Here is a 461,373-nt window from a genome sequence, read left to right as displayed (position 1 = left end):
ATTTGCCTGCACTGGGCCCGAAAACATACCAAAAATTACTCGCCCATTTTGGAACGGAAATGAAGGTGCTGCATGAAGTACCTTTGGAAGATTTGCACGAAGCATTACCGGAGAAACTAGCAGCATCTATTATTCAAATGCGCGATGGCCTTCTCCCAATCAAATCAGGGGGCGGCGGCAAATACGGCAAAGTCCGGATCAAATAAAAAGTATAGTTATTTAGGCATGAATGCGTCTCTTATTTCATAGATTTTAATGATAGTACCATCTATGAAATGGAGGAAGCCGATGTATAATAATAGAGCACTGATCATGAACCATATGAAGAAGCACAGTACCATTTATTTATTTATGACTATCTTATTTTTAACAGGTATTATATTCGGGGCTATTCTTGTGAACAGCATGAATTTTGTACAGAAACAGGATCTGTTTTTTTATCTGGAACAATTTTTCGGACAAATTACCGAAAATGAAACCATTGAAAGTCATGCCATATTGAAGGAAAGCTTTTTGTTTCATATTAAATATTTAATATTAATCTTTATCCTGGGTATGTCCGTGATTGGCCTTCCATTTGTGTGGGTGCTCCTCTTCATTAAAGGCCTGGTAGTCGGATTCTCGGTTGGTTTTTTAGTAAACCAATTGGGACTGAATGGTCTTCTCATTGCGTCTGTTTCAATAGCACCGCAAAATTTATTAATTATACCAATTTATATTACAGCAGGGAGCCTGTCCATGATTTTTTCATTGAAGTTACTTCAAAAGTTATTCAGTCAAAAGGTTTCCCAACCTGTTTTTCAGCATTTCGGCAAATACATGGTTTTATTTTTATTTTTATTGGCTTTTTCCTTTGTCGCTGCACTGTTGGAGGCATATTTGGCTAATGAAGTAATGGAAATTATGATAAAATCATTTTACCAATAATGAAAATTACTTTATAATTATTATTAATACAAATTGATAATGATAATATACTTTGACACAAATTTCCCGGATGCATATAATAAAGATGGGATATGAGGGAGGGAGTCTGCCATGGAACATCGAATTGACCGGATAAAAAAGCAGCTTCATGCTCAAAGTTATAAGCTTACCCCTCAAAGGGAAGCAACAGTAAGGGTATTGCTGGAACGTGAAGAAGACCATTTAAGCGCCGAAGATATCTACCTGCTTGTAAAAGAAAAGGCACCGGAGATTGGTTTGGCTACCGTCTATCGGACCTTGGAATTACTTTCAGAATTAAAAATTGTGGATAAGATTAATTTTGGGGATGGTGTTTCCCGTTACGATCTGCGTAAAGAAGGGGCAGAACATTTTCACCATCATCTCGTATGCATTGAATGCGGGTCAGTGGAAGAAATCATTGAAGATCTGCTGCAGGAGGTCGAAAAAATAGTACAAAAAGATTGGGGTTTTCAGGTGAAAGATCACCGGTTGACATTCCATGGCATTTGTAAGCAATGTCAGGAAGTTACCGTAAAAGCTACTTAATAAAGAGCCTTTTTTCTCAGGAAGAAAGGTTTTTTTCTTTATTGAAAACATCAAAACTCTTTGCATTGCTGATCATCAGGATTATACTGAATGTGAAGCAGCCTTTTTACAGCAAGCTGTAATTATATAATTTTTGTTTCTATGGAAAGTTTGCCGGTTTCATGTATATTGTTATTATTTTATGGCATATCTTGTACTAAGACGCTATGGATATAAGAGGAGATATGTCTATGAAACGGATAGCATGGGATACATTAAAAGTATTTATTATATTTATTGCCTGTACTTTTTTGTTTTATTTTGGACTTCGTGCCATGCACGCCGAATATGAGAACTTTCACAGGTATGATCCCCCTGAAGGACCGGCTGTAAAAGTATTCCAGCAGGAACAAAGTTTTATCGATCGTTTAAATTTATTTTTTCGATTAGGGGAGTAAGCATGCTAAAAAATTCTATTGATGATTTCTTTCATTATTTACTGATAGAGAGAGGACTCTCCGAAAATACATTAACTTCCTATAAACGTGATCTGAATCTGTACACTGACTATATCGCCAAAACAGTGGAAAAGACAGATTGGAATCATGTAACCAGAAATGATATCATTCATTTTCTCCAAAATGTAAAAGACAGCGGTAAGTCTGCAGCAACCATTTCCCGCTATATTTCTTCCATTCGTGCTTTTCATCAATTTTTATTTCGGGAACAGCTCGTTTCCGGAGATGCAAGCATGCATTTGGAAATTCCAAAAAAAGAAAGAAAGCTGCCGGATGTATTATCTGTTAGTGATGTGGAAAAATTACTTTCGATAAAGGACAGTTCTGCACTTGCCGTAAGAAATGCGGCCATGCTTGAACTACTGTATGCAACAGGCCTGCGGGTCAGTGAACTTATTACGTTAAAGGTTAGTGACCTTCATTTAACGATGGGGTTTGTCCAATGTTTCGGAAAGGGATCAAAAGAAAGAATCGTGCCTTTGGGGGACGCAGCAAAAAATGCAGTGAAGAACTATTTGAATAATGCAAGAAACCATTTAATCAAAAAAAACAGGGATACCCGTATTCTGTTTGTAAATCATCATGGAAAACCATTAACAAGGCAAGGGTTTTGGAAGGTGCTAAAACAGGTTGCAAATCAGGCCGGAATTACTAAAACGATTACGCCGCATACGTTAAGACATTCCTTTGCAACACACCTGCTGGAAAATGGAGCAGATTTGCGGATCGTACAGGAGATGCTTGGCCATGAGGATATTGCGACAACACAAATATATACTCATGTGACAAAAGGCAGACTAAAAGATATATATAATACATATCATCCCCGTGCATAAGTGAGGTAACGAAAACGTTATTTTTTCACATAAAGCGGGATTTTTTGGATTGGAATATTTCCCTGGTTACGCGGAAGCTGACATACAAAACGTAAAATTTGGGAATATAAAAAAATGGAGGGATGAACATTGCGCTATAAATTTAAAAGAGTCTTCCTTATCGTTATGGATTCAGTAGGAATTGGTGAGGCACCTGATGCAGATAAGTTTAATGATAAAGGAGCTGATACATTAGGTCATATTGCCAAGCATATGAACGGTCTGCACATGCCAAACATCGGCGAACTCGGATTAAGTAATATAAGGGAAATACAGGGCATTCCCAAAGCAGAAAATCCAAAAGCACATTATACGAAAATGCAGGAAGCCTCCAACGGCAAAGATACGATGACCGGTCATTGGGAAATAATGGGATTGTTTATCGAACAGCCATTTCGTACATTTCCTGATGGATTTCCTGATGAATTAATTAAACAATTGGAAAATAGGACAGGCCGTAAAATTATCGGAAACAAGCCGGCTTCCGGAACCGCCATATTGGATGAATTAGGAAAGGAACATATGGAAACAGGAAATTTAATTGTTTATACTTCGGCTGATTCCGTGCTGCAGATTGCTGCCCATGAAGAAGTCATTCCTTTGGATGAACAATACAGAATTTGTGAAATCGCCAGGGAATTGACACGTGACAAAAAGTATATGGTGGGCAGAGTAATTGCCCGTCCATTTATCGGAGAGCCCGGGGCGTTTCAACGTACATCCAATAGACATGATTATGCACTGAAACCATTTGGACGTACAGTAATGAACGAACTGAAAGATGAAAATTATGATGTAATTGCCATTGGAAAAATATCCGATATTTATGATGGGGAAGGAATAACAGAAGCGCTGAGGACCATTGATAATGAAGATGGGATGACTAAAATGGCAGCATCAATGGACCAGGACTTTACCGGTATCAGCTTTTTAAATCTTGTTGATTTTGATGCCAAATTCGGTCATCGCAGAGATCCCAAAGGCTATGGAAAAGCGTTGGAAGCTTTTGATAAGAGGTTGCCTGAAGTAGTGAATAAGCTGGAGAAGGACGATTTATTAATAATTACCGCCGACCACGGCAATGACCCGACACACCACGGCACAGACCATACAAGGGAATACGTCCCGCTGCTTATTTTTCATACAGGAATAGAATCAGGAAAAGCATTACCTGTAAGAAAAACTTTTGCCGATATTGGAGAAACTATTGCAGAAAACTTTCACGTAAACAGCCCAAAGTTCGGGAGCAGCTTTTTAAATCAAATTAAATAGAATTGGAGCGGTATAAGATGAGAGAAAAAATCCTTGAGGCAACTGATTATATAAAACAACGAACCGATAAATTACCGGAGATAGGACTGATCCTTGGTTCCGGCCTTGGAGTCCTGGGAGATGAAATAGAAGAAGCGACACCGATTTCCTATAATGACATCCCCCATTTCCCTACTTCCACCGTCAGTGGACATAAAGGACAATTAATTATCGGTCAATTAGAGGGGAAAACAGTGATTGCCATGCAGGGACGTTTTCATTATTATGAGGGCTATTCGTTGCAGCAGGTTACTTTTCCGGTCAGAGTAATGGAACATCTCGGTATTGAATCCATGATTGTTACCAATGCAGCAGGCGGCATTAATGAAAGCTTCGAACCGGGCAATTTGATGATCATATCAGATCATATCAATAATATAGGGGACAACCCACTATTAGGAAAAAATGATGAAACACTTGGTGAACGCTTTCCGGATATGTCAAATGCATACGATCCCGGGTTGATTAAGCATGCAGAAAAATGTGCCGAAGAGCTCAACCTGATGGTGCAAAAAGGAGTATATGCAGCAAACAGCGGTCCGACATATGAAACACCGGCAGAAGTAAAAATGCTAAGAACATGGGGAGCAGACGCTGTCGGGATGTCTACCGTTCCGGAAGTCATTGTTGCCAGACATGCTGGACTGAGAGTACTGGGGATTTCCTGTATATCCAATATGGCAGCAGGCATATTGGATCAGCCGTTAACCCACACCGAAGTCATTGAAACGACAGAACGGGTGAAAGAAGACTTTTTAAAATACGTCAATAAAATCATTCGTACTATTCCAAAATAAAAGGTGATTATAAATGAGAATGTATGACATCATTGAAAAAAAAAGAGATGGATTTTCACTTTCTGAAGAAGAAATTAATTTCTTTATTAACGGATATACAAAAGGGGACATTCCGGACTATCAAATAAGTGCATTATTAATGGCAATTTACTTCCAGAACATGACCGCCGAAGAAAGTGCAAATCTTACTACGGCCATGGTGGAGTCGGGGGAGAAAATTGACCTTTCCGCTATTGAAGGAATAAAGGTGGATAAACATTCAACTGGTGGCGTTGGTGATACAACTACACTGATCCTCGCTCCATTAGTGGCCTCTGTAGGGGTGCCCGTTGCTAAAATGAGCGGGCGCGGATTGGGCCACACCGGTGGGACAATTGATAAACTTGAAGCTATTTCAGGTTTTCATACTGAAATATCAAACAGGGAATTCATCGATTTGGTTAATAAAAATAAAGTGGCAGTTGTTGGACAATCAGGCAACCTGACCCCAGCCGACAAGAAGCTTTACAGTTTAAGGGACGTTACTGCCACGGTAAATTCCATTCCCTTAATTGCCAGTTCCATTATGAGCAAGAAAATTGCTTCCGGCGCGGATGCCATCGTACTTGATGTAAAAAAAGGTGCAGGAGCATTTATGAAAGAAGAAGAAGAAGCAAGAAGGCTTGCTGAAACAATGGTCTCAATCGGCAATAAAGTAGGAAGAAAGACAATGGCAGTCATTTCCGATATGAGTCAGCCATTAGGTAATGCTGTTGGTAACGCGCTGGAAGTAAAGGAAGCTATTGACACATTAAGAGGCACCGGACCAAAAGATTTAACAGAACTTTGTCTGACTTTAGGCAGCCAAATGGTTGTATTGGCAGGCCAGGCAGAAAACATGGAAGAGGCTAAAGGTAGATTGCAAGAAAGCTTACAAAACGGAAATGCGATAAATAAATTTAAAGAATTCCTTGATTCACAGGGTGGAGACAGCACAGTGGCAGATCAACCTGATCTACTTCCGCAGTCAGCATATAAAATAGAGCTCCCCGCAAAAACGTCAGGGAAAGTTGCAGCCATGGAGGCAGATACTATTGGTTCTGCTGCTATGATGCTGGGAGCCGGCAGGGCAACAAAGGACACAAATATTGATTTATCCGTAGGTATTGTACTCCATAAGAAGATTGGTGATCATACAGAGGCAGGGGAACCGCTTTTAACTATTTACAGTAATGATGAATCGGTGGATGAGGTAAAGGAAAAATTATACAAAAGCATTTCCATTTCCGATCAACAGGTTAAAATACCCGAATTAGTTTACGACTCCATTACAGACTGATTATTTAAAATATAATGTTATCAAAATAGATACACGTTAGTGCTGCACCTCAAAAGTTAGAGTAAAAATCTAATTTTTGGGGTGTTTTTTTGTAATGGGTGAATTCTCCTCCTGTCCGAACTTCCGTAGTGAAAGCAAGCTAAATGTTTTTTCCTGTTCAAACATATTATGAGCCATAAAGTCCATAATAAATGACAGGAAAAATAATAACAGGAGGCTAAGATGTATGCAACAAGAGACGCTACACGAACTGTTACAACAGGCAAGCAATAGAATTCAGGAAGCACAGGAAGCATTCCGGGAAGCACAGGGGTCAAATGAACCCTTTTTTGAGCAGGCTGTACGATTATTAACGGAAGGGGAGCAGGTACTGAAAAACGCCCAGCAGCAGGCCGGCACAGAGGCAACGGAAAATCCGCAATTCCAGCAGGCCTATGAACAACTTCATGATACCAGGCAGCAACTACAGGATATAAAGCATAATAACCATGGAGTATAACAAATATATTAAAGACGTTTACAGAGCCATTAACACTTTGCAAAGCAAAGGTTAATGGTTTATTTACTTAAAGCAGCTTTAATAAAAAGTGGCGAGGCACTAATTTTACGCGTATAAAATTTACCTTTTCCGTCAACCCTAGAGTTATATTGATTGTTGGAGGTAAAGTCTATGAAAAAGAGCGCAGTAATTGTCAGCATTATATTTTCTTTTCTGCTCGTTATTAATAACCCTGTGACTGCAGAAGAAGAGAACAATAACGAACAGGAACAATTAAATCTGGCTCCTGACGCGGAATCTGCCATCTTAATGGAAAGAGATACAGGAGAGATACTGTTCGATAAAAATGCAGAGGAGAAACTGCCGCCCGCGAGTATGACAAAAGTGATGACACTGCTTCTCATTATGGAAGAGCTGGAAAAAGGCAACCTGACTTATGAGGAAACGATACGAGTGAGTGAAAGAGCGGCTTCCATGGGGGGGTCCCAAATCTTCCTGGAAGCAGGAGAAGAAATGACTGTGGAAGACCTGCTGAAGGGGGTCGCTATTGCATCAGGGAATGATGCCAGTGTGGCCTTGGCGGAGAGAATTTCAGGCAGCGAAGAAGCTTTTGTTGAAAGAATGAATGAAAAAGCTGCAGAACTTGGATTGGAAAATACAAATTTTCAAAATACTACCGGATTGCCGGCAGATGACCATTTTAGTACATCGCTTGATATGGCAATCATTGCCAGGGAACTACTGAAATACGAAAAAATAACGGAGTACACCTCCATTTATGAAGATTATTTACGGAAAGGAGAGGAGAATGAATTTTGGCTCGTAAACACAAATAAATTGGTGAAATTTTATCCCGGTGTAGACGGATTGAAAACAGGATTTACGAACGAAGCCAAGTATTGCTTGACTGCCACAGCAGAAAAAAATGATATGAGAGTTATTACCGTAGTAATGGGAGCGGAGAACACAAAAAAAAGAAATGCTGCCGTATCCCAAATGCTGGATTACGCATTTAATCATTTTGAAACAAAAAAGCTTTTTAACAAAGGGGAAAAGATAACTGATTTGCAATTGTTAAAAGCAGAAAATAAAAACATCGACATCGTAGCTTCCGAATCAATTAGTACTTTGCATGAAAAAGGAGAAACAACGGAGGACATTACGACAGAAGTCGAATTTTATTCTGACATTACCGTCCCGTTAAAAAAAGGGGATCAGGTGGGAACCCTGTATGTGAAAAACGGGGATGAAATTTTATCCGAAAGTAATTTAACCATTGACCAGGATATAGATAAAGCTTCGTATTATACCTTCTTTAAAAGGTCTTTGCAAAAATTGTTGAAAACTGATTGATATCTTCTAAATTCCTGGATTTTCTTCTTCTTTTGTCATGCAGCAGGAATTAAACAGATGAATATCGAAAAGGGAGTATGAAGTAATTATAAGGAGGAAAAGCAATGGGGCTTAATTCATCGTTTACAACGAAAGAAAATGTACTCGTTGTCAGATTGTCAGGGGAATTGGATCATCATGAGGCTGAGGGCTTAAGAAGTGAATGGAAAGAAAAGATGGAGACAAAAGAAGTAAAGCATGTTCTTTTAAACCTTGAAGCTGTTACTTTTATGGACAGCTCCGGGCTTGGCGTTATATTAGGCAGGTACAAAGAAGTTTTGCAACTTGGCGGTGAAATGGTAGTCTGCTCAATTTCACCGCCAATCAAGCGTTTGTTTGAAATGTCCGGCATGTTTAAGATTATTCGTCTTGAGGAAAATGAAGCATTTGCACTAGTATCACTGGGGGTGGCATCATGAAAAATGAAATGCATATAGAATTTTTAAGTGTAAGTGAAAACGAGGCTTTTGCAAGGGTTACAGTGGGAGCTTTTATTTCCCAGCTGGATCCTACGATGGAAGAATTGACAGAAATAAAAACAGTGGTTTCAGAGGCTGTTACGAATGCTATTATTCACGGTTATAATAATGAAAGACACCATAAAATCTCCATTACCTGCACACTCTATGAGGGAGAAATTGAACTGACTATTAAAGATAGTGGAATTGGCATCAAAAATATAGACGAGGCCCGCCAGCCCTTATATACATCCAAACCTGAACTGGAAAGGTCGGGCATGGGCTTTACGATCATTGAAAATTTTATGGATACAGTTGAGGTTATTTCCGATCCTGAAAGTGGAACAATCGTTCATATGACAAAGCAGCTAATAAACAGCAGGACTGTTTATAATTAGGGATGCCTATGAATGTAGATGTGAAAAATAACAATAAGCGGAAAGAGACCTTGACTGATGAACAAATAAAAGAATTGATCCATCAAAGTCAGAACGGGGACAAGCACGCAAGGGACACGCTGGTAGAAAGCAATGTGCGATTGGTGTGGTCTGTAGTGCAGCGATTTATAAACAGAGGTTATGACCCTGATGACTTATTTCAGATTGGAAGTATCGGCTTAATCAAATCCATAGATAAATTCGATCTTTCCTATGATGTCCGGTTTTCCACTTATGCCGTTCCCATGATCATAGGGGAAATCCAGCGTTTTATCAGAGACGATGGAAGTTTAAAAGTGAGCAGATCATTGAAAGAAATAGGAAATAAAATTCGAAGGAAAAAGGACGAATTAACAAAAGAAATGGGGAGATCCCCAACTGTTAATGAAATTGCAGATGCTATGGATATTACTCCTGAAGAAGTAGTACATGCACAGGAAGCAGCCAAATCACCTCACTCTATTCATGAGACGGTATTTGAAAATGATGGAGATCCCATTACACTATTGGATCAAATTGCCGACACGGATTCAAAGTGGTTTGATAGAATTTCCTTACAGGATGCCATTCGAAACCTGGATAAAAGAGAGAGGATAATCGTTTATTTAAGGTATTATAAGGACCAGACACAATCGGAAGTTGCTAAAAGATTGGGAATATCTCAGGTGCAGGTTTCGAGATTGGAAAAAAAGATTTTAAAAGAAATGAAAGTAAGTATGGAGTGAAAGCACAGTGATGGATATTTCGGTCACTGGTCTTGCAGAGGTGCCGGAAACTCCTGCAACAAAGCTGTTCCGATGCAGTTCTTTATTTTCTTATGATAAAGCCTGTGTCGTTGGGCAGCTTTTATTTTCTTCTAAATAATAAGTCCATGTATGTATTTTTACCTTCCTAATGATCAATTTTATGTCAGCGTAATAATTCATCCTCATTTGACAAATACTATTCTCAGACAACATCAATCATGCAAAGGATGTATTGCCATGCCCGAGATTGTATATCTGAGAATGAAAAAAAAGCTTGTCTTGTCTGAAAGAATCCACGTACATCTGAAGGATATCGCCTATATTTCAACCAATACAGGAAAACAAAAACAAAAACTTGAAAACACACCTATTTACCGTATTACAAAGAAAGATAAAAATACAGTCATTATCGACAGTTTTTTAATCATTGATTATTTAAATGAAACTTATGAAGATATGGAATTTCAGCTTATAGGACCCGAACAGACATTGATAAGCATACAAACAGAAGCAAAGTCTCCTTCTATATTGCTGACAGCCTGTGCATGGATCATTTTATTTATAGGTGCAGCAATGACCATTATGAATTTTCATTATGACGTCAGTATGCAGCAAGTACAGCAGCAACTCCACCTTATTCTGACAGGGGAAGAAAATGAATTTCCTCTATGGATTCAAATCCCGTACTCGTTCGGTTTGGGTTTGGGTATGATACTGTTTTTCAACCATTGGTTTAATAAACGCATTAACGAAGAACCGAGCCCCCTGGAAGTGGAAATTTTTAATTACCAGCAGAATCTTGATCAATATGTGAAGTATCATGAAAACAAAATAAAATGATACAAACGTTGATGAGTCAGTTTATCCAGCTGCTTATTGGTTTTAGCGGGGGGCTTGCTGTAGGTGCTGGCTTTGTTGCGTTTTTGACTGTTCTGGGTATAATTCCGAGGTTAATTCAGTTAACGAAATCGGAAAAATATATAAATGTCTATATTTCCGGCGTCATTGCCGGTTCATTAATGGGGACATTTCTTTCGTTTACATCTGTAACATGGAATCACCCCATTCTACTATTATTATTGTGGGGACTATTGCACGGTATTTTTAATGGTATGCTGGCAGCGGCACTGACTGAAGTTCTAAATGTATTTCCTATATTATATAAACGACTTGGAATAGACAGGCATTTGATGTGGCTATTTATGGCAGTTGCACTTGGGAAAATTACAGGTTCACTATTTCAATGGCTCTATTTCGTTACCTTTTAGGCAATTTTAATTTGGAGTGATTTTTTTGGAAAAGCAGGATAATAAAATACCGGTATCAAGTAAAATAGATAAGAATGAAGCATATATGAATGAAAAGTTGGGTCTTGGTGTTTCCTATGATCTTGGGTTTAGAGAGCTTATTATTTTGAAAAAGAAAGTGCATATTTACTATTTAAACGGACTATGCGATTCAGCAATTGTACAGGAAATTTTAAAAGTGCTGGTTGCCATTAATGATTTTGAAAGCAATCAAAAAAAACTGCCGGAAATTATAGAAAATCGTCTTGTACACCAGCAGCTGGAACCGACGGAAACAATGGATGAAGCTGTTGATCAATTACTTTCGGGATTAATTGTTGTATTTATAAACGGCTACAAATATGCATTTGTTGTAGATGTTCGAAGCTATCCGGGCAGAACGCCGGAAGAACCTGATACTGAACGTGTTGTAAGGGGTTCAAGGGATGGATATACAGAAAACATAGTTGAAAACACTGCCTTAAACAGAAGGAGAATCCGCGATGCCCGCCTTCGCCATGAGATGTTAAAGGTTGGCGAAAGATCCAAGACAGACGTTTGTTTAAGTTATATTGAAGATGTGGCAGATGAGGGGCTTATCCAATTAATTAAGGACCGGATCAATGAAATCGAAATCGACGGAATTTCCATGGCCGATAAAGCACTGGAGGAATTCGTCATTGACCGCAAATGGAATCCCTATCCGCTTGTCAGGTATACAGAAAGGCCTGATGTCGCAGCGAATCATTTATTGGAAGGACATGTTATTATTCATGTAGACACATCACCAAGTGCGATTATTTTACCAACAACTTATTTTCATCACCTTCAGCATGCGGAAGAGTACCGTCAGACGCCCGCTCTGGGCACATTTGTCCGATGGGTAAGGTTTTTTGCAGTACTTCTCTCCATTTATTTGCTGCCATTTTGGCTATTGCTCGTGGAAGAACCTGCACTTCTTCCTGCTGAATTATCCTATATAGGGCCCACCGAAACTGGAAATTTAACTGTAATGACGCAAATTCTGCTAGCAGTTATAGGTGTAGAATTTTTAAGAATGGCGGCAATCCATACACCTACCCCTTTATCCACTGCTCTCGGTTTGATTGCTGCTGTATTAATTGGACAAATTGCAATTGATGTCGGAATGTTTACACCTGAAGTCATTTTATATGTTGCCATTGCAGCTACCGGCGGTTATGTAACTCCAAGTCATGAATTGAGTGTTGCCAATAAAGTAATCAGTTTATTCCTGATTGTACTAACTGGATTTTTTGGCTTAATCGGATTTACAGTAAGCATTGTTTTGCATGTACTGTTCTTAACCCATATGAGGTCTTTAAGAACACCTTATCTATGGCCGCTTATCCCTTTCAACCCAAGAGCCATGCTGCATACAATAATTCGTATTCCTGCACCATTTACTAACAGCAGACCAAGTATTGTACACCCAAAAAACAATTACCGTCAGCCTGATAAAAGTGGCCGAAACAAAAGCAGATAACGCAAATAGAAATGCTGAAGACATACAAAACAAATTGCTCGTAAAAAAGATAGTATCATCATGGCTGCTTCATAACTCATGCGCTCTATAATTGCGTTTAAAATGAGATAGGTGGTACAATATAGTAGTCTTTTATATATAGCAGGGAGATGATAAAATGGCAAAAAAAGGATACTTTTTATTGGATAACGGAAATAAAATTGAATTTGACCTGTATCCAGAGGAAGCTCCAAATACAGTAGCAAATTTTGAAAAACTTGCTAATGATAAGTTTTATGATGGACTGACATTCCACCGGGTTATCCAGGGATTTGTCAGCCAGGGCGGTTGTCCAAGAGGAGATGGCACCGGCAATGCAGGTTACACAATTAATTGTGAAACAGAGGGAAATCCTCATAAGCATGTGGAAGGATCTTTATCCATGGCCCACGCGGGAAAAGATACGGGGAGCTGTCAATTTTTTATTGTTCATGAGCCACAGCCCCATCTGGATGGAGTGCATACTGTATTTGGACAGGTAACTTCCGGTGTCGAGTATGCCAAAGCGATGAATAACGGGGATATCATGAGTGAAGTTCGTGTATATTCCGAATAACAGCAGGATTGTAAAGTCCCCAGCTGAAACAGGATTTTAAAATGGATATTTTTTTAATAATATACCTTTTATTTGTTGTCGGCCCATTAAGTACTATCTTACATGAGGCCGGCCATGCTTTTGCAGCCCATATGGTTAATGCTGACCGCATCCGGTTATCTATCGGAATGGGGAAAAAAATTTACGGGATATCTTTTGAAAAATTCCGGCTGTCCATCCACCAGTTTTTTTTTATGGGAGGCTATTCTTCCAGTTCCAGATGTAAGCAGTTTAAGTCATTGGAAATGATATGGATCACTTTGCTGGGACCATTAACCAACGCACTGTTCACGGTTATATTTTATTTTGTCCATTTTGTTTTTCCTAATAATTATGTGCTGTTGTTTTTTCTGTTTAATGCGTGGTTAACCATTGTTAATTTGCTTCCTCTGAAAATAGGGGGGAAGAAATCTGATGGATATAAAATAGTTCAATTAATAAGAAACAGGAAGTAGCATGGAATACATATATTTCTGTAAATGGCTGATTAAAAAAAGGAATGCACCTTACTGTATTGCACTTTCGATAATTTAAATTTGACAAAATGCATGAATAATGCATAAATATATATACCAACTGAAAATTTTTTGCCGCCATAATATAGCTGATGCAAGATATTACACGTTATGATGTTAAGAGGGGTATTTATGTTAACTCGTTATAAAAAGAACATGGAAAAGATTGCCATGGGATTGTTATCCTTTATGCCTGAAGGAAAAGATGTAAAAAAACTTCAGCAAACAATTAAAGAGTACGAAACCAATCCGGATTGGCATCTCTATTTCTGGAAGGAAGAATCTGTTTTGGGAGCAATCGGGGTGAGAATCGAAAATGAGTTCAATGCTGTTATTCAGCACGTTTCGGTGAATCCTTCCCATCGTAATCATGGAATCGGAAAAAAAATGGTGAATGAAATTAAAAAAATGTATGATGATAAATACGCCGTTTGTGCAACAGATGAAGTTCAACAGTTCTATATTAAATGTATGGAAAATGATGATGAAAGTGACACATAATAAAAAGGCTGTCCCTTTTAACCTGATTGTTTTGCTGCCAAACAAATCAGAAGTCCAGCGGAACAGCCTATTTTTTACGTTCTTGTTCATTTATTTTTTATGCGTTTTACAGATTAGAACCAGGATGCACCTACAATAATCAATAGAATGAACAATACAACAATTAATGCAAATCCTCCACCGTAGTGACCACTCATGTTTATTCCTCCTTAAAAAAATGTTTCATGCTTTACAATACCTACTATATGCATGACATCAAGTAAGTGTTTAGGCGCTTATTGTAATTTTCATATACTGAAAGGACGGTAAATCAAGATGAACCAGTCATACGAAGTAAAATTGGACGCCTTTGAAGGGCCGCTTGATTTATTACTATACTTAATAAATAAATATGAAATAGATATTTACGATATACCTGTAGCTCAAATAACTGAACAGTATATGGAGTATATAAATACAATGCAAACATTGGAACTAAACATAGCAAGTGAGTACCTCGTAATGGCCGCAACGTTAATTTCCATTAAAAGCAAAATGCTTGTGCCGAATCAGCAGACCGTTGAAGAAGATGAGGAATATATGGAGGATCCCAGAGAGGAACTCATGGAACGTCTATTAGAATATAAAAAATATAAACAAGCTGCTCTATCATTACAGGAAAGGGAGCGGTTAGACCATCAGCTGTTCACCAGAAATCCGGCAGCTTTTGAAAGTCTGGATCATCAAGCAACACAACCTCGCATTTCGGAAGATATATCCATTTATGATATGCTTCAGGCGCTTGGTGCACTTTTTGAAAGAAAAAAATGGAACGAACCGCTGGATACAAAGGTTCAGAAGGCTGAAATTCCAATTGGGCAAAGAATGGAGGAAATTTTAACCAGGATTAAAACTGCAGAGGAGGGTCTACTGTTTGATCAACTATTTGCTTATCCTTCTCGTTCGCATATTGTAGTTACATTCGTTGCTTTACTGGAATTAATGAAGAAGAATGAAGTTTATTGTAAACAAAAAAAGCAATTTGATGAAATTCGTATCTATCCTCTGGAGGGATGAGAGTGGAGTTTTCTAATTTAAAGGCAGTAACGGAAGGTTTGCTTTTTGCAAGCGGAGATGAAGGAATTACCGTTAAGCAGCTGTCCAACATACTGGAAATAACAGAAACAACCGTAGAACATGTGTTGGAAGAATTACAATTTGATTATGAAAGCACAGAGCGGGGAATGATGATCATCCAATCGAAACAAATATTCCAGTTAACGACAAAACCGGAACACACCCCCTATTATAAAAAATTACTGGAAACTCCGCAGACAACCAGGTTGTCCCAAGCCGCACTCGAAACCTTGGCCATTATCGCTTACCGTCAGCCGATTACCCGAACGGAAATCGAGGAAATAAGAGGGGTGAAAAGTGACAGGCCTGTTCAAACGCTTCTTACGAGATTGTTAATAGAAGAAGCAGGAAGGAAGGATGGACCCGGGAGACCGGTTTTATTTGTTACAAGCAAAGAATTCTTAACCTATTTCGGATTAACTTCACTCGATGAACTGCCTCCGTTACCCGAAGATATAGATGATGAAGATCTGCAGAAAGAGGCTGAGCTTTTTTTTCTTGACAAAGAGATATAACCTTGGCGGCTAAATTGACATAATAATTAATCAAGGTAAAAGGGAGGTTTTAAAACCTCCCTTTTTGTATGGAATAAATTCCTGAATGTGCCATTACTATTCACTTTACACATATTCAAATCTATAGGCATATGCTACACCGGGGTGATGAAATGGATAACAACAAAGAAACTTATCTTCAAAATCTTTTAAATTGGGGCGATGAAGTAAAAGAATCATTGAAAAACACAGGACTTCCCGAGAAGGAAATAAACACCTGGCTTGCGCAAATTGAAGACTGGCAGAAGAAAATCCATCGTTATCTAAATAAAAACATATCATTGAACAGAGAGCATTTGGAAGAGATTCAAATAGATGGCGAAAGATTATTGTCTGATATAACGAAAAATAAAAAGGAAGATCAACAGCATATTGGCTATGGTAAACATAAGTTACCAGCATTGCCGTATGCGTATGATGCATTGGAGCCGCATATCAGTGGGGAAATTATGAGGTTGCATCACCAGGAGCACCACCAATCCTATGTAGATGGATTAAATGAGGCGGAAACAGCTCTTTATATAAAAAAAACAGACGATAAATTAAAATATTGGCTGCGGAACCAGGCCTTTCATGGTTCAGGCCATTATTTACATTCTATTTTTTGGGAAAATATGACTCCGCATTCCAAAAAGCAACCTCCCGCTGAACTATTAAAACGGATTAAAAAAGATTTTGGCTCATGGAGTAAATTTAAGGAACTATTTTCAAATACAGCTGCTTCCGTAGAAGGAGATGGGTGGGCAGTGTTACTTTGGAGCCCAATGGCCAGAAGACTTGCCGTACAATCCTTTGAAAAGCATCAATTGTTTCATCTTGCAAATACCATTCCTTTACTCGTATTGGATGTTTGGGAACATGCCTATTACCTTCAATATCAAACAGATAAAGAAGCCTATATCAATAATTGGTGGAATGTCGTAAATTGGGACAATGTCAATGAAAGATATTTGAATGCACGTAAATTAAACTAAAAAGAGATAACACTTTAACTTCGAATAATTCACTGATTCAAGGAGGTTTGAAATCCTCCTTTATTTATTTTATGACGTTTAGCTTATTATCATTGCAGTTATTTTTATCACCCTGTTATCTATTTTACATTCCTGTTTACTGGGATTGGAAGATGTTTTAATCATATAAGTGCATTTGCTGCATAAAATGTACAGACTCATTATCTGGCAGGAGGATATCCAAAATGCGAGTTTTTATATGTATAATATCTATTTTATCCATCGGGTTAATTTTTCCGGTTTCCGGACATGCATCGATCCATGTATCAGGCAATAACGCCATATTACTTGAACAGTCGACCGGAAGGGTACTGTTTGAAAAAAATGCCCATGAAAAAGCATCCATTGCTAGTATAACAAAAATAATGACGGCCATTATTGCCATTGAATCGGGAAAAATGGATGAAAAGGCGATTGCCTCGAGAAAAGCTATATATACTGAAGGATCTTCCATTTATCTGGAGCAGGGGGAAAAAATGAAGATTGAAGATCTCGTTTATGGGCTAATGCTCAGATCCGGCAACGATGCAGCTGTAGTGATTGCTGAACATATTGGAGGCAGTGAAGAGGGCTTTGTCCACTTGATGAATGAAAAGGCAAAATGGCTGGGCATGACGAATACGAATTTCGATAACCCACATGGCCTGGATGCTGAAAACCACTATTCCACTGCATACGACATGGCTATACTAATGCAATATGCTATGCAAAATGAAATCTTTGCGGAGATCTCAGGAACGACGAATTACTTATCCGAAAGCAGAACTTACAGCTGGCAAAATAAAAATAAATTATTAACCCAATTTTATGAGTACTGTACCGGTGGAAAAACAGGATATACGAGAAGCACAGGCAGAACCTTGGTTACTTCTGCCGAAAAAGAGGACATGCAGTTAATTGCAGTAACTTTAAATGCTCCGGATGATTGGCAGGATCATATCAGCATGTTTGAATGGGGTTTTGACGAGTTTGATATGCATCCGCTTATCAAAAAAGGGGAATTTCTATATCAATTCAGTGGGCTGGAAGACGCTGCCACCGGCTACCTGGATAAAGATGTAATCTACCCATTGACAGAAAATGAGAGGGGCAATATCAGGAACAGAAATTTTATATTGAAGGAGGGTTCCTTGGAGAAAGGTAAGATAATTGGAAGATCAGTATTTTACCTGGAAGATCAGTGGATAGCCGACACGCCTATTTTTTCTCCAACAACCGATACAGATGGTATTCTCACCGGCATTTATACTATGTACAAAAAGTTGACCGGAGTTTATGAGCATGGTTAATATTATTTGGGCATCCATGGCAATTATAGGCATCCTGTACGCTATGATCAATGGAACGATGGATCAGGTAAACGAAGCAGTATTTGAAAGTGCAAATGAAGCTGTCACCTTATCCATAGGGTTAATCAGTGTTCTCGTATTCTGGCTCGGAATTATGAGAGTTGCTGAAAAAGCAGGAATTTTAAAGATGCTGTCCAAATTGTTCCGCCCCATTGTCACCCGTTTATTTCCGGAAATTCCTAAAGATCATCCGGCCATGGGATATATTTTATCCAACATAACTGCCAATTTATTCGGTTTGGGCAATGCAGCTACGCCGATGGGCATTAAAGCGATGGAACAAATGAAAGCAATAAGCGGAACAGATTCTGCTTCAAGGTCAATGATCACATTTCTGGCTTTAAACACCTCCAGCTTGACGATTGTACCAACAACCGTCATAGCCATTCGAATGCAATATAATTCGGTTTCACCTACAGAAATAGTCGGTACTACCATTATTGCTACTGCCATTTCAACCGTATCAGCTATATTAATTGATCGCTTCTTTTATTATCAACGGACCCGGAGGAGCTAAATATGGGACTAGTTACTACATTGAGTATATGGTTAATACCATGCTTCCTGTTAATTGTACTCCTTACAGCAACATGGAAAAAGGTGCCTGCTTATGAAACATTTGTAGAGGGCGGGAAGGAAGGAATTAAAATGGCCTTTAATTTACTTCCGTTTCTCGTCGGAATGATTGTTTCCATTTCCATCCTTCGCAGCTCAGGAGCACTGGAAGCTTTCATCGGCCTTATTTCGCCCCTGCTGACCTATGTCGGTATTCCAGCTGACATTGTACCGCTCGCACTAATCAGGCCAATTTCAGGAACAGCCGCTTTGGGTATGACCACAGAACTGATTGATACACATGGGCCGGATTCATTCATCGGCAGACTGGCTTCTACGATGCAGGGAAGTACAGATACGACATTGTATATTCTAACTGTCTATTTCGGAGCAGTAGGCATCAGAAAAATGGGAGATGCCCTTAAAGTTGGACTATTAGCTGATATCACTGGTATAATTGCATCAATTATTATAGTTTCCATCTTATTTGGATAAGACTTTAAATTAGCGTTAACGATAAGTTAACGCTATTATTGTGTATGAAAACAATAGTAAAGGTGATTAATATGACCAATCGGCAGGAAAGACTGCAAAAAGTAATAGCACAAAGCGGAGTTACCTCAAGAAGAAAAGCTGAAAAGTTAATTACCGATGGACTGGTAACAGTTAATGGTAAATTGATAACAGAGCTTGGTACAAAGGTGTCACCGGCCGATAAAGTGGAAGTGAACGGCGTTCCTATTGAGAAAGAAGAGCCTGTGTATTATTTGCTTTATAAACCGCGTGGTGTCATCTCCAGTCTGAAGGATGATAAACAAAGAAAAGTGGTCACTGATTTTTTTACGGAAATTCCGGAAAGGGTTTTTCCAATAGGGAGGCTGGATTACGATTCCTCGGGGATTATTTTGTTGACGAATGACGGGGAATTTGCCAACCTTCTAATGCACCCGAAATATGAAGTGGATAAAGTCTATGTTGCGAAGATTGAAGGGATGCCAAGCCCGCAGGAGCTGAAACAGTTAAAGAAAGGTGTTCTTTCAGAAAATGAGTGGCTGAGAGCAGTACATTACAAGGTACTATCCACAGACCGCAAAAATAAATCCATGATTATCGAATTAACGTTAAGAGAAGGGAAAAACCGTCATATCAGAAGAATGATGAAGGAACTGGGTTACCCTGTTCAAAAATTGAAAAGAGAAAAGTATGGCATGCTTACTTTAACAGGCTTACAGCCCGGAGAATACCGGAGCTTAACACCAAAAGAGGTAAAGCAAATGAGGAATATGGCACGTAAAATTGTTAAAGAATAGACATATTTTGTCGACTTATATGATGGTATAATGTTATTTGGGAGAGTGAGGCCGATGAGTTTAGAAGAAAGAAAGAGAAAAAAGAAAAACAAAAAAAGAAACCGATTAATCTTTAGATCAGCGGTTCTTGCCGTCTTATTAGGTGCAATTATATTTGCATTGGTGAATAACCTGCAACAGGACCATAACATTTATCGTGTAGGTGATCAGGCACCGGATTTCAAGTTGCAGCAAATTAGTGAAAATAATGATTTGGAATACATTCAGCTGAGTGATTTGCAGGGAAAAGGAGTCATGCTTAACTTTTGGGGAACCTGGTGTGAACCATGCAAGGATGAAATGCCATACATGGAAGAATTATACCCTAAATACCAGGATGAAATAGAGATTGTTGCCGTAAGTCTTGATGCTACGGAACTGGTCATTCATCGGTTTATTGACAGCTTTGACTTATCCTTTCCTATTCCGCATGACACTACAGGAGAAGTAAAGGATCTGTATAAAATTGGCCCCATTCCCAGTACCTTTTTTATAAATCCGGAAGGAGAAATAGTAGAAGTGGTGGAAGGGGCATTAACCTTGGAAAGCCTTGAGGCACACTTACAGGAAATCCGTCCGGTATCATAGTGGAATCCTGTTTGTTTGCGTTTCATGCCTGGTTCAGGTATAACTTTTCTTAAATATATATAATCCACAGACAGAAAAGTAAAATCTTTTCTGTCTCTATTGTTGTACATGACGTATTTTATTGGCACGGAATATCCAAAGAATAAGAGGAGTGGCTATTCCTTTTTTATGTAAGCAGCTTATTTGATGAGGGGTTTTATCATGAATAAAATAAAATGTGAGTGTGGGCACGTAAATCCTGAAGGAACGGTGCTTTGTGAAGCATGCGGAAAGCCAGTGGAAGGCAACCAGCATATTGACGGCAATGATACAAAAAAACTTTTAAACATGCGATATGAGGGAAGTGCCAGGAGGTCACAGACATATAACAAGTCTATAATCGATAAAACCTGGGGTTTCTTTTCTTCCGTAAAAGTTGGCGTATGGTTGATTGTGCTGGCTTTGATTGCTTCAGCACTCGGATCGCTACTTCCGCAGGAAATGTACATACCGCCTGATGCACCATCAAGAGATCCATCTATTTTTTATGAAGAAGCTTATGGACTTCCCGGTCTGATTTTTTATCAGCTGGGGTTTCATAATCTATACAGTTCCTGGTGGTATATGCTTTTAATCGCCCTGATAGGAGTTTCGCTTGTCATCTGCAGTATTGACCGATTTGTACCGTTATACAAGGCATTAAAAAAACAAAAAGCAAAACGCCATTCCACCTTTTTACAAAGACAAAGGTTGTTCAGCGAAACAAAAAACATTCATGAAAATGATATGGAAACCGTAAAGGAAAGGCTTAAAAAACAGCGTTATAAAATAAAAGATGAGAATGGTCATATATTAGCTGAAAAAGGTCGTTTTTCCAGGTGGGGTCCATATGTTAACCATATTGGGTTGATTATCATTCTGCTGGCTGCCATTCTTCGGATGACGCCATTGATGTACCTTGACGAATATGTCTGGGTCAGGGAAGGTGAACAGTTGGTTATCCCAGGGACAGATAGTGAATATTATATTGAAAACGAGGAATTTATTCTGGATGTACATAACCCGGATGATGAAGTTTTCGGTCCCGCTATAGAAATGGAAGGCGGTATGGTCCCAAGCAACTATCAGACTAATCTCAGAATATATCAAGCCAAAACAGAGGTTGCCGGTGCTGACGCTGAACTGGAAATGATTCTGGAGGACGAGCTGAGAATGAACCATCCGGTTAAATTTGACCGATATACTTTGTACCAGGCCGGCTATCAAATGAATGAATTCTCCACCATGTCATTTGATATTGTTGAAGAGGATGGTGACGGGGAATCATTGGGTGCCTTTACAGTAGATCTTGCTTCACCGGAAACAACTTATGAACTTGATAATGGATTTCAAGTGGAAGTCAGTCAGTATTTTCCTGATTTTTATATGGATGAAGACGGAAACCCTGCGTCTGAAACCAATTTCCCTAGAAATCCGGCATTTGTGTTTTTGATATATCCTCCTGAAAGTGAGACTGCTGAACTAAGTTTCATTGGTATCGGAAGAAATGTGGATGCGACTGGAGATAATGATTATAGTTTATCCATTAATGATTTTGATATGCGTGCAGCCAGTGGTATCACCGTACGAGTGGACTATACGCTGCCATTCTTCGGTCTTGGGGCGGCAATTTTTATGATAGGTGTGATCCAGGGCATGTATTGGCAGCACCGCAGAATCTGGCTTCGCCCAACATCCGATGGGGTAATGCTGGCAGCTCATACAAATAAGAACTGGTTTAGTTTACAAAAGGATATCGAGAAAGCCATTGATGGGACAGAAATAAACATGGTGGAAGATCAGCAGGAACTGGATGAAGACTAAGCTTTTAATTTACAAGGAGGAGCTTTATGAGTACGTCGATGTTACTTGATATTAGTAATACAATGCTTTTTACGGCATTTATTCTTTACCTGGTAGCCACTTTTTTCTTTGGGGCTACCATCAGAGATAAGCGATCCAAACATAAAAAGGGATTGGCGGGTAAAATTGGAATTACCATTACAATTTTAGGCTTCATTGCTCAGTTAATCTATTTTGTCACCAGATGGATGGCAAGCGGACATGCTCCTGTCAGTAATTTATTTGAATTTACAACCTTCCTGGGTATGAGCATCGTACTTGCCTTTATCGTCATTTACTTTATTTATAAAATCGGAGTGCTCGGACTATTCGCACTCCCGATTACAATGATTATTATTGCATATGCAAGTATGTTCCCGACAGAGGTTTCCCCATTAGTTCCGTCCTTGCAGAGTTATTGGTTGCAAATTCACGTCACTACGGTTTCCTTGGGACAGGGAGTACTTGCCATCAGTTTCGTTGCCGGGCTGATTTATTTAATCAGACAAATTGATCAGACGAAGGCAAGCAAGCGGACAACCTGGCTGGAACTTGTACTATATACGCTATTTTTATTTGTCGGCTTTATCGTTTCTACTTCCATATTTAATTTTATGGATTATGAAGCAACCTTTGAATATACGGAACAGAATGCTGTGACTACAACTGAATATCATTTGCCGGCAATTGTTGCTCCAGTGGACGGAGAGCTGTTAACTGAAGAAGTTATGCAGCCATGGTTTGAAGCACCCGGGTTTATGCAGGGGGCAGATGCCGGAAGGAAATTTAACACGGTAATATGGTCGTTTTTCACCGGTTCCATTATTTACTTGCTAACCAGGCTAATATTGAGAAAACGTGTTGGCAAGGCAATCCAGCCGGTATTAAAAGGTGTAAAACCCGATTTGCTTGATGAAATTAATTATCGTGCAGTTACCATTGGTTTCCCTATCTTTACACTTGGCGGACTCATATTTGCTTCCATCTGGGCACAGATAGCATGGGATCGCTTTTGGGGTTGGGATCCAAAAGAAGTTTGGGCTTTAATTACATGGTTTTTCTATGCAGCCTATTTACATCTGAGACTTTCCCGCGGATGGCATGGGGAAAAATCCGCATGGCTCGCAGTTGCAGGTTTTGCAATAATTATGTTTAATCTTATTGTTGTGAACCTCGTGTTTGCCGGCTTACATTCATACGCGTAATTTATTAAATGGGGGGTTATTCAGTTAAAGTGAATAATCTCCCGTTTTTTCTTATACTTTTTTTAAATATTGGTTTATACTCGTATATAGATTGATTTATTGAAAGTGATCGAAGGGGGAACATGTTAATGGAATCAACGGTAAATGTTCTGGTTGTGGATGATGAGGAAAGAATTCGCCGATTGCTCCGTATGTATCTGGAAAGAGAGGAATTTGAAATAGAAGAGGCTGAAAATGGAACAGAAGCCCTTGATTTAGCCTTAAAAAATGATTATGATGTTATTTTACTTGATATAATGATGCCGGAAATGGACGGAATTGAAGTGTGTAAGGAACTAAGAAAGGAAAAGAATACACCGGTTATTATGCTTACTGCCAAGGGAGAAGAGGCAAATCGGGTTCAAGGGCTGGAGACGGGTGCAGACGATTATATTGTGAAACCATTCAGTCCCCGGGAAGTTGTATTGCGTGTGAAAGCAATATTAAGGCGATCTGCGAATACAGGACTGCAAAACGATAGCGCCAGTGCCAAAAATGTGATGGTATTTCCACACTTAACCATTGATCATGATGCGCATCGGGTAACTGCTGATGGGGAGGAAGTAAGCCTTACCCCGAAAGAGTATGAACTGCTGTGCTTTTTGGCAAAGGCACCTGATAAAGTTTACAGCCGTGAACAGTTATTAAAAGAAGTTTGGCAATATGAATTTTTTGGTGATTTAAGAACCGTGGACACGCATGTAAAACGGTTAAGAGAGAAGTTAAATAACGTGTCCAAGCAAGCTGCAAAAATGATTGTAACGGTGTGGGGCGTAGGGTATAAATTCGAGGTTGATCCCAGGTGAAATTTTGGCGAAGCGTTGTAGTAAAACTTGCATTAACCATCATGCTTCTGGTGGCATTTGTACTGTTTATTCTTACCATACTGCTGCTTGAGTTTTTTGAAAACTTTCACCTGCAGGAAGCTGAAAGTGATATGCTGCTGACAGCGAGTAAAATTTCCACATTATTATCGCAGCAGGAATCCCAACCATTAATTACTGAAACGGCTGAAAGGGTAAAATCTCCTGAAAGCCGTGTTGCTATTATCTTTGAAGATGAATGGCTTTGGGTTTCCGGCAGTACGAATTCCAATTTATTGGAGTTGAACGAATCCTGGCTGGAACAGGATCCCGATATGGCTGCAGTGATCAATGAAAACAGTAACGTAAGAAAACAAATGGACTTGCCCAACAGCGAAATTGAGGTCATGCTTGTCGGTATCCCTTTTGATGAGAATGGGGCCATATTCGTTTATCAATCACTGGATGTTATTGAGCAGACAAAGGCAGAAACAACAAGAATTATATTATTGGCAGCAGGGATTGCGATTATTTTAACAACGTTTTTTGCTTTTTTCCTTTCAACCCGAATTACTTCCCCACTGATCAAAATGCGTGAAGCCGCCTTTGACCTGACCAGGGGGGAATTTAACACAAAGGTTCCGATTTTAACCCATGATGAAATAGGCGAATTGGCTCTGGCCTTTAACCGTATGGGAAGACAGCTGAAGTTTCATATAAACGCTTTGAGACAGGAAAAAGAACAACTGTCCAGCATTGTTAACTCCATGGCTGATGGAGTAATCACCATGAATCGGAACGGAGACATGATTGTTACCAATGGGCCAGCCGATAAATTTATTGATGAATGGAATTTTGAGCATAACGTGGAGCACGGTGAATCTAACCGAAAGCTGCCAAGTGATCTGAATAATATTCTCCAGGAAGTTATTACAAGTGAGAAAGAAGTATTGCACGAAATGAATATCCAGGGGAAAGATCTCGTCATGCTGATGACCCCATTATATGATCAGTCCTTTGTACGTGGCGCTGTGGCCGTCATCCGGGATATGACCGAAGAAAGACGTCTGGATAAATTCCGAAAAGATTTTATTGCCAACGTCTCCCATGAATTGCGCACACCAATTTCCATGCTGCAGGGATACAGTGAGGCGATTGTAGATGATATTGCCGAAAGCAAAGAAGAAAAGAATGAACTTGCGGGTATCATTTACGAGGAGTCGTTAAGAATGAACCGTCTGGTAAATGAATTACTGGAAATTGCCAGAATGGAAGCAGGACATTTTGAACTGAATATAGATACGGTGGATGTAGAACCTTATATTGAAAGAATTCGTAAAAAGTTCACCGGACCCGCTGACGATAATAATATTATCCTGTCGCTTACAAATGAGTTGGAAGTGACGGATGCATTATTTGATCCGGATCGGATTGAACAGGTGTTTACCAACTTAATTGATAACGCAATCCGTCATACCGATGAAAACGGAAGTGTAAACATAACCGTTATAAATAATACGCATGAATTTCATGTGCATATTACAGATAGCGGCAGCGGTATTCCCGAAGAAGACCTTCCATTTGTTTTTGAAAGGTTTTATAAGGCGGATAAGTCAAGAACAAGAAATAAAGAGAAGAAAGGTACAGGCCTTGGTTTGGCAATTGCCAAGAATATAATGGAAGCGCATGGCGGTACCATAACCGTTAAAAGTAAATTGAATGAGGGTACAACTTTTAGTTTTCGCATCCCTAAAAAAAATGAGAATAATTAAAAGTTGTTTTCGTTTAATAAATGTAAAAAGGATTAAATGGTAAATCAACAGAATATGGAAAAATTGGTGTTTACGCTTAAAAGGGAATTCGGTGAAAGTCCGAAACTGTCCTCGCAACTGTAAATGATGACGAAATAAGCATATCCACTGTATGAATAATCTACATACGGGAAGGGACTTAGAGTAGATGAAATCATAAGTCAGTAGACCTGCCAATTTTTACAGTTTCCAGACTTCGGGGAGATAAGTTATTGGACAACCAGAACGCTCTATTTTTTAATATTGCTGTTTTATTGTCTATTAAAGCTGACTCTGCCAAAGAGTCAGCTTCTTTTTACGGTTGGATCCGCCTTTTCTTATTGTACTATGAAAAGGTATCCCGTTTAATCCGGAAAAAGATAAACAAAATGAAAGGAAGTATTTCTTATGAATAAATGGTTGTTTAAGATAGGAATTTTTTTTGCAGTAGTTTCTTTATTAGCAGGATGTGGAGCAGATGATAATAATCAGGAAGATGCTTCTGTCACAGACCCTGACGGTGAGCAGACCGAAAATAATGATGTTGCAGAAAACGAAGACACCGTATTAATCACGATATCGATTGGGGAAGGAAGCGAGTATTTAGATGAAAAAGAGATTCCGATAGAAGAAGGCGATATTCTGATGGATGTCATGAAACAGAATTTCTATGTGGAAGAAGAGGGCGGATTTATCACTTCTATTGAAAGGGTATCTGCCGAAGAAGGCGAAGAAAAAGGATGGATATTTTTTGTTGAGGGAGAAATGTCCATGGTGGGTGCTGAAGATTACGAATTAAGTCCGGGTGAGGAAATAACATTCGATTTTCAGCCTTGGGAATGATATAGGTGAATACGTATAAACTGACTCTGCTGGCTCTTATGGCCTCTTTAGCTGTTGTTGGAAGATTTGCTTTCTCCTTTATGCCGAGCATACAGCCCGTTACAGCGATCATCATCATATGCGGTCTGATTCTCGGTCCGGTTGCAGCCGTATTTCTTACTCTGCTGACTACGTTCCTTTCAAATATACTGCTTGGTATGGGAATCTGGACTATTTGGCAGGTTGTATCCTGGACGTTAATCGGGCTGATAAGCGGCCTGATGGGCAGAGCCGGTTTTACTGTTACGATGCCGATTATGTTGGTTTACGCCATATTTTGCGGATACTTCTATGGATTTATTATTTCTTTAACAACCTATCAAATCACTGGTAAATTTCTTCCATACTATTTGATGGGGTTGCCATTCGATACACACCATGCCATCGGGAATGCTGTTTTTATTTTATTACTTTACCCGGTAATAAAATATTTCCTTAAAAACTATTCAAACGGCAGGTTTACGATCCAAAATACCAACTGACAGGTTGGTATTTTTTCTTTTTTGCTTTATATTATTATTATGCTGGTATGTAACATTTATAGTCCAATTAACGTCTGTATGAGTGGAGGATCTTTATGAAATCCATTTTTAACAAGATTTATGATGAATTTCACCAGGATTTATTTCAATTTATATTCTATATGGTGAAAGACAAGCATTTGACAGAAGATCTTCTTCAGGAGGTATATATAAAAGTATTAAAATCATACAAAAATTTTAAAGGAGACAGCAGTCTAAAAACATGGCTGTTTTCCATTGCACGCCATGTAACGATTGACCATTTTCGTGCGCAGGAAAGAAAAAGAAAGCGGATCCTGGAGTTTTTTGATTGGAATGAGAAGGGACAGCATATTGAGGATGATAAACCGCTTCCCGATGAGATTACTGTTCAAAGTGATGAAATGAAACAAATATATAAGCATTTGGATAAGTGCACACCTGATCAGAAGAGCGTATTGATATTACGTTACATGCAGTCTTTTTCCATCAAGGAAACTGCGGAAGTTTTAAACTTTAGCACAAGCAAAGTAAAAACAACACAGCATAGGGGATTAAAAACGCTGAAAAAACATATGGAGGATTATAAAAGGAAAGGAGGAGATTCCGATGAATGATAAAGAACAGGAACAACAACGGAAGTTAACGGATAAACTTAAAGAACTTCCTGAAATATATGATAAAAGAAGTAAAGAAGAAATTTACAGTCAAATCTCCTCCCGGGTTAAATATGATAAAAACAGTCCCCGCAGAAAGAACTGGCTACCGATGATCTCTGCATCAGCAGCCGCTTTACTCATCTTTATTTTAATTCCCGCTGTTCTTAATATGGATATGCAGCAAACAAGTGAAGACGATGCCGTGCACCAGACAAGTGATATACAAATGGAAGAAGCAAATGAAAGTCAGGCTTACCAATATACCGAAGAGAGCAGCAGACAGAACACAAATGATGAAGATGTTCCGGCTGAACAGGAAAATACACTAGCAAAAGATGAAAAGGAAAGCCTGATTGTCCAGGATATCAATCAGGATGAAAATATTTATTTTGCAGGTTTATCAGATATTCAGGAACAGTATGTAATTCCCATTTCTTTTATTAACTCGGGAGAAAGAGATCTCCAAAGCTTTTATAACGAGTTGGGTAAATACATCCGTGAATTGAATATCCATTCAGGAGAATATTTATTTGAAAATGTGGAGTTTAACATTAATGAGCCGAAAGATGAAGTGTCTCTGGTATTGCCAAATAACTATTCATTTGAGGGCAGTACTGCAAGGGCAAATATGTTTGAGTACATCCTGTCTATCATGTTTCGCCCATACGGAACCGAAAAAGTCACTATTCATTCTGATGAAGGAGAACCGGCAGAACTTGAACCATTCGGTATTATTGACGAAATGCCGATTCGGGAAATGACTCCCTCAAGCTATAAATTATATGAACTGGGGAATACCAGAAAACTGATACAAATCCCTCATGATCAACAAACCAGCATTGAAGAAGCTATTCAGGAAATGAAAAAGGATGAGACGGAATATCACGTATATAGATCAATACCAGATGATATCGATTTTTCGATAAATCAGGAAGATAACCAATTAAGTATAAGATTAGCTGAAAACGCTAATCTGGCAGAAGATGAGCGGTCACTGGAAATGGTTGAGGCTGTTTTAATGACTGCAAAGAGCTACGGATTTGAAAAGGTGAAGTTTGATAATACAAATCAAGAACAGCTTGGACCATATAATTTAACAGCGCCGGTATCCGTACCAGAAGCTGTTAATCCCATTTATTTGGATAATTAGATACGAAAAACGAAAGGAACAGTTCTCTTTGGCGAATGGCCTGCCCGGCGCAGCATAGCATGCTTTTCATTTTTTTAGATATAGGAAAAAGCAGAAGAATACCTTAAGGTTCTTTCTGCTTTTTATACATATTGGCTATTCACCAAATTTCAATGGGTCTCCGTTAAACGGTTCGCTTGCGATTTTTATGGAATTAGTGGGACAGCCTTGATGGGCGTCATACAGGTCTTCCTTTAATTTACGGGGGACGCTTGCCTTTCCTTTATTATCATCCAAGAGGATGTAGGCAATCCCCTCATCATCATAGTCAAATATTTTTGGTGCAGCAGCTCCGCATGCACCACAAGCAATACATGTGTCCGGATCAACAATTGTATATTGGGCCACGCTTTATCCTCCAATCATAAATACTAATTATAAATAAGGCGAGGGATAATTAACCTGGATCAGATCAATGAAATGATTAAATGACTGGATTTATGAAGTCAATTACATGATAATATTATACAATATATCCTATTTTCCGTATATCACATGTACTTTTAAAAAAGGTGGCAGACACTGTTGATACATAAAGCTAAAAAGAGGGAGGCGGATTCTTGCTATTTGATTATTTACTATTGATGCATTTTAAAAATATACAGGGAGAACGTTCAGATGCTGCTATTTTTCATATTTTAAAAGGAAAACAATCCATTCAGACAATACAGGACATACATATTTTTAATTTGGATAAATTCTACGGTGCCGCCCGGTTTCTAAAAAAGGAGCAGTTTGATAGAAGAATAGAGGAATTGAGCGTAAGTGGAAAGTTAAAGATGCAAAAAGAAAACAACCAGCACTTTTTGACTCAAAAAGGGGATAATTGGATGGAAGAAAATAAATCCAAGCTTCCGATCAACTATTTTAACGGATACAGATATAATCGTATGACAGCAGCGTTCTATGATCGATTGCTTTTGCTTATTCAAACGCTGACAAACAGCAAGATGGGGAATTACTCATTTATCCCTGTGATCAACAATCGTTCAGCAGAATATTGGGTGAAAAATTTTTACATAAAAACAAAAGACAGCAGGCAGGAAATGTTAAATGTATTATACAAAGAACTTTTACAACTGCTCTCTTACTTTTCTCAGCGCGAAGCAGAAGTTTTTGTCGACCGTTTAAGCGGCTTTCATATATACGGCCTCAGTATAAATCAGCTTGCAACGGCATACGGCCTTACAAATGAAGACATATATATCACGCTGACAGGAATGATTCACCGAATTCTTTCCCTCGTGGAAAAGCATACAGATAAATATCCCTTTATGGCTCACATGCTGGAGGGTTTAGTAAATCATCATTCAAAAATCAGCAATTCTGCAAAGGTTACCCGTGATTTACTGAATAAAAACCACTCCCTTTCATTCATAGCAAAAAAAAGACAGCTTAAGGAAAACACGATTTACGACCATATTGTAGAAATTGCTTATAATGAAGATCAATTCCCTGTCACAGACTATGTTTCAAAAAACAGGCAGGACACTATTATTGAGACAGTAAGACATGCTGAAACCTTAAGACTGAAAGAAATAAAGAATGCACTGGGAGATGATTTCAGTTACTTTGAAATCCGTTTAGTATTAGCCGCTTACAGAAATTTGCTGAAATAGGTGATAGATATGATCGAGGAAATTACATTAACCCAAACCCTTCAAAGTTATTTTGGTTACGAATCTTTTCGGCCCGGCCAAAGGGAAATTATTCAGGACATTATAACAGGGGAGGACGTATTAGGTGTTTTACCAACCGGTTCAGGCAAATCCATTTGCTATCAATTACCGGCAGTTCTACTTGGAGGAAATACAATCGTTGTAACCCCTCTGATTTCGTTAATGGTGGATCAGGTAAAACAATTGAAAGCAAATAACTTTAAAGAGGCAGTTGCACTAAATAGTTTCATGGATCCGTCAGAAAGGATGCAAACACTGCGAACATTGCATAACTATAAACTAATCTACGTATCACCGGAATTACTTCAGCAAAAAGAAATACAACAGCGGTTAAAGAAAATGGATGTAAATTTGTTTGTAATTGATGAAGCGCATTGTATTTCCCAATGGGGCTATGAATTTCGGCCGGATTACCTGAAACTGGAGGAAATTGCTGAATTCCTGAACAGACCTCCAATCCTTGCTTTAAGTGCAACTGCTCCGAAAAATGTACAAAATGATATTATACAAGCATTAAACAGACCGAATATGAGGAAGCATATATATCCTATGGACCGTGAAAACATTGTGATAAGCATAAAAGAATTGGAGAGTGAGGAAGAAAAGATATCGGAGATCAAGCATGTTCTTTCCCGGTTCACCGTACCAACCCTGATTTATTTTTCCAGCAGGCAATCGGCAGAAAAAACCGCCGAAGCTTTAAGAGAAGTGCTTCCACTTCGAATAGCTTATTACCATGGAGGCTTGGAGACGCATGACCGTATATCTGTACAGCAGCAATTTATGCATAATCAGCTGGATGTTATTTGCTGCACCAATGCTTTTGGCATGGGGATCAATAAACCGGATATACGTCAAGTCATTCATTTTCACTTTCCAACCCAGCTGGAGGCTTATGTTCAGGAAGCAGGAAGAGCGGGAAGGGACGGCAGATTGAGTGTCAGCTTAATACTTTATAGTTCCAAGGATTATTTTATACCAAAACGATTGATCAGTAATGAACTCCCATCCATAAATGATTTAGCTGTTGTTCTCCGCTATCTGTTAAATAACAAAGGCTTCCCTGCACCATCGGAAAAAATGAGGGAAATCTTTAAATTAAATGAAACCCAATGGAGATTTTTACGGTATCAATTAGAAAATCATGCTATTATTAAAGATAACAGACTTATTGCCGGAAACAGCCAACTAGCTGATGCTTTCAATAATATTACTGGTATTATACATAAAAGAACAGAGGTTAAAGAAAATAAATTGACGGATATGCTGAAATGGCTGCAAACAGAAGGGTGTTTTCGAGAAGCTCTCTACACGACCTTTCAGCCATCCTTTAAAAGACCTAATGGGCCTTGCTGCAGTAATTGCGGTTTCACCGTGGATGAATGGGAACCGGAAACTGTGGAAATTACAGAGCGGGATTCAGGGAGCTGGGAAGATAAATTGAAGAACTTATTACTGATTGGTGATCACAACCGATGAAGCAAAGTGAATTAATAAAGCAATTATCAGATGAAGAACTGAAACAGCAATTGTTCTTATCTCAAAGCTTATTTATCCTGCTGGCTTTTATCTTAAGTTTCTTTCTTTTTGATGAAATAAGGGATTGGCTATTATATTTCAGCTGGGAACCGGAACAAATCTTTCTTTATGGAGTTATTCCGGCTTTGATCATCGTATTGATCGATATTATTTTAATATGGTCATTGCCAAAAAGCTACTATGATGACGGGGGAATAAACGAAAGGATTTTCAAAGGGCAGCCGGTACACTATGTGTTTATATTATCCTTAACAATTGCTTTTGCAGAAGAAATACTGTTCAGAGGAGTGCTGCAGACAACCTTTGGATATATTATTGCCAGTACTGTTTTTGCACTGGTGCACTTCCGGTATTTAACCAAGCCGGTATTGTTTATTTCCATACTGTTTGTCAGCTTTTACATTGGTTATTTATTTGAAATCACAGAAAATTTACTTGTAACCATTACAGCTCATTTCATAGTTGATTTTTTACTGGGCTTATTCATTCGAATGCAAAAATGAGGTGAATCATATTGAGTGATAATCAAAACATGGGAAGGGAAGACCAGGCAGAAGAATTGAGAAGATTGGTATATGACGTGGAACAGGAAGGGGAAGGTAAAGATGAACATGATACTGATCAGGAGATGGAGACTCGTGAGATAGACATATTGAATTTGCCTCCCAGAAAAGAGGTTCACGGTAAAAAACAAGGACGGGTAAAGTTAAAAACAAGTACATCTTTTAAAAGATTATTATTCGTTATTTTTGTAATGATGATTATTTTATTCATTATATATTTCTTTTACAGCGATGCCTTTACTCCCATTTTTAATCCATCATAACGTATTAATTGTACTGGGTAACAAATTGACCGTGTGAAAAATAATTCACCGTTCATCCCCCGGCAATATTGCATATAATATAGGGTAAGAATGAAAACAAAGAAATTAAATACCAGGAAAGCGGGACGAAGACTTGTTCATAAGGGGGATGCTATGTGCGTATGGAAAGATTGTCCATCAATCAATTTACCATTTTCCTGACTTTTGATGACTTAATTGACAGAGGATTTACAAGGGATGAGTTGAAAAGCGATGTCTCCATTACTCAGGACCTGTTTAGTGATATGATGCATGAAGCAAGTGCTGAATTGGACTTTAAACTGGAAGGTATGCTGCATATTCAGGTTTATTTAATGCAGGCTCAGGGGATGCATATAATAGTTACACAAAATAGCGAAACAGAAGAGGAGAATGATGAGGAATATATAAGTATGAAAGTAACAATGGATGAAAGAACGGATTTCATATTTGCCTTTGAGAATTTTGAGGATATTATTCGGGTTTCCGATTATTTGTCATTCTTTTCCATTAAGGGCGGAGAAGTTTATTATTTCAACCAGCAATACTATATGTTTCTGAAAGATACGGATCTGGAAGGTACCAATAAAGAAAATATCATTGCTGTTTTGTCGGAGTTCGCTTCTCCAAGCTTCATAACAAAGTATCGCCTTCGGGAATACGGAGTAATTATCTATTCATCCGGCGCGATAAATCAGATTTTACAGCACTTTTATTAAACAAGTGCTGAAGTAATAGAATGAACAGACGAAAAGTGGTAAAATAGTAGTGGTTGGAAAGATTGAAAGGTAATTTTGTACAGTTTTGTGATATGCGAGAATACGCCTTCATATTTTTTGTTTTTTAACCGGTAAATGCAAAAAAACAGGGCAGTAATTCATCCTATTTCTCTTTTTCGGGAAAATAAATATATTATATTGCATATTTATTTTGAAGGTGTATACTATTCTCTGAGTACAGCTATTTTAAACATTTATAGATATATTAGGAGGTAAATTCATGGTAGCCGATAACGCAGCAGATTCTACCAAAGCGAATAATAAAATGGATATCTTAAGTTCAACACGAGCTGTGGTAAAAACCGCATTAGAAAAACTGGGTTACCCTGATGAAGTATTTGAACTGTTTAAAGATCCTATTCGTATGATGACAGTAAGAATTCCTGTACGCATGGATGACGGTTCAATTAAAGTATTCACGGGTTATCGTGCACAACATAACGATGCTGTAGGCCCAACAAAAGGTGGCGTGCGATTTCATCCGAACGTAACGGAAAAGGAAGTAAAAGCATTATCTATATGGATGACGCTGAAAGCCGGTATCGTTGATTTGCCATATGGAGGAGGAAAAGGGGGAATTATTTGTGACCCCCGTGAAATGTCCTTTAGGGAATTGGAAGGGCTTAGCCGAGGGTACGTTCGTGCAATTAGTCAAATTGTGGGGCCTACCAAAGATATTCCTGCACCAGATGTATTTACAAACTCGCAAATTATGGCATGGATGATGGATGAATACAGCAGAATTGATGAATTTAACAATCCAGGTTTTATAACAGGGAAACCAATTGTGCTTGGCGGTTCACACGGAAGAGAATCTGCAACTGCTAAAGGTGTTACAATCGTGCTTAATGAAGCAGCCAAGAAAAGAGGATTTGATGTTAATGGTGCAAGAGTAGTAGTTCAGGGCTTTGGTAACGCTGGCAGTTTCCTTTCGAAATTCCTGCATGATGCCGGTGCAAAAATCGTAGGAATTTCAGATGCTTATGGAGCATTACATGACCCGGACGGACTTGACATTGATTATTTATTGGATCGCAGAGACAGTTTTGGTACCGTAACGAAACTGTTTAATAATACAATTTCAAATAAAGAGTTACTGGAACTGGAATGCGATATACTGGTTCCTGCTGCGGTAGAAAATCAAATTACTGAAGAAAACGCAAATGATATTAAAGCCGATATTATCGTAGAAGCTGCCAATGGCCCAACAACCATGGAAGCAACAAAAATACTCACTGACCGAGGAAAGTTACTGGTGCCTGATGTATTGGCATCCTCAGGTGGAGTTACAGTTTCCTATTTTGAGTGGGTACAAAACAATCAGGGGTATTACTGGTCCGAAGATGAAATTGACAAAAAACTGCATGAAATTATGATTAAAGCATTTGACACAATATATAATACAGCGCAAACAAGACGAATTGATATGCGATTGGCTGCATATATGGTTGGAGTAAGAAAAATGGCTGAAGCTTCAAGGTTCCGTGGCTGGGTATAAAAAGAATTTTAATATAAAAAACTCTTATCATATAACCTGGATAGGAGTTTTTTTGTTTGGATCAAGCCTCCATTAAAACATCAGCAAGAGAGGGAAGTGAATGGAAGTGCAAGAGGAAGAAGTTATTATTATTGGTGCCGGACCATGTGGAATGTCCTGTGCCATAGAATTGCAAAAAGTTGGGATATCTCCATTAATAATTGAAAAGGAAAATATAGTAAATACATTATACCATTTTCCTACACATCAGACTTTTTTCAGTTCCAGTGAAAAACTGGAGATAGGAGATATGCCATTTATTACGGAAAAACAAAAACCTGTCAGAAACCAGGCATTGGCTTATTACCGGGAAGTCGCCTCCAGAAATGACCTGCGAATCAATACATTTGAAACAGTGACAGATGTGAGGAAAAAGGAAGATCATTTTGAAATCAGCACATTTAGCACCAACAGGGAAGCTACTTATAAAGCGAACCATGTCATCATTGCAAGCGGCTATTATGATCAACCAAATCACATGAATGTGCCAGGGGAGGATTTGGCTAAAGTAAGCCATTATTTTAAAGAAGGACATCCATTTTACAATAAAAACGTGGTGGTCATCGGCGGGAAAAATTCTGCAGTCGACACAACACTTGAATTACACAAGGCAGGCGCCCATGTAACGGTACTCTATCGCGGAGATCAATACTCTCCAAGCATTAAACCATGGATTCTTCCGGAATTTGACTCTCTGATCAGAAAGAAAATCGTCCACATGGAATTTAATGCAACTGTTTCGAAAATCACAGAAGACGAAGTATTTTATACAGTGGATGGAACAAACAAAAGAATACAGAATGATTTTGTGTTTGCAATGACAGGCTACAGACCCAATATTGATTTTCTGAGAAAAGCCGGGATATGGGTTAGCGACGATAACGGCAAACCGAAATATAATGAAAACACCCTGGAAACGAATATAACTGACCTATATATTGCAGGCGTTATAGCAGCCGGCTATAATAACAATGAAATTTTTATTGAAAACGGACGTTTTCACGGTGCAAAGATTGCAAATGATATAAAAAATAAAAGGAAGCAGCCTGCCGGATAGTAAAGTATTTACCTTGGCTTTTCCTTTTCTTTGATAATCCATGAGAACAATGATAGCAGAAGGTTAGTCCTGCTATCATTGTTTATATTAAGCGCAAAATTAACCAATTGTATTCAGGAAAAGATGACAGATCTAATATTCTTCTTCAAATATTCTCTTTAAGGCACTAAATTCAGGCTCTATTTCCAATGCAATGAGCAGCTTTAACCTGGCCTTTGGTCCGTTTAACCCATTTGCCAATATCATTCCCATACTTTGCAGGTCACTTCCGCCGCCTTTATAACTATAGGTCGGCTGAACAATCCCCTGATAACATCTTGAGACAATTATAACAGGAATATGACGGCGTATCATATCTCCCAATACCTCTGTCACTTCCCTCGGTAAATTACCCTGTCCCAGTGCTTCTATTACCAATCCGTCGGGACTGCTTTGATTTATAGCTTGTATAATCGATGCCTCCATTCCTGCATAGGCTTTTAATAAGTAAACGGTTTTTGAAATCTCTTTGACAGGATAGGTATATCTTGTTAAAACCGTGTGATGAAATAAAATAGCATCCTTCGTTACAATACCGATCGGGCCATATTGAGGACTTTGAAATGTAGCTACGTTGCTGGTCGACGTTTTGGTCACATTTTTTGCTGTATGTATTTCATCATTCATAACCACGAGTACCCCTTTATTGGAAGCTTCCTTTTCTACTGCAACACGCAGGGAGCTGATTAAGTTATACAGTGCATCAGAACCGATTTCATTGCTGGAACGCATCGCCCCCGTTAAAATAATCGGTTTTTCTGTTTCGATCACCAGATCCAAAAAATATGCAGTTTCTTCCAGTGTATCTGTTCCATGGGTAATGACAATGCCATCATATTGCGACAGGCTATTTTCTGTTTCCTTTGCCAGCTCCAGCATATGGACAGGGGTAATATGCGGGGAAGGCAGGGTAAACAATACCTTTTCATCCACATATGCGTATGCCTGCAAATAGTAGGATAGCTCTGTTAATGGGTGTGTATTGGTTGTAGTCACTTCCCCCGTCCTTTTATTCTCCAGCATGGAAATAGTTCCACCTGTATGGATAAGCAATATGTTTTTCATGATACAAATCATTCCTTCCGTTTAACCGGCATGCTTTTCTAATACTTCTTTAAATAAATTATTTTTGTTTAATAAAATTACTTATTCTCATTATACGCACTTAGTGGTACGATAAAAGTATTGAGCTGGAAAGAGGTCATTTTTTATGTTTGCCATTTTATCCGCAGGGATTGCGCCTGCGATAGCACTAATGTCTTTTTTTTATTTAAAGGATAGATTTACCGAGCCGATCCCGCTTATTATACGAACTTTTATACTTGGTTCTTTGCTTGTATTCCCACTTATGTTTATTCAATATGTGCTCAGCTCGGAATTCTTCGCAGACCAAGTTTTTTTTCAATCCTTTTTTATTATTGCGCTGTCGGAAGAATTTTTCAAATGGTTTATTTTCTTCTATGTAATCTATAACCATTCTGAATTCGATGCCCATTATGATGGAATAGTATACGCAGTCAGCATAAGTTTGGGGTTCGCCACACTGGAAAACATATTATATTTGTTTGCCAATGGAATAGAACACGCTTTTTCACGCGCATTATTCCCGGTTTCCTCCCATGCTCTTTTTGGGGTGATTATGGGTTATTATTTCGGGAAGGCAAAAATGAGCAGCAGACACACAAAGAGGAACCTGGCTTATGCATTTTTCCTGCCTTTCCTGCTTCATGGCATATACAACTATATTCTTAAAATAATAGACAGTAACTGGCTGATTTTACTGATTCCTTTCATGGCTGGTTTATGGTTTATTGCGCTAAGAAGAGTAAAAATAGCTAATGACCCTTATGTAGATCCTATATTCACACATAAAAAAGAACAAGCTTGAAGCCTCCTGGTGAACCGGAGGCTTTTTTTACGTAAGACTTCCTCCCTTACTGTAATATAATACATAATTTATGAATAATAATCCTGTTTTCTCAAAGAATAATTACTACAAAACCTTAGATACACCGGGAGGAATATTAATGAGCTATAAAAAACTATCGCTTACCATCATACTGATTAGTTTTTTGTTTATTGGGGCAGAAGGTGCATTATTCCAAAAAAATGCATCTGCTTTCAGTGATCAAGTAATTCAGCATGGTGCTGTAGGCGATGATGTTATTGAACTACAAGCTAGATTACAATATTTAGGTTTCTATAACGGCACTATTGATGGTGTATTCGGATGGGGTACGTATTGGGCTTTACGGAACTTTCAATACGAATTTGGCATGGAAGTAGATGGATTAGCCGGTGATCAAACAAAGCAGAAACTAGCGGATGCAAGTAATTATGATGAACAATATGTCAGGGAGCAAATTAACCAGGGAAGAAAATTTACACACTATGGAGGAACAGATAACGAGCAGCAATCCGCCCCTCAAAGAACTGAAGAACAGGGCGAAGGTGCTGAAGAAGGAGGGGGTACGGCGGAACAACCTGACCCTGCTGAAGAAGAACCGGCAAATACAGCAGTAAATGTCCCTCAGGGTTATTCTCAAAATGACATTCAGCTGATGGCCAATGCTGTATACGGAGAGGCCCGGGGAGAACCATACGAAGGTCAGGTCGCAGTAGCAGCCGTTATTTTAAATCGGCTGGAAAGTCCTACATTTCCAAATACCGTTTCGGGCGTCGTTTTCGAACCCCGTGCTTTTACTGCAGTAGCTGATGGCCAAATATGGCTGACGCCTAATGAAACGGCAAGAGAGGCTGTATTGGATGCCATAAATGGGTGGGACCCGAGCGGAAATGCAACGTATTATTTTAATCCGGACACCGCAACTTCAGGCTGGATTTGGACAAGACCGCAAATAAAAAGAATCGGCAAGCACATATTTTGTCATTAGAAAGGTGGTATTTATATGATTAGGTGGATTGTTATTGCAGCACTTACCCTTGGCATTGCCGGCACAGCTTTTTGGGGCTATCAGGAGAATCAGGAAAAAAACGCAATTCTAATACAGGCCGAAAATAATTACCAGCGTGCTTTTCATGACTTATCATACCATATGGATTTGATGCATGATAAAATAGGCACAGCTTTAGCTATGAATTCGGAACAAAGCCTATCCCCTCAATTGGTGGATATCTGGCGGCTTTCCTCCGAGGCTTTGACGGATGTTGGCCAGCTGCCACTGGGACTATTGCCCTTTAACAAAACGGAAGAATTTCTTTCCAATATAGGGGATTTTACCTACCGGACAGCAGTAAGGAATTTGGAAGATGAACCATTATCGGATGAAGAAACAGATGCATTAAAAGAACTTTATGCCCAATCAAGTGAAATTAAAGATGATCTAAGAGAGATTCAGCATATTGCCCTCGATAATAATTTGCGATGGATGGATGTACAGCTGGCCTTGGTCAATGAAGAAGCACAAATAGACAACACCATTGTTGACGGGTTTAAAACAGTGGAAGAGACAGCTGGATATTTTTCCGAAACAAACGTGGATTCTTCCATCATCGGTACCTCCGCCCGGGAACATGAGTATAAAAACATAACCGGAAATCGAATTAGCGAAGAAGAAGCTTTGGAATCAGCCAAAGACCTTATTGAAGTGGAAAATGACGATGATATAATGATAACAGAAAGCGGGGATGGCTCTGAAATCCCGTTATACAGTATTTCCTACAGAGATGAGGACAAAAATGCCTATATGGATATGTCCCAACAGGGGGGACACCCGTTATCGCTACTCGTAAACAGACCTATTCAAGAAATAGAAATCAGCTTAAATGAAGGGTTGGAAGAAGCAGAAGCATATTTGGAGGAATTGGGATTGGAAAATATGACCTTGTTTCAAAGCAGCCAATATAACAAGATGGGACATTATTCCTTTTTATATGAAGAGGGAGATGTACGGATTTTCTCTGATGCACTGGAAGTTAAAGTGGCACTGGATGACGGGGAAATACTCGGCTTTACCGCCAATAATTACTATATGAATCACACGGAAAGGGACATACCCGACCCGGAAATATCCGAGGAAGAAGCAAAGGAAATGGTTAATTCAAACGTAGATATTCAGGAAGAATTTCTAGCCGTAATTGACAATGATTTGGGTGAAGAGGTATTAACGTATGAATTTCTGGGTGTGATGGATAATGAGACCTACCGAATATTTATTAATGCCATGGATGGCAGAGAAGAAAAGGTTGAAAGACTGGATGGAACGGAAATAAATTATAGTGACGGTTTTTAGAGGGAAGGCAAAAGCCTTCCCTCTTTTAGATTTTTCTGTGATAATAGGTATAAACTCATGTTTTTCGATGAGCGGGGCGGGAAGAGATGAAAATAGGCGCTATGCTTTATATGGAATGCAGAAACAAGGACGCAGCCTAAACGTACCTGCACTTGCCATAAAAAATGCCAAAAAAAGAAGATGTAAAACGAGTACAACGCCGGGAGTTTGTGCGTGTTAAATCCGCCGTGGATGTTGCTGTTCATTCTGAGACGGATCTTTTGACCCATTTACGACAGTTACCGATGATATAAGCGGAGGTGGAATGTCCATTGTCATCCCGGAAGGTACTGCCCTGGATGTAAACTATAAAAAACATTTATTTCTGGATGGTTTTGGAAATGAAAAATGGGGAATATCAATACCATCATATTAAATCAAAATTAGTACATATTAATAAACAAAGAAACGGACTGCAGCTTGCATCCTTGAAATTTGTGTCAGTAACGCATGATATCAGGCAGCAAATTATCCATTACTGCTTTGATAAGCAACGGGAGGCAAGAAAGAAAGAGTGGCAGTCCTTCTAACATATAAAATCTTGTTAAATGAATATATTCGGATATTAATCAATTGATCAGCCAATGAATAACTAAATTATAGATAGACCGGCTTTCCCGGAATATGTTATATTAAATATAGAATATAAACTTGGCAGCCCGTCAAGTTTTTTTCAACCAAGAAAAAGATTTTGATGGTTACCGAGAGGAATGACTTTTTTTCATGGATAAAAAAATAGCAATAGCAATTGATGGTCCGGCAGCTGCCGGTAAAAGTACAGTGGCAAAAATAGTAGCCCACAGCCTTTCCTATATTTATATTGATACAGGCGCCATGTACAGAGCGCTCACCTTGAAAGCAAGCAAACTTGAAGTTCATTTTCACGAAGAAGAAAAGTTAATCGAGCTTTTGCAAAAAACCAAAATAGATTTAAAACAGGCTGAGGATGGACAACTCGTATATATGGATGACAAAGAAATTACGGGCGAGATAAGAACAGAAGAAGTAACCAGGAATGTTTCTTACGTAGCTGCACACCCAAAGGTCAGACAGGAAATGGTAAAACGACAGCAGGCATTGGCTGAGGGTAATGGGGTAGTAATGGACGGAAGAGATATTGGTACTCATGTACTTCCCCATGCGGAAGTGAAGATTTTTCTCAAAGCTACTGTAGAAGAAAGGGCAAAAAGAAGATATGAAGAACATTGCCAGAAAGGATATCCTGCTGATCTGGAAAGATTGAAGAAAGAGATTGAACAACGGGATCAGCTTGATTCAGAACGGGAGACAGCACCGTTAATAAAAGCTGACGATGCTATTGAGATAGACACAACTTTTCTTTCCATCAACGAGGTGGCCCAGGAAATATTATCCATAGTTAAGAGTAAAAACAGCTCTTAAAGGATTTAAAAGTAATAATCCCGACCGGGGATTGGCAGATTAATTTAAGTTTGTGAAGATGCGGGTATGGATAAAATATTTCTGCATAAAATAACTTTTACTTGACAAATAATTGTAATTGTTAGAAGTTATAGAAAGAACTTTATATCAATGACTGGCAATTTATATATGGTCACAGTAAAATAAAAAGAAAATTACAAGTCAATTTTTTAAGACGAAGTTTTTGAATTGTACATAGGAGGGTTAAGGATATGAGTGAAGCAAACAATGAAATAACCGAAGTGAAAGTAGGCGACATATTAAGCGGTACCGTTGTAAAAGTAGAAGAGAAGCAGGTACTTGTTGATATTGGCTACAAAACCGAAGGAATACTGCCCATCAGTGAATTGTCAAGCCTTCATGTTGAACAGGCAAGCGAGGTTGTTAATGAGGGCGATGAACTGAAAGTGAAAGTAAAAAAAGTGGAAGATGATGAAGTAATTATATCCAAACGTGCGATTGATGCAGAGAAAGCATGGGAGGAGCTGGAAGAAAAATATAACAGCAATGAAGTTTTTGAAACCGAAGTTAAGGATGTAGTTAAAGGCGGGCTTGTTGTAGATGTCGGTGTCCGCGGATTTATCCCTGCTTCATTGGTTGAAACCTATTTCGTCGATGATTTTTCCGATTATAAAAATAGAACGCTAAGCGTAAAAATAGTTGACCTTAACCAAGAGCAGAACCGTGTTATACTTTCCCACCGCGCCGTAGTCGAAGATGAATTAAATGCAAAGAAAGAGGATTTGCTGCAGTCATTGGAAGAGGGGCAAGTGATTGAAGGAACGGTTCAGCGTTTGACGGATTTTGGCGTTTTCGTTGATATAGGCGGGGTAGACGGACTCGTTCATATTTCACAATTAACACACGGACATGTGGAAAAGGCATCCGACGTCGTTTCAGAAGGCGATAAAATAAACGTTGAAGTACTGTCTGTGGATCGGGATAATGAACGAATTTCCCTGTCCCATAAAAATACGCTTCCAGGTCCCTGGACGGATATCGAAAATGAAATTTCCAAAGGAGATACTTTGGAGGGAACCGTAAAGAGACTGGTAAACTTTGGGGCTTTTGTGGAAGTGAAACCCGGTGTAGAAGGTCTTGTTCATATTTCCCAAATTGCCAACCGCCATATTGGAACACCGCAGGAAGTATTAGAAGTGGGGCAGACCATTCAAGTAAAGGTTCTTGATGTAGATGAGCAGGCGCAGCGTATTTCCTTAAGTATTAAAGAGTTGGAAGTGGAACAGGAAAAAGATGATTTCAAACAATATGAAAAAGATGAAGATCAATCCGGCTTTCAATTCGGCGATTTTATCGGTGATAAACTAAATAAATATAAATAATAATCTAAAAGAATAAGTTTTTAACATATTGCCCAAAAGTCTTTCCATTCCGGAAAGACTTTTTTTGTGGGATTTATAAAATTGAAATGTGGATTTAAGGAAAGTTTTAGCATAGGAAAAAAGTGAAACTTTTGCATTCATTAAAAGACAAGTGAATGCAGGTTTTACAATGTTTAGGATTTGCTCTTTTTACCAATACTGCTAATGGCAGGTGAGCAAAATGACTAGCGGTTTGTTGTTTTACTGGTTCAGCTGGATTCTTATAATAAGTATTCTCTTCTTTATGAAAAAGAACAACAAAAGAAAAATATTAGCCTATTGGGTGCTGTTCGTTATTATTTGTTCCAATTTCTATCAGGAAATCGGATTTTACCATATTTCCGTATCCTTTTTATTAATCATGACAGGTTCGGCAATATGGATGATTAAGCTGCCCCGTTTGATGTATCAGCTACTATGCTCATTCACCGTTGCCATTCTATATACCGCTATTCATTTCTGGCTGCATATCGCACCGGTATGGCTGTTTTTGCCTATTATTGCCATTATCGCTCTTTCATGCAGTTTATTTACCGTATTGCTTGTGAAAGAAGCTGAGTATAGAAAAGCAATATGCCTATTTGGCATTTCCTGCGGTGAAATTCTTTACAGCATTACAATGAGCAGTTACGGTTTCCAACGGTCAATCGGGGAGATGGTTTTCTTTGATTATATTGCAGGCATTCTATTGATTTTTGCAATTTTAGGCATACTGCAATATACAACTGTTAAAATAAACAATTTGGTAAAACAAATACAACTGAGGTGGCAAAATGAATGAATATATTTTTCCCATATTATTTGGCATCATTGCAGGCACCATAGCAAGGGTCGTTATGTTACGTACAGACTACCGACAATACCCTACATACTTGCATGGCAGAGTAATTCATTTATCTTTGGGTTTTATTGCTGCTTCTCTTGGGGCAGTGGCAGTTCCGGCTATTATGGAAATGGAATTTACTGCGGTAACCTTTTTGACAGTGGCTGCAACACAATTCAGGGAAGTCCGGAATATGGAGAGAAATACCTTAACCGAAATAGATGAGTTTGAGCTTGTCCCCCGTGGTAAAACCTATATAGAAGGGATTGCGCTTTCTTTTGAAAGCAGAAATTACCTTGTAATTTTTACTTCTTTAATTGGTACGTTATTCTTTCTGGTTTGGCATATATATGCTGCGATTGTCGGTGTTCTCTTATGTATGTTGATATCAAGAGGGTTAAGGAGCGGCTCCACAATCAAAGATGTCGTTGATATAAAATATCATAATTTGCATTTTGAAGGTGCAGGTTTATATGTTGATAACATATACATCATGAACATCGGTTTACCGGAAAGGCAGGAAGAAATACAAAAATATGGAATGGGGTTTATCCTGACACCAAAAAATATGAATGAAATTAATACTGTTGGAAACCTTGGACAAAGACAGGCTATCTTACACGATGTATCCGTGTCTCTAGGTATATTTCGCGATTCCGGAACACCTGCACTCACTCCTTTGATTAAACGGGATCTGGATGATGGGAGACTGGGTGTGTTCATTCTCCCACAGATCAGGAGCAAGGAAAAAGCAATGAAGGTAATCGGTGCTGTTCCTGTATTGGAGAATGCCATTCGTATGCCATCTGAAAAAGGAGGCAAATAATCAATGGATTTGGAAAAAGCGATTCTTGCTGTAATTACTACCAATGAATCAAAAATTGCAGGAGGCGCCCCCATATTTCTTTGTGAAGATGAGAAAGAGGCTGAATACGTGTCCGCCAACCTGGAAGCTATATTAGACGGAATTGCCCACGCACTCAGCGACGAATTATATATTATTGTAAAACATTGAACAGAGGGACGGTGTTTCTAAATTGTGAAGTGTCCTTTCTTTTGCTAGAATGAATAAAGCAATCAATATGTTCGTTGGAGAGAGTGGATGCTTATGAGAAAATCGGTTGTTGCAATTGTTGGAAGACCAAATGTTGGTAAATCAACTATTTTTAACAGGCTGGTGGGTGAAAGGATTTCTATAGTGGAGGACATTCCCGGTGTAACGCGGGATCGAATTTACGCAGAGGTGGAATGGTTAAACTCCACATTTAATATAATTGATACAGGCGGAATAGAAATTACGGATGAACCATTAATGGTTCAAATGAGACACCAGGCTGAAATCGCGATAGATGAAGCAGATGTCATTATTTTTCTGGTCAATGGGAGGGAAGGAATAACAGCTGCCGACGAAGAAGTGGCAAAAATCCTTTATAAATCCAATAAACCTGTCGTCCTTGGGGTCAATAAAATAGACAACCCCGAGATGCGGGAAAACATTTATGAATATTATTCACTCGGCTTTGGAGAGCCTTTTCCTATTTCAGGATCGCATGGTCTGGGGCTGGGAGACTTATTGGATGCTGTCATCGAAAAATTCCCGGAAGAAGATACATTAACAGAAGATGATGACACCATTTATTTTAGTGTCATCGGCAGACCAAATGTAGGCAAATCTTCTTTGGTAAATGCACTGTTAAACAAAAATCGCGTTATAGTCAGTGAGATGGAAGGAACGACACGCGATGCCATAGACAGCCGGCTTAAAATGCAGGATCAGGATTTTGTCATTATCGATACTGCGGGTATGCGCAAGCGAGGCAAAGTATATGAAACAACGGAAAAATATAGCGTTCTAAGGGCTTTAAAAGCAATAGAGCGATCCGATGTGGCAGTAATCCTGATTGATGCGGAAACCGGCATCAGGGAGCAGGATAAAAAGGTTGCCGGATATGCCCATGAAGCAGGCAGGGCAGTAGTGATCGCTGTGAATAAATGGGATACGGTGGATGCCAATGAAAAATCCATGAAAGAATTTGAAGAAAAAGTCCGGTTCAACTTTCAATATCTGGATTATGCTCCCATTGTCTTTTTGTCGGCAAAAACAAAAAAACGTATCCATACATTGATTCCTGCCATTAAAACAGCCAGTGAGAACCATAGCAAACGGGTGCAGACAAATGTGCTCAATGATGTAATTATGGATGCCATTGCCATGAACCCTACACCTACCTTTAAAGGCAAACGTCTGAAGGTACTTTATGCAACACAGGTGGCAGTAAAACCACCTGCCTTTGTCATATTTGTCAATGATCCGGAACTGATGCATTTTTCCTACGAGCGATTTTTGGAAAATAAGATAAGGGAAGCATTTGGCTTTGTCGGAACACCGATAAAGATATTTTCGAGAAGAAGACAATAAGGGAGGAGAGATTATTGGCAAATATCGCAGTTTTAGGGGCGGGAAGTTGGGGCACAGCGCTGAGTATTGTATTGGCGGATAACGGCCATCATGTCAAATTGTGGACTTATCGGAAAGAACAAGCGGAAGTGATTAATGAAACCCACCGGAATGAACAATACTTAGACGCAGACATCCCCAGGCAAATAAAGGCTTACAGCAATTTGCAGGAAGCCATTGATCATATGGAGGTTATCGTTCTAGTCGTTCCGACAAAAGCAATACGGGAAGTAAGCAGGAAATTAAATGATATTTTACCTGCTTCCGTCAAACTCATTCATGCCTCCAAAGGAATTGAGCCTGTCACTTTGAAACGGGTATCGCAAATGATTGCAGAAGAAATAACAAACTATGCCGAGAAGGATATTGCTGTATTGTCCGGACCGAGTCATGCAGAAGAGGTGGGGTTGAGACAGCCTACATCTGTTACCGTTGCTTCCGAAAACGAGGAGAATGCAAAGTTTGCTCAAACTTTATTCATTAATGATGTATTTCGTGTTTATACAAGTACAGACATTTTAGGGGTTGAGCTTGGTGGTGCTTTGAAAAATATTATTGCTCTGGGCGCCGGGATTTCAGATGGTCTGGGATATGGAGACAATGCAAAAGCTGCACTTATTACAAGAGGGCTTGCCGAAATAACCCGATTGGCAGCTTCCCTGGGTGCAAACCCGCTCAGTTTCCTCGGACTCTCAGGTGTAGGTGACTTAATTGTTACCTGTACCAGTGTGCACAGCCGAAATTGGCGGGCCGGCAACTTATTGGGGAAAAATCATAAATTGGAAGATGTTTTAGAGCAAATGGGAATGGTTGTGGAAGGAGTAAGAACGGTAAAAGCAGCTCATGAATTTGCCAAAAAACAAAATGTGGAAATGCCTATCACCGCTGGTATTTACAAAATTCTTTATGAGGAAATGAATCCAAAAACTGTTGTGGAACAGCTGATGAACCGTAACAAACGTGATGAGATGGACGATTTATCCAAATTATTGTCGGAACGGTATATGTCATAACACGTAATATTTCTCCTTGCATATAATATGTTTGAACAAAGATAAGCAAGGAGGAGAATACGTGAGTAATTTTCAAAAAGGACTTTTTGATAAGTTACAGGAAAATGCAAACATTAACCCGGAAGATGTATATAAAGTGGCGGATTCCGTAAAAAACGCAGATTTCACCGATGAAAAAACGGTGCGAAAACTGGTACGTCATTTATCCAAAATGGCCAATAAGCCGGTATCAAAGGAAAAAGAAAATAAAATTGTAGAGTCCATTACCAAAAATAATATGCCTGCGGATATGCAATCCTTGAATCAATTATTTAAAAAATAGCTTTACTTGGGCAAGTGAGTATACATCGAGCTATATACTTGCATAATATAAATCGCACAAGCATTCATGGATAGAGCCTGCGAGGACATTATTTAGTCAAACCGGGATGAAGCCGCCCCCCTTCATTCCGGGTTTTTAATTGTAAAAAGTTTCATATGCATTTTAAAAAAATGAAAAAAGATATATATATATCTGAAAGATGTCTCTTGTGTTATAATACCCAATGGAACCTGTGTCTTTCATCGTTATCATTACCAGTATGGAGTTACATATCAACTTATCAAAAAAGGCTTTTACACAGTTTTCCGTGGGACAAGCACTGGAACATGGAATTAAAAGTAAATTGCCTTGCCATAACAGGAGTGAAATAAATGAGTGAAGCTATGCTGAAAATGTACATCTCTTTTGCAGGGATGGCTTTCCTCATTCTGGCCGTTGTTTTGATTTTATTTAGCAGGTATAAGCTAAATGGCTGGATTAGAGGAATTGTATCTCTTCTTGCCTATGTTTTTTTAATATTAGGCAGCTTAATTATCTTTTACATTGTCTTTAGCGGTCCAACAAGGTAAAGCCAGTAAGGAGGCTCTTACATGAAAAAAGCACGTACCTGGTTTTCTATCATGATCATGTTCATTTTAAGCGGCTGCCTTTATCCGGAAAGTGAACTGGCAAAAAACCAGACGCCCAACGAAGATCAACTGCAAATGGTTCAAAGTGCTGTTGAGGAATATCAGGAAATAACAGGTGGTCTCGTCCCAATACAAACCAAACCAAGTGATACACCTATATTTCAAAAATATTTAATTGATTTCACGGTATTACAGGAAAATAATATACTTACGGAGATACCGGGAAATGCCTTTGAAAACGGAGGAGTGTACCAATATACACTGATTACACCTGATGATGATCCACAGGTGAAATTGATTGATTTGCAGGTCACGGAAGCCCTTCGCAGGGTGAATGTTCAATTGAATAATTACAGGGAAAGAAACATTTATCCGCCATTCGGAAGAGAAATTGGGGATCATATTTTCACCGTGGATTATGAAGAGTTGGGCATGGACGAACCTGCAACCGTCAGGAGTCCATATTCCAATGAGAATCTTCCCATTGTAATGAATGTGGATGGTGAACTTTTTATAGATTACCGTATAGACTTACAAAAAGCTTTAAACGATTTTGATCATGATTTTGAAGAAGGAGATGATATACGCTATCTGCTTGCGGAAAATACGCCGTTTGTACCCGCATATTCATTTCCTTATACAATTGAGGATGGAGAACCGGTTTTTTCTCCCTAACTGTAAATAAATATCATATTCACACCCTTGCTACATATATTGTTGCAAGGGTTTTTTTTACGCTTTTACCGGAACGGGCACTTTCTTACAGCATAACTGCAGCCATGATTTGCAGCCACTGCTGAACCTGAATCATAAAACATACAGATTATTGACGGGCCGTTAATTATGAAACCTTTTAATTCTTTGCACATATTTAAGTCATAATTTGATAGGACAACATCATAGACTTGTAATGTCAAATATTCGCAGTCTGTTCGTAATAAAAAAGCAATGGGATCGGGAGGGGATCTTTTGGAAAGAGTTGATATTTTTAAAGATATTTCGAAACGGACGAATGGAGATATTTACCTTGGTATTGTAGGAGCCGTTCGGACCGGCAAGTCAACTTTTATAAAGAAATTTATGGAGTTGGTTGTATTGCCGAATATCGAAGAGGAAAGTGAACGAGAACGGGCACATGATGAATTGCCGCAAAGTGCTGCCGGGAAAACAATTATGACCACGGAACCAAAATTCATTCCCAATCAGGCAGTATCGGTTCAGGTGGAAGAGGGGCTCGATGTAAATGTCCGGCTTGTGGACTGTGTGGGTTATGCCGTAGACGGAGCAAAAGGGTTTGAGGATGAAGATGGCCCCAGAATGATTAACACCCCTTGGTATGAAGATCCAATACCATTTCACGATGCAGCAGAAATAGGGACGAGAAAAGTAATACAGGAACATTCTACAATAGGGGTAGTGGTAACAACCGACGGTACAATTGGCGACATTCCAAGAAATGAATATGTAAATGCGGAAGAAAAGATTGTAGATGAATTAAAAGAAGTCGGAAAACCGTTTATCATGGTCGTTAATTCCATCAGCCCCACAAGTCAGGAAACAGAGTTGCTCAGACAGGAGCTGAGTGAAAAATATGATATGCCTGTACTTGCCATGAGTATAGAATCCATGACTGAGCATGATGTTTACAACGTATTGCGCGAATCACTTTATGAATTTCCGGTTTTGGAAGTGAATGTAAACCTTCCCAGCTGGGTAATGGTATTAAAAGAAGATCACTGGTTAAGGGAAAGTTACCAGGAAGCGATTCAGGAAACAGTTAAAAATATTAAGCGTCTGCGGGATGTAGACCAGATAGTTGGCGAGTTTCCGGGATTTGAGTATATTGAAAGAGCTAACCTTGCTGGGATGGAAATGGGAGAAGGTGTAGCCGAAATTGATCTTCATGCACCGGATCATCTTTATGACCAGGTACTGAAGGAAATTGTCGGTGAAGAAATCAGGGGGAAAGATCATTTACTTAAATTAATGCAGGTTTTTTCCCATGCAAAAAGGGAGTACGATCAGGTTGCAGGTGCCCTGCAAATGGTGAAACAAACAGGCTATGGCATTGCTGCGCCTACATTGGAGGACATGGTGCTTGATGAACCGGAAATTATACGGCAAGGTTCCCGCTTTGGTGTAAGATTAAAAGCAGTGGCACCTTCCATTCATATGATAAAAGTGGAAGTGGAATCAGAATTTGCGCCAATCATTGGTACGGAAAAACAGAGTGAAGAACTCGTGAGGTACTTAATGCAGGACTTTGAAGAAGATCCTTTATCCATTTGGGAATCGGATATTTTTGGAAGGTCACTGAGCTCCATTGTCAGGGAAGGAATACAAGGAAAAATATCTCTCATGCCTGAAAATGCAAGATACAAATTAAAAGATACCCTGGAGAGAATCATAAACGAGGGATCTGGAGGACTTATAGCAATCATTCTTTAGCAGCTGATTATCGGCTGCTTATTTTTTTGGGCAAAAAAAGAAATATACTAAACTTTTTCCTGAAACAGCAGGAATTTCTTTCATTACGTCGTATTACTTTAGTAACGCCGATAAATCCGCACCAAAACAACAACGGGGTGACTTTGGAAAAAAAATCCAATTCATATACGTAAATGGAGGTTTTTTTATAATTTATATGTAAAAATGGGTACTTTTTGTTGAATTTTACGGCGAACTCAGTTAATATAAGCCATGTCACACCATGAATAACGTGACACCCAGTATAAAACCTGACAAAAAGGTGAACAAATGATGATAAAAAGATCTATTTGTTCCAAAGTCTATTTAATTGATTTGGGAGGAGGTGAATATCATGAATAAAACAGACTTAGTAAACGCTGTTGCTGAAAAAAGTGAACTTTCCAAGAAAGATGCCACTAAAGCAGTAGATGCAGTTTTTGAATCTGTCATGGATTCACTGAAAAATGGCGAAAAAGTACAGTTAATCGGTTTTGGTAACTTTGAAGTACGCGAGCGTTCAGCTCGAAAAGGCCGTAACCCTCAAACAGGGGAAGAAATTGAAATCCCGGCCAGCAAAGTTCCTGCATTTAAACCAGGGAAAGCCCTAAAAGATAGTGTCAAATAAATACTACATAGGGCGGCGAAAAAGGATACGCGATAGCGTATCCTTTTTTAGCAATTAATTACTTTAAAAACAATGCGGTTTACGCATGTTGCCTATTACCGCTTCCGGCAATTTCTTCCACAGGTTGCAAGACGATGCATGAACATTGAATAGGATGCCAGGTAAATCGTAATATGCAGTTCTAATAATTGACAATACAATTATTATAAGACATTATTTAGATAGAAATCAGGGTAGTGTAAAAAGTTCTATGAAAAACAAGTGAAAATAAAATACTTGTCACTTCGCTGATCTGAAACGTCTAAAAACAGTCTAAGAAATAAGAAATTAGCTTTTAAGACTTGTACTATAAATAAAAAAAGACATACCAAATAAACCGATGAAACTGCGGTTAATTATCCTTCCTTGTTTGCTGCTTCGCATGGTCTCAGATGAATGAGAGGTAGTCAAGGAAAGCACTTGACAACCTCACATCCATCTAAGGTAATGTCGCCAAGGCAAACAAAGGAAAAACTCTGGTCAGGAAAATTCAATCTAGGATGCCTGCTTGTCAACCACGAAATCCTGAGCCATGTCAATTAATTTCACCCATCTTTCGGGCATATTAGGCATTCTTTTAAGCTCTGGGATGATCACAGGAGATTTATACTCTAGTGTGGCATGTGGGCGCAAGAAATTGAAATACGCCACAAAAAGTGTCACATAAGAGACGGAGCCTGCCTGAGAACCAAACCCGGTTGTTGCTCGATAATTGCCTTTGAACGTACGATTTAACCGTTCAATAATTTGTTTTAAGGGACGATATTCCTTTGAAACTGGATCATCATTGGTTAACCCAATTACTTTATGAACATCAAAGTGAATGCCATGTTGAGCGAAATAGTGCTGTGCCAGAATGTAAATGGGATTGCCATCTACGACAAACATTAGATCCTCAGGTATTTTCTTGAACTTTTGAAGCACCTGATCCAAAGCTTTGATGGCTGACAATGTATCACGATTTGGTGAGACAGGGTACGATAGAATAATTTTTTTTACCGCATCAAAGAAAAAGAACAAGTAGTGCCATCGGCCCTTTACACGAATATATGTCTCATCACCACAAAAGCTATTAGACAGTTCGTAAGGATAGTGATCGACAAACGGTTTTGTGATGAGAGCAACACTATTCATGTAATTCAATATTGTCTGGTGTGAAACTTTAACCTGGTGCACATCGAACATCAATGCAGCTGTTTTACGAGCTGAAAGCCCGTAGTTCACATGATAGGTTAAGATTAACCCAAGTGTATGTGACGAAACGTAAATGCGTGAAAGATCAACCTTGGGTTTCACGGGAGTATCCTTGGATAACGGTTTAAAGTCAAAGTGAAATTCCCGAAAGATGTACCGGACTTTAAATGCCTGCGGATCTTGTTTAAAACGTTTCTTTTCTTCTTTCGACATTTGCTGGATTTTCTTTTTGTAGTACAAACAGTTATCGTTTTTACACTTAAAAACGTAGAAGTCTTTACGTTCCTTGATCTTTTCTAAGGTTTTTAAACAATGTGGGCATTTAAGGACAGCTTCTTTCAGATACCGGTTTTGTTTACTAAACAGACATGCACACACTTTACATTGATACTGACCTTTTTCACCATTGTTGGCATATAAATAGGCTTCAGGTGCTGAACATTTAGGGCAAGTCATCATCGTTGGTATGTTAACCACACTATTTTTATGACGTTTGACTGGTTTTAGTTCCTTTCCATGGGTAGCTTGATAATCTTTCAGAAGTTCCTGATAATCCAGTTTTTCCAGGGTTTCAATCACTGGCATATCATCAACTTCTAATTTTCGATAAGGCTTATTAACAGGTTCATCAAATAGGTCTCTGGCAACAGACTTACCAAGAATTATTCCTAAGAGACCAAAAATAATTTTCTCTTGAAACTTGATATAAGCAAGCAAATAAGTTATAAATTGAGGTAACAACTTGTCACTTCCTTTTTAGGCGTTTTTGGGTGTGTGGTTACCTCATTAATAGCCTATTTTTAAGGGGGTGGCAAGTTTTTTCGTTAAAAAACGCTTTAGAACAACAAAAACACAGGTTTTTACTAAGAAACTTTTGACAATACGGAAATCAGCGGAGGAGGGTATACATGAAAAATTCAGCAGTTACATCTGATTTTTTTGTTATAAAGGCACTGGAGGACGGAGTGAATGTAATTGGACTGACCCGTGGCACGGATACACGCTTCCATCACTCGGAAAAGTTAGATAAGAACGAAGTGATGATTGCACAGTTCACAGAACATACATCAGCGGTTAAAATACGTGGAAAAGCTGTTATACAAACGAGTCACGGGGAAATGGAGAATTAGGGGTAACAAGTAGTCACCTGTTTATGGCAAATTTCCTTATTATCGCTCAGTCTTAATTTATGTTATAATAACCAAAGCCAAAAGGATGACTGAAAGGGCCAGGGTGATTTCTTTGACTAATTCCAGTTTAGACATACAGCATGTCAAAAAAGAAATTAAAAACAAAATAAAACATACATATTTAAATAAACATATACCGAACCCTGAGATTGATGAAGAGAAGCTAATATTGTTATCCGCTATAATCAATAATAGGGACATGCCTTCATTCCAAAAAGAAAGGTATATCGTGACCACAATGCTTGTCCAGATCGCTTTGGATATACATGAAACGGTCCCGGTTTTTAATGATCAGGAAAACAAGGAAAATAAGATAGCCAGGCAATTAAAAGTTCTGGCAGGAGACTATTACAGCGGACTGTATTATTTCCTGTTATCCGAAATAGAAGATATTTCTTTGACACATCATTTGGCAGCAGCCATTAAAGAGATCAATGAACATAAAATGAGAATGTATTATAAAGAAATGAATTCATTTGATGATTATATTTATATAAAGCATAAAATAGAATCCATACTTATTATGCGGGTTGCAGAGTTCTTAAATGAGAAGACAGTAAAGTCTATTGCCGGGGAATGGGTCCTCTTTCAACTGCTGCTGCGGGAAAAGCAGGCACTGAATCAAAACACCCCTTTTTATGAAGCAGCGCTAAATAACTATAAAAATAATCTCAGCCCTTCTCTGCTGATTAATATGCAGCTAAAAGAAAGTATACGGAGGATCAGGGGATTATTGGAAAAGAATGAGGACTATCCTTTCTTTTTGATAAACCATATTGAAAAAGCACTCGCAGAACAGTCTGACTATATAGCCTTTAGTGCGGAAGAAGGATAACCATGAAAGAACAAACAAAAGAAGAACGTGTACATCGTGTCTTTGAAAAAATATATAAAAACTATGATTCCATGAACTCTATTATTTCATTCCAGCGCCATAAAGCATGGCGAAAAGATGTGATGAAGCGAATGAATGTGGAGAAAGGATCCAAAGCACTTGATGTCTGTTCCGGGACCGGCGACTGGTCAATATCATTGGCAGAGGCTGCAGGAGCAGACGGGGATGTTATCGGTCTGGATTTTAGCAAAAACATGCTATCCGTAGCTGAACAGAAAAAGCAGGAAATGAACTTAACCCAGCTTGAGTTTATGCATGGAAATGCCATGGAACTGCCTTTTGAAGACGAAGTATTTGATTATGTTACTATCGGTTTCGGACTTCGAAATGTACCCGATTACCGGACGGTTTTGGAGGAAATGTACCGTGTCACCAAGCCGGGCGGGAAAGTAGTATGTCTGGAAACGTCGCAACCGACATTAATAGGTTTCAGGCAATTATATTTTTTTTACTTTCGATTTATCATGCCTATGCTTGGCCGGTTATTTGCAAAAAGCTATAAGGAATATTCCTGGCTGCAGGAATCTGCCAGGGATTTTCCCGATAAAAAAGCACTGCGGCAAATGTTTTTGGAAGCCGGATTTTCAAAGGTTCAAATTAAAAGCTATACAGGCGGGGTTGCCGCGATGCACATGGGCTTTAAGAATAGTCCATAATATGCTGCCGGCTGCAATTTGGACACCTATTTATAGCGATTAAAGGTGACATACATGAAACTAGCTAAAACTTATGGATATTTAAAGAAAGACCTTGATATCATTGAAAAATCAATAAACGAGGTAATACAAGCGGAACACACGGTATTACGCCAAGCATCAACAGCATTATTACAAGCAGGCGGGAAAAGAATAAGACCCGTATTTGTATTGTTAAGCGGTCAAATCGGCACGCTTGATATGGAAAAGATTAAAACTGTCGCTGTATCCTTGGAATTAATTCACATGGCAACCCTGGTCCACGATGACGTTATTGATGACGCTGACCTGCGCAGGGGGAAACCGACGATCAGATATCTTTATGGCAACAGGGTAGCCATGTATACCGGGGATTATATTTTGGCGAGGGCACTGGAAAATATTACCAAACTTCACGAAGCAAGAGTACACCGGATTTTATCAAAAACCATTGTACAGGTGTGTGTAGGGGAAATAGAACAAATAAAAGATAAGTATAATTGGGACCAAAACCTTCGGGATTACTTGCGCCGTATAAAAAGAAAAACAGCACTGTTAATTGCCGCCAGCTGCAAACTGGGGGCTATCGTAAGTGGCGTTTCGGATAAAGATGCTCACAGGCTTTATTTATATGGCTATTATATTGGGATGTCCTATCAAATTATTGATGATATTCTTGATTTTACCTCTTCCTCAAAAGAACTCGGAAAACCGGCAGGAAATGACCTGCTCCAGGGTAATATTACATTGCCTGTCCTGCTGGCCATGCAGGATGATTCGTTTGACGGATTGGTACGGAATATGTTTACAAAACCTGAAGAAGTAACAACAGGAGATATTACCCACCTGATCCATGAATTAAAAAATACAGGGTCCATAGAGGCATCCTATAAACTCAGTGATCTTTATTTACAAAAAGCGTTAAACGTACTGAATCCTCTTCCGGACAATCGTGCAAAGCAAACACTGAAGAATATTGCCCATTATATTGGAAAAAGGCGATCGTAAATAAATTGTTATTCCGTAAAAAATCTGATAAAATTTAAAAGGCTGTACTTAAGCAGCCGACTACATAGAATGGCTAATACAAAAAAACTTGCAAAGAGGTGCAGACAATGGAACAAACATTTTTAATGGTGAAACCTGATGGTGTCCAGCGTAACTTAATCGGAGAAATCGTTCATCGCTTCGAACAAAAAGGCTTTAAGCTTGCCGGAGCAAAGTTGATGATGGTTTCCGAGGAATTGGCTCAAAAACATTATGCCGAACATAAAGAACGTCCTTTTTTTGGCGAACTGGTTGAATTTATTACTTCAGGACCTGTTTTTGCCATGGTATGGGAAGGAGAAAATGTTATCGGAACTGCCAGAGACATGATGGGCAAAACCAATCCTGCAGAAGCTGCTCCAGGCACGGTACGCGGTGATTATGGCATTACTGTTGGCAAGAACATCATCCATGGATCTGACTCCGGTGAAAGTGCGGAACGGGAAATCAGCTTGTTCTTTAATAAAGAGGAATTGGTTTCCTACACAAAACAGGATAGTGCGTGGATTTATTAGAAACTTGCTTTGTTTCGGCTTGTAGGGGTACACTCTCGCCATAAAAAAGCTAAAAATAAAAGACTATCCCAAAAAGAAATTTCCGGGGATAGTCTTTTTTCTGCTTGTTAGGTATTCAAAACGACCAACAGGAGCTGGAAGTATGGTTTACGATGCGACAACATACAGCGAACCTCAATTGCTCCTACTTGCGCGAGTGCAAAACGGTGTCTATGCTGTTGGTTCGAACAAACAATGAAAGAGGATCAAAAAATGAAGGACGATTATAATGAGTTTATCGGCCAGGTATTGGTGAAAACCGGTATTGATTTAAAGCTTTATAAGGAAAGGCAAATGAAACGCAGAATCACGTCTTTAAGAAATAAGCACGGGTATCATAACTTTTCAGCCTATTTCAAAGCTTTGGAAACGAATCAAACACTTTTTACAGAGTTTATTGACCGAATGACAATTAACGTATCCGAGTTTTATAGAAACCCAAAAAGATGGCATGTTTTAAAAGAAAAAGTTCTGCCTCAAATATTAAGGAGCACCCCTTCATCTGCTTCTTTAAATATTTGGAGTGCCGCTTGCTCTACCGGTGAAGAACCATACAGTACGGCTATCATGCTGAAAGAATATTTCCCCCAGGTCAATTATCGTATTCTTGCTACCGATATTGACGAGAAAGCACTGAAAAAAGCTGAGCAGGGTGTGTTTTCGGAACAGGCAATCAAAGAAGTCCCGCCGGCATGGAAAGAAAAATATTTTACTCAAAAAGACGGATCGTTTTCAGTCACGCCTTCGATAAAACGAAATATAACTTTTAAAAAACATAATTTGTTGCGGGATGTCTATCCGCAAAATATCGATTTAATTATTTGCAGGAATGTGTTAATTTATTTCACTGATGAAGCAAAAGAGCATATATACAGTAAATTCTCATCTGCTCTCAGAACAGAAGGTGTCTTATTTGTCGGAAGTACAGAACAAATATTTCACCCTGCAAAATATCAATTCCGTTTAATAGATACGTTTTTTTATCAAAAAGGGTAAGGAATAAGCTTATCAGCTGACACTGGTAAGCGTTTTTATTTTTCTTTTTCGATATTTTGCACCAAAAACCTTGTAATGTATGATATAGTTATTAGAAAAAATTCCAAAAAGGAGAATGTTCATTGCGCTACTTAACTGCCGGAGAATCTCACGGAAAACAATTGACAACAATTATTGAAGGATTGCCAGCTGGGATGCCCCTCTTACAGGAGGATATCAACCAATCTTTATTCCAACGGCAAAAAGGGCATGGGCGCGGCAAACGAATGCAAATTGAAAAAGATACCATCGATATCACAAGCGGTGTAAGACATGGACATACGCTTGCTTCTCCAGTTTCACTCGTTATAAAAAATGATGATTTTAAACATTGGACGGATATTATGGGAGAGGATCCGATAGATGAAAATGTAAAATTAAGAAGGGTGGTAACCAGACCCCGTCCTGGTCATGCCGATTTAAACGGTGCCATGAAATACGGCCATAGGGATATGCGAAATGTACTGGAGCGTTCCTCGGCACGTGAAACAGCGGCGCGCGTGGCTGCCGGTGCAGTCGCCAAGACATTATTAAAACACTTGGGAATTGAAATTTCCGGCTATGTAAAAGAAATTGGCGGTATCCGGGCAAAGGAAATTGAAGGTCTGTCCGTGAATGAGCGCCAAAGCATCGCAGAAGATTCCTCAGTCAGGGTATTGGATAAAGAAGTGGAGCAGCCGATGAAAGATGCCATCGATGAAGCAAAAAAAGAAGGTGACTCCATCGGCGGAGTGGTGGAAGTTTATGTGGAAGGTATGCCCGCAGGAGTTGGTTCCTATGTTCACTATGACCGCAAATTGGACAGCCGGATTGCCGGGGCAGTTGTCAGTATAAATGCCTTTAAAGGAGTAGAGTTTGGCCTGGGGTTTGAGGCAGCGAGGTTGAATGGAAGCAAAGTACACGATGAAATAGCCTGGTCGGAGGAAGCCGGTTATTACCGTAAATCGAACCGTTTAGGTGGTTTTGAAGGTGGAATGACCACCGGGATGCCACTGGTAGTTAAAGGGGTAATGAAACCGATCCCGACCCTGATGAAGAAACCACTGCAAAGCGTGGATATTGAAACGAAGGAACCATTTAAGGCTACTGTTGAAAGATCGGATGCATGTGCAGTACCTGCAGCTTCTGTTGTCATGGAGCATGTTGTGGCATTTGAACTGGCCAAAGCCATTACCGAACAATTTCCGAGTGATCAATTTTCAAAATTAAAAAAAGCCATTGACGAATACCGTGAAGAAATCAGGTGTTTTTAGTGGAAAAAATGTTAGTACAGTCCAGCTCCCATTCATACGGCATTTACATCGGGAAACAGCTGCGCTTTCAATTAAACGATTATTTGGAAAAAGAATATTCATCCATTTTAATTATTAGTGATGAGCAGGTTTCATCATTGTACCTGGACGACTGCTTATCCAATTTCCCTGCTGAAAAGGTATATCAATCAGTTGTTCCGACCGGGGAACAGTCAAAAAGCTTTGAAGCCTATTACCGGCTTCAGACCGAGGCATTGACCTTTGGACTTGACAGGAATTCCTTAATCATTGCTCTGGGTGGCGGAGTAGTAGGTGATTTAGCCGGTTTTGCGGCGAGTACATATATGAGAGGCATTGATTATATACAGGTGCCCACTACGATATTGGCCCACGACAGCAGTGTTGGTGGTAAGGTTGCCATTAATCATGAAATGGGCAAAAACCTTATAGGCAGCTTTTATCCGCCAAAAGCAGTGGTATATGATGTGGATACACTGAAATCACTAACAGATAAGGAAATACGTTCAGGGTATGCAGAACTTGTAAAGGAAGCACTAATCAGTAATCATAGCTTCTTTGAAATGCTGCTTTCCACAGATATCTATCAGGTCAATGCTGAACAATTGACTGATCATTTACTCCAGGGCATAAAAATAAAGGCTGGCATTGTAGAAGCTGATGAGCGGGAATCCGGAGTACGGAAGTATTTAAACCTCGGACACACGCTTGCACATGCATTGGAATCAGAACTGGGGTACGGATCAATTACCCATGGAGAAGCGGTTGCAGTCGGTTTATTATTTGCCATGCATGTAAGTGAACAAACCTATGACGTTAAGATGCCATACAAGGCGCTTTATGACTGGCTGGATAAAAATAGGTATCCTGTGAAGGGAATGTATTTGGACAGAGAGGATGCATTAATCGGTAAAATGAAAGCCGATAAAAAAACGGTGAATGATCACTTGCAAATGGTACTCTTACAAAGAATTGGACAGCCAGTAGTAAAAGAAATCAGTGACCAGGAAATAAAGCGTTATTTACAAACATTTAAAGAAAGGCTGGTGAAATAAATGACGCGTGGAGTGCGTGGAGCAACAACAGTAGATAGAAATGATGAGGAGCAGATTATAGCTGAAACGAGAAAAGTAGTAGAAGAGATGATCTCCAAAAATGAGATTAAGCCGGAAAGCATTTCACATGTATTTATTTCTGCTACAAAAGACATAGATGCCGTGTTTCCAGCCAAAGCCTTAAGGGAGCTTCCGGGATTCACTTATGTCCCGGTAATGTGCATGTCGGAAATGGATGTACCAGGGGCCCTGCCATTCTGTATACGGATTATGATGGTAGTAAATACAGAGAAAGAGCAGACCAAAATTCATCATGTTTTCCATAATGAAGCAGTAAAACTGAGACCGGACCTAACCCAGGAAAAGAGGTGAGTAAGGCATGGAAGGAAAAGCAATATTAAACAAACTGACACCATACAAACAAGGGAAGCAAATGAAGGAAATCAAAGAAACATATGGTCTGGAACGAATTGTTAAACTTGCATCCAATGAAAATCCATATGGTTTTTCACCGGATGTCGCTGCCTATTTCAAAACAGGATTACATGAGTTACATATTTACCCTGATGGTTATACACAAGAACTGCGCACCAAGCTGGCAAATAAATTAAACCTAAATGAAAAACAGCTTATTTTTGGCAGCGGGTCCGAAGAGATTGTCCAAATGATCTGCAGGGCGTTTCTGTATCCGGGAACGAATACGGTCATGGCTGTACCAACTTTTCCGCAGTATAAACATAATGCTCTTATTGAAGGTGCTGAAGTAAAAGAGGTGCCGCTCATTAAAGGGAAGCATCATCTGGCAAAAATGGCTGGAGAAATTGATGAAGCAACCAAAGTAGTGTGGCTTTGCTCGCCGAATAACCCTTCAGGCACTGTTATACCGAAAGAAGAACTTCAATCTTTTTTAAACAATTGTCCTTCCCATATTCTCGTTGTTTTGGATGAAGCATATTACGAGTATATGGAAGATGATGCGGAAACAATAGAATGGTTTTCTTCATATGAGAATGTAATTATTTTGCGGACTTTTTCCAAGGCGTACGGGCTTGCCGGCCTCCGCATCGGCTACGGGATTTCCAACCCGAATATCCTTCGTAAAATTGATGTTGTCAGAGGACCGTTCAACACAACATCCATTGCACAAAAAGCTGCAATCATTGCACTTGAGGACCAGAACTTTATTAAAGAGACAAAGCAAAAAAACCAAAAAGTAAAACAATCTTTTGAAATATTTTTAGATAAAATCGGATGGGAGTATTACCCTTCACAAACCAATTTTTTGCTTGTTTCCACACCCGTTAGCGGAATAGAAGTTTTTGATTACTTATTGGAAAAAGGATTTATTGTCAGGCCCGGAGAGTTGTTGGGCATTCCAAATACCATGAGAATTACAATTGGAAATGAAGCTGATATGAAAGAGCTTGAAAATGCTTTATTGACCTTTCATCAAAACCATTTGAAGGAGATTTAATTGTGAAGCGAAAGATACTTATAGCAGGGTTAGGATTAATTGGGGGCTCACTTGCCAAAGGAATCGCACTATCTGAGGAAAATTATATTATTGGCTATGATGTAAATAGGAAATCCCTGGAATATGCCAAAGAAAATAACATGATCGATGAAGCGGCAGCCGAATTTGCAAAAGCGGCTGAGAAGGCTGATATTATCCTATTGGCTGCCCCTATATCAGAAACGATGAAACTAATGGACCAATTGGATGACATCCCATTTTCCAATGAGGTCATCGTCTCGGATACTTCTTCGGTAAAACAGACAATCATTGAAAAGGCGGAGAATTTATCCAATCCGCAAATTGCATTTATTGGCGGGCACCCAATGGCAGGGTCGCATAAAAGGGGAGTAACTGCCGCAAGGGCGCATTTGTTTGAAAATGCCATTTATGTCCTGACACCTTCTGTCAGAAGCTCACAGGAAAAAGTGGATACCTTAAAGGATGTTTTAAAAAACAGCAGAAGCAGGTTTGTACAGTTAAACCCTGATGAACATGATGTAATGACAGGAGTGGTCTCCCATTTTCCGCATTTAATTGCATCTTCCTTAGTTCACCAGGCAAGAAAATGGGGCGACTCCCATGCCTTTCTCCCCAATTTGGCTGCCGGCGGTTTCCGGGATATTACGCGGATAGCATCAAGTAATCCGGAAATGTGGCAGGATATTTTTTATCATAACCGATATAAAATGTCCCGGCTTTTAGGGGAATGGATTGACGAAATGCAGTTTTTAAAAAAACTGGTGGACAACAACAAAAAGAAAGATATGGTTAACTACCTGGAAAATGCGAAAACGTACCGGGATGGATTGGGAGCAGAAGAAAAGGGAGCAATCCCTGCCTTTTATGATTTATACGTGGATATTCGCGACCAGACAGGCGCATTGGCTTCTGTCACTCAGTTGCTTGCAGATCATGAAATAAGCATTAATAATATTCAGATACTGGAAATCCGTGAAGGGATCACCGGGGCGCTGCGCTTAAGTTTTTCCTCAAGGGACAAGCAAAAGAAAAGCAAAAACGTTCTCCAGAAACACGGCTATGAAACATTGATCCAGAAATAATACAGAGGTGAAATGTTGATGAAACAAACGCTAAAGCCATCGAGCCAACGATTGACCGGTACGATCCATGTTCCCGGAGATAAATCCATTTCACATCGTGCGGTTATTTTGGGGGCCATTGCAGAAGGCCGTACAGAAGTGAAGCATTTTCTCAACAGCGAGGATGTCATGCGTACAATAAAGGCATTCCGGGAAATGGGAGTGGTAATAAATAAATCAGATGATGCATTATCCATAGAGGGAAAAGGGATAGGAGCCCTGAAAGAACCTTTATTTCCTTTGTATTTTGGCAATTCAGGCACAACGACCCGTCTTATGATGGGATTATTGGCAGGACTGCCATTTTTCACAACCATTTACGGAGATGATTCCTTAACGAAGAGACCAATGAACCGTGTAGCTGACCCCTTGAAAATGATGGGAGCAAAGATAGACGGAAGAAATGAGGGGAATCTCCTGCCCCTGTCCATTAGAGGTTCGTCTCTTAAAGGAATTGATTATCATCTCCCGGTCAAAAGTGCCCAGGTTAAATCATGTCTTCTATTAGCAGGACTTCTGGCAGATGGAGTCACAAAGATAAGTGAAGATACGTTAACACGGAACCATTCCGAAAAAATGCTAAAAGCATTCGGCGCAGACATTCATTCAGAAAACAACACAACAACGATTACGAATAAAAACAGTTTATCTGCAGTCCCTGTTTTCGTCCCGGGGGATATTTCCTCTGCTGCCTTCTTTCTTGCAGCAGCAGCTATTGTTCCCGGCAGCAGGCTGCTACTTAAGAATACAGGACTGAATAAAACAAGAACAGGCATATTGGAAGTTCTCCATGATATGGGTGCCGACCTTCAAATACTTCATGAAGAAGAAGTTGGGGGGGAGCATATTGGTGATATACAGATTGCCTATCAGGAGCTTCGTGGTACAACGATAGAAGGAGATTTGATCCCACGATTAATTGACGAAATTCCTATTATTGCTCTGATTGCCACCCAGGCTGAAGGAACTACTATTATACGTGATGCAGAGGAACTTCGGGTAAAGGAAACAGACCGTATTCAAGCAGTAGTGGATGTTCTATCGAGCCTGGGAGCAAATATAGAGGCTACAGAAGACGGAATGATTATTCATGGGAAAAATACGCTGCCAGGTGGAATTATCCCACCATATAATGATCACAGAATTGCAATGATGGCCGCTATTGCTTCACTCATTGTAAAAGAGGAAGTTGTTCTTGAAGATGCATCTCCCATTAATACTTCCTATCCTGATTTTTTCAAAGACCTTGATCGTGTAATCAAATGATTCAGGAAAATTCGGGTCAGAACCAGAAAACATTATGTAGAAGGCGACCAACAAATAATATCAGCTCCGGAAATATACGAAGACTCCTGCGGGAGAAAAAGCAAAGGTGTAACCCGGCAAGGGCGTCAGTACCATCAGGTTCACCAGCTTTCCGCAGAAAGTGAAGTATATTTCCGGAGCTTGTTTTTGTATACAAGCTCTTCTTTGATCCCATCCCATCTTAATCAGATTCTTTTCTGTTTGAAGTATGAATTATATTTCGTTATGATTGTTGTACCATGTAGAGAGGAAGCCTAATATGAATACGATTATGCAAGCAATTAATTTAATGGAAAGCAATCAACCTGAAAAAGCAATGAATGTTTTGGACAATTATTTGTCACAGGCAAATGAAGAAGAAAAATATACCATTGCCGAAATTTACATACAATGGGGATTAATACAGGAAGCAATAGATATTTTAGAGGCTTTGCTGCAATCCTACCCGCAGGAAAGTGAACTGAAAGTGCAGTTGGCTGACCTGTATACGGAATTGGAAAAAGATGAAGAGGCAATTAATTTATTAAATGAAATTGATGAGGAAGACCCGGAGTACACAGCAGCATTGGTTCAACTCGCAGATCTTTATCAATCACAGGGGCTTTTTGAAGTCGCCCAGCAAAAATTATTAACTGCCAAACAAATGGAACCGAATGAAGCAGTTATTGATTTCGCACTTGGTGAGCTGCTGTTCTCGACCGGGGAATACAACCAGGCAATCACTTACTATGAAAAAGTGAGGCAGGAAATGGATGAAATTAATTATGTATCCATCGATGAAAGACTGGCTGAAGCATATGCCGCTGCCGGGGAGTATGAAAAAGCATTAACCTTTTACGGAAGTCTGGAAAGCGAAGACCCGGAACTCCTTTTTAAATACGGACTCACTGCCCATCAGGCTCATCGAAATGATATTGCTATTAAAGCATGGGAGAAGGTCATTGAATCAGACATATACTACCATACTGCATACGATCGGCTCGCAAAAGTATATGAAGAAGAAGGAATGCTGGCAGAAGCATACGAAACTGCCAATAAAGGGCTTAAGGTTGATGAATTCAATAAGGAACTGTATTACCTGTCCGGTGTTTTGGCACACAAACAAAATAATGAGGAAGAAAGCGAAAAACGAATGATGGAAGCCATTGCCATTGATCCGGACTATAAAGAAGCCATCCTTTTTTTAGTCCGCTTGTTAAAAAACAAAGATAATTTTGAAGGAATTATCGACCTCCTTGTAGAAATTAAAGGTACAGGGGCTGAAGATCCGTTATATGAATGGGAACTTGCACAGGCTTATAATGAAACAGAATCATATAATAATGCATTAAAACACTATAAAGAAGCATATAATAGCCTTAAAGCCGACAGCGAATTCCTCAAGGAGTATGGATATTTTCTTACAGAAGAGGGGAGGATGAAGGAAGCAATTTCCGTTCTAAGGTCTTATATCAGCCTGGAACCGGATGATGCCGATACAGCTGCGTTCCTGGAGCGTATGGCACTATCAGACGAAGGCGAATAGATCCGAGAGCCATTAATTAAAGGGGGGATCCGTGAATGCAGTCATCTGTAACCGTAAAAGACAAAAAAAGTTTTATCAAGTGGTTTCTGAATCACTATCAGCTAAAAAAGAGAGAAAGCGTATGGATATTAAATTACTTAGTTAACCACCAGGAAATACTTGCCAACGTTCATTTTGTAAGAGAAGCAAAGTTTTGTCCACGCGGTATTATCATGACAAGCCACTGTTCAACTGAGACACCCTTTCGTTTTTATAAAAATCAATTGGTAACAACGGATGCAGAAAAATCCTTTCATGATATACGATTAAACCAGCATGAACCGCTTTATTTACAGCTGAATTTCAGTAAATCATACAAAAACCCTTATTATGTAGCCGTTTTGGAAGAGAACCCTTTTTTACCTGACGAGTACTTTATCACAGAAAATGATAAACAACAGGCAAAACAACTGCTGGATAAAACAATATTAGACAATCAAAGAAAGCTGCTTTTAAAAGGTATTGATGAAGCGTTGGACAAAAGGGATTATAGTAAGTTTCAGCGTTTGACCTCCGAGCTTAAAAAGCTTGAGGCAAAAAATAATTTTCAACCTAAATTGCAAGAGCAATAGGTTGATTTTTTTTGCGTATATAAGATAAGATTTATGGTAATGGGTTTTCCCAGCTAACATAATCAGGAATTTTTTATAAAGAAAGTGAGGTTTGATAATTAATATGAAATGGAAAAAAGAAGACCTTAAACAGTATGTACAGGCAAAGGAATATATCGATACAGTAATCATTCCTTTAATTCCTTTTCAATTTACGGATGAACAAAACATAGAAAAAGATGCATTTCAAAGTGAAGTACTGTCGATTCTCACAAATGAGATCGAAAAAGAACTGACCGGCAGGGTTATGTTAACCCCAGGTTATCATTATATTAAATCTGCCGGGTTGGAAGATGAAAGCACGATCCTGCAGCGTTGGACAGAAGAAATTAAAAAGCAGCCGTTTGAACATGTTTTCTTTCTGACCTTTGATTCCGGATGGAAAAAAATTGAAGGGAAACTTGATGGTACACTGCTTTGGCTGCCAGGTGTAAAATCAGGTGATTTGAAGTCTGCGGAAATGCATACTGTAATAAAAGACCAGGTTGAACAAATCGGTGAATTAATTAGATCTTATTGGTAAAGATATTATAATGTATCCTTATTATGGATTTGGAAACATTTTGTTAACGTTTATGATATTGATTGACCGGACAAGCAGTTTGCGCTATCATGGTTATGTCCTAGTAATAAAATATAACGATTATTTGTCCGTGATTAATGGAAAAGAGGGGGGAAAATCATGAGTGAAAAGAAACAGCAGGTAACCCGAAGACAATTTTTAAATTATACACTTACAGGTGTAGGTGGTTTTATGGCAGCCGGAATGCTTATTCCTATGCTGAGAATGGCTGTTGACCCTGTGTTGCAGGATTCCGGAGCGGGAGATATGGCCAACGTCGGTCTGTCTGTTGATGATATTACATCAGAGCCGCAACGAGTAGACTGGCAGGTCGAGCAGGTGGATGGCTGGTATGAATCTGAAGTAAATCGCTCTGCATGGGTGTTTGTGGACGATAATGGAGATATTCAAGCCTTTTCCCCGATATGTACACACCTTGGCTGTGTTGTATCATGGGAAGGAAGCGATGATCATCCCGAAATGTTCTTCTGCCCGTGCCATGATGGACTGTACCATAAAGACGGGACAAACGTACCGGGTACACCGCCACTGGCACCGCTTGATGTATACGACCATGAAGTAAGAGATGGAATGCTATTTCTGGGTGAACCAAGACCAAGAGGGGAGGCGTAATCATTTATGCTGCAGAAAATTTATGATTGGATTGACGATCGCGTAGATATTACGCCAATCTGGCGGGATATTGCTGATCACGAGGTACCGGAACATGTTAACCCTGCTCATCACTTTTCAGCTTTTGTATACTGTTTTGGCGGGCTGACATTTTTCGTTGTCGTCATCCAAATTCTTTCCGGTATGTTTTTAACGATGTATTATGTGCCGGATATTGAAAATGCCTGGAGATCTGTACATTATTTACAAACAGAAGTTGCCCATGGGCAAATCGTTCGTGGTATGCACCACTGGGGAGCGAGTGTAGTCATTGTCATGTTGCTCTTACATACGTTGCGTGTGTTTTTCCAGGGCGCTTATAAAAAACCGCGTGAACTGAACTGGATGGTTGGCGTATTGCTATTTTTCGTCATGCTTGGTTTAGGTTTCACTGGTTACTTATTGCCGTGGGATAACAAAGCTTTCTTTGCAACTCAGGTTGGGCTAGAGATTGCTGAGCAAGTGCCTTTTATAGGACCGGAATTAAAGACACTTCTGGCTGGTGATCCGAATATTGTCGGTGCCCAGACATTGACAAGATTCTTCGCCATTCATGTATTCTTCCTGCCTGCGGCGCTGTTTGCACTACTGGCAGTACACTTTATTTTAATACGCAGACAAGGAATTTCCGGACCATTATAAAAAGGAGGGAAAAGCTGTGCAAAAGGGAAAAGGAATGAAGTTTGTCGGGGACTCCCGAATATCAATAGAAAGAAAACCGAATAAGTCCAAAGATTATTCTGAATACCCGGGAAGAACAGAAGCTTTTTGGCCCAACTTTTTATTAAAAGAATGGTTGGTAGGTGCTGTATTCCTGGTAGGATTTCTAAGTCTGACACTGGCGCATCCTTCACCTCTGGAGGGAGTTGCCGATCCAACGGATGCAGCTTATATACCTTTGCCAGATTGGTATTTCCTGTTCTTGTATGAATTATTGAAATATGAATTTGCAAGCGGGGACTGGACCATCATGGGAATTCTGGTACTGCCCGGTCTTGCATTTGGTGCACTTCTTCTCGCACCGTTTCTGGATAACGGTCCCGGCAGAAGACCGCCTCAACGACCAATTGCTGTTGGGATGATGCTTCTCGGGATGATATCTGTTATCTGGTTAACATACACTTCTGCTGCTGCTGTTGATTGGGAAGGCCGGGCAGAAGCCAACAGACCGATCCATCCGGATGATGAAGCGGCAGTTGACACCTCCCATGAAGGCTATGAGGTTTATGAAAATAGCTGTATGTCCTGTCATGGAGGTAATCTGGAAGGTGGAGCAGCCGGTCCGCCATTATTGGATCTGGATTACAGTGCGGAAGAACTGGCGGATATATCAGAAAATGGTATTGGTACCATGCCGCCGGATCAATTCCAGGGAACGGATGAAGAACTCGATCAATTGGTTGACTTTATATTAAGTGTGAACGAAGAAACTGATTAACAAGACTAAACACCTTTGCCACCATTATAGGCAAAGGTGTTTTTTAAAGCTTTTTTATCATTCTAAAGGGAAAGGATTAGAAGTAATGCTCAGATATATCTTACTCGATAAACGATTTCTTATTTTACTTTTCATCGTTAACCTGCTGGGCACCATTTATGGGTTTACGTGGTATGAAAGTCAGTTATCCGTCACACCACCTATCTTTATTCCGTTTGTACCGGACAGCCCGACAGCAAGTTTATTCTTCACTATTTTTCTTCTGTTTTTTATTTTCGGCAGGAATGTGCCATACATAGAAGCTTTGGGACTCGTTACTTTATTTAAATATGGAATCTGGGCAGTTGTAATGAATTTGCTCACATTGGCTGTGGAAGGTTCACTCGACTGGTCAGGGTATATGCTGATTGCTTCTCATGGTGCCATGGCGATACAGGGCATTTTGTATGCTCCGTGGTATAAAATTAAAATGCGGCATTTGGTGGTGGCTGCTGTTTGGACATTACATAACGATGTAATTGACTATGTTTTTGGCATGATGCCCATCTATTCCAGTTTGACTGACTATATGAACGAAATTGGCTACTTCACTTTCTGGCTCAGTATCATTTCCATATTTATCGCTTATAAAATTACAATCGGGTCAACCAGACAAATAGTATAGTGTTAAAATATCATCCCGAATCATATAGTAGGTATTAGAAAAACTATTCGGGGTGATTTCTTTTGCGAAAAAACCAGATGCGCTTTCTTTTGTTCATTATTTTTTCATTGTTTATTCTTACTGCGGTTTTTTCCATTTTGGAGGTAAGTGCAGCAGCCGAGAGTTCAAATACAGCCAAAAAGAACTTTGATCTTGTACCATTTATCTGGACAGCAGGTATCGTTGGCGGATGTATCGCAATTACATTATCCTATGTAAGTTGGAGAAAATACAGAGGGGAAGAGAAGAAGAAGTCCAGGGAGGACAAATCAATTGACTAAACAGCCGTATTTGACTAAAATTGACCATAGGAAATAAATTCATTTTACAGGAGGTATGCAGTGTGGGGTTAGGCGGTTATTTGATTTACATTGCCCTTTTACTGATTATTCCATTATGGGCACAATCAAGAGTTAAAACGACCTACAGCAAGTATTCCAAAAAACCTACTTCATCTCAAATGACCGGTGCACAGGTTGCAAGAAAGATTTTAGATGATAATGGCCTATACGATGTTCATATCGAAGAGGTAAAAGGGGAGTTAACGGATCACTATGATCCACGAAAAAAAGTGGTTAGACTCTCAAAAGGAATCTTTCACGGCCGTTCCATGGCATCCTCTGCTGTAGCTGCCCATGAAGTGGGACATGCTATTCAGGATGAACAGGAATATGCCTTTTTAAAATTCAGAAGTGCACTGGTGCCAGTTGCCAACTTCGGTTCAAATATTTCCTTCTTTTTCATTCTAGCCGGTATATTCTTCGGAATGACAAATATGCTCCTGCTTGGTATTATCTTCATGTCAGCAGCAGTTCTGTTCCAATTGGTAACATTGCCAGTCGAATTTGATGCATCAAATCGGGCGATGGGGCAGATGGTTGCCTCAGGTGTGATCCGGAACGAGGAAGAAAGGGAAACAAAAAAAGTGTTAAACGCCGCGGCGATGACTTATGTAGCAGCAGCACTCGTAGCTGTCATGGAATTGTTGCGTTTTATATTAATATACGCAGCCAGCAGAGATTAATAAAAAAACTTCCCCGTAAATTTTTAAAGTGGGGAAGTTTTTTTATAGGCTATTTTCTAAATAAATGTAGATTTTCCTTTATTCAGTAGGAGTAAACTGCGAAGTAACTATTTTTAGTTTCCTACGCCTATGCAGCACTACCGTCCGGGATCACTTCAGTCGGTGCTTTCACCACAGGCACAAGTGCAACATCGACTCAAATTCGTTTCGCCGTGTTTTCTTTGCTGCTGGCACAGCCTTCTCAAGAAGACCGCTCAACGGGGGCTTCGGACTCTTGCTGTTCCCAAAAATCTTTACGGTGGGATGAGTATTTAGCGCAGTCCCAGGAGTGACCGCCCTACGTTCACCCGGACTAGTTAGTGCACATTTTTGCTTCGATCAATTGCTCTAGTAATAGGTAGTAATCCCATCCCAGCGGAGGAAATACACGGAGACTCCTTGAAAATGCTAGGCATTTTCTGCGTGCGATGTAATGCTGTCGAAGCTTTACTTGTCCTGCGGGAGGAATGGCCTCGGTGAGACCCCGCAGTGCTTTAGCACGAGGAGGCTCACCAGCCACCCGCGGAAAGCGTAGTGTATTTCCGGAGCGGTATATCGGTGCTCTAAAGTTACATCGTAGTTTACAGACTTTATGGCATAAGCAATTCCCTTTGAGATCCTGTGGAATTACATAATCTGCTGATCACCAATTATTATTTACCAAATATTCCCGGTCATTTCCTCATTTTTATCTTTCTATCGGATTTTTGTTTTCATCAAGAGTAAATCCTTCGCCTAAGACATCGTGCACGGTGCCGACAGCCACAAAAGCGTTAGGATCAATCTCATTTATAATATTTTTCAGCCGCACTATTTCATTTCTCGCAACGACACAATACAGTACATTTCGTTTTTCTCCCGAATAACTGCCTCTGCCGTCAAGAATGGTTGCTCCCCTGTCCATTTCTTTTAATATTTTCCGGGATATTTCTTCATAGTTCTCCGATATTATGGTCGCTCCCCTTGCAGTATAGGCACCTTCCTGTATAAAGTCGATTACTCTGGCACCAATATACACGGCAACAAGGGTATACATTCCCTGATCAAGTTCCAAAATGACAAATACGGATATGGCTATTACTGCGAAGTCAAACATAAACATCGTGCGCCCCATCGTCCAACCGGCATACTTGTTTACCAGCCTGGCGATTATATCGACCCCACCGGTAGTGCCGCCATAGCGAAAAATAATACCAAGCCCGACTCCAATAAATACACCAGCAAAGAGTGCTACCAATGTCATATCATCCTGCAGCCCCACATTAAACTGATAGGTTTGAAAAATGGATAAAAACAAGGAAACTGCAAATGTTCCAATAATCGTGTAAAGAAATGTATTCCTGCCGAGAAACTGCCAGCCGATGAAAAATAATGGTACATTTAAGAGAATGTTTGTAATAGCTGGATCCCAGCCCCATAAAAAGAACAGCAGTAGCGTGATCCCTGTAAACCCGCCTTCCCCAAGATTATGCTGCATATTAAAGTGAACAAGACCAAACGAAAAAATGGCTGAACCGAATAAAATGAACAAGATACTTTTTAACTTCAAACCTAACAGCATTTTATTTCAACCTCCATAACTTTATCGTGCAATATTCTTTATTATAGATAAACTAATGATTGAGAACAATAAAATGTTTACATCGGGCTAAATAATTTGTCAAAATTGTACCTGTTCGCTACCATTAAGAAAGATGAACATTTAAGAGGGGGAGATACCAATAAACAATTCAAATTTTACGACCGGGGAAATCCAGCAGCGTGTAGATAATTATATTTCCCAATTTAAAGAAGGATATTTTTCCCCTTTAAGTTTAATGGCACGACTTTCAGAAGAAACCGGCGAGCTGGCAAGAGAAGTAAATCACTATTACGGTGAAAAACCAAAAAAGAGCGATGAAGAGGAAAAAACAATAGAAGAAGAATTGGGGGATATTCTTTTTGTAATCACCTGTATTGCCAATTCTTTGGATATAGATATGTCTGAAGCCTTTGACAGCACGATGAAAAAATTTGAGACCCGGGACAAAGACAGATGGACAAGAAAAGATTAACAGCAGCTTGGAGGAATAGCAATGAACATAAAAGTGATTTTAGCAGGACCGAGAGGAAGAATGGGGTCCCAGGCAATTGACATGCTATTGGAAAACAAGAATGACTTTACACTCATGGCCTGTATAGACAGAAAACATGACGGGATGTTACTGAAGGATATTGACGATATGCCGGATCTTTCCGTTCCTGTCTATGAAGATCCGCAAGCATGTTTAAAGGAAATGGAAGCAGATGTATTTATTGATTTAACGGTGCCTGAATCAGGCTACAGAAACACGAAGGCGGCGATATTGAATAATGTGCGTCCCGTTGTTGGAACTACAGGCTTTAACGATGAACAAATTAAAGAGCTATCAGCATTATGCAAAGAGAAGAAGCTGGGGGCCATCATCGCACCGAATTTCGCCATTGGTGCAGTACTGATGATGAAATTTTCCAAAATGGCAGCAGCTTATTTCCCTGATGTGGATATTATTGAAAAACATCATGACCAAAAACTTGATGCACCTTCCGGGACTGCAGTGAAGACTGCCGAACTGATGAAGGAAACGAGAAATGCCAAAAAACAGGGGCATGAGAATGAGCAGGAAATATTAGCGGGGGCCCGTGGAGCAGATGTGGACGGAATGAAAATTCATAGTATCCGAATGCCCGGTCTTGTCGCACATCAGGAAGTTATTTTTGGCGGAAAAGGACAAACATTGACGATTAAGCACGATTCCATAAACAGGGATTCATTTATGGAAGGCATCAAAGTCAGTGCAAAACAGGTAATGGAAATGGAAAAGCTTGTTTATGGACTGGAAAATATATTGTAGGGATGATCAGATGAATATTGCACTTATTGCCCATGATAACAAGAAACAGGATATGATTAATTTCAGTATCGCTTATACACATATTCTAAAAGAGCATCGTTTATTTGCCACCGGTACTACGGGAAAAATGATTACAGAGGAGACAGGGCTGCCAATTCAATTGTTTCAATCAGGACCACTGGGCGGGGATCAGCAAATTGGTGCCATGATTGCCAATAATGAGATGGATATGGTTATTTTCATCAGAGATCCGCTTACAGCCCAGCCGCATGAACCTGATGTCAGTGCATTAATGAGATTAAGTGATGTGCATGACATTCCTCTGGCAACCAACTTGGCGGCAGCGGAAATTTTTATACACGGTATCGCACACGGGTCATTTGACTGGAGAAAAACAATAAACAAGCAAAAGGATAACGATTAAATGAGAATTGGTATAACATGTTACCCAACCGTGGGCGGTTCAGGTGTGGTTGCAACAGAGCTTGGCATGCTTCTGGCCGAAAAGGGGCACGAAATACATTTCATTACTTCCGGTTTGCCTTTCCGCTTAAACCGGGTTTATCCTAATATTTATTATCATGAAGTGGAACTGAATCACTATCCTGTATTTCAATACCCGCCATATGATTTGGCACTGGCAACAAAAATGGCGGAAGTGATTGATCAGAAAAAGCTGGATATTCTTCATGTGCATTATGCCATGCCGCATGCGATCTGTGCTATTTTGGCAAAGGATATTGCAGCACATGATGTGAAAATTGTAACCACCCTGCATGGCACGGATATAACGGTACTGGGAATTGATCATACGTTTAAAAAAATGATTCAGCACGGCATAGAGAAGTCAGACGCTGTTACGGCTGTTTCCCATGACTTGGTGAAACAGACGAATGAAAGCTTTAATATACAAAAAGAAATTTCCGTTATTTATAATTTTGTAAACGAAAGAACGTATTATAGAAAGGTATTGCCCTATATCAAAGAACAGTATGGCATTCAGACTGATGAAAAAGTGGTTATTCATATATCCAATTTTCGGAAAGTAAAACGGGTCCAGGATGTCATTTATACATTTAAAAAGATACGGGAACACGTCCAAAGCAAGCTTATGCTGATTGGTGATGGGCCGGAATATACTTCCATGGTTCAGCTTGTTGAAGAACTGGAATTAACCGATGAGGTTCTGTTTTTAGGGAAGCAGAAGAATATCAGTGACCTACTTTCCATTGCCGACTTAAAATTATTAATGTCGGAAAAAGAAAGTTTCGGTCTCGTATTATTGGAAGCCATGGCTTGTGAAGTTCCGTGTATAGGCACGAATACAGGCGGAATACCCGAAGTCATTGAACACGGAAAAACCGGCTATATCGTTGATGTGGAGGATATAGAGAATGCCGGTAAATATGCCGTACAGCTGCTGACGGACGAAAAAAACTTTCTGCAATTTTCCCGCAGTGCCATTGAACATGCAAGAAAGTACTTTCATTCAGATAAAATTACGCAGGAATACGAAAGACTATACAGTAAACTGCTAAATCAGACAAGGTGATCCTATGCTTCCACAACCGTTTAAGAAGGCAAAACCAATTATAGAACAAATCGAACGCCACAACTATAAAGCATATTTTGTCGGCGGCTGTGTACGTGACTATTTGCTAAAACAGGACATCGGCGATATAGATATTGCCACATCCGCTTCCCCTGAAGTAATAAAACAGCTTTTTCCCAAAGTAATCCCGGTTGGCATAGAACACGGCACAGTCATTGTCCGCCATGAGCATGCATCTTATGAAGTGACCACCTTTCGGATTGATGGCAACTACACGGACCAGCGCCATCCTGATTCCGTGGAGTTTATTGACCAAATTGATGAGGATCTTAAACGAAGAGACTTTACAATCAATGCACTTGCCATGGATAAAAGAGGGTGTATTATCGATTTGTTTCAGGGCAGAAAAGATCTCCAAAATAAATTAATACGTACAGTCGGAAATGCAGTGGACCGTTTCGAGGAGGACCCGCTTCGAATTATACGGGCACTGCGATTTACATCCAGGCTCGGGTTTACGATTCACGGGGATACGATGCAGGCAATGAAAAAAGTAAAGCATTCTATAAGAAGCCTCGCCATGGAGCGGATACAAAACGAGCTGGCGAAGTTTTTTTCGGGGCAGTCTATCAATCAGGGACTGGAATATCTAAAGACATCCGGTGTTTACACCGAACTGCCGATTATAAAGGATAATCCCGACCTGATCCATCAGCTCCCGAAACCGATGCTGCCCTTGCAGTCATTCGGAGAGCTCATTGCACTCATGCATTTCCTGGAAGACAGTGTATCCATACAGGAATGGGTAAAACAGTGGAAGTGCTCCAATAAAACGAAAGAGGAAGCACTTCAGCTGCATACAGCCCTCTTGGACTATATTAACTTTGGCATCCACCCTTGGCTTGTATATAAATTGAAAGAACTATATTTTCAAGGCTTTATCCGTTTGATCCATTGCCTGCAGATCAATAAAGAACTTTCTTTGCAGGAGCTTAAATACACTGCAGAGCAATTGCCGATTCATTCAAAAGATGACCTTGATTTTAATGGCCATGACTTAATCGGCTTATTTCCGGAAGCCAAAAAAGGGCCATGGATGCAAAGGACATTAAACAGCGTGGAAAAAGCGGTGGTTACCGGTAAATTAAATAACCATAATCAGGAAATAAAGGAGTGGATAAAATGGAATCCACCCGAGATAAGCTAATCAGCCTATTGGCAAAAGAAAGAGACGGGTTTGTTTCCGGACAGGCATTATCTGAAGCGTTAAATATTTCCAGAAGTGCAATTTGGAAGCACATGAATGAGCTGAAGAAGGATGGTTATCAAATAGAGGCACAATCCAAAAAGGGTTACCGCATCACTGGTTTTCCGGATAAAGTAAGTGAAAACACACTTAAATGGGGGCTGGATACAGTATGGGCGGGAAGAAAGTTGATACATGAGGAAACGGTTACCTCCACCCAGCATATTGCACATGAGGCTGCACGCAATCATGCACCGCATGGTACAGTCGTCATAGCTGATGAACAAATAGAAGGAAAAGGAAGAATGAACCGACCGTGGCATTCTGCAAGAAATAAAGGATTATGGCTCAGTATCATCCTGCGCCCGGATATCCAGCCACAGCTTGCACCTCAGCTGACACTTCTGACTGCTACAGTTTTAGCTGATTCTATAAAAAAACATACACAAATCAAGCCAATGATTAAATGGCCGAATGACGTACTGATCAATGAAAAGAAATGTGCCGGTATATTAACGGAAATGCAGGCAGAACAGGATCGGATCCAGTACATTGTAATCGGGATTGGCTTGAACGTGAATCAGGAAGCAGAAGAGCTGAATGGAAATATCATTGAGAAGCAGGCCACTTCTTTGAAAGAGGCATCGGGACAACACTGGCCATTGAGAGATGTCTTCCAAAATATGTTGACCACATTTGAAAAGGCATACAACTCCTATATGGAAAATGGATTTGCGGGAGTGAAGAAAAAATGGGAGAGCTACGGCTTTAAACTGGGCCAAAAAATTCAAATTAAGACGATGAACGAAAGCTGGGAGGCTTTGTTCAAAGGAATATCCGATGATGGAGCATTGGTGATTGAGGAAAAGGACGGAAAACTAACCACGTTATATTCAGCAGAAATTGACTGGTTTAAAAACAAGGGGGAATAATTATGTTAACGAGAAATGATCTGAAAAAAATGAAAGATGAAAAAGACAAAATTGCCATGATTACAGCCTATGATTATCCGTCAGCAAAATCTGCCCAGGAATCAGGGGTGGACATGATTTTAGTAGGAGATTCATTGGGCATGACTGTGCTAGGTTATTCATCAACAATTCAAGTGACTGTCGGTGATATGATCCACCATGCAAAAGCAGTAAGGCGCGGAGCACCGGATACATTTACCGTAGTGGACATGCCGTTTATGTCCTATCATATTTCCATGGAGGAATCATTAAAGAATGCACGGGAAATCATTCAGGAAACCGACGCACAGTCAGTAAAAGTCGAAGGGGCTTCAGATGAGATACTGGAACTAATAAAACGCTTAACAGAAGCAGGAATCCCGGTCACGGCACACATTGGCCTGACCCCTCAATCCGTCAATGTACTGGGCGGCTTCAAAGTGCAGGGGAAAGATAAAAAAGCTGCTAAAAAATTGCTTGATGATGCCAGACAGATTGCTGATTCAGGAGCGATTGCACTTGTACTTGAATGTGTGCCTAAAGAATTGGCTGAAATAATAACAGAGGACATTGCCATACCTACGATTGGCATTGGAGCAGGAATTCATTGTGATGGCCAGGTATTGGTTTATCATGATATTCTAAAATACGGAGTCGACCGGCTGCCGAAATTTGTTCAGCCATACGGAGATTTCAATCAGCGTGGAAATGAAGCGGTTAAAGCATATATATCGGATGTAAAATCACAAGCATTCCCAACGGAGAAACATTCATTTATTATGAAAGACAAATCAAACTTACCAAAAATTTAAAAGTGGGGATCAAAGTGGAAATTATACGTTCTGTTCAATCATTAAGCAATAAAACAAAAACTCTGATCAGACAAAATAAACAAATTGGTTTTGTTCCTACAATGGGATATCTCCATGAAGGCCATCTGAGTTTAATGAAAGAGGCAAGAAAAGAAAATGATATCCTCATTGCCAGTATATTTGTCAATCCACTCCAGTTTGGAGAAAATGAAGACTTTGATCAATACCCCCGTGACGAGAAAAGAGATGAAAAGCTGGCAAGAGAAGCAGGAGTAGACATATTGTTTATTCCTGAAATAGAAGAAATGTATCCTGAAAAAAAGCAGATCTCCATGCATGTAACAGATCGAACGGATGTGTTATGCGGACGATCGAGACCAGGACATTTTGACGGTGTTATTACTGTACTCACAAAACTGTTTCATATGACAAATCCGGAAAGAGTATATTTTGGTATGAAGGATGCACAGCAGGTTGCTGTAGTGGATATGCTCATTCGCAATTTGAATTTCCCCGTCCAATTAATCGGCCTTCCAACTATACGGGAAGAAGACGGACTTGCCAAAAGCTCAAGAAATGTTCATTTAACGAGAGAAGAAAGAGAAGAAGCTTTATGGATATATAAATCATTGCAAATGGGACAGAAATTCGTTGTTGACGGAGAAAAAAATCCTGCTATGATAAAAAAAGAGGTTATGGATTCAATCAGAAATAATACAAATGGAGACATTGATTATGTGGAACTGTTAAGCTACCCGGAATTAAAACCCGTGAAAAAAATTGATCGGCAAGTTATACTGGCTGCAGCAGTTCATTTCAAAAAAGCAAGGTTAATTGATAATCTGTCTTTTGACCAAAATGGCCAATTAATCCATGTATTTAAACCAGAGGAGTAACCAGATATGTTTCGTACAATGATGAAGGCAAAGCTTCACCGGGCAACCGTAACAGAAGCTGACTTAAATTATGTAGGCAGTATTACAATAGATCGGGAACTTATGGACAAAGTCGGCATTCTTCCCCATGAAAAAGTACAGGTTGTCAATAATAATAATGGTGCCCGCCTGGAAACCTATGTCATTTCCGGCGAAAAAGATTCAGGTGTTATTTGTTTAAATGGTGCAGCTGCAAGGCTTGTACAAAAGGGCGATACTGTCATTATTATTTCCTATGCTATAGTATCTGAAGGAGAATTGGATTCCTATAAACCAAAAATCGCTATATTAAATGAGAACAATCAAATCGAAAAACTCATTGAAGAAGAACCGCCATTAACGGAATTATAGGAATACAAAAGCCTAAAGCTCTTATCGGATTAATGGATAAGGGTTTTTTTATTCAAGCTGAGCACATATAGGAGATAAAGGTTAAAGATATGTAATTTTATTGACGCAGCTTCAGCCAACCGTGCTGGGTATGATCTGTATGAAAAGGGGTGAAAGTATGGAAAGATATACAGTTATAGACCTGGAAACGACAGGTCAATCACCGGCAAAAGGGGACAGGATTATTGAGGTGGGTATTACGGTGGTTGCCCATGATGAAATAATAGAGGAGTATACTACATTTTTAAATCCCGGAAAGTCAATCCCGTCGTTTATCACCAATTTAACCGGTATAGATGATGAAGATGTGGCGGAAGCTCCGACATTTCGGGAAAAGGCGGAAGAGATAACTGCTTTTTTTAAAGACAGCTATCTTGTAGCCCATAACGTTCCCTTTGACCTGGGTTTTTTAAACGGCGAATTAAAACGTATTGGTATGAAAGAATTGACGGTTCCCATTATCGATACTGTAGAGCTTTCCAGAATATTATACCCGAAAGCGCCAAGTTTTAAGTTAAGTCAATTAACCGAATTCCTGGAAATTTATCATGATGACCCTCACCGAGCCGGTTCTGATGCATACGTTACTGCCAAGTTACTAATAAAATTAAAGAATAAGCTGACTACACTGCCATATGAAACGGTGGAGCACTTGTTAAAATTGGAAAAAAAACTAAAATCCGATTTGGAACCTTTATTAAATAAACAGCTGGAAGAAACAGCCTTTTCACCTATAAATCCACCTCAAATAGAGACATACCGTGGATTGGCATTTAAAGAAATAGAGGAAACGGAAAAAGAAGATGTACAGATCGATACTTCTTTCGGGGATTATTTGGATGAGATTTATGAGAAAGACGGAGCACTGGAGCAAACTTTACCAGATTATGAAAAAAGAGAAGGACAGCGTGAAATGTCCGAGACCATCCACGATGCTTTTCAATCACATAAACACGCACTTATAGAAGCGGAAACCGGAACAGGCAAGTCACTTGCATACTTATTGCCAGCCATATACGAAGCATTAAAAACGAGGAAACGAATCGTTGTAAGTACATTTACAACACAATTGCAATCCCAGCTGCTTGAGGAGGAAATTCCATTAATCAGAAAGTTGCTTCCCATTCCTTTTTCCATTGCTTTGATTAAAGGGAAAACACACTACATCAGTCTGGAGAAGTTTGAAAAAGAACTTGCTGAAACAGTGCATGATAACTATGATATAGCTCTGACAAAAGCGGTGATTCTCGTTTGGCTGACAGAAACAGAAACAGGGGATATTGATGAAATCCAATTGCCTTCCAGCGGATATTTATTTTATCAGCGTGTTTCTACAGATAAAGAAGGGTATACAGATACATATTCACCTTGGTTTAAGAAATCCTACTACCAAAAAGCGAAAAGGTTGGCTCAGAAAGCCGATATTATTATTACCAACCACGCTTTAGTCTGTACAGATATGTTTAATGATTATGGGATATTGCCTGCGTATGAGAAAATGGTCATTGATGAAGCGCATCACTTTCAGGAAATTGCAGCCGGTCATTATGGATTGAAAATAGATTATGCAAATATGCTTTACACATTAAGTCAGCTTGGGCTCTACGGCGATGAATCCAAATTATTAGCTAAAATATTAAGTAAGTATGATGGAAACACCGATCATCTTCCTCTAAGTAAATGGGATGAGATCATGACAAATGCCAAAAATGAGATAGATGATTTGTTCCGGCAAATATTTCAATATGTTGTAGAACAAAATAACAGAGATACATCTTTAAGCGATATTGGACGTACTCAGTACAGGTTTGAGAATGAAAAAGAAAAATCGGACAGGTGGAAATTGATCACCGAAATGGTTGCCAGATTGATCTTTTATTTACGCGATTTAATTCATATCCTATCCATGGTGGAGGAATCGTTTGCCAAACAGAAAAATTCCGATAAAATGGATAAAGATGAATTGAAAGGAAATATGGAAACGATACAATCGTTCATTGACCGGATGGAACAGCTGTTTTTAACAGGGGATTCGAAGGAGCACGTAAAATGGATTGAAATTGAAGCCTTCGGAGCAAAAAATGCTGTATATCTTTACAGTGAGCCTATTGATATGTCCGGTATCTTATCCAGTGATTTCTTTAATAAAAAAGAAAGTGTTATCTTAACAAGTGCCACGCTTACCATGAAAAAATCATTTGCTTTTATTCAAAACGAGCTTGGTATGGATGAAGAACGGCTTATAACTGAAAAAATTGATTCGCCTTTTTCTTATCAAAGCCAGGTACAGCTGTTCATTCCAAACGACTTTCCTGACATTAAATATGGAAAGCAGGAAGATTTTATTTACGCAACCAGTGAAGCTATCCTGTCCTTGGCAGAGGTTACTTCCGGAAGAATGCTCGTATTGTTTACATCGTATGATATGCTCCGGAAAACATACTACCTCTTAAAGGAAAGTATGGAATCACAACGGTTTGTATTATTGGCACAGGGAATCTCAAGCAGCAGCCGATCCAGGTTAAAGAAAAACTTTCAAACATTTGAGCAGGCGATATTATTGGGCACAAGCTCCTTTTGGGAAGGGGTGGACATACCAGGTGAGGACTTATCCGCGCTGATGATTGTGAGGCTTCCATTTCAGCCGCCAGACCACCCGAAATACGAAGCAAAATCCTCGTATTTAAAAAATGCCGGCAGAAATGCTTTTATGGAACTTGCTTTACCAAATGCTGTCATTCGTTTTAAACAGGGGTTTGGCAGGCTGATCCGTTCAAAAGGAGACCGTGGCATTGTATTTATTTGCGACACTCGGATTATCAATGCCCGATACGGTAAATACTTTATAGAATCCATCCCGGAAGTGCCCTTGACTAACAGTTCAACTAAAGAACTGATGCAAAAGGCAAAAGAGTGGTTTTAAAGAATAAGGTTACACATACCAATCTGAGTATAAATTGCACTGAATGCCAGTTACCGCATAAAGCCGGGATATTGCAGGAAAGGGATGAAAAAAAGCTGCTGATATTAAAAACATCAGCAGCAAAAATCGGTATAGGTTGGAAGAATTTTGTCGATTGCCACTAAATCCAGGTAGTAATTTATCCCTGTTCTGTTATACTGTAAATATAATTTAGCTCTCCTTGATCGACGTAATTTTATTATCTGTAATTTGGCGTAACCTATAACTAACAAATTTTGATAATGGGATGGAAATTTTAACAGCAATATACATGTCGAATTCGGGCGAGACTTAATTGTTGGGATGGTCATACATGGACAACCAAATGTCTAAAGTTAAAAAAATTTTTATATGGACCTCGATAATTTTATTGGTCCTGTTTATTTCGGCTGCTGCATTTAGTATTTACCTGTATCAGGATATTGTGGGCAGCAAAACGGAAGGCTATGCGGAAACCGAATCACAGATACTGGATGCCACCTCGCTGGTTTCCATTGATAACATAGAACAGTTCAATGGTTCAGAAGCTTATCATGTTGTATTCGGAGAAAATGAAGCCAATGAAAGAAAGATCATTTTTTATCCTTTGGAAGGCAATGAAAAGAATTTAACAGTAATTGATCAATCCGAAATTGTATCCGAGGAAACTATTTTGAACCAATGGGAAGAAATATGTTCTGATTGTGAATTTATAAAAGCAGTACCTGCAATCATTGACGAAAATGTGCTTTGGGAATTAACTTATATTGATGAGTCAGACAGATATATTTTGGATTATGTCTCCATTTATAACGGAGAGCGTTACGAACAATATCGTTTTACGCAAATGTTTAAATAGAAAGGGGATTCCTTCATGGAATTAGCAAAAAGGGTAAAGACATTAACACCATCTTCAACATTGGCCATTACAGCCAAAGCAAAAGAGTTGAAAGCAAAGGGGTATGATGTTATTGGACTTGGTGCCGGGGAACCCGATTTCAATACCCCGGATTACATTCTCCAGGCTGCCAAAAAGGCAATGGACGAGGGAATGACAAAATACACTCCTTCCGGTGGCATTCCGGCATTGAAAGAAGCCATCAGCCATAAGTTCAGCACTGATAACCAACTTGATTACCAGACAGATGAAATCATTGTAACAGCAGGAGCCAAGCATGCATTATATACATTATTTCAAGTATTGTTGAACGAAGGTGATGAAGTTATTGTCCAGGCACCATATTGGGTAAGCTATCCGGAGCAGATTAAACTGGCCGGCGGTGTGCCTGTTTATGTGAATTCAAGTGAAGAAAATGGGTTTAAATTAACACCCGAAGAACTGGAACAGGCAATTACCGATCAAACAAAAGCAGTTATTATTAACTCTCCGAGTAACCCTACAGGTGTGATGTACGAAAAAGAGGAACTGGAAAAGCTTGGACAAATCTGTTTAAAACATAATCTGATCATTGTTTCCGATGAGATTTATGAAAAACTAATTTACACCGATGAAGAACATGTGTCCATCGCACAACTTTCCGATGAGTTAAAGGCGCAGACAGTCGTTATCAATGGTGTTTCCAAATCCCATTCCATGACCGGCTGGAGGATTGGCTATGCAGCAGGGCCGGGAAGAATTATTAAAGCGATGACGAATCTTGCTTCTCATTCCACGTCCAATCCGACATCCATTGCCCAGTATGCCGCTTTGGCAGCATATGAAGAAAAGGAAGGCAATCTGGAAGAAATGAAAAAAACATTCGCCGATAGACTGGCGCTATTATATGAATTGCTCCATGATATTCCACATGTGACCTGCATTAAACCAAAAGGAGCATTTTATCTTTTTCCCAATGTGAAAAAGGCAGCAGAAAGTAACGGGTTCTCCACAGTGGATGAATGGGTAAGCGCAATACTTGAAGAAGAAAAAGTGGCATTGGTTCCTGGTTCAGGATTCGGATCACCGGATAATGTACGCTTATCTTATGCCACATCAACTGAAGATTTAAAAGAAGCAGCGAAAAGAATTAAACGGTTTGTAATGAACCATCAAGCCTAAAAAAGGAGGAAATATGGTGAAGACTACAATTTCTCAGGTATCCCAATATAAAGAACAAACGGTAACCATTGGTGCTTGGCTTCATAATAAACGTTCAAGCGGTAAAATAGCCTTTTTGCAATTACGGGACGGAACCGGATTTATGCAAGGGGTAGTCGCAAAGAGTGATGTCAGTGAAGACACTTTTCAACTTGCCAAAAATATGAATCAGGAGTCCTCCATGTACATAACCGGCAAAATTGTGGAAGATAAGAGATCCCCGTTCGGGTATGAAATGCAGGTAAGTGATATAAAACTGATTCACGAAGCGGTGGATTATCCAATTACACCAAAGGAACACGGGACTGAATTTCTGATGGATCACCGTCATCTCTGGCTGCGATCGAAAAGACAGCATGCCATTATGAAAGTGCGGAATGAAATCATCCGTTCAACCTATCAATTTTTCAACGATAATGGATACGTTAAGATTGACCCGCCGATTTTAACCGGTGCGTCCGCCGAAGGAACAACAGAGCTGTTTCATACACAATACTTTGATGAAGAAGCTTACTTGTCCCAAAGTGGACAACTCTATCTGGAAGCTGCGGCCATGGCTTTTGGCAAGGTGTTTTCCTTTGGTCCGACCTTCCGCGCGGAAAAATCAAAAACCAGAAGACATTTGATTGAATTCTGGATGATTGAGCCTGAAATGGCTTTTGTGGAACATGACGAAAGCCTGGAAATACAGGAAAAATATGTAAGCTTTGTAGTTTCGAGTGTACTCGAAAATTGTAAGCTGGAATTGAATGTATTGGAAAGAGATACGTCAAAACTGGAAAAAATAAAGGCACCATTTCCTCGGATTACGTATGACGACGCCATTGAATTATTGAAGGAAAAAGGATTTACGGACATTGAATGGGGCGAGGACTTTGGAGCCCCACATGAAACAGCTATTGCCGAAAACTTTGATATGCCCGTGTTTATAACAAATTATCCGGCTGAAATTAAAGCATTTTATATGAAACCTGTTCCCGGCCGTCCGGAAGTGGTTTTATGTGCAGACTTAATCGCACCGGAAGGTTACGGAGAAATTATCGGCGGTTCGGAGCGTATCGATGACCTGGCATTAATGGAAGAAAGATACAAGGAGCACGGGTTGGAAGGGGAAGCTTATAATTGGTACCTGGAGCTCAGAAAATACGGAAGTGTTCCGCACTCCGGGTTTGGACTGGGACTGGAAAGAACAGTAGCCTGGCTCTCCGGAACAGATCATGTGAGGGAAACCATTCCATTTCCTCGGTTGCTGAACCGCTTATATCCTTAATGTAGTCTCGGAAATAAAATAATGCAGTATATTATATGGGCTGATTCTTAATTAAAGGCAGTAGTTTTATGATCATTTCTTGACTCACTGTCCTCATAAGGGTTCGGCCCCTTTTAATTTTTTAAAGCACTGTAACCATCCTGTCCAACAAGTTCATGCTATAATAGCCGGGGGGTGAAACGATGTTAAATGATCTTCCACTGCAGGAAATGCTTTTAAACCAAATTCATATACCGACCAGATTACTTACATCCTATACAGCTTTAGGATTAAATGAAAAAGACGTAATGGTGATTTTACAGATTCAACGTTTTCTCCAGGAAAAAAATAATTTCCCAACACCATATGAGTTGGCCGAACCGTTAACAGTGGATGAAAGGGAATGTGCAAATATACTCCGAAAACTGATTCAAAAGAACATATTGGCCATTGAACAGCGGGAGGATGAGGATAATAAAATAAGTGAGGTATACAGCCTGGGTCCTTTATTGGAAACATTATATACAGAAAAACCTTCCAAAGAGAATACGGAAGGAACTATATTTATTTTATTTGAGCAGGAGTTCGGAAGACCGCTGTCCCCGTTTGAAATAGAAACAATTAACGCCTGGCTGGACGAAGATAAGCTGCCTCCTTCTTTGATAAAAGCAGGGTTAAGGGAATCTGTCCTGATGGGGAAATTGAACTTCAAATATATAGACCGGATCTTGAGGGATTGGAAGAAGAAAGGGGTTCGCTCGGTGGAAGACGCCCGGAATGAGAGCAAGAAATTCCACACTGCACAAAAGAGCACACAACAGTATACTGCCGCCAAAAGAGACACCTCTTTTTATTATAACTGGCTGGAAGGAGAAGACTAGGATCATGTTAACAAAAGCCCAGATAAGGTTTTGCCTCGATGAAATGGAAAGGATGTTTCCTGATGCCCAATGTGAACTGAATCATCAAAACCCTTTTGAGTTAGTAATAGCGGTGCTTTTGTCTGCACAGTGCACCGATGCTTTGGTAAATAAGGTAACTGCAGATTTATTTAAAAAATATAAGACACCTGAAGATTATTTGGCAGTTCCATTGATGGAGCTGGAAAGGAATATTAAGTCTATTGGACTGTACCGGAATAAGGCAAAAAATATAAGAAAGCTCTGTCAGATGCTTATAGATGACTATGGCGGTGAAGTGCCACGTTCCAAAACGGAATTAATGAAATTAGCCGGGGTAGGGCGCAAGACTGCCAATGTGGTTGCATCTGTCGCGTTTAACGAACCCGCCATCGCCGTGGACACGCATGTGGAACGTGTGTCCAAACGTCTCGCTTTCTGCAGATGGAAGGATTCCGTACTGGAAGTGGAAGAGACCTTAATGAAAAAAGTCCCGAAAGAAGAGTGGAGCGCTACGCATCATCGTATGATTTTTTTCGGAAGGTACCACTGTAAAGCGAGAAATCCGAATTGCCCGGAATGCCCTTTGCTGGAAGTATGCAGGGAAGGGAAGAAAAGGATGAAAAAAATACAGCAATAATTTTTTAACATTATTGATCAAAAAGACAGCATTCATCATAAAAAAGAGGTAAACCCCGTTCGGAGTCTACCTCTTTTTCAATTTTTTTACCCATTTCCATCATCTTCCTCGTCCTGCTCTTCATCCTCATCATCATCTTCATCATCATCGTCTTCATCATCATCGTCTTCATCATCATCTTCTTCTTCAGGCACAGAAACAGATGTGCTTTGGGTATCGCCCCTTACACCTTCATTGGCTCCTTGTTGGCCGATCGGTGTTACGTTTATCGTATAATCCTGTCCCGGTGTTGCTCCACTTATTTCAATTCCATTGGATTCCACCGTTTGCGTCTGATCACCATTGACGTCTACTTCAAAGGAAGCCGGTGGTCCGTTATAGCTCCACGTTACATCAATCAGGCCATTTCCTTCATCATATGATGCACTTAAGCCATTAACAGGGGGGATGTTTCCGCCATTGTCCTCTTCGTTTTCTTCTTCATTCTCTTCCTGTTCTTCCTCTTCGTCTTCCTCTGGTACGCGGACTGTTGTTGTTCTCGGCTCACTTTCCATATCATTATCATTGCTGACGGCAACGACTTGAATTTCATAATCAGAACCTGATTCCACTTCGGAAATTTCTATGCTGGTGTCCTCAGTTGAAGAGAGACTTTGCATCCCACCACCGTCTACACTCACACTCACATCAAAGGTTACATCCTCACTGCCTTCATAATCCCATTCAACTTCGATGGAATTGGTTTCGGCATTATATGCAGCTGTTAAGCCACTGACCGAATCCAGTTCATCAAACCTTTCTGAAGTGCTTGATGGTTCTGTTCCTTTCACAAACAGTTCCGTTACAATTTCCGAAGAAGGCGTGTAATCACTCGGCAGGGCAGCTGGGTTAGATCCTTTTTCCACTTGTACTTCAACCACGGAGTCGGGCCTGGTGAAATCGGGTGTATCAATGCCCTCGGAAATTTCCTGCATGGTATTTTTAAACAGCGCATGTGGTACTTGTGTGTGACCACTTGGGATTGGTGCACGATTAGGGTATCCGCCCGTCCAGGCTGAGACGGTGTAATTCGTCGAATATCCGACAAACCACGAGTCGGGACTTCCGGATTCATCCGGTAAACTTGTCGTTCCGGTTTTTCCCGCAACCGGAATTCCCGGCACATTGGCATTTGTACCAGTACCCTCAGTCACTACCGTCTTCAGCATATCCGTAACCATATATGCCGTATAGTCAGACATGACAGCTTCCGGCTCCGGTTTTAGCTCTACTGTTCTGCCGTCGGGAAATTCAACTTTGGTTACGGCATATGGTTCATTATAAATCCCTTCATTGGCAAAAGCGCGGTAAGCACCCGCCATTTGCAGCGGGGTAGCATTTGTATCTGTACCACCAATGGCCTCACGGATATCCATATAATCACCAGCAAAATTAATTCCCAGATTTTCCGCAAATGGTTTTGCATTTTCCCGGCCTACTTCTTCCATTACTTTAACGGCAGGAACATTTAATGATTGATTTAAGGCATGTCTGGCAGTCATCCAGCCTGCATAGGAACGATTCCAGTTTCTGATTGGATTGGACCCCTCTACTTCATAAGGCTGATCATCATTCAGCTGATGGTACGTTGAGATTTGATTATGTTCTATCGCCGGTCCATACGCCGTAATAGGCTTAAAAACAGAGCCCGGCTGCTGGCCACCTTGAATCGCATTGTTATACTCATCACCCTGCTGATTTCTCTTTCCTCCTACAGCTCTGATTGCACCATTTTCCGTATCCAGCACAACCATTCCGGCCTGCATTTCATCATCAGGAAAGGGGATTGGATTTCCTTCATCGTCGGAAAGAAGAAATTCAACATGCTCCTGCACATCTGTATCAAGTGTCGTATATATTTTTAATCCATCGGTATAAATATCGGCCCCATCCACTTTCGCTTCTACTTCTCTTTGCACCTGTTGAATAAACCCGGGGTAAGGGGTGGAATCATCAGGCGTTGCATCAGAAAGCAGGGAAGGGATATCCACTTCTCTTGCTTCATCAGCTTCCTCCTGTGTTATTTTTTCATGACGAACCATCAGGTTTAAAACTGTATTCATTCTTTGTTCCGTCAGTTCAGGATTATTATACGGATTATAGGCCGACGGACGCTGCGGCAAACCCGCTAAAATAGCAGCTTCCGGAAGTGTTAGATCGTGCAGATCATCTTTCCCGAAGTAGGTTTCTGCTGCTTTTGCCACGCCATAGGCCCGGTTACCAAAAAATATTTTGTTCAAGTACATTTCCAGGATTTCTTCTTTGGTAAACTTTCGTTCCAACTGAAGCGCCAGCCATTGTTCCTGTACTTTTACACTTAATTTTTTATCCGGTGTCAAAAATGCATTTTCCACTACCTGCTGTGTAATGGTACTTGCTCCTTCAGAACCAAACCCACGTGTAATATTGGCTACAACTGCACCGCCTATCCGTCTTAGATCAATTCCGGGATGCTCAAAAAATCGCGCATCCTCTGTCGCAACCACGGCATCAATTAAAACCTGAGGGAGATCTTCATAGGATACTCTCGTTCGATCCTCATCACCTGCAAGAGTTGTCACCACTTCTTCATTCTGGTCCAATACAATGGATGATAAAGGGTCGGACAATTCCGCGGCATCCAATTCAGGCGCCGTTATAATCCAGTAGGTACCTACAGCACCGGCTCCCAATCCAGCTAATAATATAATAAGTAAAAAGCCCAACATAATCTTTTTCCATAATGGTTTCTTTTTCGTTTTTTTCGCCTGTCTTCTTCCTGTACGAGTTTGGCTGTTATCTGCCATGTCTCCATTCCTCCGTCTCTAAAAGTAAAGCTTATCTATAATAGCCAAGTAGTCAACTCTTGCCTGATATTGCAAAGGGATCAGAAACCCTTCTGTTTTCACCTGTTGGTAAGAGATGGACTTCTTCCCGCCATTTAATTTGTCGTTCCAGATTGGTAAAAGTTTCTCAAAGGGTAAATAATATGTTTCATTATATACACGGAACCGGATAATGACAAAACAAATTCCCCCGTGATCTGCTGCTGATTTCATATGTGCCATCTGATGCTCATGTATATTTGCCAAAGGAAACGTTGTTTTATTTTTGGTTTCTTTGGCTTCAAAATCGATATATTTATGCCGGTATACTCCGTTATAATCAGTAGTGGAAGCTTGTTTGAAATAAGCCTCGGTAATGACCGCAGCACTTCTTTTCGGATAGTTCACCCTGACAATTTGTACAGGAGTCGGTTTTTTATGAATAACTGCTTTATTTGCCTCCATATAATATTGATTAGTTGTATTGATATCTTCCTCGAGGGTCATCCCCCTGTTTCCATACATTGTATATTCCTGTGCCTTTCCGGCTCTGCCTGTTTGCGCAGTGTTTCTCTTTTTTCCATTAGGATAATTCATATTTCCCCCTCCCGGGACTATGCTGCATCTCTTTGAGTTCATGGAGCACACTTCATGTATAAAATAGGAATAATTGCAGATAGTTAAATGTTAGAAAACGTATATTAAACTTATATCGGCACACCAGGTATATCCCTTGAAGCCCTTTGCACACATGCAGATTAAAGTATAAACTTTTTGTCTGCCGATTTAGAAAAAGGCAGGTTTAGTTATGGATACCAAACAAAAGGATCATACCTTACTTCATTATATAATAAATAAGGTAAAAAAACATAATGCTGACAATATTAGCCGGACTGATGCCTACCTGAAGTATTATTTGCAGCACCCTGAAATAGAATGGGCGCTTGTAGCCAGTATGGTTTCAAGAAATGCAGGGTGGAATATGACGGATCTATATTTATCTCCTTTACAAGAGTTATTCGGCAAAAATGAGCTTTTTCAACTGTTTATGACGTACGAGCGGGCAAATTGGCTCATATTTTCCGATGCCTACCCTCAATTGCTTATATACCATCAATCCAAATTAGTCAACAAGCCCTTGTTTCATTTGCTGAGAAACTTCCGTGTTTCCTGTTTTATGATAAAGGAATGGTATTATTTTTGGCAGCATCAGGACAAGCAAAGGCTTGTCAGATCCCTAATCATTAATGAACAAAATGTAATCCAGTCTCCGGTAGTGAAGCATTCATTTTTTCAGCATCATGTATTTCACCGCATGCCATATTTGCTACAGAATATTTTCTGGATGAGTGCTGTTTTACTTCCTACTAAAAATGGTTTATTTGGTGCTTATGTACACAATTTTACCAACCTGACAAACAGGATAGTTTTAGGAAAGCGAATTGCATCCATTATGTTTCATCCCCATATTTATGAGCACATCCTGGATTTTATGTTAACACATGAGCATACAGGTTCGAGAAAAGATTATGAACGCTTTTTGAATCTTTCCTTTCCTCATGCTCCGATGCTGCGCTTAATTTATCCAGCCATCACTCATAAGGATCACCTTCGTCATGATTGGTTTATACACAGAGGGGTAAAAAGAAAATGGCGAAACAAAATTAGCAAAATAGATAATACGAAGATTGGCCAAACTTTCTACCGGAAGAGAAATTTACTATTTGCTTATGCACATTTTAAGAAAGCTGTGGCAGGCAGGCAACATTGATTTCCCTGCCTGCGCTAACGAATCTGATTTTACAGCTTCAATTCAGCTTAATTTCCATAGGTCTCTTTTTATGTTGACGGCCTGTTCGGTCCGTCCAGCTTTTTATCACCTTTTTTTAATGATTTAGTCCGGATGCTTTCCGTTTTTTTCGCCTTGTTCTTATTTTCCTTCACCGTGATGCTCCTTTCCTACTTTATTAAACCAACTCTACACAGCGGCATAAAGAAGATCGCAATGCCACTTCTTTTGTAACCTTACTACTAGTTTTGTCGAACATAAAGGATACCATGCATAAATATCGAATATATGAAGCAAACAATTTTATGAAAAGGGTGATAAAAATGGCTTTGGCGGAAAAAAGTTATGCTATGGGTGAACCAGGTGTGCAGAAACAAAAAGTGGAAGCTTCCTTTCAAATGTTATTGGATCAAATTCGAATGATGGATCAAAAACTGACGATGAAGATCGATAGTGAAATATGGCATAAATATCAGGATCAGCAAAATAAAATATATTATACAAAGACAATGATCGGCAGAGGGAATAAATAATATAATGCGGTGACATCATCCAATTGTAAAATAGATGCTAAAACCGCAGAAAACTGGTAAAGTGAAGGGAGCATGGTTGATTAAAGGCGGTTGTTAAATATGAATGCAAAAGAACAAACTGAAAACCTAAGGAGATATGTGACCCGCTTAAAAGAAAGATATAAAACCAACGCTCCTCCGGAAAACAGGAAAGACAGAGAATTCTTCCAAAAGGTAAAAGAGGAAACAGCACCTATTTATCAATTGTTGAACGAGTGGGAAGAAAAAACATTAAAACTTGTAAAGGAAAGAAAAGTAAATGTGCATCCGCAACAGGTTACTTCAACCAGAGAAAACATGGAACTAATGCTAATGCACAGTTACTATATTGATGTAAAACAAAAGCGCTTTATGGAGCTTCATAATTCCATTGTCTATATTTTTGACCAACTGCTGAGGGAGATCGAGGGGGACCAATCAGAACCAGGAGGGGACCAGCATTGAAATCACAATTATTGACTGAAGCAAGAAATATAATGAAAAATGCCTATGTGCCATACTCAAACTTCCGCGTAGGAGCAGCACTGCTCACTGAATCCGGTGAGGTTTATACAGGATGCAACATTGAGAATGCAGCGTATCCTGTATCCTGCTGTGCTGAGCGAGTTGCGATATTTAAAGCTATTTCCAATGGAGAAACAGCGTTTGCCGAAATGGCAGTTGCTGCAGACACCAATAGGCCTGTTCCTCCATGTGGTTCATGCAGGCAGGTGATGAGTGAATTTTTCGACAAGTCAATGGCTATTCATCTTACAAACTTGCAGCATGACGTAAAAACAGTCTCCATGGAAGAGTTACTGCCATTTTCTTTTGAACATGCGGACATGACAGAAAAATAATTTTATCAAGCAAATTGGCTGATCCATCGATCTTAAGCCTTCATTTGTGTGTTATATTAAAAAAGTTATATGCTTTTTTCGCTAAAGGGAGGGGTGCTGTTTTTCAGTTCCCTTCCTTTTTGCTATAATGAATATAATGGTCTAAATCCAGATTTTTTTAATACAATGAACATGAGCAACCATGATGAAATCAAAAGAAATAAATATGGCATTTAATGAGGTGATGGGATGAGTTCAAATATTGGTCAGTTAACGGGAAAAGATATACTTGAAAAGGATTTTAAAACGACAATGCGGGGATATAACCAGGAAGAGGTGGATGAATTCCTGGATATTATCATCAAAGACTATGATACCTTCCGTCAGGAGATTGAAAGGCTTCAACAGGAAAACATGCGGCTGAAAAAAAGCTCCCACGAGCAAACAAGAACAAGACAAACACCAAGCCAGCCCGCTCCACAGGTAAATTACGATGTTTTAAAGCGGCTGTCCAATTTGGAAAAAGCCGTATTCGGTAAGAAATTTGCTGATTCCGACGGGTAAAAGGCTGATTGTTGTGCCTTTTTAGGTGAACTTGAAATGAAGTTACCGCCATGGTATAATCATTTAGGTGATAAAAGTTAACTATTCATGTAATCGCTGTAAGTATTTTACAGAGGAAAGTCCATGCTCACACAAACTGCGATGTTTGTAGTGTTCGTGCTTGACGAAATCATAAGTCAAGGTAGCCATCAACGGCTAACGGCAGAATAAATTCCTAAGTCAGATCGATAAGGAATGATATTCTTGAAAGTGCCACAGTGACGTAGCTGTTATGGAAACATAACAGGTGGAACGAGGTAAACCCCGCGAGTGAGCAACCCAAACAATGGTAGGGGCACCCTTTATTAGGGAAAAGGAACCGAACAAGGGACAAGTTATAAAACTTGTAGATAGATGATTACAGCCGGAGTACGAGGATGACCACCGCCAGCAGTACAATGGCACAGAACATGGCTTATCGAATAGTTAACGGTCTTTAGTGGAAGAATAAACCTTTCTTATGGTATTTTCTATAAGAAAGGTTTTTTATATGCAAATGGAACCGCAGTCTTAACGATGAGCCAAGAAGCAAGACAATTTTACATACGGAAAAAATACAAACGAACCATAAATTGAAGTGAGGGGATTGAACAGGATGAAAGAAGTAAAATTGGTGGCTACAGCTGCCATGGGATTGGAGTCCGTCGTTGCAGACGAAGTGAAGAAACTGGGATACGAGGTAAACGTGGAGAATGGAAAAATTATTTTTGACGCACCGTTATCAGCCATACCGCGGTGCAATTTATGGCTTCGTACAGCTGACAGAGTAAAAATCGTAGTCGGCAAATTTCCTGCTGTCACTTTTGATGAACTCTTTGAAGCGGTAAAATCGCTCCCATGGGAAGAATATATAGAGGAAGAAGGAAAATTTCCGGTTACCGGGAAATCGGTTAAATCAAAGCTTTACAGCGTTCCAGACTGTCAGCGGATTACAAAGAAAGCAATTGCGGAGCGCTTAAAGCTTAAGTACGGTTTGGCAAAAAACATGCCTGAAACAGGTCCCCTCTATAAAGTGGAAGTAGCATTATTAAAGGATGAAGCTGTTTTGACAATCGATACAACCGGTGCGGGTCTGCATAAAAGAGGCTACCGGATTGGACAAGGTGATGCGCCTTTAAAAGAGACTTTGGCTGCAGCACTTGTTATGCTGACAAATTGGAAACCTGATGACCCACTTCTTGACCCGTTTTGCGGCTCAGGCACAATACCGATTGAAGCTGCTCTTATCGGTCAAAACATTGCACCGGGTTTTAACAGGGAATTCGTTTCCGAAGAGTGGAATTTCATCAAAGACAAGTACTGGGAGGAAGCGTTTGAGGAAGCAGAAGATAGAGCAAGATACGATCAGGATCTGGAAATATACGGGTCGGATATTGACCATAATGCTGTACAAACTGCAGTAAAAAATGCAACAGAGGCAGGACTCGGCGATCTAATCAACTGGAAACAGCTGCAGATAAAAGACCTTCAAATCAAAAAAGAAAATGGATACCTGATAGGAAATCCACCATACGGAGAACGTATCGGGGATAAAAGCAAAGTTGCCGAAATGTACGAGGAGCTTGGAAGGATCATGAAACAACATCCAAGCTGGAGTGTTTATATTCTTACTGCTTTTGAACAGTTTGAAAGCAAATACGGCACGAAGGCAACCAAAAAAAGAAAGCTGTTTAATGGTTTCATCCAAACCAACTATTATCAGTACTTCGGAAAAAAATCATCCGTTCACAAGTAAGAACTCAGATTAACATAGAGGCTGGGACATAACTAATTGTATTGGAGAAAAAGCCAAACAAACCACTTACCCAGCTCCGGGAATATACGGAGACTCCTTGAAAATGCTATGCATTTTCTCACGAAGATGTAATGCTGCTTGTCCAGCAGGATAAAAGGCATCGATGAGACCCTGCAGGGCAACATTAATCAAAACCACCAGTGTGAACTGGTGGTTTGCTCTGCGGCTGAAAGCCTATGTTACCGGCCTCGGCCTAAAAGGCCCACTGAATGGGTTTCCCTTTTGCACCACACTTACTCACTGATTCTTAAAGAATCTCTTATTTCTTTTTATTTTTCTTACCGGTGAACGGATCAAATTCTTCAAATAATGTTAATTGATCGCTCATGTAATCCTCCCTAAGCTGATTTCGTATATACTCTTGAATTTGATTTTTATTTCTTCCCACCGTATCCACAAAGAATCCTCGACACCAGAATTTTCGATTACCATATCTATACTTTAAATTCGCATGACGGTCAAAAATCATTAAACTACTTTTACCTTTTAAGTATCCCATGAATTGAGACACACTCAATTTTGGTGGTATACTAACTAACATATGAATGTGGTCTTTGCATGCATTTGCTTCGTGTATTTCAACGCCTTTTCTTTCGCAGAGATCTCTGATTATTTCTCCTATACTTCTTTTATATTTTCCATATATGATTTGTCTTCTATATTTTGGTGCAAAAACTATATGGTACTTACATCTCCACTGCGTGTGTGCTAAACTATTCTTGTCCTTCATTGGACGTGCCTCCTTCTATGGTGAGATTTTGGTGGTCGGGAAACCTACCTAATCTTACCATGAAGCGAGGCTTTTTTTGACCCCACGCTAGAAGCTCTCTGGAACCCCCGGCATAGCCGGGGGTTTTCAAAGATCATAATGAAGGCCGACTAAAAACGCCCTTTGCGGGCAACGTCGGCATACCCCTTGTCGGGGCAAGGAGGCTCATCAGCCGCCTGCGGCAAAGAAGACACTGAGAAAACGACCAACGGGAGTTTGATTAATGCTTTTCGGTGGGACGAGCATTTACGCGCAGTCCCAGATGTCGCACTTGTGCCCGTGGTGAAAGCGAAGTATATTCCCGGAGCAGCCGGTGATACTCTATCACCATGATTTGTTCGGATTTTCTTCTAGACGTTAAAGTTATGTCCCAGCCTCATTTTATCGTTAAGCACTTGTGTGGATCAGCTTTTGTATGTTTTTTGATTAAAAGGGAAAACTTGAAATATGACGTTCTTTGTCTGCAGATTAGGAGGGTAAACCATGACATATATATGCTCGATCGGTACGGGAATTCCGCCTTATGAGATTTCGCAAAATGACATAAAACCATTAATAAAGGACATATTCTCCCTAACTGATAGAGAAACTGCTAAATTATTTCCTGTCTTTGACAATACACTGGTAAAAAAAAGACAATTTGCTGCTGAACCTTCCTGGTTTAAAAATAGCCATACATTTAAAGAAAGCAATTATCTTTATCAGCAATCTGCAACAAATCTGTCCCTAGCTGCGATAGATGAATGTTTGGCAAACAAAGACTTCCTCAGCCGGAACATTCCCCATGAAGCCATTGATATGATTGTTTATGTGTCAAGTACCGGCTTATCCACGCCTTCGATAGATGCCTTCCTTATGAACGAACGTCCTTTTAAGGAAAGTATTCAACGGATGCCTTTATGGGGACTCGGATGTGCCGGTGGTGCCATCGGATTGTCACGGGTCCACGATTTTATTACAGCCAATCCGGACAAGACAGCTTTAATCGTCTGCTGCGAACTATGCAGCCTGACCTTTCAAAAGTCAGATCGGAAAAAGAGCAATATGGTCGGAACAGCACTGTTTGGGGATGGTGTAGCCGCTGCCGTTGCAGTAGGCAGGGACTCGCCATTGAGATCCTTTAGCAGAAATAATATACCTGAAATTAGAAAAACAAGTTCTTGCACAAAAAAGCACACCCTGGAAGTCATGGGTTGGGACATTACCGATAATGGTATGGAAGTAGTGTTTTCCAAAAGTATTCCGGCGCTTATTGGGAGTTTCTGGAAAGAGCATATCAGCAATTTTTTAGAAGAAAATCTTCTTTATCAGGAGACACTCCATTCTTTTATTGCCCATCCCGGAGGTAGGAAAGTACTTGAGGAAATGGAAAAGGTCTTGCATGCTTCCCGCAATAAATTTAAACATTCTTATACTGTTCTGGCCGACCATGGAAATATGTCTTCTGCGACTGTCCTGTATGTACTGAAAGCATGGATGAAAGAAGTGGTGGAAAAAAATGAAAAAAGTATATTATCTGCAATGGGGCCGGGATTCAGTTCCGAACTCATGCTGATCGAGTGGGGGAAAGGATGATGCCGCTAATTTTATGGATATTATTTTTACTAATAATAATCCAGCGATTAATAGAGTTAAAAATAGCAGGAAGAAATGAAAAGTGGATGAAGGAAAAAGGAGCCATTGAAATAGGGAAGGAGCATTATAAATGGTTTATTCTTATTCACAGTTTGTTTTTCTTCTCTATCCTGATTGAAATAATACTGCGGAATGTGTCTGCTGTGCAGCTTAACTATGTATTATTTATTTTATTTCTTTTAACACAGGTTGTCAGAATTTGGTGCATTTCGTCATTGGGTAAATTTTGGAATACTAAGATCATTGTTTTGCCCGGATATCCCCTGGTAAAGAAAGGACCTTACAAATATGTTAAACACCCAAACTATATTATTGTAGGGGTAGAGCTATTTATTATTCCATTATTATTTGGTGCTTACGTTACAGCGGTCATTTTCCCAATCCTGCATATTCTTTTGCTGCGAATACGGATACCATGTGAGGAAAAAGCGTTAAATAAAGCAGTCAGGACATAATTAAAAGGAGGTCTGTCTATCCGACAGCCTTCTTTTAATTTCATTATGAATTTCCGATCAGTCCATAAAATGGCGGTGATCCGGGTGATAATTTTTGAATAATATCAGGAAACTGTATATCTGCAAAGAATATTCATGCAATAGTGATGGCAACCTATGAACAACATTTGGAGTGGTCACTTGCCATAAGACGGTGAAACCTTTCTATATCACAATAAATAGTGCATAGAGAATAACCCAGCTGACGATAATAAATAGACCTGTTAATATTTCAGAAATGAAAGGCCTCTTAAGTCGGCTATTTTTCATTATGAGTTGTCTGTTCTGTTTTTTCCCTTCAAAACTTGGCATTTTTACCCTTTCATTTAAATGACCTCTTGTTTTCATCATACGAAATAGAATTAATTACAAAAAAGGTGAAAAACATGTAGATAATATATGAAAAAAGGAACCTGCATGCTATTCATTTGTTATATCAGCAGCACGAAACAGGAGTGATTTCAATTGGTATTCTGGATCTATACCATATTCATATTAATATTGTCAGTCAGGGTTTTGGAGCTTTATATATCAAGAAAAAATGAGCAATGGCTCAAGGTAAGAGGAGCCATTGAGGATGAAGGCTGGAAGTACAGGTGGATTTATTTGCTTCACTGGTTATTTTTTCTGTCCATATTGGCAGAATGCCTCCTGCTTATACAACCGGACAAATTGCACACTTTGTTTTTCTTTTTATTCATTGTCCTAACTGCCGGCAAGCTTTGGTGTATGGTCAGTCTGGGAAGGTTTTGGACGTTGAAAAAATTGATGCTTCCGGGTGTGCTGCTTTTTAGAAGGGGACCTTACAGGCTTATAAAGGAGCCTTACAACATCATCTCTATCATTCAATTATTTATCGTTCCGCTTCTATTTGGTGCGTATCTTACAGCGTTGATCTTTCCTTTAATTCACCTCTTAATAATACAGGTGAAACTGCCTGAAAAGGGGCGAGCATATACAAAAGCACCTTTATAATAGCGGAAAACAAAAAAAGCAGTAATTCCTGAATTTTCAACAGGAATTACTGCTTTTATATATAGTATCAATTTAGTTTTTAACTACATTTGCAGCTTGAGGTCCACGTTCGCCTTCAACAATTTCAAAGGATACTTGCTGGCCTTCTTCCAAAGATTTAAAGCCTTCTTCCTGGATTGCTGAATAGTGAACAAAAACGTCATTTCCCTCTTCCAGCTGAATGAAACCATAACCTTTTTCTGCATTAAACCATTTTACTACACCATTTTCCATGTATTTAATCCTCCTAAAAACTTTCACGTTCATCATAGGAAACGTGGTAATACAAAGCAGACTTACAGAACATAAAAACAGGCAGCTTATATAGAATTGCAGGATCACATTCACATCCACTTCTATAGAAGCTGCCTATGTTATATATGAATCCGTACATCTTCTTTGCTTGTGTCTAATATAGCTTAATTATATTCTCCAGTCAAGAAATTGACTTATATTCCAAAAGAAATAATTAAAAAATTCTCTATTACATATGTATAATGTCAAATTGTCCCATCAAGTATTGGGGTAACAACAGGAAGAGATGCTGTATTTGCTTAGACAAGAATATAAACCATTACGTTTATCTTAATCAAATCAGTAAATAACTAGCTTTGTTTCTGATATAATAAAAGGTATAATGAAAGCGCTCTAAGCATGATATGATCTAATTTAAATAATGGAAAGGAGCATCATAATGAAAACCGATATTGATATAGCACAAGAAGCCAAGTTAAAGCCGATTGATGAAATTGCTGCAAACCTTGGATTATCGAAAGAAGATTTCGAGCCATACGGCCATACAAAAGCAAAGCTTTCTGATCAATTGTTGGATAAGCTTCAGGATAAACCTGATGGTAAAGTAATACTGGTTACTTCCATCAATCCGACACCTGCAGGGGAAGGGAAGTCCACGGTAACAGTTGGACTGGGGCAGGCATTAAATAAAATAGGCAAAAAAACCGTGATTGCACTGCGCGAACCCTCGCTGGGTCCTGTCATGGGACTGAAAGGCGGAGCAGCAGGCGGTGGTTATTCACAGGTATTGCCAATGGAGGATATAAACCTGCATTTTACCGGGGATCTGCATGCAATCACAACTGCTAATAATGCCCTTTCAGCCATGATTGACAACCACATTCACCGTGGAAATGAATTAAATATTGACGCACGGAGAATTGAATGGAAAAGGGTCATGGATATGAACGACAGAGCTCTGAGACAGATTGTTGTCGGACTCGGCGGACCGATGCGTGGTGTACCAAGGGAGGAAGGCTTTAATATTACTGTAGCCTCAGAGATCATGGCCATTCTATGCCTGGCTAAAAATATGGATGATTTGAAAACAAGACTTTCCAATATCGTTATAGGCTATACACATAAAGAGGAGCCGATTACCGTAAAAGATCTGAAAGTCGAAGGCGCCCTCACGTTGCTTCTCAAAGATGCGATGAAACCAAACCTTGTACAAACCATGGAGAATACACCTGCCATTATTCATGGCGGTCCATTTGCCAATATTGCGCATGGCTGCAATAGTATTATGGCAACAAAAGCCGCTGCCAAGCTGGGGGATTATGTTGTAACAGAAGCAGGGTTCGGGGCAGATCTCGGGGCTGAAAAATTTCTTAATATAAAATCCCGTGCCGGCGGGTTTGATACAGATGCCGTTGTTGTTGTTGCCACTGTAAGGGCTTTAAAAATGCACGGCGGCGTGGCAAAGGATCGGTTAAAGGAAGAAAACGTGGGTGCATTAAAAGCCGGAATGGAGAATTTGAAAAAACATATTGAAACGATTGAAACTTTCGGTCTACCGTACGTTGTTGCCATAAATAAATTTCCTTCCGATACGGAAGCAGAAACGAATTTCATTAAATCCTGGTGTGAATCGAGAAATATAGACGTGGCACTTACCGATGTTTGGGCAAACGGGGGAGAGGGCGGTATTCAATTGGCGGAAAAAATAGTTGAAACAACCGATTCTCCGAACAGGAATTTTAGTTATCTGTATGACCTGGATCAGACATTGGAAGCCAAAATCAGAAAAATTGCCCAAACCGTATACGGGGCAAAAGAGATTGAACTATCATCCAAAGCAAAGAAGCAAATGTCGTTTTATGAAAAGCAGGGGTGGGGGAAACTTCCAATATGCATGGCAAAAACCCAATATTCCCTTTCTGATGACCCAAATCTGCTGGGCCGTCCGAATGATTTCACCATTTCGATCAGAGAGCTACGCCCCTCGATTGGAGCAGGTTTTATCGTCGTATTGACCGGTGACGTTATGACCATGCCGGGCTTGCCCAAAAAGCCTGCTGCATTAAATATGGATGTGACCAGTGATGGGAAAGTGCAAGGGTTATTTTAATAAAATACGCATAAAAAAAGAACCATTCTTACGACAATTCCGTGGATGGTTCTTTTTTTATTTCCTGTATAATTATAACGGATGCACTTATCCGCCTGATGATAAATCAGTATGGTGGCATTTAATCCCCAACAGGATCTTCCCGGTTATGTCCGCTGTTCAATAACCAATTATGCTGGAATATTTCTGTTACAGCGAGCAAAGCCCCTGTTAATACAGCTCCCCAAAATGAGACAAATGTATTTACAAAAAGGAAAGCACTAAAGTAAATAAAAATGGCTGAAACACCCCAGTCGATAAAGACAGTCAGCCATTTTGTATTTTCATTGAGTATGGCAAGTTCCATTGCATATCCGACAAAAGCCAATAATACCCCAATGATAATGGGCTGGTACCAACCCGCAAAATTGACATTCGGAAATATCCATGAAGCAATGATTATGCCAATCGGGGTAACGAGCAATTTCACAACTAAACCATTCATCTAATCCCACCTTTCCTCTATTGTAGGATTAGTGTCTGCAAATATATGGAGATTATTACTCACAGGCTATTAAAACACACAGCTATTCCTGAGAAACCCGTTTTGCTCCCAAATATCTTGGTTCCCAATAGGGATTGCTTAAATTACTTATTTCCACGCCGTTTGTTTCACCGGCATGAATAAATTCCCCATTGCCTATATAAATCCCCATATGGGATGGTCCGGGCTTGTATGTCTCAAAGAAAACAAGATCCCCGATGGAAGGAGAATCCACCGGTTGGGCGAAATTCCAAACTTCACTTACTGTCCGCGGAATGGTAATATCTTGAGATTGAAATATATATTGAATGAAACCACTGCAATCAAAGCCACTTGGAGATGTACCTCCCCAGGAATAGGGGGAGCCAATCATGGACCGGGCTTCTTCCACTGCTCCTTGTGTGTGGGAGGATGTAACTTCCGCTTTTTTTATTTCCTTTTCCTGCTGATCTTTTTCTTCATTTGTTTTACTTACTTCCTCATCTTCCTTATTTACTTCCGTATTTTCCTGCTCGACATCCGGTTCCGCATTTTCCTCCTGGTCTGATTCATATAAAGCTGCCAAATCATCACGGGTTACTTCCTCGGATAATTCTATTCCATGCTCTTCTTCAGCAATTTCAAGGGCTTTTCTCGTGAGCGGGCCATAAATGCCGTCCAGTTCACCTTCATAATATCCAAAGTATTGCAATGCTTCCTGTATAATTTCTACGTCTTCTCCATGCATACCGGGGTAGACCGATTCAGAAAGCTGTTCCACCTGATTCAGATATCTGTCTTTTTCCATTTGTATGATAGTGCGTATGGTATCGTCATCAGCCTGGCCATACGAAGCTATATAATGATCCGTTTGTATCTTTTTAAGTGCATGCTCTGTAAACAATCCAAAATCTCCATCTATCTTATCATCATAATAAGATAGCTTTTTTAGCTTTTGCTGGAGTATCCTGACCGACTCCCCGTGTTCTCCATATTGAAGCTGTTCTGAGTTCAATAATATTTCATTCTGCAAATCAGGATATGCATCAACGTAAAAAACGAATGGCTGACTCAACACATAGCTATACAAAACAGATCTCTTTACTACGTGCTCTACCGTACCGTTAATCATACAAAAATCCCCTTTCATTTCGGGTGTCTATTAAGTTTTATGAGAAAAACAACTATTTATGAATTACGGTTACATTACAACTTTATGTTACAATAAGAAAAACAGATATGAATAGGAGGCAGGGAAAATGGCAAAAGGTGAACAGGCTTATTTGGATTTATGCAGGCATATTTTAGATAAGGGAACAAAGAAAGAAGACAGGACAAATACCGGTACTTTATCTGTATTCGGCCATCAGATGCGTTTTAATTTAAGCAATGGCTTTCCTTTATTAACTACAAAAAGAGTTCCTTTTCGGCTTGTGGCCAGTGAACTTCTCTGGTTTATAAAGGGAGATACAAATATACGTTATTTACTTGAACATAACAATAACATATGGAACGAATGGGCTTTTGAACGCTGGGTAAACAGTGCGGAATATGAAGGTCCGGATATGACCGACTTTGGAAACCGCAGCCAGCAAGATCCAGCCTTTAAAAAACAATACGAAGAACAAATGGATATTTTTAAAGATAGAATACTGAACGATAACACATTTGCTGATAAATACGGAGAGCTTGGTTCCGTATACGGAAAGCAGTGGAGGGATTGGAAAACGTCCAAAGGAAGGACGATTGACCAGTTAAAAGAGGTGATTGAGGCGATTCGGACCAAACCCGATTCCCGCCGTCATATCGTTTCTGCCTGGAACCCGGAAGATATACCGTCCATGGCCCTACCGCCATGCCATACATTATTCCAGTTCTATGTTGCCGATGGAAAATTATCCTGTCAGCTGTATCAAAGAAGCGCCGACATCTTCCTTGGGGTGCCATTTAATATTGCAAGCTATGCATTGCTTACACACCTCATTGCACATGAGTGCAACCTGGAAGTTGGTGAGTTCGTGCATACGCTGGGTGATGCACATATTTACTTAAACCATGTTGAACAGGTAAATACCCAACTGGGAAGGGAAGTGCGGGCATTTCCCGAATTGAAAATTAATAAAGAAAAAAAATCCATATTTGATTTTGAACTAACTGATTTTGAATTGATTAATTATGATCCGCATCCATCCATTAAAGCACCAATTGCAGTTTAACAGGAGGGACAACCTTGATTTCACTATTAGTCGCAATGGACCGAAACCGTGTTATTGGACACAATAATCAATTACCATGGCATCTACCCAGGGATTTGCGCTTTTTCAAAGAAAAAACTACCGGAGGAACGATAATAATGGGCAGAAAAACCTTTGAGTCCATAGGGAGGGTTCTGCCAAAGCGCAACCATATTGTTCTAACAAAACAGGAAATGGGTTTTCCGGAAGAAGTGGAAGTTATTTCAGATATACCCTTGTTGCTGGAACGCACCCGGCAGAATCCCGAGGAAGAGTATTTTGTCATTGGCGGAGGGGATATTTTCACACAATTAATGCCCTATGCCGACAGAATGTACATTACCTGGATTGACGAAGCTTTTGAAGGAGATGTCTATTTTCCTGACTTTTCCCCGGATGAGTGGCAACTAACTTCTGAAGAAAAAGGGGAGAAGGATGAGAAAAACTCCTATGATTATTACTTTTTGCAATATGACCGAAAATGATTAATTGGGGAGCTGCTATGACTGTTATCGGAATTATACTCGCTGGTGGTAAATCATCCAGAATGGGGGAAAATAAAGCTTTATTGCCATTGGGCAACCAAAAGGTGGTTGAGCATATTTATGACGAATTATTTAGCTTGAGCGATAAAGTGGTAGTGGTGGCCAACGATCCATCATTGTATTCATTTCTTAAATGTGATATTGTCAGTGACCGGTTCCGGGAAAAAGGACCTTTAGCCGGGCTGGAAACAGCTTTTTTCCACAAGAAAGCTGATGCCTATATCGTCTCTGCCTGTGACACGCCTTTAATTAATAAAGACGTATATCAACACCTTTTTTCCAATCTCCATAACTATGACGCCGCAGTCCCGGTCTTTGACGAACAGACCCATCCATTATCCGGCATATATAGAAGGTCTGCTTTGCAGGCCGTACAGCAGCAGTTGGATAAAGGGGAGTTAAAGGTAAAAAGTTTTTTTGAAAATATTTATGTTAACTATGTTGATGAATTTGATGGAATTTCCGAAAAGACATTACATCGGCATTTTTTCAATATGAATACACGCTCCGATTATGCAGAGATTAAATTATTATATGATTTGTCCAATTAGTGAATTACATGGTAAACTATTGATGTTTCTAGTATAAGGAAGTATAATATTCTATGAACATTATGTGTATTATCAAGTGTTTTCACTTGTTGTTTCAGTAATAATGCCAATAACGAAAAGTAGGTGTATTCATGTTATCCAGTATCGGTTTTCCCGGGTTGATATTAATATTAATCATTGCATTAATTATATTCGGGCCTTCCAAATTGCCCGAGATCGGTAAAGCCGCAGGTCAGACATTAAAGGAATTTAAAAAGTCCGCCAATGACCTTACCGGTGATGTAAAAGATGAAGTAAAAGAAGCGAAGGACATTGTGTCGGACGGAAAAAAAGACTAGTACCTAACTTCATATACAGGTAATTCTTTCTTATTGCTGCCTGGTAAATAAATCTTTGGGAGTGATGAAATGTTAAGCAGTATCGGTATCCCGGGGTTGATTTTAATACTTATTATTGCGCTGATTATTTTCGGGCCGTCTAAGTTACCGGAGATCGGCAAGGCTTTTGGGGGGTCTTTAAAAGAGTTTAAAAATGCTACAAAGGATATTTCTTCCGATGATTCTACCCCAAAGAATGAAAAATAAGTATCTATGACTGATGTGAAGGTGTAAGGTACATATCCTTGCATCTTCTTTTGTGTTTTTAAAGGAGTTGCCCAGGCTAAAGAGGTGAAATGAATGACTGAGCGTGAAACAGACTATAATGAAAAAGAAATGAATGTGGTCGGACATCTTTCCGAACTGAGAAACAGACTTATTGTCACTGCTGTTTTCTTCATTTTATTTTTTATTACCGGCTTTATTTTTGTAGAAGATATTTATTATTTTTTCATCAAAGATTTGGAATTTCAGTTAACCATTCTCAGTCCGGGTGAGGCAGTATGGCTGTATTTTATGATGGCTGGACTGGTAGCCATTACAGCTACCCTGCCGCTTCTCGCCTACCAAATTTGGGCATTTATAAAACCCGGGTTGACCCCGAAAGAGAGAAAGGCGAGCATACCGTACATTCCGGCTATATTTATATTATTTGTGAGCGGTTTTGTATTCGGGTATTTTATGTTTGTAGAACTGATCCTGCCTTTCCTGCTCAGTGTCAGTGAAGGCATGTTCAACGAAATGTTTACAACGGAAAGGTATTTTAAATTCGTACTAAGGGTTACTTTGCCTTTTGCTATTTTGTTTGAAATTCCGGTGATTTCCATGTTTTTGACAAGTCTGGGGCTTTTAACTCCGGATTTTATGCGCAGAAAGAGAAAATATGCTTATTTTCTTTTAATTGTCATCAGTGCGATGATTACTCCGCCGGACTTTATATTGCCGCTTATTATTTCAGTACCATTAATTATTTTATACGAAGCAAGCATTTATCTGTCCAAGGTGGTCTTCCGTAAAAAAGAAGAAAAACATCGGAAATTCATGGAAGAGTAAGAGGTGTACATCATGCGGTCTTTTTACCATTTTCTAATGACTTATCGGGGAAAGCTTAAACCGGATGAATTCAGCCGTCTTGCCGACTGGGCATATACATCGTTTGATTTCCCCAAGCATTCGGCTGACTATGATGAAATCAGCAGATACCTGGAAACGGAAAGTCCTTTTCCAGGTGCTTTAACTGTTTTTGATGAATTATGGGAAATATATACGGAACATGATTAAAGGTGCTGCCAGTAGGCACCTTTAATTTATGATAACCCTGGTCACGGCATTAAAAGGAACGGATACTTCCCCGTTTGGCTCTCCTTTTATGATTACACATTCCTTTTCTTTATCCATACGTTTAATTTTCCCGGAGTAGTCCAATTCATTACCGTTTTTATAAACAGACAAGGTAATGGGACACTGCTGCTGAAAGGCTTTTACTAACTCATGATTCATGCTTTCTATTTCCTGCGGATCCAATAACGGCCTATGCGTTTTCCCATCCTCCTCCCACAGCTCTTTCAGTAATTCTGCATGCTCCGGCAGCATAAGTGTTGTCCATTTTATATTTCCTCTATCCTGTACCATTTTTCTCACCTCTATAACAGTATAACCGAACACAAGTTCTTTTTTCAATGTAATTATCTTCCTCATCATGAACTGATGACGAAAAGCAGCCATATAATAGCAATACTCTAAGCAGGGGAGGAAGTCTCGTTTTACATAAACCTGTCGTATTCTATATTTTTCGTCATAATCCGCTATGATCTCCACTGTAGTTGTAAATTCCTGCGGTTTCCCGGGAAATAGTTATGTTATTACCGGAAATAAATGAATGGACAGGCACGTTAAAAAATAGGAAAGGGTGCTTCACAGCAGATCCTTTTGATGGGACGAGGATACTTCGCAGTCTCAGCCTACACAATTTACGGTAAAATACGTACAATAATCCAGACTAATATATACAAAGGCGGAGATAATATGTTTTTTCCAAGCCAGCGTCCGGGAAATATGATGCCCGGCCAAATGCGCCCTCCTTCCAATACTATGATGCCTCCCGGAGCAATGAATGGCATGCCCCGGACAAATAACACACCGGGGATTTTATCACGCTTATTAAATTCCCAATCCGCAGCCGGAATGGCTAATCCCGGGGAAGGGGGAGGAGGTCTATCCGGCGCATTAAATAATGTGCAGCAAATATTAAATGTGGTACAATCCAGCGCACCTTTAGTCCAGGAATATGGCCCCATGATTAAAAATCTGCCGGCAATGTATAAGATGATGAAGGCATTTAAAGATATGGAGAGCTCCGGCAAAAAAACGGATGAATCCACAGAAAAAGAATCGACAGGTGAGATGGAAGATGGTTCCATTGACTGGGAGAGCAGTTCCATTCAATTGGAAAGCAATGCGAAAACCGATAAAATGGAATCAGAAAGTAAAGATAGGACGCGGACCGGGAATGGAGAGTCTGTTCCGAAGCTCTATATATAACATAAGTCGCCGCACTTGATTTTTTATACAATAAGCGAAAAAATAGAGGTAGTATATATATACAAACTGGTGGAGGTGCGGAAATGGCTTCAAATAGAGAAACAGCTACATTTGCAGGCGGATGCTTCTGGTGCATGGTAGAACCATTTGATGAACGTCCGGGTATTATAAGTATTGTTTCGGGATATACAGGCGGAGATGTGGAAAATCCAACCTATGAACAGGTTAGCTCAAACACAACCGGTCATGTGGAAGCCGTGCAGATTAAGTATAATCCGGACATCATGTCCTACGAACAGCTTGTGGAAACATTTTGGCAGCAAATTGATCCAACCGACCCGGGAGGTCAATTTAATGATCGGGGAGAATCCTACAAAACAGCCATATTTTATCATAATGAAGCACAACGGAGGATTGCTGAAGCATCCAGGCAGAAACTTGATGAAAGCAAAAAGTTTTCAAAACCGATTGTTACGGAAATTCTTCCTGCCAAAACCTTCTACGAGGCCGAAGAAGAGCATCAGGACTATTACAAAAAGCAATCCTTCCACTACCGGCTCTATAAAAAAGGTTCCGGGAGGGAGGATTTTATTAAGGAAAATTGGCAAAAACCCGTGGATAAATCGGCATTGAAAGAAAAGCTGACACCACTGCAATATCATGTAACACAGGAAAACGGAACAGAACGTCCTTATCAAAATGAATATTGGGATAATGAAAAAGAAGGCATTTATGTTGATATTGTTTCCGGTGACGTTCTGTTCTCCTCCCGTGACCAATACGACGCCGGGTGCGGATGGCCAAGCTTTACCAAGCCGGTTGACAATTATCAATTAACCGAAAACACGGATACCTCCCACGGAATGATCAGGACGGAAGTGAGAAGCAGAAATGCAGATTCCCATTTGGGACATGTATTTGAGGATGGCCCAAAGGAAGCAGGGGGATTAAGATATTGTATGAACTCTGCTGCCATGCGTTTTATTGAAAAAGAACATATGGAAAAAGAAGGGTATGGAAAATATTTATATCTTTTCAAGGATTAATAAAGGAGTTAAAACATGATTCATCTTGACTGGGAAAACAAGGAAACAATAAAGCAGGTTAAGTGTGTCCATGCGGACGCAAAGAAATTTATCGTAAACAGAAAATTAACACCCGGGAAAACGTATGATGTAAAAAATGAAACTGATGAATTTTACTTTATCATCGATAACAGTGACCGGGTAGGCGGTTTCCTGAAAGATTACTTTGAAGAAGTATAAGCTGTGTTCGTTTTGAACACATACGAACTATGAAGGCTGTATTATCATACCTGCCAACAAAATACGTGAAATCAGCTTTATAGAAAAACAGAAGGAGGGAGGACGACCTTTCTCCTTCTGTTTTCATCTTTAATCCAGATATAAATTGGCAAGCAGTATTCCCAGACTTTTTTCATACATATCGGGAAATTGCTCCACCGGCAGGGGATTAACACCGCGTCCCAGTTCCACCGTAAAACCCGGCCTCCTGAATTCCTGTATGAACCAATCTTTATATCCGGCATAGCTGTCAACATACTGTACAGGCTGATAGCCGCTCACTCTCTCATATTCATTTACAATTACTTCGGACTCCGGAGGCTCCAGACCCTGAAAACCCCAAAATATGACTTCTCCCTGTGTATGAAAAGCATGAACCCTTAAGAAATTCCGCTCAGCTGCCATTTCTGCCATGGCAATGGCCTCAGGTTCCGTCAGTGGCTGGTAACCGGGGAAATCAGCAGGCTGCGGGGAACTTGGTTTTCGTGCACTTTCCGTTTCCCATAATGCGGGATATTGATTATTTAAGTCCACACCTCTTATATTTGCTTTCCAATTGGAAAAATCTTCATTTTGGTTGTTGATTTCCAGCACTTCCTCCTGATATTCCCCGGCAGCCTCAGCCCCATTTAAAACAAGATTGACACCATCCGGATTAACCATAGGAACAATGGATAAAAGGGAATCGCGGTAAAATGGGAGCATAAACAGACCTCTGATAGGAAGATGATTAGTAAGAGAAAGTGCATATTCATTAATAAATTGCATGAGTACCGGAGTAGTAATCCATTCCTGTGCGTGAAAGGATCCATTTACATGGACGTTCTTTGCACCCCTTCCGATCTGCAGATCTATAATATCTTTAGTCATCACCGATTGGCCAATAACCTGCTGCATGATAAAAGGATATACTGTTGCCAGCTTTTCCATATCCGACAGCATTGTTTCATACGTATAATGGCTGGCATCCGAAATAATCATCCCTTCCACTTTATGAGGCAAATAAATCTGTTCGTTAATTTGTAACTGGAAAGCATCTATCCCCGGGTTTAATAAACGGAGACTATCCACCGGCACATTATTAGTCATCGAAATCGTCCATAGGGTATCATTCGGTTGGATGGTATAGGGTTCAACCATATAGCCGGGGATAGCAACTTGTTGTCCAGTTGTTAGTTGATCAGGTGTAATGCCAGGGTTCGAATCCTCAATCAATATGAGGGGTATGCCGAACAGCTGACTATAGTACCATAGAGTATCTCCGTTTCTTACAGTGACCTCCATCTAATTCCCTCCTTATGATGGATGAATAGTAATTCCTATGTTTACAAGGCTGAAAAAATGAATAATTTCCCTGGTTCGACATACGTGATCATTGAGTTTCTTTTTTATTTTTAAAGGGAAATAAGTTATACTGTAACTAGCCGACATAACTCATAACATACTACCGATGGGAGGAAGACGAATGGCTTTTGTAATCACTTCACCGTGTATCAGTGAAAAATCCGGGGAATGTGTGGAAGTTTGCCCTGTTGATTGTATAGAAGAAGGAAAAGATATGTTTTATATTGATCCGGATATATGTATAGACTGTGGCGCTTGTGAAGCAGTATGTCCCGTAGAGGCAATTTACATGGAAGATGAAGTACCTGAAGAAGAATCGAAGTATATCGAAATAAACCGCAAGTTCTTTGAAGAGCAATAAAACAGAAAGCCGCTGCCGTGACAGGCAAAGCGGCTTTTTTTATTTAGTAATTCCACTTAAAATTAAAGCCATGTACAGTTTCAGCAGGCTGTGGTAACCATAAAAAATTCTCCAACCTACGAATGTACAGTAAAATTGTTAATAATTAACTCATAATATGGGAACACTGATTAAAGTAAGCGTTGCCAAAAGCAAATATGGAAGCCGGTTGCCTAATCCCTGTTAGTAAAGAATAATAAAACAGTTTTTCTGCTTTAGCTGCAGCTTACATAATTTATAAAAAGATAAATAATTAAGTGATAAATGTCACATTATTTTTCAGTGTATTAGTTATCGTTTGTAGAGAAAATCTGCACATGTTATCCTTACCACTAATTAACAATGTAGATTATTCTAATATTAACCACAAATCTGTCATTTCGTTGGAGGTGCAAAATGAGCAAACCATCTACACCGTTGTGGAAACGTCTGTCTTATTTTGGAAAAGCAGAAAAACTGAATGACCAGTATGAACGATCTCCGGAAGACCGAACCAAAACAGAGCGCTATTACCGCAGAAGGTGGCAGCATGATAAAGTAGTAAGAACGACACATGGGGTTAACTGTACCGGTTCCTGCAGCTGGAGGGTTCATGTTAAAGATGGGATTATTGCTTGGGAAACCCAGGCCATAGATTATCCGACTACAGGAAAGGATATGCCGGAATTTGAACCACGTGGCTGTCAAAGAGGTGCCACCTTTTCATGGTATACGTACAGCCCCCAACGGGTACGTTATCCCTACATCCGTTCAGCTTTATTAAAAATTTGGGCTGAAGCGCTAAACGAACAGAAAGATCCTGTAAAAGCATGGAAAAGCATCGTGGAAAACCCGGACAAATCCCAAAGATACAAATCCGCAAGAGGAAAGGGAGGATTTGTCCGGACAACCTGGGAAGAGATTAATACGCTGTTATCTTCCTCTATTATTTACACCATTCAGCAGTATGGACCGGACCGGATTTTTGGATTTTCCCCCATTCCTGCAATGTCGATGGTCAGTCATTCCAGCGGTGCCCGCTTTCTTAATTTAATTGGCGGCTCGCTTTTAAGCTTTTATGATTGGTATGCAGATTTGCCACCTGCATCGCCGCAAGTATGGGGTGAGCAGACAGATGTACCTGAAAGCTCGGATTGGTTTAATTCAAGCTATTTGCTTGTATGGGGTTCAAACCTGCCGCAAACCCGTACACCGGATGCCCATTTTATGGTGGAGTCACGCTATAAAGGCACAAAGATTGCAGCAGTAGCACCGGACTATGCTGAGTATGTAAAATTTGCAGATACCTGGCTGCCGGTGGAAGCCGGGATGGATGGAGCACTGGGAATGGCCATGACGCACGTCATTCTAAAAGAATATTATGTGGATCAGTCAACACCGTACTTTAATGATTACGTTAAAAAGTATACAGATTTACCTTTTTTAATCACACTCGATCAGGACGGGGAAAATCTGAAAGCAGATAAATTTGTCCGGGCTGAAAACGTCGGAATGAACATTCCCAATGCAGCGTGGAAGACCGTGGTTTATGATCAAAAAAGCGCTTCCTTTGCAGCCCCTGACGGTACGATAGGTCATCGCTGGGAAGATAATCAGACTTGGAATCTCCATTTGCGTGATACGGATAATGAACTCGGAGAAATAGATCCTGTCTTATCATTAAAAGATCATGCTGATGAAATAGTTGATGTCAGTTTCCCCGAGTTTACAAACACTTCCAATCACAACATTTATAAAAGAAAAGTACCTGTAAAAAAAATAATGATTGATGGAAAAGAAAAGTATATCACAACTGTTTTTGATCTATTACTGGCTAATTGCGGCGTGACCCGTAATTTACCCGGTGAGGAACAAATTAATTATAAAAATGAAAGCGCTGCATTTACTCCCGCATGGGCGGAAAAAATGAGCGGTGTACCTGCGGAGGATATTGCACAAATCGCCAGGGAATTTGCCCAAAACGCGGTAGATTCAAAAGGTCGCTCCATGATTATTATGGGATCGGGAATCAATCATTGGTATCATTCCGATATGATTTACAGATCCATTCTTAATCTTGTTTTGCTGACAGGATGTGAGGGGGTAAACGGTGGTGGATGGGCCCACTATGTCGGCCAGGAGAAGATTCGTCCGCTGGAAGGTCACCAATCTGTAGGAATGGCAAGAGACTGGGGGATACCAGCAAGATTGCATGCCGGTACGTCGTTTTTCTATTTTGCTACGGAACAGTGGCGGTATGATACCCAAAAAGTGGATGGGCTTATATCTCCGTTAGCCAAAAAAGGCCGCTACGATCATTTGGGAGATTATAACTCCCTGGCGGCAAGATTAGGTTGGGTGCCCTCATACCCGCAATTTGATCAAAATTCGACAAAGCTGGTTGGAGATCAATCCGAAGAAGAAACAGTAAAATCAATCGTAGAGAAAATAAAATCCGGTGAAATGAATTTTGCTGTGGACGATCCAAGCAATCCCGTCAATTTCCCAAAAATGCTTTTCGTGTGGCGGGCAAATCTGATCGGCAGCTCTGCAAAGGGGCATGAATACTTCCTAAAACACTTATTGGGTACCCATGAAGGAACATTAAGTGAACAGGAAGAAGAGAAAAACACGAATGAAATAAAATGGATAGAAGATGTGCCGGAAGGAAAGTTGGACCTGCTTATCAATTATGACTTTCGCATGAGCGGTACGGGGTTATATTCGGATATCGTTTTACCTGCCGCCACATGGTATGAAAAACATGATTTATCAAGTACGGATATGCATCCCTTTATTCATCCATTTAATCCGGCAATTACTACCCCCTGGGAATCCCGGACGGATTGGAATGCATTTAAATCTCTGGCAAAGAAATTTTCGGAAATGGCCGAAACCTATTTGCCTGAAACAGTTAAAGATGTTGTTGCCCAGCCATTGCTGCATGATTCAAAAGATGAAATACGGCAGGCTTATGGCACGGTTCCAGATTGGAAAAACGGGGATTTTGAACCAGTACCCGGCGTTAATTTCCCTAAACTCCAGGTCGTTGATCGTGATTATCCCCAGATCTATGAAAAGTTTATTTCCCTGGGAGATAACATTCGAAATCAATTGGGTGCTAAAGGCATCTATTGGGATGCAAAAGAAGAGTACGACCTGCTTAAAAAGTTGTTGGGTGTAAATAAAAAGACGAAATACTTCGAAGGACTGCCAAGTATTGAATCCGATCGTCAGGCAGCAGAAACCATTCTAACTTTATCCAGTACAACTAACGGATCTCTTGCCATGAAAGCATGGAAAGCCCTGGAAAAGAAAACAGGCCAGAAAAATCTCACCGATCTGGTGAGCGAGCGGGCAGAGGAAAGGATTTCTTTTAATAATATAACAATTCAGCCAAGGCAGGTTCTCTCATCTCCCGTTTTTAGCGGTTCTGTAACTGGAAACAGAAGATATGCCAACTTTACAACAAATACTGAAAAAATGATTCCTTTCAGAACGTTAACAGGGCGTCAGTCTTTCTACCTTGACCATGACATCATGCTCGAGTTTGGAGAAGGTTTGCCGACGTTTAAACCACCGTTGCAAAAGCTGACTTTCTATGGAGGGGACCGGAAGCCGGAAGCAGTGGAAAATGAAATTACCCTGCGTTATTTAACACCACATTATAAATGGTCCTATCACTCAACGTACTATGATACACAGCAAATGCTCACGTTATTCAGAGGGGGACCTCATGTCTGGTTGAATAATGAGGATGCTGAATCAGTTGGCATTAAAGATAATGACTGGATTGAAATGTATAACCGTAATGGTGTGGTAGTTGCAAGAGCTGTAGTGAGTCATAGAATCCCAAGCGGCATCACGTATATGTATCACGTGCAGGACCGGCTGATCAATGTTCCCGGCTCAAAAATAACAAAGACACGAGGAGGGACATTTAACAGTCCGACACGAATTCATATTAAACCAACCCATATGATTGGAGGGTATGCCCAGCTCAGCTATGGATTTAATTACTATGGACCGACCGGAAATCAGCGGGATGAACAGGTAATTATACGAAAAATGGAAAGGGAAGAGGTGGATTGGCTTGAAGATTAAAGCGCAATTTGGAATGGTGATGAATCTTGACAAATGTATTGGCTGCCATACGTGCAGCGTAACGTGCAGCAACACATGGACCAATCGTCCCGGAACCGAATATATGTATTGGAATAATGTAGAAACCAAACCAGGAATGGGCTACCCGAAAAGATGGGAAGATAATGACGAAAGAAAAGGCGGCTGGCATTTAAAGAACGGCAAACTTGAACTAAAAGCCGGAGGGAAAGTAAGCAAGCTGTTAAATATCTTTTACAATAAAGACCTGGTCGAAATTGATGATTATTACGAGCCATGGACATATGACTATGAAAATTTAATCAATAGCCCTGAAAAGGAACACCAGCCGGTAGCCCGTCCAAAATCCCAACTAACGGGAGAATATATGGATATTACATGGGGACCGAACTGGGAAGATGATTTAGCCGGTGTCCATGAAACCGGACATCACGATCCCAATATGAGAAACCTGGACGAGCAAATTAAATTTGAATTTGAAGAAACTTTTATGATGTATTTGCCGCGGATTTGTGAGCATTGTCAAAACCCATCCTGTGTATCATCCTGTCCATCCGGGGCAATGTATAAGAGAGAGGAAGACGGAATTGTACTTGTAGACCAGGAATCCTGCCGCAGCTGGAGATTCTGCATGACAGGATGCCCGTATAAAAAAGTTTATTTTAACTGGAAAACAAACAAAGCGGAAAAATGTACTTTTTGCTTTCCAAGAATCGAAAACGGAGAACCTACCATTTGTTCAGAGACTTGCGTGGGACGCCTTCGATATATTGGTATTGTATTGTATGACGCAGATAAAGTATTGGAAGCAGCCTCTGTCGAAGATGAGAAGGACTTATATGAAGCACAGCTGGGAACCTTCCTGGATCCGTATGACCCTGAAATACAAAAAGAAGCTGTGAAACAGGGTATTCCGGAAGACTGGATTGAAGCAGCCCAAAGATCTCCTGTTTACAGGCTGGCCGTCGAGCAAAAAATTGCTTTGCCGCTGCATCCTGAATACAGAACTATGCCAATGGTTTGGTACATCCCGCCATTAAGCCCGTTTATGAATGCTTTGGGTGGACAGGTTGATTCTTTAAGTCCGGATGTTATTTTTCCAACAATTAACCAATTCCGGATCCCGATTGATTATTTGGCAAGTTTGTTTACAGCGGGTGATACGAATGTCATAAAAAGAGTATTGCAGAAATTAGTTGCCATGCGCACCTATATGCGGGCAAAAGAACTGAATAAACCTTTTGATGAAAAAATTCTTGAAGAAGCAGGGATGACCAGAGATATTGCGGAGGAAATGTATCAACTGTCAGCCATTGCAAAATATGATGACCGTTACGTTATTCCTAAATCCCACCGGGAAGATTCCGGAGATATGTTTTCCCACCAGGGAAATGCCGGGTACGACTTTATGGAAGCTTGCCGCAGTTGTATGGGCGGAGGTGCTGCAGCAGACCCACTTGAATATTATGAAAGCGGATTCTGGAGGGAATTAGATGAAACTTCATCAAAAGGTGTATAAAATAGCAGCCTTATTATTGCAATATCCGCAGAAAGAATGGGTTGATGAACTGCCTGAATTGAAAGCAGAAATTCAGAAGCTGGAAAACCCAATGGCAAAAGCTTTTTTGTCATCCTTTATTCACTATCTGGAATGCACACCATATATTCGTATATGCGAGAATTACGTAAATACATTCGATTACCATGGAGTAACATCCCTCTATTTAACCTATAATGTATTTAAGGACTCCAGAGACCGCGGGGAGGCACTGGTTAAATTGAGAAGAATTATGAATGATTCGGATTTAGAGCTGGAATCAGAAGAATTGCCGGATTATTTACCAATGATCCTGGAATTTTTATCTGAAGCAGAGGAAAAATATATACAGCGAATGCTGAAGCTGCATTTAAATTCCATGGTAAAGGTGTCAAAAGATTTAGCGGAAAATGATAGCCCATATCATTTTCTGCTAAAGGCTGTCATTGAGGTTTCCCGGCAGTTATTAAAAAACGAAAAAGTATCTTAATGTGAAAGGGTTGGAGCTCCATGACAAACCTTGATATATTTCTCTGGGTCATTCTTCCATATTTGTCGTTAACCATTTTTATATTAGGCCATATCATTCGATATAATTATGATCAGTTTGGCTGGCAGGCCAAATCAAGTCAATTTTTGGAACAAAAAAGATTAAGATTTGGAAGTACTGTATTTCACTGGGGAATAATCTTTGTGTTTTTTGGTCATGTTGCAGGACTGCTCATACCCAAACAATGGTTTGATGCCATCGGAATCAATGATGATATGTACCATTTTGGTGCCATTTGGTTTGGCAGCATAGCAGGGCTGGCTGTTGTGGTAGGGGGATTCTTCCTGTTTTTGCGGAGGGTTTCTGTTAAACGGATCGTAAAAAACAGCTCTGTCAGTGATTATGTAGCTCTGATCATGCTGGGGATTGTTGTACTGGTCGGCTTTACCAATACAGCTGGCTATACCGCTACCGGAGGCGACTTTGACTATCGGATAGTAATAGGGCCATGGATACGGGAAATTCTGACTTTCCGTCCATCCGAAGGTATGATCCTTGCAATGTCAGAAGCGCCGATCGGTTTCCAATTGCATGTTTCGCTGGCATTTGTTCTATTTGCCATTTGGCCGTTTACACGTTTGGTCCATGTGTTCAGCCTGCCATTAAAATACTTGAGGAGAAATTACGTTGTATTCAGAAGCAATAAACCTGTAATACAAAAGAAGGATGCACATAAAAAAGAAATTAATTAATATGGTATCCCTGCCTTCATGAACAAAGAGGGCAGGGATGAGTAAATAATCAGGGAGGGAGCTTATTTTGGTAACGGGACCATCACTAAGGAAATTGGATTCACATAGCGCAATACACCATGGGGCATATGTGGAAGCAAGGGACCTGACTGAAGTAACGGAGAAACTGTTTTATGAAAATCGGAAAGAGGATTGTTTAAAAGCAGCAGAAGCACTTATTGAATATTGGGAAACCCGCGTGATTGCCCATGCTGATACAGAAGATGACGGATTTTATAAAGAACTTCTGGAAAAGAAACCGGAATTGGAAAGAAACTTACATATGCTTTCAAGAGATCATGATCTGTTTCGGATTATCATTCGGAACATTAAGGAACAATTAGAAGAAGAAAAGTTGATTACAAAAGCCATGTTAAATCAGTTTCATGCATTACTGGTCATAAAGGAAATACATAATCATAGCGAGGAAACGACCCTGTTCAAGGATGAAAATGAAAAAACTGTCACTTAATGTGGCAGTTTTTTCATTTATAAACATATTTTCTAACCAATAAGGGAAAACTTTAGCATAATGTATGTAAAGGAGGAGAAAACTTTGACGAAAGACGAAATGTCTCAGTTTCCCCAATCTTTTTGGCAGGATTCAGTCAACCTGCCAACTTTTCCCGCTTTGAACCAATCAATTAAGGCAGATGTCGGTATCGTAGGAGGAGGTATTACCGGATTAACAGCGGCTTATTTATTGGCTAAGCAAAATTTAAAGGTGGCACTGATAGATGCCAGTACCATTTTGAACGGAACAACCGGTCACACTACCGCAAAAATCACTGCCCAGCACGGGCTGATTTACGATGAATTTATTCAGCATTTTGGGGTGGAAAAAGCAAGACAGTATTATGAAGCAGGAATGGAAGCCCGCGATATAATTGAAGAAATTATCAAAGAAAATGCCATTGAAACTGATTTAACAAATGAAAATGCCTATATCTTTACAGATTCAGAAGATTATCTGGAACAATTGGAAAAAGAAAAAAAAGCGTATGATAAGCTGAAAATCCCGAGTGAATTAACAGATAAAATACCATTGGATATTCCGATGAAATCCGCCCTTATGATGGAAAACCAGGCACAATTTCATCCGTTAAAGTATTTAAGCATACTGGCGGAGAAATCCGTGAAAAATGGAGCGGAAATTTACGAAGATACGACGGCAGTTGATGTAGAATACGGCAGTAAACACCCTTCCATTGTAACGGGGAACGGACACCGTATTAATTGCCATTATATAATTTCAGCCTCCCATTTTCCGTTTTATGATAAGCAGAGTTTTTATTTTTCAAGAATGTATCCGGAACGCTCCTATGTTATTGCGGTTAAATCACCGAAGAAATTCCCCGGAGGCATGTATATTAATGCTGAATCGCCTACACGTTCAATTCGGAGTACAGAGTTGAACGGAGAGGATTTATGGCTGATAAGCGGGGAAAATCATAAGACTGGCCAAGGCAAATCGATGATAGAACATTATCAGGCATTGCATGAATATGCCGGGAAAAATTTTTCCATTGAAGAATTCTCTTACCGATGGTCAGCACAGGATCTGACGACGATCGATAAACTTCCTTATATTGGACCTGTTTCAAAGAGTGAGGATAATGTTTTTGTTGCAACAGGGTTCCGTAAATGGGGGATGACAAACGGTACGATTGCCGCAAAAGTAATTAGTGATTTAATAGTAGAGAAATCCAGTCCGTATGAAGAATTATTTGTACCATCAAGGTTTCATGCACATCCATCTTTACGCAAATTCATGCAAATAAATGCAAATGCAGCAAAGCATATGATTAAAGGCAAATTTGACAGGCCCAAGGAAAGTTTGAATGAATTACCACCTGATGAAGCTGCAGTTACAAGAATAAAAGGAAAACGTGCCGGTGCATACAGGGATCACAATAATAATCTGTACGTTGTAGATACTACATGCACACATATGGGCTGTGAGGTGGAATGGAATTCCGGTGACCGCACGTGGGATTGTCCATGCCACGGATCACGATTTTCCTACACCGGTGAAGTACTAGAAGGACCCGCAAAAAAGCCACTAACCGAGATAAAAGACAAAACGTAAGAAAGCAGGCAATATTGCTTGCTTTCTGTTTTTTTAAACTGGAATACATAAATTTAAAAGCCGTTAAAGCCAATGAGCATTTGTGAAATCTTCACAACAAAAACTAAAATATATTTCAGTAAGACCAGAAAAGTTTATTGTAATTATCAACACATGTAATACTTCGGATTATAACTAAATAAAAGTAAGTACAATTAAAAGGAATAAACCAGGAATATTTCAGCTAAGCCAGGTGCATAAATTACCGCAACAAAACTTAATTGGATGAGTATCTGTGTTCCTGGAATAATGTATAGCTAAACTGATCATAATAATTTCGGTAAATAAACCCATTGCAGCAACTCAAGAAGGTAACCAGAAGTCAGTCAATGATAAGGCAAAGTTTGAAAGTAAATCTTTATTTACTTTCCATAAACCTCCCTCGATTTCATCTCATTCCATCTCACTATCACTAGTATACTTGGTTTATGAAACATGACAAGAATTGGTTCCTATAATAAATATTATGTAAACTAGAAGAAAAACTTTACCGAACAATAAGTGTTTCCCTTTGTTCCTATAATAATAATTAACCGGAACTTGCCCATTCCAACTTTACTATAATTAATGGTCTGCGGCTCATAATTTCCTATTTTAGTCCTATAACTTTAATGGACGACACATAAATTAAAGGTATCACCCATAAATACATTAATTTGGAGGTTGTTAACTTATGCTTTTTTCCCAGGCTTGTGATGAATTTTTGAACTACCTGTTAATTGAAAAGAATTACTCCGAAAATACACTTAAAGGTTATGCCTTTGATTTGCAATGTTATGAGAGGTTTTTAATAAAATATAATCGGTCCTTACTTATAGAAGATTTAGCTTCCTCTACAAGTCGACGATTTATCCAAGACCAAGTAATAAACCATCAGACAAAGCCCAGAACATTACAACGACGAATTTCATGTTTGAAATCATTAAGTCAATTTTGTCTAAAAGAGAACTTTATTGATGTTGATTTCATGGCAGGAGTCCAAGCACCTAAATCCGATGACAAACTGCCTGTTTATATGTCGTTAGAAGAACTTCAGAAACTTTTTCGATGGTTAGAACATGACACACGCCCACTAGCTTATCGAAATAATCTTTTGTTTAAATTACTTGCGACAACCGGTATGCGAAGACAAGAATTAGTAGACTTAACCTGGCAGCAAGTGGATTTATCAAATCAAACCATTCGGGTATTTGGGAAAGGAAAAAAAGAGCGTCTCCTCCCCCTCCACCCTATTGTAATCCCTTTATTCTATCAGTATAGAGATAAATTAAGCGAACACCAATTGCATGCGGATGAACCAATATTTTTAAATAAAAACGGGGATAAATTAAATCCAAGAGGCTTACATGTTGTATTTAAAGATATTTTATCAAGAGCCGGTCTGCCACCGAAGCGTTTTTCTTTACATCACCTAAGACACACATTTGCTACATTACTCCTGCAAGGACAAGATGATACGAATAAAGTTGACCTCAGAACTTTGCAAGAGCTTCTCGGACATGAAAGTTTGGCAACTACTTCAGTCTATACCCATGTTGACCTAGAGCAAAAAAGGAATGCTATTAATTCTTTTAAAATAACAAACTAATGCCTCTTTATGAGGCATTAGTTTGTTCTACACCATATTTTTTCTTTATGATTTTTTGAAAAAGTACTGGATTTGCAAGTGCTATCTCAGCTAAATAATCGTCCGACAACTCCACTTTATTATCTTTAGGTGCTTCTTCTCTATCTTTCGTTCTGTTTGATATGTTTGTCACTTTTTCTGTACTTACTGATTCATTGTCATCTAGAGAATCTTCCAATTCATCCTCTATTTCCTTTAATGCTATTTGCAGTTGATGTATTTTTCTTTTATTCCGTTTAATATAGAATTGTACATTATCAGTTGAACTATGACCTAGTAAATACTTTATATTTTCTTTAGACATGCCTCTTTCATCAAGTAGCGTAGCTATAGAATAACGAAATCCATGAGGAGTTACTCTTTTTTCTCCAGTCCAATTGAGTTTCTCACAAACAGCATTTGTAATCCTGTTTAATTGCTTGTTTGCAAGTGGCAGTCCTTTGATTCCTACACATAGTGGTTCTTCCGGCTTCATATGATTCCATTCAACATACTGCTGCAACAATTTTAATAATCCGGGTGGAATAGGCAAAACCTGGACTTTATTTTTTGAGTTATTACTTTGAGCATTGTAAATAAGCCTACCTTCATTAAAATCAATGTCTCCAACCTTTAGTGAGGATATTGCTTGATTTCGGAGCCCTGTGAATATCAGTATTTTAATTGGGATTTCTACATCTATATCTTCTTCTTTTAATTCCTGAATAGCTTTGTATACTTCTTTCAATTCTGAAATATCCATTACACTTGAATGAGAACGGTCTTCAGTTACCGGAACCTTTACTACATTAAATGCATTTACTTTAACAATGCCTAAATGTTGATAAAGACTAAATATAGAAGCTAAAGAGGCCATCCTTCTACGAATAGTGTTATTAGAAACTCCATTTTCTCTTTGCTGTTTTTTCCAACCGGTTACAAAGTTTAGGCTTTCCCCATTTTCTAATGTTGGTTCAATATTCATCTCCATTAAATACGCTTCGAATTTCTTTACATCATTTCTATAACTTTCTATAGTAGAGTTAGACCAATCTTGATGAATTGTCATTTCCTCTAACGCTTCGGTTATGTGTGTTGATTCTTTTTTTATTTTTTCTGTAATTTCTTGTGGACCATTATTATTTTGAATTGATTGTTGTAGCATATAAATTCTCCTCCGAACTATTTGTTGTCATCTAATTTTATTTGCTTCCATAGTTATTTAATATAGTTATGAAAGTTGGACAAAAACCCATTTTCTTAACTAATATTAAATGTTTTATTTTAAATAGATATTATGTATCAAAGCATTTATATCCTTTTGAGACAAAGTTTCACCTAAATAAGGATTGGCCAATAAGTAACTTATACTAGTTACACTGTTTTTCAACACTCCATCCTTTCCAATTCTTCTCTTTCTTGTTTTTCAATTTCTTCCATGCATTCATCAATATATAGCTCCCAATTACAATCATCACACATATTCATAGCAACAATTGGTTTAAGCTTATCACAGTATTTACATCTAAGGATTGGATAATCCTGTTTCAACTCCTTTTTAATTTGATATTCTGTGTTCTTCTCCTGTTTTTCCTCAATATCAGTTACACAATTATTTAGATTAGACATAAGCATTTTCCTTTCATTAATTATTGTTGATGACGTAAAATAGTTTGTGTAAATTATTTGAGACAAAAAACGAGGTAGGGTACCCTCGGAATTGGCTAAAATTCTAAGAGAGGAGAAACCCTACCATGTCTCATAGTATAACCAATAATGACTTTATGAATCAACTTGACACACTTGTTCGTGACTTTGTCAAAGAGCACCTGGAAACCATTATGAAAGAAGAAATGGAACAGTTTTTTAAGGTGGAGCACCCTGAACTGAAACAGGTGAAAAACGGGTACTACACACGCACTCTCGACACCAAGCACGGTCATATCGATGACCTTGCTGTTCCGCGTGATCGCAACGGTGAATTTAAGACGGAGTTGTTTGATCCTTACCAGCGCCGTGACCAATGGGTTGGAGAAACGGTCACGAGAATGTACCAGAAAGGCATCAGCACCCGTGAAATCGGTCAAATGATCGAGCACATGTTGGGTTCTGCTTATTCGGCAACAACGGTAAGCAATATAACGGATGTCACACTGGAAAATATCGAATCATGGCAAGAGCGCAAGCTGCAGAAACGCTATTCGGTTCTTTATCTTGATGGAACCTATCTCAAGCTGCGTCGCGATGACGTTGATAACGAAGTCGTCTACCTGGTCATTGGCATCACCGAAGATGGTTATCGCGAGATTCTCGGTTTCTATGTCGGCGGCCAAGAAAGTTCACTCGGTTGGAAAGAAATCCTTCTTGACCTTTACAAGCGTGGTGCCGAGGAAGTGCTGCTTGGTGTATTTGACGGCCTGCCTGGTTTAGAAGACGCAATGAAAGAAGTTTATCCAAAGGCTGATGTGCAACGCTGTGTCGTTCACAAAATCCGAAATGCCATAAATGCCGTGCGCAAAAAAGACCAAACGGCCGTTGCCGAGGATCTAAAGCCCATTTACGAGGCAAGTACAAGAGAAGAAGCCAAAAAGCAATTCCAGACTTTTAAACATGCTTGGGAGGCTAAGCATCCTAAAATCGTCAAATCGTGGGAGAAAGACTTAGATGTGCTTCTGACGTTTTTAAATTACCCGTCATCCATCCAGCGCATGATCTACACGACAAACATCATTGAGCGAACGATGAAGGAAATCAAAAAACGTACCAAGACGATGAACAGCCTGCCCAGCGAAAAGGCGGCAGAGAAAGTGGTTTATCTCCAATCCATTGACTACAATCAAAAATGGGCAGAACGGAAACTGCGAGGCTTTGCGAGTGCTTATCAACCGCTTCAAGACATGTTTGAAGCAAGATATGGAAAAACAAGCAAAGTGTAACCGGGAGAATTTTCAGACATCATCCCCCGGGTACCCGGGGGATGATGTCTGCTCCCCCACCAATTCTGTGGAATACCCTATTAAAATTTACACATACTTCTTGACGGAACCTTATTGTTATTAAATCGTTCTATATTAATTGTACCAACTCAATTTTTTTTGTGTAAAAAACTCCAATTTATTTTTAAATTTTATTTTTATATTCATTTAATCCTTGTTTTATCAAGTTTTATACCTTGTTTTTTTATTCATAATAAATCTAACTGATTTTCCATTCACTTCTATTCAAATCAGTTAATACTTGAACTCATTCCAATAAATGATGTTATGTCTTGATAATAGTATTTCTTACTCACTTAAACTGCTTCTTTCGGATTGAAATTTAAAAGGTGTTAACAATGCTGCAATCTAAAGCAACATTTGATAGAAGTGATTGAAGATAAAAAGGAAGAAATGCTTCGATTTTCAAAAGAGCATGGAATAAATAGTGAAGAAACATTGAATTGTAGCCAAGAGCTGGATGAGTTAATCCTTCAATATCAGATGCAAGCAAGGAAACGGTTGAAAAATAGTTCTAAACATACTTTGGAATAATACATTTAAAATTCAGTCTTCATACAAAATATGACTAAATCATCTGATAAAATGACTTTAGACGTTCGGTACCATCTACTTATTAAATTAATATTGAGCTGAACCAGCCAATAGTTTTGGACGAACAGTTGCGGAAAATGGTAAACCACTTTCTTAAGAAGAGAGTAAGAACCACAGCGGAAGCTGCTTGCCATTGACTTAACTTTTGGCCGTATTGAGGAATAATTGCAGGTCTCTCTAAATTATGCCAAATAAGCACACCTGCTCAAGTGTATGAAACACGGACAAACCGAGGCTAAGCATTTGCAGGTGGACTCAAAACCATGCATAAGCGACTTATTTCAGCCGCAATAATCAATAAACATATCTTTTACTAAATAAGTTTGCATATCTCTTTTCTGTGTTAATTAAATTGATTCAAGTGATTCTCACTCGGTTCCATCATTGTCTATCCACACTTTCAATTAACAAATTATTCATCCTTTTTTACACAGCATGGCCTAAATATTAATCAAATTTCAATTCCATTGTTTATTTCATTATTTATTCAAATACAAAGATGTTTCTGTTATTGACAGCCACCATTTAGGCAATTTAGATTTATATTTCATCTAAGTCTATTTCCTGCTTAGTTTCAAAAACACGCACTTTTTCCTTGATTTCACTTTTGTGAGCTGTAAATTTTTCAATAGTTTCTTTTACATGTTCTACTGTCTCACAATAATAAACTTCTTCAGAGTTAAATACTTTTATGATGTAAGCGTCAAATAAAACACACATAGAATCAGAAAGTCATCCATGCGATAATCTTCTTAGAAATGAATTCAGGAGGTTATGCGATGACTCTAAAAGACAAGAGAATAGAATGGGAAGCGCGGTATGATGCTTGGAAAGATAGCGGGCAAAGTGTAGCCGAATGGTGTCGGGATCATGAAATCAAAGCCCACCAGATGTATTATTGGATCCAGCGATTCGAGAACCAGGAAAATCTTTCTGAACAGGAACCAACACAATGGCTCGCCGTCCAGGTGGAAGAGGAAAATATTTCTTCCAAAGGAGAAGGACCTATCTTTATCCACTTTGATGCTCTTTCTGTCGAAGTGCGACCAGGAGCCAATGTTGGATTACTATCCGATATCATCCATGTCCTGCGAAATCAATGTTGACAAACTTACAATTTGAGCGTGTCTACCTGGCCCGCGGAAGCACAGACCTTCGTAAGTCTATTGACGGTCTGGCGGTGATTGTTCAAGAATGCTTTGACCTCGATCCCTTTTCTCCTTGTTTGTTCGTGTTCTGTAATCGGAAACGTGACAAGTTAAAAATCCTGCAGTGGGAGCACAATGGGTTTTGGCTGCATTATCGCAGGTTGGAAAAGGGAACATTCCATTGGCCATCAGAAAAGGACACAGCACCTATGAATATCAGTCCTCGTCAGCTTCGCTGGCTGCTGGATGGTTTGCCAATTGAACAAAGGCAGGCACACCGTGAGGTGAAAGCGCGTACCATTATTTAAAAGATTGAAATATAGGAATACGGGAATTCGACTAGGCAAGTCGAATTCTTTATCGTATACTTATTTTATGGAAAAAACAGCGCATACATCAACCCAGTCAATTGAATATTATAAAGCGCAAAATGAAAAGCTTGAGATGGAAAAAGAAGCGTTGGAGGCAAAATTAAAATGGTACGAAGAACAATTTCGTTTGAGCCAACAACGCAGATTTGGATCTTCCAGTGAGAAGACCGATTCAGGTCAGCTCTCTCTTTTCAATGAGGCCGAAGATACTACTGACACGACGGTGGAAGAACCAACTGTCGAAACGATTACATATAAACGCAAGAAACAGCGTGGTCAGCGTGAACAAAAGCTGGAAAACCTGCCTACGGAAACGATCGAATATCGTTTATCCGATGAGGAACAGGTCTGTTCGTGCTGTGGAGGAAATCTTCACGATATGAGCACGGAAGTGCGTAAAGAATTAAAAATCATTCCTGCGCAAGTAAAAGTCGTTGAACACGTGCGCCACGTATATAGCTGCCGGCATTGCGAACGCCATGAAATTGAAACACCTATTGTGACAGCGAAGATGCCGGAGCCAGTATTTCCTGGGAGCCTCGCCTCTCCATCCGCCATGGCTTACACCATGACACAAAAATATGTAGAGGGCATGCCACTTTACCGGCAAGAGAAACACCTGGAACGCTTCGGTGTATCCATTCCACGGCAGACACTGGCCAATTGGATGGTATACGGTGCCATCACATGGCTGGAGCTCATTTATAACAAAATGCACGCCCAACTATTGGAATTGGATACGATGCACGCGGATGAGACGACACTGCAAGTTTTATCCGAGCCGGAACGGCCGGCAACATCCACCTCCTACATGTGGCTATATCGCTCAGGGCATACTGATGTACCCATCGTTCTTTACGATTATCAGCAAACACGGGCGGCCAAACATCCACGCCGATTTCTGAAAGGCTTCCAGGGCTACCTGCATGTAGACGGTTATCCCGGCTACAATGGGCTTCCTGACGTTGTCCTTGTTGGGTGTTGGGCGCACGCACGGCGCAAATTCACAGAAGCACTCAAGGCTCTTCCTGAATCCGCAGCCACTACGGCTGTGAAGGCAAACGAAGGCTTGGACTTCTGTAATAAGCTTTTTGATATTGAACGAGATTTAAAGGACAAAAGTCCGCAAGAACGCTATGAAAAGCGTTTGGAACGCAGCCAGCCAGTGCTGGAGGCTTTTTTGGCATGGTTGAAAGAGCAAACACCACGCGTACTGCCAAAAAGTGCGCTTGGTCAAGCCATCAAATATTGTCGTAACCAATGGGAACGTTTAGAGGCATTTTTGGAGGATGGCCGATTGGAGATTGATAACAATCGAGCTGAACGGTCCATCAAGCCTTTTGTGATCGGAAGGAAAAATTGGCTTTTTAGCAATACCGCAAAAGGAGCAAAATCCAGTGCGATCATTTATAGTGTTGTGGAGACGGCCAAGGAAAATGGACTGAATCCATTTAACTACCTCAGCTACCTGTTTGAGGAACTTCCCAATATAGATACGACTGATGAAGTGCAGTTGACTCGACTTCTGCCGTGGTCCGCTTCACTCCCTGATGAATGCCGCGTTCCTAATAAATCTAAATAAATTATAACAGTAGTCCACATCTGAAAAATAGGTGTGGACTATTTTACGCTTACTTTATGATGACGATGAATTTAATTGAAGAAGTTATTCCTTTTCCAACATCTTTTTCATCCTTCAAATATGATTACTCCTCTCATCCATTTTCGACTGAAATATTTTCTGCTTTACACTAACCTCCTATCAATTATATGAACCACTGAATTAATCTCATTAATAATATGTTTAACCGTACGTTCTATATTGATTGATAATTTATAGCAAAATATAGTACTATATAACTAGTTAGCATTCTAAATATAGTACTAATGCATTACCAAAAGCTAAGGGTGGTAAAAAAATGCTACATCCCCCGAGAAATACAAAGCAGAATTTGACAAAATTAATTGAAGATAAAAGAATAGAAATGCTCTCTACAGCAAAAACTTATGGAATTAGTAATAAGAGAACTCTTAAATGTAGCCAAAAACTTGATGAACTAATACTTGAATATCAAAAAGAAGAAAATAAGAATTTGTAAACTAGTTCTAATTTGTATTTGATAGAAATGTATAAAAGTAATTAATTTTCATCTAAATCCAGATGGAGTCTCTACGGGCCATGCACTCCTAGCAAAGAAGCCAGCAGTCTAAAGACCTGGCTTGCTAGAGAGCAGAATACCCGCTTCACCATATAACCTCATGCACTACACTTGTCTCTTTTACTTATTTTTTGGTTTATTTCCCCTCTAAGTATTAAGCTATTTTTGACTGCCTAAATGTTTATTATTCAAAAGCAATAGCCCCCGAATTAAATCGAGAGTTACAATCATTCATTATTTAACCCAATTACTTTAATAATTAAAGTTTAAATTATTTATTATATTTTGTATTGAATCATCATGAATTTTTACATCAGCATCTTGGTCAAAGTAATAAGACACCATTCTTACACCATCTTGTTCTAATCTGTTATAGAAATAGCAAGCATTAACTTGTGTATTTGGACTAGGCATCAACTTGATAAACGGTAGTAATTCTAGAGGCTCGTGTCCATCTTTTTCAAGTAAGTATAAACTTTCTATATTTAAACCATTTAGCACTTCTATTTCATGCTCAACAAAAGTATTTCTTGTTCCCTTTAACAATTTACAGTTACAATGATACAATTCGGAACTAAAATGGCCAGTTCCAGGCTGAATTAATTGATAATCTTCATATATATCTCCGATTACATTTCTTAAACCATGTAGTTCTTTCTCAAGAAGGATAAGTCTGTTTTTTGCTTCATTGTCACTTTCTACACCGCCGTGTCCTTTCCAATCATTCCGATAATTTTTTGTTATTTCCAATATCTTATAAATTTCTTTTGAGGAAATCATTTTTATAAAAGTACTGTTTCTATGTTGAAATAACCTTAGACATTGCTCAGGTTCATCTTCAAGTAACTGTCTTATTTTTTTTGCAAGGTTTGCACCTATATGCACCCATCCACCAAAAGTTGCTTTAGCTAATTTTTCAGTGTCGATATGATAGATGTATTTCTCATCTAAATTACTACCGTTTTTTTCGAATGCACTTAGCATTAATACAACTTGAAATTGGGAAAATGCTTCAAAGAAATGCAATAGATATTCTTTTTTTGATGAAATATCCTTTGTGGCATGATATTTATAAATTATGGATGCTAACGGGAAAGGCAAAGTTTCAACCCATTCAACAAAGCCTTCTTCTCTATTTAACTTTTCCAGTTTTTTATTTAAGTTAGGGTAACTATCAGGAAAGTTCCATGCCTTTCGCTCAATGCTTTCTAATTCATTTTTAAACTCTTCAATTTTAGATTGAATAGTAATTATCTCTTGCTGCACATTTTTTTCAGGGAGATATACATTTGCATTCATTAAATTTGTGCGGTTAATTTTTTTAATATACCCACCACTCATTAAACTTTCTCTAACAGTTATTCCTAATTCTGTATTAAACCATCTTGTTAAGTAAGTAGTATTGACATCATTATTTAATATAATTTGAAAATAATTTTGTGGTTTGTTTTTCATTTCTTCAGGACTATCGACTGCTTTGGACAGACCGATATTAGGTAAATAAATTGAATTCGGGTAATGCTCAAACGTAGCTTTACCTTTTGGCAAAGCATTAATTTCCATAAATAGATTTGCTAAAGGGGTTTTCTGAAGATTACTCTTTTTTACACGTCTTTTAATTTCAAGTTCCTTTTCCAGCTTTACATAAGAAGTAAATGATTTGTAACCAACTAACTTTCCATTTTGAAGTAATTTACTTTCTCTCCGTTTTTTCCAATTTTGAATAGCTTGGTCAATATTTTCATTTCTGAGTTCACTAACAAACAATTCATTATACTTTTTATGACTTAATACAACTAAATAAGCTCCAATACCAGTATTAATTAATGTTCCAGGTGGAAGATAAAAAGCAGCATCTAGATAAATACCAGTATTCTCTAAAACGGGAAGAATAGATTTTTTTCTGTTTCTATTAAAAAACTTTTCTGCAACTATAAAGTACATTTTTCCATTTTTGCTTAGCAATTTTGATGACTTTAAAATATGTAAATGATTTAACTCATCACTTATGTTTTCATTATTTACATTAGCTTTTACTCTATACGCTAAAGGCGAATAACTGCAAATCAAATCAAACTTCCTATCTTGATATTTATCTAGAGCTTTTAAGCTATCTCCTTTTTCTATTTTGTGTTTTTCACCTTTCAATAACACTTCAGTTATTTCAGCTGATGCTTCATTATTATTAATCAAAACACTACTGCGAACTTGATTGTAAATTGGCGTTATTAGTTCACCATATATATTCCATGGAACTAAGACATCGATATCTTCAAGAGCTACATGATTCAAAAACTGACTAATTATTCTAGGGGCCATTTCTTCACTTGTAAATCGATTATGTTTTTTCTGTAGTTCATAGATATCATCATAATCCAAATCAATATCTTTCTCTAATCCTCTTAGAATCAACTCATTAAAATCCACTGTATTTAATCTATCGTTTGAACTTCTTAATAATTGTTCGATGTCGATGTTATTCAAGTTCCACGCCTCCCAGATATTCTTAAGTGTTTAATTATTTTAATAGTCCACTAAGTATTGTATATTTGCAGCTATCTAAAGAAGTATTGTCTATTATTCTCCTTGTCTCTCCCCTGTTTGGATTCTAATCTATATATACGTCTATAGAGTCCCTTTGTCAAACTACTCAATATAATTATACTTGAAATCAGTATGGTTTCTCAATAAAATGCCTGGTTAGATAATCATATTCCCATTATTGAGTATTGCGGACAGTTTGAGCCAGCAGTGCGGACTTTTGAGCCACTGAATGCGGGTGTTTGAGCCAGTAACTGCGGTAAGGAGAGCCACGATAGCCACGATTATTTTTCTGCCATAAATAGCGCAAATACTATTGCTGCCACCATTGACTTAACTTTTGTCCGTGTTGAGGAATAATCGCATGTCTGTCATAAATAATGCCAAATAGGCAAACCTGCTCAAGTATAATAACACGGACAAACCGATTCTAAGCATTTGCTGGCGGAGCCCCGACACCTTCCATCAAATGCAAAGAATAGGGCGTTACGGTCAATGGCAAGCAGCTTTCGCTGTGGCTCTGACTCTCTTCCTAAAAGAGCGGTTTACTATTGTGGTTCTCATCTCCGCAAATGGTGGCTCAAAACTATGCATAAGTGGCTCATTTCATCCGCAATAATCAATAATTTAGTGTCCTCGGATTTATATTTGATTTCATTTATAATTTATTCTTTTTCATTCCTCTGTATCTACTAATGGAGTTCTCCTTTTTATTTGTTTTTCTTTTTGCTTAAATGTAAGATATTTATCTGAAGGAAGGTATCAAAATGCCAACAATAAAATACGGAACTACATCGATTCATTACAGTTCATATCGGGAAGAACGCAAAGATATAAGAATAGTTATTAATTTAGTCAATGGTGTGGAAGTATATTTCCCAACTCATATAGAAGATGATGTAATAACTAGATATGTACAGCAAAAAGCACCTTGGATAACACAAAAAATTAGTGAATTAAATGAAATAAAAACTATCGTAGAACCCATTGAATTTGTTAGTGGTGAAAAAATTCCGTATTTAGGTCGGAATTACAGGCTGAAAGTATTAAAAGAACCAGTTAAAAATGGGAATATCCAATTAAAACAAGGTCGTTTCATTGCTACAGTTCCACAGAATTGGTCTCAAGAAGAAATACAGTTTAAGCTCGAAAAGTATTTAACCGAATGGTATAGAATATACGGCTTCAAGAAAATTAAAGAGCGTTTAAATTATTATCAACCCAGACTAGGTATAGAACCTAAATCAATACAATTACGAACCCAGTATAAACGTTGGGGTACGTGCACACCAAACGGGAACATCTATATTAATTGGCGAATCTTAATGGCACCAGTTCGTATAATTGATTACATAGTTGTACATGAATTGGTTCATCTAATTGTTCCTGAACACAATGAAAAGTTTTGGAGATTGGTTAAAGCAACTTTCCCCCATTACGAGGAAGCAAAAGAATGGTTAAGGGTTAATGGTTATTCATTGGAAACTTTATTACCTTGAATCACTGTTAATAATATTTATTAGAGTTGAATTAATTATCGAAGTAAGAAACCATAACATTCTATATAAATCTAAAATTGTAATCTCACTAATTTGTATTTCTCTGTAATGTGCAATACGATTTCTTAAATCTAGTCCTATATTATCTTTTTTTAATAAATAAAACCTAAGCCATTTAATTTGATGTGTGCCGACCAGTTTTAAGATTGGACTTTTATCATCAAGTAATTTAGATAATGTATGATTTTCGATATTAAATATTGCATCTTCTTCTATTTGGGTAAACAACTCTCTTAATATTTTTTCAATCAATGTAATAATGTAGAAAACAGCATTATATATTGAAATATCTTGTCTTATGTTTTGTGTCTTATGAATTATTTCTATAATGGCTTTTAAATAGTTTATTTCTTCATTTAATTCCAATTCGAGATTCATTTCCTGAAATAGTATCTTTACATTATTGGAAAGAATAGAGAAAAATTCATTCTTCCTCCCTACAGTTATCCAGTAGTGTATGTTTACCGATTGGTCATCAATAAATTGTTGATTCATTTGCTGCCTGCTTAAAGTAAAATAATCATTTGTATCTACCGGGGAGGATACGAAATCCATAACACTTGGTTCTATCTTATTATTAATTTCTTCTAAAACAGATGCCCATAAATTATTTTCATCGAATCGATGACTTAGGAAGAAGACTTTATCTATCCCTGGGAGTTTTGCAGCTGCAGTTTTTTCAATCAGATTAATATAATCTTTATTTGATATTTCATATTCATAAACTTGTCCATAATTTTTTAGATACTCATCTGATAATTTTTCAACCTTATTATATATAGTTTTTGCCTCGTAATAATTATTGTTTTTAATGCTTTTTAATGTACGTGTCACTAATTTAAATTCCCTAACAAGTTTATATGGCTGTTCTCCTTCAACAAAGAGATTATAGTCATTTTTCAACATAGAATATAGTTTATTGGCCATTAGTTGAGCAATTTCATGTTCGTTATTCCGATAAAATTTGATGCATAATTTACAAGCTTTTTCAAATCTATATTTAAAGATTTTATTTAACTGGACCTTTTCATCAAACAGGTTGTTCATTATCCCCTTGTTGTGTTTTTTTACAATTGGGTAAAGAGATTCAATATTATCGATAAAAAAGATAATATTATGATGGATTAAGTATTTCATGATTTCTTCAAAATCTAACCCTTTATTAAATTCAACAATGTAGGTTAGAGTTCTTTTTTCTATGCCTTCATAGACTAAGCTATTCTTATAGTTGAAAATTTCTTCATAATTCTCGTTAATAAATACAATAATCGATTTGTTATTAATAGCTTGTCTAAATATGTTAGCATTATCTATTAACTTTTCTACAACCTCTTTATATGGAGCGTTAATTAAATCAACGAATTCTTTAAAGCTTATAATATAGTCTAAAAAAAACATATCAATATAATCATTCATATTGTTAATCTGCAAATTTTCTTTAGCTGTATAATAATTGATAATCGACTTTTGATTATCAACCAATTTCTTTATCAAATGACTAGTACTTAAATCATTTGGCCCATAATTAATGAGGGTGATATGTTTTTCCTCGCCTATTTTTTGAAGTATATTCATTGATTCTTTCCTTTCATTTATAATTAAGGCACAACATCTTTTTTGATGTTATGCCTTACGAAGATGATTTATCTATAATGAATCTCACCAAGTTCCATCAATTGTCTTGCTACACTTTCTACATGTTTATTAGGAACGGAGCTTGCCCGAAGCTGTTTCTTTAATCTTTTTCTCATCTCACGCTTCACATCTTCTTTTTCTGTCCAATCAATCACTGCATTATCCTGAATAATGTCCGTGATAATTTCAGTTAAATCTTTTATGCTTTCTTGTTCCATTTCCACTGGAATTTGCTGCTCCAGCATCTGATAAAACGGCAACTGTTTGGCATCTTTCAGACCATACGATTGACTCTCTTCTTCCATATCCATCATTTCTTTTCTCATGGCATGATATTCTTCCAGTAGTTCTTCAATCGTTAATTGCCGTGCCTTCCGTTGTTCAATTAACTGCTCTAATCGTTCTTTTATGGATGTGTATTTCACAGGGTTTTCTTCCAGTTTGATTCGGATTTCATGTTTAATCGCATGTTCCATTTCTGCCGCTTTTGCTTCAGGCGTTTTTAATTCATCCAGCTTTTCATCAAACTTATTAGTTAGGATATTTACAGGTTCAAATAATATTTCAGGTGTCGATGTATATACATATTCTTCAATGAGTTCCCGTACCTTACCACCACAATCGGATATATCCATCGAGCCATCATCGACCTTGTATCGAGACTTTGCTAACTGCCGAATCTTGCCCAACCATTTCAAGTCATCGACATAGGCTTTCGCTTTTGGACTTGGCATCACCATATCCATGCTTTCAGAAAACTTCTTGAAGGCTGTATCAAATGTATTACGCACATTTTCTGGTTCCAGCACTTTTAAACAAGCTTCCACATCATCTCTTCGTATATAATCAAAGAATTGCATCACCCTGCGGTGACGGGATTGTAACCGCGGAATTTCCTCATCCACATGGTGCATAGCCCCCTTGATATCTTCTTCATGAAAGATACCGAGTGCTTCTTCTAAAAAGCGGGAAACACCATAATAATCCACAATTAAACCATGTGTCTTTTTATCATAAGTTCGGTTGGTCCTGGCAATTGCCTGAAGAAGATTATGTTCCTTTAAAGGCTTGTCCAAATACATCACCTGTTCAATCGGTGCATCAAAGCCTGTTAAAAGCTTATCGCAGACAATTAAAAAGGCAAGCGGGTCCTCCTCTAATGGCTTCTTAAAACGTTGAATCATTTCCTTTTCTTCTGCCTGTGACAGACCATACTGTTTCATTTCTTCTGAATCATTATGACCAGCCGAAATAATGACAGCTGATTCATAATCACTTAACTCATCCATCAATTTTTTATATTCTACGGCTGCCTGACGAGAAACCGTAACAATTTGTGCTTTAAATCCGTTTGGCTGGATATGCTGTTCGTAATGGTCAATGATATCAAGTACGACCGTTTTTAAACGCTTAGGAGATGCAGTCAACGCCTCTTCTGTCACATATTTTTGCTTAATTCGTTCTTTATCTTCATCGGAATAATCACGGAAGAAACGGTCAAATAAAGTATCAATAGTCTCCCCTTGGACATGTAAATCAATTAATCTTGCTTCATAAAAAATGGGTACCGTTGCCCCGTCTTCCACTGCTTTTTCAATCGGATATTTATCGATATAGGTTCCAAAAGTTCTTACTGTACTCTTATCTTCTTTATCAATTGGTGTTCCTGTGAACCCGATATAGGTTGCATTTGGAAGTCCTGTACGCATATTCATGGCAAGTGAACTGTATTGTGTTCGATGCGATTCATCAACAAGAACATTGACTTTTTCCGAGTCTGTGAGCAATGGATATTCTTCATCTTCATCTGTCTGGAACTTATGTACTAATGTCATAACAGTAGCACCGGGTCCTTGCGTTAGCAGCTTTTTTAACTGGTCTACTGATTCTGCCTGCTGCGGATTGGGAAATCCACATCGTTTAAATGTAGCAGTAATTTGAGCATCTAAGTCTTGTCGGTCTGTCACAACAACAATGACAGGGTTCTCTAACTGTTTCATTCGACGTAACTTCATGGACAAAAAGACCATTGCTAAAGATTTACCAGACCCTTGTGTCGCCCATACGACCCCGCCACGAGCTTGTGGGTGTTTTCCTGTCAGGATTCGTTCTACTGCTTTATTTACTGCTCGGTATTGCTGATATCGAGCCATTTTCTTAATTACTCGGCCATCTTCTGGTTCATAGACAATAAAATTTAATATGATATCAAACAGTCGTTCTTTTTCCAATATCCCTACCGTTAAAATATCCTGCGTTGTTGGATTGTCCCCCACATCCTGAATAGTTAACGGATAGGGTTCTTTCCAGGTACTATAATGTTGTGCTTTGGCTCCAATCGTTCCAACCTTTGCACGGTCGTTACTCGTGGAAATGAGGAATTGGTTATAATGGAAAAGTGCTTCATTTTCTTGTTGATAGCGACGTAACTGTTTCACCCCTTGTCCAATCTGTTCATCTGGAGGTAAAACTGGACTTTTACATTCAATCACCACTAATGGCAAACCATTGACATACAACATAATATCAGGACGAATCGTATCATTTGCGTGGGTGTAGCTGAATTGATTGGTAATGATGAAATCATTATTATCGATTTTATCGAAATCAATCAGTTTTACCGTCTGGTTCTTTCGTCCACTTCCGACATCTTGTTGAACTGAAAGCTGATTTATGAGGAGTTCATGAAATTGTTGATTGGCTTCCATTAAACTTGCTGCTTCCATATGTGTAACATTGCGTACCACTTTATTTAAGTTGTTCTCATTTATCCATGGATTCAATCGTTGAATCGATTCTATGAGCCGCTCCTTTAAAACTACTTCCATTTGCGACGTGCGTTCTTTATCCAGTTCCGCACCATGAACATACGTGTAGCCAAGCTTCTGAAGTTGGTCAATCATTCGATTTTCCACTAACGTCTCTTCATTCCAAGGCTGTACTTCGCTCATGACGGAACCTCCTCGTTATCATTGATTGGGACACGAACTTTACCGGTTAGGAGTTGTTGCATAAGACCATTTTTAACTTTACTTAACTTATCTAGCTTTGTTCGTTCTTTTTCAACTTTGATTTCATTAGATGAAATTACATTTATTATTTTTTGTTGTTCTTCTATAGGTGGTATCGCTATTAGTAATTTCTCTGTGAAGACTGTAACCGGAACTCTCTGTCTACCTGTTGAACCAGTCATCTGGCTAATTGCATAATTTCTAATTCTTTCTGACCTAGTCAAATAATAAATAAATTCAGGTAGTATCTTAGGAGAGTTAGAGGAAAAAACTATAAATTCAGTGGAACCAAGTCCGAATTCAAAATTCATCCCTTGAACAAATGCAGTTTTACCATTTTCGGTACAAGGGGTTATCCTCGCGAAAAGTGTATCCCCATTTGTAAATTTAGACCCTCCACCATTACCAACCTTTCTCATTTGAAAATATGTTATATTTTTATTTTTTTCTGGCACTGCTGCCATCTCTACAAATGGTAATTCTGTATCTTTTGGAAGATTATATCTTGGATTAACATTAATATAGTCAGAAAAGATTGCTGTTTCCCAACTATGAGGTATTTTCCCAATCGGCGTATTCTTAAATTTCGTATGTCCAATCCCTTTCGTCAACAACTGTTCCATTAATCCTTTTTTCACCGTCTCTGTTTGTTCGATGATTTGTTCTGTTTTTTCAATTGCTTCATCTACGGAGGAAAGGATTGTTGCGATTTTTTGTTGTTCTTTTAGCATTGGGATTGGCAGACGTAAAGATTTTATGTTTTCTGCATTAATATTTATATTTGAACTACCTTGAGTTATGGCTTTTATCTGCTTTTTAGCGAGATAAGATTCATAGAAATAACCTACAAATTTATTATCTACAGTACTAGTATCAAATTTAAACCTTATCAGATAGGAACCAAATATAGACTTAGGATACTGATATTTAAAAATACCATACCTACCTATCCCACCGCTGCGAGCAAAAAGGAAATCACCATCATCTACCTTAAATTGATTATATGTCTTTTCATCAATGTTCAAGGAAGGCATATTGTCAAACTCAATTTTTTGATTCAACAAATCAGTAACTCGGATTAGTTTCACACCACTATGCGAATATTCATCCTTAGTATAATATCCCTGCTTATGTTCTTTTGTGATATTGGAAATGTATTTTATTTTCCAATCAGAAGGTAATTCCCCTAAATCAAATGGTCCTTTATTCAATTCACTCACCATACCCCAACTCCTTCAAATACCCATACATCTCCTCTTCTATCTCATCTCGTTCCTTCTCCAACTTTTTCAAATCATCCAATGCTGTTTGAACGTCAATTTTTTCTTCCTCTTCTGTTGTATCGATGTATCGAGCAATGTTTAAGTTGTAGTCATTTTCTTCAATTTCTTCCAAGTCAACGACTCTGCAAAATTTATCTTGGTCTTCCCAAGCATCATAAGCCTGAACAACTTTATCGATATCTTCGCTTCTCAAGACGTTTTGATTCTTGCCTTCCTCATAGTCTTTGGAACCATCAAAGATAAAAACTTTTCCCTTTTGATTATCGGCCTTATTTCGATTCAGAATTAAGATACAAGCAGGGATACCTGTTCCATAGAAAAGGTTGGATGGCAGCCCAATAATTGCATCTACTAAATCATCTTTTAACAGACCTTCACGAATTTTTCCTTCTGTTCCACCACGGAATAAAACTCCATGTGGCATAACGACGCCAGCTTTACCTTCATGATTCAGCGTAGATACCATATGTTGAACAAAGGCATAGTCTCCAGCGTTTTTGGGTGGTATACCAAAACGGAAGCGGCCATATTCATCGGTTTCCGCCTCTTCACGCCCCCAATTCTTAAGAGAAAAGGGCGGGTTGGCTATTACCCTATCATATAAAAGCAATTCTTTATCGTCACCTAAGAGCATAGGTTCTCGTATCGTATCTCCGCGTTCAATTCTATGGTCGCTTAAACCGTGTAACAATAAGTTCATCTTACAAATCGCCCATGTATTCAAGTTTCGTTCCTGGCCATGTAAAGATAAATTACGTGGGTCTCCACCTTGAGACTTAATGTAGTCCACTGATTGAACAAGCATACCACCTGAACCAACAGTAGGGTCGCAAACCCTCATTCCTTCTTCTGGTTTAATCAGATTCACAATCAGTTCAACAACTTTTGAAGGTGTATAGAATTCGCCGCCTTTTTTTCCAGCATCGTCGGCGAACTGTTTAATTAAGTATTCATAAGCACGTCCAAGCATATCTGGTTCAGAGAGATTCCCATTACTTAAATCAATGGAAGAAAAATGTTGTATCAATTGCAATAGCAATTTATCGGGCAATTTATCCTTATCATTAAAGTCGATGTTAGCTAAAACACCAACTAAAGATGGATTTTCCTCTTCCAGTGCTTCAAAAGCTTTGTTAATAGTATTACCGATATCCTGTGTTTGGATTTGGATTTGTGTCCAGCGGGCTCTCTCGGGAACGAAAAACTGATGTTCATCACGGTCATACCAACCATAATCATCATCTTCTTCACGTTCTATTTCTTTTGCTGTTTCGATAAATACATCGCTCAATCGTTTTAAAAACAATAAACCAAATATGTAATTCTTATAATCAGATGAGTCAATACTTCCTCTTAGAATATTCGCTGATTCCTGTAAAACGTCACTTTATTCCCTCCGAAATAGGGGCATTCTATTCAAATTCCTCCAGATTAATTATTTACTTCCCTGAAGTAATGTGCTAAATTTTTTGCATATTATAAGGGGGAGTTTTTTATGATGATACCACATTATTTTGGAAAAAGTCTTAAAGGTTATGCTTTAGAGGGGAAAGATAATGATTTCCCAAGGTATGAAAGGTGTCCCGGCTGTAATTGTATTGCTGAGGGCAACCTGCACCGTAACGGATATTATTTTCGTTATGGAATTGATAGGGAGGCAGATCAGTGTATACCGATATGTCGAATGAGATGTTTGGCTTGTAAGGTAAACATTTCTATTCTTCCTGAGTTTCTTATTCCGTATTTTCAACATACCTTGGATACGGTCATTCATAATATACACCGTATCATTGATGGGGAGAAATTGGATGGTTGTCGCCAGCAGTTTGCCCAGCACTTCAAGCGTTTTAAAGAAAGGCTACCTTGGATACATAGTTTTTTTGTGGACGAGGGGCATCAATTAGGGTTTTCCCGGGACATAAAAAAAGAAGCCCAAAAATACGTGAAAATGATCCTGGATTTAGGCGAATCCACCTTCTTTCGAAGGTCCTGGGGTCATTTGTCATCATATTTTATGGGCAAATTAATTTTACCATATTTATCGCCTGAAAAAAATAAAATCAGTCCCACATAAATATTGCCTATGAATCTCTTGTCGGAAAAGGTAGAATAAAAGCAATGGATAACCGGTTGTCCTTCTATTCAAAGGAGGAAAAATTCATGAATGAAAAAACACGGGAAGAAATTGCTTTATTTCGCTATGGCCTGATTGCCCCGCTTTTCAATGGGCAAAGGGAGCCAAAGGAATATTTTCAGGAATTGGAGGGGAAAGTTCACCAGGTTCCTTACTACGGGGAACGAAAAATTGCGGCTAAGACGATGCAGGAATGGCTTCTTCATTATCGGAGAAATGGGTTTGAAGCATTAAAGCCCAAAAGACGGGCAGATCGCGGGAATTCTCGCCGACTCTCTCCCGATGATAAGGATCACATTCTCAAAATAAGAAAAGAAGAATTTTTTCACATGCCGGTCAGTGTGTTTTACGAACAGCTGATTAACCGCGGAGAGGTTCATAAACATGAGGTATCCTATTCGACCATTAACCGATTACTCAAAAAACATAACCTGGCCGGAAGGAATCACATGAGCTTTCACCCGGAAAAAGAACGGAAGCGTTTTGCCTATGACAAAGTCAATGTGCTATGGCAGGCAGACCTGTCACATGGACCATATATACCCATCGATGGGAAGATGAAGAAAACCTTTCTAATCGCCTATATCGATGATTGTTCCAGGATCGTGCCATATGCCGAATTTTTCTCTTCCGAGAAGTTTGATGGATTAAGAGAAGTGACAAAAGAAGCGCTAGTGCGACGTGGAAAGCCAACCATGATTTATGCGGACAACGGAAAGATTTATAGATCAGAAACGCTGCAGTATGCCTGTGCGGAGTTGGGGATCACACTGGTGCATACGCAACCATACGATCCAAAAAGCAAAGGGAAAATAGAAAGACTATTCAAAACAATACAAACACGGTTTTATCCGTTATTAAAAAGTGATCCGGCTCATTCTCTGGAAGAATTAAATAAAAGATTTGGGCGGTGGCTGGAGGAGGATTACCACCGAAAGCCACACGCCTCACTTGATGGAGAATCACCCCATCAAATATTTCATTCACAGTTAGATCATATCACATTTTTAGATGATCTATCCATATTAGAAACAATTTTTTTAAAAAAAGCAGAGAGAAAAGTGAAATTGGATGGAACGATTACGTTAGAAAAGCAATTATATGAGGTTCCCGCTGCATATATTGGGCAAAAGATTGAACTTCGACTTGATGATCAAGCAGTTTATGTATTTGAGGATGGAAAGCAAGTGGCTGAAGCTATTCCGGTTTCCATGGGAGATAACGCGCACGTCAAACGAGGGCCATTACCATCTCCGTTCGCTGTCACGGATACAACAGATGAAGATGAAGGGGAGGAAACGGCTCATGTATAAATCCTTTTATTCACTGGCAAAAACCCCATTTCTCAAGGATGTGAAACATGCCGACGCTTTTGAATCCACTATTTATCAAGAAGCGTTAAACGGGTTGTCATATTTACAAAAGTCCAAAGGCATTGGTTTAATTATTGGTGATCCGGGTGCCGGGAAAACATTTACACTGCGTTCATTTAAGGAGTCACTTAATCCGGCGTTATATCATGTGGTCTATTTTCCATTGTCTACCGGAGGTGTAATGGATTTTTACCGGGGACTCGCTTATGGTTTGGGGGAAGAACCAAAGTTTCGTAAAGTAGATTTGTTTCGCCAGATTCAATCAGGAATTGAACAAATGGCGCAGGAACGTAAAGTTACCCCTGTTTTTATACTGGATGAGATGCATATGGCAAAAGATGCTTTTTTACAGGATTTGGCAATACTTTTTAATTTTCAGATGGATTCATCGAATCCATTTATTCTCATATTGGCCGGACTACCACATTTAAAAACACGACTGAATTTGAATCATCACCGGCCATTGGCTCAACGAATCATTATGAAGTATCAAATTCAACCATTAAGTAAAGAGGATGTGTATGCGTATATAGAGCACCATTTAGAACTGGCAGGATCCAGAATGCCGATTTTCAGTTCCACCGCCCTGGAAGCAATCGCTTTGCGATCACAAGGCTGGCCGCGTGTCATCAATACATTAACAATGAACTGCCTTTTGTACGGGGCACAACAGAAGAAAGAACAAATTGATGAGGAAATCGTCCGTCTGGCAGCTGAGGAAAGGGCTTTATGATGGTTGAAGGTATTATGATTTTTCATATGGGTTTCTGGAAAATATGGATTGATCAAGAGGAGTACGTAGCGTACGAAGGATTGCCTATAGAAATAAAGATACAGAATCATTATGTGAAAGTTAATATAGGAAAAGATTATACTGAATACAATTCGTGGTTTGTGGAGTTTACTGAAGATGTTGCTTTTAATCTTCGGGAGTTTGAGGCTTATAAAGTAAGAGTAGTGTCCATAAATTTATTGAAAGAAGAGGATGTCCTTTAAGAGGCATCCTTTTTTCATAAAAAAACAGAAGAGAAATAAAGTGATTATTTATTGCCAAAGCTGGAATAAAGTGGGAAAAATAGCACATTACTTCAGATATTCCACTGTATTAATTTGAAATTAGGGACCTGAGATAATGTGCTAGTTTACATGATTCCCATAAATGAGATTCTAGTTGTTGTAAAGTTAACTTACTCATTGTTTTCCCCCTACTATTTTCCTATACACTAAATATACCAAATATAAGTAAGAAATGACATAAACGAATTTATGTCAAAGACTTTTATTGTTAAGTTATCTTATTAAAAATCAGTAATCTTAGATTTATAGTAGTTAAACTCCCCCATAAAGCATAAGAACTAGAAGTAATACAATCCTGCCTTTTCAACTCCTCATACCATCCCTATATACTTGAAATGTATTTAGGTATGACCCTTGTAAACAAACTCTTTATTCTCTGAAAAATGTATGAATAGCTTAGCTTCAGTGTTATATTTTTATAAGGGGGAAATTATGGTGAGTATCTTAGTGGAACTTCTTGTGATGCTTTTTCCATTATGAATCGGTTACACTTAGTTAGACAAAAACTTTAAGGTCATATAAACTGAATTCAATAATTAGTCGGAGGAGAATCAGTTTATGACCAAAAGACCAAGAAGGACATTTTCAAAGGAGTTTAAAGAACAAATCGTTCAGTTACATGCTTCAGGTAAACCAAGAGCCGAGATTATCAGAGAATACGAGCTGACGCCATCTGCCTTTGATAAATGGGTTCTCCAACATAACACAACTGGATCTTTTGAAGAAAAAGACAATCGTACTCCTGAACAAGAAGAATTAATCAAGTTACGTAAAGAGAACCAAAGGCTTGCCATGGAAAATGATATTTTAAAGCAAGCCGCGCTGATCATGGGACGAAAGTAGATGTGATTCGTAATAATCGACACAAATACTCGGTATCAGCAATGTGCGAAGTCCTGCAAATTCCTAGAAGCACGTACTATTATGAAGCGAAAGAACGTGACACAAAAGAAGAAGAAGAACTAACAAAATTAATTGTAGAAATCTTCCATAAAAACAGACGAGTCTATGGCCAACGGAAAATCAAAGAGAAACTACAAAAGAAAGGCTGGCAAGTCTCTCGCCGTCGGATCGGCAGAATTATGAAAGCTAAAGGACTTGTTTCTAAGTATACAGTTGCCCAATTCAAGCCCCAAAAATCAACCGTAAATGAATCTGACGTGGGAAATGTATTAAACCGTGAGTTTGATCAAAAGCAAGCTCTGAAAGTAGTTGTAAGTGATTTGACATACGTTCGCGTGCAACAAAAATGGCATTATATTTGTGTACTCGTTGATTTACATAACCGTGAAATCATTGGTCACAGTGCTGGTCCAAATAAAGATGCAAGGTTAGTTCAACGTGCTTTTTCGACAGTGCCTTACAACTTAACCAACCTTGAACTGTTTCATACGGATCGAGGCAGTGAGTTTAAGAATCAATTAATTGATGAGGCATTAGCTACATTTAATATCGACAGATCATTAAGCAGTAAAGGTACACCATATGACAACGCAGTAGCAGAGGCAACCTTTAAATCTATTAAAACAGAGTTCGTCAATGGAGCGGTTTTCTCAAGTCAAGAAGAGTTAGATCTTGAATTGTTTGATTACGTCAATTGGTTTAATAACATTCGCATGCACGAGTCACTAGACTATTTAACGCCAAGAGAGTACAAGCTACAGCATCCGTTAGAACAGACTGCTATCTAACACCAATGCGTCCACTTTACTTGGAGAGGCGGGCGTGATAGCCTTTTTGGCTAGCCAGCCGGGTTTTAAATTGGCTGGCTTCCTGGCAAGAAAATCATGCCCGCAGAGGCTCCAAGTCAAGTGAGAAACTGATACAACTATTTTCATTAAAGAGCATTTTATTTAACACCATAAAAAGTTTATATTCCTTAATAAATTTGTTTAGTTTAGTGTTGACATTCCATTAGGCTTGGGTTTAGTTATAGGGACAACCGGTGTTGGTATGATTATACATGGTGCTTCTGAGTGGAGCAATGATATAGCCGCCATTATAGCAAATATTGTTCTAATTGGTATAGGAATATATGCTATATATATATATTGGAACTGGTTACTGGGTGATTGATACATTTATAATAGGCATTTATGAAAGATTCTTTTAAAAATAATCATTTAACACATTTTCAGATAGAAATACCAATCATCCTTCTAAGTAAAAATAGATATTATACTAGAAGTAGCTATATGCAGAAATAAAGGAACAGATTAATAACTTGCCTCCTTTCCTTTACAATTTTTCATTATATACATTTTGAATATCTTCAAAGGCGTATCGAATCAAGTATCATGAAGTGACTTCATAAATACTCCTTTTTCTTCATTTTTCTATATAAATTAAGTAATACCGCAGTCAAAACAAATAATACGATGTAAGATATGAACGCATTCAATATCTCCACTATTTAGTGAATCAAATAATTTTGTGAAAAGTATATTAAACCGCATCGCAAATGCGGTGCTTTTTGTTGACAGTAAAATGATTTTAATTATCAGAATAAAACAACCATTTTATCCTTCATCAGTTTTAATAAGTTTTTCTATTGCTTTAATACGGTCAAGTAACTCTTTTCTTCCCTTTAAAAATCTTTGAATAAGGTCCTGATACTCTTTATTAAAATTAGCATATGGTTCTTTCATCCAATCTCTTACCCCTACATCTATCCATGGTTCTATCTCTTTATCATTATAATTATAAATTCTACCTATAAAATATGTTTTAGTATTAGCATCATTTCCAAAAGCACCGATGTCCTTTTCTGCATTGCAAAGCCTAATGTACTTATCCATTTCTTTATCAAATTTTTTAGCGACTTTTATTAGTTTCAGGTATTTATTTCTTGTTTTTAACAATTCGTTTGCCAATTCATGATTAAGCTCAACATATTCCTTAATCAGGTCAACGGGTTTATTTTTCAATAACTCTATAATTTCCACGCCTTGTATAGGAATTGACTTCACTATATTATCTAATGTTATAGTCTTGTCATCATAATCTACAAAAAGTAACCTTTCCTTTATTATGGAAAGTTCTCTTTCATAATTATTTTGCAACATCTTGTTTTCTTGTTTTAGTTGAAATCTCCACAAAATCAACCCCACTAAGTAAGCGTAAAATAGTCCACACCTATTTTTCAGATGTGGACTACTGTTATAATTTATTTAGATTTATTAGGAACGCGGCATTCATCAGGGAGTGAAGCGGACCACGGCAGAAGTCGAGTCAACTGCACTTCATCTGTCGTATCTATATTGGGAAGTTCCTCAAACAGGTAGCTGAGGTAGTTAAATGGATTCAGTCCATTTTCCTTGGCCGTCTCCACAACACTATAAATGATCGCACTGGATTTTGCTCCTTTTGCGGTATTGCTAAAAAGCCAATTTTTCCTTCCGATCACAAAAGGCTTGATGGACCGTTCAGCTCGATTGTTATCAATCTCCAATCGGCCATCCTCCAAAAATGCCTCTAAACGTTCCCATTGGTTACGACAATATTTGATGGCTTGACCAAGCGCACTTTTTGGCAGTACGCGTGGTGTTTGCTCTTTCAACCATGCCAAAAAAGCCTCCAGCACTGGCTGGCTGCGTTCCAAACGCTTTTCATAGCGTTCTTGCGGACTTTTGTCCTTTAAATCTCGTTCAATATCAAAAAGCTTATTACAGAAGTCCAAGCCTTCGTTTGCCTTCACAGCCGTAGTGGCTGCGGATTCAGGAAGAGCCTTGAGTGCTTCTGTGAATTTGCGCCGTGCGTGCGCCCAACACCCAACAAGGACAACGTCAGGAAGCCCATTGTAGCCGGGATAACCGTCTACATGCAGGTAGCCCTGGAAGCCTTTCAGAAATCGGCGTGGATGTTTGGCCGCCCGTGTTTGCTGATAATCGTAAAGAACGATGGGTACATCAGTATGCCCTGAGCGATATAGCCACATGTAGGAGGTGGATGTTGCCGGCCGTTCCGGCTCGGATAAAACTTGCAGTGTCGTCTCATCCGCGTGCATCGTATCCAATTCCAATAGTTGGGCGTGCATTTTGTTATAAATGAGCTCCAGCCATGTGATGGCACCGTATACCATCCAATTGGCCAGTGTCTGCCGTGGAATGGATACACCGAAGCGTTCCAGGTGTTTCTCTTGCCGGTAAAGTGGCATGCCCTCTACATATTTTTGTGTCATGGTGTAAGCCATGGCGGATGGAGAGGCGAGGCTCCCAGGAAATACTGGCTCCGGCATCTTCGCTGTCACAATAGGTGTTTCAATTTCATGGCGTTCGCAATGCCGGCAGCTATATACGTGGCGCACGTGTTCAACGACTTTTACTTGCGCAGGAATGATTTTTAATTCTTTACGCACTTCCGTGCTCATATCGTGAAGATTTCCTCCACAGCACGAACAGACCTGTTCCTCATCGGATAAACGATATTCGATCGTTTCCGTAGGCAGGTTTTCCAGCTTTTGTTCACGCTGACCACGCTGTTTCTTGCGTTTATATGTAATCGTTTCGACAGTTGGTTCTTCCACCGTCGTGTCAGTAGTATCTTCGGCCTCATTGAAAAGAGAGAGCTGACCTGAATCGGTCTTCTCACTGGAAGATCCAAATCTGCGTTGTTGGCTCAAACGAAATTGTTCTTCGTACCATTTTAATTTTGCCTCCAACGCTTCTTTTTCCATCTCAAGCTTTTCATTTTGCGCTTTATAATATTCAATTGACTGGGTTGATGTATGCGCTGTTTTTTCCATAAAATAAGTATACGATAAAGAATTCGACTTGCCTAGTCGAATTCCCGTATTCCTATATTTCAATCTTTTAAATAATGGTACGCGCTTTCACCTCACGGTGTGCCTGCCTTTGTTCAATTGGCAAACCATCCAGCAGCCAGCGAAGCTGACGAGGACTGATATTCATAGGTGCTGTGTCCTTTTCTGATGGCCAATGGAATGTTCCCTTTTCCAACCTGCGATAATGCAGCCAAAACCCATTGTGCTCCCACTGCAGGATTTTTAACTTGTCACGTTTCCGATTACAGAACACGAACAAACAAGGAGAAAAGGGATCGAGGTCAAAGCATTCTTGAACAATCACCGCCAGACCGTCAATAGACTTACGAAGATCTGTGCTTCCGCGGGCCAGGTAGACACGCTCAAATTGTAAGTTTGTCAACATTGATTTCGCAGGACATGGATGATATCGGATAGTAATCCAACATTGGCTCCTGGTCGCACTTCGACAGAAAGAGCATCAAAGTGGATAAAGATAGGTCCTTCTCCTTTGGAAGAAATATTTTCCTCTTCCACCTGGACGGCGAGCCATTGTGTTGGTTCCTGTTCAGAAAGATTTTCCTGGTTCTCGAATCGCTGGATCCAATAATACATCTGGTGGGCTTTGATTTCATGATCCCGACACCATTCGGCTACACTTTGCCCGCTATCTTTCCAAGCATCATACCGCGCTTCCCATTCTATTCTCTTGTCTTTTAGAGTCATCGCATAACCTCCTGAATTCATTTCTAAGAAGATTATCGCATGGATGACTTTCTGATTCTATGTGTGTTTTATTTGACGCTTACACCCCACTAAAATACCAGTAATTATTCCCGAAGCAATTCCCGCCCACAATGAGGGATAAAAAGCAGACCAAAAATCCATATTCAAATATCCTCCGATTAGTAATCTAATATAATTGTCTACCAGATTTAAATCACTATTGGTTATTAGACATGTAATAATTTTTTCTACTACTGCGTTCCGAAGTCTATCGATGCAAACTGATAAAAACAAAAAGTTTAAAATTGATAAAGGTACATTATTTTTTATACATAAAAGTATAGATAACGATGAAAAGTTGAAATTTAAATATCGGAACAAAAACCAAAAGACGAAAAATAACCACAGGTTTCATCCGTCTGTCCTGTGGCCACGACTAACCATCGTGAGTGTAGCCCGTTAGAGGGGCGTTACGCTCCCAGAGTGTCTTTTTTTAGACACATACCCCGTGCCTGTTGCGAAAGCAAGGTAGGTGAAAGTGAACGCTGTGGTGGCGTGGCTGGTAAAGCAGGACCTGGGCAGCCTTGAATTTTCACACGGAATGACCGACCGAGCGCAAAAATGCGCTTTCTACCCTTTTTCAAAGGGGTAGTTCTCTACTTCCCTCCCTTCGCGAAAATGGTTTGACAAAAGCTCCTCCTTAATTAATAATAATTAAACAATACTGATAAAATAACTTTTTATAACATTATTAAAAAACATATAAAATAATTTAACATTTTTATAATTAATTCAAATTAAAACCATGTTATATAACTAATCACTGTTAAAAATTTTATAATTGTTTCTAATAGTACTTAATACATTTATATCAAATTATGATTATCAAAACGTTTGAAATAAATACTTTATGCTAGAAATCTTATTCCGACTTTTCTTCTTTATCTCGATAATTAAAAATAAATTGTATTAACAAAAAAATTTAAAAGTAATGATTTGATAAAGAAATTAAATCAGACTGTCCGATGAAGGAATAAGTTTAAATTTATGAATTCTTGATTATGTGGTACCAAACACACTTAGTGTATTTAACACCTGTCTTTAATATTCCATTATTATTCTTTCATTTCAATTAAATTAATATCGTATACTCCGGACAATATCTTGGGTAACAAAGCCTTGACATAATCTTGCAACTCCATACAGTAATCTTCAATTTCGTATAAATTACAGCGATGAGGTGCATCCTCTCCAATAAAGGTAAGATAAATTTCTCCATCCGTTTTTTCTGTAGCAACCAATTTAAAATTACCCTTTTTGGGGTGCGGTGGCATCTCCCACTCCATGACAGCATCTCCTCTAATCAAAATATTTTCACATCAATTATATCATTTAATTTAAGCTTTTCCATTTGTTTCAGGTATAAACTACCGTCTTTCACGTTAATTGAAGCGATTTTATCCAATACGTAATAAAAATCATGGCCTTTAAAATATTTAATTTGAATTGTTAAATCATTATGTATTGCTAGTTGCAGTTTACCTTCTATCTCCTCTTTTTGCTGCTCATCCAACAAAGGTTTTTCTCTTCGTTCCTGTTCCTTCCAAGATTTTTTTAACATTTCTATATGCTCAGGCATCATCATTGCTGACCATTTAATACTTCCTCTGTCATTCACCATTTTAAAACCTACCTCTAGAACGTTTGTTCTTTATTATACAAGAACACTTTTTCATATTCAAGTTAAAAAAGAAGAAAGGAATTAATTTCAAAAAGATTCCACAATGTATTATCTTAAATCGATTATATTATTATGAGGGATACAAATGAAATATAAATTGGATGAAAAAAGAGAAGGATTTGAGGTATTAGAGTATTGAAAGGAACATGACAAGTGAGTGGGAATATAGGAGATGCATTAGGTATTACTTACAATCGAGATAAAGAATCGATACCTAGCGTAGTGAGCTCTATTGTTTATATTGAGAATGAGTTGGCCATATGTATTTTTTAGCCACTGTTTTCCTAATGTCAAGCTAGCAGCAAAAATGAAGAGAGCTACTTGGTATTTAAATGAAATCTTGTAATCATTTTTGTATACGCCTTTTGCTGAATCCATTCACGGTTTATATCTTAGTTTCTATAATTTAAGAAAGTAAGTCTTACATTCATACAGAAAAAGAAAACACAGTGATATAGACTGGGAAATGCGGAGTAAAAGATAAATTATAAATACCATTTTAATACTTTTTTACTGTGTTTATCGATATATTTTTATGCTTTTTACCAATAAGTCGCAGGAATTTTGACTATAACTGAATTGAATGGAGAATAGTGAATGGAAATTTTTATTCTTTTCCCTTCCGCGTTCATTACCACTTCCGAATCATCCGCCATAGGCCTCCTGGCTGCTCTCTTTTTTAATCCTAGTCCATTCATACTTAATTACCCACAATCAACCTTTTAATCCCCCCCATTTTTTAGTTGCATTAAACAGTTCAGGTTATGATTCACTTTTTATGTCTTTTTTCCCTCACCTTTCCACTCTATTTTAACCAATCCCAGTTTCTATTTACTCCTATTCAATTATTTTTCTAAGCATAAACATTGATACAACAATGTTTTCGACGATTCTCAAAAAGTCTTACAAAAATAAATCGACGTTTTCTCCTATTTTTATTAAGAGTTGATATTCTAGAATTAAAGGGTGTAACGTTCAAAAACTTTCACTCACACAAGATAAAGCGATTGAACGAAGCCCCAAATATAAAATTAAAACAATAAAATGGAGGATATAATTATGACATTAACTAAATTCGTTAAATGGGCCAAAGTACCAGACCACACAAAAACACAGCTAATAAATAATTTCCGATTAAAACCGAAAAATTCCAATGAACCTGATGCGTTTGTACGAGTTATGCAATACCATGGCTGGCGTGATTCTAATTTGTATCATATTAACAATACCGTAAAGATAAGAAAATACACTAAGCAAGAAATCTGCTCTTTCGAATTATCAGAAGATAATATTGCTAAAGCACTCTATGTTATCAATAAATCTGCTAAGAAAAGCAGAGATACAAAGGTGAGAAATTATAACAACATGAAACATGGTCATGCTCAAATAGCCAAGGAGCGTCAACTGAATTTATATTATCTTAAAGATAGAGTTCTTAGTAAACTGCTAAAAGAGGAAAAGCTGAAAGTTATCGGATATCATGTCCAAGAATCAGTCTGGGATGGTAGCAAGAGTTATTTGCTGTTATACGAATTAGAAGGCTTTAAGTTCCATATCCCAGTGGAATCAGGAGACGTATTGGAATATAAAAAACTGGGAGAAATTCATTCAGTAATATCTGCCGAGACAAAGATTAAGGTTGATATAAAATTTAACGAATCTACATCACTGCTCGAAGAATACCTTGCAGCATAATAATCAGGAAAGGAACGGGGAGATATCCCCTTTCCAATAGCTGCTTTCCGCTTTCTGTATCATATCTATTCAAAGACGATGACTTTGATTTACTTATCTTCGTCTTATTTACTTGCATGTATATTTTTAAGGGAAATTGAGAAAGAGTTGAGGAAAAGGTCTGATAATTTACCCCTTCCAAAATTCCCTCTAATATCCTTTAATTATATTGAATATTGAAAAATCAGAATACCATATTCAAGGTTCCTCAGCTATGACAAATAAACACTTTAAAAAACTAATGACACCAATGATAATTGAACAGCCCTAAGTACCTCATCATTCGGCGCGCAATTGTGGAAAAGGAAAAAATTAACGCTTTAAGATATATCTGAGCATTTTTGTTTGCTTTTAATTTACAGGTGAAAAGAATACTAATTTGTATGTTTCTTCCCTTGCTAATAGCATTTTTCTCTCCTGGAACTGAACCCCTTAATCTATATCCAGGGTTTTTTTCTATTTTAATCACCATGAACCACTATTGCACCTTCTTATTCAAGTCAGTATTTTAAACTACTCCATGTTTCCAATGGTTCTTCACCCTGATAAAACCCTATCCAGGAATACTGTTTTACACAATTATCTCTTTTAGAATATATAAAAACATACCTTGCATTTACTAGTTCTCCAAATTTTTCAAAAATATCATGTGGAATATTATTAAAATGTCTTTTATAAAAGTTATAGCCAGAATTCTTTGTAACTCCATCCCGAGTGCTTGCATCTTCTGGGATGAGTACAGCCAAAGATGCCTTTTGGTCTCCTTGTAGTCTATTAACTTTATTTTTCCCTGTTTCTTTTAGTAACTCGCCAAATAGTTTATGAACTGAATTGTGAGCATCTCTAGAATGATTACTTTTTGCTTCAATCACCATATACTCTCCTGTACTGCTTACATATTCAATATCGGCTAATATTGTCGTGTTATTACCGAAGTTTGTTGGCATTGTCATATCCACATTCTCATTTTGTTTCATTATACTCTCAAACCCTTGAATCAAATCCCTCTCTGGATACTGTCTCATTTATCCTCCCCCTCAATAATTCTTTTTCCATTTCACAATCCATTTATTGATTCTTCTATCCTTTTCTTTTCTCTCTATATTTAATATAGCATTTCGCACAACAATTTTTAATCCTTACACTACCTGTTCGTACTTTCTTACTTACAATCCGCCTCTTAAGTACAAGTTTTATTTTCGCCCTGACCTGGAACAAAGCAGTTCTCCAGTAGCACTGGCAATATATTTAATTGCCTGGCTCGCTTTCATCGCTCTACCCTCACCTAAGGAAGAAGAATGATGATAAAAGATACTGTTGTTTGAGGAAATAGAAATAAAAACAGAAGCAAATTGTAATACGTTTACTAAATTTATACTTGTGAGTGTTTCTATTCTATAGAATAGAAAAAGAGACTAGAAGGAACAAAAAAGCTCTACAAAGATGTTATTCTTCATAGAGACTCTGCTTATTTTATTAAATGAATAGATTCGCATTTATGTAGCTTCATCCGATTTTCTATATTTTTTATGCATTCTGTTTTCAAAATATCTACTCATTATAAAAGAAACTGTATACGTTGCTACAAACCCAGCAAGAAGTTTGTCAGATTCAGATAAACTTCCAAAAGCATGCAGGGTGAATTCTCCGTTTAATTTATCACGATACGTGACAAGAAACATTAATGATAATCCTACAACATACGTATAAAGGAACAACTTTGTTCTTCTTAATTCTCTTATATTGTATAAATCCCGTAGTTTATTTTCACTTTTCAAAATATATTTCTGTTCTTTTAAATCACTTAAATTGATTGTAATTGTTTGTTTCTTTTCAAAAGACAATAAATTAGTTTTATAAATTCCCCTAATTAAATCATCGTACACATCATCAACTGAATTGATATCATTTATTCGAACAGTATATTTTTTAGCAGTTGAATTTAACAAGGCACTTATCACTGCAGCATTCGGCATTTTCTCTTCTATTGTTGCTAATAATAATAAATCATGAACTTCAGAGTTGGCTTTTTCTATATTATTATTATAATCCTTCTTAGTAAATAAATTAATTATTAAATTGAAGATAGCTGTTGCAATAAATCCACTTACTATTCCTATAATCCAGGAGTTTGATAACATGAGTATTCCCCCCTTACTAGCATTAGTTAAATCGTCGCGCATTTATCAGTACGCTAACAAAAGTTGGAAGAATTTTAAAGTACTATAAAACTATTTTCTCTAAATAGTTTTATATTTTAGCACCGACCTTCTCTATGAGCTTCACTTTTTCTCTCCCTCACAATCATCTTCGAATTCTTCCTCGCTGTCATCACCTTCATTATAATCAAAAAAAAACATGTGGATTATTTAGCAAATCTAGTATTTCCAAACGCTCTTTCTTGTTTTCAATATCCTCGTAAAACATTTCAACCTGGGCTATAAGTTCGTGTTTTTCGATATCAGATTTGAATACACTCAGATAATCATTCACTAATTCTGGTTCGAAATTCAGTGGTTCTATTCCCCTAATAAAATCCAAAGCACCAGAACGGTCAGTTGTATTTATTAAGTATATTATTAATTCCTTCCAAACGATATATGTATAAATGTTTAGGGCACTAGCTTCTCTTTCTACTCACTCGTATAATACTTCACTTATTTTTCCGATAATTTTCCCAATATATCTCTTATATCTTAGTTCATTTGGAGATACAAGCATTCCTTCAGAATCGATTCTAACTTTCAAATGTTTTACGAGAAAACTAACTAAATACACTTTCTCCTTATTATTTGATTGAATGCTTTCCAAATTATATCTATCATATCTTATGGTCTTGTAAAAATTGGTTAGCATGTCTAAGAAATCATTTTGTAGGTTGCTAAACCCACAATTATGTTTTTTTGAAATTCTCCTTAGAAGTTCCATATGATTATGTGTAATTAAACTTTTTTCAAATTCCTCTTGATTCATTGAATCACTATGCTCAGTCAATATGGCTACTATTTTTAACAATCGCTCTATACCTACTGAAGTATTATAAAAGAACTCGAATATTTCACCCTCTTTTCCGAAATTTTCCATTGAATCAAAAGTTTTTAAACCGTTATATATGAAGCCTCCAGCAACAGTCAATTCCTTTCCCAGGTTAAAATTTTTCCAGTAAGTTTCAGCGTCCATTTTTAATCACCTCTCTTAAATTATTTTTATTTTTAGATAATTCTCTAGCATAAGTAGTGTAACTTTGACATAAAGTTTGCAGTTGCAAATGAAAAACAAATGCAACCTTGTTCATCCCTCCCTATTCTACCAATCTCGCTATTTGCATTAAAATAAATTCCTTTTTCTCTATACTATCAATATTAACTGACGAAGATGGGAACGTCTATGCATCAGAACGTACAGCTATTACAGCATATGATGAAGATGTTAAGCATGAGTTAGACTATGTAACTTCATCTCATGAAGGTTTAGAATTTAAAGCTGTTGCAGGTAAAAACGCATTCGGAGAAGAGATTACAACTGATGAAGAAGGTAGTTCTTAAGATTAACCAAAAGAACTTTCGGTAGCTTCAAGCTCAGCAATATATGCGCAGCAACTACAAAAATTAAAAAGTAGCTGATAGCAAAAGAGCCTTTGTAATCGTATGAAAAAACTAAAGCAATTTGATAAAGAACTAAATCGTATGGCAACAAAAAAAATGAACAGTAAACAACCAATAAAGTCCTGAAAATGCAGGGCTTTTTTAACTTCTATTAAACCTATATTCTTATTAATTGATTTAACTGTCCTGTTCAAAAAATGCATCGTTATTTATGCTATTAAATAAAAAGAAAGCAGATGAAAGGAAATAAATTATGATAACTTATTATCAATCAAGGAAATAGCTTATATGAAGATTCAGCAGAAGCGCAAAAGCTTTTAAAAGAGTTTTGCTCTTGAACAAACTCAAACGAAGCCTGTCCACCATACCTTTTTTGTTTGAAAAAGAAGCAAGATGTTTTTAGGGTTTGATATCCATAAGGACGTATGAACTCAATCCTCGTGGTAAATTTCATGGGTATGTTGAAAATGAAATTTTACTTTCCAGCAACGGTTTGAAAGATGTTTACGTGACGGTTCCGTTCAACCCTTCTGTCACTCCCTGTAACTTGCTATTTTCCAACAAAACAAATGCTGCCCTAGCGCCCTTGACTTTTGATTACAAAGACCAAGGGTTTTGGGGTTTTGGTTTTGAATTGAATAGTATTGCCCAATCAAAAGCTCAGGTTTGAGCCCTATGGGGTGAGAACCGTTCGATAACAAATCCCTTCACATCAATTAATGAGAAGTTTATTAAATATTGTTGTACAATTTAACATTGTAAAAACGAAGAAATAGAGTTGGAATAAACAACATGAATGGTCCAACTGTCCTCTTCGTGTTTTATTAATACGCATAGCAATTTCTATTACAAACATTATTTTAAAGTACCATGAATAATTTTTAGACCAATCAATGAACTTATAAACCTTATTAAATCAACACTTATACCTAGAATAAATGTTTACTGGATATGAAGAAATTAGTTGGAAACAAAAAACAATCCAATTCCAACTTCCCTTCTTCATTTTTACATCATTTAAAGACCAAATATTTTCCACTTAAATACCTAATAGATAACACACTTCATTTTAATTCCCTCCAATCCTTTCCCCGCATGGAATCATGCCCTTTTTCCCCATCGATTTTATCACTCAATGAAAGAACACATTTAGATTAAAACCATCTACCGCGAGCACGAAATATGGAAAATAGCTATCAGTCTAAGAACATATTTTGCGGAACTACTCCTACTCCATAGCACCTTTTTAAAATATAAACATAAAAAAAGATGAGTATTGCGGACAGTTTGAGCCAGCAGTGCGGAGTTTTTGAGCCACTGAATGCGGATGATTGAGCCAGTAACTGTGGAGTGGAGAGCCACTATCATTTATCTGGCATAATTAGCGCAAATCCTATTGTCCGCGACCATTGACTTAACTTTTGTCCGTGTAGAGGAATAATCGCAGGTCTGTCAAAAATAATGCCAAATAGGCACATCTGCTCAGATATGATAACACGGACACACCGATTCTAAGCATTTGCTGGCGGGGCCCCGTCCTCTTCCACCAAATGCTTAGAATCGGGCGTTACAGTCAATGGCAAGCAGCTTCCACTGTGGCTCTGACTCTCTTCTCATAAGAGCAGTTTACCTATTGGCTCTCAGCTCCGCAATTGGTGGCTTTATTTCTCGCAACCGGTGGCTCAAAATCAAGCATAAGTGGCTCATTTCTTCCGCAATAATCAAAAAAGAACTAAAAACACTATTAAGTAGTTCCGATACCGTGGAGAAAATTTTAAATAACAGGCTAAATAGAAACACTAAACGCATTATGTTCAGCACTGTAAATAATAGTATAAATAGCAAACGAAAACGCTTGAGTATTTTTATTACCCAAGCGTTCTTTTTTATATTTTCTTGTTAAATTAAAGCACCAGTTTCTTTAAGTACATTTCTTCACAAACTAAGTTTAGAACAAGAAAAAGATATTCCCGAACTACCTCCTTTATTCAATGAATAAGACTAAATGTTTTTGGTTTTAATCCATTCGTTTTCTAAAATACTCATTTCCCATAGACTCCAGTATTCGTCACCGTTTTTTCTTGAATCTCGAAGTAACCCCTCTTTTATAAAACCTGCTTTTTCGTAACAGGCGATGGCAGATACATTAAAGTCAAATACTCCAAGACTAACTCTATGTAAGTTAAGTTCATCAAATGCCACCTTGAGGATTTCTTTCATCAATAGTTTACCTATTCCTTTACCCCTGACGTTTTTATCACCAACTAATACTTTTCCTACTCGTGCAGATTTGTTAATTCTATCAATTTTCCCCAAAGAAATATGACCTATTACATCTCCAGTTTCATTACTTACTACTTTATAAACTAAAGTATCAGAGTTATCGTTATTAGCATTCTCAATGTATTTTTCCAACTGATTTTCAGTTAAGGGATACGAGAAAGCAGGCCCTCCCCATTGAAGTAAAAACTGAGGTGAATCAATCCAATCAATAAGCTGTTTGAAATCTGTACGTTCAAAATATTTTAGTTCGACCATTATAACTTCTCCTTTACTTCTAAACTTTTGGTAATATCATCTTCCACTAAACTGCCCGTTAGTTTAAGTACGTTCTTTCACAAACTATATATTTATTTTAAGACAATATAACAATTATACTCTTGGTTTTGAAAAATTAGCATCGAAAATAACTTACAAATTCACATAAAAAGGACATTGACAACAGCTATTGACATTATGATATCTGGTGTGCGATTTTGTATGCTAATTCAAGCGTTAAAAACCAATAATCTTTGGTATATAGGTGAAAAGGACAAGACCAAGTCATATGTGATTTGGTCTGCTAATTGAATGCTATTTCGTATGTTTCTCCACCGTAACGGAACTACTTAAAATACTATCAGTTCTCTTTTCCAATTAATTTATTAATCATGTCCCGCACCTTTTTCATCTTTAGTTCAGCGTCCTTCTTATAATTAACCTGATAAACTTTTGGTTCTTGCAACAAGCTCGTCATTTTTTTAATTTCTATTTCTATTGCCTCATTCTCTTCTGAAACAAAATGATAATCCTTACTGTCTCTCTTGGTAAACTGATTGATTACATGTTTAGTATAATCATCAACTGCTAAGTCATCTTTTCTATAACACAGTTTAGGGTTTAGCATATATCTTTTCATTTTTCCTTTTTTCATTTCAATGATTGCTTCAGCCTTTATCAGCCAATTAATGTATTTATTAATCGTTTTTCTATTCATGTTAGCATACCCTGCTGCTTTTCCCATATCAGTTATTGTCAAATAAGATAAATCCTTTCCTGGATTCTTCAGCAAATCCCATTTATCCGTCTCATCTATTTTTGTATTTCCTTCTTCTGGGTAATTTGGATTTTTAACTAAATAATATGTATCGTAATGAAAATATGGCAGCAAACTGAATAGTAATCCAAGTGCAATCATTGCATCCACTTTTCTTCCTTGTTCTTTCGCTTTTTCTTCAATTTCTTTTAATCTCCTAATGATATTTTTGAGCTCCCTATGATACACCATGATAAAGTTTGCATCCTTTTTCTCTTTCTCTTTTAAATGTCCCATCACAAAAAAATCACGATTTAATGTAAATACATTCTTCCTTTTATCCTCTGAATGTATTTCTTTCTTGAGTATGTTCATTTTCACGTAATTGTCAAGGTGACTCGAAGGGTTACCGATACCCCAGATGTTTGCAATTTCATCCACAGTTAAAGGCTGCCTACCAATTTTTAATGGTTCACAATCATAATCAGTATACAATAATAACTGCATTAAATAACTTTTGCTTCTCAATTTTAAATCTGATTTTTCCAGCTGCTTTATACTATTCACCTTGCAAAAAACAAAACTTCCACGTTTATCCAGTGTTCTCTTTTGCTTTCTTTCAGCCCTATCTCTTCTTATTTTCATTTGATTTGATTCTACAATTTCGTAATCATCAAAGTTGAACTCATCACTAAAATGACCTACTTCATCCACTATTACTATTTTCCTATTCATCAGCATCATCCTTTTCTTATAAGTTGATACTGATAACATTATTTTAAAAAAATATAATACCTTAATTAATTTATAAAAAAGATGACAGCGTATAAATATTACTCCGGTAACATTACAATACACCATATTATATTGAATGACACCGAAGCAAATATTGAAAAATGATTAAAGAGAAAGGTAGTAGACTTAGAATCTATAATGACTTAACAGAAGTACATGCAAATGCGAATCCTCTATATAAAATTTTTCATAATGGCATATATTAATTAAGACCGCCTATGTTGCAACCTGGAACGGTCGGAATAGACCGAACCCCATAGAGGGGTAAGGCAGCTTATCCCTCAGCGCCTTTCAAACGCATGCGAGGGGTTATTTTTTGCCGTTGTTATCGGAACGATAAACGCTACTAACATCCCGAAGGATATCATTAGTGTTACGCATTAACAACGTCCATTGGCAACACATCCCTCCTCGGGAAGCAGACTACCTAGGAGCATCAGTGCTACCAAACCCATTATGAGGAATCTTGCAATTATTTACCTCCTTCAGTTGTGTGTCCTATAAATAATTGTGTTACTCCAGTTACCCAGTATGTAATAGCAGATAACGAGTTCAGTTTTGGGAGAGAAAAATGCTAATAACATCATAAATAACTCAATAATTAACACACACTTCTAACCCAATTTAGCAGTAAAAACAGTAAACGAAAACGCTCAGAACCTGAGCGTTTTTTATCGTAATATTTAATTTATCTTATTCCGCTAAAGCACCATTAAGCTATATAAGGCCAAATCAATTGTTCAGCTAATTTTCCTTTAAAAAATCGGTTTCTTTCGTGGGAGTAAAAAGAACTAGAATTAGTAATTATTATTTCTTAAATACTTTTTGTAACATTGTTCCAGTTCTTTTAGTCAATGGTTTGAATTCTAATCTTTCTTCAAAGGAATGTGACCATGGATTTTCCATATCTTTGACAAACCCTTTACCTGATAGCAGAACTTTTTCGTGTTTATGTACTCTTTCACCAAACAATTTAGCAAAAGGAATAAGTTGCTCTGCCATATATTCATCAAAGTAATCTTTGTGAACAATGTCTAGCGCGTATATTTTCTGATTATTATATACATCATCTTCAATTGACTCGTGTTTTAACACTCTTACCCAAGGTAAAGGGAATACCTCATTACCTTCCTCCAAAACTCTAACTCCAAACATAGGAGCATCAACTATACCCACTGGTATGGTTAAATGTGCATCAAAATACCAATGAGAAGGTTTAGGCTTCTGGCTACTTTCAAAGTATTGAGCAGCTTTTATCAAAGGAAGAACTAAACCTTTATAAGCGTCACTTCCGGATAGCTCAATATTTTTACCTTTACGTGAACCCTTAGAAAATGTTGAACAGAATTCTGGTGTTTCTCGAAAGAATTTTTCCCATTGAAGACCAATAGTAGCATATACAGGGGTCATATAAGTATCCCTAGTGCTATTTGAAGTTATTGAGATATTTTCTTTAGGAACACCCCCGATTAAAGGGAAATTATATAAAAAGGGTTTTGTACTGTTAAGAAAAAAAACGTAAGGAAGATTTGATTGTTTACATTCAATTAATAGATTTAGTTCTGGCCTAATTCTAGGCTGATATTTTTCAATATCCCATAATGCTTTACTTGCGAAAATATCCATAGTCCTTAAGGAGTTTGATTGGTTGTCTATATAACTCCATTCATCATGTATTCCAAAATGCATCTCTAAAAGTTTTTGTGCGATTATTGTTTGTAATGGGTAGCCAGAAGAATCAATTGCTTGTTTGATATCATCGATTTTAACACCTTGTGGTAATTGGTTAGTAGCAGGATTATTTATGTACAACTTCTTTCTCTCCTTGAATTTTGTTTATAAAGTCTAAGTTGTCATAACTTTAACATATAATTTGATTTTTAGTGAATAATTCTTTTACTACTTTTTAACAAAGTCCCTTTAAAATAATATAATAAGAGATTTTATATAAGTGTTTTCTTAAACTAACCTGCTGCTTTAATTTAAGTACAATTATTCACATATATAAATATTTTAACAAAAACACTAAAAAACTTTAAAAATCAGAACCAATTCATTTAATAGCATTACAAATGACATTTCAAATAACATGCAATTAACATACATTTTAGAACCTTAATTCCACATAGTACATAAATCTATGTACACTTGTTAAAAAATTGCTATTTACAACGACAATTCGGTGTTCAAATCCAGTAATTGTTGTTATATTATAAAAACAGGAGTACGAAACGCTATGCGATTTGTACTCCTAAATAGTTTGTTATTTATTGTTTTCTCCCCTAAAACTGAACGGGTTACTCTTTACTATAACTACTATTTAAATTTTTTCTCTTGAATAACTTCAGTACTTCCGTCTGGAAATTCTTTTACAATATTACAATTTTCATCAATATATACAACGTAAGTGTCATTAATTTTGGCTTCTAATCGGGCACGTTCCCCTGCCATTTCTATTCTTTTTTCCACCCGGTCTTTAGATTCTTTATCCAATAAATCACCTACTTCATTAAAGATATTAATCAAATTATTCCTAATTTTTAAATGTGGATATTTTTATTGAGTTATCAATATAAGGGTCGAACAGTTTATAGGTGGTCCCCTCCCCAATTTAATTAGTAACCTTGTTTTTCACTAACCTTTTCTAACATTATTATATAAATTATAATCTTTTCTACCAATATTTAAATGTTTATAAATACTTTTTGTGAAACCTGCGCTTATTTTAAAAAATTCACAGTTTTCAACTGGAATAATATATATCCTTACATCTAATTTATTAAGTAATTTATAACTTTTTCTAAAATATATATAACAAATTATAATCTTTTCTAATAACTTGATAGTAATATTCAGGAAACTCACGAAATCCCAACGCCTAAGATACTTGCATTATACTATAAAATTATTGCCGGGCACCTTTAGCACTTAACTTTTGATTCGAAAGACCAGGATTTGCATAGCAAATACTACAGATGAATACTTCGGATTTTGGGGTTACCCAGTTCAATTTCTACCTTTTTTCACTAGCGTTGCAGGAAAATAATATTAAAAAATCAAGTAAAATATTTTATTTGAAAGTTGGTAATATTAGATCTTTTCACTTTAAAATCCATTAAAAAAACCTTATAATTAGGGTATGGTAGTCCTGTCCAAATCCCTAACTATAAGGAGAAACCATGGACAATAATACCATAAAAACTGTATTCAAGGAATACATTCATCCATTAGATTCAAAGGTAATACAAAAAATGATTGATCATGCCGAAGTTGACAAATACGTCAAAAAGCTTGATGTACTTACGTTTACGAATGCTTTTATCTATGCCCAGTTAAAAAACTTAGATAGTCTGAAGCGGATAAGTGATACGATTAAACGAAAGAAAACGGTGCAAAGACTTGTTGGTATAGAGAGCATTAGTAAATCACAACTCTCTCGAAAAAATGGAGATATTCCACCCGAGATTTTTCAGGCGATCCTGCATCATTTAATTCAAAAGCTGCACCAAATACTTGGCCCAACAATGACAGACAAATCACTTGGAAAGCTTCATCTGATTGATTCATCGACCATTTCCATGTGTCTCAGCCAATATGAATGGGCAGATTTTCGGGAGACAAAAGCGGGAGTGAAGATGCATACTTCCATCGTCTTTTGTGATGATATCTCTTATCCAAATGATATGATACTTACCCCTGCAAGACCTGCTGATGAAACTCAGTTGGATTCATTAATTGTGCCGGATAAAGGGGTCCTTCATGTCTTCGATCGAGGTTATTTCAACTTTGCTAAGTTTGATTATTATTGTGAAAAAGGTATCCGGTTTGCCACAAGAATTAAATCGAATACTGTTGTAAATGTCATCGAGGAATTGCCGGTAGATGAGGATTCTTCAATCTCCAGGCATGCGATCGTGAAGATTGGAAACATGAAGAATCCGCTGCAGTTAATAGAAACTGTAGACAGCGAAGGGAACCAGATCCGAATTGTGTGTAACGATGCAACCGTCGGTGCACAGGAAATCAGTGATATTTACCGGCATCGCTGGCAAATTGAATTGTTTTTCAAATGGATAAAGCAACATCTGGTTATCAAAAAACTGTATGGAAAGAGTGAAAACGCTGTATACAATCAAATACTAATAGCTATGATTACTTTCTGCCTAACCCTGTTAATGAAAAACAAGTTGGGCTATGAAGGAACTTTAGTCGAAATGTTGCGTTGGACCCGTGATTTCTGGTCACAATCCATGACATTTTTTATTTCCGAATTATTCAGGAAACCAGAACGATCATCCAATGGACGACGAAGGCTGGACCACGAAAAGGTTTTTAATGAAACCTTGGCACAATACGAATCAGAGGAGGTTTTGCACTTAGATGATCTAAGCTACGATCCAGTTAACTAATAAATATATAAAATTCTAAAAATGGATGAAGGGCTACCTTTAAAGCATATTAACTTTTTTTCTCGAATAAAACTAGGTATTTATCAGAAAATTGAACTAAATAACTGAAGCTACCAGATTTATTGATTGACATTGTTTTTACTTTTTAATGCAACGCTAGTGACCTTTTTTAGAATCACTTAATGCTGTTGATTTCTTATCGTACCAATTATCATAACTTTGATGTACCAATTTATTGACGACGATTGGTTAAAATAACTACCTATCAACACTGTTGTTTCTGTACCTATTGCCTTTATTGGATATTTCATTATCTGTTTATCTAAATTTATATATATACTATTTACTCTTTCCTCATATTATTTTTTCACTGGTTGTATTGTAAAAGTTACATCAGACTTTTTTAAAGACAAATCCACTGTTAGAAATTAAAACCAAGATAATTAATCTTATGCATAATAGGTCTAATATAGCATAAAAACTGAAAAATTTTAATGTAAAGATACACATTATATCATCCAAAAATAGTGGCTTGCCAGACAGGCTAGCTATTCCAGCCTTCTACATATCAAGCCGTGTCTCGCACTTTATGCAGATTAAACACCTGAAATAATTTGGAATTCACAATCTGAAAAAAGTGAAAGTTTCAATGTTAAACCAATAAAATATGACCATCAAATTAGCATACAAATGGATGGTCATTTGTAATAGGTAACGAAACTCGTTAGAAAAACAGTTTTCTCTTTCTTGTTTAAAAATTAAGTTTCGCACATTTAGTCAGTATATCACCAGAAAATAACACGAACCCACTCTAATTAATAAATTCTAGCTATAAAACAAGAATATCCCTAATTTCACAGTTAAATAAGCCAGAAAATAGAACTCAGGACTCGAAACTACTTTTAATTTCTTGTCTATTCAATGCCAGTCTCCTTCTTCCTCAAATAAATTATAATTTATAATCATTTAATACTGTTTAATTATATTAGAAAATATATATGTAACCGTCAAGTGAAAATGGACACTTTTTGCTAATTAATTCTGGACACTTTTTTCCATAAAAATGGAAGAACGATGTTTCATCCGATAACTGTCATCATTTTGAAAATGAAGTACTTCTGCACGGTGTAAAAGTCTGTCCAGGATGGCTGTTGTTAGTCCGGGATCTCCTAATAATTCTCCCCATTCATTCGGCCCTTTATTTGATGTTAATATCACGGAAGCCTTGTCATAAAGGTCGTTGATCAGGTGAAAAAATAGATTTGCTTCCCGTGTATCCATGGCCATGAACATTAAGTCATCAATGATGACGAGATTGGCGCCCCGGATGCGTTTCATCCTTGTCTGGGACTTTCTTGTAACTTCCTCCGTCTTTAACGTATGAATAAGTTGACCCATGGATATGAAGGCAACCTTATAACCCTGATGGATTGCTTCTATTCCCAATCCCGTTGCCAAGTGAGTTTTCCCCACGCCCGGAGGGCCCAAAATAATTAAATTGTACAGCTGGTCCAGCCATGTAAACTCGGTTAGTTGCTGGAGCTGTTTCTTGCTTAAGGATTGTTGTTCATCCAACTCAAACGCCTCTATCGTTTTGTAAGTAGGGAATGCTGCCCATTTCAAACGTTTTTCAATTTGTTTCTCTTCGCGGCGTTTCTGTTCATATGCAGTTAGATGATGTAAGAAAGTCCGGTATGTCCAATCTTCTGATTCAGCTTGCTGAATCAGAGAAGGCAAATGTGCTGCCGTCTCTGATAGCCTTAAAGAACGAAGTTGTTGTTGTAACTGTTCAAGAGAATATTTCATACCGTTACACCTTCTTTTAACACATTTAGATAACGATCCAATTCCCTTGTCTCTGCCTTTGTGTTTAATAATGCCGGATCAACGTAATGCAGTGTTTTGATTTCCTCACTTGCAGCTGTTTGGTCGGAATCGGATGGATGCTGCCGCTGAACGAATGCCACCACATCACGAAACTCTGTTGCGCTGTACAATCCGCGCTTTACACATTCTGATAACGCTTCGTTTCGGATGGCTTGATCCACCGACTGAGAAGCTTTTAATACCATCTTTAACTGATCTCTCACATAACGCGGATATCTTTGATGAATCTCCTCCAGGAAAGCCGTGGCTGTTTCCTTATCCTCAAACCCTTCGGAAACAGTGGCAATATAAGCTGGAATGCCTTTGGAACGATCCCGCATATGTTGGGTAGCCTGTATAAGTTTCCCTTTTTCAGTAGAAATGAGATGATCTGCAATAATCGGCCCATCCGATTGCTCTCGTATAACTAAACGGTTTCCATCTGTTACCTCGATAATGACCTCTTTATTTATTTCATAGGTACCAAGAGGAACCGAGTAGCGATTGGATTCATACATAATCGTATTGTCCTTTCGCACCGTTCTTGTTATACTTGAGGCAATACTTGTTATAGAAATTTTTTTGGTGATCGGTCTGAGGTGTTGCTTCTCTAATTTGAACACTTCAGCCGGTCTCTTTTTTGTTGTATTATGCACGTTCCCATTTCCTGTTCTCTCCAGCCATGCTAAACAATCATCATTCCATTTGTCTATGTGTTGAAATACTCGGTTTCTAGCGAAATTTTTCTTTACAAAGCCAACCACATTTTCAATTCTCCCTTTGCTCTCCGGATCGGCTTTCCTACAGATAAAAAATTTAAGTTTACGCTCATCGCGATAAGCCTGAAACTCACTTGTCAGTATTAAATCACCTGCATTCTCACTCACCACGAGCAGGGAATCCTGGTCATAGACAAGTTCATAGGGGATGCCGCCATAATATTGAAATACATGTTCATGCGCTTGAATCACATCTTTTGTGGTAAATGGCCTGTCCAACCACTCTACATATTTATATCTGGAGTGCGAAAGCACGAAACTGATAAAGTATAGCTTGATTACCTTTCCTTGAGACGTTTTCTGTTTTGTTTCCCCAAAATCAACTTGCGCCTGTTCGCCCATTGGCGGATCAGGAATAGCCTGATAGACACGTTTAGGCTCTGTTTTAGGAATACCATATTTATCTCTAAGGTCTTTGACATAACTTCTCACTGTGCTGTCTCCAACAACTAACTTGGGAAATCTCTCCTTCAGCCAGTCATGGATCTGTGATGCCGATAGGTCAGGATGTTCACTAAGCCACGTGTGAATGAGCATTTCATATGGATCCAATTTCCTGGCTCGCGTTTTGGTGGATGCCATCCACTCCGTAATTTCCTCCGGTGACTTCTCCAAATATTTATACACTGTTGTCCTTGATACCCCCAGCTTTCTGGCAATTCGTCGTATCTTAAATCCCTGTTCTTTTAATTGCTTGATCTTCATGTACATTTCTAGAATTTCCACCTTTTCTCTTTCCCCCATTACATATAATCAACATAAATGATTATATCCTAATGAAGCGAATTTTTATTGGGCAACGGCCGCCGCGATGCATTTGAGAGATGCTGCCCCTCCCCGGGGCAGCATCTCTCAAATGCAAATACTCCCCCAAAAAAGTGTCCATTCTTATCTAGCAGAAATGGTCTATTATAGTTTAGCAGTTACAATATAACACCATTAAGTAATATTTAATAAAATTTAATATTTGTAAAGTTAGACTTGTATAGAAAAATTATTTATAATAAAGTTAGCCTTGGGAGGCAGGGTAGGTTACTTTTTTGCGTTATATGGCAAACAAGTTGCAGTAGCTAAATCAAAATTATTGTGGAAAGAAGTAATTGCTTTTGCAATTACTTCTTTTCTATTTCCATGTCCATTTTCACATCATTTTCTTTAAATAAAATAAGGTTCTCCAAGGTTTCATTTGTTGAAACCTTGGTTGTTTTAAAACAATTATTAATAGAAAATTAACATGAACTAAGCATAATCAATAAAAATAAGCGAAAAAACAAGGATTTATAGGGATTTTACAGAAGAATACGCCTTAAAATGAAAAAATATTTTCAATTAAAAAAGACGCTTTTTCAGCTTTTGAAATAGCGTCTAAAACAATAAATTTATGAGTAGTTTTGATTTAATTGGACCCAACTAAGAAAGAACTTGAAGTAAGTGAATATGAATATCTATCATTTGCTTCAATATAATTTTCATTACAAAGCTTCTTAGTCTGGTTCAAATCGATTTCATTTCTAAGTTCTATTATTTTAAAGCATAATATATTAATTATTGATATTGCAGCAAATGATGACCCAACTAAGAAAAGACTTTTAAGTGCAGTCATTTTTAATCAGAAACTGTCTTCATAAAACTTCTCACACATCAATTCTTAGTCGGCCATTTCCCTTCTCCGTTTATTTCCCAGTCACTTCTCTTTCCTGGTTTACTTCATTTTTTATTCATATCAATGTCGTTATCATTAAAAAATTGAATAATAATTTGAGCATACATATCTTTAAGTGAGCATCGGTTCTCTACCTTCATCTTTTTTAATTCAATAATGAATCTCTTATCTATTTCGAAATTTGTTGTTTCCAAATAATCCATATCTATTTTTGTTTCACCAATTGCATCTTCCACCGTTATTTTATTATCTAAGTATTTAGCTAAAAAGTATTCTACCATTTCATTAAATACTTCTTTTTTATAACGATTTTCCATGACACAGTAGAGGTTAAATTGCCGAACAATTTCGACGGGAACACGGGTGTTAATAATGCTAAAATTCTCTCTGGATGGCACAGTTTTCGATTTACCAGCCCCATGAAGAAAATCCTTCAAACTCTCTCCATGCCCAACTTTTGATTTTAACAAATCCATTTACCTCACCTTTCCTTTCTTTTCGACAACTTCAATCCGATTCAATATTTCATCTGTTAGATTTTTATATTCTGTTAAAGCTGTTCTGTCTTTCGCATAAAATTCCCCATTTTGTTTCTTTTTTGGGAATCCAGTTATCGAATACTGATTCAATAAGCTTTTTCGCTTTATCACACTATCAAATACTAAACTTCCATATTTCTCTTTTAACTTTTCTAATAAAATTTGACTGTGTTTATATCTATCCTTCATCGATACAGCAATACCTAAAATCTCGCTTGGAAATTTGCTGGCTTCTTGTATTTCGTGGATATCTTTTAAATAGTTATCTATCATATTTATCGATAAGATTTCTGCCTGCGTTAAGACAACATGATAATCAGCCGCAGCCATTACTGCTAAGTTAAGTGGGCTTTTACTAGGAGACATATCCATTACAATAAAATCATAATCACAGTATTCTTCTACTTGTTTCAATAAAAATTTGAAATATAAGAACTGATTTTCAGTGACTCCTTTCTGGGACATCAAAGTATGAAACAAATTGGTATTAGGGTGACCCGGTACAACATCCAGGTTATCAATGTTTCCCTGAATAATGTTTTCCACTAAATTGTCGTTCTTGATTGCCTCAAAAATATTTTTCGTTTGCATCATTGCTAATTGCTCCTGACTGAAGTCTTTTGCAATAACTTCAGTTGCATTCATTTGTGAGTCAAAATCAATAAATAATACTTTGTTATCCTGATTTTTGTATCTTTTTTCTTTTATTAAATAACTGAAAAGCAGACTGGACTTTGACTTTCCCGTTCCTCCCTTGTAATTTGATATCAACATTGTTTTCATCATACATTCCTCCAATAATAAATTAACTTTCATATACATCTTTATAGGAGAAAAACATAATTCCTCACAATTCATAAAAAAAGTTATCCATTATTTCATGATTCCAGGAATAAAGTTAATTGAGTACGCAATAGCATCTATTATTTTCTTTATTCTTATCCCTTTTTTTAGAAATGTGATATAAACTGAGAAACGAAAAAGGATGATGAAGATGAGAGTTAAAAGAGGCGGTATATATTTTGCAAATTTAGGAGAACAGGATGGTAGTTCCATTCAAAAAGGTATTCGACCTGGTATTATCGTTCAGTCCGAATTAGGAAATAAACATTCGACAACAACAATTTTCATCCCATTGTCTTCCAAAAATAAGGGACTTCCCATGCACGTGGAAATAAAGCCGGAAGACTGTAATGATGGACAACTTAACAATACTTCTTATGCTTTATGTGAGCAAATCAGGGTAATTTCAATACAGAGCATACATAACAAAATTTGCTCTGTATCAGACTCTATTCTCAATAAAATATATTTTTCGCTAATGATTGCAACAGGGTTTACCGTGCAAAGGGAAAAAGAGAAAAAGTTTGAAGTAGTATAGAAGATTAATATAATTAACGGAGGATTGTAAATGAGCAATTAAGAGCAAAAAAAGCCAACAATTTTGCTAACGACTGAAAAATACAAAAAAATAGAGATGTTAAAATCTGTGGTAAAACAGGTCGATTCCATCAGTTATTTAAACTATCTACACAGGCAAATTACAAAAATAACTGTTAGAGGAAAAAGAAGAGCACTTTAAAAGAGATTGGAAGAAAGTGAAACGGGAATGATTCGTTTAAAGGATTTGAATAACGATGATGATTAAAGTTGTAATCAATAATGTAAACAATATAATTTATACGAGGAGCTGATAAAGCTCCTTTTTTTTAATCAATATTGAACAAATTCCAACTGTATCTTATTTCATTAATTTTTTACCCTTTTTAATTTCTAGTTAGGAATCATCTTTTTTTACCTAAAAGTAAAAAGTGTAGTATTTTCTATTAATAAAAGTGAAATGAGGTAATACGATGTATTTTATTAACGATGAACATCAAAGCAACTTCCAGGAATTAATGTTGAGATACGAGGTATTTGGCGAGGATATGCAGTACAAGCCAGGGATTTACGCAGCAGCAATTCCTGAGATTTTTAAATGCCTGGGAGATATCAATAAACTAAATACCGCAAATTCTCCATTACTAAAACTGATGCATTACAATGAAGAAAATGATACCTTTGGTCCATCACATCCGGGCCTAACAGGTACTACAGCGGCCATAGTCGAATTCGGGATGTCGTGCTATAACTCTTATTTGATTGGTATCGATAGTATACTCGGCTCTGTTATGTCCGAGGAGTATTTTTATGTCATAATTCAAATGCTTAAAATCAGAGCAAAAGGTAAAATCCCCTCTATAACGCTCTAATGATTCATTTTCTAAACACTAATACCAATATAATCTAGTTAGCTCAGATTATTTCTGGGCTTTTTCCATGTTCTATCAATTTTTATCTTCGTAAGCGTAAAATAGTCCACACCTATTTTTCAGATGTGGACTACTGTTATAATTTATTTAGATTTATTAGGAACGCGGCATTCATCAGGGAGTGAAGCGGACCACGGCAGAAGTCGAGTCAACTGCACTTCATCTGTCGTATCTATATTGGGAAGTTCCTCAAACAGGTAGCTGAGGTAGTTAAATGGATTCAGTCCATTTTCCTTGGCCGTCTCCACAACACTATAAATGATCGCACTGGATTTTGCTCCTTTTGCGGTATTGCTAAAAAGCCAATTTTTCCTTCCGATCACAAAAGGCTTGATGGACCGTTCAGCTCGATTGTTATCAATCTCCAATCGGCCATCCTCCAAAAATGCCTCTAAACGTTCCCATTGGTTACGACAATATTTGATGGCTTGACCAAGCGCACTTTTTGGCAGTACGCGTGGTGTTTGCTCTTTCAACCATGCCAAAAAAGCCTCCAGCACTGGCTGGCTGCGTTCCAAACGCTTTTCATAGCGTTCTTGCGGACTTTTGTCCTTTAAATCTCGTTCAATATCAAAAAGCTTATTACAGAAGTCCAAGCCTTCGTTTGCCTTCACAGCCGTAGTGGCTGCGGATTCAGGAAGAGCCTTGAGTGCTTCTGTGAATTTGCGCCGTGCGTGCGCCCAACACCCAACAAGGACAACGTCAGGAAGCCCATTGTAGCCGGGATAACCGTCTACATGCAGGTAGCCCTGGAAGCCTTTCAGAAATCGGCGTGGATGTTTGGCCGCCCGTGTTTGCTGATAATCGTAAAGAACGATGGGTACATCAGTATGCCCTGAGCGATATAGCCACATGTAGGAGGTGGATGTTGCCGGCCGTTCCGGCTCGGATAAAACTTGCAGTGTCGTCTCATCCGCGTGCATCGTATCCAATTCCAATAGTTGGGCGTGCATTTTGTTATAAATGAGCTCCAGCCATGTGATGGCACCGTATACCATCCAATTGGCCAGTGTCTGCCGTGGAATGGATACACCGAAGCGTTCCAGGTGTTTCTCTTGCCGGTAAAGTGGCATGCCCTCTACATATTTTTGTGTCATGGTGTAAGCCATGGCGGATGGAGAGGCGAGGCTCCCAGGAAATACTGGCTCCGGCATCTTCGCTGTCACAATAGGTGTTTCAATTTCATGGCGTTCGCAATGCCGGCAGCTATATACGTGGCGCACGTGTTCAACGACTTTTACTTGCGCAGGAATGATTTTTAATTCTTTACGCACTTCCGTGCTCATATCGTGAAGATTTCCTCCACAGCACGAACAGACCTGTTCCTCATCGGATAAACGATATTCGATCGTTTCCGTAGGCAGGTTTTCCAGCTTTTGTTCACGCTGACCACGCTGTTTCTTGCGTTTATATGTAATCGTTTCGACAGTTGGTTCTTCCACCGTCGTGTCAGTAGTATCTTCGGCCTCATTGAAAAGAGAGAGCTGACCTGAATCGGTCTTCTCACTGGAAGATCCAAATCTGCGTTGTTGGCTCAAACGAAATTGTTCTTCGTACCATTTTAATTTTGCCTCCAACGCTTCTTTTTCCATCTCAAGCTTTTCATTTTGCGCTTTATAATATTCAATTGACTGGGTTGATGTATGCGCTGTTTTTTCCATAAAATAAGTATACGATAAAGAATTCGACTTGCCTAGTCGAATTCCCGTATTCCTATATTTCAATCTTTTAAATAATGGTACGCGCTTTCACCTCACGGTGTGCCTGCCTTTGTTCAATTGGCAAACCATCCAGCAGCCAGCGAAGCTGACGAGGACTGATATTCATAGGTGCTGTGTCCTTTTCTGATGGCCAATGGAATGTTCCCTTTTCCAACCTGCGATAATGCAGCCAAAACCCATTGTGCTCCCACTGCAGGATTTTTAACTTGTCACGTTTCCGATTACAGAACACGAACAAACAAGGAGAAAAGGGATCGAGGTCAAAGCATTCTTGAACAATCACCGCCAGACCGTCAATAGACTTACGAAGATCTGTGCTTCCGCGGGCCAGGTAGACACGCTCAAATTGTAAGTTTGTCAACATTGATTTCGCAGGACATGGATGATATCGGATAGTAATCCAACATTGGCTCCTGGTCGCACTTCGACAGAAAGAGCATCAAAGTGGATAAAGATAGGTCCTTCTCCTTTGGAAGAAATATTTTCCTCTTCCACCTGGACGGCGAGCCATTGTGTTGGTTCCTGTTCAGAAAGATTTTCCTGGTTCTCGAATCGCTGGATCCAATAATACATCTGGTGGGCTTTGATTTCATGATCCCGACACCATTCGGCTACACTTTGCCCGCTATCTTTCCAAGCATCATACCGCGCTTCCCATTCTATTCTCTTGTCTTTTAGAGTCATCGCATAACCTCCTGAATTCATTTCTAAGAAGATTATCGCATGGATGACTTTCTGATTCTATGTGTGTTTTATTTGACGCTTACTTATCTTCTTCTCCCTCTTTCTTCATTCTCTCCAGTTCTCCAACATCTAAAACTACCCTTATTTTTGATTACAACAATCACATTAACAGTTAAACTCTATTCTTCTTTTTTAATCAATTTTCCATTTAAATTCGTCCATCTCACTGAAACAATAGGGAAAAACATTTATTTGAAGGATTGATAATGAGGATTAATTATTATTTTGATTGGTTGAATGAAACGATGAAAAAATTGGGAATAAATCTTGAGCCGGTAATATTCTTCAAATAACTGAAAATAATAATTGCAAGAAATAAAGATGGATGAAGAATTAGAAGGGATAAAATAGTCTCCGTTGTTCCCGCATAAAACAGCTTTTTTGTCTATATTATTCTTTTTCTAAAAAATTTTAAATTAAAAGAAGGTATGACAATTATATTATGTAAAATATATAGTAACGCAACTAATAAAGAGAATAAACGTAGTTTGCGTTAGTGAATGAACAGGGTTTAGAAAGTATTTTTTACTAGAAGTTTTCACCTGTTTTTAGCCATAGTATATTTTTAAAAAGATGTTTTCAAAAACAAATAATTGCTTTAAATAAAAGACGTTAAATGTTCTGGCGGGTTTTCGTATTCTCCCGCGGCCACGACTTGCCATCGTGTGATAGCCCGTTAGAGGGGCGTTATACTCCCAGAGTGTCTTTTTTAGACACATATCCCGTGCCTGTTGCGAAAGCAAGGTGGGTGAAAATATACGTTGTGGTGGCGTGACCGGTAAAGCAGGACCTGGGCGGTTTTTTCCTTGATTATTCGGAAAAGTATTTTCATATTAGTATGACTGTTAACTTGAGAAAACAACTTCATTTTCTACCCTTTTCGCAAGGGGTAGTTATGCCAAGCAATAATTATAAAAAACTTATTATCACATAACATCAAAATAATTCATTTTAACAAATGTTGTCATAATCTAATAAAAAATTACTTACAAATCATTAGCTTATTTAAAGATGATTGGAACAACATTTGACTAATACATCAATAATAGTAAAAGTTCAAGTGCGTTGGTTTTCCAACAAAAAAGTTCAAGTTCAAGTGCAAGGACAAATCCTTCCATGCAATGAAATACTATTAATCAGGTGCTTTCAATGTCGAAATAAACATTCATTACCCAACCGTTTGAACATTAATCGTTGTAATTACTCTGATTAAATTATCATTGAAAGAAATAATGATTGGAATGTAAATATCGAATCAAAAATAGTGTGAAATGAATGTTATATTCATCATTGTTTATGCAAACCATTCATTCAATAAATATATTCTTTGCTTCAATCAAAATGGCAATTAATAAAACCATTATAATCACTCCATGAAGAAATCTTCTTATCAATAAACAGTTTCATTGCAGCATCAATGATTCTCATTCAACAATTGATTATAACAATCACAATTAATCATATTTCCATAATACTTCTTATATAATTTCATAACAACGATTCATTAATAAACATTTCATCCAACAATACTTCCATTTAAATATATTCAATAAGAAATTCAACTTCAAAATAACTCTTGAAGGAGAGACTATATAATTTTTTCACAAAAAATAATGCATGAAGTAATAAATAAAAAACCCGGAATGTTTTTTATTCTTCTTCTCTTCTCTGTTTGTTTCAAATGATTTTATCTACAATGGTACTTCTACACTTTTTTCATATTATGTTGTTGATATGTCAACTACAGAGAAATAAAATTTTGACTACGTATTCTTTTCATGTAGCAAAAAGTTCAAATTTGTATTGGGAGAAATAAAGGAACTTCATCATCATCTAAACCAATCACACAATAAGTTTTATGATATGATTTCTAAATTCCAGTACAACTACGACATAAATGCATTAATCGCCGGCTGGGATAATATGAAGGAAAGAGTAATTGGTTTCGAATTGCCATTGACAGATATAGATACACTACAAGATACAATTAAATTATTATTGATTGATATATTAGAGGGCTTCGAAAATAAATTCGAAGAAAAGATTAGGCAACAGAGCTAAGATTGGAGCAAAAAATAAATCCTTATTCTGTTCTCCCTCCTTCTCTCAAAGTATTAATTTTGTCAATGGATGCTACTTGTAAAATGGGACATTCATATCTGTTTTGGCATACTTAGTTGGTCCAGTGCTGACTTTACATTAATATTAGAATTAAGAAATGAAGGCACACAACAGTAATAGTAAAACAGGCAAGTAGGAAATGAAATTTTCTATTGGAGACGACCTGGAAGGGAAATGATTGTGCGAAGAACGAGGAGAGAAAAAAGAACCAACCGAGACAGATTAATTCTCCTTAACATGGCATATTACAATTAATCGATAAAAAGTTTTTGCAGGTGAAAATTGATGAGTATATTTGTCGTCTCTAGTCCGTCCATATTCATCCTGCTACTCATTACACTTGTAGTAAACTTAATATATACCAATCTAGGAATAATGTGAAACAAGAGTTGTGTTGGTTGGAACAGGGTAATAAAAAAATGGCTTGAATAATGCTATTTTAACATGTCAGTGTTTGCATTTTGCGCATATTTACATCGGGAAAGTTAGTGATATTTTCCCCAGACTTTCTTATCCGGGTCATGCTTTTTTGACTGAATAAGATATGCTTATAGAAGAAGATGTTTCTTTTTAATATTTAACAATAATGTTATTTTAGCACTACGGGTATCATGTGTACTACTTGATAGTATACTCTCGTGTATCTCCACACCTTCTCCCTCTATTATGATTCTCTTTTTATGTAAGCTGCTTATGAGTTTATCTGCATAATTATTTAGCCAATTAAAGCTATCAATACTTATTCCTATCGATTCGACAAAATCACTCATGAAAAATTCTATATTTCTATAATCGCTTCCTTGCTCATCTGCTACTTTAAAAGCAAATAGAATAAAATTATATTCTTCATCTGTTAAAGTATTTTTTATTACTAGTTCATCATTACTCACTAACCTTCTCTCCCTTCAATTTACTCCTTCTTGCATCTTTATAAGCAAATTGTATCATAATATCGAGTAGTTGGTTTCATTTATCTACGGAATTTAGGATGAAACAAGAGATACACGCCGAGAAAATTGGATTAGCTGGATGGAACTGGGAAGGAATAAGTAAAAGCTCTACATCTGTAATTTGCAAAGGGACAATTGGTAACAAACGGCGCATGCAAATCCCCAACTTGATTAGAAATAATTAAACCGTGTACATATTCTGATTGTGAGTTTCATCAAACTTTTATGGACATCAAAGCATTTAATAAATTATTCTTAACTCTTTGTTTGTCCTGGTTATTTCTGTTATTTAATATTCAAGTCAATAAAAAAGTATGTAGGAGAAAATTAATAATATTTATCTTACAATACAAGCCACTACTTATATAGTTCGAAACTGATTTTAATGCTGTCAAAAATGATTATTTCTGTACACTATTCGTGACATTACAATAAGAATAATTGTGGGTCATATAGAGTAGTAATCACACATGTAGCCAATATATAATGTTAATTGATTTCACATAACATTAATTATGCCTAATTAGAAGCTTGATTTAAAGTTTTTATGTATAAACGATAGACAACCGTAATAAATTCGAATTAAAAGTCAATTAAACATAATTAATACAAAAGTAAATGCAGTTGTGATAATTTTTTTTAATATCACCTTAACAATATATGTCTTATACATATAGAATAACTATATATGTGCACTACATTTATAATTAATGTATTTCTATTTAATAAAACAATGGCATTATCGAAAGTCCGTAGTATTATTTACTAAATTAAACGTTAAAACAACAATTGTAATGGGTAATTGATTATCGCATATAAGGCTACTTATGCGGACTTTTAAGCCAGTTAGTTCGGAATAATGAGCCACCTTCTGCGGACATGACAGCCAGTAGGCTAAATCGAAATAATCTCTTGTATAATAAAAAAGCATGCGAAGAAACACGGCTTTGAGCACCTGTGACTTGGTAACGATACCTGGTGTTTTTGCACTAATAGAATAGAAATATTCATCTTAATTATTCTCCGGAGTATTTACTAATCTATATATACAATTAGAATACTTCTATTCACCAAAAGTGCGTAAGAACCAATTTAGTTTATGAGTTACACTTGAACCTGCACTTTCCTCTTCGTCCCAGTAGTAGATGTACTGGAACTAACTACACTTTCCGTTATATTTGTCGAATACTCATGGATATCAAAAATTACAATGACGTTAGTGTGATTTTTAGCATTATTTCATATTTCCGAAAAATATAGGTAGTCTACTAAAGCTAAAATCCTTTGAAATAAATAATTATATTGACCTTTTTCAAATGGATAACATTCATTGTATATTTTAGATAATGCTAGTTGCACTTGATTAAATTCAACAGTAAGTATATCTAGGTTAGAAAAAGCCTCAAGAAGAGTTCTAGCTTCCTCTTCATTTGAATAATCTATATCTTCATTGTTAAGAAATCTTTGGTAAACATCTTTTCTTAAAGGGGCACGTGGAGCATTATCATTTAGTGAATACTTTTTAGTACTAGTCTCAATAGTATCGAGTTCAACTCTTTCTAGTATATTTTCATATCCCCAACTTGTTGACTTGATATTTTCAAGTTCTTCCTTGATTTCCTTTTTTGAATTTCCTAGTTTTCTTAATAAAAACCATATAGGATAATATTTGGACTGTCCCTGTGAAATAACTTTAATATACTGTAACGGGTCAATAACACTAGATAAATTTAAAAATGCTTTATATATATCTTCACTTTGTAGAACCATTGGCTGCTTAATGATTTGAGCCTTAGTATCGATTTCTCCCTTTAGTTTTAATGCTGGAGCCCCGTCTTTCCTTATAGAGTATTCGTCAATTATTTTTAGTTCGGATAGTAATTCCTCGTCAATTATTACCCTGTTACCAGCGAAATTTATCTCTCCATCATCCAAGTTCATGAAGCCAACCTTATCAATTCCTACTTTTGAAATATTATTTAAGAGAGTAACCCATTTTTCTCTTTCCTTCTTAATTCGGTCGTCAATTATTTGTCTTAAATCACCTGCTGCTATTTTTGTTGACCTTGAATTATATCTAAAATAAATATCATTTTCCTTCATTGAAAAGCTATCTTTAGTACAAATAATTGGTTTGTATGCTGCCTCAAAAACTCTGATTATACCTATTTTCTTCCCATTTAAATGATATGCGTCTCGAATAAATCTAATTTGTTGATTAAAATTATTATTTATTTCATTACTAATTTCTGCATCATCCACAGAATCAAAATTTGTAATGCCAACAATCGTTCGGGGAGAATCACTTATGCCAAAGATAATTAATCCACCAATTGTATTCGCAAATGAACCTATTGTTCTAAGGTATTTAGACCTAGTTTTCTTATCTGACCAATCAAACGTTTTTTTAAATTCAATTCTAACTCCTTCTCTCCGATTTAGAATGTTACCATCAACATTAGAAAAAAACTCGTCCAATTCTTCAGTGGATAATCCATCTAAAAAATTCATTAGTAAAACCCCCAAACAGTTCTATTTATTCACATATATTCTACCATAAATAACCAATATTTTAAGGCCGGGCATCGGTCAGACCCTTACAGTTCATCGATGGTACCATCATGTAGGGAGTAATCTAAATAAATCTACTCTTTACATTTGAATATAAAGCGCACAAAATAGATATATAGATATGGATGAATTGTTAGCTTTGATATAATTGGGAAAGAACTGGGAGATTCACAATTTAAAGAAAAGCACTACAAAAATTTAATATTATTATTTGTAATACTATAGACCCTTCTGTTATAATGATAATTAAAATAATTTTGAGTAGATTATTAAATATAATTTATATGGACGTTCCCTATAAATTACAAAGTCGTCCTAATAATTATGTAAAGTTGTACATAATTTCGTTCTCCGCAAACCTCAATAAATATTATGTAAACTAGAAAAAGAAATTAATAAATTTATAGTTCTCCCCTTTAATTTCACTGTTAAAATTGATTTTTTTATCCTTCCTTGTTAACTTCACGTATTATTTATCCAAAATAAAAAAGCTACTAAAAAGTAGCTTCTTATCATCATATTCCCTTCTTATTCAGGAATCATTTCATCATGAATCTCCATCTTGTTAACAAAGAGCTGCAGCGATACACAAAATACGCTATACACCAAAATCCAAATCATAGGGCTCGCCTCCTGTAGTAAAGTTCTTTACACCAACAGAATAAACTGTATCATTGTGACAGAATCCAAATGACGTTACTGCTTCTATTATGACGTGTAAATACCCAACATGCTTTATGAGTAAAGATTGTTGGGTTTAGACATTGGCATAGCATCTTCTATTCGTTTCTTAGCCGCATTATCCACCAGATCAATGGCAGGGATATTACGGCCAGGAGGTGTTCCTCTGTCACAATTATTTATCTTTCTGTTACTTATATTATATCAAAAAGGATGCTTTTATAAACGTATTTATTGTTGTTGTCGAAAAATAGTCACTAATTATTATCATTTCTCACATGCTCTTTTCTTTACAATCACATAAGTTTGCAGTAAACGGCTTTTAATTTCCGACCGGATTTATACGCTTACTTCCTTAAATCTCTCAGTTGCTGATCAAGTACAATGTCCGGATTAATCTCAAGAAGCATTTTGATGAACTTTTGTTCATTTTCCGGAGATATTCTTACCATATCGTATTTACTGTAATCAATTTGAATACGATCCGAGGACAAGGCCGGTGCCGCAGCTATTCTGCTTTTCTTTTTCCTGATCCTTATAATATCCTCAATCGGCACCGTTTGCCGAATGGGGCCATAGCGTATTCTAATTTTGTTATCCGTAATGCTATAGTCCGTCCTAAACCAAAACCACAAAAGAAATAAGGCAAGCGGCAATATAATGAGTGAGGATAATGGGTTCCCTGCCATAGCCGGAATAACAACCCCGACCAATGATACTCCCCATAAAAGGCCTGTATTCCAGCCGTCTTTTTTAGAGGGAAATCGCATGATTCATGCCTCCTGTATTTTTCCCTTTAGCGGGAAATCCGTATTATATTTTTACAGTAAATTGTATCCCGTTAACTATATATGAATGACAAAAGGCCGGGATAAAAGTATCTAACTCTAAATGAGTACATTATTTAGCAGGTGCTGCCCGCCCTCTGTCAGAAATTCAATAATAGAAATGCTACAATAAGTTACCGAGGTTTTTAAACTCCAGCTCATTAAATTTGCTTTCTACTTTTGCTTTATCATATTGCCATACTGCTGAATTTAATTCACAGCTGACAGGAACGTCACACTTTATTTCCGCAAGATTTCTCGATAAATGCAGCATATCCAGATTTGCATTTATTTTATTTTGTATTCCTTTAGGCAGCTGGTCGATATGTTCGAGCAACCCGTCAATGGTTTCATACTCCCGAATCAGTTTTAGGGCGGTTTTCTCCCCTATTCCTTTTACGCCGGGATAATTGTCGGAAGCATCCCCCATTAACCCCTTCAGATCAATCATCTGTTCCGGGTAAATGCTCTTTTTCTCATAGAAATTTTCCGAGTTAAATACTTCATAATTTCCTTGTCCTTTTCGCATGATGGCCACCCGGACATTTTCCCGGACAAGCTGCAAAATATCCTGATCTCCTGTTAAAATTGTAACCTCATTCTCTGTGGAATACACTTTAGCCAGTGTACCTATACAATCATCCGCTTCATAATTATGAATCCCGACGTTCGGAATATCAAAAGCTTCAACCACTTCCTTTATAAGATCAAATTGGGGAACAAGTTCTTCGGGCGGTTCCGAACGATTTTGTTTATAGCCTTCATACAAGTCGGTGCGAAATGTTTTACTGCCCATATCCCAGCAGCATACAACATGTGTTGGCCGGAATGTATCAACCGCGTTAAGAAAATAGCGCATAAATTGATAGATTCCATTCGTCGGAACACCTTTACTTGTTTTCATAAAATTTCCCCGGAATGCCGTGGCAAAAAATCCACGGAATAATAAAGCCATTCCATCCACTAATAATACCTGTTTATTCTCCATTATTCTCTGTCTCCTATATTCAGTACAAGTATTTCCTGCAATACTTGTTCTTTTTCTTTCACCATCTCCAAATCAACCGGTTTGGATAACATTTCAATATAATGATCCATATGGTTATTTGCATTTTCTTTCACTTCTTCTTTCATTTCTTTAACCAAGCTGGTCCATTGATCATTATAGTTTATTTGCATTATTAATTTATTCGCATTTATATATTCCCCGGCAAGCGGCTCTATTTTATCGTACAGTTTTTCCTTCATTATTTCTTTCTCATTTTTTTCAAAGAAAGCTTTTGTACCTTTAAAATTCGATAAAATTTTGTGAAAAGATTTTACCTCATAAGAGATTTTCTTATGATAGGATGGCGTTTCCAGCTCCTTTATTTCAAAATCAGCGAACGTAAGTGATTCATCAATCTGAAGGCATTCATCCGATAACGCATCATATAGATCCTTTGCCATCATGTTCATTTCATTTTCCACTCTTAATGAGACTGCCTGCAGCTCCTGAAGTAATTCAAAAGCTGCGTAATCAATCAGATTTTCCAGACTTGTCTGCAGTTGTAATTGCCCCTGTTTGCCGGATGCTGTAATGGTAGTGGGATTGAACATTTCCTTGAACATATCATGGAAGCGAATCGATAATCTTTCCATAACATAGTATAATTGCTTCTCCACTTTCTGTTGAATCTGATTTTCATATACTTTTGTGTCTGCACCTGTAATGGCTTTATTTATCATCTCTTTTTTTGCTGTCAGAGACACTTTTAATGCTTCTTTTTCTTCCTGATCCATATTTAGGGAATCCAAATAATTCCTTGTATGCGAATGAAGACGCTGCAGGTCCCATACTGCTCCATTTACTGTTAAAGCAGTTATATCATAATGGATAAAATGGAAGAATGCCGTTTCAAATTCAGTCATTTTACGGTTTAATGTTTGTTCTTCCAATTTATTTTTCAAGGACTGTTTGCTGGATACAGGGTACAGCCGTGGAAAACGCACTCCTAATTGCACTAATTGATCTTCGGCATAATTACTTACTAACTGCAGTTCCTGCTCATCACTTGCCAGATCAGCAGCATTAATGATGAAAAACATTTTATCCATTTCGAACGCTTCTTTTACACGTCCCAGCTGCATAAGAAAGTCTTTGTCCGCACGTGACAGTGCGTGATTATAATAAGTTACATATAGAATGGCATCTGCATACTTAATGTAATCAAATGCTGCATTGGTATGCCTTGCATTTACTGAGTCTGCACCAGGTGTATCCACAAGGGTAATTCCCTGTTTTGTAACAGAACAGTCATAATATAAATCTATCGATGCAATATAGCAGGCTTTTGTTTCGTCTGTTACATATTCACTGAATGTATTCAGGTCAATGGTTATCTTATTGCCTATATTTTCTTTTGCTTCATGATAGCCATTAATAAGGGCCCGTATATACGATTGATATAGATGGTTTAAATGTTCATGCTCATAGATTTGATTGCTTTCTGCCCAATCCAGCAATTCCTCGAATCCCTGAACGGGAGGCGAGAATTTTTTTGTGATTTCCTCGATATCCTCAAGCAGCGTCTCCTTACTTTTTAATGTGACGACAACAGTTCCGTGCGCATATTGATCTGTGACCGGATTAATACGATTGACGGCTGCCGTTGTCGGATTTGGCGACACCGGCAGCACTTTATCTCCCATAAGCGCATTTGCAAAGGATGATTTGCCTGCACTAAAGGCCCCAAATAAAGCAATCGTATAAGAACGGTTCGTTAACCGGCTTCTTTTTCGCTCCAAATCATGGATAATTGTTTGAAATCCCGGCAGTTCCTTTACTGTATCTATTGCCTTGTCGATACGTTGAACCACCTGGTCTATCGAATGGGTATAAGCTTTTTCTGTTTCGGGTTCGGGGCCAGGTGTTTCCTCTTCTTTATCCAATTTAGGTTGAGTACGGTAAAAGTCGGTAACCACTTTTAAGGGGCGTTGTCTGTTTACCTTTTCTCTTTCAATCAATTCCCACGCTGTTTCACTGGCTGCCTCCAATTCCAGCAGAAGATCAACAGCTGCTGCTTTTTCCTTCAGTTCCTGCTCCAATTCAGCTTTCACTTGTTGTTTATTCTGTAATTGCTCCAGTTGGCGAATTTGACCTTCAAGAACTGTTTGTCTCTTTTTATTTCTGTCCTTAATCCCAGTCGAAATTTCCTCCCACAGTTTACGGGACTTTTGCTTAAATCTATTTTTTATGTCCGTTGAAACATCATTCGTATAGTTTAATACAAAGTCTCCATTTAATTTGGCTCCGGGTTTTATTAACTTAATCAGATCAGCTTCCGTATACTCTACACTCAGTCGCTGAACTTTGTTTTGCAACAGCGAATCATTTTCTGTATATTTATTTAATAATGCCGTGAATTTATCACGCAGTCTCCATTGAATGGATGCCTCTATAGTTTCCTGAAGAGAACCAATGAATGCCTGCAGTCTCTCCTCTTTTTCCAGTTCTGTTTTCTTTTTACTGTTAAAAAAACCTATTTTAAAATCACTTTGCCTGGATTCCAAAAAACTTGCTGCTTTCTCCCTCAAACCGGCAGGCATCAGATAAGCATTTTTTAAGGTTTGCTGTAGTTCATGGTGAAAATCTTCCCGGAACGTTAACAGGTCGGCATCCATCTGATCCAGGTCCATTTTCAATGTTTCAATTTGCTGCAAATCCAGATCTTCTCCCCGCAGGTCATAAGGTGCTATTTTCTCTTCATATTTGTTTTCGAGAAAGCGTTTGTGGGCTTCAATCACATTACCTGCAGCTTGGTCGACACCCGTAAATGTTTCTCTTTCCTCTCCCATTATTTTAGAAAGTGTATTTTTTATTGCAGATAATTCGTTTTGTTTCATGGAAGGGGCGAATAAAGACGAGTAAAAGATATTTTCCGGCGATAACTTCCATTGATCAAACGTTTGTTTAATACTTTTTTCGAATTCATGAAAAGACAACTCGGATTCATCATGTTTATCAATTTGATTGATGATCACATAATAAGGGATGTTCTGTTTTTGCATCTCTTGCAGAAATTTTAAATTGACTTCTGATTGAACATGGTTATAATCCATCACATAAAAAAGCACATCAACCAAATGCAATGAAGCTTCTGTCATTAACCGGTCTGCATCATCGGCTGCATCGATTCCCGGTGTATCCATTATTTTGCAGCCATCAGGGATCATAGGCTGAGACGTACTGATCTCTATCCTTTTAATAGCATCCTTATCCTTGGAATATTCCTTAATCATCTCTATGTCATAAGGTTCCTTATATTCGATTGGATCCTGTCTGTGAAAAAAGACGCGTGCCGCTCCCCCACCCGAAGAGATTTCCACAATATTAGCACTGGTTGGGATTGGACTCTTCGGCAGGATATCAGTTCCCAGCAAATAGTTAATAATCGATGATTTCCCTGCTGAAAAATGCCCCGCAAAAGTAATAATTGTTTCTTTCTTATCCAGCTTTTCAAACAGTTCAACAATTTTTGTAGCGTTTTCTTTGTCTTTATTTTCAATCATCATTTGATAGAGCGAAGCCAAATGATGCAACTTTACATCATTTAACCCTGTTTTTTCTTTCAATATCACACTTTTCATGTCCCTTCTCATATCCTCTGTCAGCGTCTATTATACGAGACTTTACATGCTTTTTCTACCATTAATTTTCTTGTTGTATTATCTAATTGCCGGATAAAAGAAAATACCAATCATAGTAACTGATCGGCATTCAATAAATTTATTTTAATTCCTTGTATTTTCCTCCGTGGAAGATAACCGGGTTTGCTTTATTTAACTTCAGGTCGGTTACTTCAGCTATAAAGATCATATGGTCACCTGCTTTTACCGTACCATCAACCTTACAGGACATTACTGCAATGGAGTGATCAATCACAGGTGCTCCGTCCAGTTGAATAAAAGGTATTTCCCTGTCTTTTTCCTTTTGTTTGGCATAAATCATGGCAATTTCTTTTTGTTGTTCTGATAATATACTTATTCCAAATTTTTTTTCTTTCTGTAATATTGGATACATACTGGCTGCCTCATCTATCGATACTGCTATCAGTTTTGGTTCCAATGAAACTGACATAAAAGCGTTTACTGTCATCGCCTTTATCCCATTATCGTGATGGGTTGATACAATGGTAATGCCTGTGGCAAATTGTCCCATGACATCACGAAATAAGCGGCTGTCCATCGTTTGATTCCCCCTTTTCATTACGGAAAGCATATCATTTTACAGGGGATAATTAAATTAAGATGCTCTTGGTTTACATAATAATATTATAGTTAACTTCATGCTTTTAATTATTTCAATGAAAAAAAGCGATGATAAAAAATACCATCGCCTTTTTCATTATATTAAACAGGATATACACCGTGTTTTCTTTCGGTAAATGTTACATTTTTATTTTCGTAGGCAGCATAACGTGTTTTGAGTTCTTCCCTTAGTTTATTGGGGTCAATTACTGCATCAATGACCATTTCCGAAGCGAGTCTGTATATATCGATATTATCCTTATACTCATCCTGCTTTTCTTTAATAAATGCCGGACGATCCTCTTCAGGCAATTCTGCTATTTTATTTGCGTATACTGCATTCACTGCTGCTTCCGGCCCCATTACTGCAATTTGTGCAGTCGGAAATGCAAGGCAGCTGTCCGGTTCAAATGCAGGACCGGCCATTGCATACAGACCTGCTCCATATGCTTTTCTAACAATGACAGAAATCTTTGGCACCGTTGCCTCACTCATGGCAGACAGCATTTTGGCCCCGTGGCGGATAATGCCCGCCCGCTCCACTCTCGTCCCGATCATAAAGCCCGGGACATCGACCAGAAATAATAAGGGGATATGGAATGCGTCACATAATTGCATGAATTTAGCAGATTTATCGGCAGAATCATGGAAGAGGACACCGCCTTTCATTCTTGGCTGATTAGCTATAATACCAACTGATTTCCCGTCTATTCTTGCAAGACCGGTGATCAGTTCTGGAGCAAACTTCTTCTTAATTTCGCAAAAGCTGTCTTCATCAATAATCCGATCGATTAATTCATACATATCAAAAGGGGCATTTTGATTTTCCGGTATGAGATCAGTAATTGATTTTTCAAAGGCCTTTGTTTCTTTCGGTTCCAACCTGTTTGGCTGTTTCCTGAAATTTTGTGGAAAGTAAGTTAAATAATTACGGGAGTAGTCAATGGCCTCCTCTTCTGTTTTAGCCAGCACATCGCCGACACCGGAAACGGAGCAATGCATATCAGCTCCTCCCATTTCCTCCAGGGATACTTTTTCTCCGATCACCTTTTCAGCCATTCTTGGAGACCCCAAATACATCGATGCGTTTCCCTCAACCATAATCACAATATCACAAAAGGCCGGGATATAAGCTCCTCCTGCTGCAGATGGTCCAAATAATAAACAAACCTGTGGCACTCTTCCGGATAATTTAATTTGATTGTGAAAAATTCTTCCTGCTCCACGGCGGCCTGGAAACATCTCAATTTGATCTGTAATTCTCGCTCCCGCAGAATCCACTAAATAAATCATGGGAATTTCCAGCTTTTCAGCTGTTTCCTGAATACGAATGATTTTTTCCACCGTTCTTTTTCCCCAGGACCCGGCTTTTACCGTGGAATCATTTGCCATCACACATACGGATTGTCCATTTATTTTACCTATGCCTGTAACCACTCCGTCCGATGGTAGAGAATCGTCCATACAATTGGCAAAAAACGCATCTTCTATATCCATACCTTCATCAAATAATAATTCCAGACGCTTTCTGACAAACAGTTTCCCCTTTTCCTCATTTTTCTGATGATATTTTTCAAGGCCGCCTTTTTCAATTTTATTTATCCTGTTTTGTAAATCTTCCACGTATGACATAATTTTCTTCCTCCTGCCTTATTCACCTTTGTAAACAGGTTTTCTTTTTTCGCGGAAAGCCTGCAGACCTTCCATCCGATCACTTGTCGGAATAGTTTCTTTGTAAGCAAGATGCTCCAATTCAAGACCAGTAGTAATGTCTGCTTGCAATCCATTATTGATCGCTGTTTTGGCCTGTTTTAATGCAATCGGACCGTTCCCTGCAATTTTGTTCGCTGTTTTTAATGCAGACTCGAGCACACTGTCATGCTCAGCAATTTCTTCAATCAGTCCCAGGGATAATGCTTCATCCGCCTGTATGGCTGAAGCGGTATAAATAAGTCGCTTAGCCTGTCCGGAACCAATTAAACGGGGCAGGCGCTGTGTGCCCCCGGCACCTGGTATAATAGCAAGTGACGTTTCGGTCAGACCCATTTTCACGTTCTTTCCCGCAATTCGAATATCACATGCTAATGCAAGTTCCAATCCACCGCCAAAGGCAACTCCATTCATGGCAGCGATAACAGGAACTTTTACTTTTTCAACAAGTGTAACCGTTGCGCCAATATATTTGACTGCTTCAATGACCTGGCTTTCGGTCATCCCTTTCCTCTCTTTTAAATCAGCACCGGCACAAAATGCCTTCTCCCCTGCTCCTGTGATAATTGCACAGTAAACAGATTGATCCGCATCTATTTCACGAACCGCTTCCCCCAGTTCGTCCAATAAGGATGTTGACATGGCATTTGCTGCTTCCGGTCTGTTAAGTGTAATTAGTGCAATATGATCATCAGTTTTTCTATAATCAACCAGCTGCGTCATTTTTACCTCCCTATGCTAACAGAAAGTTTTTAAACATAAATCATCATACAGCTCCATCACGTCCCAGAGCTGTATGACCATAAAATGAATTAATTAATAATCGCAATAACATCCCCTTCATTGACAAAATCTCCTTCATTCACTTTCAATTCTGCAACTGTTCCTGCTTCTTCTGCAGGGATGGGGATTTCCATTTTCATTGATTCCAAAATCACAACATCCTGGCCTGATTCAACTCTGTCTCCTTTTTCCACATTTACTTTCCACACATTCCCTGCCATATTTGCTTTTAATTCCATTTATAATTCCTCCTATTTTGTTTCTGCTAATGGTAAATAGTATTTTTCTACAAAATCTGTCGTTGTATTTCCTGCGATGAACTCATCATGCTCCACTACTTTTAAAAGCATGGGAATGTTCGTTTTTATTCCCTCAATTTTGTATTGCAGCAACGCCTCTCTCAATAAAGCAATGGCTTCACTTCTTGTTTGTCCTTTTACTATCAGCTTTCCTATCATCGGATCATAATAAGGGGTAACATCATAGTTCTCCGTCACTGCAAGTTCATTTCGGATGAAATCTCCTTTAGGTTCTCTAAATTTAGTGATGTGCCCTGGAGATGGAAAGAAGGTAACCGGATCCTCTGCATAAATCCGTGCTTCTATCGCATGCCCATTTATCTTTATATCATCCTGCCTGCAGTTTAACCGTTCGCCCTGGGCAATTCTAAGTTGCTCTTTTACAATATCAACACCTGTTATTTCTTCAGTAACAGGGTGTTCCACCTGTATTCTCGTATTCATTTCAAGAAAATAAAAATTTTCATTCTCATCCACCAAAAATTCAACCGTACCAGCGCTTGTGTAACGCAGCGCCTTAGCAGCATTTACTGCTGCTTCTCCCATTGCTTTTCGTGTTTTTTCCGATATAAAGGAAGAAGGGGCCTCCTCAATTACTTTCTGGTTTCTTCGTTGCACTGAGCACTCCCGTTCAAATAAGTGTATCGTATTCCCATGGGTATCAGCCAGGATCTGTATTTCAATATGACGGGCGTGAACCAGCTTTTTCTCCATAAACATGGCGCCATCTCCGAAAAAAGTCAAAGCGCGCTTGGAATTGCTTTCAAAAGCTTTTACCAATGCTTCATCTGATTCGATTGCCTGCATGCCAATACCACCGCCTCCAGCAGAAGCCTTCAGCATGATCGGATAACCAATGGATTTCGCTGTTTTAAGCGCTGCTTCAAGTGAATCCACCCCGTCATCCGTTCCGGGAACTACGGGAACGCCCGCTTTTTTCATTGCCTTTCTGGCTGCAATTTTACTTCCCATTTGTTTCATTACTTCACCGGAAGGACCGACGAATATGAGCCCTTCTTGTTGGCAGCGCTGAACGAAATCGCTATTTTCACTCATAAAGCCGTACCCGGGATGAACCGCATCTGCTCCGGAATCCTTTGCGACGGCTATAATTTTATCTACATTTAAATAACTTTCGTTTACACGGGGCGGTCCGATCAGATAACTCTCATCCGCCATGCTTACATAAGGTGCGTTTTGATCGGCTTCGGAATAAACAGCAACTGTTTGAATTCCAAGACCCCTGCAAGAACGAATAATGCGTGCGGCAATTTCTCCGCGATTAGCTATCAGTACTTTTTGAATCATGAACTCCCTCCCAGTTGAAGCTCTTGCAAAGCGATTTCCTTCAATTTAAATTTTTGTATTTTTCCGCTTGCAGTCATTGGATATTCTTTTACAAATTCGATATACCTTGGGATTTTAAACCTGGAAATACTACCTTTGCAAAACTCCTTTATGTCTTCCGGATCAGCACTTTTTCCATCCTTAAGAATAATAAACGCCATTATTTCCTCTCCGTATTTTTCATCCGGTATACCTACGACCTGTACATCCAATACATCAGGGTGTTTATATAAAAATTCTTCTATTTCTCTCGGATAAACGTTTTCACCGCCACGAATGATCATATCCTTCATTCTTCCGGTTATCTCAAGGTATCCGTTTTCATCCATAACAGCTAAATCTCCTGTATGAAGCCAGCCTTCTTCATCGATCGCTTCTTTTGTAGCCGATTCATTGTTGTAATATCCCTTCATGACATGGTAGCCTCTCGTCAGCAACTCCCCGGGTGTCCCCAGCTCCTGCTCTTCGTCTGTACCCGGCACAACAACACGCACTTCAACATTGGGATGGCGTTTCCCTACCGTGCCTACTTTTAATTCAATTGGATCATCCGTATTCGTCTGTGTAATCCCCGGAGAAGATTCCGTTTGTCCATAGACAATCGTAATCTCCTTTGCTCCCATTTTATCCATGACATTTCTCATCACTTCTATGGGACAAGTCGAGCCCGCCATAATACCTGTTCTTAAATGGGAAAGGTCAAATTTTTCAAAATCCGGATGATTTAACTCTGCAATAAACATGGTCGGAACGCCATGTAGTGCTGTAGACTTTTCTTCCGATACGGCCTTTAACACTTTTTCAGCCTGGAACTGCTCCAGAATAACCATGGTAGCCCCTTTTGAAACTGCTGCGAGGGTACCTAAAACACAACCGAAGCAATGAAAAAATGGAACCGGGATACATAATCTGTCTTCATGGGTGAACTTCATGCCTTCTGCAACCTGTTTGCCATTATTCACGATATTATGATGGGACAGCATGACACCTTTTGGAAATCCGGTTGTACCTGATGTATATTGCATATTAATAACTTCATCACAATGCAATGAACCTTGACGAGCATTCAAGTCCTCATCACTTACTTCGGTTCCTTTATGGATAAGATCTTTCCATGTATAGGCATAATCATATTGGTCTTCGCTTAGAATAATGATATTTTTCAAATTTGGAAGCGTGGCAGATTGCAAGTTTCCTTTTTCAGAACCTTCCAGCTCCGGGCATACTTTTTTTAGAATTTCCACATAGGAATTATTTTTAAAACTGTCAGCCATAATTAAAGTAGTAGCTTCAGATTGCTTTAAAAGATACTCCAGTTCATCTGCCTGATAGCTTGTATTTACGGTAACCAGTACTGCACCCATTTTCCCTGTGGCAAATTGAGTAGTAACCCATTCAGGCTTATTGTCTGCCCAAATCGCCACGTTTTCCCCTTTTTCTATCCCTAATGACATCAAGCCTTTTGCTGTTTCGTTAACCATTTCATTGAATTCTGCATATGTTTTCCGTACATCTAAATCCGGATAAACAATTGCTTCGTGATCAGGGCGTTCCCTCACTTGTCTTTCCAACAATTCCCCAATGGTTAAATTTATAAGCGACATGAAATTTCTCCTTCCCACTTTTAGACTAGCAGCCCAGCTGCCTTGCAATGACCAGTCGCTGTATCTCTGATGTCCCTTCTCCAATTTCCAATAACTTCGCATCACGTAAATATCGTTCTACCTCGTATTCACGCATGTAACCATAACCGCCATGAATCTGGATCGCCTGATTTGCCGCCCGGAATGCCGTTTCGGTAGCATAAAGCTTGGCATATGCCGCTTCTTTACTGAAAGACTTATCCTGATCCTTCAACCATGCTGCTTTATGTACCATATTTCTTGCTAATTCAACCTCCATGGACATATCCGCCAGCTTAAATTGAATGGCCTGAAAAGAGGATAGCGATTTTCCAAACTGTTTTCTCTCTTTCGCATATTCAAGCGCCTTTTCAAGTGAGGCCTGAGCAATACCAAGGCCCAATGCGGCAATGGATATTCTGCCCCCGTCCAATGTATACAAAAACTGTTTAAAACCTTTCTCAGGGTCTCCAAGCAAGTTTTCCTTGGGCACCCGCACGTTATCCAAAACAATTTCGGCTGTATCAGACCCTCTAACGCCCATCTTATCATAATTACCTGTAATCGTAAGTCCTTCACTGTCAGCAGGAACAATGATTGCCGAGATGATATTTTTGCCGTTGCTACGCTTCCCGGTGACAGCGGTTACAATTATAGTTTCGGCAAAATTGGCATTCGTAATGAAACACTTTTCCCCGTTAATGATATAATCAGCACCATCTTCCGTTGCAGTTGTTTTTGTTCCACCTGCATCTGAACCGGCATTTGGTTCGGTTAAACCAAAAGACCCCAATGCTTTCCCGCTTGCCAGAGGAGTTAAATACTTTTTCTTTTGCTCCTCTGTTCCAAAATAATAAATGGGACTTGCCCCCAGGGAAACAGCTGCTGCATAACTTAATCCGGTGCTTCCGCACACACGGCCGATTTCCTCCACTGCCAGTGCATATGATAATGTATCTCCGTCTGAACCTCCGTACTTCTCCGGGAAAGGTATCCCCATCAGACCCAGTTCCGCCATCTGATCAAAGATTTCCACCGGAAACCTTGCATTTTTATCAATTTCAATCGTTTTTGGCCTGATGGATGCTTCAGCAAAATCTCTGACCATTTTTTTAACCATCCGCTGTTCCTTCGTTAATTCAAAATTCATCTTTTCCCTCCTGCAGTAAATAATAAGACCGACCAGTCGGTCTGTGAAAGCGTTTTAAAAAAATTATTTTGTAGAGTAAAGCTTTTCAATTAATAACTCCTCATATTCTGTGCTTATAATTGTTTCCGGCTTTATAACAGCATGTAAAATTAAATCGATATAAATATTCCCGATTTCCTCAATTGTTTTTTCCCCATCCGGCTGGTACCATTTATATATCCAGTTTACCATTCCCAGCACTGCCATTGCTGTGATATCAACAGAAAGACCTTGGCGGAATTCCCCGCTTTTCTTTCCTTCACTGATTACATGAACAATCATTTTTCTGAATTGGTCCCTCTTCTTTTTTATTTTTTCCTCGTATTCCGGCTTTAAATATTTGTTCTCCTGATAGAACACGACCAGATGGGCTTTGTACAAGTCAAATACTTTTACAAAGTCTTTTATGATCGCCTGCAACTTTTGGCTTGGAGAGGAATACGTTTCATTTGCGGCCTTTGCTTTTTCAATGACATGTGTGATAAATGTATCATGGATAACATACAGAAGTTCCTCTTTTGATGAGAAATGATGGTAAAAGCCGCCTTTTGAGGTTTCTGCTTTCTCTACAATCTGCTTTACGGAAACCCTATGAAATCCATCTTTTTCAAATAATGTTAAGGAAGACTGTATAATCTCCTGTCGTAAATCTCTTATATTCTCACTCCTTTCTAAAATTTATTCTTATTCTACCATTTTATTCTGAATATATAAAGCGTTTTCATTTTTTTATTTAGAATGTTTGGAGTGTATTTAAAAAAAGGACAGGAAATCAATCTTCCTGTCCGCTGTCAAACGGTTTTTCATATTCAGCTTCTTTCCATACTTCCACTACTTTACCCTGATTATCCGAATCAATGACAAAAGAACCGTTGCTTGTTCTATCGCTTAACGGAAATTCAAGCGGAAATAATGAATGGCTTTCTTCTTTTTCAGTTAGAAATCTTATCGTATTATTTTCATGCACAAGATAAAATCCCTTAACATAATGCGGTTTGCTTTTCAGCTCCCTGAGCATCAGTTTGCCTCTTTTTGCCCTGGTTGTTTTTTCCATCTCCTGCAGTTTCATTCGTTTACATGCTCCACGCTGTGTGATCAGTAAAATGGATGGTTCGGACAAATCGTCAAAAGTATGGGCATTTACGATAAAGTCTCCGTCCTTTAAGTGAATTGCCTTCACCCCTGCTGCACGCTGGCCCACTGCTTTCACTTCTGTTTCATGGTACCAGAGCCCATAACCAAGGTTTGAAGCGATAAATATATCTGAATTGCCTTTTGTAAGGCAAACATTCACAATTTCATCATCTTCTTTTAAATTCAATGCTATTAACGCTTTGGAATACCTTTGAGCCTCATAAAGTCCTATCTCACTTTTTTTCACCATGCCATTTTTCGTAAAAAACACGAGATACGTTTCTTCTTCAAACTCCCTTACAGGTATACATTGAACAATCTGTTCATCATTTTCTATTGGTACGATGTTGGAAATATGCTGCCCCAGGTCTTTCCAGCGAATCTCGGAAAGTTTATGAACCGGTAAACATAAATAGTTGCCCTTATTCGTAAATAACAGCAGCCTGTCTGTCGTGTTCATCTCCAAAAGCCCTACAACATGATCATTATCTTTAATGGCAAAGTCTTTTCCGTTGGAGGCGGAATAGGACCTTAAACTTGTCCGTTTCACATAGCCTGATTTAGTGACGGATACTAGTACATCTTCTTTTGGCACGACTACTTCAATATTTATTTTTAACTCTTCAATTTTATCTTCAATTATTGTTCTTCTTTCATCAGCAAATTTTTTCTTAATCTGCCTTAAATCTTTTTTTATTGTCTGAAGCAGCTTTTTGTCACTTTGTAAAATGGCTTCAAGCTCATTAATTTGTTTCTTTAATTCTTCTGCTTCTTTTTCCAGTGATTTTATGTCCGTGTTCGTTAGACGATACAACTGCAGCGTAACAATGGCTTCGGCCTGTTCCTCGGAGAAGCCGAATCGCCCTATGATATTCTTTTTGGCATCCTGCTTGTCTTTAGAAGCGCGTATTACGGCAACGAGTTCGTCCAAAATCGAAATTGCTTTAATTAATCCCTCAACAATATGGGCCCGTTCCTTTGCCTTGTTTAAATCGTAGGTTGATTGTCTGATGACCACCTGCTTCTGGTGCTCAATATAGGCATCCAGTAAATTAGAAAGTGACAACAGCTTTGGTGTTTTATCCTGAATGGCTACCATATTAAAATGATATGTGATTTGTAAATCTGTATTTTTAAACAGATAATTCAGTACACCTTCACTGTCCACACCTTTTTTAAGCTCTATAACAACTCTAAGTCCGGTTCGATCTGTTTCATCCCTTACTTCGGCAATGCCTTCCACTTTACGGTCAATCCGAAGCTCATCCATTTTCTTTACCATGCTGGCTTTATTGACCTCATAAGGAATCTCATCAATGATAATCTGTTCCCGTCCGCCTCGCATTTTTTCAATTCTTGTTTTTCCCCGTAAAATAATTTTTCCTTTGCCTGTTTCATACGCTTCTTTTATTCCTTCTCTTCCCTGTATGATGCCTCCTGTCGGAAAATCAGGACCTTTAAGTACATTCATAAGCTGATCCACATCACAATCCGGCTTATCCATTCTCATGATTACGGCATCGATTGCTTCTGCCAGATTATGTGGTGGAATATCCGTGGCATATCCGGAAGAAATCCCGGTGGAACCATTTACCAGCAGACTTGGAAATTTAGAAGGAAGAACAACAGGCTCCCATAGCGTATCATCAAAGTTCGGTATAAAATCCACCGTTTCCTTTTCTATATCCCTTACAAGCTCAGAAGATATACTGGCAAGCCTGGCTTCTGTATAACGCATTGCCGCGGGCGGATCACCATCAATACTTCCATTATTCCCATGCATTTCTATTAAAACATTTCTTACTTTCCAATCCTGGCTCAGACGAACCATTGCCTCATATACAGAAGAATCACCGTGGGGGTGGTAATTACCTATCACAGTCCCTACGGTTTTCGCGGATTTACGAAAGTTTTTATCAAACGTATTCTTTTCCTGATGCATGGCATATAATATTCTTCGCTGCACAGGCTTCAATCCGTCCCGTGCATCCGGCAATGCCCTGTCCTGTATAATATATTTACTGTATCTTCCGAACCGATCTCCAATCACTTCTTCTAAAGGAAGGTCCAAATATGTTTCTGATTGTGGCAAACCAATTACCCCCAATTACCTCATGCTTCAGTTTGAATCTTGTCATTTTCCAATATATTGTCATCTTCCACCATGCCAAATTCAACATGGCTTTCGATCCATTTTCTTCTTGGTGCTACTTTATCACCCATTAATGTCGTGACTCTGCGGTCCGCCCTGGCAAGATCATCCAGGGTTACGCGAATTAATGTGCGTGTTTCCGGATTCATCGTTGTTTCCCACAGTTGGTCTGCGTTCATTTCTCCCAACCCTTTATATCGCTGGATAATATACCCTTTTTTAAACTTCTTCACCGCTTCTTCCCTTTCCTCTTCATTCCAGGCATAGACAACCTGTTCCTTTTTGCCTTTCCCTTTGGAAATTTTATAAAGCGGCGGGAGAGCAATATATATTTTTCCCGATTCCACAAGGGGGCGCATATATCTGTAGAAAAAAGTAAGCAGCAGCACCTGAATATGAGCACCATCCGTATCTGCGTCGGTCATAATGATAATTTTATCATATTGTACATCACTTAAATCAAAATCACCGCCAACTCCTGCACCCACTGTGTGAATGATGGTTGATATTTCCTCATTTTTAAAAACGTCTTCCAGTTTCGCTTTTTCCGTATTAATTACTTTTCCGCGGAGAGGCAGTACTGCCTGAAACTTCCTGTCTCTTCCTTGCTTTGCAGAACCTCCGGCGGAATCCCCCTCCACTAAATATAATTCATTTTTGCTTGGATTTCTTGACTGGGCGGGAGTCAACTTTCCACTTAACAACGCATCTTTACGCCGTTTTTTCTTTCCGGTTCTTGCATCTTCCCTGGCTTTGCGGGCAGCTTCCCTTGCCTCTTTTGCCTTGATTGCTTTTTTAATTAAAAGGCTGGCAATTTCTCCATTTTCCTCAAGGAAATAAGACAGCCCCTCGGAAACGATGGCATCTACACCCGATCTGGCTTCCGTTGTTCCCAGTTTCCCTTTCGTCTGACCTTCAAACTGCAGCTTTTCTTCCGTAATTCGGACAGATACAATTGCTGTCAAGCCTTCTCTTATATCCGTTCCTTCCAGGTTTTTATCCTTTTCCTTCAGCAGGCCGGATTTTTTCGCATAATCGTTAAATGCTCTTGTTATTGCTGTTCTCGCGCCGGATTCATGGGTTCCGCCATCTTTGGTTCGGACATGATTTACAAATGACAGCATATTTTCTGCATATCCGCCATTAAACTGAAAGGCAAAATCCACTTCGATACCCTGGTGTTTTCCGTCAAAGGATACTACTTCATGCAAGACATCCTTATCTTCATTTAAATAGTCAATAAATGATTTCAGACCTTCAGGATATTCATAAAGTTCCTCCACTCCTGATCTTTCATCAGCTAGCTTGATTTTTAATCCCTTTAATAGAAAAGCCGATTCTCTTAACCGTTCCGAAAGTGTCTCGTAATCATAGGAAGTTACTGAAAAGATACTCGGATCCGGTTTGAAATGAATGGTCGTACCTTTTTTTCTAGTTGCCCCTTTCCTTTCCAATGAACCAGCAGGCTTACCGCCATTTTCAAATCGCTGATAATACGTATGCCCATCCCGGTGAATGGTCACTTCCAACCATTCGGAAAGTGCATTTACTACAGAGGCCCCCACACCATGCAGGCCACCGCTTGTTTTATATCCGCCCTGGCCAAACTTACCTCCGGCATGAAGCACTGTGAAAATTACTTCTGTTGTCGGTACTCCTGTCTGATGCATACCGGTTGGTATTCCGCGGCCATTGTCCATAACAGAAACACTGTTATCTTTATGTATGGTTATTTCAATGACATCTCCATACCCGGCCAAGGCTTCATCCACCGCGTTGTCCACAATTTCAAATACCAAGTGATGCAAGCCGCGCAAGTCAGTGCTTCCAATATACATGCCGGGTCTCTTTCTTACCGCATCAAGCCCTTCCAAAACTTGAATCGAGTCATCTGAATACTGCATATTTTTTTGATTCAAGCTATCCTCTTCCCCTTTCACTAATAATCGCGTATTATTTTTTATATTAACATTTTTTTCGTGCTGAACATCCAATTATAATAATCGTAAACTAAAAAGAACATGAAATTCCAATAAAATCATATTCCGGCAGTGACAAACATGATATTAAGTATACTATACTTGAAAGATGCTTGTATAGCATATAAAAGCAAGGGTCACAGTATCCACCCTCTAATCTCTATTGAATCATGAAAAAAGGATGACACCGATTGGCCATCCTCCTCCAATAATTGTCCGAATGTTTTAAATTGAGGGGTCAGACCCCCAACACTGCATGCTGGACTTTAATACAAAGATCCATAATTACTGTGAAGCCGCGTTCTGTCAGGTAGTCATATGCTTCTTCGTTTACAACGCCCTGCTGTGCCCAAAATACACGGCAATTTGTTTTAGCGGCGTCTTTTGCTATGTCCGGCAGGAATTCAGGCCTTCTGAACACATTAATAATGTCCACTTCATCAGGCACTTCTTCCAATGCAGCGTAAGCTTTTTCCCCCAGTACTTCATCAACTGTCGGATTAACCGGGATAATTTTATATCCACTTTCCTGCATGACTTTCGAAATTTGATAAGACGTTCTATCCGGATTGTCGGATAAACCTACAACAGCAATTGTTTTTGCTGTTTTCAATATTTCTTTTACCTTTTCATTTGAAGGGTTCTCCCATGCCATTAATAAAGCCTCCTTATTTTTATGTTTGACCGGCTGAATGTTTAGCAAAGCCTGTTTCCTATCCATCAAGCAGGCCTTCTGCTTCTAAATACTCCCTGGCTACATCATTAGCTGATCTGTCTTCATAATCAACCTGATAATTCATTTCACGCATTTCTTCATCAGTGATCCTTCCGCCCAGCCGGTTCAGTATTTCCTCCAGTTCAGGATGCTGCTCCAGTGTTTCGTTTCTCAGAAGAGGTGCCCCCTGATATGGTGGAAATAAATTTTCCGGATCATCCAATGTTACCAATTCCAATTCTATCATATAACTGTCCGTAGCATAAGCATCTATGATGTCTACTTCTCCATTTTCAATAGCACCCTGTCTGATCCCGGGCTCCATCGTACTAATATTGGCAAGATCAAGGTTGTAAACATCCTGCATTCCTACATACCCGTCATATCTGTCATTGAACTCAAGTGTAAATCCGGCTGTGATGTTATCCTCCACTTCCTGCAAATCACCAATGGTTTCAAGATTATATTGATCCGCCAATTCCTGGGTGGTCGCAACTGCATACGTATTATTAAATTCCATCGGTTCCAAAAACGCCATATCATGCATGTCATTCATGCCTTCTCTTGCCTGCTCATAGACTTCCCTCGCCTCATTGCTTTCCGCCTCTTCATTCATATGTGTCACAATTGCTGTACCCGAAAATTCGGGAAAGATATCAATGCTTCCTTCTTCAAGTGCTCTAAACACAAAGGCCGTTCTGCCCAACCCGGGCTCCAGATCCACTGTTAAATCTGATTCCTCCTCGATTAATAATTTGTACATATTAATTAATATCTCCGGTTCAGCTCCCAATTTCCCCCCAATTACCAAATCTGCCTTATCCGAAGAAATAAACAATGGAGATAGAACGATTATAAATACAATCAACAGCATAGCCATAAAGGATTTGACCCCAAACTTTCTGGAAAAGCGTTCAAAACCCCTTAATATAAAATCAAGTACAATTGCCAATAATGCTGCGGGGATAGCTCCCAGAATGATTAGATTAACATCAGCTCCCCGGTCCAGTCCCAAAAGTATAATTTCACCCAGACCACCTGCACCAATTAATGCTGCGATTGTTGTTGTTCCTACAATTAACACCATCGAAGTACGTATACCCGCCATGATAACAGGTGTGGCGATGGGCAGCTCAACCTTCGTTAACCTTCTGAAGGAGGACATCCCCATGCCTGTAGTAGCTTCCTTTAATGCAGGATCCACTTCCTTTATACCTGTGTATACATTTCTCAGGATAGGGAGCAGCCCATATAAAGTTAATGCAATGATTGCCGGTGTAATGCCTATACCAAAAAAAGGAATCAAAAATGCCAGTACCGCTAAGCTGGGAATGGTTTGCATCACGGCAGACATCCCAATGATTGGCTCAGCCGTACGTTGATATCTCGTTAATATTAAACCCAGTGGAACAGCAATAATAATGGCAATTAATAAAGAGATGAGAGAGATTTGCAGATGCTCCCATATTTTTTCAAGCAGCATATCCTGACGGTTTTGAAAAACGGAGATAAACTCATTCATACCTGAACCACCCCGTTTTCCATCCTGGTATTTCTTTTTAAATACATGACAATGTCTTTATAAGTTAAAACACCTACCAGCTTTTTATCCTTAATCACAGGATAGATTTGCTGTTCATTTTTTTCCAATAACTCCGTCGCCCTATAAAGTGGCATATCATTTTCCAATGTTTTTAAATTGAGAAATTTCCCATCCTGAATTGCACCTTCATACTGAAAATGCTCATCTCTTATTATTATGATTGCTTCCGGGCTGTTTTCTGTTTTCGCCTTCTCTTTGGTCATTATATACGCGTAGTCCAAAGACGCAATAACATCCACTGCGGTCATCCATGGAGATTTGCGTTCACCAATAAAATCCCTGACAAACTCTGTATCAGGATGCAATATCAACTGCTGTGGAGTATCGTGCTGTATGATCTCCCCGTCTTTCATCAAAATCACTTTATCACCAAGTGCCATCGCTTCATCCATATCATGCGTAACAAACAGAATTGTTTTATTAATTTCTTTCTGCAAATTGCGTATATCCACCTGCAATTGTTCCCTGCTGATAGGATCAAGTGCACTAAAAGGCTCGTCCATCAGAATAATATCAGGATCTGCAGCCAAAGCCCTGACTACTCCAATCCGCTGTTGCTGTCCTCCGGAAAGTTCTCTGGGAAATCGATTTGCATATGTAGCAGGATCCAGACCAACCATTTCCAATAACGCTTTAATCCTGTCCCGGATAGCTTTTCTGGACCATTTTTTCATTTCCGGCACAACAGCTATATTTTCACTGATTGTCATATGGGGGAATAATGCAATCTCCTGCAGTACGTAACCAATATTCCACCGCAATTCGTTGATGTTATACTTCTTTATATCCTGACCATTAATGAAAATAGAACCTGATGTTGGTTCTATAAGCCTGTTTACCATCTTCATTGCTGTTGTTTTACCACAGCCGCTCGGACCAATGATTGTTACTATCTCATGTTCATCCACTCGAAATGATATATTTTTAATTGCTTCTGTCCCGTCAGAATACGTCTTTGAAACCTTTTTAAATTCTATCATGGAATCCCCCCATACTGATTAGTGATAGACTCGACTTATGTTTATACCCCTCTTTCCCGGAGAATAAACATGGATATTTTTATTCAGACAGTAAAAATGTTATTTCGTGTTCTTTATTATGTCAGTTCATGCTAAAATAAGAATCATGAACATTCGATGAAATAATAGAAAGTGGGAAGTTAGATGGAGTATATTATTTTTGGTATAATAGCATATTTACTTGGATCGATACCCTCGGCTCTTATCATAGGGAAAATCTTCTATAAAAAAGATGTTCGCGAACATGGGAGCGGCAACCTGGGTGCTACAAATACTTTTCGTGTGTTAGGTATCAAAGCAGGTATTGCAGTGACCCTTGCAGATATCCTGAAAGGGACAATAGCCGTGTTAATTCCGCTGCTGTTTGGTGTTGAGGCATATCGACTGGCAATCGGGCTTTTTGCTGTTGCCGGGCATACCTATCCAATATTTGCGAAATTTAAAGGTGGAAAAGCAGTAGCGACATCCGGTGGAATCATCCTGGGCATCAACCCTATTCTGTTTCTTATTATGATTACCACCTTTATTTTCACTTTATACTTATCCAAATATGTTTCCCTATCTTCCATGATTACAGGGGTTGTTACCGTAATTGTATCCATCATCTTCCGGGATACCGGACTTATTATTGTAACTTCTATATTAACCGCGTTTGTCTTTTATAGACATAAAGCAAACTTAAAACGTATTAAAAACAAGACGGAACCAAAGATAAAATGGATGTAAGTATGACAAGCCGAAGAAATGAAGTATAGCATGTATAGTAAACGACCGGATAGCAACAAACTATACAAAAAACATAAAACCAATAAATTGAACATTGATTTTACGTGAAGTATACTTGTTTTTAGTTTAGAAGAGAAAGGGGATCATGTTGTGGACAGACTAAAAACATTCCCGCAAAAAAAATTGCCAAGTAAGGAACAAAGACATAAATTATTTGGGTCTGTAGAACCCGCCCCCGGAACAAAGCCTGTCGATAAACAAAATATGGCAGATTTACAAAATACAAGAGAAGATTTTTTATTTGATTTGGATGCTGTCGGCATAAAAAATGTAAAACACCCGATTACTGTGGAAAGTGCGCTTGCCCCTCATGAACAAACAACGATTGGAGTATTCACACTGACCTCCGGGTTGAAGCAAACAAATAAAGGAACAAATATGAGCCGGTTTACGGAGGTGCTGGCAGCCTATTCCCATGATGGATTTCGTGTGGACGTAAAAAGCCTGAAGCACTTTACAAAAGCACTCGCTGACCGTCTTGAACAAAATGATGCGTCTGTGGAAATCTCATTCCCATGGTTTTTCAGGCAAAGCAGTCCCCATTCAGGTTTAACCGGCATGAATCATGCCGATGTTTCCATTAAAGTTTCCTATGACCGGATTAGAGGGTATAGATTATCAGGGGAAATTTCTGCTTTAATCGCTACTTTATGTCCCTGCTCCAAAGAAATTAGCGAATACAGTGCACATAATCAAAGAGGACAAATCACCATGGAAATAGACTTTGATCAGACATTCGATGACACAAAAACAGACTGGAAAAAAATATTGCTGGAAGCAGCAGAAAGTAATGCAAGTGCAAAATTGTATCCCGTTTTAAAACGTCCGGATGAAAAAATAGTAACGGAAACAGCTTATGAAAACCCACGATTTGTAGAAGATATCACAAGGTTGGTAGCTGCTGATTTATATGAGCTGTCTTTTGTGAAAAAATTCAAAGTATCCTGCCTCAACGAAGAGTCGATTCATATGCATGATGCTGTTGCTTCTATAACTTATGACAAAGAAACAAACGATGCATAGATTGTAAACTCAGTACAAATGATGGAAAAGCATACGGAAGGCGCGTATACTTGTATATAGGAATATCAAAAATCCCAAACTATAAATAAGAGGGTTATACGAAGCATGAAATATATTTTTATTGGATTGATTAAATTTTACCGGGCTGCCGTCAGCCCGTTCAAGCCCCCTTCCTGCCGTTTTTATCCAACTTGTTCCCAATATGGATTGGAAGCATTTCAACGGTTTGGAGTCATAAAGGGAGCTTATTTAACGATCATCCGAATCAGCAAATGCCATCCCTTTCATCCGGGTGGCGTGGATGTAGTACCCGAAAAGAAAAAGAAGCATCGTTAATCCATCATAAGGAGCTGTATGTCATGAATCTGGATGTTAGTCAAGAAGCTGCACAATGGTATATAAGTGAATTGGAATTAAGTGAAGCATCATATCTGCGGTTTTTTGTGCGTTACGGCTTTGGAGGACATATTCCGGGCTTTTCATTAGGTGTAAAACAAGATACCCCAACAGATATATTTGCCTCGGCCAGTTTGGAAGGAGTTACCTTTTTTATAGAAAACAAAGATGCATGGTATTTTGAAGATAATGATTTACACGTTTCCTTTAACAGTAAAATGCAGGAACCTGAGTTTGAATATGTAGAAAAATAAGGCGCCGGGCGCCTTATTTGTTTTTCACTACGATACGATCATATATTGAATTTCCTTATTTGATCCCATTTCCCTTCTTTCTCCAATATCTCTTTTTGCCATTCTCCGAACAAATCAAAATGCGGATACCTTTGATCTCTATGTATCCACGTTTCTTTCAGGTCATATGTCCTTCCCCAGGAAATCAGCTTTTCGATATTGCTGCATCCGACTTTAGTGACTGAATTACAACCCGGGAAACGATCATCTATCCAGTAATGTGTAAGTATGGCAATATTTCCTTCCCTAACTTCCTGTTTCCAAGCTTTTAACTCTTCTCTTTTAATGCCAAAAGCCATAATTAAGTTTCCTCCGTCTGTTGAACATAGGCATTATGCCAATCCGGAAAAGTTTTTCGAAGGGATATTGGACGAAATTTATCCTTTCTGACAATGACATGTTCGGTTGTACCGGTAACCCCTTCATTTCCTTCTTCATCGAGAATCCGATAACCATATACAGTCCGGCTTCCATTATATTTTTCGACCCATGTTTCAATAACAGCTTTATCACCATATCGAAAAGGACGTTTAAATTTAAGCTTGGCATCAATAACAGGGGATACAACATTATTCTTCTCCATATCTGCATAGCTGAGACCGAGTGATTCAATAAATTTTGTCCTTCCTATTTCTAACCACACAAGATAATTAGCATGATAAACTACTCCCATTTGGTCAGTTTCCTGATACCTGACCTCTACGGTTGTTTTTACTTTATTCAACGGTTCATTCCTCCCCTCCATATTTTAACATAATGATCCCTCTCTGTGTGTTTAATACATCGTCATGTACCTAGCCTTTGTACATAAAACAACTCTGATTTCGAAACTGCAAAAATTAAAAAACCCTTAGCCGAATGAGCGGCTAAAGGCAGATTAACCATTATTGCTGATGGTTATGACGGTATTCATCTTTTATTTCTTCTCTCATACCTTCTATTGCTTCTTCCCGTCGTTTGTTTTTTTCTGCTATTTGTTCTTTTTCCTCACCTGAGGCAAACTTCATTGTCTCATGGGATTCTTCTAAATTTTCAATTGTTTCCTGAACCATATTTTGCAGCTTTTCCACGTTATCGCTTCTGTCATCCGGATTAGGTTGTGTATTTCTCTTTTTTGGCATATTCATTCTCCTTTTACTAAATAATCTATTTGTATTGTCTCTGTATAATAAACATGTATACTGGAAATAAATTCCTCATCCCATTAATGAGATAAAAAAACCTTTTTCCCTATTACGGAAAAAAGGTTTTTTTATTACTATGCTTCTTTTTGGTCTTGAGTATTTTTGTTAATTCTGTTTTCCATATTTTGTTCTATTCTTTCCATTGAAAGACGGTCCTTTAATATTTGCTGCCTATTCTCTCTCACTAATTCATCAAATGATAATGTTCGCTTCAAAGAAATGGCGCTTCACTCCTTTTAGAAGCCAGTATTGCCATCCCTGCTCATAAATATAACAATATACTGCAAAATAAAACGAACATGCTAATCCATGGAGTTAACCATTTCTTCCATAAATGCATAGTCCATGGTACCAATTTTTCTTGGCTGCTGTATGACACCGTCTGTACCAATAAAATAAGTTGTTGGCACCGCTACGGCACCCTTGTAGGCATCACTTACTTCAGAGTTCCTGTCAAGCAGGACCGGATAAGTATATCCGAACTCGTCAATATATTCTTCAACATTCGATTCATCCGTTTCAGTTTCCAATAAATTAACTGCTAAAATTTCCACATTATCATTATTATCATAGAACTCCTGCATTTCAGGCATTTCTTCCCTGCATGGTCCACACCAGGTTGCCCAGAAGTTAAGGATAACCTTTTTCCCTCTTAGCTCAGACAGTTTTACCTTATCTCCGTCCAAAGACTCCAATTCAAAATCCGGTGCAGTTTCCCCCGGTTCAATTCCGGCTGCTTCTTCAGGCATGTTTTCCTCATCAATGAAAACATCCCCCTGATCATTATAGTTATCGGAAGTATTAGACTGATCACTTATATAATTAAAAATGACTATCCCGGCCAACACCAATATCAGCCCAATCCCAAGAATTTGTTTAATCATAACCATGCTCCTTCTTCGAGGCTCCTTTATAGACACTAACGAAAGAAAAAATATAATAACTGCTGTCAGGCTATTTCACATCTCTATTTCTCCATGTATATATATTCATCGTATGTCCTTGTAAACAAAAAGTAAAGTCAATACAGGGTTTGTTCGAAAAAAATTCATATAAAAATGCCCCCGCTTTAAACTGTGCGGAGGCATTATCCATAAATTTTATTATGCTTCTAATTTATTACGTAATACCATTTGCAAAATACCACCATGACGATAATAATCTACTTCTACATCACTGTCAAAACGTGCCACAGCGTTAAACTCGGTTTTCTTTCCTTCTTCATCAACAGCAGTAACTTTAACCAGGTCATGCGGCTTAACAGATTCATTCACTTCAACATTGAAGCTTTCTTTACCTGTTAATCCAAGCTGATCCGCACTTTGACCTTTTTCGAACTGTAAAGGCAGTACACCCATCATAACCAGGTTGGAGCGGTGAATACGTTCGAAGCTTTCCGCAATGACTGTTTTAATACCCAAAAGGTTTGTTCCTTTGGCTGCCCAGTCACGGGAAGAGCCCATTCCATAATCTTTTCCGCCAATTACGATCAATCCGGTACCATCCTGCTGATATTTCATGGCTGCATCATAAATCGGCATAATATCGCCTGTTGGCCAGTACGTTGTATATCCGCCTTCTGTGCCGGGAGCCAGCTGGTTACGGATACGTATGTTGGCAAATGTTCCTCGCATCATGATTTCGTGGTTACCACGGCGGGACCCGTATGAGTTAAAGTTTCTCGGTGATACACCTTTTTCCTGTAAGTGTTTACCGGCAGGCATATCTTTTGCAATCGCACCTGCAGGTGAAATATGGTCGGTTGTTACAGAATCACCGAATTTACCGATCGCACGCAGATTATTCAACGGTTTAACTTCACCGGCTTCTTTCGAAAGTCCTTCAAAGAATGGTGGGTTTTGAATATAAGTTGACTCGCTGTCCCACTCAAATAAAGGCTCATCTGTTGTATCAATTTCATTCCAGCGTTCGTTGGAAGTAAATACACCTTCATATTCTTTCCGGAAGATTTCCGGTTTGACTACTTTTTCAACCTCACCTTTAATTTCATCCATTGTTGGCCAGATATCATTCATGTAAACAGGCTTTCCATCTTTATCTGTGCCAAGCGGCTCCTTGGTTAAATTAATATCAACTGTTCCGGCCAATGCATAAGCAACCACTAGTGGCGGTGAAGCCAGGTAGTTTGCCTTTACAAGCGGATGGATACGTCCTTCAAAGTTACGGTTACCGGATAACACGGAAGAAACAAGCAGATCATTTTCTACTATGGACTGCTCTATCTCTTCACGGAGTGGCCCGGAGTTTCCGATACATGTTGTACAGCCGTAACCCACAAGGTTGAAGCCTAATTGATCCAAATAGGGTTGCAGTCCTGCATCCTCCAGGTAACGGGTTACCACCTTGGAACCAGGTGCCAGAGATGTTTTTACATAATCCGGTACGCTTAAGCCTTTTTCAATAGCATTCTTTGCCAATAAGCCTGCTCCAAGCATTACATACGGATTGGATGTGTTCGTACAGGAAGTAATTGCCGCAATGGCCAGTGAGCCTGTCTTCATCTCTGATGTATTGCCGTTCGGATGTTTTACGGTAACTGTTTTATCAAATTCTTTTTTATCAAGACCAAATCCCTGATTTCCTTCAGGCGCTGTAATTGCTTTATTAAACTCTTCTTTCATTTTTGATAATGCAATTAAGTCCTGCGGGCGTTTTGGTCCGGATAGGTTTGGTTCCAGTTCGGACAGATTAATTTCCACCAAATCCGTGTATTCCGGATCAGGCTGGTCAGGAGAATACCACAGATTATTTTTCTTGCAATACTCTTCCACTAATTTGATTTGTTCTTCACTTCGGCCTGTCAGATGCAAGTAGTTTAGTGACTCTTCATCTACCGGGAAAAATCCGCAAGTAGCTCCGTATTCGGGAGCCATGTTGGATATGGTTGCCCGATCAGCAAGCGGCATATCTTTCAGCCCCGGACCGAAATATTCCACAAATTTTCCTACTACATTCTTTTCACGCAATACTTGGGTTACTTTTAATGCCAGGTCTGTTGCTGTTGTACCATTCGGGAAGCTTCCTGTAAATTTCACACCAATAACTTCCGGTGCCGGCATGTAGGATGGCTGTCCAAGCATGCCTGCTTCAGCTTCAATACCGCCAACACCCCATCCAAGTACACCAAGACCGTTAATCATCGTTGTATGGGAATCCGTGCCGACAAGTGTATCAGGAAATGCATCATACTCCCCGTCTTCATTTTTAATTCCATGAATTACGTTGGCAATATACTCCAGGTTTACCTGGTGAACAATCCCTGTTGCCGGTGGTACTGCACGATAATTGTCAAATGCCTTCTGAGCCCAGTTTAAGAACTCATAACGTTCTGCGTTACGCTCGAATTCCAAGTCCATATTGGCCTGTAGCGCATTAGATGATCCGTACTGATCAACTTGTACAGAGTGGTCAATAACGAGATCGACCGGTACTTCAGGATTGATTTTATCCGGTTCTCCCCCCATATCAACCATTGCTTTTCTCAGTGACGCCAAGTCAACTACGGCAGGCACACCTGTAAAATCCTGCAATATAACACGTGACGGTTTGAAAGGCACATCAGCCTCTTTGCCTTCCGGTGTTCCCCATTTAGCCAGGGCTTTTACATGTTCATCTTTGATTTGATGCCCATCATGCTGACGCAGCAATGACTCGAGCAAAACCCGGATGGAAAATGGGAGGCGGGCTACTTTTCCTACGTTATTTTCTTCTACTGCTTTTAACTCAAAATAGTTATACGTCTTCCCATTTAATTCAAATTGTTTTTTAGCATTAAATGCATTACTATTCCCCACAGTCGTCCTCTCCCTTCAAAACTATCTTTGGTGCGTCAAAATACGACACACACATTTCAGTTACCTAACGGAAAAATACTTTTCATTTGCAGCCCGTGCCATTGCTTTTTACCGGCAAAGCTGCCTGCGCATCTAAGTACGCTTTGATCCTCACCATATATTATTCTATCTGATAAGCGTACATAAAACAAACGTTTCAAGCAAAATAACATATTGTAAAAAGTTATGCAGAGCGATAACTTTTCCTTATACGGTTATGGACAAAAGCTAAAAGAAACTTATAAAGTGCTATTTTACGGCTGAACAGGGAAGTGAATGAGGAAAGTACTGCCCTTTTCTTTGTTTTGTTTGATTTCCAGTTCAGCTGCGTGCTGTTCAAGTATTTGTTTTGAAATCATGATGCCAAGTCCTGTGCCACTCTGTTTCGTCGTAAAAAAAGGTTCTCCCAATTTATGTATGAGTTCTTCAGGTATACCGGAACCTTCATCAATAATACTTAAGTGTATACCGGATTTATCAGATGCTGCCTTTAATTGAATAACACCCGGTTCATCCATCGCTTCTATAGCATTTTTTACAAGATTGATTAATACCTGTTTGATTTGAGAGCGGTCACAATAAATCATTATATGATCGGGAATGCCGCACTGAATGTCAATTCCTTTTAAATTTGCCTGGGGTTTTAATAACACAATAATATCATGGAGCATATTTTTCAGTGACTCTTTCTTTTTATTATCTGTCAGGGGCTTGGACACAAATAGTAATTCTGAAGTGATTGTCTCCATTTTTTCTATTTCCTCAATCATAATATTATAATACTCTTCTTTCCGGCTCACACCAGCCTGGAGCAACTGAATAAATCCCTTTAGTGAGGTCAAAGGGTTTCTGATTTCATGGGCCACACCTGCGGCAAGCTGACCTGCAATCGACATTTTTTCCGATCGGATCATCAGCTCCTCAATCTCTTTTTTATCCGAAATATCTTTGAGCGTGGCAATGTAATAATTCTCTTTTTTGTTTTTATCATATAATTTTCCGGCAGTACACTCCGCCCAGATATACTTGCCATATTTGTTAATGAGATTGACCATAAAAGTCTGGCTTTTGCTGCTGTAATCAAATTTGCTTTTTATATAATTTTGATCTTCCTCGGAAATTTTTTCGTACCATTTTGTACCTGTCAATTCTTCTCTGTTGTAGCCAAGCATTTCCTCTACGGATTTGGATATAAAGATGACAGTACCTCCATGATCCCAAACTGTAATCAAGTCGTGATCATGATTTTCAATCCAGGAAAGCATAAATGCAGGCAGGTCCGAAAGTTCAGGAAATCTCCCCGCTACCCCAACCGGGCCAATTGGGTTATTTTTCTTTTCCCCGCCGTTACTATGATTTAACCCCATAACATCTCCCCCTTTATTTACAAAATCCAACATCCTTTGCCCCGTGCTTTATATTTATGACACATTCTCCTCAATTATGACCCTTGTTTGAATAGATATTTATTAATATAATAGAATTAAATGAACCTAAAGTTCATAACCAATTATTAGTAATAATATTACTATAACTATTTCAAAAAATAAATTAATTATGCAAAAATAATGTCATCTATTGTAACTTTTTTAAATATAAAAGAAGAAAAGGTGAAATCATGTCGATATTTGCAGACTACTTTATTGTTATATGGGGCTTCCTTATGATCGGGTTTATGGCGGTCGGCGGCTTTTTTATGTTTCGTAAATTCCTGAAACAAATCCCGAAAGAAGACGGCAAGTCAGATATGGATTGGGAAAATTATTATTTACAAAAAACGAAACATATGTGGGATGAGCAGGAAAAGGAATTACTTGAGGAATTGGTCTCCCCGGTCCCGGAAATATTCCGGGATGTAGCAAGAAATAAAATAGCCGGAAAGATTGGTGAAGTAGCATTGGAAAAAAATATGGAGAAAATCTCACAGGATGTTTTAATTGAAGGGTATATTATTGCTACTCCAAAAAGAGATCACCGTTTTTTAAGAAAAAAATTGAAACAGAAAAATATCAATGTGGAGCCCTACGAAGCATTCTTTAAACAATCACAAGATGATTACAGAAAAAATTGGAAAGCGAAGTATAAATGAAATAAAAATATACGCCCTATGAACATTGCAGGGCGTCTTTTTTCAATTCATTCGATATTGATTGTTTATTTTGCCTCTTCCGACACCGGCACCTTTGTTTTAAGCTGTTTTTCAAGCTGCAGGTATTGATAAAGCATTGATACTCTCCAGGTAATAATCATGCCAAAGGCCAATACAAAAAACATGCCGCTAGTTTCACCTAATGATATGGTGCTTCCCACCAAAAGTTTAAGTATAATCCGAAAAGCCAGCAATCCGAGCAATATAAAAGCAAATGCTTTTGATGGAATTAAATAGATCGCATTGTCCCGAATTTCAAATTTGGAAGTCTTTATTAAGAATACCGAGCAAACTATCCCGACTGCCAAAGCTTCAAAAACTTGCAGCCAGGTGATATGGAAAACAGGAAATAAAAACATGAATGCACCTGTGCTCATAAATAAGGGCGGCAGTATAATCCTTTTTGTGCTTGTCGGTTTTTTTGCTGCTCTTAAACGAATTCTAATCATTATCAGGGCCATTGCAGCAGCAATAACTGTACTGGCTATTAACCAAAACATGCAGATCACTCTCTCCACTTGCTGTTTAAACTATTAAAGGTCATCAATTCTTCATGCTGAATTACTATTTTCCAGTACTCGTTCCACCGTTTCAAGTATTCTGCTTTCTTCAAAAGGTTTTACGATAAAATCCTTCCCGCCGGCTTCAATAGCCTGAACAACTACTTTTTGCTGCCCTATCGCAGAACAAACGATAATTTTTGCTTCACTGTCTTCAACTATAATTCTTTTCATTGCCTCAATCCCATCCATTACTGGCATGGTGAGATCCATGATAACCAAGTCCGGGCGTAATTCTTTGTACATATGTATAGCTTCTTTTCCATCCTTGGCTTGCCCTACAACTTCATAATGATTTTTTTCCAATATATTTGTCAGCATGATCCTTAAGAAAGCAGCATCATCTACAACCAGAATTGCAGCCATTACCGTCGCTCCCCTCATTTTTTCAGTTGTTCCTTAATCTATATACTATTTATCATAAGGAAACATTGAATCATTTACCAGCAGCTTAATAAGTTAATCTCCCTACCGCATGAATGACAGTAACCTTTTTCAATGTTGATTTACGCATCCTTTCGAAGGGAACAGACAGAAACGTGTCAAAAAAGCTTCATGAAGTATAAAACTCCCTCCCCACACATTATACACATGGCTAATATGTGAGAGGGAGTAAACCATTTTACAGATCAGAATCCGTAAAATCCAAACCAGGCTGCCAAAAATGAAGTTAATTTAGTCATCCAGTCAAAAAACAAGGCAATTCCTACAAAGATCATTAAATAACCACCTATTTTGACGATTTTCATGCTGTGCTTCTTCACCCAGTTCATTTTTCCAATAAAGAATGCCATTACCAGAAATGGAATGGAAAACCCTAAAACATAACTGACCATCATAATCATACCTACTTGAGGGTCTGTTGCAGCCAGTGCAAAAACCACAGCCAATATAGGGCCTGTACATGGTGTCCAGCCAAGTGAAAAAGCCAGTCCTATAAGAAATGAACCGAAAAAACCGGCAGGTCTGTTTTTAAAACTAATGGATCTGTTTTTAATTAGGAAGTTAAAATTAAGTACGCCGACAATAACCAAACCAAAGAAGATGATTACAATAGCACCAACCTGTCTAATCAAATCCTGGTAAGTCAGCAGGAAATCAGAAATGAATGAAGCGGTAAAACCGATCATTACAAAAACAGCTGAAAAACCAAGCAGGAAGAAGATCGTATGCAATATTGCCTTTTTGTTAATTTTGTTGTTTTCTTCTTTCAGTTCGCTGACACTCATCCCTGTAATGTAAGATAAAAATGCTGGGTAGAGCGGCAGCACACATGGTGAAATAAACGATAGAAAACCTGCTCCAAAAGCAAGGAATATATTAATTTCAGACATTCAGAACCCCCCAGAGACCTTGTTGTCTCCATTGTATCAGAATATAGAAGCCATACATGGAATGAATATGACAATAAACTGAAACTTTCACTGTTACCATGATTTTTAACGTAAGAATACACTTTTACCCCTTACAGAGTATGTAAGGGGTATCTATTCATAATTGCTATGCATTATGACGGGTAAGTAATCATCTATTTGTCCTGCTGATTATTCATTGCCCGCATCATCTGGTTGATTTTCTTTTGTGACGGTTTCTGTCCCATTTGCATCATTAACGTACGGAGCATTTGCTCATTGATAGGCGGATTCTTTTTTAAATAGTTCATCATATATTTTCTCGCAATAAAAAACCCAAGAGCAACACCGGCCAGTAACGCTGTGATAGCAATTAATACAACCCAAATCGTGCTCATGCCCTGCTTTCCTCCTTCGTGTTGTCTCTTTTTCGCTAACCCCTATATAGTATAGTAAATCATGAGTTGGAATACAATAGGAGATTTATATCTTGTTTATTCATATACAATACAGGAGAAATCCATCCAAAGTCTTTTTTTCCTGTTATAAAAAGTAGTCGTTGGTATCTCCGCAGCATCGGAAACAGTAATTGTTCGGCATCCTGTAATGCATCACATCGAAATTTTAAATGTTTTTTACTTATAAGTAAAGAAATACAGCTTCCGTTTTGACATATAGTTATACGTGATCCGTCAATATGTACAATTGCTTTCGTGTTGTTATAATATCCCTTCATATGGCTGATCAGCTTTTCATATGAAAAGTTATGGGTGATATAATCAAATTGCATAATTAGATCTTTTCTTGCATCATCCTTTTGATAACTTCTGAGAAAACGATATAAAATATCACTTTTATGAAAATAATGGTTTGCAATTTCTTCTTTAATCCAATAAATAGAATACGTATTCATAGAGATCTCCTCCTTTATCCTCTATTATACGTACTCTATTTCAGAATAATGTCACTTTACATAAAAAACATCCACTTCTTTTGTCGGTTGGCGCCTGTCGCTCCACGAATTTTGTCGAAGGCAGGCTATGTTCTGTTTGCTAATAAAGATGGTTCCGATGAGCGGAACCATCTTTATTAATTAATTCAGAAGAGACTCCACGTGTTTCACTACATTTTCTACTGTAAAGCCATATTCTTCAATCACTTTATCTCCTTTTGCGGACGCGCCAAAAGTATCTATACCCAATACTTTGCCTTCATCGCCCACATAACGTTCCCATCCGAATGGGGAAGCCATTTCAATCGCTAAACGTTTTTTGATATGCGGAGGCAGTACCTCATTTTTATAAGACTCATCCTGCTTTAAAAAACGATCCCACGAAGGCATGCTTATAACATTGACTTCAATTTCCTTCTCGCTTAATGCTTTCTGTGCCTCCACTGCCAGTTGAACCTCGGAACCTGTGGCTATTAACAATGCATCCGGATCCTCTTTTTGGGATTTACTAATCACATATGCTCCCTTTTTAACTCCTTCATAGGCCATCTCTTTTGTTCCCTTAAGTGTCGGCAGATTTTGCCTGGTCAATACCAGGGCTGTTGGCTGATTTTCTGATTCCAAAGACAGGCGCCAGGCTGCCTGTGTTTCATTCCCGTCAGCTGGACGAATAAGCGATAATCCGGGCATTGCTCTCAATGCGGCCAAATGTTCCACTGGCTCATGTGTTGGTCCGTCTTCTCCAACAGCAATGGAATCGTGGGTAAATACGTATGTGACCGGTGTTTCCATAATTGATGATAATCGCACAGCCGGTCTTAAATAATCACTGAAAACAAAGAATGTACCTGCATATACATTTAGCCCTCCATGCAAAGCCATTCCGTTTAAAGCAGCACCCATAGCGTGTTCCCTTACACCGAACCAGATATTTCTTCCCGCATAATTTTTACGGGAAAAGTCATCCTCATCATTTATCGATGTTTTATTGGAGCCGGCTAAATCGGCGCTTCCTCCAAATAAGTTTGGAACGGATTCCGCTATTGCATTTAGTACTTTTCCGGAGGCCGCTCTTGTTGCCAGAGTATCCTCACCAGGTTCAAAAACCGGAAGATCTTTCTCCCAATCGGCGGGTAGTTTTCCATTTAATGCAAGCTCGAAGTCACTTGCTGATTCAGGATATTTATCTTTATAGGTTTTTAAAAGTTCGTTCCAGTCATTTTCAGCTTTCGCACCGGGCGTTCCAATCTTTTCCTTAAAATCGGCATATACTTCCTCCGGTACATGAAAATCTTTGTGCGTCCATTTATAATATTCTTTTGTAAGTTTAACTTCATCGCCGCCAAGCGGAGCGCCGTGGGATGCAGCCGATGCTGATTTATTCGGAGAACCGTAGCCGATCACAGTCTTAACCTCGATCAGTGTCGGCTGATCCGTGTTTTCTTTTGCCTCTTTAATTGCATTTCTTATCGATTCAATGTCATTTCCGTCCTCTACCCGCAATACTTGCCAGCCATATGCCTTGAACCGCTGCTCCGTATTTTCAGAAAAGGAACGATTTAAATCTCCATCTAAAGAAATGTCGTTTGAATCATATAAAGCAATTAATTTACCCAAGCCAAGATGACCCGCCAATGAAGCTGCTTCATGGGATATTCCTTCCATCACATCGCCATCACTGATCAGTGCGAATGTGTAGTGATCTACAATGGATAAGTCAGGCTGATTAAATTTACCTGCAAGGTGAGCCTCAGCCATTGCCATGCCTACGGACATGGCAATACCCTGCCCCAATGGACCTGTAGTTGCTTCAACGCCATCTGTGTGGTGCACTTCAGGGTGCCCGGGGGTCTTGGAATCCCACTGTCGGAAATTTTTAATATCATCCATCGTTACATTGTATCCTGACAAATGCAATAAGCTGTAAAGCAGCATGGAACCATGACCTGCTGAAAGGACAAAGCGGTCCCGGTTGAACCATTTGGAATTGGCCGGATTATGATTCATGAATTCTGTCCACAATGTGTAGGCCATGGGCGCAGCACCCATAGGCAAACCTGGATGGCCTGAATTTGCATTTTCAATAGCATCAATTGATAAAGTTCGTATCGTATTAATGGATAACTGTTCAATATTTGTCGACATATTGTTTACTCCTTCCACAAATTAAACGAAAGTAATAATCTCTTCTATTCTATAATGAATTACACCTTGTAACAAGTAAACAGATAAGGGGCCCATAATGAAATAAAAAAATGTTCGCGCTAATTACTACTATTCATTTTCCCTATTTTTCTTTTGCATATCCTTTACTTTTTGAGGTGTAACATCATTGCCTTTAGGGTCAACGACTTTCATGGTTTTAAACTGATTTTTAAAAGAACTGCGCACATTTTTTAAATAAGCTTCCCTCAACTCTTTCTGTTCTTGTTTTTCTTTTTCAGTCAATCCTTCTTCTTTTGCTTTCTTTGCAAGATAATTAATCCGTTCCAATTTGTCTTTTGATAGCATGGGACCACCCTCCAATGGAGTTGAAATTTATTACATGATCTTCGTAATTCATCTAAGACAGGAAAAATACCACCATAAAAAAAACAGGAAAGCATTAGTTCCTGTTTTCTAATGTAGCGTTCTTATTTATAAGAATCAAGTATTTTGGGCTTCTTTATATCTTCGGTGGACGGTAGCCTTTGATACATGATAGCCCATGCCATTTAACGTAATGGTTATTTCTTCAAAAGTCATCTTTTTATTCCGCAGACGGATGACTTCATCTATCGGAAACGAGACCCGTTCCCTGCCCGGAGCTTTTGTCAGGTTAGATAAGTTTTTTCCCGGGTTATAACCTTCTGTAATCGCCTTTTTCATTCCTCTTTTGATCTTTGCATTATGCAGTTTACGCTGGTATTCTTCCACGATGGATATAATTTGCAAAACCATAGAATCTGATTCCGATAATTCCAGTTCATCTTCGGTCATAGCTGTATATATGGGAATGTTAAGCTTTTTAAGTTGGTGAAACAATGCAATCTTGGTGTTTCCTCTGCCAAGCCTCGTTTCGTCCTGAATTAAAAGACATTCCGCCTTATGATCAGAAAACATATCAAGCATTTTCAATACGCCTTCCCGTTCAATTTCATAACCACTCTTTTGCTCCTGTATACTTGCAGCGATAGTAAAATCGTATTTTTTGGCAAGCTTGGTCAATTCAGCTCTTTGTCTGGATAGGGAAGTTTCCTGTTCCTGTTTATCAGTACTTACGCGACAGTAAATAATTGCCTTCACCTCTAACACTCCTTTCATTCCCACGTGAGAAAATATCTGCAGATTAAACATCTGTTAACCATACCGACAGAGGCCCACACTCCGGGAACTTTTGTTCGATTATATATTATTTCAGGAAAACAGAATGCTGTCAAATTTTCAGAACGAATGTTTGCTTAACTATATTAAAAATGATAGACTTATATTAACTATTTTTAAGTGCGAGGAGCGAACAAAATGACAATAGCAAAGCTATCCAAAAGACAGCAGGCAATCATGGATTTTATTAAAGAACAGGTTGAAGAAAAAGGATACCCGCCCTCGGTGAGGGAAATTGCACTTGCGGTTGGACTTGCATCCAGTTCTACCGTACATGGACATCTTTCCAGGCTGGAAGAAAAAGGGTATATCAGAAGGGATCCAACTAAACCGCGGGCAATTGAAGTACTTGACACCACAGGGGAAAGCGACATTCCGAGGGAAAAAGCCCGGTATGCACCTTTAATCGGCAAGGTTACTGCAGGCCTTCCCATTACTGCGGTTGAAAATATTGAAGAGTTTTTACCGATCCCTGATCATACAAGTAATCCGGATGATAATATTTTCGTCCTGGTTATCGAAGGAGAGAGTATGATAGAAGCAGGTATATTGGATGGGGACATGGTCATCGTGAAACAGCAGAACACAGCGCAAAACAATGATATTGTTGTTGCCATGACAGATGATGACGAAGCCACTGTGAAACGTTTCTTTAAGGACAAAAATCAGATACGGCTTGAACCGGAAAATGCAACGATGGAGCCGCTCATATATGATAATGTTACAATACTGGGAAAAGTAATCGGTTTATATAGAACCATTGATTAAACTTGCACGCCGATTGACCAGTATTTCCAGGTATGAAAAACCGTCCTGTATCGATTATGATACAGGACGGTTTTTCATTAAAAGGGAAAACCCTTCTTAATAGGAATTCAAATACTGCTCTCTTTCCCATGGATGGACGGTTGTTCTGAACATGTCCCATTCAATCTCTTTTGCTTCAACAAAATGTTCATATAAGTGTTCACCCATCGCATCCTTAATTAATTCATCCTTTTCCAGCTCTTCCAATGCAAGCATGAGTGTCGGAGGCAGATTTTTAATCCCGTTTTCTTCCCGTTCTTTTTTCGACATGACGTATATATTTTGATCCACGGCCGGGGGCGGGGTCATTTTATTTTTAATTCCATCTAAGCCGGATGCAAGCAGAACAGCCATGGCCAAATATGGGTTTGCGGATGGATCCACACTGCGCACTTCGATTCTGGTGCTGATCCCTCTAGAATATGGAATGCGTACCAACGGACTGCGGTTCGCCGTTGACCACGCCACATAGGAAGGTGCTTCATAGCCCGGAACCAATCGTTTATAGGAATTCACGGTAGGATTAGTTACTGCAGTATAATTTGTTGCATGCTTAATTACCCCTGCCGTAAACTGATAAGCTGTTTCACTTAATTGCTGGTCTCCATTTTCATCGAAAAACATATTATCCCCATCTTTGAAAAGGGACATGTTTACATGCATCCCCGAACCATTCACACCAAAGAGAGGTTTTGGCATAAAAGTGGCATGGAGGTTATGCTTTCTCGCAATAGTTTTAACAACCAATTTAAATGTTTGAATATCATCTGCGTGCTTTACAGCGTCAGCATACTTGAAATCTATCTCATGCTGGCCGGGTGCAACCTCGTGGTGGGAAGCTTCAATTTCAAAGCCCATCTCTTCCAGCTCCAGCACAATATCCCTCCGGCAGTTTTCTCCAAGATCCGTAGGTGCCAGATCAAAATATCCGCCCCGGTCATTCAGTTCAAGAGAAGGCTCTCCATTTTCATCCAGTTTGAATAAAAAGAATTCAGGCTCAGTTCCGATATTAAAGGCATCGAAACCAAGCTCTTCCATTTTTTTAAGGTTTCTTTTCAGGTTATAGCGTGGACAGCCTTCAAACGGTGTGCCATCCGGATTATATATATCACAAACAAAACGTGCCACTTTCCCTTTTTCCGAAGTCCAAGGAAATACTACGAATGAATCAAGGTCAGGGTACAGGTACATATCGGATTCCTCAATACGAACAAAACCTTCAATGGATGAACCATCAAACATCATTTTGTTATCAAGAGCTTTATCCAATTGACTGAGGGGTATTTCCACATTTTTAATCGTACCCAGCATGTCTGTAAATTGCAGTCGTATAAACCTTACGTTTTCCTCTTCAATCTGTTTCAATATTTCTTCTCTCGTCAGGCTTTTTGCCATCTAAACTCCTCCTACATAATTGTTTATAAATGAATGAGATGGAAACATAATTATTCTTATCGTATTAAAATCCAAGCAACTATTTCCTGTTCCGGAAATACCCGGAGCTTTTAGTTTTTTATAATATTCTTGGAGTCTTTAAGTTATGTTCCAGTCTCAATATAACTAAGTTTATTAGTAAACCAGGTTAATTAGCAGGAATATCAGAAGCATACACAGATATATGACACATCAATGTATGAAAAATCTTGAAAGTTCCCCTTGCCTTAAGCTTGTTTTGCCATACCTGCCAGTTTCATTCAATTCCTGTTTCAAGTATTCTTTCAGTTCTTTTCTCGTAATATTTTTTTTCTTTTTAGTTTGTTTGTTTTCCTGTTTCTCAGCCAAAATAAGCTTTATACCGGCAATATTTAATCCTTTTTCCAACAGGTCTTTTATTTCCAGCAACCGGTCCACATCATTAAATGAAAATAACCGCTGATTGCCATCCGTTCTCTCCGGATGAATTAAATCATGTTTCTCGTAATACCTTATTTGTCTGGCAGTTAATTCTGTCAGCTTCATTACAATCCCAATCCCAAAAAGAGGCATGGAACGCCGCTCCTGATCATTCAACTCATGACCTCCCCTGTTTTTAAGATAGTAACCATTATAATGTAAGGTTATATAACATGTCAAGAATGATGTAAGGTTTTCTGACATGAAGTGTTTTTTTATACATAACTATGTTCTGTGGAATGATACGGAAATAAATATAAAACAAAAAAGGATAGATTCTATCTACCCTTTTTGTTTACCCCGTTATTCATTAGTGTAATCTTTTTTTTGCAGTGACTTTACTGCTTCTGATAAAGCAATTTTGACATGCTCATATGTTAATCCGCCTTGTACATACGCAGTGTATGGGGGGCGTATGGGCCCATCAGCGGATAATTCAATACTGGAACCCTGAATAAATGTGCCTGCCGCCATAATAACTTCATCTTCATATCCCGGCATGAGACTGGGATATGGCTGTACAAATGAATTGACAGGGGAATTTTGTTGCACTGCCTGGCAAAAAGCTATCATTTCTTCTGCTTTGTGAAAAGTCACTGACTGTATTAAATCCGTTCTTTTTTCCAGATAATGCGGGCTGGTCTGATAGCCAAGCAATTCAAGCAGCCGTGCTGTAAACACTGCACCCTTCCAGGCTTGTCCCACAATATGGGGAGCCAGGAAAAATCCCTGGTACATTTCCTGCAGTGTATCCAGCGTTGCACCGGTTTCCTTGCCAAGACCCGGTGCGGTTAATCTATTGGCACACGAAAGAACAAGATCCTCTTTACCGCAAATATAACCACCGGATCGAACAATCCCCCCTCCCGGATTTTTAATCAGAGATCCCGCAATGATGTCTGCACCTGCATGCAGCGGTTCTTTCTCTTCCACAAACTCACCGTAGCAATTATCCACAAATATGATGAGATTATCATTTATATTTTTTATAAATTTCACCATTTGTCCAATCTCATCTACAGTAAAAGAAGGCCTGTCATCATACCCTTTGGATCGTTGTATACCAATAACCTTCGTTTTCTCCGTAATTGCTTCTTTCACGGCCGGGAAATCGACGGAACCATCTTCTTTCAGGCTTACTTCTTTATAACCGATTTGATATTCTTTCAGTGATCCGGCATTCTTTCCTGCAGTTCCTATAACTTCCGATAATGTATCATATGGTTTACCGGTAATGTAAACTAACTCCTCCTCCGGTCTTAAAAGGCCGAATAATGCAATGGTAATCGCGTGGGTGCCCGAAACGATTTGCGGCCTGACAAGTGCATCCTCTCCGCCAAAAACTTCTGCATATACGGCTTCCAGCGCTTCTCTTCCCATATCATCGTAACCGTAGCCAGTCGTGGAATAAAAATGACTGTCACTTATCCGATTATTTTTAAATGCCTGCAAAACTCTCCTTTGATTTATTTCCGTCATCTGCTCAATTTCCTTATGGGGAATAGAGCAATCTTCTTCTGCTTGATTAATCATTTTTTTCAGATTCAATGTATAACTACCTCTCTAGCAGTATTTGTAACGGGTGATCCTTTCGCATATACCCTTTAAAAATGTATTTATTTTTTTCCTCGGAAAAGTCCTTTTCAATGACAATCGTTTCCCGTTCCAGTCTTTGCAATAAATTACCGTCTGCCGGATGCAAATACACGGTATATCTGTCCCAATTCTCCTTGAGCAGTTCCTCTATTCTTTCCAGCAATTTATAAATATCTTTCTGTTCATATGCACTTATAAATAAGTATGGATGCCGGCCCGGTATAAAGTCTTCGGAAAATTTATCTTTCTTATTATATACAGTCAGCATCGGAATGTTATGCGCATTCAGTTCCTGAAGAAGTTCCATTACAGTCCGTTGCTGCTGTTCCATATCCGGGTTCGATCCGTCTGTCACATGGATGAGAAAGTCTGCTTCCGTTACTTCTTCCAGCGTAGACCGAAAAGCTGCAATCAACGATGTTGGTAAATCCTGCAAAAAGCCTACTGTATCTGTAATAAGCGTCCGAAATCCCGATGGAAGGCTAATTTCCCTCGTTAGTGGGTCCAGCGTTGCAAACAGCTGATCCTCCTCCAGCGTTGCACTCTTTGTAATCCGATTGAAAATGGTTGATTTGCCGGCATTTGTATAGCCGACAATCGCTATTTGAAAAACATCATTGTTCTTTCTGCGTTTTCTGTATTGTTCCCGTTGGCGCACAGCAATTTCCAGTCTATTCTTAATATCATGGATGCGCCTTCTTATATGGCGCTGGTCAGTCTCCAGTTTTGTTTCACCCGGTCCTCTTGTCCCTATTCCTGCACCCAGCCTGGACAGCTCTGTCCCCTGCCCCCGCAGCCTCGGCAGCAAATACTCCAATTGAGCAAGCTCCACCTGCAGTTTACCTTCTTTTGTTCTGGCACGCTGGGCAAATATGTCCAAAATAAGCTGACTCCTGTCGATGATCCGTACACCGATTAAATTGCCAAGGTTACTTAATTGGCCGGCTGACAGTTCATCATTGGAAATAACGAGATCAACTTCCAGCCGATCCACTTCTTCTTTTATTTCTTCCACTTTTCCGGTACCGATATAATTGGCAGGATGAATATGCCTCCTTGTTTGCGTCATTATTTTCTTCACAGTGCCTCCTGCTGTTTTACTCAAGGAAACCAATTCTTCCAGTGATGATTGAAATCTCTCTTCCTGCTGATCGGGTTTTTTTACGGCAATAATAAGTATTTTTTCTTCTTCCATATATTTTACCTTTCTTTTCATGTTTATTGGATACGGGCGGTCAAAGCCCCTAATTGTAAAATGTATACTATTACATTTAAAAAGATTATAGATTTCATCATAGCAAATAATATCAGAGATTTAAAATAGTATCTCTTTATGAAGGTTCTGCCTCTACATCCTGCTTTGTCAACTTAAGCAGATCTTCCGTCGACAGTCGTGGGGTGCTTAGTAATCTGACAGCCTGTTTTCTGATGGCACTTTCAATCAGATTTCTTACGTAACGTGCGTTCGAAAAATTTCTTTCCCCCAGGTGCTTTTTCTTATATAGATGGGATTGCAGGTAATACAGTGCTTCTTTTGTAAATTGATACTCCCTTTCAGTTGTCATTTGTACAGCGATATCCAATAGCTGATTTACTTCATAGTCCCTGAAATCCAGTATAAAAGGAAATCTTGACTGCAGGCCGGGGTTTAATGACAGAAAACGGTCCATTTCATTTGGATATCCGGCCAGAATAAGCACAAAATCATTGTGATGGTCCTCCATATGCTTTACAAGACTGTCGATTGACTCCTTTCCAAAATCTTTTTCTCCGCCACGGGCTAAAGAGTATGCTTCATCTATAAATAAAACCCCGCCCATTGCTTTTTGAATCATCGCTCTTGTTTTTTGAGCGGTTTGCCCAATATACTCACCAACCAAATCCGCTCTTTCCGCCTCTATAAAATGCCCCTTTGAAAGTAGATTCATATCAAAATATAATTTGGCTAACTTTCTGGCAACCGTGGTTTTGCCTGTACCCGGATTCCCTTTAAACAACATATGGAGTACCTGCTTCGGGGCTTTCAAACCGAATTGCTCCCTTTTTTCATTGATCAAAGCGGTTGCATAGATTTCCTTTATTTTATCTTTTAATTCCTTCATGCCGATAAAGGAAGAAAGTTCTTCATCAATATGGGAAAAAGGTCTATTGTCAATGGTGTACAATGAATGATTTGTTTTTGGCTGTTCTTTATTTCTCTCGCTTAATACAATGTTAATTTGTCCGTTCCTGTTTCGGTTCAATTGAGTCTCCATGTCATCACTCCTTCGTCACGTTTATTATACGTTTTTATTAAAAAGGTGTGACATATGCCCATGGACTTCATTTTTAAACGAGAGTATCTCTATTGGTATAACTAAAATAGCTGGAGTTTTGTACTTAGAAATATCGGCTCAACGTAAATACTTCATGTGAAAGTCTTACCTGCCTAAAAAAACAAACGCCCGAAAGCGCCTGTTTTTATGTTATTCCTTTTACAATGTCACATTTTTCAAGGGTGCAAATGTGGATATCGCATGTTTGTATATTAATTGCTGTTACCCATCCGTTTTCAATAAAACGCTGAAGCTATCAAATGCTAGTGTGTGTTTACTAACGGGTTCCGTTACCTATCGCAAAACTTTAATTTGCAGACCAAAATGTAAGTAAGAATGTGTATATTAATTTGCACTAAAAAATGCGGTGCTTTTTGTTGTAAAGAAACACCTCAGTTCGATAAGAGTTGAGATGATGATAAAATTTATTTTTTCGTTTCCTTATTCAACTAAGGTACCCGTTTGGTGGATAACGATTTTAAACGCACTCTTAAGCATTCTTAATTATTGAATCCTTTAATTTAGAAAATGGGTAAATTGCAATTAAGGCACAAAATATTACAACGAAAATTGAACTGATGATTATGTTTGGGAAACTGATAAAATCAAACCAAACCCTGCTGATAAAAAATAATGCAATCATTGCAATTATATAAGGGGTAATCACAAAGACATAAAGTCCGGTACCCTTTCCAAAATTAAATATTCTGCTCCATTTAGTTCCATCCCGATTTAAACATTTCCCAGTAACCCATATAATTAAAAATAATATTCCAGTATATATCAAAGCACTGACGAATTGTAAACCTAATAATGACCCCAGAAATATTGCGATATTCATTGCACTCCCTGACCTTTCATTTTAAAACTCAAAGCTTTTCATTCTTGACTTGCGAATAGCAATTAACAATCTTATATCTCCTTTTTTAACCGATGACCTGTTTAAATTTTAACATATCCTATTCTACAAAGTGGTCTAACGAATCAAATGGGAGCGCAACCTTATTCCAGAATCGCGCCCTATCCCTGAACAATCCTTTTCCTAATTGTTTGCGTTATGCCCCAAAATAAAAAGCGATATACAATTGCAATAACAAAAAACATAAAAACAAATTCGAATGGAGTGAAAGGAACATAATCGATTAAATATGAATTAATAAAGATTAATATTAATGACAATAGCTCCATTAGGGAATCCTTAAATCCATATCTTTCATACAAAAACTTAGTTTCTCTAAAATTAAATACATCTTTTAATTCCTCACTTAAAAATCCTTTAACAAGGCCTAAGCCTATTAAATAAATCCCCCAAGCAAGTAAATAGCCTATATTCAAGACTTGCGTTATTACACAATAAATTATGGTAAATAAAAGTAAATATATTTTTTCTCCCCCCCTTATTTTCACCCCATTTACTGCCCCTTATATGCAATACTAGCGCCATTCCTTATTAGTGAATAGCGCCCGATTGCTTAATCTTTCTTCTCGAATTTCAATCGCAAATACATCACGGAGAAAAAAATAGCAACAACTAATAAAATATAATTAAATATGACAGATAAATCGAAGAACTGAAGTATACCAATAACCACCAAAGTAATTATCATCATCCATTTGTAAAATTTATAACTCATACGAGAAACTCGCCTCCTGCTTCCAACAACCAATTAAATAAACTTAAGCAATCTAGCCCTATAGTACAACATTAGCGGAATTAGTTATTCAACAACTGCGCCCAATTGCGGTATTACATTCTATCCAAAAATAAAAGCATCGAACTAGCAGCCCAAAGAAAAATTGCAATTTGAGTTATGACATAAACTGTTATCTCTACCGAGGTCAATTCTCTTTCCCTCTTAATTTTTTTAAAATGAAAATAATAATAAATCGCACAAATGAGCAAAGCTAATCCAGCTAGTTGCTGCATCTGTCCTAATATCTCAATTACCTCAATAAAAAATCTTCCTCTCTAATCTCGCCCTTATGCTGAATAGGCGCAGTTCTTTGTTCCAGAATTGCGCTCTATTGTAGAACGAGAAAAAAATAACCTTTATTTTTATTTGAAAAGTGATTCAGGAATATTTTTAGAATACTGCTAGTAATTAAATAAATAAGGGTAACAACGATCAAAATTGGCACTACTATTAGGATAATCTTACCCAATGATAATGAGTTGAAAATATCTTCTACCCAGTTAAGTAAAGATGTTAAATCGTTCAGTAGTATTTACCCTCTTCTTATGCGACAATATAATGACCCGTTTGCCGAACATATGATAAAAAAACTCACCAACTAATCTGAACCGTTAGTTTTAATACATTCTTTACAATATCATTTTAACATACGATTTTATTTTTTCTATCTTTTGTAAATAATATCGTTCCAATTATATACTCTGTTTGCAATCCCAATCCTTTGTACTGGGGTTTGTTTAATCCCGTTGGATTTAAAAGGTTGGCAAAAGTTGTAGTAAGTTCTTAAAATTGTAACCACCATTTGTGTATATTTAGGATTAAAATTACTATATATATATGATTTTCCATCACCTCTGGAGTTACTAATGGTCTTTCCAAAAGAAAGGCTTCGTCTTAGTCCACCCTCAAACGGGAAACAGATTCGTTTATTTCAACTGATTTACAAAACCCAAATGATCTATTCCTTTATCCTTTAACACTCTCTTAGAATATAAAGGTGAATACCCATGCCTTCTGTAAATTTCACTCAAACTTAATTTTTGATTGATATGTAAGTCGTAAATTTCATCAAAGTCCTTGCTTCTTTTAAAAGCAGATATTTCTTTCAATTTAAATACCTTAACATTGTTCGCTTGAAACAATTTTTCCAAATCTTTAACATTAACACCCAATTCCCTTTGTATTTCATAAGACGTTTTTAATTCTACGTGATTCATATGAACGAGCTTGTCCAATTGGTCTTGATACTGTTTCCATTGGTAATCATCAAATTGGTGTTTGGGAATGTCGAGTTTGTCATAGACATAGAAAACAAAACCATCACCGTATATATTGTTTTGATTTTTATGTGAGTGTGCTTGATTTATAGCCGAAACATTAGACATATTATTGGCATAAGAATTAATACCATGACCTTTACAAGACTATCTATTGACTCCTTTCCAAAATCTTTTTCTCCACCACGGGCTAAAGAGTATGCTTCATCTATAAATAAAACACCACCCATCGCTTTTTGAATCAGCGCTCTTGTTTTTTGTGCGGTTTGCCCAATATATTCCCCGACTAAATCTGCTCTTTCCGCCTCTATAAAATGCCCCTTGGATAGCAGACCCATATCAAAATATAATTTGGCCAGCTTTCTCGCAACCGTGGTTTCGCCTGTACCCGGATTCCCTTTAAACAACATATGGAGTACCTGCTTCGGAGCTTTCAAACCGAATTGCTCCCTTTTTTCATTGATCAAAACAGTTGCATAAATTTCCTTTATTTTATCTTTTAATTCCTTCATGCCGATAAAGGAAGAAAATGCTTCATCAATATGGGAAAACGGTCTATTGTCAATGGTGTACAATGAATGATTTGTTTTTGGCTGTTCATTATTTTTTTCACTTAACACAATGTTTATTTGGCCATTCCTGTTTCGTTTCAATTGAGTCTCCATGTCATCACTCCTTCGTCACGTTATTATACGTTTTTATGAAAAAGGTGTGACATATGCCTATGGACTTCATCTTTCAACGGAAGTATCTCTATTGGTATAACTACAATAGATGGAGTTTTTGCATAGAAATATCGGCTCAACGTAAATGCTTCATGTGAAAGTCTTACCTGCCTAAAAAAACAAATGCCCGAAAGCGCCTGAAGGGGAGGATGTACCTAAAAACGATAACCAGCTTATTGTACTGAAGCTTAGATAACAAAAATAAACGGCTCAAGTCAGTTCTTGAGCCGTATAACTTGAAAATACCAAGGGATTATTTAATTAAGTTCCAGAAAGTTTATATTTATGCAACGACATCATACCCAGCGTCTTCAATAGCTACTGTAATCTGATCATCATTAATTAAGTTATCATCATAATCCAGGGTAACTTTTCCATTTTCAAGACTAACTTGAACATTTTTTACACCATTTAATTCTTTAAGAGCACCCTCAACTGAACTTACGCAATGTCCACAAGACATACCTTTTACATTCAATGTTTTTGACATGTATTTCACCACCTTTAAATGAGATAATTAAGTCAATAATGGAGTTGAGCAATATACCCCTCCATCGTATTTTTATGCTATCATAATAACTTTAATGTGACAATATTATTGTTTGAAGCTGAATATAGAAAACGTTGACTTGATTTCATAATCAAAATGGTTATTGTAAAATTTTTCAATTTATTTTACAACAAAATGAAAATAGGTATCCGTCTGCAACTGCTAATCATTTCCTAATATTCACAATAGAATATTTCGGTTATAAAACACATACAGTTAATTATACTGGACAAGACAGAAAGGAGTAAAATAATGGGGACGCCGTTACTTTTAATACTTATAACGATTTTCTCACTCTCAGTACTAATTATCTATAAATCTTTTTTGTATAGAGATAAGATTACAAATATGGTTGGCATGATGATAGCTATGTCAATTGGTATGAGTATCGGTCTTACTGTAGGTGTTATTTTGGGAATATTAATCCCGGATAATTTCTTTATGGCTACGATTTTGGGTATTGTTATTGGAATGTCAACTGGTTTTATTGCTGGTCTACCAATTAGTGCTATGGCGGTATTGGATGGCTTGCTGTCTGGACTCATGGGAGGAATGATGGGAGCTATGCTTGGGGAAATGATAGCGATAGAATATTATGATTCAACCATAAAAATAATGTTCTTTTTATTTCTGTTCACTTTATTAATACTTTTCTTTGTGATTCAAAAAGAAGTTAATAAAAAAGAGTCAACATTTTATACTAATCCGTTGTTCATAGTTATTCTTTTTGGATTGATTTTCATTGTTTTTAATCAAATGGAGCCTATTGTTACTAATGTTGATGACTCACCTAATCACCACCATATTGAACATCATTCAAATGAATAGAGTTCATCGTCAGTAAAGAAAACCACTGAACTAAACAGTGGTTTTCTATGTTATTATTCTAAATTAATTACAGTCACATTGTCTTCATACATACATAATGGTTTTATATATACTTTTTTAACCGTGTTTGATACAACACGACACCACTATAAGAACCATTTCCAACTTCAATCGTTCCTTTTTCTTTCTTAGTTGGAAAAGTAATCACTGTCACATCATTCGAAGACTCTTCTAGGAATTTTGATTTGCACCATATTCATACTTTTAAATGTTCATATATTTGTCTCTTTGTCTTCATAAAAAATGCATATTTACCAAGTAATATAATTGTTGAAAGTAAATGATTAAAAGAAATAGATTGGAGGTTTTATTTTTGAAAAAAGCTTTATTAGCAGCAATCTTTTTAGGTGTTGTATTATTTCTCGCTGCTTGTGGCGGGGATGACACAGAACAAACTGGTGACACTGATTCTTCAGATGATTCATCTGCCACTAGTCAGATTGACATCACAGCATCCAACTTTGCACTTGACCCGACTGAAAACACCGTAAATGCAGGTGAAGAGGTTAAAATAACATTAACAAATGATGAAGGAATGCACGGAATTGCAATAGATGAGCTAGATGTGAATATTGAGGGTGAGGGTGAAGCAACATTTACGCCGGAAGAACCGGGAGAATACACAATTTATTGTAACATTCCTTGTGGTCAAGGACATGATGATATGACAGCGACATTGATTGTACAATAGTAACTGAAAGCCATTTTTATTAAACGTCTGGATCATTTTATTATCCGGACGTTTTATTTATTTAACTATATAAATAATCCACTCCTGACTATGCGGCTAACGATAAAGGAATAAGCCGCTGCAATAATGAAATAGAACTTGATGATCAAAAGAAAGTAACCCTCGTTAAACCGCATAACATGCAAAATTATCGCTGTTTAAGCCCTGGTGAAAAAGTTCTTTTATCCAGAAATGAAGAAGGTAAAGTCATCGTACAGTTATTGGAAGTATAGAAAAAGGAGACTATCACTAAGATATACGAGGTGATAGTTTCCTTTTTAATAGAAGATATGCAGAAAAATATTAAAAACCGGAAAAGCCAAACCATGCTGCTAAGAAGGAAGTTAATTTAGTAATCCAATCGAAGAAAAGGGCAATTCCCATGAAAATCATGATATACCCGCCGATTTTGATAAGCCTGATGCTATGTTTTCTAATCCATTTTAATTTGCCAATAAAGAATGATAATACTAGAAAAGGAATAGAAAATCCTAATATATAACTAATCATCATAACCATTCCAATATCCGGATTAGTTGCGGCCAACGATAGTACAATAGCTAGTATAGGACCCATACAAGGTGTCCACCCTAATGAAAATGCCATTCCTATAATAAAGGAACCAAAAAATCCAGATGGCCGGTTCTTAAATGTAACCTTTCTATCTTTCATAAGGAAATTAAAATTCAATACGCCTACAATTACAAGGCCAAAGAAAACAATGAGGACCGCACCTATCTGTCTTATAATATCCTGATAGGTTAACAGGAACTCGGAGACTGCAGATGCGGTAAAACCTATCATGATGAAAATACTTGAAAATCCTATGAGAAAGAAGACGGTATGTAGTAATGCCTTTTTATTCATTTTTGTGTTTTCTTCTTTTATTTCGCTAACACTCATCCCTGTAATATAAGATAAAAATGCTGGATATAGTGGTAAAACACAAGGTGAAATAAAAGATAAAAAACCGGCGCCAAAAGCTAAAAAAATATTAATTTCATTCACTGCTTATCCCTCCGTATTTCTATTGCTGCGGCAATATTTCCTGAAGATATTCTTCAGTCGCTTTAATCTGAGATCCTTGGTGACTACCATTTCAATTATTCCATCATAACGAATAAAATAGCTGCTCGGAAGTGTTCCTACTTTATATAGATCCTGTACTTCTCCAGTCTTATCATGTGGGATGGGAAATGTTAAATCATATTTATTAATAAAACGTTCCACCACAAATTCCGTACTATCTAAACTGACTGCAATAATTTCAATGCCTTTTTCTTTATACTTTGGATATAATTCTTCCATATAAGGCATTTTCTCCTCACATGGTTTGCACCAGGTCCCCCAAAAATTCAGCATTATTCCTTTCCCTTCATAATCGCTTAACTGTATCGTTTCTAATTCGTTATTCTGGTTAATTAGCTTTTAATTAAAGTCATGTGCCACATCTCCTTCTCCATATACTGCATTATCTGCCTGTAAATTGGAGATATAATAGCCCCAAATAATACAGCTAAAATTGATGTTCTAAAGGTTAAACGATTTCTTTTTTGTTTTTCTTATTTCCCTTGTTCCAAACTCATATGTATCACACAAACAATAAAATTTAAATGAATCATTCATCAAAATTTGCACCCTGCCTTCAAATATAAAATAATTATTTGTAGAATCTGTGTAGATTGAACAAATTAACAAAGTGGACACAATATTATCAAACATGTATATGAACAATAGCATTAAATCACCTGTCACATTAGAACCGTTTTATTACAAAATTATCAATAATATTAATTAATTATTACAGTTTTAAATCTGCACATTTTCTTCATAACTTCACTATAATATGAAGATTATTAGTTAGAGGAGTCTGTCATCTATGAAATTAAAACATTTAATTGAAGACCTTGATATAAAAGAGGAAATAAAGCCTAAAACAATAAACCTATCCATTAAAGGGATTGCCGAGAATTCAGATGAAGTATCAAAAGACTACATTTTTGTGGCTGTTAATGGATATAATTCAAACGGTCATGATTATATAGGAGATGCCATTGAAAAAGGTGCGTGCGTAATTATAGGTGAAACAGATATCCCCAGTTTGCCTGTACCTTATATCCGAGTTGACAATAGCAGAAAAGCGTTAGGTGTTGTTGCTAAAAATTTCTATGGTAATCCTTCCAAAAGTAAATTAATGATTGGAATTACCGGAACGAATGGAAAAACAACAACAAGTTATTTACTGAAACATATATTGGAGGAAAGTGGAAAAACTTGTTCATTGATTGGAACAATTCAATACGTGATCAATGGTAATGCGAAGGAGAGCAGCAACACCACCCCCAGTGCATTAGATTTACAGAAACTGCTATATGAGAGCAAAGATGAAGTCATCATAGTTGAAGTTTCTTCTCATGGGTTATCACAACAACGAATCGAAGGAGCAATGTTTGATTTTTGCCTTTTTACGAATCTTGAACATGAACATTTAGATTATCACGATACAATAGAAGAATATTTTCAAACCAAGATGTTATTGTTTAATTATCTAAAAGATAGTGGACAAGCTATTGTCAACACGGATAATTATTGGGGTGAAAAACTAGTTAAGACCCTGGAAGTAAGAGGAATAACCGTATATGGTGTTGGTCAATATGCAGAAGATGAGCTTAGGATACTTCGTTTTAACAATGAAAAATCCACTATTGCAGTTAAAGAAAATGATGAAATAAATCATATTTTTTCTCCAATGAATGGCATTCATAACATGTATAATACTGCCATGGCATACAAAACATCCAGGTTATTAGGTATACCAAAGGAGGGAATAATTGAATCCCTTTCATATTTTGAAGGAGTGAAGGGACGATTTGAAACTATAAAACTATTCAATGGTGCAACGGTCGTCATCGACTATGCTCACACAGAAGATGCTGTTTTTCACTGTTTAACAACTGCAAAGAAATACGGTGCAAAAAAGGTGATTCACGTTTTTGGCTTCCGCGGAGACAGAGATCAATTTAAAAGACAAGGGATGCTGGCAATCACCTCCGAATTAAGCGATAGATTTGTTTTGACCATGGATGATTTAAATACTATATCATACAGTGAAATGATAGAAACATTAAATTACCTGAACATTAACTATGGAAATGAAAAAGGTGTTATAATTCCCGACCGCACCTTGGCCATTAAATGGGCTATAGAATATACTAATCAAGATGATTGGATAATTATTACGGGAAAAGGTCACGAAACATACCAGCAGAACTATCATTCACCTACTAATTCTGATCAGGAAACAGTAAGATATATTGCGAATCAGCAAGATAAAAACAGGTTTGGAGCTTTGTAATATGAGAATAATTATTATATCTATCACAACTATAGCTTTCGTAAACTCCTTATTTATTTCTAAAGCTTTTGGCGAATCAAATCCGCCTCCTCCACCCCTTTCAAGTGAGACTGCAATCATTATAGAAGCAAATACCGGAACAGTAATTTATGGAAAAAATGCAAATGTACAAATGTATCCTGCAAGTATAACAAAAATTGCAACAGCCATATATGCGATAGAAACCGCCGATTTAAATGAAGAAGTCACTGTAAGCAATAATGCCAGAAATACAGATGGATCAACTGTTTACTTAGAAGCAGGAGAAAAAGTACCATTAAAACAACTTGTACAGGGATTATTAATTAACTCCGGAAACGATGCAGGTGTTGCAATTGCAGAACACTTGAGTGGAAGCGTTGAGCAATTCTCGTCTGATATAAATCTTTATTTACAAGAAAAGATTGGTGTGCAAAATACAAACTTTGAAAATCCCCACGGACTTTTTGACCCTGATCATGTAACCACTGCAGAGGATTTTGCCAGAATAACCCAATATGCAATAAAAAATGAAACGTTTCGTGATATATTTGGGACAGAGGAATTAAAATGGGATGGGATGACTTGGAACACCACACTTATAACACATCATAAATTAGTGAAAGGGGAAATTCCTTATGAAGGAGTAACCGGAGGGAAAAATGGATTTGTGAATCAGTCAGGTTATACGTTAGCAACAACAGCCGAGAGAGAAGGCTTAAGCTTAATTGTTATTACGATGAAAAGTGATATTAAAGATGAATCATATAATGACACTATAAAACTATTAGACTACGGGTTTGAGAATTATACTACATCCTATATTGATGAAGGAACGATTTTTAAAGGGGATGATAAAAAATTCGTTACTGCTGATAAAATTGCGTATACACATCCATTAAATGCACAAATGGATGAACAAATAGGCAAAGATGGGAATTTAAAAATAATAAATCAGAGTAGCAGTATTCTAGACTCTTTCACGCTGGACAAAGTTGGTCAAGAAAATAAAAATTATAACAGGTTGAAAATAAAAAGATCCACAAATGAAGAAGTAATTTTTGATAAGGTTTGTCTATACTTATTTTTTTGGGGTATTCGGTTTTTATGGTGGAAAAGGGCTTATAAATCACCCTTCTCCAAATTCTTAATAAGTGTGGAAAAATCGACACCAAAGTTGTCTGTAATGTTATGATCATTCACTTCATACCAATTGAAATTATCGTGTAACATAGCTTTATTGAAAGCACTTGAATTAAATCGTGGCTTACGCTTTTTATGGAGCTTCTCATTGAAAAGGATTTTGGCTCGTAAGGCATCAAACGAGTAACCTCTACCCATTCGCTCTACCTGCCTAATAATGCTGTTAATTGACTCCGTATAAGCGTTAGTGAGCCTTTTATCAAAGTAGTTGAATATTTCGACATGCCAGTTGTCTACGGCTCTCACGAGGTCTTTATATGCATCTTTAGAGTTACTGGACATACAACGGTGTCTCCATTGACTATAACGAAGACGACCTTCATCTGAATCAGGAGTATCCCATATCCAGTAAAACTCTTCTTTGAGTTCATAGGCTTCTTTTAAGGCAGGAAGATTACCTAACCAAGTCTCTAAGAGGAATGATTCACGTTCATTTAGATCGTGTTTACGCTTTAGAAGGATAAACCTTTCACGCATAAGGGTACGTCTTTCTTTTTGGCTCATATGAGCTTTCAAAGACTTTCTGACGTTATCTAAGGCTTGATTAGCCATTCTAATTACATGAAACTTATCTACGACCACTTTAGCGTGTGGAAGGATAGTGTTCACTGCGTCTTTGTAGGGCTTCCACATATCCATTGTGACGTACTCAATATAAGTCCTGTCACTGATTTCTGAAAGACGTTGGATGACTGTTTCCTTGTTACGGTTAGGCTTGATGTCATAAATAGTCCTGCGTTCAATATTAGTCAATACAAGCCGAGGTCTTCGGATAATATGTATCTCGTCTATCCCAAGCCACTTAGGAGTTTCAAACTGGTATTCACGTTCTTTGAGTGCCACATAGTCCTTAAAAACGTTCCTAATAGTTTTCTCGTCAACGCCAACGCTTTCTGCGACTTCTACAAAGGTCTTAGACATGGATTGCTCTTGAATAGACTTTAAAAGCCTTTTGGTCATACTACGCTTTTCATCTACAGATACTAGGCGTTCCCAGAAGGTAGATTCGCATTCACGACATTTGTATCGTCTACGGTTCAATTGTAAGCCCACTCGCTTTAAACGAATGGGCAAATCCATAATTAGTTGATTTCTTGAACTGTGTTTGTACAACTTGTCAAAACCACATTCAGGACAACGTTCAGGTGGTCCGACTGCTTCAACTTTAAACATCATATCGGTTTCATTTTCTTGTGGTGATTCTATTGTTTTAATGTCTGGTAGGGATAATAAGTCTGACATATTGTTCATCCTTTATTACTCTGCGGTGTTAAGGTATCAAATATAGATTTGATGTCGAAATCATCAGTGTTAAATTATTTTTGTGACCACAAATGCACTTAGAAAATCCCTTAAAGCATTTATATAATGGGTGATCGCAAAATAGTGTATGAAATCCTTTTGTAGACTTTGCTAAACTACTGCACACTTTAGTACAGTATTAGCTGGTTCACTTGAATAGGGAATTGTAAAAAAAGTTCCCTTAGCCTGCACAACAAGATAATTTCGAAACATTTTTATCGAACGTAAGTGCAGCTAATTTTAGCCCTTCAGCCATTGTTAAATATGGTGCTAGGGTTTCTGTTAAATCTTCTATCGTTAAGTTAAATTTAACAGCTAATGATGCTGCATAGATGACATCTCCTGCATTCTCAGATACAATATGAACCCCTAATACTTTTAGTGTTTCTGCATCTGCTACTAGTTTAAATACACCGGTTGTTTCACGGTTTACAATTGCTCTTGGAACAGCATCTAAAGGTAATACAGATGTCTTCACATCATACCCTTTCTCTTTTGCTTGTTCTTCTGTTAAACCAACCGTTGCAACCGTTGGATTCGTAAACGTAACAGCAGGAACTACCGATAAATCTATTTTTTTGTTTAACCCACCGATAGCATTATCAGTAATAATTCCACCTTCATAGGCTGCTACATATACAAATTGCGGTCCTAACGTCACATCTCCTGCTGCATAAATCTTTTCATTACTTGTTTGACCAAAATCATTGATCAGGATTTCATTATTTTTTCCGGTTTCAACACCTGCCGCACTTAAATTTAAAGAATCCGTATTTGGTTTTCTTCCAGTGGCAACAAGTAACTGATCTGATTCAATAACTTCTTTACTGCCATTTACTGTTACGTAAACCTTTTTTATCTCTCCACTTTGTACAACACGCTCAAAAGTTGCCCCTTTGACAAGGTTTATACCCTGTTCAATTAACGCTTTTTCAACTGACTCTGAAATCTCAGGATCATACTCCTTTAAAAGTCGCTCACTTCTTTGCATAAGCGTTATTTCTGAACCTAAATGATGAAATAGTTGTCCAAGCTCCATTCCAATGTATCCTGAACCAATTACAGTTAATCGTTTTGGTATTTTCTTTAACTCAAGAAGTGTTGTACTAGTTAAATAGTCCATTTCTTCAAGTCCTGAAATTTGGGGCAACGAAGGAGATGCACCTGTTGCAATTAAAAAGCGTTTTGCAGATAACTTTGCCCCATTGACCTCAACCGTACTAGCATCAACGAATTTTGCTTCACCTTTAATTAAATCAAAATTATATTCATCAATTAAATCCACATATTTTTGATTCCGAAGTTCGCTCACCAATTTATCCTTTTGCGTGATTAAACTAGCTAAATCCACTTCTCCAGCGGATGTTTGTAAACCTATAAACGGGTTGTCTTTTGATAAATGATTGATTTCCCCTGCCCTAAGAAGAGTTTTTGACGGAACACAGCCAATATTCACACAGGTTCCCCCAACCGTTCCACGCTCAATCATTCCAACTTTTGCACCGTATTCTATAGCTTTAATTGCCGATGAAAAGGCAGCAGCACCAGAACCAATAATAAGAAGGTCATAATTGTCTTCATTACTTAACGCCACGTTTTCTTGTGACGATACTTCTTCAATTTCTCTGGCTTTGTAATTTGCTTCATCAATCGCCTTTATTGCACTTTCAACCTCAATATCATTGGGTAGTTCAAATACTGCTTCACCACGACGAAAACTAGACTCAATATTTTTAGCACCTATCTTTTCAAGTGCTGATTCAACGTGTTTTTCACAACCCGCACAGGTCATTCCTTGAATGTTTACCTTAAATTTATTCATAATAAAGCCCCTTTCGTTAATCTCTCATGTTAATGTTTCTATTATTGGACACGAATGTAATTGCTTTTCATCTGGACATCGTTGTTTTAAGTCGTCTAACATAGTTTCAATTCGTTTTAAATCCTCTATTTGTTTTTGAACTTCCTTTTGTTTTTTAGAAACAAATTCGAACATATCTTGACAACGAACTTCATCTTTATCTACAACACCAAGTAATTTATAAATCTCGTTTAAAGAAAATCCAAGTTCCTGTATTCGTTTAATAAACCCAACACGCTTAACGTCATCATATGAATATATCCGATAACCAGCTTCCGTTCGGTGAGGTTCTTGTAGTAAATTTTTTCGCTCGTAATATCTAATCGTTTCTTTATTAACGCCACATTTTTCTGCAAACTCACTAATGCGGTAAATCATCTTATTTCACCCCATGAATATTATAAACCGTGTACCATAGTACACGGTCAAGTAAATTGGACTATTTTATTTTTTCCCAACGTATCACTCGTATGTGATTGATACTTTTATAATACTATTGATTGTCCTAACATCCCACTAGAAAATCCGATTTAAACACCAGTTGTTTTTAAACTATTAAAAAAGTAATTCCACTATATATTCCGAAGACCCGAAATTTGTTGCCCGTTGGATTTTATTATTCTGTTTAAAATCCTTTAATCCTCTTCATCTTCAGTCACACGCATTAGTCTTAAACCATTTAGCTCTGCCGGAATTATCGCTCCCACATCTGAGAATATGGCGACACAAAGAGTTAACCATCGCAGGAATTATAGCGCTATCGACACTGGCTCCCCATCGTTTGGAACTTCAAACACCTCATCAGCAATGAATTCACCCACACTCTGAATGGTGATTTGTAGCTCTCCCTCTGGAACCTGAATTTGATGCTCACCTGTTCCGTACTGCTCCGCCCACACTCCCGGTTCTATGGCCACTTCTAAAATTCCTATCTCTTCCGGCCCCACATTTTCAATCTCGGACCATACAAGCTCCATATCAGCGTCTGGTTCTCCAATATACAACATTTGCTCACTGTATCGATATATCTGGTGCGAAATCGGCTCTCCTTCAATTTCAACCGTCTGGCGAAAGTACGGCTCACTATCCAGATCCCTTACCCAAATGTAGATATCTTGGTCTTCAGCTTGAATGACCATCTCAAAGTTTTGCGCATAATTTTCTGGTGACTCTGTTTGTCCACTAAACGCGGGAGGTTCTTTTATGAGCCCGCTGTCAAAATACGCCACGGTACCCATCATAAGCGCCATGGGCATGGCAAACATTACCGCGACACCAATCACAGCGGCTACCTGAAATAAACTATTCTTTTGCTTGTGACTCCTCCGTCGAAGCACAATCTTAGCGAATGCAGCCGCCTGAAGCAGCACAACAACAACTCCCATTCCAAGAAAAATATACAAGAACCATATCGGAGGATAGAATCTCCAGTCTGGGGGTGTAGCTTGAAAGAAATAGAATAGATATAGCATGCCACGAAGCATAGCAATATAGAAAATAACTTGCACTAATGTGCTGTGAATCCATTTCCACGAAGATGTACCGAGAAATTTCACCGCTCTGTCAAAGGAAGTCATGGCGAGTAAGATGATCATAGGAGCCATTACAAGCCCCATCATATTCATGATGCCAACCTCCGGTCTAAAGAGAACAAAACTGCCTAGCTCTTCCATGTATTCAAACCCAAATAGCGTCGCCACATCCCATCGCGCCCAACGATCCCAGATCGCATATGCGTGTCCAAACGATAGCACCGCGAACCATATTCCAAGTTCTCGTCTCCAGGTGATAAAACGTCTAATGGGGGGCCAAAGCATTGCCACTGGTGATAATATTAGAGCGAGAAAAAGCAGAACAAACGCAGCATGTGCCCATGCCCTCCAGAAGGGATGGTCTTGCCCCCAGTCAGGCCACAGGGCAGGTTCAACCCCCCAGTCCGAATACGAAAGGTAAAAAAAATAGACTAGAAGGGCGGAAAATACCGCTACGCTCAGGTGGCGCAAAAAAATCACCTTTTTGTTTTTTAATCCGAGTATCATGTTTTTACCCCTGCCTTCCTTAGTAGAACGTGTATATATAATCTATCATTCCGAATAAAAGTCGAGTTTGTTATATCAATAGAAAGGGGTTCCAATTGTAAATCCATAAAAATGCACCTCGTAAATTAGTATTTTGTATTACATGAATCCAGCGTAAAATGTTTTATTTTATACGATATTCATTAACTTTGAGAAGCTTCTTTTGTAAAGTTTCATTTTGAGCTTTTTAAGACTCTATCTCTCCTTCTAATTGCTTCATTTTATATCACCAATTTATCTATATTACCGGACGATTTCAGGTGAATATTTTGAACATTTGAATGTTCGTGATTTGCATGGTTATTATTCATCCGATCATGATTGTGTCCTGATTATGGCCTCCATGCATAAATGGCATCGTAAGCAAAATATAAGAAGACTAAAAAAGTTCAGAAATGGGGATACCGCTCCCGAGCAGTTATTTCTTCATAAAACATTATTTCACTTGTCCATTTTCGATAATCTGTGTCCATGATTCTGAACCATCTTCGGTTATAAATGACTGTCCTTTTGTTGTATAAATTGCAATTTGTTGATCATTTTGCGGATTTTGAGCTATATAGACCGGACCATCTTCGGTTAGTTCTGGTAATTCCATGGTTTCTTCTGTACCACTTTCGATATGGTAATTAAATAAGAATGGACTTGTACTATAGGTTGCATAATAAAGATTTTCATTGTTGAAAAACACCGCTGTACCTACAGCACTTCCATCCGATATAAGCTGGAAGTTTTCCCCACCGTCTTCGGATAAGTAAATTCCATTAGTAGCTGCTGCTGCAATCAAATTGGAATCAGAAGGATGCAGGGCTAAAGATAATATCTCCTCATCAAGACCACTAGCACTAACGGACTCCCACGACTGACCATCATCAATACTTCTGTAAAATCCTTGTTCTAATTCCGAGTTCTTTTCTGGATTCAATAAAAATATATCATGGCTATTATATCCGACAGCCATGGCATGAAAATCTGTTTCTCCTTCAAATTTAACCATTTCTAGTGTTTGCCCACCATCAATACTTCGTTGAATTCCAAGTGGATTCGGTAGGTCGGAATCTTTTCCAGGATGACCTGAGGTATAAAATCCATCATCTACAGCATTAAAACCCATGTAATCATTCAAGTTTTTAGTTGTTTCAAACCATTCACCATCACGGTATATTTTTAAACCTGTATGGGATGCAAAATATAACCCATTATATTCTCCAGCGTAACCGATGCCATGTACATGGTCTATATTCCCATCCATTGGCACTTCAAATGCTTGTTCATTATTGCTGCATCCTGATAAAATCAAACCTGCAATAGTTGCTAAAATTATTGCTATTCTTTTCATCTTTTTAAACCCTGCCTCTAATAAATTATTTCTGTTTGTGTGAATTTATCCTTATTATATTGTGTTTAAAAATGACATTATTTAAAATAGTATGTCTGTTGGTTTGCTTTATTAAATAAATAGAATAACTCAACTTTATAAACAGATATTGCCGGATTATTATCTGCTATTTTTGTCTAATTGGAAATGATGCTATCAATTCTAGTACTTGCTGAATACGGTGGAGGTAAAACCGATAGTGTCATGAATACCGAAGCAGATAATTCAACTAGGGTGCCAAAAAGTACCAGTTTTTCAGAAGAATCCACTAAATAAAATATTGAAAATTAAAGCAGCAAACTTCAATTTAAAAAGGCTGAGAACATTGAAAAGGCTGGAGAAGAAGTTTATCTAGCCTTATAAAAGATGAAGGAATGCATGGAATTGCCACCATCTGCTAAGACAGGTGGCCAAATTTACATGCAAATCAATTAATGCTTATTTATTTTTTCTACCGATAAGGATTATTACATATAATACCCCAATAATTATTCCTGGTAATCCCGTCCAAAAACAGATTTGCAAAAGTATTTTCACATAATATGTAAATGATTCATTTCCCCACATCGTTGCACCGGAAACAGTTAGACAGGACAATCCAATAATAATCAAGGATATTGCCAACAACCATTCAATTTTTTTCATATTTACCCCTGCTCCAGTTTTGGGAAGATTAGCTCAAACCTCGTACCTTTATTCATCTCGCTGCTAACAGAAATAGTTCCATGTTGGATTTCAACCAAGTTTTTTACAATGGCTAACCCCAATCCCGTTCCTCCAAAATTTCTTGAACGGGACTTTTCAACACGATGGAAACGTTCGAAGATGAAAGAAAGTTCTTCTTTAGGAATTCCAATACCTGTATCTTCAATACTTACATACACGTTATTTTTCTTACTCCATACTTTGAGATAAATAGAGCCTTCTTTTGTATATCGAATTGCATTCATTAGTAAATTTATAAAAATCTGTTCTAAGCGATAACCGTCAGCCTCAATGAAAGGAATACCTCTATCTATCTCAGTGACTAACGTCAACCCTTTTTTCTCAAGTTCTAAACGAATTTTCAAAACAGTGGTTTCCATAATTTCCACGGGGTCAACGGCTTCCACCTGAAGATCTACTTGACCTTCCTCCATTTTTGCTAAATCAAATAAGTCATTAATTAACCTTAGTATACGTTCCGTTTCATCTTCAATTATGGTTAGATATTGCTGCCTTTCTTCTTCGGTTTCATAAAGATTGTATTTTAATACATTGGCATATCCTTTCAGATACGAGATAGGTGTACGCAATTCATGTGATATATTTGCAAAAAATTCACTTCGGTTAGCTCTGTATTGATTCGTTTCCAGTGCAAGGTCATTGATTGCTGCACCCAGCGTGCCTAATTCATCGTTGGGGAGCGTATTGACGCGTATATCCAGGTTACCTTTTGCTATCTCCCTTGTTGCTCGTTCCATTTCCAATAGTGGGTTTGACATTTTCCTGGCTAAAAAAAACGTAAATCCCAACCCCAAAAAAAACGCTCCTACTGCAGACAAAATTAATAAATTCCTAATTTTATCAACAGGTTCATGCACATCGTCTACAGGAGCCAGGACAAAAAAGGAGCCCTGAAATGTACTGGATAGCATGATAGGATGACCATGACCAAGGTAAATATTATTTGTCATCCTATCCTCTACGTTTTTATGAATAGACTCACCTTTTGATAATTGCTTAAGTTCATTATCAGTTAAAGGATTGATCTGTATACCAGTGTCTGCGATCACTCTCCCGCTCGCATCCGTAATGTAAATGTCCTTATTGGTGAAATAAGCCAGATGCTTATACATATTTATCATCGTCTCATCATCAAGTGACGTTATCGTATTCGCATATTTTTGAGAAAGTTCCCGAATTTCTTCCTGTATCTGATTATAATAGAAATTGGTAAATATTTTATTGGCAACAAATCCTAAAGGTAATAAAACAGCCAAAATCAGGCAAGCCATGATTATGCCAAGTTTAAGGACAATTCTATTCATGCCAGACTTTATCCTCGTCTGTAATGATAAACCTGTATCCTACTCCCCAAACTGTATTTATCGGACTATAGGCAAGCCCGGACTTACGAAGTTTTTCACGTATATTCTTCACGTGTGTATCAATTGCCCTAAGATCCCTAAATTCATTTACGGACCAGATTTTGTCCAATATAATATCACGGGTAAACACCCTTTTAGGCTGACTGGCAATTAAATATAGAATATCAAACTCTTTTGGCGTTAATCCGATTGGTTTATCTTTCACCATTGCAGTTCTACTTTCCATGTCAATAGAGAGATCCCCAAAATATAATACCTGAGTTTCTTTTTCTTTATCTAATATCTTCTGTCGGCGGATCAAAGCAGTAACTCTGGCAACCAGTTCTTCAGGTGCAAATGGTTTAGTTAGATAATCATCCGCACCGATATTCAGCCCATGAACTCGATCTTTAATATCATTTCGAGCGGTTAACATCAAAATCGGTAAGTTTTTTGTCTCTCGAACTGTAGCACATACTTCCCAGCCATCAATATCTGGTAACATGATATCTAAGATCATTAAATTGTAGGGTATTTTATCTACTATCCGGAGGGCTTCTTTTCCACTTTTAGCCTCGTCGATCGCAACATTTGATTTAGACAAATGGATCTTTATCAAGTTTCTCATGTTCCATTCATCATCAACCACTAATATTTTATCTTTCATATACAAACCTCATTTAATTTTTGTTCAATATGCCTAACTTAGTTTTTTTATTACCGATTTTACCAAAACATGTTTTAAATTTTTATATCCTCCATTAAAATGGTGTAAAAACTAAGAGTAGAATTTATGCATAAGAATGTAATCCAGCTATAACTAAGTTTACCACGATTAGATTAAACAAAATAATAGCAAACCCAATAATGGCCAGCCATGCAGACTTTTCACCATGCCAGCCGCGGGACAGTCTTAAATGTAAATAAGCCGCATAGAAAAACCATGTAATTAATGCCCAAACTTCTTTTGGATCCCAGCCCCAAAATCGGTCCCATGCAATTTGCGCCCATATGGAAGCGAAAATAAGTCCTCCCAACGTAAACACAGGGAATCCGATTGCGACTGCCCGATAGTTTATTTCATCCAACATTTCCGGTTTTACATTCTTTAAAACCGGCTGTATCGCCTTTCCTACACGTTTTCTTAAGATGAGCCTGGTAATGAGATAGATAATACTTCCTGTCATAAATGCCCAAATTATCGTATTGAATTTTCTTCCAGCATCAACACCATACATCCAAGCAGGTGTTTCGAACCAGGGCTGCATCACGCCTTCCGTCAATAGCTCTCCGTCCGTTGGAGACACAATAGCGGGCAGTTGATACACCGTTGTAGCCTCATAATTATCCACTGTATATTCAAATGATGCTTCGTAATCCATAAAATTAAATATAGAAGTGGAGACAATAAAGCCTATAAATAAAAATAGTGTGTACAGTACAATTTCCAGCCAGGTTGTTCGCTTACTTCTGGTCGTTTGGTCTATTTGTCTAATTAAATAAATCAACCCTGCAATAAAACTTATGGCAAGTATCCCTTGTCCCAATGAAACCGTAATTACATGTATTTGCAGCCAATAAGTTTGTAAAGATGGTACCAACGGTGCGAGTTCAGTCGGATACATACTTGCATAGGCAATGATTATCATCGCAATAGGCAGAGCAAATAACCCCAATGCCCCCAAATTGTAAATGAAATATATGATAATAAATGCAAGTACGATACTCATACCCAAAAACGTAGTGAACTCAAATAAGTTAGCTACTGGTGCATGACCACTGGCCATCCACCTCGTAATAAAATATGTGAGCTGTGCTGTAAATCCAATAATAGTAATCGATATCCCAATATTTCCTGCTATACCTTTTTTATGCTTTGATCGCTTATCCCTTATTGTAGCTCCAAAGAAAAAAGTCGCTACAAGATAGAGAATAAATGCTGTAAAAAGCATTGAATTACTGATACTAACTAACATTGAAGTACTCATAAAGCTCCTCCTCGTAATTTAAAAAGCTACTTTTCGTCCAATTCCTGCTGATCTTCAACCATTTTTATTGAAGTTTCATCAATTGCTTTTTCGATATCCCTTTGCAAACCATGCCAATTTTTATTTGTATGTGCAGCAATCAATACTCCATTAGATTTAGGGTGGATCCAGACTCTTCGATGCTGCCAGTACATTCCCTGAATTACCCCAATCATGAAGACGCCTGCGCCAATTCCAAAAAACGGCAAGGTATAATCCACTCGAATAGATATCCCGCTAACCGCGTGCATATCAAAATCATTAATACCTATTCTGTATTCATTTTCACCTGTAGCGTCAATATTTCTGCCAATTCCTATAAAATTAACTTCAGCAGTTTCACTTTCCGGAGGATATACGGTAAATATAAATGCCGGGTTTCTTGGGAAATTTGTTTCCGAAGCAGGCGTTTCGTTGTCATCCATATAAAAATCCGGGTAATACTGACTGACGTCTATTTGAAATCCACTCTCCAGTTCATATGTTGTTTCCGGTGAAAAAAGATCCACTGTAAATGTACCTAATGATTCCTCTTCAGGATCTTCCGAATTAGATAGATCGAAAGTCATACTCGAAAATTCATTTAACTGATACCCGGCTTGGTAAAGTGTATACCGGTCAAACTTAATCGGATTGTTCATAGTTAGTTCATCTTCGAGGATCTTCTTCAGTTCTGCTTCTCCCCCTGTAACAGAAGATTCCGCTTCCTGATAAATAATTAAATCAGTCTGATAATTACTTGGAATCATACCTTCTATCTCTATAGCATCTCTAAAGCGTTCATCTTCCGGATCATGCGTTTCCAATAAAAATTGCTTGCTTTCAATATAGTATTCGCCTTCCGTTCCTGGTATAACGAGCCGTTCACCATCTCTTACCCATACATATTCATCCATATACATCCATGGAGTCATACGGATGATTGCAGATAGAAGAATAATAATTAATCCGATATGGTTTACATATGGGCCCCATCTGGAAAAACGACCTTTCTCAGCCAATATATGGCCATTTTCCTCCCTGACTTTATATCGTTGCTTTTTCAACCGTTCTTTTACAGTTTTCAGATCGTTTTCATTAATGGATTCCGTTTCGCTGAACAACCTTTGTCTTTTTAAAAATGTGGTATGGCGTTTTGCTTTTTGTCTTTTTAATGCCTTGTACAAAGGTACAAATCGATCAATACTGCAAATAACAAGCGAAACACCGATTAGGGCAATTAACAGCATGTACCACCAGGAACTGTATAAATTATGAAATCCAAGCTGGTAAAAAATCAGTCCGAATATACCATATCTGTCCTCATAGAAAATAGCAGGGTCTCTTGACGGCGCGTCTGGGGGTATGTACATTTCCTGCGGAAATATAGATCCAATTGCTGAACCGAGTAATGCCAGCACAATTAGCCAAACACCAACCTTAACGGAGGAAAAAAAGCTCCATGTTTTATCTATAATTGATTTGTTGTATACCTGTGATCTTCTGGCGCTTCCTTCGTAGCGCATATTCAGAAGTTTTTTCTCATCATTTCCATCCAAATGCTGATTCCCTTCAACAGGTTTACCACATGCTTCGCATAGCACGGTACCTTCCGGGTTTACGTGTCCGCATTCACACTTAATTTTATTCATGAAAATCCCCTCATCATAGACTACTTTTATACATCTTTCATTCCCAAAAACACACAAAAATGTAGCACTCTGAAATTAAATATATTCATGAAAAATATTCATGAAAAGAAACAAAAAAACGTTATCCTTCTTTCTTTAGGAACATATCCATTTTCAAAAATCTGTATTCATATGAGTTCCATACCTAATACGCGCGCTCGTTCCCCTGCCTTTAGAACTATATTCAGGAAGCAGGGCGAATTGTTTGAAAGTGTCCCTCCAGACTCTCTAATGACAATGCTCCTTCTACCACCTCAACTATTTCTCCTTCCGGATCTATAAAAAATGTAGATGGAATTGGTCCAATTTTATACAAATCCTTTACTTCCCCTGAAACATCATGTGGGATAGGAAAAGTCAAACCAAAATCATCAATAAACCGGTGAATAACAAGTTCCGTTGCATCAAGGCTGACTGCAACTATTTCTATTTCATCTCTATATTTCGGGTATAATTCCTCCATATAAGGCATTTCGTCCTTACATGGTTCACACCAGGTTCCCCAGAAATTAAGCATGACACCTTTTCCTTGCAATTCACTTAATTGGATGTATTCCAAGTCATTATATTCATTAATTTGCTGCAATTTAAAATCCGGTGCCAAATCCCCGGCTCTATAAATTGTATTATCCTGCTGCAGATTATTCACTAATGCAAATATAACTGCCGCCAACATTATTCCGAGTATGGCAGTTCTAAAAATTAACCGATTTCTTTTTTTGCCTTTTTTCTTCTTTTTTATTGAATCCAAACTCACTTATTTCACTCCTCAATTGCTAGTAAGGGATTAAATTTGTAATCCAACAGCCTTCTTTAAGTTATAATTTAAATATTCCATTGCTAGTGTAATCAATCTTTATGTAGAATGTGTGAAGATAGGATAAGAAAAGATAGTATAAACAAAACGCTAGTAGTAATAAGAATAGACTGGAAGAAAGTAATAATAGATTAATATTTATATATTTTTTGAACAGTAAACAGAATATGTGTTCCACCATTATTAAGCACATATATGTTATAAATTCCGATTCTTTTCCAAAAGTTTCTGTAACTTCCGGCCTGTCACCTTATTTCCAGGTTCTACATGTTAATAGACATATGGGCAGTACCATATGACATTTATATTTTTGTCTAAGGCTAAAGCTCCCGTATGGAATAATATCCTGCCTATTAGTTTTTGATAAAGCTGGACCATTTTATATCGAGTTGTTTAATGAATAATTGTATAGTAGGGATTATGGAGGTGTACTTTATAAAGTCCTCCTCCATCAAATATCCCATTTATTTACAACTTTCTTTTTCTATGACTAAAATGCAAAAACTGAGGGTTCGTGCCAGCCCCATCTAAATAAATTACATCATTTTCCTCACGCTTCACTCGCTTATAAATCTACACAGATGATGGGTTTAAGATTATTCCACTTTCACCTGTCCCATCATGCCGTTGTCTTCATGCTCAAGAATATGACAATGGAACATATACACACCCTTGTGCTTAAATTGTATAGCTATTTTGACCGTCTCATCTGGTTCAACGGAAATACTGTCTTTCCATCCCCGTTCATTTTCCGGTGGTTCTTCTCCATTTCTGGAAAGTATTTTAAATTGAGCTCCGTGAATATGAAACGGGTGAATCATGCCGCCCATTTCGTCCGGTTTATTGTATATCTCCCAAACTTCCGTTTCCCCTTGCTCTTGTGTGAAATCAATTCTTTCCGGATCAAATTTCTTTCCATTGATCGTTACTTGGTCCATCATCCCAAAGAGTTCCACTTCCTTTGTAACTGGCAAGTTCATCTCTTCTTCTGTAATTGAAAAATCATTCATCTCTCCAGGAATGCTGCTATCCTCTCCACTTTGATCAGAAACCTCAAATGGTAAAAGAACAGCTCCATCGTCATCTATTAACGCCAATTCATTCTCTGTATCAAGCTCAGAAAAATCTACAACTATTTCTGCCCGTTCAGATGGGGTCAGTGTAATTTCATCGAGTGTCACCGGTTCATTCAAAAAACCTCCATCCGTTGCAATTTGCACAAAAGAATCCCCTGTATTTAATCTAAATGTGTAATTTCGTGCATTAGATCCATTCAATAAACGAAGACGTACTTTCTCTTTGTTTACAGTCAACTTCGGATTCAGTGTTCCATTGATCAAGAGGGTATCACCGATTGTCCCATCATCATTCATTGCAGCATTGAAATTCAGCTGTTTATTATCATCAAATATCTTGTCCTGAAAAATTAAAGGGATATCATTCTCCCCATACTCATTTGGCAATCCCAGACTATTTGAATTATCATCTTCAATATATAGTAATCCCGCGAGTCCATTATACACCTGTTCAGAGGTTTCCCCTTCCGGATGGGGATGGAACCATAACGTCGACGCTTCTTGTGTAACCTCAAATTCGATCAACCCTTCTTCTCCAGGATTTATGGATTCATGTGGTCCACCATCTGCGTCTCCCGATACTTCCAATCCGTGCCAATGAAAAGTTGTCTCCTCATCTAGTTCATTGATCGTTCTAATTTTTACTGTTTTACCTTCTTCAAGACGAAGCATTGGTCCTAAAAAAGACCCGTTGTATCCATATGTTACCGTTTCAGTTCCATCAAATATTTCCGTTTTTCCTTTTTGTGCCCGAACAGTGTAAACGGCTTCCTCATCGTCATCACGTTCTAGCGCAGAAGGAATTTCCAATTCATTTTCCCCGGTTGAATCGTTTAAGCTTACCACCTCATCATGATCTATATGTTCATTTACCATCATGTCTTGATTCATAGTGGAATGATCCATTTCTTCATCAGGTTCTTCATCAGGCTGTGAGCTATTGTTAGTGCACCCGCTAATGACTAATAAACTTATTATCAATGCGAATACTGCAACCTTAAATTTTAATTCCATAGTTTACTTTCCCCTTTCACTGGTGACTTCCCAGAAGTATAGCAGGAATGTTTGAAGATTTTATGCATATTACATAGAAATATTGTTTTACAGGCTTAAAAGTCAGTTATATGGATAATCTTACTAATATTTAACGGTTATAAAACCTATAATCGCCCGTCAACTAAACTCAAAGAAATCACTCTTTGGAAAAATAAAAACTAGAAAGATGAGAGAATTAACCACTACTCTAGATTAGTTACCAGGTAGTCTACGTTTATACCACAGATTTGATTTAGCTTTTCAGCCAGTGGAAGCAGCGCATCAACAAAAGCTTTATCAGGTGGAAGATTAATAGACAACAGAACAATGGAACCTGATGGTGAAGGATATACAATAGAATGTTTACGACATCCAATAAAATAAATATTCTGATTTTGGTTTATCGTCCATTTTTGGAGAAAAAAATGGTGTGTAATGACAATAAAGTTGTTTAATTTTGAAGCTGAAGATACGCATTACACCGTCCGCAAATGTGGACGGTGTAAAAATAAAGTTGTTTTATTACTTGTGAAATTACTGAATACGTACTTATGGAAGTAACAATAAAGTCGTTTAAAAATCAAATTCTTATGCCACTGTTTTAGCTATGTTAAACAGGCCGGAAGTTGACGGTTATGTCTGACCAGAAGTAGACTGATAATATGACCAGAAAAAAATCCAGGAAAGGAAAAGGACGCCCCCATTAACGTGAAATTGCGGAAACAATTTCACTGGAGACGTCCACTAAAACCTAACATATGATTAGTATATCAGACTATACGTTAATTGAGAAGAAGGACGAAGCAGGTGTTTTTTGTTAGGAGTGCGGAAATCAATCACTGTCCTATTTGCGAAAGCCCTTTGGTAGTGGCTGGAAGCCGGCGGAGGGTATGGTATAGAAATTCAGGAGATAAAGAGAAACTTATTATACGCCGGCTTTATTGTAAACGTTGTCATAAAGTACATCATGAATTACCTGATGTTTTAATCCCTTACAAACGTTATGGAGTAGAAAGCATTGAACAGGTTGTGGATGATAATTTGATAGATGTTCCGGCTGATGAATCGACATTGGGTCGCTGGCGTGAATGGTTTCAGATCTGGGGACCATATGCTGTGGGCTGCATGATTTCTATTATAAAGCGGTTTCAATTGGACTTACCTGTGGGGAGCACGTCCGGTGCCCCAAGGACCGTGCTCCAAAAAATCGGACGTGACGGAAGAACATTAGATGGATGGCTGGCGAAAGTTGTCCGTCCTATTGTTAATGTTCATTTATGGATACAGACCCGTTCTGCATTCCTGTCCGGATACTCTTGAGATAGACTCATGTTTAATAGCTTAAAAGGAGGCTCATTGACATGAGAAATCAAAAGAAAGCACAGGAGATTGCTGCTGAACGGGTACAATTACTGTCTCCATTGTTGGCGGATGGATTGGATGCCGCCAAGGCCAGACAAATCAGACGGCAAATTTGTGAAGCAAGTGGACTTTCTGAACGAACTATTCGAAGATACTTAGCACAATATCGACAGGCAGGGTTTGAAGGTTTAAAACCAAAAGGAAAAGGTACGCAAATCAGGGAAGCTATTCCCGATCATTTATTGAAACAGGCTATCTTATTGCGTCGGGAAGTACCATCACGCAGTATTGCCCAAATTATTCAAATCCTGGAATGGGAAAAACGAGCTGAGCCCGGTCAATTGAAGCGGAGTACCTTGCAGGAAAAGCTTGCTGAAAAGGGGTATAGTGCTCGGCATATGCGAATGTACAGTGATCCTGGTGTGGCTGCCAGGCGTTTCCAACGGAAAACTCGCAATCAATTATGGCATTCTGATATTAAGTATGGACCGTACCTTCCTATTGGTCCAGGTGGAGAGAAAAGACAAGTTTATTTGGTGGTGTTCCTGGATGATGCTTCTCGATTTGTGATGCATGCCGGGTTTTATCCCACCATGGATCAACGTATTGTGGAACAGGGTTTTCGTGAATCTATTCAATTATACGGTGTTCCCGAATCTGTTTATTTTGATAACGGAAAACAATACAGGACAAAATGGATGAAACGAACCTGCTCAAAGTTAGGCATCCGGTTATTATACGCTAAGCCGTACTCGCCAGAGGCTACCGGGAAGGTAGAAAGGTTTAATCGGATAGTGGGTAGTTTCCTGGATGAGGTTTCACTGGAGAAGCCCACAACACTGGATCATCTAAATGAGCGACTCCGTGTGTGGTTGAGTGAATGCTACCAGTACAAGCCGCATAGTGCTTTGGGGGAAAACCAAAGTCCGGAAGCAGCTTTCCGCAGTGATGACAAAGCCTTACGGTTTGTCAGTACAGAAGAATTGGCGCAAGCATTTTTACACTGTGAGACGCGTAAAGTGGATAAATCAGGATGTATTAGTTTTATGGGTAAGAAATACGAGGCTGGATTATCGTTTATTGGCTGCAGGGTCGATGTGGTTTATGATCCTTCGGATATTACGGAAGTGACCATTGAGTACGAAGGACATGCACCTTGGACAGCTCGTGAATTGGTGATTGGTGAACATGCCGGGAAACGGCCAACGATGCCGGATCATCTTGGACAACAGTCCACAGAGCACTCCAGACTGTTGGACGCAGCGACGGAACAGTATGCTTCCCGTAAAGACGTTCAGAAGACAGCGGTTTCCTATCGCAGGGTTAAGAAAGAGGGTGCTTCACATGTTTAACCATTTTTACGGTTTTACGCACACTCCTTTTAACCGCGATATTCTCACATCGGCATTATATTATCCGGATATGCTGGATGAAACCATTGGGAGATTGGAATATGCAGCTGAATCACAATTATTTGCGGTGGTGACAGGAGATGCTGGCACCGGGAAAACAACGACGCTCAGGAAATTTACGGATGAACTGGATTCCGGTTTGTTTAAGGTTTTATATCTGGCCGATTCTAAATTAACACCCCGGCATTTCTATAAAGGGTTACTGGAACAGTTGGGGTGCGAAGCCAAGTTTTATCGTGGAGATGCTAAACGGCAGTTACACAATCAGATTGAAATGATGCGTGGAATTCATGGTTTATTACCTGTGGTTATTGTAGATGAAGCACATCTACTGGACCGGGAAATGCTGGAGGAAGTTCGCTTTCTGCTTAATTTTAAAATGGACGCTGAAAGTCCAATGGCTTTGATTCTTGTCGGACAAAGTGAACTTTGGGACCGGCTTCGGCTCCAATCATTTGCAGCTATTCGGCAACGAATCGACCTGCAATGTAAGCTCCCGCACTATGATCGTGCGCAGGTAGGTGGATATATACAAAAACATTTAACCGAAGTCGGTGCACAAAGCGACATTTTCACAGATGCAGCGATTCATGAAGTTTTTCAGTTTTCGAATGGTACACCAAGGCTGATCAATAAGATTTGTACGCATTGTCTCATTTACGGTGCCCAAAATAAACAAAAACTCATCGATGATCATATGGTAAAACTGGTGATAGAAGGTGAACTGTCATGACAGAAGGAATGATGACCTATGAATACAATAGAGACGCCTGGGTAGTTGAATTAAACGGTTATCATTATACACTCTTTTGCGGTGAATCATTTGAACTTATTGTTGGCCAGTATAAAATCCCTTCTAGGCTCGAGTTGGGGTTGGATTGGTATATTATCATGGAGGAAGATGTTCGATTCGACCTTCGCATAGGTAATGTATATCATATAAACATCTAAAATTGGCTAACTGAACGAAGGGTGTAAAACGTCACTTTATTCCCTCCGAAATAGGGGCATTCTATTCAAATTCCTCCAGATTAATTATTTACTTCCCTGAAGTAATGTGCTAAATTTTTTGCATATTATAAGGGGGAGTTTTTTATGATGATACCACATTATTTTGGAAAAAGTCTTAAAGGTTATGCTTTAGAGGGGAAAGATAATGATTTCCCAAGGTATGAAAGGTGTCCCGGCTGTAATTGTATTGCTGAGGGCAACCTGCACCGTAACGGATATTATTTTCGTTATGGAATTGATAGGGAGGCAGATCAGTGTATACCGATATGTCGAATGAGATGTTTGGCTTGTAAGGTAAACATTTCTATTCTTCCTGAGTTTCTTATTCCGTATTTTCAACATACCTTGGATACGGTCATTCATAATATACACCGTATCATTGATGGGGAGAAATTGGATGGTTGTCGCCAGCAGTTTGCCCAGCACTTCAAGCGTTTTAAAGAAAGGCTACCTTGGATACATAGTTTTTTTGTGGACGAGGGGCATCAATTAGGGTTTTCCCGGGACATAAAAAAAGAAGCCCAAAAATACGTGAAAATGATCCTGGATTTAGGCGAATCCACCTTCTTTCGAAGGTCCTGGGGTCATTTGTCATCATATTTTATGGGCAAATTAATTTTACCATATTTATCGCCTGAAAAAAATAAAATCAGTCCCACATAAATATTGCCTATGAATCTCTTGTCGGAAAAGGTAGAATAAAAGCAATGGATAACCGGTTGTCCTTCTATTCAAAGGAGGAAAAATTCATGAATGAAAAAACACGGGAAGAAATTGCTTTATTTCGCTATGGCCTGATTGCCCCGCTTTTCAATGGGCAAAGGGAGCCAAAGGAATATTTTCAGGAATTGGAGGGGAAAGTTCACCAGGTTCCTTACTACGGGGAACGAAAAATTGCGGCTAAGACGATGCAGGAATGGCTTCTTCATTATCGGAGAAATGGGTTTGAAGCATTAAAGCCCAAAAGACGGGCAGATCGCGGGAATTCTCGCCGACTCTCTCCCGATGATAAGGATCACATTCTCAAAATAAGAAAAGAAGAATTTTTTCACATGCCGGTCAGTGTGTTTTACGAACAGCTGATTAACCGCGGAGAGGTTCATAAACATGAGGTATCCTATTCGACCATTAACCGATTACTCAAAAAACATAACCTGGCCGGAAGGAATCACATGAGCTTTCACCCGGAAAAAGAACGGAAGCGTTTTGCCTATGACAAAGTCAATGTGCTATGGCAGGCAGACCTGTCACATGGACCATATATACCCATCGATGGGAAGATGAAGAAAACCTTTCTAATCGCCTATATCGATGATTGTTCCAGGATCGTGCCATATGCCGAATTTTTCTCTTCCGAGAAGTTTGATGGATTAAGAGAAGTGACAAAAGAAGCGCTAGTGCGACGTGGAAAGCCAACCATGATTTATGCGGACAACGGAAAGATTTATAGATCAGAAACGCTGCAGTATGCCTGTGCGGAGTTGGGGATCACACTGGTGCATACGCAACCATACGATCCAAAAAGCAAAGGGAAAATAGAAAGACTATTCAAAACAATACAAACACGGTTTTATCCGTTATTAAAAAGTGATCCGGCTCATTCTCTGGAAGAATTAAATAAAAGATTTGGGCGGTGGCTGGAGGAGGATTACCACCGAAAGCCACACGCCTCACTTGATGGAGAATCACCCCATCAAATATTTCATTCACAGTTAGATCATATCACATTTTTAGATGATCTATCCATATTAGAAACAATTTTTTTAAAAAAAGCAGAGAGAAAAGTGAAATTGGATGGAACGATTACGTTAGAAAAGCAATTATATGAGGTTCCCGCTGCATATATTGGGCAAAAGATTGAACTTCGACTTGATGATCAAGCAGTTTATGTATTTGAGGATGGAAAGCAAGTGGCTGAAGCTATTCCGGTTTCCATGGGAGATAACGCGCACGTCAAACGAGGGCCATTACCATCTCCGTTCGCTGTCACGGATACAACAGATGAAGATGAAGGGGAGGAAACGGCTCATGTATAAATCCTTTTATTCACTGGCAAAAACCCCATTTCTCAAGGATGTGAAACATGCCGACGCTTTTGAATCCACTATTTATCAAGAAGCGTTAAACGGGTTGTCATATTTACAAAAGTCCAAAGGCATTGGTTTAATTATTGGTGATCCGGGTGCCGGGAAAACATTTACACTGCGTTCATTTAAGGAGTCACTTAATCCGGCGTTATATCATGTGGTCTATTTTCCATTGTCTACCGGAGGTGTAATGGATTTTTACCGGGGACTCGCTTATGGTTTGGGGGAAGAACCAAAGTTTCGTAAAGTAGATTTGTTTCGCCAGATTCAATCAGGAATTGAACAAATGGCGCAGGAACGTAAAGTTACCCCTGTTTTTATACTGGATGAGATGCATATGGCAAAAGATGCTTTTTTACAGGATTTGGCAATACTTTTTAATTTTCAGATGGATTCATCGAATCCATTTATTCTCATATTGGCCGGACTACCACATTTAAAAACACGACTGAATTTGAATCATCACCGGCCATTGGCTCAACGAATCATTATGAAGTATCAAATTCAACCATTAAGTAAAGAGGATGTGTATGCGTATATAGAGCACCATTTAGAACTGGCAGGATCCAGAATGCCGATTTTCAGTTCCACCGCCCTGGAAGCAATCGCTTTGCGATCACAAGGCTGGCCGCGTGTCATCAATACATTAACAATGAACTGCCTTTTGTACGGGGCACAACAGAAGAAAGAACAAATTGATGAGGAAATCGTCCGTCTGGCAGCTGAGGAAAGGGCTTTATGATGGTTGAAGGTATTATGATTTTTCATATGGGTTTCTGGAAAATATGGATTGATCAAGAGGAGTACGTAGCGTACGAAGGATTGCCTATAGAAATAAAGATACAGAATCATTATGTGAAAGTTAATATAGGAAAAGATTATACTGAATACAATTCGTGGTTTGTGGAGTTTACTGAAGATGTTGCTTTTAATCTTCGGGAGTTTGAGGCTTATAAAGTAAGAGTAGTGTCCATAAATTTATTGAAAGAAGAGGATGTCCTTTAAGAGGCATCCTTTTTTCATAAAAAAACAGAAGAGAAATAAAGTGATTATTTATTGCCAAAGCTGGAATAAAGTGGGAAAAATAGCACATTACTTCAGATATTCCACTGTATTAATTTGAAATTAGGGACCTGAGATAATGTGCTAGTTTACACGAAGGGGAAGAAGGAAATATTATCCTTCTTCCCCTTCTTTTTATATTCTGTGGTCAATAATCTAGTCAAAACTTGGACAGAAGACGCAATCAATATAAAGGCATTATATACAATCAGTAACACCACAATCGCGCCCGATCGTATTATAAGGTCAGCCGGTCATTGAACTGGTTGACCTTATTTTAATGGGTTTTTATGCTTAAGGTAGCCGGGGTAGGACGCTCGCGCCCGTGGGACATTGATCCCGTCCGTAATACTGTCCACCCCCTCCTTGTAGAAACATGTTTGAGGCTAGTTGGGACACGATCCCGCATAACAAGCGAAGCTATGACACTACAAGTGATGTAGGGGCGCACCGGCGAATCTATTAAAGGAGTTGTGATTCATATGGATCCTGTTATTGGTCTGGATGTCGCAAAAGGCGAAAGCCAGGTCCAAGCTTTTTTACAAAGGAAACAAACTTATAAGCAAAGCTTTAAATTTGCTCACGACCTACAGGGGCTTCACGTATTTCATCGTTTTTATCAAGAAGTGGAACGGGTTTCGGGTCAGCCTCCGGCTATCATCTTTGAATCTACCGGACACTATCATGAGCCTGTGCTTCAATTTCTTGAAAATCATGGTATAACGTATTATTTAATCAATCCAGTGGTTTCCTTTGAGGCCAGAAGGACGAGCCTGCGTAAGGTGAAAACGGACAAAATCGATGCGTTTCATTTGGGAGAGCTGTACTACAAAGAGGACCTTGAGGTCTATCAAAGGAAAACAGAGTCGGCCTTGAATCTGCGTCTCTTGACAAGACAGCACAGCGCGTTAACAGACAGCTATGTTGAAATCAAGCTTCAATTTCAGGCTGCTCTGGATCAGATTTTCCCAGAATATCATGGCGTTTTTAGTGATCTTTGTGGCAACCTCTCGTTGAACATCTTACTGCACTATCCAACGTCAACAGATATTCACAAGGTTTCTCAAGAGACGTTGGCTGATGAAATGCGTCAATTCGGAGCGAGACGTTCCCAAACTTGGTTTTTGGATAAAGCTTCTCAATTAAAAGATGCGGCAGAACGTAATCCTTTTCAATCTCCTGTTTGCCATGGTCATCTAGTCAGCTTGCGTATGTATATTCAAATGCTTTTTCAATATCAAGAGCACCTATCCAAGTTAAAAAAAGAGATAGATGCCCTGGCACAGACCTTTGAAGACTACAGATTGATCCAATCCATTCCTGGAATCGGAGATAAAATTGCAGCAACAATCATTTCCGAAATTGGGGACATCAATCAATTTCATTATGCCAAGCAATTGACTGCCTATGCAGGACTTGACCCAAGTGTTTTTGAGTCAGGCAAATTTAGATCCTCGATCAACCGCATCACGAAAAGGGGATCATCAAGATTACGTCAGTCCCTTTATACGGCTGTGCAATGCGGTCTAGCAAAAGAACGAAACAAGAAGCTTATCAGCTTTTATGATCGCAAACGAAACGAGGGCAAGCCCCATAAAGTAGCAGTGATTGCTTGTGCCAATAAACTCGTTCATTGGATTCATGCCATGTTAAAGTATCAGGAAGTTTTTGTAGATCAATCATAAAGTAATTTTTTTGCTAACATTCTGTAATCTTCTTGTTTTAGCATGAAGGCTATTTGGTGTGCTCAATTTTAGTGTAACATGTTTTTTTGAACTTCTTCACCCTTAAATGTTGACAGTTATTAGCTGGTATTGTTGAATGGTGAGGATTTTCATCTGAAAATCTAAAGGTAAGATTAAATCATTGTACAATTTTTTTAGCAATCCTATTAGCATCATCACTCACACCATAAATTAATGCTGAACTTCTTTTACTTTGCCAGCTCAAACCAATAAAATAGAGTCCTTTTTTGTTTGTGATTCCATAACGATGAATGGGGATTCCATATTCATTGGTGACCCCATCAATATCAATCCATGAATAATCATTACGATACCCAGTTGCCCAAATAATTGATGACACTTTCTTTGGAAACGAACCCTGAAAGTATGCTTGACCATCATTTACACTCTTGACACGTCCCAAAATCTCAACATGCTTTTTAACAATCTCATAATCATTCCCTATAATTGGATCTCTCTTTTGAAGGAACTTCCCTAGCATTGAATCAGAATTTGCTTTAGACACCCTCAAAAATTCAAACCACCAAAATATACTTCTACCTGCAATGCTTTGAGGTAATCTTTTTATCGGCTTACTTTTAGCAAGCAAAACAGAGTGAGTTCGGCTGAGTTCTGCAGCAATTTGAATACCTGTGTTTCCAGCACCGACAATTAAAACCTCTCCTTCAGGAATTTGTGAAGGGTTTTTATAATCAGATGCATGAATCATAAAAGAAATCGAATTATCATGTATTTTTGGAATAAAAGGATGATGAAAAGCTCCAGTAGCAATCACAATATGTTTTGCTGTATACCTTTGATTTTGAGTAAACACCAGGAACTTTTGGTCATTCTCTTGTGAGAGTTTTATAACTTTTTGATTGTAGTTCACAGGTAAATCGTTTTCTTCTTTAAAACGCTCCAGGTAATCTACAACTTCGTTCTTTAGCGGAAATCCATCCGGTTTTCCTTTTAACGAGAATCCATGTAATTGACTGTAATTCCTTGGAGTAAACAACTGCAAAGAATCATAGCGTTTTCGCCAAGATTCACCTGCCGATTCGTTTTCATCAAGAATTGTAAAACGCTTATTTTTCTTTTTTAATGCGTACCCCATAGCTAACCCTGCTTGCCCTCCGCCAACTATAATGATATCGTATTCCATGGAAACCTCCAATTAGGGATTCAATACTTTATAAAAGGGAAAATAGCGTGCTTATCGTACCGTTCTCATACATAATATATAACCCTAACCCTATAAATACGATAGGAACTATCCAACGTTCATATTTCTCAATTTTTTCCGACACCAAATCTATGGAAGCTAAGCGATAGCTGACATAGCATAAAACTCCAACCATAATGAAAAAAACAATAATAGCAACAATGATTTCAATCATATTTAACGCCGTAAAGTACGGTATATAAATGGAAAAATCATCCGCACTGGAAGCTAATACAATGAAAGTTACCGTCAAAAATAATTGATTAAATTTGCCTGAGGAAAATAAGGATAAAATGCTACTTTCATCTTCATCCTCTTCCCCTTTAATCCATATTTTTACACCTAAGTAAAGTGGTAAAAGTCCAAGTAGTCCTATAACCCATTGTTGAGGAATTAAATTTGCAACCCCCAGAGCAACTAAAAGACTTGCTCCTATAATAATTGCAGTCCCTATATATTGTCCTATCCAAATATGTTTTGCCTGACCTTTTTTTATTTGCGAAAACAATAGAATTAATATAACGAGATAATCAATTCCTGTCGCTACATAAACCGCAGCAGCTGTAAGTATTGTTGTAATCATTTTTCCAACTCCAATGTTTAGGGATAAGGGCTTTTCTTCAAATTGAAAAGCCCTTAAATGCAAATTTATATAGATATACTAAAAAATTTATTGGCAGGCGTGATTTATTTTTCTGTTTTAGACCTCTTAAACCTATTCATCTTCATCCACGCGCATAAGCCTTAAACCATTTAACGCTACTAAAAGAGTTGCACCCATATCCGAGAGAATAGCAATCCAAAGTGTTAACCAGCCCGGAATGACTAGAAGTAAGGCAATGAATTTAATAGCAATGGCAAAAGCTATGTTCCCCTTGATAATATTTAACGTTTTTCGGCTCAGTTTAACAGTAAAGGGAAGTTTCCTTAAATCATCACCCATTAAAGCAACATCTGCCGTTTCAAGTGCTGTATCAGTACCAGCTCCACCCATGGCTATCCCAACTGTAGAAGCTGCTAAGGCCGGAGCATCATTGACACCATCCCCCACCATAGCAACATGGTTATGCTCCGATTTTAATTGTTTAATTACATCCAATTTATCCTGTGGTAATAACTCTGATTGAACATCCGTTACGCCGACATGTTCACCTATCGCATTTGCAGTGCTATGATTGTCACCTGTAAGCATAACCGTTTTTTGAATTCCTGCTTGATGTAACTTTTGAATAACTTCCTTGCTTGATTCCCGCACTTCATCTGCAACAGCAATAATAGCTTCAATCTTATCCTCTGTCCCTGCGACCATAACTGTTTTTCCTTGCTTCTGAAGTGTTGCAACATCCTGTTCTATTGCCTTACTAAAATTAGATACCGATAACTCTTTAAATAATTTCGGATTTCCAATATAATACATCTTCCCATTTATCTTACCCATTATCCCTTTGCCCGTAATTGAAGAAAAGTCTTCTACGAGTATGTCAGAATAAGAAATATTATCACTGTCAGCTTTATTCATAATCGCTGACGCTAATGGGTGCCCGGAACGATATTCTAATGCAGTTATGATTGACAGCAGTCCTTGTTCATCTGTTTGATCTTCGATTACGCTATAATCTGTTACAACAGGAACACCTTTGGTGAGGGTACCTGTCTTATCAAAAGCGATAGCCTTCAATCCACCGATTTCTTCTAGGTAAACGCCACCTTTTACAAGGATACCTTTTTTCGCAGCATTTCCTATTGCAGAGACAATGGATATTGGAGTAGAAATAACCAACGCACAAGGGCAACCAACGACAAGAACAGCTAAACCTTGATAAATCCATGTTTCCCAACTTCCATCAAAAAAGAGAGGGGGGGCCACAGCAACTAGCGCTGCAATAATCATAATGATAGGAGTATAATATTTTGCAAACTTATCAACAAAAGCTTGGGCTGGCGCACGCTCGCCTTGCGCTTCCTCAACAAGATGAATAATTTTAGAAATCGTTGTATCTTCAACCAATTTTGTGATTTTTACTTCAAGCAATCCTTCTTCATTAAGCGTACCTGCAAAGACTTCATCTTCGACAGTTTTTTCAACAGGAACCGACTCACCTGTTATTGCTGCTTGGTTAATGGCAGAGTAGCCATTAACAATAATGCCATCCATCGCAATCTTTTGCCCTGGCTTAACAAGCATAATATCGCCAATCTCGATATCATTGACATGAACCTTTATTTTCTGTCCATTTCGTCTCACAAGTGCATCTTTGGGGGCAATATCCATCAATGAACTAATTGATTGTCTTGCTCGATCCATCGAGAACCGTTCTAAGGCTTCACTAAGGGCAAAGAGAATGACAACAATCGCAACTTCTGCCCATTCCCCTATAATAACGCCGCCGATAACGGCAATTGTCATAAGGGTCCGCATATCAAACTCTAACCGAACTAAATTTTGCAATCCTGTTTTAAAGAGTGATAGCCCACCAACAATCATTGATGTAATAAATAGCAGTGCAGTAACAATATTATCATTCCCATTAACGGACATGGAAAGAAAACCGAAAGCTATAAATAATACCGAATAAAGCAGCGTACTGTGCTTTTTATAAAATGGTACTTTGTCTTCCTGTTCTTTTTTTTCCTCACCCGGTTCTTCTGAGGATTTCTCAGGTACCACTTTAAGATTCTCAAAAGCACCTGCTTTTTCTAATTCCTCTACAGTCGTTTCACCATATACGGAAATTTTAGATGCTCCAAAATTGACTTTCGCATCTTGAACTTCCGGTAAATTCTTAACATTCTTCTCAAACTTTCTTGCACAGTTCGCGCATGAGAATCCTTCAACAAAATAAACATTTTTATCTTTTTTAACCTCAATCGGAGCTTGCCGCCTGGTTTTTTCTGGAGCTACTTTAAGATTCTCAAAAGCACCTGCTTTTTCTAATTCTTCTACAGTTGTCTCACCATAAACAGAGATTTTGGAAGCACCAAAATTGACTTTTGCATCCTCTACTCCTGGAATATCCTTAACATTTCTTTCAAATTTACCTGCACAATTTGCACATGAAAATCCCTGGACCCGATAGACGTTCATTTCTTCTTCCATTGGTTCTATCTTTTGTTCAGACATTGACCTTCACTTCTTTCTTATGTGTTAAGGCGATCATCATTATCTGCCTAATATGTTCATCATCTAACGAATAGAAAGCGAGTTTTCCTTCTTTTCTTAAGTTGACAACACCTTGCTTATAAAGCGTTCGTAAATGATGAGAAGCATTTGCTGCCGTAACACCTAAGATATTTGCTATATCACAAACACATAACTCTTCATCCTGACACAAAGCGTAGGTGATTTTTGCTCTGTTTTCATCAGCAATTGCCTTTAACATTTGGGTAACACCAGAAATATCAACTGTTTCTAAATCCCCTTGTATTCGATTAACCTTTTCTTCGTCATAACAAAAAATTTCACACGTATCTTTCTTACTCATATTACCACCCCATCATCATTCAAGTTTTTACTTGAATATAGTGTAAACTATTTTAAGCTTATTAGTCAAGTGAATATTTGAATGAAAAATAAAAAGAAGAATCGGGGTATGTACCCTAATTCTTCTTCAACTTTTTATTTATTTATTTGAAAAAGTTATTCCAGAATATGGCCCGATTGCGGCACAATGGCAATCGTCTTCAGTATAGAACTTTATTCCAAAGTAAACAATTATTTTTCCAAGTAAAGAACATTATTTCCATAGAACAGCGCGTTCAAATATCTTTAATATAATCAAACGCGCATAATTTTTAAACAACTTTATTGTAAATTGAACAACTTTATTTGTAATTAAACGACTTTATTGTAACACCACAAATGGATGTAAAAAGGCTATACAAATTTCTGCTATGGCTTCATCACAATTTAAACAGTTACCTTGGGTTACTTGTTACGGATTCAGGCGTCCAGTGATAATGTAATGGTTGATAAATTAACGTGCATTGCTTGTGATTATTGAACATGCATGATTAGGGCTAAAATAGTCATAATAAACATTATCAATCGAATAACTGCACCCTGTTCAGTATACTCATCTCCATTAAATCTTCATATTTACCCTATATTATTAAGGATAAAATCATTATACAATTTGGAGGATTACAATGAGAACAGCTTTTAAATTACTATCATCATAGTATGTTTTATTATGGGCTATATTTTTTACTAGCCCGTTTACAAAAGTATTTGGATATATGATGTCTTCATGGTTTATGGATCTTATTTTGATATTCTGTTTCATATTATTTATTAAAAACTATAGAAAGTGGGAATCATGATGACTGAGGCAGCTGATCTTACATTATGGCTAGCGTTTGGTGCAGGGATGCTTTCGTTTTTAAATCCTTGTACAGTACCACTTTATCCAGCATACTTATCATATATAACTGGGGTAAGTGTGAAAGAGCTGGAAGGTAATCATAATATAAAGGTTCGCAGCAAGTTATTAATTCACTCTGTTTTCTTTTTAATAGGAGTTTCGTTGGTGTTTATTAGTTTAGGTGCTGGTGCGTCATTTTTAGGCCAGTGGGTTCAAGGTATTCTAACGGGAGGTCTAGGAATTTTTATTCAGCGAATCGCAGGAATTTTTATAATTATAATGGGTCTGTTCGTTGCTGGCTGGCTTAATATAACTTTTTTTATGAAGGAAAGACGCTTTCGATTTGCAAAAAAACCTGCTGGTTATGTTGGGACTACTTTTGTAGGTGTCGGTTTTGCTACAGGCTGGACACCGTGTATTGGACCAATACTTGCTGCAATATTATTTCTAGCAGCAAGTAACCCTAATCAAGGTATGCTTTACACAGGTATGTACGTCATTGGCTTTGCATTACCATTTCTTACGCTTACCTTTTTTATCGGTTCAACAAAATGGATTGTGCGCTATAGTCAAGCTCTGATGAAAATGGGCGGGGTAATTATGATTGCGATGGGTTTGCTTTTATTTACAGGTCAAATGACTCGAATATCCGCATTCATGTTCGATTTAATAAAAGATACATGGTTGATTAATTTAGGATAATAAATGGAGGCATTAAAAATGAAGAAAACAATAATTATTTTGATCATAGCAGGAATGTTTTCTTGGGCTATTTATGACTTGACAAGTAATTCAAATGATGCTGCTACTTCTGGAACAAATGAATATGAAATTTCCGAAGAGACAAGTACCACCCCGAGCAACGAAGAAATTGAAGATTTCGACTCCATAGGCCTTCAAGTTGGAGATATGGCACCAGATTTTGAACTTACTACATTAGACGGAGAAACCATTAAGTTATCTGAGTTTCGTGGGCAACGTGTAATGTTGAACTTTTGGGCTGCCTGGTGTCCACCTTGTCGAACGGAGATGCCGGACATGCAAAAGTTTTATGAAAATAAAGATGTTGTTATTTTAGCAGTCAATTTAGTGGAGACAGAAAGTAGTAAAGAAAATGTAGAAAATTTTATTGCTGATTTTGGAATAACATTTCCAGTCTTATTAGATACAGATACGAAGGTAGGTAATTTATACCGAATCCAGCCAATTCCTACTTCGTATATGATTGATTCAAGTGGTCGCATTCAATATAAAGCCCTTGGGGCCTTGAACTATGAATTAATGGTTGAAGAATTTGAAAAGATGAAGTAGATACTATGGTTTTAGTGTAACATTTATAAAATGAAAGACAGAATAAAAGAAGAAGGCATTATCCCATGAAAAGGGTAATGCCTTTCTCTTTATTGCTGTGATCATTTATTAAGGTAAATACTGAAGTGGATTCTGCGGATTTTTATATCCTCCAGGATGAACCTCAAAGTGTAAGTGCGGCCCAGTAGATACTCCAGTATTTCCCATTTCTCCAATATTTTGTCCCTGGCTAACAGTTTGACCTGCAGATACAGAAATACTGTTTAAATGTGCATATAAAGTTGTATACGTTTGTCCACCAATCGTATGTGTAATCAAAATTGCATTTCCAAAGCCGCCCATAGTACCAGCAGAACTCACCACACCGGATGCGGCTGCTTTTACCGGCGTTCCTATAGGAGCCGCTATATCAACGCCACCATGCAATCTTTGTGTTCCGTAAACCGGATGTGTGCGATTTCCAAAATCAGATGTGAAAGTTCCGGATGCAGGCCAAATAAAGATCGCATCCCCGCCGCCTGTGCTGGTGGCTTGTACCCGCTGGTCAGCTTCTTCTTTCGCCTTTTGTTCCAAATTGCTTTTTTCCGATTCAGCAAGCTGTTTTGATTTTTCTACTGCTTCAGCTTGTGCGGCTATAAGTTCCTGCTCTTCCTCTAAAGAAAGCATTTCCTCTTCCAGGCTTTCATACTCTTCCTGCAGCTGTGCCATTAATGATTCTTTTTCTGCCATCTGCTCATCAAGTTGAGCCACTAATGCAACCAGCTCATCTTTTTGCTCTTCAAGAACAAGTTTTTTCTCTTCCACTTCTTCTTTGCTTGCTTCTACTTCAATTTTATTTTCTTCCAGTTCTTGTTTATCCCTGGTCTGCGCTTCCATGATTGATTTGTCCTGATCCATAATGGTGTTAACTGCAGTAGCTCTGCTAATAAAATCACCAAAACTTTGAGAACCAAGGATTACTTCTATGTAATTCATACTGCCACCGCTTTTTTGAATGGAGCGAAGCCTGTCTTTTAGTAATTCATCCCGCTTTTCAATTCTATTCTCAAGAACCTTGATTTGATCATTCAATTCTTCTATTCTATCTGCTAATTCTTGCAGTCTATTATTCGTGTCTGTAATTTCATTTTCCTTTTCTTCTATGTTTTTTGTTGTTTCCTGAAGACTGTGATTAATGTCATTAATCTCTTTTTCAACGTTACTCTGTTCACTTAAATTTTCATCAATATTCCCTTGGATTTCATCCCTGTTGCTTTTTATGTCATCTCTTTGATTCTCCAATTCCTGTCTTTCTTTTTCCAGTTCGCTAATCTTTTGATTTAAACTGTCAGTGGATTCCGCCTTCACCATATCTGTTTGAAATGCTCCTATAGTAATTGCAAGAACTACCGTAAGCATAACTGGAACAAATCTCTTCATTAACTCGCATTCCCCTTTCCCTGGATAACTTTTTTTCTCTAATAAGTTTTGTTTCTATTGATTTTGAAAGGACGAAGAATCTAAACTCTGTCCTGTTTGTTTTTATTTTTAGGTAAGTAAAGCATTCCTTGCCTCTCTATAAAATTTTCCATTTTGTGGTTTCCTATAATTCAACTAAACTTTTAAAAAATTGCGGACACTTATAACACTTCCCAAATGCCAATAATGTTGTAAATCTGAGATATCAGTTCCTTTCTATGTATTTTGAAAAAACAACGCAGAATCTTACATTCAGGCTCCCTGAATAATTCTTTATCATTATAACAATAAAATTGTCGATTTTTTGCTGATTTTACATTACGTTTATGTTTCAAAATAGAGGGTTTTGAAATATTATGTCATATAACGATTGTTTCAATAACATGTTGTCAGAAATCTCGATTTTAAAATAAAAAATGAGGAATAAAAGCAAGCAAGAGCCATAAGATATCCGGAGTTTTGTACAATAAATGACTATTTTCCCATTTTTAATAGAAATTACGAGGAAAAAGTGGATTATTGTTTCGAGATGAAGAAAAACTACTAAACGACCCTGCACTGGAAGTGCAGGGTTATTTAGATTATATCCTCCTAAAAAGTATACTATAAAAAGCAGTTACTCGGATGCTTAAAAAAATGAAGAACTGTTTAAAAATTACAATTCAATTTACTTTGTTGCAGTTAAATAATAATGATCTTCTTCTAGTTTGTTCGTAGACACTTTCAGACCCATCTCTTCTATTTTTTCAACTAAGGGTTGCGCTTTGTGAGGTACGTGAATTTCAAAAACTATACCAACATGCGCTTGGTCAATGAATTCAAGCACTTTATCACCTGGATGTTCTTTTTTCAAAGCCTGTTTACGCACATCAATAATTGCTAATTCCCCTTCCATCTTTACATCCAACATAAAATCTTCCCCGATCTATTGTCTAAATTGAAATATATTATAGAGTAAGCTTTCTATCGTTTTATAAATCTAACTATTTGAATTCTCTCTTTCTACGGGATTAAGAATGGAAATATATACATTGCCATCCTGTATATAAGAATCAAACGTATCTAATGGTCTAGGCGGTGGGCCACCGATATTGATTCCGTATTCATCATATTGACCGTCATGACATGGGCAATAAAATTGGACACCTTCATTTTTCATTTCCATATCAGCATCTCCTGCTATACAGCCTAGATGGGTACAAATTGGAGACATAATGAGCAACGAATTTTCTTCCTTGTTTTTATTGATGTACACAAACCCTTCCCTTTCCTGCTCGTACCAAGCATCTTGTATGGTCACCTTATAGGAAACTTTTTTCGGGAATTCTCCCTTTTCCAACTCTTCTAAAGGACCAAGATTTGCCATTGTGCTCGTATCAATACTTTTTTCATCATTATTACAGGCAGCGAGGCTTATAGGTAATATAGAAACAGCAAATAATCCAGCTGCTCCTTTTAGTGACTTACTGAGAAATTCTCGTCTGTTTGACACCATAAAAAATCTCCCCTTCCTAAGCTTTCAGTAGAAAGCGTTTATTCCAGGTGTGCATATTACTTCTAATTAAATCAGCTTTATATATACACACCTGTCAATGCTTGTTTAACTCCTGCTGCAGTGATTCATTTTGTCTCTTTAACAAATCCAGTTCTCCCTCAAGTTGTTTAACTTTATAACTGTCCATTCTTCCAACTTCATTAGATAGTTGCACTATTTCGTTTGTGTGATTATCATCATGTTTGCCATGGTTGCGCTGGCTTCCATGATTATGTCCTTTCATCATAAACATCATCATGATTGGACAGATTAGAAGTAATAATAGCAATCCCCATCCCAAAAAATCACCTCCAAAAGTTCAAATGAAAAAACTTTTACTAATTCTATATTTCAAAAAGCATATTCTCCTATACAATTTACTTTCAGTTACCACTGGTAATCCCTAATCCTTTTTGGCAGCACAAAACGATTTCTGCTCTTGTCATTTTACTTAACAAATTGTTTCACAACCAGGATGATTTCCTGGGTTTCTTTATCTCCATTTCCCTGATCAATTGCATTTACAATGCTCTCTCTTAAATATCCCTCCAACAGGATGATTCCTACACTTTTTGTTGCAGATTGTACAGCGAATATTTGCTGCACAATATCCATCCAGTACCGATCATTTTCAACCATTTTCTGAATACCTCTTAGTTGACCTTCAGCTCTTTTTAACCTAATCAAAATTTCATTATTTTTCATAGGTAACCCCTCCCGGTACCTCTCTATTGTATTTTTATAATAAAGCAAATTTATGAAGAAAATATCGATTTAGATTGGCAATTTTATGAACATGAATGACTTCCCAAAGTGCTTAATAGTACCTAAGGAATATTACTGTGTACTGAAGATCGGGATTTTGTAGAGTTAATTAATCACGACCATGTATATGTATGAAAGTTATGTTCTGGATAGTTTTTTTGTAAGTAATGAGGTTTTACTTATTTATAAAGGATGGTGTTTTACTGGCAGATCAAGATATTGTTTAAAATAATAGCAATGTTCATATGAGTAGCATGACAGCCTTCTTATTGAACTCCAATAAGAAGGCTGCCCTTTAAACTTATAAATGGTTAGGCATCTTTAATATCTACAACATTATATTTTAAGCCATCAAGTGAATCGTGGATTTCATTATCACTTACTTCATTTTGCCCTTTAATCACTGCACTTTTAGTTTCTCGATTCACTGTAGCTTTTTCCACTCCATCAATAGCTTGTAAATGTTTTTGTACACTATTTGCACATCCATCACAAGTCATACCTTCAATCGTTAATTTTTTTTGCATAATAAATTTCCCCTCTCATGAACTTTAAATTTATTTTTAATCCTTCTAAATTGTAGAAGGTTTAAATCGTTTTAATCTTAATGCGTTTAATAATACAGATACCGAGCTAAAACTCATTGCTGCAGCTGCAAACATCGGGCTCATTAGCGGTCCTCCGAACAGGAATAATGCACCCATGGCAACTGGAATACCTGCCGTGTTATAGGCAAACGCCCAGAATAAGTTTTGCCTGATATTTCTAATCGTAGATTTACTTAATTTTACGGCTGTTGGAACATCCATTAGATCGCTTCTCATGAGAACAATGTCAGCTGACTCCATGGCCACGTCCGTACCAGATCCAATGGCAATACCTACATCTGCCTGGGCAAGAGCCGGTGCGTCGTTAATTCCGTCTCCGACCATAGCTACTTTTCTGCCTTCATCCTGAAGTTTTTTTACTTCGTTCGCTTTATCTTCTGGCAACACTTCACTTAAGACCCTGTCGATACCAACCTGCTTAGCAATTGCTTCAGCAGTACGTTTGTTATCACCAGTTATCATGGCAACCTCAATCCCCATTTGGTGAAGTTTTTCAATGGCTTTTAAGCTGTTTTCTTTTACGATATCTGCTACAGCAATAATCCCTGCTATTTGATCGTTTATCGCTATATACATTGGTGTTTTTCCTTCATTAGCTAATTCATCTGACCTAGCAGCTAAATTATCCAGGGAAATGTTGCGATCATCCATCAGTTTTTTATTTCCCAATAACATGTTTTTATCTTTAATGGTCACTTCAATACCGTGACCAGGTATAGCATTAAAGCTATTCATTTTCAAAAGATCCAGTTCCTTATCCTCTGCTCCTTTAATAATTGCTTCTCCCAAAGGATGTTCAGAACCCTTTTCTGCTGATGCCGCTAACATTAATAATTCATCCTCGGAAATACCATTTGCAACTACAACATCCGTTACTTTTGGTTTACCTTCTGTAATGGTTCCAGTTTTATCAAAAACAATTGTTTGGAGCTTATGCGTTGTTTCCAGGGAAACACCACTTTTAATCAATATACCGTTCTCCGCACCCTTACCAGTTCCAATCATGATGGATGTTGGTGTCGCTAAACCAAGAGCACATGGACATGCGATAACCAATGTTGTGATAAAAATAGTTAAGGCAAAAAGCACTGGTTGACCACTTATATACCATACTAAACCCGCCAAAATAGCAAGCCCAATTACAATTGGAACAAAGTATCCTGAGATCACATCTGCCATTTTTGCAATAGGCGCTTTTGACCCTTGAGCATCCTCTACTAACTTAATTATTTGAGACAATGCAGTGTCTTTTCCTACTTTTGTTGCTTCATATTGAATGGTTCCATTTTTATTGATACTTGCTCCAATAATGTTATCCCCAATTGTTTTTTCTACTGGGATACTTTCACCAGTTAACATCGATTCATCTACTGCAGTCATACCTTCAATAACAATACCATCAACAGGCATTTTTTCTCCTGGCTTAACAATGATTGTGTCACCAACTATCACTTCATCGATTGATATTTCCAGTTCTTGCCCATTTCTTACGACAATCGCAGTTTTAGGTGCAAGACCCATTAATTTCTTAATTGCCTCTGATGTTTTTCCTTTTGTTAATGTTTCTAGATATTTCCCTAATGTAATTAAGGTTAATATTACCGCTGCTGTTTCAAAATATAGATCATCTGCAAAGCTTACGTTTCCTGCAAAAATCATAATTGCAGCAAATATACCATATATGAATGCTGCACCTGTTCCAACAGCAATTAAAGAGTCCATATTTGGGTGACCGCGAAATAGTGTTTTAAAACCAGAAGAATAAATGCTTCTACTCACGAAGACTACAGGTAACGTTAGTATAAACTGTATAATCACAAATCCTTCTGGGCTAACGACTGGGTCAATAATTCCAGGCAATGGTGCACCTACCAAATGACCCATCGCAATATATAGTAGGGGTGCAGTAAATAAAGCGGATATTAAAAATCTTTTCCAAAGATTTTTAATTGCTTTCTGTTTTTGTTCTCGATCTTCATCTACAGATTCAGATGAAGCTATATCTTCATGTGCTTCATATCCGGCATTTGAAACAGCATCCAGAATATCAGAAATCGAAACTGCAGAAGCATCATATTGAATATTCATTTTTTCTGTAGCTAAATTTACGTTTGACTGCAAAACACCATCTAGCTTTCTTGTTGCTTTTTCAACGGTTTGGACACAAGAAGCACAGGTCATGCCCGTAATAGCAAATGTTTTATCTTCGGTATCCGCCGGTGTCGCTTTATAACCTACTTTATCAACAGCTGCTTGAATATCCTGCATGGACACGGCATTTTCATCAAAATTTATGTTTAGTTTTTCTGTTGCCAGGTTAACATTCGATTCTGTAACACCTTGCAGTTTTTGAGTAGTTTTTTCAACTGTTTGTGCACAAGAAGCACAGGTCATTCCTTCAATGTTTAATGTTTTTGTTGACATTTATCTCACCCCCATTTAATTTGCGGACTCCGCCTCATAACCTGTATCACGAATTGTGTCTATTAACTTATTTAACGTTTGAGTGGTATCATCATGCTTTACCTTTACCAATCCTTTTTTTAAATTGACTGTTGCTTTTTCAACGCCTTTAAGTTGCTGCAGTGCCGATTCTATTTTGATTACACAAGAACCACAACTCATTCCGGTTACATTTAAAGTTACCTTTTCCATTGATATACACTCCTTATTTTAATGATGTTTTATATGATGATGTTCCTGACAATGACATTGACCTGGAATACAATTACATTCCACTTCCTCTACAGCCTCATTTTTCTTATTCTTCAAGACTTCTGTTAACATCTCCACATCTTCATGACTTAAAGTTGCCTCCGAAATCAAGTCAGCAATGGTTTTTCCCACTTCCTTACTACAGATGTGTTCAAATAATTCATCTGTAACATTTTTTAGACTTTCATCTTCACTGACTGTTGCAGTATAAAGGTAACGATTGCCTTTTGCCTCTGTATTCAGCATCCCTTTTTTTACTAAGCGACCAATAAAAGTTTTCGTCGTTGCTGGTTTCCAGTCTTTCTTCTCTTCTAATACTTCACTAATTTCCCTGCTGGTTACTTTTTTTAATGTCCAAACAACCCGCATCACTTCCCATTCTGAATCCGTAATTTTAGATTTGTCTTCTAGGATCATTAAAGCCCACCTCGTTTACAACTGTAATCGTCTTATAAATTAAGTTTACAACTGTAAACGATTTTTGTCAACCTAACTGTGATTTTTTCAAAAACCTGTCACTATTATATAGGTTTGTTCTTTCGTGAGTAGTGCTTCCTCCGTAATTTCACCAGGCTAAGATTAATAATAACAACTCATTAATGGCGTTTACTGTAGTGTTTCAAATCATTCAATAAAAAACGCTTACGAAATAAGTTGTTATTTCGTAAGCGTATATCAAAGCAAGTGGGTTTAAGCATCGATCTTTTTTAAGCACTAACTTCATCTGTTAATTGAATTGTAGTAATACAAGTGATATCTCCTTCAAATGTGGAAAAATTAGATTCCGCAGTTTTTTCTGCATTTGAAATCGTAACGTTATAGTTTTTGTTACGTGGCAGCCATAGATCAATAAATCCGTTCTCTTGAGACGTTATGGTTTCATCCACAACGATATTACCTTCCTCATCTTCAATATAAACTTCAAAGTCTTCTTCTACCATCTCACCCTGACAGCCGGTTAGGCTATGATCCGCACAAGGATGTGTTTGCTCTTCGTATGGTGCAATAGATACAAAAAATTCGTCTTCAGGCATTTCATAGACTGACTCACTGCCATCATTTTCGGTTACTATTAGTTCTTTGGATGTAACCGAAGCGTTTTCGGCTTGTACGTTACCTAATGTATAATCATCTACCAGCTTTTTAATATCTTGTACTTCCTCTATATCTTGATTAGCAGTATTATTTCTATCAGTCAATACAAATAATGCTATAAGTGCAACAACAGCAATCCCTATAATCATCATAATTTTTTTATTCAATTATATCAGCTCCTATATAATACTTAGGTTTTCATCTTGTATTATACCATTGAGTCTCAGTTAAATTTCAATCTGTCAATAAAATTCATGGTACAGTTTAAGAAAAGCAGTATTCCCCCTTTATCCAACAGCATTTTAATCAAAATAGTATGTTTTCTTATATTCCTTATTAGATTCTTTTTGTTTTTTCATGGTAATTAATGTTGTGATGTCAACCATGACTATGATGCCCTCCATGATTATGTCCTTTCACCATAAATATCATCATTATTGGACAAATAAGCAGTACAACATTAATCTCCATTCTATAAGTAAGCACCTCCAAAGGATATATTAATATTAATACAATCATTCATTAAATAATAACCTGTAATTTTCAAGAAAGTATGCATATATAATGGTATTTTTATGAACATCTCTATTGTGCATACCAAAATGCTTCGTTCTGAACAAATACCTTCATTGTCGTATAACCTGCCTTGATTGGAAGAGGTATTTTACTAACTACTTTACCTACTATCGATCATTAATGGCTGCCAGCGATATGATAAACAATAATCATACCAACTTTAAACAAAGAACAATGCCTGCCATTATTATTGTATGGGCGGGCATTGTTTTTCAATCCTCTTAATAAAACTATACCAGTGCAATTTATAATATCAAATAATCCCAATCTCTTCTTTTATTTGTTCAATACCAAACCGGTCTATAAACCGATAAAACTTCTCCCTTTTCTTACCATTCTCCCGATAAATATCCAAAATTTGCTCTACAAAATGATATAATTCCTCTGGATGAAGATCTCCTATAACCAGTTGTCCTGGTTTTGCCTTCCTTCCTTTGGAAAGACCGCCTATATATAATTCATACTTGTCTTCATCTTTCATCACGCCTATATCATTTATTAATGGTTCCCCACAGCCTATTGGACAACCGGTATAAGCGGGACGCAATGTAAATGGTACTTCCTGACCAGCAATGCGCCTATTTAATTCCTTAGCGACAGGCATCCCCTCTGCTTCTTCTCCTTTACAGAAGTTGCATGTACGAAGACTTTTTACATATTTACCTACTTTATAATAATACAATCCCACTTCATCAAAATTCCTTTTGGCTTCTTCCAATTCTTCCTCTGGGATTTGTACAATAAGTTGTTGTAAAGTGGTCAATTCTATTTCCTTTTCATCATCCAAATAATTTCCCAATACAACCAGTTGCTTTGGTTTGAGTTTTGCTCCAAAGCCTATTCCTCCATTTATAGCTAGTGGAATATATTTTTTGGCTTGCACCATTAACCTTCCCCTTTTTTAAAAATCTGTGCTCAATAAAAACATTATATCATACCCCCGTATAGTATCCAATGGTTTCTTGATAATTTCCGGGTAGTTATTCAACACTTATTGCAGTCTGGTACCTTTACAATTACAAATCCCCAGGGTGTATCAGTAGACATTAACCCTGGGGCTGTTGATTAAGACAACACTTAATTTAATCTTTTAATAACTGCGCATTAATCGCTACTATAATTGTACTTAAACTCATTAATACTGCTCCAGCTGCTGGACTAAGTATAATGCCAATAGGAGCTAAAACACCTGCAGCCAATGGAATGGCAAAAATGTTATACCCTGTTGCCCACCATAGGTTCTGAACCATTTTACGATATGTTTTTTATGATCTTTGAAAACCCCCGGCTATGCCGGGGGTTCCAGAGAGCTTCTAGCGTGGGGTCAAAAAAAGCCTCGCTTCATGGTAAGATTAGGTAGGTTTCCCGACCACCAAAATCTCACCATAGAAGGAGGCACGTCCAATGAAGGACAAGAATAGTTTAGCACACACGCAGTGGAGATGTAAGTACCATATAGTTTTTGCACCAAAATATAGAAGACAAATCATATATGGAAAATATAAAAGAAGTATAGGAGAAATAATCAGAGAACTCTGCGAAAGAAAAGGCGTTGAAATACACGAAGCAAATGCATGCAAAGACCACATTCATATGTTAGTTAGTATACCACCAAAATTGAGTGTGTCTCAATTCATGGGATACTTAAAAGGTAAAAGTAGTTTAATGATCTTTGACCGTCATGCGAATTTAAAGTATAGATATGGTAATCGAAAATTCTGGTGTCGAGGATTCTTTGTGGATACGGTGGGAAGAAATAAAAATCAAATTCAAGAGTATATACGAAATCAGCTTAGGGAGGATTACATGAGCGATCAATTAACATTATTTGAAGAATTTGATCCGTTCACCGGTAAGAAAAATAAAAAGAAATAAGAGATTCTTTAAGAATCAGTGAGTAAGTGTGGTGCAAAAGGGAAACCCATTCAGTGGGCCTTTTAGGCCGAGGCCGGTAACATAGGCTTTCAGCCGCAGAGCAAACCACCAGTTCACACTGGTGGTTTTGATTCTGGATAAATCCATTAAAGATACTACATCATTAGGATTACTCTTCACAAGCACTACATCCGCTGTTTCCATTGCCACATCTGTTCCTGCACCAATTGCAATTCCTAAATCAGCTGTCGCCAAAGCCGGGGCATCATTTACGCCATCACCGGTCATAGCAACTTTCCATCCTTTTTCCTGTATCTTTTTTACCTGGTTTGCCTTATCATCCGGCAAAACTTCAGCATACACTTCGTCGATACCTAATTGTTTCGCTACCCAGTTGGCAACCTTTTTATTATCTCCCGTTAACATAATGGAATGGACTCCATTTTCTTTTAAAGTTGCAATTGCCTCTTTTGCCGTATCACGAACGATGTCTGCTAACGCAATCATCCCGATCAATTCATCTTCAAGTAGAACGAATACGACGGTCTTTCCTTCTCCAGACATTTCATTAAACAACTTCTGATCATAACTCAAATTATTATTATTCACATAGCCCGGACTGACAACATTTACTCTCTTGCCGTCTACTTTCCCCTGAATGCCTTTTCCGGTAATGGATTCAAAATCTGTTACTTTACCTAACTGTACCTTTCTTTCTTTAGAAGAATTAACAATTCCACTTGCGATTGGATGTTCAGAGTTTTGCTCCAAACTTGCTGCAAACATGAGGACCTCCTCCTCATTGTAACCTTTACCGGGAACAATATCAGTTACACCAAATTCCCCTTTTGTCAGTGTACCTGTTTTATCAAAAACAACTGCATTCAGAATACGTGCCCCTTCGAAGTTCGCACGGTTACGAATTAACAACCCTTTTTTAGCAGAAATAGTGGTAGAAACCGCTACTACAAGCGGCGCTGCCAATCCAAGCGCATGGGGACATGTAATAACCATTACGGTCACCATTCTTTCAATGGCAACATCCAAAGAGTGGCCAAGCAGTAACCAAATAATCAAGGTTGCAAATCCGGCAAATAAAGCAAGATAAAATAACCATTTAGCTGCACGGTTCGTTAAATCCTGTGTTCTGGACTTTGACTCCTGCGCTTCTTTTACCAACGTTATAACCTGAGACAAATACGATTCTTCTCCGGTTTTTTCAACTTGTATTGTAAGAGAACCCTCATTATTAACCGAACCGCCGATTACTTCGTCTCCATTAAACTTTTCAACTGGTACGGATTCACCCGTAAGCATCGACTCATCTACGGCTGATTTCCCATCAGTGATGGTTCCGTCAACAGGAATCTTTTCACCTGGCTTTACAAGTACCCGATCATTATTTTTCAACTCCGATAAAGGAACATCTTTCACATTACCATTTTCATCTAAACGGTGTGCTTCATTTGGCATGAGTTTCACAAGTTGCTCCAATGCATTAGATGCACCCATCACAGAACGCATTTCAATCCAATGGCCCAATAACATAATGAGAATCAATGTAGCCAGTTCCCAAAACAGCTCATGACCGTCAAAGCCAAATACTACCGCGGTGCTGTATCCATATGCAACAGTAATCGCAAGTGCGATTAACGTCATCATTCCTGGATTTTTATCTTTTAATTCGCTGATTGCACCTGTGAAAAATGGCCAGCCACCATAAAAGAATACGATGGTTGATAATGCAAATAAAATATACATATCACCGGTAAAACGCCAATCGACTCCGATCCAGCCTTGAAGCATTGGTGATAAAGCAAGAATAGGAATGGTAATGATTAAAGAAATAAAGAATCTTTTCTTAAAATCTTCGACCATATCGCCATGATCATGGTGACCGTGGTGACCGTGACCTCCATGACTTCCGTGGTCATGCCTGCCATGACTGTGATGGCTGTCATTTTCTTCATGTTCATGATGTTTGTGATGTTCTTGGTGATCATGGTTATCTACATGATTGTGTGCATGATTATGGTGATCATGGTGTTCATGTTTATTGTGTGAATGTTTTTCATCCTCGTGTTTTGCCACTGCTATCACTCCTTGTATTTTTTATTGTTTATACATATTTTCTACTATGTATATCTTTCTAATTCCTACTGTAACACAATATACCCCTATAGGGTAATTTTAAACCTCAGCCTATGAAAAAATAGAACTATCGTAAATGATAGCTCTATTTTCCACTATATCGGCTAAGGTAAGGGGGATTTAGCCAATTGTATTAAGTTAAATCTTATATTTTGTTATTCATCAAAACTTCTTCATCACTTGAGCCATGACAACCCAGATACATCTGCTCCATTTGCTGCTCATTCATTTCCGGGTGCATTTCCTTCATAAATGGAAGCATTTCCTCAAAACTCCATCCATTTTCTGCACCGTTAGCATATACTGCATTACCTATACCTAAAACCAAAACGACAGCTATCCCAATGGATATTAGTTTCTTTTTCAATAATGGTATCCTCCTTTCCTTATGATTCGGCACAAACTAGAAGTAAAGACTCTTTCTTTATGATTAACTATATATTAAAACTTTCAAGAATTTATCAAGAAAAGGTTAATATTTGATGAAGTATACATATTTTTGTAAAAAAATTGTGCAGTTTTTATGGAGTTTTATTATTTCAGTTTATATTAAAAGATAATGGGTAACTTGTATTATGTAATCAAAAATCACTTAATGGAGGTATTATTAATGGCACATGAACAACATCAACAACTTTTGCAAACCTTGCATGAATGTATGACGGAGTGTAATCACTGTTATGATGCATGTTTAAAAGAGGACGACATTAAAATGATGGCTGAATGCATCAGACTGGACAGAGAATGTGCTGATATTTGTGCTTATTTAGAACAGGCAATTTCAAGGGGCACGCCATTTGTTTCTGAATTAGCTTCTGTATGTGCAACTATTTGTGAGGCGTGCGGGGATGAATGTAAGAAACATGATCATGATCACTGCCAAAAATGTGCGGATGCTTGCTTTAAATGTGCAGAAGCTTGCAGAAGTATCGCTTAACTTGTTAACTAAAGTTTACATCCGGAAATTAAAAAAATTGCTCACAATGATAATAATACAATCGTGAGCAATTTTTTAGTGGACTATTGATATGAATTAATCCACTTATAACCTACACCCCAAACCGTTATAAGGTACTCATCAATCGGGAAACCAGACTGTCGGATCTTATCCCTTATATTTCTTACATGGGAATCGACCGTCCTTCCGCCTGTTTCCGACTCAAATCCCCAAATTAAATCAATTAATTTTTGACGTTCAAAGACTTGATTTGGATGTTTCATTAAATGACCAATCATGGAAAATTCTTTTTTAGTTACCCTGATTGGCTTTTTTTCAAAGAAAAGTTCATACCGGGATTGATCCCATAGCAATCCATCTATTTCAATTGAATTTGCCGGTTTTCTTCTACGTAACAATGCTTCCATTCTGGCTATTAGTTCACCCTCATTAAAGGGTTTAGTAATATAATCATCTGCACCCAGTTTCAATCCCTTAACGATATCCTCTTGCTGTTCGCGGGCGGTTAACATAATGATAGGAACATCAGAAATTTGTCTGATTTCCTGGCAAAGCTCCCAACCATCCATTTCCGGCATCATAATATCAAGTATGACAATATCAAATACTTCCTTTTTTATAAAAGACAGGGCTTCAGCCGCACCTAGTGCTTTCCTGCATGAATAACTATGAGGTGTTAGGTACAAAGCTAATAAGTCTAACATTCGCTTCTCATCATCAACTAATAGCACTTTTTTCATCTTTGCCACCTCTTTTTAACGATATAACAACACTTGTTCCTTTTCCTAATTCACTCTGAACTTCGATTGTTCCACCATGTGATTCTATAATTTCTTTTGCAATCGCTAATCCCAACCCAGTACCGCCACTTTTTCGTGACCTTGATTTTTCAACCCTGTACAAACGGTCAAATATATATGGAAGGTCTTTCTTTGGAATGCCCTCTCCATTATCCGTAATGGTAATTTGAAAATATTGTTTCGTTTCATTTACCTCTAATGTAACCTGGCTGCCGGCAAATGAATGTTTTCTTGCATTATCCAATATATTTAGCAGCACTTGTTGAAATCGTTCCGGATCAACATATGCAACTATATCTCTAGGGCAGTTTACTACAAGTGATATATTTTTCTCTGCGTATGCCGGTTTAATACGATCAGCTAAATATTGGATTAGCTCTTCCAGCATGACTTTCTCACGTTTAATAACAAACTTATTATGATCCATTTTAGCTAATTCAAATAAGTTCTTAATAAGCACATTTAACTGATCTGTCTCCTCACGAATAATAGCAATATACGCTTCTCTATCCTCATCCTGAATATTTGGGCGACTAATTATATCCGCATAACCTTTAATATAAGTCAACGGTGTTCTAAGTTCATGCGATATATTTGCCAAAAATTCATTTCTCTCATTTTTCAGCCGATCCAGATCTTGCGATAATTGTGTAATAGCATTTGCCAACTCTCCAAGTTCATCTTTGCGTTCCGTGGATAACCCAACCTTGCTACTTCCCTTGCTTAATTGCTCAGTAGCCTCTTTAATTTTGATCAATGGAATTGTAATAAGCCGTGATAGTATGAAAATCGTTATTATTGTCAGAAATACCGTAATGATGCCGACAATGAAAAATTGCCTACTTATTTGATCGACAATTATTTTAATACTATCTGTATGAGCAAACATAAAGACGTGACCTTGATGCTCCCCATTAATAGAAATTGGACTGTCCGTTACAATGTATTCCTTCTCAGTCCATCGTTCTTCAAGTATTTTACCTTCGCTTGGTATCTCTTCATAATGCGTATGTTCGATTGCTTCCTGCATTTCTTTTTCAACAGGATCAGAGTTAACCAGGATATTTCCTGTTGCATCGGTAATGATGACAACAAAGTCAGAAGCCGATTCCATCATTCCCACATGTTCTAATGTTGGATTTTCAAAATTATCTTCAAGGACCTCACTGTGGGTATTACCGCGTGCCAGCAGATTATCCATTACTTCTTCAATTCGGTCATTTGTCAGATTCGTATATAGAATAAAGAATAAAAAAGACTCAATTATTAAGATAAACACGAAGAATAGTAATCCAATTTTAAAAGATAATTTATTAAGCATAATAGTCCTCTCTAAAACCAATAAGTTAGTGTATCAAATATACCGATTAAAAGTAATAATACACCTGCCACCTTTTGTATAATAGCCCCGATCTTTCTGCTTTTCTTTAAGATAGCACCACTTGCTCCAAAATACCAAATTAAAAAGATAACAAGCAAAAGCGGGAGGGAAGTGCCAATACCGAATATGGAAGGGAGAATAACACCATAGGATGTTGTCATAACAACAGGCATTAAAGTTAATATAAACAAAACAAACATCGTTGGACAAAAGGCTAAAGTAAAGCTAACCCCCAATAAAAAACTTCCAAAATAACTATCTTTCAACTTATCCGGGATTTTAATCATCCCTATTGATTTACTAAATTGAAATAATCCAATCATAAATAATCCAATTATGATTAGTAATGGACCAATCGCTTTACGCAGGATTGGGAAGATTTGTGATAAAACAGCGTTAGCTTCTTGTCCCAATTGCCAAATAATGATCCCAAGTACAGAAAATACAACAAGCTTGCCGAGTATAAATAGTAGTACATGCAGCCAGGGAACCTTGTCTACTAAAGATTTATTCCCATAAATAGTAATGGCACTAATATTACTTGTAAGCTGACATGGAGCAACTGCCCCTACTAATCCTAAGAAAAAGGCGAATAATATTGGCATATGTTCAAATCCATATGACAGTTCATGAATTGGTCCACTTAACATTCTGCTGATTTCATTGAAAAGATCAAACATATTTATTCAACTCACTATTGATTAATTTACTTATTCATTATTTAAAATTTGAGCTAGGAATTCTGCACCATATATTATGATATTTATAGAGATAAACATTCGCACATACATTGTACAAAAAAAGTATCCATTTTTTGTGCAGACGTTTATTCTTTTAAAATTGATTTTAACCGTTCATACTCTGATTCGTCGATCTCTCCTTTTGCTAATCGTTCTTTTAATATTTCTTGTGGGGTTTTCTTACTTCCCCCATTAACATAACGAAATACTAGGAAAAACCCAATAACAATCAATCCTACCCAAAAGATAATCATAACTGCCATTGGCCAGATTGGACCAGATCCATGCATAAAATGCATTATTCCCACCTTCTTAAATATAGTTTCTCTCAGTATAGCGTTAATTTTTCAAGAAATTATGCAAATGACTAAGGTATTTGTGAAATGAAGAAAATTTTAATCGAGATGTAATATACACTGCAAATAATTTGCATATTTTTTGGGTAATTTACAAAGGAGTTTCAATAAGAAGAGGAGGATTATCATGAAATTCAAGAGATTACTAATCGTATTTATTTCTTTGGTCTCAGTATCTATGTTAGCCGCATGTGCTGATGAGAATGAGGAACCAAACCCAGATGGAAGTACGGAAACGGAGCCGGATACGGAAGAGAACAGGGATACTGAATCTGATTCACATGCAGATATGAATCATTCCAGCTCGGGTGAAGTCCCGGAAGGTTTAGAAGAAGCAGAAAACCCAACATATCAGGTTGGCAGTCAAGCTATTATCGAAGCGGATCATATGGAAGGTATGGAAGGTGCTGAAGCAACGATCGTTGGTGCCTTTGATACTGTGGTATATACTGTATCCTTTACTCCCACAACTGGTGGAGAAGAAGTAACTGATCATAAGTGGGTTATTCATGAGGAATTGGAAAATGCCGGTGAAACACCGTTAGAACCAGGTACTGAAGCAACTATGAATGCAGATCATATGGAAGGTATGGAAGATGCAGCCGCAGAAATTGATTCTGCAGAAGAAACAACTGTTTATATGGTTGACTTTACTACTACTGACGGTGATGAAGTGACCAATCATAAATGGGTAACTGAAGGTGAACTGTCAGCTGAATAATGTTAAATTATAGAGTCTGTCTAACATACCATTAACGTTAGACAGGCTCTTTTAATCTTAAGGCGCAGTCCTTTATTATGATTATTATCTCATTACTCCTTTACTTTCAAACTCAATGTTTGAGTGTTTCTTCTTTGATTTTGTATTTGCTTTTCTGCTATCATATCATTGGAAAGCGTCGCTTTATTCCCTAACCGTCCAAGCTCTCGTCTCTTTCATCCTGTCTTATACCGATATAACGCTTTTAAATGCTTGGTGATGTAACTAAACAGTAGTCCACCCTCAAACAGGAAACAGGTTCGTTTATTTCAACTGATTTACAAAACCCAAATGATCTATACCCTTTTCCTTTAAAACTCTCTTAGAATATATAGGTGAATACCCATAATATCTGTAAGTTTCACTCAAACTTAATTTTTGATTGATATGTAAGTCGTAAATTTCATCAAAGTCCTTGCTTCTTTTTAAAGCAGATATTTCTTTCAGTTTAAAAATCTTGATATTGTTTGCTTCAAACAATTTTTCCAAATCTTTAGCATAAACAACCAATTCCCTTTGTATCTCATAAGACGTTTTTAATTCTACGTGATTCATATGAACGAGCTTGTCCAATTGGTCTTGATACTGTTTCCATTGGTAATCATCAAATTGGTGTTTGGGAATGTCGAATTTGTCATAGACATAGAAAACAAAACCATCACCGTACATATTGTTTTGATTTCTGTGTGAGTGTGGTTGATTTGTAGCCAAAACATTAGATACAATACTAGCACAGAAATTAAATCCATCACCTTCACCATGGTGTCTATTGCTTCCTTGCCAAAGTCTTTTTCGCCCCCGCGGGCCAAAGAATATGCTTCATCAATAAATAAAACGCCACCCATTGCTTTTTGAATCATCGCTCTTGTTTTTTGAGCGGTTTGCCCAATATACTCACCAACCAAATCAGCTCTTTCCGCTTCCATAAAATGTCCTTTGGATAAGACGCCCATCTCAAAATATAATTTGGCCAATTTCCTGGCCACCGTCGTCTTTCCAGTGCCAGGGTTCCCTTTAAACAGCATGTGAAGCACCTGATTTGGAGCAGCTAGGCCGAATTGCTTTCTTTTCTCGTTAATTACAACAGTGGCGTATATTTCTTTTATTTTTTCTTTCAGCTCTTTCATGCCAATAAAAGAAGAAAATTCTTCATCAATATGCGAAAAAGGACTGTTATTTATCGTGTGAAATCGATCTGTTTTTGGCTGTTCATTACTCTTTTCGCTTAACACAATATTTATTTGTCCATTCCTGTTCCGTTTCAGTTGAGTCTCCATGTCATCACTCCTTCGTCACGTTTATTATACGTTTTTATAGAGAAGGTGTGACATACGCCCAATGAAAAATCATCCCCTCCTGCTCCTGACAGTATAAGACTTCTATGCATTATAAAAACACGTATTCGCTTGCCTTTAAGTTAATGCGTCAGTAAACTTAAAACTTAAATTTTTTAACTTCCTTAAATCAACTTCTCAGCTAAAATTTTATACTTTCTTAAAGGGTAAAAAAACAGACGCTGTAAAAGCGTCTGTCATTTTTATTATTCCTTTTCTATCGTTACATTTTTCACAGGAGCAAATGTGGATATTGCATGTTTGTAAATCAATTGCTGCTTACCGTCTGTTTCCAATAACACGGTAAAATTGTCAAAAGCTTTTACAATTCCTCTTAACTGAAAACCATTGGTTAGAAAAACAGTAACGGAAATGTGATTCTTTCTTAATTGATTTAAGTATTGATCCTGTATATTTACAGTTTGTGCCATGACTCTTCCTCCCTTTTCTATCTATACCTTTTTATTTCTATCTTTCTTTGAAAAATCCTGCTAAATCTTCTAAAATGATTCGAAATGTTTCATTAATTGCTCCTTCTTCCATCTCATACCATCTTATATCCATTTTGTTTTTAAACCAAGTATATTGCCTCTTTGCATACCTTCTGGAATTTCTTTTTAAAATTTCAATGGTGGATTCAAGACTTTGTTTGCCCTCAAAATAAGGAATAAATTCCTTATATCCTATTGCCTTCATGGACTGCATATCTTTATATCCGTTATTATATAACTCTCTTACTTCCCGGATCAGTCCTTGTTCAATCATCTCATCAACCCGATTATTGATCCTTTCGTATAAAAGCTCCCTCTCCATTGTTAACCCGACAAAATAAATATGATATGGGGAGGACTTCTCCTGCTGTTGCTGATATTCCGACATCGTCATCCCCGTTTTTTCATACACCTCTATCGCTCTAATTACTCTGCGTTCATTATTCGGATGCACCTTTTCAGCCTGGGAAGGATCAATTTGTTTTAATTGTTCATATAAAGGTGCAATACCTTCTTTTCGTACCTTTTCCTGCAGCCTCGCCGTAATACGGGAATCCTGCCGCCTGGAAAAGTTATAGTTAAATAAAGCTGCTTGTATATATAAACCGCTTCCGCCGACAATGATGGGCATTTTACCTGATGATGAAATCTCCTCTATGTGAGATTGCACAAGCTGCTGAAATTCGGCTGCTGAAAAACTTTCATCAGGCTGCTTAATATCAATCATATGATGTGGGATGCCCTGCATTTCTTCTTTGGTTATTTTTGCTGTACCAATATCCATTCCTTTATAGATTTGCATCGCATCTCCGCTTATAATCTCTCCATTAAGCTTTTTCGCGGCTTCTATACTTAATTTGGTTTTTCCGACTGCCGTAGGTCCAACGATCGCAATGACATTTTTTTTCATTAGTATTCCCCTGTAAATCATTCTTTATTCATAAGCCCTGTACGCTTTGAGCATCCAAACGTATTTTTCCAGTTTTACCTGCAAAGAAATGAGCAGATCCAATGTAGGTTCATCTTTTTCGTGATCTGCATAGTCCATTCCTTCTTCTTTTATATCCAGGATAATTTGATTAAAATCCTCTATGAGCTGGTTAATCATTTCAATTTCCTTATCATCTGCATTTGCTTCTGTCAATGTAGCTTCTTTTAAATATTTTGCCATGGTTGCGAGCGGTTTTCCGTCAATCATTAAAATCCGTTCTGCAATTTCATCAAGGTCTTCTGCAAACATATGATACATCTCTTCAAATTTTTCATGGAGCTCAAAGAAATGTCTGCCCTGTACAAACCAGTGATATCTGTGAAGCTTTACATACATGACAAAGTAGTTTGATAATAATTGATTTAAAAAATTAATCAGTTTTTGATTATCCATGTTTATCCCACCTCGCTATGTTGTCATTAGCTTGTACGAGGTGGAACAGCTTTATACCTTTATTCTTCACATGACCCGCTTAAACATCTTTTCCAGTTCATAGGAAGAGAAGTGAACAATAATCGGCCTTCCGTGAGGACAGGTAAATGGGTCCGTCGTTTTACGCAAATCTTCCAGCAGACGAAACATGTCGTCCTGATTTAAATAATGATTTGCTTTGATCGACCGTTTGCATGACATTAATATGGCAGCCTCTTCCCGGATCGTCTCCACATCCACTTTTTCATTATGGATCACCTCATCCACCATTTCCCTAATCACTTCTTCTTCAAAGTTCTTCGGGAACCAGCTGGGATGAGCACGTATAATAAATGTATGTTGGCCAAAGGGTTCAAAGAACAAACCTACTTTTTCCAGTTCCTCTTTATGTTGCTCAATTAACAATGCTTCCTGACCGGAAAATTCAAAGGTTAGCGGAAAAAGCAACTCCTGTAATTCATTGGTTGTTATACCAAGTTTCTGTTTGAAATATTCATACTTGATTCTTTCCTGAGCGGCATGCTGGTCAATCATATATAAGCCATTTTCATTTTGAGCCAATATATACGTCCCCTGCAGCTGACCAATCGGATACATTGGCGGAATGCGTTCTTCTTCCGCAGCACCGGCTAATTCGGCCGTTTCGGGCGGACCTGGTTTAAAGGTATCAATATTGTCGGTTGCCGGCACTTCCACCTGCTCTTTTGTGGTGTTCCCCTGCTCTGATACCACCGGGATGTCTTCAGCCTGAATAATGGACGGTTGGTATTCCTTTACTTCATTCCGGAAAAGCGGTTCTTTCGGTGCTGAAGGTTCATCAAAATTCATTGTATGCTGTACATTTTTTTCTTTTTGCACCTTTTTTTCAGTGTTTTGTTTCATTTCAGGTATAAGTGTTAATTGCCGGAACTTATTTTTGATTGTTTCCTCCAGTGCCGCATATAACTCTTTTTCCTTGCTGAATCGTGCTTCCAGTTTGGCTGGATGCACATTGACATCCACCAGAATAGGATCCATATCAATGGAAATGACAACAATAGGCTTTCTGCCGATCGGCAGCAACGTATGATAACCATCCATAATGGCTTTTGTTAGAGGAATGCTTTTCACATATCTTCCATTTATCAATAGTGTAATATAATTACGTGATGCCCTTGTAACTTCAGGCTTGGATATAAACCCCGTGATCGTAAAATCAAGTGTTTCATGTTTAATGGGAGTCATTTGTTTTGCCACACCCATTCCGTATACACGTGCAATAACCTGGAGAAGATCCCCTTTTCCCGATGTTTTAAATAAATCCCTCCCATTATGGGTTGCCTCAAACCGTATTTCCGGATGGGAAAAAGCCAGGCGATTTAGATGGTCTGTAATATGGCCCAGCTCCGTATGGATGGTTTTCATGTATTTCAGGCGCGCAGGGGTATTGAAAAAAATATCTTCCACGGTTATTTCTGTTCCCCGTCTTGCATCGCTCTTCTTTCTTTCTATGACCCTACCGCCTTCTAAAGTTAATTGTGTACCTGCCTGGTCTCCCTGTGACGTTTTAATCGTCAGTCTGCTTATGGATGCGATACTGGCCAGTGCCTCACCACGAAAGCCGAGCGTATTAACATGAAACAAATCATTTTCATTTCTTATTTTACTCGTTGCATGACGCAGAAACGCCCTTTCGCAGTCTTCTTTCGACATACCGTTACCGTTATCCGTAATTTTAATTTGCTGCAGTCCCGCCTCATTGATTTCCACTTTAATCCATGTGCTGTTGGCATCAATACTATTTTCAATTAATTCTTTTACAACAGATGCTGGGCGTTCCACCACCTCACCTGCTGCAATCTTGTTTGCCAGGTTCTCAGGCATCTGTATAATACTCATGTAAACGATCCTTTCTGCATGGTTATTTCTTCACTTTTTTCTGCAGACGATACAATTCATTCATCGCTTCCAATGGGGTCATTTCAAATAAATTCAAATCACGTAATTCATCAATTGTTTTTTTGTGGGCCGGAGGGAGTATCTCTCTACTGCTTTCTTTTGTCTCTTCCACAAAAAAGGACAGCTGTCCTGCTTCCATTTTCTCTGTAGCAGGAGAAGGTTTCGCTTCACTTTCCAATTTCTCCAGTATGGCGCCGGCTCTTTCAATTAAAGCTTCGGGCAGCTCAGCCAGTTTAGCTACTTGAATGCCATAACTTTCATCCGCAGCACCATCTTTTATTTGGTGGAGAAAAACGATATTTCCTTCATATTCCTCCGCTCGTACATGAATATTTTTTAAAGTTTGCAAAGAATCCTCAAGTACGGTCAATTCATGATAATGCGTGGAAAATAAGGTTTTTGCACTAATATTATTATGGATGTATTCAACGATAGCCTGTGCAAGCGCCATGCCATCATATGTGCTTGTCCCCCGTCCTATTTCGTCCAGCAATATTAAACTCTGATCCGTTGCATTCTGAATCGCATGATTAGCTTCCAGCATTTCCACCATAAATGTACTTTGCCCTGAAACGAGGTCATCAGCAGCTCCGATCCGCGTAAAAATTTTGTCAAACAGGATAAGTTCTGCATCATCGCACGGAACAAAGCATCCGATCTGCCCCATAATAACAGTGAGTGCCAGCTGGCGCATGTACGTGCTCTTTCCGGACATGTTCGGCCCTGTTATTAGTAATATATTTTTCGAATCATCTAATTCTATATCATTGGGAACAAAGGAACCATCCTTCATTACCTGTTCAAGCACAGGATGCCGGCCGCCTTTAATGGTTAGCTTTTTATCTGTGAATCTCGGCCGTTTATAATTATTCTTTTCACTAATCTCTGCAAATGACTGCAATACATCAATATGACTGACCATATCCGCAATCCGCTGGAGCTCGGGAATATGCTCTTTCATCTCATCACGAAGCTCAATAAACAGCTTGTATTCAAGCTCCACACTCTTTTCTTCTGCTTCCAATATCAATTGTTCTTTCTCTTTTAATTCCGGGGTCACATAACGTTCTGCATTGGTTAATGTTTGCTTCCGCTCATACCTGCCTTCAGGAAGCAGGTGTAGATTAGCTTTCGTTACTTCTATATAGTAACCAAACACCCGGTTATAACCTATTTTCAAAGACTTTATATTTGTTTCCTGTTTTTCTTTGTGTTCCAATTCAGCAATCCACTTTTTCCCATTCCTTGATGCGTCCCGATACGTATCAAGCTTTTCATTATAACCATCTTTTATAATATTTCCCTCTTTAATCGAAATCGGAGGGTCTTCTGCCAGACTGGCAGCCAGTAACGCTGTTATTTTTTCCGGAAACACTAACGATTCCGCTAACCTGCTTATTTCTTTTTGTTCAAATTGACGTAGTATTTCTTTTAATTCAGGAATTTTTTCCAATGATTGCTTCAGCTGCAGTAAATCCCTTGCATTCACATTGCCGAATGCAATTCTTCCTGCCAGCCTCTCCAGGTCATAGACTGACTTTAAAGCTTCACGAAGATCCTCTCTTGCCATAAAACCCCGATAAAAACCCTCTACGATTTCAAGACGATTTTCAATCCGGTTTTGATCTAGGAGCGGTCTTTCCAGAAACTTTTTCAGCATTCTGGATCCCATCGCTGTCACTGTTTGATCGAGCACCCACAGCAGACTCCCGTGCTTGCCTTTTTTCATAATGGTTTCCGTTAATTCCAAATTGCGTTTGGAGTACATATCAAGGCTCATGTAGGAGTTTAACTCAATGATTTCTGCCTGCTTTAAGTGATCAAGGGAACGCTTTTGGGTATTTTGCACATAGTTCAGCAATCTGCTGAATGCCTTGACCAGCCGCTCATCATTTAAGTTTTCACACAGGTTCCTGTATTCCCCGTGAAAATTAACTTCATCCTGATAGGATAAAGTAACATTTAACCGTTCCCGCAACTGATTTTGAGCTTCTTCATGCAAACCGGAATCAATCACCATTTCTTTAATGGATTGATTATACAATTCATGAAGTACTGCATCCCATCCTTCCGTAATCAGTGCAAGCCGATTTTCACCGGTGGACAAGTCATGATAAACAATAACAAAAGAGCCGTCATTAAAATGGGAAAGGCTGACAATATAATTATTTTCATCGGCTGCAAGCATTTTGCTTTCCATCACAGTTCCCGGTGTAATTAGCTGTACTACCTCTCTTTTAACTACACCTTTTGCAGTTTTAGGATCCTCCACTTGTTCACAAATAGCAACTTTATATCCTTTATCTATCAGTTTTTTTATGTAATTTTCCGAAGCATGATAAGGCACCCCGCACATGGGGATAGGTTCACTTTGATTGGCATCTCGCTTTGTAAGGGTGATTTCCAATTCCCTTGCCGCCAATATCGCGTCCTCATAAAACATTTCATAGAAATCACCTAAACGAAAAAATAAAAATGAATCCTTATATTCCGCCTTAATTTTTAAATACTGTTCCATCATTGGTGTGATTTTCGCCATGTTACATCCTCCAAAACCGAGTTAAAAACCTGGTTTATCTCCAGGTCACTGCACAAGGGCATAACTTTAGAACCCTTGCAACCCTTACGGATAAAATCTATAAAACTTTATTACCTGCCAAATTATACTGATATCATTATAGCATATAAATCTTTGGATACACGAATAGTGAGGATGTAAAACGGAAAGGTAAAACAGTTTATTTAAAATATAAGCTGTAATTTGCAACACGTAAACGAGCTGTTATTCTGCACACAAAAAAATTACGAGGAAATTACTCCCCGTAATTTGTTAATCTTTTTTTTCAAGAAAATCCGGTTCGACATCAGTCAGTTCTTCATCTGTTAATTCAAAATCCCACCCGCTGCTGCTTTCGTCAAAATCGTCATCCTTTTTCTGCTTACGAGTTACTTTTACGGAAATTTTTGTTTCGCCAATAACCTGAACAAGAAATTCTCTTTCTACTTCCACTACAATTTTATTTCCTTTATTGGAAATTTTGCATTCCAGGCAATTTGGCTGTTGCACTACTTTGGCAATAACGTCAAATTCGTCATTGATGCAATTGTCATCCTTAACAGACAGTGGTACGACATCTGTATAGGTTACTCTTTCCGTAACGACTTCTGTTTTTGTATTATCATTATACGAATACCAGATGTTAACCTCATAGTTTCCGTGAATCTCCACCGTATCTTCTGATTTTTTCTTGGCATTGTACAGGTGATTGATAATCCAGCAGCCGAGAATACTTGATGGTTTATGTGAAGGGGATACATAGTGTGTTGCCTGCGTAAACTTTTTCCCTTTGCCACATACAGCTTTTGTTATAATTTCCCTGTATTCTTTATCTAGAAAAGTCATAATTACGTTTACCTCCTCTTTTTCATAGTCATTTTATGCAAGACAAATACCTAAAGTGCATAATGAAATGATGAATTCGAGGAAAGCATTATGACGAATGTTTTTTTCCGATGTAACTATCACTACCAGCATATGCAATTATACATCCGTGGATATAAAAATGAGCAGCGATTCGCTGCTCATTTTTCTATCTTAGTGGCCGCAAGCCGTACCATTTTTTGTTTTGGATCCGGTTTCCCCTGATAACAGATCGCCGCCTGTCGATTCAATGACATTGTTTGTAACTTCCCTTGCTATGGTCCCTGAAATTAATTGCAGGACATCATTTACTACAATCTGGGTTTCTTTAAATTCTTGAACTACCGGAATTTCATCAATTTCTTCCTGAAGCCGGTCTATTTCTGCTTCGACTTTTTTCAAAGCCTCTGTCTTTTCATATGCCTGGAAATTCACTGCTTGTTTTTGCAACGTTTTAATTCGCTTAATTAATTGCTGCACTTTCTGATTTTGATTAATTTTTGCTTCCACTTGTTTAAATCGGTCTATTTCTTCTGTACTGGCCAGCATGTCAGCCAATTTTTTTGCTTCATCCAGAACTTGTTTCCTTGTGTATTGAGCCATTTCAGTTCACCTCTACTTTATTTTCAACCATAACCCCATCCAATGACCAGGTTTTTGCTTCTGTAATTTCCACTTCAACTATTTTACCAATGGCAGATTTTGGTCCTTTAAAATTAACCAGCTTGTTTTTTTCCGTATAACCTGCCAATACATCAGGATCTTTCTTGCTTTCGCCTTCCACCAGTACTTTAACAATCTGCTTGTCATATTTTTTCATCGATGCTGCAGATTGCTTGTTCACCAGTTCATTTAGTCGGTAAAGACGCTGTTTTTTCACTTCATCCGGAATATCGTCTTTTTTACGGGCGGCCGGTGTTCCTTCTCTTGGAGAATAAATAAATGTATAAGCTGCTTCAAAACCGACTTCTTCCACCAGAGACATTGTTTCTTCAAATTGCTCTTCCGTTTCGTTAGGAAAGCCGACAATGATATCCGTGGTTAATGTAGCATTTGGCATAGCTTCGCGGATTTTACGGACCAGTTCCAAATATTCTTCCCTTGTATATTTCCGGTTCATCTTTTTCAATACTTCACTGCTGCCGGATTGTACAGGCAAGTGAATATGATCCAAAAGATTTCCGCCTTTGGCCAACACTTCAATCAGACGGTCATCAAAATCCCTTGGATGGGAAGTGGTAAACCTGATGCGGGGAATATCGATTTTATGCAAATCATCCATCAAATCCCCAAGCCCGTAAGCTGTATCTTCGAAATCCTTGCCATATGCATTAACATTCTGCCCAAGCAGTGTGACCTCCTGATATCCCTCAGCAGCTAGATGACGCACTTCCCGGATAATATCTTCAGGTCTCCGGCTCCGCTCCTTACCTCGGGTCATGGGAACGATACAATAGGTACAGAACTTATCGCATCCATACATAATATTTACCCATGCTTTTATTTTTCCTTTTCTTGCCTTAGGAAGGTTTTCAATGATATCTCCCTCTTTTGACCACACTTCCACAATTTTTTCTTTTCCGAACATCGCTTCTTTGACGAGTTGCGGCAAACGGTGAATATTATGGGTGCCAAAAATTAAATCAACATGCTGATGCTTTTTTAATATACGGTTTACTACCGATTCCTCCTGGGACATGCATCCGCAAACCCCGAGGATCAAATCGGGCTTTTCCAGCTTTAATGGCTTTAAATGGCCTATTTCACCAAATACTTTGTTTTCCGCATTTTCCCGGATGGCACACGTATTTAATAAAATAATGTCTGCCTCATTTGTATCGGAAGTTGATTCATAACCCATTTCCGTTAATATACCGGCCATTACTTCCGTATCATGCTCATTCATCTGACAGCCATATGTACGGATGAGAAATTTCTTCCCTTCTCCTATGTTTTGCATATCTTCAGGAATGGAAAAATCATAATGAAATTCAATATCTTCCTTGCGGCGCTTTCTTGCCTTTTTAATATCAGGCGGCTGATAATTGGAATGAAAATACTTGGAAATCATATCATCGCTTGATGTGTTTTTAATTCTATTCATATTATGATCAGAATTTATATCTGTTTGTTTAATTTGAGATTGTTCCAAACGCTGGTCTTCGTTCATTGTAAATCTCCTTTCCATAAAACTTGTCACTACCCATTATTACAGTATAATGCTTATGATTAAATTAAACAATATATCGAGTAAAATCCTTCCCAATTATAGCGGAAGGTTACTTAAATTGTCATTTTTTATTCCTTTATTCCAACATCCTTATTTTAACATAAAAAAGCGCTGTGTTACTACACAGCGCTTTTTCCTATAGAACGAAGGACAGATTGTCCGATTGTGCTTTAAACTAATGGAATTCCGGTCACCAAATACTTATCTTGGTTCCACAATCAGTTTGATTGCTGTTCTTTCTTCATTATCAATCATAATATCAGTAAAAGCCGGTATACAGATTAAATCAACTCCGCTAGGTGCTACAAATCCTCTGGCAATAGCCACCGCCTTAACAGCCTGGTTTAATGCTCCTGCGCCAATTGCCTGAATCTCTGCTGAACCTCTTTCTCTTAGAACATTTGCAAGTGCACCTGCTACTGAATTGGGATTCGATTTTGCTGAAACCTTTAATACTTCCATTACTGGTACCTCCCTCGTTAACTATTGGTCTTCTACTGCTACTATATTCCTGGAATGGTTGGCTTATTACTTTATTATGCATTAATAATTCCAAAAATTCAATTAGTCAAGAAAAGAAAGGGTGGTCATCATTGATTTGAATTCGTTTAATATCCGCTGCCTTCCCATTTTCAGCATGCAATGTAATTAGTACACCATTTAATTGATGTCTTCCCTTTTTTGTAATTTCAAAACGTACCGGCATGGAAGTTAAGAATCTTTTTAGTACAGCGTCTTTCTCCACCCCTAATATTCCATCATACGGGCCAGTCATACCTGCATCTGTTATATAGGCGGTTCCTCCCGGCAGGATTCGTTCATCAGCAGTTTGTGTATGCGTGTGTGTACCAACAACAGCACTTACTCTTCCATCAACATACCAGCCCATCGCCTGTTTTTCACTCGTTGCTTCTGCATGGAAGTCCACAAATATAATACTGGTTCTTTTTTTTGCTTCTTCAATTAATTCATCCATTTTTCGAAAAGGATCGTCAATCGGAGGTAAAAATGTACGACCTTGCATATTTATTACAGCCACTTCCGTACCGTTTACGTTGACAAAAGTGAGCCCTTTTCCCGGATTCCCTTCCGGAAAATTTGCCGGCCGGATCAAATTTTTAGCGTCATCTATAAATTGAAAAATTTCTTTCTTGTCCCATGTGTGATTGCCCATCGTAACTACCTGGGCACCCCAGCCCAACAGTTGTTTATAAATCGGTTCTGTAATGCCCTTTCCCGAGGCGGCATTTTCTCCGTTTACAATTGTCAGATTGGGTTTATACTTACTTTTTAATTTAGGCAAATATTCTTCTATCATCGCTCTGCCCGGAGAGCCGACTACATCACCTATAAATAATATTTTCATGAATGCATTCATCCTATTCTGTTTTACTTTAAGTTTTTCACATCCGTCAGTTATTGTCAAAAATAAATAGAAGAACCAAATTGTTATTCACCCTCGTTCCGTCCCCTTTCAATAAGGCGAAAAGCAGGGATACGTTCGAGACAGAAAAAAGCAGAGCACGAGGGCTCCGCTTTATTTTGCATATTCAACTGATCTTGTTTCCCTGATTACAGTTACTTTAATATGTCCCGGATAATCCAGTTCATCTTCAATACGTTTTCTTATATCCCTGGCAACTCTCACCGATTCGATGTCATCAATCTCGTCGGGCTTAACCATAATGCGGATTTCCCTGCCGGCCTGAATGGCAAATGATTTTTCCACACCCTCAAATTTCTCGGATATTTCTTCCAGCTTTTCCAGACGCTTAATGTAGTTTTCCAGAGTTTCGCTGCGTGCACCCGGTCTGGCTGCAGAAAGAGCATCAGCCGCAGCTACCAGCACGGAGATTACCGATGTCGGTTCTTCATCCCCATGATGGGATGCGATCGAGTTAATAACGACTTCATGTTCTTTATATTTCGTTGCCAATTCTTTACCGATTTCCACATGGCTTCCTTCTACTTCATGGTCAATTGCTTTACCGATATCATGGAGTAATCCGGCTCTTTTTGCCAGTGTCTCATCTTCTCCTAATTCTGCTGCAAGTAATCCTGCAAGAGAAGCAACCTCTGTCGAATGCTTCAGGACATTTTGTCCATAGCTTGTACGATATTTTAGACGACCAAGTATCTTAATCAGATCCGGGTGCAATGCATGCACACCAATTTCAAAGGTGGTTTCCTCACCGATCTCCCTTATATATTCATCAACTTCTCTTCGGGCTTTGTCCACCATTTCCTCAATTCTTGCAGGATGAATTCTGCCGTCCTGAACCAGTTTTTCCAAAGCCAGTCGGGCAATTTCCCTCCGGATTGGATCAAAGCCTGATAGTATAACCGCCTCGGGGGTATCGTCGATAATCAAGTCAATGCCTGTTAAGGTTTCCAGTGTGCGAATATTGCGTCCTTCTCTCCCGATGATCCGGCCTTTCATCTCATCATTTGGGAGATTCACAACAGATACGGTCGTTTCAGCAACATGGTCTGCAGCACAACGTTGAAGAGCCAGCGAAAGAATATTTTTGGCCTTTTTATCGGCTTCTTCTTTTGCCCGATTTTCAGCTTCTTTAATTAATAAAGCTGATTCGTGCGCTACTTCCTGTTCCATTCGCTCTAAAATAACCTGCCTTGCGTGGTCTGTAGTATATCCTGAAATGCGTTCAAGCTCGGTTTGCTGCTCTTTTAGCATAGCTTCCACTTTGCTTTCCATTTCTTCAATTTGTTGTTGTTTTTCTGTTAGTGATTGCTCTCTTCCTTCCAACATAAGTTCACGCTTATCAAGTGTTTCACTTTTTCTGTCCAGATTCTCTTCTTTTTGCATCAGACGATTTTCCTGCTTCTGTACTTCAGATCTTCGTTCACGCAATTCTTCTTCAGTTTGCTGACGAAGCCTGTGATTCTCTTCCTTCGCCTCAAGAAGTGCCTCTTTTTTAGCGGCATCTGCATTTCGATGTGCTTCATCAACTATTTGCTTCGCCAAAGTTTCCGCGCTTGATATTTTGGCTTCCGCAATAGATTTACGAATCAGATAACCAACAACAATACCGACGACTAGGATTAAAGCAAGCAAAATGGAGATGATTATAGGATTGTCCATGATTTCACCTCCTATTGCTATAAAGTTGTTTTACAATTCATTATTGTCGGCATGTAACATGTTCAAGTGCATAAATAACAATAAATAAATCATATAATATAAATTATATTTATACATTTTCAATTGTAATTGTTTGTATTGGGAATGTCAAGGAAACGTCACAACTTAATCAGACATTTTTACTGAAACAACAGAAAAGTGATGGAATATAAGAAATACATATCCGAATAAATTTCATAATAGATAAGTAAGTATTGAAATCCGAACAAAGTTGATTTCGCTCAAGACAGGCGCTTTTACCACAGGTACAAGTGCAACATTGATTCAAACTCGTTTTCACAGTGTGTTCTTTGCCACGGGCTCTGCCTCAGCCTTCTTGCTATGCTGCTGCTTTTCGGCTGCCGCTGCGCCCGCAAATCTTTATGGTGGAGCGAGTATTTACCGCATTTCTGAAGTCGCCATCTTTCGCTTCAAATCAACAGGTTAGCGTCCTGTATTAATAAAGGATAAAATATTTTTATTAATACTCGGATGCTTAGTAAAAAACGATTATGTAATTCCTTCATAAAAAAAGAAAGATAGTGATACCCAACGTTCAGCGGATGCCGATCGTGAATTCACTATCTGATTGACTCTCTTGGAATATACGCGCTGTTTTCACATAGTTTGCAGCTGTTTCAAGTGTGAGCCCCAATTCGTTTCGGTGTGGTAAGCATTTACCCGCCTACCCAACCTTTCAAAAATTGTCCCAAATCTATCATTCTAATATTTTCTATACATTCAATCTGCCTTGTTCAGCTGCTTCCTCATCCGTTTCCTCGGCTTCTTCATCCATACTATAGTGGTCGCGGACTGCCTGCTGTATTTCTGCCATTGTTTCCTTATTCTCCTTCAGATACTGCTTGGCGTTTTCCCGTCCCTGTCCAAGCCGGTCTCCATTGTAGGAATACCATGCACCGCTTTTATCGACAATATCCAGGTCGGAACCGATATCCAGAATCTCTCCTTCTTTGGATATGCCTTCCCCGTACATTATGTCCACTTCGGCTTGCTTAAATGGGGGGGCTACTTTGTTTTTCACCACTTTTATTCTTGCTCTGTTACCAACCATATCATTTCCCTGCTTCAAGGTTTCCGCTCTGCGGACCTCTAGCCTGACGGAGGAATAAAATTTAAGCGCACGGCCTCCCGGAGTGGTTTCCGGATTTCCAAACATCACACCAACTTTTTCACGGATCTGGTTAATAAAAATTGCTGTCGTCTTTGATTTATTGATTGCCCCTGACAATTTACGCAATGCCTGGGACATCAGCCTTGCCTGGAGACCAACATGGGAGTCGCCCATTTCCCCTTCTATCTCCGCTTTCGGCACAAGTGCTGCTACCGAGTCCACTACTACCATATCTACAGCACCACTTCTCACAAGTGCTTCTGCTATTTCCAATGCCTGTTCTCCTGTGTCAGGCTGGGACAGCAGTAGTTCTTCTATGTTCACCCCTAAAGCACGGGCATACCCGGGATCAAGTGCATGCTCTGCATCAATGAAGGCAGCTTGTCCGCCTTTTCGCTGGGCTTCTGCAATTGCGTGCAGCGCAACCGTTGTTTTACCTGAAGATTCCGGTCCGTAGATTTCAATTACCCGGCCACGCGGATATCCGCCTATGCCTAATGCTACGTCCAATGCAAGGGAACCGCTTGGGATCGTTGCAATTTTTTGTTCTGCCTGCTCACCGAGCTTCATGATGGACCCTTTGCCAAATTGCTTCTCTATTTGTCTTAACGCCATATCCAATGCTTGTTTTTTATCGCTCAAAATGACTTCCTCCTTTTTTTAACTAAGTACATCATACTATGTTTTTCTTCATTTGCCAAGAAAAACACGAATGGATGTTCTTGTGTTTTTCTTGTTATTTTTTTGCTGAAATCAAATATTCATCTGTTAAAAGGCAAGTGAAATTCAATATTTATATAAAATCAGGGAACAGATTTTTATTTTCCTTCATTGAACAGATTTTTATTTTCCTTCATTTTTTAAAAGATTTAATAAAAGTTCGAAACCCTTTAACATTGCCCTTCTTCTAATTGTATTCCGGTCTCCCTGAAACGAAAATTCTTTACTCACCTGATTGCCTTTACGGTCACATATAGCAATGAATACCATTCCGGGCGGCTTTCCTTCCGATTGAACAGGCCCCGCTACACCGGTAAAACTTATACCAATATCGGCTTGAAGCTTTTTATATACGTTGGATGCCATTTCAATTGCACAGGCTTCACTGACGGTTCCCGATCGGCGAAGTGTTTCAGCAGATACACCCAAAAGTTGTTGTTTCACATTTTCATCATAAGCAATGATTCCGCCACGGCATACCCGGGATGCGCCTTCCACTGAGACGAGCTTTTCTGTAAACATCCCGCCGGTTAAGCTCTCTGCAGCAGCCAGTGTCATATTATTATTTTTAAGCATGGAGACAACACGTTGCTCAACTGTTTGTTCATCAGCACCGTAATAATATGTCCCTATCCTTTCTAAAATTCTCTCTTTCATTCGTTCTATTAAGTAATTTGCCTCTTCTGTGGAACCGGCTTTTGCTGTCAGCCGTAATACGACACCGTCATTTTGGGCGAGCGGTGCAATGGTGGGATTCGTTTGTTCCTTAATGATATCCTGCAAATCGTGTTCCAGCTTGGATTCTCCGATACCTATAAATTTCAATATAGTTGATTGAATGATTTCTTCCTGACCGGTCAATTGCTGCAAATAAGGGAATACATCATGACGTGCCAATGATTTCATTTCCCTTGGCACCCCCGGCAAAAATACCCAGGTTCTTCCTTCATAAGTTGTAATCATTCCCGGAGCCATTCCCACTTTGTTCTGTAATACCGTTGCTCCCTCGAACACTCGTGCCTGTCTGCGATTATTCGGTGTCATTACTGCGTTTTGTCTTTCAAAAAAAGCCTTTATATTCTCCATGGAAGGAGGATGTTCCACTAATTCCAATCCGGTCATGGACTGAAATGCTTCTCTTGTCATATCATCATCTGTAGGTCCGAGCCCCCCGGTTACGATAATGATATCCGATCTGCTATGAGCAAGCTGGAATGCATGTAACACACGTGATAAATTGTCTCCCACTACTACATGGTGATAAACATTAATTCCATATTTCGCAAGCTCTGAGGACATCCATTGGGCGTTGGTGTTGGCAATCTGTCCCAATAGCAATTCCGTTCCGACGGCAATAATTTCCGATTTGTATTGCTTTGTCATTTTGAATCCCTCATTACATGCCAATTTTTTGCAAAATAGTCATATCCTGAAATAACGGTAAATAGTAAAGCAGCATACAGCATGATGGTTCCAAACGGAAAGCCTATATAAGAAAATGGAAAATTATTCAGTAATAAAACAGCAATCGCAATCATTTGGGTTGCTGTCTTTAATTTTCCCATGCTTCCTGCAGCAAGGACAATACCTTCACCTGCCGCTACCAGTCGGAGTCCGGTCACAGCCATTTCCCTTGAGATAATGATAATAACAATCCAGGCCGGGGCTGTTCCCATTTCCACGAGCATAATTAAAGCAGCAGCAACAAGCAATTTATCGGCAAGCGGATCTAAAAATTTGCCAAGGTTGGTGATAAGATTATATTTTCTTGCGTAATAACCATCAACCCAGTCGGTTGCAGCAGCTATCAGAAAAATCAAAGCTGCTATAAAATGGGCAATCGGCAGCTCCCTCTCTCCAACATTCCATGCCCCCCATTCCAAAGGGAGTGTCAGCAGCAAAATAAAAATAGGGATCATTAATATTCGGGATAAAGTTAATCTATTCGGTATATTCATGTCATATTTTCCTCCCAAAGTTGCCTTTAACCAGGCTTACCATCAGCCCGGCTCTCTCACAAAGAAAAAGATGTATACTTTTATGCCTGACAAGGTATAAAACCCTTCCAATCTAACCAATTCGGAAGGGTTATAAATGATTCAGTTTAATTATTTATATTTACCCATATACGCTGCACCACATTTTCAACTGGATCAATCGGATACTCCAACTCAACATCATTAAAGGAAATTGATAAATCAGCCGCATTTCCTATATTAAAATATACCCTCTCCTCATCGGATACATCCAATTCAACAGGTGATTGATCCTCAGAGAACATACCACTGAACAAAGCATCTCCTGCATCATTTTCGACGTCCAGCCAAGTGCTCCCGCTTGACTCCAATGTAAGTGTCACTTCATCTCCTGCCTGATCTAAATCAAATGTGGAACTTGTACCACTTGTTTCATCATCAACAAGGGTAAGCTCGGCTTCCAATTCTTCCTCATTTGCTTCTTCTTCTGCACCTTCACTGGTATCCCCATTGGTATCTTCAGTTTCTTCTGCTTCATCCTGCCCGGCTTCGTCATTATCATCAGCTTCGTCTTCCGGATTATTTATAATAATTTCTTCATTATCATTCAGTTCTTCCGGTGAATCCGTATCATCATCTGCCATTGCCAGCTGAATGAAATACCAGGCAGCAAAGAAAATACCGATCACGAGCAATATGACAATTATAGTCGGAATTAATGAAAATATGGCATTACTTTTTTCTGAACTGCTTTCTTTTCTGGTACGCTGCATTCTGCTATATTGAACTTCAGATTCATCTTCGGTTTTTGGAACCTCTTCCTTATATTCTTCCAGTAATTCATTAGGGTCCAGTCCCACTGCATTTGCATATTCCTTAATAAATGCCCTGGCATAAAATTTTCCGGGTAATACCTGCAGGTTGCCCTCCTCAATTGCTACGAGATATCGCTTTTGAATTTTCGTCGTTTCCTGCAGACTTTCCAGGGATATATTTTTTTCTTTCCTCGCTTCTTTCAGTCTTTCTCCTATTTCCATAACAAACACCATCCATTTTTAATCAAACTTGACTTGCCGCTATCAACACGATAGCATTATGCAGGCAAGTGCTAAAAATCAAACATCGAAAACCCCTGTTGCTCGTTGAACTGCTGTCTCTCCACGTGTTCATAAGTGATTTCCTCTTCCCTATGATTTCGCAGTTCTATAATATAATCAAAATCTTCCATATCATATTCCGTCTGCTGAACAAAAATATCCGGATGTTCTACTACTTTAATGGATGGGAGCTGCATAACCTCTCTGATTAATTGCCAATGCCTTTCATTTGCCCGGCTTTTGGAGACAACTCCATCAATAATATAAATAGTATTTTCGTTATATTCTCCTGCTACAAGCTGACTGCGTATCGTTTGTTTAAGTAATGTACTGGAAACGAACAGCCATCTCTTATTGGCTGAAACACTTGCTGCTACGACGGATTCGGTTTTCCCCACCCTGGGCATGCCGCGAATCCCCACTAATTTATGCCCTTCCTGTTTGTATAATTCTGCCATAAAATCGACCAACAGACCCAGTTCATCCCTTACAAACCGGACCAATTTCCTGTCATCCACATCCATGTGTATGTATCGTCCGTGTCTCACAGCTAATCTGTCACGAAGCTTCGGTTTACGGAGTTTTCTAACTTCAATCGTATCCATGGTGTCCAGTATTGATTGAAGCCTTTTTATATTATCATCAAATTTAGAAAGAATCAGCATGACTCTTCTCGATTTTTCAATACCATTAATTGTAATTATATTTATAGATAACATTCCTAATAAAGAGGATATATCTCCCAAAAGTCCGGGCCGGTTTTTCTTTATTTCATATTCCAAGTACCATTCTGTTCGTTCCATAAATATCCTCCCATTATCCATACTTTATTAATGGTAACCAAACATCTTTTATAATGCAATATAAGTCTATAATAAATGATTTTCACTGCTATGAAAAGCGGAAGGTTACAGTTATCGGGAAATAATGAAAAAGAAGCCGCTTTTCCGGAAGCAGCTTCTTTTCCTTTATTGATTCATGTTGCCTTGATTTTGTACAAGTTTAATCATTGTGTTTGCAATTGCCTGCTGTTCTTCTTCGGAAGCAGCATTCCATAAATCCCGCAGTACGGTTTCCTCACTGTTTTTTGGGTCAACACTTTGTGCGAGATAGTCACCTACTTCTTCCGCCACACTTTCTATCGTTTGCTGACTCATTCCCTGCTGCTGGGCATCCTGCAGTTTGTTCGCCAAAAAACCTTTCCATGATTCAAAATTATCAAGTACTGACATACACCTTGCCTCCTTCAAAGTTTTACATGTATAGTATTTGATTTTCCCGGTGTTTTATACACATGAAGGCAAAGTGATATACTTTTCGATCCGGAAAGGGTTAATATATTTGCGGACAATATTTACCACCCGCCGGTGACGTTAATGATTTCCCCTTGAATATAGCTGGATTTTTGATCCAATAGGAAAGAGATTACATTTGCAACATCTTCGGGTCTGCCGGCTCGGTTTGCCGGTATGTCTGAAATAAGTGCATCTTTTTCCCCTGCAGGCAGATGTCCGTTCATTTTTGTTTCTATAAATCCGGGACTCACCGCATTGACGGAAACCCCTGAAGGAGCTGTTTCCTTAGCCAAAGCCTTTACAAAACTATTTTGGGCTCCTTTTACAGATGAATAAATTACTTCGTTGCTTGCTCCCTGTTCTCCCCATACGGAGGTGATGAAAATGAGATTTCCGAATTGCTGTTTGATCATTTGCGGCAGCAAATATTTAACAATCATCCACGGAGCTTTTACATGCAAATTAATCATTTTATCCATCATTGGCTCGGGAGTATTTTGAAATACACCAAAATGAGCCAATCCGCTTGCAAAAACTATGCTGTCCACAGGAAAAACTAACTCGGTTAATAATTTTTTCACTGCAGTTTCTTCAGATAAATCTGCCTGCAGTACAGTTAAAACTTTTGATTCGTCTATATGTTTTCTTAACGTATCGATCGGTTCCCTATTTGTATGATAATGCAGCAGTAATGTGTATCCCTCATTTGCAAGCTGTTTTGCAATGGCTGTGCCAATGTCACCACTCGCACCAATAATTAATACATTTTTCCCCATTACCTGAAACTCCCTTATTCTGCAGCAATCGTGCAAATGGAAAGACGGTCTTCATCAATCCAATTCTGCACAAATTTATTTGCATCATCCAATGTTAGTGATTCGATGGCAGGAACAATTTCAAAAAAGTCAACATCCAGCATATGGTAGTGGGTATATTTGCTGGCTGTAAATTCAAGGGAATTCATTGAGCGCAGAATCCGTCCGATTTTCTTCTTTTTCATCCGCGAGAAATCTTCTTCGCTAAACACTTCTTTGTTTGTGGAGTTCAATAGCTGTTTTGCTCTTTCAGCAAATTTTTCCGGATCCTTTGTATTTGTACCAATGAGCGTGTAGCCAAAATTTCCTTCAAGATTGGATTCAAAGTAAAAACTTGCATCAATCAGTTTTTCATTATACAACTGCTGATAAAATGAACCGCCCTTGGAAAAATAATGATCCAACACCATATCCAACAAAAGATCTTGTTTTAAATACGCATCTCCCTTTAGAGGTTTTGTCGATTCCTTAATGCCGATGGTGCACTTCGGAATGGAAACAGGCATGCTAATCTTATTTTCTTTCACTGCTACTTCGTTCGGTTCATCCGGATAATTGCGGTTAATATTATTCATTTTTTTGAAATCCTTATTGTTTTGGTTTTCTTCAATTAATGTCATCATTGTCTCTTCATTAAAATTACCGGTTATAAACAATGTCATATTTTCCGGGTGGTAAAAAGTGTTGTAACACGTATACAGATCATCTTTTGTTATAGAATGGATGGATTCAACTGTTCCTGCAATATCTATATTTACAGGATGATGTTTAAACATTGCCTTTATGGTCCCCATAAAAGACTGCCAATCAGGTTGATCATCGTACATTTTGATCTCCTGAGCAATAATGCCCTTTTCTTTTTCAACGGACTCCTCGGAGAAATATGGATCCTGAACAAAATCAATCAACGTCTCTACGTTTTTTTCAATATGATTGGTTGCAGAAAATAAATAGGCTGTTTTGGTAAAAGAAGTATAGGCATTTGGGGAAGCTCCCTGCTTTCCAAAATCAGCGAAAACATCCCTGTCTTCTTTTTCAAAGAGTTTATGTTCCAAAAAATGTGCGATTCCTTCCGGTACAGTAATTGTTTCCCGCTCTCCAATAGGCACAAAAGTTAGATCGGTGGATCCGTAGTCTGTCGTAAATAATGCATATGTTTTTGACATTTCTTTTTTCGGATGCAAGATAACAGTTAAACCATTATTCAGTTTTTTTGAATAGACTGATTCATCAATATGGCTGTAAGTTTGCTTATGCATGAGATATTCCCCCTTCCCGGGTCAGCAGATAAAGTGTATCTTCTTCAATTTTATTGGCGGCATCTATTACATCTCGTTTTGTAACTTTTTTAATATTTTCAATTAATTCTTCAGGGCTGCGTGTAATACCGCCCAACACCTGCTGATATAATAATTCAATGATGCCCTGCGGATGGTCCATTGTTTCCAGCAGTTGGTTGACAATTAATTCTTTTGTTTCTGTTACCTCTTCCTCTGTAAAATCGCCATCCTTCATTGCTTCCATTTGTTGTTTAATAATGTCTCTCGCTTTTTCAAAATCCTCCGGAGCGATCCCACTAAAAACGAGCAACAGTCCTTTTTGGCTCTCCAGTCTGGATGCGGCATAATAAGCAAGACTGTTTTTTTCCCTTACATTAATAAATAATTTAGAGCTGGGAAAACCGCCAAATAGGCCATTAAATACCTGCAGCGCGAAATAGTCTGCATCACGGTAGGTGATGTTTGTACGGTATCCAATGTGGAGCTTCGCTTGTTGGATTTCCTCTTTTTCTATTACTTCCTTTTGTTTTACAGTTTGGTGGTTCTCTGGTGCACCTTCCTCTGATGCAGTACTTCCTTCCCGTTGGAAGACTTCAGCAAATTTCTTTGTTACCTCCTTCTCATCAAAATCACCATGCACATAAATGTTCATCTGATCCGACTGTATCATCTTCTCATAATAGGAATACAAGTCTTCATTTGATAAGAGCTCAAGGTCTTCTTCATAACCATGCACGTGCAGCTGATACTTTTCCCCTTTGCACATTTCGTCAATAAGTCTCATGTTGGCATAATTCATCTTATCGTCTTTTTGTACATTGATTTTTTGTTTCAGTGTATCTTTTTCCCTGTTAAAAATAGACTCATCAAAACGATTATCCTTCGTAAAAGGATTATATAATATGTCATGCACCAGATCGATACCTTCATTCATAATATCCAGGTTATCCGGAATAAACTTTCTATTTGCCAACTCCATTCGAATAGTAATAATATGATGTTCGCCTTTCTTGCTTCCGCCTATTCCCAACACAGAGCCGTATAAATCATCCAGTTTCCGTTGCAATTCCTGTTTGCCGGGATAATTATTCGTGCCTTGGTTCAGAACATAGGGAAGCAATGCTCTGCAAGTAATCGTATCCCTGTTTAACGGGGCTTTCAACTTCACGGTAATTGAATTTGTTTTAAATTTATTGCTTTTTACAAAATGGAGCTGATATCCATCCTGCCTGCTTACATATTCTTTAATAGCCGTCATGAAACATCCTCCCGGTATTTGCTTATTTCCTTTTTATTCTTTACATATTTATGAAGTATATGTAAAACCATTATAGATGATAAAAAACCGACTTGCTAATATTTTCCGGCAAGTCGGTTTTTTTGTTTAAAGATTTTCAATCAACGGGGGGGAATAGCATCGGCAGTCCGAAATGCGATATTTACCCCACTTACCCCGAGCTTAAGCCTTTATTTTTATCTGCTTCCTTTAATATAAGGCTGACCATTTGCTCTGGGAGCTTCCGCCCTGCCAATAAACCCTGCAAGGGCCAGGATCGTCAGCACGTAAGGAGCAATTAACAGGAATACCTGTGGAACATCAGCAAGTAGAGGGATCCCTCCGCCGATGACACTTAAGCTTTGGGCAAATCCAAAGAATAACGCAGCACCCATGGCTCCTAATGGATGCCATTTACCGAAAATAACTGCTGCAAGGGCCATGAATCCTTGGCCTACAATAGTTGCATGAGAGAAATTAAGTGCAATCGTCAATGCAAACACAGAACCACCGAGACCGCCTAATGCTCCTGACAAAATAACAGCAATATACCGCATTTTATATACGTTGATACCATTTGTGTCTGCGGCCATCGGATGCTCTCCCACTGCTCTTAAACGCAATCCGAACGGCGTTTTATATAATACGAACCAGGCAGCAAATGCCAGAATGATCGCTAAATAAGAAGTCAGATACATATTCGAGAAAAATATATCTCCTATAATTGGTATTTCGGAAAGAACTGGTATATCTCTTGTGTAGAATGGCTGTGATACCATATCGGTCTGTCCTTTGTCATACCATTGCTTTGTTAGAAATATCCCCAACCCCAAAGCGAGAAAATTAATGGCCACTCCGCTGACTACCTGATCTGCATGAAAACTGACTGCTGCCACAGCATGGATAACGGAAAACAAAGCTCCTATAAGCATAGCCACAATAATGGAAATCCAAGGTGTCCAGACACCAAATACATCTGCAAATGTAAGGTTAAAAACCACTCCTACAAACGCCCCCATCACCATGAGACCTTCCAATCCAATATTTACAACTCCTGAACGTTCACTGAAAACCCCGCCTAAAGCCGTAAATATTAAAGGAGCTGAAAAGAAAAGGGCAGGAGGAATAATTGATTGCAATAAGTCAATAAATCCCATTTATTTCTCCTCCTTTTTAAAGCGAAGTATGACCCATCGGATCATATAGCTGGACGCAACAGAGAAAATAATTAAAGCGATAATAATGTCCACTAATTCATTTGGCACGCCGGCTTCTGTCGGCATATTTAAAGCTCCTACTTTTAAAGCACCAAATAAAATGGCTGCAAGCACAATACCAAGAGCAGTATTTGCACCCAATAATGCAACCGCAATTCCATCGAAGCCCAGGTTAGTAAAACCACCGCTTACCGTCATATTTCCAAATGTTCCCAGCCCCTCCATAGCACCTGCCAAGCCGGCAAAAGCACCGGCAATTACCATTGACAATACAATATTTCTTTTTACACTCATTCCTGCATATTTGGAAGCATGCTTATTAAAACCTACTGATTTCAATTCGTACCCAATGGTGGTGCGCTCAATAATAAACCACATAATGACAGCTGCAAACAAGGCAATTAATATCCCGTAATGCATCCGGGAAAAATAAGTTAATGACTGCAGCCAAGCTGAAGATAACGAAGCTGTTTCCGCAACTTTATCCGTACTGTTTGCACTGTCAGTCAATACATTTCTTATAATTGAATTGGAACTGTATAACGCAATATAATTCAGCATAATAGTTACAATAACCTCATGGACACCGAGACGTGCTTTTAAAATACCCGGTATAAATCCCCAAATTGCTCCAGCTAAACCTGCAACAAGAACAGCCAGAGGTAAATGAATGTACATGGGGGCGTCTACCGTTATACCAATCCACACTGCTGACAGCCAACCGACAATTACTTGCCCTTCTGCACCGATATTGAATAATCCACTACGGAAAGCAAAACCTACAGCCAGGCCTGTTAATATATACGGCGTTATCTGACGGACAGTCTCACCCAGAAAATAGGCATCCCCAAAAGCCCCTTCCCATAAGGCACCATAGCCCTCGATTGGATTGTAGCCAAAGACAAGCATAATAACCGCGCCAGCCAGCAATCCGATGAAAACAGATATGATGGGGACAAGGATATTAAATGTTTTGTTTGAAGTCACGACTCCCCACCCTCCTTCTCTTTAAAGCTCCCGGCCATTAATAAACCAAGCTCCTGTTCATTTGTATCTTCCGGTTTTCTTTCAGCAACTATTTTACCGTCAAAAATCACTGCTATCCTGTCACTTATATCTAAAATTTCATCAAGTTCAAAAGAGACTAATAAAATTGCTTTCCCCTTGTCTCTTTCTTCAATTAATTTATTATGAATAAATTCAATCGCACCAACGTCAAGTCCTCTTGTGGGCTGGGCAGCAATTAATAAATCAGGAGAACGGTCTACTTCTCTTGCTACAATAGCTTTTTGCTGGTTTCCTCCTGACAATGCTCGTGCCTTGGTGTATGCACTGGGGGTCCGCACGTCATATTCTTCAATCAGACTTTCTGCTTTTTTATAAATTTCCTTATAATTCAATACTTTGTTTTTGGAATATGGTTCTTGGTAATAGGTTTGCAGCACTATATTTTCTCCTATTGGAAAATCAAGCACCAACCCGAATTTGTGCCTGTCTTGCGGAATATGACCAATTCCGCTTTCAGTAACTTTTCTCGGTGATAGATTAGTAATGTCTTTATCATTTAATGTAATTTTTCCGGATTCTGTTTTTATTAAGCCGGTTATGGCTTCGATTAGTTCAGTTTGGCCATTCCCATCAATGCCGGCTATCCCTACAATTTCTCCGGCACGAATATCAAGGTCCAGTCCCTTTATTCTTTCAACTTTTCGCGAATCTTTGACAACAAGACTTTCTACATTTAATACTGTCTCCTGGGGAGAAGCAGGTTCTTTTTCTGTTTCAAAGCTCACTTCTCTTCCCACCATTAAAGAGGCGAGTTCTGTTACTGTTGTGTCAGCTACATCTACTGTGCCTATCCCTTTACCTTTTCGTATTACAGTGCAGCGGTCACAGATTTGCATAATCTCTTTTAACTTATGTGTAATTAGAATAATCGATTTTCCTTCATTAATTAACGATTCCATTATTTCCATCAGCTCAGTAATTTCCTGTGGTGTAAGTACTGCGGTTGGCTCATCAAATATGAGGACGTCCGCCCCGCGATAAAGCGTTTTTAGTATTTCTACACGCTGCTGCATCCCTACTGAAGTATCGCTGATTTTGGCTTTGGCATCTACACGAAGTCCGTAACGGTCAGATAGTTCCTGCACCTCTTTCTCCGCCTTCTTAATATTTATTCTGCCGTTTTTTTTCGGCTCGTTTCCCAAAATGATATTTTGTGTTACTGTAAAAGGCTCCACCAGCATAAAATGCTGGTGAACCATACCGATTCCCAGATCATAGGCAATATTGGGATCCGTTATTTTCACTTGTTCTCCGTTTACGCGAATTTCACCTTTTTCCGGCTGATATAATCCGAAAAGTACGTTCATTAACGTTGATTTCCCGGCACCATTTTCCCCAAGTAAAGCGTGTATTTCTCCCTTTCGCAACTGTAAGGTTATGTTGTCATTTGCAACAATCCCAGGAAATTCCTTACGTATATTCAGCATTTCAATAACGTATTCCATCACAGTGTCACTCCTTTACCCACAAGTAGATCAATTAAGTGCTTAAGTAAAAATGTATAACTTCCCTTGATCGCCTAAGCACAAGGATATAATGATGCCTTTGCTTTACCGGCCACTGACGACACCCCTGTTATTCGAACAGTATCGAATATAATTTTCCGTTCCTAAAACAATGAGGCTGTCTCATAAAGGGAACTTTTACAATGAAGCGTCATTAATTGGATAAATGCGTTACGCTTCAGTGTCTTTGGACCCTTTATTAATGGACAGCCTCATTATAGCTTACAAGGAGTCAATAAAATTTTCTAATTCATCATGTGTTTGCGGCACTTCTACCTCGCCATTAATAATTCTTTCTCTCCAGTCATTTGTTGTATCGACAATTTCTTCCGTTATTGCTTCTTCATTTGTATCGGCAAGGGAAACCCCTTCATCTTCCAATCCGAATTCCAAAACTTCTCCACCGGGGAATTCGCCGTTAAGACCCAAATTACTAACTTCCTGTACTGATATATCCACTCGTTTAACCATGGAAGTAAAGGTAACATTATGATCGCCAATTTCGCCTTCTTCATGTTGGTCACGGTCTACACCGATTACCCATACATCACGATCCGGATCGTTTTGCTTTAAGTCTTTTGCCTGGGCAAACACACCATTGCCCGCTGCACCGGCCGCATGATAGATGATATCTGCACCGTCGTTATACATGCGTGTTGCAATTAATTTTCCATCATCGGCAGAACTGAAATCTCCAACATACTGAACGTCAACATCAATGTCCGGGTTAACTGACTTGGCACCGGCAACAAATCCTACTTCAAACTTATTAATTAAATCTGAATCAACACCGCCTACAAAGCCTAATTTATTCGTTTTTGTTTTCATTGCTGCTGCAACCCCTGCAAGGAAAGACCCCTCATGCTCAGCAAAGGTAACACTTGCAACGTTCGGTGCATCAACAACAGTGTCTACAATAGAGAAATCCAAATCAGGGTTTTGCTCTGCAATATTTGTAATAGCATCCTCCAGCAGGAAACCGATACCAAAAACCAAATCATAGTCATTACGTACTAAACGTGTCATATTCGGCATATAGTCTGATTCATCGGAGGATTGTGCATAGTCAAACCCTTCTCCTCTTTCAAGACCATGCTCTTCCCCCCACGCTTGGATTCCTTCCCATGCGGACTGATTAAATGATTTATCATCAACCCCGCCTTCATCTGTAACCATCGCTACAGCATAATCAGCGGATGATTCCTCACCATCTGCACCGTCATCTCCAGCGGATGCTTCTCCATTGTCTTCATCTCCACCGCCACACGCAGCCAATAGTATTCCCAAACTTAATAATAATGCAAAGAACAAAATAAACTTACGATTTTTCATACTGACAACCCCCATTTTTATAAATTGATCAAAACACAGGCAAAACCACCCATTAGTATTTCCTAATATCCCGCTGCTACTCACCACCCCCTAAAATGATAATAATAGTCCACATTACATTCTTTTCCGTAATACTTCAAAACGGAAAAAATCGGATCGAAAGTAATTTGCCGAGTATAAAACGGGCTCATCTCTTTCTGTATAGTGTAATTGCTTTAATAAAAGCAAGGGCTGATTGGAGTTACATCCTAATATTTTGAAAATACGTTGTTGATAGCTTACAGGCTCAATCCTGGCCAGGGCATAGGAAACATGAATGTTTGCATACTTTTCCAGTGTTTTAAATAAAGATTCTTCCTTTTTCACATGATCTTGCAGCAATACCCCTTGCGGAAGCTTATCAATGCATAATACAACTGGGTTGTTATCTGCAGTGCGCACACGTTCAATTTTCAAAACAGATTGCAGCGCTTCATCGACAAATTGCTCTCTGTCATCAGCAGTTGGTTTAATAATCTCTGTATTTATGTATTGCGTGCCTGCTTTTTTACCTGAATTTTCTATCATTGCAGTAACACTATTTAATTGTTCGATACCTGAAGAGAAAATGGGTTTTTGATTTACAAATGTCCCGACACCATGTCTCCTGTATACGATATCTTCTTCTTCCATTACCCTTAATGCCTCTCTCAATGTAGCACGTGAAACGCCCAGCAGCTTGGCTAATTCATATTCAGAAGGCAGCTTTTCACGCTCCTTATACTTTCCATTCTTCATATCCTGTTTTAATTGATCGATAACCTGTAAATATAAATGGCGTGAATCAGGCCGGATAGACATAGGCGCTCTCCTTATTATGTAATGACAAGCAACAAAGGTCTGACCTCTGACATATTACTTTCATCCTACATAAATATATCATTATTGGATGAATAAATAAATAGCTCGGTTATATATTTATTTTAAAAACTTGTTGTCTGATCAAAAATTTACTCATTTTCAACCCGCAAATGAAACCCGGCAAGCAAGCCGGGTTTCACTGTTTCAATTAGTTATGAGGTTTTTTCTTCCTGTGATTGACTCACTAAAACAGTCCTGGGCTTACTTCCTTCGTAAGGCCCGACAATTCCCCTGTCCTCCATTGCATCTATTAATCTCGCTGCCCTTGTATACCCAATCCTGAATCTTCGCTGCAGCATGGAAACACTTGCACTTTGCATTTCACTAATAAGCTGAACCGCATCATCAAACAGTTCATCATCCACTTCATCCACTACTTCACTCGTATCTTCTGGAATCATTTCTTCCTGGTATGAAGCCTTTTGCTGATCAATACAATGATCAACAACCCGCTCCACCTCTTCATCGGACAAAAAGGCACCTTGTATACGGGTAGGTTTTGACGCACCTACAGGCATGAACAGCATATCTCCTCGTCCCAACAGTTTTTCTGCTCCACCTGAGTCCAGTATGGTTCTTGAATCTGTTTGAGAAGAAACGCTGAATGCTATTCTGGAAGGAATGTTTGCTTTAATTACACCCGTAATTACATCAACGGATGGTCTTTGCGTCGCAATAATCAAATGGATCCCTGCTGCTCTTGCCATTTGGGCAAGTCTGGTAATAGCATCTTCCACTTCACTGGAAGCAACCATCATCAAATCAGCCAATTCGTCAACCAACACGACAATATATGGCAGGTTGGGCTGTTGTTCCTCTGATGTCTGATTGTATTTACGAATATATTCATTGTAACCTTCTATATTTCGGGTTCCTGTTTCCGAAAATAATTCATACCTTCTTTCCATTTCAGCAACAACTTTTTTCAAAGCTCTCGAAGCTTTCTTAGGATCAGTAACTACCGGAGCAAGAAGGTGTGGTATACCATTATAAACATTTAATTCCACTTTTTTCGGATCAATCATCATCATCTTAACTTCATGTGGTTTTGCCCGCATCAAAATAGTTGTAATAATACCATTTACACACACACTTTTACCGCTTCCTGTAGCACCGGCTATTAAGAGGTGCGGCATTTTACTTAACTCGGAAACCACTGCATCACCGGAAATATCTCTACCCAACGCAAACAATAGTTTGGAAGTCTGAGTGAATGTATGATCCATTACTTCCTTTAATGAAACCATGGCAATTTCCTGATTGGGGACTTCAATTCCAACGGCGGATTTTCCCGGAATCGGTGCTTCAATACGTATGTCTTTTGCAGCGAGCGCCAGCGCCAAATCATCATGAAGACTAACAATTTTACTCACCTTTACGCCTGCTTCGGGATATATTTCATATTTAGTTACAGCAGGACCAACATTTACCTTTGTCACTCTAGCCCTTACACCAAAACTGTGAAACGTCCTTTCCAGTTTTCTGACAGTCCCCTGAATTTGGGACTTTTCCTGATGCTGGGCGTTATGAGCAGGTTCTGCCAGTAAGTCCAATGACGGAAGCATGTAATCCCGGTTCTCTGTCTCTTCCATCGTCATCTCACCGATTATATCTTCGTCCAATACTTCATTATCCTTATCATTGGATTTTGGCTCTTCTTTTTCCATTTCATTCTGCTTGAGTTCCTCCGGCGTATAGGTTGAATCCGTAAATGCCTGAATAAAAGGTTCTTCCCGTTCCTCAGCCAATACCTCTTCCACTGGACTCTGATCAGAAGCATTCTCTATTTTCCGCTCTTTTTTCTCCAATCTATAATGCTTTACTTTTTCAATAAATTGTCTGATCAAAGCTGTAATTTTTTCATAGGACTTCTTTACAAATTCACCTATCGACACCTCTGTCATAAACATTACACCTATAATCATGGAAAAAACAGCTGCAATTTTGGCTCCGACAAGGGAAAATAAATAATAGGAAAAAGTGAAAAAAAGCGCTCCTGCCATTCCTCCCCCAATTACTTGGGAAGAGGCCTGTCCACTTAAATAATTGAAAAACTGGTCCCAGGTTGTTGCAATGATCGAAATGTTTTCGCTGATTACTAAACTTTCATATATTTGAATATGGGTAATCAGTAAAAGACCAATAAAAAAAATTAAAAAGCCAGCCATTTTTCTGTTGGAGAAATCCGGCTTCCTTCGTTTCACTACTAAAATGACCCCTGTGATCAGTAATATGACCGGGGCAACAAAATACCAGATTCCTAAAAAGAACCGAAAAATATGTTCCAGCCCTCCTGGGATTACACCGTCACTAATTGCACCAGCGCCACTTCCAAAGATTGCCAGAAAGATAAAAAGCAACCCTAATAACTCAAATTTTAATTGTTTTTTTAATTTATTACTTCTTTTTTTTCTTTTCTTTGCCATTCGCCCACCCCATCTTATGCTGGAATGCCTCTTTAATATAAAGACTAAACCCCTGCCGGGAAAATGGCAAGGGTTATTTTATATTATACCATATTCAGGAAAGAAAAAAGCAAAGAAACTCTTCACTCAAAATGCTTTATGATAAGATGGAGCCCGGTGTGAATTTTTCATTTAGAAAATCCTGGGGATCTGTGGACATCAGTTGTAAAAGCTGGTAGGAACCGTCATTATTTTGTTCCACATAAACTGATTTACCTTCATAGGACATAAATTGACGGTTGCTGTATGCATCATTTGCAGTTGGGAAAACGTCTTCCTGTGATAATGGAGTATATAAAATCATTGTATCACCCGGCCATTCGTTTCTTTATTTTTATCAATCAACTCATTGACTTTTTCCATTGCTTCTTTCACACCGCCGATACCGTCAATCAATCCATATTCAACTGCATCCGTGCCAACAACATTTGTCCCTATATCCCTGGTTAAATTTCCTTTGGCAAACATTAATTCTTTAAATTTTTCTTCTTCAATGTTGGAATGATTTACTACAAAATCAATTACTCTTTCCTGCATCTTATCGAGATATTCAAATGTTTGCGGTACACCGATAACCAATCCGGTTAATCGGACAGGATGGATGGTCATCGTAGCAGTAGGTGCAATAAAAGAATGATTGGCTGCCACAGCAATAGGGACACCGATCGAATGCCCGCCACCTAAAACGATGGAAACTGTCGGTTTGGACATTGAACCAATCATTTCCGATAACGCCAATCCTGCTTCCACATCTCCCCCTACAGTGTTTAATAAAATGACTAATCCTTCTATTTTAGGATTTTGTTCAATCGCAATCAACTGTGGCAATAAATGTTCATACTTTGTCGTTTTATTTTGTGGAGGCAGCTGCACATGCCCTTCTATTTGGCCGATGATAGTCAATACATGGACATTAGAGTCAGGTGCCTGGGCAACATTTGACTGACCCAGCTGCTGGATTTTCTGAACAATGCCGGACTGTTGCTGATCCTGCCCTTCATTTGGCTGCTGTGTATCTTTTTTCTCTTCATTATTATTCATTTACGAACACTCCTCTTTAGTATTGCTGTTACTTAATATGTACGTAAATGAGACTTGCCATGCACTGATATAAATAATAAGCATTTATTTTCCACAGCCCCGACGATACACCTGCTGCGATTATGTATATTCTCCAATAATAGAAAAAGAAATTTCAATTTACTCTTCAAAAAAAGTATCGGCTGTCGATCAGCCGATACTTTTCTGAATGATTTCTTCTAGATTTTTTTGTTCATGATCAGTGAGAGGAATTAATGGTAGACGGACAGTGCCTGAATCCATCCCTTTTATTTTCAGGGCTGATTTTACAGGGACTGGTGACGGGGAAGTAAACAATCCATTCATTACCGGCAGCAGTTTCCGGTGTAAAGTACCGGCCTGAATCACATTTCCATGTTGGAATTGCTCAATCATTTGCTTCATCTCTTGACCGATAATATGTGAAGCTACCGACACGACACCATCGGCACCTACGGCAAGCATCGGCAAAGTCAGACTGTCCTCCCCGCTGTAGACACTAAAATCATCTTTTGTATTCTCTATGATAACCGAAGTCTGATCTAAATCCCCTGCAGCTTCTTTTACAGAAACGATATTTTCCATTTTGCTTAAACGGATAATTGTATCTGCATTCATTTTCACAACTGAACGGCCGGGTATATTATACAGCATCACCGGTAATGAAGTTGCTTCTGCAATAGCTTTAAAATGTTCATACATTCCCGACTGGCTTGGTTTATTATAATAGGGTGTTACGAGCATAACAGCATCGACACCGCACTTTTCAGCCTCCTGGGTCAATTTTATGGAGGCTTTTGTGTTGTTGCTCCCTGTTCCCGCAATTACGGGAACTCTGTTATTAACCACTTTTACAACATGCTGATACAGTTCCACTTTTTCAGCATCAGTCAGGGTCGGTGATTCACCGGTAGTACCTGCTATCACCAGCCCATCTGATGAATTCCGGATTAAATATTCAATTAAAAAAGTTGTTTGCTCAAAATCAACTTCCCCATTCTCATTAAAAGGAGTAACCATCGCCGTTAATAATTGACCAAAGTTCATTTTAACCAGCCTTCTTTCAAATAAAGTGAACTTTCTTGGATGCCTTTTTACCGCCTGGATAAGAATAGGCAAAATCATGAGGTAACAGAACATTTATGAAAAAAGGTTTATTTTACTCTGGAAGCAACCAATCGATCCCCCAGGCCGAAAACATCATGTAAAGCATTTACAGCCTTTTTTAAATCCGCATTATGAACAAGTACCCAAATAGTCGTGTGGCTGTCAGCTGATTGGAGAATTTGAATTTCCTGTTCGGTTAATGCCTGAACTATTCTAGAAGCAACGCCTGGCATACCAGTCATACCGGCTCCGACTGCAGACACCTTAGCACAATTCCTCGTGACTTGCGGCTGAAAGCCCAATGTTTCCAAAATATGGACAGCTCTTTCGGTCAACGCATCAGGAACAGTGTAAATCACTCCCGTTGGTGAAATATTAATAAAATCAATGGAAATACCGGCCTCAGCCATCCCTTTAAAAACTTCAGACTGAAGACGATACACTTCCTCTTTCGTCTGTACTTTGATTTGTGTAACGGAAGAAATATGGGCAATACCAGTAATAAGTCTTTCTGAGATATCCTTACCTTTTTGCTGCTCTCTTGAAGCGGTTACCAGTGTCCCTCCATTATCAGCATATGTGGATCTGACCTTCATCGGTATTTTAGCCTGCATGGCAATTTCCACAGCCCGTGGGTGTATGACTTTTGCTCCCTGATATGCCAAATTGCATATTTCTGTGTATGTCACTACATCAAGCGGCCTTGCTTTTTCAACAACCCGCGGATCTGCGGTCATTATTCCATTGACATCGGTAAATATTTCAATACGTTCTGCCAGAAGAGCCGCGCCAAGTGCCGCTGCTGTTGTATCACTTCCGCCGCGCCCGATAGTTGTAATATCACCGGCTTCCGTTTGTCCTTGAAAACCTGCTACGATCACCACATCATGGTTTTCCAATTCTTTTAGTAATCGCTGTGGCTTTACTTCCTTTATTTTTGCCCGGGTAAAATCATCTGTCGTAATAAATCCTGCCTGTGCGCCTGTTAGTGCAATGGAATCAATATGGTGGTTTCGTAATTCATTGGATAGTACCACTGATGATATGACCTCACCGCAGGACATAAGCATATCAAGCTCCCGCTCTGAAGTTTTATTGCCCGGAAAATCCACCAGATCCAACAGCGTGTCAGTAGCATATGGATCCGGGTTTCTTCCCAATGCAGAAACCACCACTACAAGCTTATAGTTTTTCCTAAGTGCTTCTTTAATATGTTTTATGACATGGGTTCTGTTTTTATCAGACTGTACGGAAGTACCTCCAAATTTTTGAACTAAAATTTGCATATTCCCACCTCTATTGCAAGAGCTATTTATTCTTCAATTAATGCTTGTGCTATTTGGACCGTATTTAATGCTGCACCTTTCATTAAATTATCAGAGACGACCCACAGATGAAAACCTTTGTCATGATCCGGATCTTTTCTTACCCGCCCGACAAACACTTCCTCTTTATCTTCAGCGCTTAAAGGGGTTGGATACGTCTGTGTAGACGGGTCATCCTGTAAAACGACTCCTTCAGCATTTTCCAGTGCCTTCCATACATCATCCACGGTAACGCCATCCTTTTCAACTTCCAGATATACACTTTCGGCATGGGAAGTAAAGAAAGGCAACCGAACACAAGTAGCAGCTACGGATAATTCCGGAGCATGCATAATTTTTTTCGTTTCATTGATCATCTTCATTTCCTCAAAAGTATACCCATTTTCCTGGAATACATCTATTTGAGGAAGTGCGTTAAATGCAATCGGATAATGTTTGTTATCTCCTTTTACAGGAAGCAGCTCTGCATGAGGCTCTTTGCCATCCAAAAAGTCCCTGCTCTGTTCTTCCAACTCTTTCAATGCTTCTGCACCTGCACCGGAAACAGCCTGATATGTGGATACAATAACCCGGCTTACTCCAAGTGTATCCTGTATTGGTTTTAAAGCAGCCACCATTTGAATGGTAGAGCAATTCGGGTTCGCAATAATTCCCTGGTGAGTTTTAATATCTTCTTTATTCACTTCAGGTACCACAAGCGGTACATTCTCATCCATTCGAAATGCGCTCGTATTATCTACTACTACCGCGCCGCGGTCTACTGCTTCCTGTGCAAACTTCTTGGAAATGGAACCGCCTGCTGAAAATAATGCTATATCTATGCCATCAAAACTTTCTGCAGTGGCTTCTTCTACTGTAATTTCCATATTTTTAAAGTTGATCTTCTTACCTGCCGACCTTTTGGAGGATAGCAACTTCACTTGATTAACCGGAAAATTCTTTTCTTCCAACAATTTTAGGATCGTCTCTCCTACTGCTCCTGTTGCCCCTAGAATTGCTACATTGTAACTAGTTTTTTGTTCCATTCTCCTATTCCCACCTTATATAAATTTCATTGTTGTTCTTATAATATTCTATTCTATCATATTCTACTGCTTATGCGGAATAATAACAGGTTGAAGTTGGTTAAAATGAAGTGCTTCTTCTACTGTATCGCTTAATAAGTCCATATTTGCCACCAGTGAATTTGGCTTTTTATATGGATTATCCTGTCCAAACGGGATGAAATAAATCAATTTTGTCGCCATAAGCCGCATTAAATTAACACCATTTAGACCTAGAGCATCATTTGTGGAAACACCAAGAACGACAGGACGGCCATTTCTCATGGTAGCTTTTGCCGCCATAAGTACAGGGGAATCCGTCTGCGCATTTGCAAATTTGCTCATTGAATTACCCGTTAACGGGGCGATCACCATGCAATCCAAAGGGTAAGCAGGTCCCAGCGGTTCTGCATCAGGCATATTATCAATCACTTTTTTTCCTGTAATGGTTTCTATTTTTTTAATATGATCCGCTGCTTTGCCAAATTTAGTATCTGTATTTTGTACAGTATAGGTTACGACCGGCACAACTTCCGCTTTTTGCTCCATCAGTTTTTCAAGCTGAGGAAATACATCCTCATACGTACAATGGGAACCTGTTAAGCCAAAGCCAATTCTTATACCTTCTAAACTCATCGCTTAAATACCCTCCTATTTTAAAGTAAATAATTTATTTACGCAAAAACTGTTTTATTACATCAGCAAGTATCCTGCCTGCTGTTTTAGGAGCCACAATTCCCGGTAAACTTTTTGCCAGAATAGCTTTTATCCCGCGTTTTTCCGCGTAATCAAAATCTGTTCCACCCGGTTTGGAGGCAAGATCGAATATTAATGCATGAGAGGGTAAGTGTTTTATCTCATTTTTGGTAATGATTTTATCGGGAATCGTGTTTATTAATAAATCACAATTACTTGTATAATGATGAAGTTCGTCTAAAGGAATTGCGTTTAAACCCATTTCCGTAATTCTTGCCAGATCTTTTATACTGTTTGCACTGACCGATACTTTTGCTCCCAATGCGGAAAATTTATTTGCTACTGTATGGCCCACTCTCCCAAATCCGGTAACAAATACACGTGATGAATGAATGGTGTAATCCGTATGTTCAATAGCCATCATAATGGTTCCCTCTGCGGTGGGTATGGAATTATATATAGCTACATCATCCCTGTTCAGCAAAGGAATTAATTTTACATTTGCTTCATTTGCGGCCTCAGTTAAATAATCACTTGTATTTCCCGTAAATATGAATGCTGATCTTTTTAATTGATAAAACCATTCTTTTTCTATCCTTATTGGCTGGTCTGAAAAAACAGTTTCTACCTTGCCCTGATCATCTGTACCGGTGATGGGCAAAATAACGGCATCAATTTCTTTTGGATTTAAATCGTGAAAGTCCATTTGTTTTAAACCTGTAAACCCTGGTTCTAACCTTTCAAAACCAACCAGAATAATCGTAGTGTCCGAAAGTGATTGCAGCTGTCTGATTAATTCCAGGTAGCGTGCGTCCCCTCCTATGACAGCAATTAACTGATTCATTATTGTTAAACACCCTCCAAACTTACACATCCTTTTTTCATTTCTTTATAGCTTATGTGATTGTGGGGTGTTAGTGATAATCTGATGAAAAAAACCAGTAAAAAGGCTGGTATCACAGTGGACACCAGCCATTTACGAAATGACATACTATTCATCAATAATAATCATATCTTCTCCTATTTTCCGAATGGATTCCCAGCGAATTTTTGTTTCCTCTCCCTCTTTCTTTAGACCGAACCACTTATAATTGGGAATGACAAAGGATTCGATTTTTCCCGTTTTCTCATTGATTTCCAGGTCTGTTTGCCCCAATATACCCAGCCTGGCCCCTTTATTAACATTGACAATTTCTTTTCCGCTAATTTCCTTATAACGCATGAAAAAACCCCCACCATATATCCTATTATAAAGGCTATGATGAAGGTCAATTATTTATAACCAGTACGAATGACAAGTTTCAACTATGAATTGAGGATGATCTTTAATAAAGCTTTCTTTGTATAAATCCATAAACTGTGATGTAACTTATCGTTATTTCCTAAGTCTAAGCAACAACTACCGTCCGTGATCGCTTCGGGCGGACAGCGTAGTGTATTTCCACAGCGGTAATCGATACTCAAACAACATTTAAAGTTACGTCGCATTTACCTTCAACTGTGAAGACAAAATCATCACAAATATTATTTAGTGACAGGTGCAATTAAAGCCTCGGAGGAAGACCGGTTAAATACCTTTTCAATTACATCCTTTATTGAGTCATGGGAGACGGCATCAATTTCGTGTATGATTTCATCAAGGGAACGGTGTCTCTTAAGAAGCAACTCATTTTTTCCGTTCCGGCTCATTCGGCTGCTTGTGCTCTCCAAACTTAGCATGAAATTTCCTTTTAATTGTTCTTTGCTGTTTTTTAATTCTTTATCCGTTAAACCACGGGTAATTAAATTATTGATCGTTTTATCAATAGTCTCCCTTAATAATGGCAACTGTTTATTGCCTGTTCCCGCGTAGATTGTCAGGAGCCCATTATCCAGAAAGGATGAATGATAGGAGAATACTGCATAAGCCAAGCCTTGCTTTTCCCGAATATCCTGAAATAACCGGGAACTCATACTGCCTCCAAGCACATTATTCATAATAATTAAGCTGTAAATATTATCATCACCAATAGGAAGTCCATTAAATCCAAGACATAGGTGTGCCTGTTCTGTATCCTTTTTCTTTGTCATATTTTCAGCTAAAAATGATGGTTTGCCAATCAAACCAGATGTATTCTCGGATTGATAAGAACCGAAACGGTTCTCAATGGAATGGATAAATGACTCATCTACATTACCCGCTGCGGAGATTACGACATTTTCCGGCGTATACCTCTCCTTCATATAATTTCGAAGTGTTTCCGGAGTAAATGTCTTTAATTGTTCTTCCGTACCCAAAATGGGATATCCAAGCGGGTGTTCACCAAAAGAAGCCCGTGCCAGCAAGTCATGGACAATATCATCCGGTGTGTCTTCATACATTTTTATTTCTTCATAAACTACTTTTTTTTCCCTCTCCATCTCTTCCTCATCAAAAGAAGAATGAAAAAACATATCAGCGAGAATTTCCAAAGCAAGCTCTTTATGTGTATCTAGCACCTTTGCATAAAAGCAAGTGTATTCTTTGGAAGTAAACGCATTTACCTGGCCGCCTATCGAGTCAAAAGCTTCAGCTATATCCTGGGCAGACCTGGAAGCTGTCCCCTTAAAGAACATGTGCTCCAGAAAATGCGAAATCCCGTTGTTTATTTTCGTTTCATTGCGTGAACCGGTTAAAACCCAAATACCGATGGTAACGGATCTGACAGATGGAATTTGTTCCTGGACTATGCGAAGTCCATTTGGGCTCGTATGTTTTTGTATCAATCGTTTGCCTCCTAAAAATATGGATTTTCCTATTCGGGAATAAGATGACTCATTATCTCTCTTCACTAATCAGCTTGTCGACTGTTCCTATTTTATAGCCGGCGTCTTTAATCAGTTCAATAATGGCTTCAAGCCCACCTGCAATAGAGGGTGTAGGATGCATTAAAATAGTTGCGCCCGGATGGATTTTATTCCTTACACGGTCCACCATTACAGCGACTGAGGGATTCTTCCAATCGATCGTATCTACAGTCCAAAGAACTGTCTGCATGTCAAGATGGTGCGCTGATTGTACTATATGCTCATTAAAACTTCCGCTTGGCGGAGCAAACCATTTTGGGGATTTGCCGGTAATTGCCTTAATAATTTCGTTTGTTTGACTGAGCTGCTCTACCGCCTGCTGATTTGACAGTCTTGCCATGTCCGGATGATTATAGGCATGATTCCCTATTAAATGTCCCTGTTCATCAATCATTCTAACATAATCCGAATTTGACTGCGCCCATTTTCCATCAATAAAAAATGTTGCTTTCACCTTATGCTCCTTAAGAATATTCAGAATGTCCGGGATATGCTCGGTACCCCAGGATACATTAATCAAAAATGCAACCATGTCTTTTTCCGGGTTCCCCCGGTAAATAGGTGCAGCTGGCAGGTCCTCCACGCTGACATCAGGAGAAATTTCTTTATAAACGATCAATGAAGGGTCAAATACACCTTCTTCTTTCATTTTTTCATAGGATTTATTTATATCCACTGATAAACCATTTCGACCAGGTGTTTTTTTCCACACGCTATCTATATATGCATCCTGGGGCTCCTCTGAAAATTGTGCGCTTTTTTGTTCAATTTCCTTGTATAAAGGATCTTCATGTTTTGTTGCTTCCTGATACATAACAGGATCAATAGTCTGAAACGGATAGTAACTTCCGTTAAATACCAGACCTACCATAATAACAAATACAAATAAATGAACCAGTGTTTGATAGCGAAACATACACATCCCCCCTTATCATCTTATGAAAGGAGGGGACAAGTATGAATTATTCGTTTAAATAGTGGACAAGAGAAAGGGAAAATGAGCCGTATTGCAAATAAAAAAAGAAACTGGTTATCCAGCTTCTATTTTTCTTAATTACGATTTAGCTTGTTCAATTTTTTCCCTTTCTTCCTTTAAAACAGCTTTTCGTGACAGATTGACTCTCCCCTGGTGATCAATTTCTTTTACCTTTACCATAATTTCATCACCAATGGAAACAACATCTTCCACTTTGTTAGTCCGCTTTTCTGCCAGCTCGGAAATATGAACCAAACCGTCTTTTCCTTTGAACAACTCTACAAACGCACCAAATTTTTCAATTCGTTTTACTTTACCAAGATACATTTGGCCTACTTCTACCTCACGAACAAGATCTTCAATAATTTTCTTCGCTTTTTGGTTCATTTCAGCATCCGTGGATGAAATAAACACACTTCCATCCTGTTCAATATCAATTTTAACGCCTGTCTCATCAATAATTTGATTGATTTGTTTACCACTCGGTCCGATTACATCACGTATTTTCTCAGGATTGATTTCCATTGTCAGGATTTTAGGAGCATACTCCGATAATTCCTGTTTCGGCTCTTTAATGGTAGCAAGCATGGATTCCAGAATTTGCAATCGTCCTCTTTTAGCCTGCTTTAACGCTTCTTCCAGAATTTCTTTTGATAAACCGGAAATTTTAATATCCATTTGCAATGCAGTTATTCCTTCAGAGGTACCGGCAACTTTGAAATCCATGTCACCCAGTGCATCTTCCATTCCCTGGATATCAGTTAAAATAGTGTAATCTTCCCCTTCTTTAACAAGGCCCATGGCAATACCGGCAACAGGCGCTTTAATGGGAACACCTGCATCCATCATGGCCAGCGTACTTGCACAAATACTTGCCTGGGAAGAAGAACCATTGGATTCCAATACTTCTGATACTAAGCGAATGGTATACGGGAACTCTTTATCTGAAGGGATTACTTTTTCCAATGCACGTTCACCCAGCGCACCATGTCCTATTTCCCGACGGCCCGGTCCTCTGATGGGGCCGGTTTCTCCAACACTGTATTGCGGAAAGTTATAGTGATGCATAAATCGTTTGGATTCTTCCAAATCAAGTCCATCAAGTATTTGTACATCACCGAGTGCTCCCAGTGTACAAACGCTAAGCGCCTGGGTTTGGCCTCGTGTAAATAAACCTGATCCGTGGGTTCTCGGCAATACGTTAATACGTGAAGACAATGGACGGATTTCATCATTGCTTCGTCCGTCAGGCCTTACTTTATCCTTCGTAATTAAACGGCGGACTTCATCTTTAACCATTTGATCCAGGACCATTTTAACCTGCTTAATTACTTCTTCTTCTTGTTCTTCATATTGCTCAATCGTTTCTTCTTTTACTTGCTCAATTGCCTCTTCTCTTGCATGTTTTTCTTTGACCTGTATAGCTTCAATAAGCTTTTCCTTTGCCTCATTTTCAACCTTTTCGGCAAAGTCATCATCTACATCAAATAATGTAACTTCCATCTTTTCCCGGCCACAGGCTTTAACAATTTCTTCCTGGAATTCAACGAGGCGAATAATTTCCTTATGCCCGAACATAATGGCTTCCAGCATTACCTCTTCCGGAACCTCATTCGCACCTGCTTCGACCATATTTATCGCATCTTTTGTCCCTGCTACCGTTAAATCAATATCACTTTTTTCTTCCTGTTCTATGGTCGGGTTAATTATAAATTCGCCATCCACTCGTCCAACATGAACACCTGCAATTGGTTCAGCAAATGGAATATCGGAGATACTTAATGCAATCGAAGAACCTACCATTGCAGCAATTTCTGTGGAACAGTCTTGATCCACACTCATAACAGTGCTGATGACCTGAACTTCATTCCGAAACCCATCCGGAAACATCGGGCGAATCGGGCGGTCAATTAACCTGGAAGATAATGTCGCTTTTTCACTTGGCCGTCCCTCTCTCTTAATAAAACCTCCAGGGATTTTCCCAACTGCATATAAGCGCTCCTCATAATTAACTGTTAATGGAAAGAAGGGTAAATCTTTTGGTTCTTTGGAGGCGGTTGCCGTGGATAATACCGAAGTATCCCCATAGTGAATCATACATGCTCCGTTTGCCTGCTTTGCCAATTCCCCTATTTCGACAGTAAATGTATTACCGGCAATTTCTGTGGAAAATACTTGCTTTTCTTCAGCCATACGTACTAGGACTCCTTTCAAAACACAATCTATATATCATTTTATAGTTTATTTTGGCTAATGTAAATTCTTTATAAACATATTACCTTTATAGGTATCAAAAAACAACCTGCGGGCTTTATACCCGCATTTTTTCACTCTTATTGCTTAATCAATATTTATTGCTGATTGATAAAGAACCACCGATTATTTACACATTAAAGGTAAGATTTTTTTTTAATATCCTAAAAAAAGCAGGATTTCTCCTGCTTTTTGGATTAACGGCGTAGACCGAGTTTTTTTATCAATTCACGGTAACGTGTTACGTCTTTGTTCCGTAAGTAATTCAGTAGATTACGGCGTTTCCCGACCATTTTTAACAGACCTCTGCGTGAATGATGGTCTTTTTGATGGACGCGCAAATGCTCATTAAGCTTTGTGATTTCTTCTGTAAGCACTGCAATTTGCACTTCCGGGGAACCTGTATCATTTTCATGAACTTTATATTCATTAATGATTTCATTCTTTCTTTCTTGCGTGATAGCCATCCGGCTCACCTCCTAATATTATTTAAATCCCCTATCCCCCAGCAAACGTCGGAGTTACGATTTGCCAAGCGATGGTTTTACGTTGTTTATCGTACATCTTTTTATACAAAAATGCAAGTCATACCGTTAAATTTACACATTCAATAAACGTCCGACGGATTTATAAGGAAAAATAATGACGTGTTTCACGTTCATCTTTTTCAAGTTGTCTAACAAGCTCGTCAACACCATTAAATTTTACTTCATTACGCATAAACTGATACCATTCAATAACTAACTCTTCCCCATAAATATCCTCGTTATAATCAAAAAGATGTACTTCCAGGGAAGGTTGTTCCTCTCCGGTAGTAAAAGTTGGCTTCACTCCCAGGTTGGCCATCCCTTCATATACCTTCTGTTTGTGCAAAGCTTTTACAGCATACACACCAGGCTTTGGCATGATGGTATCCGGATGTATTTTCAGGTTCGCGGTCGGATACCCTATTGTTCTTCCCCGCTGATCTCCCTTCACAACGATCCCGGTGACAGATAAGGGCCTGTTCAGCAAGGCGTTTACCTGTTTTATTTCTCCCTCTTTAATAAGCTTCCTTATTTTTGTGGAGCTAACTTTTTCGCCAGCCATTTCCACTTTATCAACGGTTGTCACTTCAAAACGATTTCCCGCATACTCTTTCATTTTAGCCATATTCCCCTTCCCCTTATGACCAAATGTATAATCAAAACCGCCAATAATATGTTTCATGTTCAAACCAACGATAAAATGGTCAATAAACGCTTCAGGTGAAAGGGAAGCCAATTGCCGGTTAAACGTAATAACGTACATTCGGTCCACATTCATTTGCTGTAGAATCTTTTTCTTTTCATGTAAAGGAGTAATGTACTGCACATGCTCCACGTCCTTTTTTAATACAGCGGAAGGATGTGGATGAAACGTAATAACAGCACTTTCCATTTGGTTACTTTCAGCTGCTTTTTTTGCGGTATGAATCAGCTTTTGATGCCCTTTATGAATGCCATCAAAAAAACCGATGGCAGCAACTGTTTCGGGCAGTTCCTCCAACTTTAACAAATGCGGGTATGTAATCTCAACTATCTTCATAAACTTACACCTACTCTTCACCTATTCATGAAAAACACGAAGGGGTTTAATTTGCTCCGGGTCGTCCGGGTGAATGTGATAAATGGCCAAAACTTCTTCACCATCCATCATCACTAACGGACCGTCCTCCATCCCTTTCGGCTTTTTCAATTTTTGGCCATGATAAATTTTTTTCTTCAGTCGTTCATCTGCATGAAAACGCGCTAAATGTTCCACCCCTTTTTTGATGGGAAATAATAATTTCTGCTGTCGTTTTTCACTTATTGCTTCTTCTATTGTAGCAAATGTAACTGAATTTTTCTTTGTAAAACTTCCGGTTTTTATCCTCTCCAGTTTCTCCATATGTGCTGGATAACCCAACTTTTTGCCAATATCAACACATAGCGTTCTTACATAGGTGCCTTTGGAGCAGGTAACTTCAAAACGAAAAGATACTGCTTCCCGTTCCTCAGCCGGAATTCTTTGAATATCATGAATGTTTACTTCCCGTTCCGGACGGTCTACGGTTTTTCCCTCCCGGGCATATTCATACAATTTTTTACCATTTACCTTTACTGCTGAATACATAGGAGGAAGCTGTTTTATTCTTCCTTTAAAAGAATTTAGTACAAAATCAATTTCTTTATCTGTTGGAGGGGATGTAATTGTTATTTCTTTGGTTACTTTGCCGTGGGCGTCTTCTGTATCAGTTGCGATTCCCAATTTGACTGTAGCAATATATGTCTTATTCGTATCGGTTAAAAAAGGAACAATCTTTGTAGCCTGTCCGATACAAATCGGCAGTACACCTTCCACCTCGGGATCCAATGTCCCTGTATGTCCTACTTTTCTTGTATGAAATAAAGTACGGACCTTCATTACACAATCATGGGAGGTTAGCCCCCTGGGCTTCCACAAAGGTAAAATGCCATGCATCACTTTCAGCTCCATTTACAGTATGTAAAATCTGACCGGCATTCACCGGTCAGATCCATGTTTTGGTTATTTATTTAAATCGCGCAAAATCGTTTCAATTCTGTTGCCCCGTTCCAGAGCCTCATCAAATTCAAATATTAATTCCGGTGTTTTTCTGAGACGGATTCTCTGACCGATCTCTGATCGAATAAACCCTTTTGCTTTGGATAAGCCTAATAGCGTATCCTGTTTTTCCTTTTCATCACCAAGTACAGAAATGAAAATTTTTGCCTGCTGCAGGTCGCCTGTTACTTCCACGTCTGTCACTGTCACAAAACCGACTCTCGGATCTTTGATTTTTCTTGTAAGAATTTCTCCCATTTCTTTCTTCATTTGCTCTGCAACTCTGTGTGCCCGTAACTCAGCCATATTTTTCACCTCAATCTTTACACATTGATGACAGTGGACAATGCACTACTATAATTCTTCCACATTAGTAATTGTTCGTTCAAGTTCTGAAAAAGCATCCACTACCTTCAATGCTTCCTGAATGACTTTTTCAGCATGATTTTTTTCATTTGATAATGCAACAATGCCAATTTTAGTTCTTTGCCATAGATCGTGATAGTCCAGTTCTGCTGCCGAAACATTTAATTCCTGCCTTAGCTTTGCTAAAAGACGTTTAATAATGGACCTTTTTTCTTTTAAGGAATGCCCTTCATACATGATGCATTCAACTTCGGCATAAAAAATCATCTGCGTTCGATTTCCTCCATAATGAATGCTTCAATAATATCGCCTTCTTTTATATCATTAAAGTTTTTAATCGTTATTCCGCACTCATAGTTCTGAGCAACTTCCCGAACATCATCTTTAAACCGTTTTAATGTGTCTATCTCTCCTTCAAATTGAACTACACCGTCACGAATTAAACGTACACCGGAATCCCTTGTTATTTTCCCATCTGTCACATAGCTTCCGGCAATCGTTCCAATTTTGGAGACTTTAAAGGTTTCCCTCACTTCCGCCTGACCAATTACTTTCTCTTCATATTCTGGATCAAGCAGGCCTTTCATGGCTGCTTCTATTTCTTCTATTGCTTTATAAATAACCCGGTGGAGTCTTATATCCACTTTTTCCGAATCGGCAGCTTTTTTCGCATTAACATCCGGTCGAACATTAAAACCAATCACGATCGCATTGGATGCAGATGCCAGAATAATATCAGACTCTTTAATTGCACCTACACCGGTGTGGATGATTTTAATATTTACACCGGCAACATCGATTTTTTGCAGGGAAGAAGCCAATGCCTCAGCTGAACCTTGTACGTCAGCCTTTATAATAATGTTTAATTCTTTCATCTCGCCCTGCTTTATCTGTTCAAATAAATCATCAAGACTTACTCTGGATTGTTCGCCACGATTTTCCTGAATCTGTTTTTGCTGCCGGGCTTCTCCGATTTGTCTCGCTTTTTTCTCATCCTTAAATACAAGGAACTGATCCCCAGCCTGAGGAACCTCGTTTAAACCGGTGATTTCGACAGGTGTGGAAGGTTCCGCCTTTGTAACACGTTGTCCTATATCACTTACCATCGCACGTACACGGCCATAGGTATTCCCGACAACAATGGAGTCTCCCACATGGAGGGTTCCATTTTGAACCAGCAATGTAGCAACTGATCCACGCCCTTTATCAAGCTGTGCATCAATGACAGTCCCGAATGCGTAATTATTAGGGTTGGCTTTTAATTCTTCTACTTCCGCTACAAGCAGAATCATTTCCAGCAGCTCATCAATACCTTCCCCTTTTATGGCGGATAGATTAACGAAAATCGTACTTCCGCCCCAGTCTTCCGGAATCAATTCGTATTCCGTCAATTCCTGCATCACACGATCCGGATTTGCTGCTTCTTTATCCATTTTATTTACAGCTACAATAATGGGTACTTCAGCAGCCTTAGCATGGTTAATGGCTTCAACAGTCTGTGGCATGACGCCATCATCGGCAGCTACAACCAAAATAGCGACATCCGTAACCTGTGCCCCGCGGGAACGCATACTGGTAAATGCGGCATGCCCTGGTGTATCCAGAAATGTTACTTTTTTGCCTTCGTTTTCTACTTGGTATGCTCCAATGTGCTGGGTAATCCCACCTGCTTCACCGGCAGTTACTTTTGTATGACGGATTGAATCAAGAAGCGTGGTTTTCCCATGATCGACATGACCCATAATCGTGACAACGGCAGGTCTTTCCTGAAGATTTTCTTCATCATCTTCCTCAATATATTTATCAAAGTCCGTATCTTCAAGAATTATTTCCTTTTCCACTTCAACACCATACTCCGCACAGATTAATTCGACAGCATCATCATCCAGATCCTGGTTCTTTGTAGCCATAACGCCCAGGAACATAAGTTTCTTAATAATTTCAGCTGTGTCTTTATTTAATTTATCTGCTAAGTCACTAACAGTTAATGTATCACTGTAAGTTATTTTCTCCGGTGTTTCTTTTACCGGTTTTGCAGGCCTCTTACTTTCTTTCCCTTTGTTACCTTTATTTCCCTTTTGCTTTTTATTCTTATTTTTAGTCTGCTTATTTTGCTGTTTTGGATTCGGGTTGTTTCTTTGTTTTCCCCGTTCTTCTTTCTTCTTATTTTTTGTTTTCGAATCAGTTGTGGATTTCTGTTCCCGATTCGTTGTTTTTGACTTATCATTTTTTACGGTGGATGGATGAAATTTCTCATCCAGTTTCTTTATTATGTCGGTGGAAATAGTTGACATATGGTTGGAAACCTCCACATCCATCCCCTTTAAAATATTAATAACGTTTTTGCTTGATGTATTATTTTGTTTGGCATATTCATATACACGCATTTTGCTCATACGTTCACCCCCGAATTTAATTACCCGAGTAACGACTTTATCTTATCCGCAAAGCCTGCATCTAAAATAGCGACGGCTACTCTTTTTTGTTTTCCAATTGCATGGGACAGTGTTTCACTGTCGTCTGCTGTTTCAAATGGTACTTCATAGGTTTTACATTTATCTGTAATCTTTTTTCGTGTCTGTGGCCCTGTATCACTGGCAAGTAAGACCAGTTTTGCTTTATTTCTTTTAATGTCCTTTATAATTGTTGCTTCCCCAGTGGCGCATTTCCCCGCCCGATTGGCTAAGCCCAGTAAATTCAAATAGCTATTTTGCATAACCTTTACCTGCAATCATTTGTTTTAATTCTTCATAGAGATCCGTGTTTACTTCAGCGTTGAGATGGCGGTTTAGAATTCGTGATTCTTCTGCTTTTGAAATAACTTCCAGGTCCCTGGACAAATAAGCACCTCGCCCGTTCTTTTTTCCGGTGGGATCCACAAAAACTTCACCTTCTTTATTTCGTACCACCCGGATCAGATCCTTTTTTGGTTTCAATTCATTCGTGATCACACATTTTCTTTGTGGAATTTTCTTTTTCTTAACCATTTGGATCCTCCTTACTGAAACAAGTCCTCATCTTCCCCATGTATTTCTTCTTCATACTCTGTATCGTCACCAAAAAAAGCATCCTCTTTTTCTTCCAACAGTCCTTCTTCTTTTGCTTCAGATTCACTTTTAATGTCTATTTTCCAACCTGTCAGTTTTGCCGCGAGCCTTGCATTTTGTCCGCGTTTCCCAATGGCAAGCGACAGCTGGTAATCCGGAACAATAACTGTTGTTGCCTTTTCCTCTTCATCTACTAGAACATCTACTACTTTGGATGGGCTCAGTGCATTTGAAACAAATACTATCGGATCATCCGACCATTCCACTACATCAATTTTTTCCCCTTTTAATTCATCCACAATCGTTTGTACCCGCTGCCCCTTTTGGCCGACACAGGAGCCTACGGGATCAATGTCCGGGTCAGGTGCATAAACAGATATCTTGGATCGGTCACCAGCTTCCCTGGCGACAGACTTAATTTCAACTATCCCATCGTAGATTTCCGGTACTTCCATTTCAAATAACCGTTTAAGCAGCCCGGGGTGGGATCGGGAAATATATATTTGTGGTCCTTTGCTCGTATTTTCCACTTTTGTTACAAATACTTTAATCCGATCGTGAATATAATATTCTTCTGTTGGCATTTGTTCAGCTTCTGCCAATTTTGCCTCGATTTTACCCAGGTTCACGTATACATACCGGTTATCCTTACGCTGAATAATACCGGTCATTACATCTTCTTCACGATCTGCATACTCGGAAAAAATGACCCCCCGTTCTGCTTCTCTCACCCGCTGAGTAACAACCTGTTTAGCTGCCTGAGCTGCAATTCTCCCAAAATCCTTTGGTGTGACTTCCATTTCGAGCACATCTTCCAGCTCATAATTCAGATTTATTTCCTTTGCTTCCTCCAGGCTGATCTCAAGCTGATGATCTTCCACTTCTTCAACAACTGTTTTTCTTGCAAAAACACCCATCTTTCCAGTTTCCTCGTTTAATTCAATTCTTACGTTTGTAGCCGATTTGAAATTTTTCTTGTAAGCGGAAATAAGGGCTGCTTCCAAAGCTTCCAGTAAGATATCTTTATCAATGCCTTTTTCTTCCACTAAATAATCAATCGCGTCAAACAACTGATTGCTCAATTTATTTTTCCCCCTTTAAAACATGACAGCCAGCCGTGCTTTAGCCACTTTTTCATACGGAATACTGACTTCTTTTTTGACTGTTTTATCCTTATATTCAATCGCTAACAAGTCATCCGAGAAACCAGTAAGTTTTCCTTCATATTCTTTTTCGCCATTAATTGGTTCATAAAGCCTGATATTGACATTATTGCCTATATTACGAACAAGATCATCCTTTGTTTTTAACGGTCTTTCTGCCCCGGGTGAAGAAACTTCCAGGTAGTAGGCGCCTTTAATTGGATCATTGGCGTCCAGCTTTTCACTTAATTCCTCGGAAACTTCCCCGCACTCCGTTATATCAATACCTCCGGCTTTATCAATATACACACGCAAAAACCAGTTCTTGCCTTCTTTCACATATTCCACATCCACAAGTTCCAAATCCCGCTTTTTTAAAATGGGCTCAACTAAATCTTCCGTTGTTTTCACAATTGCGCTCAAACTTTGTCCTCCTTTGTTCACCAGTCTTTGTTTCATTAGTATAAACAATTATCGTATTTTTCATTTTCTGTAAGCAATGATCGAATAAACTGATTGCCATCATGCTTTCCCTTAAAGCCTTACTGCCTTATGGTCCATCTTCAAGCTTACCAGTCAGCCAATATAAAACCCTTGCCTCATGTGTGGCAAGGGAATGGCTGTTGCAGAGCTGCTTCATCGTAATAAGAAAGAGCGGGCAATCACCCACTCTTTAAACGTTCATTATCATACGCAAGAAGTAGTATATCATAAGTCAGATTAATATGCAAGAACGAAAATGCATGCTATTTAAACTTTCCTGACTTTTATTCTTTCCATTTTAGTTATTTTTAATCACTCTTGGCGGATTATATACTTTCGGTTTGTATATGTTCTTTTAACGCCTGTTCCACCGTTCCCCTTTTTTCAACGCTATGAGCGAATGACTCATCATAATTAATAATTTTCCTTACCACCTCTGGTCGCAGACCTGTAATGACAGACCTGCAGCCCATCATGGAGATACCGTCATGCAATTTCAGAAAGTAGCGGATAGCTTCACTGTCCATATCGGCAATACCGGATAAGTCCATAATTAATGTATTAACCCGTTTAGCCCCGATTTCCACCAATACTTTTTCCTCTACAATATTTGCCCTGTAACTGTCCATTGTCCCGATAAGAGGCAAAATACTTACCTTTGGAGAAATAGGGATAATTGGTACCGATAAACTTTCAACCAATTGTCTTTGTTCATCCAGCAACCGATCCTTATAATTTGAGTACGTAATAAAGAACTCCTTTAGAAAATCATCAAGCAATTCATTCATTTTGCGGCCGGTTGCATAATATTCCTCCCGGGGAAAATGCTCATCTTTCAGCCTGTCGAATTCATAGAGGAAAGTCCAAAGGGTTTTTCTTATTTTTTGAACCCATTCCAGCTTAAAAGAAAGTGTTAAAGAAGAATGAGCCCAGGCCACTCCTTCCTGGTTGGCAAATTGTATAATTTCTTCTTCTCTTTCCTCTACGACCATTAAAATCAATCTATAGGCATTTTCCAATAAATTAATGTTTCCAACTACCTTTATTTCTTCTACCTTTTCACGAACATTACGTTCTTCAAGAAGTTTAGAAGTAAATTCTTCTCTGTTTTCAATTAAGAAATCTGTAATACTATTTTCATTGTTGTAGTTTAAATTCAATACATATCAACCTTTCAGATTGGTTTAATAAATTAATTGAAAATTGCTATTTTATACAAGTTGATTATAGCATACATAAACGTGAAAGGTGAAAGGTTTTAAAATAAAGAAAGCTGATTTTTTTCTTCCATCCCTTCAAGACACCCATGGTTATCAAGATATTCCAGTACTGTTTTAGAAATTCTGCTTCTTTTTTGCAAGTCTTCTTTGGATAAAAACTCGCCTTCTTCCCTAGCCTTTACAATATTCAAGGCAGCATTTGTACCCAGACCGTCCACCGCATTAAATGGAGGAATCAATGTATCTCCCTCAACTATAAATTCGGTGGCACTGGATTTGTACAAGTCTACTTTTCCAAATTGAAAACCGCGCTCACACATTTCCAATGAAATTTCCAATACGGTTAATAAACTTTTCTCTTTTGGCGGAGCATCATTTCCTTTAAATTCAATTTCCTCAATACGGCCTCTGATCGTCTCGGATCCTTTTATCATTGTATCAAGTTCAAAATCACTTGCTCGTACCGTGAAATAAGCTGCATAAAAGAAAATAGGGTAATGAACTTTAAAATATGCAATTCTTACTGCCATCAACACATAAGCTGCAGCGTGTGCTTTTGGGAACATATATTTAATTTTCTTACATGATTCAATATACCAATCGGGCACACCGTGTTTCTTCATTTCATCTATCCATTCATCCTGCAACCCTCTACCTTTACGGACAAACTCCATAATTTTAAACGCAAGGGATGCTTCCAGTCCTTTATGCATGAGATAAACCATAATATCATCCCGACAGCCGATCACATCGGACAGTTCACAAATGCCATCATTGATCAGCTCCTGGGCATTGCCCAGCCATACATCAGTTCCATGGGATAATCCTGAAATAATAACCAGTTCAGCAAAAGTAGTTGGCTTTGTATCTTCAAGCATCTGCCGGACAAACCTTGTGCCAAACTCCGGCACCCCAAGTGTCCCGGTTTTACAATTAATTTGTTCCGGGGTAACCCCCAGCGGTTCCGGTCCGGAAAAGATTTTCATTACCTCCGGATCATCTGTCGGAACGGTTTCCGGGTCAATCCCGCTTAAATCCTGCAACATTCGTATGACAGTCGGATCATCGTGTCCGAGAATATCCAATTTTAATAAATTGCTATCGATGGAATGAAAATCAAAATGAGTTGTTCTCCATTCGCTTTTCCGGTCATCTGCAGGAAATTGGATTGGAGTAAAATCAAATATTTCCTTGTCTTCCGGTACGACAATGATCCCCCCCGGATGCTGTCCGGTTGTCCGTTTCACGCCCGTGCATCCCTGTACAAGCCTGTCCACCTCAGCTTTTTTATAAGTAAGCTGATGATCCGATGCATAGCCTTTCACATATCCGTAAGCTGTTTTTTCAGCAATGGTTCCTATCGTTCCGGCACGGTAAACATTATCGATTCCAAACAGTTCTTTTGTATAATTATGGGCCCTTGGCTGATACGTCCCAGAGAAGTTTAAATCAATATCCGGCACTTTGTCCCCTTTAAAGCCCAAAAATGTTTCAAAAGGTATGTCCTGTCCATCTTTGGTAAGTATACTTCCGCATTCCGGACAGTCTTTATCAGGCAGATCAAATCCGCTCCCCACAGAACCATCCGTAATAAATTCATTATGGTGGCAGGACAGGCAAACATAATGCGGCGGCAACGGATTTACCTCGGTAATTTCTGTCATGGTTGCTACAAATGATGATCCGACAGAACCTCTGGAGCCCACCAGGTATCCATCATCCAAAGATTTTTTAACCAATTTGTGTGAAATCAGGTAAATTACTGCAAAACCGTGTCCGATGATGCTTTCCAATTCTTTTTCAAGCCGATCCACGACGATCTTAGGTACCGGATCTCCGTAAATATATTTTGCCCGCGAATAGCATAAATCCCGAATTTCCTGATCCGCACCATCAATATTGGGAGTGAACAGCCCGTCCTTTACTGGAGAAATAGCATCAATTTTATCGGCAATTTTATTTGTATTCGTCACAACAATTTCCTTTGCTTTTTCTTCACCAAGAAATTGAAACGCATCAATCATTTCATTCGTTGTCCTGAATGGCGTATCCGGCAACGTATGGCGATTCAGTGGATTTCCCGCCTGGGAAGAAACAAGAATCTGCCGATATAATTTGTCATGCTCTTCCAAATAATGCACATTACCTGTGGCCACGACCGGCTTCTCCAGCCGCTCTCCCATATCAACCAGTTTTCTGATAATATCCAGAATCTGAGCTTCATTTTGTACCAGGTCCTTCTCGATGAGGTGTGCATAATTGGCAGGAGGCTGAACTTCGATATAGTCATAGAACGCTGCTGTGTTTTCAGCTTCTTCTGCTGACTTTTGCATCATTGTTTCAAAAACTTCTCCCTGGTCACAAGCGGATCCTACTAAAATACCTTCTCTCATTTTTTGCAAAAGTGAGCGCGGAATTCTTGGGACCCGGTAAAAGTAATCTATGTGTGCACTTGATACAAGTTTATACATGTTTTTCAGCCCTGTTTCTGTTTGAGCAAGCAATACGCAATGGAAAGGGCGTGAGCGCTGATAGGCGTTACCTTCCCCCATGTGATTATTCAGCTGATTATGATTGGTAATTTCTTTGTCCAGCAATTCTTTTATCAGTTTCCAGAACAAATAGCCCGTTGCTTCCGCATCATAGATTGCACGGTGGTGCTGTGTCAATTCTATATCTAAATATTTACAGAGTGTGTTCAGGCGATGGTTTTTTAACTGTGGGAAAAGAAATCTGGCCAGCTCAAGTGTGTCAATTACCGCATTTTCCACTTTGTTATAATTCAGCTTTTTATACCCTTGATTTAAAAATCCAATATCAAAGCTTGCATTATGTGCTACCAGCACACTGTCACCTGTCCATTCATGGAATTGTTTCAGTACTTCGCCCACTTCCGGTGCATTTTTGACCATATCATCTGTAATACCTGTTAAATCTTTTGTGGTTTGTGATAAAGGATGATGCGGATTTGCAAAGGATTCAAACCGGTCGATGACTTCCCCATCATGAATCTTTACAGCGGCAAGCTCAATGATCGTATCATACACTGCCGATAGCCCGGTTGTCTCCACGTCAAAAACGACATGGGTCCCTGTCGGCAGATCAATATCCTGTTCATTATATGCAATCGGTACACCATCATCCACAAGATTTGCTTCTACACCATATAAAATCTTAACGTCATTTTTTTCGCCCGCAGCATGGGCTTCGGGAAAACCCTGTACCCCTGCATGATCCGTAATTGCAATGGCTTTATGCCCCCATTTCTTTGCCTGGGCAATCAAATCGGTTGGAGATACAACGGCATCCAATTGGCTCATTGTTGTATGGGCATGCAACTCCACCCTTTTTAGATCATCCGGTGCTTCATCCTTCCTTGACTCCACTTTGACTTCATGAATGTCGTTTGCCATCATCGCAAGCTCATTTGTATACATATCCGTTTGGATGCTGCCTCTTGCCTTCACCCACATGCCGCTTTTCACAGAATTAAATTTCTCGGCATCGTCATCGCCTCTGGAAAACATTTTTATCTGCAGGGAATCCGTATAATCGGTTGCTTTAATAATAAGCAGGCTTCTGCCGGAACGGAGCTCACGGACTTCCGCATCAAAAATATAGCCTTGTACAGTAATCCGGCGTTCTTCTTCCTGTATTTCTTCCATCAACACGGGGTCATCCTGAATTTTATACCCAAGCATAAAAGGCTGATTACCATTTTGGGCATTTTTCTGTTCTTTCTCTTCTTTTTGCTGAACGGTTTTCAAGACCAATTCTCTGTCTTCAACCGCTTTTTGCTCTTTGAATTTTTGGATTTCGGATTCATCCATACTTATATTTATATCAAGTTGAAAAACAGGCAATCCCGTTTTTTGGCAATAGTTGCGGAAATTAGTCTGCAGTCTTTTAATTAAAGCATTTTTTTCTGCTTCATTTCTCGCAGTTAACATAATTTTATTATTGTTAACTTGTGGGGTTTGGTTATGTACCAAATCCTGGTAAGCAGGAGATAATGATGCTTCCGACTGCAGAAAATCCCGCCAATATGCAGAAACATTCTCTTCATCGATCGTTTTATCTGCGGCCTCTACAGTCAAAGCAACATTTTCCACCTGCTGGAAGGTGTGTTTTAAATTTGTCAGCAATAACTGGTATACACGAAACGGAAGCACCTGCTTTACCGTAATATAAAAGTGCCATGTTTTAGCTTCTTTAAATACTTTCAACTTTTTTAAACGGCTATCGTGAAAATAAGTCAGTCTGTCTTCTTCAGGTATATGCAGCTGCTCCAGTAAGACGTTCATCTTTTCTATTTCCGATATCCTCATCCTTTGCCCCTCCTCGAAGACCTTGCACGGCATGTTTCTACTCCAATAACACACAGACCCTTGCCAAAATGATAAGACAAGGGTCTTTCAACATTTATACTTTTACAGGAAAAGCCGTTGAATATCATTCCATGTTACTACAATCATTAGCAGCATGAGGAATGCAAATCCAATAATATGAAAGAGCCCTTCTTTTTCCTGGGCAATAGGCTTTCCCCGAACGGCTTCAAGGCCTACGAACATTAATCTTCCCCCATCAAGTGCAGGCAGTGGTACGAGATTAATAATACCAAGATTAATGCTCAGCATGGCTGTCCACATTAAGAAATTCATGAAACCGGTCTGTACCACCTGATCTGTTGCATCATATATTCCGACAGGACCTGAAAGCAATTCAATCGAAACTTGTCCGGTAATAAGCATCATTAAGTTCGTTAAAATCATTCTTGTTGTTTCGAAAGTCTGTGTAAAGCCCCACTCAAACGTTCCTAAGAACGATTTTTCAAAAGCATGATATACACCTATCTGTCCAATCGTTATCTCTTCTCCATCCATATCCATTTGAGACAAGCTGTCCGGCACAACTGTCAGGGGCACCTGCTCACCATTTCTCTCCACTACCATCGCTATTTCTTGCTCGGGGTGATCCCTTACAATGGTGGTAAACTCTTCCCAAGTAGAAACCGGGCTTCCCTCTATTTGTATAATTTCATCGCCTGGCTGAAAACCGGCTTCTTCTGCAGGACTGTCGGGCAATACCTCACTCAGTTGAGCTTCGTCTACAGGAACCCCCTGAGTAAGCCCGATGATAAGAAAAATAACGATGGCCAGTACAAAGTTCATCATAGGACCTGCAAACAGCTGCATTCCCCGCTGTCCGACTGTTTTCGAAGCGAATTGACGATCATACGGAGCAATTTGTGTTTCAGTTTCATCCATCACAAACAGTGCTTTTGGATCTACATCAAAGATAAGCTTTTCATCTTCTTCGTCTATTTCATAACCTTCTATAGTTAACGCATGATCCAAATCCACTTGTTCCACTTCAATGACCCGTGCATTTGGATGCTTTGATTTATGATTAACAATGATTTTATTTACTTTGCCCTCTTGATTAAATTCAAGGCCAATATGGTAACCGGGTTTTAATTCAATAATCTCCGGGTCTTCCCCCGCCACCCGTACATATCCTCCAATTGGCAATAAACGTATGGTATAAAGTGTTTCATTTCTTACAAATGAAAAGATTTTCGGTCCAAAGCCAATGGCAAATTCCCGAGCCAGCATACCGGCACGCTTAGCAAAAATCAAATGACCCCATTCATGTACAAACACAAGCAGGCCGAACATGAATATAAATGCAATTACTGTGGTCAAAAAAAACACCTTCCTTTAAGCGCTATAACCCGGCATTATAACACGGATTTACAGGCTTGTTTTATCTTCGGTAGCGGCAAGGTCAAAAAATCCATTACCCGGCCTATACCAACTATATGTGAGACAGACTGTAAATATTTTAAAATAATTTACCTTGTTTAACATGGTTATGGCCTAAGAAGCAGACAATATTCCCATTCTTAGCCCCTCTTAGGATACAACGTTCAGACACCCATATCATAACATTACATAAAACCGATAAAATGTAACAGCGGAAATACAAAGAGAAGACTGTCAAAACGATCTAATATTCCGCCGTGGCCCGGTAATATATCTCCGGAATCTTTCACCCCGTAATGTCGTTTTAATGCTGACTCAACCAGGTCACCAATTTGTCCAAAAATGGAAGCCAGCATCGTTACACCGATAATAATAATAATGGGATATGAAAAGGGTGTAATTAAATGATATATAACTCCCGTCAATGTAGCAAGAACAATGCCGCCAATTGCCCCTTCAATTGTCTTCTTCGGGCTGATTTCCGGCCATAATTTACGTTTACCGAATGATCTTCCAATAAAGTAAGCACCGGTATCAGTTGCCCAGACAATCAGAAAGACGTAAAGAATATTTATCAGCCCATTGGGTGAATCCCTGGTTTCAATAAAAAAGAAAAAACCCATGCCGACATACAATGCAGCCAACAGAATAAAACCTGCATGGTCGAATGTAAACTTGTTTTTCAAAAGAACAGTATAGCTGAGCAAAAGCATGACAATAATCAGCAAAACTTCCACTTTGGAAAACCAATCCATATTAAAAGCGTACGTCTCCTGAGGCAGTAAGAATAACCATAATAAGATCAAAGCCAACAGGGACGGGAATGAGAATACAGGCACCTGGCGCATTCTCATCAGTTCTATAAGCCCGACTGTTGCTAATAGATAAACGAAGAATTTGAATGGCCAGCCGCCAATAATTACAAATGGCAAAAATATAATAAGTGCAACGATGGCTGTAATGATCCGTTTCTTCATAGTTCATTCATCACCTTAAACTCCTCCGTAACGTCTGATGCGGTGCTGATAATCCTCAATGGCCTGGAGAAAAACTTCTTCGTCAAAATCGGGCCATAACACATCGGTAAACCAAAATTCAGTATAGGCCGACTGCCATAACAGAAAATTGCTCAACCTCTTTTCTCCGCTCGTTCGTATTAGTAGATCCGGATCAGCGAGGCCCTGCGTATATAAATAGTCGGAGAATACTTTTTCATCCAATGAATCAATCGTTAATTTTGACCCGTTCACATCAGTCATGATTTGCTTAATCGCCTTTATAATTTCATATCTGCTGCCGTAATTCAGTGCAAAATTTAAAATCAGACCATCATTATTTTTAGTTTTGTCTTTCGCATATTGTACTGCTTTCTTCGTATAATCGGGAAGAGCATCAAAGTCCCCTATCGTCTTGATTTGAACATTATTTTCCATAAGTTCAGGTAAATATATATGTAAAAATTCCTTTGGAAGTTTCATGAGAAACTCTATTTCAGAAGTTGGTCTTTTCCAATTTTCCGTTGAAAAAGCATATAAGGTTAATATTTGTACATTGCATTTATGTGCGGCTCTGACAATCTTATTTACCGAATTCACACCTTCTTTATGACCCGCAATCCGGGGAAGGCCTCTTTTTTTTGCCCAGCGTCCATTTCCATCCATTATAATGGCGACATGCTTTGGTACGCTTTCCGCAGCAATTGAATCATTTATAACATTTTTACCCTTATTAAAAAAAGGAAGTTTCTTTGACATAATCTGTCCTCCGAATGCACGTGTTTATCCTGTATACAATTTATTTTATTCATGAAGTTCCCATAGAATGAACTTTACGTAATGAAACATCATTATATCATGAAAATCCTACTTAATTATACCGATAATCTAAAAAGAATACAAAAGCCCCCTTAAATAAGAGGGCATGTATACATATTTTACCTGTTATTCATCTACACTTCCATAATTTCTTTTTCTTTATTTTTGGCAAGCTCATCAACCTGCCTAATATGGTCGTCTGTTATTTTCTGAACCTCATCCTGGGCACTTCTCAATTCATCTTCCGCCAGGTCAGCATTCTTTTTCAATTGATCATTTGCCTCACGACGTACATTTCTGACCTGAACACGTGATTCTTCAGCGTATTTCCCTACAACTTTTACTAATTCTTTCCTTCTGTCCTCTGTTAAAGCAGGAATATTAATTCGGATAACATTCCCGTCATTGGATGGCGACAGCCCTAAGTCGGCTTTTTGAATGGCTTTTTCAATGTCTGATAATGCAGACTTGTCATAAGGAGTAATAACAAGCAATCTTGCCTCCGGTGCACCTACGGATGCCAATTGGTTTAACGGAGTAGAGGCGCCGTAATAGTCCACGTGCACACTATCCAATAAGCTTGGATTTGCTCTTCCCGCCCTTACGGTAGCCAAATTTCTGGAAAAAGCCTGCACTGCCTGACCCATTTTGTCTTTCATTTGCTTTTTAATTTGATCCGCCATTACTATTTCCCCCTTATTGTTGTTCCAATTTCTTCACCTTGTACAACTCGTTTAATATTTCCCTCTTCGGTAATGGAAAATACTTTTAACAGAATATTATTATCCATGCATAGGGTGGAGGCGGTTGAATCCATCACGCCCAACCCTTCATTTAACATTTCCATATAAGAAAGATTCTCATATTTCTTTGCATTTTTATTAATTTTCGGATCGTCAGTGTATACTCCATCGACATTATTTTTTGCCATCAGAATTACTTCTGCTTCAATTTCAGCAGCACGTAAAGCAGCAGTTGTATCTGTTGAGAAATAAGGATTCCCCGTACCAGCGGCAAAAATGACAACACGCTTTTTCTCCAAATGGCGAATGGCTTTTCTCCTGATGTAAGGTTCAGCAACCTGGCGCATTTCAATAGATGTCTGTACTCTGGTTGGAATTCCGATCTTTTCGAGGCCATCCTGCAAAGCCAATGAATTCATAATGGTGGCCAGCATTCCCATGTAGTCCGCCGTCGCCCGGTCCATTCCCATTTCACTTCCTACTTTTCCCCGCCAAATATTGCCGCCGCCAACAACGATGGCAATTTCGACACCCAGTTCAGCAACTTCCTTCACCTGAGAAGCAATGGACTGAATAATTTCCGGCCCTATTCCTGAACCCTGTTGGCCACTTAAAGCTTCTCCACTTAGTTTAAGTACGATTCTGCGGTAACGAGCTGTTGTCATAATAACCTCCATAGAAAAACTGAATTATCTGGTTTATATTGATGGTTTGTGTTAGAAAACCCGGTTTTTTGTCAAAAAGGCTTCTGCAAGCAAATCTTACACTTTCGTAACAGGCTGGGACATAACTTTTAGTGCCAATGTTGGTCCGTCAAATCATTGAAGGCAGAAAACCACCGGCCGCTCAATGTATAATCCGGCTCCGCAAGCGGCTGATGAAGTTACTTATGTCCCGGCCTCTAAGCAAAGAGGGAACTGCTTAGGTTCCCTGTAGATCACATATATTATTTTTTAATTTGACTCATTACTTCATCAGCGAAGTTTTCTTCCCGTTTTTCCATACCTTCGCCGACTTCATAGCGGATAAACGCTTTTACTGTTGCACCCTTATCTGCAACATATTTTTTGACTTTTTGATCCGGGTCTTTAACGAAATTTTGTTCCAACAGACAAATTTCCTCAAAAAATTTACCCAGACGGCCTTCCACCATTTTTTCCACGATGTTTTCAGGCTTTCCTTCATTCAATGCTTGTGTTTTCAATACTTCCCGTTCGCGGTTCACTTCTTCTTCATCCACATCTTCGCGGGAAATATAACGTGGGTTGATCGCTGCTGTGTGCATGGCGATATCCTTGGCAAGGTCCGTGTCATTTGTGCCTTCCAACAAAGTCAGAACGCCAATGTTTCCTCCCATATGCAGGTATTCACCAAATACATCATTATCAGTTTTTGTTAAAATAGTAAACCTGCGCAAAGAGATTTTTTCTCCAATTTTTGCCACCGCTGCATTGATATATGCTTCCAGTGTATCTTCAGACCCTTGCATCTTTTGACCAAGAGCTTCCTCCACAGTGGATGGCTGTGCTTCAACCAATTGATTGCCAATATCGGAAAGTAATTGCTTGAACTGATCATTTTTGGTAACAAAGTCGGTTTCACAGTTTACTTCAAGCAATGCTGCTGTGTTGCCTTTTGTTTCCACATGCGCCAGACCTTCTGCAGCAATACGGTCTGCTTTTTTCGCTGCTTTTGCAATCCCTTTTTCACGCAGAAAATCAATTGCCTTATCCATATCCCCATCTGTTTCCTGCAATGCTTTTTTACAGTCCATCATACCTGCGCCTGTTTTTTCACGCAGTTCTTTAACCATTTTTGCAGTAATTGCCATAATTACTTCCTCCTTGATTCATTTAATAACTTATCATCATATTTGCTGTAAAAAAGGTGATAAAAGGCTCTTCTCCTCTTATCACCCTACCTTTTTAATAGTTAGACTTCTTTTGTATCGGAAGCTTCCTCTTCTGTGTCTGCAGAAGTTGTTTCGGCTTCCGTTTCAACAGCCTCAACTTCTTCCGGCTGAGCTTCTTCCAATTCTTCTCCCTGTTTCACCTCTAAAATAGCATCTGCCATTTTTGAAGTCAAAAGTTTTACTGCGCGGATCGCATCATCGTTTGCCGGAATGACATAATCGATTTCATCCGGATCACAGTTTGTATCCACAATCCCGATAATAGGAATGTTTAATTTATGAGCTTCAGCAATAGCAATCCGCTCTTTCCGCGGGTCAATAACGAATAAAGCATCAGGCAGTCTGTCCATTTCTTTGATTCCGCCAAGAAACTTTACTAAACGATCTTTTTCTTTAAGCAGCTCACCAACTTCTTTTTTCGGAAGCACTTCAAAGGTACCGTCCTCTTCCATGCGCTCAATGTCCTTCAGACGGTTGATCCGTTTACGGATTGTCTGGAAGTTAGTCAGTGTTCCACCGAGCCAGCGCTGGTTTACATAGAACATACCTGAACGGGTAGCTTCATCCCGGACTGAATCCTGGGCCTGCTTTTTGGTTCCGACAAATAGAAGGGTACCTCCGTTTGCTGCAAGTTCCTTTACATAGTTATACGCTTCATCAACCTTTTTAACTGTTTTTTGTAGGTCAATGATATAAATGCCATTTCGTTCCGTAAAGATGTATTTTTTCATCTTTGGATTCCAACGGCGTGTCTGGTGACCAAAATGTACACCAGCTTCAAGTAATTGCTTCATTGAAATTGCTGACATCTTTCTTCCTCCTTATGGTTTTTTCCTCCGGCCGGTTCATATTGTTTAGAGACCCTTGCATCATTGGCACCATCTAAACAAATCCCCGGGCGTGTGTATTTTTTTCCCGGTCCGTTATGCACGAACCAAGTGTTTACACCAAAAAATAATATATCATAACAGACGGCTGTAATCAAGTAAAACATAAGAAAAACTTGCCTTCGCTCATATTTAATGAAACCGTGAGATTTTAATATTAGAACTAAAAACTTAAGTCTTCTTGAATCGAATGGGTGAAAAACACATCATGCATTCGGCAGTCAATGCATTAATCATCATTATTAGTTATAAACGATGTTTGCTAACCGTATAATTTGATGATCAATGCTGCTTCTGTTTTCCCGCAGTTAAGTTTCCGTGCAATTTCCGATTCAGAAACCCCTTCAGCATGCATTTGCAGAATACGGGAATGGAGCGATGCTTCCACATAATCTTTTTGATCATTTTCTTCTATTTGTTTCCCGGCAGTTTTTGTCGCAGTTGTGATGGCATAAGGTTCCTCATTTTTCTGCAACGGCTGTGCCTCCTGATTGGACGCCTCGTCCTTTTGAACTGCCCGCTGCAACCGGATATTTTCATTCCTTATTTCCTGCAGATATGTATCTAATACTCCCTGAATATCTTCAGCATTTTCTTGTTTAATCGTTTGAATTTGCTTGAGCAATTGGTATATTGCCGCAAATGTAATAATATGCAATAAAAAGCTGATGATTAGAACAAATGAAACCATATAATACCTCTATTCGTTAATAATCAATGGAGACACCAAATAAATAAGTTGAGTGTTTCTATAACCTTTATGGCAGCATATGCTTTTTATCCTGCACATTCAGTTCAAAGAAACAAAGGTTCAATAACTATTTCATTCTTACGCAAATACATTTTAACATAATGGTAGTCTGATTTAATCATCCTTTTATATTTGCCAAAAGCGACAGTGACTTGATTAAACAAATAATTATTGACAATAAGCTCTGCTTCTGATTCCCTACCTATTTGGGCAACAGATTCTTCCAAAACTGTTTCTATATCCGCCAGTTTTTTCTTTGCTTTTGCATAGGAGTTTTTTTGTCTCAATAACATAATTCTGGCCTTTGGATCCCTTTCGCTGTTCTGCTGTTTTAATTTTTCTCCGAGGATGGTCAGCTTTTGTATCGTCTCCTGCAATTGTTCTTTTTCTTTACTCCATTTTTCCTGCTGATTCTGTAATACTTTATCCAGACCAAAGACAATTTCCGTCTTCGCGCCAAATCTCGAACCTATATCTTTAGCTTCCAGTGTCTTTCCGACGGATAAAACCCCTCCAATAATATTCCCCTTCTGGCAAAACACATGATTTTTCACTGTGCAAACGCTATGGATAATGGAATTTTCCACAAAGAGGTCATTCCCCGCAAATACCTTCCCCTGATTGATGTATCCAAGCCGGATGGATTCTTCTGCTCGAATATACCCCTTTTTCTGTCCGGCAAGACCTTCTGTTATAAAAATGGAACCTCCGGAAATGAGTGTTGCCGCTTCAACTATACCAAATACTTTAATATCTCCTTCTGCTTTAACAGTATATCCGGATGGAACATTTCCTCGAATAATAATCGTTCCTGTAAACTCAAGATTTCCTTCTTTCATGGACAGTGTCTCATTTATTTCATATACAGGCTGTACATGAATATTTTTACCGCTGACGCTCAATTGCCCGTTTGCTGCTGCATAGAAGCTTTGACTTGTTTCCGAGAACACCGTATTTTTGCCCGATTTCATTTTGGAGGGTTTTCCTTGTCTTGCTGGAATTACGTGACCGTGTACGTCTCTTCCGTTTTCTCCCTCGGTCGGATTTATTACGTTGGCAATTTTTTCTCCTTTTTTAATGGAAGGAATACGCATAACATCCCGAAAGTTACACCCCGGGCTGCGCTGAATTTCAGTAGGGTGGATATTTGTCACAAAATTTACCTTCCCATCCTTCCCGTGGATAGCCGGTGTTCCTTTTGCAATTACAAGTGGAAAAATATCTGGCGTCGGATTAGTTTGAAAGCGTCTGAGGTTTCCCTCATTAAATCCATACTTAATATTATAGTCATGCAGCAATTGTCTGACTGCATCTTCATCTATATTGAAATTCGGGAGCAGATCACTGTCTTTCAGTTGAAGCTCAGCCGCCATACGATCACCGGAAACAGCAATATGAAAAAAATCACCGAGTTTTTCCATAGGTCCTTCCCCTTTTTACCATTATTGTATCGCCTGTATTTTTCTTAGTGAATCTTTCAACTTAACAATAGATTTTTTATGTATCTGAGAAATACGGGATGTAGTCAAACCAAGTACCTTTCCTATCTCGGTTAATGTTAACTCGTCATGATAAAAAAGACTGATTACCATTTGTTCATTTTTATTTAATGCTTTGATCCCTTCAGCCAATTCTTTATTTAATTCATTGGAAATGAGCTGATCTTCCGGAAGTATAGCCATTCTGTCCGGAACGGAATAACCTGCACCTTCTTTAATATCTGATTTTTCATCAGCTGGTTTTTCTTCTATGGATAGAATATTAGAAAACAACGAATCTCTTATAATAGTTTCTGCTTCCTTTATTTCCAAACCGGTGCTTTTAGCTATTTCCTCCATTGTTGGTTTCCGTTGGTAAAGCTGTTCAAGTTCTTCGGTCACTTTCTCTACTTTTTTGATTTTATCCCGTAATGTTCTTGGTATCCAATCCTCTTTTCGCAATCCATCCATAATTGCACCACGGATACGAAAGGATGCATATGTATCAAATTTTAATTCCCTGCTCGGTTCAAATTTTTTTATTGCATCAAATAAGCCAATAAGACCAAAGCTCTTCACATCGTCTTTGTTTACGCTTGTCGGTAAGTGGCTGGATATTCTCTCCACATGGAAGCCGACTAAATGCATATATCGCTGGATCAGTTTGTTAGCCGCCTGCTCATCTCTGTATTCCAGCCAATTCTTCCAAAGTACAGCTTCCTGCGATGGCTTGTTCTTTTTCATAATCAATTCCTCCTTTCCTGCCGCCTTGCCCCTTAGCCAAATCAGCCTGAATCTGTTATTTGTCTAAATAAAAAATTCTTTCTCATTTATTTTTCTTATTTTCAATTTATTGGTGACTGTATCAAATTCTATCGTTCTGCCTGCATTTCCTCCGACATCCTGGGCAATGACAGGAATACGGTATTCACATAGAATTTCCTTAATTGCCTTAGTGTTCCGGGCTCCAATACGCATCATGTCCGACTGGGAGGAGAAGGAAAACATTTGAGCACCTCCTGCCAGCTTTGCTTTAAGCCGAACTTTCGAAGCTCCCTTTTTTATTAAGTGATCTATTAAAAATGGTATTGCGGTATCAGCATATTTATATATATTTTTATTTTTTTGCCTTGCCAGACTGGAATCAGGCAACATAATATGAGCCATCCCTGCCACCCTTTTATTTGCGTCGTAAACGACGACCCCTACACATGATCCCAATCCGGAGGTTCGTATCATTCCCGGATTCTTAACGAATTTTACATCCGCAATTCCCACTTTAACGATTGCCTGTTTTTCATTCATGATCATCTATTCCCAGTGATTGATACAATTTATGAAAAGACGAAGGGTCGGGGATCAAAAAGAAATTGCCTTGTACGCCATCTTCACTGTTCTTATGTTTAATTCTTGTATTAATGATAATGGCATAATCTGTAACCTGAGATAACTCTACTAATCCGGCAGTTAAAATGGCACCAGCCATATCAATGCTTAAATACGGAATAGATGGCTGCATATGTAAGTTGGTAAAGTCCGATAACGCAGACAAATAGGAACTTGTTAGGATATTGCCCGCTTCCTGCAGGGCGGAAACTGCTATTTCATCAAAGTCCTCTCCCAACAGCCTGCCTCCGCTTTGTTTCGTTATTTGCCCCACCAGGCGTTGTGCTTCTTCCAGGCTTAATATAAAATACACTGTTCCGGGCATCTCCCCTTCGATTCGAAAAAACAAGGCTGTAATTAATTGTTCATGGCCGCCAATCATGTCCATCATTTCATCAAAGCCAACTACATTTACTGTCGGAACCTGCATGTGAATTTTCTTATCGAGTAATTCCGACATGGATGTGGCTGCATTCCCTGCTCCTATATTGCCTATTTCTTTTAATACATCTCTTTGTACGTATGTAAGTCTTGTAAAATCCATATGTCTACCCTTCCACTGTTTTTAATTCATTCATTTCATCAGGGGTCAACACCTTTTGCAAGTCAAGCAGAATAAGAAGTCTATCGTCTATCTTTGCCACCCCTTCAATATAGTCAGTATTCACTGCGCCTATTACTTCCGGTGCAGGTTCTATAGTATTTTCAGGAATATCAAGGACATCATTTGCAGAATCAACAATCAATCCTACTTCCATATCATCCAAATAGACAATTATGATTCTGGTGGATTCCGTATAATCTTTTTCTTTCAGACCAAAACGGACACGTATATCGATAACAGGCGTAATGACACCTCTTAAATTGATGACACCTTTTACAAATGCTTCCGTCTGCGGTACTCTGGTAATCGGCTGAATTCGTTCTATAGATCCCACCTGCTGTACGGAAACAGCATATTCCTCTTCTTCCAACTGAAAAACAATCACTTTTATATCTTTCACTTTTTCATTTTCCATACTGGTACACCTCGCTTATTATTTGTGGCTGTTTTCGTATATTAATAAAAGTTTTGCTGTCTGTTCTTCACTTTTAAAGAACAACCTTACTCTAACTACTTAATCAACGCATTACTGTCAATAATTAATGCAACTTCTCCATCTCCCAGAATGGTCGCTCCTGATATTGCGAATGTATGCTTTAAGTAGCTGCCAAGCGATTTAAGCACGATTTCCTGCTGACCGATTAAGGAATCCACAACTAAACCGGCCATTTTACCTTCTTTCTTTACAATTACGACCGAAATGTACTCGCTGCTCACCTTTTCCCTTTCAGGTACAGAAAAGATATCTTTTAAGAATAATAGAGGAATAATATTTCCCCGAAAATTAATTACCTTTTTCGTATGGAGGGATTTTATTTCATCCTTTGAAATAATCGCTGTTTCGATTATGGATGAAAGCGGAATAGCATATTTTTCTTTTTGCAGTCCAATAAGCAATACGGTAACAATTGTTAAAGTTAATGGCAGCTGGATGGAAAAAACGGAACCTTTATCTGCTTGTGCATTTACGGTAATACTTCCTCCCAAAGATTCTATCGTTGTTCTCACTACATCGAGTCCCACTCCCCTTCCGGAAATGTCCGAAACAGCTTCCGCGGTGGAAAACCCGCTTTCCATTATTAAATCAAACACCTGGCTGTCATCTAATGATAGTGTCTGCTCTTCATTTATGACACCGTTTGCTATTGCTTTTTTCAATACTTTTTCCCTGTCTATTCCAGCACCGTCATCTGCTATTTGAATAAAGACGTGGTTACCACTATGATAGGCTTCCAATTTAATAGTACCTTGTTCAGTTTTTCCTTTTGCCGCTCTTTCTTCAGGCTGTTCAATACCATGGTCGATCGCATTTCTGATTAAATGAACAAGCGGATCACCTATTTCATCAATCACGGTTCGATCTACTTCGGTTTCTGCTCCTTTTATATCAATTACTACTTTTTTTTGTAAATCTTTTGCCAACTGTCGGATCATTCTGGGAAACCGATTAAATACATGATCTATGGGGACCATTCTCATGGTCAGTATAGTATCCTGCAGGTCACCTGAAACCCTTGACATATGTTCCACTGTCTCTGTAAGCTGCTTATGGTTGAGTTCATTGGAAATTTGTTCAAGTCGACCTTTATCAATCACAAGCTCTTCAAACAAATTCATTAAAACATCAAGCTTATCAATATTTACCCGTATCGTTTTTCCGGCATTTACTTTTACAGCTCCCTCAGCGGAAGTTCCGGATTTTCCTTGCTTGGCTTTCGGTTTTTCTTTTTCCTTTTTGTTTTTATACTGGTCTACCGAAAAGGAATGGACAGTGACTGATTCTATCTCGGATATCTTTTCGATATTTGCCTTAACTTCTTCTTTCTTTGACCGGGAAACAAACACAAGTGAAAAAGTGTGATCAAAATTTTCCTCTTCCAGGTCATTTACCGATGGCATTGCTTTTATTACCTCTCCGAGTTTTTCCAACGACTCAAATACCATAAAGACACGTGCCCCTTTAAGTAGACAGTCCTGCTCCAGGGTAATGGTTATTTCAAAACTCGTATATCCCTGTTCTACTGCCTCGGTAAGGACCGAAAGTTCAAATTCATCCAGTTCCGGCATGGAAGACAATTTGCTCTCCGTATTTTCTTGTTCTTCTTCATTAGCAGTCTGGATTTTTTCTCCATTTTCTATTGCTTCCAATACAGCGGTAATCTCCTGTATATTCATCTCTCCGTCCCCACCGGATGAAATATCCGCTATCATGTCGTTCAATTGATCAACAGCAGTAAACAGAATATCCAAAAGGTCTGTACTGACTTTGATTTTCTCAGATTTTATACCATCAAAGATATTTTCCATTTTATGTGTTAGATTAGCCAAATCCTGAAATCCCATAGTTGCAGACATGCCTTTTAATGTATGCGCGGAACGAAAGATTTCGTCAATAATTTCCACATCACCGGAGTACTCCTCCAGTTCCATCAGTTTGTCATATAAAACCTTTATATGTTCATTGCTCTCATCGATAAAAACAGCTAAATAATCTGTTGTTTCCATGCTATTTCCCTCCTTTTTTACGTAAAATATTAGTAATTACTTTACCGATCCGCGGTAATGGAAGCTCGTAATCCACACAATTTGTATGAACAGCCGCCCTGGGCATGCCATAAATAGTTGCAGTTTCCTGTGCTTCAGCAATCACTATAGCATGTGGGTCTACGGTTTTTAACTTCACTATTCCAGCGGCACCATCCCTTCCCATCCCGGTTAATATTACGGCAATTTTATTGGTATCTTTTATTTCAGCTATGGAGTGAAGCAGAACATCCACAGATGGACGATGGCCCCGCAAAGGAGAATCCTTTGTCAGTTCAATGACAGACTTTTCGTTTCTTTTCCTTACACGCATATGATAGCCGCCAGGGGCAATATATACAGTATTACGATGGACTGTTTCCAGGTGCGCTGGCTCTTTGACCGTAAAAGGCACCAGCTTGTCAAGCCGTTCTGCCAGTGATTTCGTAAAACCTGCCGGCATATGCTGAACAACTAAAACAGAGCCGGGCAATTCATCAGGCATTCGGGCAAAAGTCTCCTCCAAGGCGCTGGGGCCCCCGGTAGAGGTACCGATAACTATCATTGTTTCATCAATTCGATGACTATGATGCAATCCTTTCATTGCTTGTAATTCCCTTCCATTCTTCCTCATTGCTTTTGTTCCTTTGATACTGTCACATTCCAATTTTGTTCCGGTTTATGTATATCATCTACTGTTTGATTGCATAAAAGTCATCTGCTTTTTTAAAGGAAATCTTAGCTTTTAACCAGCAATCGCTTTAACCTTTGGATAAAAGTTATTTTTTCTACTATAAAGTCCTGAGAATTGGATATATACCCGTTGGTTAGATTTTTTATTGCTTTTGAAACCGGCGATGCATCATCATATAGGAGAAATGGCATTTGGTTCATCACAGCCTTTGGTACATTTCTATCTTCCGGTAATATCCCCAAAGGATGAACATCTGTATTTAAAAATTGCAAAACTACCTTTTTGAATCGCAGTAATGCTTCATAACCGGATTTCTCTGTCTGTGAACGGTTCATCACTACGTGAATCGGCATGGAAGGACGGCATGACACAATATGTTTAATCATGCCATAAGCGTCAGTAATAGAAGTAGGTTCCGGAGTAGTAACAACCATACATTCATCTGAAGCCAAAACAAAGCGGATATGCTCCTCCGTTACACCTGCCCCCATATCAAAGATGATATAATCATACATGCAGACTAACTGCTCATATTGTGCAAAAAAATAATCCATCATATTGCTGTCTGCTTTAAATAAGCTGTTCAGCCCCGATCCACCGGCAATATAAGATAGTCCTCCAGGCCCCTGTTCAATAATCTCATGGATGGATAGCCGTCCATCAAACATATCAATTATTGTTTTATTCGGAGACAACCCCAGTAGAATATCCACATTTCCCATTCCAATGTCCAAATCAAACAGTAAAGCTTTCTTTTCGTGTTTTATCAGCTGCAAACAGAAGTTAAGTGCTACATTTGATTTGCCTACGCCCCCTTTACCGCTGATTACAGACATTGTTGTTGCCTGTCTCGGTTCATTTTTCACCTGCAGACGCCGGCGGAGATTTTCTGCCTGATCATGCATAAGGGTTTCCGCCAATACAATAGTTTGCAATTAATTCAGGAGTTGCCTCCATTAAATCATCGGGTACATCCTGCCCATTTGTTATATATGCTGTACCCATCCTTTTTTTCAGCGCCATATTAAGCATGCTCCCGTACTGTCTTGTTTCATCAATTTTAGTAAAAATAAGCTGTTTAATGGGTAAGTGAACGAATTGATCATAAATATCCAATATATCCTTTGATTTTGCTGTTAAGGATAAAACAAGATACATATCAATAGGATCATCTGAACCGAAACTTTCCTTTAGTTCATGGACAAATGATTCTTCCCGGAAATTTCTTCCCGCCGTATCCACGAGAATACGATCATAATTCTTAAACTTTTCCACTGCATTAACATAGTCTTCTTTTGTATAAGCAACTTCAACTGGAACCTGTAATATCTTTGCATAAGTCTTCAACTGTTCAATTGCAGCAATTCTATACGTGTCTGTCGTAATAAAAGCTACTTTTTTCTCTTCAGTTAAAACAGCGTTCGCCGCTATTTTTGCTATCGTCGTTGTTTTTCCGACGCCGGTAGGTCCGACAAAATGAGCGATTTTACTGTCAGCGGAAATGGCCTGAAAGGGTAAACCTTTTAGTTGGTGCATGATTTCCCGTTTTACATCCTGTTCGACTTTTTCCCGGGAAGGAGAAATATTTTCCACCTTATGATGGGCTGCTACCTGATCCAGTATCGAGCCGGCAATTGTTTCTTCAATTTCCTGGTCCAGCAGGTGCATATACATGAACTGATATTCCGCCGGGTAGTTGTTTTTATTTGTTGTCGACTGATGTATCATCTGTTTTAACACATGAAGCTCACTTAAAACCTGGTCAGTCGGCCTTGAAGATTTTCCTGTTTCCATAACAGGAGCAATGCTTCTTTCTGATTGTTTCTTGTTCTGTTTGACCGGATAAGGATCAAGCGCAGCTACTACTTCTACATGGCTTTTCTTTTTTATTCCCATAAACCCACGATGATTTACCTTCCGGGAGTGAAGTATGACGGCCTCGGATCCAAACTCGTTTCTGACCTGCTTCATCGCTTCAGGCATTGTCGGTGCTTCATATTTTTTTACCTTCACGCTACATTCACCATCCCTATGCTTTGTACCTGAACATTTGGTTCCAATTCATTATAGGACAACACTACTACCTGCGGCATAAAACGTTCAATTAATTGTTTTAAGTACATTCTGACAGCAGGGGAGCATAACACTACAACCGTATCCTGCGTTATCGATACTTTTTCCGCTTCTTCACGGATCGTATTAATTATTTGCTGCTGATCATCCGGATCCATGGACAAGTAATTACCATGCTCAGTCTGCTGGATATTTTCTGCTATCATCTTTTCCACCTTGCCGCTTATTGTTATAACTTTTAAGGACATGTCATCCTGCACATATTGCTTGGTTATTTGCGAGGATAAGGACTGCCGTACATACTCTGCCAATAAATCCGTATCATTGGTCAGTTTGGCAAAATCTGCCAATGTCTCAAAAATAACAGGCAGGTTTCTGATGGACACATTCTCTTTCAGCAGTTTGGCCAGCACCTTTTGAATATCCCCTACAGCAAGCGGCTCCGGTGTAACTTCTTCAATAAGTATTGGATAACTTTCCTTTATATGATCAATCAACTGCTTTGTTTCCTGTCTGCCAAGCAACGTGTGGGCATGCTGTTTAATTACTTCTGTCAAATGAGTGGAAACAACTGACGGGGGATCTACTACGGTATAGCCCAGTAACTCAGCCTCATCTTTCATACCTTCATTTATCCACTTCGCCGGTAAGCCAAATGCAGGTTCCTTCGTATCTATTCCTTCTATTTCATCATTTTCCATCTCAGGGGCCATGGCCAAATAATGATCCAATAATAATTCACCTGTGGCAACTTCATTCCCTTTTATTTTTAAACGATATTCATTGGGTTCCAATTGGATATTGTCACGAATACGCACGACTGGAATAACCATGCCAAGCTCAATGGCCAATTGTCTTCGAATCATAATAATCCGGTCAAGCAGATCCCCTCCCTGATTCGTATCTGCAATCGGTATCAGAGCATAGCCAAATTCAAACTCTATAGGGTCGACATTCAGTAAATTAATCACATTATCGGTTTCTTTCATCGAAGCACTTTCCGCCTGATCTTCCTCTTCTTCCGGTATGTAATCCTCTTTCTCCGTTTGTTTTAACAGGTAATAGCCACTTAATGCCAATAAACCGGACAAAACGGTAGTAAGAAAAAAGTTTATTGGCGTTAATCCAATGAAGAATATTGTTCCGGCTGCAATGAATAACAGTTTTGGGTACTGAAGAAGCTGACTACTTACTTCTGTTCCAAGATTTCCGTTAGTTGCAGTTCTTGTTACTACAATTCCGGTTGCAGTTGCTATTAGCAGTGCTGGGATCTGACTTACTAATCCATCACCAACCGTAAGCCGCATATATGTATTAATTGCCTCCTGAAAAGACAAGTCCATCTGAACCATTCCAATAACCAAACCGAATATAATATTAATCAGGACAATGATGATCCCTGCAATAGCGTCCCCTTTTACAAATTTACTTGCACCATCCATTGAGCCATGAAAATCGGCTTCATCTTCTATTTTTTCCCTGCGTTCCTTTGCTTCCTTTTCCGAAATTAAACCGGCATTCAAATCGGCATCAATGCTCATTTGTTTTCCGGGCATCGCATCCAATGTAAACCTTGCAGAAACCTCCGAAACCCTTTCAGCTCCTTTAGTAATCACGATAAATTGAATAATGACCAGAATGACAAATACAACGAAACCTACGAAAGGGTTATCCCCAATAACAAAGGAACCAAAAGTATCCACTACCCCGCCTGCATCTGCTTCTGAAAGAATCGACCTGGTGGTGGAAACATTTAGTCCAAGCCGAAATAAGGTCAGCAATAACAGCAATGTAGGGAAAACCGAAAACTGCAATGCCTCCTGTGTATTCATGGAAACAAGAATAACAACTAATGCAAGTGTGATATTTGATAGAATCAGTATACTTAACAGCCATCCCGGTAATGGGATGATCAGCATAATAATAATTAAAATAACGCCTAAAAGGACAGAAAGATCACGGGCCCTCATGGATGTCTCTCCTTACTGCTCAAACTTTATTTTCCAATTTATATACATAAGCCAAAACTTCTGCAACTGCCTGAAAAAAATCTTCGGGGATTTCTTCTCCTACTTCAATAGAAGCATATAAAGACCTTGCCAAAGACCTGTTTTCTACCATTGCCACGTCATTTGCCTTCGCTGTTGCTTTAATTTTTAATGCTATTTCATCCATTCCTTTTGCAACAACACATGGTGCACTCATCATTTCCTCATCGTATTTTATGGCAACCGCATAATGCGTAGGATTCGTGATAACCACATCGGCCTGTGGTACCTCACTCATCATTCGTCTGGACGCCATTTGCCTTCGTTGTTCCTTTAATTTGGATTTAACTAAAGGATCGCCCTCCATATTTTTATATTCATCCTTAATATCCTGTTTGGACATCCGCATATTTTTTTCAAAGTCATATCGCTGGTACGCATAATCGAACACCGACAAAAACAGCAATGCAAATGTCGCTGTAATTCCCATGATGGCAGTCACTCTGCCAAAGAAAGCGAGTGCGCTTTCCGCTGTTTTAAAAGAAAGCATCATCATTTCATCTTTGTAAATCCAAATGACGATAAAGGTAACTGCTCCAATAAAAACAATTTTAAACAGCGACTTTAATAACTCTACCAATGCACGTATGGAAAATATTCGTTTTGCTCCTTTAATAGGATCAATCTTTTTCAGGTCAAACTTTAAGGGTTCTGTTGTAAACAGAAATCCTATTTGCAGGAGATTCGAGCTGAATCCGGCAATGACAGCTACGAGCATAATGGGAGCAAGCATTTTCGCCGCTTCAATCGTCGCCCCCGTAAACACTTGCTGTACCGTGTGCTCCGTAACTTCCCAATGAATAATTTCTGTGAAAGTGAAGGTGTACAAGGTTGTCATGATATCCTTCATAAAGGGCCCGTACACTATTAAAATGATAAACGCAAATAATAATAGAATGGCAGTATTGACATCCTGACTCTTGGCAACCTTCCCTTTTCTGCGCTCATCCTGCCGCTTCTTCGGGGTTGCTTTTTCCGTTTTTTCCCCTGCAAAAAATTGCAGATCCATTTTCAAAGGCATACTAAGCACCTCCGAACAGCTGCATTAAACCCCGCATTGCCTGAAACATTGTTTCAAACATTGATTTAATCAGTGCGATGTATAAACTTAAAAAGAACAAAATAACAATAAAACTTACTAAAATTTTTAATGGAAGACCCACCACAAATACATTCAGTTGCGGGACTGTTCTGGCAATCATCCCCATCGCAACATCCACCAGGAACAGGCATCCCACGATCGGGATTGCCATTTGAAAAGCAATCAAAAACATGTAGTGGAATGTTTCAATCACAAAATCGGCAATGGAGCCGTTATGAAAAGGAATAAAAGCATCGATCGGAATAAAATTATAGCTGTTAAAGATACCATCTATCAATAAATGATGCCCATTAACAGATAACAAAAAAAGCAAAGCAAAAATATAAAAATACTGTCCCGTTAATGGAGTTTGTGCTCCAGTTTGCGGATCAACTACATTGGCAATGGCAAAGCCCATCTGAAAATCAACAAAACCTCCTGCTATTTGTACAGCAGATAGAATGATGAAAGCAATGAGACCTATTAAAAGACCAACTGCCGCTTCCTTTAACAGGAGAAGAAAATATGTGCCGTCAATTGTAATTGCAGCAATATCCACTGTGTAAAACATCATCCAGGCCAAAAAGAAACTGAATCCGACTTTAAATGGGACAGGGATTGTCCGATAAGAAAATAAAGGAAGCGTTACAAAAAAAGCAATTACCCTAACGAAAATAAGCAGAAATACCGGTAAACTATTAATATCTATCAATTCGAGCATGCTTTCACCCTGTAAACCGGTTTAAATTTTGAAAAATGTTGGCCGTAAATTCAGTGATATGGGACAGCATCCAAGGTCCAAAAACTACCAATCCCAACAGAACGGCAACAATTTTCGGGATAAAGGCAAGGGTCTGTTCCTGTATTTGGGTTGTTGCCTGAAAAATACTGACCAATAATCCTACCGCAAGTGCCAATATGAGCAATGGACCAACGACCAGGAGAATGGTAAACACGCCACTTTCAGCCAGGGACAATACAAATTGACTATTCAAAGGCGACACCTACTTTTTGTTAGCTGATTTCTAATAAAGATATTATTTTTCCAATAGCCCGGATACACACAGATCGCGGGAATTATAGGCATCGGTGAAAAGCCCTGCTTGTCACAAGTGCTGCAGCGATATACCTGCAGCACAGCCCACCTGAAGAGGTTTCACCAGCCTACCCGGCAAAGAGACAATCCAGTGTAATGGTGATTCTCTTATGTTTATATGGCAAATGAAGTCCACACCGTACGCGTAAAAAACTATCCAGAAACACCTTTATTATTTACGCTAGAACCCATCCAATAAGGAATGGGTGATTAAATACCAGCCATCAACGAGAACAAACAGCAAAATTTTAAAAGGCAGTGAAATCATTACCGGCGGGAGCATCATCATTCCCATGGACATGAGCACACTTGCCACTGCCATATCGATGATTAAGAAAGGTACAAATATCATAAAACCCATTTGAAATGCTGTCTTCAATTCACTGATGGCAAATGCCGGCACAAGCGTGGTTAACGGAATCTCCTGTACACTGCTTACTCCATCAATCTGACTGTAACTCATAAACAATTCCAGGTCTTTTTGCCTTGTATGGGAAGCCATAAACTCTTTCATTGGTTCACTCGCCCTGTCATATGCTTCATCAAGTGTTATTTCTTCATCAAATAGCGGCTGCAGAGCATGATCGTAAACGTCGGAAAAAATGGGCGCCATAATAAAGAAAGTCAAAAACAGGGCCAACCCAATCAATACTTGATTTGGCGGCATTTGCTGAGTTGCCAGTGATGTTCTTACAAAAGACAGTACAACAATGATTCTTGTAAAGCTTGTCATCAAAATTAAAATACTGGGAGCCAGCGCCAAAACCGTTAATAATAAAATCAATTGGACAGAAGTCGAAACATTGGAAGGATCCGAGCCGGAAAACATATTTATAAATTCATTCATTGCTCGTCTTCCTTCCGTTTATTATGATTGATCAAATCAGCCCGATTCTTTTTCAGTTTATCCAGTTCATTGGTAAACAAATTTTTAAAATCCCTGCTGCCCTGGTCGGATGATTGAAGTTTACTTTTCTGCTTTAAAAAAGACGGAATTAACGTCTCGATGGACAATGGATCTTCTTCCCCTTGTTCCAATAGCTGCTCTATCATCTTTTCATCTGTTATTTCATGAAGCATTTCCACATTCTCACCTACACCAACTACATAGAACCTGTCTCCGATGCGGATAATTTGAATGGACTTATTCTGACCGACCGAGATCCCACCCAGATTCTCCAGGTGCTTAATCTGATTAAACATTTTATTTCGCTTATTTAACAGCTTCAACATAATATAAATAAGTCCAAGAACTAATAATAAAGCGAAAAACATTTTGATCAGGTCAAACAACAATGAGTTTGAATCATTAAATGAAGCGATCGTTTCTGTTTCATCTGCATCTTCTGTTAACGGTGGTGCTTCTTCTTCACAATCCTCAACCTTCTCCAGACAATCATTTACGGTCGGTGGTGATTGAGCCAGCACTTCAACAGCCGCTATAAATGGAAAAACAACAAATAATACACTGATCATGGTGATTATCTTTTTTTTCAACTTAAACACCCGTTCCCTAGCCAAGCACTTTTTGAATGGCTTCAATTACCCGGTCTTCCTGAAACGGTTTGACGATGAAATCCTGTGCACCTGCTTGTATGGCATCAATAACCATTGCCTGCTGTCCCATTGCTGAACACATAATTACCTTCGCGTCGTTATTTTCTTCTTTTATTTTTTTCAGTGCAGTAATTCCATCCATCTCCGGCATCGTAATATCCATTGTTACAAGATCTGGTGATAGTTCCTTATATTTTTCCACCGCCTGTATCCCATCCTGCGCTTCTCCAACTACTTCAAATCCATTCTTCGTTAAAATATCCTTAATCATCATCCGCATAAATGCTGCGTCATCTACAACAAGAATTTGTTTTGCCATTGTTTATCCCCCACTTCTACTATTTAAGTTTATTTAATCTATCAGATTGACTTACAATATCTGTTACTCTGACACCAAAGTTCTCATCAATAACCACGACTTCTCCTCTGGCGATTAATTTCTGGTTTACAAGAATGTCGACCGGTTCACCTGCCAGTTTATCAAGTTCAATAATAGAACCCGCGGAAAGATCCAGTATATCCCTTATCGTTCGCTTTGTACGGCCTAGTTCAACCGTTACCTTTAAAGGAATATCCAGCAGCAGGTCCAGGTTCCTCTCTCCGGTATGTGGCACTTCTGTCTCAGCAAAATCGGAAAAGGCTGCTTCCTGTACCTTCACTTGCTCCGGGTTAACGAGATCGCCGAGGAATTGGGAGGGTGATTCCTTCCTTTCTACCTCCTTTGTTTCCTCCGTCAATTGATTCTCTATTATATCCGGTTTCTCAAGCGTAACCGCCGCTTCACTTGTTCCATTGTCATATTCTGATGGTTCATTCAGCAACTGATTTACGAGATCTTTCGCAAAATTAATTGGCATAATCTGCATAATACTGGAATCAATTAAATCTCCAACTTTTAATTGAAAGGAAACCTCCACAAATGCTTCCTCATTATTAATGGTGATCTCTGAATCTGCGTCTGACTCTGTCATTTTAATCGTTGGAGGTGATATATCCACTTTTTTATTAAATATGGAGGACATACTTGTTGCCGCAGAACCCATCATCTGATTCATTACTTCCTCAACTGCACTGATATGTATGTCACTCAATTTCTGCTCCGGGTTTTCTCCGTCCCCGCCAAGCATAATATCAGCTATAATGGCAGCATCCGTAGCTTTAAGAACAAATACATTTCTTCCGCTGAACCCTTCAATATAATTCACATAAACACTTACAGGCTGAAAGGTAAATGTTTCTAATTCCTTTTTTTGAATGATCGATACGGATGGGGTCGTAATTTCCACTTTCTGCTTTAATAAAGTGGAAAGCGTTGTTGCCGAACTTCCAAATGAAATATTGCCTATCTCACCTAATGTATCCTCCTCCATAGAAGTTAAATATACCTCTTCCGTCCGATCGCTTTCTCCCGTACTTTCGTCATCCGGACTAACCTTAAGCAGTGCGTCAATTTCCTCCTGAGAAAGCATGCCGTCATTCATCATCTTTATTCACCTCTTTTATTTCCTCCAGCACTTGTACAGATAATTTATTTTTAAATTTTCCGGGCTGCACATAAAATTTTGGTTCATTATTTATTTCCAGGGTTAAAGCCTGATTAATAGATTGATCCAGAGCGATGACATCATTTTCCTGCAATTGCAGGAATTCATTGATGTTTATATTTGTTCCACCCAGAATAGCTTTTCCCTGTACCTGCGCATGCTCTAAATTAGTACGAAGCTTTTCATAGGATTCCTGATCCCTTTCCTTTGTTCCTGTTTGCATCCAATAATGAACAGATAATTTGGATATGATAGGTTCCAGAACTATGTGGGGAATGCAGATATTGATGAGCCCACTGGATTCTCCTATGGTCGTATTCATTGATACAACAATTACCGTATCATTTGGAGATACCATTTGCAGAAACTGCGGGTTCACTTCAAAATTGTCGAGAACAGGATCAATATCAACAATGGATGACCATGCTTCCCTAAGGTTTGTGACAGCTTTTTCAAAAAGCTGGGACAAGAGCATCGTTTCTATCTCTGTGAAACTTTCAGTCTTGCTGATATCTCCTCCCTTACCGCCTAAAATACGATCGAGCATCGCATAAGCAATATTTGGGTTTACCTCCATAATTAATCTTCCGTCCAACGGTTCCACACTATATATATTTAAAACCGTCATTTTGGGTATGGAACGAATAAACTCTTCATACGGGACCTGATCCACGGAAGCAACGGAAATATTTACATAAGTGCGAAGCTGAGCAGAGAAAAAAGTAGTTAACAGCCTGGCATAATTTTCATGTATTCTTGATATACTTCGGATCTGGTCCTTTGAGAACCGTAAGGCACGCTTGAAATCATACACCCGAACCTTCAGTTCTTCCTCTTCCTTTTTTATTTCTTCTGCATCCATTTCCCCTGAATTGATTGCAGACAATAAAGCATCAATTTCACTTTGGGAAAGCACCTCGTCCACCATTCAGACTCACCTCCATCAGGCGCGCACAGGTATTTTATTACTGCAATAATTTATTAGTTGTATACACATCTGTAATTTTTCCATCTGTCATTAATTCATTTAACTCCAATTTTATTACCTCTTCCAAATCGGAAAGTCCTGTCTTGAAATTTTCCTCATCCATAACAGCCAGCTCTTTAATCAAAATGTTCTTTAACTGAAAATCACGTTTGCTTATTTCTTCTTTGGCCTTTTTTCCATCTGTAATTAATTGAAATTGGATTCTGACATAGCTGCCATCGGATAGATCTGTCGTCACTTCCGGTGTTTCATAAGAGTTTTCTACTATATCATCTATGTTTTGGCCAGTGGTTGCTTCTTCCTCCCCATACAGTAGGATTACCAATGCAGCGGTTCCGCCAAGTAATATGATAAAAAATGAAGTAAGAAACGTTTTTGCCAATTTACTCATTTGATTTCCCCGCTTTCCGGAATTGTCCCTGCAAGCCAATTTTCTGATAATAGGCTGTAATGCATCGGACCACTTCTGTCTCTGTTTCTTTAACAACCAGTTTTTTACTGTTCGTAAGTGTAATAGTTGTATCGGGCAGAGACTGAATTTGTTCTATCAGTAAAGCATTTAACTGAAATGGTTCTCCATTTAACCTGGTCAATTGAATCATTATGTACTGGTGGAGGCGCTGACTGACAGCACCTCCATCCCTCCTTCATTTACCGTTTTAAATTTACAAGTTCCTGCAGTATTTCATCAGAGGTTGTGATAATTCTTGTGTTCGCCTGAAAACCGCGTTGTGCTGTAATCATCTCTGTAAATTCTTCAGATAAATCAACATTGGACATTTCAAGTGACCCGCTAATGATTGAGCCTGTCCCCTCTTCTGTTGGCTCAACCAATCCATTCAAGCCGGCATTTGCTGAGTCAAGAAATAAATTACTTCCTGCTTTTTCCAGACCTGAGGGGTTTGAGAAATTGGCAAGTGTGATTTGTCCGGCAACTTGAGTATGTCCTCCAGCATCAACATAGTTAACAAGGCCGTTATCCTGAATATTGAAGCTTCTTGCATCATCCGGAATATTTATTTCATCGCCACCCATTCCTATCAGATAATAACCGTCAGGGTTTACAATGTCGCCATCATCATCCAAATAAAAATTACCTGCACGTGTATAATAAGTCGTTTCGCCATCCTGCAGCACAAACATCCCATCACCTTCCAACGCGAGATCCAAAGGATTATTGGTTGTCTGCCGAAAGCCTTGTGTATGAATGTTGTCAATCGTTCCCAGTTGTGAGCCCAGTCCTACTTGTGCAGGGTTTGTGCCCCCCCGATTTTCCGTTGGCCCCTGGGCTCCATTTGTTGTCTGACTCATCATATCCTGGAAGGTTACCCGCCCTTTTTTAAAGCCAGAGGTGTTCACGTTTGAAATATTATTTCCAATTACATCAAGTTTCGTCTGAAAACCTTTCATGCCTGAAATCCCCGCATACATTGAACGTAACATATGATCATTCCCCTTTTTATTTGTTAGCTGTATCCTTCATTCAACAGCTCATTCGGCCTCCCTGTAGGGTCCAGCCTATTCATTCATTAAAATTGTCCCATTTATATTTGTAAAGATCCTGCTTCTTGCTTCATCTCTATCCAGTGCTGTTATTACTGTATTGTTTTTCGTGCTGACAAGTAATGCTGCTTCATCCATTACAACCAGAGAATCGGTCACCCCTTTTTGCTTTGCTTCTTGCACTTTCTGTTCAATTATTTTCCATTGTGTTTCATTAATTAATATATTTCTCTCATTAAGCCGCGCCTCGGCATGTTTACTGATTTTTAGTTCCTGGTGCTCTTTTTTTAGAATATCTTTAAAACTTGTTGATTTACCCTTTTCAGGCTTCTTTACAGCAGGAACGTTAAAAGCCTGCTGATGCGGCACTTGATGAATACGATGGTCCAAAGCAATTCACTTCCCTAGTCATTTTAATCCTGATTGCTTTCCTCCCCTGCACTGCCTTCATTCACCTGCAGCACAGCCTCTGCATAGATTTCTTCACCGTTTTCCAATTCAAAAATCGCCCAGCCATCATTTTGACTAACCGAAATAACCCTACTTGTTTCCAGTCCAGTTTCCGTATTCTTTTCCTCATCGTAGCCCTGATAGGAGACTTCTTTTCCTATCATATGACTATATTGAATAACTGGAGAGATCATTTGACTTTGCACCAGTGTATCAATGGAGTTTGTCATGTTCATCATTTGCTCCAGTGATGAGAATTGTGTCATTTGCGAAATAAACTCTCTGTCTTCCATTGGATTTGTCGGGTCCTGGTTTTGTAATTGAACCATAAGAATTTGGAGAAACTCATCTTTTCCCAGTTCCGGACTTGGTGTTCTATCACTTTGCTGATTCTGTAAATATAAAGATGGGTCTATCTTTGTCATTCACTTCACCTACACTTCCTCATCAATCAACAGTGTCTGAAGCCGGGTGTCAAAATCATCCTCGGATTCTCCTCTTTCCTCTTCAGAGGAATCGTTGAACTCCTGTTGCTTCTCATCCTGCTGATCGTCTTTCATATTTTTTTCCGTTTCCTGGCTTTGCTGTATAAAAGTATCCTGTTTTTCCACAACTACCTGTTGCGGAGAAAACATATTTCTAAGCTGATGCATATTCGTTTCCAACATTTCCTTTGCTGACTGGGTGGTGACCATTATTTTCACTGTCATTTCCCCATTTACCTGTGTGAATCGAATCATCATGTCACCAAGATTTTCCGGTCTCAGGGAAAGGGTGATCTGATTCCCCTTGTTTGGAAATGTGAAGAAATGGCCTGATTTCATCATGCTTTGAAGCTGATCAATAAGCTGCTTGCCTTGTGCGTTTAGATGCTGCCCCTGATTTAATTGGATTACAACCTGTTCCATTCTTGAAATTGGCATTGTTACAGGTGAATCAGTACGTTGAACAGTAAGCTGATCTTGTAATGGTATTTTTTCCATTGCTCTTTCCAGCCACCTTGCAATATCCGTTGTTGTAACGTGGGCATTTGCACTGTACTGTTGGTTGGAAGCCAATTGATGCCGCTTTTCATATGCATGCAATAAATCCTTCCATATCATTTGTTCCTTTGCTTCACCCTGTTTCATGGAATCCAATGTTTGTCCCATCCCTCTTGTTTCCATGTGACTGCCGGCTGCTTTCACCCAATCCTGCAATAGTTGTAATAATGCAGGTGCGGCTTTTTGCCTGTTTGCCGGCTCTGTCTTCAGTTGAGTTAATACATGGTGGACCTCCCGGTAAATATTCATAAGTGTTTGATTAGCTATCCTTGAATCCGTATCCTCCATGTCCTTTTGCGTTGACTTTTTGATTGATGCATCCTGCTCTTCATCCGGCTCGGCCAGCTGAATTATATCCGAATTTAATTCATCGTCACCAGACATTTTGTTAACCATTATTTTAGCGGGATATAACAACGGAAGGACAGATTCTGTATTTTCTTTGTTATTCTCCGCTTGTTCGTCATTTAACATGTCAGGTGTCAGGCTGCCGGAAAGTAATGAATGAAACAAAGCATGCTTTTGTGACTCTTCCGGCGTTTTTTCTTTTGGTACATGTTTTTCCGGAAAGTGCAATTGCTGAAGAAACATAGCCACTGCATTCATTCTTTCACCCCCTCGTATAGTATATTTAGGCCCATAATTTTGAGCCTATAATATTCTTACTTTTATAAAAATATAGTCAAATCTCTTGGATGTCCTGAGATATTTCTAGATAATGGTCTTAGGATCATTTGGGACAATTCTTTTCCCCCTTGTGGCTCGACCACATTAGAAAGACTGTTTCCCAGTGTACGTGCGGACCTTCCTACTCGCAGGCTGTGCACCCTGATTATCGAACCTGGATGGTAGTAGCTCTAGGGCGGCTTTCGAATCAGGGATAGTACTTATACACGAGGTTGTTGATCGACGTTCACACTAGGGATATCTCAGGGCGTCCAAGAAATAAGTACCAATGATTCTAAATCGAAAGGAGGAATTCCCCCCATGAAATTATTTGTTGGTCTAGATGTTAGTTCTTTTGATATTAAGGTTTGTTTTCTAAATGGTGAAGGAGAGAAACTTCGTTCCTTCACAGTATCCAATGATTTGCCTGGTGCCACTGTTTTACGTGATTCTATTTTAGAGTATATACAAAGCCAAAAAAGCCATTTGATTAAAATTGGTCTTGAATCTACTTCAGTTTATAGCTTTCATCCATCCATGTTTTTACATAATGATGAAACGCTTAAGGCACTTGGTACAGAAGTATTCGTTATGAATCCCAAACAGATTGCGAACTTTAAAAAGAGTTACAGTGATATGGACAAAACGGATGAAATTGATGCGTTTGTCATTGCCGATTATTTACGCTTTGGGCGTTTGCCAATGTCTGTTGTTAAAGAGCAGCAGTATGTTGCGCTTCAACAACTTACTCGCTCTCGTTACCAACTCATCCGTCAAGTAACTAAAGAAAAACAACACTTTCTTCAGCACTTAAGTTTTAAATGCAACACCTTCACAGAGGAAGTGGAGTCTTCTGTCTTCGGCAATGCCATGATGGATCTGTTTTATGAGAAATACAGCCTTGATGAACTGGCGCAAATGCCAATAGAAGATTTAGCAGCATTTCTTCAAGAGAAAGGCAGGAACCGCTTTGATGATCCAGAGTGTGTAGCTAAATCAATCCATAAAGCTGTTCGTTCTTCCTATCGCCTAGATAAGGTTGTAGAGGACTCTATAGACATCATTCTTGGCACTACTATTGAGGTCATAAGGACTCTTCAAAAGCAAGTAAAAGAGATTGATAAAGCGATCAAGCGAATTATGGCTGGATTACCTCAAACACTTCAAACGGTACCTGGTATAGGTCCAGTATTTACAGCAGGCATTATCGCTGAGATTGGGCAGATAGACCGTTTTGAAGGTGAAACAAAAATCGCAAAGTATGCGGGCCTTTATTGGCGTAAACACCAATCAGGGCGCTTTACGGCTGATGATACTTCGCTATCACGTAATGGTAATCAGTATCTCCGATATTACTTAGTTGAAGCCGCCAACCGGGTAAGAAGAGAGATTCCTGAATACCAAGTGTATTATGAAAAGAAGTATCGAGAAGTACCGAAACATCAACACAAAAGAGCCCTCGTTCTAACCGCAAGAAAATTAGTGCGTTTGGTGGATGCGCTACTACGTAATCACCAAATCTACACGCCGAAAAGGAGCGTGAATATATGAAGCTAAATTGCTTCTAATATCCTTTGTGTTATTTCCAGTAATTTACATTATTTTACTGGTCTAGTTTCTTGATGCCTTTTTTAAGCAAATTGAACCTTGACAATTAAATAATTTAACATTTTTCTCTTGACATACTACCGCAGGTCTTTCAGAAACTCATCTTTCTATCAATAGTTGGGTTAAATCTGCAGCTGTTTCCGGATCCATAGCCTCCAAAATTTCTCCCCGCACTTTATTGGATACCGCTTCTAAAATATACAAAGCAGTATCACTTTCCATGTTCTGCAGAATGAGCGCTGCCTGCTCACTATCCATATCTTTAAATGAACCGGATATCGATAAGGCTGTATCATTTTCTTCTTCCAATTCGATGGCCTCCACAGCAGTTTCTTCATTTCTGTTTTCCAGCTTCACAATATCCTGATTCAATCTTTCAATGGTTGTTTCCAGCTCTCGTATTTCCTTATTCAAACTCTCGATCTCTGCATCCTTCTCTGCAATCCTTTCCTCAAGATATCCGCTTTCTTCGTCATATGCCGATTCTTCGTTTCCCCCTACGAGAGTCGATAAGACAGGGATATTTCCTGCTTGGCCTTTTGCCCAACCGGAAACATTTACGCCGGCAACATTCAAAATAACCAGCAATATGCCTATGACTACTATTGCGGGGATAATGACAGCAAAGAGCAGCCACAGGACAGGGTTCATTTTTTTCTTTCTGTTTTTCATTTTCTCGGCCATATCTGTCACCTGTTTTTATAACTTATATATTGCTTTAATGAGATATCATCCATTTGACTTTGTTCCAGTTGCATTTCTTTTTCCAATTTTTTCTTCTTTCTGGAGTCGATAATATGTTGAAACTTCTTCACTTCAACATGAGCATCCGTCAGCCTGGACTGGTTTAATTCCATTTCGCTTCTTGCTTGCTGGACCTCTTGCTGAAGGCGGATAATCTCATTATTAAGCTTTTCTATGTACTTTGCCTGTTCCTTTACTCTGTCCAATGTGGTTGCGTGCTGTATCAACTCATCATATGAAGCTTCCGCGTCTTCTTTCTTTTTTAATAAATGGTAAAACCTGGTTGCTGTTTGTTCAAAAAAATCGGTGGACTGCTGATAGGCCATTTGGGCATTCTTTTTCTCCTGCTCCCTGACATGAAGTATTTTCACGAAGCTTTTTGTTTCAGCCAACGGCTTAACCTCCATTCAGCAATGATTTCATCATGTTAATTGACTCATCTCTCGATCTGTATTCCGCTATATCCTGCTTTAAAAATGTCTGTATCTTGTGGTAGTAGGATATAGCCTTGTCGATTTCGGGGTTTGTACCTCTTTTATATGCGCCAATTTGAATTAACTCATTGTTCTCTTCGTAGGTGGAAATCAACGACCTGATTTCCTGTGCAATTTGTTTATGTTCTTCATCTGCGATTTGGTTCATTACTCGGCTGATCGACTTTAACACATTAATCGCCGGATATTGCCCCCGTTCCGCCAGCTTTCTGTCCATTATAAAATGCCCATCCAAAATTCCCCTTACTGTATCAGCGATAGGTTCATTCATATCATCCCCATCTACCAGCACCGTATAAAATGCAGTAATCGATCCATTTTCATTGGTACCTGCTCGTTCAAGCAGTTTTGGCAGCATGGAAAAGACAGAAGGTGTAAAGCCTTTTGTTGTTGGAGGCTCGCCGGTTGCCAGGCCGATTTCCCGCTGTGCGATAGCTACCCTTGTAACGGAATCCATCATCAGGTTCACCTGATATCCCCGGTCACGAAAGTATTCGCTGATTGCGGTGGCAGTGTATGCTCCTTTAATACGCATTAAAGGCGGCTGATCGGAAGTGGCCACTACCACGATGGACTTGCTTAATCCGGCAGGTCCGAGTTCCGCGTCAAGAAATTCCCTGACCTCTCTTCCCCTCTCCCCAATAAGAGCAATAACATTTATATCCGCACTGCTGTTTCTTGCAATCATTCCAAGCAATGTACTTTTTCCCACTCCGCTTCCCGCAAACAGACCGATACGCTGCCCTTTTCCTACGGTAAGCAGGGAGTCGATTACTTTCACACCGACCTGAATCGGTTCACGTATGGGAGGGCGCAACATAGGGTTGGGAGGGGCGTTTTCCGTTAAATAATCTGATAATCCCTTTGGCAATTCCGTATCATCCAGGCTTTTCCCTAAGGAATCCACCACTTTTCCTATTAATCCCCGACCCAGTTTGATATGCAACGCTTTTCCCGTTGCCTCCACAAGACAGCCAGGGCCTATCTCCGTTACTTCCGAATAAGGCATAAGAATAATTTTCTCATGATTAAATCCTACAACTTCAGAAAGTATGGGTTCATGGAGGCGTGAGGATGAATGGATCAGACACACCTCGCCGATATTTGCATCAGGTCCCTGGGATTCAATCATCAGGCCGATAACACGAAGAACCTTACCATAACGTTTATATGTATCTGTTTTTTCGATTGCTTTATAATATCGCTCCAGTTTCATGATCTGTTCTCCATCGCTATTTCAGAAAGTGCTTTTCTGATCTGTTCAAGCTGGGTGTCCACACCGGCATCGATTTGACCAAATGGGTGGTGAATCATACATCCGGTTTCATCCAGGTTTTCATTTGCATATAGGGATAATTTCATATCATCTTCCAGCAAACGGACCAATTCATCCTTCTGCTCCATAACTGTAAGGTAATAATCCGGGTGAACGTGAATCGTTATGATTGTTTGATCTTTTAATTCTTTCACTGCTGCTTTTACTATAGGAAGAAAAGCAGATGGGTCCTCTTCCAGCTTAAGTGTCATAATTCTTCCTGCTGTATGTATGGCCAAATCCAGTATCTTTTCTTCGCTTTTTTCAATGGTTTTTTCATAATCCTGCAATGCGGCATCTGTTAAACTGTTAGCCTGATCTATTAAACTGGAAAACTCACGCAGACTTTCTTCTTTGCCTTGTATATATCCTGTTTGATACCCTTCTTGTCTGGCAGCTTTCCTCAAGTTCTTTTTCTCTTCTTTCCAGTTTTCTTTTTCCTGCTCAATTGCTCTCTTTGTATTTAAAAGTAAAGTCTCCTGCTCCTTTTTGACTTGCTCCAATTCATCTTTCGCCTGACCAAGCTCTTGCCATGCCCGATCCTTTTCTGCTGCAATCTCATCTCTTTGAGCCGACTTGCTTTTTTTTATAATGTTTACTTGTTTGATTCCAATTGTTTTCTTTTCATTTGATTGGGGTTTATACAATGATGTCGTCCCCCCCACCACGTGCTATAACAATTTCACCAACATCCTCCAGACGTCTTATTGCAGCTACGATTCTTGTTTGAGCTTCCTCTACGTCTTTCAATCTGACCGGCCCCATGTATTCCATTTCATCCCGGAAGGTTTCGGCCATACGCTGGGACATATTTTTAAATATAATTTCTTTTACTTCATCACTTGCAACTTTGAGGGCCAAACGCAAATCTTCATTATCCACTTCACGGATAACCCGCTGTATAGCCCGGTTGTCCAAAATAACAATATCCTCAAATACAAACATTCGCTTTTTAATTTCTTCAGCAAGTTCCGGATCCTGAACTTCCAAAGCATCCAGGATGGTTCTTTCCGTACTTCTGTCCACCCCATTCAGCACTTCAACAACTGCCTGAATTCCACCTGTCTGTGTATAATCATCCATAAGAGCGGAAGATATATTTTTCTCCAGCACCTGTTCCACCTGATTGATTATTTCCGGAGAGGTGGAATCCATTGTTGCAATTCGCCTGGCAATATCCGCCTGCATTTCCTGCGGCAAAGAAGATAAAATCTGCCCTGACTGTTCCGGGTCCAAATAGGATAAAATAAGCGCTATAGTCTGGGGATGCTCATTTTGTATGAAATTCAGCAACTGTTGCGGATCTGCCTTCCTGGCGAAATCAAATGGTCTTACCTGCAAAGATGAAGTAAGCCTGTTGATGATCTCGGACGCTTCATGCCTTCCAAACGCTTTTTCCAAAACGGTCTTTGCATAACCGATGCCCCCCTGGGATATATAATCCTGAGCCAGAGCAGTTTGGTGAAATTGTTCCAGTACTTCTTCTTTCATACCGGAGTCCACCTTTTTAACAGATGATATTTCCAGGCTCAGCTTTTCTATTTCTTCTTCTGATAAATGTTTATAAACCTGTGCTGATACATCCGGACCCAGAGAGATTAAAAGAATGGCCGCTTTTTGTTTGCCGGTTAATGTTCCTTTATGTCTTACCATGAAAATTCACTCCTAGTCTTCCCCGATCCAGCTTCTTAACAGTTTTGCAAAATCTTCCGGTTTTTCTTTTGCCATTTTCTCCAACTGTTTTTTGCGGACAGTTGATTCAGATTCTTCGTTTTCCGGTATTTCGGGCACTTCCATATTTATTGCAGCAGCCACTGTTTCTTCCTCCACGCTTTCTGCCTCATCTTTTCTATTTTTAAACAGGAGGATGATCAGAATAAGGATAATCGCAAGTAATATAGCACCGGTGATGTATAGCCACCCTGGAATTGCAGGAACAGTTTCTGCCGGCGCTGAAGGTGTATGATTAAATTCCTGGAAAACTAGAGAAGCTTTTTCCTCCGGGACGACTTCACCGTACCCATCATCAATGGAAGTTTGAATAATGGAATGTAAAATGGAGTTAATCCCGTCTTCTACCGCCATTTCTTCCTGCTGTGATAAATACTCCACTTCGTTTTCGTTTGTACCTGCAATACGATTAACTGCTACCTGAATGCCCAGGTCTCTAATTTTATATGGGCTTTCGACGATTTCCCGACGAATGCGGTTGAACTCATTATTAATGGTTTCCTTTGCAAGCTCATATTCTCCGTCACCATCATTTATTTCCTGATAAGTTGCAGTAGTGTCCTCTTCCCCGGTTCCTACTGTGCCTCCAGCCGGAGGATTTCCTGAGTAAGTCTCATGAATAGTTTCAATACTAACAGGCAACCCTTCCATATTTTCCAAATCAATTGGTTCCACAAGTTCTTCCACCCGGTTTTCCTGAGTGAAGTCGATATCCGATGTTACAGAAACGACCACATTATCCATCCCTACCATGGCACCGAGCATTTGCTGCAGCCGGCTCTGAATATCACGTTCAATATCCTTTTTTACATTTTGCTGATATGTATGTACATCCTGAGAACCATTTACAGTTGACGAATTCTGGTCAAAATATTCACTGTACTGATTCATAATTACTATATTATCCTGGGGCAAATTCGGTACTGCTTTGGATACCAACAGATATAGAGAGTCAATTTGATTACCCTGAAACTGATGTCCAGGCTGCGTATGAAGCACAATGGATGCACTCGCTTCTTCTGTTGCTTCATTCACAAAGACAGGCTCCTGAGGCAGGTTAATCATTACTTCTGCATTCTCTATCCCATCGATGCCTGTAATCAATTTAGCAAGCTCCGTCTGCATGGCATCCAACTTCATGACGTTAAATTCATTATCCGTTATTCCCCACGATGCATTTTCGCTGAAAAATGAATAGTCGATACTGCCGCTATTGGGTATCCCCTGACCGGCCAGCTCCACAAGCAGTGAATCGACCTGGGCTTCAGGCACTCTGATTGTTGTCCCTGCATCTCCCAATTCATAATTTACTCCTCTTGCATCCAATTCTTCCTTAATCTGGCCCACTTCACTTAAAGATAAATTATTATATAAAGGAACAAGCCGGGAACTGCTTGATGAATAAATAAAAATTGCTGCAACAATCAAAATGGCAATTGCCATAGAGCCAACAAAAATTCCTTTTTGACTTTTCGTTCTCTTATTCCAAAAAGATAGTGTATTATCTTTCCATGTTAATATTTTTTCTTTCATGTAGTCCCCCACCAAACGCTAAGGAAAGCTTGTTGCCAATCCTTTATTACTCTTATAGGGTTAGAAAAAAACCATGCTTCCCTACCGGTAAAATAAAGTTATTGATCCAACCCCGACTCCCTGATAGTTATATCTGCATTCGCATCACTTCATTATAGGCATCAAGTGCTTTTTGCTGAACCTGTACAGCGGTTTCCAGCGTAATGCTTGCTTTCTGTGCTGTAATCATGACATCATGCAGGTCATTTATTTCCCCTCTGATCAATGCTTCTGTTTTTCTGTCTGAAGCTTGCTGTGCTTCGTTAACATTTTCTATTGACTGTTTAAGTGTATTGGCAAAATTTTTCTGTGCTTCACCTGGTGTAATTTCAGGTTTAATTTTATTAGAAATGGGTGAAGTATATTGTGATGAATTGTTTATTGAATGAATCATAGTTAAAAAAACTCCCAACTAATTTATTTTCCGATCTCCAATGCTTTCATCAGCATGCCTTTACTTGCGTTCAAAGAAGTTATATTTGCTTCATAGGATCTGGTGGCGCTCATTAAGTCAACCATCTCTTTTAATGGGTCAACATTTGGGAGTTGAACATACCCGTCCTCGTTTGCATCCGGATGAACTGGATTATATACAGTTTTAAAAGGGGTTTCATCCTCTGTAATTTGCGAAGCCCGGACTCCTGCACCTGTTGCCTGACCGGAAGCCTCACGTAAATAGGACTGAAAGGAATTCCCCTTCGGTTCCACTGTAACCATTTTTCTGCGGTAAGGCTCAAATTCACCGTCATCGTTCATTGTTGCTCTGGTTGTTTGTGCATTGGCAATGTTGGATGAAACAACATCCATGCGTAGACGCTCTGCTGTCAGGGCGCTTGCACTGGAGTTTATCGCATTAAATATCGACATAATCAGCTTCCCCCTCTAATTACTGTTTGAATACTTCCTAACTTGCCATTCATTCTATCAATCAAAGCCTGATAATAAATTTGATTTTTTGCCAACTCTGCCATTTCTCTGTCTATATCAACATTATTTCCATTATGGTTGTATGATGTATTATGCTGGACTGTTACGCTGTAAGGAGAAGCAGAAGTATTCGAAAATGGAAGATGTCTTTCGTGGGTCCGTTTTGGTTCCATTCCATTGGTGATCTCATTGTTCAACACATCTTTGAATACCACATTCTTTGCTTTATAATTAGGTGTATCCACATTTGCAATATTGTTGGAAATCGATTGATTTTTTGCGGACGCAAATGCCAACGAGTTTTCCAACTTTTGTATTGTCCCGCCGAACATATCCATGTAAACGTCACACTCCTTTAGTAAAAATGGATCATCCCGTTCAATATATTAAACAATCTCTCCTACATTTTAAGTTAATTTCCATGCAAAGTCTATCATAATTCGACACTTTCCACATTTCTTTCACACATTAGTTAAAAAGACCCAGACTATTTATCCTATAAATCATCCATTATATGGTAATTTAAGTGTTTTTTAACCGGATCATCTTTTATTTTGTTGTATTATATCGAATTTTGTTTTTAAATGGCGGAGAGTAATAATGATATACCGGGCAATTATGCCCAGAACGGGCCGGGAAGTGGGTGGGAAAAAAGGTATAAAATCAAAAGGAAAACCGAACCTTCAATATTATTTTCTTCATCAACATGCTTCGTATTTTGAGTAAATAATCCTTTCCGCGTCCAACCTGTTTGCAGCTGTGAAGGTTACTTGAGGATATGGTCAACCTTTCAACGCAAAATATTAGCTCCGGAAACATATAAATTGCTTTAGGAATCCGGAGCGAAGGTTTTGCGTCTTCGTTTCACTATAAATGTTACCTGGAACGAAGTTTTTCAAGTTCAACTAAAAACTTATCGTTCAGCACTTTGATATACGTACCTTTCATACCAAGAGAACGGGATTCGATTACCCCGGCACTTTCCAGTTTTCTCAGTGCGTTAACAATAACTGATCTGGTAATCCCGACTCTGTCGGCAATTTTACTTGCAACAAGTAAACCTTCATGACCATTTAATTCTTCAAAAATATGATCAATGGCTTCGAGCTCACTATAGGATAAGGAACTGATTGCCATTTGAACTACGGCTTTGCTTCTGGCTTCCATTTCAATTTCCTGTGTTTTCTCGTTTAAAATTTCCATGCCGACCACTGTCGCACCATACTCGGCAAGCAGCAGGTCATCATCGTTGAAACTGTCAGACACGCGGCCCAATACAAGCGTACCCAGGCGTTCGCCTCCGCCGATAATCGGTACAATTGTCGTTAATGCATCTTTAAACAATTCACGATTTTCTACCGGAAATACAGTATGCGGGCTGTCAATATCCAGGTTTGCAGTTGTTTCATGGATGTTTGATAAGCCTTCTATATATTCTTCAGGGAACTGTTTTTCCTCAAGCATTGATTTCATTCGTTCATTTTCTATTTCCTGATTAATAGCAAAGCCCAATAGTTTCCCTCTTCTGCTGAGGATATACACATTTCCATCAATGACATCCCTTAATGAAGCAGACATATCATTGAAATTCACCGCTTTTCCTGCTGCCTTTTGCAGCATTGAATTAATTCTTCTGGCACGAGATAAAAGTTCCATAATAATCCTCCATTTCAATAATTAATTTTATAGTATAAATTGACTTAAGTCTTTATTTGTAACTATATTGCTCAGTTTCTCATCCACATACTGGGGAGTAATCTCGATCTTTTCCATATTTATTTCAGGTGCTTCAAAAGACAAGTCTTCCAGCAGTTTTTCTAGAATGGTATGGAGCCTTCTCGCTCCAATATTATCTGTATCCTGATTTACCTGATAGGCAATTTCTGCCAGTCTTTCTATAGCTTCGTCGGTAAAAACAACATTTATACCTTCCGTGTGCAATAGTGCTTTATATTGCTTGATCAGTGCATTGGATGGTTCATTCAGGATCCGCTTAAAATCTTCTACGGATAATTTTTCCAATTCTACACGAATGGGAAACCTGCCTTGCAGCTCTGGGATCAAATCTGACGGCTTAGCCATATGAAACGCACCTGCAGCGATAAATAGCATATGGTCAGTCTTTACCGGTCCGTGTTTGGTCACAATGGTGGAACCTTCCACAATTGGCAGGACATCTCGCTGTACACCTTCTCTGGAAACGTTGGCAGCGGAACTATCCTGTTTTCCAGCTACTTTATCAATCTCATCAATAAACAGAATCCCTGAATCCTCCGCCCGTTTTACTGCAATTTGTGACACTTCCTCCATATCCACCATTCTGCCCGCTTCCTGCTGCGTCAAAACTTTTCTGGCTTCACTGACTGGAAGTTTTCGCTTCTTTTTTTTCTTGGGCATGAACTGACTGAATGCATCCTGCATATTCATTCCCATTTGCTCCATTCCAGAGCCCTGAAGCATATCAAACATGGAAGGAGGGACTTCTTCAATTTCGACGGTCACCATGTGGTCTTCCAGTTCTCCCATGGCAAGCTGGTGTTCTACACGTTTCCGTTTATTTCTGATTTCTTCATCTTTTTCCGTCTCTTTATCGCCGGATTCATCGTTGCCACCCGGAGGGAAGAACATTTCAAATGGATTTTTCATGGTATTTTCTTTCTTTGCCTGAGGCACAAGCAGCCTAACAAGCCTTTTATTGGCCTCTACCTCCGCTTTGTCCGCGACTTCATTCATTTTTTCTTCCTTTACCATTCTGATGGCCATCTCAACAAGATCACGGACCATGGATTCCACATCTCGGCCCACATAACCGACTTCAGTAAATTTTGTCGCTTCCACCTTTACAAAAGGAGCTCCAACCAGCTTTGCCAGTCTTCTGGCAATTTCTGTTTTCCCAACACCTGTCGGGCCAATCATTAAGATGTTTTTCGGGACTATCTCCTCTTTTAAAGATTCGTCCATCTGCATTCTCCGGTAACGGTTACGCAGTGCTACAGCTACAGATCTCTTGGCACTGCTCTGACCTATAATATATTTATCCAGTTGACCGACAATCTGCTTTGGCGTGTAATCAAATCCCATCTCTTATTCAGGTCCCCCTTTAATCAAGCGCCTCTAATGTAATTTGGTCATTTGTGAAAACACAAATTTCCCCTGCAATTTCCAATGCTGACTTAGCGATTTCCCTGGCAGATAAATGATCAGTATGTTTAATGAGCGCCCGTCCGGCACTTAATGCATAGTTCCCGCCGGAACCAATTGCAAGGATGCCATCATCCGGTTCAATGACTTCCCCGGTCCCCGATACCAGAAACATCTGATCTTTATCCATGACAATCAGCATGGCTTCCAATTTACGGAGTACTTTGTCACTTCTCCATTCCTTGGCTAATTCAACTGCAGCTCTCGCCAGGTTCCCATTGTATGTCTCAAGTTTACCCTCGAACTTTTCAAACAATGTAAAAGCATCTGCGACAGAACCTGCAAATCCAGCCAGCACCTGTCCCTTGAACAGCGTTCGGACTTTCTTAGCTTTATGTTTCATCACGACAGCATTGCCCAGCGTAACCTGGCCATCCCCACTCATTGCACATTGCCCGTTATGCCTGACAGCAAAAATAGTTGTAGCATGCATCTCGTTTGACATTCCAACACCTCTTCATCATGATTTCGCTCTCGGGTGGCTGTTCATATAAACATTCCTCAAATGACTTTTAGTTACATGTGTATACGTCTGTGTAGTAGAAATGCTTTCATGACCCAGCAGTTCCTGCACACTTCTGAGGTCTGCCCCTTCATTCAACAAGTGTGTCGCAAAGGTGTGCCGGAGTTTATGGGGGTGGACACTGACAGTCAGCGCAGCTTTTTCAACTAATCTTTTCAGTATTTGCCGAATACCTCTGACAGTTATGGGATCTCCCTTATAATTCAAAAAAACAGATGTATAATCCTGTTCGCTTTTCTTCAGTAATTTCATTCGTCCGTCATTTATGTAGGTATTTAAGGCGTTTTCTGCAAATTTACCAAAAGGGATATATCTTTCCTTCCTTCCTTTACCCTTAACAAACACGGTACCAATTGAAAAATCAATGTCACCCATCTGTAATCCCCGGCACTCGCTCACACGCATTCCGGTTGCATAGAGCACTTCCAGAATTGCCTGGTCCCGCTGACCCAATGGGTCGGCTAGATCACTGACACCAAAAAGCTGTTCCAATTCCTCTTTGTATAAGAAACCTGGAATAGTTTTTTCGGCTTTTGGCAATTTGACGGGAAGGATTGGATTATGATCCATGACGCCTTCCCTCTCCAGAAATTTATAAAAAGAACGCAGTGTGGAAATTTTCCGGGAGACTGAACGTCTGCTCAGCTGTTGTTCATACAAAGCTGTAAGATACAGCCTTACTGTCTGCTGATCAATATTTTGTATTTCATTAATGCCTTCCCGGGTTAAAAATTCGAAGTAATGATCCAAATCATTCCGATAATATTTGACAGTATAAGGTGAAGCACTCTTTTCCAGTTGCAAGTACTCCATAAATGCCTCTCTATACAAACTGAAATTATTCAAATTTTCACCCCATTCAGCAAGCGAATAAAGCATAACATATATAAAATGAAAATGCAATAAATTTAACTAAATTGCAACAAAATTCTAAATTGAGGGGTCGTTTCTGCATATTCAAGAATTTAAACCCAATTTATTCATTGCTGGCTATTCTGCTTCTGTCAAGTATATTCCCTTACCACTGGGTAATTATAACGCTTATTAATTTCCCACGTCAACAAAATACTATTCGATTTGTTTAGAAGATTTGTTACGGTGAATATTTTGTGAAATCATTAATGTTATGGTCAAATTTTCATTAAATTATTCCTAATTCCCCAATTTTATCTTTTGTTTCCTGTGTACCCAATTCATATATCTTTTTATAAATATGCATTTGATACTGGTCATAACTTTCTCTTTCTTCATCTGCTCCCCATTCATCAAATGGCTTTCCAATATATTCAACAGCATCACTTGCATTTTTGTCTTTTTTTCTGAATAATTCCCTTAATTCTTTTATTTCCGTTTCATCTGCCCTGATCTCATATTCCACACGTCCATCGGGGATAGGTGTTTCACGAATCTCCTGAGTGTCGATGGTGACAAATAAATGCTTCTTTTCCGTCAAAATAAAAACCTCCTTTTTAGCCCTATGTTCCCCTTATCCATTCATTCAAACATAAAACAAAAGAGGAATTGAACGCAGTAAAAAAACTGTCGGTTTCCCGGACAGTTTTATGTTTGCGGATTTTCTTTGTATTCGCAATTGGTGCATTCCACTTGTGTTTCTTTCTTTCTTTTCTTTTCCACAAGCAGGGAGTCACATTTAGGGCAGGGTCTTGATACCGGTTTATCCCATGATACGAAATCACAATCAGGGTAACGGTCACAGCCAAAAAAGGTACGCTTTTTTTTGGATTTTCTTTCTACCACATTTCCTTCCTTGCATTTTGGACATTTTACGCCAATCTCTTTAAGGATCGGCTTTGTATTCCTGCATTCAGGGAAATTTGAACAAGCCAAAAACTTTCCGTAACGACCCATTTTATAAACCATCTCATGTCCGCAGTTCTCACAGTCTATTCCTGCTGGTTCATCTCTGATTTCAACTTTTTCCATTTCTTCTTCCGCTGTTTCCAACCGTTTTTCAAAGCCTTTATAAAAATCATCAATGATGGTTACCCATTCTGTTTTGCCTTCTTCCACAGCATCGAGATCACCTTCCATCTTTGCTGTGAAATCCACATCGATAATTTCAGGGAAAAACTCTTCCACCAATTCCAGCACAACTGTTCCAAGCTCCGTAGGTATAAACCGTTTATTGTCAATCGTCACATATCCTCTTCGCTGAATCGTGTCCAAAGTTGGTGCATAGGTGGAGGGACGTCCGATCCCCATTTCTTCAAGTGTTCTGACAAGCCGTGCTTCCGTATATCTGGGCGGTGGTTGTGTAAAGTGTTGGTTTGGTATGATTTCTTTCGCTTTGACGGTCATTCCTTCAGTTAAATCAGGCAACAGCTTATCTGTTTCCTTTTTATTGTCGTCGCTTCCTTCTACATATAGTCTCATAAAACCTTTAAATTTTATCTTAGAACCATTGGCACGGAATTCCACATCATTATTGAAAAGATGAACAGTCATTGTATCCATAATGGCAGGTGCCATCTGACTTGCCATAAAGCGCTCCCAAATAAGCCTGTACAATCGCAGCTGGTCCCTGGATAATACATCTTTTAAAGTTTTGGGTTCACGCAGAGCGGAGGTTGGCCGGATTGCTTCATGCGCATCCTGTGCTCCTTCTTCTTTTTTAGTTTTTTTCTGGCTGCCCAAATAATCTTTTCCGTACTTTTCCGTAATAAACTCCCTTGCTTCCTGTTTTGCAGTTTCAGAAATCCGGGTGGAGTCCGTACGCATATAGGTAATCAGCCCGGTAATCCCGCCTGCTTTTTTTCCCAGGTCAATACCTTCATACAGCTGTTGCGCAATCATCATTGTTTTTCTTGCACGGAAATTAAGCTTTCTTGCTGCTTCCTGCTGTAGAGAAGAAGTGATAAAAGGAAGAGCTGGATTTCGTTTACGCTCTCTTTTATTAACTTTCTTAACCTGAAATTCTTCACCGTCTAACTTTTCCAATATTTTATTGACATCTGCTTCAGTGCCCAATTCGTGTTTTTTCCCTTTCAACCCGTAGAAATTTCCTTCGAATTCATCTTTATCTTTTTGAAATTGGCCCTCAATAGACCAGTATTCCTGCGGTTTGAAGTTTTCAATTTCTTTTTCGCGGTCAATAATCATTTTCACGGCAACAGATTGAACACGTCCGGCACTTAATCCTTTCTTCACTTTTTTCCATAAAAGCGGACTTATATTATATCCGACCAAACGGTCCAGAATTCTTCGTGCCTGCTGGGCATCCACAAGATCTTTATCTATGGAGCGGGGATGTTTAAATGATTCTTTAATTGCATCCTTTGTAATTTCATTAAAGACAACCCGGCAATCTGAATCTTCATCTATATTCAGGCTGTAAGCCAAATGCCAGGCAATGGCTTCCCCCTCCCTGTCGGGGTCAGCTGCCAGGTAAATTTTCTTTGCTTTTTTTGCGGCTGATCTGAGTTCTTTTAATACATCTCCCTTGCCCCGGATTGTAATATACTTAGGTTTATAGTTGTTTTCTACATCAACTCCGGTTTGACTTTTTGGCAGATCACGCACATGACCCATGGATGCTTTTACCTTATATTTTTTTCCTAAATAACGTTCAATCGTTTTTGCTTTCGCAGGGGATTCTACGATTACAAGATAATCTGACATATATTATTTCCTCCTAAAATGAGGTGATCATAAATTAATTCGGAAATCTTCACTAATATTAAATATATAATAATCATTTGTCAAACATACTGTCATCATCATATGTTCATAAGTCAGAGATATTCCGTTTGTAACCGTACCTTTATACCCCTTGATTTATGGCTTTCCAAAAGTAATTAATTCTCATGTATCCGGGAAAAATGTATACCCGCTTCTTGCCAGTCTTCTGCTATATCAGAAGCATGCAACACGAGTTTGGCTCCTTCCCGGATCATCTGATTGCAGCCTATGGTTTGGGGGATTAAAGGTGAGCCGGGAACAGCGTATACTTCTCTCCCCTGATCGAGGGCCTGATCCACTGTTATTAATGTTCCGCTTTTCTCGGTTGCTTCAATGACAAGCGTGCCAAAACTAAGTCCGCTGATAATTCTATTACGTTCGGGAAAATGATATTTCTTAGGAGGTATGGAGGGAGGGTATTCCGACAGGACAAGTCCATTTTTTACAATTTCCCTGAAAAGTGTATAATTTTCTCGTGGATAAACATGCTGAAAGCCACCGCCAAGAACAGCTATTGTCTTTCCATCCGATGAAAGAGATATCCGGTGGGCAAAACTGTCGATACCGCGTGCCATACCACTGACAATAACCCAATCTGCATTTACTAATGGTTCGATCACGTATTTCGTTTTTTCCATTGCTTCTTTGGATGGTTTTCTGGTGCCGATTACACTGAGTGAAGGGATATGTGTCAGGAGTTTTGGGTTTCCGAGCATGTATAAAACAATTGGCGGGTCTTCTATTGCTTTTAATTGGGGCGGATAATGCTTGTCCATTATAGTAACGATATAATATTTTATGATATCTTCCATTACATTTTCCATCAGTTGCTGATTTCTTATGTCATTATAAATGGATAAAGCTGTTTTCATTGGTATGGATAAGATATTGGCCAATGATTGCGGGGAGTAATGATAGACGGTTTGTAATGAAGGATCAAGAAGCATTATTCTTCGCAGCCTCCCACGGGACATTCCGCGGCATCTCGACAAATGAATTAAGCGCATTTTATTTTTCGGCAGGGTAATCACTTCCTTTTATTAATATGGACAGAAGGAACCTTGCTGATGGTTCCTTCTGTCCTAAACTCTTTAATGCGTTTTACATTTTTCCTTCAAACCATGCTTTTCCAGTGTATTGATCATCGTTTCACCCATTACTGCTGGAGTTTCTGCAACGTCAATGCCGCATTCTCTCATGATGCGAATCTTCTCATCTGCTGTACCTTTCCCACCGGAAATAATCGCACCGGCATGTCCCATTCTTTTTCCGGGAGGTGCAGTTGCTCCACCAATAAAACCAACTACTGGTTTTTTCATATTTGCTTTCACCCATTCGGCTGCTTCTTCTTCAGCCGTTCCGCCGATCTCCCCGATCATAATTACCGCTTCTGTTTCCGGATCATCGTTAAAAGCATTGAGCACGTCGATGAAATCTGTCCCATTAACAGGGTCTCCGCCGATTCCCACTGCCGTTGTCTGACCGTAACCTGCTTCAGATAGCTGATGTACCGCTTCGTACGTCAATGTTCCGGAACGGGAAACGACGCCAATATGTCCTTTTTTATGAATATAGCCCGGCATAATTCCAATTTTACTTTCGTCCGCTGTAATAACACCCGGGCAGTTAGGGCCAATCAGTCTGGTTTTTTTGCCTTCCATATAACGTTTTACTTTTACCATATCCATGACGGGGATATGCTCTGTAATACAGATAGCAAGATCAAGTTCTGCGTCTACCGCTTCCAGAATGGCATCTGCTGCAAATGGAGCGGGCACATAAATAACGGAAGCAGTTGCTCCTGTTTGCTCAACAGCGTCTTTTACTGTATTAAAAACAGGAACACCTTCCACTTCTGTTCCGCCTTTTTTCGGCGTCACTCCGCCAACTATCTTTGTACCGTATTCAAGCATTTGTTTAGTATGGAATCTGGCAGTACCGCCAGTAATACCCTGGACAATTACCTTTGTATCTTTATTTACATATACACTCATTGTCTACCTTCCTTTCCTCATCAGCTTACAAACTAAATATGTCTGCAGCATTTCAATTGTTCGGCTGATATCAGCCGAATAGAACAATTTTTTTCATGCGTTTACAGGATATTTTAGAATTTAATTTACCATGGAAACGATTTTTTCTGCGCCATCAGCCATGGAACCGGCAGAAGTAATATTTAACCCTGATTCATCCAATATCTTCTTCCCGAGTTCCACATTGGTACCTTCCAGACGTACCACAAGCGGAATTTCCAGACCTACCTGTTTTGTTGCTTCAACTACACCTTCCGCTATTACATCACACTTCATGATTCCACCGAAAATATTAACAAAAATCCCTTTTACATTGGAATCGGACAAAATAATCTTAAATGCTTCCGTTACTTTTTCCGCAGTAGCACCACCGCCAACATCCAGGAAGTTGGCAGGATCTCCGCCATAATGCTTAATAATATCCATTGTTGACATGGCAAGACCTGCACCATTTACCATACAGCCAATATTTCCATCGAGTGATATATAGCTCAGATCGTATTTTGAAGCTTCGATTTCCTTCTCATCTTCTTCGTCCAAATCACGCAGCTCCATCACATCTTTCTGACGGAACAACGCATTGTCATCGAAGTTCAGTTTGGCATCCAGCGCCAGTACTTCCCCATCACCGGTAGTTACAAGCGGGTTAATTTCCGCGATGGAGCAGTCCTTTTCCACAAACGCCTGATACAGCCCTGTCATAAATTTAACTGCTTTACCGAGCAGCTCATCAGGTATATTTATGTTAAAAGCCAACCTTCTTGCCTGATATCCGGAAAGACCTACGACCGGGTCAATAACTTCCTTAAATATTTTTTCCGGAGTTGCTTCCGCCACTTCCTCTATTTCCGTTCCGCCTTCTTCAGATGCCATCATAACGACACGGGAAGTGGCTCTGTCCAGCACCACACCAACATAGTATTCCTTTTGAATGTCACAGCCTTCTTCAATAAGCAATCGCTTTACTTCTTTTCCTTCCGGGCCTGTTTGATGTGTTACTAATGTTTTTCCTAGAATCTCATCCGCGTATGTACGCACTTCATCCAGGCTTTTCGCCACTTTTACACCGCCGGCTTTTCCACGTCCGCCTGCATGAATTTGTGCTTTCACTACTGTAACCGAACTTCCCAGTTTTTTTGCCGCTTCTACAGCTTCATCAACTGTATAGGCAACATAACCATCAGGAACGTTTACGCCATAGCTTCTTAAAATATCTTTTCCTTGATATTCATGAATGTTCATCCTTTGTCCTCCTAACAATTTTACTGCATTTCCATTGTATTAAAAAAAATCAATTACCACAAGAATAATAGAATTTTACTGTCACAGGATTGTCGAATTTTCTCCTGTGTTAACGGTTATTTTCACTTACTGTGCTCTTTTTTAACTGCTGATGCTCATAATCTCCCCTATGTTTATCCATCTTTTTCTATCTTTTGGTCTGCTTGGTAAATAAAAGCAAACACCTCAGCAACCGCCTCGAATAATTCTTCAGGAATCTTTTCATTTAACTCAACGGCTGACAGCAATTCCACGAGAGATGCATCCTCAATAACTGGAATATTATTTTCCTCTGCCTTTTCCAGAATGCGATTGGCAGTCATTCCACTGCCTTTTGCGGCAACATGAGGTGCGTCTTTGCTTTCAGGGCTATATTTTAAAGCTGCTGCCATTTTTTGTTTTTCTTTCATATCCGGTAGTCAACTCCCTTTGTTGCCGGCTGCACCAGGCTCATCTTCTTCTCTTGATGATTCCCTTTATTCAATTTACGGTATTGCACGGAAGAAAGCTGATAATTCAAGTTCTCGAGACCTTTTTTTAACCCGTGTTTCAAATTGCCGAAAATATCACCGGGACGATCTATATCAGTAAACACCGTAACTGCCACATTCCTCTTTTGAATATGCATATCAACCAGCGTTTCCTGTAAATGCTGCAGATGCAAATGAAATAAAATTCGGCAATGCTCCGGATTTATTTCACCCGTCTCCGTTTTTTTACCTTCAAATTCAAGATGGATATCGTTCAATAATCCCATTTTTTCACCGGGGATCTGCAGATTGATATGCAGAAAGCCGTTTGATTCCTGGACAGAATGTAACTGAAGCCCATGGATATAATGCAGGAATTGGCCTGCCTTCTCCTGTACCTTTCCACCACCTGAATACACCAATTGTAATAGCAGGCCTTTTAGTGATGTTTCATCAGCTGTTCGGTTATTTAATAATTGATTTTCATAATCCATCCCGCTCGCCCGTAACCAGTGCTTCAAATGAAGCAAAAATTGCTCCTTTGATGATGCCTGCAGAAAGTTATTACCTGACATCACTTGATTGGAGAGTGTTATATATGTACTTCTGTTTGATAATGCGTTTAATATATGATACAGCCGCTCCAAATCAGTAGGATTGTTATCCATACGGTGGAAGAATGAGTACTGTTGTGTGTTTATTGGAAGCATCCGTACCATTTGCTGTTTAAGTCTGTCAAATTCCGCTTTTGTAAGATTTAAATTCCCTGCTGTCGTTTCAGATAATTTTGCCCCCCATAACTGAAGCATTTCTTTCGCCATAGCAGATAAGTCAGATTTATGTTGAATAATTTGTTCCAAGCCCTGCAAAGCTGAAGACAGGTTCAGTGTATAGGGCAGTTCTGAATCTCCGGCCGGAACATTGTTCCAAGCAGATTTCCATCTTGAAAAATCCGTTTTAGAATCGATGACTCCCGTTAATTGCAACAGTGAAAACAACTGTCGATTATTACTTTTTGCCTGCTTCATCAATTCGGCTGTCAACAATTCGTATTGATTTTTCGGCCTTGTATGGAATCCTTCAAGCATTCGAATCATACTATTTTCGGAGCTTTCATATTTGACAGCAGTCAGCATGGATTGCATTTGCTCGGATAGGTTTGTTGTTTGCAACGATTGGAAGGCCTTTAAAACAGAATAATTCACAGGAAATTTCTTTGAGATGATTTGTTGCAGCAGTTGTGCTGTTTCTCTTTTATCCTTTGCCTTATCCAGCAGTTTGATGGCACTTGCAATGTCCTTTCCATCAAAAGGAATAGATTTTTGAACCAGGCCATTTATCAGTGAAACATTGCTTCTTGTAACCTTAAAACCAAGCTCCCTCAGTAAGGCCTGTGCGTTTCTTTCACTTCCTTTTCTCAATGGTTTCCCAAGCACCTGCAAATGCAGAAGCCGTTCCGTATTTTTCACCTGGAAATGGTATCTCTCTCCAATTATCAGGGAAGCTTCCAGCCTGGCAATCATGGGACGTGAACCAAGGGTGATTTGCACTTTATTATTTGGAAAAATTTTATCTATTTTACCTTGCACAATTTGTCCGGGCTCCAGCCTGTTCATTTGGTTGTTCACATGAGAAAGTCGATTACCCGCTGCTTGATAAATACGCAAATAGAACAGCTCCTTTTATAGTACAAGGTCTCTGACCGGAGCAAAAGACTTCCGGTGATACGGCGTTATGCCATGTTCTCTCATTGATTTTAAATGATGTTTTGTTCCATATCCCATATTTGATTTAAAATCGTAGACAGGATACTCATGGTGTATTTGCTGCATCAACCGATCTCTTGTTACTTTGGCTAAAATGCTTGCAGCTGCAATGGATACGCTTTTTTCATCTCCTTTCACAATTGATTGGGATCTGCATGGTAAATCAGTTAAATGAACCGCATCAATTAATACGTAATCAGGAGCAGGGTCAAGCTGATTTATCGCATCCCGCATGGCAAGTTTCACCGCTTCATATATATTCAGTTCATCAATACGCTCATTGGAAACAATAGATATCCCGTAACTGATTGCTTCCTTTTTAATCGTTGAATAATAAGCTTCCCTTATTTTTTCATTTAATTGTTTGGAATCATTCAATCCGGGTAATTTCCAATTTGAAGGCAGAATAACTGCCGCAGCAACGATTGGACCTGCAAGCGGTCCCCTACCGGCTTCATCTGTCCCGGCAATATACCTGCAGCCATTTTCATAGCCTGTGTTTTCATACTGGCACATTTGTGAAAATCGTTTTTCCAGTTCTATTTCTTTCTGTTTCTTTTTTTCATATTGATGAACAAGCAGCTGAATCCCTTTTCTTGGATCCTTTTTCAATTTGGCTATCTCCTCTTCCTTAAGCTCTTCTTTCTCCATCCATTGCTTTATTTGTGAAATCGTTTTGTTTTCCATCGTAAACACCTGTCTCTCTCTTATGTATCGGCATTTTTATTTATTATTAAAGCTGCTGTTCCCGGGCAGTTGCTTATTGAAGGGACACATTATTTTGGAATATTAAAATAGCCCCAGGGTAAAACCGACAAGGGCTTATTCTTTCAATTAGTCAGCAATGCTTACCCATATGTTCTGTAAATCAATTACTTGTTAAATCGCTACCTGGTAACTCCATACTTATGCTGCCTATTTTCCCTGTACGAAGATCGCGCAACAATAAATCTGCAACTTTGTCAAAATTGACTTTTCCTCCACTTTCCAGCGCACCACGATTCTTTCCAATTTCTGTAAATATGTCATACATATCACTTAGTTCGCTATCTAAACTGTACCTTTCTTCAAGCAAATGGGGATAATGTCTTTGTAAATGGTCGATAACAAAAGCGGCTACTTCCTGCAGCGGAAGTAGTTGATCTTTAATAGTACCGATGGCCGCAAGACGATAGGCCACTGTTTCTTCCTCGAATTTGGGCCAAAGTATACCGGGTGTATCCAGTAATTCAAAGTCTTTTTTTACCTTAATCCATAATTGCTGCCTTGTTATTCCCGGCCTGTCCCCAGTTTTGGCAATCTTTTTATTCGCCAGCCGATTAATCAAAGTGGATTTTCCGACATTGGGTATCCCAAGAACCAGGCCTCTTGCAGGTCTTGGCTGGATTCCTTTCTGCTTTAATTTTTCCATTTTCTTTTGTCCCTGTTCTTTTGCCAGTTGAATAACCTGTATAATATCTGCTTTTTCATTTACATTGATGGCAACAGCAGGGGCCCCCCGCTCCTTGAAATAGTCGACCCACTCTTGTGTAACCGATGAATCTGCAAGATCTTTTTTCATCAACACCTTCATCTTCGGTTTATTGTTTACCGTTTTTTCGAGCATGGGATTGTGGGAAGACAGGGGTGCTCTCGCATCAACCAATTCGATAACAAAATCCACAAGCTTTAATTTTTCTTCTATTTCCTTTTTTGCCTTGGCCATATGGCCCGGGAACCACTGTATTGTCATATGCCACCTACTCTCTTATTATCTGAATCCGGTCCAGCGGCCAATAGATTAAATTTGTTTTTCCTACTATCTCATCTGTCGGCACGACCCCGATGGATCTGCTGTCCGTAGAATTGGCTCTGTTATCCCCCATTACGAAAACATGATCTTCAGGTATTACTTCATGCTCTCCAGGCAGTTGCTGCAATGTAAAATCATTCGTAAATTGAAAAGGTACTACTCTCTCTTTTATTTCTGCTAAAAATGGCTCTTCCACTTCTTCCCCGTCAATATACAAAATATTATCCCGTACTTCCACATGTTCCCCGGGCAAGCCGATAATTCGTTTAATAAAATCTTTTTGGACAGAAGCATGAAAAACAACGATATCAAAGCGTTCCGGTTCACTTATGTTGTATGCAAACTTATTTACAATCATTTGATCTCCATCATGCAATGTTGGGAGCATTGATGGTCCTTCCACCACAATGGGGGCAAAAAAGAACATCCGGACAATTAACGCCAGTCCAAGCGCTAACAACAATGCTTTTACCCAATCCAACCATTCACTTTCCCGTTTAACCATGTTGTTTCCCCCGTATACGTAAATCATCCTGTCATTATTTTAAGACAGTTCCATGTTTCCATTCAACTATATTGGCGTCTAAGACCCACTCCTCACATCAAATTCTTGCGTGCAGGAGGGGAAGGTGACTATGTCTTTAAAAAGAAAAAAGAGCTTGTATTTAATACAAAGCTCCTTTCTCTCCATGATATCTGTTAATTATTGACTTCAGATTTACATACGCTCTTTAATACGTGCTGCTTTTCCACGCAGATTGCGTAAATAATAAAGTTTTGCACGGCGCACAATACCACGGCGGGTTACTTCAATTTTATCAATCCGCGGTGAGTGTACCGGAAATGTACGCTCCACACCTACACCGTAAGAAAGTTTTCTTACCGTAAATGTTTCACTGATGCCACCGCCCTGGCGCTTGATGACAACACCTTCAAACACCTGAATACGTTCGCGTGAACCTTCCACAACTTTCACGTGAACCTTCACAGTATCACCAGCACGAAATTCGGGATGGTCTGTACGAAGCTGATCCTTCGTAACCTCTTCTATTAACTTTTGCACAGTCGTTCACTCCTTCCAAACTAATGTTCTTATCTAAAATGACAGCGGAACATCGTTTATACGACTTAAAGCAGTACTTTAAGCACAACAATAAATATACCATAATGAAGCTGATTCTTCAACGGTTTGTTAATAGTTTTTTTTTGACCTCTTCCAATAACTTTCTTTCTTCGGTATCCATCTCCAATTCACCTAATAATTCAGGGCGGCGCTGCCAAGTTCTTTTCAGTGACTCTCTCTTTCTCCAACATTCTATCTTTGCATGATTCCCGGATAGTAAAACGTCGGGTACTTTCATTCCCTGGAACTCCGCAGGGCGTGTATAGTGCGGATGTTCCAATAATCCGGAAGAAAACGAATCCTCTTTTGCCGATTTCTCGTTACCAAGTGCATCCGGCAACAGCCTGACTACGCTGTCGATGACAACCATGGCCCCCAGCTCTCCTCCGGTTAAAATATAGTCACCGATGGAGATTTCGTCTGTCACGAGATGCTCCCTGATCCGTTCATCATAGCCCTCATAATGACCGCATATAAATATCAGATGCTCTTCCTCTGCCAGTTCTTCTGCTTTTTTTTGCTTATATGGCTCCCCCTGGGGAGTCATTAAAATAATTTTCGGCTTTGTTGTCTTATTCTCTGTAATGGATGCCACTGCGTCAAAGAGCGGTTGCGGGGTTAAGACCATTCCCGCTCCCCCTCCGTATGGATAATCATCCACTTTGTTATGTTTATCAGTGGAATAATCACGAAAATTAACGAACCGATAACTGAACTTTTCCTTCTCATGTGCCTTTTTTAAAATAGAGGATTGAAATAAACCCGAAATCATTTCTGGAAAAAGTGTTAAAACATCAATATGCATTAATCCAACAGTCCTTCCATTGGTTCGATAATAATTTTCCGGGATTGTGTATGTACTTCCTTGACGACTTCTTCGATGTAAGGGATGAGCACTTCTTTTCCCTGCGGCCTCTTCACTACCCATACATCATTTGCACCGGGGGAGAGTATTTCTATGACGGTTCCTATTTTTTCTTCACTAACCGTATAAACATGACATCCAATAATTTCATGGTAGTAAAATTCATTCGCATCCAGTTCGGTAAGCTGGTCTTCTTCAATGGTTAAATATGTCCCTTTCAGGTGTTCTATATCGTTAATGTTATTCATGTTTTGGAATTTAAGCAGATCGAAACCTTTATGATGGCGATGGCTTTCAATAGTCAGCTGAATGGGGGGCTCGTTTTTTCCTGCAGTGTATACGGTGTTTCCCGGTTTAAAGCGCTCTTCAAAATCTGTAATTCGGACTACCTTGACTTCACCGTGTATTCCGTGGGTATTTACAATCTTTCCAATGTTAAACATTCGATTATTCATTATTTCACCTGCCATTAATCAATTCGGATCACAACATCATCTTTAATTACGATGGCACCCTCGGTCATAATTTCTTTCCAATCAGAACCAACAGAAACGTCCACTAAGGCGTCCACCTCTTTTTCAATTATTTCACTTCCCATCTCCAGCATTTCCAATTGCTCCATTTTAAAATCAGCAAGTTTTATTTTCTCTTTGCGCCTATTAATTTCCTGTTGAAATCGACGACCCACTTCCGGCTTGGACGCAGCTGATTTGTTTTGCAGCTTTCTCTTTTCAAACAGCAGTTGTTGGCACTCCTGTTCCAGCCGCATTTTATGGTTATGAAATTTCTCTTTTAATTTTTGCTTGCTCTTCTCAGTGATAATTTGTTTAATGACAACCTTTTTTATTATCTTCATCTTACTTCCTCACTCTCAATAGCCTCTTTATATAGAGCGGATCAAATTGCTGCTATTCCCCGGGATGCGCAAAAGGGAAAGGCGAATCCCTTTCCCTTTTACATAATATCCAAATAAATACGTTTTTTTTCATCCGACTTTGCCGCATAGACAACAGTACGGATTGCCTTGGCAATTCGACCGTTTTTGCCAATGACTTTCCCCACATCTTCCTGGTTTACTGTCAGATGATAAACAATTTTTGATTCTTCTTCTTTTTCATCAACAACAATATCTTCCGGGTGATCAACTAATGAAGTGACAATGGTTTCAATTAAGGCTTTCATGTTATCACTCTACTTTTTTACTTAGTTTTTTGCTCGTGGAATTTCTCCATGATACCTTGTTTTGAAAACAGATTTCTTACAGTATCACTCGGTTTGGCACCATTTTTCATCCAATCAAGTGCTTTTTCTTCATCTATTTTAACTTCAATCGGATTTACTACAGGATTATAAGTTCCAATCTGTTCAATAGAACGGCCATCACGCGGAGCGCGGGAATCCGCAACTACAATTCGATAGAAAGGGTTTCTTTTGGATCCCATACGTTTCAAACGGATTTTAACTGCCATTTTCTTACACCTCCAATAATTTATATTTCTTGAGAAAGCTGAAGCCTTTAAAAGGCTCCTGACCTTTAGCTTGACAGTGTAGTTGTACTTTTTTATCTGCCATTTTTAGATTCTAACAGAAACCGGGAAGTCTGTAAAGTGTTTTTCCATTACAACCTTATGGACCCGTTACAATTGTTGGATCTGCTTGCAAATAATTACTCTGTTCCTACATAAACGGCAGGTTCATCCCTTTGCCTTTTTTGCCTTTTTGCATGTTTGTCATCTGTTTCATCATTTTTTTCATTTCGTCAAATTGTTTTAATAATCGATTGACCTGTGAAACGGAGGTTCCCGAACCTTTCGCAATCCGCTTTTTGCGGCTGGCATTCATAATACTCGGGTCCTGCCTTTCTTTCTTTGTCATGGATTGAATGATCGCCTCAACGTGAACGAGCTGTTTTTCATCAATTTGGGCATTTTTCAGCCCTTTCATTTTATTTGCACCAGGAATCATTGCCATTAAATCATCCAAAGGCCCCATATTTTTTACCTGACCCATTTGCTCGAGAAAATCATCAAACGTAAACGACATGGTACGCATTTTTTCTTCCAGTTCTTTTGCTTTTTTCTCATCTACATTTGTCTGTGCTTTTTCAATTAATGAGAGCACGTCTCCCATGCCCAGAATTCTTGATGCCATTCTTTCGGGATGAAATGCTTCCAGCTGATCCAGTTTTTCACCCATCCCTGCAAATTTAATTGGTTTGTCCGTAACAGCTTTGATGGATAATGCCGCGCCGCCCCGTGTATCACCGTCAAGCTTGGTTAGTACCACCCCGGTGATGTCCAGCTGTTCATTGAAGCTCTCGGCAACGTTAACCGCATCCTGCCCTGTCATTGCATCGACAACGAGGAAGATTTCGTGCGGATTCACTTTGTCTTTCAATTGTCCCAATTCATCCATTAACTCATCATCAAGGTGCAGCCGGCCTGCAGTATCAATGATGACATAATCATGATGCTCTTCCTTTGCTCTCTCCAATGCTTTTTCAGCAATCTCCACGGGACTGGCTTCAGTACCCATGGAAAAAACGGGCATACTAAGCTGCTGACCCAGCGTCTCCAGCTGTTTAATTGCAGCGGGACGGTAAACATCGCAGGCAACAAGAAGGGGAGAACGGTTATATTTCTTCCTAAGCAGGTTGGCAAGTTTGCCGGTAGTTGTCGTTTTACCTGCACCTTGAAGCCCCGCCATCATAATGACGGTCGGAGGACGATCGGCTGTGGCTATTTTGCTCTGCTCCCCGCCCATCAGTTCCGTCAATTCTTCCTTCACTACTTTAATCACCTGCTGGCCGGGAGTAAGGCTTTCCATTACTTCCTGCCCAACAGCACGTTCCTTAATACGCTTTATTAAATCCTTTACTACTTTAAAATTTACATCGGCTTCAAGTAATGCAAGCCGGACTTCCCTGGTCATTTCCTTTACATCCTGCTCAGAAACCTTGCCCTTGCCGGTAATTTTCTTAATTGTTCCCTGCAGGCGTTCGGCTAATCCTTCAAATGCCATAGAAGGTTCCCCCTAATCCAATTCTTTTAATTGCTTCATTTTATCCAATACAGCACGGTCCTCTTTTTGCAGTAATTCTTCCAACTGTTCAATGATTGTGGATCGCTGCTGAAACTTTTTATATAAATGCAGCTTTTTCTCATAATCTTCAAGCATAGCTTCCGTTCTTTTAATATTATCGTATACCGCTTGCCTGGACACGTCCAGCAGTTCTGATATTTCACCCAATGAATAATCCTCTAAATAATAAAGCTCCATATAATTTCGTTGTTTGGGTGTAAGCAATGTTTGATAGAAATCAAACAAATAATTCAATCTCGTTGTTTTTCCGAGCAATTCATACACCCCTTGTTAAGTGAAATTACTTTACGTCTGATTCTAAAGATAAGATGTACCTTTGTCAAGCAACCCTCCTACTCTTCTTCTTCCAGCATATCCGCAAAGAGTCCATACACAAAAGCATGGGCATCAAATTGCTGCAGATCGGTAAGTTTTTCTCCAAGACCTGCATACTTAACAGGAATATTCAATTCGTTTCGGATAGCGAGTACAATTCCCCCTTTTGCAGAACCATCCAGTTTCGTCAATACAATCCCGGAAACATTTGTAGCCTCGGAAAAAGTCTTTGCTTGATTTAAGGCATTCTGACCGGTTGTCGCATCCAGAACAAGCAGCACTTCATGGGGCGCGCCCGGAATTTCTCTTTCAATGACACGTTTTACTTTTGCAAGCTCATTCATCAAATTTACTTTATTTTGCAGTCGTCCTGCTGTATCACAGATTAATACATCTGCTTCCCGGGACTTTGCAGCTTTTATTCCATCAAAGATAACTGCAGCCGGATCACTGCCGGCACTCTGTTTAATCACGTCTACTCCTGCTCTTTCTCCCCATATTTCCAGTTGTTCGATCGCACCGGCACGGAAAGTATCGCCGGCTGCCAGCATCACATCCTTGCCCTGTTGTTTTAACTGGTATGCAAGTTTTCCAATCGATGTGGTCTTTCCTACACCATTTACGCCGACAACAAGGATGACAGAAAGTCCGCTATCCTGGATATTTAATTGTTCAATTTCCTCATCGTCATCTCCATAATATATTTCCACCAATTTTTCCGAAATGACTTCCTTCACTTCTTTAGTATCCTTTATATTTTGCCGTTTCACTTCCATTTTCAGTTCATCAATTAAGTCCATGACGGTCATGACACCGACATCCGCTGTAATGAGCACTTCTTCCAGCTCTTCAAAAAAATCTTCATCGACTTTCCGGTAACGGGCAATTAAATCATTTATTTTTCCGGAGAATGAACTTCTGGTCTTTTTCATTCCTTCTTTATATTTTTCCGATACTTCCTCCGTTTCCTGATTTTGCTTAAATCTATTCTTTAACTTATCCATAAAACCCATAATTATCTTCTCCTTATCAACCTATTAATTCTTTCGTATCTTCCAGCCTCACGGATACAAGACGGGAAACACCGGCCTCCTGCATCGTAACCCCGTATAATACGTCTGCTTCTTCCATTGTTCCTTTTCTGTGTGTAATTACAATAAATTGGGTGTCTTCACTATGATATTTGACGTATTCCGCAAACCGTGCGACGTTTGCTTCATCAAGTGCTGCTTCCACCTCATCCAACACACAGAATGGAACCGGCCGCACACGCAGTATCGAAAACAGCAATGCTATGGCAGTCAATGCCCGTTCCCCGCCGGATAGAAGTCCAAGATGCTGCAGTTTTTTGCCGGGGGGCTGTGCAATTATTTCCACACCGGTATCCAACAGATTCGAAGGTTCGGTTAACTTTAACTCGGCATGTCCGCCGCCGAACAGCTGGTAAAATACCTTTTTAAACTCTTCTTTAATCTTTGTAAATGTCTCACCAAAACGCTTTTCCATTTCTTCATCCATTTCAGCAATAATAGCATACAATGTTTCTTTTGCTTCCACTAAATCCGTTTTTTGCTCAATTAAAAAGGACAGCCTTTCTTTAATTCGCTCATATTCATCCATTGCACCCAAATTAACAGTGCCCAATTGTTCTATCCTTTGTTTCAGGTCTGTAACCCTGGATTTACTATTTTCTATATCTTCTGCTTTTGCGTAAGTTTTCTGTGCTCTTTCAAACGTAATGGTATATTCGGTTTGCAAGTGGGACAAACGGTTTTCCAGATCAACGTCAAGACGGTTCGCCTTTACTTCTTTTTGCTGAATCTTCTTCTGGAAAGCCTGATGATTCCTGTTTTCTTCTTTTAATTCCCTTTCCTGATCCTGCATTCGCTGCGTTCGTTCTGCCCGCTCGGAGCGCTTCTCCTGAACGGAATACGTTAATTCTTCCTTTTCTTTCTTCTTCGTGGAAATTCTTTTTTCTATAGCTTCGATTGATTCCTCTTTTTCATGTATTGCCCTAAGTTCTTCCAAGTCTGAAGTATATTGTTGATATTGCTTATTTAATTCATCCAGCTGGGATTTATTTGTATCTGTTTTTTCCTTCTGAGCTTTTAATCTTTCATCCAGCTCGGCAAGTGTTACTTGTTCTTTGTGAAAATCCTGCTGCATTTGTTCATAATTCTTTTTAAACGTTTGTTCCTGACTGGTCAGACGATCTATATTTTTTTCTATGGAACCCAATGTTTGTTTCATTTCTTCCAGGCTGTCTGATAATACTTTCTCTCTGCCTGTTAATTGTTTGCTTTCTTCTTCAAACTGGTTTTTTTCCTGTTCATATAATCGAATATTTTCAAGCAAGGATTCCTTTTTCATCCTTATGTCTGCATATTCTGAGCGCACTTCCTGTAATTCCTGTTCCAGTGCAGGAACATCAGCCTCTTCCACGTGGAGAGAATGTTCCAATTCGGTTATTTTTGTCTTTCTTGTTTTCAGCTTTTCTTCAAAGGATTGAATTTTGTGCTTGTACTCCGCCAGTTTCTCTGTGATTTCCGCCAGATCCTTTTCCCGTGTAAAGAGGGATGATTGATTTGATTTTTTCCTGGCTCCACCGCTCATTGCGCCTCCAGGACTTACGACATCACCATCCAGGGTAACAATCCGATATTTACGCATTACTATTTTAGCAATGTGATTTGCATCTTTGAGTGTGCTTGCAATAATTACGTTGCCGGCCAGGTGGTTAATTGCCTTTTGATATAATCCATCCGTTTGAATCAGCTGGGAAGCAATTCCTATAAAACCCGGAATCTCCTTCAATTTGGTGAGGGTTTGCTTTGGGACACCCCGCTCCTGAAGGGAAGCAAGCGGAAGAAAGGTCGCTCTGCCGTTATTCGTTTTTTTCAACCAGGCTATGGCCTGTCTCGCAGTTTCATCATTATTTACAATAATATGCTGTGCCTGCCCTCCCAGTGTCGTTTCAATTGCCGAGAGATATGGTTTGGGAATATCGATCAGTTCAATAACTGCTCCATAAATATTTTCCAGCTGTCTTTCATCTCTTGCCCTCAAAACTGCTTTAACTCCCTGAAAATATCCCTGAAAGTCATCTTTTAATTCTTTTAACATTTCTTTTCTCGCACTCAATTTTTCAATATACTGATAGCCTTCATACAATTTTTTCTGGGAGGTTTGATATAATTGTTTCTTTTCCTCCAGCTCCTCTCTTAATTTCTTAATATGTGATTCCTTCTTTGCAAGAAGCTTGTGCTGCTTTTCCTCCCGTTCTTTTACATTAGTTTCTTTACTTGTTACATTTTCTTTCAATAAACGCAGCTCGTGAACTTTCTTCGTTTGCCTGTCTTTTTTGGTTTTCATCTGGTCTATTTGCTGTTTTATGGATTGTTTTTCATTCCGCATTGCTGCCTGTTCATTCAACTTTTCAATATATTCACTTTTTAAGTTCTCAATTTCTCCCGAGATCTCATCTTCTTTCAATGAGAGCAGTTTTTCAAATTCCAGTACTTTTTTTTGGGATTCGTCCCTGGCATCCTGAAGATGACTAAGTTTTTGATTCTCTTCCCGGACTACTTTCTTGAGATTTTCTATTTTTTCGGCACTTTCCCGCTTCTGTGCCTCCAGTTTATCTCTGTTTTCGGAATTATGCTTTGTCCGCTCATGAAACAGGTTTTTCCGCCCCTCTGATTTTTCAAGTTCCTCTGTCACGGTTACCAGTTCAGACTGAAGAGCTGCAATTTCATCATCCAGTTTCTGTATCTCATTCCGTTCATTTTCCAACTCGGCATCTTTTCTTTGGATCTTTGATTTCAGATCCGTTTCTTTCATTTTTTCTTCTTGCAGCTCATTCAGGAGGGTTTGCCAAGCATCATGAAGCAATTCAATTTCAGCAATGAGAAGTGAAATTTCCTGTTGTTTTAATTGATCTTTTAAATCCAGATATTTTGCCGCTGTTTCCGCCTGCTGTTCCAGCGGTACTCTTTGCTGTTCTATTTCATAAATGATATCTTCCACCCGGTTTAGATTTTCCTGGGTTTCTTCCAATTTATATTCTGCTTTCTTTTTTCTTTGTTTATATTTCAGAACACCGGCAGCTTCTTCAAAAATCATCCTCCGCTCTTCCGCCTTGGAGCTTAATATTTCTTCGACTTTTCCCTGACTGATAATGGAAAAAGCCTCCCTGCCCAAACCGGAATCCATAAACAAATCGATAATATCTTTTAGCCGGCAAGCCTGTTTGTTTATAAAAAATTCACTTTCGCCCGAACGGTAGACCCTTCTAGTTACACTTACTTCTGAATAATCCACAGCTAAATTTCTGTCCTCGTTGTCAAGTGTCAATGTAACTTCAGCCACGTTTAACGGCTTTCTTGAATCACTTCCCTGGAAAATAATATCTTCCATTTTTGAGCCCCGAAGCGATTTTGCCGACTGCTCTCCAAGCACCCAGCGAATGGCATCCGTAATATTGCTTTTACCGCTGCCATTGGGACCTACCACCGCAGTAACTCCCGGCACAAAATCCACCCTTATGCGTTCAGCAAAAGATTTAAATCCAACACTTTCCAATTGTTTAAGATACATATTCATTCTCCTACTGGGAAAACCAAATCTAGTTCTATTATCGTTTTCATTCTCTGTATGTACTGCTTCATTTTATCATAAAGTGCATAAAGGCGTATAGACCACTCACAGACAAATGGAAATTGATCATGCTTTATTCACGCTAATATTCAACTTGAGGAAAAATCCTGGCTGTATGATTTCATAAATATTCATTTTACTATAGGGGAAGAAAGAAATTTATGCTATGATAACTATAAGTAATATTAATAGGTTTAATGTAAAAAAATGAGGTGCTAAAATGAATTTGGAACAGCCTACCGAACAAAATATGAAAATAATTCTGGATGAATTAGCTGAACGGCTGGGAGTAGCCAACCGTTCCCTGTTGGATCCGGAAGATTATGATCTTGAGAAATATGATCAATTAAAACTCATGTATGACATGGTTATAAATAAAGGAAACTTAAGCGCTTCGGAGACACAGGCATTTATTGAGGAATTGCGTGGTGTACGAAAATAAGGCTCGTCAGGTAAACTTGGCTTTGACGATAAGCATAGCTCCTTTATGCTCCAAAAAACAGCAAACCATCCCGTACTTGCTAAGATTCAATACTTGGGATGGTTTCTGCCTGTAAAAATGCTATAACTTCGCTACTCACGTAAAGTCATAATGGTCCAGCGCAATTTTTGCAGCCCGCTGTTCTGCTTCTTTTTTTGTCCGCCCCTCCCCTGAACCGGAGACCCTGTCTTTAACCATAACCTGGGCAACAAACGATCGATCATGTGCCGGACCTTTTTCCTCGATAATACGGTATTCAACGGACTGATTCGTGTTCTGCTGCACCAGTTCCTGCAGCTGTGTTTTATAATCCATCTCATGCGAAAAAGCACCGTCAGTTATTTTGGGAAATACATGTACTTCAAGAAATTCAAGAGCTTTGTTAAAGCCTTGATCCAAATATATGGCTCCGAGAAAAGCTTCAAAAACGTCCGCCAATAAAGCCGGCCGGTTTCGCCCCCCAGTCTGTTCCTCCCCTTTTCCAAGCAAAACATATCTTTCAAAATGAAGAGAGAGGGCAAAATTATATAGGGATGGCTCACATACGATGGCTGCCCGCAATTTCGTCAATTTCCCTTCAGACATATTTTTGTGTTTTCGGTACAGAAATTGGGATACCCCTAATTCCAGTACGGCATCCCCTAAAAATTCCAGACGCTCATTATCTGAAAACAACTCACTGCGATGCTCATTCACATAAGATGAATGGGTGAAAGCCTGTCTGATTATTTCATGATTATTAAATTTCATATCAAGCTCGTTCTCCAATTGATCCATGTTCATTATTACTCACCTCCAGACGGCAAAGAAATAGAAAGTCCCGCTGTTATGCGAGACTTTTGGCAGTTATCCCTGGGTGCTGTTTATGTAATCAACAGCGTCACCCACTGTATTAATTTTTTCTGCTTCTTCATCAGCAATTTCCATATCAAATTCGTCTTCCAGTTCCATGACAAGCTCCACTACGTCTAAGGAATCAGCCTCCAGGTCATCCTTAAAAGACGCTTCCAATGTCACTTTTGATTCATCAACATCAAGACGATCTACAATAATAGCTTTTACACGCTCAAACACATCATCTGCCATTCCATTCACCTCCCTTCAAGTAATATAAACTTTTTATGGATATGATACAAGCCATAAATGTAACATGCTTGCATTCCTCACATTACCATACCGCCATCAATGTGTATCGTTTGCCCGGTAATATAATCTGCATCACTGGATGCAAGGAAGCGAACTGTTTTGGCGACATCCTCCGGTTCACCAAATTTATCCAACGGGATCATGGCCAGCATACCCTGCTGCTGTTCCTCTGACAAAGCATCTGTCATATCTGTGGAGATGAATCCCGGCGCGACTGCATTGACATGAATATTACGGGTGGCAAATTCTTTTGCCGTTGTCTTTGTCAATCCGATGACACCCGACTTTGCCGCCACATAATTCGCTTGTCCCGGGTTCCCGCTGACACCGACGATGGAAGACACATTTACAATCTTCCCTGCCCGTTGTTTCATCATGTATCTCGCTGCAGCTTTTGTGCACAAAAATACACCTTTCAGGTTTGTATTAATAACGTGGTCAAATTCTTCCTCTTTCATTCTCATGATTAAGTTATCTTTATTTGCCCCGGCATTGTTTACAAGAATATCCAATGACCCAAATTCATTAACCACCTCTTTGATCATTGCTTTTACATCTGCTTCATTAGACACATCTGCCTGAATTTTAAATGCATGGACACCCAATTGCTTTATTTCGTCCACTACTTCCTGTGCTTTATCTTTACTTCCGGCATAATTAACAGCAACATTTGCACCCTGTTTTGCCAGTTCCAATGCGATGGCCCTGCCAATGCCGCGTGATGAACCGGTAACTAGTGCATTTTTTTCTTTCAGCATCAATTTTCCTCCTTATACCAAGTTAAGAAATCGTTCAAGGAATCTGCATCCTGGATAGCAAAGGTTTTGGTTCTCCTGTGAATTTTCTTTACGAGCCCGCTTAATACTTTGCCGTTTCCAACTTCTACAAATGCGTCCACTCCGCTTTCCATCATGTTTCGAATAGACGCTTCAAATCGAACGGGAGAATATAATTGTTTTATCAATAAATCCTTTATTTCTTTCCGGCCCGTAACAGGTTGTGCGGAAACATTGGCATATACAGGTATGGTAGCATCTTTAATCGTCACTTCATCCAGATGTTTGGCAAAAGCATTATTTGCGGATTTCATTAATCTGGAATGAAAGGGACCGCTTACGTTTAGCGGAAGTACACGTTTTGCACCGGCTTCTTTTAATAAAACCGCGGCCTCTTCCACCCCTTCTTTTGCTCCGGATATGACAATTTGTCCCGGACAATTGATGTTGGCCAGATCAACAGCACCCTTATCCACCTTTGCAATTACCTCTTCAATTTCCTCCTGTTTCATCCCCAAAACAGCTGCCATCGTCCCCTGTCCTTTAGGAAAAGCCTCTTCCATCAGTCTCCCTCTTGCTGCAACTAATGGTAACGCTTCCTCCAGGGAAATAGATCCTGCAGCCACCAATGCGCTATATTCACCAAGACTGTGGCCAATTGTCATCACAGGCTTTACGCCTTCTTTTATTAACAATTTATGTACGGCTATACTCGAGAGCAGTAATGCCGGCTGTGCATTTTCAGTCTCTGTCAATAAATCAGCCGGCCCTTCAAACATTAATTTGGTAATATCCTTATCCAACAGCCGGTTTGCTTCATTATATATTGCCTTCACGCTCTCATCCTGATCGTAAAAACTCTTCCCCATGCCCGGTTCCTGGGAACCTTGCCCCGGAAACATAAAAGCTAATTTTTTCATTCATTTCCCTCCAATTCCAATTTTTCCACCGTCTCCCGGATAGTTTCTGTTACATCATATTCAACCATATGCGAAGCCTGCCTGATCGCATTATATATTGCTCTTCTGTTGGAGGAACCATGGGCTTTGATCACCGGTGCTGCCAAACCAAACAGTCCTGCACCCCCATACTCCGAATAATCCAATTTATTCTTCAAAGACTTCAAATCATTTTTCACCATGCCAGCTGCAATCTTTGTCTTTAATGAAGATGTAAAAGTCTCTTTCAATAAGGAAAACATAGTAGCCGCCGTGCCTTCAATGGTTTTTAATGCTATATTTCCACTGAATCCATCCGTGACAACAACATCTGCCGCACCGTCAAACAAATCCCTTGCTTCCACATTGCCAATAAAATGAATCGGTGCATTTTTCATAAGTGAGAATGCTTTTTTCGTTAACTCACTTCCCTTCCCGTCTTCCGTCCCAACATTCAGAAGCCCGACAGTCGGGTTGGCAATAGACCTCACTTTTTCGGTATAAATGGAACCCATTAATCCATATTGAAGTAAATGGCTGGCTTTTGCATCCACGTTCGCCCCTACATCCAGAAGCAGAAAACCCTTACCGTCCACAGTAGGGAGTGTGGGACTTAATGCAGGACGTTCGATCCCTTTTATTCTTCCAACCACAAAAAGACCGGCACTCATTAAAGCTCCCGTATTTCCGGCTGAAATACATGCATCCACCTTTTTTTCTTTCACAGCCTGTGCCATTAAAACAAGAGAGGAATTCTTTTTCCGCCTGACTGCACGTACCGGTTCATCGTCTGCTGTGATCAATTCATCGGTATGGACAATATCCAGACCTTTCGTATCTTCCACATATTTTTTTATTTGACTTTCATCTCCATATAAAGTGATATGTAAATCTTTCATTTCGGCGATGGCATCCACCGCACCCAATACAATTTCCTTTGGGGCATGGTCCCCTCCCATAGCATCTATTGCTAATCTCATTTAACCTGCTCCTTTTTCTGTTCATTGGACTGGTACATTTGGAACACCCCTGTAAACACTTTTTCATGGTCCACAAAGCTGTTTACTTCAACCATCGTCAGCCCTTTTTCGTTTTGCCCTTTCACTGAGGCTTTTGCAACGACTCTTTCCCCTTCTGTTACCTGCCTTGTAAATTTAAGCTCTGATTTCACCGTTAAAGCCAGTTCATCGTTAATGACAGCTACAGCCAGCGAATTAGCCTGGGCGAACAAATGATGTCCACGGGCAATTTTATTACGTGAAAAAACATGTTCTTTACCAATGTCCAAAATGGAAATGGCCCGCTTGTCCAGTTCCAAATCAATAATCTCCCCGATAACTTCTTCCAATGGCAAAGCTTTTACCGTCTCATTCCATTGGTTCGTCGCTACTGATTTAATTCTTTGCCGTAATTCTGGAATGGATAGTTCCATTCTGTCCAGACGAATGGTTTGAATGCTTACTTCAAACTTCTCAGCGAGCTCTTCATCTGTGATAAAAGGCGTCTCTTCAATGGTAGATCTTAATAAACGCTGACGTTCTGCTTTTGTTCTTTTCATTACAGACACCATCCGATTGATATTCTGTTTTAGCACTAGGTACTAATAGTAATATATAATACCGCTTTTATTAATGCAAGTCTCTCTAATCCAATTTTTCTGTGTGGGACACTTCACTTTCTATGACCCGATGTAATGAGCGGAAATCCGGATCTTCTTCAAGCAGGTTCTTCTCAATGATTTCTTCTGCATCCTTCCGGGCCTGCTCCAATGCACGATAATCATGAATCATATCGGCAACTTTAAATTCGGGAATACCGCTTTGTTTTTTTCCAAAAAAATCCCCGGGCCCTCTCAGCTGCAAATCTTTTTCGGCAAGTTCAAAACCATTATTGGTTTCTGTCATAATGCGCATCCGCTCTTTGCCCACTTCCCCTTTTGGATCTGATATTAAAATACAGTAACTCTTTTGATCTCCTCTTCCCACTCTTCCTCTCAGCTGATGCAGCTGGGCCAGGCCAAACCGGTCTGCATCATAAATAACCATCACCGTTGCGTTGGGTACATTGACTCCTACTTCCACCACTGTGGTAGATACAAGAATTTGGATTTTGTTTTCCGCAAATTGCTTCATAATCGCATCTTTTTCTTCTGCCGGCAATCTTCCGTGCATCAGACCCACTTTTGTTTTGGATTGATAGTAATCTGTGAGCTGATCATATAATTCGACAGCATTTTGAATATCCAGTTTATCTGATTCCTCAATCAAAGGACAAATTACATAAGCCTGTTCATTGTTTGCCAATCGTTTTTCTATGAAGTCCAATACTCTTTCAAGCATGTTCTCTTTCACCCAATAAGTATCAATTGCTTTTCTCCCTGCAGGCATTTCATCAATAACGGAAACATCCATATCTCCAAAGGCGGTAATTGCCAAAGTCCTTGGAATAGGGGTCGCAGTCATAAATAATACGTCCGGGTCCAAACCTTTATCCCTTAATACTCTTCTCTGATTCACACCAAATCGGTGTTGCTCATCCACGATTACCATGCCTAAGTCATTGAAATAGACGTCTTCCTGGATGAGAGCATGAGTGCCTATAATGATGTCTACATCGTGATTCTCCAATTTCTCCAATATTTCTTTTCTTTTTTTTCCTTTAGTAGAACCGGTTAACAATGCCACTTTCGCATTTTCTGCAAATAGCTCCGACAGGCTCTGAAAATGCTGTTCTGCAAGAATTTCCGTCGGTACCATCAAAGCCCCCTGCTTCCCTGCCGTTACTGCAGCATAAAGACAAATAGCGGCTACAGCCGTTTTTCCCGACCCCACATCTCCCTGGAGCAGCCGGTTCATTCTGTAAGGTGATTCCATATCATTTAAAATTTGTGTTAATGCTTTATTTTGTGCCGTGGTTAAACGGAATGGGAAGTTGCCGATGAATGCTTTTGTTTTCTCAGCATCGTACAGCTGCGCATTTCCTCTTGTCTGTTCCCTATTTCGCTTTTTCAACATTTGCATTTTTAACTGAAAGAGTAAAAACTCTTCATAAATAAATCTTCTCCTGGCGTGTTTCAGATATGTTCTGTCCGGAGGAAAGTGCATGATCTTTAAGGTATCCTGTCGATTTGGAAGTTTATATGCATTTAAATAGTAAGGTGGAAGCAGTTCTTTTATTGCTTTTTCATATTGGGTAATTGCATTCTTGATTACCTTTTTTAATTTGACGTTCGTGATATTACCCTTGACCGAATAAACAGGGTTAATTGTTTTATCGTTTTCCGCTGCACCTTTTTTATAATGGCTTACTGTGATTTGCAATCTGTGGGCATCCCATTTTCCCGTCAATGTAAATATATCATCCCTGCGAATTTGCTTTTTGGCAAAAGCACGATTGAACATAACTGCTTTCACAGCTATATTTTCGACTTCCAATGTAAAGGTTAACCGTGATTTTTTTCTCCCGTAAAAAGTAAGGGAAGGTTCTGACACTACCCTTCCCTCAATGGTTACTTTATCATCATGAATTAATTCACTAAGTGGCTTTATTTCATACACATCATATTTATAAGGAAAATAATGCAATAAATCATCTACTGAATATACATTTATTGAAGCTAGATCTTCAGCAAACTTTTCTCCTACTCCTTTAACTGTTGACACTGTATTATTCAGCAATCCGATCCCTCATTTCTACACAGTCATCCCAAAAATCTTTTCTTTAAGCAGCCGGCCTGTTGGTGTATCGGCAAGCCCGCCTTCTCCTGTTTCACGCAGACTTGAAGGCATTTGTTTTCCGATCCGGTACATGGCTCCAATAACTTCATCACAAGGAATCCGGCTTGTAACTCCCGCAAGTGCCAGGTCTGCAGAAACAATGGCCAATGATGAACCTGCAGCGTTTCGTTTTACACAAGGAACTTCCACCAAACCTGCAACTGGATCACATACCAATCCAAGCATATTTTTTAGTGTAATGGCAAATGCTTCTGCTGATTGCTGCGGTGTGCCGCCTGCCATTTCCACAATGGCAGCCGAAGCCATTGCTCCCGCCGAACCGACTTCTGCCTGACACCCACCGGCTGCACCTGATATAAAGGCATTATTAGCTACTACAAATCCAAATGCTCCTGAGGTGAAGAGATAGCGGACCATCTGTTCACGGGTAGGATTCAGCTGGTTTTTCACAGCAAACAATGTACCGGGAACACAGCCTGCACTGCCGGCAGTAGGCGTTGCACAAATGGTACCCATTGCTGCGTTAACTTCATTGGTACCCATTGCTTTACTTACTGCATCAAGCATCAGGTTTCCAGACAACGGCGTGTTTTCCTGCATGTATTTTTGAACTAATACAGCATCTCCACCGGTTAAACCGGTAACTGAGTTTACACCATCCAGTGCATCCTCGATCGCTTTTTCCATCACTTTAAGGTTCTTTTCCATTTCTGCAAATACTTCTTCCCGTGTCTTTTCTTTTACTTCCATTTCCTGTCTTATCATTACTTCAGATATTAATACATTTTCCTTTTCTGCAATGGCTACTAATTCCTCCACTGTTCGAAACATCGGCAAACCCCTTTCTATTTAAATATCAGCTGACAATCTTTGCGATTTGATTAATATGATCGGCTTTTCTCAATTCATTCATTATCATATCATCAACATTTTGATCGACCTCAATCACCATTAAGGCTTCTTTGCCGACATCTTTACGGTTGACTTCCATATGGCCAATATTTATTTCATTTTTTGCAAGGATTTCAGTGACAGACGCAATAGCGCCAAACCGGTCATTATGCATAATGAGAATTGCGGGATGGTTACCGGATAATCGTAATTGAAAACCGTTCAGTTCCGTAATTTCCACTTTTCCGCCGCCTATGGAAATACCCGTTAATTCCATGGAATGTTTATCATTTCCGATCAATAGACGTGCGGTATTGGGATGCTCCACCGCTGCTGTGTCTTCGATAAATTCAATGGAGATGTTTTTTACCTCGGCTATTTCCAGTGCCTTGCTCATTCTCGGGTCATCTGTTTCAAAATTAAGCAACCCGCCCGCCAATGCAAAATCAGTACCGTGGCCTTTATACGTTTTTGCAAAGGACTCATATAAGTAGATTTTTGCCCATGCTGGTTCTTCCCCAAATAAATGCCGTGCTGCTTTTCCTATTCTTGCAGCACCCGCAGTATGTGAACTGGAGGGGCCAATCATGACCGGTCCAATAATATCAAACACGGAATTATATTTCATAAACTCCTCACCGTCCTGTTGTCCTGTATTATCTTCTTCAAAAGGCGAACACATAAAAAGTATATCAAAAAACGAGTATTTAAGCATCGTATACAAGCAGTAAACCTTCCCAGCGCTTTTCCCTTTATCCAACATACTTCAACTAAATCCGAAAAGTGACATTTTTTACGGTGGGACGAGCATTTAGCGCAGTTACGGATACCAAAAAAACCGCCGGTATTTCGGCGGTTTGGTTATTCAGCGGAAAATATATAGGAATAAATTGGCTGGGCGCCATTGTGCACTTCCACTTCGATGTGCTGGTAGTTCTCTTCAATATAGTCAACAAGCTTATCTACTTCTTTTTCTTCTGCATCTTCACCATATAATATGGTGAGAATCTCATCATCTTCAGAGATCATCTCACCCAGCAGCAGTTTAACGGCTTCTGTTATATCCTCGTGTGTTGCTTTAATGGACCCGTCAAGCAGTCCCATAAAGTTTCCTTCTTCGATCAGCATGCCATTTATCCGTGTATCACGGACTGCGTAGGTTACTTGACCTGTTTTAACCTGTTGGCTTGCCTCTTTCATCGCTCTCTGGTTAGCCTGAAGATCAGCTTCAGGATGAAATGCAAACATGGCACTGATCCCCTGGGGAATAGAGGTGGTTGGCACAACTTCCACGTTCTCTTCAGCCAAATCAGCAGCCTGCTCTGCTGCCATCACAATATTTTTGTTATTGGGGAGAATTAAAACATTTTTTGCATTAGCTTCTTTAATTGCTTCTGTTATGTCCTGTGTACTGGGATTCATCGTTTGGCCGCCTTCTATCACTTGAGAGACGCCTATGCTTTTAAATAATTCTTTTAGACCGCTCCCCATAGCTACCGTTATAATCCCGTACTCCGCTTTTTCTTTCGGCTTTTCTGCAGGTGCCGGCTTCTGATCATCTATCAGAGCTGTATGCTGTTCTCTCATATTTTCTATTTTCATATTAATCAGGCTGCCATAACGCTGTCCGAGCGTCATGCAGGTACCCGGATACTCTGCATGAATATGCACCTTTACCAGTTCATCATCAGAAACAACCAATAAAGAATCCCCATGCTCACTTAATTCGCTGCGAAAGGCTTCTTCATCAAACGGATTTTCTTTTATTTTGTCCTCTTCAAATTTCACCATGAATTCCGTGCAATATCCGAATTCTATTTCCGAGGTATCCATAAAATCCTGTGTTACTTTATGATGCTCTGCATTGATCATTTCTTCCATTGCTATACCATCTGTATCCTGAGGGAGCTCTTCACCTTTTAATGCAGCCAGGAAGCCTTCATAAATAGTGACCAGGCCTTGTCCACCCGAATCCACAACACCCACCTCTTTTAAAACCGGCAAAAGATCAGGCGTTCGCTGAAGGGATTCCTTTGCTGCTGTTACAACCTTGTCCATTAACGAAATAACATCTTTTTCGGATTCGGCTATATTTGCCGCTTCGTTTGCAGCATCTTTGGCAACAGTTAAAATGGTTCCCTCCACCGGCTTCATAACAGCTTTATATGCTGTGGTTACACCGCTTTCCAGAGCAGCTGCGATATCCTCCGTGTTAACGCGGGATTTGTTTTCAAGACCTTTGGAAAATCCCCGGAAGATTTGTGATAGGATAACCCCTGAGTTTCCTCTTGCCCCCATTAACAGACCCTTTGCGAAGGCATCCGCCACTTGGGAAACATCATCACTTTCCAGTTTTTTCACTTCACTTACACCTGAAGTAATCGATAGATTCATGTTGGTCCCGGTATCTCCATCAGGGACGGGAAATACATTAAGTGCATCTATTTTCTTGGCGTTGGTTGATAAATGGTGTGCTCCAAACTGAACCATTTGTGATAACCTGGCACCATCCAGTTCGTGTACAGTCACAATCCTTCCTCCTCTACAGCTAAAAGAAATAGCAAAATCAGTCTTTTGCTACACGTACCCCTTGAATATATATATTTACAGAATCAATAGACAACCCGAGTGATTGGCTGAGTGTGTATTTAACCTGGGATTGTACGTTATGTGCAACTTCCGAAATTTTTGTTCCGAAGCTTACGATTATGTACATGTCTATATGAAGTTTATCATCTTCCTGACGGACAACAATTCCTCTGGAAAAGTTTTCTTTTTTCAGCATTTCAGCTATTCCGTCTCTAATTTGGCTTTTGGAAGCCATTCCTACAATACCGTAACATTCCACAGCGGCACCGCCGGCGATTGTTGCAATAACCTCGTTTGTTATTGTAACTTGACCGTCATTTGTATTAAGTTCAATGGACATAATGATCCCCCTTTTGAACGTTCTTATTACATAAGCATATTTTACTACATATTGATGGTGAATAAAAGCAGACTTCTTATTTTAGTTAAAATTCCCTTCTTACAATGGACGATTTTTTGTATTCTGTCAAGCAGTTTTTCTTTATATCAAACACAAAAATCAATTGCATTATTCTTTCACTTGTGGTAAATTGTATAAGTATTAATTGACACATGGTGATTAGGAGGGATAACATGGCTAGAAAATGTGTTATTACCGGACGGCAGACCCGCAGTGGGAACAAACGCTCACACGCTATGAATGCGAATAAACGCAATTGGAAAGCAAATGTGCAAAAAGTACGTATTATGGTAGATGGAAAGCCAAAGAAAGTTTACGTATCTGCCCGTGCACTTAAATCTGGTAAAGTAGAGCGTGTATAACAAAGGGTGTAAAAAAACATCCATACAAATGATGAATGAATATAATTGTTTATTATGAAAAGCAGCGGCTCTTCTGAGAGCATGCATATTCATTGTAAAAAGAAAAGTCACCTGAAATGGCAGGTGACTTTTTTATTCTTTATTTCCCACTTTTCATGCTTCCCATTGCCCCGATAAATTCAGTGGGAGTAAACTTTCCGCCTGATAAAAAAGCTTCCGCCAAGTAAATTGACAAAAGCTCAAAAACTTTATTTTTCTTTTCTAAAAACCCCGATAATCACCCTGACAAATCCACCTACCACCCTTGGAAGCTTAATCGTATAAAATTTCATGAGTTCTTCCTCCTCTTTTACAAACGAAGCTTATCCTTAAATTTCATCTCGACTCTTTATTAATAATAATATGCCTTCGTTAAAGGAAAAAGTACCATTTTTTTTAATAAGCTTGTTTGAGATACAAAGGGTGGATCCCCAATAAATGTCCTGATTTTTCAGCGGGTAATAAAAACCTTTCAAAGTCAGCCCTTCCACTCCGTGGCTGAACGGAATAAAAGAGATATAGGGGTAGTGGATGTCCTGGCTAATTTGATGTTCTCCGGGCAATGTCAATTCCAAAAAATTATTTTCGTTAACGATCATTCCCCGAATTCCTTTTGTAATAATGGAATATAACAATTGAATGTTTGACAGTTCATGATCAAGCCTGCCGCCGGTGACACCAAATAAATAAATCCGGTCTGCTCTCAATTCCATAGCTTTTAACAACGCAATTTCCAAATCGGTCTCCGCTTTCTCCGAAGGATATTCTTCCATAGCGGCAGCAAATTCCTTAATTCGTCTTTTTTCCGTATTATTGATGGAATCAAAATCCCCTACAGCATAATCAGGCCGGATTCCTCTGTCGATTAAGGTTAAGGCCCCTCGGTCTGCACCTATCCAGATATCCACCTTTTCTTTATACAGCGAAAAATCCTTAAGGGAGTCAGGGGCACTTCCGATTATTCCAACAGATAGCATATGACGCTATTTCCTTTCTGCCGCCTGGCGAATGACATCCATGGCAGCCTGTCTGTCTTTCTGTTTAAAAACTGCGCTTCCGGCTACAAGTACGTCGGCCCCCGCCACTGTACACTGTTTTGCCGTATTTTTATTTACCCCGCCATCTATTTCTATTTCAAATTGCAGACCCATTTCCTTTCTCCACGAGGCAACCTGCTCAATTTTATATACACAACTCTCGATAAATGCCTGTCCGCCAAATCCAGGGTTTACTGTCATAATCAACACTAAATCAATGTCAGGCAATATTGGAAGAAGTGTTTCTGCCGGTGTTGCAGGATTAATAACAACACCTGCTTTTTTTCCGTGATTTTTAATAAGCTGAATTGTCCGGTGAAGATGGAGGCATGTCTCCTGGTGAACTGTTATGATGTCCGCACCGGCAGAAGCAAAATCCGGAATATATTTATCCGGATTTTCAATCATTAGATGAACATCCAAAGGAAGCTTCGTTATAGGTCTGATTGCTTCCACAATTAATGGACCTATTGTAATATTCGGCACAAAATGCCCGTCCATGACGTCCACATGAATATAATCCGCGCCTCCTTTTTCCACCTCGGCAATTTCTTCTCCAAGTTTGGAAAAGTCGGCTGATAAAATGGATGGTGCTATTTTGGTCATTTTTTAATACCTCGGCTTTCTCAATTGTATTTCTTCATAAAATCGCAAATAGTGTTCATATCGATATAAAGGAATTTCTTTCGCTTCCACCGCCTGCTTAACAGCACATTTTGGTTCCTTGTTATGGGAACAGCCCCGAAATTTACATGCTGCACTCTTCTGCCTAATTTCAGGAAAGCAGTCACCCAAATCATTCAATTCTATACCCTCAAGTTCCAGGGAGCCAAAACCAGGGGTGTCCGCCACCAGTCCCCCGTTTACCTCCACCAATTCCACATGCCGTGTTGTATGTTTTCCACGGCCTAGACTTTCGGATATTTCTCCTGTCTGTAATACTAAAGATGGTTCCAGTGTATTCAGGAGGGAGGACTTCCCTACCCCAGACTGACCTGCAATTACGCTCACCTTGCCGGGGAAATATAAATGTAAACCGGATGCTTGAGAGACATCTTTGGCTGAAAATAATTCTGCATCATATCCAATTCTCCGATAATCTTCCCGAAAACTTTCCAACTCTTTCTTAAGAGAAGGGGAAGCCAGGTCCAATTTAGTAATAAAAATAATCGGTTTAATATTTCTGGCCTCAATCAAAACAAGAAATCTGTCCAGCAGTCTGGTACTGAAATCAGGCTTTACGGCAGAGCTGACAATGATTGCCTGATCAATATTTGCAATTGGCGGGCGGACCAATTCATTTTTCCTTTTCTCAACTTCGATTACATAACCTTCTTTTTCATCACTAATGTCAAATTTAACAAAATCACCGACAAGGGGAGTAATTTTGTTTTTACGAAAAACACCCCTGCCTCTGCACTGATATACCTTATTACCGGATTTCACATAATAAAATCCGCTTAATGCTTTTACTATCCTGCCTTCTGCCATTTATCCACCTTCCTCGTAGGAGATTGTTTCATTGGTAACAATATCGTCTCCAAGCATAATCGTATATTCTCCTTCATCATCCGGTGCAATGGTTAATGTAAACTCAAATGGTGTATCTTCTGTAATGGTCTCTTCTATATATACTTCTGAAATATCATTATTCACATCTCCAATATACACCCGAACCGTTTCTTCTTCATTTTCTTCATCAGCTTCAAACGGAACTGTATAATTCACGGTATGCGACACCGGCGGCAACGCTTCCGGTCCGGTCGATATAACAACAGTGACGGTAGAGCCCTCTTCCAATTCCGTATTTGATCCAGGTTCCTGCCTGATCACTTCTCCTTCCGGTACTGAATCCGAATTTTCCTGCTGTACGTTTATAATCAGGTTATTCTCTTCCAAATACTCTCTTGCTTCCTCTTCGGTCATCCCCCGTAAATTATTTAGGCTGATCAATTCCGGTCCTTCGCTGACCTCAAAAATAACCCTTGTTTCACTTGGGACAACATCTTCGTCTGGATTAGGCTGAATTTGTGTAATAATTTCCCCAACAGGCCTGTCCGAAAACTCTTCATAGGCAATAACTTCAAATCCTTCATCTTCCAAAAGCCTTCTCACCTGTGAAAAGTCCCTACCTACATAATCTGAAAAACTGACGGTTTCCTTCCCCTGACTCACGAATAAGGAAATGGTTGATTCTTCCTTCACTGTCCTGCCCGCTCTTGGTTCGGATCTTACTACCAGTCCCTCATCAATTTCATCAGAGAATATCAACTCTTCTTCTGCCAGCAGATTATGCATTTCCAGTTCCTCCACCGCTTCATCAAATTCCATCTCAGAAACATCAGGAACAGTTACATCCTGCGGTTGTATGATAGCCGGAATAATAAATAAAGCTGCAATTCCGGATAACAGCAAAACAAGCAAAATCAGTAAAATGATCCACTTTTTCTTTTTTTTCTTTTTATTTTTCCCTTTCTTCTTTTTCTTCTTATCCGGAGCTCCTACTGTATCATTCTTATTTTCACTATGATCACTGAAATTTTTGGTTGTCGCATTTGTTTGATGTACGATCGTATCCTGGTTGTTATCATGCATATGTTCATCTGAGATAATTGGTATCGCTTTTGTTTCATCCCCGGCTTCCACCGGCGGTGTGTATACTGCTTCGTTCATTCTATCCGGATCCATTGCCGTTTCCAGCGCATTCTCCAGTCCGGCTACAGTGTCAAATCGGTGAAATGGATCCTTGGCCATCGCCTGTAATACAATGTTTTCCACACTCTGCGGAATATCCTGATTTAATCTCCTTACAGAGGGGGTATCATTTTGCAGATGCTTCAATGCAATGGAAACGGGAGATTCTCCTGAAAAAGGGAGTCTGCCTGTTAACAATTCATATAGCACAACCCCTATCGAATAAATATCCGATTTCTTGGTTGCCATGCCCCCTCTTGCCTGTTCCGGAGATAAGTAATGTACAGAACCGAGAATGGAATTTGTCTGCGTCATTGATGTTGCACTTAGTGCCATTGCAATGCCAAAATCCGTTACCTTAACCTGACCGTGGGAATCCATTAATATATTTTGCGGTTTTATATCACGATGTACAATCCCGTTTGCATGTGCATGTGTGATCGCAGAAGTAATCTGCTTCATGATATTAAGTGCTTCATTGACCTCAAGCGGTCCTTGCTGTAATATGTATTCTTTCAGTGTCATCCCATCGACATATTCCATGACCATATACAAAATATGGTCTTCTTCCCCTACGTCATATATATTAACGATATTCGGGTGGGATAAACTTGTCGCTGACTGTGCCTCTCTGTCAAAACGGGCAATAAATTCCTCATCGTTGGCATACTCAAGACGAAGAACTTTAATGGCAACTTCCCGTTCAAGGATAATATCCTTGGCCAGATATACGTTTGCCATACCTCCTCCACCGATGGTCTCCTTAATTTGATAACGTTCATTCAAAAGGCGGCCATTCAGCATTGATCTTCACCAACCTTCGATGAGTCATCATAGTGGATCAGAATGAGTGAGATATTATCCTCTCCACCTCTGTCATTCGCAAGTTCTATCATATTCTCCCCGATTTCCCTCAATTCCATCTCAGAAGAAAGGAGTTCTTTCAGTTCTTCATCAGACAGTTTATTTGTCAGGCCGTCAGAACATAATAAAAGTTTATTCCCTTGTTCCCAGCTTACCGACTCCAGGTCTGATGTGATATGTTCCTCCGTCCCCAACGCTTTTAAGAGAACATTTTTTCTCGGATGCTGTTCAGCGGCATCTTTCGAAATCTGACCGGAACGCACAAGTTCATTAACCAGTGAATGATCCTCGGTTAATTGTGTAAACCTGGAGTCACCAAGCATATAACATCGACTGTCGCCAATATGTGCTATAGTTACAAATTCGTGTGTGCAAATAGTAATGACTACGGTAGTTCCCATGCCCTCACATTCCGGTTTTTCCAAACCATAGGAATAAATGGAGTGATTCATTTGTGAAACAACCGTCGAGAGAAACTTTTCAGCTTCCTCAGGGGAATGCAATTCACTTTGCTGTTCCCATTTTTCTTCCATTAAGTATATGGCCATTTGACTGGCTACATCCCCGGCCTGATGCCCTCCCATGCCGTCAGCAATAATTGCCAAAAGCTGACCTGCACGATTATAGAAAATTCCCCCGGCATCTTCATTGTGGCTGCGCACTCTTCCCTGATCAGTTAAAAATTGACCTTTCATCCTTTCACCCCTTTTTCACAGCAGATACACTTTTATAAAGTATGACATAAGATTGTCTTAAAAAGAACAATAAAACTTATTTTTTTCTTATGAAACGTGTCAGAAAAAAACCATCCGTTTCAAATAACTGAGGAAAAATCTGCAGTCCATAATCAGACAGCCCGACAGATGTCTTCAGCATGGAAGGCAACTCATCAAAGAAACGGTGGTCAACGGAAAAATCAGGATTGTTATACAAAAATTGTTTCACCACTTCTTCATTTTCTTCTTTGTCCACGGTACATGTACTGTAAACCAATAAACCGTTTTTCATCAGTAAGGGAGCTACTTGTTCCAGTATATCCAGCTGAATTACCGCAAGGCGATAAATATCTTTTTCCTCTTTATGGTACTTTATTTCCGGTTTTCCGCGGATCACCCCAAGACCCGAACAAGGTGCATCAACCAAAACACGGTCAAAGCTTTCCCTTTGGTGGACTTCCTGCAGCTTCCTAGCATCCTTTGCCTCTGCCTGAATAATATCCAATTGCAGCTCTTGTGCCTTCTGCTCAATCAATTTTATTTTCTTTTTATGAAGATCATAAGCATGAATTTTTCCTTCATTTTCCATTATTTCCGCAATATGGGTCACCTTCCCGCCAGGTGCACTGCACGCATCAAGCACACGCATACCCGGTGTGACACGAAGCATTTCCGCAACGAGCATGGAACTTTGATCCTGTATCGTCAACAACCCTTCTTTAAACAGGTTGCTGTTTAGAATATTACCTTCGTCAATAATGATTCCCTGGGGGGAAAAGGAGGAAGGACTGACCTGATAACCTTGCTCCGTTAACGATGAAATAGCTTCTTCCCGACTCATTCTTAATGGCTGCACGCGAACGGAAATCGGTTTATATGTCGTGTTTGCTTCACACATTTCTTTTGCAGTTTCATAACCGTAAGCTTTTACCCAGCGCCGAACAAGCCATTCCGGATGGCTTGTTTCGACAGCAAGCCGCTCTAATTCATTTTCAATAAGATCAGTAGAAGGAACTCCTTTACGCTGTGCACTTCTGAGCACACCATTTACGAGTGAAGCAATCCCTTTATGCCCTCTTGATTTAGCTATATCCACTGCTTCATGAATAATGGCATGGTCAGGTATTCTGTCCAGAAAAACCATTTGGTAAAGAGACATCCGCAAAAGAATGCCTACCCACGGCTCCAGCTTCTTTTTCTTTTTGATAAAATGTTTCAGATAGTAATCCAATCTCATTTTGTACTGAAGTGTTCCATAGACGATTTCTGTAAGTAAGCCTTGATCTTTTACGGGGATTCCACGGGCTTTTATTTCCTGATCAATAAGGAGATGGCTGTAGCCTGTATCCCTTTCAATCCGGATCAGTATTTCAAGAATGCTGTCTCTTAATTTATAATTACTCATTTAATCACCCATTATTGTACCTGTTTGGATTCTCTCGCTTGAACCAAGCAAATAATCTTTTACAGCCATCCTCTTTTTTCCTGCAGGTTGAATCTCTGTTATACGAATCCCTTTTTGATTTCCGCACAGGACGATAAAAGCTTTATGATCGATGATTTTCACAATTTCACCGGGGGTTCCTTCATAAGCAGAATCATCTATTTCAGCCCACCATATTTTCATATTTTTCTTTTGATAGGTTGTATAGGCAACTGGCCACGGATGCATCCCCCGGATATGGTTATATACTTCCAGATTACTTTTCGTCCAGTCAATTTTCTCTTCATCTCTTTTAATATTTGCTGCGAATGTCGCTTTTTCCTCATCCTGCCTGATTGGTTTCAGCTTATTTGCAAATAAATCCGGTAATGTCTCTATTAGTAATCCCGCACCGGCGACAGACAGCTTATCATGCAGACTCCCTGCATGATCATTCATTTCTATAGGAACTTTACGCTGGGTTAAAATATCACCGGCATCCAATTGTTCCACCATATACATGATCGTTATACCTGTTTCCTTTTTACCTTGCACTATAGCATAATGGATCGGTGCTCCCCCTCTGAGTTCGGGAAGTAAAGATGCGTGTACATTAATGCATCCGTATTCCGGTGCTTCCAATAATTCATTGGGCAGTATTTGTCCATATGCCGCTGTAATAATCAGATCCGGCTCATAGGAAATAATTTCCTGAAAATCATTTTTAAGTTTTTTCGGCTGGAATACAGGGATGCTGTGTTTTTCTGCTTCCTCCTTTACCGGAGGAGGGGTGATAACACGCTTTCTCCCCTTGGGCCTGTCGGGCTGGGTAACGACAAGAACTACCTCATATTCCGTCTCCACAAGCGCTCGCAGGATCGGCACGGAAAAGTCAGGTGTTCCCATAAAAACAATCCTCTTCATGCTTAAAACTCCTCTTTATTATTCATTCACATCAGGTGATACGGCTGCATATCAACGGCTATCACCAGATCATTTTTTTGCATATCTTCATTAAAGTGGGCAAGAATACGTTGCATATATTCCCGTAACAAAGGTTCATTTCTGTATTTTACCATGCATTGGAAACGATATCTATCTTTCATACGCGGGATTGGTGATGGGCTGGGTCCCAATACAACCGTGTTCTGACTTACATTTTTCAGTAGCATCTGAACAACCTGCCTTGTCACCTGCTCGGCTTTAATCTTGTTTTCATGGGAAACGGTAATTAAAGCCAAAAAGACATATGGTGGATACTGGAATGTTTTTCTTACAGCCATTTCCCGATTAAAAAACGCCTGAAAATTGTATTGGCTTGCCAATTCAACACTGTAATGATCCGGGGTGTATGTCTGTACTATGACTTCTCCTGTAAGATCATGTCTTCCTGCCCGGCCACTGATTTGCGTCAACAATTGAAATGTTTTTTCCGATGCGCGAAAATCAGGCAGGTTCAGCATGGAATCCGCTGTAAGTACTCCTGCCAGCGTAACATTATCAAAGTCCAATCCTTTGGCAATCATTTGAGTGCCCAGTAAAATATCGGCCTCTTTATTTGAAAACTGATTCAAAATCTTTTCATGGGCTCCTTTTCTCCTTGTTGTATCCACATCCATCCGAAGAACTCGGGCTTCGGGTATTAATTGCGTAAGCGCCTCTTCCACGCGTTGTGTACCTGTACCAAAATAGCGTATTAACTCACTTTCACAATCCGGACACTGTGCAGGCAAGCTTTCTTCATAGGAACAATAATGACATTTTAGCCTGCTTGTGTTTTTATGGAATGTCAGGGCAATGTCACAATGGGGACATTCATTGACAAAGCCGCAATCCCGGCACATAACGAAGGTGGAATAACCTCTTCTGTTAAGCAATAGAACAATTTGCTCACCCTTTTGGATACAATTTGTGATCTTCTCCGTCAAACGCCGGGAAAACATGGAGCGGTTGCCTGCGTGCAGTTCTTTTCTCATATCCACAATTTCAACGGATGGCATTTCTTTTTCATTTGTCCGCTTCGTTAAGGAAGCCAATTGATAAACACCTTTTTTGGCTCTCGCATAGGATTCTAGTGTTGGTGTTGCACTTCCTAAAACAACCGGACATTGATGATGCTCCGCCCGCTTTATTGCTGCATCCCTGGCATGATAACGCGGCAGGTCCTCCTGCTTATAGGTAGTTTCATGTTCTTCGTCTATAATAATAATACCCAGGTTTTCAAACGGTGCAAAAACGGCAGACCTTGCTCCTACGACTACCTGAACTTCCTTGTTATGGATGCGCCGCCATTCATCGTATTTTTCACCTGAGGAAAGTCCGCTGTGCATCACAGCTACCTTTGAGCCGAATCTGGCCTTAAACCTGTTCACCATTTGAGGAGTGAGCGAAATTTCAGGCACCAATACAATGGCTTCTTCCCCTTTATCCAATACGGTTTGAATGGATTGAAGGTAGACTTCCGTTTTTCCGCTGCCTGTCACTCCATGAAGCAGAAAAACATCGTGTCTATTTTTGGCTATACATTCATTAATTGGTTTCATTACTGTTTTCTGTTCTTCGGTCAGCGGTAGTGCTTTAGTTTTTGCTATCATTCTGTCATTATATGGGTTTCTGTATACTTCCACCCTATCCGTAATCAAAAGATTTTTATCCACCAACGTTTTCAATGTGCTGTCCGTAACATCAATTATCTTTTTAAGCTTTTGCTTTTCCACTGGTTCAGGATATTCGATAAAGTAGGAAAGGATCTTTTTCTGTTTGTTGGCATGTTTCGATAAGTCGGCAAGCGCTTCTTCCAATAAATGAACAGGTTTAGCCGGTTTCAGTATCGTTACATACTTTTTAGTAACCTTTGATTTTACGAGGTATTCAATTGTTATATCCCCATCCTGTACCGCTCTTTGCAATTGATAATAACTGATGGAAGCATTTTCAAATTCTTCATATGTTATGCGGTCCCGTCCGGCAAAAAGATATTCCAGTTCTGTCGGAAGTTCCAATTCATTTAAACGTACAATCTCTTTTTTATACTGTGCTTTCAATACTTGGGGCAACATGGCCTGCAGGGCTGTTATATAGAAGCTGATCGTTTCATCGGCAATCCACTTTCCCAAATCCAGTAACTCTTTCGTCAGTACCGGTGTTAAATCCAGTATATCCTGTATTTCCTTTAATCTTTCATGGCTTGATTCGTCTGTGAAACCGATAATAAATCCCATTACTTTCCTCGGACCAAAGGGGACGATCACACGCATGCCTGCCTGCAAAATGTCCTGGAATTTTTTCGGAACCAAATAATCAAATGTCTGATTAATGGAATTTGCAGGCACATCGACAATAACTTTAGCTATTCTCACCGACTGTCACCCTTCATATCCCGCTCAATAAATGCCAAAATTCTTTGCGCCACCTCTTTTTTGGATGCCAGTTCAATTTCTTCTTGTACATGATTTTTATTTACATAGGTTGCCGTATTTGTATCTGCTGCAAAACCTGCATTACTTGCGGACACATTATTAATAACAATGGCATCAAGATTTTTTTTCTTCAGTTTTTGTGTTCCATATTCAATAGGGTTGGTTGTTTCTGCGGCGAAGCCTACCAGAAATTGCTTGTCCTTTTTCTCACCAAGCGACTTCAATATATCCTTGGTTCGTTCAAATTCTATGTGCAGACTCCCTTCTTTTTTCTTCATCTTTTCCTCATGCTGGTGAACAGGACGATAGTCAGCTACAGCTGCCGCTTTGATTACAATATCGCTGGACGGGTAATAATGATGCATTTCTTCATACATTTCTTCTGCAGAGGTAACATCTACACGTTTTATACGACTGTTTTCTGCAGTTACATTTGAAGGACCGGCCACTACCGTTACTTCTGCTCCAGCTTCTGCGGCTGCTTCAGCTATGGCAAAACCCATTTTTCCTGAAGATCGGTTGGAAAAAAAGCGGACCGGGTCTATAACTTCCCTTGTTGGTCCTGCTGATACAAGCACTCTCTTCCCTTTTAAAAGTTGAGGTTTACTTCTATTTTGATGTGCTTCCACTGTCTGAATAATGGTTTCCGGCTCCTCCAACCGGCCTTTCCCGACATATCCGCATGCCAGGTATCCCGCGCCGGGTTCAATAAAATGATAGCCCCATTCCTCCAGTTGTTTCATATTTCTTATCACGGCAGGATGGGCATACATATGTACATTCATTGCTGGTGCAATATATACATCGGCCCCTGTAGCCAATAACACAGTTGACAGCATATCGTCTGCAATACCGCTTCCCAGTTTACCGATTATATTGGCGGTTGCCGGCGCAATGATTGTAATATCCGCCCAATCTGCAACATCAATATGGGCAATTTTTTCAGGATCTTTTTCATCAAACGTATCGGTATAAACGGGGTTTCTGGACAATGCCTGAAAGGTTAACGGAGAAACAAATTCTCTGGCACTGTCGGTCATGATCACCTTCACATTGGCACCTGCCTGTGTCAGTTTGCTGGTCAGCGCACAAGCTTTGTAAGCAGCAATTCCTCCTGAAACTCCTAAAATGACATTTTTATTTTGAACCATGGTTTAGCCCCTCTCAATATCAATCATCATTTGCATCTATAGATTTATCATACAACTTTTATACGGTATTGAAAATGAAAAAAGCTCCTATACACCATACTTGTAAAGGAGCTCTTCTTATTAAACATGTAAACAAACTGCTAAAATCATTCTGTATACGATCAAAACTTCTTCCATTGACCTATTCATGTGAAAGCCTCAACACGCAAAAGGGATGATCCATATGTCCCTTGAACTTATGCTGGCAGGAAAGTTATGCTTTCCAACTGTCATGAAAGAATGCTGACTTGACTTCGGTACTCCAGAACCGCTGATATTTAATCAGCAATTCAACTCATCGTACATACGAGTCCTTTTTCAGGAAGTCTGTGTGTATTCGGGTTTCCGGTGTGCCGAATGTCTTAATTCTGCTTCAGAAACACCGAATGCGAGCTGCATCAAAAAAGTTCTATTCATGCTCTTCTGCCAGAAATAATTTCCCCGCCTGGATTTCTTCAAGTGCAACTCCTACATATTTATACGATTTAGGATCCTCAACCAATACCTTTTTTGTTTCACCTATTTCCCTTGCACGTCTGGCGGATAGAGTAACAAGGGTATATTTTGAATTAATCTTTTCCTGTAATAAATCAATTGATGGTTCAAGCATAGTTATAAACCTCCGTATCGTAAATGGACAATATTTACATCATAACCTTTTTCAAAATACAATACACGCAAGTGTTTAGATTTTTATTAATTCATCTCTTTAACCGGCAGCAAAATGTTTACCTGCTTTATTGTTCATCTGATGTATCTTCGTGGCTGATCACACGCTGTCCCACTGTTTCAGGCTGTACAGCCGAGAGGATCACATGATCACTGTCTGTTACAATTACAGCCCTGGTTCTTCTCCCATATGTAGCATCCACCAGTTTGTTCTTATCCCTCGCAATAGTTATGATCCGTTTTATGGGAGCTGATTCTGGCGATACAATTGAAATCACCCGATTTGCGGAAACTACATTTCCAAATCCAATATTTATCAAACGTAAACTCACTCTGGTTCCCCCTAATATTACTAATTTCCATAACAAAAAATTTGAAGTTTCACTCCATGAGCGTTTCTCCCAAATCCTCGAAAATATTATCGGACATATATAAGCTTAAAGTCCGTTTTCCTGCGGCACTTTCTTTCAATCACCATACTGCCTGTATTCGGATATATATTATTATACGTGCAAATCCCGGCAAAAAACAACCATTATTCAATATTTTGTACTTGTTCTTTTATTTTTTCCAGTTCACTCTTTAATAGTATCATTTTCTCGTTCATCTCGGCATCCGTGGATTTGGAACCAATGGTGTTGGCTTCCCGGTGCATTTCCTGTACGATAAAATCCAGTTTTCGTCCAACAGGAGTATTGTGTTCCTGTTGCAGCAAGGAAGAAAATTGCCTAAGATGACTGTACAGGCGGGTTAACTCTTCACTGATATCTCCTTTTTCCGCAAGTAAAATAATTTCCTGCTGCACCTTCGTGTCATCCAAATCTACTATATTTCTTGTGTTATCCTCTATTCTTTCTGCAATCCTTTTTTTATACCCCTCTATTGTTTTCGGCCGCAATGCTTCTATTTCTCTTGTTAAGCTGGTAGTTGTTTCTATTCTTTCTTTTAAGTCTGTTTCCAGAAAGGCACCTTCTTTTTTCCTCATTTCCAGTACCTGCATTGAGGCCCGCTTTACACTTCCAATTATTTCCTCCCTCAAATAATCCGGCTGCTGTTCCGTTTCCTGGACCGTAATTATTTCAGGCAGAGAAGAAATAAAAGTGGCCGGGATTTCCCCTGCCAGACCATACCGTTCTTTGGCTTCATTTATCTCTTGTATGTATTGACTCATCAGATTCCAATCAGTATGCAGTTTTCTCTCCACAAAGCCGCTTCCCTCTACATGAATATAAACTTCTATTCTTCCCCGGGAAAAAATGGATTGAAGTTCTTTTTTAATGGTATCCTCCAGAAATAAAAGCGTGCGTGGTATTTTAGCTGTAAAATCAAAGAAACGATGATTCACCGTTCTAATTTCGACTGTAACCGTTGTTTCTTCCATTTGGATTTTTTCAAGACCATACCCTGTCATACTTGTTGTCATTTCATCACACCCATAAACGTATTATACTCCAATCCGAGCAAAATGAAAAACGGTCAGCTTACAACCGTTGCAATTTAAAGTCTTTACTAAATTCGGGCAATACAGCAGGAAAGAGTTCGGGGAACATGCGGGTTTGTTCACTCACCAAGTCAATATTTTACATATTAGCTCCACCAACATGTCAATCATCCTAAAAAATACATTTACTTTTCTCACGAAGCTGTCTTGCAGCCGAAGTCTTACTTGTCCAGGATACGAAAAAGGGATTGATGAGGTCGCAAAGTTTTACGTGCGCAAGGAGGCTCATCAGCCGTCCTTGAGCACGTGGAAGAAGTGAAACTACATTCTGGAGGAACCGGTTATACGCTACCTTTATGAGTTAATGGAATTTATTTGTGACTTCCCGGTTTTTATTCAACTTATCTTTTCGTAAAACCAAACAAAACAGTCGGAATGGCACTCATTGCGCCGATAAACAACCAATCTCTTAAACCGAGTGCCGTTGTATGGAAAATTGGCTGCAGCGGTTCCCAATATATAACGACCAATAATAATAATAAAGAGGAAAGAACGGCAAATACGAGATACATATTTCCAAATGGATTCCGGGCAAACACGGATTTTTCACTTCGGCAGTCAAACACATGGATTAACTGGGCCAAAACAAGCGTCGTGAATGCGACTGTCTGACCATATACCAAATTATCCGGATTGTTTTGATAGGCAACCATGAAAGCAATTAAAGTAACTACGCCTATCAATAAACCTCTTGTAATTATTTTATAGCCCAGTCCTCTTGCAAATATACCTTCCAGCGGATCCCTCGGTTTTTTCTTCATCACGTCTCCCTCTGACTTATCCAGGCCTAGCGCCATGGCAGGGAGACCGTCTGTGACGAGATTGACCCAGAGTATTTGCACAGGTACAAGCGGCAGAGGCATGGCAAGCATCATAGCAAATAACATTACTAAAATTTCCCCGACATTGGATGCCAGTAAGTAGCGGATAAACTTGCGGATATTTTCATATATATTTCGACCTTCATGAATGGCAGATTTTATGGTGGCAAAATTATCATCCATTAAAATAAGGGAGGATGCTTCCTTCGTTACATCCGTGCCATTGACCCCCATGCTGATCCCAATATTACTTGCTTTAATGGCTGGCGCATCATTTACACCGTCTCCAGTCATAGCAACGATATGTCCTCTATTTTGAAATGCTTTGACAATTTTCAGTTTATGTTCAGGTGTCACCCTCGCAAATACATACGTATCTTCAATAACATCCTCCAATTGCTCTGCAGACATTTCGTTAAGCTGATATCCTTCCAGTACCATCCCGTTTTCCGGCAGCAGTTTTAGGTTTTTGGCAATCGCCTGGGCTGTTTTCACATGATCTCCCGTTATCATTACCGTTTTTATGCCTGCTTCATTACATTCCTCAATGGCGGACTTTACTTCTTTTCTTGGTGGATCAATCATCCCGTACAATCCGATAAAAGTAAGATCTTTTTCCAGAAAAGCTGTATGGAGTGAATCGTCTTTCGAGATCGGACGCATGGCAACCGCAATAGTTCTCAATGCTTTATCAGCCATGTCATTAACAGCCTGCTCAAAATCACTCTTGTCTGTATTTCGCATCAGCTTTCGTCCATTTTCCCCCATATAATATGAAGACCTCGGAAGAAGCACATCCGGCGCACCTTTTGTAATCAAAAACCGCATGCCATTTTCGTCTTCCACTATGACACTCATTCGCTTCCGTTCAGAATCGAAAGGTATTTCCTTAATCAAGCGATACTTCTCACCATAATCCTTCGTTAGCCCAAGTTTTCTGGCAGCAATTAACAGTGCCCCATCTGTAGGGTCGCCATCGACATTGTATTTTCCTTTTTTCACAAACAAGTTGGCGTTATTACAAAGCATGCCATATAAGAGCATGGATTCGAGGTTTGGAAAATTCCCATTCAATTTCTTTCTTTGAAAAAAATAATCTCCGCGTATATCATATCCATCCCCGGAAACATAGAGTTGTTTCCCGTTTAAATACAATTCCTTCACTGTCATCTGGTTTTCAGTCATTGTTCCTGTTTTATCGGAACAGATTACAGAAGCACACCCCAATGTTTCGACAGCAGATAATTTTCGTACTATGGCCTTTTTCTTAATCATCCGTTGAACACCCAATGATAAAGCAACGGTAACAATGGCAGGTAGCCCTTCAGGTATGGCGGCAACAGCCAATGACACTCCGGCTAAAAACATATTGTAGACGGAATGTCCCTGTATGACACCGAGCACTACAACGAGCGCCGTCAGTATAAAGGCTACAACAATCAATATTTTTCCCAGTTCAGCCAATTTTCGTTCAAGCGGTGTCATTACTTTCTTTGTATTTGCCATCAATGAAGCGATTTGACCCATTACTGTATTCATACCTGTACCGACTACAATCCCCACACCTGAACCGCGGGTGACCAAAGTGCCCATAAAGCCCATATTTACTTGATCCTGTGCATCAAGATTATCTCTCGTTATAGCAGTCGCATGCTTCATGACGGGGAGGGATTCACCGGTCAATGCGGATTCTTCCGTTTCCATACTGTTGGATTTGACAATCCTGACATCAGCCGGAATTCGGTCTCCACTGTTTACTTTCACAATGTCCCCGACAACCACTTCTTTGGATAATACTTTCTCCCATTTGCCGTTACGCAGCACGTTGGCCATTGGCGCAGACAATTCCTTTAATTTTTCCATGGATTTTTCGGCTTTCTGTTCCTGGAAATATCCAATAAAGCCATTTATAAGCACGATCACCATAATGGCAATGGCATCAATGTATTCCCCAAGGAGACCGGCTACCAGGGTTGCTGCCAATAAAACAAGAACCATAAAATCCTGGAATTGCTTTAAGAATATTAACCATTTTGAAGGCTTTTTTTGACCTTGCAAAGTATTATCCCCATATTGTTTTCGTCTTTCGTTTACCTGTTTAGCATTTAACCCTTTATTTGATGTGACATGCAGCTTTTGTTCTATTCGTTCCACATCCAACTGATACCATTTCATCATACATTCCTCCAAATAAGCACTGTGACAGCATGTTCATATTAGGCTTGTCCCTGTTTTGATATGGTGTTTTCATCGTTGTTTATAATATCTATGCAGACTTGTCCTTAAAAATGCTATAATTGTCAAAGAGGTGATTCTATGCCATTTGACGGTGTCGTAACCCGTGCGGTGACAGAGGAATTGAAAAGAGAACTTACTCCCGGAAAAATTACAAAAATTTATCAGCCAACAGAAACGGAGCTTATTTTCACAGTCAGGAGCCATGGAAAAAATCATACGCTCCTTTTTTCCATCCACCCGACCTATGCCCGTTTTCATATTACGGATGAATCGTTTCAAAATCCGAGGGAAGCACCAATGTTCTGCATGGTACTCAGGAAGCATTTATCGGGTGCTCAATTAACCGAGATAAAGCAATATGGCATGGAACGCATTATCTCCTTTTCCATCCAGGCCAGAAATGAGATTGGCGATATTTCCAATAAAACGCTTGTGGTGGAGTTAATGGGAAAGCACAGCAATGTCATGCTTTTAAATGAAGAGGATATGATTATTGACAGCCTGAAGCATGTATCCATGTCACAAAACAGGTATCGGACCATTTTACCCGGAAATAACTATGTCCTGCCGCCAATGCAGGATAAAATGAACCCTTTGGACATAGACGGTGAACATTTCATCCGCAAATTGGATTTCAATGCCGGACAACTGGAAAAACAGATCGTAAACCATTTCGTCGGTCTTTCCCCATTTATTGCCAAGGAAATGGTGTACCGTGCAAAACTGGGGAAAACCTCTGTTTATATGGAGAAGTTTCTTGAAGTTCAGCAGTTGATTAAATCCCATAGCTATGAGCCTGTAATCTACCGGAATGATAAAGAGAATTTTCACGTTATTCCCATCACATTTTTAACAGGAGAAACAGAAACCTTTTCTTCCGTCAGCAGCATGCTCGATCAATTCTTCTCCGGAAAAGCGGAACGGGACAGGGTAAAGCAGCAGACAAAAGATCTATACCGTTTTATAAAAAATGAAAAAGATAAAAACATCCGTAAAATGAAAAAGCATAAAAAAACATTAAAGAAAGCGGAAAACAAAGAGCATTATCAGAAAATGGGAGAATTATTGACTGCACATATGCATCTTGTTTCACAGGGTGATTCACAAGTAACGGTAACGGATTATTATGATCCGGAACAGAGTGAACTGACCATAGAATTAAACCCGAATAAAACACCGAGCGAAAATGCGCAAAATTATTTTAAAACCTATCAAAAATTAAAGACGTCCAAAAATATGATTGAAAAAGAAATCATTAAAACAGAAAGGGAAATTACGTATCTGGAACAGCTGCTGCAGCAAATTGAGGTGGCTAATATGGAAGACATTGAGGAAATTCGGGAAGAACTTCGGGAAGAAGGCTATTTGAAAAAACAAGTCAAACAGAAAAAAGGGAAAAACAAACCCAAAAAACCTGTTCCGGAAAAATATACGGCAACAGATGGAACAACTATATTGGTAGGCAAAAACAATAAACAAAACGATTATGTTACGACAAAACTTGCACATAAGGAGGATATTTGGCTGCATACCAAAGATATACCCGGTTCCCATGTAGTCATACGTTCCAGTGATCCTGCCGAAGATACATTGATGGAAGCAGCTGTTATTGCTGCCTTTTACAGTAAATCACAGCAGTCCTCCTCTGTTCCAGTTGATTATACGAAAGTGAAGCATGTAAGAAAACCGAATGGGGCAAAGCCCGGTTACGTCATTTACGACAATCAAAAAACCATTTTTGTCACACCGGAGAAAAAGATTATAGATTTATTAAGAAGCAGGGATTAAAATGGGGTTAAACATGAAAAAAAGCTGAGGCAAAATCGGAAGATAAATAGGTCCTCCTATTGTCCCTGCTTTTTTTCATGCACATTAAGCAAAACAAATTATTTTATGACCATAACAGGGCCTGTCGCGTTTTGGACAACATAATTGCTGACACTGCCCAAAATAAGGCTTTTCATATTACCAAGCCCCCGGCTGCCGATAATAATCAAGTCCATATCTCTTTCGTCAGCATACCGGCAAATTGCTGTACCGGGATTATCGTTAGCCCCTGAAATGGCTACCTCGGAAAAAGCCTGTACACCTTCAGCTTTAAAATCTTCTTTTAAAATATTCATTTCCCTGGAATAATCCCCTTCAACTACTGTTTCGTTGCCTTGTGGGTTTCGCAGTTTGTTTAATCCGATACTTTTTAATTTCATGACGGATAAAAAATGAACTTCATTCAGCACATTCATCATCACCAAATTTTTAGCTTCATCCACGCCCTTTTTGCTCATTGGTGAATGATCATAGGCAATGAGCGCTTTTTTCTTATGCATGTTTCATCTCCCCCGAATTGTCTATGTACAGTCTATTATATCACAGCTGCAACCCTTTACTAAGAATGGAGGGGCGTATGTACATCAAAAAGGGATATCCCTATAAAGGATTATCCCCTGATCTCCATTGCTTTCGGATTTAATTTCACTTCGATATTCCCTCTAACAGCTTTAGAATACGGACAGATCTTATGGGCTTCTTCAGCCAATTCCCTGGCTACTTCCGGACTCACTCCATTCATTTGTATATTGAGTTGAACCCCTATTTTTGAACCGCCATCTTTATCTTTCATAAAATCGACTTCTGCTGTTGTCTCCGAATCAATACTTTTTTTCTTTTTGGAAGCTACCAGGTTTAACGCCCCATCGAAACAGGCTGCATAACCCGCAGCAAATAGTTCTTCCGGATTTGTTCCGCTGTCTGAAGAGCCCTCTGCAGGGTTTACCAAATTAACATCTATTACACCGTTGCTTGATTTAACCTGACCGTCTCTGCCGCCTTTTGCAGTGGCACTGCTTGTAAAAATAACCTCGCTCATGAAAACACTCCTTTTTATTTGTCTATAAATACTGTTCCTTTTAATCCTATTCATCAAACTCCCAAATATTGAAAGTATTAATCCTGCTGATAATTCAAAAAAGTATAGTTTTGTAAGGACTCAATAAAATGATTCACTTGCGGCAATTCTTTTACACCTTCCTGATAGCAAAGCCAGGTAGCCCTTGTAACCGGCTTTCCATTTAATTTAAGGGGTAAATGAGGGTATTCTTTTTTCATGGAATCAGACACACTTTCCGGCAGGACGGCCATACCAATCCCCTGTTTCATAAATTGTTTGCAGGTCTCTATCTGATCAACCGTGATTGTTTTTACCGGCTTAATATACTCCTGATGATGATACAGCCAGTGATCCACTAATTCATGCATACTGTCATCGCTATTAAATGCAATTAAAGGTCTTTCTTTTATTCTGTTTTCCGGGAATGATTCCGTATCAAAAATATATAACGGGTCATCAAATAAACGGGTGGATACACTCTCCTTTAATTTCTCCCCACGAATGATGCATACATGATACTTTTTATGATGGCGCTTTATATCTTCACTTATGCCTGTCACAAGTTCGATTGCAACTTTTGGATACTGAGTTGTAAATTCTCCCAGGATGCCGGGAAGAAAACGCTGACTGATCAGAGAGGAGCAGGCAATGGACAACGTTCCCTGCACTTCTTGACTGGTCTGCGCAAGCCGGTTTTTCATCTTTTTTTCATTATCGATTACATTTGCTGCATGCTTTAGTATGAGTTCCCCTGACGGCGTGGGAATCAATTTTTTAGGAGTTCGGATAAATATCATTCTGTCAAAATAGTCTTCCATATACTTTAAGCGCTGGGTTACCGCAGGCTGGGATATGAGCACTGATTTGGCGGTGCCTCTAATCGTGCCGATTTCATTTAATTTTAATAATAATGCATAGTCATCAATTCGCATAGTCATCTTCCTTAGATAAGTTTTAGTTATTACTTTTAATTATAAACCACTATTTTACTTATTGCATTTATTAGCATATGATGAGTAAGAGGGAAAGGATGGTAAATATGTCTGTGAAGAAAGATGTGAAAAGGGTATTCTCCAAAAACAGCGAAGCTTATGTTTCCAGCAGCACCCATAGCGATAGCAAGGATTTATCTTTGCTGACCGAATGGCTGAACCCGGCTGCGGATATGATTGCCTTGGATATAGCAACAGGCGGCGGCCATGCAGCGAAACATTTTGCTTCATATGTGAAAAGGGTCGTGGCGACGGATATGACGAAAGAGATGCTTGAAAATACATCTCAGCACTTAACCGGATATGCAAATATCGATTATATTATTGCGGATGCAGAACAACTTCCTTTTTTGGATAACACCTTTGATATCGTAGTTTGCCGGATTGCTGCACACCACTTTCCGCACCCCCGCCGGTTCATTCAGGAGGTAAGTCGTGTATTAAAAGAAAAGGGGAATTTTTTGCTGATTGATAACGTGGCACCTCCCAATGCATTATATGACAGTTTCATTAATGAGTTGGAAAAAATTCGTGATTACAGTCATGTGCGTTCTCATAATATAGAGGAATGGGAAAACCTATTTTATGAAAACAACCTGGAAATCAAAAATCAGCAAAAGAGAAGAAAAATCTTGCCCTATGAAGAGTGGATCAACCGTACACTGAGGAATGAAAAGAAGCAAAGAATGGTGGAAAAAATGATGACTGACGCTTCGGAGGACGTCAAACAATATTTTGAAATAACAATAGAAAATGGGAAAATTCAGCAGTTTACGATTGATGAATGGATGGTTTTATGTACCTTATGTGAAGATGCATAAAATCACAAGCAGGTGGGCCTATTCACAAAAAATCATCTTCAGCACCAGGACTTTCTCAAAATAATCTTACTTGCCCCAGCCTATAAATCATCGTCTCCAAGATAAAACTATAGAGGCTGGACATAACATGAAAGATAAAATTAGTTATGTCCCAGTCTCATCATGTTCATTTACAACGTGCATTAATCTCACTTACAACCTGTTTCTCCATTCGAGTAGTTTGCCTTTATCTTTTTCCTGCAATTCTCCATCTTCCACTAAAGCATCTATTAACTGTTCAAAATTTGTAATCGTCTCCAGGTCCAGGTTTTCCGCTGCAAAAGCGTTCTTTGATTTCTCTATGCCATAAGTAAAAATGGCAAATACGCCAATGACTTCCATACCTGCTCTTCTTAATGCAACTGCTGTATCAATGGATGAACCACCGGTGGAAATCAGGTCTTCAATGACAAGCACTTTTTTCCCCTCATTTATTTCACCCTCGATTTGATTTCCTTTACCATGGGCTTTCGGTTTGGAACGCACATAAACCATGGGAAGATTTAATTCATCGGCAAGCCATGCTGCGTGGGGAATTCCTGCTGTAGCACATCCCGCAATAACTTCCGGCTTTTCCCTTAATTCTTCAACAAGTTCAACAAATGCTTTTGTAATTTTCTTTCGTATGGAAGGATACGACATCGTTAATCGATTATCACAATAGATCGGTGATTTAATACCGGACGTCCAGGTAAAATAGTGGTCCGGGTTAATCTGAACCGCTTTTATTTTTAACAGATCCCTTGCCACATCATGTTTTACAGCCATTTTCCCACTCCTTTACTGCCTTTTCATAGTTTTGGCCAGGTTGATCAGCTCTCGTAATACTTCTGCCGATCACCAGCATATCTGCTCCATTTTCCCGGGCAAATGTAGGTGTAGCTATCCGTTTCTGATCATCCTGCGCCGTATTTTCCAGACGGATGCCCGGTGTCATTGTCAGGAAATCGGAACCGCATGCTTCTTTAATCGAACGGGCTTCATGGACGGAACAAACGACACCGTCCGTTCCACTGTCATTTGCCATTGACGCTAAATGGACAGCATTTCCGCGCACATTTCCAGGTATTAAAAGTTGTTTATTCATTGTTTGTTCATCCATGGAAGTAAGGATCGTAACTGCCAATAATTTGACCTCATGATTTACAGGTGCACGAAGCAGCCCCTCTTTTGCCCGCTTCATCATCTCACTGCCGCCCAATGCATGTACATTGACAATATCCACTTCAAGTCTTGCCAGATTTTCCATGGCACGCATGACTGTTGTTGGGATATCATGCAGCTTTAAATCAAGAAAGACAGGATGATTATTTTCCTTTAGCTTTTCTATAATATGCGGACCTTCCCGATAGAATAGCTCCATGCCAACTTTAACCGGCACGCCTGCAAATTCATTCTCCTTCAGGAAATGCTCCGCCTCCGGCCAGGTTGGAAAATCCAAAGCTAAATATATAGGGTGCTCCATCAATTAATCCCCTTTCCAATGACTTCCCGTACAGAATGAAATCCATATTTCCGTAATGTTTCCGGTAGAGCGTCAATAATATCGGGACAGGCAAATGGATTCTGGAAATTTGCCGTGCCCACTGCCACTGCACTTGCTCCAGCAAGCAGGAATTCAATGACATCTTCTGCATTGGAAATCCCACCCATTCCGATGATCGGGATCGAAACAGCCTGTTTTACTTCATAAATCATTCTTACAGCAACAGGCTTAATTGCAGGCCCTGATAATCCACCGGTTTTATTGGCAAGCAAAGGACGTTTGCCCGGCAGATGTATCTGCATTCCAGTAATCGTGTTTATCATGGATAATCCATCTGCCCCCGCATTTTCCACTGCCTTTGCCATTCCAACAATATCTCCTGCATTGGGAGAAAGCTTTACATAGACGGGAAGGTTACTGGCCTTTTTCACCATTGCCGTCACTTCTGCTGCCATGTCGGGATCTGTTCCAAATTGAACGCCGCCTTCTTTTACATTCGGACAGGAAATATTTAATTCCAACGCATGTACCTTGTCTGTTTTATTAAAAGCAGCAGCCACCATCTCGTACTCTTCCGGTGTACTTCCCGCTACATTGGCAATGACAGGCACTTCATAATTGGAAAGAAAAGGGACTTCTCTTTCCAAAATTTTTTCTACACCTGGGTTTTGCAATCCGATCGCATTCAGCATACCTGATGCGGTTTCAGCTACCCTTGGGGTATCATTACCAAACCGTTCACTGCCTGTGGCAGCCTTCATAATTACTGCCCCAAGTTTTCCAAGATCATAAAATTCACTGTACTCCCTGCCAAAACCAAAGCATCCTGATGCAGGCATAATTGGATTTTTCAAATGCAGCCCGGGCAATTGAATGGATAAATCAATCATAATGATACCTCCTGTGCCAGAAACACCGGTCCGTCCTGACATATTTTTTTGTAGCCGCCTTCTGTGTTTGCAGGAATAACACAGGCAAAACATGTTCCAACGCCACAACCCATACGCTCTTCCAGGGAAATATATCCCGGTTTTCCGTCCAGTTTTTTGGTGATTGCCTGAAGCATTGGTGCAGGTCCGCAGGAATAATAACGGGCAAATGACCCTATGTGATCCAAAACATCTGTCACAAAACCTTTTTCTCCGTATGATCCATCATCTGTCACGATAAAAGTTTCTCCAAGTTTATTGAATTCTTTCTCATAAAAAACATAATTTTTTGATTGGAAACCGAGTACGGAAATCACTTTCACCCTATTCTTTTCCAACGTTTTTCCTAAATAATAAAGGGGTGGTACACCAATCCCCCCGCCTGCAATCAAGACTGTTTCCCCGGGCTTTGCCAAATCGGTAAAGCCATTTCCGTTCGGCCCCAGGGCGTTAATGTGCATACCGGGGCCGTATGATGCCAAATGACTTGTTCCAGAGCCGACAACTTTAAATAAAATCGTCACCGTTTCTTCCTCCCGATTCACATCTGCAATCGAAATGGGCCGGCGCAGTGTATGTCCCTTTACATGTATATGCAAAAACTGACCGGGGAGGGCGTGTTGGCTGATATACCTGTTCCTGAGCACCATTTCCACCGTATCAAGTGCAATTACCGTTGTGTAAACAATTTTCAGTTCTTCCACTTTTTTCATGCTGAACCAGCCCCTTGTTTTATCATCGGTTTTGCGTGAAATGTCATTGAATCAATGACATTTAAAATTGCGTTGGCAGTATCCAGATTGGTTAAACAGGCTATCCCGTGCTCCACTGATTCCCGACGTATTTTAAAACCGTCGGATCGCGGCTGTTTTCCGGAAGTTAACGTATTGATAACAAATTGTACATCTCCGTTTTCGATAATGGATAATACGTTCGGTTCATCCGACCCGATTTTTGCCACCTCTTTAACGGGAATGCCCGTTTTTCCGACAAACGATGCTGTGCCCTTTGTGGCATATAACTGGAAGCCCAGTTGGTGAAAACGCGCTGCAATCTCAAGTATTTCCTCTTTATCCTTATCCGCTACGGTTAGAAGAACCGCTCCTTCCCTGGGTACGGACAAACCGGAAGCAACCAGACCTTTATACAATGCTTTCTCCAATGTTTTGTCATAACCGATGGCTTCCCCGGTCGATTTCATTTCCGGTCCAAGGATGGTATCCACACTGCGCAGCTTCTCAAAGGAAAATACAGGGACCTTTACAGAAACCTGGTCATCTTCAGGCAATATTTCCGTTTCATAGCCCAATTCCGATAGTTTAACTCCCAAAATACACCGGGTTGCCAAGTTGGCCATTGTAATCCCGGTAATTTTACTTAAAAAAGGTATTGTTCTGCTTGCTCGCGGATTTACTTCCAGGACATATGCTTCTTCATCTTTAATAATAAACTGTATATTTATTAATCCTTTTACGTTTAATGCTTTCGCAATTTTTGCAGTGGCGTCTAGACATTTTTGTTTTACTTCCGGGCTGAGCCGTTGCGGCGGATACACAGCGATGGAATCACCTGAATGAACACCTGATCTTTCAATATGCTCCATAATTCCCGGTATAATGACAGTTTCCCCGTCACTAATCGCATCAACTTCCACTTCAATACCTGTTACATACTTATCGATCAATATCGGGTGCTCATTTGTCGCCTTGTTTTTAGCCAAATAAGTATGCAGTTCATCGTCATTATATACAATTTCCATACGGCTGCCGCCAATCACATAGGAAGGTCTTACCAATACAGGGTAACCAATTTCATTTGCTGTCGTCATCGCCTGGTCCAGTTTTAAAACCGTCTTCCCTTTTGGACGCAGCAAATTAAGTTCATCAAGGAGAACTTCAAATTTATCCCGGTCTTCCGCCTTGTCAATTGCCTCAAGGTCTGTTCCCAGTATGGTTACTCCCCGGCGCTGCAGCCCTGCTGCAAGGTTAATGGCTGTTTGACCGCCAAACTGCACAATGACGCCTGCCGGTTTTTCCAATTCAACTACATGCATGACATCTTCCAGTGTAAGTGGTTCAAAGTAAAGTTTGTCGGAAATGCTGAAATCAGTGGATACCGTCTCAGGGTTATTATTCATAATAATAGCTTCATAGCCCATTTCTTTAATTGCCAATACGGAATGAACCGTTGCATAGTCAAACTCAATCCCCTGTCCAATACGGATTGGGCCGGAACCAAGTACAAGGATTTTATTCCGTTCGGATGGCAATGATTCATTTTCATCCTCATACGTACTATAAAAATATGGAGTTTCCGACTCAAATTCAGCAGCACATGTATCCACCATTTTGTACACCGGGGCAATTTTTTCTGATACACGCCAGTTATAAACCTCGTCAGCAGTCGTATGCCAAACCCTGGCAATATGTGCATCCGAAAACCCAAGTTCCTTTGCCTTTTGCAATAATTTGTTTGTGAATGGATGATCGGCAAGTTTTTTCTCCAAGTGAATCAGGTTTTCCAATTTAATAAGGAAAAAACGGTCTATTCTTGTAATTTCAAAGGCTTCATCCACAGTCATTCCTCTGCGGAACATTTCCGCCAAAGCAAACAGGCGTTCATCATCAGCTATTTGAATACGCTGTTTCAACGTTGCTTCGGACATTTCTGTCAGACTTTCCAGCCATAGCTCTTCTGAACCGGCATCCAGGGATCTTACTCCTTTTTGCAGGGCTTCCTCAATATTTCTTCCGATCGCCATGACTTCTCCGGTTGCTTTCATTTGCGTTCCGAGAGAGCGGTCACCGGAGGTAAACTTATCAAATGGAAATCTCGGTATTTTTGCTACAACATAATCAAGCGCTGGTTCAAAGCAGGCATATGTCGTTCCGGTTATCGGATTTATAATTTCATCCAGTGTCAGTCCAACGGCTATTTTTGCTGCCATTTTCGCAATTGGGTAGCCGGTCGCTTTAGACGCAAGTGCTGATGATCTGCTGACACGCGGGTTTACTTCGATAATGTAATAGTTAAAGCTGTACGGGTCCAATGCAAGCTGTACATTGCATCCGCCCTCGATTTTCAGTGCTCTGATAATTTTCAGCGAGGCATTTCTGAGCAGCTGATATTCCCGGTCACTTAAAGTCTGAGACGGTGCCACAACAATGGAATCTCCGGTGTGTATCCCGACCGGATCCACGTTTTCCATATTGCACACTACGATCGCCTGATCATTGCCGTCTCTCATCACCTCATATTCAATTTCTTTATAACCGGCAATGTTTTTCTCAATTAAACATTGATTCACCGGGGATAAAGTAAGACCATTGCGCGTTATTTCCCTTAATTCCGCCTCATTATAACACATGCCGCCGCCTGTTCCACCAAGTGTATATGCAGGACGCACAATTAGCGGGAAACCAATCTTCGTTGCAAAATCAACCGCTTCTTCCACTGTATTAACAATCTGACTGTCCGGTACAGGTTCATCTATTGCCTGCATTAAGCTTCTGAATTTTTCCCGATCTTCCGCCTTTTGAATAGCTTCCAAAGACGTTCCGAGCAATTTAACTTCATATTCTGCAAGTATCCCTGTTTCCTCCAGGGAAACTGCCAAATTTAAGCCGGTTTGACCACCAAGCGTTGGAAGAAGTGCATCCGGCCGCTCTTTCCTAATAATCTTTGTTAAAAACTCAACAGTTAACGGCTCCATATATACTTTATCGGCTACGGTAGTATCTGTCATGATTGTCGCCGGATTCGAGTTCGCCAGTATTACTGTATAACCTTCTTCCTTTAAAGCCTGGCAAGCCTGTGTACCGGAATAGTCAAATTCCGCTGCCTGTCCAATTACGATCGGTCCTGAACCAATGACGAGAATTTTTTGTAAGTTTACATTTTTAGGCATGTGTTTTCTCTCCTTTTTCCCATTGATTCCTTTCAGTCATTTTTAGAAATTCATCAAATAAATGACCGGTATCCTCAGGACCTGGAGCGCTTTCCGGATGATATTGCACGGAGAACGCAGGGTGTTTTCTATGTGCGATTCCTTCTATTGTGCCATCATTCAGGGATTGCTGAGTTAATTCAAGGTCGGCAGCTTGAAGTGTTTCTCTTTTCACTTCATAGCTGTGGTTCTGTGACGTAATATAAGTTTTTCCCTTTTTGAGATCCTTGACCGGATGATTGGCGCCTCGGTGACCAAATACCATTTTTTCCGTGTCGGCTCCACTTGCCAGCGCAAGCAACTGATGACCAAGACATATACCAAATACGGGGGTCTTCCCGAGCACCTGTTTAATCATTTCCACAGCTTCAGGTACATTTTTTGGATTTCCAGGGCCATTTGTCAGCATGATTCCATCCGGCTTTAACCGTAATATGTTATTTGCACTGTAGTTGTATGGAACGACAGTAATATGGCAGTCCCGTTTTGTTAACTCCCGTAAAATACCATGCTTCATACCAAAATCCACAACAACAATTCTTTTTCCTCTGCCGGGAACGACATATGGTTTTAGTGTCGACGTTTTTTTTACCTGATTTTTCGGCAGTGTTGTGTGTGTCAATTCTTCCACTAATTCCTCAGGAGATGCGTCCATATTTGTCATTACTGCCTTCATTGTACCGTGCTTACGGATGATTCTGGTCAGCTTCCTTGTATCTATACCGGCAAGACCGGGAATCTCGTTTTCTTTCAAATAGGTATCAAGGCTTTCTTCACTGCGAAAATTGGAGGGCATACGACTTGCTTCTTTCACAATTAAACCGTGCAAGAAAGGTGTTACTGTTTCAAAGTCATCGAGATTGATGCCATAATTGCCGATAAGCGGATAAGTCATCGTCACAATCTGCCCGCAATAGGATGGATCAGATATCACTTCCTGATAGCCTGTCATTCCTGTATTAAATACAATTTCCCCTATTGTTGTCTTTTCACTTCCGAAACCTGTACCGATAAAAACGGTGCCGTCTTCAAGAACCAATTGTCGTTTATTCATTGCTGTCCTCCTGAAATACAATTTCCCCTTCTGCCATCGTAAGTACCGGCATCCCGGAAACTTTCCACTGATGAAAAGGTGTATTTTTTCCTTTGGAATAAAATTCTTCCCTGTCAACGACAGTCGTATGGTCCAAATCAACAATAGTTAAATCAGCCACTCTATTTTCTTCCAGCCTGCCATATGGCAACCCAAAGACATCTGCCGGTTTTACTGTCATCCATTCTACTAACTGATGTAGTTTTATTTTATCAGTTTTGACCAAGTGAGTATAAAGTAGAGAGAATGCCGTTTCCAGACCGGTTATTCCAAACGGTGCCTTCAGAAAACCATGGGACTTTTCTTCATCAGAATGAGGAGCATGGTCGGTAGCGATAAAATCTATCGTTCCGTCTATGAGTCCTGCAAGTAAAGCCTCCTGATCTTCTTTGGCCCGAAGCGGTGGGTTCATTTTATAGTTCGCATCGTCCTCGGTAATATGGTTTTCATTGAGAATCAAATGGTGTGGTGTCACCTCTGCGGTAACATGTATACCTGCTTTCTTGGCATCGCGTATTACACGGACAGATTCTTTTGTACTAACATGGCAGACATGATAATGGCAGCCCGCAGCTTCAGCCAGCAGCACATCCCTGGCAATCTGAACGGATTCGCTGAGCGAAGAAATGCCTGGGAGTTTCAATTTTTTGCTTACTTTCCCGTCATGCATTACCCCGCCATAAAGAATGGAGTTGTCTTCACAATGGGCAACAATCGGCTTACCAGCCGCAGCTGCTTCCTTCATTGCAGCCAGCATGGTGTCCGCTGTCTGAATGCCAACACCATCATCCGTAAAAGCAAAGACACCTTCATTGGCAATTTCTTTTATATTAGTTATTTCCTCTCCCTGCAGATTTTTAGTGATGGAAGCATACGGCAGAACCCGGATGACTGCTTTTTCTTCTATTCTATGAAACAAGTCCTGAACTTTTTCTGCGTGATCGGGTACCGGATTCGTATTGGGCATGGCACATACAGTGGTAAACCCGCCCCTGGCTGCTGCTTTCGTACCAGTTTCAATCGTCTCCTTATATTCCCCGCCAGGCTCCCTCAGATGAATATGAACATCAATAAACCCCGGTAATACCAGTTTTCCCTTTCCATCGATAATTTTTTCCGCCCCTTCTTCTATTTGCGGTGCTATTCTTTTAATCTTTTTATTTTCAATCAGAATTTGCACTGCTTCCTTTTCATATGCTGATGAAAGCTGCTTGACGTTGGTTAGTAGAATCTTCATTTAGAATCCCCCGCTCTTCCAATAATTTTGTAATGATAGCCATTCGTACGTAAACACCATTGTTCATTTGTTTAAAAATTCTTGCCCGGCCACATTCCACCAGATCTGTATCAATTTCCACCCCGCGATTGACCGGTGCCGGGTGCAGGATAACGGCATGATTCATCATCTTTTTCTCCCGTTCTTTCGTTAATCCGTATTGCTCCAGGTAATTGGCTATATTTTGGGAAACACCGTGCCTTTCATGCTGAATCCGGAGAAGCATCAGCGCATCAGCAATTTCCGCCGCCTCATCCATTGAAATATATGGAAAGTTCAATCTCTCATCTTCATACCCCGGTGCTGCACTTAAATACACTTGAGCACCCAGCCGTTTCAGTGCGGCGGCGTTTGAGTGGGCTACTCTGCTGTGTTTAATATCTCCTGCAATTACAATTTTCAACCCGCTGAAGTCTCCAAATTCCTGATAAATGGTTAATAGATCAAGGATACATTGGGTCGGGTGCTCTTTTTGACCGGCTCCCGCGTTAATAATCGGGATGGAAATTTCTCCTTCAATGTCAACGATCCAGTCATCAGATGTATCTCTGATGACAAGCAAGTCTGCCCCTATGGCTTCATATGTTTTTGCCGTATCATACAATGATTCTCCCTTTCTCGTACTGGAACTTTCGTTATGATGATCCAGAACTTCCATTCCCAACTTCTTTTGAGCAATAGTAAAACTCATTTTGGTGCGTGTACTCGGTTCAAAAAATAAATTCGCTGCGAAAAGCTGGCTGTGCGGTTTGGCAATATTTCCGAAACGGTACCTCTCTGCAGTATCGAACAAGTCATATAATTCCTCGATGGCTAACTGGTCAACAGAGATAAAATGTTTCATACCGGTTTCCTCCTTGTTTTTAGAAATCTCGCATTCGCTCCCCCTTTAATGAATGCGCCAGTTTTTCTTATACTTGAGACTTGAAAGTTTTAAACTCCCTCTAATTGGCTTCTCAGCAAAAATTTTTGTGTTTTCTTAGCGTGCGAATAAAAAACCTCTTTGCAAAAGGCCGCAAAGAGGTACACATATCGTGGGAGATATGCTTTTCATGCAACCTTTCAGACCTCTCCGGATCTTTTTTAAAGGTTCTATTTATTTTTCATAAATGGCCACGGAATCTCTTCCATCCGTTTCCTTCAATTCCACTACAACTATTTCCTTTTCCGATGTCGGAATGTTTTTCCCGACATAATCGGCACGGATCGGCAATTCACGATGGCCCCTGTCAACGAGTACGCCAAGCTGAATCTGTGCCGGTCTTCCCATGTCCATAATGGCATCCATTCCTGCTCTGACCGTTCTTCCGGTGTATAAAACATCATCAAGCAACACTACAATCCTGCCTGTCATATCTTCCTGTATATCCACAGCTTTAAGCTGGGGGTCTTCACTATTGTCAACCTTTTCCAGGTCATCCCGGTAAAGCGTGATGTCCAATTCTCCAATAGGTACGGATTTTCCTTCAATTTGTTTAATTTTTTCCTGTAGCCGCTTTGTCAGTGGTACGCCTCTTGTCTTGATACCTACCAAAACAAGCTGATCCGCTCCTTTATTTTTTTCCAAAATCTCATGAGCAATTCGGGTTAATGCCCGGTTCATTGCCGGTTCGTCAAGTAATTCTGTTTTTTTCTTCATCGTTTCACTCCTAATAAAAAACCCCTTTTTCCCATGAGGAAAAAAGGGGTTTAGGGTACACTTCAAGCATTATGTTTCATCCCGGTTCCTTTTTAGCCTCGCTGGACTTTATTAAAAGGGCAATATTCTATTGGCTTTATTATTTCAAATATCCCTGTCAAAGTCAATACATTTTATCGATATATGCTAAAATGTCCTGAAATGATTGCGGGGGCCCCACTGAAAATTCCATCCATTTCTTTGATGTCGGGTGGGTAAAACCCAGTGTCTTTGCATGTAATACCTGCCCGTCCGCATCCATTGTTTTCCGTGGACCATATTTTTGATCACCGACCAATGGATACCCTATGTATTTCATGTGTACACGGATTTGGTGAGTTCTTCCGGTTTCCAGCCGGCATATTACATGGGTATAATCAGGGTAGGTTTTTAATACTCGAAAATGAGTAATGGCAGGCTTTCCGTTATCGGTAACAGCCATCCTCTGGCGATCTTTTGGGTCCCTGCCAATCGGTGCATCAATGACACCTGTTTCATGTGGTATTCTGCCATGCACTACCGCTTCATATTCGCGCACAAATTTCCTTTCAGCAAGCTGGTCAGCCAGGGCCTGATGTGTGACGTCATTTTTTGCTGTGACGAGTAAGCCGCTTGTATCCTTATCAATCCGGTGAACAATTCCGGGCCGTTCTTCTCCGTTCAAAGTGGATAAATTGCCGCAGTGATACAGTAACGCATTCACGAGCGTACCGCTGGCATGTCCTGCTGCCGGGTGTACAACCATTCCCTTTTCCTTATTAACTACAAGTAAATCATTATCCTCATGTACTATGGATAATACTATATTTTCCGCTTCCAACATTACCGGTTCTATTTCCGGAACTTCCCATTTAATATCGTCATCCGGCTGGCACTTGTAATTGGCTTTTACCGTTTCATTATTAACGGTAACAAGTCCTTTTGCAATCCAGTCCTGCACCTGGGAACGCGAATTTTCTTTATTTAAATCAGCCAATAATTTATCAATACGTGTTTTGGCGTGTTCTTTTGTAACTCTGTGATGAAGTTTCGTCATGTTTTCGACTTTCCTTTCTTTCTTTCATCTATAATGGTAACGATAATAACAAGCATTACCCCTATAGTGAGAGATGAGTCAGCTACATTAAAGATTGGAAAATTATAGCCAAAAATATGAAAATCAAGAAAATCCACCACTTCCTGATGCAACAGCCTATCAATAAAGTTTCCAATTGCTCCACCCAGCAGAAGGCTTAATGATACTGCAAGCAGCCTGTTTTCCTTTGCATACTTCTGCATGTAAAAGATAATGCCAATGACGACAATGACAGTTATGATATAGAAAAAAACCATTTGCCCCTGCAAAATTCCCCAGGCTGCACCGGCATTCCGATGAGATGTTATGTAAAAAAAATTTTCAATGACAGGGATTCGTTCTCCCAATTCCATTGTATTGACAATAATCCACTTTGTTACTTGATCCAATATTATAATGACGAGCGCAATTACATAATACCAGTGCATGCAATTTCCTCCGAACTCAAATAGCTTACCTTTTTATTTTATATGTTATTTAAAGCATAAGCAATTTATAAAATAAAAGGCTGCCTCATGATGAGGTTGGGACATAACTTTAAAACCTAGAAGAGAATCCGAGCAAATCATAGTGATAGATTATCACCGGCCGCTCCGGGAATATACTTCGCTTTCACCACGGGCACAAGTGCGAATCTAATCAAACTCCCGTTGGTCGTTTTCTCAGTGTCTTCTTGGCCGCAGGCGGCTGATGAGCCTCCTTGCCCCGACAAGGGGTATGCCGACGTTGCCCGCAAAGGGCGTTTGTAGTCGACCTTCATTAATGTTGCCCTGTGGGGTCTCATCGATGCCTTTTATCCTGCTGGACAAGCAGCATTACATCTTCGTGAGAAAATGCATAGCATTTTCAAGGAGTCTCCGTATATTCCCGGAGCTGGGTGTGTGGTTTTGTTGGGTTTTTCTCCAATAAAGTTAGTTATGTCCCAGCCTCATCTTCATTGGAGGCAGCCTTATACATTTTATGCAGGATAATGTTCTTTTACAATACTTGCACACCTGGAACAAAGCTCCGGATGATCCGCGTCTTCTCCCCGTGTATCTGTTGAAACCCAACAGCGTTCACATTTCTCGCCCGGATGTTTCTCCACCAGTACATCTACATACTGATACTCTTTCATGGATGAATTGTCTTCTGTCACATTTGCTTCAGAGACAATTAAGTATTGATGCAGATGCGCGATGGAAAGAAGGACATCTTTCGTTTCTTTATTTTTTGGTGCAATTGTTACGCTTGCTTCCAACGATTTCCCGATTACTTTCTCATTTCTCGCTTCTTCCAATGCTTTCAACACGTCATCTCTAATGTTCATAAAATGATTCCATTTTTCTGCGATATGATCCAACCCGGCAATTTCTCTCGGTTCGGGGATATCTGTTAATTGAACACTTTCTTCCCCCACACCCGGAATATATTCCCATACTTCGTCCATTGTATGAGGAATAATTGGTGTCAACAGTTTTACAAGTGTTGTCAGAATTTCATAATAGCCTGTTTGAATACTGCGACGGCGTTTGTCATCAGCAGCTTCAATGTATAGAACATCTTTTGCAAAATCGAGATAGAATGAACTCAAATCAACCGCGCAGAAATTATGAATCTGGTGGTAGATCGGGGAATATTCATATTCCTCATAGTTTTCCCGAACATCTTTCAGCAGCTTCTGCAACCGGTGAAGCATATACTTGTCGACTTCCTCCATCTCGGCTTCAGGAACACTGTCCCGCTTCGGATCAAAATCAGCCAGGTTGGCCAGCATAAAGCGAAACGTATTGCGAATCTTTCTGTATGCTTCGGAAATTTGCTTCAGGATATCCGGAGAAATACGAACATCTGCCTGATAATCCACAGAAGATACCCACAGGCGCAATATATCGGCACCAAGCTGTTTTTGCACCTTGGCAGGCACCATCACATTCCCCAGTGATTTACTCATTTTTCTTCCTTCTCCATCAAGTACAAATCCATGGCTTATAATGGTTTTGTATGGTGCTTTTCCTGTAACAGCTACCGCTGTCGATAGGGAAGAATTAAACCATCCACGGTACTGGTCACTTCCTTCCAGATAAATATCTGCTGGTCGACGGTGATCTTCGCGTTCCATGAGAACCGCCTCATGGGATGAGCCGGAATCAAACCATACATCCATAATATCGGTTTCTTTCGTAAATTTTCCGTTTGGACTATGTTCGGATGTAAATCCTTCCGGCAATAAATCTTTTGCTTCCCGTTCAAACCACACATTTGATCCATGTTCCCTGAATAGGTCTGACACATGGGAAATGGTTTCATCTGTAATAATCGGTGTGTTATCCTCTGCATAAAAGACAGGTATTGGAACACCCCATGTCCGTTGCCTGGAAATACACCAGTCCTCTCTGTCCCTGACCATATTATGAAGTCTTGTTTCTCCCCAGCTTGGATACCAGTTAATTTCCTTAATTTCATCCAATATATTGTCGCGGAAATCCTTAATGGACGCAAACCATTGAGAAGTTGCCCGGAAAATAGTCGGTTTTTTAGTTCTCCAATCATGCGGATAGGAGTGAGTAATGAAGGAAAGCTTTAACAGTGCCCCCGCTTCTTCCAGTTTCTCCGTAATTACTTTATTTGCTTTATCATAGAACAGCCCTTCAAACCCAGGAGCTTCTGAAGTAAATACACCTTTATTATCAACAGGACTCAATACATCCAATCCATAGCTCGCGGAAACATAAAAATCATCTTCCCCGTGTCCCGGAGCAGTATGGACACATCCAGTTCCTGCTTCTGTTGTTACGTGATCCCCAAGCATAATCAGAGAATCGCGATCATAGAAAGGGTGCTGTGCCACAATTTTATCGGCTTTTTCCCCTTTAAATGTTTGCACAACTTTCGGATCCTCCCACTCCAATTCTTCTGAAATGCTTTCCAACAAAGCTTCCGCGATAACATATTTTTCTCCGGCTTCTTCGACAACGGCATATTGAATATCCGGATGCAATGTAATTCCCATATTGGCAGGCAGCGTCCAGGGTGTAGTTGTCCAGATAATTATTTTCTCATCCCCGGCCAGCAGCTCTTTTCCGTCTTTCACTTCAAAAGTAACGTATATGGACGGAGAACGCTTATCCTTATATTCAATTTCCGCTTCAGCAAGTGCAGATTCAGAGGTTGGCGACCAATATACAGGTTTCAGTCCTTTATAAATATATCCTTTCTTGGCCATCTCGCCGAATACTTTTATCTGCGCAGCTTCATAATCTTTCGTAAGTGTAATATACGGGTTATCCCAGTCTCCGCGGACACCCATCTTTTTAAATTGCGTACGCTGATTATCCAGCTGCCCCAGTGCGTATTCCGCACACATTCTTCTAAACTCAGCTATATCCAATTCCTTTCTGTTAATTTTTTTCGATTTGGTAAGTGCCGTTTCCACCGGCAGCCCATGCGTATCCCAACCTGGAATATACGGTGCGTGATAGCCTGACATGGATTTATAACGTGTTATAAAATCTTTCAGTATCTTATTAAGCGCATGACCGATATGAAGATCGCCATTTGCAAACGGAGGGCCGTCATGGAGAATAAATAACGGTCTTCCTTTCGTTCTTTGAAGCCCTTTTTCATATATTTTATCTTCTTCCCACTTTTGCTGTCTCAGTGGTTCCTTATTAGGCAAATTTCCCCGCATGGGAAATTTTGTCTTCGGCATTAATAATGTTTCCTTATAATCCATGTTATTTCCTCCTTATTTTTACGCTACGCTATTATATTGGTTCATTTCTAAGGCTGTTTCAGTATATTTTCCAGCTGCTCCAAACGTCCCCGAAAGATTATTTTCCCCGCAGAACCTAGTGGAACATTTTTTCAATATGTTTGAAGCGCGACCATCTTCTATCCGTTGTTTCATTACAGGATTACATGCCTTGATTTTAATGTAGTAATTATAAAGAACAGCTGTTTAAAATAAAAAAAGTCCTCTATCCCTAAAGGGACGAGAAGACTCGCGGTACCACCCTTATAAATTTAAAATCTGTCTGGACTTTAAATTCACTCGATATTCGTAACGTGAACCGACGTCCATTATTACTTCATTCATAATGGCTGCTCCGGAATGATGTTCTACAGGCAATTCTGCATCAGGCTCCCACCAGTCCCTGACTCGCTGGAACAGATATATCCTCTATACTGTTTCCTTCATCGCATTTCAATCTGAAAAAATTTGATTATGATTATGAATTATATGTATAATTCCGGGTAACGTCAAGGCCTATGACTCATTTTCCGCCAATTCAAGTTCTTCTCCAATATCTGTATCAAAAAGGTCTTCCCAATCCTCTGTGTTAATCATATCCATTTGAGCTTCAACGAGCATTTTCAATCTCGTCCGGAATACTTTTGCCTGTTTCTTTAACTCTTCCACATCCATGGAAATCCGTCGTGATTTTGTTAAAGCTTCGTTAATAATCCGGTCGGCATTTTTCTCCGCTTCTTTTATGATTAATTTGGATTCCTTTGTGGCATTGCCTGTCAGTTCCTCAGCTGTTTCCTGAGCAATTAAAATGGACTTGTTCAATGTCTCTTCAATATTTGTAAAGTGTCCCAGTTTTTCATTGAGCTGCTTGACCTTCTCTTCCAAATCCTTCTTTTCTCTGATTGTCATTTCGTAATCTTTAATGACCTGATCCAGAAATTCATTTACTTCATCTTCATCATAACCTTTAAACTTTCTTGTAAACTCCTTATTATGAATGTCCAATGGTGTTAATGGCATGTGGCCACCTCCGTTCTATCTGCTGGTAAAACAAAAATTGATTTCCGACAGGATCCTCTGATTTCTGTTGGTTTATTCTATTTTAGCATAGCCATAGTGATTTTCAACTTATCTTTTTTTGTTTTGCCATTCACTGATACCAGTTTACTTCTTCCCTTTCCACGGACTGACAGCATATCACCCTCACGCAGTACGAACTTTGCTTCTTCAACAACTTTATAATTTACTTTCACAAATTGTCTTTTAATGAGCTCAAACGCCGATTTTCGCGAAAGATGATAAGTTTCCTTTAAAACAACGTCAAGCCGCAAGGAGGCAATTGTATGATCATTTTCTATCCAGTCCATCTGTTTGTCCTTGATGGAGGAGAGTGGTTTTTCCTGCAAATGAATCGTCGCTTTATTAATAGAAGTCAGGTTTGCCGAGATATATGCAGCTATTTCAGCGGCAACGATAATTTGAATTTTTCCTTCTCCGACAATAATGTCTCCTATTACATTTCTTTTCAATCCCAGGGACAGGCATGCTCCTAAAATATCCCTGTGTGTTAACGTAAGAAACTTCTCCGGATAGGTTGCTTCAAGCAGGATGATCTGGAAGTCTTTCTCCATTACTTCTTCATAATAAGGAGATATGATGGCCCGTCGTCTTTCCGCATGATCGAAACCACCAAATATATTTAACTTCACATCCGCTTCATTACTGCCAATAATCATTTCGGCAATTTGCTGCTCTCTCGGATCAAGAAAATCCGTCTGCTTACTGATGAACGATCTTTCCACCTGCTCCTTCCATGAGAGTACCTGGTCAATAAATGGTCTTTCATCTTTACGGAAATGCTGGTAAATATCCATTTCTAACTTCCTTTATAACGCAATCATCTGATATAGCTCATATACGCCGAACCTTGCCAAATGAAGAACCAGAATTCCAACAATTGGCGATAAATCAATCATCCCGAGCGGGGGAATGATTTTCCGAAATGGTTCAAGGTAAGGCTCACAAATTTTAGTAAGAAAGGTTCCAAATGCAGACTCGCGTGCACCCGGGAACCAGGACATAAATATATATACGATTAATGCATAACTGTAAATCATTAATGCATTCGAAATTAATCCAAACAATAAAGCCATATTTTATTTTACCATCCTTTTTCGTATTCGTTTTCCGCGAAGGATTCTGTGATGGATCCGGTCACATCAATATTTTCAGGTGTGCATAAAAACGTATCTGCACCAAGCTTTTGGATATCCCCATTAATTGCATAAACAGTTCCGCTGAGGAAATCCACAATCCTTTTTGCCTGCTCATGCTCCACCCGCTGCAGATTGATCACTACTGCCCTTTTGTTTACAACGTTATCGGCAATCTCCTGAGCCTCATTATAGTTTCTCGGTTCACAGAGCACAACCTTTGCAGGAGAATGTTGAATACTTGATAGATTAACGACATTCTTTTTATTCTGCTTATCCATGGATTTATTCGGTTCAACAGGTTCTTCAACATACTCATATTCATCTTCCAATGTGAAGTAGTTTTTAACCTTATCCTTAAAACTCATATTTTCACCTCTTGCCTTTAATTTTATTCTCCCACAAGGCTGGAACCAATACGTATATGGGTTGCACCTTCTTCCACGGCTAAAGGGTAGTCATTGCTCATACCCATGGATAAATATTCACAAGGTGCATGGGCATAGTTTTGATTACTTACTTCTTCCCGTAAATGAGCAAGTGATCTGAATACCTCTCTTAAGCGGGTCTTGTCCTCAATATGAGGTGCCATCGTCATCAGTCCGACGACGCGTATTTTATCATATTTTTGCAGTGCTTCCACAAAATGCAACACTTCTCCAGGCTCCAGTCCATGCTTTGTTTCTTCCCCGCTCACATTGACCTGAACAAAACAGTCGATCGTTTCCTTTGCACGTTTATTTATTTCTTTGGCCAATGACATCCTGTCCAGGGAATGAATCATATCGACTTTATCTATGACATCCTTTACCTTTCTCGATTGCAATGTTCCAATAAAGTGCCATTTTGCCCTGTTCTTAAAATGATCATGTTTTTTCAGAAAACCGTCAAGCCGATTTTCTCCAAAATTCGTGACTCCTGCCTGCAATGCTTCTTCTGCTCGTTCTATTGTAACATATTTCGTCACACCAATAATGGTTATTTCTTCTATATTTCGATTACTTTTTGCACAAGCCTGTCTCACTTGTTCTTTTATGTTTTCCAAGTTTCCTGCTACATCCATTATTACCATTTCTCCTTTAAATATAGTTAAAGGGAAAAGCCAATAAATCCTGCCATCCTTCCTGTTTTCCCCTCATCTCTTCGATGTGAAAAAAATAACTCTCTGTCTTTATACGTACAGTAGTTGGTTATATCTATATTATTACGTAATACCCCTGCTTGTAAAAGGATATCTACGTTTAATTGTTTTAAATTGAGCAAATACCGGTTATTTCCCCGAGGTGTTACACTGCTCTCCCTGTATTTTGACGATATATGACGAACAACATGATTATCTACCTCATAATAGGATGAGGAAATACATGGCCCAATCACAACATGCAGATTTTCTGCAGGCACGCCTCTCTCTTTCAATGCGGCAACCATCTCAGATGCCATGCCATTCACGGTGCCTTTCCACCCGGCATGTGCAATGCCGATATATTCCGTTTTTGGATCTAGGAAATACAGCGGAACACAATCTGCAAAATAAGCAGTGCACAAAATACCTTTTTTATTGGTAATTAATCCATCCGTATCCGGAATGGAATCTGCATTTGAAGTGGCACCGCTGCCTTTATTCTCATGATCCAATTGTTTTACATTTGTCTTATGGACTTGCTCTCCACTGACCCAATCATTGATAGAGAAAGATAAATCATCGACAACCAACTTTCTGTTGGCCAATACAGATTGCTTTTCATCATTTACATGCAGACCGATATTTAAAGTATCAAACGGTGCTTTACTTCCTCCCCCGTTTCTTGTAGTAAAACCGGCAATTAATCCTGGGATCTTGTGCTGCCATTTTTTGATGAACAGTATCCTTTCTTTTTCCAGTATAAATGGTTCCATAGGCTGCCTCCTCTATTTACCTGAACTACTTGTCCATTTTAACAATGATTTCCCTTATTAGGAAGGACTGTATAACTTAGGCTGGTCCACATTCCTGACAAGGATCACGTCAGACCCTATGCGGATAATTTGACTCCAGTGAATTACCAGTTCTTCCGGTTTATCAAAGATACCTTTTTTCTCCTTCATCATAATGACTATTCCAACAATTCTACCAATATCCGTATCTATCTCCAGGTCGTGAATATGACCCAGCCGGCTTCCATCGTCAATAATGATTACTTCTTTTAATTGAAGCTCCGATAATCTGATCATCCTCTTCACCCCCAGTATACTATATCTATATGCAGGTAAAAGTGATTTTAGAAAACATGATGATACTTGGTTTCCCGTCATATGAGACTAGGATAAAAGAGTATAGTGCAAATGAAACGCAGCACTTTATGTAGAAGTAATCCGCTTAGGAAACACCTGTGCCTTTTAACAGCACAATTTCGTCATGCGAAAAATGCGCGCTAAATGCTCGATCCAATAAAAATCATTTATCAAACTCTTTTCATCCTTTTTTTATTGTATTCTCTGTCCCGGACAGTCGGTGAACCTCGCTGTCGTGCTTGCAAAGTCTTTCCGACTCCCTTCATCCTTAGAAGTCCCTGAATATTTTTGTAGTTAATGAGTAAAAAATTCATTTCTTTAGAAATAATCCAACCATCCTCTCCATCCCGAAAAAAAGCGTCTCTCACTTATGATAGTAGTCTTTCGAATTTTTACTCTTCATGAACCTTAATTAGTGTATGAAGGATCCCCGATGACCTTTTAAACACTTTTTGCCGTCTTTTGTCCGCGATACCGCTTCTCAAAGACATTTTACGCTTTTCTTAGCTGATTTTGTCCACGATAACGCTTCTCAAGGACATTTTACGCTTTTCTTAGCTGATTTTGTCCACGATAACGCTTCTCAAGGACATTTTACGCTTTTCTTAGCTGATTTTGTCCACGATACCCTTCCTCATAGACATTTCAGCCATTTTCTAACCGATTTTGTCCACGATACTTTTTATCAAAGACATTTTTTCCTTTTCCTAATTAAATTTGTCCGCGATAACATCAAAAAGGAACAGACATTCAACAGCCTGTTCCCAATCTTATTCGTTATTAACTTTTTTAAAGTAAAAGCTTATAATATACCCCCAGACTTATGTTTAGCAAATTCATATTAATGTGTAACTGATCGGTAAAACCCTGACACATAGTGTCCCCTAGTGTTGCCAGTAGTTACGTTTAGATATAAACACATAAATTATTCAAACATCTGTTTATTCATTTGGCTGATCGCGGCTTTTTCCAGTCTGGATACCTGTGCCTGGGAAATACCAATCTCATCTGCTACTTCCATTTGTGTTTTTCCCTGAAAAAAGCGCTTATTTAAGATCATTTTCTCTCTATCGTTCAGCTGATACATCCCTTCTTTAAGGGATAGTTTGTCCAGCCATGTTGAATCTTTATCTTTATCATCGCTTATTTGATCCATAACAAATATCGGGTCCCCGCCATCATTGTAAATAGGTTCAAATAAGGAAACGGGATCCTGAATTGCCTCCATCGCAAAGACAATATCCGAGTGGGGAAGATCCATTTCCTCGGCAATTTCCATGGCGGTTGGTTCTTTTGACGTTTTATTAATCAATCTTTCTCTAACCTGTAACGCTTTATAAGCAATATCTCTTAATGATCTGGAAACCCTGATAGGATTATTATCCCGTAAATATCTTCTGATCTCCCCGATGATCATTGGAACAGCATACGTTGAAAACCTTACATTATGCGATAAGTCAAAGTTATCAATTGATTTCATTAAGCCGATACAACCTACCTGGAATAAGTCATCAACATATTCACCCCGGTTATTAAAACGTTGAATAACGCTTAGCACCAATCTCAGATTGCCATTTACCAGTTCTTCCCTTGCCGAAAGATCATCTTGCTGTTGCATTCGTATAAATAACTCTCGCATTTCTTCATTGGTAAGTACAGGCAGTTTTGATGTATCAACACCACATATTTCTACTTTATGTCTAGTCATTATCTGTTTAACCCTCCCAGTTGGTGGTGATGCTGTTCATGGACAGTATCTCCCCGTGGAAGGGTTTTTATGCAGACAGATAAGACAGTCAAATGCTAAAAAATCATGGAAAACCTTTTGATGACAAGGTTACACCATTTTATTAAATTCTTTTTTTAACCGCCGGATTATTTTTTTCTCCAGGCGGGAAATATACGATTGTGAAATACCTAACATGTCAGCCACATCTTTCTGCGTTTTTTCTTCTTTTCCAATTAAACCAAACCTGAGTTCCATAATTTGTTTTTCACGGTCATTTAACTGGGATAGAGCGTCTTTCAACAGACTTTTATCCACACTGATTTCCAAGTCTTTCGTAATAATATCCTCCTCTGTACCAAGTACATCGGAGAGCAATAATTCATTTCCGTCCCAGTCTATATTCAATGGTTCATCAAAAGAGATTTCAGATTTTAATTTATTATTTCTGCGTAAATACATGAGTATTTCATTTTCAATACACCTGGACGCATAGGTTGCCAGCTTAATTTGTTTCTCCGGGTTAAACGTGTTTACAGCTTTAATTAAACCGATCGTTCCAATACTGATCAAATCTTCAATATTGATGCCGGTATTTTCAAATTTGCGTGCAATATACACGACAAGCCTCAAGTTTCGTTCTATCAATACAGCTCTTGCTGATTGATCTCCCTTTGGCAAAAGGGTCAGCAGCTCTTTTTCTTCCTCCTTGGACAATGGAGGAGGAAGTGCTTCACTTCCTCCTATGTAATAAATTTCATCGGATTTGATCCCCAGCTTAATCTGTATTTTATACCACCATAAACGCAAACGTAATTTTAATATTTTCACTCAGAATCTCCCCTTTATGCAGAATGAATTGCAGGTAATTGAATCATTTGCGGGTGAAGCAAACAATGATAGCTTCTGTCTTTTACCAGCTCCGCAAATTGAATTCCAACTAGAAAGTTACTGGTAACAATCGTTTTTTCTTCATATATTATCTTGATCTCATCAGGTCTGATCGCAAGTAAAAACATACTCTTCCCCTGAACTCCCTGGTACGGAATGATTTGAATATAGTTTTTCCAGCTTTCAGGTATTTTGGCAAAGTCCAGATGTTCCTGTAAATGTTTCATGATTTCCCAGTCTTCTTCAGAGAACCATTGTTTTAAAAAAGTTTCGTCACATAAAATAACGGGTTTCTTCGTGATGGGGTCAAAAAGCTGATTACCGCTATCAATATAACCGGAAGTAGAATAGCTCTTCTGTTTTATTTTTAGCGTAACGGGGCATAATTGATCGTAGCGGATTTTCTCCGCCACATGCCTGTCCATACGCCGCTTTGTAAACAACCAGGCAAATGGAAACCCTATGAAGACAAATAACCAGCTGATTGGATCTCCGAACCCATGATTCACAGTTAAAATACCATTTGCAGTTATACTTACCGGCTGCTGGAATAGAAAGTGTAGGGCAATTAAACCACCTCCTATCGAAAACGATACAAAGTAAAACAGTAACCATAGTTTTAATATTCGGGATAATGATCCATAACCAAAAGTACAAGTAATAATAAGTATGGAATATAAAATCTTTCCCACTGCACTGGTAATGAATGAATCAGGAAAATAGAAAGAAACAGGGACAATGAGGGATGCAACTACTCCCCCGAAAATTATTCGTCTTTTTCTTGTACTTTCTCTTCCCAACGCCTGGGTCAAAAATAATAGCATCATATCCAGCAATAAATTCAACATCCATACAGCATCAAGGTATATAGTCAAATATATTCTTCCTTTCTGCCACAATTGATGATCCATTTTACTATTCTTTAAAAGTGATAGATTGTTTGTAAGCTATGGTTATGGGTAAATCCTATAAACCTGCTGTATGATAAGCAGAAATATACTAATTCCTGCTAAATAAAAAAACCTCCCCATACATTTAAAAAAAGTATAAGGGATACTGGAAGCAAAGTCTGTCACATCCTGTATGCATAATCCGACTAATTTTAGCTAGTTATCGAATAGTTTGTCACTATACAAATGAGGGTTACGGACAAAAAAGTATTGTATGAAATGAAAAAGCAGATGAATGGCGTGCTGACAGGTTAGATTGAATCTGCAGGGATGGATATTGAAGAAATAAATAGATGTAGATTAATTCAGAGAAGATGTACAACCGTTTTAATGTAGTATTGGAATTTAAATTTTTCAAGCATTATTTTATGAACCAAAATAAATGCAAAAAAAGAAGCAAGTGCACATTATAGCGCTTGCTTCCTTCCCATATAATTATCTGTTTCGATTACGATTTCTGAGGAAGGTGGGAATATCCAATTCATCTTCCTGTCTCGGACGCTGCTGTTGCACAGATTCCCTTTGTTCCCGTGGCGGCTCATCATTTGCTCTTGTTGCAGCATGCTGATTATGGCCAACTACCGGACGCTCCGTTTTTGGCGTTCTGTTTGGCTTTTTCGTTGCTTCGTCAAAACCTGTTGCAATGACAGTCACAACAATTTCATCTTTTAAATTTTCATTAATAACAGAACCGAAAATTACATTTACTTCTTCGTCTGCAGCAGATGTTACTAGATCTGCCGCTTCCTGTACTTCATATAAACTTAAGTTTATACCGCCGGTAATATTCATTAAAATACCGTGTGCCCCATCAATCGATGTTTCCAATAAAGGTGATGAGATAGCCTTTTTCGCAGCTTCCGTAGCTCGGGTTTCGCCGGTCGCGACACCAATCCCCATTAATGCTGATCCTTTGTCATACATAATCGTTTTTACATCGGCAAAATCAACATTAATTAAGCCGGGTTTTGCAATCAGATCCGAAATGCCCTGGACACCTTGTCTGAGTACATTATCCGCTTCCCGAAATGCTTCCAGCATTGGAGTGTTCTTGTCAACGATTTCCAGCAACCGATCATTGGGGATGACGATCAGCGTATCGACATTACTTTTTAATGTATCAATTCCCGTGATGGCATGGGTCGAACGTCTCCTCCCCTCAAAAGAAAATGGCCGTGTAACAACGCCGACTGTCAGTGCATTTAAGTCCTTGGCCACCTGTGCAATAACAGGTGCTGCGCCTGTGCCGGTGCCGCCGCCCATACCAGCTGTCACAAAGATCATATCTGCACCCTGCAATACCTCTTCCAATTGCTCCTTGCTTTCTTCGGCAGCTTTTTTTCCGACCTCCGGATTCGCTCCGGCACCCAAACCCCGGGTTAGTTTACTGCCAATTTGAAC

At 39.0% G+C, this 461,373-nt stretch carries 453 protein-coding genes, 1 other RNA gene, 5 pseudogenes, 1 riboswitch and 1 other annotated feature (2 of these 461 cut by a window edge); of the genes and pseudogenes, 169 read left to right on the top strand and 290 right to left on the bottom strand.

Annotated elements, in window-relative coordinates:
- The 20 genes from ACZ42C_RS04955 to ACZ42C_RS04860 all read left to right on the top strand — a co-directional run.
- A protein-coding gene (locus ACZ42C_RS04955) for an endonuclease Q family protein (protein WP_461180615.1) crosses the window boundary here: on the top strand, nucleotides 1–206 show its final stretch. Its footprint begins 964 nt before the window's first position; the window shows 206 of its 1,170 coding nt (coding positions 965–1,170); the start codon falls outside the window, past its left edge; the stop codon is at nucleotides 204–206.
- Nucleotides 207–288: 82 nt separating this feature from the next.
- Nucleotides 289–927, top strand: a complete 639-nt coding sequence (spoIIM, locus tag ACZ42C_RS04950; RefSeq protein WP_461180616.1) for a stage II sporulation protein M — start codon at nucleotides 289–291, stop codon at nucleotides 925–927.
- A gap of 111 nt (nucleotides 928–1,038) precedes the next feature.
- On the top strand, nucleotides 1,039–1,494 hold the full coding sequence (fur, locus tag ACZ42C_RS04945) for a ferric iron uptake transcriptional regulator (protein WP_461180617.1): 456 nt from the start codon (nucleotides 1,039–1,041) through the stop codon (nucleotides 1,492–1,494).
- Between the two features lie 230 nt (nucleotides 1,495–1,724).
- The gene (locus ACZ42C_RS04940) at nucleotides 1,725–1,931 is read left to right on the top strand and encodes a YqzK family protein (RefSeq protein ID WP_461180618.1); all 207 of its coding nucleotides are present in this window, start codon (nucleotides 1,725–1,727) and stop codon (nucleotides 1,929–1,931) included.
- A 2-nt stretch (nucleotides 1,932–1,933) separates the two neighbouring features.
- Nucleotides 1,934–2,827, top strand: coding sequence for a site-specific tyrosine recombinase XerD (gene xerD, locus ACZ42C_RS04935; RefSeq protein WP_461180619.1), 894 nt, complete (start codon nucleotides 1,934–1,936; stop codon nucleotides 2,825–2,827).
- 129 nt (nucleotides 2,828–2,956) lie between these two features.
- Nucleotides 2,957–4,138: a phosphopentomutase gene (gene deoB, locus ACZ42C_RS04930; RefSeq protein ID WP_461180620.1), complete on the top strand. Its 1,182-nt coding sequence runs from the start codon at nucleotides 2,957–2,959 to the stop codon at nucleotides 4,136–4,138.
- A gap of 17 nt (nucleotides 4,139–4,155) precedes the next feature.
- Nucleotides 4,156–4,974: a purine-nucleoside phosphorylase gene (locus tag ACZ42C_RS04925; RefSeq protein WP_461180621.1), complete on the top strand. Its 819-nt coding sequence runs from the start codon at nucleotides 4,156–4,158 to the stop codon at nucleotides 4,972–4,974.
- 13 nt (nucleotides 4,975–4,987) lie between these two features.
- Complete coding sequence (locus ACZ42C_RS04920; protein WP_461180622.1) at nucleotides 4,988–6,292, top strand: pyrimidine-nucleoside phosphorylase; 1,305 nt, start codon at nucleotides 4,988–4,990, stop codon at nucleotides 6,290–6,292.
- Nucleotides 6,293–6,518: 226 nt separating this feature from the next.
- Nucleotides 6,519–6,791, top strand: coding sequence for a hypothetical protein (locus ACZ42C_RS04915; protein WP_461180623.1), 273 nt, complete (start codon nucleotides 6,519–6,521; stop codon nucleotides 6,789–6,791).
- Nucleotides 6,792–6,962: 171 nt separating this feature from the next.
- Nucleotides 6,963–8,144, top strand: a complete 1,182-nt coding sequence (locus ACZ42C_RS04910; RefSeq protein WP_461180624.1) for a D-alanyl-D-alanine carboxypeptidase family protein — start codon at nucleotides 6,963–6,965, stop codon at nucleotides 8,142–8,144.
- 104 nt (nucleotides 8,145–8,248) lie between these two features.
- The gene (gene spoIIAA / locus ACZ42C_RS04905) at nucleotides 8,249–8,602 is read left to right on the top strand and encodes an anti-sigma F factor antagonist (protein WP_461180625.1); all 354 of its coding nucleotides are present in this window, start codon (nucleotides 8,249–8,251) and stop codon (nucleotides 8,600–8,602) included.
- Nucleotides 8,599–9,039 carry an anti-sigma F factor gene (spoIIAB, locus tag ACZ42C_RS04900; protein ID WP_461180626.1) on the top strand — a complete coding sequence of 147 codons (441 nt, stop codon included), beginning with the start codon at nucleotides 8,599–8,601 and terminating at the stop codon, nucleotides 9,037–9,039. Before spoIIAA ends, spoIIAB begins: the two co-directional genes overlap by 4 nt.
- Before the next feature lie 8 nt (nucleotides 9,040–9,047).
- On the top strand, nucleotides 9,048–9,803 hold the full coding sequence (sigF, locus tag ACZ42C_RS04895; protein WP_461180627.1) for an RNA polymerase sporulation sigma factor SigF: 756 nt from the start codon (nucleotides 9,048–9,050) through the stop codon (nucleotides 9,801–9,803).
- A 7-nt stretch (nucleotides 9,804–9,810) separates the two neighbouring features.
- On the top strand, nucleotides 9,811–9,942 hold the full coding sequence (locus tag ACZ42C_RS04890) for a hypothetical protein (RefSeq protein ID WP_461180628.1): 132 nt from the start codon (nucleotides 9,811–9,813) through the stop codon (nucleotides 9,940–9,942).
- Between the two features lie 119 nt (nucleotides 9,943–10,061).
- Complete coding sequence (locus tag ACZ42C_RS04885; RefSeq protein WP_461180629.1) at nucleotides 10,062–10,664, top strand: stage V sporulation protein AA; 603 nt, start codon at nucleotides 10,062–10,064, stop codon at nucleotides 10,662–10,664.
- The gene (locus ACZ42C_RS04880) at nucleotides 10,661–11,092 is read left to right on the top strand and encodes a stage V sporulation protein AB (RefSeq protein ID WP_464891330.1); all 432 of its coding nucleotides are present in this window, start codon (nucleotides 10,661–10,663) and stop codon (nucleotides 11,090–11,092) included. Before ACZ42C_RS04885 ends, ACZ42C_RS04880 begins: the two co-directional genes overlap by 4 nt.
- Nucleotides 11,093–11,117: 25 nt before the next feature.
- Entirely contained in the window at nucleotides 11,118–12,614 is a 1,497-nt protein-coding gene (locus ACZ42C_RS04875) for a spore germination protein (RefSeq protein WP_461180631.1), read from the top strand.
- Nucleotides 12,615–12,771: 157 nt separating this feature from the next.
- Nucleotides 12,772–13,209, top strand: coding sequence for a peptidylprolyl isomerase (locus tag ACZ42C_RS04870; protein ID WP_461180632.1), 438 nt, complete (start codon nucleotides 12,772–12,774; stop codon nucleotides 13,207–13,209).
- A gap of 41 nt (nucleotides 13,210–13,250) precedes the next feature.
- A complete protein-coding gene (locus ACZ42C_RS04865; RefSeq protein WP_461180633.1) occupies nucleotides 13,251–13,703 on the top strand; it encodes a site-2 protease family protein in 453 nt (150 codons plus the stop codon).
- Between the two features lie 192 nt (nucleotides 13,704–13,895).
- Nucleotides 13,896–14,264 carry a GNAT family N-acetyltransferase gene (locus ACZ42C_RS04860; protein WP_461180634.1) on the top strand — a complete coding sequence of 123 codons (369 nt, stop codon included), beginning with the start codon at nucleotides 13,896–13,898 and terminating at the stop codon, nucleotides 14,262–14,264.
- A 113-nt stretch (nucleotides 14,265–14,377) separates the two neighbouring features.
- Here ACZ42C_RS04860 and ACZ42C_RS04855 read toward each other — a convergent pair whose 3' ends face one another.
- Complete coding sequence (locus ACZ42C_RS04855; protein ID WP_461180675.1) at nucleotides 14,378–14,461, bottom strand: YjcZ family sporulation protein; 84 nt, start codon at nucleotides 14,459–14,461, stop codon at nucleotides 14,378–14,380.
- A gap of 118 nt (nucleotides 14,462–14,579) precedes the next feature.
- Between ACZ42C_RS04855 and ACZ42C_RS04850 the strand changes: the two genes are divergently transcribed.
- The 17 genes from ACZ42C_RS04850 to ACZ42C_RS04770 all read left to right on the top strand — a co-directional run bounded on the left by ACZ42C_RS04850 (nucleotide 14,580) and on the right by ACZ42C_RS04770 (nucleotide 29,676).
- On the top strand, nucleotides 14,580–15,320 hold the full coding sequence (locus tag ACZ42C_RS04850) for a segregation/condensation protein A (RefSeq protein ID WP_461180635.1): 741 nt from the start codon (nucleotides 14,580–14,582) through the stop codon (nucleotides 15,318–15,320).
- A gap of 2 nt (nucleotides 15,321–15,322) precedes the next feature.
- Nucleotides 15,323–15,895 carry an SMC-Scp complex subunit ScpB gene (gene scpB / locus ACZ42C_RS04845; RefSeq protein WP_461180636.1) on the top strand — a complete coding sequence of 191 codons (573 nt, stop codon included), beginning with the start codon at nucleotides 15,323–15,325 and terminating at the stop codon, nucleotides 15,893–15,895.
- A 152-nt stretch (nucleotides 15,896–16,047) separates the two neighbouring features.
- A complete protein-coding gene (locus ACZ42C_RS04840) occupies nucleotides 16,048–16,908 on the top strand; it encodes a superoxide dismutase (protein ID WP_461180637.1) in 861 nt (286 codons plus the stop codon).
- Between the two features lie 224 nt (nucleotides 16,909–17,132).
- Nucleotides 17,133–18,236, top strand: coding sequence for a D-alanyl-D-alanine carboxypeptidase family protein (locus ACZ42C_RS04835; protein WP_461180638.1), 1,104 nt, complete (start codon nucleotides 17,133–17,135; stop codon nucleotides 18,234–18,236).
- Nucleotides 18,229–18,813, top strand: coding sequence for a nucleoside recognition domain-containing protein (locus ACZ42C_RS04830; protein ID WP_461180639.1), 585 nt, complete (start codon nucleotides 18,229–18,231; stop codon nucleotides 18,811–18,813). Before ACZ42C_RS04835 ends, ACZ42C_RS04830 begins: the two co-directional genes overlap by 8 nt.
- 2 nt (nucleotides 18,814–18,815) lie before the next feature.
- Nucleotides 18,816–19,346 carry a spore maturation protein gene (locus ACZ42C_RS04825; RefSeq protein ID WP_461180640.1) on the top strand — a complete coding sequence of 177 codons (531 nt, stop codon included), beginning with the start codon at nucleotides 18,816–18,818 and terminating at the stop codon, nucleotides 19,344–19,346.
- Nucleotides 19,347–19,417: 71 nt separating this feature from the next.
- Nucleotides 19,418–20,161 (top strand): pseudouridine synthase, encoded by a 744-nt coding sequence (locus ACZ42C_RS04820; protein ID WP_461180641.1) that lies wholly within the window; start codon nucleotides 19,418–19,420, stop codon nucleotides 20,159–20,161.
- Nucleotides 20,162–20,215: 54 nt separating this feature from the next.
- Nucleotides 20,216–20,788, top strand: coding sequence for a thiol-disulfide oxidoreductase ResA (gene resA / locus ACZ42C_RS04815; RefSeq protein ID WP_461180642.1), 573 nt, complete (start codon nucleotides 20,216–20,218; stop codon nucleotides 20,786–20,788).
- A 201-nt stretch (nucleotides 20,789–20,989) separates the two neighbouring features.
- Nucleotides 20,990–22,630: a cytochrome c biogenesis protein ResB gene (gene resB, locus ACZ42C_RS04810; protein WP_461180643.1), complete on the top strand. Its 1,641-nt coding sequence runs from the start codon at nucleotides 20,990–20,992 to the stop codon at nucleotides 22,628–22,630.
- A gap of 26 nt (nucleotides 22,631–22,656) precedes the next feature.
- Nucleotides 22,657–23,853 (top strand): c-type cytochrome biogenesis protein CcsB, encoded by a 1,197-nt coding sequence (ccsB, locus tag ACZ42C_RS04805; protein WP_461180644.1) that lies wholly within the window; start codon nucleotides 22,657–22,659, stop codon nucleotides 23,851–23,853.
- Between the two features lie 128 nt (nucleotides 23,854–23,981).
- A complete protein-coding gene (locus ACZ42C_RS04800; RefSeq protein ID WP_461180645.1) occupies nucleotides 23,982–24,698 on the top strand; it encodes a response regulator transcription factor in 717 nt (238 codons plus the stop codon).
- A 41-nt stretch (nucleotides 24,699–24,739) separates the two neighbouring features.
- A complete protein-coding gene (locus ACZ42C_RS04795) occupies nucleotides 24,740–26,467 on the top strand; it encodes an ATP-binding protein (RefSeq protein WP_461180676.1) in 1,728 nt (575 codons plus the stop codon).
- 47 nt (nucleotides 26,468–26,514) lie between these two features.
- A riboswitch (cobalamin riboswitch) is annotated at nucleotides 26,515–26,698 on the top strand.
- A 20-nt stretch (nucleotides 26,699–26,718) separates the two neighbouring features.
- A complete protein-coding gene (locus ACZ42C_RS04790; protein WP_461180646.1) occupies nucleotides 26,719–26,901 on the top strand; it encodes a hypothetical protein in 183 nt (60 codons plus the stop codon).
- Nucleotides 26,894–27,328, top strand: coding sequence for a DUF4430 domain-containing protein (locus ACZ42C_RS04785; RefSeq protein WP_461180647.1), 435 nt, complete (start codon nucleotides 26,894–26,896; stop codon nucleotides 27,326–27,328). Before ACZ42C_RS04790 ends, ACZ42C_RS04785 begins: the two co-directional genes overlap by 8 nt.
- A gap of 5 nt (nucleotides 27,329–27,333) precedes the next feature.
- Nucleotides 27,334–27,849 carry an ECF transporter S component gene (locus tag ACZ42C_RS04780; RefSeq protein WP_461180648.1) on the top strand — a complete coding sequence of 172 codons (516 nt, stop codon included), beginning with the start codon at nucleotides 27,334–27,336 and terminating at the stop codon, nucleotides 27,847–27,849.
- 95 nt (nucleotides 27,850–27,944) lie between these two features.
- Nucleotides 27,945–28,484 carry an RNA polymerase sigma factor SigX gene (gene sigX / locus ACZ42C_RS04775; protein ID WP_461180649.1) on the top strand — a complete coding sequence of 180 codons (540 nt, stop codon included), beginning with the start codon at nucleotides 27,945–27,947 and terminating at the stop codon, nucleotides 28,482–28,484.
- The gene (locus ACZ42C_RS04770; protein ID WP_461180650.1) at nucleotides 28,477–29,676 is read left to right on the top strand and encodes a hypothetical protein; all 1,200 of its coding nucleotides are present in this window, start codon (nucleotides 28,477–28,479) and stop codon (nucleotides 29,674–29,676) included. Before sigX ends, ACZ42C_RS04770 begins: the two co-directional genes overlap by 8 nt.
- 135 nt (nucleotides 29,677–29,811) lie before the next feature.
- Here the strand turns inward: ACZ42C_RS04770 and ACZ42C_RS04765 are convergent, their stop codons facing one another.
- Complete coding sequence (locus tag ACZ42C_RS04765; protein WP_461180651.1) at nucleotides 29,812–30,063, bottom strand: ferredoxin; 252 nt, start codon at nucleotides 30,061–30,063, stop codon at nucleotides 29,812–29,814.
- Nucleotides 30,064–30,275: 212 nt separating this feature from the next.
- On the opposite strand from ACZ42C_RS04765, the gene ACZ42C_RS04760 reads away from it, so the two are divergent.
- The 7 genes from ACZ42C_RS04760 to ACZ42C_RS04730 all read left to right on the top strand — a co-directional run bounded on the left by ACZ42C_RS04760 (nucleotide 30,276) and on the right by ACZ42C_RS04730 (nucleotide 37,150).
- On the top strand, nucleotides 30,276–31,334 hold the full coding sequence (locus ACZ42C_RS04760; RefSeq protein ID WP_461180652.1) for a YpbB family protein: 1,059 nt from the start codon (nucleotides 30,276–30,278) through the stop codon (nucleotides 31,332–31,334).
- Between the two features lie 9 nt (nucleotides 31,335–31,343).
- On the top strand, nucleotides 31,344–32,873 hold the full coding sequence (locus tag ACZ42C_RS04755) for a RecQ family ATP-dependent DNA helicase (protein ID WP_461180653.1): 1,530 nt from the start codon (nucleotides 31,344–31,346) through the stop codon (nucleotides 32,871–32,873).
- On the top strand, nucleotides 32,870–33,436 hold the full coding sequence (locus ACZ42C_RS04750; RefSeq protein WP_461180654.1) for a CPBP family intramembrane glutamic endopeptidase: 567 nt from the start codon (nucleotides 32,870–32,872) through the stop codon (nucleotides 33,434–33,436). The genes ACZ42C_RS04755 and ACZ42C_RS04750 overlap by 4 nt, the downstream gene beginning before the upstream one ends.
- An 11-nt stretch (nucleotides 33,437–33,447) precedes the next feature.
- Complete coding sequence (locus ACZ42C_RS04745; protein WP_461180655.1) at nucleotides 33,448–33,759, top strand: hypothetical protein; 312 nt, start codon at nucleotides 33,448–33,450, stop codon at nucleotides 33,757–33,759.
- A gap of 161 nt (nucleotides 33,760–33,920) precedes the next feature.
- Nucleotides 33,921–34,496 (top strand): adaptor protein MecA, encoded by a 576-nt coding sequence (locus ACZ42C_RS04740; RefSeq protein WP_461180677.1) that lies wholly within the window; start codon nucleotides 33,921–33,923, stop codon nucleotides 34,494–34,496.
- 280 nt (nucleotides 34,497–34,776) lie between these two features.
- Nucleotides 34,777–36,054, top strand: coding sequence for a Glu/Leu/Phe/Val family dehydrogenase (locus ACZ42C_RS04735; protein ID WP_461180656.1), 1,278 nt, complete (start codon nucleotides 34,777–34,779; stop codon nucleotides 36,052–36,054).
- A gap of 106 nt (nucleotides 36,055–36,160) precedes the next feature.
- Complete coding sequence (locus ACZ42C_RS04730) at nucleotides 36,161–37,150, top strand: YpdA family putative bacillithiol disulfide reductase (RefSeq protein WP_461180678.1); 990 nt, start codon at nucleotides 36,161–36,163, stop codon at nucleotides 37,148–37,150.
- A 132-nt stretch (nucleotides 37,151–37,282) separates the two neighbouring features.
- On the opposite strand, the gene ACZ42C_RS04725 is transcribed toward ACZ42C_RS04730, so the two are convergent.
- Nucleotides 37,283–38,254: an asparaginase gene (locus tag ACZ42C_RS04725; RefSeq protein WP_461180657.1), complete on the bottom strand. Its 972-nt coding sequence runs from the start codon at nucleotides 38,252–38,254 to the stop codon at nucleotides 37,283–37,285.
- 145 nt (nucleotides 38,255–38,399) lie between these two features.
- On the opposite strand from ACZ42C_RS04725, the gene prsW reads away from it, so the two are divergent.
- The 15 genes from prsW (at nucleotide 38,400) to ACZ42C_RS04650 (ending at nucleotide 52,642) form a co-directional block, all read left to right on the top strand.
- Entirely contained in the window at nucleotides 38,400–39,077 is a 678-nt protein-coding gene (gene prsW / locus ACZ42C_RS04720; protein ID WP_461180658.1) for a glutamic-type intramembrane protease PrsW, read from the top strand.
- 139 nt (nucleotides 39,078–39,216) lie between these two features.
- Nucleotides 39,217–40,083, top strand: coding sequence for a spore cortex-lytic enzyme (gene sleB, locus ACZ42C_RS04715; RefSeq protein ID WP_461180659.1), 867 nt, complete (start codon nucleotides 39,217–39,219; stop codon nucleotides 40,081–40,083).
- A gap of 15 nt (nucleotides 40,084–40,098) precedes the next feature.
- Complete coding sequence (ypeB, locus tag ACZ42C_RS04710; protein WP_461180660.1) at nucleotides 40,099–41,442, top strand: germination protein YpeB; 1,344 nt, start codon at nucleotides 40,099–40,101, stop codon at nucleotides 41,440–41,442.
- Between the two features lie 762 nt (nucleotides 41,443–42,204).
- A complete protein-coding gene (gene cmk, locus ACZ42C_RS04705) occupies nucleotides 42,205–42,882 on the top strand; it encodes a (d)CMP kinase (protein ID WP_461180661.1) in 678 nt (225 codons plus the stop codon).
- 251 nt (nucleotides 42,883–43,133) lie between these two features.
- Nucleotides 43,134–44,264, top strand: coding sequence for a 30S ribosomal protein S1 (gene rpsA / locus ACZ42C_RS04700; RefSeq protein ID WP_461180662.1), 1,131 nt, complete (start codon nucleotides 43,134–43,136; stop codon nucleotides 44,262–44,264).
- Nucleotides 44,265–44,484: 220 nt separating this feature from the next.
- Nucleotides 44,485–45,084, top strand: a complete 600-nt coding sequence (locus ACZ42C_RS04695) for a YphA family membrane protein (protein WP_461180663.1) — start codon at nucleotides 44,485–44,487, stop codon at nucleotides 45,082–45,084.
- Nucleotides 45,077–45,952 (top strand): YIEGIA family protein, encoded by an 876-nt coding sequence (locus tag ACZ42C_RS04690; protein ID WP_461180664.1) that lies wholly within the window; start codon nucleotides 45,077–45,079, stop codon nucleotides 45,950–45,952. Before ACZ42C_RS04695 ends, ACZ42C_RS04690 begins: the two co-directional genes overlap by 8 nt.
- Before the next feature lie 3 nt (nucleotides 45,953–45,955).
- On the top strand, nucleotides 45,956–46,141 hold the full coding sequence (locus ACZ42C_RS04685; RefSeq protein ID WP_461180665.1) for a capping complex subunit for YIEGIA: 186 nt from the start codon (nucleotides 45,956–45,958) through the stop codon (nucleotides 46,139–46,141).
- A 93-nt stretch (nucleotides 46,142–46,234) separates the two neighbouring features.
- Entirely contained in the window at nucleotides 46,235–47,545 is a 1,311-nt protein-coding gene (gene der, locus ACZ42C_RS04680; RefSeq protein WP_461180666.1) for a ribosome biogenesis GTPase Der, read from the top strand.
- 14 nt (nucleotides 47,546–47,559) lie between these two features.
- On the top strand, nucleotides 47,560–48,597 hold the full coding sequence (locus tag ACZ42C_RS04675; RefSeq protein WP_461180667.1) for an NAD(P)H-dependent glycerol-3-phosphate dehydrogenase: 1,038 nt from the start codon (nucleotides 47,560–47,562) through the stop codon (nucleotides 48,595–48,597).
- A 61-nt stretch (nucleotides 48,598–48,658) separates the two neighbouring features.
- Nucleotides 48,659–48,919, top strand: a complete 261-nt coding sequence (locus tag ACZ42C_RS04670) for a stage VI sporulation protein F (RefSeq protein WP_461180668.1) — start codon at nucleotides 48,659–48,661, stop codon at nucleotides 48,917–48,919.
- Between the two features lie 371 nt (nucleotides 48,920–49,290).
- The gene (locus ACZ42C_RS04665; RefSeq protein ID WP_461180669.1) at nucleotides 49,291–49,488 is read left to right on the top strand and encodes a DUF2768 domain-containing protein; all 198 of its coding nucleotides are present in this window, start codon (nucleotides 49,291–49,293) and stop codon (nucleotides 49,486–49,488) included.
- A 21-nt stretch (nucleotides 49,489–49,509) separates the two neighbouring features.
- Nucleotides 49,510–50,223, top strand: coding sequence for a hypothetical protein (locus ACZ42C_RS04660; RefSeq protein ID WP_461180670.1), 714 nt, complete (start codon nucleotides 49,510–49,512; stop codon nucleotides 50,221–50,223).
- A 294-nt stretch (nucleotides 50,224–50,517) separates the two neighbouring features.
- Nucleotides 50,518–51,996: a stage IV sporulation protein A gene (gene spoIVA / locus ACZ42C_RS04655; protein WP_461180671.1), complete on the top strand. Its 1,479-nt coding sequence runs from the start codon at nucleotides 50,518–50,520 to the stop codon at nucleotides 51,994–51,996.
- Nucleotides 51,997–52,369: 373 nt separating this feature from the next.
- Nucleotides 52,370–52,642, top strand: coding sequence for an HU family DNA-binding protein (locus ACZ42C_RS04650; RefSeq protein ID WP_010650679.1), 273 nt, complete (start codon nucleotides 52,370–52,372; stop codon nucleotides 52,640–52,642).
- Between the two features lie 534 nt (nucleotides 52,643–53,176).
- Here the strand turns inward: ACZ42C_RS04650 and ACZ42C_RS04645 are convergent.
- Entirely contained in the window at nucleotides 53,177–54,616 is a 1,440-nt protein-coding gene (locus ACZ42C_RS04645) for an IS6 family transposase (RefSeq protein ID WP_461183814.1), read from the bottom strand.
- A 167-nt stretch (nucleotides 54,617–54,783) separates the two neighbouring features.
- Between ACZ42C_RS04645 and mtrB the strand changes: the two genes are divergently transcribed.
- From mtrB to ACZ42C_RS04540, 21 genes are all read left to right on the top strand, one after another.
- On the top strand, nucleotides 54,784–55,005 hold the full coding sequence (mtrB, locus tag ACZ42C_RS04640) for a trp RNA-binding attenuation protein MtrB (protein WP_461182750.1): 222 nt from the start codon (nucleotides 54,784–54,786) through the stop codon (nucleotides 55,003–55,005).
- Between the two features lie 112 nt (nucleotides 55,006–55,117).
- Nucleotides 55,118–55,900, top strand: coding sequence for a heptaprenyl diphosphate synthase component 1 (locus ACZ42C_RS04635; RefSeq protein WP_461182751.1), 783 nt, complete (start codon nucleotides 55,118–55,120; stop codon nucleotides 55,898–55,900).
- Nucleotides 55,901–55,902: 2 nt separating this feature from the next.
- Nucleotides 55,903–56,616 (top strand): demethylmenaquinone methyltransferase, encoded by a 714-nt coding sequence (menG, locus tag ACZ42C_RS04630; protein ID WP_461182752.1) that lies wholly within the window; start codon nucleotides 55,903–55,905, stop codon nucleotides 56,614–56,616.
- A 54-nt stretch (nucleotides 56,617–56,670) separates the two neighbouring features.
- Nucleotides 56,671–57,642: a heptaprenyl diphosphate synthase component II gene (gene hepT, locus ACZ42C_RS04625; protein ID WP_461182753.1), complete on the top strand. Its 972-nt coding sequence runs from the start codon at nucleotides 56,671–56,673 to the stop codon at nucleotides 57,640–57,642.
- Between the two features lie 107 nt (nucleotides 57,643–57,749).
- A complete protein-coding gene (gene ndk, locus ACZ42C_RS04620) occupies nucleotides 57,750–58,196 on the top strand; it encodes a nucleoside-diphosphate kinase (RefSeq protein WP_461182754.1) in 447 nt (148 codons plus the stop codon).
- Between the two features lie 252 nt (nucleotides 58,197–58,448).
- Nucleotides 58,449–59,231, top strand: a complete 783-nt coding sequence (locus ACZ42C_RS04615; protein WP_461182755.1) for a CheR family methyltransferase — start codon at nucleotides 58,449–58,451, stop codon at nucleotides 59,229–59,231.
- Nucleotides 59,232–59,353: 122 nt separating this feature from the next.
- Nucleotides 59,354–60,523 carry a chorismate synthase gene (gene aroC / locus ACZ42C_RS04610; RefSeq protein ID WP_461182756.1) on the top strand — a complete coding sequence of 390 codons (1,170 nt, stop codon included), beginning with the start codon at nucleotides 59,354–59,356 and terminating at the stop codon, nucleotides 60,521–60,523.
- A gap of 8 nt (nucleotides 60,524–60,531) precedes the next feature.
- On the top strand, nucleotides 60,532–61,596 hold the full coding sequence (aroB, locus tag ACZ42C_RS04605; protein WP_461182794.1) for a 3-dehydroquinate synthase: 1,065 nt from the start codon (nucleotides 60,532–60,534) through the stop codon (nucleotides 61,594–61,596).
- Nucleotides 61,597–61,968 carry a chorismate mutase gene (aroH, locus tag ACZ42C_RS04600; protein ID WP_461182757.1) on the top strand — a complete coding sequence of 124 codons (372 nt, stop codon included), beginning with the start codon at nucleotides 61,597–61,599 and terminating at the stop codon, nucleotides 61,966–61,968.
- A gap of 7 nt (nucleotides 61,969–61,975) precedes the next feature.
- Nucleotides 61,976–63,070 (top strand): histidinol-phosphate transaminase, encoded by a 1,095-nt coding sequence (gene hisC / locus ACZ42C_RS04595; RefSeq protein ID WP_461182758.1) that lies wholly within the window; start codon nucleotides 61,976–61,978, stop codon nucleotides 63,068–63,070.
- A 2-nt stretch (nucleotides 63,071–63,072) separates the two neighbouring features.
- Entirely contained in the window at nucleotides 63,073–64,173 is a 1,101-nt protein-coding gene (locus tag ACZ42C_RS04590) for a prephenate dehydrogenase (RefSeq protein WP_461182759.1), read from the top strand.
- Between the two features lie 12 nt (nucleotides 64,174–64,185).
- On the top strand, nucleotides 64,186–65,478 hold the full coding sequence (gene aroA, locus ACZ42C_RS04585) for a 3-phosphoshikimate 1-carboxyvinyltransferase (RefSeq protein ID WP_461182760.1): 1,293 nt from the start codon (nucleotides 64,186–64,188) through the stop codon (nucleotides 65,476–65,478).
- 298 nt (nucleotides 65,479–65,776) lie between these two features.
- Nucleotides 65,777–67,042 (top strand): tetratricopeptide repeat protein, encoded by a 1,266-nt coding sequence (locus ACZ42C_RS04580; RefSeq protein WP_461182761.1) that lies wholly within the window; start codon nucleotides 65,777–65,779, stop codon nucleotides 67,040–67,042.
- 35 nt (nucleotides 67,043–67,077) lie between these two features.
- The gene (locus ACZ42C_RS04575) at nucleotides 67,078–67,653 is read left to right on the top strand and encodes a ReoY family proteolytic degradation factor (RefSeq protein WP_461182762.1); all 576 of its coding nucleotides are present in this window, start codon (nucleotides 67,078–67,080) and stop codon (nucleotides 67,651–67,653) included.
- Between the two features lie 103 nt (nucleotides 67,654–67,756).
- A complete protein-coding gene (locus ACZ42C_RS04570; RefSeq protein ID WP_461182763.1) occupies nucleotides 67,757–68,215 on the top strand; it encodes a YpiF family protein in 459 nt (152 codons plus the stop codon).
- Nucleotides 68,216–68,374: 159 nt separating this feature from the next.
- Complete coding sequence (locus ACZ42C_RS04565) at nucleotides 68,375–68,887, top strand: ubiquinol-cytochrome c reductase iron-sulfur subunit (RefSeq protein WP_461182764.1); 513 nt, start codon at nucleotides 68,375–68,377, stop codon at nucleotides 68,885–68,887.
- Nucleotides 68,888–68,893: 6 nt separating this feature from the next.
- Complete coding sequence (gene qcrB / locus ACZ42C_RS04560) at nucleotides 68,894–69,568, top strand: menaquinol-cytochrome c reductase cytochrome b subunit (RefSeq protein WP_461182765.1); 675 nt, start codon at nucleotides 68,894–68,896, stop codon at nucleotides 69,566–69,568.
- 16 nt (nucleotides 69,569–69,584) lie between these two features.
- Nucleotides 69,585–70,364: a c-type cytochrome gene (locus ACZ42C_RS04555; protein WP_461182766.1), complete on the top strand. Its 780-nt coding sequence runs from the start codon at nucleotides 69,585–69,587 to the stop codon at nucleotides 70,362–70,364.
- Between the two features lie 85 nt (nucleotides 70,365–70,449).
- On the top strand, nucleotides 70,450–71,028 hold the full coding sequence (gene lhaT, locus ACZ42C_RS04550) for a lipoprotein heptaprenylglyceryl N-acetyltransferase LhaT (protein ID WP_461182767.1): 579 nt from the start codon (nucleotides 70,450–70,452) through the stop codon (nucleotides 71,026–71,028).
- Nucleotides 71,029–71,090: 62 nt separating this feature from the next.
- Nucleotides 71,091–71,348, top strand: a complete 258-nt coding sequence (locus ACZ42C_RS04545) for a sporulation protein YpjB (RefSeq protein WP_461182768.1) — start codon at nucleotides 71,091–71,093, stop codon at nucleotides 71,346–71,348.
- Between the two features lie 62 nt (nucleotides 71,349–71,410).
- Entirely contained in the window at nucleotides 71,411–72,091 is a 681-nt protein-coding gene (locus ACZ42C_RS04540; RefSeq protein WP_461182769.1) for a zinc metallopeptidase, read from the top strand.
- Between the two features lie 727 nt (nucleotides 72,092–72,818).
- Here ACZ42C_RS04540 and ACZ42C_RS04535 read toward each other — a convergent pair.
- Nucleotides 72,819–73,691 carry a YitT family protein gene (locus ACZ42C_RS04535; RefSeq protein ID WP_461182770.1) on the bottom strand — a complete coding sequence of 291 codons (873 nt, stop codon included), beginning with the start codon at nucleotides 73,689–73,691 and terminating at the stop codon, nucleotides 72,819–72,821.
- Nucleotides 73,692–73,851: 160 nt separating this feature from the next.
- Here ACZ42C_RS04535 and ACZ42C_RS04530 point away from each other — a divergent pair, with 160 nt between their 5' ends.
- The 15 genes from ACZ42C_RS04530 to nth all read left to right on the top strand — a co-directional run bounded on the left by ACZ42C_RS04530 (nucleotide 73,852) and on the right by nth (nucleotide 88,715).
- A complete protein-coding gene (locus ACZ42C_RS04530; protein ID WP_461182795.1) occupies nucleotides 73,852–74,184 on the top strand; it encodes a nucleotide pyrophosphohydrolase in 333 nt (110 codons plus the stop codon).
- A 21-nt stretch (nucleotides 74,185–74,205) separates the two neighbouring features.
- A complete protein-coding gene (gene dapB / locus ACZ42C_RS04525) occupies nucleotides 74,206–75,003 on the top strand; it encodes a 4-hydroxy-tetrahydrodipicolinate reductase (protein ID WP_461182771.1) in 798 nt (265 codons plus the stop codon).
- Between the two features lie 10 nt (nucleotides 75,004–75,013).
- Nucleotides 75,014–75,427, top strand: a complete 414-nt coding sequence (locus tag ACZ42C_RS04520; RefSeq protein WP_461182772.1) for a methylglyoxal synthase — start codon at nucleotides 75,014–75,016, stop codon at nucleotides 75,425–75,427.
- Nucleotides 75,428–76,555, top strand: a complete 1,128-nt coding sequence (bshA, locus tag ACZ42C_RS04515; RefSeq protein WP_461182773.1) for an N-acetyl-alpha-D-glucosaminyl L-malate synthase BshA — start codon at nucleotides 75,428–75,430, stop codon at nucleotides 76,553–76,555.
- Between the two features lie 4 nt (nucleotides 76,556–76,559).
- Nucleotides 76,560–77,762 carry a CCA tRNA nucleotidyltransferase gene (locus ACZ42C_RS04510; RefSeq protein WP_461182774.1) on the top strand — a complete coding sequence of 401 codons (1,203 nt, stop codon included), beginning with the start codon at nucleotides 76,560–76,562 and terminating at the stop codon, nucleotides 77,760–77,762.
- Nucleotides 77,738–78,733: a biotin--[acetyl-CoA-carboxylase] ligase gene (locus ACZ42C_RS04505; RefSeq protein ID WP_461182775.1), complete on the top strand. Its 996-nt coding sequence runs from the start codon at nucleotides 77,738–77,740 to the stop codon at nucleotides 78,731–78,733. Before ACZ42C_RS04510 ends, ACZ42C_RS04505 begins: the two co-directional genes overlap by 25 nt.
- Before the next feature lie 2 nt (nucleotides 78,734–78,735).
- A complete protein-coding gene (gene panB / locus ACZ42C_RS04500; protein WP_461182776.1) occupies nucleotides 78,736–79,563 on the top strand; it encodes a 3-methyl-2-oxobutanoate hydroxymethyltransferase in 828 nt (275 codons plus the stop codon).
- Nucleotides 79,564–79,577: 14 nt separating this feature from the next.
- The gene (gene panC / locus ACZ42C_RS04495; protein WP_461182777.1) at nucleotides 79,578–80,459 is read left to right on the top strand and encodes a pantoate--beta-alanine ligase; all 882 of its coding nucleotides are present in this window, start codon (nucleotides 79,578–79,580) and stop codon (nucleotides 80,457–80,459) included.
- Between the two features lie 6 nt (nucleotides 80,460–80,465).
- Nucleotides 80,466–80,849, top strand: a complete 384-nt coding sequence (panD, locus tag ACZ42C_RS04490; RefSeq protein WP_461182778.1) for an aspartate 1-decarboxylase — start codon at nucleotides 80,466–80,468, stop codon at nucleotides 80,847–80,849.
- Nucleotides 80,850–81,006: 157 nt separating this feature from the next.
- Nucleotides 81,007–83,811, top strand: coding sequence for an ATP-dependent DNA helicase DinG (gene dinG / locus ACZ42C_RS04485; protein WP_461182779.1), 2,805 nt, complete (start codon nucleotides 81,007–81,009; stop codon nucleotides 83,809–83,811).
- Nucleotides 83,812–84,163: 352 nt separating this feature from the next.
- Nucleotides 84,164–84,688: a cell wall elongation regulator TseB-like domain-containing protein gene (locus ACZ42C_RS04480; RefSeq protein WP_461182780.1), complete on the top strand. Its 525-nt coding sequence runs from the start codon at nucleotides 84,164–84,166 to the stop codon at nucleotides 84,686–84,688.
- 15 nt (nucleotides 84,689–84,703) lie between these two features.
- Nucleotides 84,704–85,888 carry a pyridoxal phosphate-dependent aminotransferase gene (locus tag ACZ42C_RS04475; RefSeq protein ID WP_461182781.1) on the top strand — a complete coding sequence of 395 codons (1,185 nt, stop codon included), beginning with the start codon at nucleotides 84,704–84,706 and terminating at the stop codon, nucleotides 85,886–85,888.
- A 16-nt stretch (nucleotides 85,889–85,904) separates the two neighbouring features.
- Nucleotides 85,905–87,197, top strand: coding sequence for an asparagine--tRNA ligase (gene asnS, locus ACZ42C_RS04470; protein WP_461182782.1), 1,293 nt, complete (start codon nucleotides 85,905–85,907; stop codon nucleotides 87,195–87,197).
- Nucleotides 87,198–87,379: 182 nt separating this feature from the next.
- The gene (locus tag ACZ42C_RS04465; protein WP_461182783.1) at nucleotides 87,380–88,057 is read left to right on the top strand and encodes a DnaD domain-containing protein; all 678 of its coding nucleotides are present in this window, start codon (nucleotides 87,380–87,382) and stop codon (nucleotides 88,055–88,057) included.
- A gap of 4 nt (nucleotides 88,058–88,061) precedes the next feature.
- Entirely contained in the window at nucleotides 88,062–88,715 is a 654-nt protein-coding gene (gene nth / locus ACZ42C_RS04460) for an endonuclease III (protein ID WP_461182784.1), read from the top strand.
- A gap of 86 nt (nucleotides 88,716–88,801) precedes the next feature.
- Here nth and ACZ42C_RS04455 read toward each other — a convergent pair whose 3' ends face one another.
- Both ACZ42C_RS04455 and recU read right to left on the bottom strand, forming a co-directional pair.
- Nucleotides 88,802–91,540, bottom strand: a complete 2,739-nt coding sequence (locus ACZ42C_RS04455; protein ID WP_461182785.1) for a transglycosylase domain-containing protein — start codon at nucleotides 91,538–91,540, stop codon at nucleotides 88,802–88,804.
- A gap of 18 nt (nucleotides 91,541–91,558) precedes the next feature.
- Nucleotides 91,559–92,155: a Holliday junction resolvase RecU gene (recU, locus tag ACZ42C_RS04450; RefSeq protein ID WP_461182786.1), complete on the bottom strand. Its 597-nt coding sequence runs from the start codon at nucleotides 92,153–92,155 to the stop codon at nucleotides 91,559–91,561.
- A 211-nt stretch (nucleotides 92,156–92,366) separates the two neighbouring features.
- Here recU and ACZ42C_RS04445 point away from each other — a divergent pair, with 211 nt between their 5' ends.
- Nucleotides 92,367–93,329: a DUF2515 family protein gene (locus tag ACZ42C_RS04445; protein ID WP_461182787.1), complete on the top strand. Its 963-nt coding sequence runs from the start codon at nucleotides 92,367–92,369 to the stop codon at nucleotides 93,327–93,329.
- A 68-nt stretch (nucleotides 93,330–93,397) separates the two neighbouring features.
- On the opposite strand, the gene ACZ42C_RS04440 is transcribed toward ACZ42C_RS04445, so the two are convergent.
- On the bottom strand, nucleotides 93,398–93,502 hold the full coding sequence (locus ACZ42C_RS04440; RefSeq protein ID WP_461182788.1) for an acid-soluble spore protein SspM: 105 nt from the start codon (nucleotides 93,500–93,502) through the stop codon (nucleotides 93,398–93,400).
- A 168-nt stretch (nucleotides 93,503–93,670) separates the two neighbouring features.
- Between ACZ42C_RS04440 and ACZ42C_RS04435 the strand changes: the two genes are divergently transcribed.
- The 6 genes from ACZ42C_RS04435 to ACZ42C_RS04410 all read left to right on the top strand — a co-directional run bounded on the left by ACZ42C_RS04435 (nucleotide 93,671) and on the right by ACZ42C_RS04410 (nucleotide 97,075).
- The gene (locus ACZ42C_RS04435; RefSeq protein ID WP_461182789.1) at nucleotides 93,671–93,880 is read left to right on the top strand and encodes a hypothetical protein; all 210 of its coding nucleotides are present in this window, start codon (nucleotides 93,671–93,673) and stop codon (nucleotides 93,878–93,880) included.
- A 99-nt stretch (nucleotides 93,881–93,979) separates the two neighbouring features.
- Entirely contained in the window at nucleotides 93,980–94,363 is a 384-nt protein-coding gene (locus ACZ42C_RS04430; protein ID WP_461182790.1) for a DUF1798 family protein, read from the top strand.
- Nucleotides 94,360–94,758, top strand: a complete 399-nt coding sequence (gene cdd / locus ACZ42C_RS04425; RefSeq protein ID WP_461182791.1) for a cytidine deaminase — start codon at nucleotides 94,360–94,362, stop codon at nucleotides 94,756–94,758. The genes ACZ42C_RS04430 and cdd overlap by 4 nt, the downstream gene beginning before the upstream one ends.
- Nucleotides 94,759–94,986: 228 nt before the next feature.
- A complete protein-coding gene (gpsB, locus tag ACZ42C_RS04420) occupies nucleotides 94,987–95,301 on the top strand; it encodes a cell division regulator GpsB (RefSeq protein WP_461182792.1) in 315 nt (104 codons plus the stop codon).
- An 81-nt stretch (nucleotides 95,302–95,382) separates the two neighbouring features.
- An RNA gene (gene rnpB / locus ACZ42C_RS04415) (RNase P RNA component class B) lies at nucleotides 95,383–95,763 on the top strand.
- Between the two features lie 172 nt (nucleotides 95,764–95,935).
- A complete protein-coding gene (locus tag ACZ42C_RS04410) occupies nucleotides 95,936–97,075 on the top strand; it encodes a THUMP domain-containing class I SAM-dependent RNA methyltransferase (RefSeq protein WP_461182793.1) in 1,140 nt (379 codons plus the stop codon).
- A gap of 319 nt (nucleotides 97,076–97,394) precedes the next feature.
- Here ACZ42C_RS04410 and tnpA (ACZ42C_RS04405) read toward each other — a convergent pair whose 3' ends face one another.
- Nucleotides 97,395–97,865, bottom strand: a complete 471-nt coding sequence (tnpA, locus tag ACZ42C_RS04405; RefSeq protein ID WP_464891329.1) for an IS200/IS605 family transposase — start codon at nucleotides 97,863–97,865, stop codon at nucleotides 97,395–97,397.
- A gap of 522 nt (nucleotides 97,866–98,387) precedes the next feature.
- Here tnpA (ACZ42C_RS04405) and ACZ42C_RS04400 point away from each other — a divergent pair.
- From ACZ42C_RS04400 to ACZ42C_RS04390, 3 genes are all read left to right on the top strand, one after another.
- Complete coding sequence (locus ACZ42C_RS04400) at nucleotides 98,388–99,479, top strand: type III polyketide synthase (protein WP_461183281.1); 1,092 nt, start codon at nucleotides 98,388–98,390, stop codon at nucleotides 99,477–99,479.
- Nucleotides 99,476–99,994, top strand: coding sequence for an isoprenylcysteine carboxyl methyltransferase family protein (locus tag ACZ42C_RS04395; protein ID WP_464891328.1), 519 nt, complete (start codon nucleotides 99,476–99,478; stop codon nucleotides 99,992–99,994). The genes ACZ42C_RS04400 and ACZ42C_RS04395 overlap by 4 nt, the downstream gene beginning before the upstream one ends.
- A gap of 504 nt (nucleotides 99,995–100,498) precedes the next feature.
- Nucleotides 100,499–101,008, top strand: a complete 510-nt coding sequence (locus tag ACZ42C_RS04390; protein ID WP_461183279.1) for an isoprenylcysteine carboxylmethyltransferase family protein — start codon at nucleotides 100,499–100,501, stop codon at nucleotides 101,006–101,008.
- A gap of 72 nt (nucleotides 101,009–101,080) precedes the next feature.
- Here the strand turns inward: ACZ42C_RS04390 and ACZ42C_RS04385 are convergent, their stop codons facing one another.
- Nucleotides 101,081–101,281 carry a cold-shock protein gene (locus ACZ42C_RS04385; RefSeq protein WP_461183278.1) on the bottom strand — a complete coding sequence of 67 codons (201 nt, stop codon included), beginning with the start codon at nucleotides 101,279–101,281 and terminating at the stop codon, nucleotides 101,081–101,083.
- A 460-nt stretch (nucleotides 101,282–101,741) separates the two neighbouring features.
- Here ACZ42C_RS04385 and ACZ42C_RS04380 point away from each other — a divergent pair, with 460 nt between their 5' ends.
- Nucleotides 101,742–103,412 carry a formate--tetrahydrofolate ligase gene (locus ACZ42C_RS04380; protein ID WP_461183277.1) on the top strand — a complete coding sequence of 557 codons (1,671 nt, stop codon included), beginning with the start codon at nucleotides 101,742–101,744 and terminating at the stop codon, nucleotides 103,410–103,412.
- A gap of 121 nt (nucleotides 103,413–103,533) precedes the next feature.
- On the opposite strand, the gene ACZ42C_RS04375 is transcribed toward ACZ42C_RS04380, so the two are convergent.
- Both ACZ42C_RS04375 and ACZ42C_RS04370 read right to left on the bottom strand, forming a co-directional pair.
- Nucleotides 103,534–103,896 carry a DUF2512 family protein gene (locus ACZ42C_RS04375; protein WP_461183276.1) on the bottom strand — a complete coding sequence of 121 codons (363 nt, stop codon included), beginning with the start codon at nucleotides 103,894–103,896 and terminating at the stop codon, nucleotides 103,534–103,536.
- Nucleotides 103,897–103,978: 82 nt separating this feature from the next.
- Nucleotides 103,979–105,046, bottom strand: a complete 1,068-nt coding sequence (locus ACZ42C_RS04370) for a C40 family peptidase (RefSeq protein WP_461183275.1) — start codon at nucleotides 105,044–105,046, stop codon at nucleotides 103,979–103,981.
- A 127-nt stretch (nucleotides 105,047–105,173) separates the two neighbouring features.
- Between ACZ42C_RS04370 and ACZ42C_RS04365 the strand changes: the two genes are divergently transcribed.
- The 7 genes from ACZ42C_RS04365 (at nucleotide 105,174) to ACZ42C_RS04335 (ending at nucleotide 108,902) form a co-directional block, all read left to right on the top strand.
- On the top strand, nucleotides 105,174–106,130 hold the full coding sequence (locus ACZ42C_RS04365) for a thymidylate synthase (protein WP_461183274.1): 957 nt from the start codon (nucleotides 105,174–105,176) through the stop codon (nucleotides 106,128–106,130).
- A gap of 14 nt (nucleotides 106,131–106,144) precedes the next feature.
- A complete protein-coding gene (locus ACZ42C_RS04360) occupies nucleotides 106,145–106,633 on the top strand; it encodes a dihydrofolate reductase (RefSeq protein WP_461183273.1) in 489 nt (162 codons plus the stop codon).
- A 17-nt stretch (nucleotides 106,634–106,650) separates the two neighbouring features.
- Nucleotides 106,651–107,244 (top strand): molybdenum cofactor guanylyltransferase, encoded by a 594-nt coding sequence (mobA, locus tag ACZ42C_RS04355; protein ID WP_461183272.1) that lies wholly within the window; start codon nucleotides 106,651–106,653, stop codon nucleotides 107,242–107,244.
- A 131-nt stretch (nucleotides 107,245–107,375) separates the two neighbouring features.
- Complete coding sequence (gene tatA / locus ACZ42C_RS04350; RefSeq protein WP_461183271.1) at nucleotides 107,376–107,582, top strand: twin-arginine translocase TatA/TatE family subunit; 207 nt, start codon at nucleotides 107,376–107,378, stop codon at nucleotides 107,580–107,582.
- A gap of 69 nt (nucleotides 107,583–107,651) precedes the next feature.
- Nucleotides 107,652–107,828: a twin-arginine translocase TatA/TatE family subunit gene (gene tatA / locus ACZ42C_RS04345; RefSeq protein WP_461183270.1), complete on the top strand. Its 177-nt coding sequence runs from the start codon at nucleotides 107,652–107,654 to the stop codon at nucleotides 107,826–107,828.
- Between the two features lie 93 nt (nucleotides 107,829–107,921).
- Nucleotides 107,922–108,674, top strand: a complete 753-nt coding sequence (gene tatC / locus ACZ42C_RS04340; protein ID WP_461183269.1) for a twin-arginine translocase subunit TatC — start codon at nucleotides 107,922–107,924, stop codon at nucleotides 108,672–108,674.
- Nucleotides 108,675–108,686: 12 nt separating this feature from the next.
- Nucleotides 108,687–108,902 carry a YozE family protein gene (locus ACZ42C_RS04335; RefSeq protein ID WP_461183268.1) on the top strand — a complete coding sequence of 72 codons (216 nt, stop codon included), beginning with the start codon at nucleotides 108,687–108,689 and terminating at the stop codon, nucleotides 108,900–108,902.
- A 21-nt stretch (nucleotides 108,903–108,923) separates the two neighbouring features.
- On the opposite strand, the gene ACZ42C_RS04330 is transcribed toward ACZ42C_RS04335, so the two are convergent.
- Nucleotides 108,924–109,301, bottom strand: a complete 378-nt coding sequence (locus tag ACZ42C_RS04330) for a YolD-like family protein (RefSeq protein WP_461183267.1) — start codon at nucleotides 109,299–109,301, stop codon at nucleotides 108,924–108,926.
- Between the two features lie 345 nt (nucleotides 109,302–109,646).
- On the opposite strand from ACZ42C_RS04330, the gene vrrA reads away from it, so the two are divergent.
- The 3 genes from vrrA to ACZ42C_RS04315 all read left to right on the top strand — a co-directional run bounded on the left by vrrA (nucleotide 109,647) and on the right by ACZ42C_RS04315 (nucleotide 111,427).
- Complete coding sequence (gene vrrA, locus ACZ42C_RS04325; protein ID WP_461183266.1) at nucleotides 109,647–110,162, top strand: VrrA/YqfQ family protein; 516 nt, start codon at nucleotides 109,647–109,649, stop codon at nucleotides 110,160–110,162.
- Nucleotides 110,163–110,245: 83 nt separating this feature from the next.
- Nucleotides 110,246–111,208, top strand: a complete 963-nt coding sequence (gene msrB, locus ACZ42C_RS04320) for a peptide-methionine (R)-S-oxide reductase MsrB (protein WP_461183265.1) — start codon at nucleotides 110,246–110,248, stop codon at nucleotides 111,206–111,208.
- A 15-nt stretch (nucleotides 111,209–111,223) separates the two neighbouring features.
- Nucleotides 111,224–111,427 (top strand): DUF6501 family protein, encoded by a 204-nt coding sequence (locus tag ACZ42C_RS04315; protein ID WP_461183264.1) that lies wholly within the window; start codon nucleotides 111,224–111,226, stop codon nucleotides 111,425–111,427.
- A 129-nt stretch (nucleotides 111,428–111,556) separates the two neighbouring features.
- Here ACZ42C_RS04315 and ACZ42C_RS04310 read toward each other — a convergent pair whose 3' ends face one another.
- Nucleotides 111,557–112,750, bottom strand: a complete 1,194-nt coding sequence (locus ACZ42C_RS04310) for a M14 family metallopeptidase (protein ID WP_461183263.1) — start codon at nucleotides 112,748–112,750, stop codon at nucleotides 111,557–111,559.
- A 181-nt stretch (nucleotides 112,751–112,931) separates the two neighbouring features.
- Between ACZ42C_RS04310 and ACZ42C_RS04305 the strand changes: the two genes are divergently transcribed.
- From ACZ42C_RS04305 to ACZ42C_RS04270, 8 genes are all read left to right on the top strand, one after another.
- Complete coding sequence (locus tag ACZ42C_RS04305) at nucleotides 112,932–113,171, top strand: 4Fe-4S dicluster domain-containing protein (RefSeq protein WP_461183262.1); 240 nt, start codon at nucleotides 112,932–112,934, stop codon at nucleotides 113,169–113,171.
- A gap of 435 nt (nucleotides 113,172–113,606) precedes the next feature.
- Nucleotides 113,607–117,293, top strand: coding sequence for a nitrate reductase subunit alpha (locus ACZ42C_RS04300; RefSeq protein ID WP_461183261.1), 3,687 nt, complete (start codon nucleotides 113,607–113,609; stop codon nucleotides 117,291–117,293).
- On the top strand, nucleotides 117,283–118,830 hold the full coding sequence (gene narH, locus ACZ42C_RS04295; protein WP_461183260.1) for a nitrate reductase subunit beta: 1,548 nt from the start codon (nucleotides 117,283–117,285) through the stop codon (nucleotides 118,828–118,830). Before ACZ42C_RS04300 ends, narH begins: the two co-directional genes overlap by 11 nt.
- Nucleotides 118,805–119,338, top strand: a complete 534-nt coding sequence (gene narJ, locus ACZ42C_RS04290) for a nitrate reductase molybdenum cofactor assembly chaperone (protein ID WP_461183259.1) — start codon at nucleotides 118,805–118,807, stop codon at nucleotides 119,336–119,338. The genes narH and narJ overlap by 26 nt, the downstream gene beginning before the upstream one ends.
- A gap of 20 nt (nucleotides 119,339–119,358) precedes the next feature.
- Nucleotides 119,359–120,090 carry a respiratory nitrate reductase subunit gamma gene (gene narI, locus ACZ42C_RS04285; RefSeq protein WP_461183258.1) on the top strand — a complete coding sequence of 244 codons (732 nt, stop codon included), beginning with the start codon at nucleotides 119,359–119,361 and terminating at the stop codon, nucleotides 120,088–120,090.
- Between the two features lie 67 nt (nucleotides 120,091–120,157).
- A complete protein-coding gene (locus tag ACZ42C_RS04280; protein ID WP_461183257.1) occupies nucleotides 120,158–120,601 on the top strand; it encodes a hemerythrin domain-containing protein in 444 nt (147 codons plus the stop codon).
- 84 nt (nucleotides 120,602–120,685) lie between these two features.
- Complete coding sequence (locus tag ACZ42C_RS04275) at nucleotides 120,686–122,218, top strand: FAD-dependent oxidoreductase (RefSeq protein ID WP_461183256.1); 1,533 nt, start codon at nucleotides 120,686–120,688, stop codon at nucleotides 122,216–122,218.
- A 712-nt stretch (nucleotides 122,219–122,930) separates the two neighbouring features.
- Nucleotides 122,931–123,845, top strand: coding sequence for a tyrosine-type recombinase/integrase (locus tag ACZ42C_RS04270; protein ID WP_461183255.1), 915 nt, complete (start codon nucleotides 122,931–122,933; stop codon nucleotides 123,843–123,845).
- 7 nt (nucleotides 123,846–123,852) lie between these two features.
- Here ACZ42C_RS04270 and ACZ42C_RS04265 read toward each other — a convergent pair whose 3' ends face one another.
- Entirely contained in the window at nucleotides 123,853–125,028 is a 1,176-nt protein-coding gene (locus tag ACZ42C_RS04265; RefSeq protein ID WP_461183254.1) for a tyrosine-type recombinase/integrase, read from the bottom strand.
- A gap of 221 nt (nucleotides 125,029–125,249) precedes the next feature.
- On the bottom strand, nucleotides 125,250–125,492 hold the full coding sequence (locus tag ACZ42C_RS04260) for a hypothetical protein (RefSeq protein WP_461183253.1): 243 nt from the start codon (nucleotides 125,490–125,492) through the stop codon (nucleotides 125,250–125,252).
- Nucleotides 125,493–125,617: 125 nt separating this feature from the next.
- On the opposite strand from ACZ42C_RS04260, the gene ACZ42C_RS04255 reads away from it, so the two are divergent.
- From ACZ42C_RS04255 to ACZ42C_RS04230, 6 genes are all read left to right on the top strand, one after another.
- Entirely contained in the window at nucleotides 125,618–126,799 is a 1,182-nt protein-coding gene (locus ACZ42C_RS04255; protein WP_464891313.1) for an IS256 family transposase, read from the top strand.
- Nucleotides 126,800–127,228: 429 nt separating this feature from the next.
- On the top strand, nucleotides 127,229–127,393 hold the full coding sequence (locus ACZ42C_RS04250; protein ID WP_461183820.1) for an aspartyl-phosphate phosphatase Spo0E family protein: 165 nt from the start codon (nucleotides 127,229–127,231) through the stop codon (nucleotides 127,391–127,393).
- Nucleotides 127,394–128,232: 839 nt separating this feature from the next.
- Entirely contained in the window at nucleotides 128,233–128,559 is a 327-nt protein-coding gene (tnpA, locus tag ACZ42C_RS04245) for an IS66 family insertion sequence element accessory protein TnpA (RefSeq protein WP_461183807.1), read from the top strand.
- Nucleotides 128,553–128,909, top strand: coding sequence for an IS66 family insertion sequence element accessory protein TnpB (tnpB, locus tag ACZ42C_RS04240; protein WP_461183806.1), 357 nt, complete (start codon nucleotides 128,553–128,555; stop codon nucleotides 128,907–128,909). The genes tnpA (ACZ42C_RS04245) and tnpB (ACZ42C_RS04240) overlap by 7 nt, the downstream gene beginning before the upstream one ends.
- Before the next feature lie 136 nt (nucleotides 128,910–129,045).
- Nucleotides 129,046–130,554: an IS66 family transposase gene (tnpC, locus tag ACZ42C_RS04235; RefSeq protein WP_461183808.1), complete on the top strand. Its 1,509-nt coding sequence runs from the start codon at nucleotides 129,046–129,048 to the stop codon at nucleotides 130,552–130,554.
- 337 nt (nucleotides 130,555–130,891) lie between these two features.
- Nucleotides 130,892–131,071 (top strand): Spo0E family sporulation regulatory protein-aspartic acid phosphatase, encoded by a 180-nt coding sequence (locus ACZ42C_RS04230; RefSeq protein ID WP_461183646.1) that lies wholly within the window; start codon nucleotides 130,892–130,894, stop codon nucleotides 131,069–131,071.
- 312 nt (nucleotides 131,072–131,383) lie between these two features.
- Here ACZ42C_RS04230 and ACZ42C_RS04225 read toward each other — a convergent pair whose 3' ends face one another.
- A complete protein-coding gene (locus tag ACZ42C_RS04225; RefSeq protein WP_461183647.1) occupies nucleotides 131,384–133,615 on the bottom strand; it encodes a type I restriction-modification system subunit M/S in 2,232 nt (743 codons plus the stop codon).
- Nucleotides 133,616–134,439: 824 nt separating this feature from the next.
- Between ACZ42C_RS04225 and ACZ42C_RS04220 the strand changes: the two genes are divergently transcribed.
- Nucleotides 134,440–135,171, top strand: a complete 732-nt coding sequence (locus ACZ42C_RS04220) for a M48 family metallopeptidase (protein WP_461183648.1) — start codon at nucleotides 134,440–134,442, stop codon at nucleotides 135,169–135,171.
- Here ACZ42C_RS04220 and ACZ42C_RS04215 read toward each other — a convergent pair.
- The 4 genes from ACZ42C_RS04215 to ACZ42C_RS04200 form a co-directional block, all read right to left on the bottom strand.
- Entirely contained in the window at nucleotides 135,163–136,806 is a 1,644-nt protein-coding gene (locus tag ACZ42C_RS04215) for a hypothetical protein (RefSeq protein WP_461183649.1), read from the bottom strand. The genes ACZ42C_RS04220 and ACZ42C_RS04215 overlap by 9 nt on opposite strands.
- Nucleotides 136,807–136,874: 68 nt before the next feature.
- Entirely contained in the window at nucleotides 136,875–139,817 is a 2,943-nt protein-coding gene (locus ACZ42C_RS04210) for a type I restriction endonuclease subunit R (RefSeq protein ID WP_461183650.1), read from the bottom strand.
- The gene (locus ACZ42C_RS04205; RefSeq protein WP_461183651.1) at nucleotides 139,814–141,100 is read right to left on the bottom strand and encodes a restriction endonuclease subunit S; all 1,287 of its coding nucleotides are present in this window, start codon (nucleotides 141,098–141,100) and stop codon (nucleotides 139,814–139,816) included. The genes ACZ42C_RS04210 and ACZ42C_RS04205 overlap by 4 nt, the downstream gene beginning before the upstream one ends.
- A complete protein-coding gene (locus ACZ42C_RS04200; protein WP_461183652.1) occupies nucleotides 141,090–142,520 on the bottom strand; it encodes a type I restriction-modification system subunit M in 1,431 nt (476 codons plus the stop codon). The genes ACZ42C_RS04205 and ACZ42C_RS04200 overlap by 11 nt, the downstream gene beginning before the upstream one ends.
- A gap of 135 nt (nucleotides 142,521–142,655) precedes the next feature.
- Here ACZ42C_RS04200 and ACZ42C_RS04195 point away from each other — a divergent pair, with 135 nt between their 5' ends.
- From ACZ42C_RS04195 to ACZ42C_RS04175, 5 genes are all read left to right on the top strand, one after another.
- Complete coding sequence (locus ACZ42C_RS04195; RefSeq protein WP_464891285.1) at nucleotides 142,656–143,234, top strand: hypothetical protein; 579 nt, start codon at nucleotides 142,656–142,658, stop codon at nucleotides 143,232–143,234.
- Nucleotides 143,235–143,320: 86 nt separating this feature from the next.
- Complete coding sequence (locus ACZ42C_RS04190; RefSeq protein ID WP_461183789.1) at nucleotides 143,321–144,607, top strand: DDE-type integrase/transposase/recombinase; 1,287 nt, start codon at nucleotides 143,321–143,323, stop codon at nucleotides 144,605–144,607.
- Nucleotides 144,600–145,400 carry an ExeA family protein gene (locus ACZ42C_RS04185; protein ID WP_461183788.1) on the top strand — a complete coding sequence of 267 codons (801 nt, stop codon included), beginning with the start codon at nucleotides 144,600–144,602 and terminating at the stop codon, nucleotides 145,398–145,400. Before ACZ42C_RS04190 ends, ACZ42C_RS04185 begins: the two co-directional genes overlap by 8 nt.
- Complete coding sequence (locus ACZ42C_RS04180) at nucleotides 145,397–145,663, top strand: hypothetical protein (protein WP_461183787.1); 267 nt, start codon at nucleotides 145,397–145,399, stop codon at nucleotides 145,661–145,663. The genes ACZ42C_RS04185 and ACZ42C_RS04180 overlap by 4 nt, the downstream gene beginning before the upstream one ends.
- Before the next feature lie 639 nt (nucleotides 145,664–146,302).
- Nucleotides 146,303–147,435 (top strand): IS3 family transposase gene (locus tag ACZ42C_RS04175; protein ID WP_461183819.1). Its coding sequence is split into 2 segments (ribosomal slippage): nucleotides 146,303–146,552 and nucleotides 146,552–147,435, totalling 1,134 coding nucleotides; the frame shifts between segments, so codons are not numbered across the junction.
- A gap of 828 nt (nucleotides 147,436–148,263) precedes the next feature.
- Here the strand turns inward: ACZ42C_RS04175 and ACZ42C_RS04170 are convergent.
- The 6 genes from ACZ42C_RS04170 to ACZ42C_RS04145 form a co-directional block, all read right to left on the bottom strand.
- Nucleotides 148,264–148,842 (bottom strand): hypothetical protein, encoded by a 579-nt coding sequence (locus ACZ42C_RS04170; RefSeq protein WP_461183822.1) that lies wholly within the window; start codon nucleotides 148,840–148,842, stop codon nucleotides 148,264–148,266.
- 68 nt (nucleotides 148,843–148,910) lie between these two features.
- On the bottom strand, nucleotides 148,911–150,419 hold the full coding sequence (tnpC, locus tag ACZ42C_RS04165; protein ID WP_461183808.1) for an IS66 family transposase: 1,509 nt from the start codon (nucleotides 150,417–150,419) through the stop codon (nucleotides 148,911–148,913).
- 136 nt (nucleotides 150,420–150,555) lie between these two features.
- Nucleotides 150,556–150,912 carry an IS66 family insertion sequence element accessory protein TnpB gene (gene tnpB, locus ACZ42C_RS04160; protein WP_461183806.1) on the bottom strand — a complete coding sequence of 119 codons (357 nt, stop codon included), beginning with the start codon at nucleotides 150,910–150,912 and terminating at the stop codon, nucleotides 150,556–150,558.
- Nucleotides 150,906–151,232 carry an IS66 family insertion sequence element accessory protein TnpA gene (tnpA, locus tag ACZ42C_RS04155; protein WP_461183807.1) on the bottom strand — a complete coding sequence of 109 codons (327 nt, stop codon included), beginning with the start codon at nucleotides 151,230–151,232 and terminating at the stop codon, nucleotides 150,906–150,908. The genes tnpB (ACZ42C_RS04160) and tnpA (ACZ42C_RS04155) overlap by 7 nt, the downstream gene beginning before the upstream one ends.
- A 1,115-nt stretch (nucleotides 151,233–152,347) precedes the next feature.
- On the bottom strand, nucleotides 152,348–152,578 hold the full coding sequence (locus ACZ42C_RS04150) for a hypothetical protein (RefSeq protein WP_461183589.1): 231 nt from the start codon (nucleotides 152,576–152,578) through the stop codon (nucleotides 152,348–152,350).
- Nucleotides 152,579–152,595: 17 nt separating this feature from the next.
- Nucleotides 152,596–152,913 (bottom strand): YolD-like family protein, encoded by a 318-nt coding sequence (locus ACZ42C_RS04145; RefSeq protein WP_461183590.1) that lies wholly within the window; start codon nucleotides 152,911–152,913, stop codon nucleotides 152,596–152,598.
- Nucleotides 152,914–154,032: 1,119 nt separating this feature from the next.
- Here ACZ42C_RS04145 and ACZ42C_RS04140 point away from each other — a divergent pair.
- A complete protein-coding gene (locus ACZ42C_RS04140; protein ID WP_461183591.1) occupies nucleotides 154,033–154,668 on the top strand; it encodes a YkyB family protein in 636 nt (211 codons plus the stop codon).
- A 539-nt stretch (nucleotides 154,669–155,207) separates the two neighbouring features.
- Here ACZ42C_RS04140 and ACZ42C_RS04135 read toward each other — a convergent pair.
- The 7 genes from ACZ42C_RS04135 to ACZ42C_RS04105 all read right to left on the bottom strand — a co-directional run bounded on the left by ACZ42C_RS04135 (nucleotide 155,208) and on the right by ACZ42C_RS04105 (nucleotide 164,895).
- The gene (locus ACZ42C_RS04135; protein WP_461183592.1) at nucleotides 155,208–155,732 is read right to left on the bottom strand and encodes a hypothetical protein; all 525 of its coding nucleotides are present in this window, start codon (nucleotides 155,730–155,732) and stop codon (nucleotides 155,208–155,210) included.
- Nucleotides 155,733–156,203: 471 nt separating this feature from the next.
- Nucleotides 156,204–156,848, bottom strand: a complete 645-nt coding sequence (locus tag ACZ42C_RS04130; RefSeq protein ID WP_461183593.1) for a hypothetical protein — start codon at nucleotides 156,846–156,848, stop codon at nucleotides 156,204–156,206.
- A 496-nt stretch (nucleotides 156,849–157,344) separates the two neighbouring features.
- Complete coding sequence (locus ACZ42C_RS04125) at nucleotides 157,345–157,887, bottom strand: hypothetical protein (protein WP_461183594.1); 543 nt, start codon at nucleotides 157,885–157,887, stop codon at nucleotides 157,345–157,347.
- 2,426 nt (nucleotides 157,888–160,313) lie between these two features.
- A complete protein-coding gene (locus ACZ42C_RS04120; protein ID WP_461183595.1) occupies nucleotides 160,314–160,850 on the bottom strand; it encodes a GNAT family N-acetyltransferase in 537 nt (178 codons plus the stop codon).
- Between the two features lie 361 nt (nucleotides 160,851–161,211).
- Nucleotides 161,212–162,342 carry a hypothetical protein gene (locus ACZ42C_RS04115; RefSeq protein ID WP_461183596.1) on the bottom strand — a complete coding sequence of 377 codons (1,131 nt, stop codon included), beginning with the start codon at nucleotides 162,340–162,342 and terminating at the stop codon, nucleotides 161,212–161,214.
- Between the two features lie 867 nt (nucleotides 162,343–163,209).
- The gene (locus ACZ42C_RS04110; protein ID WP_461183597.1) at nucleotides 163,210–164,214 is read right to left on the bottom strand and encodes a hypothetical protein; all 1,005 of its coding nucleotides are present in this window, start codon (nucleotides 164,212–164,214) and stop codon (nucleotides 163,210–163,212) included.
- Between the two features lie 504 nt (nucleotides 164,215–164,718).
- Nucleotides 164,719–164,895, bottom strand: coding sequence for a hypothetical protein (locus tag ACZ42C_RS04105; RefSeq protein WP_461183598.1), 177 nt, complete (start codon nucleotides 164,893–164,895; stop codon nucleotides 164,719–164,721).
- A 686-nt stretch (nucleotides 164,896–165,581) separates the two neighbouring features.
- On the opposite strand from ACZ42C_RS04105, the gene ACZ42C_RS04100 reads away from it, so the two are divergent.
- The gene (locus ACZ42C_RS04100; protein WP_461183821.1) at nucleotides 165,582–166,811 is read left to right on the top strand and encodes an IS4 family transposase; all 1,230 of its coding nucleotides are present in this window, start codon (nucleotides 165,582–165,584) and stop codon (nucleotides 166,809–166,811) included.
- A gap of 1,035 nt (nucleotides 166,812–167,846) precedes the next feature.
- On the opposite strand, the gene istB is transcribed toward ACZ42C_RS04100, so the two are convergent.
- From istB to ACZ42C_RS04080, 4 genes are all read right to left on the bottom strand, one after another.
- A complete protein-coding gene (gene istB, locus ACZ42C_RS04095) occupies nucleotides 167,847–168,617 on the bottom strand; it encodes an IS21-like element helper ATPase IstB (RefSeq protein WP_441163746.1) in 771 nt (256 codons plus the stop codon).
- Entirely contained in the window at nucleotides 168,614–170,200 is a 1,587-nt protein-coding gene (istA, locus tag ACZ42C_RS04090; protein WP_464891327.1) for an IS21 family transposase, read from the bottom strand. The genes istB and istA overlap by 4 nt, the downstream gene beginning before the upstream one ends.
- A 963-nt stretch (nucleotides 170,201–171,163) precedes the next feature.
- On the bottom strand, nucleotides 171,164–171,595 hold the full coding sequence (locus tag ACZ42C_RS04085; protein ID WP_461183783.1) for a hypothetical protein: 432 nt from the start codon (nucleotides 171,593–171,595) through the stop codon (nucleotides 171,164–171,166).
- Nucleotides 171,596–172,444, bottom strand: a complete 849-nt coding sequence (locus ACZ42C_RS04080) for a ParA family protein (protein WP_464891326.1) — start codon at nucleotides 172,442–172,444, stop codon at nucleotides 171,596–171,598.
- Between the two features lie 208 nt (nucleotides 172,445–172,652).
- On the opposite strand from ACZ42C_RS04080, the gene ACZ42C_RS04075 reads away from it, so the two are divergent.
- Both ACZ42C_RS04075 and ACZ42C_RS04070 read left to right on the top strand, forming a co-directional pair.
- The gene (locus ACZ42C_RS04075) at nucleotides 172,653–173,039 is read left to right on the top strand and encodes a type II toxin-antitoxin system PemK/MazF family toxin (RefSeq protein ID WP_461183781.1); all 387 of its coding nucleotides are present in this window, start codon (nucleotides 172,653–172,655) and stop codon (nucleotides 173,037–173,039) included.
- A gap of 472 nt (nucleotides 173,040–173,511) precedes the next feature.
- Complete coding sequence (locus tag ACZ42C_RS04070; RefSeq protein ID WP_461183780.1) at nucleotides 173,512–173,910, top strand: hypothetical protein; 399 nt, start codon at nucleotides 173,512–173,514, stop codon at nucleotides 173,908–173,910.
- Between the two features lie 143 nt (nucleotides 173,911–174,053).
- On the opposite strand, the gene tnpC (ACZ42C_RS04065) is transcribed toward ACZ42C_RS04070, so the two are convergent.
- The 21 genes from tnpC (ACZ42C_RS04065) to ACZ42C_RS03965 form a co-directional block, all read right to left on the bottom strand.
- A complete protein-coding gene (gene tnpC / locus ACZ42C_RS04065; RefSeq protein WP_461183808.1) occupies nucleotides 174,054–175,562 on the bottom strand; it encodes an IS66 family transposase in 1,509 nt (502 codons plus the stop codon).
- Between the two features lie 136 nt (nucleotides 175,563–175,698).
- Nucleotides 175,699–176,055: an IS66 family insertion sequence element accessory protein TnpB gene (tnpB, locus tag ACZ42C_RS04060; protein WP_461183806.1), complete on the bottom strand. Its 357-nt coding sequence runs from the start codon at nucleotides 176,053–176,055 to the stop codon at nucleotides 175,699–175,701.
- Entirely contained in the window at nucleotides 176,049–176,375 is a 327-nt protein-coding gene (tnpA, locus tag ACZ42C_RS04055; protein ID WP_461183807.1) for an IS66 family insertion sequence element accessory protein TnpA, read from the bottom strand. Before tnpA (ACZ42C_RS04055) ends, tnpB (ACZ42C_RS04060) begins: the two co-directional genes overlap by 7 nt.
- A 2,729-nt stretch (nucleotides 176,376–179,104) precedes the next feature.
- On the bottom strand, nucleotides 179,105–179,446 hold the full coding sequence (locus ACZ42C_RS04050) for a hypothetical protein (protein WP_461181685.1): 342 nt from the start codon (nucleotides 179,444–179,446) through the stop codon (nucleotides 179,105–179,107).
- A 1,299-nt stretch (nucleotides 179,447–180,745) separates the two neighbouring features.
- The gene (locus tag ACZ42C_RS04045; RefSeq protein ID WP_461181686.1) at nucleotides 180,746–182,017 is read right to left on the bottom strand and encodes an AlbA family DNA-binding domain-containing protein; all 1,272 of its coding nucleotides are present in this window, start codon (nucleotides 182,015–182,017) and stop codon (nucleotides 180,746–180,748) included.
- A gap of 1,088 nt (nucleotides 182,018–183,105) precedes the next feature.
- Complete coding sequence (locus ACZ42C_RS04040; protein ID WP_461181687.1) at nucleotides 183,106–183,528, bottom strand: PH domain-containing protein; 423 nt, start codon at nucleotides 183,526–183,528, stop codon at nucleotides 183,106–183,108.
- Nucleotides 183,529–183,709: 181 nt separating this feature from the next.
- Complete coding sequence (locus ACZ42C_RS04035) at nucleotides 183,710–184,573, bottom strand: 5'-3' exonuclease (protein ID WP_461181688.1); 864 nt, start codon at nucleotides 184,571–184,573, stop codon at nucleotides 183,710–183,712.
- Nucleotides 184,573–188,214 carry a dynamin family protein gene (locus ACZ42C_RS04030; RefSeq protein WP_461181689.1) on the bottom strand — a complete coding sequence of 1,214 codons (3,642 nt, stop codon included), beginning with the start codon at nucleotides 188,212–188,214 and terminating at the stop codon, nucleotides 184,573–184,575. The genes ACZ42C_RS04035 and ACZ42C_RS04030 overlap by 1 nt, the downstream gene beginning before the upstream one ends.
- A gap of 139 nt (nucleotides 188,215–188,353) precedes the next feature.
- Entirely contained in the window at nucleotides 188,354–188,812 is a 459-nt protein-coding gene (locus ACZ42C_RS04025; protein WP_461181690.1) for a flavin reductase family protein, read from the bottom strand.
- A gap of 164 nt (nucleotides 188,813–188,976) precedes the next feature.
- Entirely contained in the window at nucleotides 188,977–190,506 is a 1,530-nt protein-coding gene (locus ACZ42C_RS04020; protein ID WP_461181691.1) for an acyl-CoA carboxylase subunit beta, read from the bottom strand.
- 18 nt (nucleotides 190,507–190,524) lie between these two features.
- Nucleotides 190,525–191,307 carry an enoyl-CoA hydratase gene (locus tag ACZ42C_RS04015; RefSeq protein WP_461181692.1) on the bottom strand — a complete coding sequence of 261 codons (783 nt, stop codon included), beginning with the start codon at nucleotides 191,305–191,307 and terminating at the stop codon, nucleotides 190,525–190,527.
- 89 nt (nucleotides 191,308–191,396) lie between these two features.
- Complete coding sequence (locus ACZ42C_RS04010) at nucleotides 191,397–191,606, bottom strand: acetyl-CoA carboxylase biotin carboxyl carrier protein subunit (protein WP_461181693.1); 210 nt, start codon at nucleotides 191,604–191,606, stop codon at nucleotides 191,397–191,399.
- A gap of 12 nt (nucleotides 191,607–191,618) precedes the next feature.
- Nucleotides 191,619–192,974, bottom strand: coding sequence for an acetyl-CoA carboxylase biotin carboxylase subunit (locus tag ACZ42C_RS04005; RefSeq protein WP_461181694.1), 1,356 nt, complete (start codon nucleotides 192,972–192,974; stop codon nucleotides 191,619–191,621).
- Entirely contained in the window at nucleotides 192,971–194,617 is a 1,647-nt protein-coding gene (locus ACZ42C_RS04000; RefSeq protein WP_461181695.1) for an AMP-binding protein, read from the bottom strand. Before ACZ42C_RS04000 ends, ACZ42C_RS04005 begins: the two co-directional genes overlap by 4 nt.
- Nucleotides 194,618–194,642: 25 nt before the next feature.
- Nucleotides 194,643–195,785, bottom strand: a complete 1,143-nt coding sequence (locus ACZ42C_RS03995) for an acyl-CoA dehydrogenase family protein (RefSeq protein ID WP_461181696.1) — start codon at nucleotides 195,783–195,785, stop codon at nucleotides 194,643–194,645.
- Between the two features lie 63 nt (nucleotides 195,786–195,848).
- Nucleotides 195,849–196,457, bottom strand: coding sequence for a TetR/AcrR family transcriptional regulator (locus ACZ42C_RS03990; protein WP_464891361.1), 609 nt, complete (start codon nucleotides 196,455–196,457; stop codon nucleotides 195,849–195,851).
- A gap of 139 nt (nucleotides 196,458–196,596) precedes the next feature.
- Complete coding sequence (gene parC / locus ACZ42C_RS03985) at nucleotides 196,597–199,050, bottom strand: DNA topoisomerase IV subunit A (protein WP_461181697.1); 2,454 nt, start codon at nucleotides 199,048–199,050, stop codon at nucleotides 196,597–196,599.
- Nucleotides 199,051–199,070: 20 nt separating this feature from the next.
- Entirely contained in the window at nucleotides 199,071–201,014 is a 1,944-nt protein-coding gene (gene parE / locus ACZ42C_RS03980) for a DNA topoisomerase IV subunit B (RefSeq protein WP_461181746.1), read from the bottom strand.
- A gap of 313 nt (nucleotides 201,015–201,327) precedes the next feature.
- A complete protein-coding gene (locus ACZ42C_RS03975) occupies nucleotides 201,328–201,744 on the bottom strand; it encodes a CoA-binding protein (protein WP_461181698.1) in 417 nt (138 codons plus the stop codon).
- Between the two features lie 58 nt (nucleotides 201,745–201,802).
- The gene (locus tag ACZ42C_RS03970) at nucleotides 201,803–203,326 is read right to left on the bottom strand and encodes an ABC transporter permease/substrate-binding protein (RefSeq protein WP_461181699.1); all 1,524 of its coding nucleotides are present in this window, start codon (nucleotides 203,324–203,326) and stop codon (nucleotides 201,803–201,805) included.
- A complete protein-coding gene (locus ACZ42C_RS03965; RefSeq protein WP_461181700.1) occupies nucleotides 203,323–204,387 on the bottom strand; it encodes an ABC transporter ATP-binding protein in 1,065 nt (354 codons plus the stop codon). The genes ACZ42C_RS03970 and ACZ42C_RS03965 overlap by 4 nt, the downstream gene beginning before the upstream one ends.
- Nucleotides 204,388–204,570: 183 nt before the next feature.
- Here ACZ42C_RS03965 and plsY point away from each other — a divergent pair, with 183 nt between their 5' ends.
- From plsY to ACZ42C_RS03945, 4 genes are all read left to right on the top strand, one after another.
- Entirely contained in the window at nucleotides 204,571–205,152 is a 582-nt protein-coding gene (plsY, locus tag ACZ42C_RS03960; protein WP_461181701.1) for a glycerol-3-phosphate 1-O-acyltransferase PlsY, read from the top strand.
- A 150-nt stretch (nucleotides 205,153–205,302) separates the two neighbouring features.
- Nucleotides 205,303–206,235 (top strand): GTP cyclohydrolase FolE2, encoded by a 933-nt coding sequence (folE2, locus tag ACZ42C_RS03955; protein WP_461181702.1) that lies wholly within the window; start codon nucleotides 205,303–205,305, stop codon nucleotides 206,233–206,235.
- Between the two features lie 105 nt (nucleotides 206,236–206,340).
- Nucleotides 206,341–206,571 carry a membrane protein insertion efficiency factor YidD gene (yidD, locus tag ACZ42C_RS03950; protein ID WP_461181703.1) on the top strand — a complete coding sequence of 77 codons (231 nt, stop codon included), beginning with the start codon at nucleotides 206,341–206,343 and terminating at the stop codon, nucleotides 206,569–206,571.
- Between the two features lie 23 nt (nucleotides 206,572–206,594).
- Nucleotides 206,595–206,885: a HesB/YadR/YfhF family protein gene (locus tag ACZ42C_RS03945; protein ID WP_461181704.1), complete on the top strand. Its 291-nt coding sequence runs from the start codon at nucleotides 206,595–206,597 to the stop codon at nucleotides 206,883–206,885.
- A gap of 38 nt (nucleotides 206,886–206,923) precedes the next feature.
- On the opposite strand, the gene ACZ42C_RS03940 is transcribed toward ACZ42C_RS03945, so the two are convergent.
- From ACZ42C_RS03940 to ACZ42C_RS03910, 7 genes are all read right to left on the bottom strand, one after another.
- The gene (locus ACZ42C_RS03940; protein WP_461181705.1) at nucleotides 206,924–207,223 is read right to left on the bottom strand and encodes a hypothetical protein; all 300 of its coding nucleotides are present in this window, start codon (nucleotides 207,221–207,223) and stop codon (nucleotides 206,924–206,926) included.
- A gap of 2 nt (nucleotides 207,224–207,225) precedes the next feature.
- Complete coding sequence (locus ACZ42C_RS03935; protein WP_461181706.1) at nucleotides 207,226–207,648, bottom strand: acyl-CoA thioesterase; 423 nt, start codon at nucleotides 207,646–207,648, stop codon at nucleotides 207,226–207,228.
- Between the two features lie 160 nt (nucleotides 207,649–207,808).
- Nucleotides 207,809–208,045 carry a small acid-soluble spore protein Tlp gene (gene tlp, locus ACZ42C_RS03930; RefSeq protein WP_461181707.1) on the bottom strand — a complete coding sequence of 79 codons (237 nt, stop codon included), beginning with the start codon at nucleotides 208,043–208,045 and terminating at the stop codon, nucleotides 207,809–207,811.
- Nucleotides 208,046–208,182: 137 nt separating this feature from the next.
- Nucleotides 208,183–208,323: an FbpB family small basic protein gene (locus ACZ42C_RS03925; protein WP_461181708.1), complete on the bottom strand. Its 141-nt coding sequence runs from the start codon at nucleotides 208,321–208,323 to the stop codon at nucleotides 208,183–208,185.
- Nucleotides 208,324–208,410: 87 nt separating this feature from the next.
- Nucleotides 208,411–208,992, bottom strand: coding sequence for a TlpA disulfide reductase family protein (locus ACZ42C_RS03920; protein ID WP_461181709.1), 582 nt, complete (start codon nucleotides 208,990–208,992; stop codon nucleotides 208,411–208,413).
- Between the two features lie 219 nt (nucleotides 208,993–209,211).
- A complete protein-coding gene (gene acnA, locus ACZ42C_RS03915; RefSeq protein ID WP_461181710.1) occupies nucleotides 209,212–211,923 on the bottom strand; it encodes an aconitate hydratase AcnA in 2,712 nt (903 codons plus the stop codon).
- Nucleotides 211,924–212,216: 293 nt separating this feature from the next.
- The gene (locus ACZ42C_RS03910) at nucleotides 212,217–213,329 is read right to left on the bottom strand and encodes an ATP-binding protein (RefSeq protein WP_461181711.1); all 1,113 of its coding nucleotides are present in this window, start codon (nucleotides 213,327–213,329) and stop codon (nucleotides 212,217–212,219) included.
- A gap of 251 nt (nucleotides 213,330–213,580) precedes the next feature.
- Here ACZ42C_RS03910 and ACZ42C_RS03905 point away from each other — a divergent pair, with 251 nt between their 5' ends.
- On the top strand, nucleotides 213,581–214,051 hold the full coding sequence (locus ACZ42C_RS03905) for a DUF2621 family protein (protein ID WP_461181712.1): 471 nt from the start codon (nucleotides 213,581–213,583) through the stop codon (nucleotides 214,049–214,051).
- Nucleotides 214,052–214,116: 65 nt separating this feature from the next.
- Here the strand turns inward: ACZ42C_RS03905 and ACZ42C_RS03900 are convergent, their stop codons facing one another.
- The 8 genes from ACZ42C_RS03900 to ACZ42C_RS03865 all read right to left on the bottom strand — a co-directional run bounded on the left by ACZ42C_RS03900 (nucleotide 214,117) and on the right by ACZ42C_RS03865 (nucleotide 220,260).
- Nucleotides 214,117–214,611 carry a CcdC family protein gene (locus ACZ42C_RS03900; RefSeq protein ID WP_461181713.1) on the bottom strand — a complete coding sequence of 165 codons (495 nt, stop codon included), beginning with the start codon at nucleotides 214,609–214,611 and terminating at the stop codon, nucleotides 214,117–214,119.
- A 51-nt stretch (nucleotides 214,612–214,662) separates the two neighbouring features.
- A complete protein-coding gene (locus tag ACZ42C_RS03895) occupies nucleotides 214,663–215,037 on the bottom strand; it encodes a response regulator (RefSeq protein WP_461181714.1) in 375 nt (124 codons plus the stop codon).
- Between the two features lie 263 nt (nucleotides 215,038–215,300).
- The gene (locus ACZ42C_RS03890; protein WP_461181715.1) at nucleotides 215,301–216,005 is read right to left on the bottom strand and encodes a cytochrome c biogenesis CcdA family protein; all 705 of its coding nucleotides are present in this window, start codon (nucleotides 216,003–216,005) and stop codon (nucleotides 215,301–215,303) included.
- Between the two features lie 194 nt (nucleotides 216,006–216,199).
- Nucleotides 216,200–216,421, bottom strand: coding sequence for a YneF family protein (locus tag ACZ42C_RS03885; RefSeq protein WP_164219608.1), 222 nt, complete (start codon nucleotides 216,419–216,421; stop codon nucleotides 216,200–216,202).
- Nucleotides 216,422–216,480: 59 nt separating this feature from the next.
- A complete protein-coding gene (sirA, locus tag ACZ42C_RS03880; RefSeq protein ID WP_461181716.1) occupies nucleotides 216,481–216,936 on the bottom strand; it encodes a sporulation inhibitor of replication protein SirA in 456 nt (151 codons plus the stop codon).
- Between the two features lie 180 nt (nucleotides 216,937–217,116).
- Nucleotides 217,117–219,120: a transketolase gene (gene tkt, locus ACZ42C_RS03875; RefSeq protein WP_461181717.1), complete on the bottom strand. Its 2,004-nt coding sequence runs from the start codon at nucleotides 219,118–219,120 to the stop codon at nucleotides 217,117–217,119.
- A 129-nt stretch (nucleotides 219,121–219,249) separates the two neighbouring features.
- Complete coding sequence (locus tag ACZ42C_RS03870; protein WP_461181718.1) at nucleotides 219,250–219,486, bottom strand: DUF896 domain-containing protein; 237 nt, start codon at nucleotides 219,484–219,486, stop codon at nucleotides 219,250–219,252.
- Nucleotides 219,487–219,621: 135 nt separating this feature from the next.
- Complete coding sequence (locus ACZ42C_RS03865) at nucleotides 219,622–220,260, bottom strand: YneB family resolvase-like protein (protein WP_461181719.1); 639 nt, start codon at nucleotides 220,258–220,260, stop codon at nucleotides 219,622–219,624.
- A 222-nt stretch (nucleotides 220,261–220,482) separates the two neighbouring features.
- Here ACZ42C_RS03865 and lexA point away from each other — a divergent pair, with 222 nt between their 5' ends.
- The gene (gene lexA / locus ACZ42C_RS03860; RefSeq protein ID WP_461181747.1) at nucleotides 220,483–221,106 is read left to right on the top strand and encodes a transcriptional repressor LexA; all 624 of its coding nucleotides are present in this window, start codon (nucleotides 220,483–220,485) and stop codon (nucleotides 221,104–221,106) included.
- Between the two features lie 96 nt (nucleotides 221,107–221,202).
- Here the strand turns inward: lexA and glnA are convergent, their stop codons facing one another.
- The 12 genes and pseudogenes from glnA to copZ form a co-directional block, all read right to left on the bottom strand.
- The gene (gene glnA, locus ACZ42C_RS03855) at nucleotides 221,203–222,540 is read right to left on the bottom strand and encodes a type I glutamate--ammonia ligase (protein WP_461181720.1); all 1,338 of its coding nucleotides are present in this window, start codon (nucleotides 222,538–222,540) and stop codon (nucleotides 221,203–221,205) included.
- 231 nt (nucleotides 222,541–222,771) lie between these two features.
- Entirely contained in the window at nucleotides 222,772–223,155 is a 384-nt protein-coding gene (locus tag ACZ42C_RS03850; protein ID WP_461181721.1) for a MerR family transcriptional regulator, read from the bottom strand.
- A gap of 186 nt (nucleotides 223,156–223,341) precedes the next feature.
- Nucleotides 223,342–224,571, bottom strand: coding sequence for a methionine gamma-lyase family protein (locus ACZ42C_RS03845; RefSeq protein ID WP_461181748.1), 1,230 nt, complete (start codon nucleotides 224,569–224,571; stop codon nucleotides 223,342–223,344).
- Between the two features lie 22 nt (nucleotides 224,572–224,593).
- On the bottom strand, nucleotides 224,594–225,829 hold the full coding sequence (hflX, locus tag ACZ42C_RS03840; protein WP_461181722.1) for a GTPase HflX: 1,236 nt from the start codon (nucleotides 225,827–225,829) through the stop codon (nucleotides 224,594–224,596).
- Between the two features lie 136 nt (nucleotides 225,830–225,965).
- Nucleotides 225,966–226,889: a stage V sporulation protein K gene (spoVK, locus tag ACZ42C_RS03835; protein ID WP_461181723.1), complete on the bottom strand. Its 924-nt coding sequence runs from the start codon at nucleotides 226,887–226,889 to the stop codon at nucleotides 225,966–225,968.
- A gap of 219 nt (nucleotides 226,890–227,108) precedes the next feature.
- Nucleotides 227,109–227,210: pseudogene (locus ACZ42C_RS03830) on the bottom strand (RNA chaperone Hfq); the annotation flags it as partial.
- Between the two features lie 229 nt (nucleotides 227,211–227,439).
- Nucleotides 227,440–227,790: a hypothetical protein gene (locus ACZ42C_RS03825; RefSeq protein ID WP_461181724.1), complete on the bottom strand. Its 351-nt coding sequence runs from the start codon at nucleotides 227,788–227,790 to the stop codon at nucleotides 227,440–227,442.
- Nucleotides 227,791–227,969: 179 nt separating this feature from the next.
- Nucleotides 227,970–228,356: a hypothetical protein gene (locus tag ACZ42C_RS03820; protein WP_461181725.1), complete on the bottom strand. Its 387-nt coding sequence runs from the start codon at nucleotides 228,354–228,356 to the stop codon at nucleotides 227,970–227,972.
- A 951-nt stretch (nucleotides 228,357–229,307) separates the two neighbouring features.
- Nucleotides 229,308–229,522: pseudogene (locus ACZ42C_RS03815) on the bottom strand (insertion element protein); the annotation flags it as partial.
- A gap of 47 nt (nucleotides 229,523–229,569) precedes the next feature.
- Complete coding sequence (locus tag ACZ42C_RS03810) at nucleotides 229,570–230,028, bottom strand: AraC family transcriptional regulator (protein ID WP_461181726.1); 459 nt, start codon at nucleotides 230,026–230,028, stop codon at nucleotides 229,570–229,572.
- A gap of 23 nt (nucleotides 230,029–230,051) precedes the next feature.
- Nucleotides 230,052–230,585, bottom strand: a pseudogene (locus ACZ42C_RS03805) (AAA family ATPase); the annotation flags it as partial.
- Nucleotides 230,586–230,928: 343 nt separating this feature from the next.
- Nucleotides 230,929–231,135 (bottom strand): copper chaperone CopZ, encoded by a 207-nt coding sequence (gene copZ, locus ACZ42C_RS03800; RefSeq protein WP_461181727.1) that lies wholly within the window; start codon nucleotides 231,133–231,135, stop codon nucleotides 230,929–230,931.
- A gap of 312 nt (nucleotides 231,136–231,447) precedes the next feature.
- Between copZ and ACZ42C_RS03795 the strand changes: the two genes are divergently transcribed.
- Both ACZ42C_RS03795 and ACZ42C_RS03790 read left to right on the top strand, forming a co-directional pair.
- Nucleotides 231,448–232,023: a hypothetical protein gene (locus ACZ42C_RS03795; RefSeq protein WP_461181728.1), complete on the top strand. Its 576-nt coding sequence runs from the start codon at nucleotides 231,448–231,450 to the stop codon at nucleotides 232,021–232,023.
- Nucleotides 232,024–232,396: 373 nt separating this feature from the next.
- Nucleotides 232,397–232,774: a cupredoxin domain-containing protein gene (locus tag ACZ42C_RS03790; protein ID WP_461181729.1), complete on the top strand. Its 378-nt coding sequence runs from the start codon at nucleotides 232,397–232,399 to the stop codon at nucleotides 232,772–232,774.
- A 342-nt stretch (nucleotides 232,775–233,116) separates the two neighbouring features.
- Here the strand turns inward: ACZ42C_RS03790 and ACZ42C_RS03785 are convergent, their stop codons facing one another.
- Complete coding sequence (locus tag ACZ42C_RS03785; RefSeq protein WP_461181730.1) at nucleotides 233,117–233,821, bottom strand: cytochrome c biogenesis CcdA family protein; 705 nt, start codon at nucleotides 233,819–233,821, stop codon at nucleotides 233,117–233,119.
- Nucleotides 233,822–233,824: 3 nt separating this feature from the next.
- Complete coding sequence (locus tag ACZ42C_RS03780) at nucleotides 233,825–234,175, bottom strand: redoxin domain-containing protein (RefSeq protein ID WP_461181731.1); 351 nt, start codon at nucleotides 234,173–234,175, stop codon at nucleotides 233,825–233,827.
- 517 nt (nucleotides 234,176–234,692) lie between these two features.
- Here ACZ42C_RS03780 and ACZ42C_RS03775 point away from each other — a divergent pair.
- Both ACZ42C_RS03775 and ACZ42C_RS03770 read left to right on the top strand, forming a co-directional pair.
- Nucleotides 234,693–236,168 (top strand): UDP-N-acetylmuramoyl-L-alanyl-D-glutamate--2,6-diaminopimelate ligase, encoded by a 1,476-nt coding sequence (locus tag ACZ42C_RS03775; protein WP_461181732.1) that lies wholly within the window; start codon nucleotides 234,693–234,695, stop codon nucleotides 236,166–236,168.
- Between the two features lies 1 nt (nucleotide 236,169).
- Nucleotides 236,170–237,381, top strand: a complete 1,212-nt coding sequence (locus ACZ42C_RS03770; RefSeq protein ID WP_461181733.1) for a D-alanyl-D-alanine carboxypeptidase family protein — start codon at nucleotides 236,170–236,172, stop codon at nucleotides 237,379–237,381.
- Here ACZ42C_RS03770 and ACZ42C_RS03765 read toward each other — a convergent pair.
- The 12 genes from ACZ42C_RS03765 to ACZ42C_RS03710 all read right to left on the bottom strand — a co-directional run bounded on the left by ACZ42C_RS03765 (nucleotide 237,309) and on the right by ACZ42C_RS03710 (nucleotide 252,681).
- Entirely contained in the window at nucleotides 237,309–238,631 is a 1,323-nt protein-coding gene (locus tag ACZ42C_RS03765; RefSeq protein WP_017187526.1) for an ISL3 family transposase, read from the bottom strand. The two genes, ACZ42C_RS03770 and ACZ42C_RS03765, sit on opposite strands and share 73 nt — an antisense overlap.
- A 241-nt stretch (nucleotides 238,632–238,872) precedes the next feature.
- A complete protein-coding gene (gene merA, locus ACZ42C_RS03760; RefSeq protein WP_461181734.1) occupies nucleotides 238,873–240,513 on the bottom strand; it encodes a mercury(II) reductase in 1,641 nt (546 codons plus the stop codon).
- A 24-nt stretch (nucleotides 240,514–240,537) separates the two neighbouring features.
- A complete protein-coding gene (merR, locus tag ACZ42C_RS03755; protein WP_017186745.1) occupies nucleotides 240,538–240,930 on the bottom strand; it encodes an Hg(II)-responsive transcriptional regulator in 393 nt (130 codons plus the stop codon).
- A 371-nt stretch (nucleotides 240,931–241,301) separates the two neighbouring features.
- On the bottom strand, nucleotides 241,302–242,591 hold the full coding sequence (locus ACZ42C_RS03750) for a cytochrome b family protein (protein ID WP_461181735.1): 1,290 nt from the start codon (nucleotides 242,589–242,591) through the stop codon (nucleotides 241,302–241,304).
- Nucleotides 242,592–243,066: 475 nt separating this feature from the next.
- Entirely contained in the window at nucleotides 243,067–243,969 is a 903-nt protein-coding gene (locus tag ACZ42C_RS03745) for a F510_1955 family glycosylhydrolase (RefSeq protein ID WP_461181736.1), read from the bottom strand.
- 477 nt (nucleotides 243,970–244,446) lie between these two features.
- The gene (locus ACZ42C_RS03740; RefSeq protein ID WP_461181737.1) at nucleotides 244,447–244,653 is read right to left on the bottom strand and encodes a hypothetical protein; all 207 of its coding nucleotides are present in this window, start codon (nucleotides 244,651–244,653) and stop codon (nucleotides 244,447–244,449) included.
- 2 nt (nucleotides 244,654–244,655) lie between these two features.
- A complete protein-coding gene (locus tag ACZ42C_RS03735; protein ID WP_461181738.1) occupies nucleotides 244,656–246,038 on the bottom strand; it encodes a sensor histidine kinase in 1,383 nt (460 codons plus the stop codon).
- Complete coding sequence (locus ACZ42C_RS03730) at nucleotides 246,031–246,744, bottom strand: response regulator transcription factor (RefSeq protein WP_461181739.1); 714 nt, start codon at nucleotides 246,742–246,744, stop codon at nucleotides 246,031–246,033. The genes ACZ42C_RS03735 and ACZ42C_RS03730 overlap by 8 nt, the downstream gene beginning before the upstream one ends.
- Nucleotides 246,745–246,868: 124 nt before the next feature.
- Nucleotides 246,869–248,065, bottom strand: coding sequence for a c-type cytochrome biogenesis protein CcsB (gene ccsB / locus ACZ42C_RS03725; protein WP_461181740.1), 1,197 nt, complete (start codon nucleotides 248,063–248,065; stop codon nucleotides 246,869–246,871).
- Between the two features lie 26 nt (nucleotides 248,066–248,091).
- On the bottom strand, nucleotides 248,092–249,735 hold the full coding sequence (gene resB / locus ACZ42C_RS03720; protein WP_461181741.1) for a cytochrome c biogenesis protein ResB: 1,644 nt from the start codon (nucleotides 249,733–249,735) through the stop codon (nucleotides 248,092–248,094).
- Nucleotides 249,736–249,958: 223 nt separating this feature from the next.
- A complete protein-coding gene (gene resA, locus ACZ42C_RS03715) occupies nucleotides 249,959–250,531 on the bottom strand; it encodes a thiol-disulfide oxidoreductase ResA (protein ID WP_461181742.1) in 573 nt (190 codons plus the stop codon).
- A 656-nt stretch (nucleotides 250,532–251,187) separates the two neighbouring features.
- Entirely contained in the window at nucleotides 251,188–252,681 is a 1,494-nt protein-coding gene (locus ACZ42C_RS03710; RefSeq protein WP_461181743.1) for a multicopper oxidase family protein, read from the bottom strand.
- 828 nt (nucleotides 252,682–253,509) lie between these two features.
- Between ACZ42C_RS03710 and ACZ42C_RS03705 the strand changes: the two genes are divergently transcribed.
- From ACZ42C_RS03705 to ACZ42C_RS03665, 9 genes are all read left to right on the top strand, one after another.
- A complete protein-coding gene (locus ACZ42C_RS03705; RefSeq protein ID WP_461181744.1) occupies nucleotides 253,510–254,022 on the top strand; it encodes a DUF6431 domain-containing protein in 513 nt (170 codons plus the stop codon).
- Between the two features lie 41 nt (nucleotides 254,023–254,063).
- The gene (locus tag ACZ42C_RS03700) at nucleotides 254,064–255,416 is read left to right on the top strand and encodes a DDE-type integrase/transposase/recombinase (RefSeq protein WP_464891255.1); all 1,353 of its coding nucleotides are present in this window, start codon (nucleotides 254,064–254,066) and stop codon (nucleotides 255,414–255,416) included.
- A complete protein-coding gene (locus tag ACZ42C_RS03695; RefSeq protein ID WP_461181900.1) occupies nucleotides 255,409–256,209 on the top strand; it encodes an ExeA family protein in 801 nt (266 codons plus the stop codon). The genes ACZ42C_RS03700 and ACZ42C_RS03695 overlap by 8 nt, the downstream gene beginning before the upstream one ends.
- Nucleotides 256,206–256,427 (top strand): DUF5348 domain-containing protein, encoded by a 222-nt coding sequence (locus ACZ42C_RS03690; RefSeq protein ID WP_461181899.1) that lies wholly within the window; start codon nucleotides 256,206–256,208, stop codon nucleotides 256,425–256,427. Before ACZ42C_RS03695 ends, ACZ42C_RS03690 begins: the two co-directional genes overlap by 4 nt.
- Nucleotides 256,428–256,571: 144 nt before the next feature.
- Nucleotides 256,572–257,150, top strand: a complete 579-nt coding sequence (locus ACZ42C_RS03685) for a hypothetical protein (RefSeq protein ID WP_464891285.1) — start codon at nucleotides 256,572–256,574, stop codon at nucleotides 257,148–257,150.
- 86 nt (nucleotides 257,151–257,236) lie between these two features.
- Nucleotides 257,237–258,523, top strand: a complete 1,287-nt coding sequence (locus ACZ42C_RS03680; RefSeq protein WP_461183789.1) for a DDE-type integrase/transposase/recombinase — start codon at nucleotides 257,237–257,239, stop codon at nucleotides 258,521–258,523.
- Complete coding sequence (locus ACZ42C_RS03675) at nucleotides 258,516–259,316, top strand: ExeA family protein (protein WP_461183788.1); 801 nt, start codon at nucleotides 258,516–258,518, stop codon at nucleotides 259,314–259,316. Before ACZ42C_RS03680 ends, ACZ42C_RS03675 begins: the two co-directional genes overlap by 8 nt.
- Complete coding sequence (locus ACZ42C_RS03670) at nucleotides 259,313–259,579, top strand: hypothetical protein (protein ID WP_461183787.1); 267 nt, start codon at nucleotides 259,313–259,315, stop codon at nucleotides 259,577–259,579. The genes ACZ42C_RS03675 and ACZ42C_RS03670 overlap by 4 nt, the downstream gene beginning before the upstream one ends.
- Nucleotides 259,580–260,118: 539 nt before the next feature.
- Complete coding sequence (locus ACZ42C_RS03665; protein ID WP_461183496.1) at nucleotides 260,119–261,321, top strand: IS110 family RNA-guided transposase; 1,203 nt, start codon at nucleotides 260,119–260,121, stop codon at nucleotides 261,319–261,321.
- 178 nt (nucleotides 261,322–261,499) lie between these two features.
- Here the strand turns inward: ACZ42C_RS03665 and ACZ42C_RS03660 are convergent, their stop codons facing one another.
- The 4 genes from ACZ42C_RS03660 to ACZ42C_RS03645 form a co-directional block, all read right to left on the bottom strand.
- The gene (locus tag ACZ42C_RS03660; protein WP_461183495.1) at nucleotides 261,500–262,525 is read right to left on the bottom strand and encodes a flavin-containing monooxygenase; all 1,026 of its coding nucleotides are present in this window, start codon (nucleotides 262,523–262,525) and stop codon (nucleotides 261,500–261,502) included.
- Nucleotides 262,526–262,553: 28 nt separating this feature from the next.
- On the bottom strand, nucleotides 262,554–263,168 hold the full coding sequence (locus tag ACZ42C_RS03655) for a CadD family cadmium resistance transporter (protein ID WP_461183494.1): 615 nt from the start codon (nucleotides 263,166–263,168) through the stop codon (nucleotides 262,554–262,556).
- 132 nt (nucleotides 263,169–263,300) lie between these two features.
- Nucleotides 263,301–265,706, bottom strand: coding sequence for a heavy metal translocating P-type ATPase (locus ACZ42C_RS03650; RefSeq protein ID WP_461183493.1), 2,406 nt, complete (start codon nucleotides 265,704–265,706; stop codon nucleotides 263,301–263,303).
- Entirely contained in the window at nucleotides 265,699–266,067 is a 369-nt protein-coding gene (locus ACZ42C_RS03645) for an ArsR/SmtB family transcription factor (protein ID WP_461183492.1), read from the bottom strand. The genes ACZ42C_RS03650 and ACZ42C_RS03645 overlap by 8 nt, the downstream gene beginning before the upstream one ends.
- Nucleotides 266,068–266,904: 837 nt before the next feature.
- Here ACZ42C_RS03645 and ACZ42C_RS03640 point away from each other — a divergent pair.
- On the top strand, nucleotides 266,905–267,648 hold the full coding sequence (locus ACZ42C_RS03640) for a cytochrome c biogenesis CcdA family protein (protein WP_461183491.1): 744 nt from the start codon (nucleotides 266,905–266,907) through the stop codon (nucleotides 267,646–267,648).
- Between the two features lie 18 nt (nucleotides 267,649–267,666).
- Nucleotides 267,667–268,257 carry a peroxiredoxin family protein gene (locus ACZ42C_RS03635; RefSeq protein WP_461183490.1) on the top strand — a complete coding sequence of 197 codons (591 nt, stop codon included), beginning with the start codon at nucleotides 267,667–267,669 and terminating at the stop codon, nucleotides 268,255–268,257.
- Nucleotides 268,258–268,365: 108 nt separating this feature from the next.
- On the opposite strand, the gene ACZ42C_RS03630 is transcribed toward ACZ42C_RS03635, so the two are convergent.
- From ACZ42C_RS03630 to ACZ42C_RS03570, 13 genes and pseudogenes are all read right to left on the bottom strand, one after another.
- Entirely contained in the window at nucleotides 268,366–269,676 is a 1,311-nt protein-coding gene (locus ACZ42C_RS03630; protein ID WP_461183489.1) for a murein hydrolase activator EnvC family protein, read from the bottom strand.
- A gap of 706 nt (nucleotides 269,677–270,382) precedes the next feature.
- Entirely contained in the window at nucleotides 270,383–270,625 is a 243-nt protein-coding gene (locus ACZ42C_RS03625; protein ID WP_461183488.1) for an amino acid decarboxylase, read from the bottom strand.
- Between the two features lie 69 nt (nucleotides 270,626–270,694).
- The gene (locus ACZ42C_RS03620) at nucleotides 270,695–271,210 is read right to left on the bottom strand and encodes a QcrA and Rieske domain-containing protein (RefSeq protein WP_464891325.1); all 516 of its coding nucleotides are present in this window, start codon (nucleotides 271,208–271,210) and stop codon (nucleotides 270,695–270,697) included.
- A 94-nt stretch (nucleotides 271,211–271,304) separates the two neighbouring features.
- Entirely contained in the window at nucleotides 271,305–271,550 is a 246-nt protein-coding gene (locus tag ACZ42C_RS03615) for a DUF2933 domain-containing protein (protein ID WP_461183486.1), read from the bottom strand.
- A 146-nt stretch (nucleotides 271,551–271,696) separates the two neighbouring features.
- Nucleotides 271,697–271,954 (bottom strand): metal-sensitive transcriptional regulator, encoded by a 258-nt coding sequence (locus ACZ42C_RS03610; protein WP_461183485.1) that lies wholly within the window; start codon nucleotides 271,952–271,954, stop codon nucleotides 271,697–271,699.
- A gap of 371 nt (nucleotides 271,955–272,325) precedes the next feature.
- Complete coding sequence (locus ACZ42C_RS03605; RefSeq protein WP_461183484.1) at nucleotides 272,326–272,541, bottom strand: heavy-metal-associated domain-containing protein; 216 nt, start codon at nucleotides 272,539–272,541, stop codon at nucleotides 272,326–272,328.
- A gap of 45 nt (nucleotides 272,542–272,586) precedes the next feature.
- Complete coding sequence (locus ACZ42C_RS03600; RefSeq protein ID WP_461183483.1) at nucleotides 272,587–275,046, bottom strand: heavy metal translocating P-type ATPase; 2,460 nt, start codon at nucleotides 275,044–275,046, stop codon at nucleotides 272,587–272,589.
- Between the two features lie 15 nt (nucleotides 275,047–275,061).
- Nucleotides 275,062–275,277 (bottom strand): heavy-metal-associated domain-containing protein, encoded by a 216-nt coding sequence (locus ACZ42C_RS03595; protein ID WP_461183482.1) that lies wholly within the window; start codon nucleotides 275,275–275,277, stop codon nucleotides 275,062–275,064.
- A gap of 18 nt (nucleotides 275,278–275,295) precedes the next feature.
- Nucleotides 275,296–275,754, bottom strand: coding sequence for a CopY/TcrY family copper transport repressor (locus ACZ42C_RS03590; RefSeq protein WP_461183481.1), 459 nt, complete (start codon nucleotides 275,752–275,754; stop codon nucleotides 275,296–275,298).
- A 290-nt stretch (nucleotides 275,755–276,044) separates the two neighbouring features.
- Nucleotides 276,045–276,581 carry a CueP family metal-binding protein gene (locus ACZ42C_RS03585; RefSeq protein ID WP_461183497.1) on the bottom strand — a complete coding sequence of 179 codons (537 nt, stop codon included), beginning with the start codon at nucleotides 276,579–276,581 and terminating at the stop codon, nucleotides 276,045–276,047.
- 229 nt (nucleotides 276,582–276,810) lie between these two features.
- Nucleotides 276,811–276,903: a DUF2933 domain-containing protein gene (locus ACZ42C_RS03580; protein ID WP_461183480.1), complete on the bottom strand. Its 93-nt coding sequence runs from the start codon at nucleotides 276,901–276,903 to the stop codon at nucleotides 276,811–276,813.
- 358 nt (nucleotides 276,904–277,261) lie between these two features.
- The gene (locus ACZ42C_RS03575; protein ID WP_461183479.1) at nucleotides 277,262–277,894 is read right to left on the bottom strand and encodes a nitrite/sulfite reductase domain-containing protein; all 633 of its coding nucleotides are present in this window, start codon (nucleotides 277,892–277,894) and stop codon (nucleotides 277,262–277,264) included.
- Nucleotides 277,895–278,090: 196 nt separating this feature from the next.
- Nucleotides 278,091–278,273: pseudogene (locus tag ACZ42C_RS03570) on the bottom strand (heavy metal translocating P-type ATPase); the annotation flags it as partial.
- A gap of 139 nt (nucleotides 278,274–278,412) precedes the next feature.
- Here ACZ42C_RS03570 and tnpA (ACZ42C_RS03565) point away from each other — a divergent pair.
- On the top strand, nucleotides 278,413–278,883 hold the full coding sequence (tnpA, locus tag ACZ42C_RS03565) for an IS200/IS605 family transposase (RefSeq protein ID WP_461183836.1): 471 nt from the start codon (nucleotides 278,413–278,415) through the stop codon (nucleotides 278,881–278,883).
- Nucleotides 278,884–278,898: 15 nt separating this feature from the next.
- Here tnpA (ACZ42C_RS03565) and ACZ42C_RS03560 read toward each other — a convergent pair whose 3' ends face one another.
- Both ACZ42C_RS03560 and ACZ42C_RS03555 read right to left on the bottom strand, forming a co-directional pair.
- On the bottom strand, nucleotides 278,899–280,689 hold the full coding sequence (locus ACZ42C_RS03560; protein ID WP_464891360.1) for a heavy metal translocating P-type ATPase: 1,791 nt from the start codon (nucleotides 280,687–280,689) through the stop codon (nucleotides 278,899–278,901).
- A gap of 490 nt (nucleotides 280,690–281,179) precedes the next feature.
- The gene (locus ACZ42C_RS03555) at nucleotides 281,180–281,401 is read right to left on the bottom strand and encodes a hypothetical protein (RefSeq protein ID WP_461181355.1); all 222 of its coding nucleotides are present in this window, start codon (nucleotides 281,399–281,401) and stop codon (nucleotides 281,180–281,182) included.
- Nucleotides 281,402–281,644: 243 nt separating this feature from the next.
- On the opposite strand from ACZ42C_RS03555, the gene ACZ42C_RS03550 reads away from it, so the two are divergent.
- Entirely contained in the window at nucleotides 281,645–281,971 is a 327-nt protein-coding gene (locus ACZ42C_RS03550; RefSeq protein WP_461181354.1) for a four-helix bundle copper-binding protein, read from the top strand.
- Nucleotides 281,972–282,054: 83 nt separating this feature from the next.
- Here the strand turns inward: ACZ42C_RS03550 and ACZ42C_RS03545 are convergent, their stop codons facing one another.
- The 4 genes from ACZ42C_RS03545 to ACZ42C_RS03530 form a co-directional block, all read right to left on the bottom strand.
- Nucleotides 282,055–282,732, bottom strand: a complete 678-nt coding sequence (locus tag ACZ42C_RS03545; RefSeq protein ID WP_461181353.1) for a response regulator transcription factor — start codon at nucleotides 282,730–282,732, stop codon at nucleotides 282,055–282,057.
- Nucleotides 282,710–284,113 (bottom strand): sensor histidine kinase, encoded by a 1,404-nt coding sequence (locus ACZ42C_RS03540; RefSeq protein ID WP_461181352.1) that lies wholly within the window; start codon nucleotides 284,111–284,113, stop codon nucleotides 282,710–282,712. Before ACZ42C_RS03540 ends, ACZ42C_RS03545 begins: the two co-directional genes overlap by 23 nt.
- A gap of 11 nt (nucleotides 284,114–284,124) precedes the next feature.
- On the bottom strand, nucleotides 284,125–284,853 hold the full coding sequence (locus ACZ42C_RS03535) for a cytochrome c biogenesis CcdA family protein (protein ID WP_461181351.1): 729 nt from the start codon (nucleotides 284,851–284,853) through the stop codon (nucleotides 284,125–284,127).
- 146 nt (nucleotides 284,854–284,999) lie between these two features.
- Complete coding sequence (locus ACZ42C_RS03530; RefSeq protein WP_461181350.1) at nucleotides 285,000–285,212, bottom strand: SHOCT domain-containing protein; 213 nt, start codon at nucleotides 285,210–285,212, stop codon at nucleotides 285,000–285,002.
- A 184-nt stretch (nucleotides 285,213–285,396) separates the two neighbouring features.
- Between ACZ42C_RS03530 and ACZ42C_RS03525 the strand changes: the two genes are divergently transcribed.
- Nucleotides 285,397–285,990: a YdhK family protein gene (locus ACZ42C_RS03525; RefSeq protein ID WP_461181349.1), complete on the top strand. Its 594-nt coding sequence runs from the start codon at nucleotides 285,397–285,399 to the stop codon at nucleotides 285,988–285,990.
- 303 nt (nucleotides 285,991–286,293) lie between these two features.
- On the opposite strand, the gene ACZ42C_RS03520 is transcribed toward ACZ42C_RS03525, so the two are convergent.
- The 83 genes and pseudogenes from ACZ42C_RS03520 to ACZ42C_RS03110 all read right to left on the bottom strand — a co-directional run bounded on the left by ACZ42C_RS03520 (nucleotide 286,294) and on the right by ACZ42C_RS03110 (nucleotide 370,758).
- Nucleotides 286,294–286,584, bottom strand: coding sequence for an AraC family transcriptional regulator (locus tag ACZ42C_RS03520; protein WP_461181348.1), 291 nt, complete (start codon nucleotides 286,582–286,584; stop codon nucleotides 286,294–286,296).
- 188 nt (nucleotides 286,585–286,772) lie between these two features.
- Nucleotides 286,773–287,306, bottom strand: a pseudogene (locus ACZ42C_RS03515) (AAA family ATPase); the annotation flags it as partial.
- A 263-nt stretch (nucleotides 287,307–287,569) separates the two neighbouring features.
- Nucleotides 287,570–287,794 (bottom strand): RNA chaperone Hfq, encoded by a 225-nt coding sequence (gene hfq / locus ACZ42C_RS03510; protein ID WP_461181347.1) that lies wholly within the window; start codon nucleotides 287,792–287,794, stop codon nucleotides 287,570–287,572.
- 37 nt (nucleotides 287,795–287,831) lie between these two features.
- On the bottom strand, nucleotides 287,832–288,764 hold the full coding sequence (gene miaA / locus ACZ42C_RS03505) for a tRNA (adenosine(37)-N6)-dimethylallyltransferase MiaA (RefSeq protein ID WP_461181346.1): 933 nt from the start codon (nucleotides 288,762–288,764) through the stop codon (nucleotides 287,832–287,834).
- Between the two features lie 24 nt (nucleotides 288,765–288,788).
- Nucleotides 288,789–289,238 carry a Dps family protein gene (locus tag ACZ42C_RS03500; protein WP_461181345.1) on the bottom strand — a complete coding sequence of 150 codons (450 nt, stop codon included), beginning with the start codon at nucleotides 289,236–289,238 and terminating at the stop codon, nucleotides 288,789–288,791.
- A 66-nt stretch (nucleotides 289,239–289,304) separates the two neighbouring features.
- On the bottom strand, nucleotides 289,305–291,155 hold the full coding sequence (gene mutL / locus ACZ42C_RS03495; protein WP_461181344.1) for a DNA mismatch repair endonuclease MutL: 1,851 nt from the start codon (nucleotides 291,153–291,155) through the stop codon (nucleotides 289,305–289,307).
- A 22-nt stretch (nucleotides 291,156–291,177) separates the two neighbouring features.
- On the bottom strand, nucleotides 291,178–293,754 hold the full coding sequence (gene mutS, locus ACZ42C_RS03490) for a DNA mismatch repair protein MutS (RefSeq protein WP_461181343.1): 2,577 nt from the start codon (nucleotides 293,752–293,754) through the stop codon (nucleotides 291,178–291,180).
- A 291-nt stretch (nucleotides 293,755–294,045) separates the two neighbouring features.
- A complete protein-coding gene (locus ACZ42C_RS03485) occupies nucleotides 294,046–294,618 on the bottom strand; it encodes an outer spore coat protein CotE (protein ID WP_461181342.1) in 573 nt (190 codons plus the stop codon).
- A 192-nt stretch (nucleotides 294,619–294,810) separates the two neighbouring features.
- Nucleotides 294,811–295,239 carry a YlbF/YmcA family competence regulator gene (locus ACZ42C_RS03480; protein WP_461181341.1) on the bottom strand — a complete coding sequence of 143 codons (429 nt, stop codon included), beginning with the start codon at nucleotides 295,237–295,239 and terminating at the stop codon, nucleotides 294,811–294,813.
- A gap of 1 nt (nucleotide 295,240) precedes the next feature.
- Nucleotides 295,241–296,806, bottom strand: coding sequence for a tRNA (N6-isopentenyl adenosine(37)-C2)-methylthiotransferase MiaB (gene miaB, locus ACZ42C_RS03475; RefSeq protein ID WP_461181340.1), 1,566 nt, complete (start codon nucleotides 296,804–296,806; stop codon nucleotides 295,241–295,243).
- Between the two features lie 261 nt (nucleotides 296,807–297,067).
- Complete coding sequence (locus ACZ42C_RS03470; protein WP_164215528.1) at nucleotides 297,068–297,328, bottom strand: stage V sporulation protein S; 261 nt, start codon at nucleotides 297,326–297,328, stop codon at nucleotides 297,068–297,070.
- A 106-nt stretch (nucleotides 297,329–297,434) separates the two neighbouring features.
- Nucleotides 297,435–298,232: a TIGR00282 family metallophosphoesterase gene (locus ACZ42C_RS03465; RefSeq protein ID WP_461181339.1), complete on the bottom strand. Its 798-nt coding sequence runs from the start codon at nucleotides 298,230–298,232 to the stop codon at nucleotides 297,435–297,437.
- A 171-nt stretch (nucleotides 298,233–298,403) separates the two neighbouring features.
- On the bottom strand, nucleotides 298,404–299,969 hold the full coding sequence (rny, locus tag ACZ42C_RS03460) for a ribonuclease Y (protein ID WP_461181338.1): 1,566 nt from the start codon (nucleotides 299,967–299,969) through the stop codon (nucleotides 298,404–298,406).
- Between the two features lie 772 nt (nucleotides 299,970–300,741).
- Nucleotides 300,742–301,782, bottom strand: a complete 1,041-nt coding sequence (recA, locus tag ACZ42C_RS03455; RefSeq protein WP_461181337.1) for a recombinase RecA — start codon at nucleotides 301,780–301,782, stop codon at nucleotides 300,742–300,744.
- A gap of 201 nt (nucleotides 301,783–301,983) precedes the next feature.
- A complete protein-coding gene (locus tag ACZ42C_RS03450; protein WP_461181336.1) occupies nucleotides 301,984–303,243 on the bottom strand; it encodes a competence/damage-inducible protein A in 1,260 nt (419 codons plus the stop codon).
- Complete coding sequence (gene pgsA, locus ACZ42C_RS03445) at nucleotides 303,240–303,818, bottom strand: CDP-diacylglycerol--glycerol-3-phosphate 3-phosphatidyltransferase (protein ID WP_461181335.1); 579 nt, start codon at nucleotides 303,816–303,818, stop codon at nucleotides 303,240–303,242. The genes ACZ42C_RS03450 and pgsA overlap by 4 nt, the downstream gene beginning before the upstream one ends.
- A gap of 146 nt (nucleotides 303,819–303,964) precedes the next feature.
- Nucleotides 303,965–304,873 (bottom strand): helix-turn-helix domain-containing protein, encoded by a 909-nt coding sequence (locus ACZ42C_RS03440; protein ID WP_461181334.1) that lies wholly within the window; start codon nucleotides 304,871–304,873, stop codon nucleotides 303,965–303,967.
- A gap of 71 nt (nucleotides 304,874–304,944) precedes the next feature.
- A complete protein-coding gene (locus ACZ42C_RS03435) occupies nucleotides 304,945–305,736 on the bottom strand; it encodes a DUF3388 domain-containing protein (RefSeq protein WP_461181333.1) in 792 nt (263 codons plus the stop codon).
- A gap of 165 nt (nucleotides 305,737–305,901) precedes the next feature.
- On the bottom strand, nucleotides 305,902–306,165 hold the full coding sequence (locus ACZ42C_RS03430; protein ID WP_461181332.1) for a DUF3243 domain-containing protein: 264 nt from the start codon (nucleotides 306,163–306,165) through the stop codon (nucleotides 305,902–305,904).
- A gap of 122 nt (nucleotides 306,166–306,287) precedes the next feature.
- Nucleotides 306,288–307,004 (bottom strand): elongation factor P 5-aminopentanone reductase, encoded by a 717-nt coding sequence (gene ymfI, locus ACZ42C_RS03425; protein WP_461181331.1) that lies wholly within the window; start codon nucleotides 307,002–307,004, stop codon nucleotides 306,288–306,290.
- A 14-nt stretch (nucleotides 307,005–307,018) separates the two neighbouring features.
- Nucleotides 307,019–308,302, bottom strand: a complete 1,284-nt coding sequence (gene yfmH / locus ACZ42C_RS03420) for an EF-P 5-aminopentanol modification-associated protein YfmH (RefSeq protein ID WP_461181330.1) — start codon at nucleotides 308,300–308,302, stop codon at nucleotides 307,019–307,021.
- On the bottom strand, nucleotides 308,295–309,581 hold the full coding sequence (yfmF, locus tag ACZ42C_RS03415) for an EF-P 5-aminopentanol modification-associated protein YfmF (RefSeq protein ID WP_461181329.1): 1,287 nt from the start codon (nucleotides 309,579–309,581) through the stop codon (nucleotides 308,295–308,297). Before yfmF ends, yfmH begins: the two co-directional genes overlap by 8 nt.
- 215 nt (nucleotides 309,582–309,796) lie before the next feature.
- Complete coding sequence (locus tag ACZ42C_RS03410) at nucleotides 309,797–310,756, bottom strand: ABC transporter permease (RefSeq protein WP_461181328.1); 960 nt, start codon at nucleotides 310,754–310,756, stop codon at nucleotides 309,797–309,799.
- Nucleotides 310,757–311,803, bottom strand: a complete 1,047-nt coding sequence (locus ACZ42C_RS03405) for an ABC transporter permease (protein WP_461181327.1) — start codon at nucleotides 311,801–311,803, stop codon at nucleotides 310,757–310,759.
- Nucleotides 311,800–313,329, bottom strand: coding sequence for an ABC transporter ATP-binding protein (locus tag ACZ42C_RS03400; RefSeq protein WP_461181326.1), 1,530 nt, complete (start codon nucleotides 313,327–313,329; stop codon nucleotides 311,800–311,802). The genes ACZ42C_RS03405 and ACZ42C_RS03400 overlap by 4 nt, the downstream gene beginning before the upstream one ends.
- 282 nt (nucleotides 313,330–313,611) lie before the next feature.
- Nucleotides 313,612–314,721: a BMP family lipoprotein gene (locus tag ACZ42C_RS03395; RefSeq protein WP_461181325.1), complete on the bottom strand. Its 1,110-nt coding sequence runs from the start codon at nucleotides 314,719–314,721 to the stop codon at nucleotides 313,612–313,614.
- Nucleotides 314,722–314,835: 114 nt separating this feature from the next.
- The gene (locus ACZ42C_RS03390) at nucleotides 314,836–315,561 is read right to left on the bottom strand and encodes a GntR family transcriptional regulator (protein WP_461181324.1); all 726 of its coding nucleotides are present in this window, start codon (nucleotides 315,559–315,561) and stop codon (nucleotides 314,836–314,838) included.
- Nucleotides 315,562–315,773: 212 nt separating this feature from the next.
- Nucleotides 315,774–318,047: an FtsK/SpoIIIE family DNA translocase gene (locus tag ACZ42C_RS03385; protein ID WP_461181323.1), complete on the bottom strand. Its 2,274-nt coding sequence runs from the start codon at nucleotides 318,045–318,047 to the stop codon at nucleotides 315,774–315,776.
- Nucleotides 318,048–318,183: 136 nt separating this feature from the next.
- Complete coding sequence (locus ACZ42C_RS03380; protein WP_461181322.1) at nucleotides 318,184–318,390, bottom strand: YlzJ-like family protein; 207 nt, start codon at nucleotides 318,388–318,390, stop codon at nucleotides 318,184–318,186.
- On the bottom strand, nucleotides 318,387–319,127 hold the full coding sequence (locus ACZ42C_RS03375; protein ID WP_461181321.1) for a ClpP family protease: 741 nt from the start codon (nucleotides 319,125–319,127) through the stop codon (nucleotides 318,387–318,389). Before ACZ42C_RS03375 ends, ACZ42C_RS03380 begins: the two co-directional genes overlap by 4 nt.
- A 189-nt stretch (nucleotides 319,128–319,316) precedes the next feature.
- On the bottom strand, nucleotides 319,317–320,192 hold the full coding sequence (gene dapA / locus ACZ42C_RS03370) for a 4-hydroxy-tetrahydrodipicolinate synthase (protein ID WP_461181320.1): 876 nt from the start codon (nucleotides 320,190–320,192) through the stop codon (nucleotides 319,317–319,319).
- 107 nt (nucleotides 320,193–320,299) lie between these two features.
- Nucleotides 320,300–321,538, bottom strand: a complete 1,239-nt coding sequence (dapG, locus tag ACZ42C_RS03365) for an aspartate kinase (protein WP_461181319.1) — start codon at nucleotides 321,536–321,538, stop codon at nucleotides 320,300–320,302.
- A gap of 26 nt (nucleotides 321,539–321,564) precedes the next feature.
- Nucleotides 321,565–322,602 carry an aspartate-semialdehyde dehydrogenase gene (locus ACZ42C_RS03360; protein WP_461181318.1) on the bottom strand — a complete coding sequence of 346 codons (1,038 nt, stop codon included), beginning with the start codon at nucleotides 322,600–322,602 and terminating at the stop codon, nucleotides 321,565–321,567.
- A gap of 63 nt (nucleotides 322,603–322,665) precedes the next feature.
- The gene (gene dpaB, locus ACZ42C_RS03355) at nucleotides 322,666–323,256 is read right to left on the bottom strand and encodes a dipicolinate synthase subunit B (protein ID WP_461181317.1); all 591 of its coding nucleotides are present in this window, start codon (nucleotides 323,254–323,256) and stop codon (nucleotides 322,666–322,668) included.
- Nucleotides 323,257–323,290: 34 nt separating this feature from the next.
- Entirely contained in the window at nucleotides 323,291–324,160 is an 870-nt protein-coding gene (dpaA, locus tag ACZ42C_RS03350; protein WP_461181316.1) for a dipicolinic acid synthetase subunit A, read from the bottom strand.
- A gap of 147 nt (nucleotides 324,161–324,307) precedes the next feature.
- Nucleotides 324,308–324,538, bottom strand: a complete 231-nt coding sequence (locus ACZ42C_RS03345; protein ID WP_461181315.1) for a YlmC/YmxH family sporulation protein — start codon at nucleotides 324,536–324,538, stop codon at nucleotides 324,308–324,310.
- 302 nt (nucleotides 324,539–324,840) lie between these two features.
- Nucleotides 324,841–326,061, bottom strand: a complete 1,221-nt coding sequence (locus tag ACZ42C_RS03340) for a M16 family metallopeptidase (RefSeq protein WP_461181314.1) — start codon at nucleotides 326,059–326,061, stop codon at nucleotides 324,841–324,843.
- Between the two features lie 52 nt (nucleotides 326,062–326,113).
- A complete protein-coding gene (locus ACZ42C_RS03335; protein WP_461181313.1) occupies nucleotides 326,114–327,058 on the bottom strand; it encodes a polysaccharide deacetylase family protein in 945 nt (314 codons plus the stop codon).
- A 138-nt stretch (nucleotides 327,059–327,196) separates the two neighbouring features.
- Nucleotides 327,197–329,311, bottom strand: coding sequence for a polyribonucleotide nucleotidyltransferase (locus tag ACZ42C_RS03330; protein ID WP_461181312.1), 2,115 nt, complete (start codon nucleotides 329,309–329,311; stop codon nucleotides 327,197–327,199).
- A 257-nt stretch (nucleotides 329,312–329,568) separates the two neighbouring features.
- Nucleotides 329,569–329,838: a 30S ribosomal protein S15 gene (gene rpsO / locus ACZ42C_RS03325; protein WP_461181311.1), complete on the bottom strand. Its 270-nt coding sequence runs from the start codon at nucleotides 329,836–329,838 to the stop codon at nucleotides 329,569–329,571.
- A gap of 160 nt (nucleotides 329,839–329,998) precedes the next feature.
- Entirely contained in the window at nucleotides 329,999–330,937 is a 939-nt protein-coding gene (gene ribF / locus ACZ42C_RS03320; protein ID WP_461181310.1) for a riboflavin biosynthesis protein RibF, read from the bottom strand.
- Nucleotides 330,938–330,958: 21 nt separating this feature from the next.
- On the bottom strand, nucleotides 330,959–331,852 hold the full coding sequence (truB, locus tag ACZ42C_RS03315) for a tRNA pseudouridine(55) synthase TruB (RefSeq protein ID WP_461181309.1): 894 nt from the start codon (nucleotides 331,850–331,852) through the stop codon (nucleotides 330,959–330,961).
- Nucleotides 331,853–331,918: 66 nt separating this feature from the next.
- Nucleotides 331,919–332,260 (bottom strand): 30S ribosome-binding factor RbfA, encoded by a 342-nt coding sequence (gene rbfA, locus ACZ42C_RS03310; RefSeq protein WP_461181308.1) that lies wholly within the window; start codon nucleotides 332,258–332,260, stop codon nucleotides 331,919–331,921.
- A 48-nt stretch (nucleotides 332,261–332,308) separates the two neighbouring features.
- Nucleotides 332,309–332,587, bottom strand: a complete 279-nt coding sequence (locus ACZ42C_RS03305) for a DUF503 domain-containing protein (protein WP_461181307.1) — start codon at nucleotides 332,585–332,587, stop codon at nucleotides 332,309–332,311.
- Entirely contained in the window at nucleotides 332,584–334,716 is a 2,133-nt protein-coding gene (gene infB / locus ACZ42C_RS03300; RefSeq protein WP_461181306.1) for a translation initiation factor IF-2, read from the bottom strand. Before infB ends, ACZ42C_RS03305 begins: the two co-directional genes overlap by 4 nt.
- Nucleotides 334,717–334,736: 20 nt before the next feature.
- Nucleotides 334,737–335,036: a YlxQ family RNA-binding protein gene (locus tag ACZ42C_RS03295; RefSeq protein ID WP_461181305.1), complete on the bottom strand. Its 300-nt coding sequence runs from the start codon at nucleotides 335,034–335,036 to the stop codon at nucleotides 334,737–334,739.
- Complete coding sequence (rnpM, locus tag ACZ42C_RS03290; RefSeq protein WP_461181304.1) at nucleotides 335,026–335,307, bottom strand: RNase P modulator RnpM; 282 nt, start codon at nucleotides 335,305–335,307, stop codon at nucleotides 335,026–335,028. The genes ACZ42C_RS03295 and rnpM overlap by 11 nt, the downstream gene beginning before the upstream one ends.
- A gap of 11 nt (nucleotides 335,308–335,318) precedes the next feature.
- Nucleotides 335,319–336,449, bottom strand: a complete 1,131-nt coding sequence (gene nusA, locus ACZ42C_RS03285) for a transcription termination factor NusA (protein WP_461181303.1) — start codon at nucleotides 336,447–336,449, stop codon at nucleotides 335,319–335,321.
- Between the two features lie 15 nt (nucleotides 336,450–336,464).
- Nucleotides 336,465–336,932 carry a ribosome maturation factor RimP gene (gene rimP, locus ACZ42C_RS03280; RefSeq protein ID WP_461181302.1) on the bottom strand — a complete coding sequence of 156 codons (468 nt, stop codon included), beginning with the start codon at nucleotides 336,930–336,932 and terminating at the stop codon, nucleotides 336,465–336,467.
- 386 nt (nucleotides 336,933–337,318) lie between these two features.
- On the bottom strand, nucleotides 337,319–338,152 hold the full coding sequence (locus ACZ42C_RS03275) for an STAS domain-containing protein (RefSeq protein WP_461181301.1): 834 nt from the start codon (nucleotides 338,150–338,152) through the stop codon (nucleotides 337,319–337,321).
- A gap of 98 nt (nucleotides 338,153–338,250) precedes the next feature.
- Nucleotides 338,251–342,540: a PolC-type DNA polymerase III gene (locus tag ACZ42C_RS03270; RefSeq protein ID WP_461181300.1), complete on the bottom strand. Its 4,290-nt coding sequence runs from the start codon at nucleotides 342,538–342,540 to the stop codon at nucleotides 338,251–338,253.
- A gap of 102 nt (nucleotides 342,541–342,642) precedes the next feature.
- Nucleotides 342,643–343,917, bottom strand: a complete 1,275-nt coding sequence (gene rseP, locus ACZ42C_RS03265) for an RIP metalloprotease RseP (protein WP_461181299.1) — start codon at nucleotides 343,915–343,917, stop codon at nucleotides 342,643–342,645.
- A 245-nt stretch (nucleotides 343,918–344,162) separates the two neighbouring features.
- A complete protein-coding gene (locus tag ACZ42C_RS03260; RefSeq protein WP_461181298.1) occupies nucleotides 344,163–344,954 on the bottom strand; it encodes a phosphatidate cytidylyltransferase in 792 nt (263 codons plus the stop codon).
- Nucleotides 344,955–344,969: 15 nt separating this feature from the next.
- Nucleotides 344,970–345,731, bottom strand: coding sequence for an isoprenyl transferase (locus ACZ42C_RS03255; protein WP_461181297.1), 762 nt, complete (start codon nucleotides 345,729–345,731; stop codon nucleotides 344,970–344,972).
- A gap of 194 nt (nucleotides 345,732–345,925) precedes the next feature.
- Nucleotides 345,926–346,474: a ribosome recycling factor gene (frr, locus tag ACZ42C_RS03250; RefSeq protein ID WP_461181296.1), complete on the bottom strand. Its 549-nt coding sequence runs from the start codon at nucleotides 346,472–346,474 to the stop codon at nucleotides 345,926–345,928.
- Nucleotides 346,475–346,476: 2 nt separating this feature from the next.
- Nucleotides 346,477–347,199, bottom strand: coding sequence for a UMP kinase (gene pyrH, locus ACZ42C_RS03245; RefSeq protein ID WP_461181295.1), 723 nt, complete (start codon nucleotides 347,197–347,199; stop codon nucleotides 346,477–346,479).
- Between the two features lie 281 nt (nucleotides 347,200–347,480).
- Nucleotides 347,481–348,365, bottom strand: coding sequence for a translation elongation factor Ts (gene tsf, locus ACZ42C_RS03240; RefSeq protein ID WP_461181294.1), 885 nt, complete (start codon nucleotides 348,363–348,365; stop codon nucleotides 347,481–347,483).
- Between the two features lie 101 nt (nucleotides 348,366–348,466).
- The gene (rpsB, locus tag ACZ42C_RS03235) at nucleotides 348,467–349,255 is read right to left on the bottom strand and encodes a 30S ribosomal protein S2 (RefSeq protein ID WP_461181293.1); all 789 of its coding nucleotides are present in this window, start codon (nucleotides 349,253–349,255) and stop codon (nucleotides 348,467–348,469) included.
- A gap of 340 nt (nucleotides 349,256–349,595) precedes the next feature.
- Complete coding sequence (locus tag ACZ42C_RS03230; protein WP_461181292.1) at nucleotides 349,596–350,024, bottom strand: DUF6115 domain-containing protein; 429 nt, start codon at nucleotides 350,022–350,024, stop codon at nucleotides 349,596–349,598.
- A 104-nt stretch (nucleotides 350,025–350,128) separates the two neighbouring features.
- On the bottom strand, nucleotides 350,129–351,505 hold the full coding sequence (locus ACZ42C_RS03225; RefSeq protein ID WP_461181291.1) for a DUF342 domain-containing protein: 1,377 nt from the start codon (nucleotides 351,503–351,505) through the stop codon (nucleotides 350,129–350,131).
- A gap of 21 nt (nucleotides 351,506–351,526) precedes the next feature.
- The gene (locus ACZ42C_RS03220) at nucleotides 351,527–352,306 is read right to left on the bottom strand and encodes a FliA/WhiG family RNA polymerase sigma factor (protein ID WP_461181290.1); all 780 of its coding nucleotides are present in this window, start codon (nucleotides 352,304–352,306) and stop codon (nucleotides 351,527–351,529) included.
- 63 nt (nucleotides 352,307–352,369) lie between these two features.
- A complete protein-coding gene (locus ACZ42C_RS03215) occupies nucleotides 352,370–352,867 on the bottom strand; it encodes a chemotaxis protein CheD (protein WP_461181289.1) in 498 nt (165 codons plus the stop codon).
- On the bottom strand, nucleotides 352,860–353,492 hold the full coding sequence (locus tag ACZ42C_RS03210) for a chemotaxis protein CheC (protein WP_461181288.1): 633 nt from the start codon (nucleotides 353,490–353,492) through the stop codon (nucleotides 352,860–352,862). The genes ACZ42C_RS03215 and ACZ42C_RS03210 overlap by 8 nt, the downstream gene beginning before the upstream one ends.
- 4 nt (nucleotides 353,493–353,496) lie before the next feature.
- Entirely contained in the window at nucleotides 353,497–353,967 is a 471-nt protein-coding gene (locus tag ACZ42C_RS03205; RefSeq protein WP_461181287.1) for a chemotaxis protein CheW, read from the bottom strand.
- Nucleotides 353,968–354,062: 95 nt separating this feature from the next.
- Nucleotides 354,063–356,057: a chemotaxis protein CheW gene (locus tag ACZ42C_RS03200; RefSeq protein WP_461181286.1), complete on the bottom strand. Its 1,995-nt coding sequence runs from the start codon at nucleotides 356,055–356,057 to the stop codon at nucleotides 354,063–354,065.
- A gap of 1 nt (nucleotide 356,058) precedes the next feature.
- Nucleotides 356,059–356,709 carry a CheB methylesterase domain-containing protein gene (locus tag ACZ42C_RS03195; RefSeq protein WP_461181285.1) on the bottom strand — a complete coding sequence of 217 codons (651 nt, stop codon included), beginning with the start codon at nucleotides 356,707–356,709 and terminating at the stop codon, nucleotides 356,059–356,061.
- A 104-nt stretch (nucleotides 356,710–356,813) separates the two neighbouring features.
- Nucleotides 356,814–357,674: a MinD/ParA family protein gene (locus ACZ42C_RS03190; RefSeq protein ID WP_461181284.1), complete on the bottom strand. Its 861-nt coding sequence runs from the start codon at nucleotides 357,672–357,674 to the stop codon at nucleotides 356,814–356,816.
- Nucleotides 357,667–358,782 carry a flagellar biosynthesis protein FlhF gene (gene flhF / locus ACZ42C_RS03185; RefSeq protein WP_461181283.1) on the bottom strand — a complete coding sequence of 372 codons (1,116 nt, stop codon included), beginning with the start codon at nucleotides 358,780–358,782 and terminating at the stop codon, nucleotides 357,667–357,669. The genes ACZ42C_RS03190 and flhF overlap by 8 nt, the downstream gene beginning before the upstream one ends.
- Complete coding sequence (flhA, locus tag ACZ42C_RS03180) at nucleotides 358,779–360,812, bottom strand: flagellar biosynthesis protein FlhA (protein WP_461181282.1); 2,034 nt, start codon at nucleotides 360,810–360,812, stop codon at nucleotides 358,779–358,781. Before flhA ends, flhF begins: the two co-directional genes overlap by 4 nt.
- A 19-nt stretch (nucleotides 360,813–360,831) precedes the next feature.
- The gene (gene flhB / locus ACZ42C_RS03175; RefSeq protein WP_461181281.1) at nucleotides 360,832–361,911 is read right to left on the bottom strand and encodes a flagellar biosynthesis protein FlhB; all 1,080 of its coding nucleotides are present in this window, start codon (nucleotides 361,909–361,911) and stop codon (nucleotides 360,832–360,834) included.
- Nucleotide 361,912: 1 nt separating this feature from the next.
- Nucleotides 361,913–362,692, bottom strand: a complete 780-nt coding sequence (gene fliR, locus ACZ42C_RS03170) for a flagellar biosynthetic protein FliR (RefSeq protein WP_461181280.1) — start codon at nucleotides 362,690–362,692, stop codon at nucleotides 361,913–361,915.
- A 4-nt stretch (nucleotides 362,693–362,696) separates the two neighbouring features.
- Nucleotides 362,697–362,966, bottom strand: a complete 270-nt coding sequence (fliQ, locus tag ACZ42C_RS03165) for a flagellar biosynthesis protein FliQ (RefSeq protein ID WP_461181279.1) — start codon at nucleotides 362,964–362,966, stop codon at nucleotides 362,697–362,699.
- 282 nt (nucleotides 362,967–363,248) lie between these two features.
- Nucleotides 363,249–363,914 (bottom strand): flagellar type III secretion system pore protein FliP, encoded by a 666-nt coding sequence (fliP, locus tag ACZ42C_RS03160; RefSeq protein WP_461181278.1) that lies wholly within the window; start codon nucleotides 363,912–363,914, stop codon nucleotides 363,249–363,251.
- The gene (gene fliO / locus ACZ42C_RS03155; RefSeq protein ID WP_461181277.1) at nucleotides 363,911–364,564 is read right to left on the bottom strand and encodes a flagellar biosynthetic protein FliO; all 654 of its coding nucleotides are present in this window, start codon (nucleotides 364,562–364,564) and stop codon (nucleotides 363,911–363,913) included. The genes fliP and fliO overlap by 4 nt, the downstream gene beginning before the upstream one ends.
- A 16-nt stretch (nucleotides 364,565–364,580) precedes the next feature.
- Nucleotides 364,581–364,943 carry a response regulator gene (locus ACZ42C_RS03150; protein WP_461181276.1) on the bottom strand — a complete coding sequence of 121 codons (363 nt, stop codon included), beginning with the start codon at nucleotides 364,941–364,943 and terminating at the stop codon, nucleotides 364,581–364,583.
- Nucleotides 364,944–364,962: 19 nt separating this feature from the next.
- Complete coding sequence (fliY, locus tag ACZ42C_RS03145) at nucleotides 364,963–366,108, bottom strand: flagellar motor switch phosphatase FliY (protein WP_461181275.1); 1,146 nt, start codon at nucleotides 366,106–366,108, stop codon at nucleotides 364,963–364,965.
- Complete coding sequence (gene fliM, locus ACZ42C_RS03140; protein WP_461181274.1) at nucleotides 366,098–367,096, bottom strand: flagellar motor switch protein FliM; 999 nt, start codon at nucleotides 367,094–367,096, stop codon at nucleotides 366,098–366,100. The genes fliY and fliM overlap by 11 nt, the downstream gene beginning before the upstream one ends.
- A gap of 37 nt (nucleotides 367,097–367,133) precedes the next feature.
- Entirely contained in the window at nucleotides 367,134–367,547 is a 414-nt protein-coding gene (gene fliL / locus ACZ42C_RS03135; RefSeq protein ID WP_461181273.1) for a flagellar basal body-associated protein FliL, read from the bottom strand.
- The gene (locus ACZ42C_RS03130) at nucleotides 367,540–367,758 is read right to left on the bottom strand and encodes a flagellar FlbD family protein (protein WP_461181272.1); all 219 of its coding nucleotides are present in this window, start codon (nucleotides 367,756–367,758) and stop codon (nucleotides 367,540–367,542) included. Before ACZ42C_RS03130 ends, fliL begins: the two co-directional genes overlap by 8 nt.
- A gap of 49 nt (nucleotides 367,759–367,807) precedes the next feature.
- The gene (gene flgG / locus ACZ42C_RS03125; RefSeq protein ID WP_461181271.1) at nucleotides 367,808–368,599 is read right to left on the bottom strand and encodes a flagellar basal body rod protein FlgG; all 792 of its coding nucleotides are present in this window, start codon (nucleotides 368,597–368,599) and stop codon (nucleotides 367,808–367,810) included.
- Between the two features lie 75 nt (nucleotides 368,600–368,674).
- Entirely contained in the window at nucleotides 368,675–369,049 is a 375-nt protein-coding gene (locus tag ACZ42C_RS03120; protein ID WP_461181270.1) for a TIGR02530 family flagellar biosynthesis protein, read from the bottom strand.
- Between the two features lie 23 nt (nucleotides 369,050–369,072).
- The gene (gene flgD, locus ACZ42C_RS03115) at nucleotides 369,073–369,534 is read right to left on the bottom strand and encodes a flagellar hook assembly protein FlgD (RefSeq protein ID WP_461181269.1); all 462 of its coding nucleotides are present in this window, start codon (nucleotides 369,532–369,534) and stop codon (nucleotides 369,073–369,075) included.
- 9 nt (nucleotides 369,535–369,543) lie between these two features.
- Nucleotides 369,544–370,758, bottom strand: a complete 1,215-nt coding sequence (locus ACZ42C_RS03110; protein ID WP_461181268.1) for a flagellar hook-length control protein FliK — start codon at nucleotides 370,756–370,758, stop codon at nucleotides 369,544–369,546.
- A 381-nt stretch (nucleotides 370,759–371,139) separates the two neighbouring features.
- Here ACZ42C_RS03110 and ACZ42C_RS03105 point away from each other — a divergent pair, with 381 nt between their 5' ends.
- Nucleotides 371,140–372,369 carry an IS110 family RNA-guided transposase gene (locus ACZ42C_RS03105; protein WP_464891252.1) on the top strand — a complete coding sequence of 410 codons (1,230 nt, stop codon included), beginning with the start codon at nucleotides 371,140–371,142 and terminating at the stop codon, nucleotides 372,367–372,369.
- 156 nt (nucleotides 372,370–372,525) lie between these two features.
- On the opposite strand, the gene ACZ42C_RS03100 is transcribed toward ACZ42C_RS03105, so the two are convergent.
- The 33 genes from ACZ42C_RS03100 to smc form a co-directional block, all read right to left on the bottom strand.
- Entirely contained in the window at nucleotides 372,526–373,110 is a 585-nt protein-coding gene (locus ACZ42C_RS03100) for a MotE family protein (RefSeq protein ID WP_461181093.1), read from the bottom strand.
- 5 nt (nucleotides 373,111–373,115) lie between these two features.
- Nucleotides 373,116–373,562: a flagellar export protein FliJ gene (gene fliJ / locus ACZ42C_RS03095; protein WP_461181092.1), complete on the bottom strand. Its 447-nt coding sequence runs from the start codon at nucleotides 373,560–373,562 to the stop codon at nucleotides 373,116–373,118.
- A gap of 4 nt (nucleotides 373,563–373,566) precedes the next feature.
- Nucleotides 373,567–374,880, bottom strand: a complete 1,314-nt coding sequence (gene fliI, locus ACZ42C_RS03090; protein ID WP_461181091.1) for a flagellar protein export ATPase FliI — start codon at nucleotides 374,878–374,880, stop codon at nucleotides 373,567–373,569.
- Nucleotides 374,877–375,626, bottom strand: a complete 750-nt coding sequence (gene fliH / locus ACZ42C_RS03085; RefSeq protein WP_461181090.1) for a flagellar assembly protein FliH — start codon at nucleotides 375,624–375,626, stop codon at nucleotides 374,877–374,879. The genes fliI and fliH overlap by 4 nt, the downstream gene beginning before the upstream one ends.
- Nucleotides 375,619–376,632: a flagellar motor switch protein FliG gene (gene fliG, locus ACZ42C_RS03080; RefSeq protein WP_461181089.1), complete on the bottom strand. Its 1,014-nt coding sequence runs from the start codon at nucleotides 376,630–376,632 to the stop codon at nucleotides 375,619–375,621. The genes fliH and fliG overlap by 8 nt, the downstream gene beginning before the upstream one ends.
- 12 nt (nucleotides 376,633–376,644) lie before the next feature.
- Complete coding sequence (gene fliF / locus ACZ42C_RS03075) at nucleotides 376,645–378,243, bottom strand: flagellar basal-body MS-ring/collar protein FliF (protein WP_461181088.1); 1,599 nt, start codon at nucleotides 378,241–378,243, stop codon at nucleotides 376,645–376,647.
- A 127-nt stretch (nucleotides 378,244–378,370) separates the two neighbouring features.
- Nucleotides 378,371–378,676: a flagellar hook-basal body complex protein FliE gene (gene fliE / locus ACZ42C_RS03070; protein ID WP_461181087.1), complete on the bottom strand. Its 306-nt coding sequence runs from the start codon at nucleotides 378,674–378,676 to the stop codon at nucleotides 378,371–378,373.
- A 23-nt stretch (nucleotides 378,677–378,699) separates the two neighbouring features.
- The gene (flgC, locus tag ACZ42C_RS03065; RefSeq protein ID WP_461181086.1) at nucleotides 378,700–379,149 is read right to left on the bottom strand and encodes a flagellar basal body rod protein FlgC; all 450 of its coding nucleotides are present in this window, start codon (nucleotides 379,147–379,149) and stop codon (nucleotides 378,700–378,702) included.
- A gap of 2 nt (nucleotides 379,150–379,151) precedes the next feature.
- Complete coding sequence (flgB, locus tag ACZ42C_RS03060; protein WP_461181085.1) at nucleotides 379,152–379,547, bottom strand: flagellar basal body rod protein FlgB; 396 nt, start codon at nucleotides 379,545–379,547, stop codon at nucleotides 379,152–379,154.
- Between the two features lie 538 nt (nucleotides 379,548–380,085).
- Nucleotides 380,086–380,865 (bottom strand): GTP-sensing pleiotropic transcriptional regulator CodY, encoded by a 780-nt coding sequence (gene codY, locus ACZ42C_RS03055; protein ID WP_461181084.1) that lies wholly within the window; start codon nucleotides 380,863–380,865, stop codon nucleotides 380,086–380,088.
- 27 nt (nucleotides 380,866–380,892) lie between these two features.
- A complete protein-coding gene (gene hslU, locus ACZ42C_RS03050; protein WP_461181083.1) occupies nucleotides 380,893–382,290 on the bottom strand; it encodes an HslU--HslV peptidase ATPase subunit in 1,398 nt (465 codons plus the stop codon).
- Nucleotides 382,291–382,309: 19 nt separating this feature from the next.
- Nucleotides 382,310–382,855 (bottom strand): ATP-dependent protease subunit HslV, encoded by a 546-nt coding sequence (gene hslV, locus ACZ42C_RS03045; protein WP_461181082.1) that lies wholly within the window; start codon nucleotides 382,853–382,855, stop codon nucleotides 382,310–382,312.
- A 15-nt stretch (nucleotides 382,856–382,870) separates the two neighbouring features.
- Nucleotides 382,871–383,779 (bottom strand): tyrosine recombinase XerC, encoded by a 909-nt coding sequence (xerC, locus tag ACZ42C_RS03040; protein ID WP_461181081.1) that lies wholly within the window; start codon nucleotides 383,777–383,779, stop codon nucleotides 382,871–382,873.
- A gap of 295 nt (nucleotides 383,780–384,074) precedes the next feature.
- Complete coding sequence (locus ACZ42C_RS03035) at nucleotides 384,075–384,386, bottom strand: hypothetical protein (protein WP_461181080.1); 312 nt, start codon at nucleotides 384,384–384,386, stop codon at nucleotides 384,075–384,077.
- A 107-nt stretch (nucleotides 384,387–384,493) separates the two neighbouring features.
- Entirely contained in the window at nucleotides 384,494–386,572 is a 2,079-nt protein-coding gene (gene topA, locus ACZ42C_RS03030) for a type I DNA topoisomerase (protein WP_461181079.1), read from the bottom strand.
- A 176-nt stretch (nucleotides 386,573–386,748) separates the two neighbouring features.
- Entirely contained in the window at nucleotides 386,749–387,579 is an 831-nt protein-coding gene (gene dprA / locus ACZ42C_RS03025) for a DNA-processing protein DprA (RefSeq protein WP_461181078.1), read from the bottom strand.
- A 144-nt stretch (nucleotides 387,580–387,723) separates the two neighbouring features.
- Entirely contained in the window at nucleotides 387,724–388,626 is a 903-nt protein-coding gene (sucD, locus tag ACZ42C_RS03020; protein WP_461181077.1) for a succinate--CoA ligase subunit alpha, read from the bottom strand.
- Nucleotides 388,627–388,746: 120 nt separating this feature from the next.
- Nucleotides 388,747–389,907 carry an ADP-forming succinate--CoA ligase subunit beta gene (gene sucC, locus ACZ42C_RS03015; protein ID WP_461181076.1) on the bottom strand — a complete coding sequence of 387 codons (1,161 nt, stop codon included), beginning with the start codon at nucleotides 389,905–389,907 and terminating at the stop codon, nucleotides 388,747–388,749.
- A 173-nt stretch (nucleotides 389,908–390,080) separates the two neighbouring features.
- Nucleotides 390,081–390,356, bottom strand: a complete 276-nt coding sequence (locus ACZ42C_RS03010) for an EscU/YscU/HrcU family type III secretion system export apparatus switch protein (protein ID WP_461181075.1) — start codon at nucleotides 390,354–390,356, stop codon at nucleotides 390,081–390,083.
- The gene (locus ACZ42C_RS03005; protein WP_461181074.1) at nucleotides 390,353–392,083 is read right to left on the bottom strand and encodes a hypothetical protein; all 1,731 of its coding nucleotides are present in this window, start codon (nucleotides 392,081–392,083) and stop codon (nucleotides 390,353–390,355) included. The genes ACZ42C_RS03010 and ACZ42C_RS03005 overlap by 4 nt, the downstream gene beginning before the upstream one ends.
- A gap of 15 nt (nucleotides 392,084–392,098) precedes the next feature.
- Nucleotides 392,099–392,869, bottom strand: coding sequence for a ribonuclease HII (locus ACZ42C_RS03000; RefSeq protein ID WP_461181073.1), 771 nt, complete (start codon nucleotides 392,867–392,869; stop codon nucleotides 392,099–392,101).
- 181 nt (nucleotides 392,870–393,050) lie between these two features.
- Nucleotides 393,051–393,914, bottom strand: a complete 864-nt coding sequence (ylqF, locus tag ACZ42C_RS02995; protein WP_461181072.1) for a ribosome biogenesis GTPase YlqF — start codon at nucleotides 393,912–393,914, stop codon at nucleotides 393,051–393,053.
- A 7-nt stretch (nucleotides 393,915–393,921) separates the two neighbouring features.
- Nucleotides 393,922–394,479: a signal peptidase I gene (gene lepB, locus ACZ42C_RS02990; RefSeq protein ID WP_461181071.1), complete on the bottom strand. Its 558-nt coding sequence runs from the start codon at nucleotides 394,477–394,479 to the stop codon at nucleotides 393,922–393,924.
- 213 nt (nucleotides 394,480–394,692) lie between these two features.
- Nucleotides 394,693–395,037 carry a 50S ribosomal protein L19 gene (rplS, locus tag ACZ42C_RS02985; RefSeq protein WP_461181070.1) on the bottom strand — a complete coding sequence of 115 codons (345 nt, stop codon included), beginning with the start codon at nucleotides 395,035–395,037 and terminating at the stop codon, nucleotides 394,693–394,695.
- Between the two features lie 118 nt (nucleotides 395,038–395,155).
- Entirely contained in the window at nucleotides 395,156–395,902 is a 747-nt protein-coding gene (gene trmD / locus ACZ42C_RS02980) for a tRNA (guanosine(37)-N1)-methyltransferase TrmD (protein WP_461181069.1), read from the bottom strand.
- Complete coding sequence (gene rimM, locus ACZ42C_RS02975) at nucleotides 395,902–396,417, bottom strand: ribosome maturation factor RimM (RefSeq protein ID WP_461181068.1); 516 nt, start codon at nucleotides 396,415–396,417, stop codon at nucleotides 395,902–395,904. The genes trmD and rimM overlap by 1 nt, the downstream gene beginning before the upstream one ends.
- Nucleotides 396,418–396,431: 14 nt before the next feature.
- On the bottom strand, nucleotides 396,432–396,818 hold the full coding sequence (locus tag ACZ42C_RS02970; protein ID WP_461181067.1) for a YlqD family protein: 387 nt from the start codon (nucleotides 396,816–396,818) through the stop codon (nucleotides 396,432–396,434).
- Nucleotides 396,819–396,916: 98 nt separating this feature from the next.
- Nucleotides 396,917–397,144, bottom strand: a complete 228-nt coding sequence (locus ACZ42C_RS02965) for a KH domain-containing protein (RefSeq protein ID WP_461181066.1) — start codon at nucleotides 397,142–397,144, stop codon at nucleotides 396,917–396,919.
- 17 nt (nucleotides 397,145–397,161) lie between these two features.
- Entirely contained in the window at nucleotides 397,162–397,431 is a 270-nt protein-coding gene (gene rpsP / locus ACZ42C_RS02960; protein ID WP_461181065.1) for a 30S ribosomal protein S16, read from the bottom strand.
- Between the two features lie 208 nt (nucleotides 397,432–397,639).
- Nucleotides 397,640–398,983, bottom strand: a complete 1,344-nt coding sequence (gene ffh, locus ACZ42C_RS02955; protein WP_461181064.1) for a signal recognition particle protein — start codon at nucleotides 398,981–398,983, stop codon at nucleotides 397,640–397,642.
- Nucleotides 398,984–398,995: 12 nt separating this feature from the next.
- Nucleotides 398,996–399,319, bottom strand: coding sequence for a putative DNA-binding protein (locus ACZ42C_RS02950; protein ID WP_461181063.1), 324 nt, complete (start codon nucleotides 399,317–399,319; stop codon nucleotides 398,996–398,998).
- A 77-nt stretch (nucleotides 399,320–399,396) separates the two neighbouring features.
- Entirely contained in the window at nucleotides 399,397–400,392 is a 996-nt protein-coding gene (gene ftsY, locus ACZ42C_RS02945) for a signal recognition particle-docking protein FtsY (protein ID WP_461181062.1), read from the bottom strand.
- Nucleotides 400,393–400,408: 16 nt separating this feature from the next.
- Nucleotides 400,409–403,975, bottom strand: coding sequence for a chromosome segregation protein SMC (smc, locus tag ACZ42C_RS02940; RefSeq protein WP_461181061.1), 3,567 nt, complete (start codon nucleotides 403,973–403,975; stop codon nucleotides 400,409–400,411).
- 280 nt (nucleotides 403,976–404,255) lie between these two features.
- Between smc and ACZ42C_RS02935 the strand changes: the two genes are divergently transcribed.
- Complete coding sequence (locus ACZ42C_RS02935; RefSeq protein ID WP_461181060.1) at nucleotides 404,256–404,477, top strand: DUF1128 domain-containing protein; 222 nt, start codon at nucleotides 404,256–404,258, stop codon at nucleotides 404,475–404,477.
- 135 nt (nucleotides 404,478–404,612) lie between these two features.
- On the opposite strand, the gene rnc is transcribed toward ACZ42C_RS02935, so the two are convergent.
- The 11 genes from rnc to ACZ42C_RS02880 form a co-directional block, all read right to left on the bottom strand.
- On the bottom strand, nucleotides 404,613–405,299 hold the full coding sequence (rnc, locus tag ACZ42C_RS02930) for a ribonuclease III (RefSeq protein ID WP_461181059.1): 687 nt from the start codon (nucleotides 405,297–405,299) through the stop codon (nucleotides 404,613–404,615).
- Between the two features lie 63 nt (nucleotides 405,300–405,362).
- Nucleotides 405,363–405,602, bottom strand: a complete 240-nt coding sequence (gene acpP / locus ACZ42C_RS02925) for an acyl carrier protein (protein ID WP_461181058.1) — start codon at nucleotides 405,600–405,602, stop codon at nucleotides 405,363–405,365.
- A 77-nt stretch (nucleotides 405,603–405,679) separates the two neighbouring features.
- Nucleotides 405,680–406,420 carry a 3-oxoacyl-[acyl-carrier-protein] reductase gene (gene fabG, locus ACZ42C_RS02920; RefSeq protein ID WP_461181057.1) on the bottom strand — a complete coding sequence of 247 codons (741 nt, stop codon included), beginning with the start codon at nucleotides 406,418–406,420 and terminating at the stop codon, nucleotides 405,680–405,682.
- A complete protein-coding gene (gene fabD / locus ACZ42C_RS02915) occupies nucleotides 406,420–407,358 on the bottom strand; it encodes an ACP S-malonyltransferase (RefSeq protein WP_461181056.1) in 939 nt (312 codons plus the stop codon). Before fabD ends, fabG begins: the two co-directional genes overlap by 1 nt.
- Nucleotides 407,355–408,356 carry a phosphate acyltransferase PlsX gene (plsX, locus tag ACZ42C_RS02910; RefSeq protein ID WP_461181055.1) on the bottom strand — a complete coding sequence of 334 codons (1,002 nt, stop codon included), beginning with the start codon at nucleotides 408,354–408,356 and terminating at the stop codon, nucleotides 407,355–407,357. The genes fabD and plsX overlap by 4 nt, the downstream gene beginning before the upstream one ends.
- Nucleotides 408,353–408,934 carry a transcription factor FapR gene (gene fapR, locus ACZ42C_RS02905; protein ID WP_461181054.1) on the bottom strand — a complete coding sequence of 194 codons (582 nt, stop codon included), beginning with the start codon at nucleotides 408,932–408,934 and terminating at the stop codon, nucleotides 408,353–408,355. The genes plsX and fapR overlap by 4 nt, the downstream gene beginning before the upstream one ends.
- 85 nt (nucleotides 408,935–409,019) lie before the next feature.
- Nucleotides 409,020–411,053: an ATP-dependent DNA helicase RecG gene (gene recG / locus ACZ42C_RS02900; RefSeq protein WP_461181053.1), complete on the bottom strand. Its 2,034-nt coding sequence runs from the start codon at nucleotides 411,051–411,053 to the stop codon at nucleotides 409,020–409,022.
- 15 nt (nucleotides 411,054–411,068) lie between these two features.
- The gene (gene sdaAA, locus ACZ42C_RS02895; protein WP_461181052.1) at nucleotides 411,069–411,944 is read right to left on the bottom strand and encodes an L-serine ammonia-lyase, iron-sulfur-dependent, subunit alpha; all 876 of its coding nucleotides are present in this window, start codon (nucleotides 411,942–411,944) and stop codon (nucleotides 411,069–411,071) included.
- Between the two features lie 25 nt (nucleotides 411,945–411,969).
- Complete coding sequence (sdaAB, locus tag ACZ42C_RS02890; protein WP_461181097.1) at nucleotides 411,970–412,632, bottom strand: L-serine ammonia-lyase, iron-sulfur-dependent subunit beta; 663 nt, start codon at nucleotides 412,630–412,632, stop codon at nucleotides 411,970–411,972.
- A 233-nt stretch (nucleotides 412,633–412,865) separates the two neighbouring features.
- Entirely contained in the window at nucleotides 412,866–414,533 is a 1,668-nt protein-coding gene (locus ACZ42C_RS02885) for a DAK2 domain-containing protein (RefSeq protein ID WP_461181051.1), read from the bottom strand.
- Nucleotides 414,534–414,570: 37 nt separating this feature from the next.
- Nucleotides 414,571–414,933, bottom strand: coding sequence for an Asp23/Gls24 family envelope stress response protein (locus tag ACZ42C_RS02880; RefSeq protein WP_461181050.1), 363 nt, complete (start codon nucleotides 414,931–414,933; stop codon nucleotides 414,571–414,573).
- A 233-nt stretch (nucleotides 414,934–415,166) separates the two neighbouring features.
- On the opposite strand from ACZ42C_RS02880, the gene rpmB reads away from it, so the two are divergent.
- Nucleotides 415,167–415,355, top strand: a complete 189-nt coding sequence (gene rpmB / locus ACZ42C_RS02875; RefSeq protein ID WP_461181049.1) for a 50S ribosomal protein L28 — start codon at nucleotides 415,167–415,169, stop codon at nucleotides 415,353–415,355.
- Nucleotides 415,356–415,603: 248 nt separating this feature from the next.
- Here rpmB and spoVM read toward each other — a convergent pair whose 3' ends face one another.
- The 14 genes from spoVM to ACZ42C_RS02805 all read right to left on the bottom strand — a co-directional run bounded on the left by spoVM (nucleotide 415,604) and on the right by ACZ42C_RS02805 (nucleotide 431,903).
- Nucleotides 415,604–415,687, bottom strand: coding sequence for a stage V sporulation protein SpoVM (gene spoVM / locus ACZ42C_RS02870; protein WP_461181096.1), 84 nt, complete (start codon nucleotides 415,685–415,687; stop codon nucleotides 415,604–415,606).
- Between the two features lie 36 nt (nucleotides 415,688–415,723).
- Nucleotides 415,724–416,371 (bottom strand): thiamine diphosphokinase, encoded by a 648-nt coding sequence (locus ACZ42C_RS02865; protein WP_461181048.1) that lies wholly within the window; start codon nucleotides 416,369–416,371, stop codon nucleotides 415,724–415,726.
- Nucleotides 416,372–416,377: 6 nt separating this feature from the next.
- Nucleotides 416,378–417,037, bottom strand: coding sequence for a ribulose-phosphate 3-epimerase (rpe, locus tag ACZ42C_RS02860; RefSeq protein ID WP_461181047.1), 660 nt, complete (start codon nucleotides 417,035–417,037; stop codon nucleotides 416,378–416,380).
- Nucleotides 417,038–417,040: 3 nt separating this feature from the next.
- Nucleotides 417,041–417,922: a ribosome small subunit-dependent GTPase A gene (gene rsgA / locus ACZ42C_RS02855; RefSeq protein WP_461181046.1), complete on the bottom strand. Its 882-nt coding sequence runs from the start codon at nucleotides 417,920–417,922 to the stop codon at nucleotides 417,041–417,043.
- The gene (gene pknB / locus ACZ42C_RS02850) at nucleotides 417,923–419,929 is read right to left on the bottom strand and encodes a Stk1 family PASTA domain-containing Ser/Thr kinase (RefSeq protein ID WP_461181045.1); all 2,007 of its coding nucleotides are present in this window, start codon (nucleotides 419,927–419,929) and stop codon (nucleotides 417,923–417,925) included.
- Nucleotides 419,923–420,684: a Stp1/IreP family PP2C-type Ser/Thr phosphatase gene (locus ACZ42C_RS02845; protein WP_461181044.1), complete on the bottom strand. Its 762-nt coding sequence runs from the start codon at nucleotides 420,682–420,684 to the stop codon at nucleotides 419,923–419,925. The genes pknB and ACZ42C_RS02845 overlap by 7 nt, the downstream gene beginning before the upstream one ends.
- 76 nt (nucleotides 420,685–420,760) lie before the next feature.
- Nucleotides 420,761–422,110 carry a 16S rRNA (cytosine(967)-C(5))-methyltransferase RsmB gene (rsmB, locus tag ACZ42C_RS02840; RefSeq protein WP_461181043.1) on the bottom strand — a complete coding sequence of 450 codons (1,350 nt, stop codon included), beginning with the start codon at nucleotides 422,108–422,110 and terminating at the stop codon, nucleotides 420,761–420,763.
- Nucleotides 422,111–423,052, bottom strand: coding sequence for a methionyl-tRNA formyltransferase (fmt, locus tag ACZ42C_RS02835; RefSeq protein WP_461181042.1), 942 nt, complete (start codon nucleotides 423,050–423,052; stop codon nucleotides 422,111–422,113). It lies immediately after the preceding gene.
- A 26-nt stretch (nucleotides 423,053–423,078) separates the two neighbouring features.
- Nucleotides 423,079–425,487 carry a primosomal protein N' gene (gene priA, locus ACZ42C_RS02830; RefSeq protein ID WP_461181041.1) on the bottom strand — a complete coding sequence of 803 codons (2,409 nt, stop codon included), beginning with the start codon at nucleotides 425,485–425,487 and terminating at the stop codon, nucleotides 423,079–423,081.
- Entirely contained in the window at nucleotides 425,484–426,698 is a 1,215-nt protein-coding gene (gene coaBC, locus ACZ42C_RS02825) for a bifunctional phosphopantothenoylcysteine decarboxylase/phosphopantothenate--cysteine ligase CoaBC (protein ID WP_461181040.1), read from the bottom strand. Before coaBC ends, priA begins: the two co-directional genes overlap by 4 nt.
- Before the next feature lie 448 nt (nucleotides 426,699–427,146).
- A complete protein-coding gene (gene rpoZ, locus ACZ42C_RS02820) occupies nucleotides 427,147–427,347 on the bottom strand; it encodes a DNA-directed RNA polymerase subunit omega (RefSeq protein ID WP_461181039.1) in 201 nt (66 codons plus the stop codon).
- A gap of 127 nt (nucleotides 427,348–427,474) precedes the next feature.
- Nucleotides 427,475–427,738 (bottom strand): extracellular matrix/biofilm regulator RemA, encoded by a 264-nt coding sequence (remA, locus tag ACZ42C_RS02815; protein ID WP_461181038.1) that lies wholly within the window; start codon nucleotides 427,736–427,738, stop codon nucleotides 427,475–427,477.
- 203 nt (nucleotides 427,739–427,941) lie between these two features.
- A complete protein-coding gene (locus ACZ42C_RS02810) occupies nucleotides 427,942–428,829 on the bottom strand; it encodes a YicC/YloC family endoribonuclease (RefSeq protein ID WP_461181037.1) in 888 nt (295 codons plus the stop codon).
- A 419-nt stretch (nucleotides 428,830–429,248) separates the two neighbouring features.
- Nucleotides 429,249–431,903, bottom strand: a complete 2,655-nt coding sequence (locus ACZ42C_RS02805; protein WP_461181036.1) for a cation-translocating P-type ATPase — start codon at nucleotides 431,901–431,903, stop codon at nucleotides 429,249–429,251.
- A gap of 141 nt (nucleotides 431,904–432,044) precedes the next feature.
- Here ACZ42C_RS02805 and ACZ42C_RS02800 point away from each other — a divergent pair, with 141 nt between their 5' ends.
- Nucleotides 432,045–433,754 (top strand): Rqc2 family fibronectin-binding protein, encoded by a 1,710-nt coding sequence (locus ACZ42C_RS02800; RefSeq protein WP_461181035.1) that lies wholly within the window; start codon nucleotides 432,045–432,047, stop codon nucleotides 433,752–433,754.
- A 98-nt stretch (nucleotides 433,755–433,852) separates the two neighbouring features.
- Here the strand turns inward: ACZ42C_RS02800 and ACZ42C_RS02795 are convergent, their stop codons facing one another.
- The 3 genes from ACZ42C_RS02795 to ACZ42C_RS02785 all read right to left on the bottom strand — a co-directional run bounded on the left by ACZ42C_RS02795 (nucleotide 433,853) and on the right by ACZ42C_RS02785 (nucleotide 435,785).
- Nucleotides 433,853–434,293, bottom strand: a complete 441-nt coding sequence (locus tag ACZ42C_RS02795) for a universal stress protein (RefSeq protein WP_461181034.1) — start codon at nucleotides 434,291–434,293, stop codon at nucleotides 433,853–433,855.
- Nucleotides 434,294–434,403: 110 nt separating this feature from the next.
- Nucleotides 434,404–434,832, bottom strand: coding sequence for an organic hydroperoxide resistance protein (locus ACZ42C_RS02790; protein WP_461181033.1), 429 nt, complete (start codon nucleotides 434,830–434,832; stop codon nucleotides 434,404–434,406).
- 77 nt (nucleotides 434,833–434,909) lie between these two features.
- Entirely contained in the window at nucleotides 434,910–435,785 is an 876-nt protein-coding gene (locus ACZ42C_RS02785; RefSeq protein WP_461181032.1) for a LysR family transcriptional regulator, read from the bottom strand.
- A 107-nt stretch (nucleotides 435,786–435,892) separates the two neighbouring features.
- Here ACZ42C_RS02785 and ACZ42C_RS02780 point away from each other — a divergent pair, with 107 nt between their 5' ends.
- A complete protein-coding gene (locus ACZ42C_RS02780) occupies nucleotides 435,893–436,666 on the top strand; it encodes a class I SAM-dependent methyltransferase (RefSeq protein ID WP_464891324.1) in 774 nt (257 codons plus the stop codon).
- A gap of 192 nt (nucleotides 436,667–436,858) precedes the next feature.
- Here the strand turns inward: ACZ42C_RS02780 and pyrE are convergent, their stop codons facing one another.
- From pyrE to ftsZ, 23 genes are all read right to left on the bottom strand, one after another.
- Nucleotides 436,859–437,473 carry an orotate phosphoribosyltransferase gene (gene pyrE / locus ACZ42C_RS02775; RefSeq protein WP_461181030.1) on the bottom strand — a complete coding sequence of 205 codons (615 nt, stop codon included), beginning with the start codon at nucleotides 437,471–437,473 and terminating at the stop codon, nucleotides 436,859–436,861.
- Complete coding sequence (gene pyrF / locus ACZ42C_RS02770; protein WP_461181029.1) at nucleotides 437,457–438,170, bottom strand: orotidine-5'-phosphate decarboxylase; 714 nt, start codon at nucleotides 438,168–438,170, stop codon at nucleotides 437,457–437,459. Before pyrF ends, pyrE begins: the two co-directional genes overlap by 17 nt.
- Complete coding sequence (locus ACZ42C_RS02765; protein WP_461181095.1) at nucleotides 438,170–439,078, bottom strand: dihydroorotate dehydrogenase; 909 nt, start codon at nucleotides 439,076–439,078, stop codon at nucleotides 438,170–438,172. The genes pyrF and ACZ42C_RS02765 overlap by 1 nt, the downstream gene beginning before the upstream one ends.
- Entirely contained in the window at nucleotides 439,078–439,833 is a 756-nt protein-coding gene (locus ACZ42C_RS02760; RefSeq protein WP_461181028.1) for a dihydroorotate dehydrogenase electron transfer subunit, read from the bottom strand. The genes ACZ42C_RS02765 and ACZ42C_RS02760 overlap by 1 nt, the downstream gene beginning before the upstream one ends.
- Nucleotides 439,830–443,027: a carbamoyl-phosphate synthase large subunit gene (gene carB / locus ACZ42C_RS02755; protein ID WP_461181027.1), complete on the bottom strand. Its 3,198-nt coding sequence runs from the start codon at nucleotides 443,025–443,027 to the stop codon at nucleotides 439,830–439,832. The genes ACZ42C_RS02760 and carB overlap by 4 nt, the downstream gene beginning before the upstream one ends.
- On the bottom strand, nucleotides 443,020–444,120 hold the full coding sequence (locus tag ACZ42C_RS02750; RefSeq protein WP_461181026.1) for a carbamoyl phosphate synthase small subunit: 1,101 nt from the start codon (nucleotides 444,118–444,120) through the stop codon (nucleotides 443,020–443,022). The genes carB and ACZ42C_RS02750 overlap by 8 nt, the downstream gene beginning before the upstream one ends.
- Entirely contained in the window at nucleotides 444,113–445,396 is a 1,284-nt protein-coding gene (locus tag ACZ42C_RS02745) for a dihydroorotase (RefSeq protein ID WP_461181025.1), read from the bottom strand. Before ACZ42C_RS02745 ends, ACZ42C_RS02750 begins: the two co-directional genes overlap by 8 nt.
- Nucleotides 445,350–446,279, bottom strand: coding sequence for an aspartate carbamoyltransferase catalytic subunit (locus tag ACZ42C_RS02740; protein WP_461181024.1), 930 nt, complete (start codon nucleotides 446,277–446,279; stop codon nucleotides 445,350–445,352). Before ACZ42C_RS02740 ends, ACZ42C_RS02745 begins: the two co-directional genes overlap by 47 nt.
- Before the next feature lie 252 nt (nucleotides 446,280–446,531).
- Entirely contained in the window at nucleotides 446,532–447,074 is a 543-nt protein-coding gene (pyrR, locus tag ACZ42C_RS02735; RefSeq protein ID WP_461181023.1) for a bifunctional pyr operon transcriptional regulator/uracil phosphoribosyltransferase PyrR, read from the bottom strand.
- A 163-nt stretch (nucleotides 447,075–447,237) separates the two neighbouring features.
- The gene (locus ACZ42C_RS02730; protein ID WP_461181022.1) at nucleotides 447,238–448,149 is read right to left on the bottom strand and encodes an RluA family pseudouridine synthase; all 912 of its coding nucleotides are present in this window, start codon (nucleotides 448,147–448,149) and stop codon (nucleotides 447,238–447,240) included.
- Nucleotides 448,146–448,616, bottom strand: coding sequence for a signal peptidase II (gene lspA / locus ACZ42C_RS02725; protein ID WP_461181021.1), 471 nt, complete (start codon nucleotides 448,614–448,616; stop codon nucleotides 448,146–448,148). Before lspA ends, ACZ42C_RS02730 begins: the two co-directional genes overlap by 4 nt.
- 530 nt (nucleotides 448,617–449,146) lie before the next feature.
- Nucleotides 449,147–451,903, bottom strand: a complete 2,757-nt coding sequence (gene ileS, locus ACZ42C_RS02720; RefSeq protein ID WP_461181020.1) for an isoleucine--tRNA ligase — start codon at nucleotides 451,901–451,903, stop codon at nucleotides 449,147–449,149.
- Between the two features lie 251 nt (nucleotides 451,904–452,154).
- Nucleotides 452,155–452,377: a binding site (T-box leader), on the bottom strand.
- Between the two features lie 60 nt (nucleotides 452,378–452,437).
- Complete coding sequence (locus ACZ42C_RS02715; RefSeq protein WP_461181019.1) at nucleotides 452,438–452,941, bottom strand: DivIVA domain-containing protein; 504 nt, start codon at nucleotides 452,939–452,941, stop codon at nucleotides 452,438–452,440.
- A 77-nt stretch (nucleotides 452,942–453,018) separates the two neighbouring features.
- Nucleotides 453,019–453,795, bottom strand: a complete 777-nt coding sequence (locus tag ACZ42C_RS02710; RefSeq protein ID WP_461181018.1) for a YlmH family RNA-binding protein — start codon at nucleotides 453,793–453,795, stop codon at nucleotides 453,019–453,021.
- A 12-nt stretch (nucleotides 453,796–453,807) separates the two neighbouring features.
- The gene (locus ACZ42C_RS02705) at nucleotides 453,808–454,074 is read right to left on the bottom strand and encodes a YggT family protein (protein WP_461181017.1); all 267 of its coding nucleotides are present in this window, start codon (nucleotides 454,072–454,074) and stop codon (nucleotides 453,808–453,810) included.
- Nucleotides 454,075–454,082: 8 nt separating this feature from the next.
- Nucleotides 454,083–454,502: a cell division protein SepF gene (locus ACZ42C_RS02700; RefSeq protein WP_461181016.1), complete on the bottom strand. Its 420-nt coding sequence runs from the start codon at nucleotides 454,500–454,502 to the stop codon at nucleotides 454,083–454,085.
- 23 nt (nucleotides 454,503–454,525) lie between these two features.
- The gene (locus ACZ42C_RS02695) at nucleotides 454,526–455,197 is read right to left on the bottom strand and encodes a YggS family pyridoxal phosphate-dependent enzyme (protein ID WP_461181015.1); all 672 of its coding nucleotides are present in this window, start codon (nucleotides 455,195–455,197) and stop codon (nucleotides 454,526–454,528) included.
- Between the two features lie 26 nt (nucleotides 455,198–455,223).
- Nucleotides 455,224–456,030, bottom strand: coding sequence for a peptidoglycan editing factor PgeF (pgeF, locus tag ACZ42C_RS02690; protein WP_461181014.1), 807 nt, complete (start codon nucleotides 456,028–456,030; stop codon nucleotides 455,224–455,226).
- A 57-nt stretch (nucleotides 456,031–456,087) separates the two neighbouring features.
- Nucleotides 456,088–456,345, bottom strand: coding sequence for a YlmC/YmxH family sporulation protein (locus ACZ42C_RS02685; RefSeq protein WP_461181013.1), 258 nt, complete (start codon nucleotides 456,343–456,345; stop codon nucleotides 456,088–456,090).
- A 985-nt stretch (nucleotides 456,346–457,330) separates the two neighbouring features.
- Nucleotides 457,331–458,113 carry an RNA polymerase sporulation sigma factor SigG gene (sigG, locus tag ACZ42C_RS02680; RefSeq protein WP_461181012.1) on the bottom strand — a complete coding sequence of 261 codons (783 nt, stop codon included), beginning with the start codon at nucleotides 458,111–458,113 and terminating at the stop codon, nucleotides 457,331–457,333.
- A 129-nt stretch (nucleotides 458,114–458,242) separates the two neighbouring features.
- On the bottom strand, nucleotides 458,243–458,962 hold the full coding sequence (gene sigE / locus ACZ42C_RS02675; RefSeq protein ID WP_461181011.1) for an RNA polymerase sporulation sigma factor SigE: 720 nt from the start codon (nucleotides 458,960–458,962) through the stop codon (nucleotides 458,243–458,245).
- 14 nt (nucleotides 458,963–458,976) lie between these two features.
- Nucleotides 458,977–459,897 (bottom strand): sigma-E processing peptidase SpoIIGA, encoded by a 921-nt coding sequence (spoIIGA, locus tag ACZ42C_RS02670; RefSeq protein ID WP_461181010.1) that lies wholly within the window; start codon nucleotides 459,895–459,897, stop codon nucleotides 458,977–458,979.
- A gap of 510 nt (nucleotides 459,898–460,407) precedes the next feature.
- Nucleotides 460,408–461,373 carry the 3' portion of a cell division protein FtsZ gene (ftsZ, locus tag ACZ42C_RS02665; protein WP_461181009.1) on the bottom strand. Its footprint extends 174 nt past the window's final position, so 966 of the gene's 1,140 nt are visible here — the last part of the coding sequence; its start codon lies beyond the right edge, outside the window; its stop codon occupies nucleotides 460,408–460,410.

This window comes from Virgibacillus kimchii, from assembly GCF_055379185.1.
The sequence above is the reverse complement of the archived record's forward strand: the minus strand, read 5'-3'. Positions and strand labels throughout refer to the sequence as shown.

Excerpts from the sequence above, each read along its gene's own strand:
- spoIIM (WP_461180616.1), top strand. The coding sequence starts at position 289 with ATGTATAATAATAGAGCACTGATCATGAACCATATGAAGAAGCACAGT.
- fur (WP_461180617.1), top strand. The coding sequence starts at position 1,039 with ATGGAACATCGAATTGACCGGATAAAAAAGCAGCTTCATGCTCAAAGT.
- ACZ42C_RS04940 (WP_461180618.1), top strand. The coding sequence starts at position 1,725 with ATGAAACGGATAGCATGGGATACATTAAAAGTATTTATTATATTTATT.
- xerD (WP_461180619.1), top strand. The coding sequence starts at position 1,934 with ATGCTAAAAAATTCTATTGATGATTTCTTTCATTATTTACTGATAGAG.
- ACZ42C_RS04925 (WP_461180621.1), top strand. The coding sequence starts at position 4,156 with ATGAGAGAAAAAATCCTTGAGGCAACTGATTATATAAAACAACGAACC.
- ACZ42C_RS04920 (WP_461180622.1), top strand. The coding sequence starts at position 4,988 with ATGAGAATGTATGACATCATTGAAAAAAAAAGAGATGGATTTTCACTT.
- ACZ42C_RS04915 (WP_461180623.1), top strand. The coding sequence starts at position 6,519 with ATGCAACAAGAGACGCTACACGAACTGTTACAACAGGCAAGCAATAGA.
- ACZ42C_RS04910 (WP_461180624.1), top strand. The coding sequence starts at position 6,963 with ATGAAAAAGAGCGCAGTAATTGTCAGCATTATATTTTCTTTTCTGCTC.
- spoIIAA (WP_461180625.1), top strand. The coding sequence starts at position 8,249 with ATGGGGCTTAATTCATCGTTTACAACGAAAGAAAATGTACTCGTTGTC.
- spoIIAB (WP_461180626.1), top strand. The coding sequence starts at position 8,599 with ATGAAAAATGAAATGCATATAGAATTTTTAAGTGTAAGTGAAAACGAG.
- sigF (WP_461180627.1), top strand. The coding sequence starts at position 9,048 with ATGAATGTAGATGTGAAAAATAACAATAAGCGGAAAGAGACCTTGACT.
- ACZ42C_RS04885 (WP_461180629.1), top strand. The coding sequence starts at position 10,062 with ATGCCCGAGATTGTATATCTGAGAATGAAAAAAAAGCTTGTCTTGTCT.
- ACZ42C_RS04880 (WP_464891330.1), top strand. The coding sequence starts at position 10,661 with ATGATACAAACGTTGATGAGTCAGTTTATCCAGCTGCTTATTGGTTTT.
- ACZ42C_RS04870 (WP_461180632.1), top strand. The coding sequence starts at position 12,772 with ATGGCAAAAAAAGGATACTTTTTATTGGATAACGGAAATAAAATTGAA.
- ACZ42C_RS04865 (WP_461180633.1), top strand. The coding sequence starts at position 13,251 with ATGGATATTTTTTTAATAATATACCTTTTATTTGTTGTCGGCCCATTA.
- ACZ42C_RS04860 (WP_461180634.1), top strand. The coding sequence starts at position 13,896 with ATGTTAACTCGTTATAAAAAGAACATGGAAAAGATTGCCATGGGATTG.
- ACZ42C_RS04855 (WP_461180675.1), bottom strand. The coding sequence starts at position 14,461 with ATGAGTGGTCACTACGGTGGAGGATTTGCATTAATTGTTGTATTGTTC.
- ACZ42C_RS04850 (WP_461180635.1), top strand. The coding sequence starts at position 14,580 with ATGAACCAGTCATACGAAGTAAAATTGGACGCCTTTGAAGGGCCGCTT.
- ACZ42C_RS04840 (WP_461180637.1), top strand. The coding sequence starts at position 16,048 with ATGGATAACAACAAAGAAACTTATCTTCAAAATCTTTTAAATTGGGGC.
- ACZ42C_RS04835 (WP_461180638.1), top strand. The coding sequence starts at position 17,133 with ATGCGAGTTTTTATATGTATAATATCTATTTTATCCATCGGGTTAATT.
- ACZ42C_RS04830 (WP_461180639.1), top strand. The coding sequence starts at position 18,229 with ATGGTTAATATTATTTGGGCATCCATGGCAATTATAGGCATCCTGTAC.
- ACZ42C_RS04825 (WP_461180640.1), top strand. The coding sequence starts at position 18,816 with ATGGGACTAGTTACTACATTGAGTATATGGTTAATACCATGCTTCCTG.
- ACZ42C_RS04820 (WP_461180641.1), top strand. The coding sequence starts at position 19,418 with ATGACCAATCGGCAGGAAAGACTGCAAAAAGTAATAGCACAAAGCGGA.
- resA (WP_461180642.1), top strand. The coding sequence starts at position 20,216 with ATGAGTTTAGAAGAAAGAAAGAGAAAAAAGAAAAACAAAAAAAGAAAC.
- resB (WP_461180643.1), top strand. The coding sequence starts at position 20,990 with ATGAATAAAATAAAATGTGAGTGTGGGCACGTAAATCCTGAAGGAACG.
- ccsB (WP_461180644.1), top strand. The coding sequence starts at position 22,657 with ATGAGTACGTCGATGTTACTTGATATTAGTAATACAATGCTTTTTACG.
- ACZ42C_RS04800 (WP_461180645.1), top strand. The coding sequence starts at position 23,982 with ATGGAATCAACGGTAAATGTTCTGGTTGTGGATGATGAGGAAAGAATT.
- ACZ42C_RS04795 (WP_461180676.1), top strand. The coding sequence starts at position 24,740 with ATGCTTCTGGTGGCATTTGTACTGTTTATTCTTACCATACTGCTGCTT.
- ACZ42C_RS04785 (WP_461180647.1), top strand. The coding sequence starts at position 26,894 with ATGAATAAATGGTTGTTTAAGATAGGAATTTTTTTTGCAGTAGTTTCT.
- sigX (WP_461180649.1), top strand. The coding sequence starts at position 27,945 with ATGAAATCCATTTTTAACAAGATTTATGATGAATTTCACCAGGATTTA.
- ACZ42C_RS04770 (WP_461180650.1), top strand. The coding sequence starts at position 28,477 with ATGAATGATAAAGAACAGGAACAACAACGGAAGTTAACGGATAAACTT.
- ACZ42C_RS04755 (WP_461180653.1), top strand. The coding sequence starts at position 31,344 with ATGATCGAGGAAATTACATTAACCCAAACCCTTCAAAGTTATTTTGGT.
- ACZ42C_RS04750 (WP_461180654.1), top strand. The coding sequence starts at position 32,870 with ATGAAGCAAAGTGAATTAATAAAGCAATTATCAGATGAAGAACTGAAA.
- ACZ42C_RS04740 (WP_461180677.1), top strand. The coding sequence starts at position 33,921 with ATGGAAAGATTGTCCATCAATCAATTTACCATTTTCCTGACTTTTGAT.
- ACZ42C_RS04735 (WP_461180656.1), top strand. The coding sequence starts at position 34,777 with ATGGTAGCCGATAACGCAGCAGATTCTACCAAAGCGAATAATAAAATG.
- ACZ42C_RS04725 (WP_461180657.1), bottom strand. The coding sequence starts at position 38,254 with ATGAAAAACATATTGCTTATCCATACAGGTGGAACTATTTCCATGCTG.
- prsW (WP_461180658.1), top strand. The coding sequence starts at position 38,400 with ATGTTTGCCATTTTATCCGCAGGGATTGCGCCTGCGATAGCACTAATG.
- sleB (WP_461180659.1), top strand. The coding sequence starts at position 39,217 with ATGAGCTATAAAAAACTATCGCTTACCATCATACTGATTAGTTTTTTG.
- ypeB (WP_461180660.1), top strand. The coding sequence starts at position 40,099 with ATGATTAGGTGGATTGTTATTGCAGCACTTACCCTTGGCATTGCCGGC.
- cmk (WP_461180661.1), top strand. The coding sequence starts at position 42,205 with ATGGATAAAAAAATAGCAATAGCAATTGATGGTCCGGCAGCTGCCGGT.
- rpsA (WP_461180662.1), top strand. The coding sequence starts at position 43,134 with ATGAGTGAAGCAAACAATGAAATAACCGAAGTGAAAGTAGGCGACATA.
- ACZ42C_RS04695 (WP_461180663.1), top strand. The coding sequence starts at position 44,485 with ATGACTAGCGGTTTGTTGTTTTACTGGTTCAGCTGGATTCTTATAATA.
- ACZ42C_RS04690 (WP_461180664.1), top strand. The coding sequence starts at position 45,077 with ATGAATGAATATATTTTTCCCATATTATTTGGCATCATTGCAGGCACC.
- ACZ42C_RS04685 (WP_461180665.1), top strand. The coding sequence starts at position 45,956 with ATGGATTTGGAAAAAGCGATTCTTGCTGTAATTACTACCAATGAATCA.
- der (WP_461180666.1), top strand. The coding sequence starts at position 46,235 with ATGAGAAAATCGGTTGTTGCAATTGTTGGAAGACCAAATGTTGGTAAA.
- ACZ42C_RS04665 (WP_461180669.1), top strand. The coding sequence starts at position 49,291 with ATGAGTGAAGCTATGCTGAAAATGTACATCTCTTTTGCAGGGATGGCT.
- ACZ42C_RS04660 (WP_461180670.1), top strand. The coding sequence starts at position 49,510 with ATGAAAAAAGCACGTACCTGGTTTTCTATCATGATCATGTTCATTTTA.
- ACZ42C_RS04650 (WP_010650679.1), top strand. The coding sequence starts at position 52,370 with ATGAATAAAACAGACTTAGTAAACGCTGTTGCTGAAAAAAGTGAACTT.
- mtrB (WP_461182750.1), top strand. The coding sequence starts at position 54,784 with ATGAAAAATTCAGCAGTTACATCTGATTTTTTTGTTATAAAGGCACTG.
- menG (WP_461182752.1), top strand. The coding sequence starts at position 55,903 with ATGAAAGAACAAACAAAAGAAGAACGTGTACATCGTGTCTTTGAAAAA.
- hepT (WP_461182753.1), top strand. The coding sequence starts at position 56,671 with ATGAAACTAGCTAAAACTTATGGATATTTAAAGAAAGACCTTGATATC.
- ndk (WP_461182754.1), top strand. The coding sequence starts at position 57,750 with ATGGAACAAACATTTTTAATGGTGAAACCTGATGGTGTCCAGCGTAAC.
- ACZ42C_RS04615 (WP_461182755.1), top strand. The coding sequence starts at position 58,449 with ATGAAGGACGATTATAATGAGTTTATCGGCCAGGTATTGGTGAAAACC.
- aroB (WP_461182794.1), top strand. The coding sequence starts at position 60,532 with ATGTTAGTACAGTCCAGCTCCCATTCATACGGCATTTACATCGGGAAA.
- aroH (WP_461182757.1), top strand. The coding sequence starts at position 61,597 with ATGACGCGTGGAGTGCGTGGAGCAACAACAGTAGATAGAAATGATGAG.
- hisC (WP_461182758.1), top strand. The coding sequence starts at position 61,976 with ATGGAAGGAAAAGCAATATTAAACAAACTGACACCATACAAACAAGGG.
- aroA (WP_461182760.1), top strand. The coding sequence starts at position 64,186 with ATGTTGATGAAACAAACGCTAAAGCCATCGAGCCAACGATTGACCGGT.
- ACZ42C_RS04580 (WP_461182761.1), top strand. The coding sequence starts at position 65,777 with ATGAATACGATTATGCAAGCAATTAATTTAATGGAAAGCAATCAACCT.
- ACZ42C_RS04575 (WP_461182762.1), top strand. The coding sequence starts at position 67,078 with ATGCAGTCATCTGTAACCGTAAAAGACAAAAAAAGTTTTATCAAGTGG.
- ACZ42C_RS04570 (WP_461182763.1), top strand. The coding sequence starts at position 67,757 with ATGAAATGGAAAAAAGAAGACCTTAAACAGTATGTACAGGCAAAGGAA.
- ACZ42C_RS04565 (WP_461182764.1), top strand. The coding sequence starts at position 68,375 with ATGAGTGAAAAGAAACAGCAGGTAACCCGAAGACAATTTTTAAATTAT.
- qcrB (WP_461182765.1), top strand. The coding sequence starts at position 68,894 with ATGCTGCAGAAAATTTATGATTGGATTGACGATCGCGTAGATATTACG.
- lhaT (WP_461182767.1), top strand. The coding sequence starts at position 70,450 with ATGCTCAGATATATCTTACTCGATAAACGATTTCTTATTTTACTTTTC.
- ACZ42C_RS04535 (WP_461182770.1), bottom strand. The coding sequence starts at position 73,691 with ATGCTGTTAGGTTTGAAGTTAAAAAGTATCTTGTTCATTTTATTCGGT.
- dapB (WP_461182771.1), top strand. The coding sequence starts at position 74,206 with ATGAACATAAAAGTGATTTTAGCAGGACCGAGAGGAAGAATGGGGTCC.
- ACZ42C_RS04520 (WP_461182772.1), top strand. The coding sequence starts at position 75,014 with ATGAATATTGCACTTATTGCCCATGATAACAAGAAACAGGATATGATT.
- bshA (WP_461182773.1), top strand. The coding sequence starts at position 75,428 with ATGAGAATTGGTATAACATGTTACCCAACCGTGGGCGGTTCAGGTGTG.
- ACZ42C_RS04510 (WP_461182774.1), top strand. The coding sequence starts at position 76,560 with ATGCTTCCACAACCGTTTAAGAAGGCAAAACCAATTATAGAACAAATC.
- ACZ42C_RS04505 (WP_461182775.1), top strand. The coding sequence starts at position 77,738 with ATGGAATCCACCCGAGATAAGCTAATCAGCCTATTGGCAAAAGAAAGA.
- panB (WP_461182776.1), top strand. The coding sequence starts at position 78,736 with ATGTTAACGAGAAATGATCTGAAAAAAATGAAAGATGAAAAAGACAAA.
- panD (WP_461182778.1), top strand. The coding sequence starts at position 80,466 with ATGTTTCGTACAATGATGAAGGCAAAGCTTCACCGGGCAACCGTAACA.
- dinG (WP_461182779.1), top strand. The coding sequence starts at position 81,007 with ATGGAAAGATATACAGTTATAGACCTGGAAACGACAGGTCAATCACCG.
- ACZ42C_RS04480 (WP_461182780.1), top strand. The coding sequence starts at position 84,164 with ATGGACAACCAAATGTCTAAAGTTAAAAAAATTTTTATATGGACCTCG.
- ACZ42C_RS04475 (WP_461182781.1), top strand. The coding sequence starts at position 84,704 with ATGGAATTAGCAAAAAGGGTAAAGACATTAACACCATCTTCAACATTG.
- ACZ42C_RS04465 (WP_461182783.1), top strand. The coding sequence starts at position 87,380 with ATGTTAAATGATCTTCCACTGCAGGAAATGCTTTTAAACCAAATTCAT.
- nth (WP_461182784.1), top strand. The coding sequence starts at position 88,062 with ATGTTAACAAAAGCCCAGATAAGGTTTTGCCTCGATGAAATGGAAAGG.
- ACZ42C_RS04455 (WP_461182785.1), bottom strand. The coding sequence starts at position 91,540 with ATGGCAGATAACAGCCAAACTCGTACAGGAAGAAGACAGGCGAAAAAA.
- recU (WP_461182786.1), bottom strand. The coding sequence starts at position 92,155 with ATGAATTATCCTAATGGAAAAAAGAGAAACACTGCGCAAACAGGCAGA.
- ACZ42C_RS04445 (WP_461182787.1), top strand. The coding sequence starts at position 92,367 with ATGGATACCAAACAAAAGGATCATACCTTACTTCATTATATAATAAAT.
- ACZ42C_RS04435 (WP_461182789.1), top strand. The coding sequence starts at position 93,671 with ATGGCTTTGGCGGAAAAAAGTTATGCTATGGGTGAACCAGGTGTGCAG.
- ACZ42C_RS04430 (WP_461182790.1), top strand. The coding sequence starts at position 93,980 with ATGAATGCAAAAGAACAAACTGAAAACCTAAGGAGATATGTGACCCGC.
- gpsB (WP_461182792.1), top strand. The coding sequence starts at position 94,987 with ATGAGTTCAAATATTGGTCAGTTAACGGGAAAAGATATACTTGAAAAG.
- ACZ42C_RS04410 (WP_461182793.1), top strand. The coding sequence starts at position 95,936 with ATGAAAGAAGTAAAATTGGTGGCTACAGCTGCCATGGGATTGGAGTCC.
- tnpA (WP_464891329.1), bottom strand. The coding sequence starts at position 97,865 with ATGAAGGACAAGAATAGTTTAGCACACACGCAGTGGAGATGTAAGTAC.
- ACZ42C_RS04400 (WP_461183281.1), top strand. The coding sequence starts at position 98,388 with ATGACATATATATGCTCGATCGGTACGGGAATTCCGCCTTATGAGATT.
- ACZ42C_RS04395 (WP_464891328.1), top strand. The coding sequence starts at position 99,476 with ATGATGCCGCTAATTTTATGGATATTATTTTTACTAATAATAATCCAG.
- ACZ42C_RS04385 (WP_461183278.1), bottom strand. The coding sequence starts at position 101,281 with ATGGAAAATGGTGTAGTAAAATGGTTTAATGCAGAAAAAGGTTATGGT.
- ACZ42C_RS04380 (WP_461183277.1), top strand. The coding sequence starts at position 101,742 with ATGAAAACCGATATTGATATAGCACAAGAAGCCAAGTTAAAGCCGATT.
- ACZ42C_RS04375 (WP_461183276.1), bottom strand. The coding sequence starts at position 103,896 with ATGAATGGTTTAGTTGTGAAATTGCTCGTTACCCCGATTGGCATAATC.
- ACZ42C_RS04370 (WP_461183275.1), bottom strand. The coding sequence starts at position 105,046 with ATGATTAACGGTACGGTAGAGCACGTAGTAAAGAGATCTGTTTTGTAT.
- ACZ42C_RS04365 (WP_461183274.1), top strand. The coding sequence starts at position 105,174 with ATGGCAAAAGGTGAACAGGCTTATTTGGATTTATGCAGGCATATTTTA.
- mobA (WP_461183272.1), top strand. The coding sequence starts at position 106,651 with ATGACTGTTATCGGAATTATACTCGCTGGTGGTAAATCATCCAGAATG.
- tatA (WP_461183271.1), top strand. The coding sequence starts at position 107,376 with ATGTTATCCAGTATCGGTTTTCCCGGGTTGATATTAATATTAATCATT.
- tatA (WP_461183270.1), top strand. The coding sequence starts at position 107,652 with ATGTTAAGCAGTATCGGTATCCCGGGGTTGATTTTAATACTTATTATT.
- tatC (WP_461183269.1), top strand. The coding sequence starts at position 107,922 with ATGACTGAGCGTGAAACAGACTATAATGAAAAAGAAATGAATGTGGTC.
- ACZ42C_RS04335 (WP_461183268.1), top strand. The coding sequence starts at position 108,687 with ATGCGGTCTTTTTACCATTTTCTAATGACTTATCGGGGAAAGCTTAAA.
- vrrA (WP_461183266.1), top strand. The coding sequence starts at position 109,647 with ATGTTTTTTCCAAGCCAGCGTCCGGGAAATATGATGCCCGGCCAAATG.
- msrB (WP_461183265.1), top strand. The coding sequence starts at position 110,246 with ATGGCTTCAAATAGAGAAACAGCTACATTTGCAGGCGGATGCTTCTGG.
- ACZ42C_RS04315 (WP_461183264.1), top strand. The coding sequence starts at position 111,224 with ATGATTCATCTTGACTGGGAAAACAAGGAAACAATAAAGCAGGTTAAG.
- ACZ42C_RS04310 (WP_461183263.1), bottom strand. The coding sequence starts at position 112,750 with ATGGAGGTCACTGTAAGAAACGGAGATACTCTATGGTACTATAGTCAG.
- ACZ42C_RS04305 (WP_461183262.1), top strand. The coding sequence starts at position 112,932 with ATGGCTTTTGTAATCACTTCACCGTGTATCAGTGAAAAATCCGGGGAA.
- ACZ42C_RS04300 (WP_461183261.1), top strand. The coding sequence starts at position 113,607 with ATGAGCAAACCATCTACACCGTTGTGGAAACGTCTGTCTTATTTTGGA.
- narJ (WP_461183259.1), top strand. The coding sequence starts at position 118,805 with ATGAAACTTCATCAAAAGGTGTATAAAATAGCAGCCTTATTATTGCAA.
- narI (WP_461183258.1), top strand. The coding sequence starts at position 119,359 with ATGACAAACCTTGATATATTTCTCTGGGTCATTCTTCCATATTTGTCG.
- ACZ42C_RS04270 (WP_461183255.1), top strand. The coding sequence starts at position 122,931 with ATGCTTTTTTCCCAGGCTTGTGATGAATTTTTGAACTACCTGTTAATT.
- ACZ42C_RS04265 (WP_461183254.1), bottom strand. The coding sequence starts at position 125,028 with ATGCTACAACAATCAATTCAAAATAATAATGGTCCACAAGAAATTACA.
- ACZ42C_RS04260 (WP_461183253.1), bottom strand. The coding sequence starts at position 125,492 with ATGTCTAATCTAAATAATTGTGTAACTGATATTGAGGAAAAACAGGAG.
- ACZ42C_RS04255 (WP_464891313.1), top strand. The coding sequence starts at position 125,618 with ATGTCTCATAGTATAACCAATAATGACTTTATGAATCAACTTGACACA.
- tnpA (WP_461183807.1), top strand. The coding sequence starts at position 128,233 with ATGACTCTAAAAGACAAGAGAATAGAATGGGAAGCGCGGTATGATGCT.
- tnpB (WP_461183806.1), top strand. The coding sequence starts at position 128,553 with ATGTTGACAAACTTACAATTTGAGCGTGTCTACCTGGCCCGCGGAAGC.
- tnpC (WP_461183808.1), top strand. The coding sequence starts at position 129,046 with ATGGAAAAAGAAGCGTTGGAGGCAAAATTAAAATGGTACGAAGAACAA.
- ACZ42C_RS04230 (WP_461183646.1), top strand. The coding sequence starts at position 130,892 with ATGCTACATCCCCCGAGAAATACAAAGCAGAATTTGACAAAATTAATT.
- ACZ42C_RS04220 (WP_461183648.1), top strand. The coding sequence starts at position 134,440 with ATGCCAACAATAAAATACGGAACTACATCGATTCATTACAGTTCATAT.
- ACZ42C_RS04215 (WP_461183649.1), bottom strand. The coding sequence starts at position 136,806 with ATGAATATACTTCAAAAAATAGGCGAGGAAAAACATATCACCCTCATT.
- ACZ42C_RS04210 (WP_461183650.1), bottom strand. The coding sequence starts at position 139,817 with ATGAGCGAAGTACAGCCTTGGAATGAAGAGACGTTAGTGGAAAATCGA.
- ACZ42C_RS04205 (WP_461183651.1), bottom strand. The coding sequence starts at position 141,100 with ATGGTGAGTGAATTGAATAAAGGACCATTTGATTTAGGGGAATTACCT.
- ACZ42C_RS04195 (WP_464891285.1), top strand. The coding sequence starts at position 142,656 with ATGATGATACCACATTATTTTGGAAAAAGTCTTAAAGGTTATGCTTTA.
- ACZ42C_RS04190 (WP_461183789.1), top strand. The coding sequence starts at position 143,321 with ATGAATGAAAAAACACGGGAAGAAATTGCTTTATTTCGCTATGGCCTG.
- ACZ42C_RS04185 (WP_461183788.1), top strand. The coding sequence starts at position 144,600 with ATGTATAAATCCTTTTATTCACTGGCAAAAACCCCATTTCTCAAGGAT.
- ACZ42C_RS04180 (WP_461183787.1), top strand. The coding sequence starts at position 145,397 with ATGATGGTTGAAGGTATTATGATTTTTCATATGGGTTTCTGGAAAATA.
- tnpC (WP_461183808.1), bottom strand. The coding sequence starts at position 150,419 with ATGGAAAAAGAAGCGTTGGAGGCAAAATTAAAATGGTACGAAGAACAA.
- tnpB (WP_461183806.1), bottom strand. The coding sequence starts at position 150,912 with ATGTTGACAAACTTACAATTTGAGCGTGTCTACCTGGCCCGCGGAAGC.
- tnpA (WP_461183807.1), bottom strand. The coding sequence starts at position 151,232 with ATGACTCTAAAAGACAAGAGAATAGAATGGGAAGCGCGGTATGATGCT.
- ACZ42C_RS04150 (WP_461183589.1), bottom strand. The coding sequence starts at position 152,578 with ATGGAGTGGGAGATGCCACCGCACCCCAAAAAGGGTAATTTTAAATTG.
- ACZ42C_RS04145 (WP_461183590.1), bottom strand. The coding sequence starts at position 152,913 with ATGGTGAATGACAGAGGAAGTATTAAATGGTCAGCAATGATGATGCCT.
- ACZ42C_RS04140 (WP_461183591.1), top strand. The coding sequence starts at position 154,033 with ATGACATTAACTAAATTCGTTAAATGGGCCAAAGTACCAGACCACACA.
- ACZ42C_RS04135 (WP_461183592.1), bottom strand. The coding sequence starts at position 155,732 with ATGAGACAGTATCCAGAGAGGGATTTGATTCAAGGGTTTGAGAGTATA.
- ACZ42C_RS04130 (WP_461183593.1), bottom strand. The coding sequence starts at position 156,848 with ATGTTATCAAACTCCTGGATTATAGGAATAGTAAGTGGATTTATTGCA.
- ACZ42C_RS04125 (WP_461183594.1), bottom strand. The coding sequence starts at position 157,887 with ATGGACGCTGAAACTTACTGGAAAAATTTTAACCTGGGAAAGGAATTG.
- ACZ42C_RS04120 (WP_461183595.1), bottom strand. The coding sequence starts at position 160,850 with ATGGTCGAACTAAAATATTTTGAACGTACAGATTTCAAACAGCTTATT.
- ACZ42C_RS04115 (WP_461183596.1), bottom strand. The coding sequence starts at position 162,342 with ATGAATAGGAAAATAGTAATAGTGGATGAAGTAGGTCATTTTAGTGAT.
- ACZ42C_RS04100 (WP_461183821.1), top strand. The coding sequence starts at position 165,582 with ATGGACAATAATACCATAAAAACTGTATTCAAGGAATACATTCATCCA.
- istB (WP_441163746.1), bottom strand. The coding sequence starts at position 168,617 with ATGAAATATTCTCTTGAACAGTTACAACAACAACTTCGTTCTTTAAGG.
- istA (WP_464891327.1), bottom strand. The coding sequence starts at position 170,200 with ATGGGGGAAAGAGAAAAGGTGGAAATTCTAGAAATGTACATGAAGATC.
- ACZ42C_RS04085 (WP_461183783.1), bottom strand. The coding sequence starts at position 171,595 with ATGGATTTGTTAAAATCAAAAGTTGGGCATGGAGAGAGTTTGAAGGAT.
- ACZ42C_RS04080 (WP_464891326.1), bottom strand. The coding sequence starts at position 172,444 with ATGATGAAAACAATGTTGATATCAAATTACAAGGGAGGAACGGGAAAG.
- ACZ42C_RS04075 (WP_461183781.1), top strand. The coding sequence starts at position 172,653 with ATGAGAGTTAAAAGAGGCGGTATATATTTTGCAAATTTAGGAGAACAG.
- ACZ42C_RS04070 (WP_461183780.1), top strand. The coding sequence starts at position 173,512 with ATGTATTTTATTAACGATGAACATCAAAGCAACTTCCAGGAATTAATG.
- tnpC (WP_461183808.1), bottom strand. The coding sequence starts at position 175,562 with ATGGAAAAAGAAGCGTTGGAGGCAAAATTAAAATGGTACGAAGAACAA.
- tnpB (WP_461183806.1), bottom strand. The coding sequence starts at position 176,055 with ATGTTGACAAACTTACAATTTGAGCGTGTCTACCTGGCCCGCGGAAGC.
- tnpA (WP_461183807.1), bottom strand. The coding sequence starts at position 176,375 with ATGACTCTAAAAGACAAGAGAATAGAATGGGAAGCGCGGTATGATGCT.
- ACZ42C_RS04045 (WP_461181686.1), bottom strand. The coding sequence starts at position 182,017 with ATGAATTTTTTAGATGGATTATCCACTGAAGAATTGGACGAGTTTTTT.
- ACZ42C_RS04040 (WP_461181687.1), bottom strand. The coding sequence starts at position 183,528 with ATGCGATTTCCCTCTAAAAAAGACGGCTGGAATACAGGCCTTTTATGG.
- ACZ42C_RS04035 (WP_461181688.1), bottom strand. The coding sequence starts at position 184,573 with ATGGAGAATAAACAGGTATTATTAGTGGATGGAATGGCTTTATTATTC.
- ACZ42C_RS04030 (WP_461181689.1), bottom strand. The coding sequence starts at position 188,214 with ATGAAAAGTGTGATATTGAAAGAAAAAACAGGGTTAAATGATGTAAAG.
- ACZ42C_RS04025 (WP_461181690.1), bottom strand. The coding sequence starts at position 188,812 with ATGGACAGCCGCTTATTTCGTGATGTCATGGGACAATTTGCCACAGGC.
- ACZ42C_RS04020 (WP_461181691.1), bottom strand. The coding sequence starts at position 190,506 with ATGTCATACGTGGAAGATTTACAAAACAGGATAAATAAAATTGAAAAA.
- ACZ42C_RS04015 (WP_461181692.1), bottom strand. The coding sequence starts at position 191,307 with ATGACGCAGCTGGTTGATTATAGAAAAACTGATGATCATATTGCACTA.
- ACZ42C_RS04010 (WP_461181693.1), bottom strand. The coding sequence starts at position 191,606 with ATGGAATTAAAAGCAAATATGGCAGGGAATGTGTGGAAAGTAAATGTG.
- ACZ42C_RS04005 (WP_461181694.1), bottom strand. The coding sequence starts at position 192,974 with ATGATTCAAAAAGTACTGATAGCTAATCGCGGAGAAATTGCCGCACGC.
- ACZ42C_RS04000 (WP_461181695.1), bottom strand. The coding sequence starts at position 194,617 with ATGTCGCTTATAAATTTAACCATTGGGGAATTGTTGGAAAGACAAGTG.
- ACZ42C_RS03995 (WP_461181696.1), bottom strand. The coding sequence starts at position 195,785 with ATGAATTTTGAATTAACGAAGGAACAGCGGATGGTTAAAAAAATGGTC.
- parE (WP_461181746.1), bottom strand. The coding sequence starts at position 201,014 with ATGCAGTATTCAGATGACTCGATTCAAGTTTTGGAAGGGCTTGATGCG.
- ACZ42C_RS03975 (WP_461181698.1), bottom strand. The coding sequence starts at position 201,744 with ATGGCATGGGAGAACCCTTCAAATGAAAAGGTAAAAGAAATATTGAAA.
- ACZ42C_RS03970 (WP_461181699.1), bottom strand. The coding sequence starts at position 203,326 with ATGAATGAGTTTATCTCCGTTTTTCAAAACCGTCAGGATATGCTGCTT.
- ACZ42C_RS03965 (WP_461181700.1), bottom strand. The coding sequence starts at position 204,387 with ATGATAGAATTTAAAAAGGTTTCAAAGACGTATTCTGACGGGACAGAA.
- plsY (WP_461181701.1), top strand. The coding sequence starts at position 204,571 with ATGGAGTATATTATTTTTGGTATAATAGCATATTTACTTGGATCGATA.
- yidD (WP_461181703.1), top strand. The coding sequence starts at position 206,341 with ATGAAATATATTTTTATTGGATTGATTAAATTTTACCGGGCTGCCGTC.
- ACZ42C_RS03945 (WP_461181704.1), top strand. The coding sequence starts at position 206,595 with ATGAATCTGGATGTTAGTCAAGAAGCTGCACAATGGTATATAAGTGAA.
- ACZ42C_RS03940 (WP_461181705.1), bottom strand. The coding sequence starts at position 207,223 with ATGGCTTTTGGCATTAAAAGAGAAGAGTTAAAAGCTTGGAAACAGGAA.
- tlp (WP_461181707.1), bottom strand. The coding sequence starts at position 208,045 with ATGCCAAAAAAGAGAAATACACAACCTAATCCGGATGACAGAAGCGAT.
- ACZ42C_RS03920 (WP_461181709.1), bottom strand. The coding sequence starts at position 208,992 with ATGATTAAACAAATTCTTGGGATTGGGCTGATATTGGTGTTGGCCGGG.
- ACZ42C_RS03910 (WP_461181711.1), bottom strand. The coding sequence starts at position 213,329 with ATGGGGTTAAATCATAGTAACGGCGGGGAAAAGAAAAATAACCCAATT.
- ACZ42C_RS03905 (WP_461181712.1), top strand. The coding sequence starts at position 213,581 with ATGTCGATATTTGCAGACTACTTTATTGTTATATGGGGCTTCCTTATG.
- ACZ42C_RS03900 (WP_461181713.1), bottom strand. The coding sequence starts at position 214,611 with ATGTTTTGGTTAATAGCCAGTACAGTTATTGCTGCTGCAATGGCCCTG.
- ACZ42C_RS03895 (WP_461181714.1), bottom strand. The coding sequence starts at position 215,037 with ATGGCTGCAATTCTGGTTGTAGATGATGCTGCTTTCTTAAGGATCATG.
- ACZ42C_RS03890 (WP_461181715.1), bottom strand. The coding sequence starts at position 216,005 with ATGTCTGAAATTAATATATTCCTTGCTTTTGGAGCAGGTTTTCTATCG.
- ACZ42C_RS03885 (WP_164219608.1), bottom strand. The coding sequence starts at position 216,421 with ATGAGCACGATTTGGGTTGTATTAATTGCTATCACAGCGTTACTGGCC.
- sirA (WP_461181716.1), bottom strand. The coding sequence starts at position 216,936 with ATGAATACGTATTCTATTTATTGGATTAAAGAAGAAATTGCAAACCAT.
- tkt (WP_461181717.1), bottom strand. The coding sequence starts at position 219,120 with ATGTCGACAAATATTGAACAGTTATCCATTAATACGATACGAACTTTA.
- ACZ42C_RS03870 (WP_461181718.1), bottom strand. The coding sequence starts at position 219,486 with ATGCTATCAAAAGACAAATTGGAACGGATTAATTATCTTGCAAAGAAA.
- glnA (WP_461181720.1), bottom strand. The coding sequence starts at position 222,540 with ATGGCAAAAAGCCTGACGAGAGAAGAAATATTGAAACAGATTGAAGAG.
- ACZ42C_RS03845 (WP_461181748.1), bottom strand. The coding sequence starts at position 224,571 with ATGATTAATCAAGCAGAAGAAGATTGCTCTATTCCCCATAAGGAAATT.
- hflX (WP_461181722.1), bottom strand. The coding sequence starts at position 225,829 with ATGGAAGAAGAAAAAATACTTATTATTGCCGTAAAAAAACCCGATCAG.
- spoVK (WP_461181723.1), bottom strand. The coding sequence starts at position 226,889 with ATGGAGACTCAATTGAACCGAAACAGGAACGGACAAATTAACATTGTA.
- ACZ42C_RS03825 (WP_461181724.1), bottom strand. The coding sequence starts at position 227,790 with ATGAATATCGCAATATTTCTGGGGTCATTATTAGGTTTACAATTCGTC.
- ACZ42C_RS03810 (WP_461181726.1), bottom strand. The coding sequence starts at position 230,028 with ATGTCTAATGTTTCGGCTATAAATCAAGCACACTCACATAAAAATCAA.
- copZ (WP_461181727.1), bottom strand. The coding sequence starts at position 231,135 with ATGTCAAAAACATTGAATGTAAAAGGTATGTCTTGTGGACATTGCGTA.
- ACZ42C_RS03795 (WP_461181728.1), top strand. The coding sequence starts at position 231,448 with ATGGGGACGCCGTTACTTTTAATACTTATAACGATTTTCTCACTCTCA.
- ACZ42C_RS03780 (WP_461181731.1), bottom strand. The coding sequence starts at position 234,175 with ATGCTGAATTTTTGGGGGACCTGGTGCAAACCATGTGAGGAGAAAATG.
- ACZ42C_RS03775 (WP_461181732.1), top strand. The coding sequence starts at position 234,693 with ATGAAATTAAAACATTTAATTGAAGACCTTGATATAAAAGAGGAAATA.
- ACZ42C_RS03770 (WP_461181733.1), top strand. The coding sequence starts at position 236,170 with ATGAGAATAATTATTATATCTATCACAACTATAGCTTTCGTAAACTCC.
- ACZ42C_RS03765 (WP_017187526.1), bottom strand. The coding sequence starts at position 238,631 with ATGTCAGACTTATTATCCCTACCAGACATTAAAACAATAGAATCACCA.
- merA (WP_461181734.1), bottom strand. The coding sequence starts at position 240,513 with ATGAATAAATTTAAGGTAAACATTCAAGGAATGACCTGTGCGGGTTGT.
- merR (WP_017186745.1), bottom strand. The coding sequence starts at position 240,930 with ATGATTTACCGCATTAGTGAGTTTGCAGAAAAATGTGGCGTTAATAAA.
- ACZ42C_RS03750 (WP_461181735.1), bottom strand. The coding sequence starts at position 242,591 with ATGATACTCGGATTAAAAAACAAAAAGGTGATTTTTTTGCGCCACCTG.
- ACZ42C_RS03745 (WP_461181736.1), bottom strand. The coding sequence starts at position 243,969 with ATGAAAAGAATAGCAATAATTTTAGCAACTATTGCAGGTTTGATTTTA.
- ACZ42C_RS03740 (WP_461181737.1), bottom strand. The coding sequence starts at position 244,653 with ATGAAAAAAATTGAATGGTTGTTGGCAATATCCTTGATTATTATTGGA.
- ACZ42C_RS03735 (WP_461181738.1), bottom strand. The coding sequence starts at position 246,038 with ATGAATAGAATTGTCCTTAAACTTGGCATAATCATGGCTTGCCTGATT.
- ACZ42C_RS03730 (WP_461181739.1), bottom strand. The coding sequence starts at position 246,744 with ATGAAAGATAAAATATTAGTGGTTGATGATGAATGGAACATGAGAAAC.
- ccsB (WP_461181740.1), bottom strand. The coding sequence starts at position 248,065 with ATGAGTACTTCAATGTTAGTTAGTATCAGTAATTCAATGCTTTTTACA.
- resB (WP_461181741.1), bottom strand. The coding sequence starts at position 249,735 with ATGAATAAAATTAAGTGTGAATGCGGACACGTAAACCCGGAAGGTACC.
- ACZ42C_RS03710 (WP_461181743.1), bottom strand. The coding sequence starts at position 252,681 with ATGGAATTAAAATTTAAGGTTGCAGTATTCGCATTGATAATAAGTTTA.
- ACZ42C_RS03700 (WP_464891255.1), top strand. The coding sequence starts at position 254,064 with ATGAGAAATCAAAAGAAAGCACAGGAGATTGCTGCTGAACGGGTACAA.
- ACZ42C_RS03695 (WP_461181900.1), top strand. The coding sequence starts at position 255,409 with ATGTTTAACCATTTTTACGGTTTTACGCACACTCCTTTTAACCGCGAT.
- ACZ42C_RS03690 (WP_461181899.1), top strand. The coding sequence starts at position 256,206 with ATGACAGAAGGAATGATGACCTATGAATACAATAGAGACGCCTGGGTA.
- ACZ42C_RS03685 (WP_464891285.1), top strand. The coding sequence starts at position 256,572 with ATGATGATACCACATTATTTTGGAAAAAGTCTTAAAGGTTATGCTTTA.
- ACZ42C_RS03680 (WP_461183789.1), top strand. The coding sequence starts at position 257,237 with ATGAATGAAAAAACACGGGAAGAAATTGCTTTATTTCGCTATGGCCTG.
- ACZ42C_RS03675 (WP_461183788.1), top strand. The coding sequence starts at position 258,516 with ATGTATAAATCCTTTTATTCACTGGCAAAAACCCCATTTCTCAAGGAT.
- ACZ42C_RS03670 (WP_461183787.1), top strand. The coding sequence starts at position 259,313 with ATGATGGTTGAAGGTATTATGATTTTTCATATGGGTTTCTGGAAAATA.
- ACZ42C_RS03665 (WP_461183496.1), top strand. The coding sequence starts at position 260,119 with ATGGATCCTGTTATTGGTCTGGATGTCGCAAAAGGCGAAAGCCAGGTC.
- ACZ42C_RS03660 (WP_461183495.1), bottom strand. The coding sequence starts at position 262,525 with ATGGAATACGATATCATTATAGTTGGCGGAGGGCAAGCAGGGTTAGCT.
- ACZ42C_RS03655 (WP_461183494.1), bottom strand. The coding sequence starts at position 263,168 with ATGATTACAACAATACTTACAGCTGCTGCGGTTTATGTAGCGACAGGA.
- ACZ42C_RS03650 (WP_461183493.1), bottom strand. The coding sequence starts at position 265,706 with ATGTCTGAACAAAAGATAGAACCAATGGAAGAAGAAATGAACGTCTAT.
- ACZ42C_RS03645 (WP_461183492.1), bottom strand. The coding sequence starts at position 266,067 with ATGAGTAAGAAAGATACGTGTGAAATTTTTTGTTATGACGAAGAAAAG.
- ACZ42C_RS03640 (WP_461183491.1), top strand. The coding sequence starts at position 266,905 with ATGACTGAGGCAGCTGATCTTACATTATGGCTAGCGTTTGGTGCAGGG.
- ACZ42C_RS03635 (WP_461183490.1), top strand. The coding sequence starts at position 267,667 with ATGAAGAAAACAATAATTATTTTGATCATAGCAGGAATGTTTTCTTGG.
- ACZ42C_RS03630 (WP_461183489.1), bottom strand. The coding sequence starts at position 269,676 with ATGAAGAGATTTGTTCCAGTTATGCTTACGGTAGTTCTTGCAATTACT.
- ACZ42C_RS03625 (WP_461183488.1), bottom strand. The coding sequence starts at position 270,625 with ATGTTGGATGTAAAGATGGAAGGGGAATTAGCAATTATTGATGTGCGT.
- ACZ42C_RS03620 (WP_464891325.1), bottom strand. The coding sequence starts at position 271,210 with ATGGTGTCAAACAGACGAGAATTTCTCAGTAAGTCACTAAAAGGAGCA.
- ACZ42C_RS03610 (WP_461183485.1), bottom strand. The coding sequence starts at position 271,954 with ATGAAAAATAATGAAATTTTGATTAGGTTAAAAAGAGCTGAAGGTCAA.
- ACZ42C_RS03605 (WP_461183484.1), bottom strand. The coding sequence starts at position 272,541 with ATGCAAAAAAAATTAACGATTGAAGGTATGACTTGTGATGGATGTGCA.
- ACZ42C_RS03600 (WP_461183483.1), bottom strand. The coding sequence starts at position 275,046 with ATGTCAACAAAAACATTAAACATTGAAGGAATGACCTGTGCTTCTTGT.
- ACZ42C_RS03595 (WP_461183482.1), bottom strand. The coding sequence starts at position 275,277 with ATGGAAAAGGTAACTTTAAATGTAACCGGAATGAGTTGTGGTTCTTGT.
- ACZ42C_RS03590 (WP_461183481.1), bottom strand. The coding sequence starts at position 275,754 with ATGATCCTAGAAGACAAATCTAAAATTACGGATTCAGAATGGGAAGTG.
- ACZ42C_RS03585 (WP_461183497.1), bottom strand. The coding sequence starts at position 276,581 with ATGATTATAGGGATTGCTGTTGTTGCACTTATAGCATTATTTGTATTG.
- ACZ42C_RS03580 (WP_461183480.1), bottom strand. The coding sequence starts at position 276,903 with ATGGAGATTAATGTTGTACTGCTTATTTGTCCAATAATGATGATATTT.
- ACZ42C_RS03575 (WP_461183479.1), bottom strand. The coding sequence starts at position 277,894 with ATGGTGCAAGCCAAAAAATATATTCCACTAGCTATAAATGGAGGAATA.
- tnpA (WP_461183836.1), top strand. The coding sequence starts at position 278,413 with ATGAAGGACAAGAATAGTTTAGCACACACGCAGTGGAGATGTAAGTAC.
- ACZ42C_RS03560 (WP_464891360.1), bottom strand. The coding sequence starts at position 280,689 with ATGCTTCAAGGCTGGATCGGAGTCGATTGGCGTTTTACCGGTGATATG.
- ACZ42C_RS03550 (WP_461181354.1), top strand. The coding sequence starts at position 281,645 with ATGGCACATGAACAACATCAACAACTTTTGCAAACCTTGCATGAATGT.
- ACZ42C_RS03545 (WP_461181353.1), bottom strand. The coding sequence starts at position 282,732 with ATGAAAAAAGTGCTATTAGTTGATGATGAGAAGCGAATGTTAGACTTA.
- ACZ42C_RS03540 (WP_461181352.1), bottom strand. The coding sequence starts at position 284,113 with ATGCTTAATAAATTATCTTTTAAAATTGGATTACTATTCTTCGTGTTT.
- ACZ42C_RS03535 (WP_461181351.1), bottom strand. The coding sequence starts at position 284,853 with ATGTTTGATCTTTTCAATGAAATCAGCAGAATGTTAAGTGGACCAATT.
- ACZ42C_RS03530 (WP_461181350.1), bottom strand. The coding sequence starts at position 285,212 with ATGCATTTTATGCATGGATCTGGTCCAATCTGGCCAATGGCAGTTATG.
- ACZ42C_RS03525 (WP_461181349.1), top strand. The coding sequence starts at position 285,397 with ATGAAATTCAAGAGATTACTAATCGTATTTATTTCTTTGGTCTCAGTA.
- ACZ42C_RS03520 (WP_461181348.1), bottom strand. The coding sequence starts at position 286,584 with ATGAATCACGTAGAATTAAAAACGTCTTATGAGATACAAAGGGAATTG.
- hfq (WP_461181347.1), bottom strand. The coding sequence starts at position 287,794 with ATGGCACAAACTGTAAATATACAGGATCAATACTTAAATCAATTAAGA.
- miaA (WP_461181346.1), bottom strand. The coding sequence starts at position 288,764 with ATGAAAAAAAATGTCATTGCGATCGTTGGACCTACGGCAGTCGGAAAA.
- ACZ42C_RS03500 (WP_461181345.1), bottom strand. The coding sequence starts at position 289,238 with ATGGATAATCAAAAACTGATTAATTTTTTAAATCAATTATTATCAAAC.
- mutL (WP_461181344.1), bottom strand. The coding sequence starts at position 291,155 with ATGAGTATTATACAGATGCCTGAGAACCTGGCAAACAAGATTGCAGCA.
- mutS (WP_461181343.1), bottom strand. The coding sequence starts at position 293,754 with ATGGCGAAAATCACACCAATGATGGAACAGTATTTAAAAATTAAGGCG.
- ACZ42C_RS03485 (WP_461181342.1), bottom strand. The coding sequence starts at position 294,618 with ATGACTTTTCTAGATAAAGAATACAGGGAAATTATAACAAAAGCTGTA.
- ACZ42C_RS03480 (WP_461181341.1), bottom strand. The coding sequence starts at position 295,239 with ATGGCTCAATACACAAGGAAACAAGTTCTGGATGAAGCAAAAAAATTG.
- miaB (WP_461181340.1), bottom strand. The coding sequence starts at position 296,806 with ATGAACGAAGACCAGCGTTTGGAACAATCTCAAATTAAACAAACAGAT.
- ACZ42C_RS03470 (WP_164215528.1), bottom strand. The coding sequence starts at position 297,328 with ATGGAAGTATTAAAGGTTTCAGCAAAATCGAATCCCAATTCAGTAGCA.
- ACZ42C_RS03465 (WP_461181339.1), bottom strand. The coding sequence starts at position 298,232 with ATGAAAATATTATTTATAGGTGATGTAGTCGGCTCTCCGGGCAGAGCG.
- rny (WP_461181338.1), bottom strand. The coding sequence starts at position 299,969 with ATGGACAATCCTATAATCATCTCCATTTTGCTTGCTTTAATCCTAGTC.
- ACZ42C_RS03450 (WP_461181336.1), bottom strand. The coding sequence starts at position 303,243 with ATGACAAAGCAATACAAATCGGAAATTATTGCCGTCGGAACGGAATTG.
- pgsA (WP_461181335.1), bottom strand. The coding sequence starts at position 303,818 with ATGAATATACCGAATAGATTAACTTTATCCCGAATATTAATGATCCCT.
- ACZ42C_RS03440 (WP_461181334.1), bottom strand. The coding sequence starts at position 304,873 with ATGGAAATAGGAGAAAGACTGAAAGAAGCGAGGAAAGAAAAAAATATA.
- ACZ42C_RS03435 (WP_461181333.1), bottom strand. The coding sequence starts at position 305,736 with ATGGAACGAACAGAATGGTACTTGGAATATGAAATAAAGAAAAACCGG.
- ACZ42C_RS03430 (WP_461181332.1), bottom strand. The coding sequence starts at position 306,165 with ATGTCAGTACTTGATAATTTTGAATCATGGAAAGGTTTTTTGGCGAAC.
- ymfI (WP_461181331.1), bottom strand. The coding sequence starts at position 307,004 with ATGGGGAAAAATGTATTAATTATTGGTGCGAGTGGTGACATTGGCACA.
- yfmH (WP_461181330.1), bottom strand. The coding sequence starts at position 308,302 with ATGCATAAGCAAACTTACAGCCATATTGATGAATCAGTCTATTCAAAA.
- yfmF (WP_461181329.1), bottom strand. The coding sequence starts at position 309,581 with ATGACGGCTATTAAAGAATATGTAAGCAGGCAGGATGGATATCAGCTC.
- ACZ42C_RS03410 (WP_461181328.1), bottom strand. The coding sequence starts at position 310,756 with ATGGGATTTATTGACTTATTGCAATCAATTATTCCTCCTGCCCTTTTC.
- ACZ42C_RS03400 (WP_461181326.1), bottom strand. The coding sequence starts at position 313,329 with ATGGAATACGTTATTGAAATGCTGAATATACGTAAGGAATTTCCTGGG.
- ACZ42C_RS03395 (WP_461181325.1), bottom strand. The coding sequence starts at position 314,721 with ATGAAAAATCGTAAGTTTATTTTGTTCTTTGCATTATTATTAAGTTTG.
- ACZ42C_RS03390 (WP_461181324.1), bottom strand. The coding sequence starts at position 315,561 with ATGTCTATCCGGCCTGATTCACGCCATTTATATTTACAGGTTATCGAT.
- ACZ42C_RS03385 (WP_461181323.1), bottom strand. The coding sequence starts at position 318,047 with ATGGCAAAGAAAAGAAAAAAAAGAAGTAATAAATTAAAAAAACAATTA.
- ACZ42C_RS03380 (WP_461181322.1), bottom strand. The coding sequence starts at position 318,390 with ATGATTTTATATACTCCATTATCACAGGAAGACGTTTTCCCAACTGCA.
- ACZ42C_RS03375 (WP_461181321.1), bottom strand. The coding sequence starts at position 319,127 with ATGAATAATAATGAAGAGAAAAAAGATACACAGCAGCCAAATGAAGGG.
- dapA (WP_461181320.1), bottom strand. The coding sequence starts at position 320,192 with ATGAACTTTGGTCAATTATTAACGGCGATGGTTACTCCTTTTAATGAG.
- dapG (WP_461181319.1), bottom strand. The coding sequence starts at position 321,538 with ATGCAAATTTTAGTTCAAAAATTTGGAGGTACTTCCGTACAGTCTGAT.
- ACZ42C_RS03360 (WP_461181318.1), bottom strand. The coding sequence starts at position 322,602 with ATGGAACAAAAAACTAGTTACAATGTAGCAATTCTAGGGGCAACAGGA.
- dpaB (WP_461181317.1), bottom strand. The coding sequence starts at position 323,256 with ATGAGTTTAGAAGGTATAAGAATTGGCTTTGGCTTAACAGGTTCCCAT.
- dpaA (WP_461181316.1), bottom strand. The coding sequence starts at position 324,160 with ATGAATCAGTTAATTGCTGTCATAGGAGGGGACGCACGCTACCTGGAA.
- ACZ42C_RS03345 (WP_461181315.1), bottom strand. The coding sequence starts at position 324,538 with ATGCGTTATAAGGAAATTAGCGGAAAAGAAATTGTCAATGTTAATAAA.
- ACZ42C_RS03335 (WP_461181313.1), bottom strand. The coding sequence starts at position 327,058 with ATGTTTCGCTATCAAACACTGGTTCATTTATTTGTATTTGTTATTATG.
- ACZ42C_RS03330 (WP_461181312.1), bottom strand. The coding sequence starts at position 329,311 with ATGGCTGAAGAAAAGCAAGTATTTTCCACAGAAATTGCCGGTAATACA.
- rpsO (WP_461181311.1), bottom strand. The coding sequence starts at position 329,838 with ATGGCTATCACGCAAGAAAGAAAGAATGAAATCATTAATGAATATAAA.
- ribF (WP_461181310.1), bottom strand. The coding sequence starts at position 330,937 with ATGAAGATAGTTGAGATTACATACCCGCATTTGTTAAAGTTGGAGGAA.
- truB (WP_461181309.1), bottom strand. The coding sequence starts at position 331,852 with ATGCATGGCATTTTACCTTTGTGGAAGCCCAGGGGGCTAACCTCCCAT.
- rbfA (WP_461181308.1), bottom strand. The coding sequence starts at position 332,260 with ATGGCTGAGTTACGGGCACACAGAGTTGCAGAGCAAATGAAGAAAGAA.
- ACZ42C_RS03305 (WP_461181307.1), bottom strand. The coding sequence starts at position 332,587 with ATGATTTTTTATGCCGAAGTTGAATGCATCATGTATGAAGGGCATTCC.
- infB (WP_461181306.1), bottom strand. The coding sequence starts at position 334,716 with ATGAGCAAAATGCGTGTATATGAATATGCCAAACAAAATAATACATCA.
- ACZ42C_RS03295 (WP_461181305.1), bottom strand. The coding sequence starts at position 335,036 with ATGCAAAATAGCTATTTGAATTTACTGGGCTTAGCCAATCGGGCGGGG.
- rnpM (WP_461181304.1), bottom strand. The coding sequence starts at position 335,307 with ATGGTTAAGAAAAAGAAAATTCCACAAAGAAAATGTGTGATCACGAAT.
- ACZ42C_RS03270 (WP_461181300.1), bottom strand. The coding sequence starts at position 342,540 with ATGAGGATATCGGAAATAGAAAAGATGAACGTCTTACTGGAGCAGCTG.
- ACZ42C_RS03260 (WP_461181298.1), bottom strand. The coding sequence starts at position 344,954 with ATGAAGAAACGGATCATTACAGCCATCGTTGCACTTATTATATTTTTG.
- ACZ42C_RS03255 (WP_461181297.1), bottom strand. The coding sequence starts at position 345,731 with ATGTCAAAGAAACTTCCTTTTTTTAATAAGGGTAAAAATGTTATAAAT.
- frr (WP_461181296.1), bottom strand. The coding sequence starts at position 346,474 with ATGGCGGATCAAATTAAAAAGCAAATGAAAGACAAAATGGGTCAGGCA.
- pyrH (WP_461181295.1), bottom strand. The coding sequence starts at position 347,199 with ATGACAACAGCTCGTTACCGCAGAATCGTACTTAAACTAAGTGGAGAA.
- tsf (WP_461181294.1), bottom strand. The coding sequence starts at position 348,365 with ATGGCAATTACTGCAAAAATGGTTAAAGAACTGCGTGAAAAAACAGGC.
- rpsB (WP_461181293.1), bottom strand. The coding sequence starts at position 349,255 with ATGTCAGCAATTTCAATGAAGCAATTACTTGAAGCTGGTGTACATTTT.
- ACZ42C_RS03230 (WP_461181292.1), bottom strand. The coding sequence starts at position 350,024 with ATGGTTTCATTTGTTCTAATCATCAGCTTTTTATTGCATATTATTACA.
- ACZ42C_RS03225 (WP_461181291.1), bottom strand. The coding sequence starts at position 351,505 with ATGGAAAAACTCGGTGATTTTTTTCATATTGCTGTTTCCGGTGATCGT.
- ACZ42C_RS03220 (WP_461181290.1), bottom strand. The coding sequence starts at position 352,306 with ATGAAAAAGAACAAGCCATCGCAGGAAGCTGTACTTTGGAAGAATTGG.
- ACZ42C_RS03215 (WP_461181289.1), bottom strand. The coding sequence starts at position 352,867 with ATGAATGAAAAACAGGCAATCGTTAAAGTGGGAATTGCGGATGTAAAA.
- ACZ42C_RS03210 (WP_461181288.1), bottom strand. The coding sequence starts at position 353,492 with ATGGATTTTACAAGACTTACATACGTACAAAGAGATGTATTAAAAGAA.
- ACZ42C_RS03205 (WP_461181287.1), bottom strand. The coding sequence starts at position 353,967 with ATGGAAAATGAAAAAGTGAAAGATATAAAAGTGATTGTTTTTCAGTTG.
- ACZ42C_RS03200 (WP_461181286.1), bottom strand. The coding sequence starts at position 356,057 with ATGGAAACAACAGATTATTTAGCTGTTTTTATCGATGAGAGCAATGAA.
- ACZ42C_RS03195 (WP_461181285.1), bottom strand. The coding sequence starts at position 356,709 with ATGAGGAAGAATGGAAGGGAATTACAAGCAATGAAAGGATTGCATCAT.
- ACZ42C_RS03190 (WP_461181284.1), bottom strand. The coding sequence starts at position 357,674 with ATGCATGATCAGGCAGAAAATCTCCGCCGGCGTCTGCAGGTGAAAAAT.
- flhA (WP_461181282.1), bottom strand. The coding sequence starts at position 360,812 with ATGAGGGCCCGTGATCTTTCTGTCCTTTTAGGCGTTATTTTAATTATT.
- flhB (WP_461181281.1), bottom strand. The coding sequence starts at position 361,911 with ATGCCTTTGAAAATGGATCTGCAATTTTTTGCAGGGGAAAAAACGGAA.
- fliR (WP_461181280.1), bottom strand. The coding sequence starts at position 362,692 with ATGCTCGAATTGATAGATATTAATAGTTTACCGGTATTTCTGCTTATT.
- fliP (WP_461181278.1), bottom strand. The coding sequence starts at position 363,914 with ATGAATGAATTTATAAATATGTTTTCCGGCTCGGATCCTTCCAATGTT.
- ACZ42C_RS03150 (WP_461181276.1), bottom strand. The coding sequence starts at position 364,943 with ATGGCAAAACAAATTCTTGTTGTAGATGACGCAGCATTTATGCGGATG.
- fliY (WP_461181275.1), bottom strand. The coding sequence starts at position 366,108 with ATGATGAATGACGGCATGCTTTCTCAGGAGGAAATTGACGCACTGCTT.
- fliM (WP_461181274.1), bottom strand. The coding sequence starts at position 367,096 with ATGGTGGACGAGGTGCTTTCCCAAAGTGAAATTGATGCTTTATTGTCT.
- fliL (WP_461181273.1), bottom strand. The coding sequence starts at position 367,547 with ATGAGTAAATTGGCAAAAACGTTTCTTACTTCATTTTTTATCATATTA.
- ACZ42C_RS03130 (WP_461181272.1), bottom strand. The coding sequence starts at position 367,758 with ATGATTCAATTGACCAGGTTAAATGGAGAACCATTTCAGTTAAATGCT.
- flgG (WP_461181271.1), bottom strand. The coding sequence starts at position 368,599 with ATGTTACGTTCAATGTATGCGGGGATTTCAGGCATGAAAGGTTTTCAG.
- flgD (WP_461181269.1), bottom strand. The coding sequence starts at position 369,534 with ATGACAAAGATAGACCCATCTTTATATTTACAGAATCAGCAAAGTGAT.
- ACZ42C_RS03110 (WP_461181268.1), bottom strand. The coding sequence starts at position 370,758 with ATGAATGCAGTGGCTATGTTTCTTCAGCAATTGCACTTTCCGGAAAAA.
- ACZ42C_RS03105 (WP_464891252.1), top strand. The coding sequence starts at position 371,140 with ATGAAATTATTTGTTGGTCTAGATGTTAGTTCTTTTGATATTAAGGTT.
- ACZ42C_RS03100 (WP_461181093.1), bottom strand. The coding sequence starts at position 373,110 with ATGGCCGAGAAAATGAAAAACAGAAAGAAAAAAATGAACCCTGTCCTG.
- fliI (WP_461181091.1), bottom strand. The coding sequence starts at position 374,880 with ATGAAACTGGAGCGATATTATAAAGCAATCGAAAAAACAGATACATAT.
- fliG (WP_461181089.1), bottom strand. The coding sequence starts at position 376,632 with ATGGTAAGACATAAAGGAACATTAACCGGCAAACAAAAAGCGGCCATT.
- fliF (WP_461181088.1), bottom strand. The coding sequence starts at position 378,243 with ATGAAAGAAAAAATATTAACATGGAAAGATAATACACTATCTTTTTGG.
- fliE (WP_461181087.1), bottom strand. The coding sequence starts at position 378,676 with ATGATTCATTCAATAAACAATTCATCACAATATACTTCACCCATTTCT.
- flgC (WP_461181086.1), bottom strand. The coding sequence starts at position 379,149 with ATGTCGATATTTAATGCGATAAACTCCAGTGCAAGCGCCCTGACAGCA.
- flgB (WP_461181085.1), bottom strand. The coding sequence starts at position 379,547 with ATGGATATGTTCGGCGGGACAATACAAAAGTTGGAAAACTCGTTGGCA.
- codY (WP_461181084.1), bottom strand. The coding sequence starts at position 380,865 with ATGGAACTTTTATCTCGTGCCAGAAGAATTAATTCAATGCTGCAAAAG.
- hslU (WP_461181083.1), bottom strand. The coding sequence starts at position 382,290 with ATGGGATTTGATTACACGCCAAAGCAGATTGTCGGTCAACTGGATAAA.
- hslV (WP_461181082.1), bottom strand. The coding sequence starts at position 382,855 with ATGTCAAACGAGATGCATGCTACAACTATTTTTGCTGTCAGGCATAAC.
- topA (WP_461181079.1), bottom strand. The coding sequence starts at position 386,572 with ATGTCAGATTATCTTGTAATCGTAGAATCCCCTGCGAAAGCAAAAACG.
- dprA (WP_461181078.1), bottom strand. The coding sequence starts at position 387,579 with ATGCTTCTTGATCCTTCATTACAAACCGTCTATCATTACTCCCCGCAA.
- sucD (WP_461181077.1), bottom strand. The coding sequence starts at position 388,626 with ATGAGTGTATATGTAAATAAAGATACAAAGGTAATTGTCCAGGGTATT.
- sucC (WP_461181076.1), bottom strand. The coding sequence starts at position 389,907 with ATGAACATTCATGAATATCAAGGAAAAGATATTTTAAGAAGCTATGGC.
- ACZ42C_RS03010 (WP_461181075.1), bottom strand. The coding sequence starts at position 390,356 with ATGAAAGAAAAACAAAAAATGGCAGCAGCTTTAAAATATAGCCCTGAA.
- ACZ42C_RS03000 (WP_461181073.1), bottom strand. The coding sequence starts at position 392,869 with ATGGAAAACAAAACGATTTCACAAATAAAGCAATGGATGGAGAAAGAA.
- ylqF (WP_461181072.1), bottom strand. The coding sequence starts at position 393,914 with ATGACAATACAGTGGTTCCCGGGCCATATGGCCAAGGCAAAAAAGGAA.
- lepB (WP_461181071.1), bottom strand. The coding sequence starts at position 394,479 with ATGGTTAAACGGGAAAGTGAATGGTTGGATTGGGTAAAAGCATTGTTG.
- trmD (WP_461181069.1), bottom strand. The coding sequence starts at position 395,902 with ATGCATATTGATGTTTTAACACTTTTTCCAGAAATGATTTCGGGTTTA.
- rimM (WP_461181068.1), bottom strand. The coding sequence starts at position 396,417 with ATGAATAATCGAATGTTTAACATTGGAAAGATTGTAAATACCCACGGA.
- ACZ42C_RS02970 (WP_461181067.1), bottom strand. The coding sequence starts at position 396,818 with ATGAAGATAATAAAAAAGGTTGTCATTAAACAAATTATCACTGAGAAG.
- ACZ42C_RS02965 (WP_461181066.1), bottom strand. The coding sequence starts at position 397,144 with ATGAAAGCCTTAATTGAAACCATTGTCACTTCATTAGTTGATCACCCG.
- rpsP (WP_461181065.1), bottom strand. The coding sequence starts at position 397,431 with ATGGCAGTTAAAATCCGTTTGAAACGTATGGGATCCAAAAGAAACCCT.
- ffh (WP_461181064.1), bottom strand. The coding sequence starts at position 398,983 with ATGGCATTTGAAGGATTAGCCGAACGCCTGCAGGGAACAATTAAGAAA.
- ftsY (WP_461181062.1), bottom strand. The coding sequence starts at position 400,392 with ATGGGTTTTATGGATAAGTTAAAGAATAGATTTAAGCAAAATCAGGAA.
- smc (WP_461181061.1), bottom strand. The coding sequence starts at position 403,975 with ATGTATCTTAAACAATTGGAAAGTGTTGGATTTAAATCTTTTGCTGAA.
- ACZ42C_RS02935 (WP_461181060.1), top strand. The coding sequence starts at position 404,256 with ATGAATTTGGAACAGCCTACCGAACAAAATATGAAAATAATTCTGGAT.
- rnc (WP_461181059.1), bottom strand. The coding sequence starts at position 405,299 with ATGAACATGGATCAATTGGAGAACGAGCTTGATATGAAATTTAATAAT.
- acpP (WP_461181058.1), bottom strand. The coding sequence starts at position 405,602 with ATGGCAGATGATGTGTTTGAGCGTGTAAAAGCTATTATTGTAGATCGT.
- fabG (WP_461181057.1), bottom strand. The coding sequence starts at position 406,420 with ATGCTGAAAGAAAAAAATGCACTAGTTACCGGTTCATCACGCGGCATT.
- fabD (WP_461181056.1), bottom strand. The coding sequence starts at position 407,358 with ATGAAAAAATTAGCTTTTATGTTTCCGGGGCAAGGTTCCCAGGAACCG.
- plsX (WP_461181055.1), bottom strand. The coding sequence starts at position 408,356 with ATGAGATTAGCAATAGATGCTATGGGAGGGGACCATGCCCCAAAGGAA.
- fapR (WP_461181054.1), bottom strand. The coding sequence starts at position 408,934 with ATGAAAAGAACAAAAGCAGAACGTCAGCGTTTATTAAGATCTACCATT.
- sdaAA (WP_461181052.1), bottom strand. The coding sequence starts at position 411,944 with ATGTTTCGAACAGTGGAGGAATTAGTAGCCATTGCAGAAAAGGAAAAT.
- sdaAB (WP_461181097.1), bottom strand. The coding sequence starts at position 412,632 with ATGAAATATAATTCCGTGTTTGATATTATTGGACCGGTCATGATTGGC.
- ACZ42C_RS02880 (WP_461181050.1), bottom strand. The coding sequence starts at position 414,933 with ATGTCCATTGAACTTAATACAAATGACGGTCAAGTTACAATAACAAAC.
- rpmB (WP_461181049.1), top strand. The coding sequence starts at position 415,167 with ATGGCTAGAAAATGTGTTATTACCGGACGGCAGACCCGCAGTGGGAAC.
- spoVM (WP_461181096.1), bottom strand. The coding sequence starts at position 415,687 with ATGAAATTTTATACGATTAAGCTTCCAAGGGTGGTAGGTGGATTTGTC.
- ACZ42C_RS02865 (WP_461181048.1), bottom strand. The coding sequence starts at position 416,371 with ATGCTATCTGTTGGAATAATCGGAAGTGCCCCTGACTCCCTTAAGGAT.
- rpe (WP_461181047.1), bottom strand. The coding sequence starts at position 417,037 with ATGACCAAAATAGCACCATCCATTTTATCAGCCGACTTTTCCAAACTT.
- rsgA (WP_461181046.1), bottom strand. The coding sequence starts at position 417,922 with ATGGCAGAAGGCAGGATAGTAAAAGCATTAAGCGGATTTTATTATGTG.
- pknB (WP_461181045.1), bottom strand. The coding sequence starts at position 419,929 with ATGCTGAATGGCCGCCTTTTGAATGAACGTTATCAAATTAAGGAGACC.
- ACZ42C_RS02845 (WP_461181044.1), bottom strand. The coding sequence starts at position 420,684 with ATGAAAGGTCAATTTTTAACTGATCAGGGAAGAGTGCGCAGCCACAAT.
- rsmB (WP_461181043.1), bottom strand. The coding sequence starts at position 422,110 with ATGAGTAATTATAAATTAAGAGACAGCATTCTTGAAATACTGATCCGG.
- fmt (WP_461181042.1), bottom strand. The coding sequence starts at position 423,052 with ATGAAGAGGATTGTTTTTATGGGAACACCTGACTTTTCCGTGCCGATC.
- coaBC (WP_461181040.1), bottom strand. The coding sequence starts at position 426,698 with ATGGTTCAAAATAAAAATGTCATTTTAGGAGTTTCAGGAGGAATTGCT.
- rpoZ (WP_461181039.1), bottom strand. The coding sequence starts at position 427,347 with ATGCTTGAACCATCAATTGATTTATTACAGGAAAAGATTAATTCAAAA.
- ACZ42C_RS02810 (WP_461181037.1), bottom strand. The coding sequence starts at position 428,829 with ATGACAACAAGTATGACAGGGTATGGTCTTGAAAAAATCCAAATGGAA.
- ACZ42C_RS02805 (WP_461181036.1), bottom strand. The coding sequence starts at position 431,903 with ATGAAATGGTATCAGTTGGATGTGGAACGAATAGAACAAAAGCTGCAT.
- ACZ42C_RS02800 (WP_461181035.1), top strand. The coding sequence starts at position 432,045 with ATGCCATTTGACGGTGTCGTAACCCGTGCGGTGACAGAGGAATTGAAA.
- ACZ42C_RS02795 (WP_461181034.1), bottom strand. The coding sequence starts at position 434,293 with ATGCATAAGAAAAAAGCGCTCATTGCCTATGATCATTCACCAATGAGC.
- ACZ42C_RS02790 (WP_461181033.1), bottom strand. The coding sequence starts at position 434,832 with ATGAGCGAGGTTATTTTTACAAGCAGTGCCACTGCAAAAGGCGGCAGA.
- ACZ42C_RS02785 (WP_461181032.1), bottom strand. The coding sequence starts at position 435,785 with ATGCGAATTGATGACTATGCATTATTATTAAAATTAAATGAAATCGGC.
- ACZ42C_RS02780 (WP_464891324.1), top strand. The coding sequence starts at position 435,893 with ATGTCTGTGAAGAAAGATGTGAAAAGGGTATTCTCCAAAAACAGCGAA.
- pyrE (WP_461181030.1), bottom strand. The coding sequence starts at position 437,473 with ATGGCTGTAAAACATGATGTGGCAAGGGATCTGTTAAAAATAAAAGCG.
- pyrF (WP_461181029.1), bottom strand. The coding sequence starts at position 438,170 with ATGGAGCACCCTATATATTTAGCTTTGGATTTTCCAACCTGGCCGGAG.
- ACZ42C_RS02760 (WP_461181028.1), bottom strand. The coding sequence starts at position 439,833 with ATGAAAAAAGTGGAAGAACTGAAAATTGTTTACACAACGGTAATTGCA.
- carB (WP_461181027.1), bottom strand. The coding sequence starts at position 443,027 with ATGCCTAAAAATGTAAACTTACAAAAAATTCTCGTCATTGGTTCAGGA.
- ACZ42C_RS02750 (WP_461181026.1), bottom strand. The coding sequence starts at position 444,120 with ATGAATAAACGACAATTGGTTCTTGAAGACGGCACCGTTTTTATCGGT.
- ACZ42C_RS02745 (WP_461181025.1), bottom strand. The coding sequence starts at position 445,396 with ATGAAGATTCTACTAACCAACGTCAAGCAGCTTTCATCAGCATATGAA.
- ACZ42C_RS02740 (WP_461181024.1), bottom strand. The coding sequence starts at position 446,279 with ATGAAACATTTTATCTCTGTTGACCAGTTAGCCATCGAGGAATTATAT.
- pyrR (WP_461181023.1), bottom strand. The coding sequence starts at position 447,074 with ATGAAGAAAAAAACAGAATTACTTGACGAACCGGCAATGAACCGGGCA.
- ACZ42C_RS02730 (WP_461181022.1), bottom strand. The coding sequence starts at position 448,149 with ATGACGAAACTTCATCACAGAGTTACAAAAGAACACGCCAAAACACGT.
- lspA (WP_461181021.1), bottom strand. The coding sequence starts at position 448,616 with ATGCACTGGTATTATGTAATTGCGCTCGTCATTATAATATTGGATCAA.
- ileS (WP_461181020.1), bottom strand. The coding sequence starts at position 451,903 with ATGGATTATAAGGAAACATTATTAATGCCGAAGACAAAATTTCCCATG.
- ACZ42C_RS02715 (WP_461181019.1), bottom strand. The coding sequence starts at position 452,941 with ATGCCATTAACACCATTGGACATTCATAATAAGGAGTTTACAAGAAAG.
- ACZ42C_RS02710 (WP_461181018.1), bottom strand. The coding sequence starts at position 453,795 with ATGGATATTTACCAGCATTTCCGTAAAGATGAAAGACCATTTATTGAC.
- ACZ42C_RS02705 (WP_461181017.1), bottom strand. The coding sequence starts at position 454,074 with ATGGCTTTATTGTTTGGATTAATTTCGAATGCATTAATGATTTACAGT.
- ACZ42C_RS02700 (WP_461181016.1), bottom strand. The coding sequence starts at position 454,502 with ATGAGTTTTAAGGATAAGGTTAAAAACTACTTCACATTGGAAGATGAA.
- ACZ42C_RS02695 (WP_461181015.1), bottom strand. The coding sequence starts at position 455,197 with ATGGATGTAGCAGGAAACTTGGAAAACATAAAAGAACAAGTGAGACAG.
- pgeF (WP_461181014.1), bottom strand. The coding sequence starts at position 456,030 with ATGGAACCATTTATACTGGAAAAAGAAAGGATACTGTTCATCAAAAAA.
- ACZ42C_RS02685 (WP_461181013.1), bottom strand. The coding sequence starts at position 456,345 with ATGATCAGATTATCGGAGCTTCAATTAAAAGAAGTAATCATTATTGAC.
- sigG (WP_461181012.1), bottom strand. The coding sequence starts at position 458,113 with ATGACTAGACATAAAGTAGAAATATGTGGTGTTGATACATCAAAACTG.